The organism is Pseudoduganella violaceinigra DSM 15887 (assembly GCF_000425385.1).
GTDB lineage: Bacteria > Pseudomonadota > Gammaproteobacteria > Burkholderiales > Burkholderiaceae_D > Rugamonas > Rugamonas violaceinigra.
The window spans coordinates 342779-786796 of the sequence record NZ_AUDI01000001.1; the positions used below are offsets into that span (position 1 = coordinate 342779).

General features: G+C 63.1%; 403 protein-coding genes, 3 tRNA genes, 1 other RNA gene, 3 pseudogenes and 2 riboswitches (1 of these 412 running past the window's edge). Of the genes and pseudogenes, 170 read left to right on the plus strand and 240 right to left on the minus strand.

The window, feature by feature from the left end; translation table 11 throughout:
- Positions 1–147, minus strand: partial view of a hypothetical protein gene (locus tag H597_RS0101635; RefSeq protein ID WP_028100591.1) — the beginning only. It extends 183 nt beyond the left edge of the window; only the first 147 of its 330 coding nucleotides appear in the window; it begins with the start codon at positions 145–147; its stop codon lies beyond the left edge, outside the window.
- A gap of 73 nt (positions 148–220) precedes the next feature.
- Complete coding sequence (locus H597_RS29340; RefSeq protein WP_035372850.1) at positions 221–1420, minus strand: MFS transporter; 1200 nt, start codon at positions 1418–1420, stop codon at positions 221–223.
- Positions 1421–1496: 76 nt separating this feature from the next.
- Between H597_RS29340 and H597_RS0101645 the strand changes: the two genes are divergently transcribed.
- Positions 1497–2387 carry a LysR family transcriptional regulator gene (locus H597_RS0101645; protein WP_028100592.1) on the plus strand — a complete coding sequence of 297 codons (891 nt, stop codon included), beginning with the start codon at positions 1497–1499 and terminating at the stop codon, positions 2385–2387.
- 38 nt (positions 2388–2425) lie between these two features.
- Here H597_RS0101645 and H597_RS0101650 read toward each other — a convergent pair whose 3' ends face one another.
- From H597_RS0101650 to H597_RS0101665, 4 genes are read right to left on the minus strand one after another with little or no spacing between them, the layout of a single operon-like run.
- Positions 2426–3298, minus strand: a complete 873-nt coding sequence (locus H597_RS0101650; RefSeq protein ID WP_028100593.1) for a hypothetical protein — start codon at positions 3296–3298, stop codon at positions 2426–2428.
- Positions 3298–4074 (minus strand): hypothetical protein, encoded by a 777-nt coding sequence (locus tag H597_RS0101655; protein ID WP_028100594.1) that lies wholly within the window; start codon positions 4072–4074, stop codon positions 3298–3300. The genes H597_RS0101650 and H597_RS0101655 overlap by 1 nt, the downstream gene beginning before the upstream one ends.
- A gap of 2 nt (positions 4075–4076) precedes the next feature.
- Positions 4077–4577: a hypothetical protein gene (locus H597_RS0101660; RefSeq protein ID WP_028100595.1), complete on the minus strand. Its 501-nt coding sequence runs from the start codon at positions 4575–4577 to the stop codon at positions 4077–4079.
- A 21-nt stretch (positions 4578–4598) separates the two neighbouring features.
- Complete coding sequence (locus tag H597_RS0101665) at positions 4599–4892, minus strand: DnaJ domain-containing protein (protein ID WP_028100596.1); 294 nt, start codon at positions 4890–4892, stop codon at positions 4599–4601.
- A 233-nt stretch (positions 4893–5125) separates the two neighbouring features.
- Here H597_RS0101665 and H597_RS0101670 point away from each other — a divergent pair, with 233 nt between their 5' ends.
- From H597_RS0101670 to H597_RS35785, 3 genes are all read left to right on the plus strand, one after another.
- On the plus strand, positions 5126–6886 hold the full coding sequence (locus H597_RS0101670) for a glutamine--tRNA ligase/YqeY domain fusion protein (RefSeq protein ID WP_028100597.1): 1761 nt from the start codon (positions 5126–5128) through the stop codon (positions 6884–6886).
- A 120-nt stretch (positions 6887–7006) separates the two neighbouring features.
- A complete protein-coding gene (locus H597_RS29345) occupies positions 7007–8791 on the plus strand; it encodes a CHASE domain-containing protein (protein WP_083940897.1) in 1785 nt (594 codons plus the stop codon).
- Between the two features lie 338 nt (positions 8792–9129).
- Complete coding sequence (locus tag H597_RS35785) at positions 9130–10266, plus strand: UCP032817 domain-containing protein (protein ID WP_229632068.1); 1137 nt, start codon at positions 9130–9132, stop codon at positions 10264–10266.
- Between the two features lie 76 nt (positions 10267–10342).
- Here the strand turns inward: H597_RS35785 and H597_RS0101685 are convergent, their stop codons facing one another.
- The 3 genes from H597_RS0101685 to H597_RS0101695 form a co-directional block, all read right to left on the minus strand.
- Positions 10343–10585 (minus strand): hypothetical protein, encoded by a 243-nt coding sequence (locus H597_RS0101685; RefSeq protein ID WP_028100598.1) that lies wholly within the window; start codon positions 10583–10585, stop codon positions 10343–10345.
- A gap of 224 nt (positions 10586–10809) precedes the next feature.
- A complete protein-coding gene (locus H597_RS35450) occupies positions 10810–11034 on the minus strand; it encodes a hypothetical protein (protein ID WP_154667905.1) in 225 nt (74 codons plus the stop codon).
- Positions 11035–11079: 45 nt separating this feature from the next.
- Positions 11080–11964, minus strand: coding sequence for an SDR family oxidoreductase (locus tag H597_RS0101695; RefSeq protein WP_035372852.1), 885 nt, complete (start codon positions 11962–11964; stop codon positions 11080–11082).
- A gap of 12 nt (positions 11965–11976) precedes the next feature.
- On the opposite strand from H597_RS0101695, the gene H597_RS0101700 reads away from it, so the two are divergent.
- From H597_RS0101700 to H597_RS0101715, 4 genes are read left to right on the plus strand one after another with little or no spacing between them, the layout of a single operon-like run.
- Complete coding sequence (locus tag H597_RS0101700; protein ID WP_028100600.1) at positions 11977–13002, plus strand: CDP-6-deoxy-delta-3,4-glucoseen reductase; 1026 nt, start codon at positions 11977–11979, stop codon at positions 13000–13002.
- A 59-nt stretch (positions 13003–13061) separates the two neighbouring features.
- Positions 13062–14282: an MFS transporter gene (locus H597_RS0101705; protein ID WP_028100601.1), complete on the plus strand. Its 1221-nt coding sequence runs from the start codon at positions 13062–13064 to the stop codon at positions 14280–14282.
- 15 nt (positions 14283–14297) lie between these two features.
- Entirely contained in the window at positions 14298–14942 is a 645-nt protein-coding gene (locus H597_RS0101710) for a DUF1345 domain-containing protein (protein WP_028100602.1), read from the plus strand.
- Between the two features lie 54 nt (positions 14943–14996).
- Positions 14997–15353, plus strand: a complete 357-nt coding sequence (locus H597_RS0101715; RefSeq protein WP_028100603.1) for an HPF/RaiA family ribosome-associated protein — start codon at positions 14997–14999, stop codon at positions 15351–15353.
- Between the two features lie 3 nt (positions 15354–15356).
- Here the strand turns inward: H597_RS0101715 and H597_RS0101720 are convergent, their stop codons facing one another.
- Positions 15357–16130: a helical backbone metal receptor gene (locus H597_RS0101720; protein ID WP_028100604.1), complete on the minus strand. Its 774-nt coding sequence runs from the start codon at positions 16128–16130 to the stop codon at positions 15357–15359.
- 73 nt (positions 16131–16203) lie between these two features.
- Between H597_RS0101720 and H597_RS0101725 the strand changes: the two genes are divergently transcribed.
- Complete coding sequence (locus tag H597_RS0101725) at positions 16204–17175, plus strand: GGDEF domain-containing protein (RefSeq protein WP_028100605.1); 972 nt, start codon at positions 16204–16206, stop codon at positions 17173–17175.
- A 90-nt stretch (positions 17176–17265) separates the two neighbouring features.
- Here the strand turns inward: H597_RS0101725 and H597_RS0101730 are convergent, their stop codons facing one another.
- On the minus strand, positions 17266–17850 hold the full coding sequence (locus tag H597_RS0101730; RefSeq protein WP_028100606.1) for a DUF5610 domain-containing protein: 585 nt from the start codon (positions 17848–17850) through the stop codon (positions 17266–17268).
- A gap of 50 nt (positions 17851–17900) precedes the next feature.
- Here H597_RS0101730 and sbcB point away from each other — a divergent pair, with 50 nt between their 5' ends.
- Entirely contained in the window at positions 17901–19346 is a 1446-nt protein-coding gene (sbcB, locus tag H597_RS0101735) for an exodeoxyribonuclease I (protein ID WP_028100607.1), read from the plus strand.
- Between the two features lie 102 nt (positions 19347–19448).
- Here sbcB and pyrF read toward each other — a convergent pair whose 3' ends face one another.
- Positions 19449–20270, minus strand: a complete 822-nt coding sequence (pyrF, locus tag H597_RS0101740; protein WP_028100608.1) for an orotidine-5'-phosphate decarboxylase — start codon at positions 20268–20270, stop codon at positions 19449–19451.
- 114 nt (positions 20271–20384) lie between these two features.
- On the opposite strand from pyrF, the gene H597_RS0101745 reads away from it, so the two are divergent.
- From H597_RS0101745 to H597_RS0101770, 6 genes are all read left to right on the plus strand, one after another.
- Positions 20385–20975: a LemA family protein gene (locus H597_RS0101745; protein ID WP_035372853.1), complete on the plus strand. Its 591-nt coding sequence runs from the start codon at positions 20385–20387 to the stop codon at positions 20973–20975.
- Positions 20976–21152: 177 nt separating this feature from the next.
- Entirely contained in the window at positions 21153–22061 is a 909-nt protein-coding gene (locus H597_RS0101750; RefSeq protein ID WP_028100610.1) for a TPM domain-containing protein, read from the plus strand.
- The gene (locus H597_RS0101755; RefSeq protein WP_035372854.1) at positions 22061–22585 is read left to right on the plus strand and encodes a TPM domain-containing protein; all 525 of its coding nucleotides are present in this window, start codon (positions 22061–22063) and stop codon (positions 22583–22585) included. The genes H597_RS0101750 and H597_RS0101755 overlap by 1 nt, the downstream gene beginning before the upstream one ends.
- A 32-nt stretch (positions 22586–22617) precedes the next feature.
- Positions 22618–23382: an SDR family NAD(P)-dependent oxidoreductase gene (locus tag H597_RS0101760; RefSeq protein WP_028100612.1), complete on the plus strand. Its 765-nt coding sequence runs from the start codon at positions 22618–22620 to the stop codon at positions 23380–23382.
- A gap of 324 nt (positions 23383–23706) precedes the next feature.
- Positions 23707–24105: a VanZ family protein gene (locus H597_RS0101765; RefSeq protein WP_028100613.1), complete on the plus strand. Its 399-nt coding sequence runs from the start codon at positions 23707–23709 to the stop codon at positions 24103–24105.
- 205 nt (positions 24106–24310) lie between these two features.
- A complete protein-coding gene (locus tag H597_RS0101770) occupies positions 24311–24682 on the plus strand; it encodes a hypothetical protein (protein ID WP_028100614.1) in 372 nt (123 codons plus the stop codon).
- Here H597_RS0101770 and H597_RS0101775 read toward each other — a convergent pair.
- The 3 genes from H597_RS0101775 to H597_RS0101785 form a co-directional block, all read right to left on the minus strand.
- Positions 24679–25563: a TraB/GumN family protein gene (locus tag H597_RS0101775; protein WP_229632069.1), complete on the minus strand. Its 885-nt coding sequence runs from the start codon at positions 25561–25563 to the stop codon at positions 24679–24681. The two genes, H597_RS0101770 and H597_RS0101775, sit on opposite strands and share 4 nt — an antisense overlap.
- A 188-nt stretch (positions 25564–25751) precedes the next feature.
- Positions 25752–27248 (minus strand): dipeptidase, encoded by a 1497-nt coding sequence (locus H597_RS0101780; RefSeq protein WP_035372855.1) that lies wholly within the window; start codon positions 27246–27248, stop codon positions 25752–25754.
- 5 nt (positions 27249–27253) lie between these two features.
- Entirely contained in the window at positions 27254–27967 is a 714-nt protein-coding gene (locus H597_RS0101785) for a substrate-binding periplasmic protein (protein ID WP_028100617.1), read from the minus strand.
- 55 nt (positions 27968–28022) lie between these two features.
- Here H597_RS0101785 and H597_RS0101790 point away from each other — a divergent pair, with 55 nt between their 5' ends.
- Positions 28023–29216, plus strand: coding sequence for an MFS transporter (locus tag H597_RS0101790; RefSeq protein WP_028100618.1), 1194 nt, complete (start codon positions 28023–28025; stop codon positions 29214–29216).
- On the opposite strand, the gene H597_RS0101795 is transcribed toward H597_RS0101790, so the two are convergent.
- From H597_RS0101795 to H597_RS0101810, 4 genes are read right to left on the minus strand one after another with little or no spacing between them, the layout of a single operon-like run.
- Entirely contained in the window at positions 29197–29658 is a 462-nt protein-coding gene (locus tag H597_RS0101795; protein ID WP_028100619.1) for a hypothetical protein, read from the minus strand. The two genes, H597_RS0101790 and H597_RS0101795, sit on opposite strands and share 20 nt — an antisense overlap.
- Positions 29655–30524: a hypothetical protein gene (locus tag H597_RS0101800; RefSeq protein ID WP_028100620.1), complete on the minus strand. Its 870-nt coding sequence runs from the start codon at positions 30522–30524 to the stop codon at positions 29655–29657. The genes H597_RS0101795 and H597_RS0101800 overlap by 4 nt, the downstream gene beginning before the upstream one ends.
- Positions 30524–31264, minus strand: coding sequence for a hypothetical protein (locus tag H597_RS0101805; protein WP_035372856.1), 741 nt, complete (start codon positions 31262–31264; stop codon positions 30524–30526). Before H597_RS0101805 ends, H597_RS0101800 begins: the two co-directional genes overlap by 1 nt.
- A gap of 46 nt (positions 31265–31310) precedes the next feature.
- A complete protein-coding gene (locus H597_RS0101810; protein ID WP_028100622.1) occupies positions 31311–31823 on the minus strand; it encodes a DUF6160 family protein in 513 nt (170 codons plus the stop codon).
- 441 nt (positions 31824–32264) lie between these two features.
- Here H597_RS0101810 and H597_RS0101815 point away from each other — a divergent pair, with 441 nt between their 5' ends.
- Genes H597_RS0101815 through H597_RS0101845 form a run of 7 tightly spaced genes read left to right on the plus strand, consistent with a single transcriptional unit; the run spans position 32265 to position 38487 of the window.
- Positions 32265–33032: a C39 family peptidase gene (locus tag H597_RS0101815; protein WP_028100623.1), complete on the plus strand. Its 768-nt coding sequence runs from the start codon at positions 32265–32267 to the stop codon at positions 33030–33032.
- A 10-nt stretch (positions 33033–33042) separates the two neighbouring features.
- Complete coding sequence (locus H597_RS0101820) at positions 33043–34038, plus strand: transporter (protein ID WP_028100624.1); 996 nt, start codon at positions 33043–33045, stop codon at positions 34036–34038.
- Between the two features lie 10 nt (positions 34039–34048).
- Complete coding sequence (locus H597_RS0101825) at positions 34049–35650, plus strand: OmpP1/FadL family transporter (protein ID WP_028100625.1); 1602 nt, start codon at positions 34049–34051, stop codon at positions 35648–35650.
- An 11-nt stretch (positions 35651–35661) separates the two neighbouring features.
- Positions 35662–36201, plus strand: coding sequence for a DUF2059 domain-containing protein (locus H597_RS0101830; protein ID WP_028100626.1), 540 nt, complete (start codon positions 35662–35664; stop codon positions 36199–36201).
- Between the two features lie 15 nt (positions 36202–36216).
- Positions 36217–37179: an AraC family transcriptional regulator gene (locus H597_RS29365; protein WP_035372857.1), complete on the plus strand. Its 963-nt coding sequence runs from the start codon at positions 36217–36219 to the stop codon at positions 37177–37179.
- Complete coding sequence (locus tag H597_RS0101840; protein WP_028100627.1) at positions 37166–37870, plus strand: cyclic di-GMP-binding domain-containing protein, MshE-related; 705 nt, start codon at positions 37166–37168, stop codon at positions 37868–37870. Before H597_RS29365 ends, H597_RS0101840 begins: the two co-directional genes overlap by 14 nt.
- 8 nt (positions 37871–37878) lie before the next feature.
- Positions 37879–38487, plus strand: a complete 609-nt coding sequence (locus H597_RS0101845; RefSeq protein WP_028100628.1) for an SRPBCC family protein — start codon at positions 37879–37881, stop codon at positions 38485–38487.
- Between the two features lies 1 nt (position 38488).
- Here the strand turns inward: H597_RS0101845 and H597_RS33005 are convergent, their stop codons facing one another.
- Entirely contained in the window at positions 38489–39304 is an 816-nt protein-coding gene (locus H597_RS33005; RefSeq protein WP_051293448.1) for a DUF4019 domain-containing protein, read from the minus strand.
- Between the two features lie 80 nt (positions 39305–39384).
- Here H597_RS33005 and H597_RS0101855 point away from each other — a divergent pair, with 80 nt between their 5' ends.
- The gene (locus tag H597_RS0101855) at positions 39385–40134 is read left to right on the plus strand and encodes an FCD domain-containing protein (RefSeq protein WP_028100629.1); all 750 of its coding nucleotides are present in this window, start codon (positions 39385–39387) and stop codon (positions 40132–40134) included.
- Positions 40135–40227: 93 nt separating this feature from the next.
- Here the strand turns inward: H597_RS0101855 and H597_RS0101860 are convergent, their stop codons facing one another.
- Positions 40228–41865 carry a M28 family peptidase gene (locus tag H597_RS0101860; RefSeq protein WP_028100630.1) on the minus strand — a complete coding sequence of 546 codons (1638 nt, stop codon included), beginning with the start codon at positions 41863–41865 and terminating at the stop codon, positions 40228–40230.
- Between the two features lie 116 nt (positions 41866–41981).
- Here H597_RS0101860 and gluQRS point away from each other — a divergent pair, with 116 nt between their 5' ends.
- The gene (gene gluQRS / locus H597_RS29375; protein WP_035372859.1) at positions 41982–42899 is read left to right on the plus strand and encodes a tRNA glutamyl-Q(34) synthetase GluQRS; all 918 of its coding nucleotides are present in this window, start codon (positions 41982–41984) and stop codon (positions 42897–42899) included.
- Positions 42900–42946: 47 nt separating this feature from the next.
- Entirely contained in the window at positions 42947–43255 is a 309-nt protein-coding gene (locus H597_RS0101870) for a DUF4124 domain-containing protein (protein WP_154667907.1), read from the plus strand.
- Positions 43256–43259: 4 nt separating this feature from the next.
- Here the strand turns inward: H597_RS0101870 and H597_RS0101875 are convergent, their stop codons facing one another.
- A complete protein-coding gene (locus H597_RS0101875; RefSeq protein ID WP_028100632.1) occupies positions 43260–43610 on the minus strand; it encodes a hypothetical protein in 351 nt (116 codons plus the stop codon).
- A gap of 124 nt (positions 43611–43734) precedes the next feature.
- A complete protein-coding gene (locus H597_RS0101880; RefSeq protein WP_028100633.1) occupies positions 43735–44463 on the minus strand; it encodes a substrate-binding periplasmic protein in 729 nt (242 codons plus the stop codon).
- Between the two features lie 71 nt (positions 44464–44534).
- On the opposite strand from H597_RS0101880, the gene H597_RS0101885 reads away from it, so the two are divergent.
- Positions 44535–45320: an alpha/beta fold hydrolase gene (locus tag H597_RS0101885; RefSeq protein WP_028100634.1), complete on the plus strand. Its 786-nt coding sequence runs from the start codon at positions 44535–44537 to the stop codon at positions 45318–45320.
- Here the strand turns inward: H597_RS0101885 and H597_RS0101890 are convergent.
- Together H597_RS0101890 and H597_RS34585 are read right to left on the minus strand one after the other, a co-directional pair.
- Positions 45302–45865, minus strand: coding sequence for a DUF2199 domain-containing protein (locus tag H597_RS0101890; RefSeq protein ID WP_161630562.1), 564 nt, complete (start codon positions 45863–45865; stop codon positions 45302–45304). The two genes, H597_RS0101885 and H597_RS0101890, sit on opposite strands and share 19 nt — an antisense overlap.
- 22 nt (positions 45866–45887) lie before the next feature.
- The gene (locus H597_RS34585; RefSeq protein ID WP_154667908.1) at positions 45888–46175 is read right to left on the minus strand and encodes a hypothetical protein; all 288 of its coding nucleotides are present in this window, start codon (positions 46173–46175) and stop codon (positions 45888–45890) included.
- 237 nt (positions 46176–46412) lie between these two features.
- Between H597_RS34585 and H597_RS0101900 the strand changes: the two genes are divergently transcribed.
- A complete protein-coding gene (locus tag H597_RS0101900; protein ID WP_028100636.1) occupies positions 46413–46598 on the plus strand; it encodes a hypothetical protein in 186 nt (61 codons plus the stop codon).
- On the opposite strand, the gene H597_RS0101905 is transcribed toward H597_RS0101900, so the two are convergent.
- The gene (locus H597_RS0101905; RefSeq protein WP_028100637.1) at positions 46587–47471 is read right to left on the minus strand and encodes a LysR family transcriptional regulator; all 885 of its coding nucleotides are present in this window, start codon (positions 47469–47471) and stop codon (positions 46587–46589) included. The genes H597_RS0101900 and H597_RS0101905 overlap by 12 nt on opposite strands.
- 91 nt (positions 47472–47562) lie before the next feature.
- On the opposite strand from H597_RS0101905, the gene mdtH reads away from it, so the two are divergent.
- Positions 47563–48768: a multidrug efflux MFS transporter MdtH gene (gene mdtH / locus H597_RS0101910; protein WP_028100638.1), complete on the plus strand. Its 1206-nt coding sequence runs from the start codon at positions 47563–47565 to the stop codon at positions 48766–48768.
- 137 nt (positions 48769–48905) lie between these two features.
- A complete protein-coding gene (locus H597_RS0101915) occupies positions 48906–49790 on the plus strand; it encodes an SMP-30/gluconolactonase/LRE family protein (RefSeq protein ID WP_028100639.1) in 885 nt (294 codons plus the stop codon).
- A gap of 126 nt (positions 49791–49916) precedes the next feature.
- Here H597_RS0101915 and H597_RS0101920 read toward each other — a convergent pair whose 3' ends face one another.
- Both H597_RS0101920 and H597_RS0101925 read right to left on the minus strand, forming a co-directional pair.
- On the minus strand, positions 49917–50246 hold the full coding sequence (locus H597_RS0101920) for an ArsR/SmtB family transcription factor (RefSeq protein WP_035372860.1): 330 nt from the start codon (positions 50244–50246) through the stop codon (positions 49917–49919).
- On the minus strand, positions 50233–50694 hold the full coding sequence (locus H597_RS0101925) for an SRPBCC family protein (RefSeq protein WP_028100641.1): 462 nt from the start codon (positions 50692–50694) through the stop codon (positions 50233–50235). The genes H597_RS0101920 and H597_RS0101925 overlap by 14 nt, the downstream gene beginning before the upstream one ends.
- 131 nt (positions 50695–50825) lie before the next feature.
- Between H597_RS0101925 and H597_RS0101930 the strand changes: the two genes are divergently transcribed.
- The 8 genes from H597_RS0101930 (at position 50826) to H597_RS0101965 (ending at position 58957) form a co-directional block, all read left to right on the plus strand.
- Positions 50826–51161, plus strand: coding sequence for a hypothetical protein (locus H597_RS0101930; protein WP_028100642.1), 336 nt, complete (start codon positions 50826–50828; stop codon positions 51159–51161).
- A gap of 66 nt (positions 51162–51227) precedes the next feature.
- On the plus strand, positions 51228–53321 hold the full coding sequence (locus H597_RS0101935) for a TonB-dependent receptor (RefSeq protein WP_083940901.1): 2094 nt from the start codon (positions 51228–51230) through the stop codon (positions 53319–53321).
- A gap of 109 nt (positions 53322–53430) precedes the next feature.
- Complete coding sequence (gene dgoD, locus H597_RS0101940) at positions 53431–54579, plus strand: galactonate dehydratase (RefSeq protein WP_028100644.1); 1149 nt, start codon at positions 53431–53433, stop codon at positions 54577–54579.
- Positions 54573–55523 (plus strand): 2-dehydro-3-deoxygalactonokinase, encoded by a 951-nt coding sequence (locus H597_RS0101945; RefSeq protein ID WP_028100645.1) that lies wholly within the window; start codon positions 54573–54575, stop codon positions 55521–55523. The genes dgoD and H597_RS0101945 overlap by 7 nt, the downstream gene beginning before the upstream one ends.
- Before the next feature lies 1 nt (position 55524).
- Positions 55525–56181 carry a 2-dehydro-3-deoxy-6-phosphogalactonate aldolase gene (locus tag H597_RS0101950; protein WP_028100646.1) on the plus strand — a complete coding sequence of 219 codons (657 nt, stop codon included), beginning with the start codon at positions 55525–55527 and terminating at the stop codon, positions 56179–56181.
- On the plus strand, positions 56159–57016 hold the full coding sequence (locus H597_RS33010; RefSeq protein WP_154667909.1) for an SMP-30/gluconolactonase/LRE family protein: 858 nt from the start codon (positions 56159–56161) through the stop codon (positions 57014–57016). Before H597_RS0101950 ends, H597_RS33010 begins: the two co-directional genes overlap by 23 nt.
- Positions 57017–57048: 32 nt before the next feature.
- The gene (locus tag H597_RS0101960; RefSeq protein WP_028100647.1) at positions 57049–57999 is read left to right on the plus strand and encodes a LysR substrate-binding domain-containing protein; all 951 of its coding nucleotides are present in this window, start codon (positions 57049–57051) and stop codon (positions 57997–57999) included.
- 58 nt (positions 58000–58057) lie between these two features.
- Positions 58058–58957, plus strand: a complete 900-nt coding sequence (locus H597_RS0101965) for a 5'-nucleotidase (RefSeq protein ID WP_051293450.1) — start codon at positions 58058–58060, stop codon at positions 58955–58957.
- Here the strand turns inward: H597_RS0101965 and H597_RS29385 are convergent.
- Positions 58883–59659, minus strand: a complete 777-nt coding sequence (locus H597_RS29385) for a pseudouridine synthase (protein ID WP_051293451.1) — start codon at positions 59657–59659, stop codon at positions 58883–58885. The two genes, H597_RS0101965 and H597_RS29385, sit on opposite strands and share 75 nt — an antisense overlap.
- Before the next feature lie 116 nt (positions 59660–59775).
- On the opposite strand from H597_RS29385, the gene H597_RS35790 reads away from it, so the two are divergent.
- The 13 genes and pseudogenes from H597_RS35790 to H597_RS0102025 all read left to right on the plus strand — a co-directional run bounded on the left by H597_RS35790 (position 59776) and on the right by H597_RS0102025 (position 71753).
- Positions 59776–60558, plus strand: a complete 783-nt coding sequence (locus H597_RS35790) for an EAL domain-containing protein (protein ID WP_051293452.1) — start codon at positions 59776–59778, stop codon at positions 60556–60558.
- A gap of 211 nt (positions 60559–60769) precedes the next feature.
- Positions 60770–61423, plus strand: a complete 654-nt coding sequence (locus H597_RS0101980) for a DUF6445 family protein (protein ID WP_035372861.1) — start codon at positions 60770–60772, stop codon at positions 61421–61423.
- A gap of 79 nt (positions 61424–61502) precedes the next feature.
- A complete protein-coding gene (locus H597_RS0101985; RefSeq protein ID WP_028100650.1) occupies positions 61503–62075 on the plus strand; it encodes a TetR/AcrR family transcriptional regulator in 573 nt (190 codons plus the stop codon).
- A 48-nt stretch (positions 62076–62123) separates the two neighbouring features.
- Entirely contained in the window at positions 62124–62951 is an 828-nt protein-coding gene (locus H597_RS0101990; protein WP_028100651.1) for an SDR family oxidoreductase, read from the plus strand.
- 277 nt (positions 62952–63228) lie between these two features.
- On the plus strand, positions 63229–64071 hold the full coding sequence (locus H597_RS0101995; protein ID WP_161630563.1) for a sulfotransferase family 2 domain-containing protein: 843 nt from the start codon (positions 63229–63231) through the stop codon (positions 64069–64071).
- 375 nt (positions 64072–64446) lie between these two features.
- A pseudogene (locus tag H597_RS29395) lies at positions 64447–64788 on the plus strand (Hcp family type VI secretion system effector); the annotation flags it as partial.
- 207 nt (positions 64789–64995) lie between these two features.
- Positions 64996–65412 carry a hypothetical protein gene (locus H597_RS33765; protein ID WP_229632070.1) on the plus strand — a complete coding sequence of 139 codons (417 nt, stop codon included), beginning with the start codon at positions 64996–64998 and terminating at the stop codon, positions 65410–65412.
- Between the two features lie 153 nt (positions 65413–65565).
- The gene (locus tag H597_RS0102005; RefSeq protein WP_051293453.1) at positions 65566–67158 is read left to right on the plus strand and encodes a DUF8224 domain-containing phage-derived protein; all 1593 of its coding nucleotides are present in this window, start codon (positions 65566–65568) and stop codon (positions 67156–67158) included.
- A gap of 89 nt (positions 67159–67247) precedes the next feature.
- Positions 67248–68177, plus strand: coding sequence for an MBL fold metallo-hydrolase (locus H597_RS29400; RefSeq protein ID WP_051293454.1), 930 nt, complete (start codon positions 67248–67250; stop codon positions 68175–68177).
- A 229-nt stretch (positions 68178–68406) separates the two neighbouring features.
- Positions 68407–69495 (plus strand): hypothetical protein, encoded by a 1089-nt coding sequence (locus tag H597_RS0102015; protein WP_154667910.1) that lies wholly within the window; start codon positions 68407–68409, stop codon positions 69493–69495.
- 271 nt (positions 69496–69766) lie between these two features.
- Positions 69767–70504 carry a hypothetical protein gene (locus H597_RS33015; RefSeq protein ID WP_051293455.1) on the plus strand — a complete coding sequence of 246 codons (738 nt, stop codon included), beginning with the start codon at positions 69767–69769 and terminating at the stop codon, positions 70502–70504.
- Positions 70438–70734: pseudogene (locus tag H597_RS36070) on the plus strand (integrase core domain-containing protein); the annotation flags it as partial. The gene H597_RS33015 and the pseudogene H597_RS36070, both read left to right, overlap by 67 nt.
- 455 nt (positions 70735–71189) lie before the next feature.
- A complete protein-coding gene (locus H597_RS0102025) occupies positions 71190–71753 on the plus strand; it encodes a hypothetical protein (protein ID WP_028100655.1) in 564 nt (187 codons plus the stop codon).
- 86 nt (positions 71754–71839) lie between these two features.
- Here the strand turns inward: H597_RS0102025 and H597_RS0102030 are convergent, their stop codons facing one another.
- Positions 71840–72307, minus strand: coding sequence for a hypothetical protein (locus tag H597_RS0102030; RefSeq protein WP_028100656.1), 468 nt, complete (start codon positions 72305–72307; stop codon positions 71840–71842).
- Positions 72308–72466: 159 nt separating this feature from the next.
- Here H597_RS0102030 and H597_RS0102035 point away from each other — a divergent pair, with 159 nt between their 5' ends.
- Together H597_RS0102035 and H597_RS34590 are read left to right on the plus strand one after the other, a co-directional pair.
- Positions 72467–72772, plus strand: a complete 306-nt coding sequence (locus H597_RS0102035; RefSeq protein ID WP_028100657.1) for a helix-turn-helix domain-containing protein — start codon at positions 72467–72469, stop codon at positions 72770–72772.
- Positions 72773–72889: 117 nt separating this feature from the next.
- Positions 72890–73789 (plus strand): hypothetical protein, encoded by a 900-nt coding sequence (locus H597_RS34590; protein WP_154667911.1) that lies wholly within the window; start codon positions 72890–72892, stop codon positions 73787–73789.
- Between the two features lie 30 nt (positions 73790–73819).
- Here the strand turns inward: H597_RS34590 and H597_RS0102040 are convergent, their stop codons facing one another.
- The 4 genes from H597_RS0102040 to H597_RS29410 all read right to left on the minus strand — a co-directional run bounded on the left by H597_RS0102040 (position 73820) and on the right by H597_RS29410 (position 77880).
- Positions 73820–74104 (minus strand): hypothetical protein, encoded by a 285-nt coding sequence (locus H597_RS0102040; protein WP_028100658.1) that lies wholly within the window; start codon positions 74102–74104, stop codon positions 73820–73822.
- Positions 74105–74457: 353 nt separating this feature from the next.
- A tRNA-Ser gene (locus H597_RS0102045) sits at positions 74458–74548 on the minus strand.
- Between the two features lie 131 nt (positions 74549–74679).
- On the minus strand, positions 74680–76638 hold the full coding sequence (acs, locus tag H597_RS0102050; RefSeq protein WP_028100659.1) for an acetate--CoA ligase: 1959 nt from the start codon (positions 76636–76638) through the stop codon (positions 74680–74682).
- Between the two features lie 102 nt (positions 76639–76740).
- The gene (locus H597_RS29410; protein WP_051293457.1) at positions 76741–77880 is read right to left on the minus strand and encodes an acyltransferase family protein; all 1140 of its coding nucleotides are present in this window, start codon (positions 77878–77880) and stop codon (positions 76741–76743) included.
- Positions 77881–78011: 131 nt separating this feature from the next.
- Between H597_RS29410 and H597_RS0102060 the strand changes: the two genes are divergently transcribed.
- The 10 genes from H597_RS0102060 (at position 78012) to H597_RS0102110 (ending at position 86696) form a co-directional block, all read left to right on the plus strand.
- Positions 78012–78629 carry a YqhA family protein gene (locus H597_RS0102060; RefSeq protein WP_028100660.1) on the plus strand — a complete coding sequence of 206 codons (618 nt, stop codon included), beginning with the start codon at positions 78012–78014 and terminating at the stop codon, positions 78627–78629.
- Positions 78630–78647: 18 nt separating this feature from the next.
- Positions 78648–80174 (plus strand): fumarate hydratase, encoded by a 1527-nt coding sequence (locus H597_RS0102065; RefSeq protein ID WP_028100661.1) that lies wholly within the window; start codon positions 78648–78650, stop codon positions 80172–80174.
- Positions 80175–81008 (plus strand): glutamate racemase, encoded by an 834-nt coding sequence (gene murI, locus H597_RS0102070; protein WP_028100662.1) that lies wholly within the window; start codon positions 80175–80177, stop codon positions 81006–81008. It abuts the gene before it with no gap.
- Positions 81009–81088: 80 nt separating this feature from the next.
- A tRNA-His gene (locus tag H597_RS0102075) sits at positions 81089–81164 on the plus strand.
- Between the two features lie 165 nt (positions 81165–81329).
- A complete protein-coding gene (gene udk, locus H597_RS0102080; RefSeq protein WP_028100663.1) occupies positions 81330–81971 on the plus strand; it encodes a uridine kinase in 642 nt (213 codons plus the stop codon).
- Positions 81972–82186: 215 nt separating this feature from the next.
- Positions 82187–83110 (plus strand): serine/threonine-protein kinase, encoded by a 924-nt coding sequence (locus tag H597_RS0102085; RefSeq protein ID WP_028100664.1) that lies wholly within the window; start codon positions 82187–82189, stop codon positions 83108–83110.
- Between the two features lie 19 nt (positions 83111–83129).
- A complete protein-coding gene (locus H597_RS0102090; RefSeq protein WP_028100665.1) occupies positions 83130–84107 on the plus strand; it encodes a hypothetical protein in 978 nt (325 codons plus the stop codon).
- Positions 84100–85422: an adenylosuccinate synthetase gene (locus tag H597_RS29415; RefSeq protein ID WP_035372862.1), complete on the plus strand. Its 1323-nt coding sequence runs from the start codon at positions 84100–84102 to the stop codon at positions 85420–85422. Before H597_RS0102090 ends, H597_RS29415 begins: the two co-directional genes overlap by 8 nt.
- Positions 85423–85481: 59 nt before the next feature.
- A complete protein-coding gene (locus H597_RS29420; protein ID WP_051293458.1) occupies positions 85482–86186 on the plus strand; it encodes an NIPSNAP family protein in 705 nt (234 codons plus the stop codon).
- Positions 86187–86255: 69 nt separating this feature from the next.
- Positions 86256–86696 (plus strand): hypothetical protein, encoded by a 441-nt coding sequence (locus H597_RS0102110; protein ID WP_028100666.1) that lies wholly within the window; start codon positions 86256–86258, stop codon positions 86694–86696.
- A 213-nt stretch (positions 86697–86909) separates the two neighbouring features.
- Here the strand turns inward: H597_RS0102110 and H597_RS0102120 are convergent, their stop codons facing one another.
- The 8 genes from H597_RS0102120 to typA all read right to left on the minus strand — a co-directional run bounded on the left by H597_RS0102120 (position 86910) and on the right by typA (position 95997).
- Positions 86910–87254: a hypothetical protein gene (locus H597_RS0102120; RefSeq protein WP_028100667.1), complete on the minus strand. Its 345-nt coding sequence runs from the start codon at positions 87252–87254 to the stop codon at positions 86910–86912.
- 81 nt (positions 87255–87335) lie between these two features.
- Positions 87336–87899: a hypothetical protein gene (locus tag H597_RS0102125; RefSeq protein ID WP_154667912.1), complete on the minus strand. Its 564-nt coding sequence runs from the start codon at positions 87897–87899 to the stop codon at positions 87336–87338.
- Positions 87900–87981: 82 nt separating this feature from the next.
- Entirely contained in the window at positions 87982–88317 is a 336-nt protein-coding gene (locus H597_RS0102130; RefSeq protein WP_035372863.1) for an energy transducer TonB, read from the minus strand.
- Between the two features lie 28 nt (positions 88318–88345).
- Positions 88346–88678 carry an energy transducer TonB gene (locus H597_RS0102135; protein ID WP_028100670.1) on the minus strand — a complete coding sequence of 111 codons (333 nt, stop codon included), beginning with the start codon at positions 88676–88678 and terminating at the stop codon, positions 88346–88348.
- A gap of 51 nt (positions 88679–88729) precedes the next feature.
- The gene (locus H597_RS0102140) at positions 88730–90460 is read right to left on the minus strand and encodes a methyl-accepting chemotaxis protein (RefSeq protein ID WP_211231997.1); all 1731 of its coding nucleotides are present in this window, start codon (positions 90458–90460) and stop codon (positions 88730–88732) included.
- Between the two features lie 344 nt (positions 90461–90804).
- On the minus strand, positions 90805–91749 hold the full coding sequence (gene dusA, locus H597_RS0102145; RefSeq protein ID WP_371850714.1) for a tRNA dihydrouridine(20/20a) synthase DusA: 945 nt from the start codon (positions 91747–91749) through the stop codon (positions 90805–90807).
- Between the two features lie 183 nt (positions 91750–91932).
- Entirely contained in the window at positions 91933–94074 is a 2142-nt protein-coding gene (locus H597_RS29425; RefSeq protein ID WP_229632072.1) for a DUF3141 domain-containing protein, read from the minus strand.
- An 87-nt stretch (positions 94075–94161) separates the two neighbouring features.
- Positions 94162–95997, minus strand: coding sequence for a translational GTPase TypA (gene typA, locus H597_RS0102155; RefSeq protein WP_028100673.1), 1836 nt, complete (start codon positions 95995–95997; stop codon positions 94162–94164).
- Positions 95998–96164: 167 nt separating this feature from the next.
- On the opposite strand from typA, the gene H597_RS0102160 reads away from it, so the two are divergent.
- The 3 genes from H597_RS0102160 to H597_RS0102170 all read left to right on the plus strand — a co-directional run bounded on the left by H597_RS0102160 (position 96165) and on the right by H597_RS0102170 (position 99112).
- Positions 96165–97358, plus strand: a complete 1194-nt coding sequence (locus H597_RS0102160; protein WP_051293460.1) for a tetratricopeptide repeat protein — start codon at positions 96165–96167, stop codon at positions 97356–97358.
- Positions 97358–98509, plus strand: coding sequence for a polysaccharide deacetylase family protein (locus H597_RS0102165; protein WP_051293461.1), 1152 nt, complete (start codon positions 97358–97360; stop codon positions 98507–98509). Before H597_RS0102160 ends, H597_RS0102165 begins: the two co-directional genes overlap by 1 nt.
- A gap of 126 nt (positions 98510–98635) precedes the next feature.
- Positions 98636–99112, plus strand: a complete 477-nt coding sequence (locus H597_RS0102170; RefSeq protein ID WP_028100676.1) for a DUF6622 family protein — start codon at positions 98636–98638, stop codon at positions 99110–99112.
- Positions 99113–99259: 147 nt separating this feature from the next.
- Here H597_RS0102170 and truB read toward each other — a convergent pair whose 3' ends face one another.
- The 13 genes from truB to H597_RS0102235 all read right to left on the minus strand — a co-directional run bounded on the left by truB (position 99260) and on the right by H597_RS0102235 (position 117094).
- A complete protein-coding gene (gene truB, locus H597_RS0102175; RefSeq protein WP_028100677.1) occupies positions 99260–100186 on the minus strand; it encodes a tRNA pseudouridine(55) synthase TruB in 927 nt (308 codons plus the stop codon).
- Positions 100183–100584 (minus strand): 30S ribosome-binding factor RbfA, encoded by a 402-nt coding sequence (gene rbfA, locus H597_RS0102180; RefSeq protein WP_028100678.1) that lies wholly within the window; start codon positions 100582–100584, stop codon positions 100183–100185. Before rbfA ends, truB begins: the two co-directional genes overlap by 4 nt.
- Positions 100585–100776: 192 nt before the next feature.
- The gene (gene infB, locus H597_RS0102185; RefSeq protein ID WP_028100679.1) at positions 100777–103662 is read right to left on the minus strand and encodes a translation initiation factor IF-2; all 2886 of its coding nucleotides are present in this window, start codon (positions 103660–103662) and stop codon (positions 100777–100779) included.
- A gap of 48 nt (positions 103663–103710) precedes the next feature.
- Positions 103711–105276: a transcription termination factor NusA gene (gene nusA, locus H597_RS0102190; protein WP_028100680.1), complete on the minus strand. Its 1566-nt coding sequence runs from the start codon at positions 105274–105276 to the stop codon at positions 103711–103713.
- On the minus strand, positions 105273–105761 hold the full coding sequence (gene rimP / locus H597_RS0102195; protein ID WP_028100681.1) for a ribosome maturation factor RimP: 489 nt from the start codon (positions 105759–105761) through the stop codon (positions 105273–105275). Before rimP ends, nusA begins: the two co-directional genes overlap by 4 nt.
- Before the next feature lie 290 nt (positions 105762–106051).
- Positions 106052–108046: a 23S rRNA pseudouridine(2605) synthase RluB gene (gene rluB / locus H597_RS0102200; RefSeq protein WP_028100682.1), complete on the minus strand. Its 1995-nt coding sequence runs from the start codon at positions 108044–108046 to the stop codon at positions 106052–106054.
- Positions 108033–108764 carry an SMC-Scp complex subunit ScpB gene (gene scpB, locus H597_RS0102205; protein ID WP_028100683.1) on the minus strand — a complete coding sequence of 244 codons (732 nt, stop codon included), beginning with the start codon at positions 108762–108764 and terminating at the stop codon, positions 108033–108035. The genes rluB and scpB overlap by 14 nt, the downstream gene beginning before the upstream one ends.
- A 176-nt stretch (positions 108765–108940) precedes the next feature.
- Complete coding sequence (locus H597_RS0102210; RefSeq protein WP_028100684.1) at positions 108941–109951, minus strand: glucokinase; 1011 nt, start codon at positions 109949–109951, stop codon at positions 108941–108943.
- 253 nt (positions 109952–110204) lie between these two features.
- Entirely contained in the window at positions 110205–111161 is a 957-nt protein-coding gene (locus H597_RS0102215; protein WP_035372864.1) for a VTT domain-containing protein, read from the minus strand.
- A gap of 29 nt (positions 111162–111190) precedes the next feature.
- Positions 111191–113392, minus strand: a complete 2202-nt coding sequence (locus H597_RS29430) for a response regulator (protein WP_154667914.1) — start codon at positions 113390–113392, stop codon at positions 111191–111193.
- 59 nt (positions 113393–113451) lie between these two features.
- Positions 113452–115119 carry an ABC transporter ATP-binding protein gene (locus H597_RS0102225; RefSeq protein ID WP_028100686.1) on the minus strand — a complete coding sequence of 556 codons (1668 nt, stop codon included), beginning with the start codon at positions 115117–115119 and terminating at the stop codon, positions 113452–113454.
- Position 115120: 1 nt separating this feature from the next.
- Positions 115121–116146: an ABC transporter permease gene (locus tag H597_RS0102230; protein ID WP_028100687.1), complete on the minus strand. Its 1026-nt coding sequence runs from the start codon at positions 116144–116146 to the stop codon at positions 115121–115123.
- 12 nt (positions 116147–116158) lie between these two features.
- Positions 116159–117094, minus strand: a complete 936-nt coding sequence (locus tag H597_RS0102235; protein WP_028100688.1) for an ABC transporter permease — start codon at positions 117092–117094, stop codon at positions 116159–116161.
- A gap of 262 nt (positions 117095–117356) precedes the next feature.
- Here H597_RS0102235 and H597_RS0102240 point away from each other — a divergent pair, with 262 nt between their 5' ends.
- Positions 117357–120113 carry a TonB-dependent receptor gene (locus H597_RS0102240; RefSeq protein ID WP_028100689.1) on the plus strand — a complete coding sequence of 919 codons (2757 nt, stop codon included), beginning with the start codon at positions 117357–117359 and terminating at the stop codon, positions 120111–120113.
- A 238-nt stretch (positions 120114–120351) separates the two neighbouring features.
- Positions 120352–123159, plus strand: a complete 2808-nt coding sequence (locus H597_RS0102245) for a TonB-dependent receptor (protein WP_028100690.1) — start codon at positions 120352–120354, stop codon at positions 123157–123159.
- Positions 123160–123228: 69 nt separating this feature from the next.
- Here H597_RS0102245 and aroG read toward each other — a convergent pair whose 3' ends face one another.
- The 4 genes from aroG to H597_RS0102265 all read right to left on the minus strand — a co-directional run bounded on the left by aroG (position 123229) and on the right by H597_RS0102265 (position 131300).
- On the minus strand, positions 123229–124287 hold the full coding sequence (gene aroG, locus H597_RS0102250; protein ID WP_028100691.1) for a 3-deoxy-7-phosphoheptulonate synthase AroG: 1059 nt from the start codon (positions 124285–124287) through the stop codon (positions 123229–123231).
- 569 nt (positions 124288–124856) lie between these two features.
- Positions 124857–126317, minus strand: a complete 1461-nt coding sequence (tldD, locus tag H597_RS0102255; RefSeq protein ID WP_028100692.1) for a metalloprotease TldD — start codon at positions 126315–126317, stop codon at positions 124857–124859.
- A 37-nt stretch (positions 126318–126354) separates the two neighbouring features.
- A complete protein-coding gene (locus H597_RS0102260) occupies positions 126355–127152 on the minus strand; it encodes a carbon-nitrogen hydrolase family protein (RefSeq protein ID WP_028100693.1) in 798 nt (265 codons plus the stop codon).
- Positions 127149–131300 carry a YhdP family protein gene (locus H597_RS0102265; protein WP_229632073.1) on the minus strand — a complete coding sequence of 1384 codons (4152 nt, stop codon included), beginning with the start codon at positions 131298–131300 and terminating at the stop codon, positions 127149–127151. The genes H597_RS0102260 and H597_RS0102265 overlap by 4 nt, the downstream gene beginning before the upstream one ends.
- 95 nt (positions 131301–131395) lie before the next feature.
- Between H597_RS0102265 and glnE the strand changes: the two genes are divergently transcribed.
- A complete protein-coding gene (gene glnE, locus H597_RS0102270; protein WP_028100695.1) occupies positions 131396–134134 on the plus strand; it encodes a bifunctional [glutamate--ammonia ligase]-adenylyl-L-tyrosine phosphorylase/[glutamate--ammonia-ligase] adenylyltransferase in 2739 nt (912 codons plus the stop codon).
- Positions 134135–134151: 17 nt separating this feature from the next.
- Here the strand turns inward: glnE and H597_RS33020 are convergent, their stop codons facing one another.
- Positions 134152–134733: a glutathione S-transferase family protein gene (locus H597_RS33020; RefSeq protein ID WP_028100696.1), complete on the minus strand. Its 582-nt coding sequence runs from the start codon at positions 134731–134733 to the stop codon at positions 134152–134154.
- A 93-nt stretch (positions 134734–134826) separates the two neighbouring features.
- On the opposite strand from H597_RS33020, the gene H597_RS0102280 reads away from it, so the two are divergent.
- Positions 134827–135795 carry a helix-turn-helix transcriptional regulator gene (locus H597_RS0102280; RefSeq protein ID WP_028100697.1) on the plus strand — a complete coding sequence of 323 codons (969 nt, stop codon included), beginning with the start codon at positions 134827–134829 and terminating at the stop codon, positions 135793–135795.
- Positions 135796–135951: 156 nt separating this feature from the next.
- Here H597_RS0102280 and H597_RS0102285 read toward each other — a convergent pair whose 3' ends face one another.
- From H597_RS0102285 to tkt, 13 genes are all read right to left on the minus strand, one after another.
- Entirely contained in the window at positions 135952–136164 is a 213-nt protein-coding gene (locus tag H597_RS0102285) for a hypothetical protein (RefSeq protein WP_028100698.1), read from the minus strand.
- A gap of 59 nt (positions 136165–136223) precedes the next feature.
- Positions 136224–136415 carry a hypothetical protein gene (locus tag H597_RS34595; protein WP_154667915.1) on the minus strand — a complete coding sequence of 64 codons (192 nt, stop codon included), beginning with the start codon at positions 136413–136415 and terminating at the stop codon, positions 136224–136226.
- 20 nt (positions 136416–136435) lie between these two features.
- Positions 136436–136627 carry a hypothetical protein gene (locus tag H597_RS0102295; protein WP_028100699.1) on the minus strand — a complete coding sequence of 64 codons (192 nt, stop codon included), beginning with the start codon at positions 136625–136627 and terminating at the stop codon, positions 136436–136438.
- 209 nt (positions 136628–136836) lie between these two features.
- Complete coding sequence (locus H597_RS33025) at positions 136837–138117, minus strand: vanadium-dependent haloperoxidase (RefSeq protein ID WP_051293463.1); 1281 nt, start codon at positions 138115–138117, stop codon at positions 136837–136839.
- Entirely contained in the window at positions 138114–138719 is a 606-nt protein-coding gene (locus H597_RS33030) for an ankyrin repeat domain-containing protein (protein ID WP_051293464.1), read from the minus strand. The genes H597_RS33025 and H597_RS33030 overlap by 4 nt, the downstream gene beginning before the upstream one ends.
- A 2-nt stretch (positions 138720–138721) precedes the next feature.
- Positions 138722–139390 carry a DsbA family protein gene (locus H597_RS29450; protein WP_051293465.1) on the minus strand — a complete coding sequence of 223 codons (669 nt, stop codon included), beginning with the start codon at positions 139388–139390 and terminating at the stop codon, positions 138722–138724.
- Positions 139387–139890: a peroxiredoxin family protein gene (locus H597_RS33035; RefSeq protein WP_051293466.1), complete on the minus strand. Its 504-nt coding sequence runs from the start codon at positions 139888–139890 to the stop codon at positions 139387–139389. Before H597_RS33035 ends, H597_RS29450 begins: the two co-directional genes overlap by 4 nt.
- Before the next feature lie 20 nt (positions 139891–139910).
- Positions 139911–148172, minus strand: coding sequence for a carboxypeptidase-like regulatory domain-containing protein (locus H597_RS0102320; protein ID WP_154667916.1), 8262 nt, complete (start codon positions 148170–148172; stop codon positions 139911–139913).
- A gap of 56 nt (positions 148173–148228) precedes the next feature.
- On the minus strand, positions 148229–148870 hold the full coding sequence (locus tag H597_RS0102325; RefSeq protein ID WP_028100701.1) for a hypothetical protein: 642 nt from the start codon (positions 148868–148870) through the stop codon (positions 148229–148231).
- 48 nt (positions 148871–148918) lie between these two features.
- A complete protein-coding gene (locus H597_RS29460; RefSeq protein ID WP_051293467.1) occupies positions 148919–153547 on the minus strand; it encodes an Ig-like domain-containing protein in 4629 nt (1542 codons plus the stop codon).
- Positions 153548–153750: 203 nt separating this feature from the next.
- Complete coding sequence (locus tag H597_RS0102335) at positions 153751–154488, minus strand: PEP-CTERM sorting domain-containing protein (RefSeq protein WP_028100702.1); 738 nt, start codon at positions 154486–154488, stop codon at positions 153751–153753.
- A gap of 106 nt (positions 154489–154594) precedes the next feature.
- On the minus strand, positions 154595–155605 hold the full coding sequence (gene gap / locus H597_RS0102340) for a type I glyceraldehyde-3-phosphate dehydrogenase (protein WP_028100703.1): 1011 nt from the start codon (positions 155603–155605) through the stop codon (positions 154595–154597).
- 24 nt (positions 155606–155629) lie between these two features.
- Entirely contained in the window at positions 155630–157621 is a 1992-nt protein-coding gene (tkt, locus tag H597_RS0102345; protein ID WP_028100704.1) for a transketolase, read from the minus strand.
- 124 nt (positions 157622–157745) lie between these two features.
- On the opposite strand from tkt, the gene H597_RS0102350 reads away from it, so the two are divergent.
- Positions 157746–158471, plus strand: a complete 726-nt coding sequence (locus H597_RS0102350; RefSeq protein ID WP_028100705.1) for a 16S rRNA (uracil(1498)-N(3))-methyltransferase — start codon at positions 157746–157748, stop codon at positions 158469–158471.
- A 15-nt stretch (positions 158472–158486) separates the two neighbouring features.
- Here H597_RS0102350 and H597_RS33040 read toward each other — a convergent pair whose 3' ends face one another.
- On the minus strand, positions 158487–159281 hold the full coding sequence (locus tag H597_RS33040; protein WP_051293468.1) for an SEL1-like repeat protein: 795 nt from the start codon (positions 159279–159281) through the stop codon (positions 158487–158489).
- Positions 159282–159346: 65 nt separating this feature from the next.
- On the minus strand, positions 159347–162433 hold the full coding sequence (locus H597_RS0102360) for a TonB-dependent receptor (RefSeq protein ID WP_028100706.1): 3087 nt from the start codon (positions 162431–162433) through the stop codon (positions 159347–159349).
- 605 nt (positions 162434–163038) lie between these two features.
- Between H597_RS0102360 and H597_RS0102365 the strand changes: the two genes are divergently transcribed.
- Complete coding sequence (locus H597_RS0102365; protein ID WP_028100707.1) at positions 163039–164673, plus strand: NAD(P)/FAD-dependent oxidoreductase; 1635 nt, start codon at positions 163039–163041, stop codon at positions 164671–164673.
- A gap of 27 nt (positions 164674–164700) precedes the next feature.
- Here the strand turns inward: H597_RS0102365 and H597_RS29470 are convergent, their stop codons facing one another.
- The 9 genes from H597_RS29470 to glnA form a co-directional block, all read right to left on the minus strand.
- Entirely contained in the window at positions 164701–165483 is a 783-nt protein-coding gene (locus H597_RS29470) for a sel1 repeat family protein (RefSeq protein ID WP_051293469.1), read from the minus strand.
- 62 nt (positions 165484–165545) lie between these two features.
- The gene (locus tag H597_RS0102375; RefSeq protein ID WP_083940907.1) at positions 165546–168704 is read right to left on the minus strand and encodes a TonB-dependent receptor; all 3159 of its coding nucleotides are present in this window, start codon (positions 168702–168704) and stop codon (positions 165546–165548) included.
- A gap of 553 nt (positions 168705–169257) precedes the next feature.
- Complete coding sequence (locus H597_RS0102380) at positions 169258–170601, minus strand: sensor histidine kinase (protein ID WP_028100709.1); 1344 nt, start codon at positions 170599–170601, stop codon at positions 169258–169260.
- Between the two features lie 9 nt (positions 170602–170610).
- Positions 170611–172152 carry a response regulator gene (locus tag H597_RS29475; RefSeq protein ID WP_083940908.1) on the minus strand — a complete coding sequence of 514 codons (1542 nt, stop codon included), beginning with the start codon at positions 172150–172152 and terminating at the stop codon, positions 170611–170613.
- A 42-nt stretch (positions 172153–172194) separates the two neighbouring features.
- Entirely contained in the window at positions 172195–173160 is a 966-nt protein-coding gene (gene corA, locus H597_RS0102390; RefSeq protein ID WP_028100710.1) for a magnesium/cobalt transporter CorA, read from the minus strand.
- A gap of 50 nt (positions 173161–173210) precedes the next feature.
- Positions 173211–174707, minus strand: a complete 1497-nt coding sequence (gene ntrC, locus H597_RS0102395; protein WP_028100711.1) for a nitrogen regulation protein NR(I) — start codon at positions 174705–174707, stop codon at positions 173211–173213.
- Between the two features lie 9 nt (positions 174708–174716).
- A complete protein-coding gene (gene glnL / locus H597_RS0102400) occupies positions 174717–175808 on the minus strand; it encodes a nitrogen regulation protein NR(II) (protein ID WP_028100712.1) in 1092 nt (363 codons plus the stop codon).
- Positions 175805–176287 (minus strand): hypothetical protein, encoded by a 483-nt coding sequence (locus tag H597_RS0102405; protein ID WP_035372870.1) that lies wholly within the window; start codon positions 176285–176287, stop codon positions 175805–175807. The genes glnL and H597_RS0102405 overlap by 4 nt, the downstream gene beginning before the upstream one ends.
- Positions 176288–176384: 97 nt before the next feature.
- The gene (gene glnA, locus H597_RS0102410; protein ID WP_028100714.1) at positions 176385–177800 is read right to left on the minus strand and encodes a type I glutamate--ammonia ligase; all 1416 of its coding nucleotides are present in this window, start codon (positions 177798–177800) and stop codon (positions 176385–176387) included.
- Positions 177801–178017: 217 nt separating this feature from the next.
- Between glnA and H597_RS0102415 the strand changes: the two genes are divergently transcribed.
- Complete coding sequence (locus H597_RS0102415) at positions 178018–178479, plus strand: rhodanese-like domain-containing protein (RefSeq protein WP_028100715.1); 462 nt, start codon at positions 178018–178020, stop codon at positions 178477–178479.
- A 47-nt stretch (positions 178480–178526) separates the two neighbouring features.
- Here the strand turns inward: H597_RS0102415 and H597_RS0102420 are convergent, their stop codons facing one another.
- The 8 genes from H597_RS0102420 to H597_RS0102455 form a co-directional block, all read right to left on the minus strand.
- Positions 178527–180989 (minus strand): TonB-dependent receptor plug domain-containing protein, encoded by a 2463-nt coding sequence (locus tag H597_RS0102420; RefSeq protein WP_028100716.1) that lies wholly within the window; start codon positions 180987–180989, stop codon positions 178527–178529.
- A gap of 96 nt (positions 180990–181085) precedes the next feature.
- A complete protein-coding gene (locus H597_RS29480) occupies positions 181086–182390 on the minus strand; it encodes a TAXI family TRAP transporter solute-binding subunit (RefSeq protein ID WP_051293472.1) in 1305 nt (434 codons plus the stop codon).
- A gap of 99 nt (positions 182391–182489) precedes the next feature.
- Positions 182490–185699, minus strand: coding sequence for a transglycosylase domain-containing protein (locus tag H597_RS0102430; RefSeq protein ID WP_028100717.1), 3210 nt, complete (start codon positions 185697–185699; stop codon positions 182490–182492).
- Positions 185700–186001: 302 nt separating this feature from the next.
- The gene (locus H597_RS0102435) at positions 186002–186787 is read right to left on the minus strand and encodes a competence/damage-inducible protein A (protein WP_028100718.1); all 786 of its coding nucleotides are present in this window, start codon (positions 186785–186787) and stop codon (positions 186002–186004) included.
- On the minus strand, positions 186772–187599 hold the full coding sequence (locus H597_RS0102440) for an EI24 domain-containing protein (protein WP_028100719.1): 828 nt from the start codon (positions 187597–187599) through the stop codon (positions 186772–186774). Before H597_RS0102440 ends, H597_RS0102435 begins: the two co-directional genes overlap by 16 nt.
- Positions 187600–187602: 3 nt before the next feature.
- Entirely contained in the window at positions 187603–188568 is a 966-nt protein-coding gene (locus H597_RS0102445) for a sterol desaturase family protein (protein WP_028100720.1), read from the minus strand.
- A complete protein-coding gene (locus H597_RS0102450; protein WP_028100721.1) occupies positions 188565–189335 on the minus strand; it encodes a polysaccharide deacetylase family protein in 771 nt (256 codons plus the stop codon). Before H597_RS0102450 ends, H597_RS0102445 begins: the two co-directional genes overlap by 4 nt.
- On the minus strand, positions 189335–190303 hold the full coding sequence (locus tag H597_RS0102455; protein ID WP_028100722.1) for a YVTN family beta-propeller repeat protein: 969 nt from the start codon (positions 190301–190303) through the stop codon (positions 189335–189337). Before H597_RS0102455 ends, H597_RS0102450 begins: the two co-directional genes overlap by 1 nt.
- Before the next feature lie 142 nt (positions 190304–190445).
- Here H597_RS0102455 and H597_RS0102460 point away from each other — a divergent pair, with 142 nt between their 5' ends.
- Positions 190446–190802, plus strand: coding sequence for an FKBP-type peptidyl-prolyl cis-trans isomerase (locus H597_RS0102460; RefSeq protein ID WP_028100723.1), 357 nt, complete (start codon positions 190446–190448; stop codon positions 190800–190802).
- A gap of 21 nt (positions 190803–190823) precedes the next feature.
- Here the strand turns inward: H597_RS0102460 and H597_RS0102465 are convergent, their stop codons facing one another.
- Both H597_RS0102465 and H597_RS0102470 read right to left on the minus strand, forming a co-directional pair.
- Positions 190824–191582 (minus strand): anti-sigma factor, encoded by a 759-nt coding sequence (locus H597_RS0102465; protein ID WP_028100724.1) that lies wholly within the window; start codon positions 191580–191582, stop codon positions 190824–190826.
- On the minus strand, positions 191579–192082 hold the full coding sequence (locus H597_RS0102470; RefSeq protein WP_028100725.1) for an RNA polymerase sigma factor: 504 nt from the start codon (positions 192080–192082) through the stop codon (positions 191579–191581). Before H597_RS0102470 ends, H597_RS0102465 begins: the two co-directional genes overlap by 4 nt.
- Positions 192083–192172: 90 nt before the next feature.
- Between H597_RS0102470 and H597_RS0102475 the strand changes: the two genes are divergently transcribed.
- The 8 genes from H597_RS0102475 to H597_RS35595 all read left to right on the plus strand — a co-directional run bounded on the left by H597_RS0102475 (position 192173) and on the right by H597_RS35595 (position 198159).
- The gene (locus tag H597_RS0102475) at positions 192173–193498 is read left to right on the plus strand and encodes a S8 family serine peptidase (RefSeq protein WP_083940909.1); all 1326 of its coding nucleotides are present in this window, start codon (positions 192173–192175) and stop codon (positions 193496–193498) included.
- Positions 193499–193593: 95 nt separating this feature from the next.
- The gene (locus tag H597_RS33045; RefSeq protein ID WP_051293473.1) at positions 193594–194538 is read left to right on the plus strand and encodes a hypothetical protein; all 945 of its coding nucleotides are present in this window, start codon (positions 193594–193596) and stop codon (positions 194536–194538) included.
- A gap of 172 nt (positions 194539–194710) precedes the next feature.
- On the plus strand, positions 194711–194998 hold the full coding sequence (locus H597_RS0102485; protein WP_028100727.1) for an HU family DNA-binding protein: 288 nt from the start codon (positions 194711–194713) through the stop codon (positions 194996–194998).
- 110 nt (positions 194999–195108) lie between these two features.
- A complete protein-coding gene (locus tag H597_RS0102490) occupies positions 195109–196152 on the plus strand; it encodes a DUF1176 domain-containing protein (protein WP_028100728.1) in 1044 nt (347 codons plus the stop codon).
- 84 nt (positions 196153–196236) lie between these two features.
- The gene (locus H597_RS0102495; RefSeq protein WP_028100729.1) at positions 196237–196488 is read left to right on the plus strand and encodes an acyl-CoA-binding protein; all 252 of its coding nucleotides are present in this window, start codon (positions 196237–196239) and stop codon (positions 196486–196488) included.
- 229 nt (positions 196489–196717) lie between these two features.
- On the plus strand, positions 196718–197248 hold the full coding sequence (locus tag H597_RS0102500; RefSeq protein ID WP_051293474.1) for a GNAT family N-acetyltransferase: 531 nt from the start codon (positions 196718–196720) through the stop codon (positions 197246–197248).
- Positions 197245–197856: an SEL1-like repeat protein gene (locus H597_RS0102505; protein WP_154667917.1), complete on the plus strand. Its 612-nt coding sequence runs from the start codon at positions 197245–197247 to the stop codon at positions 197854–197856. The genes H597_RS0102500 and H597_RS0102505 overlap by 4 nt, the downstream gene beginning before the upstream one ends.
- A 114-nt stretch (positions 197857–197970) precedes the next feature.
- Entirely contained in the window at positions 197971–198159 is a 189-nt protein-coding gene (locus H597_RS35595; RefSeq protein WP_051293475.1) for a hypothetical protein, read from the plus strand.
- On the opposite strand, the gene H597_RS0102515 is transcribed toward H597_RS35595, so the two are convergent.
- Positions 198156–198437: a polyhydroxyalkanoic acid system family protein gene (locus tag H597_RS0102515; RefSeq protein ID WP_028100732.1), complete on the minus strand. Its 282-nt coding sequence runs from the start codon at positions 198435–198437 to the stop codon at positions 198156–198158. The two genes, H597_RS35595 and H597_RS0102515, sit on opposite strands and share 4 nt — an antisense overlap.
- 120 nt (positions 198438–198557) lie before the next feature.
- Between H597_RS0102515 and H597_RS0102520 the strand changes: the two genes are divergently transcribed.
- The 8 genes from H597_RS0102520 to H597_RS0102555 all read left to right on the plus strand — a co-directional run bounded on the left by H597_RS0102520 (position 198558) and on the right by H597_RS0102555 (position 204512).
- A complete protein-coding gene (locus H597_RS0102520; protein WP_035372875.1) occupies positions 198558–199967 on the plus strand; it encodes a gluzincin family metallopeptidase in 1410 nt (469 codons plus the stop codon).
- A complete protein-coding gene (locus H597_RS0102525; protein ID WP_028100734.1) occupies positions 199964–200242 on the plus strand; it encodes a protealysin inhibitor emfourin in 279 nt (92 codons plus the stop codon). The genes H597_RS0102520 and H597_RS0102525 overlap by 4 nt, the downstream gene beginning before the upstream one ends.
- A 139-nt stretch (positions 200243–200381) precedes the next feature.
- On the plus strand, positions 200382–200705 hold the full coding sequence (fdxA, locus tag H597_RS0102530; protein ID WP_028100735.1) for a ferredoxin FdxA: 324 nt from the start codon (positions 200382–200384) through the stop codon (positions 200703–200705).
- A gap of 81 nt (positions 200706–200786) precedes the next feature.
- On the plus strand, positions 200787–201854 hold the full coding sequence (locus H597_RS0102535) for an NAD(P)/FAD-dependent oxidoreductase (protein WP_028100736.1): 1068 nt from the start codon (positions 200787–200789) through the stop codon (positions 201852–201854).
- 207 nt (positions 201855–202061) lie between these two features.
- Positions 202062–203297, plus strand: a complete 1236-nt coding sequence (locus H597_RS0102540) for a polyhydroxyalkanoate depolymerase (RefSeq protein WP_028100737.1) — start codon at positions 202062–202064, stop codon at positions 203295–203297.
- Positions 203298–203374: 77 nt separating this feature from the next.
- Positions 203375–203680 (plus strand): ArsR/SmtB family transcription factor, encoded by a 306-nt coding sequence (locus H597_RS0102545; RefSeq protein WP_028100738.1) that lies wholly within the window; start codon positions 203375–203377, stop codon positions 203678–203680.
- A gap of 5 nt (positions 203681–203685) precedes the next feature.
- Positions 203686–204099 carry a YeeE/YedE family protein gene (locus H597_RS0102550; protein WP_028100739.1) on the plus strand — a complete coding sequence of 138 codons (414 nt, stop codon included), beginning with the start codon at positions 203686–203688 and terminating at the stop codon, positions 204097–204099.
- A complete protein-coding gene (locus tag H597_RS0102555; protein ID WP_028100740.1) occupies positions 204096–204512 on the plus strand; it encodes a YeeE/YedE family protein in 417 nt (138 codons plus the stop codon). Before H597_RS0102550 ends, H597_RS0102555 begins: the two co-directional genes overlap by 4 nt.
- Here the strand turns inward: H597_RS0102555 and H597_RS0102560 are convergent.
- Together H597_RS0102560 and H597_RS0102565 are read right to left on the minus strand one after the other, a co-directional pair.
- A complete protein-coding gene (locus H597_RS0102560) occupies positions 204509–205114 on the minus strand; it encodes a DOPA 4,5-dioxygenase family protein (RefSeq protein WP_035372876.1) in 606 nt (201 codons plus the stop codon). The two genes, H597_RS0102555 and H597_RS0102560, sit on opposite strands and share 4 nt — an antisense overlap.
- A gap of 77 nt (positions 205115–205191) precedes the next feature.
- A complete protein-coding gene (locus H597_RS0102565) occupies positions 205192–205992 on the minus strand; it encodes a substrate-binding periplasmic protein (protein ID WP_229632074.1) in 801 nt (266 codons plus the stop codon).
- Positions 205993–206077: 85 nt separating this feature from the next.
- On the opposite strand from H597_RS0102565, the gene rsxB reads away from it, so the two are divergent.
- Genes rsxB through H597_RS29495 form a run of 3 tightly spaced genes read left to right on the plus strand, consistent with a single transcriptional unit; the run spans position 206078 to position 207783 of the window.
- Complete coding sequence (rsxB, locus tag H597_RS0102570; protein ID WP_028100743.1) at positions 206078–206755, plus strand: electron transport complex subunit RsxB; 678 nt, start codon at positions 206078–206080, stop codon at positions 206753–206755.
- Positions 206752–207399 (plus strand): endonuclease III, encoded by a 648-nt coding sequence (nth, locus tag H597_RS0102575; protein ID WP_028100744.1) that lies wholly within the window; start codon positions 206752–206754, stop codon positions 207397–207399. The genes rsxB and nth overlap by 4 nt, the downstream gene beginning before the upstream one ends.
- A 3-nt stretch (positions 207400–207402) precedes the next feature.
- On the plus strand, positions 207403–207783 hold the full coding sequence (locus tag H597_RS29495) for a hypothetical protein (protein ID WP_051293476.1): 381 nt from the start codon (positions 207403–207405) through the stop codon (positions 207781–207783).
- A gap of 7 nt (positions 207784–207790) precedes the next feature.
- On the opposite strand, the gene H597_RS0102585 is transcribed toward H597_RS29495, so the two are convergent.
- The 5 genes from H597_RS0102585 to rplU all read right to left on the minus strand — a co-directional run bounded on the left by H597_RS0102585 (position 207791) and on the right by rplU (position 211928).
- The gene (locus H597_RS0102585; RefSeq protein ID WP_028100745.1) at positions 207791–208411 is read right to left on the minus strand and encodes an SMI1/KNR4 family protein; all 621 of its coding nucleotides are present in this window, start codon (positions 208409–208411) and stop codon (positions 207791–207793) included.
- Between the two features lie 82 nt (positions 208412–208493).
- Positions 208494–209612, minus strand: coding sequence for a glutamate 5-kinase (gene proB / locus H597_RS0102590; RefSeq protein ID WP_028100746.1), 1119 nt, complete (start codon positions 209610–209612; stop codon positions 208494–208496).
- A gap of 136 nt (positions 209613–209748) precedes the next feature.
- Positions 209749–210858 carry a GTPase ObgE gene (gene obgE / locus H597_RS0102595; protein WP_028100747.1) on the minus strand — a complete coding sequence of 370 codons (1110 nt, stop codon included), beginning with the start codon at positions 210856–210858 and terminating at the stop codon, positions 209749–209751.
- Positions 210859–211312: 454 nt separating this feature from the next.
- Complete coding sequence (gene rpmA / locus H597_RS0102605; protein ID WP_028100749.1) at positions 211313–211573, minus strand: 50S ribosomal protein L27; 261 nt, start codon at positions 211571–211573, stop codon at positions 211313–211315.
- A gap of 43 nt (positions 211574–211616) precedes the next feature.
- On the minus strand, positions 211617–211928 hold the full coding sequence (gene rplU, locus H597_RS29500; RefSeq protein WP_035372880.1) for a 50S ribosomal protein L21: 312 nt from the start codon (positions 211926–211928) through the stop codon (positions 211617–211619).
- Positions 211929–212127: 199 nt separating this feature from the next.
- Between rplU and ispB the strand changes: the two genes are divergently transcribed.
- Positions 212128–213105, plus strand: coding sequence for an octaprenyl diphosphate synthase (gene ispB, locus H597_RS0102615; protein ID WP_035372883.1), 978 nt, complete (start codon positions 212128–212130; stop codon positions 213103–213105).
- A gap of 72 nt (positions 213106–213177) precedes the next feature.
- Here ispB and H597_RS0102620 read toward each other — a convergent pair whose 3' ends face one another.
- The 3 genes from H597_RS0102620 to arsC form a co-directional block, all read right to left on the minus strand.
- On the minus strand, positions 213178–214806 hold the full coding sequence (locus tag H597_RS0102620; protein WP_028100752.1) for an OFA family MFS transporter: 1629 nt from the start codon (positions 214804–214806) through the stop codon (positions 213178–213180).
- Positions 214807–214950: 144 nt separating this feature from the next.
- Positions 214951–215748 (minus strand): hypothetical protein, encoded by a 798-nt coding sequence (locus H597_RS0102625; protein WP_028100753.1) that lies wholly within the window; start codon positions 215746–215748, stop codon positions 214951–214953.
- A gap of 24 nt (positions 215749–215772) precedes the next feature.
- The gene (arsC, locus tag H597_RS0102630) at positions 215773–216120 is read right to left on the minus strand and encodes an arsenate reductase (glutaredoxin) (RefSeq protein ID WP_028100754.1); all 348 of its coding nucleotides are present in this window, start codon (positions 216118–216120) and stop codon (positions 215773–215775) included.
- A gap of 93 nt (positions 216121–216213) precedes the next feature.
- Between arsC and H597_RS0102635 the strand changes: the two genes are divergently transcribed.
- The 5 genes from H597_RS0102635 (at position 216214) to H597_RS36160 (ending at position 218533) form a co-directional block, all read left to right on the plus strand.
- A tRNA-Pro gene (locus tag H597_RS0102635) sits at positions 216214–216290 on the plus strand.
- A gap of 344 nt (positions 216291–216634) precedes the next feature.
- Positions 216635–217129, plus strand: a complete 495-nt coding sequence (locus H597_RS0102640) for an Hcp family type VI secretion system effector (RefSeq protein ID WP_028100755.1) — start codon at positions 216635–216637, stop codon at positions 217127–217129.
- Between the two features lie 9 nt (positions 217130–217138).
- Positions 217139–217534 (plus strand): caspase family protein, encoded by a 396-nt coding sequence (locus tag H597_RS0102645; RefSeq protein ID WP_028100756.1) that lies wholly within the window; start codon positions 217139–217141, stop codon positions 217532–217534.
- Positions 217515–218108: a hypothetical protein gene (locus H597_RS0102650; RefSeq protein WP_154667920.1), complete on the plus strand. Its 594-nt coding sequence runs from the start codon at positions 217515–217517 to the stop codon at positions 218106–218108. The genes H597_RS0102645 and H597_RS0102650 overlap by 20 nt, the downstream gene beginning before the upstream one ends.
- An 8-nt stretch (positions 218109–218116) precedes the next feature.
- A complete protein-coding gene (locus H597_RS36160) occupies positions 218117–218533 on the plus strand; it encodes a type VI secretion system tube protein Hcp (protein ID WP_307578179.1) in 417 nt (138 codons plus the stop codon).
- A gap of 206 nt (positions 218534–218739) precedes the next feature.
- Here the strand turns inward: H597_RS36160 and H597_RS0102660 are convergent, their stop codons facing one another.
- From H597_RS0102660 to H597_RS0102695, 8 genes and pseudogenes are all read right to left on the minus strand, one after another.
- A complete protein-coding gene (locus tag H597_RS0102660; RefSeq protein ID WP_028100759.1) occupies positions 218740–219372 on the minus strand; it encodes a glycoside hydrolase family 25 protein in 633 nt (210 codons plus the stop codon).
- 141 nt (positions 219373–219513) lie between these two features.
- Positions 219514–220779 (minus strand): sugar MFS transporter, encoded by a 1266-nt coding sequence (locus H597_RS0102665; protein WP_028100760.1) that lies wholly within the window; start codon positions 220777–220779, stop codon positions 219514–219516.
- A gap of 21 nt (positions 220780–220800) precedes the next feature.
- Positions 220801–223227, minus strand: a pseudogene (locus H597_RS29510) (GH92 family glycosyl hydrolase).
- Entirely contained in the window at positions 223227–224150 is a 924-nt protein-coding gene (locus H597_RS0102675) for a carbohydrate kinase family protein (RefSeq protein ID WP_028100761.1), read from the minus strand. Before H597_RS0102675 ends, H597_RS29510 begins: the two are co-directional and overlap by 1 nt.
- Positions 224143–225357, minus strand: a complete 1215-nt coding sequence (locus H597_RS0102680; RefSeq protein WP_028100762.1) for an AGE family epimerase/isomerase — start codon at positions 225355–225357, stop codon at positions 224143–224145. Before H597_RS0102680 ends, H597_RS0102675 begins: the two co-directional genes overlap by 8 nt.
- 19 nt (positions 225358–225376) lie before the next feature.
- Positions 225377–226363, minus strand: coding sequence for a LacI family DNA-binding transcriptional regulator (locus tag H597_RS0102685; RefSeq protein ID WP_035373044.1), 987 nt, complete (start codon positions 226361–226363; stop codon positions 225377–225379).
- 131 nt (positions 226364–226494) lie between these two features.
- Complete coding sequence (locus H597_RS29515; protein WP_083940911.1) at positions 226495–229179, minus strand: beta-mannosidase; 2685 nt, start codon at positions 229177–229179, stop codon at positions 226495–226497.
- A 70-nt stretch (positions 229180–229249) separates the two neighbouring features.
- On the minus strand, positions 229250–232327 hold the full coding sequence (locus tag H597_RS0102695; RefSeq protein ID WP_028100764.1) for a TonB-dependent receptor: 3078 nt from the start codon (positions 232325–232327) through the stop codon (positions 229250–229252).
- Positions 232328–232901: 574 nt separating this feature from the next.
- On the opposite strand from H597_RS0102695, the gene H597_RS0102700 reads away from it, so the two are divergent.
- A complete protein-coding gene (locus H597_RS0102700) occupies positions 232902–235478 on the plus strand; it encodes an MXAN_6230/SCO0854 family RING domain-containing protein (protein ID WP_035372886.1) in 2577 nt (858 codons plus the stop codon).
- Between the two features lie 48 nt (positions 235479–235526).
- Here H597_RS0102700 and H597_RS0102705 read toward each other — a convergent pair whose 3' ends face one another.
- Both H597_RS0102705 and gcvA read right to left on the minus strand, forming a co-directional pair.
- Complete coding sequence (locus tag H597_RS0102705) at positions 235527–236309, minus strand: ATP-grasp domain-containing protein (RefSeq protein WP_028100766.1); 783 nt, start codon at positions 236307–236309, stop codon at positions 235527–235529.
- Positions 236310–236320: 11 nt separating this feature from the next.
- Positions 236321–237244 (minus strand): transcriptional regulator GcvA, encoded by a 924-nt coding sequence (gene gcvA, locus H597_RS0102710; protein WP_083940912.1) that lies wholly within the window; start codon positions 237242–237244, stop codon positions 236321–236323.
- Between the two features lie 98 nt (positions 237245–237342).
- Between gcvA and gcvPA the strand changes: the two genes are divergently transcribed.
- The 5 genes from gcvPA (at position 237343) to ygjK (ending at position 246403) form a co-directional block, all read left to right on the plus strand.
- On the plus strand, positions 237343–238740 hold the full coding sequence (gcvPA, locus tag H597_RS0102715) for an aminomethyl-transferring glycine dehydrogenase subunit GcvPA (protein ID WP_028100768.1): 1398 nt from the start codon (positions 237343–237345) through the stop codon (positions 238738–238740).
- Positions 238741–238745: 5 nt separating this feature from the next.
- On the plus strand, positions 238746–240323 hold the full coding sequence (gene gcvPB / locus H597_RS0102720) for an aminomethyl-transferring glycine dehydrogenase subunit GcvPB (protein ID WP_028100769.1): 1578 nt from the start codon (positions 238746–238748) through the stop codon (positions 240321–240323).
- Positions 240320–241453: an ATP-NAD kinase family protein gene (locus tag H597_RS0102725; protein WP_035372887.1), complete on the plus strand. Its 1134-nt coding sequence runs from the start codon at positions 240320–240322 to the stop codon at positions 241451–241453. Before gcvPB ends, H597_RS0102725 begins: the two co-directional genes overlap by 4 nt.
- 34 nt (positions 241454–241487) lie before the next feature.
- On the plus strand, positions 241488–243989 hold the full coding sequence (locus H597_RS0102730) for a TonB-dependent siderophore receptor (protein ID WP_028100771.1): 2502 nt from the start codon (positions 241488–241490) through the stop codon (positions 243987–243989).
- 65 nt (positions 243990–244054) lie between these two features.
- A complete protein-coding gene (gene ygjK / locus H597_RS0102735; protein WP_028100772.1) occupies positions 244055–246403 on the plus strand; it encodes an alpha-glucosidase in 2349 nt (782 codons plus the stop codon).
- Here ygjK and H597_RS0102740 read toward each other — a convergent pair.
- From H597_RS0102740 to H597_RS0102755, 4 genes are read right to left on the minus strand one after another with little or no spacing between them, the layout of a single operon-like run.
- Complete coding sequence (locus tag H597_RS0102740) at positions 246342–247787, minus strand: amino acid permease (RefSeq protein ID WP_028100773.1); 1446 nt, start codon at positions 247785–247787, stop codon at positions 246342–246344. The two genes, ygjK and H597_RS0102740, sit on opposite strands and share 62 nt — an antisense overlap.
- A gap of 7 nt (positions 247788–247794) precedes the next feature.
- Complete coding sequence (locus H597_RS0102745; protein ID WP_028100774.1) at positions 247795–248250, minus strand: beta-galactosidase subunit beta; 456 nt, start codon at positions 248248–248250, stop codon at positions 247795–247797.
- Entirely contained in the window at positions 248247–251228 is a 2982-nt protein-coding gene (ebgA, locus tag H597_RS29520; RefSeq protein WP_035372888.1) for a beta-galactosidase subunit alpha, read from the minus strand. Before ebgA ends, H597_RS0102745 begins: the two co-directional genes overlap by 4 nt.
- Before the next feature lie 3 nt (positions 251229–251231).
- Positions 251232–252011 carry an SDR family NAD(P)-dependent oxidoreductase gene (locus H597_RS0102755; protein ID WP_028100775.1) on the minus strand — a complete coding sequence of 260 codons (780 nt, stop codon included), beginning with the start codon at positions 252009–252011 and terminating at the stop codon, positions 251232–251234.
- Between the two features lie 185 nt (positions 252012–252196).
- On the opposite strand from H597_RS0102755, the gene H597_RS0102760 reads away from it, so the two are divergent.
- Positions 252197–252484, plus strand: coding sequence for a hypothetical protein (locus H597_RS0102760; protein ID WP_028100776.1), 288 nt, complete (start codon positions 252197–252199; stop codon positions 252482–252484).
- A gap of 28 nt (positions 252485–252512) precedes the next feature.
- Here H597_RS0102760 and H597_RS0102765 read toward each other — a convergent pair whose 3' ends face one another.
- On the minus strand, positions 252513–254816 hold the full coding sequence (locus tag H597_RS0102765; protein WP_035373049.1) for a DNA polymerase II: 2304 nt from the start codon (positions 254814–254816) through the stop codon (positions 252513–252515).
- A gap of 60 nt (positions 254817–254876) precedes the next feature.
- Between H597_RS0102765 and H597_RS0102770 the strand changes: the two genes are divergently transcribed.
- Positions 254877–255422, plus strand: coding sequence for a porin family protein (locus H597_RS0102770; RefSeq protein ID WP_083940915.1), 546 nt, complete (start codon positions 254877–254879; stop codon positions 255420–255422).
- A 48-nt stretch (positions 255423–255470) separates the two neighbouring features.
- On the opposite strand, the gene H597_RS0102775 is transcribed toward H597_RS0102770, so the two are convergent.
- Positions 255471–256811: a S41 family peptidase gene (locus H597_RS0102775; protein WP_028100779.1), complete on the minus strand. Its 1341-nt coding sequence runs from the start codon at positions 256809–256811 to the stop codon at positions 255471–255473.
- Positions 256812–256955: 144 nt separating this feature from the next.
- Between H597_RS0102775 and H597_RS0102780 the strand changes: the two genes are divergently transcribed.
- Positions 256956–259313, plus strand: a complete 2358-nt coding sequence (locus tag H597_RS0102780) for a S9 family peptidase (protein ID WP_028100780.1) — start codon at positions 256956–256958, stop codon at positions 259311–259313.
- Positions 259314–259371: 58 nt separating this feature from the next.
- Here H597_RS0102780 and H597_RS0102785 read toward each other — a convergent pair whose 3' ends face one another.
- From H597_RS0102785 to H597_RS0102795, 3 genes are read right to left on the minus strand one after another with little or no spacing between them, the layout of a single operon-like run.
- Positions 259372–259821 (minus strand): acyl-CoA thioesterase, encoded by a 450-nt coding sequence (locus H597_RS0102785; protein ID WP_028100781.1) that lies wholly within the window; start codon positions 259819–259821, stop codon positions 259372–259374.
- Positions 259822–259831: 10 nt separating this feature from the next.
- A complete protein-coding gene (locus H597_RS0102790) occupies positions 259832–261061 on the minus strand; it encodes an ArgE/DapE family deacylase (RefSeq protein WP_028100782.1) in 1230 nt (409 codons plus the stop codon).
- Positions 261058–262266 (minus strand): urate hydroxylase PuuD, encoded by a 1209-nt coding sequence (locus H597_RS0102795; protein WP_028100783.1) that lies wholly within the window; start codon positions 262264–262266, stop codon positions 261058–261060. Before H597_RS0102795 ends, H597_RS0102790 begins: the two co-directional genes overlap by 4 nt.
- Before the next feature lie 113 nt (positions 262267–262379).
- On the opposite strand from H597_RS0102795, the gene H597_RS0102800 reads away from it, so the two are divergent.
- Positions 262380–263315, plus strand: a complete 936-nt coding sequence (locus H597_RS0102800) for a LysR substrate-binding domain-containing protein (RefSeq protein ID WP_028100784.1) — start codon at positions 262380–262382, stop codon at positions 263313–263315.
- Between the two features lie 14 nt (positions 263316–263329).
- Here H597_RS0102800 and yidD read toward each other — a convergent pair whose 3' ends face one another.
- Positions 263330–263698, minus strand: a complete 369-nt coding sequence (yidD, locus tag H597_RS33785) for a membrane protein insertion efficiency factor YidD (RefSeq protein WP_083940916.1) — start codon at positions 263696–263698, stop codon at positions 263330–263332.
- Positions 263699–263817: 119 nt separating this feature from the next.
- On the opposite strand from yidD, the gene H597_RS0102810 reads away from it, so the two are divergent.
- Positions 263818–265575: an allantoate amidohydrolase gene (locus H597_RS0102810; RefSeq protein WP_211231998.1), complete on the plus strand. Its 1758-nt coding sequence runs from the start codon at positions 263818–263820 to the stop codon at positions 265573–265575.
- On the opposite strand, the gene H597_RS0102815 is transcribed toward H597_RS0102810, so the two are convergent.
- The 6 genes from H597_RS0102815 to H597_RS0102840 all read right to left on the minus strand — a co-directional run bounded on the left by H597_RS0102815 (position 265559) and on the right by H597_RS0102840 (position 271849).
- Positions 265559–265765, minus strand: a complete 207-nt coding sequence (locus H597_RS0102815; RefSeq protein ID WP_028100787.1) for a helix-turn-helix transcriptional regulator — start codon at positions 265763–265765, stop codon at positions 265559–265561. The genes H597_RS0102810 and H597_RS0102815 overlap by 17 nt on opposite strands.
- Positions 265766–265769: 4 nt before the next feature.
- Positions 265770–266216: a hypothetical protein gene (locus H597_RS0102820; RefSeq protein ID WP_154667921.1), complete on the minus strand. Its 447-nt coding sequence runs from the start codon at positions 266214–266216 to the stop codon at positions 265770–265772.
- Between the two features lie 72 nt (positions 266217–266288).
- Positions 266289–267350 carry a CaiB/BaiF CoA transferase family protein gene (locus tag H597_RS0102825; protein ID WP_028100789.1) on the minus strand — a complete coding sequence of 354 codons (1062 nt, stop codon included), beginning with the start codon at positions 267348–267350 and terminating at the stop codon, positions 266289–266291.
- 1 nt (position 267351) lies between these two features.
- Complete coding sequence (locus H597_RS0102830) at positions 267352–269484, minus strand: 3-hydroxyacyl-CoA dehydrogenase NAD-binding domain-containing protein (protein WP_028100790.1); 2133 nt, start codon at positions 269482–269484, stop codon at positions 267352–267354.
- Between the two features lie 12 nt (positions 269485–269496).
- Entirely contained in the window at positions 269497–270702 is a 1206-nt protein-coding gene (locus tag H597_RS0102835) for an acetyl-CoA C-acetyltransferase (RefSeq protein WP_028100791.1), read from the minus strand.
- A 10-nt stretch (positions 270703–270712) separates the two neighbouring features.
- The gene (locus H597_RS0102840; RefSeq protein WP_028100792.1) at positions 270713–271849 is read right to left on the minus strand and encodes an acyl-CoA dehydrogenase family protein; all 1137 of its coding nucleotides are present in this window, start codon (positions 271847–271849) and stop codon (positions 270713–270715) included.
- A gap of 94 nt (positions 271850–271943) precedes the next feature.
- On the opposite strand from H597_RS0102840, the gene H597_RS29525 reads away from it, so the two are divergent.
- Positions 271944–272579: a TetR/AcrR family transcriptional regulator gene (locus H597_RS29525; protein WP_051293479.1), complete on the plus strand. Its 636-nt coding sequence runs from the start codon at positions 271944–271946 to the stop codon at positions 272577–272579.
- 9 nt (positions 272580–272588) lie between these two features.
- Here H597_RS29525 and H597_RS0102850 read toward each other — a convergent pair whose 3' ends face one another.
- The 10 genes from H597_RS0102850 to aptA all read right to left on the minus strand — a co-directional run bounded on the left by H597_RS0102850 (position 272589) and on the right by aptA (position 285102).
- Positions 272589–273224 carry a phosphatase PAP2 family protein gene (locus H597_RS0102850; RefSeq protein ID WP_035372890.1) on the minus strand — a complete coding sequence of 212 codons (636 nt, stop codon included), beginning with the start codon at positions 273222–273224 and terminating at the stop codon, positions 272589–272591.
- 102 nt (positions 273225–273326) lie between these two features.
- The gene (locus H597_RS34605; protein ID WP_035372893.1) at positions 273327–273959 is read right to left on the minus strand and encodes a hypothetical protein; all 633 of its coding nucleotides are present in this window, start codon (positions 273957–273959) and stop codon (positions 273327–273329) included.
- A 103-nt stretch (positions 273960–274062) separates the two neighbouring features.
- Positions 274063–275298 carry a Zn-dependent hydrolase gene (locus H597_RS0102860; RefSeq protein WP_028100794.1) on the minus strand — a complete coding sequence of 412 codons (1236 nt, stop codon included), beginning with the start codon at positions 275296–275298 and terminating at the stop codon, positions 274063–274065.
- A gap of 114 nt (positions 275299–275412) precedes the next feature.
- Positions 275413–276807: a dihydropyrimidinase gene (hydA, locus tag H597_RS0102865; RefSeq protein ID WP_028100795.1), complete on the minus strand. Its 1395-nt coding sequence runs from the start codon at positions 276805–276807 to the stop codon at positions 275413–275415.
- Positions 276808–278286 carry an NCS1 family nucleobase:cation symporter-1 gene (locus tag H597_RS0102870; protein ID WP_028100796.1) on the minus strand — a complete coding sequence of 493 codons (1479 nt, stop codon included), beginning with the start codon at positions 278284–278286 and terminating at the stop codon, positions 276808–276810. It lies immediately after the preceding gene.
- 84 nt (positions 278287–278370) lie between these two features.
- Complete coding sequence (gene preA, locus H597_RS0102875; RefSeq protein ID WP_028100797.1) at positions 278371–279654, minus strand: NAD-dependent dihydropyrimidine dehydrogenase subunit PreA; 1284 nt, start codon at positions 279652–279654, stop codon at positions 278371–278373.
- Positions 279654–281021, minus strand: a complete 1368-nt coding sequence (locus H597_RS0102880; protein ID WP_028100798.1) for an NAD(P)-dependent oxidoreductase — start codon at positions 281019–281021, stop codon at positions 279654–279656. The genes preA and H597_RS0102880 overlap by 1 nt, the downstream gene beginning before the upstream one ends.
- Positions 281022–281033: 12 nt before the next feature.
- Positions 281034–282536 carry a CoA-acylating methylmalonate-semialdehyde dehydrogenase gene (locus H597_RS0102885; protein ID WP_028100799.1) on the minus strand — a complete coding sequence of 501 codons (1503 nt, stop codon included), beginning with the start codon at positions 282534–282536 and terminating at the stop codon, positions 281034–281036.
- 15 nt (positions 282537–282551) lie between these two features.
- Positions 282552–283667 carry an alanine dehydrogenase gene (ald, locus tag H597_RS0102890; RefSeq protein WP_028100800.1) on the minus strand — a complete coding sequence of 372 codons (1116 nt, stop codon included), beginning with the start codon at positions 283665–283667 and terminating at the stop codon, positions 282552–282554.
- 118 nt (positions 283668–283785) lie between these two features.
- On the minus strand, positions 283786–285102 hold the full coding sequence (aptA, locus tag H597_RS0102895) for an omega-aminotransferase AptA (protein WP_028100801.1): 1317 nt from the start codon (positions 285100–285102) through the stop codon (positions 283786–283788).
- A gap of 165 nt (positions 285103–285267) precedes the next feature.
- On the opposite strand from aptA, the gene H597_RS0102900 reads away from it, so the two are divergent.
- The 3 genes from H597_RS0102900 to H597_RS0102910 all read left to right on the plus strand — a co-directional run bounded on the left by H597_RS0102900 (position 285268) and on the right by H597_RS0102910 (position 288266).
- The gene (locus tag H597_RS0102900; protein ID WP_028100802.1) at positions 285268–286707 is read left to right on the plus strand and encodes an aminotransferase-like domain-containing protein; all 1440 of its coding nucleotides are present in this window, start codon (positions 285268–285270) and stop codon (positions 286705–286707) included.
- Positions 286694–287326 carry a TetR/AcrR family transcriptional regulator gene (locus tag H597_RS0102905; protein ID WP_028100803.1) on the plus strand — a complete coding sequence of 211 codons (633 nt, stop codon included), beginning with the start codon at positions 286694–286696 and terminating at the stop codon, positions 287324–287326. Before H597_RS0102900 ends, H597_RS0102905 begins: the two co-directional genes overlap by 14 nt.
- A 127-nt stretch (positions 287327–287453) precedes the next feature.
- Positions 287454–288266 carry a hypothetical protein gene (locus tag H597_RS0102910; protein WP_154667922.1) on the plus strand — a complete coding sequence of 271 codons (813 nt, stop codon included), beginning with the start codon at positions 287454–287456 and terminating at the stop codon, positions 288264–288266.
- A gap of 149 nt (positions 288267–288415) precedes the next feature.
- Here H597_RS0102910 and H597_RS0102915 read toward each other — a convergent pair whose 3' ends face one another.
- The 5 genes from H597_RS0102915 to H597_RS0102935 form a co-directional block, all read right to left on the minus strand.
- Positions 288416–289360, minus strand: coding sequence for a sensor domain-containing diguanylate cyclase (locus H597_RS0102915; protein ID WP_028100805.1), 945 nt, complete (start codon positions 289358–289360; stop codon positions 288416–288418).
- A gap of 3 nt (positions 289361–289363) precedes the next feature.
- Complete coding sequence (locus H597_RS0102920; RefSeq protein WP_028100806.1) at positions 289364–289795, minus strand: nuclear transport factor 2 family protein; 432 nt, start codon at positions 289793–289795, stop codon at positions 289364–289366.
- The gene (locus H597_RS0102925; RefSeq protein WP_028100807.1) at positions 289792–290481 is read right to left on the minus strand and encodes a hypothetical protein; all 690 of its coding nucleotides are present in this window, start codon (positions 290479–290481) and stop codon (positions 289792–289794) included. Before H597_RS0102925 ends, H597_RS0102920 begins: the two co-directional genes overlap by 4 nt.
- Positions 290481–290852: a VOC family protein gene (locus H597_RS0102930; protein ID WP_028100808.1), complete on the minus strand. Its 372-nt coding sequence runs from the start codon at positions 290850–290852 to the stop codon at positions 290481–290483. Before H597_RS0102930 ends, H597_RS0102925 begins: the two co-directional genes overlap by 1 nt.
- 70 nt (positions 290853–290922) lie before the next feature.
- Complete coding sequence (locus tag H597_RS0102935) at positions 290923–292038, minus strand: hypothetical protein (protein WP_154667923.1); 1116 nt, start codon at positions 292036–292038, stop codon at positions 290923–290925.
- A gap of 79 nt (positions 292039–292117) precedes the next feature.
- On the opposite strand from H597_RS0102935, the gene H597_RS0102940 reads away from it, so the two are divergent.
- The 10 genes from H597_RS0102940 to H597_RS0102985 all read left to right on the plus strand — a co-directional run bounded on the left by H597_RS0102940 (position 292118) and on the right by H597_RS0102985 (position 298960).
- Positions 292118–292669 (plus strand): GNAT family N-acetyltransferase, encoded by a 552-nt coding sequence (locus tag H597_RS0102940; protein ID WP_028100810.1) that lies wholly within the window; start codon positions 292118–292120, stop codon positions 292667–292669.
- A gap of 115 nt (positions 292670–292784) precedes the next feature.
- Positions 292785–293024 (plus strand): hypothetical protein, encoded by a 240-nt coding sequence (locus tag H597_RS29535; protein ID WP_035372895.1) that lies wholly within the window; start codon positions 292785–292787, stop codon positions 293022–293024.
- Complete coding sequence (locus H597_RS0102950) at positions 293017–293913, plus strand: sensor histidine kinase (protein ID WP_028100811.1); 897 nt, start codon at positions 293017–293019, stop codon at positions 293911–293913. Before H597_RS29535 ends, H597_RS0102950 begins: the two co-directional genes overlap by 8 nt.
- Entirely contained in the window at positions 293910–294692 is a 783-nt protein-coding gene (locus H597_RS0102955; RefSeq protein ID WP_035372897.1) for a LytR/AlgR family response regulator transcription factor, read from the plus strand. Before H597_RS0102950 ends, H597_RS0102955 begins: the two co-directional genes overlap by 4 nt.
- Before the next feature lie 78 nt (positions 294693–294770).
- A complete protein-coding gene (locus tag H597_RS0102960) occupies positions 294771–295196 on the plus strand; it encodes a VOC family protein (RefSeq protein ID WP_028100813.1) in 426 nt (141 codons plus the stop codon).
- Positions 295196–295594: a VOC family protein gene (locus H597_RS0102965; RefSeq protein ID WP_028100814.1), complete on the plus strand. Its 399-nt coding sequence runs from the start codon at positions 295196–295198 to the stop codon at positions 295592–295594. The genes H597_RS0102960 and H597_RS0102965 overlap by 1 nt, the downstream gene beginning before the upstream one ends.
- A complete protein-coding gene (locus tag H597_RS0102970; RefSeq protein WP_035372901.1) occupies positions 295595–295975 on the plus strand; it encodes a YybH family protein in 381 nt (126 codons plus the stop codon).
- 146 nt (positions 295976–296121) lie between these two features.
- A complete protein-coding gene (locus tag H597_RS0102975) occupies positions 296122–298095 on the plus strand; it encodes a phosphocholine-specific phospholipase C (protein ID WP_028100816.1) in 1974 nt (657 codons plus the stop codon).
- Between the two features lie 2 nt (positions 298096–298097).
- Positions 298098–298592, plus strand: coding sequence for a hypothetical protein (locus H597_RS35600; protein WP_035372904.1), 495 nt, complete (start codon positions 298098–298100; stop codon positions 298590–298592).
- A gap of 11 nt (positions 298593–298603) precedes the next feature.
- Complete coding sequence (locus tag H597_RS0102985) at positions 298604–298960, plus strand: lysozyme inhibitor LprI family protein (RefSeq protein ID WP_028100817.1); 357 nt, start codon at positions 298604–298606, stop codon at positions 298958–298960.
- Here the strand turns inward: H597_RS0102985 and H597_RS0102990 are convergent.
- The 7 genes from H597_RS0102990 to xapA all read right to left on the minus strand — a co-directional run bounded on the left by H597_RS0102990 (position 298957) and on the right by xapA (position 307716).
- Positions 298957–300171, minus strand: coding sequence for a nucleoside deaminase (locus tag H597_RS0102990; RefSeq protein WP_028100818.1), 1215 nt, complete (start codon positions 300169–300171; stop codon positions 298957–298959). The genes H597_RS0102985 and H597_RS0102990 overlap by 4 nt on opposite strands.
- 10 nt (positions 300172–300181) lie before the next feature.
- The gene (locus tag H597_RS0102995) at positions 300182–300586 is read right to left on the minus strand and encodes a cytidine deaminase (RefSeq protein ID WP_028100819.1); all 405 of its coding nucleotides are present in this window, start codon (positions 300584–300586) and stop codon (positions 300182–300184) included.
- Between the two features lie 111 nt (positions 300587–300697).
- Entirely contained in the window at positions 300698–302020 is a 1323-nt protein-coding gene (gene deoA / locus H597_RS0103000; protein WP_028100820.1) for a thymidine phosphorylase, read from the minus strand.
- Between the two features lie 119 nt (positions 302021–302139).
- Positions 302140–304527 carry an aldehyde dehydrogenase family protein gene (locus H597_RS0103005; protein WP_371850713.1) on the minus strand — a complete coding sequence of 796 codons (2388 nt, stop codon included), beginning with the start codon at positions 304525–304527 and terminating at the stop codon, positions 302140–302142.
- 12 nt (positions 304528–304539) lie between these two features.
- Complete coding sequence (gene deoC / locus H597_RS0103010) at positions 304540–305502, minus strand: deoxyribose-phosphate aldolase (protein ID WP_028100822.1); 963 nt, start codon at positions 305500–305502, stop codon at positions 304540–304542.
- Positions 305499–306692 carry a phosphopentomutase gene (locus tag H597_RS0103015; protein ID WP_028100823.1) on the minus strand — a complete coding sequence of 398 codons (1194 nt, stop codon included), beginning with the start codon at positions 306690–306692 and terminating at the stop codon, positions 305499–305501. The genes deoC and H597_RS0103015 overlap by 4 nt, the downstream gene beginning before the upstream one ends.
- A 184-nt stretch (positions 306693–306876) precedes the next feature.
- Positions 306877–307716 (minus strand): xanthosine phosphorylase, encoded by an 840-nt coding sequence (gene xapA / locus H597_RS0103020; protein WP_028100824.1) that lies wholly within the window; start codon positions 307714–307716, stop codon positions 306877–306879.
- A gap of 222 nt (positions 307717–307938) precedes the next feature.
- Between xapA and H597_RS29545 the strand changes: the two genes are divergently transcribed.
- Genes H597_RS29545 through H597_RS0103035 form a run of 3 tightly spaced genes read left to right on the plus strand, consistent with a single transcriptional unit; the run spans position 307939 to position 310862 of the window.
- On the plus strand, positions 307939–309039 hold the full coding sequence (locus H597_RS29545; protein WP_051293482.1) for a carbohydrate kinase: 1101 nt from the start codon (positions 307939–307941) through the stop codon (positions 309037–309039).
- Positions 309040–309042: 3 nt separating this feature from the next.
- Positions 309043–309969, plus strand: a complete 927-nt coding sequence (locus tag H597_RS0103030; protein ID WP_028100825.1) for a pseudouridine-5'-phosphate glycosidase — start codon at positions 309043–309045, stop codon at positions 309967–309969.
- Positions 309954–310862, plus strand: a complete 909-nt coding sequence (locus tag H597_RS0103035) for a LysR family transcriptional regulator (RefSeq protein WP_028100826.1) — start codon at positions 309954–309956, stop codon at positions 310860–310862. The genes H597_RS0103030 and H597_RS0103035 overlap by 16 nt, the downstream gene beginning before the upstream one ends.
- A 19-nt stretch (positions 310863–310881) precedes the next feature.
- Here the strand turns inward: H597_RS0103035 and H597_RS0103040 are convergent, their stop codons facing one another.
- From H597_RS0103040 to H597_RS0103065, 6 genes are all read right to left on the minus strand, one after another.
- Positions 310882–311358: a hypothetical protein gene (locus H597_RS0103040; RefSeq protein ID WP_028100827.1), complete on the minus strand. Its 477-nt coding sequence runs from the start codon at positions 311356–311358 to the stop codon at positions 310882–310884.
- Positions 311359–311425: 67 nt separating this feature from the next.
- On the minus strand, positions 311426–313327 hold the full coding sequence (locus H597_RS0103045) for an alpha/beta hydrolase family protein (RefSeq protein WP_028100828.1): 1902 nt from the start codon (positions 313325–313327) through the stop codon (positions 311426–311428).
- Between the two features lie 23 nt (positions 313328–313350).
- Positions 313351–313995 carry a pyroglutamyl-peptidase I gene (gene pcp, locus H597_RS0103050; protein ID WP_028100829.1) on the minus strand — a complete coding sequence of 215 codons (645 nt, stop codon included), beginning with the start codon at positions 313993–313995 and terminating at the stop codon, positions 313351–313353.
- A complete protein-coding gene (locus tag H597_RS0103055) occupies positions 313992–314948 on the minus strand; it encodes a DUF979 domain-containing protein (RefSeq protein ID WP_028100830.1) in 957 nt (318 codons plus the stop codon). Before H597_RS0103055 ends, pcp begins: the two co-directional genes overlap by 4 nt.
- Positions 314945–315637, minus strand: coding sequence for a DUF969 domain-containing protein (locus H597_RS0103060; RefSeq protein WP_028100831.1), 693 nt, complete (start codon positions 315635–315637; stop codon positions 314945–314947). The genes H597_RS0103055 and H597_RS0103060 overlap by 4 nt, the downstream gene beginning before the upstream one ends.
- A 78-nt stretch (positions 315638–315715) precedes the next feature.
- On the minus strand, positions 315716–317992 hold the full coding sequence (locus tag H597_RS0103065; protein WP_028100832.1) for a TonB-dependent receptor: 2277 nt from the start codon (positions 317990–317992) through the stop codon (positions 315716–315718).
- 391 nt (positions 317993–318383) lie between these two features.
- On the opposite strand from H597_RS0103065, the gene H597_RS0103070 reads away from it, so the two are divergent.
- From H597_RS0103070 to H597_RS0103090, 5 genes are all read left to right on the plus strand, one after another.
- Entirely contained in the window at positions 318384–319382 is a 999-nt protein-coding gene (locus H597_RS0103070) for a BMP family lipoprotein (RefSeq protein WP_028100833.1), read from the plus strand.
- Between the two features lie 81 nt (positions 319383–319463).
- Positions 319464–320993, plus strand: coding sequence for an ABC transporter ATP-binding protein (locus H597_RS0103075; protein WP_028100834.1), 1530 nt, complete (start codon positions 319464–319466; stop codon positions 320991–320993).
- A gap of 2 nt (positions 320994–320995) precedes the next feature.
- Positions 320996–322078 (plus strand): ABC transporter permease, encoded by a 1083-nt coding sequence (locus H597_RS0103080; protein WP_028100835.1) that lies wholly within the window; start codon positions 320996–320998, stop codon positions 322076–322078.
- 4 nt (positions 322079–322082) lie between these two features.
- On the plus strand, positions 322083–323054 hold the full coding sequence (locus H597_RS0103085) for an ABC transporter permease (protein WP_028100836.1): 972 nt from the start codon (positions 322083–322085) through the stop codon (positions 323052–323054).
- A gap of 81 nt (positions 323055–323135) precedes the next feature.
- Complete coding sequence (locus tag H597_RS0103090; RefSeq protein ID WP_051293483.1) at positions 323136–324005, plus strand: transporter substrate-binding domain-containing protein; 870 nt, start codon at positions 323136–323138, stop codon at positions 324003–324005.
- 23 nt (positions 324006–324028) lie between these two features.
- Here H597_RS0103090 and H597_RS0103095 read toward each other — a convergent pair whose 3' ends face one another.
- From H597_RS0103095 to puuE, 12 genes are all read right to left on the minus strand, one after another.
- Complete coding sequence (locus H597_RS0103095; RefSeq protein WP_028100838.1) at positions 324029–324253, minus strand: PEP-CTERM sorting domain-containing protein; 225 nt, start codon at positions 324251–324253, stop codon at positions 324029–324031.
- On the minus strand, positions 324250–324651 hold the full coding sequence (locus H597_RS0103100; RefSeq protein WP_028100839.1) for a hypothetical protein: 402 nt from the start codon (positions 324649–324651) through the stop codon (positions 324250–324252). The genes H597_RS0103095 and H597_RS0103100 overlap by 4 nt, the downstream gene beginning before the upstream one ends.
- A 135-nt stretch (positions 324652–324786) precedes the next feature.
- A complete protein-coding gene (locus H597_RS0103105; protein WP_028100840.1) occupies positions 324787–325809 on the minus strand; it encodes a S1/P1 nuclease in 1023 nt (340 codons plus the stop codon).
- Entirely contained in the window at positions 325806–327047 is a 1242-nt protein-coding gene (locus H597_RS0103110) for a phospholipase D-like domain-containing protein (protein WP_028100841.1), read from the minus strand. The genes H597_RS0103105 and H597_RS0103110 overlap by 4 nt, the downstream gene beginning before the upstream one ends.
- Positions 327048–327060: 13 nt before the next feature.
- Positions 327061–328716: a bifunctional metallophosphatase/5'-nucleotidase gene (locus tag H597_RS0103115; protein WP_028100842.1), complete on the minus strand. Its 1656-nt coding sequence runs from the start codon at positions 328714–328716 to the stop codon at positions 327061–327063.
- A gap of 137 nt (positions 328717–328853) precedes the next feature.
- Complete coding sequence (locus tag H597_RS0103120; RefSeq protein ID WP_051293484.1) at positions 328854–332291, minus strand: TonB-dependent receptor; 3438 nt, start codon at positions 332289–332291, stop codon at positions 328854–328856.
- Between the two features lie 424 nt (positions 332292–332715).
- Positions 332716–334122 (minus strand): adenosine deaminase family protein, encoded by a 1407-nt coding sequence (locus tag H597_RS0103125; protein ID WP_028100844.1) that lies wholly within the window; start codon positions 334120–334122, stop codon positions 332716–332718.
- Between the two features lie 11 nt (positions 334123–334133).
- Positions 334134–335441 (minus strand): guanine deaminase, encoded by a 1308-nt coding sequence (guaD, locus tag H597_RS0103130; RefSeq protein ID WP_035372907.1) that lies wholly within the window; start codon positions 335439–335441, stop codon positions 334134–334136.
- A gap of 2 nt (positions 335442–335443) precedes the next feature.
- Complete coding sequence (gene xdhC, locus H597_RS0103135) at positions 335444–336367, minus strand: xanthine dehydrogenase accessory protein XdhC (protein WP_028100846.1); 924 nt, start codon at positions 336365–336367, stop codon at positions 335444–335446.
- Between the two features lies 1 nt (position 336368).
- Positions 336369–338696: a xanthine dehydrogenase molybdopterin binding subunit gene (gene xdhB / locus H597_RS0103140; protein ID WP_028100847.1), complete on the minus strand. Its 2328-nt coding sequence runs from the start codon at positions 338694–338696 to the stop codon at positions 336369–336371.
- Between the two features lie 11 nt (positions 338697–338707).
- Entirely contained in the window at positions 338708–340174 is a 1467-nt protein-coding gene (gene xdhA, locus H597_RS0103145) for a xanthine dehydrogenase small subunit (RefSeq protein ID WP_028100848.1), read from the minus strand.
- A 79-nt stretch (positions 340175–340253) separates the two neighbouring features.
- Entirely contained in the window at positions 340254–341204 is a 951-nt protein-coding gene (puuE, locus tag H597_RS0103150) for an allantoinase PuuE (protein WP_028100849.1), read from the minus strand.
- 92 nt (positions 341205–341296) lie between these two features.
- On the opposite strand from puuE, the gene uraH reads away from it, so the two are divergent.
- Complete coding sequence (uraH, locus tag H597_RS0103155; RefSeq protein WP_028100850.1) at positions 341297–341641, plus strand: hydroxyisourate hydrolase; 345 nt, start codon at positions 341297–341299, stop codon at positions 341639–341641.
- A 3-nt stretch (positions 341642–341644) separates the two neighbouring features.
- On the opposite strand, the gene H597_RS0103160 is transcribed toward uraH, so the two are convergent.
- Positions 341645–342133 carry a NuoB/complex I 20 kDa subunit family protein gene (locus tag H597_RS0103160; protein WP_035372909.1) on the minus strand — a complete coding sequence of 163 codons (489 nt, stop codon included), beginning with the start codon at positions 342131–342133 and terminating at the stop codon, positions 341645–341647.
- 80 nt (positions 342134–342213) lie between these two features.
- Entirely contained in the window at positions 342214–343092 is an 879-nt protein-coding gene (locus tag H597_RS33055) for a helix-turn-helix domain-containing protein (RefSeq protein WP_051293485.1), read from the minus strand.
- An 89-nt stretch (positions 343093–343181) separates the two neighbouring features.
- Here H597_RS33055 and H597_RS0103170 point away from each other — a divergent pair, with 89 nt between their 5' ends.
- From H597_RS0103170 to yacG, 7 genes are all read left to right on the plus strand, one after another.
- The gene (locus tag H597_RS0103170; protein ID WP_028100852.1) at positions 343182–344471 is read left to right on the plus strand and encodes an HlyC/CorC family transporter; all 1290 of its coding nucleotides are present in this window, start codon (positions 343182–343184) and stop codon (positions 344469–344471) included.
- An 82-nt stretch (positions 344472–344553) separates the two neighbouring features.
- Positions 344554–346281, plus strand: coding sequence for a type IV-A pilus assembly ATPase PilB (gene pilB / locus H597_RS0103175; RefSeq protein ID WP_035372910.1), 1728 nt, complete (start codon positions 344554–344556; stop codon positions 346279–346281).
- Positions 346282–346292: 11 nt separating this feature from the next.
- Entirely contained in the window at positions 346293–347504 is a 1212-nt protein-coding gene (locus H597_RS0103180) for a type II secretion system F family protein (protein ID WP_028100854.1), read from the plus strand.
- Between the two features lie 22 nt (positions 347505–347526).
- Positions 347527–348381, plus strand: a complete 855-nt coding sequence (locus tag H597_RS0103185) for a prepilin peptidase (RefSeq protein WP_229632075.1) — start codon at positions 347527–347529, stop codon at positions 348379–348381.
- 1 nt (position 348382) lies between these two features.
- Complete coding sequence (coaE, locus tag H597_RS0103190) at positions 348383–348985, plus strand: dephospho-CoA kinase (protein WP_028100856.1); 603 nt, start codon at positions 348383–348385, stop codon at positions 348983–348985.
- Positions 348986–349046: 61 nt separating this feature from the next.
- Positions 349047–349802: a cell division protein ZapD gene (zapD, locus tag H597_RS0103195; RefSeq protein WP_028100857.1), complete on the plus strand. Its 756-nt coding sequence runs from the start codon at positions 349047–349049 to the stop codon at positions 349800–349802.
- 5 nt (positions 349803–349807) lie between these two features.
- The gene (yacG, locus tag H597_RS0103200) at positions 349808–349987 is read left to right on the plus strand and encodes a DNA gyrase inhibitor YacG (RefSeq protein WP_028100858.1); all 180 of its coding nucleotides are present in this window, start codon (positions 349808–349810) and stop codon (positions 349985–349987) included.
- Positions 349988–350183: 196 nt separating this feature from the next.
- Here yacG and H597_RS0103205 read toward each other — a convergent pair whose 3' ends face one another.
- The 3 genes from H597_RS0103205 to argJ are packed head-to-tail and all read right to left on the minus strand — an operon-like array spanning position 350184 to position 352697.
- A complete protein-coding gene (locus H597_RS0103205; RefSeq protein ID WP_028100859.1) occupies positions 350184–350594 on the minus strand; it encodes an NUDIX domain-containing protein in 411 nt (136 codons plus the stop codon).
- Complete coding sequence (locus H597_RS0103210) at positions 350591–351454, minus strand: ATP-binding protein (protein WP_028100860.1); 864 nt, start codon at positions 351452–351454, stop codon at positions 350591–350593. Before H597_RS0103210 ends, H597_RS0103205 begins: the two co-directional genes overlap by 4 nt.
- A 4-nt stretch (positions 351455–351458) precedes the next feature.
- Positions 351459–352697 carry a bifunctional glutamate N-acetyltransferase/amino-acid acetyltransferase ArgJ gene (gene argJ, locus H597_RS0103215; protein ID WP_028100861.1) on the minus strand — a complete coding sequence of 413 codons (1239 nt, stop codon included), beginning with the start codon at positions 352695–352697 and terminating at the stop codon, positions 351459–351461.
- Between the two features lie 253 nt (positions 352698–352950).
- Here argJ and H597_RS0103220 point away from each other — a divergent pair, with 253 nt between their 5' ends.
- The gene (locus H597_RS0103220) at positions 352951–354183 is read left to right on the plus strand and encodes a porin (protein WP_028100862.1); all 1233 of its coding nucleotides are present in this window, start codon (positions 352951–352953) and stop codon (positions 354181–354183) included.
- A 10-nt stretch (positions 354184–354193) separates the two neighbouring features.
- Positions 354194–354601: a type 2 periplasmic-binding domain-containing protein gene (locus H597_RS0103225; RefSeq protein ID WP_028100863.1), complete on the plus strand. Its 408-nt coding sequence runs from the start codon at positions 354194–354196 to the stop codon at positions 354599–354601.
- Between the two features lie 242 nt (positions 354602–354843).
- Here H597_RS0103225 and secA read toward each other — a convergent pair whose 3' ends face one another.
- On the minus strand, positions 354844–357606 hold the full coding sequence (secA, locus tag H597_RS0103230; protein ID WP_028100864.1) for a preprotein translocase subunit SecA: 2763 nt from the start codon (positions 357604–357606) through the stop codon (positions 354844–354846).
- Between the two features lie 145 nt (positions 357607–357751).
- Here secA and H597_RS0103235 point away from each other — a divergent pair, with 145 nt between their 5' ends.
- Positions 357752–358222 (plus strand): DciA family protein, encoded by a 471-nt coding sequence (locus H597_RS0103235; protein ID WP_028100865.1) that lies wholly within the window; start codon positions 357752–357754, stop codon positions 358220–358222.
- 93 nt (positions 358223–358315) lie between these two features.
- Here the strand turns inward: H597_RS0103235 and lpxC are convergent, their stop codons facing one another.
- Together lpxC and H597_RS0103245 are read right to left on the minus strand one after the other, a co-directional pair.
- Positions 358316–359251 carry a UDP-3-O-acyl-N-acetylglucosamine deacetylase gene (gene lpxC / locus H597_RS0103240; RefSeq protein WP_028100866.1) on the minus strand — a complete coding sequence of 312 codons (936 nt, stop codon included), beginning with the start codon at positions 359249–359251 and terminating at the stop codon, positions 358316–358318.
- A 33-nt stretch (positions 359252–359284) separates the two neighbouring features.
- A complete protein-coding gene (locus H597_RS0103245) occupies positions 359285–360127 on the minus strand; it encodes a DMT family transporter (protein WP_028100867.1) in 843 nt (280 codons plus the stop codon).
- A gap of 210 nt (positions 360128–360337) precedes the next feature.
- Here H597_RS0103245 and H597_RS0103250 point away from each other — a divergent pair, with 210 nt between their 5' ends.
- Positions 360338–360862, plus strand: a complete 525-nt coding sequence (locus tag H597_RS0103250; RefSeq protein WP_028100868.1) for an SET domain-containing protein — start codon at positions 360338–360340, stop codon at positions 360860–360862.
- 64 nt (positions 360863–360926) lie between these two features.
- On the opposite strand, the gene H597_RS0103255 is transcribed toward H597_RS0103250, so the two are convergent.
- The 21 genes from H597_RS0103255 to rnpB all read right to left on the minus strand — a co-directional run bounded on the left by H597_RS0103255 (position 360927) and on the right by rnpB (position 384690).
- Entirely contained in the window at positions 360927–361373 is a 447-nt protein-coding gene (locus H597_RS0103255; protein WP_028100869.1) for a hypothetical protein, read from the minus strand.
- Between the two features lie 108 nt (positions 361374–361481).
- Complete coding sequence (locus tag H597_RS0103260; RefSeq protein ID WP_028100870.1) at positions 361482–361985, minus strand: peroxiredoxin; 504 nt, start codon at positions 361983–361985, stop codon at positions 361482–361484.
- Between the two features lie 80 nt (positions 361986–362065).
- Positions 362066–363283, minus strand: a complete 1218-nt coding sequence (gene ftsZ / locus H597_RS0103265) for a cell division protein FtsZ (protein WP_028100871.1) — start codon at positions 363281–363283, stop codon at positions 362066–362068.
- Between the two features lie 95 nt (positions 363284–363378).
- A complete protein-coding gene (ftsA, locus tag H597_RS0103270; RefSeq protein WP_028100872.1) occupies positions 363379–364611 on the minus strand; it encodes a cell division protein FtsA in 1233 nt (410 codons plus the stop codon).
- 15 nt (positions 364612–364626) lie between these two features.
- On the minus strand, positions 364627–365391 hold the full coding sequence (locus H597_RS0103275) for a cell division protein FtsQ/DivIB (protein ID WP_028100873.1): 765 nt from the start codon (positions 365389–365391) through the stop codon (positions 364627–364629).
- A gap of 16 nt (positions 365392–365407) precedes the next feature.
- Positions 365408–366367 carry a D-alanine--D-alanine ligase gene (locus H597_RS0103280; RefSeq protein WP_028100874.1) on the minus strand — a complete coding sequence of 320 codons (960 nt, stop codon included), beginning with the start codon at positions 366365–366367 and terminating at the stop codon, positions 365408–365410.
- 4 nt (positions 366368–366371) lie between these two features.
- A complete protein-coding gene (murC, locus tag H597_RS0103285; protein WP_028100875.1) occupies positions 366372–367760 on the minus strand; it encodes a UDP-N-acetylmuramate--L-alanine ligase in 1389 nt (462 codons plus the stop codon).
- Complete coding sequence (murG, locus tag H597_RS35800; RefSeq protein WP_083940919.1) at positions 367757–368827, minus strand: undecaprenyldiphospho-muramoylpentapeptide beta-N-acetylglucosaminyltransferase; 1071 nt, start codon at positions 368825–368827, stop codon at positions 367757–367759. The genes murC and murG overlap by 4 nt, the downstream gene beginning before the upstream one ends.
- Positions 368824–370035 carry a putative lipid II flippase FtsW gene (gene ftsW, locus H597_RS0103295; RefSeq protein ID WP_028100877.1) on the minus strand — a complete coding sequence of 404 codons (1212 nt, stop codon included), beginning with the start codon at positions 370033–370035 and terminating at the stop codon, positions 368824–368826. Before ftsW ends, murG begins: the two co-directional genes overlap by 4 nt.
- Positions 370035–371537: a UDP-N-acetylmuramoyl-L-alanine--D-glutamate ligase gene (gene murD / locus H597_RS0103300; protein ID WP_028100878.1), complete on the minus strand. Its 1503-nt coding sequence runs from the start codon at positions 371535–371537 to the stop codon at positions 370035–370037. Before murD ends, ftsW begins: the two co-directional genes overlap by 1 nt.
- The gene (mraY, locus tag H597_RS0103305; RefSeq protein WP_028100879.1) at positions 371537–372706 is read right to left on the minus strand and encodes a phospho-N-acetylmuramoyl-pentapeptide-transferase; all 1170 of its coding nucleotides are present in this window, start codon (positions 372704–372706) and stop codon (positions 371537–371539) included. Before mraY ends, murD begins: the two co-directional genes overlap by 1 nt.
- Before the next feature lie 2 nt (positions 372707–372708).
- The gene (locus H597_RS0103310; RefSeq protein WP_028100880.1) at positions 372709–374154 is read right to left on the minus strand and encodes a UDP-N-acetylmuramoyl-tripeptide--D-alanyl-D-alanine ligase; all 1446 of its coding nucleotides are present in this window, start codon (positions 374152–374154) and stop codon (positions 372709–372711) included.
- Positions 374154–375689: a UDP-N-acetylmuramoyl-L-alanyl-D-glutamate--2,6-diaminopimelate ligase gene (locus H597_RS0103315; RefSeq protein WP_028100881.1), complete on the minus strand. Its 1536-nt coding sequence runs from the start codon at positions 375687–375689 to the stop codon at positions 374154–374156. Before H597_RS0103315 ends, H597_RS0103310 begins: the two co-directional genes overlap by 1 nt.
- Positions 375690–375698: 9 nt before the next feature.
- The gene (locus H597_RS0103320; protein WP_028100882.1) at positions 375699–377486 is read right to left on the minus strand and encodes a peptidoglycan D,D-transpeptidase FtsI family protein; all 1788 of its coding nucleotides are present in this window, start codon (positions 377484–377486) and stop codon (positions 375699–375701) included.
- Positions 377486–377758 (minus strand): cell division protein FtsL, encoded by a 273-nt coding sequence (gene ftsL, locus H597_RS0103325; RefSeq protein ID WP_028100883.1) that lies wholly within the window; start codon positions 377756–377758, stop codon positions 377486–377488. Before ftsL ends, H597_RS0103320 begins: the two co-directional genes overlap by 1 nt.
- Complete coding sequence (rsmH, locus tag H597_RS0103330) at positions 377755–378717, minus strand: 16S rRNA (cytosine(1402)-N(4))-methyltransferase RsmH (RefSeq protein ID WP_028100884.1); 963 nt, start codon at positions 378715–378717, stop codon at positions 377755–377757. The genes ftsL and rsmH overlap by 4 nt, the downstream gene beginning before the upstream one ends.
- Positions 378718–378730: 13 nt before the next feature.
- Positions 378731–379159, minus strand: a complete 429-nt coding sequence (gene mraZ, locus H597_RS0103335; RefSeq protein WP_028100885.1) for a division/cell wall cluster transcriptional repressor MraZ — start codon at positions 379157–379159, stop codon at positions 378731–378733.
- Between the two features lie 477 nt (positions 379160–379636).
- Positions 379637–381853: a M9 family metallopeptidase gene (locus H597_RS0103340; RefSeq protein WP_035372912.1), complete on the minus strand. Its 2217-nt coding sequence runs from the start codon at positions 381851–381853 to the stop codon at positions 379637–379639.
- A gap of 99 nt (positions 381854–381952) precedes the next feature.
- Positions 381953–382729 carry an AraC family transcriptional regulator gene (locus H597_RS29555; RefSeq protein ID WP_051293487.1) on the minus strand — a complete coding sequence of 259 codons (777 nt, stop codon included), beginning with the start codon at positions 382727–382729 and terminating at the stop codon, positions 381953–381955.
- A 132-nt stretch (positions 382730–382861) separates the two neighbouring features.
- Complete coding sequence (glpK, locus tag H597_RS0103350; RefSeq protein WP_028100887.1) at positions 382862–384346, minus strand: glycerol kinase GlpK; 1485 nt, start codon at positions 384344–384346, stop codon at positions 382862–382864.
- A 12-nt stretch (positions 384347–384358) separates the two neighbouring features.
- Positions 384359–384690: RNase P RNA component class A (gene rnpB, locus H597_RS33060), an RNA gene on the minus strand.
- A gap of 135 nt (positions 384691–384825) precedes the next feature.
- Here rnpB and H597_RS0103355 point away from each other — a divergent pair.
- The gene (locus H597_RS0103355; RefSeq protein ID WP_028100888.1) at positions 384826–386523 is read left to right on the plus strand and encodes a thiamine pyrophosphate-binding protein; all 1698 of its coding nucleotides are present in this window, start codon (positions 384826–384828) and stop codon (positions 386521–386523) included.
- Between the two features lie 59 nt (positions 386524–386582).
- On the opposite strand, the gene H597_RS29560 is transcribed toward H597_RS0103355, so the two are convergent.
- Both H597_RS29560 and H597_RS0103365 read right to left on the minus strand, forming a co-directional pair.
- Positions 386583–387050, minus strand: a complete 468-nt coding sequence (locus H597_RS29560; RefSeq protein WP_035373063.1) for a hypothetical protein — start codon at positions 387048–387050, stop codon at positions 386583–386585.
- A gap of 63 nt (positions 387051–387113) precedes the next feature.
- Positions 387114–388190: a porin gene (locus tag H597_RS0103365; RefSeq protein WP_028100889.1), complete on the minus strand. Its 1077-nt coding sequence runs from the start codon at positions 388188–388190 to the stop codon at positions 387114–387116.
- A 374-nt stretch (positions 388191–388564) separates the two neighbouring features.
- On the opposite strand from H597_RS0103365, the gene H597_RS0103370 reads away from it, so the two are divergent.
- The 8 genes from H597_RS0103370 (at position 388565) to ggt (ending at position 396523) form a co-directional block, all read left to right on the plus strand.
- The gene (locus H597_RS0103370) at positions 388565–389500 is read left to right on the plus strand and encodes a MerR family transcriptional regulator (protein ID WP_307578360.1); all 936 of its coding nucleotides are present in this window, start codon (positions 388565–388567) and stop codon (positions 389498–389500) included.
- A gap of 50 nt (positions 389501–389550) precedes the next feature.
- Positions 389551–390600: a signal recognition particle-docking protein FtsY gene (ftsY, locus tag H597_RS0103375; protein WP_028100891.1), complete on the plus strand. Its 1050-nt coding sequence runs from the start codon at positions 389551–389553 to the stop codon at positions 390598–390600.
- A gap of 9 nt (positions 390601–390609) precedes the next feature.
- Positions 390610–391269: a cell division ATP-binding protein FtsE gene (locus H597_RS0103380; RefSeq protein ID WP_028100892.1), complete on the plus strand. Its 660-nt coding sequence runs from the start codon at positions 390610–390612 to the stop codon at positions 391267–391269.
- Complete coding sequence (gene ftsX / locus H597_RS0103385; RefSeq protein WP_028100893.1) at positions 391266–392180, plus strand: permease-like cell division protein FtsX; 915 nt, start codon at positions 391266–391268, stop codon at positions 392178–392180. Before H597_RS0103380 ends, ftsX begins: the two co-directional genes overlap by 4 nt.
- 294 nt (positions 392181–392474) lie before the next feature.
- A complete protein-coding gene (gene rpoH / locus H597_RS0103390) occupies positions 392475–393365 on the plus strand; it encodes an RNA polymerase sigma factor RpoH (RefSeq protein ID WP_035372914.1) in 891 nt (296 codons plus the stop codon).
- A 194-nt stretch (positions 393366–393559) separates the two neighbouring features.
- Positions 393560–394159 carry a PEP-CTERM sorting domain-containing protein gene (locus H597_RS35605; protein WP_028100895.1) on the plus strand — a complete coding sequence of 200 codons (600 nt, stop codon included), beginning with the start codon at positions 393560–393562 and terminating at the stop codon, positions 394157–394159.
- A 141-nt stretch (positions 394160–394300) separates the two neighbouring features.
- The gene (locus H597_RS0103400; RefSeq protein WP_035372916.1) at positions 394301–394747 is read left to right on the plus strand and encodes a hypothetical protein; all 447 of its coding nucleotides are present in this window, start codon (positions 394301–394303) and stop codon (positions 394745–394747) included.
- Between the two features lie 6 nt (positions 394748–394753).
- Positions 394754–396523 carry a gamma-glutamyltransferase gene (gene ggt, locus H597_RS0103405; protein ID WP_028100897.1) on the plus strand — a complete coding sequence of 590 codons (1770 nt, stop codon included), beginning with the start codon at positions 394754–394756 and terminating at the stop codon, positions 396521–396523.
- A gap of 1 nt (position 396524) precedes the next feature.
- On the opposite strand, the gene H597_RS0103410 is transcribed toward ggt, so the two are convergent.
- Complete coding sequence (locus H597_RS0103410; RefSeq protein WP_028100898.1) at positions 396525–396869, minus strand: antibiotic biosynthesis monooxygenase family protein; 345 nt, start codon at positions 396867–396869, stop codon at positions 396525–396527.
- Positions 396866–397846, minus strand: coding sequence for a cytochrome P450 family protein (locus tag H597_RS29565; RefSeq protein ID WP_051293488.1), 981 nt, complete (start codon positions 397844–397846; stop codon positions 396866–396868). The genes H597_RS0103410 and H597_RS29565 overlap by 4 nt, the downstream gene beginning before the upstream one ends.
- Before the next feature lie 76 nt (positions 397847–397922).
- On the opposite strand from H597_RS29565, the gene H597_RS0103420 reads away from it, so the two are divergent.
- Genes H597_RS0103420 through H597_RS0103435 form a run of 4 tightly spaced genes read left to right on the plus strand, consistent with a single transcriptional unit; the run spans position 397923 to position 402376 of the window.
- Entirely contained in the window at positions 397923–398600 is a 678-nt protein-coding gene (locus H597_RS0103420; RefSeq protein WP_028100899.1) for an ArsR/SmtB family transcription factor, read from the plus strand.
- A 49-nt stretch (positions 398601–398649) separates the two neighbouring features.
- Positions 398650–399321 (plus strand): signal peptidase I, encoded by a 672-nt coding sequence (gene lepB, locus H597_RS0103425; protein WP_028100900.1) that lies wholly within the window; start codon positions 398650–398652, stop codon positions 399319–399321.
- Positions 399318–400052 (plus strand): ABC transporter ATP-binding protein, encoded by a 735-nt coding sequence (locus H597_RS0103430; protein ID WP_028100901.1) that lies wholly within the window; start codon positions 399318–399320, stop codon positions 400050–400052. The genes lepB and H597_RS0103430 overlap by 4 nt, the downstream gene beginning before the upstream one ends.
- Positions 400052–402376: a CPBP family intramembrane glutamic endopeptidase gene (locus H597_RS0103435; RefSeq protein WP_035372918.1), complete on the plus strand. Its 2325-nt coding sequence runs from the start codon at positions 400052–400054 to the stop codon at positions 402374–402376. Before H597_RS0103430 ends, H597_RS0103435 begins: the two co-directional genes overlap by 1 nt.
- An 89-nt stretch (positions 402377–402465) precedes the next feature.
- Here the strand turns inward: H597_RS0103435 and H597_RS0103440 are convergent, their stop codons facing one another.
- From H597_RS0103440 to H597_RS0103455, 4 genes are all read right to left on the minus strand, one after another.
- Entirely contained in the window at positions 402466–403047 is a 582-nt protein-coding gene (locus H597_RS0103440; protein WP_028100903.1) for a TerD family protein, read from the minus strand.
- 10 nt (positions 403048–403057) lie between these two features.
- Positions 403058–403756 (minus strand): TIGR00266 family protein, encoded by a 699-nt coding sequence (locus H597_RS0103445; protein WP_028100904.1) that lies wholly within the window; start codon positions 403754–403756, stop codon positions 403058–403060.
- Positions 403753–404328: a TerD family protein gene (locus H597_RS0103450; RefSeq protein WP_028100905.1), complete on the minus strand. Its 576-nt coding sequence runs from the start codon at positions 404326–404328 to the stop codon at positions 403753–403755. Before H597_RS0103450 ends, H597_RS0103445 begins: the two co-directional genes overlap by 4 nt.
- An 83-nt stretch (positions 404329–404411) precedes the next feature.
- Entirely contained in the window at positions 404412–405458 is a 1047-nt protein-coding gene (locus tag H597_RS0103455) for a DUF475 domain-containing protein (protein ID WP_028100906.1), read from the minus strand.
- Between the two features lie 104 nt (positions 405459–405562).
- Here H597_RS0103455 and nhaR point away from each other — a divergent pair, with 104 nt between their 5' ends.
- A complete protein-coding gene (gene nhaR / locus H597_RS0103460) occupies positions 405563–406453 on the plus strand; it encodes a transcriptional activator NhaR (protein WP_028100907.1) in 891 nt (296 codons plus the stop codon).
- Here nhaR and H597_RS0103465 read toward each other — a convergent pair.
- Positions 406407–407084 (minus strand): TetR/AcrR family transcriptional regulator, encoded by a 678-nt coding sequence (locus H597_RS0103465; protein ID WP_028100908.1) that lies wholly within the window; start codon positions 407082–407084, stop codon positions 406407–406409. The two genes, nhaR and H597_RS0103465, sit on opposite strands and share 47 nt — an antisense overlap.
- 76 nt (positions 407085–407160) lie before the next feature.
- Here H597_RS0103465 and H597_RS0103470 point away from each other — a divergent pair, with 76 nt between their 5' ends.
- The 7 genes from H597_RS0103470 to H597_RS0103500 all read left to right on the plus strand — a co-directional run bounded on the left by H597_RS0103470 (position 407161) and on the right by H597_RS0103500 (position 415979).
- On the plus strand, positions 407161–408156 hold the full coding sequence (locus tag H597_RS0103470) for an HlyD family secretion protein (protein ID WP_028100909.1): 996 nt from the start codon (positions 407161–407163) through the stop codon (positions 408154–408156).
- A gap of 2 nt (positions 408157–408158) precedes the next feature.
- Complete coding sequence (locus tag H597_RS0103475; RefSeq protein WP_028100910.1) at positions 408159–409904, plus strand: ATP-binding cassette domain-containing protein; 1746 nt, start codon at positions 408159–408161, stop codon at positions 409902–409904.
- Positions 409901–411043: an ABC transporter permease gene (locus H597_RS0103480; RefSeq protein WP_028100911.1), complete on the plus strand. Its 1143-nt coding sequence runs from the start codon at positions 409901–409903 to the stop codon at positions 411041–411043. Before H597_RS0103475 ends, H597_RS0103480 begins: the two co-directional genes overlap by 4 nt.
- Positions 411044–411050: 7 nt before the next feature.
- Positions 411051–412169, plus strand: coding sequence for an ABC transporter permease (locus H597_RS0103485; protein WP_028100912.1), 1119 nt, complete (start codon positions 411051–411053; stop codon positions 412167–412169).
- Positions 412170–412181: 12 nt separating this feature from the next.
- Complete coding sequence (locus tag H597_RS0103490) at positions 412182–413642, plus strand: efflux transporter outer membrane subunit (protein ID WP_028100913.1); 1461 nt, start codon at positions 412182–412184, stop codon at positions 413640–413642.
- 209 nt (positions 413643–413851) lie between these two features.
- Positions 413852–415189 carry a hemolysin family protein gene (locus H597_RS0103495; protein WP_028100914.1) on the plus strand — a complete coding sequence of 446 codons (1338 nt, stop codon included), beginning with the start codon at positions 413852–413854 and terminating at the stop codon, positions 415187–415189.
- Between the two features lies 1 nt (position 415190).
- Positions 415191–415979: a substrate-binding periplasmic protein gene (locus H597_RS0103500; RefSeq protein WP_051293491.1), complete on the plus strand. Its 789-nt coding sequence runs from the start codon at positions 415191–415193 to the stop codon at positions 415977–415979.
- Between the two features lie 91 nt (positions 415980–416070).
- Here the strand turns inward: H597_RS0103500 and H597_RS0103505 are convergent, their stop codons facing one another.
- The 6 genes from H597_RS0103505 to H597_RS0103530 are packed head-to-tail and all read right to left on the minus strand — an operon-like array spanning position 416071 to position 421057.
- A complete protein-coding gene (locus H597_RS0103505) occupies positions 416071–417114 on the minus strand; it encodes an AI-2E family transporter (RefSeq protein ID WP_028100916.1) in 1044 nt (347 codons plus the stop codon).
- Between the two features lie 18 nt (positions 417115–417132).
- Positions 417133–417711 carry an SCO family protein gene (locus H597_RS0103510; RefSeq protein WP_028100917.1) on the minus strand — a complete coding sequence of 193 codons (579 nt, stop codon included), beginning with the start codon at positions 417709–417711 and terminating at the stop codon, positions 417133–417135.
- Between the two features lie 5 nt (positions 417712–417716).
- A complete protein-coding gene (gene cyoE, locus H597_RS0103515) occupies positions 417717–418592 on the minus strand; it encodes a heme o synthase (protein WP_028100918.1) in 876 nt (291 codons plus the stop codon).
- 2 nt (positions 418593–418594) lie between these two features.
- On the minus strand, positions 418595–419734 hold the full coding sequence (locus tag H597_RS0103520) for a COX15/CtaA family protein (RefSeq protein ID WP_028100919.1): 1140 nt from the start codon (positions 419732–419734) through the stop codon (positions 418595–418597).
- 8 nt (positions 419735–419742) lie between these two features.
- Positions 419743–420294 (minus strand): SCO family protein, encoded by a 552-nt coding sequence (locus tag H597_RS0103525; RefSeq protein ID WP_211232005.1) that lies wholly within the window; start codon positions 420292–420294, stop codon positions 419743–419745.
- Positions 420295–420331: 37 nt separating this feature from the next.
- Positions 420332–421057, minus strand: a complete 726-nt coding sequence (locus H597_RS0103530; RefSeq protein WP_035372920.1) for an SURF1 family protein — start codon at positions 421055–421057, stop codon at positions 420332–420334.
- 34 nt (positions 421058–421091) lie between these two features.
- Here H597_RS0103530 and H597_RS0103535 point away from each other — a divergent pair, with 34 nt between their 5' ends.
- Entirely contained in the window at positions 421092–421292 is a 201-nt protein-coding gene (locus tag H597_RS0103535) for a DUF2909 domain-containing protein (RefSeq protein WP_028100922.1), read from the plus strand.
- A 70-nt stretch (positions 421293–421362) separates the two neighbouring features.
- On the opposite strand, the gene H597_RS0103540 is transcribed toward H597_RS0103535, so the two are convergent.
- The 7 genes from H597_RS0103540 to H597_RS0103570 form a co-directional block, all read right to left on the minus strand.
- Positions 421363–422226 (minus strand): cytochrome c oxidase subunit 3, encoded by an 864-nt coding sequence (locus tag H597_RS0103540; RefSeq protein WP_028100923.1) that lies wholly within the window; start codon positions 422224–422226, stop codon positions 421363–421365.
- Positions 422227–422255: 29 nt separating this feature from the next.
- Positions 422256–422441, minus strand: coding sequence for a DUF2970 domain-containing protein (locus H597_RS0103545; protein ID WP_028100924.1), 186 nt, complete (start codon positions 422439–422441; stop codon positions 422256–422258).
- Positions 422442–422450: 9 nt separating this feature from the next.
- The gene (locus H597_RS0103550; protein WP_028100925.1) at positions 422451–422999 is read right to left on the minus strand and encodes a cytochrome c oxidase assembly protein; all 549 of its coding nucleotides are present in this window, start codon (positions 422997–422999) and stop codon (positions 422451–422453) included.
- A gap of 1 nt (position 423000) precedes the next feature.
- Positions 423001–423117: a cytochrome oxidase small assembly protein gene (locus H597_RS35610; RefSeq protein ID WP_211231999.1), complete on the minus strand. Its 117-nt coding sequence runs from the start codon at positions 423115–423117 to the stop codon at positions 423001–423003.
- A 44-nt stretch (positions 423118–423161) separates the two neighbouring features.
- Entirely contained in the window at positions 423162–424760 is a 1599-nt protein-coding gene (ctaD, locus tag H597_RS0103560; protein ID WP_028100926.1) for a cytochrome c oxidase subunit I, read from the minus strand.
- 13 nt (positions 424761–424773) lie between these two features.
- Complete coding sequence (coxB, locus tag H597_RS0103565; protein ID WP_028100927.1) at positions 424774–426000, minus strand: cytochrome c oxidase subunit II; 1227 nt, start codon at positions 425998–426000, stop codon at positions 424774–424776.
- A 350-nt stretch (positions 426001–426350) separates the two neighbouring features.
- Positions 426351–427274, minus strand: a complete 924-nt coding sequence (locus tag H597_RS0103570; protein ID WP_028100928.1) for a methyltransferase domain-containing protein — start codon at positions 427272–427274, stop codon at positions 426351–426353.
- A gap of 60 nt (positions 427275–427334) precedes the next feature.
- Between H597_RS0103570 and H597_RS0103575 the strand changes: the two genes are divergently transcribed.
- Positions 427335–428048, plus strand: coding sequence for a ComF family protein (locus H597_RS0103575; RefSeq protein ID WP_028100929.1), 714 nt, complete (start codon positions 427335–427337; stop codon positions 428046–428048).
- Positions 428049–428057: 9 nt separating this feature from the next.
- A complete protein-coding gene (gene trmL, locus H597_RS0103580) occupies positions 428058–428528 on the plus strand; it encodes a tRNA (uridine(34)/cytosine(34)/5-carboxymethylaminomethyluridine(34)-2'-O)-methyltransferase TrmL (RefSeq protein ID WP_028100930.1) in 471 nt (156 codons plus the stop codon).
- Positions 428529–428531: 3 nt separating this feature from the next.
- On the opposite strand, the gene H597_RS29570 is transcribed toward trmL, so the two are convergent.
- From H597_RS29570 to H597_RS0103655, 15 genes are all read right to left on the minus strand, one after another.
- Positions 428532–430592 carry a TonB-dependent receptor gene (locus tag H597_RS29570; RefSeq protein ID WP_035372923.1) on the minus strand — a complete coding sequence of 687 codons (2061 nt, stop codon included), beginning with the start codon at positions 430590–430592 and terminating at the stop codon, positions 428532–428534.
- Positions 430593–430666: 74 nt separating this feature from the next.
- Positions 430667–430896: riboswitch (cobalamin riboswitch) on the minus strand.
- 7 nt (positions 430897–430903) lie between these two features.
- Complete coding sequence (locus tag H597_RS0103590; RefSeq protein WP_028100931.1) at positions 430904–431242, minus strand: (2Fe-2S) ferredoxin domain-containing protein; 339 nt, start codon at positions 431240–431242, stop codon at positions 430904–430906.
- Positions 431239–432243, minus strand: a complete 1005-nt coding sequence (gene cobJ / locus H597_RS29575) for a precorrin-3B C(17)-methyltransferase (protein ID WP_083940920.1) — start codon at positions 432241–432243, stop codon at positions 431239–431241. The genes H597_RS0103590 and cobJ overlap by 4 nt, the downstream gene beginning before the upstream one ends.
- Complete coding sequence (locus tag H597_RS0103600) at positions 432240–432644, minus strand: cobalamin biosynthesis protein (RefSeq protein WP_028100932.1); 405 nt, start codon at positions 432642–432644, stop codon at positions 432240–432242. The genes cobJ and H597_RS0103600 overlap by 4 nt, the downstream gene beginning before the upstream one ends.
- Positions 432641–433405, minus strand: coding sequence for a cobalamin biosynthesis central domain-containing protein (locus H597_RS0103605; protein WP_028100933.1), 765 nt, complete (start codon positions 433403–433405; stop codon positions 432641–432643). The genes H597_RS0103600 and H597_RS0103605 overlap by 4 nt, the downstream gene beginning before the upstream one ends.
- On the minus strand, positions 433402–434193 hold the full coding sequence (gene cobI / locus H597_RS0103610; RefSeq protein ID WP_035372925.1) for a precorrin-2 C(20)-methyltransferase: 792 nt from the start codon (positions 434191–434193) through the stop codon (positions 433402–433404). The genes H597_RS0103605 and cobI overlap by 4 nt, the downstream gene beginning before the upstream one ends.
- Positions 434190–435506: a bifunctional cobalt-precorrin-7 (C(5))-methyltransferase/cobalt-precorrin-6B (C(15))-methyltransferase gene (locus tag H597_RS0103615; RefSeq protein ID WP_028100934.1), complete on the minus strand. Its 1317-nt coding sequence runs from the start codon at positions 435504–435506 to the stop codon at positions 434190–434192. Before H597_RS0103615 ends, cobI begins: the two co-directional genes overlap by 4 nt.
- A 4-nt stretch (positions 435507–435510) precedes the next feature.
- On the minus strand, positions 435511–436722 hold the full coding sequence (locus H597_RS0103620) for a cobalt-precorrin-5B (C(1))-methyltransferase (protein ID WP_028100935.1): 1212 nt from the start codon (positions 436720–436722) through the stop codon (positions 435511–435513).
- Positions 436719–437399: a precorrin-8X methylmutase gene (locus tag H597_RS0103625; protein WP_028100936.1), complete on the minus strand. Its 681-nt coding sequence runs from the start codon at positions 437397–437399 to the stop codon at positions 436719–436721. Before H597_RS0103625 ends, H597_RS0103620 begins: the two co-directional genes overlap by 4 nt.
- Positions 437396–438364: a sirohydrochlorin chelatase gene (locus H597_RS0103630; protein WP_229632076.1), complete on the minus strand. Its 969-nt coding sequence runs from the start codon at positions 438362–438364 to the stop codon at positions 437396–437398. Before H597_RS0103630 ends, H597_RS0103625 begins: the two co-directional genes overlap by 4 nt.
- Positions 438361–439152: a precorrin-4 C(11)-methyltransferase gene (cobM, locus tag H597_RS0103635; RefSeq protein WP_028100938.1), complete on the minus strand. Its 792-nt coding sequence runs from the start codon at positions 439150–439152 to the stop codon at positions 438361–438363. The genes H597_RS0103630 and cobM overlap by 4 nt, the downstream gene beginning before the upstream one ends.
- Positions 439149–440018: an energy-coupling factor ABC transporter ATP-binding protein gene (locus H597_RS0103640; RefSeq protein WP_028100939.1), complete on the minus strand. Its 870-nt coding sequence runs from the start codon at positions 440016–440018 to the stop codon at positions 439149–439151. The genes cobM and H597_RS0103640 overlap by 4 nt, the downstream gene beginning before the upstream one ends.
- Positions 440015–440749 carry a cobalt ECF transporter T component CbiQ gene (cbiQ, locus tag H597_RS0103645; RefSeq protein WP_028100940.1) on the minus strand — a complete coding sequence of 245 codons (735 nt, stop codon included), beginning with the start codon at positions 440747–440749 and terminating at the stop codon, positions 440015–440017. The genes H597_RS0103640 and cbiQ overlap by 4 nt, the downstream gene beginning before the upstream one ends.
- A complete protein-coding gene (locus tag H597_RS0103650) occupies positions 440739–441074 on the minus strand; it encodes an energy-coupling factor ABC transporter substrate-binding protein (RefSeq protein WP_028100941.1) in 336 nt (111 codons plus the stop codon). The genes cbiQ and H597_RS0103650 overlap by 11 nt, the downstream gene beginning before the upstream one ends.
- A complete protein-coding gene (locus H597_RS0103655) occupies positions 441071–441751 on the minus strand; it encodes an energy-coupling factor ABC transporter permease (protein WP_028100942.1) in 681 nt (226 codons plus the stop codon). The genes H597_RS0103650 and H597_RS0103655 overlap by 4 nt, the downstream gene beginning before the upstream one ends.
- A gap of 124 nt (positions 441752–441875) precedes the next feature.
- A riboswitch (cobalamin riboswitch) is annotated at positions 441876–442084 on the minus strand.
- A gap of 144 nt (positions 442085–442228) precedes the next feature.
- Here H597_RS0103655 and H597_RS0103660 point away from each other — a divergent pair.
- Positions 442229–442687 carry a DUF421 domain-containing protein gene (locus H597_RS0103660; protein WP_028100943.1) on the plus strand — a complete coding sequence of 153 codons (459 nt, stop codon included), beginning with the start codon at positions 442229–442231 and terminating at the stop codon, positions 442685–442687.
- 311 nt (positions 442688–442998) lie between these two features.
- Here H597_RS0103660 and H597_RS0103665 read toward each other — a convergent pair whose 3' ends face one another.
- The 3 genes from H597_RS0103665 to H597_RS0103670 all read right to left on the minus strand — a co-directional run.
- Complete coding sequence (locus H597_RS0103665) at positions 442999–443244, minus strand: DUF6500 family protein (RefSeq protein ID WP_028100944.1); 246 nt, start codon at positions 443242–443244, stop codon at positions 442999–443001.
- Between the two features lie 72 nt (positions 443245–443316).
- Positions 443317–443655: a DUF3027 domain-containing protein gene (locus H597_RS36195; protein WP_154667926.1), complete on the minus strand. Its 339-nt coding sequence runs from the start codon at positions 443653–443655 to the stop codon at positions 443317–443319.
- 11 nt (positions 443656–443666) lie between these two features.
- On the minus strand, positions 443667–444018 hold a 352-nt coding region (locus tag H597_RS0103670; RefSeq protein WP_028100945.1), incomplete at its 5' end, for an IS630 family transposase.

Here is a 444018-nt window from a genome sequence, read left to right on the forward strand (position 1 = left end):
GATGTCGTCGGAGCGGCGGTCCAGCTTCTGGATCGTGTCGCGCAGCTCGCCGGTCAGGTGGCGTTCGGCCGATAAAGCCTGGGCGGCCTGGCTGACCGCCATTTGGATATTGCTGAGCCTGATACGGATTTCCCTGTCGTGCATCATGACAATCTCCTCGCTCAAAACGGCACCGAGCGTGCCGGTCGGACTTGGAGACGAGTTCCAGGACCAAGTTCAGTCAGCCCGGCTCGGCTTTGATCTGGCTCAACACTGGCGCGATCGGGGTCAACCGCCGCAGATGCATGGCAATGGCCACCGCCCCCGCCAGGCAGCTGCCAAGCAATATCACCACGCCGGCCCACCCCGCCCTTCCCCACAGCACGCCAGCCCCCCAGCCAATCACGCTGGAGCCCAGGTAATAGAAAAACAGGTAGAGCGCGGACGCCAGCGCCGCGCCCCGGGCACGGCGGCCCACCCAGCTGCTGGTCATCGAATGCGATGCGTAAAAGGCAAAGGTGAATAGCGCCAGGCCGGCCACCACCAGCGGCAGCCAGGCCGACAAGGTCAGCACGATGCCGCCGAGCATCATGCTCAGCAAGATCCACAACACGCCTTTGCGGCCATACCTGTCCGCCAGCTTGCCAGCCCAGACGGAACTGAAAATCCCTAGCAGGTAAAGCAAGGAAATCACGCCCACCACGCTTTGCCGCAAGCCAAACGGCGCGGCCAGCAGGCGGTAACTGATGTAGTTGTAGGCACTGACCATACAGCCCATCAAAAGAAAACCCAGCCCGAACAGCCATGGCAAACCATCATCGGCGAGATGCCCACGCGCATGCGCCGGCAGTGCGCGCCAGCCGCCGGGCGCGGCACGGAAACGGCGCGATTCAGGCAGGCTGCGCCAAAATTCGAAGGCTGCCAGCACGCCTGCCACGCCCATCGCGGCCAAGGCGACGCGCCAGGAAAAGAAATCGCTCAGCACTGAAGTCAGCAGACGCCCCACCATGCCGCCAAAAGCGCTGCCGCTGATGTACACGCCCATCGACAAGCCCAGTCCTTCCGCTTCGATTTCCTCCACCAGGTAAGCCATGGCAACCGCAGGCATGCCGCCCAGCGCCACGCCCAGCAGAAGGCGCGCCGCCAGCAATTGGCCATAGCCGCCGGCCAGCGCGCACAACAAGGTCATCACGGCCGAGATGGCAAGCGCCGCCACCATCAGCGGCTTGCGCCCGAAACGGTCGGAAATGGCGCTCGACACCAACAGCGAGATCGCCATGGCAGCAGTGGCAAGCGATAGCGACAGGCTGCTTTGCGCCGGCGTCAGGGAAAATTCACGGGAAAGCAAGGGCATCAGCGGCTGCACGCAGTACAACAGGGCGAAGCAGGAAAAACCGCCAAAGAACATGGCGCGGTTGGTGGGGTGGCTCAGGGCATTCATGGTGAATTCATCTTAGGATTGCCCTGTATTACTGTCCAATATATATTTAAGCCGTTATTAATCGCTTAAAAATATTATGGAATTGCGTCACCTGCGCTATTTCGTGGCCGTGGCCGAGGAGCTGAGCTTCACCCGCGCGGCGGAACGGCTGCACATCGGCCAGCCACCCCTATCCCAGCAAATCCAGGCACTGGAAGCGGAAGTGGGCGCCCGCCTATTCGACCGCAGCAAGCGCTGGGTGCGCATGACCGAGGCTGGTAAGCTCTTCCTGGAAGATGCGCGTTCCATCCTGGCGCAATCCGAGCAGGCCGCCGAACGCGCCCGCCGTGCGCAACGTGGCGAAGCGGGCGAGTTGCGGGTGGGATTTACGTTTTCAACGCCATTCACGCCCCTGTTCGCACGCACGATCCGGCGCTACCGGCAGCTGTATCCGCAGGTGGCGCTGACCCTGCACGAAATGCCCACCCTGCATCAGCTCGATGCGATCGAAGCGCGCAAGCTGGATCTTGGTTTCGTACGGCCGCCGGAAGTAGCGCAGCCGGGGACGATTACCCTGACCACACTACAGCGCGATCCGCTGCTGCTGGTGCTGGCCAGCGATTCGCCGCTGGCGCGCAAGCGAAAAATAAAGGTCGCCGACCTGGCAAGCCTGCCGTGGGTCATGTATCCGAAAGAGTCCGGCGTTGGTATTTCCCATGCGATTCTCGGCATGTGCCGAGCTGCGGGCTTTGTACCTCAAGTGGCGATGGAGGCGCGGGAGGCGACGACCATCATTGGCTTGGTTGCGGCGGGCATCGGGGTGTCAGTGCTGCCGTCGCCATTTCATTCGATTCAACTGGAAGGCGTGGTGTACCGCCCTCTGGATGACGCGGGGGCGGTGGCGTCGATGCAGTTGGCTCAGCGGCGCGATGACAGCGGGCCGTTGGTGGAGGCGTTTGTGCGGGTGGCACTAGAGGAAAACCGGTAAGCGGGGTACGGCCAAAGGGCCGCCCCCCCGGTCTGCAGTCAGTCGTAGTCGGCGTCGAGCTCGGAGCCGGCGTAGTTTTCCAGCTCGGTCCACAGGGTCTTCAATGCGAAGCGGCCCGGCAGCTTGTGCAGCACGGTGCAGGTGCGGCGGTACAGCTCGATGCGGTTCAGCAGCACCGGGCGGTGCTGCTCCGGCACCGCGGCCACCAGCGCCGCGAGGCCCGCTTCGTAATCCGGCTTGGCCTTGCGCACCGCCTTCACGAAGCGTTCGAACTCTTTCTGGCCGGTGCGCGCGACGATGCGGCCGCCGCCCTCCACCGCGAAGATGATCGCCAGCGCGATCACGCCTTCCGCGTTCAGGTCCACATCCTTGACCGCGCCGTCGGCGTTATGGCGGCGCAGCCAGTTCGCCAGGCGCACCACGGCCTGCACTTCCTGGCGCTGCTTCAACTGCGCCTGGTATTTCGACGGCCCGTCCCAGTTCGCACCAGGCTCGGTGAAGCAGATGTCGAAGAACAGGTCGCGCAAGCGGCGCTGGGCGTACATCGGATCGTTGTCGTATTCGCCGATCAGCGTGTCTTCCGGCATCGCTGCCAGGTCCTTCAGCTGGCGGAAGCCGGCCTGGAAGGCCAGTTCCGCGCCCTGCTCCACCAGGAAGTCCAGCGCCAGCTCGTCGGAATCGACGGTCAGCAACTGCTCCAGGCCGAGCGACACGCCGCCGACGGTCAGGTTGACCGCCTTCTGGATGCCTTCCGCCGTACGGTTGTTGGTGAACTTGTCCGCGACCATGGCCGTGATGCCGCTCAATTCTTCCGCCAGGATGACGGCCGCGTCGCCGCGGTCGTCGCCGGACAGCAGTTTGATGGCGCGGGTCAGTCGCGGCAGGCTTTCTTTGACGAGTGCGGGCAGCATCAGCCGAAGATCCCCGTGCCGATGGAGCGGCGCGCGCGTTCGCGGCCGGTGCCACTGCGGGTGGTCGGCACTTGCTTGCGCAGGCGGTACAGCAGCTCCTTGGTGGAGCGCTGCAGGTGCTCCGGCTCCGCATCCGGGTCGTCGCTGAATTCCGCGTCGGCCAGGTCGGCGCTGTGGCGGAACTCCGGGAACAATTCGAACAAGGCGCGGTCCCAGCCGTCTTCATTGGCTTGCGCCAGCGCCACGGCAACCGGCACGATATCGTTGTCGGACGCGGTCTGGCCGGTCAGGTAGGCGCCTTTGGAGATCACTTCGCCCGCCACTTCCAGCACTTCTTTCGGCGCCAGCGAGAACAGGATCGCGAACGCGGTGCAGCCCCAGTCGGTGGCCGACGCTTCCTTCAGCAGCTCGGCGCGGCGCTCTTCGTCTTCGGTGCCGAAGACCACGCCGTGGATGTGGGCGAACAGCGATTCGGCGATACGTTCCGGATCGTCCTCGATCATGTCGTCCGGCCAGGTCGCGGCCAGGTAGGCCAGGCTCTCGGCCCACTGCTTGGGCGGCACCAGCAGGGTCGCCAGCGACATCTTGCCGCCGTCGAAGCCGGACATATGCAGCGCGGTCACGTGCGGCGGCAGCTCCTGCAGCACTTCCACCACGGCCAGGTCGCCGTGCTGGTCGGCCGCTTCGGCAAAGGCGCGCTCGGCGTGCTCCAGGGAGCCCGCCAGCACCAGTTCAGTGACCTGCTTGCGAATGGCTGGCAGATTCTTGTCGGTCATGCTCAATCCTCCTGCTGGTCGAAGATGCCGGTGAAGTCGTCGGTGGCGACATCATCCGCGTAATCGTCTTCATCGTCGCCGTCGTCGCCTTCAGCCAGGCGGTCAAGCGAGGTGTCCTCGTCGTCCCACATGCGCGGATGCTTGTGCAGCAACGCCGTGATGATGGCCTGGCGCGCCAGGTCCGGGTGGTTTTCTTCCAGCGCTTCCAGCAGGCCTTCCGCCTTCGGGCAGCTGGCGGCGCCGAACACGCGGGCCGGGTCGCCGTATTCGAAGTCTTCGGCATCGGCAAAGGCAGCCTTCGGGTCGTGGAATTCGATCACGTCCACCAGGGCGAATGCCATCATGTTCAAATCGTCGATGCCGCCGCCGTTCAGGTATTCGCTGCGCAGGGCTTCGACCATCTTCTTGTAGTTCTTGTGGTCGGGCGGATCGCCGAGGATGCCCTCGATCTGCCCTTCCAGCTCGCGCGCCTGGTAGGCGAACTCTGGGTGTACTTTTCTCATTTGCTGCTACTTTCTATTGAATCAGGCGGCGGGGATCGTCACGCCGTTGACGCTGAAGACGGAACGCCACTGCTGGTAGGCTTCCGCTTCCGGGTCGATGATGATGCGGTGGTGCACACTCTGGTTGTACTCTTCCCGCTTTTCGGGATCGGACAACACTTCGTACGCTTTGACGATGGCCTTGAAGCGGGCGTCGGCGCCCGGTTCCTGGTTGCGGTCCGGGTGGAAGCGCATGGCCAGGGAACGGTAGACCTTCTTGATTTCCTCGTCAGAGGCATTAGGCGCGACACCGAGCACACTATATAAATTTTCCATAAAGCAACTCCGGGCCGGTTTTTAAACGCGTAATGTCGAATTATCCTATAAAATGCCCTGTTTACGCTGAACATCACTGCTTAAACCGGTAAACCAGGGTCTGACCCGAGGGTCAGACCCCGTCTGGCCGTCAGCTAGGGGTTTCGGTTTAGGGCTATTGATCTTCGACGAAAGTCAAAGACTTTAAACCCAAACCCCTGACCCCGGTTTACTGGTTTCAAACCTAAAAATACATGAGCAACGACAAAAAAACTGCTGCCCCGGCCCCCGCGCCGAATTTCCTGCGCAATATCGTTGAAGCCGACCTGGCCGCCGGCACGCATATCCGCGACGGCCTGCCGCCGGTCATTACCCGTTTCCCTCCGGAGCCCAACGGCTACCTGCACGTCGGCCACGCCAAGTCCATCTACACCAACTTCGGCCTGGCGCGCGACTTCGGCGGCCGCTGCCACCTGCGCTTCGACGACACCAACCCGGAAAAAGAAGAACAGGAATACGTCGACTCCATCATCGACAGCGTACGCTGGCTCGGTTTCGACTGGGAGTACAAAGGCCCGGTCGGCGCCGGCAACCACCTGTACTACGCTTCGGACTATTTCGACAAGCTGTACGAAATGGCCGAATACCTGATCAAGGCCGGCAAGGCCTACGTTGACAGCCAGAGCGCGGAAGAAATGAAGAGCACGCGCGGCGGTTTCGGCGTCGCCGGCACCAACTCGCCATACCGCAACCGCTCGGTGGAAGAAAACCTGCAGCTGTTCCGCGACATGAAGGCGGGCAAATACAAGGATGGTGAGCACGCACTGCGCGCCAAGATCAGCGAAGACGCCATGTCCTCGCCGAACATGAATATGCGCGACCCGGCCATCTACCGTATCCGCCACGCCCACCACCACCGCACGGGCGACGACTGGTGCATCTACCCGATGTACGACTACACGCACCCGATCTCGGACGCGCTGGAAAACATCACCCATTCGATCTGCACCCTGGAATTCCAGGACCACCGCCCGTTCTACGACTGGCTGCTGGAAGTGCTGTCCGAGGGCGGTTTCTTCCAGAAGCCGGTGCCGCACCAGTTTGAATTCGCGCGCCTGAACCTGACCTACATCGTCACGTCCAAGCGCAAGCTGCGCCAGATGGTGGAAGAAGGCATCGTGGACGGCTGGGACGACCCGCGCCTGCCGACCATGGCCGGCATGCGCCGCCGCGGCTTCACCCCGGAAGGCATCCAGCTGATGTGCGAACGCACCGGCGTGACCAAGTCGGACGGCTGGATCGACTTCGGCGTGCTGGAAGGCGCCGTACGCGAAGACCTCGATCCGAAAGCCCCGCGCGCCATCGCCGTGCTGCGCCCATTGAAGCTGATCGTGGAAAACTTCCCGCAAGGCCAGTCGGTCGAGTGCACCTCGCCGGTCCACCCGCACCACCCTGAGCTGGGCCACCGCACCTTCCCATTCACCCGTGAACTGTGGATCGAGGAAGAGGACTTCATGGAAGTGCCGTCCAAGGGCTACTTCCGCTTCACCCCGCCGGTGGGCGACCAGCCAGGCGCCCGCGTACGCCTGAAATACGGCTTCGTGGCCGAATGCACCGGCTACGACAAGGATGAAAACGGCAAGGTCACCGCCGTGCGCGTCAAGTACTTCGAGGATTCCAAGTCCGGCACCCCGGGCGCCGACACCTATAAGGTGAAGGGCAATATCACCTGGGTCAGCGCCGAAGCCGCGCTGGAAGCGGAAGTACGCCTGTACGACCGCCTGTTCACCGAAGAGAAGCCGGATGCCGGCGGTAGGGACTTCAAGGAGTTCCTGAACCCGAAAGCGCTGGAAATCGTCAACGCCTACCTGGAGCCGGGCCTGAAGGATGCCGTCGCCGAACAGCGCTACCAGTTCGAGCGCCACGGCTACTTCGTGGCCGACCGCGTGCTGTCGCAGCCGGGTAAACCGGTGTTCAACCGCATCGTCACGCTGAAAGACAGCTGGGCCAAGTAAGCCGGCGTTTTCCAGCACAAAAGCCGCCTGCGGGCGGCTTTTTTCATGTTAACTTGATTTCAATCAAAGTGGTATTTTTGCATCTTGACCTAGAAGCATGGGAATTCTTATAGTCCGAAGATGACCCGCGTCCAGCTCAGCTTGCTTTCGCCCACAAAGCCATTGTGGTGGCTGGGCGTCGTGCTGTCGCTGGGCGTGGGCGCGGGACTGTATACGGTGACCACCCGCTCGGTCGACAGTGAGGCCCATGCGCGCTTCCTCAACCAGGCCCGCAATACGCAGTTCAACATCAACACCAGCATCAAGGCCTATACCGACGTGTTGCGCGCCGCCGCCAGCTATTTCCAGGCCGGCGGCGAAGTGACCAGGGAAACGTTTCACCGCTACGTGCGCGGCCTGGACCTCGAACATAATTACCCGGCCATCGACAACATCAACTTCGCCGAGTACTACACCGACGCCATGCGTCCGGCGGCGGAGGCGCGCCAGGCCGCCATCAGCGACAACCTCTATCCCGCCTTCCAGCGCCACCCGGCCGGTGTGCGCGGCGAGTATGCGGTCCTGACACTGATCGAGCCGCTGGATGGGTTCAATGACCGCTATGGCCTGGATATCGCCTCCCGCCCCGGCGTGGCCGAGGCCCTGTTTGCGTCGCGCGACCAGGGGACGATGAGCAGCTCCGGCCAGCCGATCCCCTTGCGCAGCACGCCAAGCCACATCGGCATGGCGATACGCATCCCGATCTACCGCAACGACATGCCCGTCAGAACGATCGCCGAACGACGCGCCGCCTGCGTCGGCTCGGTCGGCCTGGGCTTCAGCGTGCAGCGCCTGGTCAACGCGGCACTGGGCGAAATGCCGGTGCGTGCGGTGCGCCTGACGCTGCGCGACAGCAATGCGATCGGCAACCCGGCCCCCCTGCTGTTCGACAGCCAGCCCGGCATGCCAGGCGCGGACGGCGCCCACTTCATCACCGAACTGCCGGTGCAATTCCATGGCCGCACCTGGCAGGCCCAATTCAGCGTCCCCAAACAAGCCCTGTATTCCAGCTTCGACCAATTCCTGCCGGCGCTGGCCGGCAGCATGGGGTTCGGCGCCAGCGTGCTGATTTACGCCCTGTTCGTCACCCTGGCCTCCTCGCGCCGGCGCGCCTTGAAGATGGCGCGCGCCATGACGCGCGAACTGCGCGACAGCCAGGCGCGCCTGCAACTGTCGCATCATCGGCTGCGGCGACTGGCAGCGCACGCCGACCATATCAAGGAAGAGGAACGCAAGCGCATCGCACGCGAAATCCACGACGACCTGGGACAGAACCTGCTGGCGCTGCGCATCGAGGCCGACATCCTCGCCACGCGCACCGCAAAGACCCATCCACGCCTGCATGCGCGGGCACGCGCCACCTTGCACCAGATCGACAATACCATCCGCAGCGTGCGCCATATCATCAATGACTTGCGCCCCAATGTGCTGGACCTGGGCCTGTCGGCGGCGGTGGAATGGCAGATCGCGCAATTCCGCCAGCGCTCCGGCATCAAATGCGAGTTTGTGGAGGATGCGGTGGCAGACCATGGCGTCGACGACCACTGCGCCACAGCCTTCTTCCGCGTGCTGCAGGAATCGCTCAGTAATATTCATCAGCATGCCGGCGCCAGCGTGGTGCGTGTCGAACTGCACCAGGCACACGGCATGCTGCGCATGACAATCAGCGACAACGGCATCGGCATCAACACGGCCTGCCGCCACAAGGCCGGTTCGTTCGGGCTGGTCGGCATCGAGGAACGCATCAGCCTGCTCGGCGGGAATTGCTCCATCAGCAGCCATACCCATGGGGGCACCACTGTCAGCATTTCAGTGCCTGTCGGCTACCGCGTGGCGCCATCCAGCGACCTGCGTCTGAGCGCGTAGGCATTTTCGCCACGCGCCCGGATGAGACCGGGCAATTGTTGATCCACATCAAACTCCCTTTCTCTTACTCAGCAAAAATGCATTTGTAACATTTGACGACGCGACAAGCTATTGATTTGAAAGGATCTTTGCTTGTGTTGTTTCTTCAGCGCACGATCAAATTGTTACTTGCATTAGCTGGAAGCAAGCCTATACTTGAGACAGTTGATCTACATCAACACGCGTTCCCAACTCCGAACGCCTCAGGATGCCAGGCAATACAACCAGCCCCCAAAGAACGGCGTCTTTTCTCTCTCAGTCAGTTTTAAATCCGCTCACTTTTTAAGGGAATGTCACTCATGATTTCTGCTGAAAGCTTTAAGGCTATTGCCGACCTGGACCTGGAACCAATCAAGGTAAAACTGATGCACGTGGAGTCCGGCGAAGGCTGGTCGCTGGAAAAAGTTAATGCAATCGAATTCGAATATCGCCGCTTCCTGTACCTGATGAAAATGTTCCCCAACGAGCAGACCGCTCCGCTGATGGACGTGGATATCTTCTGGCACTATCACATCCTGGACACGATGAAGTACTTCATCGATTGCGAAAATGTGTTCGGCTACTATATGCACCACTTCCCATACATCGGCCTGCGCGGCGAGGATGACGAAGAGGCCCACGAGCGCGTCGGCAACCGCATGAAGGAGCTGTATGAAGAGACCTTCGGCGAGGACTATTTCCGTAGCGCAGTTGCCTACTCGGGCCGCGTGGCAGCAGCCGCTGATGACACCCAGGTTGCCTACTCGGGCCGGGTCGCAGCGGAAGACGGCCAGCAAGTAGCCTACTCCGACCGTGTGGCCGCTGAAGCCGGCGCACAAGTTGCCTACTCGGGCCGCGTCGCCGCGGAAGCCGGCGCACAAGTCGCCTACTCCGGCCGTGTCGCTGCCGAAGCATCGCCGCAAGTCGCTTACTCCGGCCGTGTCGCTGCCGAAGCTGCGCCGCAGGTTGCCTACTCTGGCCGTGTCGCAGTCGCCTACTCGGGCCGTGTCGCCGCCGAGGCATCGCCGCAAGTTGCCTACTCGGGCCGTGTGGCAGCGGAAGCCGCACCGAAAGTGGCATATTCCGGCCGTGTCGCTGCCGAAGCTTCGCCGCAAGTTGCTTACTCTGGCCGTGTCGCAGTCGCCTACTCGGGCCGCGTCGCCGCCGAGGCATCGCCGCAAATTGCCTACTCGGGCCGTGTGGCAGCGGAAGCGTCGCCAAAGGTCGCCTACTCCGGCCGCGTGGCAGCGGAAGCCAAGACTGCCTACTCGGGCCGCGTAGCGACCGAAGCGAAAACGGCCTACTCCGGCCGCGTGTCAGCCGAAGCGCAAACGGCATATTCGGGCCGCGTTGCCGCCGGCGCCCAAACCGCCTACTCCGGCCGCGTCAGCGCCGAAGCCCAGGCAGCGTCCCAAGCGCTGTTCTACAGCGCCCGCCCTCGCCTGGCAGCAGCCTGAGCCGTAACGAGAGCCAAATAAAAACGGCCGCCACCTGCTAGCAGGGGCGGCCGTTTCTTTACGTCTGGACGAAAGCTTAGTGCGCCATCAGTTCACGCAGTTCGCGGATGCTGAAATCGCTGATTTCATGCATGCGGATCAGGATGGTCGCGCCGATCGGCAGGGTATTGTGGCGGATTTTGCTGATCACCGGTGGTGCAACTTCCAGGGCGCGGGACAGGGCCGCATCATTTTTCAGCTGCAGCTTTTCGATGATGGCATCCAGCACGCGGTTCGGATTGTAAGACGACGAAGCAGTAATTTCTTTCAGAGAGCTCATGACAAAGTACTTTTTCAATATGTTGTGTGGTCACAACAAAATTATTGGCGGAATTTTAGACAAAGAGCGCCAGAAAAAGCCGTGATTGACGCAATTTTCGGCACACGGACGGTATCATACACCGATTTATTGCCGTTCGCTTAACCCACGGCACTAAACGTGATATTTTGATAGATTCTAGCGCACATTGCTGTGCTAGGAATTAAAGTAGTTTAACGAGAGGGCTACTTCTGCTCGTTTCTTGCCAAAGTAAACGGCAAGCAGAGCCATGTGAAGGTGATCCAGGCCAGGGCTGGAGGGAGGTACATCAGCGCCGCAGGCATGGGAGTGTACTCCGAACGCCAGTCCAGGCGGCGCCTGATTTCCTCCGGTGACGGGGGTGGCAGGTGGGCATGGCCGCGCTGGGCCAGGTAGGCGCGGACTTGTTCCTTGGTGGGATGGCTATACATGGCGCCCTCCTTAGCAATCATTGGCACAAGATAGCGCCCACTGCTTCACGGGCGCTTGATGCATCTTAAGGCTGCCGCGACATCCGGATACAGCAGCCGTACCTGCAGTTCTTCCTTCAGGCGCCGGTTCGCCAGACGGCGCGACTCGGACATGAAGGACAACAACGTTGGCGTCACCGCCTGCGCCAGCGAAGCACGATCCAGCCTGGGCGGTCGCGGCAAGCCGAAGTGATCGGCCACCATGTCAAAATAGTCGCCCATTTTGAGCTCCGTGTCATCAACTGCGTGATAGACACGGTTGCTTAAGCCACGCCGCAATGCCGCCAAAACCACACGGGCCAGGTCGTCGGCATGGATATGGTTGGTGAAAACGTCATCGTCGGCCCACAAGGCCGGCGTGCCCTGCTGCAGCCGTTTCAGCGGCAAACGGTCGGCGCCGTAAATTCCCGGCACGCGCAGGATGGACAGGCGCCCCTGCGCCCGCCGCGCCCAGGCCCGCAGGACCTGCTCCGCGTCGACCCGCCGCCGGGCCCGCGCATTGCGCGGCGCCACCGGCTGGGTCTCATCGGCCCAGCGCCCGCCCAGATCGCCGTACACGCCGGTGGTGCTCACATAAACCACATTCGCTCGGTCAGGTAAAATGGCGGTCACATTACGGGTGCGCCGGTCTTGCGCGCCCTCGCCCGGCGGTGGAGCCAGGTGCACCACGTGGTGCGCCAGCCCGGCCAGGCGGCGCAGCGATTCGGGCCGGTCCAGGTCGGCCAGCAGGGGCACGGCGCCCGCCGCACGCAATTCGGCAAAGCGCTCGCGCTGGCTGGTGACGGCAAAAACGCGGTAATGTGCGCGCACCAGGGGCAGCAAACGCATACCCACATCGCCGCAGCCGATGACCAGCAGGCGCGGCTTGTTGAATTTTTTACTGATTTCCATTTTTAAGATTGTATGTCTTTCCAAATTACTGTTCAGCCTAGCGGCCACCAATTCAGCTGTGAAGAAGACGAAACCGTCCTGGCCGCGGCCATGCGCGCCGGCGTCGGCCTGCCATACGGTTGCAAGAACGGCGCTTGCAGCTCCTGCAAGGGCAAGGTGGTATCGGGTTCGGTCAGCCATAAGGCGCACCAGCGCCGCGCCCTGAGCGAGGAAGAGGAAGCCAGCGGCATGTCGCTGTTCTGCTGCGCCATCCCGCATTCCGACCTGGTGCTGCAAGCGCGCGAAGTGGCGGGCAGCGGCGAATTCCCGATCAAGAAGATGCCAACCCGCGTCAACGCCCTGGAAAAAATGGCGCCGGACGTGATGGTACTGACCTTGCAGCTGCCGGCCAATGAAACCTTCCAGTACAAGGCCGGCCAGTACCTCGAATTCCTGCTGCGCGACGGCAAGCGCCGCGCCTACTCCATCGCCACCGCGCCGGAAGGCGGCGCGATCACCCTGCATATCCGCCATATGCCGGGCGGCCTGTTCACCGACCAGGTGTTCGGCACCATGAAGGAGCGCGACATCCTGCGCTTTGAAGGCCCTCTGGGCACCTTCTTCGTACGCGACGAGTCGGACAAGCCGATGGTGCTGCTGGCATCGGGCACCGGCTTCGCGCCGATCAAGGCGATCGTCGAACACGCACGCGCCACCGGCTCCCAGCGCCAGATGACGCTGTATTGGGGCGGCCGCCGCCCGCAGGACCTGTATATGGACGCGCTGTGCCGCCAATGGGCCGATGAGATGCCGAATTTCAGCTACGTGCCGGTGGTTTCCGACGCCCTGCCGGAAGAAAACTGGCACGGCCGCACCGGCTTCGTGCACCAGGCCGTGGTCGACGACCTGCCCGACATGTCGGGCTACCAGGTGTACGCCTGCGGCGCCCCGATCGTGGTCGATTCGGCCAAGCGCGACTTCGTCAAGGATTGCCGGCTGCCCGAAGACGAGTTTTACGCCGACGCCTTCACATCCGAGGCCGACCTCCAGCAACCGTAAGCCCTTCCCCCATGCGCTGCGTGCCGTGGGGCGCGCGGCGCCTCATTGCACGCATACGTATGTCATCGAACGGTTTCTCAGTCCTCCGCCACCGCAACTTCGCCTTCTACCTGTCAGCCCGCCTGCTCGGCACCATCGCCGTGCAGATGCAAAACGTCGCCATCGGCTGGCAAGTCTACGCGCAAACCAAGAACCTGTATTACCTGGGCATGATCGGCCTGGCGCAGTTCGCGCCCTTCCTGCTGCTGATCCTGTACGCCGGCCACGCCGCCGACCGCTACAACCGCCGCAACATCATCGCCACCTGCCTGGGCGCGCAGCTGGTGTGCGGGCTGGCGCTGCTCGGCTATACGCATAGCGGATTCGGCACCGTGTGGCCGATCTTCGCCGTGCTGGTGCTGTACGGCAGTGCGCGCGCCTTCATGAGTCCCGCCACCCAGGCGGTGCTGGTCAATATGGTGCCCACGGAAGACTTCAGCCGCGCCGTGGCGCTCTCCAGTTCGTCCTTTCAGGTGGCGGTGATCCTCGGCCCGACGCTGGGCGGCCTGCTGTACATCTACGGCCCGGCCGCCGTCTACACCGTCACCTCGCTCATGCTGCTGATGGCCGTCGCCCTGATCTGCCTGACGCGTCCCGCGCCGCAGGCAACGCGCAAGGAACCGGCCACCTGGCACAGCGTGCTGGAAGGCCTGCGCTTCGTCTGGTCGCGTCCCATCATGCTGGGCGCCATTTCGCTCGATTTGTTCGCCGTGCTGTTCGGCGGCGTGACCGCCCTGCTGCCCGCGCTGGCGCACGACGTGCTGCATGCCGGCCCCACCGGGCTTGGCCTGCTGCGCACGGCGCCCGGCGCCGGCGCCGCAATCTGTTCCATCGCGCTGGCCTTCTGGCCCATCACGCGCCGCGTCGGCGCCTGGATGTTCGGCGGCGTTGCGGTGTTCGGCATCTGCACGGTGCTGATCGGCTTCACCAGCAGCTTCGGCCTCACCCTCACCTGCCTGCTGGTGCTGGGCGCCGGCGACATGATCAGCGTCTATGTGCGCCACTTGCTGGTGCAGTTCGAGACCCCCGATGAAATCCGCGGCCGCGTCAGCGCCGTCAACGCGGTCTTTATCGGCGCCTCCAACGAACTCGGTGAATTTGAATCCGGCATTACCGCCGGCTGGCTGGGGCTCACGCGCGCCGTGATCTTCGGCGGCGCCGCCACGCTGGCCGTGACCGGCATCTGGGCCTGGCGCTTCCCCATCCTCTCGCGCATGGACCGCTTCCCCCATCACAAGTAGTAAGATTGGACTGACATGGCCTACCACCTGATCCGCAGCCGCCCCCACCTGAGCGCCGCCATCGCAGTCGGCGCCGTGACCAGCGTATTCCTGCCTTCGTCCTGGACGCCGCTGGTGCGTTCGCTGTCGGCCTGGGATATCGCGGTCTGGGCCTATCTCCTGACGGTCGGCTGGATGATGATGCGGGCCGACCACCGGGAAGTACGGCGCATCGCCGCGCGGCAGGACGAGAAGGCATCGGTGATCCTGGCCAGCCTGGTGGTTGCCACCGTCATGAGCCTGGTCGCCATCAGCAATGAGCTGGCCAGCCTGCGCGACATGCCGGCCAAAGAACGGGGCCTGCATTACGCCTTCGTCGTGGCGACGCTGGTGGGCTCCTGGTTCCTGGTCGGCACCCTGTTCTGCTTCCACTACGCCCACCTGTACTACAACGCGCGCGGCCACCAGCGGCCGCTCGCCTTCCCCGGCGGCGAAACCCAGCCGGACTACTGGGACTTCCTGTACTTCTCCTTTACGATCGCCGTCGCCGCCCAGACTTCCGATGTCGCCGTGCAGTCGGCCCGCCTGCGCAAGCTGGTGCTGGGACAGTCCGTGCTGAGCTTTTTCTTCAATCTTCTTATCCTGGGTTTATTTGTGAATATGGCAGCTTCCCTGATGTAGGCGTATGATGAAATCGCGTGGCAACACGTTTTGGTTAACAAACGGGAGCAGCATATGCAAATCAGTGTGAACACCGACAAAACCATCGAACGTACTGCAGGTCTGGAGGACCATGTGAAGGAAGTGGTCAAGACCGCACTCCACCGGTTCGGCGAGCACATCGGACGCGTCGACGTCCACCTCAGCGCAGGCAATGCACAGAAGTCCTCCGACGGCGATATCCGCTGCATGATCGAGGCGCGCGTCAACGGCTACCAGCCAATCGCCGTCACCGACCACGAGGCAACCCTGCATCAATCCATCAACGGCGCAGCGGACAAGCTGCAACGGGCCATCGACAGCGCGCTGGGGCGCCTGAGCGATAGCAAACGCCACACCGCGCAGCCCAACTTCGAAGAAGCCGAAGAATAATCCTTAGCCGGCGGCAGCCAGGCCTTTCAGGTAGCGGATACCTTGCAAGGCACGGCTGCCATACCAGGACATCATCTCCCCATCGACCAGTTGCACCGGCTTGCCGATCTGGCGCTCCAAGGCGTCCACGTGTTCTTCGGTAAAGCGGTAAGGCTCGGACGACAGCAGTACCTGGTCCACATCGCGCAGCAGCGCTTCGTCCCATGTGAAGCTTGGGTAGCGCTGATCGCCCAGCGCGGGAATCGACCAGCCGATCAGCGCCAGCATGCGCGCAATATAGGTATCGCGCGACACCGTCATCCAGGGGTCCTTCCAGATGCAGTACAGCACCCGCTGCGGCCGCCCCGGCTCAACCTGCGCCAGTTCGCGCTCGAAGTCGGCGCACCATGCGTCGGCGCGTTCGCGGGCGCAGAACACGCCGCCCATCAACTGCACCAGCGCCAGGTTATCGCGCGGCGCGACCGGATGCGTCACCACGATATTGGGCACGAATTGCGCCAGCTGATCCACGGTGGGCTTTTCGTTCTCATCGATATTCACCACCAGGTGGGTCGGCGCCAGCTTGCGGATCTTCTCGATATTGACATCCTTGGTGCCGCCCACCTTCGGGATGGAGCGCACCACATCGGCCGGATGGATGCAAAAACCGGTACGCCCCACCAGCTGCGGCGCCAGCCCCAGGTCGCAAAGCAGTTCGGTAATCGAAGGCACGAGCGAGACGATGCGCGCGCCCGGAGCGGCCGCGTGTTGCTGGCCGAGGATATCGGTGTAGGTCATGGCCGATATTGAACCACACTTGGGCTATCATTAACACCTGTTACCTGCCAATACCGCAGCAAGAAAGCTTACCGTGAAACCGATCGGCACCTTCGGCGCATCCGCCTACCAGATCCAGGCACTGCAACTGTTCCGCGGCGCGGACAGCCTGCGCATCGCCCCCCTGCTGAAAGACTGCCCGATCGTGCTGGTCGAACAGGGCGAGGTGGTCGCGGACCCGCAGCGCGCCCGCCTCTACATCGTGCTGCGCGGCGCGCTTTCCGTGGCGGCCGACACGCGCACCGGCATCGCCGACGGCACCATCAGCAAAGTGCTGCCCGGCGAAAGCGTGGGCGAACAAGCGGTGCTGGACGACGAAACCAACCAGGCCAGCATCACCGCGCTGGAGCAAAGCGAACTGCTGGTGATCGAATCGGAACTCGCATGGCAGCTGATCGACGCTGCCAACGGCGTCGCCCGCAACCTGCTGCGCATGCTCTCCTTCCGTATCCGCGCCGCCAATGCGCAGCTGCGGCGGCGGCAAAAGCTGGGCGAATTTTATCGCCAGCTATCGATGGTGGACGGCCTGACCGGCCTGTACAACCGCGCCTGGCTGAACGACTTCCTGCCGCAACTGGTCGCCAGCGCCCAGGCCACTGGACAGCCGCTGTCGCTGATCATGCTCGACATCGACCACTTCAAGAAATTCAATGACAGCCACGGCCACCTGCAAGGCGACCAGGCGCTGCGCATCGCCGCGCAAGTGCTAACCGGAGCATTGCGCCCGACCGATTTCGCGGTACGCTACGGCGGGGAAGAGATGATGGTGGTCCTGCCCGACACGAATTTGCAGGTTGCCGAAACGGTCGCCGGGCGCCTGTGCCAGCGCATGCGCGACGCCGTGGTCTTCGACGACATGCGCCTGCCGCTGCCGCACATCACCAGCTCCTTCGGCGTGGCCGCCTTGCGTGCGGCGCAGGACGAAAGCGCCTTCATCGCGGCGGCGGATGCGGCCCTCTACCGCGCCAAGGAAAGCGGCCGCGACCGCGTCGAAGTAGCGAAATAAAAGTCGGGGTCAGCTCTGGCTTCTCGAGGAGCTTTTCGCTGCGCGACGCGCAGCGAAATGTCCGATTGCCAGAGCTGACCCCGACTTTCGCTATGCTACCTTTCCGGCCTGGGTGCCGGTCTGGGTGCCGGTCTGAGATTCGTCGGTCGCGCTGGACTTCCGTTGGCTCGAGACAAAGCTGTCCAGGCCTTTTTGCACCAGCTCGTAGGTCTTGTCGATATTCGAGGCGATGTCGCCGCCCAGCACCTGCAAGCCTTTCAGGATGTCGCGCGCTTCCTTGAAGCCTTTTTCGATGCCGCCCTTGATGGTATCCATGAAACTGTTCAGGGCGTCGTCGCCTTCCAGCTCGGAGTGCTGCTTCTGGAAAGCACCGAGGAAGGCCGTCGATAGCGATACAATGCGCCCCGCCGTGCCTTCGGGCGAGTTGTCCTGCCCCGCGGCGTTCTGGATCGCATCGGGCCCGAAATCGGCCTGCAATTGCTCGTTGATCGAGGTGATGGCCGACTTGTAGACCAGCGCCAGCGGATCGTTTTCGGAATTCAGCGAAACCGACGCCGATTCCTTCAGGATCGACACGTTCAGCTGCAGTTTGGCGCGGGTGGACGCCGAAATGGCCGTGTCATTGCTCGCCGCTGCGGGCGTGGCACGGGTGTTTACGGAAATGGGATTTGACACAACAGTCCTCCTTGCCTCAGCATTCGATAACGAGAACCAACATTTGCACCATGAGTAACCTTACCTTCCTGTGGCATGACTACGAAACTTTCGGCGCCGTGCCACGCCGTGACCGCCCCGCCCAGTTTGCCGCTATCCGTACCGACGCTGAGCTGAACGAAATCGGCGCGCCGATCATGTTGTTCTGCCAACCAGCCAACGATTACCTGCCCGACCCGGTCGCCTGCCTGATTACCGGCATTACCCCGCAGCAAGCATTGCAGCAGGGCGTGCCGGAGCATCAATTCGCCGCAACCGTCGAGAAGGCCTTTTCGGAGCCTGGCACCATAGGCGTAGGCTACAACACAATCCGCTTTGACGATGAAGTGACGCGTTTCTTGTTTTGGCGCAACTTAATCGATCCCTATGCGCGCGAATGGCAGAACCAGTGCGGGCGCTGGGATTTGCTGGATGTGGTGCGGATGACCTATGCGTTGCGCCCCGAAGGAATTGAGTGGCCTATCAATGATAACGGCAAACCGAGCTTCAAACTTGAGCATTTGACGAAGGCCAATGGCCTGGTGCATGAGGCGGCGCACGATGCGCTGTCCGACGTGCGCGCCACCATCGCCCTGGCCCGCCTGATCCGCCAGAAACAGCCGAAGCTGTTCGATTTCTGCCTGGCCCTGCACAAGAAGGACCGCGTAGCGGACGAGATCGGCATGCACCTGGCGCCTAACCTGCGCCAGCCTTTCCTCCATGTGTCGGGCATGTTCCCGGCCGAGCGCGGCTGCCTGGCGCTGGTCTGGCCGCTGGCGCCGCATCCTTCCAACAAGAACGAACTGCTGGTGTGGGATTGCGCATACGACCCGCAGGAGCTGTTCGCGCTGGATGCGGAGACGATCCGCACCCGCATGTTCACCCGGGCCGATGCCATGCCGGAAGGAATGACGCGCCTGCCGATCAAGAGCATCCACCTGAACAAGTCGCCGATGCTGGTGTCGAATCTGAAGACGCTGCGCCCGGAAATGGCCGAGCGCTGGGGCTTGGACCTGGAGGCGGCGCGCGCCCATGCCGCGCGCGCGGCGGCGGGGCCGGACATGTCGGCGGTCTGGGAGCAGGTGTTCTGGCGCCCGGTCGGCGAACCGGCCGATGTGGATGAGGATTTGTACGGCGGCTTTATCGGCAATGGCGACAAGCGTTTGCTGGAATCGCTGCGGCGCGAGCAGCCGGCCAAGCTGGCCTCGGCGTCGCCGCATTTCCAGGATGAGCGCCTGGGCGAGATTCTGTTCCGCTACCGCGCGCGCAACTTCCCGCAGACCTTGTCCGAGGCAGAGCATGAGCAGTGGGAGCAGCATCGTGCTGCGCGCCTGTATGAAGGCGCGGGCGGCGCGCGTACGGTCGATGAGCTGTTCTCGGAACTCGACCGCCTGGGCGCCGAGACCGATGAACGCGGGCAGGAGGTGCTGGCTGCCTTGTACGACTATGTTGAAATGATTGCGCCGGAGCGCGACTAAAACCGGTAAATCGGTGTCTGACCCGCAGGGTCAGACACCGGTAGGCGATGGCTGCTGGGTGGTGTCCGGCCCCGCGCGGCTATCCGGCCGGGTTCACCGGTTTTAAGCGCGGTGCGCGTTAATCGCGTCGCGCGTCTCCTGCGCCACGCGCCGTGCGGCCGCCGCAAAATCTTCCCCGCCCTGGGTCGCCGCGTACAGGATCGCACGCGAGGAATTGATCATCATGCCCGCGCCATTGTAGGTACGGCCGGCCTTGACGGTCGCCTCGATATCCCCGCCCTGCGCGCCGATGCCCGGCACCAGCAGCGGCATATCGCCCACAATTCCACGTACTTGCGCCAGTTCTTCAGGGAAGGTGGCGCCAACCACCAGCGCGCACTGGCCATTGGCATTCCACTTCTCCGCCACCAGCTTGGCGACGTGCTGGTACAAAGGCTTGCCTTCAACCTTCAGGAACTGCAGGTCCGAGCCGCCGGCATTCGAAGTGCGGCACAGGATAATCACGCCGCGGTCGCGCCATTCCATATACGGCTCGACGGAATCGGAACCCATGTACGGGTTCACGGTCACCGCATCCGCGCCATAGCGGTCGTAGGCTTCGCGCGCATACTGCTTGGCGGTGGCGCCGATGTCGCCGCGTTTGGCGTCCAGGATCAGCGGGATGTGCGGGTATTTCTCTTTCGCGTAGGCGCAGATCTTTTCCAGCTGGTCTTCCGCACCGAGCGCCGCGAAGTAGGCGATCTGCGGCTTGAAGGAGCACGCCAGGTCGGCGGTAGCGTCGATGATTTCGGTGCAGAACTGGTAAATCCCTTGCGGGTTGTTCTGGAATTGCGCAGGCAGGCGCGCCATATCCGGGTCCAGGCCAACGCACAGCAGGGAATCGTTGGCTGCCCAGGCAGCGGATAATTTTTCGATGAATGTCACGGCAGGCCTCTTTTCTTCTTGCGTTGCAAACCCACCATTATAACGGGCGCCGCCGTGCGCCTCGTGGGCCCGGATTGCGTGTATATTTCGATAATACGTTGCAGGGAGCGAAGAATGCGCAAATTTCTGGCAGTGGGTGTGCTGGCCTCGGTTTTCCTGACCGGCTGCGGTTACAACGAGTTCCAGGCCAAGGACGAGGCGGTCAAGGCCCAGTGGGGCGAGGTGGTCAACCAGTACCAGCGGCGGGCCGACCTGATCCCGAACCTGGTCAATACGGTCAAGGGCTATGCCTCGCACGAACGCGAGACCCTCGAAGCGGTGACCAAGGCCCGCGCCTCGGCCACCAGCGTGCAGGTGACGCCGGAGGTGCTGAACAATCCTGGTGCGCTGCAAAAATTCCAGCAGGCGCAGGGGGAGCTGACCAGTGCCCTGTCGCGCCTCATGGTGGTGGCGGAAAAATATCCGGAGCTGAAAGCCGACGCCAGTTTCCGCGACCTGCAATCGCAGCTCGAAGGCACGGAAAACCGCATCACCGTAGCGCGCCAGCGCTATATCGCGTCGGTACAGGACTTCAATATTCTCGCGCGGCGCTTCCCGACCAACCTGACGGCCAAGATGTTCGGCTACGACGTGAAGCCCAGCTTCACGGTGGACAACGAAAAATCCATATCAACCGCTCCCACGGTGGACTTCAACAAGAAGTAAGGAGCCGCAATGGCGACCTCTCCACGGCAAACACGCGGTGGCGGCAAGGGCTCCAGCCGCGAGGAAGACCGCTTGAGCGATCCCCTGCTGGATCGCGACCTGGCGCGCCGCACCGGCGGGCTCACTGAACACGCGCGGCGCTGGCGCATCCTTCCCGCCTCGCCGTGGCTGCGCCTGATGATCGGCCTCGCCATCGCGGCGCTGCTGGCGCTGGCCATCGCGGGCGGCGCCCGTGCCGAAACGGGCTTTGTCGGCGTGCCTGCCCATGCCGCCCGCGTCACCGACCAGGCCGGGATGCTGACGGCGCAGCAGCGCGCCTCCCTCGACGGCTTGCTGGCCGACTATGAGCGCCGGACGGGCAGTCAGATCGCCATCCTGCTGCTGCCATCCACCGCACCGGAAGCGATCGAGCAATACAGCATCCGCGTGGCCGATGCGTGGAAACTGGGGCGCAAGGGTGTCGACGACGGCGTGCTGCTGGTCGTGGCCAAAGACAATCCTTCCGCCCTGCGCAGGCTGCGGATCGAGGCCGGACGCGGAGTCCAGGGAACGCTCACCGACGCCCAATCCAAACGGGTTTTGCAGGACGTGATCGCGCCGCGCTTTCGGCAAGGCGATTTCCACGGAGGGCTCGAGGCTGGCATCAACGCCATCAGCGCCTTGCTGGAGAAGGAACACCTCCCCGCCTCCTCGGGCAGCTCGCCTGCCGGCGGCCTTGCCGGTCTGGCGGAGGCGGCGGGAGCCGGCGCAATCCCCGCCAGCGGCGGCGCGGCGAATGACGGTAACATGGCCGCTGGAGACCCGGGGCGTGCAGGCGGGGACACGGGCGGCTGGTCGGCCGGATGGCTGGTTCCCCTCCTGCTGTTCGGCGTCTTCGTCATCCTGCCGATGCTGCGCGGTCGAGCCCGGCGCGGATTGCACAGCGGCGGCTGGGGATCGGATGCCAGCGGCGTCCTGATTGGCGCCGCGCTGGGAAATGTCTTGAGCGCCGCGGCAAACCGTGGCGGCGGCAGTTGGGGCGGTGGCGGCGGATTCAGCGGCGGCGGCGGCACTTTCGACGGCGGCGGCGCCTCGGGAGACTGGTAATGCAGGCCCTGCCAAGCTCATTTTTCGGCCGCTGCAGACGCGCCCTGCACCATATACGCCATGGGACCTCCCATGGCAAACGCCTGTTCCCGCCCGCCACGCTGGCGGCAATCGAACAGGCCATCGCCCAGGGTGAGCAGCGCCACCGCGCCGAAGTGCGCGTGATCATCGAACCCGGCCTGGACGCCCGCGCAGCCTTCAACAACACCAGCAACCGCCAGCGCGCCCGCGCCCTGTTCGCCCAATACGGCGTGTGGGATACCGAGGAAAACTGCGGCGTCCTGATCTACATCAACCTGGCCGCGCGCGAAGTCGACATCGTGGCCGACCGCCACGTCGGCCGCCTGGTGGCCGACACAGAATGGCAGACCATCTGCCGCACCATGACCAGCGGCTATGCCCAGCGCGACTACCACGCCAGCACGCTATCGGCGCTGGAACAGCTCAACACCCTGTTGGCGCGCCACTACCCCGCCGATGGCAAACGCCCCAACCAACTGCCCAACGACGCGCTCATCCTCTAAAATAGGCTTCCCAACCGACTCGCGGAAGCTCCATGAAATTAACGAATAAAGTTGCCATCGTCACCGGCGCCACTCAAGGGATCGGCCTGGCCTGCGCCCAGCGCCTCATTACCGAAGGGGCCAAGGTCATGCTGGTGGACATCAAGCCGGAAGGCGTCCAGGCCGCCGAAGCGCTGGGCGACCAGGCCCGCTTCTACGCCGCCGACGTCAGCCAAAAAGCCGATGTGGACGCCATGCTGGCCGCCACCCTAGCCGCTTTCGGCCGGGTCGACATCCTGGTCAACAATGCCGGCGTCACCCATAAATGCAATTTCCTCGACCTGGCGGAAGCCGATTTCGACCGCGTGCTCGGCATTAACCTGAAATCCATGTTCCTGTGCGGCCAGGCAGTCGCGCGCGAAATGGTCAAGCAGCGAAGCGGCTGCATTATCAATATGTCAAGCGTGAACTCGGAACTGGCGATTCCCGACCAGGTTCCTTATGTGGTGTCGAAGGGCGGCGTGAACCAGCTGACCAAGGTGATGTCGCTGAACCTGGCGCCGTATGGCATTCGTGTCAACGGCATTGGCCCCGGCACCATCCTGACCGAATTGGCGAAACAGGCGGTCCTGGCCAGCCCGGAAGCAAAACGCACCATTTTGTCGCGCACTCCTTTGGGGCGTTGCGGCGAGCCGGAAGAGGTCGCTTCCATCTGCGCTTTCCTCGCCAGCGACGACGCCAGCTATATGACCGGACAGACGCTTTTCGTGGATGGTGGCCGCATGGCGCTGAATTACGTGGTGCCGGTCAAAGAATAGTTATTCGAAATATGAATAACGATCATCGAAAATGAAAATTGGACTGATATGTGGCATTGCACCATAATTGCACATGTCTCCACTATTCTCCTCCAAGAAAATAGTTTAAGCCCGCTTTAACCAGCGGGCTTTTTTTTTTTGCCCATTTCCGGGTCAGGAACAATTGGGGACATGACAACACCGGAAGTTTGATTTATGTCATGGTGCGGTCACACCCCATCCTTATAATGGGCACATCTGAGACACACGCAATCGATATGCGTGGTCGCAGAAGGTGCGCCGGCCCTGTGCCGGCGCAACCGCTTCCGTGATATCGTCCCACCCATGCAAAAATTCTTGACCCTGCTGTTCCTCAGCGACGCCCAGGCGCGCCTGCGCTTCTGGGGCGCCATCACGCTGTTCGTCCTTAACTGCATCATCGGTTCGATCCCCGGCGCACGCGCCGAAGCCGCAGAGTATGCCAGCGGCCTGGTGCTGCATAGCTGCGGCTATTCCTTCCTGGCCTTTCTGCTGTTTACCGGTTGTCAGGGTGAACCGGCGCAGCGCGCGCTGAAGGCCGTGTTCGGCATCGCCATCATGGGCGCCATCGACGAATTCGTCCAATCCTTCTTCCCTTACCGCCATGGCTCGGTCGATGACTGGCTGGTCGACATGGCGGCCGCGATCATCGCCTCGACGGTGATGTGGGCGCTGTGGAGCATGCGCAAACGCCCGGCCGCTTGACCTAAGCACGCCGAACGTGCCGCGTCGCGGCACCGTTCAGTCTCCAGCGACGGACGACACCTGGTTCGCCAGCACGATACTCCCGCCTTGCCTTGTCAGCAGCGGCCGCTGGCCGAGAGCGCAGATGTCAAGTGCGTCAGCCGTCGCCGTAAGGGCGTACACTTCCTCAGCGCGCAGACCTTACGTGGCTATTTAGGGAGGATATATGAAACTTTCCGTAATCGTGCTGGTGAGCCTGGCCCTGGCGGGCTGCGCCCATGACAGCAGCAGGAAGACCGCCAGCGTGGATGAAGGCAGCACCATGGGCAACAGCAGCTACAGCGCCAGTGCTTCCGCCAGCAACCGGAGTGCGGACACCTGGGACGGCGTCGTGCAGTCGATCGATCCGGCGGGCTCGATGTCGGCCAGCGGCGCGGTAGGGGCGGCGGCGGCAGGTGGCGGCAGCGGCTATCGCGTCACCGTGAAAAAAGCCGACGGCACCACGCAGACGATCAATGTGGACAGCATGCCCAGCTATCGCGTCGGCGACAACGTCAGTTACTCGAACGGCTCGCTGAGCTCCAGTCCGAAATATTAATAAACCTTCTCGACCTGGTAACCGTGCTGGCGCAGCAAGGCCGGCACGCCCTTGTCGCCCACCAGATGCAGCAGGCCGATGCCGATGAAGGCGTCGCTCTTGCGCATGATCGCTTCAATATGGGCCGCCATTTCCGGGTTGCGCTTGCCCAGCAAGGTGCCGTCCATGAAGCGCGCTGACACCGTGTCGCCGGAGGTCAGCTCACGCGTCAGCGCAGCGATGCGGGACGCATCGGCAGCGCCCCACGCCTCGACCAGGCCAGCCGATTTGCGCAGTGCAGCACCGCTCTCGATGTCGGCGATATTCTCCAGCAGGTAGGCTTCCTGCTGCGCGTCGCTGAGCGCGCCGAACAGGCCCAGCTGGTAGTCGGCGTTCTCCAGTTCCAGCAAGGGCTTCTTTTGCTGGGCTGCGTTGTGCAGCAGGTAGGCTTCCACTCCCATGCCGCGGTTGAAGCCGCTTTTCTCGATCTCCTGCCCCACCAGGATATTCGCCAGCACCCACGGGCGGTAATGCTCGACACCGGCCAGGGGCAGCTTGATCGTCTCGAGCGCGGCCTGCAGCCTGGCCAGCGCCGCCGGCGACAAGTGGTCGCGCACGGTCTGCCCGGCTGGATACTGGCCATGGCGAGCCAGCGCCTTGTAGTAAGGCTCGCTGGCGCGCACGTCGAGTTCCAGCACCAGGGCGCTGGACTTGGCCAGCGCCTCGGTGACCTCGGCTTCGAGCGGGAAGAAGTCCTGCTTGCCCACGTGAATGGTGCCAAACAGGTAGGAAGTTTTGCCCTCGTGATGCACGCGGTACAGTGTGCCGCGGCGCGGCACATCGTTGAGCTGGATGGCATCCGCGGGCGCGGCGGCGTGCGCCGGCGGGATACTCATATCCATACAGTGTGCCGACGAGGAAAATGACAATGCAGTGAGGAAGACAAGCTTGCGAAACATGGCATCTTTTCATGGGATGCCAGTTGCGCAGCCAGGCATGGGCTGAAGGCTTCCGTTGCGAAAGCCTTGTTGCCCATACTAAAGTCTTTTACTACCTGACGGCAATACTCATTTCGCCAAGTAACAACACTTTATTTCGCCAGTTCAACCAGAACGGCCGTATACATTTCCAGGTTGAGCATTAATTGCTTTTCCGTAATGAACTCATGTTCGGAGTGGCCGGTGTACACCTTGCCGGGCATGGCTGGGCCGAAGCTCACCGCGTGCGGGAACAGGCGCGAATTGGTGCCGCCGCCTATGGCGACCGGTTGCGGATCCTTGATGCCGGTGTAGTGCGAGAACACCTTCATCAGGGTCGGCAGTTGCGGTGCATTGTCCTGCACCCAGGGCTCGCCGATCTGCGCCGCCAGCGTGGCGCGCGACTGGTTCTGCTCCTTCCAGGCATCGAAGGCGGCGTTGATTTCCGTGGTCAGTTCGGCTGTTGTTTTTCCGCGCGGACGGCGCAGGTTGATGCCCAGGACCAGGCCTTCCTCGGTCGGCTTCAGGGTCGTGGGCGACACCGTCATCGGCCCCATGAACTCGTCGGCGTAGGCAATCTTGCCGAACTTCTCGCCCTGGAAGCCGGTGCCGATCATGTCGTTGACGAAATCGACCATCATCCCGGCCTGGCTGCTATGCCATTGCTGCACCGCCAGCGCGTCGGCCAGCATGGCGATGGCGTTCACGCCGTCTTCCGGCTTCGACGAGTGCGCGGACAGGCCCTTGGCCGCGATCACCAGGCGCTTGCCTTGCCAGGAATAGTGGTAGCTCATGCCACGCTGCCTGGAAGCGCGGGCGCGGATGGCCGCTTCCAGTTCGGCGTCGGCATTGTCGATCACGGCGCGCGCATCTTCGGGGATCTGGCTGTCGAAGAAGCCGCCGGTGAAGCGCTCCACCGTGGGCGAGCTTCCCACCGCCGCGCCGAAGTTGGGCAAGGTCACGCGCAGCGCGCCCCATCCCTTCTCGGCCGTCACCGCCGGGTATTCGGCATCGATGGTGATATTGGTCTGCGGCGGCGTATGGGTCTTGAGGAAAGCCTCCAGCGGCGCCCAGTCGGATTCCTCCGCCATGTAGATATACAGTTCGATGCGCTTCTTCAGCGGCACATTGCGGTCCTTGATTGCCTTCATCGCATACATGGCGGTGGCGATCGGGCCCTTGTCGTCTTCGGTGCCGCGGCCCAGCAGCAGACCGGGCTCGCTGCTGCGGTCAAGCTTGAACGGCGACTGCTTCCACTTGCCCGGGTCGACCGGCTGCACATCGCCATGGGTGATCACGCCGATGCGCTCCTTGCCCTGGCCCAGCCCCACCACCATGACGTGGCCGAAATCGTTGAAGTCCAGCCCCAGATGGGCCGCTTCCTGCTTGATGAAACGCTTGAAGCCGATGTGCTGGGGGCTCATATTGAACGGCACTTTTTCATCGGCGACGGTGTTGAAGCTGACCATACTGGCCAGGCTGTCGATCACTTTTTCGCCGTAGGTCTGGCGGGCATAGCGGGCGGCGGCGGTGGCGGCATCGCTGACGGCGGGTGCCGCGTGGGCGGTGGAACAGGCCAGCATGGCGGCCAGAACGAGTCTCTTGATCATTGTGCTTATTGGTAGTTGGAGAGGATTTTGCTGATGACGCCTTCGCGCAGCAACTGGGTGATGGCGGCATCGACTTCCGCCACCGCCACGTGGCCTTTGGCCGACACCGCGCAGCGGGTCTGGTAGCTGCGCACCACCAGCGGCTCATGGACGCTTAGCTTTTCGCCCTTGTGCAGCTGGTAGTCGTAGAACGTCTTGATGGTGGCAACGTGGCGCAGGCGGCCGGCCGCCAGCTTGCGCAGGTTGGCCAGGTTGGTGTTCACGTCGGCACGGACAAAGCCGGACCCCATGGCCCGTTCCATCTCTGGATACTGGAAGCCAAGCACCGTGCCGATCGGCTGGCCCGCGAGGTCGGCCAGCGACTGCGGTTGGGCCGCGGACGACGCAGTGATGACCATTTCCGTCTGCGGCATGAAAGCCTGGGTCCAGCCGTAGTGCCCCGGCAGCCACTCGGGCAAATACAGGCAAAGCACATCGCCCCGCCCCGCTTCGAGCGCCATGGCGATGCGCTTGCGCGGCATGGACAGCGTGACCGGCGTGCGGCCCAGCTTTTGTGCCAGGGCCTCGGCCAGGTCCTTATGAATGCCGCCCACCACTTCGCCATTGCGGATATCCGCCAACGGCATTTCGGTGCCGGTATCGACCAGGACCACCAGCGGCGCGGCGCTGGCCGGTCCGATGGCCAGGAGTGCCGGAATTAAAGCGGAAATGACTTTCATCGGGAAATATTAACCCACCAGCAGGCTTTTTGTTTCGGTGCTATTCTCCTCGCCCATGAAACAAGCGCACCAGATCACACCCGCCATGGTCCTGCTGCTGGCCGCCGCCAGCGGCCTGATTGTGGCCAACCTGTATTACGCCCAGCCCCTGGTGGGTCCGATCAGCAAGGCGATCGGCCTCGATGCCGGCGCCGCCGGCCTGATCGTCACGCTGACGCAGGTCGGCTACTGCCTGGGACTGGCCTTCATCGTGCCGCTCGGCGACCTACTGGAGAACCGCCGTTTGACGGTAACACTGCTGGGCGCCACCGCCGTCGCGCTGCTGGGCGCCGCGCTGGCGAGCAATGTCGCCACCTTCCTGGCGGCCGCGTTCTTCATCGGGCTATGCTCGGCGGCGGCCCAGGTGCTGGTGCCGTTCGCCGCCCACCTGTCGGCGCCGGAGCGGCGCGGGCAGACCGTCGGCACGGTGATGAGCGGGCTGCTGCTGGGGATCATGCTGGCGCGTCCTTTTTCCAGCCTGGTGACCGATGTCCTGGGCTGGCATGCGATCTTCTTCCTGTCGACGTCGGCCATCGCCATGCTGGCGGTGGTACTGCACCTGCGCCTGCCGCAGCGCCGGCCCGAAGGCGGCTACCGCTATGGCGCCTTGCTGGCGTCCATGTGGACGCTGCTGCGCACCACGCCGGTACTGCGCCGCCGCGCCGCTTACCAGGCTTGCATGTTCGGTGCCTTCAGCCTGTTCTGGACCACGGTGCCGCTGGTGCTGGCCAGCCCGGCGTTCGGTCTGTCGCAGACCGGCATCGCCATCTTCGCCCTGCTGGGCGTGGCCGGTGCCATCGCCTCGCCGATCGCCGGCAAGCGGGCCGACCAGGGCAAGAGCCGCTCGACCACGCTGTGGGCCCTGCTGGCGGCGGTGGCGGCGTTCGGCGCGCCCCTGATACTGCATGGCGGCCGCGATTTCATGCTGGTGCTGTTGGTGCTGTGCGGGATCGTGCTGGACATGGGCGCCTCGGCCAACCTGGTGGTCGGCCAGCGTGCCATTTTCGCGCTCGGCGCGGAAGCGCGCAGCCGGCTCAATGGCCTTTACATCTCGATCTTTTTTGCCGGCGGCGCGTTTGGTTCTTCGCTGGGCGCCTGGACCTGGGCCCACTATGGCTGGAACGGCGTGCTGCTGGCGGGCCTGGCGTTCCCGCTGGCGGCGCTGCTGGTCTTCGCCACCGAGCGCGCCCCTAATGCGCCCACATCCTGAACTCGCCCTGCATCTGCAGGCTGCCGTTGATGTTCACGCTGCCCAGGTTGCCGGTCACGGCGGCATTCGGGTCGTTCTGCACGCTCATTGATTCGAAGCCGAAATTTGTGTAGCGCATTTGCGACGGCAGCGCGACGGCAATGTAGTCGCCGCTGCTGTCCGGGCGCGCTTGCACCTTGAGACCGACGGCGAACATGTCGACCGTGCCGCGCACATTGCGCAGCACGATATAGCGCGGCTGGCCGCCGTCGTGGAAGCCGAGCGAGAGGCGGCTGTCGGTCACGGCGCCCACCAGCGTGGGGTCGTTGACCACGACGTGGGCGGCGAAACTGATGCCGTCGCGTGCATTGACGCCCGACAGTTCCTGGTCGTCCAGGGGCGTGGGCGGCGCGGCCTGCAGCAAGGCCGGCGCCAGCAGCAGCATGGAGGCGAGTCGCATCATTGGCGGAATTTGATGTCGAGATAGTTGATCTGGATATTGCCGATGCGCGCAGAGCCCAGGTCCACATTGCCGCTCGGCGCCGTGAAGCTGATCTTGCCGATTTCAATGCCGCCGCTGGCCGCCTGGCCGGTGCCGAACTGGGCGTCCGGCCAGCCGATGCCGATGTGCAGGCGCGGCCCGCTGGCGTCGGCCTGCGCATTGACCAGGGCTGGCTGGCGCGCCACGTCGGCGACCGCCCAAGGCTGGCCGGTCAAGTTGCCGTTGTCGTCGGTGGCGCCAATGCGGATGTTATTCAACGCCAACTGTCCCGCCGTGTTGCCGCGGCCATTCGGGCGCAAGGCCCATTGGCCGATTTCCATGCGCAGCGCCGCGCCCAGCGCCAGGCCGTCCTGCGTGCGCGGAGTGGAAAACTGCCAGCTGCCGCCGTACAGCGCCAGGTCGCTCACCACCACGGCGCCGCCAGCGCGATCGATGCCGTCGGCGTTGACGCCGAAGTCATATGCCAACTGCCATTTCTGCTGGCCGCCCGCGTTCAGCGGCAGGCTGAATTGCGCGATATCGGCCAGGCCATTCGGGCTGCGCACGATATCGAAACGGTAGGGATCGGAAAACGGCAGCGCGCTGTCGCTGCGCGCGGCGCTGGGATTGGCGGCCCAGATGCTGGCGCCGTCAGGACGCGTATAGGTGACGCGCACATCGCCGTTCATGGCGAAGCCGCTCAGGTCGAAGCTGACGCCGTCGCCGCCGCGCACATCGGACAGCGCCTTGTCGCTCAGGGGGCGCAAGCCGCCGGCCACGGCGGGCGCCGCCACGCCCGCCAGGACGGCGCAGGCGGCCAGCATCAGGGAGCGCGGTGGGCGCCGCATCAGCGCACCGCCGGCAGGGCTGGTGCGACGGCCGGCAGCGCGGACAGCTTGTCGCGCCAGTTGAGCCAGACGCCCGACTGGGCGGCATCCGGCAATTGCGTGGTGCCGCTCGGCGCCTGGAACTGCACGCCCGTCTTCAGCACGGAAATCCAGAAATCACGGCTCGGCCCGGCGGCGTCGCCCGCGCGCACCCCGGCCAGCGCGGCGGCGCCGTCCCAGCGCTTGCCGCCGCCGGCATCGCTATGCGAATCGATCGTCACCGGCTGGCCGTTGGCATCCACGCCGTTCACCAGCAGCGAACCGGAAATGCTGTGCATTTTCAGGCCGACATCGCCCTTGATGCTGTCGAAGCCCATGCGCATGCCCACCACTTCGCGCGGCGTGGCCGCGTCGCCGGTGTTGCGGTACACGACTTCGAAATACGGATTGGTGATCGAGACTTTGCCGCCGTTCTGGCCGAACTGCAGCAGCCCCAGGTCAATATCGGCACCGCTGCCCTCGCGCGCGGGAAAGCGGTAATCGCCCAGGCGGATATGGCGCAGGCTGGCGTTCAGCTCGACGTCGGCATCGAGCGCGATGCGGGTGAAGTCGAAGCCGCCCAGCGTGCTGTTGCTGACCGCCAGCAGCCCCTGCCCGCGTGTGCGCGACAGGTCGTCGTCGCTCATGGGACGCAGCTGGGCGCCGGCCGGCGCGCAGAAAAAGGCGGCCGCGAGCGCGGCCGCAAAGAGACGGGATTCCATCCTCAACGATGTCGCAATGCGGCCGCTCACGCGGCCGCAACGCGTATCAGTGTGCCCAGATCCACACGGTGGTGCCGCGCAGGTCCAGCTGGTTGATCGCCATCGAGCCGTAGGATTTGTCGCTGTTGCCCATCTTGATGGCGTCCACCGAGATGTTCAGCAGTTTGCCGGCAGCCACTTGCACGTCGGCCGGGATGGCGATCTGCACCACGTCGCCGCCGGTGACCGGGTTGTACAGGGAGCCAGGATTGGTCACGCCCGCTGCGCCGGCCGCTTGCAGGAAGGAGTTTTTCGACAGGATGTCGATGGTGGCAGCAACCAGGCCGTTGACCTTGATGCCGTTGAAGCTCACCGAACCGCCGCCCAGGCCGTTGGCATCGACTGCGTCCGTATCGGTGTAGACGAAGGAACCGATATTGACGTTCAGGTTGGCGCCGATCGACACGCCATCCTGGCCGGTAACGGCGCTCAGTTCTGCGTCTTTGATCGGGGTCATGGCGGATGCGGACAGGGCCAGGGTGGACAGGGCGATCGCTACAGCGGTGGTAATGCGTTTCATAGCTTGTATCTCCGTTCGAATATGGTGGGTACTGCGCCTGTGCGCCCCCTTGCCGGCAGCCAAGCCTGGTGGGCCCGGTACAGCGGAGCGCTGTCTTAATATTGTCGCAATATTAATTAAATTCATGATAGGTTCGGCCGCCGCGCAGGGTCTAGCACTTCGCATTGACCGCGCAAGCCAAACGCTTGGCCTGGCGAGCCAGCCAGAGGAAGAGCGCCGTTCGCCGCATGTTGCTTGCAATAGCATAAGTTTTCGCGCGCCAAGTAGAGGTGTGCCTCTAATTTTTTTGCATCCTGGCGCGCGCGAAACGTGCGTAAATAAATAACAAAAGAGCAAGGACGAACGTTCGTCCACATTACAAATCGGAGACGCCATGGGTGCAGGATTCGACGCGCGCGCGACGCGCAAGGGCAGCGCTTTCCCCGCCATCTGGAGGGCGCCATGCTGATGCTGTTGATGGGGGTGCTGGCCGCCCTGATCGGCGGTTCCGCCGCCCTCTCGCGCAACGAGGTGCAGGAGCGTCCCAAGGGCCAGTTCGAGATGCCGCAAACCATGCTCGGCGGCGGCGCCTACTCGCAGTCGGTCAGCATGGAGCCCTACGCCGAACTCAAATACCGCCACATCGTGCGCCAGGCCTTCGACTACAGCTGCGGCTCGGCGGCCCTGGTCACCATCCTCAAATTCCACCTCGGCCTCGACGTCACCGAGCAGCAGGCCATGGAAGGCATGCTGGAAAAGGGCGAGAAGGAAAAGATCATCGAGCGCCGCGGCTTCTCGCTGCTGGACATGAAGCGCTACGCCGCCTCCCTCAACGTACCGGCCGCCGGCTACAAGGCCGAAGTGAAGGACTTGCTGACGCTGGACGAACCGGCCATCGTGCCGATCGACTACGGCGGCGCCAAGCACTTCGTGGTGCTGCGCGGCGTGCGCGGCGGGGTGGTCTTCATCGCCGATCCTTCGGCCGGCAACCTGGCCTTCTCGCTGCAGGAGTTCGCCACGCTGTGGGACAAGAACACCCTATTCATCCTGTCCGCGCCCGCCGGACAGAAAGCGCCGGCACAACTGGCGCTGAATGACCAGGAGCTGGGCGTGGTCGACATGGACCGCGTCACCAACCGTGGCCAGCTGGATCCCTTCAACAACACCACGCAGCTGCTCGAACGTGCCGTCAATTCGGGTGCGGCACGCACGTGGATGCACCGTCAATAAGGAAATGCGAATGAAATATCAGTACCTGCCATTCTTGCTTGCCACCGCCATGCTGGTGCACTCCACCGCCGGCGCACAGGAAAGCACGGCAGCCGCAGCACGCGATGCGCTGGCAAAGAAAGAAGGCGAAGGCGACCAGAGCGCCTTGCTGAAGGAAACCCTGACTGCAGTCGACAAGCAGTACTCCCTGATCCGCAAAGGAAAATCGCAGTTCACCTATGACCTGAACTACAGCTACATCGGCCAGGAAAAAATCGTCACCGATATCGCGGCCGACGGCCTGACCCTGTTCGAAATCGAAAACGTCTCGGCCCACATCGTCACCAACACCCTGTCCACCGACTACGGCGTGTGGGACAACCTGACCGCCAACGTCACCCTGCCCGTGATCGGCAAGTACGCCGAAGCCAAAGGCGGCAGCAATACCTCGTTCTCGCTGGGCGACATCACGGTCGGCGCGCGCTACCAGCCGTGGGAAGCGCGCCGCGACAGCGCCAACGTCACCGCCACCACCAACCTGCGCCTGCCCACCGGCCGCAGCCCGTTCAAGATCATCGCCGGCAGCGGCGAAGCCACCGGCAGCGGCGTGGCGGCCCTGTCGGCCGGCCTGAACGTGAACCGCATCGTCGATCCGGTGGCGCTGTTCGGCTCCGTGTCGCTGACCGCCAGCGCCCCGGCCACCGGTCTGCACCAGGTCAACGGCACGCGCGTGCTCAACCGCGTGGCGCCCGGTACCCAGTTCGGCTTCGGCATGGGCTTCGCGTACGCGCTCTCGTATGGCATTTCCACCACAATGTCCTTCCAGGGCGCGATCGCGCAGGGCGCCAAGTTGCGTTTTGCCGACGGTTTGAACGTGCGCACCAGCACCCAGACGTCGGCCATCCTGAACTTCGGCATGGGCTACCGCGTGTCGCCGAAAAACACGGTGAATATGTCGGTCGGCATCGGCCTCACCGCGGACTCGCCGAACTTCTCGGTGGGCTTGAACCTGCCGCTGGCGTTCTGACCAGGCAGCGATGCGCGCCCCGCTCCGCCTGGCGGCATGTGCCGCCGCGCTTCACTACGTTCTGCCCGCGCATGCCGCGCTGGTGGAAAACCTGACCACCAGCGTGGTGGCCATGTCGCTCGGCAATGCCGTGACGGCCGACCCGCCCGGCATCGACTCGGTGCACTTCAACCCCGCCGGGCTGGCGCGCCTGGCAGGCGACCTGACGCAGCACACCGCCTTCGGCGCCTCGATCCGCGCGCGCGCCAGCTTCACGCGCCCGGAAGGATTCGATATCGGCGGCTGGAAGGACGACCCGATCAGCGGCACCAGCACGGGGCCGATGCGCCAGGCCATGTACGTGCCGACCTACGGCATGCCGGGCTGGCGCCTGCCGGGCGTGGTGGTGCCGACCCTGGGCTTCGCCTGGCACCATCCCGATTCGAAATGGACCTTCGCCACCAATAGCTATATGGCGCAGGCGATCAGCCTTGACCGCACCACCGACCCGGACGATCCGGGCCGCTTCGACGGCCGCCAGATCCAGCTGCAAAGGCTGGTGTATGCCTCGCCGGCCGTCGGCTACAAGTATTCGGACACGCTGCGCTTCGGCGCCGCCGTGCCGATCGCGCACTCGGCCTTCGTGGTCGATACGCAGATGCGCTTCCCCAACCAGCTGCTGGGCATTTTCGGCAAACTGCAGCAGGGCTGGTGCCCGGAAGAAGGCGGCAACATCATCGACACCTTCGGCTTCGGCCTGTGCGGCGGCGGCAAGGAAGGCATGGTCAATCCGTTCAAGACAGCCGCTGCGATGCGGCTGGAGATGACGGCGCCGATCGACCCGACCCTGAACCTGGGCGTGCTGTGGGAGCCTGCGCCCTGGTTCGCCCTGGGCGCCGTCTACCAGGGCGGATCGAAGACGCGCTACACCGGCACATACGAATTCGACACCCAGCCGATGCTGCGCAACTTCGTGCGGGGCTTGAATTCCAGCCTGTTCGGCCCCGTGGCCGGCGCCATCCTGGGCCTGCCACAGGCGATTCCCGAGGTCCAGCGGGGCAATATGTCGGCCACCATCCCCTTCCCTTCGCACTGGCAGCTCGGGCTAAAGTTCAAACCGCTGCGCTACCTGCAGCTGAATGTCGATGCCAGCTATGCGCGCTGGAGCGACTGGAACCAGCTGGTGTTCGAATTCGACCAGAGCATCAAGCTGCTGGAAGTGGCGCGCCTGTACGGCATTCCCGACTCCACCAAATTGAAGATCCCGCGCGGCTACAAAAGCGTACTGAATATGGGCTACGGCCTGCAGCTGTTTCCGTTTGAAGGGCTGGCGCTGCGCCTTGGCTACGAGCCGCGCAAGTCGTCCGTCCCGCTCAACAAGATCGACCTGATCGCACCGCTGCCGGACACCAAGCTGTATAGCGTGGGGCTGAACTGGCGTCTCAGCAAGAGCTATGAGCTGAACCTGGCCGCATCCTACATGAAGGGCAAGTTCGACGCGCCGGCCGAAACGTCGGACAACATGAACAGCAGCAAATTCCTCAACATCATTTACAACCCATATGCCGGCCACGATGTGGCGGGCGATATCAAAGTCCGGTATTTCGGATTCAGTCTTGTGGAACACTTTTAGGAGGATATGGGATGAAAAGACTCGCGACGATGTTCACCATCCTGGCCATCGGAGGCTCGGTGCAGGCGGCACCGGCTCCGGTTCCAGCCGCCAAGCAGGAACTGGTCAACCGCGTGCTGCAGCTGTGGCACCCTGAAACCATCGGCGAATCGATGCTGCAACAACCCGTGGGCGACGCGGTGCAGCAGGCGCGCGTCGTACTGCAGGGACGCGCGGCGCCCGAGAAGCGCGATGCCGCCCTCAAGGACATCATGGGCGACGCCCGCCAGTTCATGGATGCCAACCGCCCGGTAGCGCAAGCCAGCGCGCAAAAGGTGATGGGGACCACGGTGGCGCCGATCCTGGCCGAGCGCTTCACGGAAGAGGAGCTGCGCCAGATCATCGCCATCCTGGAATCGCCGGTGAAGAAAAAATTCGAAGCCATGGTGCCGGAGATGCAAAAGAAGCTGGGCGAAGGCGTGGCCGCCGATACCCGCTCGGTGATCGATCCCAAGCTGCAGGAACTGCAGCAGCGCATCGGCATGCGCCTGCGTAGCGCGGTGACGCCCTGAGCGGGAGCACAGGCCATGAGCTATTCTTCAGCTCTTCACCTGGTGCGCGGTGTGAAATCGCGCCTCTCGCATTCCGGCGTCGAAGCGGAAGCGCTGTTCCAGCAGGCCGGCCTGAACGAGGGCGACGGCCTGGCCTGCGACGCACTGACGCTGTCGGATAGACTCAGCCACCTGTGGGAGCTGGTGGTTGAAAAATCGGGCGATCCCCTGATCGGCCTGAAGGTATCCACCCCGCACCGCCTGGGCTGGCTGGGCGTGATGGGGCATATCATGCTGATGTCGCCCACCGTACAGTGCACGATCGAGCGCTGCCACGGCCATTCCAAGGTGGGCATCGTGCTGCCCGGCATGCACCGCGTGGTGCCGCGCCAGCGCTACGACTTTGTCTGGTGCGTGCTGCTGCGCACTTTGCGCTGCGCATCCGGACGCGACGACGCGGTGCCGGTGATGGTGGAATACGCCTTCCCCGAGCCGGCCAATGCGGCCTTCTTCGAGCATACCTTCGGCTGCCCGGTGCATTTCAACCGGCCGCATAACGTGATGGAGTTTTCCGACACCGATATGGTGGCGGCACTGCCAAACGGCGGCGTGCCGCAGCCCGGCGACGGGCAGCCGATGCTGGCCCGGCTGGCCCAAGCCCAGCCGCCGGCGTTCACGGCGCGGGTACAGGAAATCCTCGCTGCGCTGCTGCCGAAAGGGCCGCCGCACCGCGATGCCGTGGCCGGCCTGCTGGCCATGAGCGAGCGCACCTTGCAGCGCCGCCTGGCCGAGGAAGGCACCAGCTTTTCCACCCTGGTGGACGACACCCGGCGTGCACTGGCGCGCCAGTCGCTCGAAGCGGGCGAGCTGTCGCTCAAGATGCTCAGCTTCCAGCTCGGCTTTTCCGAACCGAGCGCGTTCTACCGGGCCTGCAAGCGCTGGTTCGGCATGACGCCGTCCGACCTGGCCAACCACGGAGAAAAACATGGCATGGTATAGACCCGAACACCCGGCGCAGCTATTCGGCCAGCTGCTGGTCAAGCACAAGCTGGTCACGGAAGAACAGCTGCTGCGCGCGATCGAACACCAGCGCCAGACCGGCCAGCGGCTGGGCGAGATTTTCGCCGAATGGGAGCTGGTCACGCAGCAGCACGTGCAAGACATCCTGCGCAAGCAGCGCCGCGTGCGCATGGCGGCAGCGCTGATCGCGGCCGTCTTCGCGCCGCTGGAGGCCTATGCCGCCGAAGTGCTGGCAACGGCGCCCACGCTCGCCGGCGCGCCCGCCGCGATCGTGCCGCGCAACGGTTCGCTGCCGGCACTGGCCGAAGGCGAGCTCGATGCGGTCTCCGCGCAGGGGCTGGACGACGACCTGGTTCAGCAGGTGCGCGACCAGTTGAAGCGGCACGGCGTGGAAGTGGTCGGCGACCTCGGCAAGCTGGTCAATCCGGTGCTGGGGGTGCTGGACTCGAATGTCAGCGTGCATAACGTGGTCTACGCGCCCAGCCGGGCCGCCACCACCGTGAACCCGGACGGCTCGCTGTCGCTGAATTTGCCGACCACGATAGGCGAGATCAATTTCAACAATATCCGCGTGCACGGCACAAGCGCTGGCGGGCCCTCGTTCGGCAGTATCTCCATCCGCGGCATCGACCTGACCGGCACGGTCATCACGATGGCGCCCAGACAATGAAGCCGTGCTTGCATCGATCGGCCCTTGCCGCAGCGCTGCTTGCGGGCAGTGCGCTGGCGGCCCCGAGCGCCGAACCCTCGCCGCCCGACCTGGCGGCGCTGGCCAACGGCATCGTCCATGTGGCCGATGCGCCCAGTCCCGGCCTGCCCGGCAAGGCTTTCACCGCCTGGACCCTGGTTTCCGCCCCGGTGCCGCGCCTGTGCGCCTTGGTGCAGGACTATGCGGCCTACGCCTCGTACATGCCGAATACGAAGAGCGCGCTGGCGGTGGGCGGCGGCGAGGGCTATGTGCTGGTCGACATGACGCTCGCCCTGCCGCTAGGGCAGGAGAAGAAATACCGCCTGCGCCTGGAACAGCAGCAGCCCGAGAGCGCGCAATGCAAGCTGGCCTGGCGCCTGGTGCCGGCCGGACTGGCGGCGGCGGACACCATCGCCGACACCACCGGCTACTGGCTGTTCACGCCGGTCTCCGGCGACAACGGCAAGACCCTGGTGGAATACCATGTCTATGCCGATCCGGGGCCGGTGCCTTTCGGCTTCGGCTGGATCGTCGACATGATGAGCAAGCGCAGCCTGCCGCGCACGCTGGAAGCCCTGCGCGCGCAAGCCGGAAAATAGCCTAGTCGGCGCAGCGGAAAACGCCGCGCATCTTGTCCTTCTGCTCGGAGGACAGCTGCGCGGCGGTTGCGTTGAAAATATAGTTCTCCTCTTCCCGCATCAGCAGGAAGCTGCCGTCGGCCTGCTCGCTCCATACCAGGTAGCCGCAGTAGGTATCGGCGTTGGCGAATCGGCCGGTGAAATCGACCGCCGCATACGTGCCCGGCATGCCGCTTTGCGAACTGCGATAGATGGTCACTTTCTTCAGCTCGCGCTGCTGCAGCGTGCCGGCGCGCGCGGCGCTCGCTTCCATGGCGTCGCGCCATGCCTCGAAGCTCCATTGCTGGCGCAGGCCCGCCCCCAGGCGCTCCCATGCCGCGCCGTAGTGGGCGGCATCCTTCTCGGCAAAGTATGCCTTGCTCAAGGCTTCGACTCGCGCGCGCTGCGTGCTGGTCGGCTGCCAGGACGGGGCAGCACTGGCCGGCCCGGCCGGCGCCAGCGACTGCTGCAGCGCCGCGTTCATGCGGCGGAATTCCTCCAGCATGCTGTCGCAATCGGCTTTTTGCGCCTGGCACAGCGCATGCATCCGGATCGATGCCTGGCCATTTTCCATGACCACGGTGCGCCGCACCGCGGCAGGATGGGCCGGGTTGCCGGGTTCGGTGAAGGACCATAGCGTGCGGTTCGCCTTGTCGTCGGCGGTGGTCCAGCCGTTTTCCATGGAAACCGTGACATCGCCGCGCGCCTTGAGCGCCTCCAGCGCCGCGGCGGCGGACGGGTAGCCGATGCCGTCTTGCGGCAGGCCGGCAGCAGCGGCAATGAACAGGAGACTAATCATGGATGCAATATAGAGCAGAGATTAACAAGCGGTCAATTGTGATAGCATCCCGCGGTCTTACCAATAAACCAACGAGCTCAATGACCTCTACCCAGCGCCTGTCCGACGTCGTCGCCACCGAACTGGAAACCCGTATTCTTGAAGGCTCGCTGAAGCCGGGCGACCGGCTTCCGGCGGAGCGCGAACTGGCGGTGGAGATGGGCGTGTCGCGCCCCTCCCTGCGCGGTGCGCTGCAGGCGCTGGCTGCCAAAGGACTGCTGATCACGCGTCACGGCGGCGGCACCTTCGTCACCGACTCGATGCAGGCGGCGTTCACCGATCCTTGGCAACAGATGCTGAAGGATCATCCCGATATCCACGGCGACATGCTGGAGTTCCGCCATATGCTGGAAGGCCAGGCGGCACGGCTGGCGGCGGAGCGCGGCACGGAGGAGGATTTCGAACGGATTCACAGCTGCCACGAGGCGCTGGAGCTGGCGTTCTCCGAGCGGGACCTGGAGAAATGCATCAAGACCGACGTGGAATTCCACCAGGCGATCGCCGAGGCTTCGCACAATGTGTTGATCGGGCACTTGAGTTCAAGCCTGCACAAGGTGATGGAGGGGCATGTCCAGGGCAATCTGGAATACCTGACCGCGCGGCCCGAGCTGTGGGCCCAGCTGCAGGTGCAGCACCGGGCGATCTGGGATGCGGTGCGCGAACGCAGGATGGAGGTGGCCGGGCGCGCCGCCCACCAGCATCTGGAATTCGTGCAGCAGACGATGCGCGAAACCATGAAGAACGAAGAGCGCCGCAGCGCGGCGGCAAGGCGGCTGGGGGCTGCCGCCTGACACCGGCAAGCCGAGTCGGCGCCCGTCTGCCCATGGCCCGGGGCCGCCACCCATCGGGGTCAGCCCCTTGGGTCTGACCCCGCCTTACCGGTTTTACTTGGCCCGTGCCTTGGCAAAAGCATCCCCCGCCTTCCACTCCGGCATCTTCGGCGCATCAGCCACCATCCGCCCCAGGTTCAGGGTGAACTGCGCCATCTGCGTCATGCCCGCCATCGACCAGTTCGGATCGTATTCATCGCTGACCTGGTGATAACGCTTGCGGTACGCCGACCGCATCTCTTCGGCCTTCTCCTTATCGCCCAGGAAGTCGCTGCCCGAGGTGATCGAGAACGCCGGCACGCCGGCCTTGGCAAAGCTGAAGTGGTCGGAACGGAAGTAGCCGCCCGCCAGGTCCGGCTTCTCCTTGGCGATCACCATCTTCATGCCCTTGGCGGTCGCCTCCGCCATCGCGCCCAGGTCGGTGCGCTCGCTGCCGCCCGTGCCGATGTCGCGCGTGGTGCCGATCCAATTCAGCGAATCCAGGTTCAGGTTGGCCGCCGTCTTGTTCAGCGGCCAAAGCGGCGCCTGCGCATAGGCCGCGCTACCGAGCAGGCCCTGCTCCTCCGCAGCCACCCACAGGAACATCTGGCTGCGTTTGGCCGGCGCCTTGGCGGCTTCCTGCGCCATGGCCAGCAAGGCCGCGCTGCCGGAAGCGTTGTCCACGGCGCCGTTATAGATGGTATCGCCGCCGCTGCCCTGCTTGCCCAGGTGGTCCCAGTGCGCGGAATAAATCACCACCTCGTCTTTCAGCTTCGGGTCGGTGCCCGGTACCACGCCCGCCACGTTGAACTGGTCGACGATGCGCACATCGGCTTTCATATCGCCCGCCAGGTTGGCTTTCAGCGCCACCGGCTTGAAGTCCTTGCGCTCGGCGTCCGCGCGCAGCTGGTCCAGGTTCAGGCCGGCGGCCTTGAACAGTGCGACGGCGGTGTCGTTGGTCAGCCAGCCTTGCAGCTCGGTACCCGGCGTGCCTTGCGCCAGCTGGAAGCGTTCCACGCCGTCCCAGCTGTTCTTCACCACGCTAAAGCCGTAGGAGGCCGATGCGTCGGTGTGGATCAGCAGCGCGCCGACCGCGCCGCGCCGCTTGGCTTCTTCGAACTTGTAGGTCCAGCGGCCGTAGTAAGTCAGGGCATTGCCGCCGAAACGGTTGGGCGCCTCCGCCGTCGGCTGCGGGTCGTTCACCAGCATGACGATGACCTTGCCCTTCACGTCCTGTCCCTTGTAATCGTCCCAGCCTTCTTCCGGCGCCGTGATGCCGTAGCCCACGAACACCAGGCCGGCGTTAAAACTATGCGACGCTTGTGCATCGCCCGGCGCAAAAACCCAGTCCTTGCCGAAGCTGGCCGGAAGCGCAGCGCCGTTCACCTCCAGGCGCAAGTTCGACGCAGCCGCGTCGGTCTTGACGCCGGCGATCTTCACAGGCTGGCGGTAGGTAATGCCGTCGACCGGCTTCAGGCCCGCGGCCATGGCCTGGCTTTCCAGGTAGGCGACGGTCAGGTCGCCGCCGCGCTGGCCGGTGCCGCGTCCTTCCAGCAGATCGCTGGACAGAAAGGCCAGGTGGGCGCGCAGCGGCGCTTCCTGCACGACGGCTTGCACAGCTTTGCCTGGTTTTGCGCCTGCCGCGTGCGCGGGGGCCAGCGCCAGCGCGATGCTCGCGGCCAGGGTGGAGACTACGAAGGTGGTTTTTTTCATGTCGTTGTCGTCGGTTTGTCCTTAGGAGCGGCTCCATGGCCGCGCAGGCATTCTAGCGAATTTGCCGCGCACGCCAAGCTGCAGCGCAGCATGCGGGATGGTATCCTACGCGCCGTATGCAAAACCTCCCTTACATCGGCCGTTTCGCGCCCTCCCCGACCGGACCGCTGCACCTGGGCTCCCTGGTGGCGGCCATGGCCAGCTACCTCGACGCAAAAGTGCATGGCGGCCAATGGCTGGTGCGGGTGGAAGATGTTGACCGCGACCGCAACGTGGCGGGCGCCGACCAGCACATCCTGGCCTCGCTGCAGCGCTGCGGCATGCACTGGGACGGCGACGTGACGTGGCAAACGCAGCGCGAACACCTGTACGATGCCGCGCTGCGCGAACTGGGCGCGAATATCTATCCCTGCGGCTGTTCGCGCCGGGAAATCGCCGACTCCCAGCTGCGCCTGAGCCAGGCGGGCAACCCGAACCTGGTCTATCCCGGCACCTGCCGCAACGGTCTCGCCCCGGGCCGCACGGCCCGCGCGCTGCGCCTGCGCACCCCGCAGGAACCGCACTGCATTGTCCACTTCCACGATCGTTTCGCCGGTGACGTCAGCCAGGACATCACCGCCGAAGTGGGCGACTTCGTCGTGCGCCGCGCCGACGGTTTCTGGGCCTATCAGCTGGCGGTGGTGGTGGACGACGGCGCACAGGGCATCACCGATATCGTGCGCGGCGCCGACCTGCTCGACTCCACGCCGCGCCAGATCTTCCTGCAGCAGCTGTTAGGCTTGCCGCAGCCGCGCTACCTGCACGTGCCGGTGGTGGTCAATGAGGACGGCGAAAAGCTGTCCAAACAGACCGGTGCGCAAGCCTTCGATACGGGAGCCGCAGCAGACGCCCTGCTCGACAGCGCCCTATTGCCGGCGGCCCGCTTCCTCGGCCTCGAGGTGCAAGCCGACAGCATCGACGCGTTCTGGCGCGCGGCAATTCCCGCTTGGGATGCCTTGCTGCGCGCCCATGGTGAGGCGCCGCACAGACCCTGACGCAGCCTTGGCCGCAGACTGGGTCCACCAGCATCCGGAGGTGGACCATGCGGCAAATGTTGATCTCTTGCGCCTTGAGCGCGCTCGTGCTGCCGGCGGCCGCCGACGACAATACCTTCCGCTGCATCGATAGCCAAGGGGCAGTCATGCTGACCGACCGCCCATGCGAAACCGTGCCCAATGTCGGGCGCCCCGCCATGGCGAAGGAACATGTGGCGCTGCCGCCATCGGAACAGGGCCGCGGCAGCTGGACCCGCAAGCCGGCGGCCAGCGAAGCACCAAAGGTCGATGTGGAAACCCTGCGCGTGGCGCGGCAAACCCTCGCACTACGCGACAAGGTCGCCAGCGCACGCTAGCCTTTCAACCGTCGCCTTCGTCCTTCGGCAACAACAGCATGCAGCCGGCTGCGGCGCCATGCGCGATGGGCAGCAACAGCAAAGTTACCTGCGCCGGAACATCCCGATCGCTGACAGAAAAGTAGGTGATCGCCACCGCCATGACGATAGGCGCCAGCGGCAACACGGCCGCCGATAGCGTGGCGGGTTGCAGGCGGCGCACGGCGAGCAGGTTCAGCGTCAGCGCCGCCAGGTAGAGAATGCGGTACACCGATTCGGCGCGTACCGTCGAAAAGTGCGCGCTCGCAAGCATCCCTTGCATCAGCAGCCCGAGCAAAAGCGTCAGCAGAAGCGCGGGCAAGGCAGAGCGTTCCATGATCACTTCAAGCCTCCCATTGTCACTGGAAGTAATAAAGCAATTTTTGCGCCAAGCTTATGTGTCAAGGGGAACGGCGCGAATCCTTGCGGAATGGAGCAATTTCTGTAAGGAATTTCGACATCTATCGGTTGAAGCGGATGGCCTTGTTGAGGCGATCGATCAGCTCATCCGGCATATGCCGCGAGCACATGATATGGCGCGTTTCGCCTTTCGGCATCTGCGCCAGGCGCAGCAGACGCAAGCCCGCTTGTGAAATGGAATTCGCCAGCAAGTAGTGGCCTTCCTCATCCGATACGAAGATCAGGTCCACACTGCGCGCGCCCAGCGACTGCAACATTTGCAAGGTGGTACCGGTCGAGACGGCAATCGCCGGTTTCGCCTGGGCCAGCAAGGCATCGATGGCCGGGCCGTAGGAATATTTATCCTTCACCATTACTCGCAAGCCTGGACGGGCCAGCAATTCGGGCAAGGTTTCGCTCCCGTCCACCGCCAGGCCCGCATGCACCAGCACCATCCATCCCTGGTCGCGGTAAATCGGTCGCGTGAACTTGGCGAATTGCAGGCGCTCCGGCGTCTGGAACCAGCCGATGGCGCAGTAGTCGCCGGCGTTTTCGCGGATGGTCAGGAGTTGGCGGTTGGTGGGCATTTCGCTCCACTGCACCTTGATGCCGGCGCGGGCGAATGCTTGCCGCGCGGGGGTACCGGTCAGGCCGGCCGGCGTGCCATCGTCCTGGCGCAGCAGGTAAGGCGGGCGCAGGTTAAAGAAGACAGTAATCGGCTCGGCCGCCTTGCAGGGAGTTTGCGGCAGGCAGCAGCACGCGAGCAGTGCCAGTCCGAATAGCTGTCTCATAGCAAGTCCATGGTAGCACAGCGGTATAATAGCGGGCTTGCCTTTTGAATAATCGGTTTTCAGAGAAGAAGATGCACACTACGCCAGACACCCGCCCAGCCGTTGTTTTGCTGCACAGTTCACTGAGCTCGCGCAGCCAGTGGAATACCCTGATCGCCGAACAAGAGGCGAATTTCCGCTTCATCGCCATCGATTTGTTGGGCTATGGCAAGTCCGCCTTCCCTAGCGAGGCGGCAGCGGCCGGCTACACCCTGGCGCATGAAGCCGATGCTGTGGCGGCAGCCCTGGCCTCCCACCTGGACGCCGGCGAAACCTTCCACCTGGTCGGCCACTCCTACGGCGGCGCCACCGCCCTGCGCCTGGCGCGCCAGATGCGCAATCGCGTGCTGTCGCTGGCGGTATTCGAACCGGTCGCCTTCCACCTGCTGCCGGCGAGCGATGCCGGGCGCCAGGAAATTGAAGCCGTGGTGGCCGATATCAATGCCGCCGCCAGCGCCGAAGACGCCACCCGCACCTTCATCGACTACTGGAACCGCGCCGGCGCCTTCGACTCCCTGCCGGACATGCAGCGCCACCGCTTCACCAGCGGTATCGCCAAGGTCAAGCTGGACTTCATCGCCCTGCTCGGCGAACCCGCCCGCGCGGCCGACATGGCGCAGCTCGACGTACCGGCCCTGGTGATGGCCGGCGCCAAAGGCCCGGCCTCCACCCGTCGCGTCGCGGAAACGCTGGCTGCGGCACTGCCGCAAGCGCAGTTCGCCCTGACCGCCGGCGGCCACATGGCCCCGGTCACCCATGCCGCCGCCGTCAATGAAGTGCTGCTTGGTTTCCTTGAAAATCAGCGCTTGCTCGCCTGACTAACATCTTGTAGCAATTTCCCCTGTACTCTGGCGGCTGGCCGCTGGAGTGAAAGAAACCAGGTTCTGAATTCTTCCACTCTTTTGACCGGCACGCCTTCGTGTTGGTCAAGAATGAGCGGATGGCTCCCTGCCTGCAGGCGAAAAAGGGGGCGCTGGCCATTTGGCCGGATGTAAACGGCAAGCGGCAAACCGATGGTAAGTGGGTAGAACGGGATATCGGTTGCGAGAATTGCTTCGAAAGATGGATGATTTTCCCGTCCTTCGGCATCAAGTAGGTCTTGATACCAGAAGAACTTTTCCTCTGTTATTTCAACCCAGGCGCCCCAGAGAAAGCTTTCGCTATGCTCGTGAATGAGGATCTCAATCGAACCATAAAGATAGAATCGCTCATCGTCAATAACGCAGAGCTCACCATTTGACCAAAGCCGCTCCCCCCTTTGTTCGAGAGGAAGCTTGGCCGCTTCAGTCGGCATAGAAACGGGAATCGATCCAGATAACGAACTATGCGCCTTTCCGCAGGATGGGCAATTTTCGAGGGCCATGTGCTCTTCCTCCATACTCGACTTAGGTGAAAATGTAATGTTCGATTACCTCGGGCCGGTATTGCTTTATGACGGTGCTCCTTGCAACACCAAGCGACTGCAGGAATGAACGAATTGCACTGATCCCTTGCTGCAAGTCGTGAACCTCAACATCTATAATCACAACACCCATTCCACTTCCGCCGCCCGTTACTTCACCGAGCTGGTTCCGCTCGAGAAATTCTTCCAGAGGATCTTCAACATCATCTCGTCCATCGAACTGAAAATCTTCGGATAGGAAGACAATCTCTAAAAAGTGGTACTCATGCATAGTGGATTAAGGCAGCTTGAATTCAAGGGGGTGCCAGAGCCTAGCAGTCGGCAGCAATACTCGTCAACCTGGGAGGGCTGCGCAGAAATGCGCCTCTCTGCATGACATGAATCGTAGTATCCTGAACAGGATGGGCAGAGTGCGGAAGACCTTGCCGCTTGGGGTCCTCTGCGGAGCTGCCGCAACAAAGCCACGATGTGAAGCAGGATCGCACGATCTCAATTCGGGAGCGGCATCATGAGTGACACGCGCTACAACCAGCAGTTGGCGCTCCATGTCGAGCGGGGTATCGAACTGCTCGCCCACATGGGCGCCGCCAATGCCTGGATTTACATGCAAAGCAACCATGTGCCGCGCGGCGTGATACTGCGCGTACTGGCCTACCCCCAGCAGCGCCGCCAATCCGGCGCCTCATTGCATTAAGTTCAGCTCACGCACGGCCTGAAGGACGCGCAGCTTGGCGGCGTCGGGCCGCTTGCCGCTGCGCCAGGCCACCATAGCCTCCCACTCCCAGTGCGGCAAGTCCGCAATCTCCAGCTTCACCAGGTTGCCCAGCTTGAGCTGGCGCGCCGCCGCCATCTCCGGCATGAAAGTCAGGAAGCCATGTTCCTGCGCCAGCAGGATGGAGGCGGCCGATGGCTGGATGGCGTGGATCGGGCTGTCGTTGCGGCGGTGCGCGCGCAGCATGCGTATCAATTCATCGCAGTCTTCGCCCCAATATTGAGGCGCCAGGCGCGCGTTGGCCACGTCGGCCAGCAGCAGCTTGCCGCGCCGCGCCAGTGGATGGCCGCGCCGTACCACTGCCACGATCGGCGATACCAGCAGGCGTTCCAGATGGATGCCCGCAACGGCGGGGCATTTCAGCACCAAGCCCAGTTGCACGCGACCGGTCAGCAGCTGTTCCATGATGACTGGCGAGTGGTCGGTACTGCAGCGGATTTCCAGCGGCGCGTCGGCCAGTTTCAACAGAATCGGCCCAAACAGCAGGGCCGCCATCGACGGGACGCAGGCCAGCGTCACCTGGGGCAGCGCGGGCGCGCCCTGCACTGCCTTCCGGCCCGCTTCGATGGCGGCCAGCGCCTGCTGGGCCGCCGGCAGGAAAGTCAGGCAGGCCGGCGTTGGCGAGGCGCCGCGCCGGTGGCGGGTGAACAGTTGCACGGCCAACTGCTCTTCCAGCGCCGCCACACGCTGGCTCACCTGCGGCTGCGACCAGCGGCGCCGCGCCGCAGCCTGGCTGAAACTTCCGTATTCCACGATTTCCACCAGCAAGGCCAGGTCGTCGAGACTCAGAGACATAAGAAAATCCAATATGAAATATGACCAGATAACGGCTTCTATTATGTCTTACTCCCGCCTAAGATGGCTGCATCGCAGATGGAGGAAACGTATGACCGGAGCACAAAAAGCCAGGCGGCTGGGCAAGCACTTCCTGATGATCGACCACGTGCTGGTGGTGGCCGGCTTCTACCTCGTGTTTCCCATCATTGGCCTGCATTTCGTCGGCAAATTGGGCTGGGCGGCCGCCGCGGTCGGGCTGGCGCTGGGGGCGCGCCAGGTGGCGCAGCAAGGCCTGGCCCTGTTCGGCGGCTCGCTATCGGACCGCTACGGCGCGCGGCCGCTGATCGTCGCGGGCATGCTTTTGCGCGCCGGCGGTTTCGCGCTAATGGGCTTCGCCGCGAATCCGGGCTGGCTATTGGTGTCGTGCGTGATGTCGGGCCTGGGCGGCAGCCTGTTCGAGCCGGCACGCGGCGCGCTGGTGGTCAAGCTGACGCGCCCGGCCGAACGCCCGCGCTTCTATTCGCTGCTGATGATGCAGGAAAGCGTTTCCGCCGTCACCGGCGCCCTGCTCGGCACCATGCTGCTGGGCGTGGACTTCCGCTGGGTTGGCCTGGGCGGCAGCGCATTGTTCGTACTGGCGGCACTGGCCAATGCGCTGCTGCTGCCGGCCTACCGCGTCGCCACGCCAGGCACCTCGTCCACGACTGCCATGCGCATTCCCTTGCGCGATAAGCCTTTCCTGCTGCTGGTGTTGACACTGAGCGGTTACTACATCATGACCGTACAGTTGATGATGCTGGTGCCTGTCACGCTATCCACGCTGTCAGGCACGCCGGGCACCGTGGCCTGGATGTATGCGATGGATGCGGTGCTTGCCCTGACGCTGCTGTACCCGATGGCGCGCCTGGGCGAGCGCTATCTGTCGCTGGAGGCGCGCCTGCAAACCGGCATCGGCATCATGTGCTGCGCCGTGCTGGCCATGTCGTCGGCGCGCGCGCTGGCGCCGATGTTCATTTGTATCGCTGTGTTCTATACAGGGTCGCTCGTCGCCGAGCCTGCACGCGAGTCGCTGGTATCGCGCTACGCACTGCCCTCGGCGCGCGCCAGCTATATGGGATTGAGCCGTATCGGGCTTGCCGCTGGAGGTTTGTTCGGCTACACCGCCGGCGGCTGGCTGCTGGACTGGAGCCGCGCCGCGCAGGCGCCGGGGCTGCCTTGGCTGGTGCTGGCCGCGATCGGCACGCTGACGCTGGCGGTATTGGCTTGCGCGGCGGCGCCGCTGCCACGAAAAAAAAGCCCGCCGGTGGCGGGCTGAACACTTTGGTTGGGTAATTCATTCTAGTGCGCGAAATAGCGTTTGATTCTATCCAATCGTCACTTGTGCCGATTCATTGATGGATGAGGTGGAAAAATGCATCACGCGGCGGCGCTGCGCGCGCATAGAATGCAGAAATGAAATCCTACATCGCCCAATGCGTCCTGCCCATTGCCGCCGAACTGGGAGAAGGGCCGCTCTATCTGCCGGCACAAGACCGCCTGCTATTCGTTGATCTGAAGCGTTGCATCCTGCATGCCTGGGATGCATCTACCCGCCGGCACGACAGCTGGCTGCTGCCCGATTATCTTTGCTGGATCGTGCCGCGCCGCGACGGCGACGGCTTCATGGCAGGCTTGCGCGACAGCGTCGTAAGACTTTGGCTGGAACCGGCGCTGCGCATCGCCCCCCTTGTCCGCGTCGTCGACAGCGCGCGCGGACTGCGCCTGAACGATGCGAAAGCCGACCAGCACGGGCGGCTGTGGTTGGGCTCCATGCATGATAGCGACTACCAGCAAGCCGCGGGCATGCTGTTCCGCCTTGATCCCGACTTGCGGCTGCATATTGCCGACGAGGGCTATCACATCTGCAACGGCCCTACCTTTGCCCCCGATGGCCGCACCCTGTACCACTCGGATAGCTTCATCGATGTGAGCTATCGCTATCCGCTGGCAGCCGACGGCAGCCTGGGGCCGCGCGAAGTTTGGCGCCGCTTTTCAGGCCGCGGTTCGCCGGACGGCATGCAGGCCGATAGCGAAGGCTGCATCTGGATCGCGCAGTGGGGCGGCGCGCGTGTCTGCCGCTTCAGCCCCGATGGCGAATTGCTGGCCGAAGTGCCGCTTCCCGTGTCCCAACCCGCGTCGCTGGCGTTTGGCGGCGAAGATTTGCGCACGCTCTACATCACGACGGCGCGCGAAGGCCTGTCGGCCGAACAATTGGCGCTGGAACCGCTGGCGGGTGCCTTGTTCACTGCCCTGATCGACGTTCCGGGCCTGCCGGCCAATGCCTTCGGCGCCGGTTGATCTGGGCCCGGCTTTGGCATCGTCACCAACTCGAACGACCCACTGTCGGATGCGGCGCTGTCGGCAATCGTGCGGAAACGCCCGTCCGGCAGCGGCATGCCGGGCGATGCCTGGAGTTTTGCTGCGCTAGGCGTCCTTTTCCACAAAGCGCTTGAGCCTTGCCAGGGCCTGCTCCCACTGGCGGCCGATGGCATCGAGGGAATCGCGCGCCTCACCGATCGGGCCTGGCTGCAACTGCCACAGCCGTTCGCGCCCCGACTTGATATCGCTCACCAGGCCGGCTTCGGCCAGCACCGACAAGTGCTTGGTCACGCCCTGGCGGCTGATATCGGTCGCTTCGGTCAACTGCGAAATCGAATGCGCCCCGCCATCGCTGAGCAGGGACACCAGCATGAGCCGCGTCGGATCGCCCAACGCGGCAAACACCGGTGCGACGGAAACATCATTCGCCCGCATATTTCGCAATCCTGCGCAATTGCGCTTCCCAGCCGCCACTGTTCATTTCGAAGGCGCGCGCGCGGCGGTGGGCCGGCACGCGGTCGAAACCCGACTCCACCACCTTCAGCAAGGTCGCGTTGTTGGCCGCCTCGTGCAAGATGAAGGTGACCAGCGTTGGCTCTTCGTTCGCCAGGTCCGCCGCCGGATCGATCGGGTAGGGAATCCAGTGAAAGGCCATCAGCGACGTGGGCTCGATGCGCGCAAAGGTCGCATCAAAATAACAGTCGGGATGGTCCGGCAGGTTCATTTTGGCGCGTGCCCGCTGGCCCACCTTGAATGACTGCCCGCTCAGGTCGACGCCGAACCAGGCGCCGAATTCCTCGGCGCTGGCCAGCGCTCGCCATACGCGTTCACGCGGTGCATTGATAACGATACTGCGTTCGATACGGTCTGTTTCGCTCATGATGTGCTCCTCCTTTGAATCCATTATGGTCCGCACCCGCGAAATATGCAACCATTTAGTTGCACATTAATGTTACTACTGAAAACTTGATCGAGTTCATGGTTTGACAACACATCCATCGCTACGATGGCTGCATGTTCCCGCACCGCCTCACTCGCCGTTTCATCACTTTGCTGTTGCTGCTGTATGTGGCCATGCAAAGTTATGCGGCTGCAGCGCAGGCAACGATGCCGATGATGGACCACGCAGCATGCGCCGCACATCATGAAGGCAACGACCAGCGCGGGATGGCGGACTGCTTCGTCCAGTGTTCGCTGTGCGGCGCCCCTGCCGTGGCGCCCGGCTTCGGCCAGCCGTCCATCCCCGTACCGCATGACCTCACAGGTCCTCGGACCGCCATCATCGCGGCGCAGCACGATGGCGAATCCCATCTACCGCACCAGGCGCGGGGACCTCCGGCCGCAGTGTGACACCTGCTCTTATTCCCATGCGCCGCCCCCCCGGCGGCGCATGACACGTCACACCGGAGAACAAAAATGAATCCGCAGTTCCGCAAGCATCTGCTTGCAATGTCTGTTGCCACCGCCCTTCCCTGCTACGCACAAACTTCCCTCCCCAGCGTCATCATCACCGGCTCCAATCCCGACGTCATGCAGGTGGACGTCAGCAAGAAAGGCTTCCCGAGCGATACCGCCAAGCTGCTGCAATCCGTGGCCGGGGTCAGCATGGTCAGCGGCGGCGGCGTGTCCGGCCTGCCGTCCATCCGCGGCCTGGCTGACGACCGCTTGCGCATCCAGGTCGACGGCATGGACCTGGTCTCGGCATGCGCCAATCATATGAATCCGGCGCTGTCGTATATCGCGCCGTCGCAAGTCGAATCGATCCAGGTCCTGCCCGGCATTACCCCCGTCAGCGTCGGCGGCGACAGCATCGGCGGCACCATCCGCGTGCGCTCGGCCGATCCAAAATTCGCCGAAGCAGGCCAGTTGCTGCGCGAAGGACAGGCCAGCTTTGTCTACCGCGGCAACGGCAATGTGCGCGACGTTGGCCTGGCGGCCACGCTGGCCAGCGAAACCTTCTCCGCCACCTATCGCGGCGCGGCGATCAAGGCCGGCAATTACGAAGACGGCGGCGGCAAGGAGATCGGCTCCTCCGCCTACGAATCGCGCAACCACGCGCTGACCCTCGCCATGCGCGCCGAAACGCGCCTGCTGGAGCTGAAACTCGGCCTGCAGCGCATGCCCTACCAGGGCTTCCCCAACCAGCGCATGGACCTGACCCGCAACGACAGCGAGCAGTTCAACCTGCGCTACCTCGAACGCTTTGGCTGGGGCATGCTGGAAAGCCGTGCCTACTACGAGCACACCCGCCATGCGATGAATTTCGGCGCGGACAAGCAGTTCTGGTACGGCGCGAAAAAAGACATCCCCGGCATGCCGATGGACGCCGAAGGCAAGAACACCGGGCTGTCGGTCAAAGCCACCATCCCGCTGTCGCAGCCCGACACCCTGCGCGTCGGCGCCGACTACCGCCGCTATCGGCTGGACGACTGGTGGGACCCGTCCGGCGGCGGCATGGCGCCCGACACCTTCTGGAATATCCGCGGCGGCCAGCGCGACCGCTTGGGCGCCTACGCCGAATGGGACCGGCGCTGGAACCCGGCCTGGTTCACGCAACTGGGCATGCGCGGCGAAAAGGTCAGCAGCAACACCGGTGCGGTACAAGGCTATAACGCCGGCTACATCAAGGATGCATCCCGCTTCAACGCCCTCAACCGCGAACGCGACGACCATAACCTGGACCTGACAGCACAGGCCCGCTATATTCCCTCGCAGGACATGACGGTCAAATTCGGCTACGCCCGCAAGGCCCGCTCGCCGAACCTGTGCGAACGCTACACCTGGTCCACCGGTGGCATGGCGATGGCCATGGTGAACATTGCCGGCGACGGCAACGGCTATGTCGGCGACCCGTCGCTGCGGCCGGAAGTGGCGCATATGGCCACCGGCAGCGTCGAATGGCACGACTCGGCACAGGAAAAATGGTCGTTCGCCGTTTCCCCTTTCTACACCAGGGTCGAAGACTATATCGATGCACGCTGCCTCGCCACCTGCCAGCGCGGCGCCTTCGTCAACCTGCGCTTCGCCAATGTCGATGCACGCCTCTACGGCGCCGAAGTCTCGGCCCATGCGGCGCTGGCATCGGGCAGCTACGGCGCGTTGTCGGGCGATATGCAAGTGAACTATGTGCGCGGCGAAAACCGCAGCACAGGCGACAACTTGTACAACATGATGCCGCTGAACACCCGCCTGCTGCTCAACCACCGCTTGGGTGCTTGGAGCGGCGCGCTGGAAGTGCAGGCCGTCAGCGCCAAGGAGCGCGTCTCGACGCTGCATAACGAGCTGCGTACTGGCGGCTACGCCCTGGCCGCCCTGCGCACCAGCTATGCCTGGAACAAGGTGCAATTCGACTTCGGCGTGGAAAACCTGTTCGACCGCCGCTACGAACTGCCGCTCGGCGGGGCGTATGTTGGCCAGGGCATGACCATGGCGCTGAACGGCGTCCCTTACGGCATCGGCGTGCGCGGCATGGGCCGCTCGGTGTATGCCGGACTGACCTTCAAGCTGTAAAAAAGGCCTTGCGCTATGCCCAAACGATATACGAATCCGTAAATTTCTCATATTTGTGAACTAGCTCGCCAAGCTAGACTTGTCCCAATTCTTTCTTGGCGAGCAACAAATGAAGATCACAAAATTGACCACGTTCCGCATCCCGCCGCGCTGGATGCTGCTCAAGGTCGAGACGGACGAAGGCATTGTCGGTTGGGGCGAGCCTGTCATCGAAGGCAAGGCCCGCACCGTGGAAGCGGCAGTCCATGAACTGTCGCAATACCTGGTGGGCCAGGATCCGCGCCGCATCAACGACCTGTGGCAGGTGATGTACCGCGGCGGCTTTTACCGCGGCGGCGCAATTTTGATGAGCGCCATCGCCGGCATCGACCAGGCGCTGTGGGACATCAAGGGCAAAGCGCTTGGCGTGCCCGTGTACGAGCTGCTGGGCGGGCTGGTACGCGAACGCATGAAAACCTATAGCTGGGTGGGCGGCGACCGCCCGGCCGACGTCATCGCCGGCATCCGCGCCTTGCGTGAGGGCGGTTTCGACACCTTCAAGATGAACGGCACCGAGGAATTCGGCATCATCGAAACTTCGGCCGCGGTGGATGCAGCGGTGGCGCGCATCGCCGGCATCCGCGAAGCCTTCGGCAACGAGATCGAATTCGGCATCGACTTCCACGGCCGCGTCGCCGCGCCGATGGCCAAGGTACTGCTGCGCGAACTGGAACCTTACCGCCCCCTGTTTGTCGAAGAACCAGTGCTGGCCGAACAATCCGAATACTATCCGCGCCTGGCCGAATCGACGTCGATTCCATTGGCGGCCGGCGAGCGCATGTTCTCGCGCTTCGAATTCAAGAACGTCTTCCATGCCGGCGGCCTGGCAATCGTGCAGCCCGACCTATCGCATGCCGGCGGCATCTCGGAATGCCTGAAGATCGCCGCCATGGCGGAAGCCTACGACATCGCGCTGGCACCGCATTGCCCGCTTGGCCCCGTCGCGCTGGCGGCCTGCCTGCAGGTGGACTTCGTCTCCTACAACGCCGTGCTGCAGGAACAAAGCATGGGCATCCATTACAACAAGGGCGGCGAGCTGCTCGACTACGTGGTGAACAAGGAAGACTTCAGGATCGACAATGGCTATATCAAGCCCCTGCCCAAGCCTGGCCTGGGCGTAGTCGTCGATGAAGAACGCGTGATTGAAGCCAGCCGCAATGCGCCGGACTGGAGCAACCCGCTGTGGCGCCATCCTGACGGCAGCGTGGCAGAATGGTAAGCCCCGCCGCCCACGCCAGCCTGCTCGGCCTGGACTGGGGTAGCAGCAGCCTGCGCGCCTTCCTGCTCGGTCCCGGCGGCAAAGTGCTGCTGGAGCGCAGCAACGGCAACGGCGCCTCTACCCTGTCCGGCACACCGGCCTTCGCCGCCGCGCTGCAGGAGATCGCCGGCGACTGGCTAGGCGCGCATCCCGGCTTGCCGGTGCTGGCCTGCGGCATGGTGGGCAGCCAGCACGGCTGGCGCGACGTCCCTTATGCTGCCTGCCCTGCCGACGCCACCGCGCTGGCAGCCGGCATGCTGCGCAGTCCCGGCGGAGAAATCGCCATCGTCCCCGGCATGCTGTACGACGACGGCGTTCTGCCGCCCGACCTGATGCGCGGCGAAGAAACCCAGGTGGCCGGCGCCTTGCAGTTGCAACCGGGGCTCAGCGATGCGTCCTGCATCATCCTTCCCGGCACCCACTCAAAATGGGCGCAGGTGAAATACGGCCGCCTGGTGCGCTTCGCCACCCATATGACGGGCGAACTGTTCGCCGTGCTGCGCGCGCACTCGGTGCTGGGACGGCTGATGAAAGACAGCGCCCAATTTGCGGAGCACGCCTTCATTGCCGGCGTGGATGCGGCGCGCGATAACGGCCACCTCGGCTTCGTGCACCAGATATTTGCCGCGCGCAGCCTCGGCGTCACCGGACGCGCGCCTGCCGCCGACCTGGCCGACTACCTTTCCGGCCTGCTGCTTGGCCACGAACTGCGCGCCGGCCTGGCATGGCGCGAAAGCGCAGGCCTGGCGCAAGCGCCCTGGGCCCTGGTCGGCAGCCAGTCCCTGTGCCAGCGCTACGCGCTTGCCCTGCAACGCTTTAGCGCGTCCCCGCCGCAGCTGCTGGATAACACCGCACCGGCCGGCCTTTACCACCTGGCGCAAGTGGCCGGCATCACCAAGGAATGACATGAGCATAGCGCCCGTATCCCTATTTGATGCCGCCTTCGCAGCCCTGCCACTGGTAGCCATCCTGCGCGGCATCGAGCCGCAGGAAGCGGAGAGCATCGGCGCGGCGCTGTACGAAGCGGGCTTCCGCATGATCGAAGTTCCACTGAACTCGCCCCAGCCACTGGACTCCATCGCCCGCCTGGCCCGCAGCCTGCCGGGCGACGCCATGCTGGGCGCGGGCACGGTACTGGGCATCAACTCCGTGTACGACGTTCGCAATGCGGGCGGCCGCCTGATCGTCATGCCGCATGCCGACACCGCCGTGATCCGCTCGGCCAAGGCGGCGGGCATGTTTTGCGTACCGGGCGCGGCGACGCCGACCGAAGCCTTTGCCGCCGTCCACGCCGGCGCCGACGCGCTCAAGCTGTTCCCGGCCGAACTGGTAACGCCATCCGTCATGCGCGCCATGCGCGCAGTGTTACCGCACGCCCTGCCGCTGCTGCCGGTCGGCGGCATAACTTCCGAGAGTATGGCGATCTGGCGTATTGCGGGCGCCAGCGGTTTCGGTCTCGGTTCGGCGCTGTACAAGCCGGGGTTAGATGCTGGCGCGGTGGCCGAGCGCGCCCGCGCCTTCATTGCTGCCTGGAAGAAGGATGAAGCTCTCCGCCCTGTCTGACGCCAGCGTTGGCGCCCTCCATTGGCATCAGGGCTGCTGGTGGTGGAGCGATGTAACAGCTCCGGCGCTGAAAGCCTGGCGCGGAACAGGCCAGGCTGAGACTAGCCGGCTGCCGGAACAATTGGCCACCTTCGCCTTCTGCCGCAGCGGCAAGCTGCTGCTGGGACTCGGTAAATGGCTGTACCTTGCCGAACTCACGCCACCCGGCGCGCTGACGCTGGCGCGCCGCCTGCCGCTCGCCATCGCGGCCGTCGATCCGGCCGAAGCACGCACCGGCATCAGCGACGGCTGCACCGACCGCCATGGCAATTTCGTCCTCGGCACCGCCAGCCTGAATCCGGGCGCTCCGCCCATCGGCAGCTTTTACCAGTTTTCCCGCCGCGCAGGATTGCGCCGCCTGGCCCTGCCAACGGTCGCCGCCGCCCGCGGCATCGCCTTCAGCCCGGATGGCGCAATCCTGTATTTTGCCGGCGGCGACGGGCGCGAAATCCTGCAATGCGCCTACGACCCGGCACGCGCAGAAGTCGACCGCGTCGAACGATTCGCCGAATTGGGCGATGCATGCGTCGACGGAGTCACGGTGGACGGCGCTGGATGTCTGTGGGTCGCGCTGCGCGGCGATACTTCCGGCGGAAAACTGGCGCGATTTGCCCCCGACGGCACGAGGCTGCAACAGACGCCTCTGCCCTTCGCGCCAGCAGCGGCGCGCCCCGCGTTTGGCGGCCCGCAATTGGAGCAGTTGGCAGTCGGCGCAATCGGCGATGGCCTGCACTTCGCCGATGCCGGCGGCGCACGCGGCATGCCGGCCACGCTGTTCGACGACGGCGCCGATTGACGCTGCCCGCAAGCTTCCCTATCATCCTCCGCATGCCAGATCCACGCTCCGACCGTTTTGTAAGGTCCCACCTGAAAACGCGCCACCTGGTGCTGCTGGTCGAATTGGGCCGGCACCGCTCCATCCTCCACGCGGCGCAGGCGGCCAACTTGACCCAGCCTGCAGCCTCCAAGCTGCTGGGCGAGATTGAACACGCCCTGAACGTGCAACTGTTCGAGCGCCTGCCGCGCGGCGTGGTCCCGACCTTTTACGGCGAGGTGATGATACGCCGCGCCGGAACCGCTCTAGCGGAAATGGACGCCGCGCACCAGGAAGTGATGGAACTGGTATCCGGCCTGAGCGGCCGCGTTTCGATCGGCACCGTGCTCACGCCTTCCGCCGGCCTGGTCACAGACGCTGTCAAGCGCATTAAGGAAAAGAACGCCAGGCTGCAGGTAACGATTACCGTCGATACCTCCAAGATCCTGGTGGAGCGCATGCGCGCGGGAGACTTAGACCTGGTGATCGGCCGCCTGCTCGACTCCAACGTCGCCTCGGAGTTCAATTTCGAGCCGCTGACCGACGAACCGCATAGCCTGATCGCCGCCGCCGACCATCCTTTCGTCCGGCGCAAGGACCTGCAACTGTCCGAGCTCGCCCTGGAACCCTGGGTCCTGCCGCCGGCCGGCAGCAACCTGCGCGACCGTCTGACATCGATGTTTCTGTCGCAGGGTCTGGAGCCGCCCACCGAAGTGGTGGAAACGCTGGCCATGCCGGTAATGGCCAACCTGCTGTCCGGCAGCCGCATGATCGCCGCCATGCCGGAAGAAACCGTACGTCCCTACCTGGATGCGGGCTTGCTGGCGGTGCTGCCGTGGGACCTGGGACTGCGCATGGACATCTACGGCATTGTCACCCGCAAGCGCCACCGCCTGTCGCCGGGCGCGGAAGCCATGCTGGAATCCCTGCGTGAAGCGGCCCAGGCACGCTACCGGCGCCAATAAGGCGCATCCCGCGGCTTGATGATATACTGTATTTATATACAGCACCCGTAAGCCACCCATGAACAAACTTGTCGTTGCCATCTCTTCGCGCGCCCTGTTCCAGCTGGACGAAAGCCACGCGATCTTCGAATCCCAAGGTGTGGCGGCTTATTGCGCGCACCAACGCGAAAACGAACACGTGGTGCTGGAGCCCGGCCCCGCCTTCAATCTGGTGCGCAAGCTGCTGGCATTGAACAAAAAGTCGGCGGCGGCGCCGCTGGTGGAAGTGGTGCTCCTGTCGCGCAACAGCGCCGACACCGGCCTGCGCATCTTCAACTCCATCGAGCACTACCAGCTGGATATCAAGCGCGCCGCCTTCTGCTCCGGCGCCAGCACCCACCGCTATGTGGAAGCTTTCGGCGCGCAGCTGTTCTTGTCCACCAATCCCGACGATGTGCGCGAATCGCTGGCGCAAGGCCATGCCGCGGCCACCATCCTGCCCTCCCACCGCGAAGACGACAGCGGCCAGCTGCGCATCGCTTTCGATGGCGACGCCGTGCTGTTTTCCGACGATTCCGAGCGCATTTACAAGCAGCTCGGGCTGGACGCCTTCGCCCGCAACGAAAGGGAGGCGGCGCGCAGCCCGATGCCGGGCGGACCGTTCAAGAATTTCCTGGCAGCGCTGCACGCGATCCAGTCGGCACACGGCGCGGACGACGCACCGATTCGTACCGCCCTGGTCACGGCCCGCTCCGCCCCCGCCCACGAGCGCGTGATCCGCACCTTGCGCGCATGGGATATCCGCATCGACGAAGCGCTGTTCCTGGGCGGCATGCCGAAGGGCGCCTTCCTCAAAGCCTTCGGCGCCGACATCTTCTTCGACGACCAGGCCATGCACTGCGACTCAGCGCGCGAGTTCGTCCCCACCGGGCACGTCCCCTACGGCATCGCGAATGCCGCTGTCGCCGGGGAAAATTGACAGCACCTGCAGGAAGCTCGCTTCAAGCGCGGCCGACAGCGCCAGCAACTCACCCGTCGCCGGGTGCGTGAACGACATGCCGACCGCCGCCAGCATCAGCCGCCCAACGCCGAAACGCTCCGCGAAATAGCGGTTATGGCGCCCGCGCCCGTGGTTGGCGTCGCCGATGATCGGGTGGCTGATATGCTTCATATGGCGCCGCAGCTGGTGGCGGCGCCCGGTTTCGGGGAATAGCTCGACCAGGCTGTAACGGCTGCTGCTGTAGCCTTCGATCGCGACCGGGATTTCAGTCGTGGCCAGCCGGCGGTAGCGCGTCAGCGCATCGCGTATCGGCGCTTCCTCCTCTTTGCAGCGGCGGTCTTCCGGCTCTTCACGCAAGGGATGATCGATCACACCTTCCTGCGGCGCCCAGCCGCGCACCATGGCCAGATAGCGCTTATGGACTTCGCCCGCCATGAAAGCCTTGCCAAGCACGCTGGCGGTCTGCTGGTCGCGTGCAAACAGCAGCAGGCCGGAAGTCGGCCGGTCCAGCCGGTGCACCGCGTAGACATATTCGCCGCCGTTCATTTCCCGCGCATATTGCAGGGCGAACTCGGTCTCGTGCGGATCGATCGGGCTGCGGTGCACCAGCAGGCCGGCCGGTTTGTGCACCGCCAGCAGCCATGGGTCTCGATAGATTTCGGTAAGGGGATTCGTCTTCATTGCGGACGCTATTTTCCCACATGCGCAGGCTGCAATAGCATATGCCTAAAGCTTCGTTCACTTCCCTGCAGGGCGCGGCGTAGACTGGGTTCCCACCTTTTCCCGAGGAGCCCCGGATGAGCTACCCAGCCCTGCATGCCTACCTGGCGCGTCTTGCGACCGGCGAGACGCCTTCCAGCAGCCTTCGCATAGGCGGCGATGGCGAAGTACATGGCCATATCTTCAACTGCTGGCTGGGCAGCGCCTTCCATCCGATCCGCGAACTTGGCAGCGGTCTTGTCACCGGTTTTGCCGGGCGCGTGCGCGGCGTTGCGGACGAAGACCGGGGCCTGCCAGTCTGGAGCTACCTTGACGGCGCGGCGAGCGACGACGAATCCATCGCGCTGGACCGCCTGTGCCGCACGCTCCATGCAATCAACTTCTTCCGCAACGAAGAACCGGACAAGCACACCCTGCATCTGAACGTGCATGACCGCCTGCTCAGCGCTGTAAGCAGCAACCACGGCATGGCCTTCCGCCGCATCCTGGACTCGCTCGGACTGCCGCTGAAACAGGTGATGCTGCAACTGCCTGCAGTGAACGCGCGCCAGAACTGGATGCTGAACTACGTGGCCGACAATTACCGCCGCAACGGTTTTCGCATCTCGGTCAAGGTCGCCACCGCTTCACAACTGCCCACGGTCCTCGGCCACGCCCATGTGGAAGCGGTGCGCATCGCCAGCCTGCAAGGCGCCACCGTCGCGGAACTGACGCATGCACTGGCCCAGGCGGCGGCGCAGGAGGTCAAGGTACTGGTGAAGGAAGACACGCAAGCCCTGCGCGAAGCCGCCACCCGCACCGGGGCCCTGGTGCTGTTGCAGGAAAGCGCGCGGTCCGCCCAACAACGCCTGGCCGCCTAATGCGGGCACCGCGCACGATGATCCTATCGCGTGGCTGCTCCGCGTCGCTCAAGGCGATGTACGTCGCATGTACCATTGCCAGTTGAAATAATCGTGGAAGCCATTCTGGCGCGCGGACGGCGCCCCGAATCCAGCGTTGGCGTAGCAATCCGGATACAGTACAGGCGTTAAGTGAGCGTTAAACCCCTGTTTTTTTGCTACCCTGTGCGCCATGCTGCCCATCCTCCCCTACCGCAAACCCCAGTTAGGCCGCGACTACTGGGTGCAGGACGACTTCCTGCCAAACGCCCAGGAAATCGCAGAGCGCTGCTTCAAGCAGGATTACTGGGAACTCGGCGCCCCCTATGCAAATGAACCCTGGCCTGGCAAGCGCACGCCGAACGCGCTCACACCGTCGGAAGTGGAGCATGTCGAAAGCTGGGTCAAGAAAATGACCGGCGCCAAACGCCTGTGGCAGGAAGCCACCCCGCAAGGCAGCTCACTGAATCATAACTACTTCCAGCTGGTCGGCATGCCGGATTCCGGCGCGCGCCCGCACACCGATTCGACCAAGCTTTGCCGCTACGCCTGCGTGATCTACCTGACGCCCGATCCCGACCCGGACTGCGGCACCTCCTTCTACCGCCAGCGCCAGCCAAACGGCACGCTGGGCGGCAACCTGTGCATGCCGCCGCATGCCAACCTGCGCGAGGCGCTGAAGGTGAAAGGCTTGCCGCCGGAGGCCTGGCAGGAGGACGTGCGGGTGGAAAACCGCTTCAACCGCATCCTGCTGTACAAGGCCAACCTGGTGCACTCGGCCACCGGCTACTTCGGCTTCGATCACACGGACAAGCGCCTCACTGCGGTGTTCTTCTGGATGGCTTGAGCATGGCCGTCTTCCCCGGGGCGAATGGGCCGAATAGGCTCGCCGCATAGCCGAATTTTTTTTCTGCTAAAATGCTGGCATGAAGCAAAAAGACGAAAAGAAAATGGAGGCCGTGATTGCGGCAACCTGCCGCCTGGCCGCCGAACGCGGCTTGTTCGGCCTGACCTTGGCCGAAATCGCCAAGGCGGCCGGCATTGCCACCAGTACGCTTTACGTCTATTTCGCCGACAAGGAGGCCCTGTATAACGAAGTATTCCGCTGTGCCAAGCGCGAAGCGATCGAGGCGTATAGCGGAGAGCTCGATCCCGCCGCGCCCCTGAAGATACGCGTACGCACCGTCTGGAACAATATGCTCAACCACCGTTTGCGGCGGCATGACCAGGCCAGCTTCATGGAGCAGTTTGTCGGCTCGACCTATATGAACGAGGAAAGCCGCGATTATGTCGGCCGGCTTGGCGAAGGGCTGATGCAGATCGTCGCCGAAGGGCAGCGGACCGAAATCCTGAAAGCCGTACCTGGTCCCCTGTTGATGTCCTTCTTTGTCGGTTCCGTACGGGAGACTGCCAGGATGATCCGTTCGAAATCCGTGGCCGATACGGAGGACTGCCGCACCCTTGCTTTCCAGCTGTGCTGGGACGGCATTCGTTGTTGATATTTTTTTGACCATTAACCGAATTTTTTTTCACCAAAGGAGCATGACATGACCACCGAAACCCAAGCTGTCGTCCTGATCACCGGCGCCTCGTCCGGCATTGGCCTCGCGGCGGCGCAACTGTTTGCGCAGCGCGGCTGGCGCGTTGCCGCCACCATGCGCAATCCATCCGATGGCGCGCAGCTGGCGGCACAAGCCGGCGTGACGGTCCTGGCGATGGACGTCACCGACCCTGCGTCGGTCAACGCGGCAGTAGCGGCAACCCTGGAAAAATTCGGCCGCATCGATGCCCTGGTCAACAATGCCGGCTACGGCTTGTTCGGTCCATTCGAAACAGCCACCGATGAACAGATCCGGCGCCAGTTCGCCACCAACGTGGACGGCATCTTTGCCACGACGCGCGCAGTCCTTCCGGCCATGCGCAAACAAGGCAGCGGCGCCATCGTCAACGTCGCATCGATCGGCGGCCTGGTTACCCTGCCCTTCTTCTCGCTTTATCACGCCACCAAGTACGCCGTAGTGGGCTTCACCGAATCCCTGTCGTTCGAACTGGCGCCGCTTGGCATCCGCGCCAAATGCATCGCGCCGGGAGGCGTTGCCACCGACTTCGCGGGCCGTTCGCTGGTGCGCACCTTCGGCGACGGGGGAAATGCCTACAGCGATACCCTTAACAAGGTCACCGCAGCCATCAGCGAGCGGCGCGCGGGCTATTCGTCTCCGGAATCCATCGCCGAAGTAATCTACAGGGCAGCGACGGACGACACCGGCCAAGTCATGTATGCGGCGGGCCAGGATGCGGAACAGATTTTCCATTTGCGCCAAAGCTTGCCCGAAGCGGAACGGCTGGCAGTGACGCGGCAACGATCAGGCCTTTGAGCACATGCGATAAGCTTTCGCAGGCGCGCCAGCTGCACTTTCTGGGTCGATGACGAAGCTATGATCCCAACGCGAAAGTGTTCATATGTGCAGGGCACCGGCACGCCTGCTTGTCAAGAGCGCCAAATACAACAAAAAATTACGTTACACGCGTACGTGATTTCCTGAGCAATAATGTAATCGCATTGAGGCCCCATGGAAAAGCATGCTCCCGAAGGACGCGGAGCATCAACCCAATGGGCTCACAAAAGTGCTCTCATATCGGGATACTTTGACTATGCGATTCATTCTTTTGCATCGCCATGTCTTCAAGAATGCCGGCTCCACTTTGGACGGTTCATTACTGAGCCATTTCGGGGAAAACTTTACGGCGTTCCATCCCGAATCGTCGGACGGTGGGCGAGTCTATCCGCAGCAATTGTTCGAGCTCCTCGAACGCAACCCGAATCTACAGGCGATCTCAAGCCATCATTTTTGGGACAAAGACTTCTCGGCATACCTGGACGAGCAGAGACAAGCTTCCTTCATCTTCTTCGACTTCGCCCTGCTGCGGCATCCAGTCTCGAGGCTGGCTTCGACGTATCTTTACTATCAGAGGTTCGCGTCGAACGGAAACCCTATCCAGGTCGCGGCTCAACGCTTGCCGTTTAACGAGTTCATTGAACACCTTGTGGAACATCATCCGAATTACGTGATCAATCCACAGGTAACAATATTCGGTTGCGATCATTACGGAGCACCGCCGTCCAAGCACAATCTCGACATCGCAACCAGCCGCCTGATGCGAATGAGCCTGATTGGCACCGTGGAAAAGTACGACGAAGCCATGGCCACCGCCACCTATATGTTGCAGCCGGTTTTTGAAGGACTAAACCTTCAAGGAAGTATCAAGAACAAATCCGACAACGCCGCAATCAAGGGCTACGACGGCTCCCTCAAGTCAAGTCAACGGACGCTCGGGAACGACCTATTTGACCGTCTTTGTGAACTCAACGATCTCGATATCCGCTTGTGGTCCAGAATATCGGAAGAATCTGCACGCCGCTTCAAGTATGTGCCAGCCGCGCTTGAAAGACAGCGGCCACCAATGCAGCTTGTGGGGGCCGGGCGACAATCCTGAAATGAGACCGTAATAAAGGCGCCGCGCGGTTTCTTGATTTGTGCATCTTGAGTATGACAACCGCAAATCTCGCAGTTGGCGGGAGCTGATCTATGCCGGCTACCGCATCTTGTCCAGCTGCCCCAACTTTTGCGTCGCAAGGTAAGCAAGGCTGAAGGCTTTTCTCGACAAAGTCCAAGCATTCAGGCCCGTCGGCCATCGCTGCCGCCCAGATCGCACCTGGCCACAAGCTTCGCCCCAAGTGCGGTGGAAGCAACCTAGCGGCCCCAATAAATCCTTGCACCTGCTTGCGAAGGGCTTTTGATTCGAGTCAAGCCAACCGTTTGCCAAAGGGCAATACTGATCACTACGGTCCATCCCCTTTCGGAGGTTTCCATGGCAATCGACGTTTATCTTCAACTAGATGGAATCAAGGGCGAATCCACAGATGCCGGACATGCCACATGGATTGAATGCACTTCCGCCCAATGGGGTGTCGAACAACCCAGGAGCGCAACGTCCTCCACGGCCGGCGGACATACGGCAGAACGTTGCGACATCCGGAGCATTTTCATCACCAAACTCGCTGACCTAGCCTCACCACTCTTAATGCAAAATTGTGCGGCAGGACGCTCGCTGCAAAAAGCAAGACTCGAATTCTTGCGGGCCGATGGCAATGGAGATCGCGTCAAGTACTACGAAGTCGAGCTTGAAAACATGTTGATCGGAAGCTATATGGCCATGATTCACATCGACGTGGTGTCGAAGTTGATATCCGCCCCATGAGGAAGGACGGAAAGCAAATAGCTTGCATTTACCGCGAGACTGCTTATGACCGCGCTGGAACTGAAAGACTGATCAAGTTGTTTCGTACATGTGCGGCTTGCCCCTTACTCGTTTTCTTCAACGACGTAAAGATTTCTGGCGTGAAGCCTCTCGCTAAGCATGACAATCACTTCCACGTTCAGTTTAGTTGAGCATATGAAGACACTCTTATTAGGAATCATGTTGCTGACAGCATGGACGTCTGACTCCGCGCTCGCTGCGCCGGCATGGGACGGCTCTTACACCTCGTTCGCAGGCAATTACCTTATCTATTCGAATGACCTGGATGAGAAGGCGCCGCCAACGGCAAAAGATCGGCGCGTCTCATTCTCCGTTGACGGGGCACTTTCCAAGAAGCTCTTTGAGTCGATCGGTCCTGACGTGAAAGAAGCATGTGGAGCCTCCGCAGATTTGCGTATCCGAGTCCGTGGCGACCTGACATGCACGTTTGAGCGGAACGAGAAAAAAAGCCCTTACAACTGTCATTTTGGGCTGGATCTCAGGTCCGGAAAAAGCATTTCCGGTTCGACTTGCTGACTCGCGACCGCGCGAAGTCACCCATCACCCAATGTGCAACTGGTACTGCACAATACTGCAGCACCGGGACGGAATTAACATTCGATAAATTCCCGGATGATAATATATTGAGTTCAAAGTCCTTGACTGCTTCGCGTCTCAATAGCTGAATTAATGATCGCCGACAAATTACACGCCTTCCCCATCGACAACGCCTATAACGCTTTAGTTGAGAGAATCAACAATCGCTTCAGCGCTCTGACTGGACCGATTTTCGAAACCAACACCACAGGACTGTTTGAGGCCTACCTCAATGCCTGCGACGATCCGGCCCAGCGCCAGAAGCGCACATGCAGCTGCTGCAGGAACTTCATCGAGCGCTTCGGCGGCTTGGCGACCGTCGGCGACGACGGCCAGCTGGTATCCGCGCTGTGGGATATTGACGATGTACCCGAAGCATACCGTGAAGCGATCAACGCACTGCAGCGCGAAGTGCGGCGGGCCAGCATCACCATGCCTTTCCTGTCGAGCGACGCGGTGCTCGGCAAACCGGAAAAAGGCGGTTGGCATCATTTCGCCATTAAATCTGGAAAGGTCTTTGTCGGCAATGGGCTCGACAACGCATTCCAGGCTGCCAGCGCCCGGCGGGAAGCGTTCGATTCGGTGCGGCGCGCTTTGGGCGAATACTCATCGTCCACCTGCGCAACGGCATTGCGCTTACTGAAAGACGATTCGCTGGCTAATTCAGAAGCGGCGTTGGGACAGGCGCAGTTCCTGGTCGACCTGCACACCGCACGCGATGCCGTCAGCGGCCAGCAAAACAAGGACAACGTCGTCTATCGCATGGTCGCCATGGCGCCGACGGGATTCTGCCATCCGCGTTCAAGCATGATCGCCACGCTGCTTGACGATATTGCCGGCGGCAAGTCCTTCGAACAAGCGGCGGCCAGCTGGGCCGCAAAGATGCACCCGCTCAAATATCAGCGCCCCCAGGCTGCGCCGACCGCAGGCGCCATCAAGGCTGCCGAAGCGGCGTTCGAAAAGCTGGGCGCAGGAACCGCACTGCAGCGCCGCTACGCCACGATGGCCGATATCCTGGAAACGGTCTGGTTGCCACGCGAGCAGGAGAAGCCGGTATCGCAAGGCCTGTTTGCTAGCATCATTCCCAAGGCAGCAAGCACGCCGGCAGCAAACATGATCGCGCCCGCAACGGTCATGACGCTCGATAAGTTCCGCCGCACGGTACTGCCGACGGCGGACAAGATCGCAATGGCGGCACCGGCCGGACCATCGACGTTTGTTGCACTGACCTCCGCGGTCCATGCCGATGCGCGCCCGATTCTGCAATGGGACAACGAAGAGAAGCGCAACCCCGTTGCCTGGTACATTTACCACGGCGGCTCGTCGGCCAGCGATTTCAATCTGTCCGGCAGCTACTATGAGGTCACTGCGGTGACGCCGCAGCCACATACCTGGTTCGGGCAAGTCCATCCGCAGCATGGCGAAGGCCTTGTGCTGTTGCTGAAGAACGCACGCGACTTGCGCAAGTGCGGAGGACATTCAGCGATCTTCCCCGTTTGCCTGAAAGGCGAGTTCCACGGATTCAGGTCGACCATCGAAGCGTACAGCAAGGCCAATCCGCTGGCTGGATTTGGCGAGGACAATGTGGCTGGCTTGTTGCTGTCCAAGGGCGAGCAGTATCAGATAACGCTTCGGGTTACGTCCGGCGGGCAGACAAGCGACTACCGGATTGATCGCTGGGACTAGGTTTGCCAATTCCGGCTATCCTAGCAGTCGAATTTCCCATTAGTGATCTCGACTGAATGTCGTTTCTGACGCTCCGATGACTTCGCCCTATGCTTATGAAAACCATACTCCTGTTCGCACTAAGCATCCCCCTTGCCGCGATAGCGGCACCGGAGCCCCTGAAAGAAGCGAGCCAATGGATTCATGGCGTTCCTGCGGGCCAAGCCTGCGTGCAGCTCTTACAGGTGCACCAGGCCGGGCCCGGCGTTTTTATCATTCGCCAAAACAAATGCGTGAACACTGAAGCGCCGTTTCTCTACCTGATACTTGGTGAACAAAAGGCGCTCTTGTTGGACTCCGGCGCCAAGCCTGACGCTGGTGTGGACTTTCCCTTGGTGGAAACGGTGAATCGCTTGATCGGCGAACGCAAGCTGAGCTTGCTCGTCGCGCATACCCACGGGCACCGCGACCATATCGCCTTCGACTACGCGTTCCGCGCCCGCGCCAATACGACCGTGGTCGGTACCACGCCCGATGCAGTCAAAACGCATTTCCAGTTTACCCAATGGCCCGAGGGTGAAGCCCAGGTTGACCTTGGCGGTCGAAAAATCACGGTCCTGCCCTTGCCTGGCCACGAAGCCGCACACCTTGCTTTCTACGATCCGCACAGCGGCACGGTCTTCAGTGGAGATTCGTTGTATCCCGGTATGCTCACGGTGCGTGACTGGCCAGCGTATCGACAAAGCATTGCCCGGTTATTGAAATTTGCGGAAGCCCACCCCGTCACCGCATTCGCTGGCGCGCACGTCGAGATGATGAGCAAGCCGTATGACATGTATCCGCTTGATACGGCTTACCAGCCGCAGGAACACAAACTGTTCCTTGGCCTGGAACACCTGCGTCAATTGAACGATGCACTGACGGCACAAGGCGAAAAGCCAGCGCGTATCGAGCGCGCGGACTTCATTGTCGAGCCTTATGCACCGCCATCTGCCGGGCTGGTGCTTGGTTTAATGCCTTGGTGGAAGAGACGAATTTGAACCCTCGATAGGCTATACCCCCGGCCGGAAAATAAAAAATTACCTTTAAAACAACGATTTATGCTTTGTCGCCCGCGTACTATCGCTTCTCACGATAAGTCATTGCTTTTTCGACGGGAAAGTTCGTTCAATAGTAGAACTCCTCTTGACAGTCCGGTGCAAAAGATTCAATCTACTCCCAATCGCACTTAAGATGCAATTTGCATCTAAATACAAAATGGGAGGTAACTTGAATCTTTCAATCGCAAATCTATTAACTGTTTTGTTGGGGCGAGTACCCGCTCCAACCTCACTCCCCAACACAGAGCAGCCGTCCGACAGTCAACTTACCGAAAGCAAGCGAGTTGCAACTACGATTCGGCTGGATTCTGACGTCAAGGCATTTGTCGAACGCCACGCCCAAACGATGGGGCTCTCGATCCAGGACTTCATCGGAATGACGATGCGTGCGGTCATGCTAGCGTCCGAATCGCCAAAGGTCGGCGAACTTGATCTTTTGGTTTCGCGTTTTTTCGACATTTTTTCGGCTCACGAAATTAATGCTGTCGACATACCGTCAATTTTGCCACCTGGCCACCTTGCCCGCGCCGACCTTGAACATAGGGAGCGCCTCATAAATGCGCTCGACAACAAAACAATTAGAGGTCTCGCGGAGCTATTCCTTGTTGACGAAGAATGGTTAAAAGGTTCGACCAACTATTGCCTAACACACAACCAAATTCAAAGTTGGTACAAATCAACTTGGAACTTCGCCCGAGAACTTTTGATCCACAAACTAGACCCAAAAAATTTCAGTGTTTCAGTATGGTTCGTGACACGCGAAGATGGGTCTTTGAGATTACTAAATGAGGCGCGCCTAAAAGAAGACTACGTTGCTGCGGTCGACATAACGCCCGTCATTGTTACAGAACGACGAGTTAACGAGGTCCATGTCAAGACTTATCAAATGTGGGAAACGCAGCGTTGGAATTATATAAATTGCAGGCTGGATCTAAAAGTCATGATGATGCTCTGCGACCGTTCCCGGACGTCATGCCACGGGATTGCGCTGCCAAGCGAAAAATACGACGACTTTCTAGCTAGGCGAACGCTTCCTGCCGAGGCCCTCAAACGTCCTTACCAAGCCTGGAACATTGACGACGTTGTATGGGACTCCCCACAAAACTTAGAATTTGAAGAACTCGCCTACGCTGAGCAGCGCTACCGTGACGAAAAAATGATTACGATGGAGGCCGCAATTAGCCGACCATATATTGTTACGAATGCCGCTGAGGTTCAAGCACGACGAGCAGCACCGCTGCTCGCAAGCGAGAAATGAAATGAAATGATAAGTCTCTCACCAAATTGAACGCGGTGAACAAAACTCAGGCAGCGGTGAAGGCGGTTGCTTGGAGCTCGAGATTCTCAAGCCTGATCGCTTCGCCATCCTCCTACCTTTCGCCAATTTCGGCTATTGAATCACCCGCAACGCGGAGATCAGCTCCGCCGCAACGTCTCGCACGAAGGCTACTTTTGCATGGCTGCTGTCTGAGCAATTGCTTCATGCATCGTAAGCTGCCGAAGTCGCGGCGCTCACGACCTTCGACCAGGTGCAGACGCTGATCGATGGATTCGAAGCAGAGGCGAAGTCTGCTGACCAACTGCTAGAGCAGGTTCTAGCGCGGTTGGGGGAAATCAAACGAGGTGTGGAAGAAGGACCTTTCAGCGATAGGAATCTATTCAAGCCGAAAATGCTCGAGAAGGATGTGCAACTTTGGCTTGCTGCACGCCTTCCTGACCTGCTCAGTGGTAAAGCGGCCGCGTCCGATATCGCCGTTTTCGGCGTGTGGATGGCGCTTCTCCTGGCCCCGCTTTTTTCCGAGGTGTCTCTTCTAGGTGTGACACTCAAAAATGAGATTGAGGAGCTGAAAGGGCATATTGCTGCTCAAATTGCCGATGTCCGGGCGGACGTTCGCAATGCCGTCGACATTAGGGCGACCGTAAGTCCCACTTTCAATATTCCCCCTCCGACCGACAATCAGCTTCCCGAAATAGAAGCCCAGGTGAAAGCCGCAGTGGCTGCAGCGTTTGCGGAGCAAGGTGGCAAGGTGGCGGGGACAGAGGCCAGCGTTACGGTTGGCGTGGTGCTGGAAACGGCCAGCATGAATGAAGCCGATCTGGCGGAATACTGCCGCCGTAAAGGCATCTTTGTCGAGCAAGTAGCAGCATGGCGTTCTGCGTGTATGTCCGCCAATGCTAGTGCTGCCGAACGAGCTAAGGAAGAACGTGCCCAAGCCGGCCCTTTACGAACGTGGATGAAGCACGTGCTTGGACGACGGATTTTGTGAGGTGGTACAACAACGTGCATAAGCACAGCGGGCTTAAATTCGTCACACCGGCACAGCGCCACAGTGGCACCGATGACGCAGTTCTGCGCCAACGCGAACGTGTCTACGCGGAGGCGAAAGCGCGCAGACCGGAGCGCTGGTCAGGTGCGACGCGGAACTGGGAAGCAGTAAAAGAAGTATGGCTGAACCCTGAGCGATCAGGCATTGAGAATTTTCGGCAAGCCGCATAACTCGACGCGACAACTTTGTTGACAATCACCGGTAGCGACCTTATCAGAATACGATTCATTTTCCTCGCTCAATCGCCGCTGCACGTGCGCGCGCATGAGCTCAGTGTAGTTGGACAACTTTCGATTAATATTCCAATAGTCCACTAGCCATGCAAGGTCACGAGGACTAACTGCCATCCCTAAGTAATTCCCGCCGTGCACAGCCTCCCAAAAATCAGCTTCATTTATAACGTTGAAGTGGCGAGCCAATTTTACTTGTTCTGTTCGCGAAAGCGGTTCGAGTACAACCGGTTCAACCTCTTCTACCCGAGGAAGTAGCGCGTTGCCCGAAGCAGAATCACTTTGATTTGAAATGACGTACTGCGACGAGCAAAGAGGTTGTGTCAGCAAACTATGAACTGCACTTCGGACCTCGGGTACCGCCCAATCATAAAACCGACTGGAGAGAAAGATCTGTGTTCGATGCGGAGCTTCAAAGTGAGCGAGAGGCTCTGGTCAGCATTCTTGCCGACGCCGAGATGCAACTGGAAGAGATTGATAAATCTGAAGACCTGAAATCCAAGGCAGAGGAACATTTGACCAACATTCGTGCAGGCGCTTATCTCGCAAAGCCAACAGAATCCGCAACGATGAAGCGTGACATCGGCGAGGCAGAAAAAGCTCTGGATCGTTGCAGAGACAGCGCATTGAATGCACGCGCGGCTCGACCAATCGTAGTTGCGAATATCGACAAGGCAAGGGAAGAACTTCGGTCAATCGATGAAGAGATCGAACAAGAACGATTCCAACTGAAAAAAAAGCAAAACCAACAGAGGGAAATCGTTGTTTATGCCCGGTGGGCCGACCTCATGACCCTCACGCAAGCGGCTGTGCACGACATTATTGAAGTGAACAGAGAAGTCGGGCGCTCACTCGTTGAAGCTCTGATGCATGAAGGTCTGAAAGAATTTGATGACAAGGGACGCTTGGTTCGCCCCAACTGGCTCAAATCAGGTTCAGGTGGCCTGAGAAATATCTAGTACCCGACTCACGCCTCGATAGGCAAGCGACTGCCCGGCCTAGCGCCGGGCTTTTTTTGCGTAGAGCGCTCACATTTGCGCAATGCTTAGTTGCCCTCAAGGCCCCGCTTAAACCTGTTTAGCTGCTCTTGATATGCATTGAAAACGGTGTTGTTCTCATTGAGGAACATGCGATTCACCTGGCCTCCAGGCATCTGGCTGGAAACGGCGATATTAGACACGATCTTGACTCTCCCAGGAAGCTGGCTGATGAAGTACTTCACCTCATATTTTGGTGGAGTGCTATAGGCGTTCCCTAGTGCGGCTTGCGTTAAGGCCGCATTAAATGAACCGCTTGAGTCCAATTTAGAGAAAGATAGCATGCTGTCGGACTCCTGTTCCAAATTCCATCCCGATTCGGAATTCTTCAGAAGGATGTAGTCCTTGACCGATTTCTTATCGGCAGTTGAGATTTCGATTTCCGGCCAGCCAGATGCGGTTTGAGAGATCTTTGCAGGTTGGGATGCGCAAGCAGTAAGCATTGCGGCAACGAGGAATAAGAGAGTTTTCTTCATAGTCTGGTGTGTATCTCATTAAGCGGTAGAAGTACTTAAATGCCGTCTCACCAGCAAATAAATTCTCCAAGTGCCGTTGAGCGGTTATCCAATACTAAGTAATCCTTAGTGTCAGCGCAACACAATCCTAAGAATATCTTAGCCTTTAAGGGGCTAAGCATGTCTGTCTTTGCGAAGAGATTAAAGGAAGCCAGGAAGATCGCGGGCATATCACAAGAAAAGCTTGGCGTCGCTGCTGGTATCGATGAAATGTCAGCAAGCGCGCGAATGAACCAGTATGAGCGAGGAAAGCACGACCCAGACTACTTGACGGTCACCAGGATCGCGCAAGCCCTGAATGTCCCCGAAGGCTTTTTTTACACTATGGATGACACGGCAGCATGGCTAGCCGTGACCTTTCACAGGGCGTCCCAAAGTGACAAGGAAGTCGTGATAGCGGCAGCTCGTTCAATCAGCGAATCTTGATATCCGGACTAGAAGACAGACCTGATGGCATTTTTTCAGATGAGTTAATGCCTATCCTAGTTGATAATAAATCAGGATTGGATACTTCCGGCCCACAAATCTACTACTCGAAACAGTATGAAACTTAAGCCATGTGAATTTGAAGAGGGCGAATACCGGGCACCATTGTTCAACCAACTTCATTCGTCGCACCTACTCTGGGAACCTGGACAGGTCTTCGAAAAGCACGTTGGAATCGATCATGCGATGTGGACAACGCACGCGTATTTACATGCACTTTTTGGGCACGGAGCTCCGCTAGATGGCGTCGTGCTTTCACGATATAGCTGGGACTACATTTGGTCCCAACGAAAGAAAAGAAAGAAGCTTCCTTCGTTTCGCCTAAACGTATTCATTCAAGCGAAGCGGCCTCAGTATGGGCGCTACGCGCCCAAAGCTATGCGCGATCTTGGGCTCAAGTCGCCTTTCTGGCGTTTTGAAGTTACCCCGCATCAGCAGTTAGCGCTTGAGAAGTTGCAAGCCAACTTAAAGTCGAGAGCCATTGTCTGCTATGCCTGCCCGGCATTTCATCAAGAGTCCAAGCTCCATAAATGGACCGTTGAGCCGCAGATGGTAGAGAATTCAACGTTTCCAGACGTCGCACTACTTAAGGGGCATTCCGCATGGAACTTCTCCGAACCAGGCGCGCATGGTGTGGCGAATGCCGAACCAGTTGCCGTGCAGTCCGCTCCGTTAATTAACCGAATTCATTCGCTAATTCAAACGGAAATATCGGGAGACGAGTCGCCCATCGAATCACTGGAATTACTTTCCGCCGCTGTTCGTAAAGTGATGGGTGACGATGCCACCGATTCGTTGTTGCGAGCGCGATTCGCAGAAGGCAGCCGAACGATACGTGAGATCGCTGATGACCTCACTGAAGGCAGCGCGGGCGATAATGGTCGCGGAGTCGTTGCATTCGGCGATGTTTTACTTTTCTGCTACTTGCATCGGTTGAAATGGTTTGTCGCGGGCTAGGCTAGTCAGCATCAATCAGTTCCGTGACGATTACTTCTCAAGGTAAGTCTCGACACCAAGATCATAGGCTTCCTTGGCGAAGTGACGATGACGTTCGTCCTCTTGCCTCAACCCTTCTTCAAATACATTGAGAAAGCGAATTCGATCCTGCGTACCATCATTAATCGACTGGGCTACCATCATACCAACTCCACAGTAGCCTTCGAGAGTACCATTCATTTTCTCGCCAGGGAAATCACGCGCAAAAGCTGCCTTTAGCTGCCGGATTTTGAGATCTCGGGTGACGCTGCCAAACATCGATTTGAAGAAGCCCATTTTGTACCTCCGTGTGAGGCATGCTCGCTATCCATCGCTACCACTTGTGAGCACACAGGTCTGCAATCCTTGAGTAAATACTAGCGCAATTTACTACTGCCATCCATCTACCCTATCGCACACATTTCCGATCTACTCAAAGTCAAGATCCAAAGTTCGACCGTTGAAAAAATCGTAATGAGAGGGAAACTGCCATTCCGGCAGCATGTACAGGACGGGCGAGATCGAACTACATGGGAGGGATGAACTGGCGCTCCGGGGCAGAATTACACCACCAAGCGATTTTGGCATGTGGGACTGGATGTGGGACAAAATAAAAAAGCGCCCCGAAAGGCGCTTATTTACTGAATTCTTGGCGGAGAGAGGGGGATTCGAACCCCCGATAGGCTATGAACCTATACACGCTTTCCAGGCGTGCGACTTCAACCACTCATCCATCTCTCCTACTTCTCTCACTCATCGCGAGAGGCCCGAATTATAGCAGGGTTGGCGGGGAGTGCAAAGACTTTCTGCTTAAAACCTCAAAACCGGTAAATCAGGGTCTGACCCGCAGGATCAGACCCGCCCGTTCAGGCTTACGCGGTTTCTTTCAGTTGCTCGAGGATGGCTGGGTTTTCCAGTGTGGAGACGTCCTGGGTGATGGTCTCGCCTTTGGCCAGCACGCGCAGCAGGCGGCGCATGATCTTGCCGGAGCGGGTCTTCGGCAGGTTGTCGCCGAAGCGGATCTCTTTCGGCTTGGCGATCGGGCCGATCTCCTTGCCCACCCAGTTACGCAGTTCGGTGGCGATCTGCTTGGCTTCGTCGCCGGTTGGGCGGGTGCGCTTCAGCACCACGAAGGCGCAGATCGATTCGCCGGTGGTCTCGTCGGGCTTGCCCACCACGGCGGCTTCGGCCACCAGCGGATTGGCGACCAGTGCGGATTCGATCTCCATCGTGCCCATGCGGTGGCCGGACACATTCAGCACGTCGTCGATACGGCCGGTGATGGTGAAGTAGCCCGTCTCGGCGTTGCGGATCGCGCCGTCGCCGGCCAGGTAGTATTTGCCGCCCAGTTCTTCAGGGAAGTAGCCGGACTTGAAGCGGTCCGGATTGCCCCAGATGGTGCGGATCATCGACGGCCATGGGCGCTTGACGACCAGAATGCCGCCGCTGCCGTTCGGTACGTCGTGCCCTGCTTCGTCCACAATCGCGGCCATGATGCCTGGCAGCGGCAGGGTGCAGGAGCCTGGAACCATCGGCGTGGCGCCCGGCAGCGGGGTGATCATGTGGCCGCCGGTTTCGGTCTGCCAGAAGGTGTCGACGATCGGGCACTTTTCGCTGCCGACGTTTTTGTAGTACCACATCCAGGCTTCAGGATTGATCGGCTCACCCACGGTGCCCAGCAGGCGCAGCGAGGAAACGTCGAAATTCTTCGGGTGCACTTTCGGGTCGACGTCGGACGCTTTGATCAACGAACGGATCGCGGTCGGTGCGGTATAGAAGATATTGACCTTGTGCTTGGCGATGGTTTCCCAGAAGCGGCCAGAGTGCGGGTAGGTCGGAATGCCTTCGAAGACAACCTGGGTGGCGCCGACCGCGGTCGGGCCGTAGGCGATATAAGTATGGCCGGTGACCCAGCCGATGTCTGCGGTGCACCAGTACACGTCTTCCGGCTTGATGTCGAACGACCACTTCATGGTCAGCGCGGCCCACAGCAGGTAGCCGCCGGTCGAGTGCTGCACGCCTTTCGGGGTGCCGGTGGAGCCGGAGGTGTACAGGATGAACAGCGGGTGCTCCGCGTCCACCCATTCAGGTTCGCACGTGGCAGCCTGGCCTTCCACCAGATCGTGCAGCCAGATGTCGCGGCCTTCGGTCAAGGCGATATTGCCGCCGGTGCGCTTGTACACCACCACATTCCTGATGGTGTCGCAGCCGCCCATGGCCAGCGCTTCGTCGACGATGGCTTTCAGCGGCAGCTGTTTGCCGCCGCGCACTTGCTCGTCGCAGGTCAGCACGGCAACGGCGCCGGCGTCGATGATGCGCTCCTGCAGCGACTTGGCGGAGAAGCCGCCGAATACCACGGAGTGGGTGGCGCCGATACGCGCGCAGGCCTGCATGGCGGCCACGCCTTCCACCGACATCGACATATAGATGACGACGCGGTCGCCCTTCTTGATGCCGCGCGCTTTCAGGCCGTTGGCGATCTTGCAGACTTTGTCGTGCAGTTGCTGGTAGCTGACGCGGGTCACTTCGCCGTTGTCGGCTTCGAAGATGATCGCGGTCTTGTCGCCCAGGCCGTTCTTGATATTGCGGTCCAGGCAGTTGTAGGACACATTCAGCTTGCCGTCTTCGAACCATTTGTAGAAAGGCGCATTGTCTTCGTTCAGCGTGCGAGTGAACGGCGTTTGCCATTCCACGTTCTCGCGCGCCAGGCGCGCCCAGAAGCCTTCATAGTCGCGCTCGGCTTCTTCGCACAGCGCCTTGTAGGCGGCCATGCCGGATACGGCGGCCTGTTCCACGAATGCCGCCGGCGGCGCAAAAATACGCGATTCCATTGGTCCTTGTTGGTCTGCGCCCTGGTTGGTCATGCTTGTCTCCGGTTAGTGATGGTTTGCTAGCAACGATAGAACCCGTCGCTTACTGCCCCCTTACATTGCTTAAGGGGCCACATTTGCCATTTTAATCACATCGGGCCCTTCTGGTACAGGCGGCGCGGGCAGCCAACGGTCAACCAGCAATACCAATTTGCGCCGCGTCCAGCCGCCCAGCTGGCGCTCCAGCAGCCAGTGGGAAGCCGAGGCAAGCGGGATCGCCAGCAACAGCGCGAGATAGACCTCATTCCAGCTGCGCGTGTGCAGGGAATGCTGGTCCAGCCAGCGAGTCAAGACCACTTGGCCGAGAAAATGTGTGAGGTACATGGAGTAGGACACGTTGCCGACCCAGGTCAGCCATCCTGGCATGCGCAGCGTGACCGTTTTACTGGCGATGGCCAGCGCCAGCAGCATCAGCGCCAGCGGCCAGCCCCACCCTGCCGGCCCGTGGAAGCCGCCCGCGCCGGACCAGCCCCACCAGAGCACGAACCCGGCGCTGCACACGACAGCCTGCCAGGCCAGCCCAGCGTTGGGGAAGCGCACGCGCGGGTCCAGGTAGAGCAGCCCGGCCGCCATCCCGGCCACAAATTCCCAGACGATCGGGTTGCTCACCAGGTGCAGGTAGCCGAAATCCAAGGCCAGGTGCTGGCGCACATCCAGCGTCGGTCCGCCGGCCATCAGCGGCAGCGCGACGAGGGTCAGCAGCATCCAGCCGGCAAGTGCCAGCCAGCGGCGGCTGCCGGCCAGCATGCTCAGGCCGAACACCAGGTAGAAGTACATTTCGAAGGCCAGGGTCCAGGCCAGGGGAAATACCAGGCCAAAGAACGGCGGGTCGTGCGGCGCCACCGGCAGGAATGCCAATGACGTGAACAGCTCCTGCAGGCGTCCCGCATCCGCGAAGAACCAGAATCCGTCCCGCTTGATGAAAATCCAGGCCATCGTCACCACCGCGTACGCGGGCCAGACGCGCGCAAAGCGCTTGGCCGCGAACAGCGCCGCATCGCGCGGGCCGCCGGCATGCCGGGTGGTGTAGACCATGATAAATCCGCTGACCAGGAAAAACAGGTCGACACCCATGGCGCCGGGCAGGAACAGCATGGTCGCCAGGCCTTCATTCGGCGTACCGTCAAGGAAAAATCGGCCATGCGTCAGGACCACCAGCAGCACGGCAATGCCGCGCAGGCCCTGCACCCAATCCAGCTTCATATTCTTCGCACAAGATAGATAAACGGGCAATGTAGCATAGTCGGGGCCCTGGCCGAACGCCGGCGGCTCCCGTGCAGCCCACGCGAGTGTAGAATATCGGCTGTTTTTGAAACACTTAATCACCGCCCACGATGACCGAACCCCAGAACACCTCCAGCGGCAAACGCCTCAGCCCTATTCCCGCCTTCATCTTCATGTCCCGTTGGCTGCAGCTGCCGCTGTACCTGGGCCTGATCCTGGCGCAGTGCGTCTACGTGTTCCATTTCTGGGTCGAGCTGAAGGACCTGATCGGCGCGGCGCTGGGCAACGCCCAATCGCTGGACCACATCCTGCAGGCTGTCACCCCGCCCAGCAAAGACGCCATTCTGCCGACCAAGCTGACCGAAACCACCATCATGCTGGTGGTGCTGGGGCTGATCGACGTGGTCATGATCTCCAACCTGCTGATCATGGTGATCGTGGGCGGCTATGAAACCTTCGTCTCGCGCATGCACCTCGAAGGCCACCCCGACCAGCCGGAATGGCTGTCGCACGTGAACGCTTCCGTCCTCAAGACCAAGCTGGCGATGGCGATCATCGGCATCTCGTCGATCCACTTGCTGAAGACCTTTATCAATGCCGCGCAATACGACGAAAAAGTGTTGATCGCGCAGACCACAATCCACATCGCATTCCTGCTGTCCGCAATGGCGATTGCGTACACCGACCGCATCACCACACTGACGCACAACGATTCCAAGCACCACTAATTAGCCAACGAGCCAATCATGACCATCATCAAGCAAGACGACCTGATTGAATCAGTCGCCGCCGCGCTGCAGTACATCAGCTACTACCACCCTGCCGACTACATCCAGCACCTGGCGCGCGCGTACGACGCCGAGCAAAGCCCGGCCGCCAAGGATGCGATCGCCCAGATCCTGACCAACTCCCGCATGTGCGCGGAAGGCAAGCGTCCGATCTGCCAGGACACCGGCATGGTGAACGTCTTCCTGAAGATCGGCATGGGCGTGCGCTTTGAAGGCTTCAAGGGCACCGTGACCGACGCCGTCAACGAAGGCGTGCGCCGCGCGTACAACTTCGCCGACAACAAGCTGCGCGCCTCGATCGTGGCCGACCCGCACTTCGAGCGCAAGAACACCAAGGACAACACCCCGGCCGTGGTCCACATGGAACTGGTGGAAGGTAACACCGTGGAAGTGGCCGTTGCGGCCAAAGGCGGCGGTTCCGAGAACAAGACCAAGTTCGTCATGCTGAATCCTTCCGACTCGCTGGTGGACTGGGTGCTGAAGACCGTGCCGCTGATGGGCGCCGGCTGGTGCCCGCCTGGCATGCTGGGCATCGGTATCGGCGGCTCCGCCGAGAAAGCCATGCTGCTGGCCAAAGAGTCGCTGATGGAAGACATCGACATGTTCGAGCTGAAAAAGCGCGGCCCGCAGAACAAGCTGGAAGAACTGCGTATCGAACTGTGCGACAAGATCAACGCCCTGGGCATCGGCGCGCAAGGCCTGGGCGGCCTGACCACCGTGCTGGACGTGAAGATCAATATGTACCCGACCCACGCCGCATCCAAGCCGGTCGCCATGATCCCGAACTGCGCGGCCACCCGCCACGCCCACTTCGTGCTGGACGGTTCCGGCCCGTCCTACATCGAGCCTCCAAAGCTGTCCGACTGGCCTGATGTCACCTGGGCTGCCGACACCGAAAAATCCAAGCGCGTCGACCTGAACACCCTGACCAAGGAAGAAGTGGCGTCCTGGAAGCCGGGCCAGACCCTGCTCCTGAACGGCAAGATGCTGACCGGCCGCGACGCGGCGCACAAGCGCATCCAGGACATGCTGGCCAAGGGCGAGCAGCTGCCGGTGGACTTCACCAACCGCGTGATCTACTACGTCGGCCCGGTCGATCCGGTGGGCGCGGAAGTCGTCGGCCCAGCCGGCCCGACCACCGCCACCCGCATGGACAAGTTCACCGACATGATGCTGGAAAAAACCGGCCTGATCTCCATGGTCGGCAAGGCCGAACGCGGCCCGACCGCGATCGAATCGATCCAGAAGCACAAGTCGGCCTACCTGATGGCAGTCGGCGGCGCGGCCTACCTGGTGTCGAAAGCGATCAAGGGCGCCAAGGTGGTGGGCTTCGAAGACCTGGGTATGGAAGCGATCTATGAGTTCGACGTGGTCGACATGCCGGTCACCGTGGCCGTCGATTCCACCGGCACCTCCGTGCACAACACCGGCCCGAAAGAATGGCAGGTGAAGATCGAGTCCCTGAAAGCAGCGCAGCCAGCATAAATGGTCCATCCAGTTCCCTCCTCCGCCGATGCGCCAATCGGCGTCTTTGATTCCGGCGCAGGAGGACTCTCCGTGCTGCGCCATATCCACGCGCAGCTGCCGGACGAGCATGTGCTGTACTTCGCCGACGCCGCTTTCTCGCCTTACGGCGAAAAGACGGATGAATGGCTGGCCCAGCGCTCGCTGGAGATTGCGCACTTCCTGGTGCGGCAAGGCGTCAAGGCACTGGTGGTCGCCTGCAACACGGCCACCGGCGCGGCCATCAAGGAGCTGCGCAAGCACTATCCGGAATTGCCCATCGTCGGCGTGGAGCCGGGCCTCAAGCCCGCCTCCGCCGCCACGCGCAGCGGCAAGGTCGGCGTGCTGGCCACCGAGGCGGCGCTCACCAGCGACAAGTTCCTGCAACTGCGCGACCACCTCACGGTGGCGAACGGTACACGGTTCGTGCTGCAGGGCTGCCCGGGACTGGCCAACGCAGTCGATCGCGGCGAACTTGCCACACCGGCCACCGTGGAGCTGCTGCGCGGCTTCATCGAACCGGTGCTGGCACAGGGCGCCGACACGCTGGTATTGGGCTGCACCCACTACCCGTTCGTGCAGCAGGCCATCGAAGGCATTGTCGCCGGCCGGGACGTGAAGCTGATCGACACCGGCGAAGCGGTGGCGCGTCAGCTGGCCCGCCTGCTGGAAGGTGCCGGCCTGCGCCGCCCGGGCGGCACGCCGGCCCACCTGCGCGGCTATACCAGCGGCAGCGCAGCGGTCCTGCAACAGGCGTTTGCCAGCCTGCTGGGCCTGCGCCCGACGGTGGAATCGGTGCAGCTTGGCGGGGCTTAAAATAATATTTGCCACTTCGGGAACAAGCCTATATAATCTCGGCTCTGTCGCGCTACGGGGCGATAGAAAAGCAGTCAGTGGTGGCTGTAGCTCAGTTGGTAGAGTCCAGGATTGTGATTCCTGTTGTCGTGGGTTCGAGCCCCATCAGCCACCCCAAGAATCCTAAGCCCAGCCTTGTGCTGGGCTTTTCATTTGGCGCAATTTTGCGCCGCCCTGGATCGACCCTCGCAACGAATTCCCGTACACTTCATACCAGCGCAACAGTTGCCCTACCCGGCATCAGGACTGAGTTATGTTTGGACGGCCCAGTTTCACGCATGTATGAATAAATCTTCCTCATTGCCTTTTGTGATTGGCGTGGCCGGCGGCAGCGGCAGCGGCAAATCCACCGTAACGCAGCAGGTGCTGGCCGCCTTCGGCGCCGAAGTGGTCTCCGTCGTCATGCAAGACGACTACTACTGCGACCAGACCCACCTTTCGCCGGAAGTGCGCCGCAAGGCCAATTACGACCATCCGGACGCCTTCGACTGGCCGCTCCTGAACGAGCAGATGCAGGCGCTGCGCCGCGGCGAAGCCATCGAAATGCCGGAATACGATTTCACCGTCGATAACCGCTCCACCAAGACCATCCACGTCAAGCCCGCGCCGGTGATCGTCATCGAGGGCCTGTTCGCCCTTTACGACGCCGACTTGCGCAAAATGATGTCGCTGAAGATCTTCGTCGACACCGCTCCGGACGTGCGCTTTATCCGCCGCCTGCAGCGCGATATTTCCGAGCGCGGCCGGACCCTGGACAGCGTGGTCGGCCAGTATCTGGAAACGGTACGCCCGATGCACAAGCAGTTCATCGAGCCGACCAAGCGCTATGCCGACGTGATTTTGCCGCATGGCGCCAACGGCCCCGCGGTGGACGTCATTACCACCAAGGTTGCCAGCTTGATCAGCACCTTGCAGCGGAGCTAAGAGGCTATGTCAAAATGGGCGTGGCTAGGCGCGGCGACGACGGCAGTGCGCCTGCACGGCAAGGAGCTGCAACAACGCCATGGCCATTTTGAAACGGCCTCTAAGCCCTGCAGCGACCGAAGCCCGGCCAAGTGCCGGGCTTTTTCTTATGTGCGACATTGGTATTTAAGCATCGCTGCAATATAATTGATTTCAGACAACCTTCCAGGATTGACGTGGATTTCCAGTCTCTGAATTGCCCGCAATGTGGCGGGGTATTGCCGCGCCAGGCCATCTGGCGCACCGTCGCCTGCCCCTATTGCGCCGCCACCGTCACCCGCGCCGATTCCGTCGTCGATCTGGCCCGCTTCCATGAAGCCCTGGCACGCTTCCAGAACGACCCGCCCGGCCAGGACGCCCGCTGCGGCGAGCGGCGCTACCGCATCATCCGCCAGCTTTACGAAGGCGCAGGCACGCGCGTCATGCTGGCGCGGCGCTGCGGGCGCCTTGGCGAACACGTGGTGCTGAAATACGCCGGCGCCGATAAACTGGCACGCGAGCGCGATGTGCTGCGCCAGCTGCAGGCCGACAACGCTCCCGGCTCCGCCTACTTCTCGCAACGCCTGCCCGAATCCATCGCCCTCGGACCGGACGGCAATGGCGCCACGGTGCACGTGCTGCGCCACCCTCCGGGCTACTGGGGCAGCCTGGCCGAAGTCCACCGCCGCTACGCCAACGGCCTCGATCCGCGCCATATGGTCTGGATGTGGCGCCGCGTGCTGGAAGTACTGGCGCATGTGCACAGCATCGGCTGGAGCCACGGCGCGGTAAGCCTGGAGCATATGCTGGTGCATCCGGCCGACCACGGCATCTTCCTGATCGGCTGGTCGGGCGCCAAGCGGCACGGCGACCAGGCGCGCGACCTGCTGCAATCGGTATGGAGCATGCGCGCCCTGCTGGCCGGCCAGCGCGCCGGCGACGATGCACCGCCGATCCCCGCTTCGGTCCCGGCGCCGCTGGCGCAACTGCTGCACCGCGCCAGCTCGGACGCCCGCTGGCTGCATGCGCAGGGCGCGGCGGGCCTGCACCATCACGTGACCAGCGCGGCTGCCGAGGCTTTCGGTCCGCCGCGTTTCCTTCACTTCCAACCAACCCCCTGACCTATCCAAAGGAGCCAAATTGGGACACGGTAATTATTCCTTCACGGCCCACGCCGCCCTCGTGGCCGACCGCGCGTCCGCCTCGCGCACCGAGGTATTCCAGCAGCGCGCCTGCCATCCGCTGATGAACCCGAAAGGCATCAAGATGCGCGAATCGCGCGACAATGCCGACCACCCGAATTCCCTGGGCATCGTCTTCGCGCTCGACGTGACCGGCTCGATGGGCGATATCCCGCAGCAGCTGGCCACCAAGGAGCTGCCGACCTTCATGCGCCTGCTGATGGCCTGCGGCGTCCCCGACCCGCAAATCCAGTTCATGGCCATCGGCGATGCGGTTTCCGACCACGCGCCGCTGCAGGTCGGCCAGTTCGAATCGACGGCGGAACTGATGGACCAGTGGCTGACCTGGAGCTATATCGAAGGCGGCGGCGGCGGTTCGGGCGAAGAAAGCTATGAGCTGGCCTTCTACATGGCGGCCCAGCACACCGACCTCGATTGCTGGGTAAAGCGGCGCAAGAAAGGCTATCTGTTCCTGACCGGCGACGAACTGCCCTACCCTGCCGTGTCGCGCCACCAGATCGAAGCCCTGGTCGGCGACCGCCTGGACCAGGACTTGCCGATCGAAGAAGTGATCGCGGCCGCGTCGGAGACCTTCCACCTGTTCTTCCTGGTGCCGGACCTGCATCGCCGCCAGCGCTGCGAAGCGCGCTGGCGCGAGCTGCTCGGCGACCATGTGATCTGCATGGAAGCACCGCAGGACGCCTGCGCCGTCGCCGCTTCCATCGTCGCCCTGACCGAAGGCGCGCTGCCGAAACTGGACGCCCTGCCGTCCGTGCTGTCCGGCGAAGGCGTTGCGGGCGACCGCGTGTCGGCCATCGTCCGTGCCCTGCGCCCTTACGCCGCGCTGCTGGAAAACGGCACCGCCCACGATATTCCGGCGTCGTCGCATACCGCGGCGCTGGCTGAACGCCCATGGTGGAGGCGTCTGTTTGGTTGAGAACAGGATAGTCTCGGTCATCGGGCTCGCGTTCGGCGACTGCGGCAAAGGCTTGTTCACGGACTACCTGTGCCGCGCCCGGTCGGCGCACACGGTGGTCCGCTTCAATGGCGGGGCGCAGGCCGGCCATAACGTGGTCCTGCCTGACGGCCGCCAGCATACTTTTTCCCAGTTCGGCGCCGGCACTTTCATTCCCAGCGTCGCCACGGTGCTGTCGGCCCCAGTGATCGTCCACCCCACCGCCTTGCTGGTGGAAGACAGCTACCTGCAGCGGGCCGGCGTTGCCGACGCGCTGCAGCGCCTCTTCATCGACGCCCGTTGCCTGGTCACCACGCCTTACCACGAAGCTGCCGGGCGCCTGCGCGAACGCGCGCGCGGCGCCGCTGCGCATGGCAGCTGCGGCGTGGGCTTTGGCGAAACGGTCGGCCATGCGCTGGCCCATCCGGCCCAGGCAATCCGCTACGGCGAACTGCTCGATTCATCGCGCACGCGCGACAAGCTGGACGCCGTGCGCCACAGCCTGCGCGCTTCGCTCCCCGCCGGCGCCACCGCGTTGAATCCTGAGGATGCCGCCATCCTCGACGATCCCGGCTTCGGCATGCTCTGGCTTGGGCACGCGCAGCGCGTGGCAGCAATCGCGCCGCCCGCCGCCCCCGAACAGATCGCGGCGCGGCTCGCGCGTCCCGGCGGCATTGTGATGGAAGGCGCACAAGGCATGCTGCTCGACGAATGGCATGGCTTCCACCCGCACACCACCTGGAGCAGCACCGGCCCCGCCGCGGCGGACGCCGTGATTGCCGGCTACGGCTTGCGGGAACATGTCACCCATTTCGGCGCCATGCGCAGCTACCTGACCCGCCATGGCCAGGGGCCCCTGCCAACGGAAGACAAGGCGCTGGACTGCCTGGCCGAACCGCACAACCACGAGAGCGGCTGGCAGGGCCGGTTCCGCCGTGGCCACCCGGACGCCGTGCTGCTGCGCTACGCGCTCGCCGCTGCGGGCCGTATCGACGGCCTGCTGGTCAGCCACCTGGACGCATTCGGCCGCAACCCCGGGCTGCGCTGGGCCCACAGCTATAACGTGGACGGGCGCGAGGTGCGCGAACTCGCACGGTCGCAGCAGCCCGACCTGGCACACCAGACGGCGCTGTGCCAGCAGTTGTCCAACGCGCAGCCGGTCTTCGCCTCAGGGCCGCTCGCCAGTGCGGAAGCATTCCTAAGCGAACTGCAGGCCGTCGCCGGTCTGCCGGTCGTCCTGGGCTCGCACGGTCCGACACACCGGCATGTCCTGCCTGTGGATCCAGGCCGGATATAGGCCGGATATAGTGCGGATATAGGGCGGGTTTCGTCCGCATTGCCGCCTAGTCTGGCGGCATGGACAAATTTCCCGTGATTGAATTCCGCCGTTACACCACCGTCGAGGGCGGCCAGGCAGCGTTCGCGCGCTATTTCGAAACCCTGTTCCCGGAAGCCTTCCAGCAGCTGGGCGCCCTCGCCCTGGGCCAGTTCACGGAGCGCGGCAATCCGAACAGCTTTCTCTGGCTGCGTGGCTTCAGTAGTTGGGAGCAGCGCGCCGTCGCCAACGCAGCCTTCTATTACGGCCCCGTATGGAAGGAGCATAAAGCCACGCTGAACGGCTTAATGACGGACAGCGATAACGTACTGCTGCTGCGCCCTTTACGTCCCGGCAGCGGCGTGCCCATCTTGCCGGTGCCGGACCCGGTGCTGGAGCCGGAAGGCGCTCAAGGCGATGTGGTGGCCGTGCTATGCGACGTACAACCCGGACAACTGGCACGCTTTGCCGAACTGGCAGCACCGGCGTTCGCCGCCTGGCGCGACGCGGGCTGGCGCGACGCCGGCACGCTCGCCACACTGGACCAGCCCAACAACTTCCCCCAGCTGCCGGTGCGCGGCGACGGACCGCACCTGGTCTGGCTCGGCATCGCAGCCCCCGGCTGCGCACCACCGGACCTCGCAGCACTCGGCGAGGCCGCCTGCGGGCTGCTACGCGAGCCGCCGGAATGCATCCTGTTGCGTCCAACACAGCGATCCCGTCTGCGCTGGCGAAAATCCAATTAAAGGTGTCGCGGCATTTACTTTGGAGATAAAATAACGACTCAGAGAAACGTTGCGCGAATGGAATAATTAATGTCTGAGTTGAAAGATCTATCCACCTACAGCAAAGACACCCCCGTCGGCCTGCCCGGCGTCGGCGGACGTGCCGGCCTGTTCGTCCCCACCGAGCTGTTCGACGTCGCCAACTCCAGCACCATCCGCCATGGCGCCGGCATTGTCGGCTTCGGCAACCCCGACGGATCGCTCACCATCTACTTCGAAGCCAATCGCTTCGACGAGTCCAGCCTGCATAAATGGGAAAACAAGGCGCGCAAGGCTTACGACCGCATGGTCATGGTGGCGCCCACCGTGTCGAAAGCCAAGATCGATGCCAAGTTCCTGGAACTGGTAGGCTATATCGACGGCGCCGGAATCACCCTGAAGGAACCGGCCCGCGTGAACGAGTGGCTGGCCCAGTCGAATGCCATGGATACCGCGCCGGAAGCAGCCGTGGTGCTGTGGGGAAGAAAATAACGGACGAGCTATAGTCCTACAAAGGCATCGGCAACACTCCGATGCCTTTTTTGTTTGCTCTTAGATAAGATGGAATCAATTCTTAGGCAGGAGTATTCCATGACCCACCACCCTTATGCCAGCAGCGCTTTGCTGCTCAGCCTGGTGGCCTCCGCAACTTGGCTGCTGTGCTCGGCGGACGTGCTGGCGCAAATCCCCCTCTTCTTCCACTGATTACCAGCGGCGGCCGCCGCGCCCATGGTAGTGGCGGCTGGTGAACAGGAAATCAAAACCGATCGAGACCGGCGGATAAGCGTAAGCCGGCGCCGGCGCGTAATAATAGGGCGCTGGCGCCATATACACGGGCTGCGGCGCCACGTAGACAGGCTCGCGCTGGACATATACCGGCTCGCTCGAATACGTCACTGGGGCGCCGCTACGCGCCGCCGTACCGTTCTGCACCGGCGTCACCGACACGGTGCGCCATTCATAAGGATTGCTGGACGCGTAGCGCACCGGCTGCTCGGCGCAGCCAACCAGGCCCAGCGCCAGGACCGGTAACATCATCAAGGTTTTCATGGCATTCTCCTTCCCAGGCTTCAACTATAGGGAAAAACCAGGCGCCTGCCGCAGCTTTTACAATTACTTACTGCCGGCAACTCAGATATACGGGATGTCGCATTTATCCAGCGGCTTGCCTTTACCGTCGACACGCTGGGCGCAAACCCGGTAAGTGATCCCATATTCCATATCGACACGGTACACCTTCCCGTACGGCAGGGAAACCGACTCCTGCAGCGTGCGCTGGTAGCTCAGCGCCGGCACATCGGACGGGATCGCGATCGAGGTGTGGAAATTGCGGCGGCGGTCCTGCTGGCGGCGGTGCACGTCCACGCTCACGCCCAGGTCCAGCGTAACGCCGCCCGGCTCGTAGTTATAGCGCGTGATATTGCGCGAAGCGCTCAGCACGCCCCAGGCGCAAGGCAAGGCATCCGGGCATTGCTTGAGCTGGGCCAGCGGGAAGATTTCCTCGTTATTGGCCAGTTCCTGCAACTGCCAGGCCGTGCGCGTGCCGTCCAGCTTGCCGCTGGCCGCATTCGGCCAGGTCATGGCGTTGACCACCACGACGGACAGCTTGTTGCGGGCCGGGTCGTTCGGGTTGCGCCACATGGAGCAACCGGACAACAAGACGCCTGCCAGTGGAACAAGAAACAGAACTTTCATGCGGGCTACCCCAGTTGCGATACCCGCAGATTAACAAAAAACGGCCCGCGAGGGGGCCGTTTTCTTGAGCGGGAGGCGAATTTCAGTCCAGCTTCCAGGCGTAGTCCACCTTGGTCCAGGTTTCGGCCGGGGCGCCGTCCTTGGTCCCGGGCTTGAACTTGCAGGCGCTCAAGGCCTTCAGTGCCGCCTTGTCCAGATTCTTGAAACCGGACGATTTGTCCAGCTTGGAATCCTTCACGTCGCCGTTCGCGGCGATCAGGAAGGACATGCTGACCGTGCCCTGCTCTTCGTTCATCAGGGAAGCCTTTGGATACTCGGCCTTGCAATTTTTCGCGTCGAACGTTGCAGGAACCTCGCCGGCGTAAGCCGATGCGCCCAGTACCAGCGCCACAGCCAAAACACTCAACTTCGTCTTCATGTTCTTCCCCTACTGAGAATGAAATGGATTACAGGGACCAGACGTAGTCGACCTTGGTCCAAGTCTGGGCCACGGCGCCATCCTTGGTGCCCGGCTTGAATTTGCAAGCGGTGATGGCTTTCACTGCAGCCTTGTCCAGGTTCTTGAAACCGCTGGACTTGTCCACCTTGGAATCCATGACTTCACCGCTGGCCGAAACCAGGAAAGCCATGGAAACGGTGCCCTGCTCTTCGTTCATCAGGGAAGCCTTCGGGTATTCAGCCTTGCAGGTCTTGGCATCGAATACAGCTGGGGTTTCGCCCGCGAACGCGGAAACGGACACGATGGATGCTGCGATAAAACCAATCAAACGCTTGTTCATTTCTATCCCAATCAAAATTGTGTGAAAAAACTGCGGGTATGTCCCCGATTATTAAAATTCTTCCCATTCGTCGCTGCCCGCGGTGGCGGCGACAACCTTCTTGGGCGCTGGCGCGGCGGCCGGCTTGGCGGCGGCAGGACGCTTGGCCGGCGCTTTCGGCACCACGGCGACCGCGGTCTGCGTTACGACAGGCCGGGCGGCGCTCAGCGCATATTCCGCTTCGGCGTCGAGCTTGAAGATCGACACCACGCGCGACAGTTCGCCAGCCTGGTCTTGCAGCGACTGGGCGGCGGCGGCCGCTTCTTCCACCAGCGCCGCATTCTGCTGGGTCATGGCATCCATCTCGATGATGGACTGGTTCACCTGCTCGATGCCGGCGCTCTGCTCCTGCGAGGCGCTGGCGATTTCGCTCATGATGTCGGTCACGCGGCGGACCGAAGCCACCACTTCATCCATGGTCACGCCGGCCTGGCCGACCAGTTTCGAGCCGCGCTCCACCTTCTCGACGGAGTCGCCGATCAGGGCCTTGATCTCTTTCGCGGCGCCGGCAGAACGCTGGGCCAGGTTGCGTACTTCGGATGCAACGACGGCAAAACCGCGGCCCTGCTCACCGGCACGCGCCGCTTCCACGGCGGCATTCAGCGCCAGGATATTGGTCTGGAACGCGATGCCGTCGATCACGCCGATGATGTCGACAATCTTGTTGGCGGACGCATTGATCGAGCTCATGGTCTCGACCACCTGCGACACCACCTGGCCGCCCTTCAGCGCCACATCGGAGGCGGACGCCGCCAGCTGGTTGGCTTCGCGGGCATTGTCGGCGTTCTGTTTCACGGTGGAGGTCAGTTCTTCCATGGCGGAAGCGGTCTTCTCCAGGTTGGACGCCTGCATTTCGGTACGCGACGAGAGGTCGATATTGCCGGCCGCGATTTCGCGGGAAGCGGTGCCGATGGTCTCGGTACCCTGGCGCACCTGGCCCACGATGTCCACCAGGCTGTCGCGCATTTCCTTGATCTCGACCAGCAGGGAATCCTTGTCGGTGGACGAGGTGTTGATATCGACCGACAGGTCGCCGTTGGCGATGGCGCCGGCGATGGCTGCGGTGTAGTCAGGCTCGCCGCCCAACTGCTTCAGCAGGCCGCGGGTAATCATCCAGGCGGCGAAGATCGACACGATCACGGCGGCCAGGCCGGCGACGATCATGAACAGGCGCGCGGAGGAGAAGCCCTCGGCCGCTTCGACCTTCATCGAATCGTTGATCTTGTCTTCCAGCGCGGCCAGCTGGCCCAGCGCCTCAACCCACTTCTTCTGCGCAGGCTTGATCTCTTTCAGGTAGATCTTGGTCGCGGCCAGGGCGTCGTTGGCCAGCCACAGCTCGGAAGCCTTCTTCACGGCCGGCAGCACCACGGTTTCCTGCGCCTTCACCTGCGACAGCAGGGTCTTTTCTTCCGGGGTGGCGTCCTGCGCGTACAGGGCGGCCAGTTTGGCGTCGGCGGCCTCGTACTCCTTCAGGCCCTTGTTGATGCGCGCCAGTTCCGGCTCCATGTCCGAAGGTTCGGACATCAGGGTCAGGATCTTCAGGCCGCTCACGTTTTCGACGTTGTTGCGCATGTCGATCACCAAGCGCGTTGCAACCGCATTCACGCTCACCACGTGATCCAGGCGGTCCTGAATTTGCGCCATACGCCAGATGCCGACGACCGTGATAATGACGAGGAACGCCAGTACCAGTGCGAAACCGAGGCCCAGACGGGCTCCAACCTTCATTTTACTCAAATTCATTTCGGCTCTTTATTGGATAGATTTTCGATTGCCTAAAGGATGCTGGCGCAAAACATTTACCCCATCCACCGATCCTTGCTGCTACGCAAGTAACGACAGTAGCAAACTATGACTGCGAATGCAAAGACAGCTAAGGCCGCGGGATGAAACCTGTCGTATTTCATCCCAGGCACGGTAGGAACCGCGGATAGCATCTGTGAATCACAGAAATTATAGACCCGAGGTTTCCACACGGCAAGCAAATTTCGCTTAGAGTGTTGGCAAATGAATTTTCTTCTGAGAAACAGCTCAGCAGCAGCGGCTGGCGGAGGCGAAAGCGCAGGATTGCCTGCGCTTATTCGAAATCAGATGGTGCGGCTGAAGGCTTCCAGCAAAACGCGGGGATCGCCGGCCGCCAGTTTCTTGGCGTCGGACAGCGTCTGGCGGAACTGGCGCGCGCCTTTCAGGCCTTGCGCCAGGCCCAGCATATGGCGGGTGATCGTGTTGATTTTCAAGCCCTTGCCGCCGTCCTTCGCCAGCTGCTCCTCGATATACGGCATCATCGCCTCCAGCACTTGCTGGCGGCTGCGCGGCTCCCCGGCAGCGCCGTAGTAGCGCTGGTCGAAAGCGGCCATCAGGTAAGGATTGTGGTAAGCCTCGCGGCCCAGCATGACGCCGTCCACATGCTGCAGGTGCAGGTCGATTTCCTCCAGCGTCTTGATGCCGCCGTTGATCAGGATCTCGAACTGCGGGAAATCCTGCTTCAGCTGGTAGGCGTACTCGTATTTCAGCGGCGGGATCTCGCGGTTTTCCTTGGGCGACAAGCCCTTCAGGATGGCGTTACGGGCATGCACCACAAAGGTGGTGCAGCCGGCTTCCGCCACGGTGCCGACGAAATCGCGCACGAAATCGTAGCTCTCCTCCTGGTCGATGCCGATGCGGTGCTTGACGGTGACCTCGATCTGGACCGCATCCTTCATCGCCTTGACGCAATCGCGCACCAGCTCCGGCTCGTTCATCAGGCAGGCGCCGAACGCGCCCTTCTGCACGCGCGGCGACGGGCAGCCGCAATTCAGGTTGATTTCATCGTAGCCCCACTTCTCGCCCAGCTTGGCCGACGTGGCCAGATCCTTCGGATCGGAGCCCCCCAGCTGCAGCGCAACCGGATGCTCCTCCTCATTGAAGCGCAGGTGGCGCTCCACATCGCCGTACACCAGGGCACCGGTGGTCACCATCTCCGTGTACAGCCAGGTGTATTGGGAAATCAGGCGATGGAAGTGACGGCAATGGCGGTCGGTCCAGTCCATCATCGGCGCCACGGATAGTCGGCGGGAAGGCTTGGGGGCGAGCGAGGTGGTCATGATGGCAAACATCGGCAATGAAGCAAGGGGCGCATATTATAGCGAAAGTCGGAGTCAGCTCTGGCAAACGGACATTTCGCTACGCGTCGCGAAGCGAAAAGCTCATCGAGAAGCCAGAGCTAAGCCCGACTTTTATGCGAAGAGTTCCTCGACGCGGGACATGCGCCGCGCCGCTTCGCCCGTCAATTCGCCGGAGGCGGTCATGATCTGGCGCACGCCTTCCAGCGCGCGCTTGCGGTCGGCGTCGGCCAGCAGCTTGGGCAGGGCCGACATGGCGCGCTCTTCGTCCAGCTGCAGGATCATGTTCTGCTCCTGCACCACCTCCTTGAAGCGCGCCAGCGACATGCGCTCCTTGGCCGGCAGCCGCATGCGCAGTTCGCGCAGCGTGGTGAAGGCGCGTTCGTCGGCCACCCGCATTTCCGGGCTGCGCGCGATATACAGGATCGAGCGCAGCACCGCTTCGCGCTCGCCGCCGCTGGCCAGGCGCTTGGCCGCTTCGGTGCGCCGCGCCGCCACCACCGATTCGCGCGCGATATCGCGCCCGATGCGGCGCCGGATATTCGCCGAATCCGCCCGCAGGCCCACCAGCGTTTGCAGCAGCGGCTGGCCGTAAGTGGAGAGGAAGAACTGCTCCACCGCCTGATCGCGCAGCACCTGGTAGCGCTCCAGCACCGCCACAATCTGCTCGGATGCCGCTTCCTGCATTTTCAGGAAGGGGTTATCCGGCGACGCCGGCTTGCGCTGCTCGCGCACCTGCTCCGCCAGCGCGCTGATCCCGCTCAGGAAAGGGTTCATGTCGGAGAACAGCTCATACCGCAAACGGTAGGGGTGCATACGCCGCGTCCATTCCGCCGTCTGCTCGCTGGTGGTGGCCCGCACAAAGGGGCTGACGAAAGTGCGGTACAGGCCCTGGTTGATCTCCGACAGGCGCGCCACCGTGGCAAAGCGGCGCTCATCCTCGTCGTCGTTGCTGCCCAGGGCGCGCAGGGCATTCAGGTCGCGCCGCTCGAAGCGCACCACGTAATTGCCATCGGCCAGTTCGGGACTGTGCACGCCCTCCCCGCTCTTGTCGATGAACACCGCTTCGTACAGGCCGGGCGGCAGCACATCGATCAGGTCCATCGAGCGGGTGAATTCATCGTGCTCCTTGTTCGCCACCGACGCGGAGACGAAAATCCCCAGGTGCCCGATCGATTCGTGCAGGGTGTACACCACCGTCTGCCCACCGGCCACCAGCGCCGCATCGTCTTCGTACAGGTCGAGCAGCCAGCCCAGCGCCTGCTGCGGCGGCGTGATGTCGTCGCCCCAGGAACAGAACACCACGATGGGCGAGCGGATATTGCGCAGGTCGATGCGGCGGCCATCCGTATCGTGGATGGTGCCGTTGCTCAGGCGGTTGCCGACGAACAGGTTATCGGTGATGAACTGGATTTCCTCGGCATTCAGCAGCACCGGATTGCCCCACCAGCGCTCGAACTCCAGGAAGCGTTTTTCCTCCGTGTCGACGTTGGCGTACACGTGGTAAGCCTTCTTCCAGTACGTGTTGGAAGGATTCATGTTCTCGAAATTGCTGACCAGGTGGGCGCCGTCGAACTTGCCGTTGCCAAGGTCGCCGGCCAGGGACGTCATCCAGGTGCCGCCGGTCAGGCCGCCAAGATAGCGCAGCGGATTCTTGCCGCGCACGCCGGCCCAATACGACAGCGGCGCGCCGGCCAGCACCAGCGGCCCCGCCAGCTCCGGATGCAGCGCGGCGGTCATCATGATCTGCCAGCCGGCCTGGCAGTTGCCGATCAGGGCCGGCTTGCCCTCCGCCTGCGGGTGCAGGTAAGCCACCTGTTCGATGAACTGGGCTTCCGCGTGGCAGACGTCTTCGATGGTCTGGCCCGGCACCGGGGCCGGCAGGAAGCCGATGAAGTAGCAGGGGTGGCCGGCCTTCAGCACCACGCCGATTTCGCTGTCCTGCTTCATGCCGCCGATGCCCGGCCCATGCCCGGCGCGCGGGTCGACCACGATGAAGGGACGCTTGTCCTCGTCGATTTCCATGCCGTCCGGCGGGATGATGCGCATCAGCGAGTAATTGACCGGGCGCGCAAGGGTGCGCCCGTCGATGAGCGTTTCGAATTCGAAGTTGAGCACATGCGGCGCGGTTTCCCGCTCACGCGCATTGCGTTCGGTGCCGCGACGATACAGCACGTCCATGAACAGAATGGACCGCTGCCAGGCGTCGGTCCAGTATTCCACGGCCTGGGCGGCCAGGTTGGCGGGTTCGGCCATGCTGCGTCTCCTCATTGATGCCGGCTCGGCATGACAGATTACCATGTCACCAATAAAAAACCCGCCTTGCGGCGGGTTCTTTTTGCATTACGCGTTTTCCTTGTTGGCACGCTTACGCTCGTGCTCTTTCAGGAAGCGCTTGCGCAGGCGGATCGACTTCGGCGTGATCTCGACCAGTTCGTCGTCGTCGATGAATTCGACAGCGTATTCCAGCGACATCTGGATCGGCGGCACCAGGCGCACCGCTTCGTCGGTACCCGACGAACGCACGTTGGTCAGCTGCTTGCCCTTGATCGGGTTGACCACCAGGTCGTTATCGCGCGAGTGGATACCGATGATCATGCCTTCGTACACTGGGTCGTTGTGGACCACGAACATACGGCCGCGATCCTGCAGTTTCCAGATCGCGTAGGCCACGGCAGCGCCGTCGTCCTGCGAAATCAGCACGCCGTTGCGGCGGCCGCCCAGTTCACCTTTGGAGGTGTCGACCGGAGCGTAGGCGTCGAACACGTGCGACATCAGACCGGTACCGCGGGTCAGGGTCATGAATTCGCCCTGGAAGCCGATCAGGCCGCGCGCAGGAATACGGTACTCCAGGCGCACACGGCCCTTGCCGTCCGATTCCATGTTCTGCAGATCGCCGCGGCGGCGGCCCAGTTCTTCCATCACGCCGCCCTGGTTGGCTTCTTCCACGTCAACGCTCAGTTGTTCGTATGGCTCGTGGCGCACGCCGTCGACCATCTTGAACACGACGCGCGGACGCGATACAGCCAGCTCGAAACCTTCGCGGCGCATGTTTTCGATCAGGATGGTCAGGTGCAGCTCACCGCGGCCGGACACTTCGAAAGTGGTGTCGTCGTCGGTTGGGGCAACGCGCAGCGCAACGTTGGCCTTCAGTTCCTTGTCCAGGCGATCACGCAGCTGGCGCGAGGTCACGAATTTGCCTTCGCGGCCAGCCAGTGGCGAGTTGTTGACCATGAAGTTCATGGTCAGGGTCGGTTCGTCGACGGTCAGCATTGGCAGCGCGTCCGGGGTGTCCGGTGCGCACACGGTGGAACCGATGCCGATTTCGTCGATACCGTTGATCAGGATGATGTCGCCGGCAACGGCTTCGTCCACCAGCACGCGCTCCAGGCCCTTGAAGTTCAGCACCTGGTTGATACGGCCCTTGATCGGGGTCGAATCAGGACCGTTCAGGACCACCACGTCCTGGCCGGTCTTCACGCGGCCGCGGGACACGCGGCCAATGCCGATCTTGCCCACGTAGGACGAATAGTCCAGCGAGGTGATTTGCATCTGCAGCGGGCCGTCTGGATTGTCGTCGCGCACCGGCACGTATTTCAGGATGGCTTCGAACAGCGGCTTCATGTCGCCGCCGCGCACGGTTTCGTCCAGGCCGGCGTAGCCGTTCAGGCCCGAGGCGTACACGATCGGGAAGTCCAGCTGTTCATCGGTTGCGCCCAGCTTGTCGAACAGTTCGAAAGTCTGGTTGATCGCCCAGTCAGCGCGCGCGCCCGGACGGTCGATCTTGTTCACCACCACGATCGGCTTCAGGCCCAGGGCCAGTGCCTTGCGGGTCACGAAGCGGGTCTGCGGCATCGGGCCTTCCTGCGCATCGATCAGCAACAGCACGGAGTCGACCATCGACAGCACGCGCTCCACTTCGCCGCCGAAGTCGGCGTGGCCTGGGGTGTCGACGATGTTGATGTGGGTGCCTTCGTACTCAACGGCGCAGTTCTTCGACAGGATGGTAATGCCGCGTTCTTTCTCCAGGTCGTTGGAGTCCATGACGCGGGTATCAACCTGCTGGTTCTCGCGGAAGGTACCGGACTGCTTCAGCAGCTGGTCCACGAGGGTGGTTTTGCCATGGTCAACGTGAGCGATGATGGCGATGTTGCGAATTGCGCGTTTAGTAGTAGACATGATGTGTGTGTGAACAGGAATTCTGCACGTGCGGGAGCACTGAACCCACTAGTATAGCATGCTGCTTCGCAACGCAGTAGTTCTCCAGGCTTGATTTCCGTAAGGTATTATTTAAGGAATAAGCAATGATGCTTATTGAATCTCAATGAAAAGCTTGGAGAGCACCTATGAAATTGCGTTTGACGAAGACCGCCCTGGCATCCGCCGCCCTGTCCCTGCTGATGGCCGGTGCGGCCGTTGCCGCCCCTGTCAGTGTGCAGATTTTGAGCGCCACCATCAAGGACAAGAAGATCGACGGCGCCACCGTCACGCTGCAAAAGAACGGCGAACAATCGGTCAGCGCCACCACTGACGCGCAAGGCCAGGTCAAACTGGCGCCCGCCTTCGGGGACGACGCCTCGACCCTGATGATCGTCAAGAAGCCCGGCTACTCCAACCTGGTCGTGAAATGCCCATGCGACGGCGCCACCTACGCCATCAGCCCGGTGATGAATAACCTGGACGGCATGCGCATTGTCCTGAACTGGGGCGCCAGCCCGCGCGACCTCGACTCGCACATCGTCTACCCGAACAACCACGTCTACTTTGTCAACAAGCGCGGCGCCGACGCCAACCTGGACGTCGACGATGTCGACGGCTACGGCCCGGAAACCATCACGCTCGAACGCAAGCATGTCGGCCAGCGCTACGTCTACGCCGTGCACGACTTCTCCGACGCCGGCAACCCGAACACCCGCAACCTGGCCAACAGCGGCGCCAAGGTCTTCGTCTACGTCGGCCAGACGCTGGTGCGCACGTACTACGTGCCGACCAGCGGCGTGGGCAACCTGTGGACCGTGTTCGCGGTGACCGAAGAAGGTGAATTCCAGGACTTCAACACCATCAAGGGCGTGACCAGCTTCGAGCGCCTGCAAACGTCCGAATTCGCCGGTGTCGGCCGCGCAGCCGATGTGCAGGCCGTCAGCTACAGCAGCGGCAACCAGGACAGCGCCAAGCGCCTGAACAGCCAGGGCGAATCGGCCTACCATGCCGGCAACCTGGACGAAGCGATCAGCCTGTACCAGCAAGCCATTGAATTGAACGGCAACTACGGCCAGGCATATAGCAATCTGGGCCTGGCCTTCCAGAAAGCCAACCGCACCGCCGAAGCCATGTGGGCCAACCGCAAAGCCATCGCCCTGGCGAACGGCCCGACCGCAGCCACCGTGCGCGCCAGCTCGCACTACAACAACGGCAAGATCTACGAAGCCGCATCCCAATGGGACGACGCGCTGCGCGAATACCGCGCCGCCCTGGCCGAGAAGAACAATCCGACCTACGAAAAAGCCATCGCGCGCATGCAGCAGAACGGGGCCAAATAATGCGCGCGCCAGCGCTGCCCTTGCTGTGCATGGTCGCCGCGCTGGCCGCGGTCGCGCTGCCCGCCACTGCCGCCGGACCGGCGGCAGTGGCCAAAGCCGACCGCCGCCTGTGGACGGAAACCCTGAACAGCCGCAACGGCTTTGACAAAGCCTCGCGCGCATCCATCCTGACCTACGCAACGGCGCTGCAGGACATGCAGAAAATGGCCGACGCCGACATGCTGGCCGCCTTCAAGATCAAGAGCCTGAACCGCGCCTCGGTCGACAAATGGCTGAAATCGGAACTGGCCCTGTCGCTGGCGAACTACCAGCGCGCGGCGCGCGACTGCGCCGGCGGCGGCGACTGGACCTGCGTCGCCCCGCTCGGCAACGTGGAAGCCCTGCTGCGCCAGGCCGATAGCTGGCAAAAGTCGATCCCGGCCGGCCAGCAAGCCTGGCACGCCAACCTGTCCGCCTTCGCCCACGCCTACCTCGCCGAACAACTGCGCCTGGCCGCCCTGTTCCCCAAGGTCAGCAGCGAAATCGACCGCTTCGGCCCCCACGAATGGAACGGCGACACGCTGGAAGACCGCCAGTTCCTGCTCACGTTCGACGATGGCCCGTCCCCCGGCCCCAACACCGACGACACCCTAGCCATGCTGGCAGCGGCCAAGAAGACCGGCGTCTTCTTCGTCCTCGGCGAAAACCTGCAAAACCGCGTCAACAAGGCCGGAGCCGCCAAGGTGGCCGCTTCCTACAAAAACCAGTGCATGGCCTCGCACGGCTGGCAGCACCAGTCGCACGCCAAGTGGGACCAATGGCAGGACTCCATCACCCGTACCCACGCGCTGCTGAACACCACCTTCGGCAAAGGCGACGTGCTGCCCTACTTCCGCCCGCCGTACGGCCAGCGGCCGGCGGACAGCGCACCGTTCTTCCAGCAGCAGGGATTGCAGGTCGCGCTGTGGAACCTGGACTCGCAGGACTGGAGCAGCCAGGTCACGGCCGACGACGTCAGCAACCGCATGATCGCCCTGATGCTGATCAAGCGGCACGGTGTGCTGCTGTTCCACGACGTGCATAACAAAGCCAAGTCGGCGCTGCCCGTCATCTTCGATGAACTGGGTACGGCCGTCAGCTGGCGCGACTGCCAGCAAGCGCTCCCGCGCTAACTGAGTTGGCGCGGAACGGAGGCCGTTTCGCGCCATTCAGGACCGGATTCGTCGCAAACCAGTGGCAGCGCGGAGGATGCCGGCGCAAAGTGTGCTCATCGAAACCACCTTTGCGAGGAATGCAAAATGCTGCAGCAAATCGTCAGCCACACCCCAAGCTACGTGTGGTGCATCCTGGGCTTCCTGATCTATCGCGGCGTAGCCGCATCGCGCGACCGCAGCGTGACTTTGCGCGCCGTCTTCATCCTGCCGATTGTCATGCTGGTACTGGGACTGCAGGGATTATCCAATGGCTTCGGGCTGGCGACGCCGGCCGGCGCGGCATGGCTGGCGGGCCTGGCCGCAGGCGTAGCGATGATGTGGCACAGTGCAGGAAAAGGGGTCGTGCTGGAGCGCGCCACGGGCAAGGTTCAGCTTCGCGGCAGCTGGCTGCCGATGGCCCTGATGATGGCAATCTTCGTTGGCAAGTTCGCGATGGCGGTGACCTTGGCGACGCAGCCAGCCCTGAGCGCCAAGCTAGGCTTCGCCCTGCCGGCATGCACCGTGTTCGGCGCACTGTCCGGCGCCTTCATGGCCCGCCCGCTGCGCCTGGCCATAGCATAAGAAAAGCCGGGGTCAGGTCTGTCATTCGGACACGCAGCCCACTTCTTTGATCTATCTCAATACGCAAATTCACTCGAATTAGCGTATTGAGATAGATCAAAGTTTGTGATTGGATGTCCAAATGACAGACCTGACCCCGGCTTTTATTTATGCAGTGGCGATCAGGCGTTCGGGGGCGAGGATGGCGTATTCGCCGAAGATGCCGGTGCCGAGCAGGCGGCCGCTGTCGTTGTAGATTCGCACGCGGCCTTCATACGGCGTCGGCACGGCGATGCTTGGCTCCTTGCCGAGCGGCAGGCGTTGGCCGTGCAGGAAGCGTTTCGCCAGCTCCTCGTTCAAGACGATGCGCGGGAAACTCGACAACAGTGCATCCACCGGCGCCAGCAATGCGCGCGGCGCTGCGTGCGCGGCCAGCTCTTCCAGCGTGATCATCTTGTCGGTGGTGAGCGCGCCAACCTGGGTACGGCGCAGCGCATTCAGGTGCGCGCCGCAACCGAGGGCGGCGCCGATGTCCTCACCCAGCACGCGGATATACGTGCCTTTGCTGCAGGTGACTTCAACTTTCAGGTACGGCGCTTCCCATGACACCAACTCCAGCTTGTGGATCACCACGTCGCGCGCTTCGCGTTCCAGCGTGATGCCTTCGCGCGCGTATTCGTACAGCGGCTTGCCGTCGCGCTTCAGCGCGGAGTACATCGGCGGCACCTGCTTGATCGGGCCGCGGAAACGGGCCATCACGGCTTCGATTTCGGCTTGCGTGCAATTGACGTCGCGCGTTTCCAGCACGGCGCCTTCGGTGTCGCCGGTGTCGGTGCGCACGCCCATGTGCACGGTGGCCAGGTAGGTCTTGTCGGCTTCCAGCAGGTCTTGCGAGAACTTGGTCGCTTCGCCGAAGCATAGCGGCAGCAGGCCGGTGGCGAAGGGGTCGAGCGTGCCGGTGTGGCCTGCTTTTTTCGCGTTCATGAAGCGCTTGGCCTTGATCAGGGCGTCGTTGCTGGACAGGCCAACCGGCTTATCGAGCAGCAGCACGCCGTCCACGGCGTCGCGCACGCGCTTGGTGCGGACTTCGGTCATTCTTCGTCTTTATTCTCGTCGAAGTCGGCGGCGCGCGTGGCGTTGGCCTTGTCGATCAATGCGGACATCGCCATGCCGCGCGAGGCGGACATGTCGTGCAGGAAGTGCAGCTGCGGCAGCGTGTGGATGTGCAGGCGCTTGCCCAGCTGGTTGCGCAGGTAGCCGGCGGCGGCGGCGAGGCCGGCCAGGATGTTCTTGATCGATTCCGGGTCGTCCTTCAGGGTGGTGAAGAATACCTTGGCGTGCGCGTAGTCGGGGGTGAGCTGCACTTCCGACAGGGTGATCATGCCCACGCGCGGGTCCTTCACTTCGAAGGCGATCAGCTCCGACAGGTCTTTCTGGATTTGATCCGCCACGCGCAGGCCGCGCTGGGGGATGGATTTGCTGTGTTTTGCCATGATGATTTCCTGTTGAACCGGCACACCGGTGTCTGCCCCGCAAGGCAAGACACCGGAGACGCGGCGGCCACCACTTTTGCAGTGAGGGCCAGTTCCTGCCGCCGTACCGGTTTGCATAAAACTAAAAGGCGGGTGCCCTGCCCCGCCTAAGCGAGGCGGGAAGCACCCGCCGTGTATCGCGCCGTCCTGCTATTACAGGGTACGGGCGATCTCCTGCACTTCGAACACTTCGAGCACGTCGCCCACTTCGATGTCGTTGTAGCCCTTCAGGTTCAGACCGCACTCCAGACCGGCGCGTACTTCTTTGGCGTCGTCCTTGAAGCGCTTGAGCGAGTCGATCTCGCCGGTCCACACCACGATGTTGTTGCGCAGCAGGCGGACGGAAGACGAACGCTTGACCACACCGTCGGTAACCAGACAGCCGGCGATGGCGCCAACCTTGGATACCAGGATGACCTGGCGGATTTCGACCTGGCCGGTAACGTGTTCGCGCTTCTCCGGCGCCAGCATGCCCGACAGTGCCGCTTTGACCTCTTCGATCGCATCGTAAATGATGTTGTAGTAGCGGATGTCGACGCCGTTGGTCTCGGCCAGCTTGCGCGCCTGGGCATCGGCACGGGCGTTGAAGCCGATGATAACTGCCTTGGACGCGGTCGCCAGGTTGACGTCCGATTCCGTGATGCCGCCCACCGCTGCGTGCACAACCTGGACGCGCACTTCGGAGGTCGACAGTTTCTGCAGCGAGCCAACCAGCGCTTCCTGCGAACCTTGCACGTCGGTCTTGACGATCAACGGCAGGTTCTTCACTTCGCCTTCGGCCATCTGGTCGAACATGTTCTCCAGCTTCGCCGCTTGCTGCTTGGCCAGCTTCACGTCGCGGAATTTACCTTGGCGGAACAGGCCGATCTCGCGGGCTTTACGCTCGTCTGCCATGACCATCACTTCTTCACCGGCGGCCGGCACTTCGGTCAGGCCTTGGATCTCTACCGGGATCGATGGACCGGCTTCGGCAATCGACTTGCCGTTTTCGTCCAGCATCGCACGAACGCGGCCGAAGGACGAACCAGCCAGCACCACGTCGCCGCGGCGCAGGGTACCGGATTGCACCAGGATGGTGGCCACAGGACCGCGCCCTTTGTCCAGGCGCGCTTCCACCACCAGGCCGCGCGCAGGCGCTTCGACCGGGGCTTTCAGTTCCAGGACTTCAGCTTGCAGCAGCACTTGCTCCAGCAGGTCGTCGATGCCCTGGCCGGTTTTCGCCGACACCGGTACGAACGGCGAATCGCCGCCGTATTCTTCCGGCACCACTTGCTCGGCCACCAGTTCCTGGGTCACGCGGTCGACGTTGCCGCCCGGTTTGTCGATCTTGTTGATGGCGACCACCAGCGGTACGCCGGCAGCTTTCGCGTGGGCGATCGCTTCCTTCGTCTGCGGCATCACGCCGTCGTCGGCTGCCACCACCAGGATCACGATGTCGGTTGCTTTCGCACCGCGGGCACGCATTGCCGTAAAGGCTTCGTGACCCGGCGTATCGAGGAAGGTGATGATGCCGCGCGGGGTTTCCACGTGGTAGGCGCCGATGTGCTGGGTAATGCCGCCGGCTTCGCCCGACGCGACTTTGGCGCGGCGGATGTAGTCCAGCAGGGAGGTTTTACCGTGGTCGACGTGGCCCATCACGGTCACCACTGGTGCGCGCGGGCTTGCTTCGTACTCGGCGTGCTCGCCCTGGTCGGCCAGCAGCGCTTCCGGATCGTCGACGGCGGCGGCGAAGGCCTTGTGGCCCATCTCTTCCACCACGATCATCGCGGTTTCCTGGTCCAGCACCTGGTTGATGGTGCACATCTGGCCCAGCTTCATCAGCTGCTTGATCACCTCGGACGCCTTGACTGCCATCTTGTGCGCCAGTTCGGCCACGGTGATGGTTTCCGGCACGTGCACTTCATGCACGATCGCTTCGGTTGGCTGCTGGAAGTTGGTTTCACGGTCGTCATGATGGCTGCCGCGGCGGCCACCTTTGCCGCCCGCGCGCCAGCCGTCACGGCCGCCTGCATTGCCGCCGGTGTTGCCACCGCGGCCTTTGCCGGCGCCGCCGCCAGGTGCGCCACGGCGCTTGTCATCCTGCCAGGTCGAGGCCACATTGGCCGACTTGATGGATTTCTTGTCGCCTGGCTTCTTGTCGTCTTTCTTGTCGCCGGCTGGAGCAGCTGCGGTCGTCGCCGGCTTCTTGTCCGCTGGCTTGTGCAGGGTGCCTTCCGCGACTTTCGGCTTGACGGCGGCAGGCGCCGGCTCAGGAGCCTTCATCACGCGGCGCGGCTGGCTCATCATCAGTTTGATCTGGGCCACTTCGTCCGCGACGGCCTTGCGGGCGCGTTCGGTCGCTTCGGCGCGCTCGGCGGCTTCCTTGGCTGCCAGCTCGTGCTTGCGCTTGGATTCTTCGGCCGCGGCCAGGCGTTTCTTCTCTTCTTCCTCGGCGGCGGCTTTCTGCGCAACGCCTGCTGCGGCGGCGGCGGCGGCTTTTTCAGCGGCAGCCTTGTCGGCCGAGGCTTTCTTTGCCTGCTCTTCCGCTACGCGCTTGGCTTCCTCTTCGGCGGCTTTGGCTTGCGCAGCCTTTTCCTCGTCCAGCTTGGCCAGGCGTTCCTGCTTTTCTTTCAGCTCCGCTTCCTGGCGGGCGATCAGCTCGGCCTGGCGGCGCGCTTCTTCTTCACGGCGCGCCTGTTCGGCGGCGTCGATCACCGGTGCGGCCGGCTTGGCGCTCGCCGCGGTGGTCAGGTCGTCGCGCTGCACGAAGGTGCGCTTCTTGCGTACTTCGACCTGGATGGTGCGGGCCTTGCCGGAGGCATCGGCCTGCTTGATCTCCGTGGTCTCTTTACGGGTCAGGGTGATCTTCTTCTTTTCGCCCGGCTCGGCGCCTGCGCCGTGGGTACGGCGCAGGTGCTCCAGCAGCTTGTCCTTATCATCTTTTGACAATGGATCTGACGCCGAACTCTTGTCGACGCCAGCAGAACGCAGCTGCGACAGCAGCAAATCTGCAGGCATCTTCAGTTCGGTGGCAAATTGGGCTACGTTGTTACTCGCCATTCAGTCCTCTTTTCTATGTGTCTCGATGATAAATAAAGCTGCTACTACTTAGGCCTTTGCGGCTTCGGACGATGCCCATGCCTTGGCTTGCAGGGCCTTGGCGCGATCATCGTACTTACCGTCGACCAGCTTCATTTCATCGTCGGTCACATTCTCAAACTCATTCGAAATCAATTCACGTGCACGGTCCGACGACAGGGCCAGGATGGCGCCAAACTCGTCGTAGGCCAGACCGGCGAAAGCCGCCAGGGTCTTGATGCCGGCGAGGCCCAGCTTGCCCGCGGTAACGCGGTCCATGCCGTCCAGGCCAACCAGCGACTCTTCCATGCCTTCCAGGCCCTCTTCCGAAGCGATGGCCTCGGTCACCAGGGCGTCGCGGGCACGGGTGCGCAGCTCGTTGACGGTGTCCTCGTCGAACGCTTCGATGTCCAGCATCTCGGAGATCGGCACGTAGGCGATTTCTTCCAGGCTGCTGAAGCCTTCTTCCACCAGGATGTCCGCCACTTCCTGGTCCACATCCAGTTTTTCCATGAACAGCGCACGCACGGCAGCGGTTTCGGTGGCCAGCTTGTCGGCCGATTCTTCCGCGGTCATGATGTTGATCTTCCAGCCGGTCAGGTCGGAAGCCAGGCGCACGTTCTGGCCGGAACGGCCGATGGCGATTGCCAGGTTTTCTTCGTCGACCACCACGTCCATCGCGTGCTTGTCTTCGTCAACCATGATCGAGGACACGTTGGCAGGAGCCAGCGCGCCGATCACGAATTGCGCAGGGTCTTCCGACCACAGCACGATGTCCACGCGCTCGCCACCGAGCTCGCCGGTCACGGCCTGCACGCGCGAACCGCGCATGCCGACGCAGGTACCGATCGGGTCGATGCGCTTGTCGCTGGTGTACACGGCGATCTTGGCGCGTACGCCGGCGTCGCGGGCAGCGGATTTGATTTCCAGCATGCCTTGTTCGATCTCTGGCACTTCCAGTTCGAACAGTTTCATGATGAATTCCGGCGCGGTGCGCGACAGAATGACTTGCGGGCCGCGCATATTGCGGTCAACGCGCAGGATGTAGGCACGTACGCGGTCGCCGATACGCAGGTTTTCCTTAGGGATCATCTGGTCGCGCGGCAGGCGTGCTTCGATCTTGCCGGATTCGACGATCGCATCGCCGCGTTCCATGCGCTTGATGGTGCCGGTGACCAGCGCGTCGCCGCGCTCCAGGAAGTCTTGCAGGATCTGTTCGCGTTCCGCATCGCGCACGCGCTGCAGGACCACTTGCTTGGTATCCTGGGCGAAGCGGCGGCCGAATTCCACGGATTCGATCGGCTCTTCGATGTATTCGTCGACTTCGATGTCTGGGATCTGTTCCTTCGCTTCGAACAGCAGCACTTCCTGGTCAGGCAGCTGCAGGCCCGCTTCGTCAGGCACCACGTGCCAGCGGCGGAAGGACTCGAACTCGCCGCTCTCACGGTCGATCGAAACGCGAATATCCACTTCGCCTTCATAGCGCTTCTTCGTGGCTTGCGCCAGTGCGAATTCAAGCGCGCCGAACACGACTTCCTTGTCGACGTTCTTTTCGCGCGCCAGCGCATCAACCAATAACAATACTTCGCGACTCATGCTTTGCGGCTCCCAAAATTCACCTGCGGCACCAAGCGTGCCTTATCAATGTCCGCGAGCGTGAAATTCAGCACCGCCGGACCTTCTTTACCTTCAAATTCAATACCCAGTTGATCGCCTTCAGGCTCCGTCAGGAGGCCCTGGTAGGACTTGCGGTTCGCAGTACCGGGAATGGCCATGCGCAGCTTGACGATCGCTTCGCAGCCGGCAAAACGGACAAAGTCGGCAAACTTGCGCAGCGGACGGTCCAGGCCAGGCGACGAAATTTCGAGGCGTTCGTAAGGAATATTCTCGACCGTCAGCAAGTGCGACAGCTGATGGCTCACCGTGGCGCAGTCTTCAACCGTGATCGGACCTTTTTCTTCCGCATCTTCCGCCGTGAAATCGATATAGACACGCAGCAGACCACGTTCGGCCCGCTCGAAATCCACCAGGTCGTAGCCGAGGCCAGCGACGGTTTTTTCAATCAATTCAGGCAGTTGCAAAGAAAATCTCCAGATACTTAAAACGATTCAACCAAAAAAAAATGGGCAACTGCCCATCTTTCGTTACTGCAGCCAGATGAAAGCACTCTCAGCGGAATTACCTGCGAAGAACTTTAACTAGGCTGCTCATTATAGCGCGATATTGATTTCGCTGCAATGCCGCATACCACATCGGATGCGGGTATAACAATAGCAAGGCGCTGAAAATCCAACACCAATCCGGCAGCGCGGAGTCAGGGCCCTGGGCTCAGACTCCGGTACGCGACGGTCGCCGGCCCGATTTACGGGCCTTAGCCTTTACGCCGGCGCGGCATGCCATGATCGGAGGCGCCGCCGCGCGGCTGGTGCCCGCCGCGGCGCTGCTGGCCCTGGTTGTGGCCATGCCCCTGGCCGGCGAAACCGAACGTGGTCATCAGGGGATCCGGCTGGCGCGGGCCAGCCTGGCCCTTGCCTTTACCTTTACCCTTGCCGCCAGCGGCGCCAGAACCACCACCGGCAGCGCCACGCCCATGGCCACCCTGCTGCTGGTCGCCAAAGCCCGAGCCGCCGCCATGGCGCGGAGCACCATAAAACGCGCCCTGCCCCTGGCCACGGCCGCCGCGCGGCGCCTGCGGGAACGGATCGGCATTCTTGTTGCTCACATCCATACGATTGCCATTCGGCTCGCGCTCGCGCTTGCCCTGCCCCAGGCCCGGGCCTTGCCCCTGGCCACCCTGCGGCTTCTTGCCGTCGCCGCCGGCCGCCCCGGCGCCAGCGCCGGCCTCTTTCTTGAAGCCCACCGCCGTCAGCAGGTCGCGCACGGTGTTTTCTTCCATCTCTTCCCAGCGGCCGCGCTTCAGGTTGCTCGGCAGGGTCAGCGCGCCGTAACGGGTACGGATCAGGCGCGACACGGTCAGGCCGATCGCTTCGAACATGCGGCGCACCTCGCGGTTACGGCCTTCGCCGATCACCACGCGGTACCACTTGTTGACGCCTTCGCCGCCGCCGTCGGCGATCTTGGTGAACTGCGCCAAGCCGTCTTCCAGCTCGACGCCGGCCAGCAGCTTCTGGCGCATGCCTTCTTCCAGCTCGCCCAGCGTGCGCACGGCGTATTCGCGGTCGATGTTGTAGCGCGGGTGCATCAGGCGGTTGGCCAGGTCACCGGAGGTGGTGAACAGCAGCAGGCCTTCGGTATTGAAGTCCAGGCGGCCGACGGCCAGCCATTTGCCGGTCTTCATGGTCGGCAGGCGGTCGAACACCGATGGACGGCCGTCCGGGTCGTCGTGGGACACGATTTCGCCGGCCGGTTTGTGGTAAACCAGCACGCGCGGCGGCTTCTTGGAAACCTTGCGCTGCACCAGCTTGCCGTTGATACGCACCGCATCGGTCGGCAGGATGCGCTGGCCGATGTGGGCCGGCTCGCCGTTCACTGACACGCGGCCGGCGATGATCAGTTCTTCCATATCGCGGCGCGAGCCCATGCCCGCCTCCGCCAGCACTTTGTGCAGCTTCGGTGCGTCGTCTTCCGCGGTCAGGTCGCGGCGCGCCTTGACCGCCTTGCCGGAACCACCCTCGTCGCGGTCGAACGCGTCCGACGTCACGAAGGAGAACACCGCATCGGCTTCGGACGACTTGTCCTTGTTCTTGATCTTGTTGCCAAAGGCGCCGTGCACGCGCGGCTTCTGGCCTTGGCCCTTGCCCTCGCCGGCAGGCGCGCCCTGGCCTTCGCCCTGCGCAGGCTTGCCGTGCTTGCGGCCCTTGTGCTTCCCCTGCTTGTCGTGGCGTTTTTCCGCCGGCACGGCGGCCGGCCATGGGCTGCCGCCTTCGGCAGCACCGGCTTCGCCGGCGGCAGCCGGTTCACCGGCCGACTCCGTGGCAACAGCGGCGGCAACGGCGGCTTTCTCAGCCTGGCGCAGCGCACGCTGTTCGCGCATCTGGCGCGGGCCGCGCGGCGCACGGCCACGCTCCCTGGACTCCCCGTCGGCATCGGTGGCAGCTGCGGCAGCAGGCACCGGTGCGGCTTCCACCGCCGGAGCGGCTTCCGCTGCAACCGCCTTCTTGGCGCGCGGCTTCTTCACTGGCGCGGCGTCGGCGCTGGCGGCAGGCGGCTCGTCCGCCGCAACGTCGGCGGCGGCCGGCTTGCCGGCGGCCGCGCTACGGCGCTTGGGCTTTGGCGTCTCGCCAGCTGCCAGGGCGGCGGCGTTGTCGGCCTCGATCTGCGCCTTGGTGCGGCGTTTCGGCTTGGCGGGTGCGGCGTCGGCGGTTGCCGGAACGCCGGTTTCAGGGGTGTTATCAGGCTTGTTCATTATTCGTTTCTGCTAAGGGCTCGACGTTTTCGAGCGCCGGGTCGTCTGTTACCAACGGCGCCTCGTCCGGCGTCGCCTCGTTCTCTTCTACAGCTTGTGCTTCCAATGCCGCTTTCTCGAAGTTCTCTGTCAGCCTTGCCTCCAGCACTTCCAGCGGATTTTCATTCTGTGTATCGCTGATCTGCTGCAGCGGCGGCAGTTGCGACAACGATGCCAGCCCCAGGTCATCCAGGAACTGCTTGGTGGTGCCCAGCAAGGCCGGGCGGCCCAACACATCGCGGTAGCCGACCGTATCGACCCAGCCGCGGTCTTCCAGCATCTTGATCGTCTGCGAATTCACCGCAACGCCGCGGATTTCCTCGATATCGCCCCGGGTGACCGGCTGCCGGTAAGCGATGATGGCCAGGGTTTCCAGGGTGGCGCGCGAATACTTCTGCGGCTTTTCCGGATTCAGGCGATCCAGGTACAACTTCATTTCGGGCCGGCTCTGGAAGCGCCAGCCGCTGGACAGGCTGACCACCTCGATGCCGCGTCCCTGCCAATCCAGGCGCAACTCTTCCAACAATTCCTTGATCGTATCGGCGCCAACCCCCACGCCGAGTGCGTTGCCCTGGTCGTCGGTTTCGACGTACAGCTTTTTCAGGCTGTGGATCGATAAGGGTTCACGGGCGCATAGCAGCGCGGCTTCGAGGACTTTCTTAGCCTCTACATTATCCATACACTAACGGTAGAAAAAACCATGCAAGAAGGCGCCGGACCGCTGCGCGCCGGGGCGAGAGTCTCAGATGGAGAACGTTTTCAGGGCGAAAACAAGGCTGGTGACGGGCACCGCTTCATCCAACTAAGCCAATTGTACCTGATAAAACCGGGAAGAAGTGTAAACGCCTGTATCACTCAAGCGGCCAGGCGCTCGGAAAGAATGGCTGAAACACCAACGAAAGCCGGATACTCAGCAGTGATCACATAGGTGGGGATGGCCGCCAGATACGCGCGGAAACGGCCTTTCTCCTCGAAACGGGCACGGAAACCGGAGCGGTCGAAGCGCTCGCCCAGGCGCGGCACGATGCCGCCGCCAATATAGATACCGCCGGTCGCCCCCAGGGTCACACCCAGGTTGCCGGCGATGGTGCCCAGCATGGTGCAGAAAAATTCGATCGCCGCATCGCACAGCGGGCATTCGCCGGCCAGCGCGCGGCGGGCGATTTCCGGCGCCGGCAGCATCGGCTCCGCATGGCCGCGCTGCGCCACCAGGGCGCGGTAAATCAGCTCGATGCCGACACCCGACAGCAGGCGCTCGGCGGACACATGGGAAAACTCGGTCCAGGCGTACTGCAGGATCGCCACCTCGTCCGGATTCATGGGCGGGAAGCTGACATGGCCGCCCTCGCTCAGCAGTGCGGTCCAGCCGGAGGCCGACGGAATCAGGCCCGACACGCCCAGGCCGGTACCGGCGCCGATCAAGCCCAGCGGCGCGCCCGCTTGCGACTGGCCGCCGCCGACCTGGCGCTTCTGGTGTTCGGCCAGCAGCGGCAACGCACGCGCCAGCGCCGTGAAATCATTGGCCACCACCAGCACCTCGAAGCCCACCGCCAGGCGCAGCACCTCGATCGAGAATGCCCAATGATGGTTGGTCATCTTGACGAAATCGCCATTGACGGGATTCGCAATCGCAATCGCCCCGTGGCGAATGCCCGCACCGGCCACGGCAAGCACGTCCGGCAACGCCAGATACGCCATCAGCGCATCGGCCAGCGAGGGATAGGCGGCACAGGCCAAGACGTGGATATGTTCGATCCTGCCGGGCGCCAGCTCCAGCGCAAACCGGGCATTGGTACCACCCACATCGGCCAGCAGGCGCGGGCTTGGGAAGGCAGCAGGCATTGCGGAATGGATCTGGGCAGTCATGGGCACAAGCTGTGAAGTTGAACCTTAATGCTAAGGGATACATTAGCCAAGACGCAAGGACTTCTTTGTAGTTTGAGTACAAGACGCAGGCAAAACACCTTTGAATACTACATTTCGGGAAATGATCAAGGTAGTATGACTACTACAGCTCGCGTAAAAAAGCCGGTGTCAGCTCTGGCAATCGGACATAAAGCGCACGTTCGTGCGCTTTATGTCCGATTGCCAGAGCTGACACCGGCTTTAATATTGCTACTTAGTGACGGGAGTCGGCGGCAATTTCCAGCGACGCGCTGTCGCTGCGGAAGGCGGTGTTCCAGGCATCCAGCCCGCCGTGCAGGGGCTTGGCGCGCTTGTAGCCGTGCGAGTGCAGCTGCTTGGCCACCTTGGCCGCGGTGACGTCGTTCGGGCAGCTGCAGTAGACGATGATGTGGCGGTCTTTAGGCAGGGCCTTGATGACCGCCAGCGGGTCGCTCGATCCCACCAGCAGCGCGCCCGGTACCGGCGGGTCCAGCATTTGCGCGGTGGCGCTGCGGGCGTCCACCATCACCGGGTCGTGGCCGGCGTCCAGCAGTTCCCGCAATTCGTCAATGCTGATGCGTTCGGTCTGCATCGCTTTCTGGAAGCGCCGGCGTTCGATGAACTTGGCCAGGACGAACAGGCCCAGCAGGATGGCCAGCACCGTCAGCGCGGTCGAGCCCATGGTCGACAGCACGTCCAGCACCTTGTCGACATCGGCATGGAAATAGGCGCCGATGGCCAGGCCGGCCGCGCTCCACAGCAGGCCGCCCAGCAGGCTGAAACCGAGGAAGGTGGGCATGGTCGTGCCCAGCGCGCCCGCCATCGGCGGCGCAATGGTGTTGAAGCCGGGGATGAACTTGGCCACCACCATCGACTTCGGCCCCCATTTGCGGAAATTGTCTTCCGTCTGGCTGACGCAATAATCGGGCGAGAGGGAAATTTTGCACAGCAGCTTGAGGATGCGCCGCCCGAAACGGCGCCCGGCGCGGAACCAGAAGTAATCGCTGAGCAGACAGGCCAGCATGGCCACGCCCAGGATCACGGGGAACGGGGTGCCGCCGTCGACGGCCAGCGCTCCCGCCACAATCAGGATTGGGTAGGCCGGGATCGGCAACCCCATCTGTTCGACCAGCACCACGGCAAAGACGATCAGGACTCCATACTGCTGCAACAAGGTAATTAGGTTAGCCATAGTCCCACTATGGTAGCGCAAATCAGCGCCTAGGACAGTGCGCCTTCCACGTATTGCACCGAGAGTTGCTGCTGCAGGATGCGGAACAGCCGGTCCTGCTCCACCGGCTTGCGCAGGAAGTCGTCGGCGCCCGCGGCCAGTGCCTGCTGGCGCGCCTCGTCAAAGGCCGAGCTCGCCAGGATCAGCACGCGCGGCTGCGGCAGGCCGCGGTCGGCGCGCAGGCGGCGCACGGTTTCCAGTCCATCCAGCAGCGGCAGGCGCCATTCCATCAGGACCAGCTCCGGCCGCAGGCGGCCGATGGCGTCCAGCGCCTCCACCCCGTCCGCCGCTTCATGCACGTCGAAGCCGGCCGGCACCAGCAGGCCGCGCAGCAGGTGGCGCCCATCGACGCTGTCGTCGGCCACCAGCACGCGCCGGCCCTGGTGCGCCGGCGCCAGCTGCGGCGGCCGGGCCATGCCGGCGGCGGCATCGGCCTGCTCGGCTTCGATGGTGAAGCGCCATGCCGGTCCGCCGCCCGGCGCGGCGGCCACCTCCAGCTCGGCCCCCATGATGTGCACGTACTGGCGCGAGATCGCCAGCGCCAGTGCGCCGCTGTCGGCCATGCCATCCCGGCCGGCGTGCACGGCGAATGCCAATCCGTGGCGGCCGCCCGGCAGGGCCGTCGCATGCAGCGAGACGGTGACGCGGCCCTCGTCGGCGGCCTTGAGCGCCAGCGAGACCAGGTTCAGCAGCACCTGGCGCAGCTTGGCCCCGTCCAGCATCAGCGCCGGCGGCGGCGCCGCGCCGTCTAGCCTGTACGCCGCGCGCGCGCCAGCCATGTCGCACACATCGCGCAGCAACTGGGCCGCATCGACCGCTTCGCGGTGCAGGCCGACGCCGCCGGCTTCGATGCGGGACAGTTCCAAGAGGTCGTTGATCAGGGCCAGCAATTGCTGGCCGGAGCGGTGGATCACGCCCATATTGCGCTTTTCCTCGGCCGACATGGTGGACGAATGCGCCATCAGCCGCGAGAAGCCGATCACCGAGTTCAGTGGCGCGTGCAGCTCGTGGCTCATGGCGGATAGGAACACGCTCTTGGCGCGGCTGGCCGCCTGCGCCTCTGCCACCGCCACCGACAGGGCGGCGGTGCGCTCGGCCACCAGCTCCTCCAGGTGGCTGCGGTGGCGCCGCAGCTCGTGCTCGGTCTCGGTGGCGTCGCTGACGTCGATGCTGACGCCCACCATCCGCACCACCTTGCCCTGCGCGTCCAGGAAGGAGCGCGCCATCGAACGCAGGTGGCGGATCGCGCCGTCCGGCCGGCGGATGCGGAACTGCAGCGAGAAATCGCGCTCGCCCCGCAAGGCCGCCGCCACTTCGGCGCGCGCGCGCTCGCGGTCCTCCGGCAGCAGGCGCTCCAGCCAGGCTTTGTAGTTGCCGCCGCCCAGCCGCGATGTCTGGCCGTACTGGCGCATGGTTTCGTCGTCCTGCGCCAGTTCGTCGTGCATCACGTCCCAATCCCAGATGCCGATGCGGGCGGCCCGGGTGGCGACGCTCAGACGCTCTTCGCTTTCGCGCATGACGCGGTAACGGTTATCGAGCAGGCTCCACATGGTGTGGATGGATTCCTTCAGGGTGCGCAGCTCGCCGAAGAACCAGGCCCGCTGCGGCGTGTCGCCGGTCAGGTACTGGCCGACCGCCTTCAGCGGACGCAGGATCAGGAGCCACAGCAAGCCGTACACGCTGGCCACCAGGACCGCCGCCAGCGTCACGATCGCCAGCAGGTGGGCCTGGCGCCGTTCGCGCAGCTCCTGCTGCGCGTAGGCCGGCGTGGCGAACACCTTGACGGTGCCGATGCTGTCCCCTTCGGCCAGGATCGGACGCTGCGCCACCAGCATGTCGGGCGTGGTGTGCAGCGGCTGGCCGATTTCCAGCTGGTTGCCGGCGCCGCGCTGGACCACGATGGCGCGCTTGCTGCCGGTGATGTACAGCACGACGGCGTGCAGGTCGCGCTGGTTCATGCTGGCGCGCATGATGGCCTGCACCTGGCGGTCGTCGAAGTTCCAGGCCGGTAGCGCCACGCCCAACGCCAGCTGGTCGGCGCTCATATCGAGCACGTGCTGCAGCTCCTGCCAGCGCTTGTCGCTCTCGGACGAATAGGCATAGGCGGCGAACACCAGCAGCACGGCGCTGACGATGGCCGTCAATGCCACGCTTGCCAATAGTGCAATGGAGGCAACCTTGTTCGAACGCAAAGACCTGCTCCGGTCGGGACGCCGCGGTGTGCGGCGTATGGGCAATCAGTGTGCCACGATCACGCCGCCTTGGGAATGGCCGCCAGCAGCGAGCGGGTATAGGGATGCTGCGGGTGGCGGTAAAGCTGGTCCGAATCGGCCATCTCCACCGCTTCGCCCTGATGCATCACCAGCACTTGGTCGGAAATGTACTTGACCACCGACAGGTCGTGCGAAATGAAGATATACGACAGGCCGTATTCGTCCTGCAGGTCCTGCAGCAGGTTCAACACCTGCGCCTGCACCGAAACGTCCAGCGCCGATACCGATTCGTCGCATACCAGGATTTGCGGCTTCATGGTCAGGCAGCGCGCGATGGCGATGCGCTGCCGCTGGCCGCCGGAAAATTCGTGCGGATAGCGGTGGTAGGCCTGCTGCGGCAGTCCCACGCGCTCCAGCAGGGCCAGCGCCATGCGGGAGCGCTCCGCGTCCGTGGCGCCGATTCCGTGCAGCCGCATCGGCTCGAGCAGGATCTGGCCGACCGTGAAACGCGGGTTCAGCGAGGCATACGGGTTCTGAAAGATGATCTGGATGCGGCGCTTGAAGGGCTGGAACTCCTGCGCGCTCATGGCCAGCAGGTCGCGGCCTTCGAACAGGACGCTGCCGCCGCTGGCCTGGTGCAGGCGCAGCAGGGTCAGGCCGAGGGTGGATTTTCCGCTGCCCGATTCGCCCACCACGCCCAGCGTCTTGCCGCGCGCCAGCTTGAACGAAACCCCCTTCAGCGCCTGGAATTCGCGCTTGCCGAACAGGCCTTCGCGCAGCCAGAAGCTTTTTTTCAGGCCCTGCACCTCGAGCACGATCTCGTCGCCGGGCGCCGTGCCGCGCTGGCGCTCCGGCTGCGGCGCCAGCGCGCCGCCCTGCATATAGTCGGCGATGACCGGCAGGCGGCGCGGACGCGCATCGAGCGACGGCCGGCAATGCAGCAAGGCGCGCGTGTACAGGTCTTTCGGCTCGGCGAACACGGCGCGCGCGTCGCCCGCCTCGCGCACCTCGCCGTGCCGCATGACCACCACCTGGTCGGCGATTTCCGCCACCAGCCCCAGGTCGTGGGTGATGAACAGCACCGACATCCGGTGTTTCTTCTGCAGGCCGGCGATCAGCTCCATGATCTGCTTCTGGATCGTCACATCCAGCGCGGTGGTCGGTTCATCGGCGATCAGCAGCTTGGGATTGCAGGCGATGGCCATGGCGATCATCACGCGTTGCTGCTGGCCGCCCGACATCTGGCCCGGGTAGGCGTCCATCCTGGCCGCCGGATCCGGGATGCCGACCTCCTCCAGCAATTCCAGCGTGCGGGCGCGCGCCGCGCGCCGGTTCATGCCCATGTGCAGGCGCAGCACTTCGCCGATCTGGAAGCCGACCGTAAACACCGGGTTCAGCGAGGACATCGGCTCCTGGAAGATCATCGCGATCTCCTTGCCGCACATGGCCCGCCGCGACGCTTCCGGCTGGTGCAGCACTTCGCGCCCCTCGAACAGCACGCTGCTGTCGCGGTCGACCAGCGCGGTCTGCGGCGGCAGCAAGCCCATGACGGCCAGCGAGCTGACCGACTTGCCGCTGCCCGATTCGCCCACCAGGGCCACGGTGCTGTTATGCGGAATGTCGAAGGAAATCCCTTTGACCGCTTCGACCGTCTCTTTTTTGCCGGTACGGAAGCTGATGCGCAAATGGCGGACCTGGAGCAGCATGTCATTTCACCTTGGGATCGAGGGCGTCGCGCAGTGCGTCGGCGAACAGGGAGAAGGCCGTGACCAGCAGCGCCATGGCGCTGGCGGCCGCCACCAGCTGCCACCACTTGCCAAGGACCAGTTCATTCTGGGCCTCGTTCAGCATCGAGCCCCAGCTCACCACCCCGACCGGCACGCCGAAGCCGAGGAAAGACAGGATCACTTCGGCCTTGATGAAGCCGACCACCAGGATCGACAGCTGCACCAGGGCCACGTGGCTGACATTGGGGAAGATATGGCTGAACATCTTGCGCCAGGCGCCGGCGCCGATGGCGTCGGCCGCCATCACGTATTCGCGCGCCTTGTGCTTGATGTACTCGGCGCGGATCAGGCGGTACGGCCCGGTCCAGCCGGTCAGGCCCAGAATCAGCACGATGGTCGACACCCCCTTCTGCTGCAGCACCGCGGCCACCGTCAGTATCATCAGGATCGAGGGGATCGAAGTGAACACGTTGTAGAACCAGTTGAAACAATCGTCCACCAGGCCGCCGTAAAAGCCTGACACAGCACCAAACAGCGTGCCCAGGCCGACCGCCAGGACCGCCGCCGCCAGGCCGACCACGATCGAGGTTTCGCCGCCCTTGATGGTCTTGCTGACGATATCGTGGCCCCACTTGTCGGCGCCGAAGGGCAGGCTGGCGGCGCGCGTGGCGGAAGGCTCGGCCACCGCCTTGCCCAGGGTGGCGCGCAGCGCGCGCAGGTCGTCCGCCAGCGGGTCGAATTCATTGGCCGGCGGCGCGCCGGCGGCCAACTGGCCTGCGGGCGCCGGCCCGGCCTGCGGCGCGCTGGACGCGGCGATGAAGCTGGGCGGCGCGTAGTTGAGCGCCACTTCCTCTTCCCAATCCGCGGCCACCAGGCCGCACGCCGAGGCGGCCAGCAGCAGCAGGAATGCCGCGACCACGGCCAGCGCCGCCATCGCGACGCGGTCGGCCCGCAGGCGGCGCCAGGCCAGCAGCCAGAGCCCGGCGGAATCATGAATTGCGTGCATGCCTTGTCCTTGCTACTTGAGCTGTATGCGCGGATCGACCGCCTGGTACAGCAGGTCGGCCAACAAATTGAAGACCATGGTGGCCACGGCAACGTAGACGGTGATGGCCTTGATGACGGGGAAGTCGGAACGCTCCACCGCCAGGATCACTTCGCGGCCGATGCCCGGGATGCCGAAGAAACGCTCGAGCAGGAAAGCCCCGATCAGCATGGCCGGCAGGCCCGCCATCACATGGGTGATGATCGGGATCGCCGCATTGCGCAGCACATGCACCCACATGACGCGCCGCTCGGACAGGCCCTTGGCGCGCGCCGTGCGCACATAGTCCTGCCCCGTTTCGTCCAGCATGAAACTGCGGTACAGGCGCAAGGTCGGCGCCAGCGAGACCGCCAGCCCGATCAGGATCGGCAGCGCGGCAAAGCGCAGGTTGTCCGGCAAGCCGGCGCCCCAGCCCTGCACCGGGAACAGGCCGGCCCTGTAGGCCAGCCAGTATTGGAACACGATGATGTAGACCAGGATGGAAATCGACATGCCCACCGTGCAGGCCAGCATCAGCACGCGGTCGGTCAGCGAGCCGCGCAGGAAGGCGACCGCCAGCGCCAGCGCGATCCCCAGCACGGTTTCCAGCACGGTCAGCGGCACCAGTACCGTCAGCGAGGGCCCCAGCCGGCTGGCGATGATGTCCGACACTGCCTCGCCCGTCGCCCAACTCTGGCCAAAATCAAAGCGCGCCACCTGCTTCAGGAAGATCCCCAGCTGCACATACCAGGGCTGGTCGACGCCCAGCTGGCGGCGGATGTTCTCGATGCTGGCCGCATCCGACATCTTGCCGGCCAGAATATACGCCGGGTCGCCGCCCACCCAATTGAACAGGACGAACACCAGCAACACCACCCCCAGCAGGGTGGGCAGCATCTGCCAGCTGCGGCGCAGTAAATAAGTCAGCATCATGCTTTTTTATCAGCAACCCTTAGTATTAATACATAAGTAATTCACTTAAAAACGTTTCCGAAATGAGACGGATCGTCATAAATTTGTATCCACTGCCACTTTTCATTTGACGCAATCTTAGCCCGAATGATTTCATCTTTGCCGGGTGGAATCATATAGCGATGGTTCCTCCATGGGAGCGCCAAAGCAGTAATTTAATAAGCTGTAGCTCGACTTTTGTACCAAAACATTGGAGGTAGTAAACATGATGGAAAAAATCATGGCCCGTTCCGTTCGCATTGTATGCGCCAGCGGTATGGTCGCCACCCTGGCCGCCCCGGCATTCGCGCAAGACACCGCCAACGCCCCGCTGCAGCGCGTTGAGATTACCGGTTCCAGCATCAAGCGCGCATCCGCCGAAACCGCATCGCCGATCCAGGTCATCTCGCGCGACGACCTGGTCAAGTCCGGCAAGACCACGGTGGCTGAATACCTGCAGACCCTGACCGCCGACGGCGCAGGCTCCCTGCCGACCACCTTCGGTAACGGCTTTGCCGCCGGCTCCACCGCGATCTCCCTGCGCGGCCTCGGCGCGACCTCGACCCTGGTCCTGCTGAACGGCCGCCGCATGGCACCGTTCGCCCGTGCCGACGACGGCCAGAAGAGCTTTACCGACCTGTCCTCGGTACCAATGAACATCGTCGAGCGCATCGAAGTGCTGAAGGACGGCGCTTCCTCGCTGTACGGCGCCGATGCGATCGCCGGCGTGGTCAACATCATCCTGCGCAAGGACTTCACCGGCCTGGAATTCAAGGGCGAGACCGGCTGGTCGCGCTACGACGACGCCAAGCAGAACAAAGCTTCCCTGTCCTGGGGCATGGGCAACCTGGACGAAGACAAGTTCAACTGGGTCGTCAACGCCGAATACAGCCAGAACGACAAGCTGGCCGCCTCCGCGCGCAACGACCGCGACTGGATCGGCCACGGCGACCTGCGCCCATACGGCTACCCGCTGGCGACCCAGTTCGCCAACGGCTACATCACCAACGGCGCCGCCTCCGCCAGCCCGGCCGGCTCCCTGCTGAACCCAGCCACCGGCCAGTACGTTTCCCTGCCAGGCTGCGACCAGTTCTCCAACGTGACGCCGAAAGATCCGGCTGGCGGCTGCCTGTGGTACCAGGACAAGTTCCGCTCCATGCTGCCGTCCGTCGAAGGCATCAACCTGTACACCCGCGGCACCTGGCAGATCAATCCTGACCTGCAGGCATACACCGAACTGGGCTACTCCGACCGCAAGGCGTCCTTCACCCTGACCCCGGGCGCGTCCTCCAGCACCGTGGTGTTCCCAGGCGCGAACGGCGGACCGAACCAGATCATCAACTACGGTTCGACCATCCAGATGGCGGCCAACCATCCGCAAAACCCGTACGGCGTGGCCACCCGCGTGCGCTACTCGGCATGGGACGTGGGCGCCAGCACCCGCACCGCCGACAACACCTTCAAGCGCTTCGTCGTCGGCCTGAAGGGCAGCAATGCCGGCTGGGACTGGGAAACCGGCTTCACCCACTCGCAGTCCGCGCTGGACCTGGAGTGGACCAATATGCTGAACATGAAGGCGCTGAAGGCAGCGCTGGGCAGCACCACCAACCCGTACTATATCGGCGCCCAGGCTGGCAAGAACTCGCAGGCCATGTATGACGCCATCCGCACCACGGCCACTTCGCACTCGACCACCAAACTCGACATCGTCGACTTCAAGGCCTCGCGCGAACTGTTCCAGCTGCCTGGCGGCGCCATGGGTCTGGCGATCGGCGGCGAACACCGCCGCGAGAAGCTGTCCAACCCGAGCCTGAGCGGCACCGAAGACGGCACCATCAACTCGTCCTACACCGCCGCCTTCGGCGAAAACAAGGTTTCCGCGCTGTACGTGGAAGCTCTGGCCCCAGTGTGGAAAGGCGTGGAAGTGACCGGCGCCGTACGTTACGACAAGTACGACCACTTCAACTCCACCACCCCGAAACTGGGCCTGAAGTGGACCCCGGCCAAATCCTTCGCCCTGCGCGGCACTTACTCGGAAGGCTTCCGTGCCCCGTCGGCAGCGGAAAACAACCCGCTGTCCCAGGCGGTCGGCAGCGCTCCGGTGCGTGACCCGATCCGCTGCCCGAACGGCACCGCGGCTCCTGGCGCGTCGTCCAATGACTGCTCGATCAACGTGCAAGCGATCAAGATCGGCAACCCGAACCTGGAACCGGAAAAATCCAAGGGTTATACCCTGGGCATGGTCTGGGATCCGATCCAGGACCTGAGCCTGGCGATCGACGGCTGGAAGATCAAGCGCTCCAACGAGATCAACCCGGTGTCCTATGCCGAAGCGGCGCTGAACCCGAACGCCGTGCGTAACGACAACAACCTGAAGGACGGCAACGGCGTCGTGATCCCGAATTCGGGCACCCTGCTGGTGCTGGCCGGCGCCTACCGCAACTCGTCCTACACCCAGGTGTCGGGTGTGGACTTCGACGTGAAACAGCGCCTGCGCCTGGGCGACTATGGCCGTGCGACCATCGGCCTGAACTGGACCCACGTCGCGTCCTGGCTGCGCGCGGAATCGGACACCCTGAAGTACCAGTTCGCCGGCACCCATGGCAACTGCGATACCTCGAACTGCGCCGGTACGCCGAAGAACAAGGGCAGCCTGACCGCATCGTGGGACATCAGCCAGTTCAACCTGTCGACCGCGGTCAACTACCGCGACAGCATGAAGAACATCAAGTTTGAAGGCGACCTGTGCGCCAGCAAGCTGGCTGACGGCACCCCGGCGCCGAACGGTTGCAAACTGGCTTCGTTCACCACGGTTGACCTGTCCGGCCGTTGGAACTACAGCAAGCAGCTGACCCTGTTCGCTTCCGTGTCCAATCTGTTCGACAAGGTTGCGCCGCTGGATCCCCTGACCTATGGCGGCATCTCCTTCAACCCGATGGACGCTTCCGGCGCGATCGGCCGCTACTTCAAAGTGGGCGCGCAGTACAAGTTCTTCTAATCGCCTTAGTTGTATCCCTGAAAAACGGCACTTCGGTGCCGTTTTTTTTTGCGCGGGTGCGGCAGCCATGCCTGCTTGTGGCGCATATCCAACACTCAACGCCCTGCCAGCCCGCCATTCCCGGCTACCCAAACATTTATTTGTTTCAATTTGTTTCGAATTAACAATATCACATTGCTATGCATGCTTGCCGGTGGTCATATATGCCTCCCTTTATTCAAAAATGAGATGTTCAGCAATGGTTATTGAGAAAGTCCTGGCGCGCTCCCTGCGCGTCATGTTCGCCGGCAGCCTGGCAATCAGCAGCGCCACCGCCTTTGCCCAGGAAGCACCGATGCAGCGCGTGGAAATCACCGGCTCGAGCATCAAGCGCCTCGCCGCCGAATCGTCGCTGCCGGTGCAGTCGTTCAGCCAGAAAGACATCAAGAAGTCCGGCGTCTCCACGGTCACCGACTTCATCCAGCAAATGCCGGCGATGCAGGGCTTCTCCGTGGCGGCCGACTCGGTCGGCGGCGGCGGCGGCGGCGTGACCACCGCCTCCCTGCACGATATCGGCGAGGCCTACACCCTGGTGCTGCTGAACGGCCGCCGCGTCGCGCCATCCAACTCCGGCACCACCATCGACCTGAACTCCATCCCGCTGTCGGCCATCGAACGCGTGGAAGTGCTGACCGACGGCGCTTCCGCCCTGTACGGCTCCGACGCCATCGCCGGCGTGGTCAACTTCATCCTGAAAAAAGGCGCCACCGACTGGGAAATCAACGCCAAGTACTCGCGTCCGCAGGAAAGCGGCGGCGCCAGCAACGCCATCTCCCTGAGCAAGGGCTTCGGCGATATCGACGAAGACGGCTACAGCGTCTTCTTCTCGGTCAGCCACGACGAGCAGAAGCAGCTGAAGGCGTCCCAGCGCGCCTTCGCCAAATCCGGCATCGTCAACTTCAGCGACCCGGCCAACGGCAAACAGCTGCAATTCATCAACGGCTCTTCGCGCGCCCTGCCCGCCAACGCCGGCGTGACCTACGACTCCAGCGAGATCGATCCGAAAACCGGCAAACCGGTGGAAAAGACGGTCAACCTGAACCCATACGCGCTGGCCCACGGCGGCAAGTGCGCCGCCGTCAACGCCGACTTCTACGGCGACGGCAACTGCTACTTCGACAGCGCCTCGACCATCGAAATCAATCCGAAATCGCAGCGCGATTCCCTGTTCTCCTCCGGCAGCGTGAAGCTGGGCAAGACCGGCTTCAGGGCCTTCTATGACATGGCCTACACCGGCGCCAAGATCGTCGCCGCCATCGCCCCTTACCCTGCCGACTTTTCGATCACCAAGGGTTCTGCCCTGTACAACAAGTACATCCAGCCGAACCTGACCGCCGAGCAGGATGCCGGCGCCACCTCGGTCGTCGCCAAGTACCGCCTGTATGAAATGGGCAACCGTGTCTACGACTACGGCACCAAGGCAACCCACCTGGTGGCAGGCGTGGACGGTGCGATCGCCGGCTGGGACGTGAACAGCGCCCTGACCTGGTCCAAGAACAAGCAGACCCAGAAATATGTCAGCGGCTTCCCGCTGGCCGACAAGTTCCAGGCTGCGGTCGACGCCGGCTTCGACCCGTTCGCCTACGGCCTGGGCGAGATGCCGCAGACCATGCGCGACACCCTGCTGGCCACCGGCTTCTCGGGCACCTATGACACCCAGACCGTGGAAATGAAGGGCTGGGATGCCCGCGCCTCGCGCGAAGCGTTCCAGCTGCCGGGCGGCGCGGCCCAGATCGGCGTGGGCGCCGACTTCCGCAACACCTCCTACAAGATGAACCGCTCCGACGTGGCCAGGACCGGCGCCATCCTGTTCGACAACCCGCAAGTGGACAGCTCCTATGCGCGCGACAACTTCGGCGCCTACAGCGAACTGGTGATGCCCGTCAGCAAAACGCTGGAGGTGACCGGCTCGGCACGCTATGACCAGATCAGCGCGATTGACAATAAGCTCACTGGCCAGACCGTTGGCAATAAGGAAAACGCCGCCACCTGGAAACTCAGCGCCAAGTACACCGCCGCCAAGAACCTGCTGTTCCGCGCAGCGGCCGGCACCGGCTTCCGCACCGCCACCATGCAGCAAATCGCCGGCCCGCTGGAAGACTGGGGTGTCACGGGCGGCAATTACCAGTGCCCGTTGACCGGCGACATGGCCGGCCACCCGCTGGCCTCCTACTGTAACGGCGTCGTGCGCCAGCAGTTCGAAGCCTTCCGCGGCGGCAATCCTGAGCTGAAGCCGGAAAAATCCAAGCAGTGGAGCATCGGCACCGTGTTTGCGCCGCTCGATTCCCTGTCCATGTCGTTCGACCTGTGGAATGTGGAAGTGCGCGACCAGGTGACCGATGTTTCCGAAGGCCTGATCTTCGCCAACCCGGCCAAGTACGCCAATCTGTTCACCACCAAGCACATCAGCTCGACCGGCAAGGACGTGCTGGCCGTGAAACTGCTGCCGATCAATATCGGCAAGATGGAAAAGCAAGGCCTGGACTACGACTTCACCCACAAGACCAGGCTGTTCGACGGCAAGCTGACCAGCCGCCTGTCCGGCACCTGGATGCTGCGCTCGCGCTTCACCACGCCGGGCACCGACGACCAGTGGGAAAGCAGCCTGAACCGCTACGGTTCGGACGACAAAGTCAGCTTCCGCCACGTGCTGCGCGCCTCGACCAGCTATGAGCAAGCCAACTGGACCCACACCCTGGGCGCCAGCTACCGCAACGGCTACACCGACAAGGAACAGACCCTGGACGGCTGCGCCGTGATCGTCGCCGGCCAGCCGGGCGAATGCTATGCCATCACCCTGCGCGTGCCGAGCTACACCACCTTCGACCTGCAGTCGGTATACCGTCCGGCCAAGAACGTGGAACTGACCGGCGGCATCCTCAACCTGTTCGACCGCAACCCGCCGTTCAGCCTGCGCAACACCGGTTCGCACCAGGTGGGCTACAACCCGTCGTACTCGTCGGCACTGGGCCGCCAGTTCTACCTGAGCGCTTCCTACAAGTTCTAAGCAGGTAGCGCCCATAAAAAAATCCCGGCAGGTTCGCACCTGCCGGGATTTTTTATTGCAAAGGCGGGTTTATTCGCCCTGCAGGCGGCGCTGGCGCACGGCGGCGGCCAGGTTCTCCAGCACCTGCACGCTGGTGTCCCAGTCGATGCAGCCGTCGGTGATCGACTGGCCGTAGGTCAGCTCCTTGCCCGGCACCAGGTCCTGGCGGCCGGCCACCAGGTGCGACTCCACCATCACGCCGACGATGCGCGTGTCGCCGCCGGCAATCTGCCCGGCGATGTCGGCGCATACCGGCACCTGGTTCTCCGGCTTCTTCGAGGAATTGGCGTGCGAGGCGTCGATCATCAGGCGCGCCGCCAGGCCATGGCCGGAAATCGCCTTGCAGGCGTCTTCCACGCTGGCCGCGTCGTAGTTCGGGGTCTTGCCGCCGCGCAGGATGATGTGGCAGTCCTCGTTGCCGTTGGTCGAGACGATGGCCGAGTGGCCGCCCTTGGTCACCGACAGGAAGTGGTGCGGCTGCGAGGCGGCCTTGATCGCTTCCACCGCGATCTTGGTATTGCCGTCGGTGCCGTTCTTGAAGCCCACCGGGCAGGACAGGCCGGACGCCAGTTCGCGGTGCACCTGCGACTCGGTGGTGCGGGCCCCGATCGCGCCCCAGGAAATCAGGTCGGCAATGTACTGCGGGCTGATCACGTCGAGGAATTCGGTGCCGGCCGGCAGGCCCAGTTCATTGATGTCGCGCAGCAGTTCGCGCGCCATGCGCAGGCCATCGTTGATGCGGAAGCTGTTGTCCATGTACGGGTCGTTGATCATGCCCTTCCAGCCCACGGTGGTGCGCGGCTTTTCGAAGTAGACGCGCATCACGATCTCCAGATCCCCCTTCAGGCGCTCGCGCAGCGGGGCCAGCCGCTGGGCATATTCCATCGCCGCTTTCGGGTCGTGGATCGAGCATGGCCCGACCACCACCATCAGGCGGTCGTCCTGGCCGTGCAGGATGCGATGCAGGGCGACGCGCGCTGCGGAAGCCGTGGTGGATGCCGCTTCGGTGCAGGGAAATTCGCGGATCAGGTGCGACGGCGGCGTCAGCTCCTTCATTTCACGAATGCGCAGGTCGTCGGTACGTTGCATAGTTTCTCTCCTGGATCAATTAAAAAAAAACCGCCATTTCTGGCGGTTTGTATTGGTATCTGCTGGGATCTCGCGCTTGCTGCTACGTGAACCGGCCGCTACTCCACCGCCTTTGGGTTGGAATTGCTAAAGTAAAAAAAGCCGGTAAAGTAGTGCAAAAGCATGGTGAGTTCCCTTCGTTTCGACCCACTATAGCAACAGTTAACAGCTATTGCAAGCGAGGCATCAACGCTGTTGGCGGCGGCGCGCGGCCAGGAATGCGAGTACTTCCGTGCACATCAGGTCCAGTACGCCCCGGGGCGCTGAGATTTGCCGTCGTGTCGAGCTTGGCATCGCCACGGGCACCGGGAATGTAGGTCGAGGTGTACTGGATATCGGTGCGCAAGCCGGTCATGAAGCAAGGCTGGCGAGCAAGCGAGCGGCGCCGTTGCCGGTGAAATTGACGTTCAGTTGGGGGACGACGAAATACGAGCTGGCAGCGCCGATCGGCGATGGATAACCATATCACGTATAAGGTTATCCGACAGAACGAGGAAAAAAAAGCCGCTGGCAAACAGCGGCTTTTCTTATCAGGCGGTCCCGCCGACGGTCACTCCGTCCAGCCGCAGTGTCGGCTGCCCGACGCCGACCGGCACGCTCTGCCCTTCCTTGCCGCAGACGCCCACACCCGGGTCGAGCTTCATATCGTTGCCGATCATGGTGATGCGGTTCATCACGTCGGGACCGTTGCCGATCAGGGTGGCGCCCTTGACCGGGTAGCTCACCTTGCCGTTCTCGATCATGTAGGCCTCGCTGGCCGAGAACACGAACTTGCCGTTGGTGATGTCGACCTGGCCGCCGCCGAAGTTCACGGCATAAATACCGTTCTTCACCGACGCCAGGATTTCACCGGGATCCTGGTCGCCGCCCAGCATATAGGTATTGGTCATGCGCGGCATCGGCAGGTGGGCGAACGATTCGCGCCGTGCGTTGCCGGTGACATTCATCTTCATCAGGCGCGCATTCATCGTGTCCTGGATATAGCCCTTCAGCACGCCGTCTTCGATCAGGGTGGTGCACTGGGTCGGGTTGCCTTCGTCGTCGATATTCAGCGAGCCGCGGCGGTTGGCCAGGGTGCCGTCGTCGACCACGGTGACGCCCTTGGCCGCCACGCGGTCGCCGATGCGGCCGGAGAAGGTCGAGGAGCCCTTGCGGTTGAAGTCGCCTTCCAGGCCATGGCCGATGGCTTCGTGCAGCAGGATGCCCGGCCAGCCCGGTCCCAGCACCACGGTCATCGGGCCGGCCGGGGCCGGGCGCGCATCGAGGTTGACCAGGGCCGACTTGACGGCATCGGTGGCGTACTGGTCCAGCAGGGCGTCGCTGAAGTAGCCGTAGTCGTAGCGGCCGCCGCCGCCGGAGGAGCCGACTTCGCGCCGCCCATCCTGTTCCACGATCACGGTCACCGAGACGCGCACCAGGGGACGGATATCGGCCGCCAGCACGCCGTCGCTGCGCACCACCAGCACCACATCGTATTCGCCGGCCAGGCCGGCCATCACCTGCACCACGCGCGGGTCCTTGGCGCGCGCCATCTTTTCCACGCGCTCCAGCAGCTTGACTTTGGCGGCCGCATCCAGCGACACCAGCGGATCGTGCGGCATGTACAGGGAACGGCCGCCGACCGGGGTCATCTTGCCGGCCACCTTGACCTTGCCGGCGCCGGCGCGGGCGATGGTGCGGGTGGCGGCGGCCGCTTCCAGCAGGGCCGCTTCGGAAATTTCGTCGGAATAGGAAAAGGCCGTCTTCTCGCCCGATACGGCGCGCACGCCGACACCCTGGTCGATCGAGAAGGAACCGGTCTTGACGATGCCTTCTTCCAGGCTCCAGCCCTCGTTCTTGGTGAACTGGAAGTACAGGTCGGCGTAGTCGACCTTGTGGGTAAACATGCTGCCCAGTGCTTTCAGCAGCTTGCCTTCGTCCAGGCCGAATGGCGTCAGCAGGATGTCCTTGGCCGCCGCCATGGCAGAGAGGTTGGGGTCGAATGGTTTCATGTTGGAATCTTGTTATGGTGAGGTTCTTAGCCGGATTTTAGAGGATTCGGTGTTTCAGTGCAGGCAGGCTTTCGCGGACGCCGTGCACGAAGGCCGGATCCAGCTCGCCGGCCACCACGCCCTCGCCTTCGGCCAGCACCGCCTTGATCTCGCCCCAGGGGTCGACCAGCATCGAATGGCCCCAGGTGCGGCGGCCATTGACATGGCTGCCGCCCTGCGCCGCCGCCAGCACATAGCACTGGTTTTCGATGGCGCGCGCGCGCAGCAGGATTTCCCAGTGCGCCTTGCCGGTGGTGTAGGTAAAGGCGGCCGGCACCACGATCAGGTCGAGCGGGCCCATGGCGCGGTACAGCTCGGGGAAGCGCAGGTCGTAGCAGACCGACATGCCGACCTTGCCCACGGCCGTCTCGACCGTGCCCACGCTCTTGCCCGGCACGATGGTGCGCGCCTCGTCATAGGATTCGCTGCCCTTGCTGAAGCCGAACAGGTGGATCTTGTCGTAACGGCCGACATGCTGGCCCTGCGGATCGTAGACCAGGGTGGTATTGATGACCCGTTCGGGGTCGTTCGAGGCCAGCGGCAGCGTGCCGCCCAGCAGCCAGATGCCGTGTTCGCGCGCCATGGCGGACATGCAGTCCTGGATCGGCCCCTGGCCCAGCGGCTCGGCCTTGCCCACCTTGTCGCTGTCGCTCATGCCCATGATGGCCCAGTATTCGGGCAACAGCACCAGCTGCGCCCCCTTGGCCGCCGCAGCGCCGACCAGGCGGCGGGCGGTGGCGATATTCTGTTCCACGACAGGGGTGGAAACCATCTGGATTGCAGCGACTTTGCTCATGGTGCCGGCTCCTTGGCGTTCTCGATTTTGGTGATGCTCGGCGCCTTCCACGGCCCGGTCACCTGCATCTGGTAGGTCAGCGCCTTCATCACCGGCGCACTGAGGAACAGCTGCGCCAGGTAGCTGCCCAGGCCGATCACCGGATTGACCGCCAGCGCATACACCAGCGGCGCGGTACCCAGGTTGACCTGCGGGATCACCACCACGCGCAGATTGGTCGATTCATTGGCGATGTCGGCCGTGCCGTCCATCAGCACCGTGGCCTGCACGCCATGCATCTTCAAATTGTCGGTCTTCACGATGCCATGGTTGATGGTGGCGTTCGCCGTGATGCCATCGAACTGCAAGCCTTCCGAGAACACGTCGGCAAAATCGAGCTTGAGCAGGCGCGGCAGGGCCTGCAGGCTCAGCACGCCCAGCAGCTTGGCCGCGCCCGGATCCTGCTTCAGGAACTGGCCCTTCTCCACATTCATCGCCACCGTGCCGGACAGGCTGGGCAGGTCGAGGTGGTAAGGCAGGCCCTTCCACGCGATATCCCCGCTCAGCTTGCCCTTGCCATTGCGCAGCGTATCGGCAAAGCCCAGGCGCTCCAGCAGCTTGCCGGCATTGTGGATATCCATATTGAAGTTCAGGGCCGTGTTGTGCTGGCCCTCCCGGGTTTGCCAGCGGCCGGTGGCATTGAATTCACCGTCGGCGTTGATCAGCGACAGCTTGCTGATGCGCCATTCGCGGGCCGAGGTGACCAGGGCATTGTAGGCATGCAGCTCGAGCTGGCCGAGCGGGCGGTTGAACCATTCCAGCTGCTGCACTTCAATGTCCAGCGCCGGGATGGTCGGCGCATTGCTCGAGCCTTCCAGCAGATCCTTGACCGCCGCCGCCTGCGATTCCGGGATGATCAGCGACGACAGGCGCGCCGTCACCTTGCCCACGCCCTTGCCGCTGGCCGATTCGTTCCAGGTCACATAGCCCACCGCCTGCTGCGAATCGATGCTGGCCTGCCAGACGCCGTTGCTGCGGGTGGTCCCCACCACCACGTTGTCGAGCTTGCGTTCGCCCACGACCAGTTCGGCGGTCCGCGCCGCCATGGTATCCGGCACCACATACTGCGCGATGTCGCTGCCTTCGCCGGCGCCCGCCGCCGCGGGCGGTTTACTCTCGCTGCCGGCAATCTCCGTTGCCAGTTCGATCCAGTCATCCACATTGAGCGACTTCAGGCTGGCATTGATCATCATCCCGCTATCGGGTTCCGGCGCCGGCAGATTGACGCCGATGCCGCCGTTGAGCAGTTTCCAGCCGCCCTTGGCGACGCGCTGGCGGTGGTAGCGCGCCGCGTAGGCATTGCCCAGGGTGACGCGGATTTCATCGCGCGCCACGCCTTGTTCATTGGCGCCGCCGCCATTTAGCTGGAAGTGCAGCGGCAGGGCATCGGCCGCGGCCTTTTTCAGCGGCGCCGGGAAATCCAGGCTGGCGCCCTGCATGGCCGAATCGATCGCCACCTCGTATTTGTGGTCGCGCACCGTCACCAGACCGGTGAACTTCGCGCTGCCGCCCAGGTGGTTGGCCAGGCGCTGGGTGGCGGAGAACGGGTATTGCTTGCGCAAGCCATCGACCGTCGCCGTGCCGCCCAGGCGCACCACGATGCCGCCTTCCTTCTGGCTGCCGCCCGTCACCGACAGCGGACCGCCCAGCAGGGTGCCGGCCAGATTGTTCAGGTTGACGCCTTTTTCATTGAATTCGATCTTGCCGGTGGCGCCGGCCACGGTCGGCATATCGTGCCACAGCACCACATCGTTGCCCTGCAATTGCAGGGCGCCCTGCACCTTGGCGTCGATGATGTGGGCCAGCGGCAGCTGCAGGTTCAGCGCCAGCCTGGCGTTGCCGCTGCCCGTGGTTTCCTCGGTGAAGCGGCCGATCCAGTCGAGCACCGGGCTGGCGCTGACGTATTTGAGAAATTCCTGCATCGGGCCGGCGGCATTGCCGTCAATTTCCAGCACGCTGTCGTGGCTGCTCAGGTCGGGCAGTACCGCCTTCACATTGCTCAGCGCAATGCCCTGGGTCAGCGCGGTGTCGGCCTTGATCTCCATGCGCGCGCGGTCGAAGACGATGCTGCCGCGGATCTTTTCCGCCAGCGGCCAGACGGGCGACTTGCCATCCTTGGCGACATAGCCCGGCACGTAGTTCAAGCGGCCATCCAGGATGTGGCCGGCGACCCGGAACTCGCCCTTGGCCTTGTCGGGCGAGCCCTCCTTGAAGGGGAAATGCGCCAGTTCGCCGCGCAGGCGCAACGTGGTCTCATGCAGGCTGCCCTCTTCCAGCGCCCCCACCAGCCAGCGGCGGGTGTGTTCCGGCGTCTGCTTCGGCAGGTAGCGGCCGATATGGTTGATGCTGAAGCCGTCGATGCTGCCGCTGAAATCGGACACGCCAAGGCCCTTGGCGCCGGGGCCGCGCGGCAGCACATGGCTGCCGGCCAGCTTGAGCTGCATGCCGTCCTGCACCAGGTCCAGCTGCTCGAGCTTGACGGCCAGTTGCCGGGCCTCGGCCAGCGACCAGCTACCGTTCAGCTTGAACTGCTCGAAGCCCATCGGCGCGTCGTCGAACCAGGCCGGCATGGCCAGGGTGAAGCCGGGCGCGTCCAGGGCCACGCTGCCGCCCTGCTCGCCCGCTTCCACGTGGCCGCTCAGGTTTTCGAATCCGGGGATGTTGGGCAGCGCCGGCATCGGCAGCGCCTTGGCCGAACGCGCCACGGCGGGGCGCGCCGCCAGCGGCTCCATGCCGAGCCCGTCCAGGTCGGCCTTGAGCTTGTAATCGGTGGGCGCCGGCAGCGGGCCGCGCCATTCGGCCACCAGGTTGCGCACCCGGCCGCGCGGCGCCGCCTCCGCCAGCAAGTCGCGCTGCGCCGGCGGCAGCGGCAGGCGGGTCGCCAGTTCGGACAGGATCTTCAAATCCAGGGCGGCCGCCTTCACCTCGGTCCAGGCCGCTTCATTGGCAGCGGTCACGCGGCGCGCCGAGGCCGTGGTGGGCGCCAGCTCGACGCCATCGCGGGTGCGCAGCGAGACATCGGTCAGCGCCAGCGCGCGCGTGACGGCCGGCGGCGCGCCCGGCACGACTACCAGGGTCGCCGATTGTTGTTCGCTGGCTGCCACCCGGCCGCGCAGGGCGGCCACGTCCAGCTGCGGCAGGTCGCGGCCGAGGATGGCCACCACATTGTCCAGTGCCACATCGGCCGTGACGGCGGTCGGATGCGCATGGTCGAGCGCGAGCCAGGCGCGCACGCCGCCGCTGGCCGACTTCACCTCGATGGTGCGCGGCAGGTAAGGTTTCCAGGCCGCCAGGTCGGCCTGGCGCAATTCGGCGTAGACCTCGCCCTTCCACTGTTTGACATCGGCCACGCGGGTAAACGGCTGGTGGCTGAAATCGGCCCGCACATCGATCGGCGCGGCCAGCGCCGCCGGCGGCGTGGCTTTGAAGGCAAACTGGTGGCGGCGCCACTGGTTCAGCATCAGGGCCGTGACATTGTCGAACTGCAGGGGAGGACTGCCGCGCTGCAAATCGGTCCAGGTAATGCGGCCGTCGCGCACCACCACCTCGCGCTGCGACAGCAGCCAGTCGGCGCTCTTGCCGTCGCCCTTCTTGTCGAGGTCGAGATAGATGCCGGCCGCGAACAGCCGGCCGTCCGCCTCGCGCCGCACATCGACCTGGGGCCGGTGGAATTCCAGCGATTCGAAGCGCAGGCCGCCGGCCGGCACGCTCCACCAGGACAGGGTGGCCGAGACGGTGGGCAGGTGCAGCGCCGCCTGGCCTTGCGCATCGCGCATCACCACGTCGCCCAGGATCAGCTGCGGGCGCAGCCCCTTCCATGAGGCATAGATGCGGTCGATGGTCACCGGCTGGCCGACCGCACGGCTGGCCAGTTGCTCGATCTCCGGCTTGTAATGGTCGATATGCGGCAGCACCACCCAGCGCAGCGCCAGGAACAGGAGGGTGAAGGCAAAGTACAGCAGCAGCACCAGCTTAACGGTAAAACCGAGCACATGGTGGGTGGCCCGGTTCCAGAAGCGATAGGCGGCCTGCAGGCGATGCCAGCGCTCTTTGAGCGGGGCCTCGACTGCCTCGATCTGCTCTACCAGGTTGTCCTTCAATACGCTCAAGCCAAGCCTTTATCAAACCAGCATTTTACCGCACCGCCCCGTTAAACTATGTTCCAATAAGCACGCTTTCACATGCTTTTTACACTCTCTCACACCTGTCAATGAGCTCCACTGCCCTCGTTTCCGCGTCCCGCTTCTACCAGCGCTGGCTGGCCGCCGACCCCGCCCGCCAGGCCAAAGTTGATGCTTTGGCGCAATTATCGCTTGCCTCGCTCGATTTTGCCGAGGTTTTGGCCGCCGAACGGGGTGAGCTGCCGCTGGGGCGCGGCATGCGCCGCCTGCGCAATCTGCTGCTGGCCAGCCTGATCCGGCGCGACCTGGAAGGACGGGCCGACCTGGACGAAGTGGTCAGCACCATGACCAGGCTGGCCGATTTCGCGATCCAGACCCACCTGGCCGAACTGGACGCGGCCATGCGCCAGGCGCATGGCGCGCCCATCGGCGCCGAATCGGGGCTGGAACAGCAGCTGATCGTGCTCTCCATGGGCAAGGGCGGCGGCGGCGAACTGAATGTCTCCTCCGATATCGACCTGATCTTCGTCTACCCGGAGGATGGCGACACGGCGGCCGGTCCCGGCCAGCGCCAGCTGTCCAACCATGAATACTTCGTCCGCCTGGGCAAGCAGCTGATCGCCGCCATTGCGGAAATCACGGAAGACGGCTTCACCTTCCGCGTCGACATGGCGCTGCGCCCGAACGGCGCGTCCGGCCCGCTGGCGGCCAGCCTGGGCATGGTGGAAAACTACCTGATCGTGCAGGGCCGCGAATGGGAACGCTACGCCTGGGTCAAGGCGCGCGCCGTGACCGGCCGCGCCGAGGACATCCAGGCGCTGGAGGCCATCGTGCGTCCGTTCTGCTTCCGCCGCTACCTCGACTTCGGCGTGATCGACGCCATCCGCTCCATGCATGCCCAGATCCGCGCCGAAGTGGCGCGCCAGGAAAGGCTGCACCCGGAACGCAGCCACAACGTCAAGCTGGGGCGCGGCGGCATCCGCGAAATCGAATTCCTGGCCCAGGTCTTCCAGCTGATCCGCGGCGGGCGCGACCCGGAACTGCGCGGCCGCGCCACCCGCGCCACCCTGCGCCAGCTGCCGGACAAGGGCCTGCTGGGCGCCGACGTGGTAGCGCGCCTGCTGCAGGCCTACACCTTCCTGCGCAATCTGGAACACCGCCTGCAATACATCGACGACGCCCAGACCCACACCCTGCCGCCCAAAGAAGACGACCGCCTGGCTGTGGCGCACATGATGGGCCTGCCCGACGTGGCCACACTGTTGGCCGAGATGGCTGCGCACCGCCAGTATGTGGCCGAGCAATTCGACGCCATCTTCGCCGACAAGAGCGGCAACGGCAGCGAGGACGTCGACCCCGCCACCAGCAATGCCTGCGCCGATCCGGACAACCGCGAAGCCATCGAGGCGCGCTTCGCCAGCCTGGGCTACGACGACCCGGCCGCCGCCGCCCAGCGCCTGATCGCCACTTGGCAGGCGCCCAAGCTGGCCAGTCTGCCCGACGCCAGCCGCCAGCGCCTGGTGGCCCTGGTCAACGCCGCCCTGCCGCAGATCGCCCGGGCCGCCGAACGCAATAGCGCCGGCAAGCAGCTCGCCACGCTGGGCCGCCTGCTCGACTTCCTGGAAGCGATTTCGCGCCGCTCCTCCTACCTGTCGCTGCTGACCGAATACCCGCATACCCTGGAGCGCGTCATCACCATGATGCACGCCAGCGGCTGGGCCGCCAAATTCCTGACCCAGCACCCGATCCTGCTGGACGAACTGCTCGACCACCGTATCCTCAGTGCCGTGTTCGACCCGGCCGCCGCCGCCGGGGAACTGGAGCGCCAGCTGGCCACCGCCGACGGCGACACCGAACGCCAGCTCGACATCCTGCGCGAGGTGCACCACGCCCAGCTGTTCCACCTGCTGGCGCAGGACCTGGCCGGCTCGCTGACGGTGGAAAAACTGGCCGACCACCTGAGCGCCCTGGCCGACGTGATCGTGGCCGCCGTCATCCAGGCCGCCTGGCAGACCGTGGCCAAGCGCCACCTGGAGGTACCGAAATTCGCCGTCATCGCGTACGGCAAGCTGGGCGGCAAGGAACTGGGCTATGTCTCCGACCTCGACGTGATCTTCCTGTTCGACGACGAGGACCAGGACGCGCCCGGCCTGTACGCCAAGCTGGCGCAGCGCTTCATCACCTGGATGACCTCGCACACCTCGGCCGGCATCCTGTTCGACATCGACACCGCGCTGCGGCCCGACGGCGCCAGCGGCATGCTGGTCTCCAGCATCGGCGCGTTCGAGAAATACCAGCACGCCTCGGCCTGGCTGTGGGAACACCAGGCGCTGACGCGGGCCCGCTTCTGCGCCGGCGACGCCGCCATCGGCCAGCGCTTCGAGCAAATTCGCTGCCAGGTGCTGCGCAAGGAGAGGCCCGACGCCGCGGCGCTGAAGCAGGAAGTGCTGGCCATGCGCCAGAAGATGCGCGACGCCCGCCCCAAGCGCAGCGACTTGTTCGACCTCAAGCAGGACGAAGGCGGCATGATCGATATCGAATTCATCGTGCAATACCTGGTGCTGCAGCATGCCGCCCACTATCCGGAACTGACCGGCAATATCGGCAATATCGCCCTGCTGCACTTGGCCGCAGAGCTGGGCCTGGTCGACGCCGCCTTGGCCGGCGCCGTCGCCGACGCCTACCGCGACATGCGCAAATGGCAGCACCAGCTGCGCCTGCAAGGCCAGGACCAGTCGCGCGTAGCACCCGACAAAGCCGCCCACCACGCCGCCCACGTGCGCCAACTATGGGACGCCATCTTCGGCGCTAGCGCCTCCTGAAATAAAAGCCGTGGCTTTTACGCTGCAAGCGGGAACGTGCCGGGCGCGCTGGCGCTGCCCAGGTAGCGGCCGCTGCTGACGGCCGGGCGCTGGGTTTCGATGGCGTCGGCAAAGAAGACTGCCGGGTCGGCGTGCAACTCGGCCACATGGCGCTGCAACGCCGGATAGGCCGTGAGCTCCAGGCCCGCTTCGCGCTGCGCCCAGCGTACCGCCCCCACCAGGCAGGCGTCGGCCACGGTGCGCTTGCTGCCATCCAGCCATTCCTGCCCGCCCAGCACCTCGTCCAGCACGGCACAGGCTTGCGCCATGCGCGCCGGGCCGGCGCTGAAGCCTTCGTGCAGGTAGTCGAGCAGGGTGTCGAGCTTGCGTGCTTCCGCCGTGCCGGCCCGGTAGCCCAGCAGGCGGCGGCGCTGCTGGCCGATATGGCGCAGGATGCCGCGGCAATCGCGCAGCAGCTTGCCGCCCGATTGCAGCACCGGCACCTGTATGCCCGGCAGATCGACCTGCACCAGGCGATACGGCCGGCATAGCCATTCCAGGGCGACGATCGCGCCAAATGCACAGCCCTGCGGTGCGCCGTGGTACAGGATGGTTTCCATTTGCTTGCCTCATTCTTCTTGTTGGGAGATGAGGCATTGTCCGATCAATATAGGACAATATCCGCCCTGATTTCGTGCAATCATTGCCACATCATGTCAAAACCCGCCGTCAAAGCCCTATCCATCCTCGAATTGCTGCAAAGCCAGCGCCAGATTTCGGGCGCCGAGATGTCCGAGCGCCTCGGCATCGACCGCCGCACCTTGCGCCGCTATATCGCCATGCTGGAAGAGCTGGGGATCCCGATCACGGCCGAGCGCGGCCGCTATGGCGGCTATATGCTGGTGCCCGGCTTCAAGCTGCCGCCGCTGATGTTCACGAATGACGAGGCGTCCGCCGTGGCGCTGGGCTTGATGGCGGTGCGTTCGCTGCGCCTGGCCGACACCGCGCCGTCGGTCGCCAGCGCCCAGGCCAAGCTGGAGCGCGTGATGCCGCCCGCCTTGCAAGGCAGCGTGCAGGCCCTGCGCGAAACCGCCGTGCTCGATACGCCCGAACAGCGCTGGGCCCATGCCGGCACCGCCCGCCCGGCCCTGACCGGCGAGCTGACGGCCTTGGCGCTGGCGGCCCAGACCCAGCACCGCGTGCGCTTCCGCTACACGCCGCAGGAGGGCGAGGCGATGCAGCGCGAATTCGATCCTTACGGCCTGGTGTTCAGCCATACGCGCTGGTATGTGGTGGGGATGTGCCGGCTGCGGCTGGCGATCCGCTCCTTTCGCCTGGACCGCATTGCCAATGTGCTGGAAACCGGCGCGGTGTTTGACAAGCCCGACAGCTTCGACGCCGCCGCCCAGTTGCAGCACGCCATGGCCACCCTGCCCCGCCCCCTGCCCGTGCAAGTGCTGCTGCACACCGACCTGGCTGGCGCGGCGCGCGAAGTGGGCCGCTACATCGGCCCGCTGGCCGCCGTGGAAGGCGGCGTACGGCTAAAGACCACCACCACCAGCTATACCTGGTTTGCGCGCCTGCTGGCGTCGCTGAATTGCGATTTCACGATTGAAGGGCCACCCGAATTGCAGGCCGCCGTGCGCGCCGAAGCGGAACGCTTGGCGCGGCTGGCAGGTTAAGCTGTTGGCTGGCGACGGGGGCGCAATGTCCTGGTCGCAACGATGCGCAGCAGCCGGGTACATTCATTGCAAATCGATGATGTTGGCGACCAATAAATGGAAAGGGCGCCAATGGCGCCCATGGTCCTGCATCGTGCTGTCGACGCCGGTCGGACTCTAGTAGCAGGGATAGGTCTCGACCAGCACTTTGGTGCCGCTCGTATCGCCCCAGTAGAACCATTGGGCGTTGCAGCTGAATTCCGCGCCGCCGATTTGCACGCCCTGGGCATCGTAGTATTCATAGGACCGGCCGTAGCTTGGCCGTGCATACGAGTAGCCTGCAGCCGCCAAGCTGGCCAGCGCCACGACTGCAATAATCGCTTTTTTCATCTTGTCTATCTCCGTTTTTTATAAGAAATGAACAGCTACAACACGACCGCAGTGACTGCTCAATAGCCGTCGTAGCGCCAGCATTGGCCGGCGTCGAAGGCATTGCAGGCGTTGACATCGCCTTCACGGCATTGGTTGATCCAGTCGACGCATTGTTCGTAGGTGGCATAGTGTGCCGCCCATGCGCTGGCACCGGCGCCCAAGCCGACCGCAAATAAGGCCAGGGCCATGCCCTTTTTAAATCTCAACATGAAATACCGCCTTTCGCGATTTAAAACGGATAAAAGTAATGGTCGCAATGGCTCTTATTAAAGAGCACGCAAGCATCTTCATTGCCGTCGAAAACACATGCTTCGCGGTAGCCGTAGCAGGTCTCATAGCCGGGATAGGCCATGGCCGCGAACGAGGCGCCGGCGCCGATGCCGAATAATGCGATGGCCAGCGTTTTTTTGAGTGTAAGCATTTAAGTCCCTTTCATATTAATATTTATTCAGGAAATGTCGGCGCGATAGAAAATCGCCCGACGATTCTCCTTAAAATATATTAAATCGTCAACATTATTTAAATGTGAATATGCGTGACTATTTATGCGAGCAATCGCTGGGGATGCGCGGCCGCCGGCGCCTACGGCTGCGAGAGGTAAAAAAGGGCACCCGCGGGTGCCCTGCTGCTTTAGTTGAGTTTCTTGAGCACGATGCTGGCCACCGCCCGCCCTAGCAACAACCCGTCCTCATTGTCATGGCGGTAGTGGATGCCGCCATACATGCGCGAGGTTGCCGCTTCCAGCGCCAGCGCATCGAGTCTGGATGCTTCCTGCGGGAAGACGGCGCCCAGGATGCGCGCACTGGCGCCGCTGAAGGCCGCGTGCCCCGACACATAGGACGGGAAAGGCGGGGTCAGGATGGCGGGCTTCAACTCCACGCCCAGCACGGTCTTGGCCATGCTCACCGGGCGCGCCGTCCAGTAGTGGTATTTGGTGTCCCACACCGCAATGAAGGTGTCGGCCAGCGCCACATTGAGCATGGCGAACAGCTTGGCGGTCGCGGCGTCGTCCAGCTTGTATTGCCGCACCAGGTCCTGGCCGATCTGGTTCCAGTGGCCGGGCGGGGTGACGCTGCCGCTGCCATCGACCCAGAAACGGGCGATGCGCAACTGCTCCGGCGTCAGGTTTTTCTGGATGTCGACCAGCTCCTGCAGGTCGCGCACGAAACGCTCCGAGCCGAAGGCCGGCGGCGTCGGACGCAACTGCGACGGGTTTTCCAGCATCCAGGTTTTCCAGCCGGGGGCGAATGGTTCGTCCGGCGGGTAATAGAAATATGGCGGGGTCGGCGTCCAGGCGCCGGGGCCGTAGTAGCGGCCTTCGCCATACCATTGCAGGCGCACGCCGTCCCAGCCGCGTGCCGCGCCGTCGGCCTCACCATGGGCCAGCGCGCGCCGCGCCACTTCGCTGCCGATGGCCAGGCCGCGCGCGGCCTGCTGCGGCGTGATGCCCGATTGCTTGAGGACTGCCGCCAGGATGCGGTCGAAGCCATGCTCCTCGGCCGGGAACCAGTAGGCCAGCACCTTGCTGGCCGCCGTCGACACCGCCACCTTGCGGCTGAGCGCATCGGGCGCCAGCTGCCAGGCGTCGTACATCGCCACATGGGTCAGCGCCAGGCCGCGTGCCGAGCGGGTCGGCGAGCCCTTGTGTTTGACGATGCGGTTCAAGGCCAGGGAGGTCCAGGGCAGCGTCACCGGCTCGCTTTGCCACGCTTGCACGATGCGCGCGGCCTCTTGCTCCGCCGCTGCCGACGGCCCGAAGACGGCCGGATCGTAGGGCGGCGTTGCCGCGGCGCCGGCGCTGTCGGCCGGCATGATCAAGGCGCTGGCCGCGGCCAGCGCCGCCGGTGCCGCGCAGCAGGCAAACAGCACCAGCGCAGCGCGCGCGCAAAGTGTATGCAGTGGCGCGCTCATTGGCCGCCTCCCACTGACTGGCGCTGCAACGCGGCGCTCATGGCGCTGCGCTGGGCGCGCTGCGCCACCGCCAGCGGGCGCTCGCCTTCCGCCGGCAGGGCGGGCGACGCGCCATGCGCCAGCAACAGGTCCACCATGGCATCCTTGCCGCTGTAGACGGCCGCCACCAGCGGCGTCATGCCTTCCTTCGACACCTGGTTGACGGCCGCGCCGCGCTGCAGCAGCAGGCGCGCCGCCTCCAGCTGGCCATAATAAGCGGCCGTGATCAGCGGCGTGGTGCCGCGCCAATCGGCGGCATCGGGCTGGGCGCCCTGCGCCAGCAGCTTTTTCATCAATTCGAGATGGCCCTGCGCCGCCGCATTATGGAGCGCGCTGACCTGGCGCACCGGGTCGGCGGCGTTGACATCGACCCCGGCCTGCAGCAAGAGCCCTACCACATTGCCGTCGCCCTGCGCCGCGTACTGCACCAGGCGCGCCGGCGTCGCTTCCACGCTCATCACCGCCAGCCTCTGGGCCGGGCTGGCGCTTTCGGCGGCCAGCGCCACCTGCGGCGCGGCCCAGCAGGCCAGCAGCGCCGCCGCTTTCATTGCAACATTCAGCATCGTTATTTCGTTCCTCGCATTTTCTCGATGGCCGGCGTGAGCTGCTGCTCCGTCTGGCGCAGCTTGTCCTGCAGCGACTGCGCGCGCCCGGCCGGACCGGCCGTCAGCATGTAGTCGATCACCGTCTTGAACACCGACGCCGGCTGGGCGCCTTCGAATTTGTAGCCGCCGATATAGAAGGTGGGTGTGGCTTGCACTTTCAGCGCATTGGCTTCGGCCACGTCGGCCTGGATGCGGGCCGCCCCGCGCCGGCTATCGAGCGCGGCATCGAAGCGCAGCGGATCGAGGTGCAGTGACCGCGCCAGGGCTTCGATGCCGGTGCGGTCGGCCAATTGCCCCTGGTGGGCGAACAGGGCGTCGTGCATTTCCCAGAACTTGCCTTGCTCGCCGGCGGCCAGCGCCGCCTCGTGCGGCAGGTAGGCGCCGGCGTCGGCGCCCAGCGGGAAATGCTTGTACACCAGGTTGACCTTGCCCGGGTACTGCGCCAGCACCTGCTCCAGCGCGGCGCGCGTCTCGGCGCAATACTGGCAGGCGAAGGCGGAAAACACCAGGATCGTGACGGGGGCGTCCTGCGCGCCGCGCAGGTTGGGGATGGCTTCGGCGCGCGCGCCCGCCTGGCACAGCCCTGCCAGCAGCAAGGCCCCCAGCCAGCGGCTCAGGCCCGCCTTCACGGCTGGCCTCCTGTCAGCCAGGACGACAGCTGCGCCTGCAGCCGGTTCGCGTCAGCTGCGAAACCGGTATTTTGCCAGGCGATGCGCCCTTGCGCGTCGATGCCCAGCATGGCTGGCAGGCCGGGCAGGCGCAGCGTGCGCAGCGCGCTGCCGTCCGCATCGCGCACCCAGCGCACGCCTGTCAGCTGGCGGTAGCGCTGCTGCAAGGCCTGGAAGGCCGCGTCGTCGCCCAGCACCAGGACGTGCACGCCGTCGCCCCAGCCTTGCGGCGTTTCCAGGCGCGCCAGCGCGGCCTGGGTGCGCGGCCGCCCGGCATCGACCACCAGCAGCACCCAGGGGCTGCCCGGATGCAGGGCAGCGGCGGCCGCCGGCGTGCCATCTTCTGCGGCCAGGGCCAGCGCCGGCAAGGCGCGCCCCGCTGGGGGCTGTGCGGGCGCCGCCGAAACCGCCGCGCCGTACAGCAAGGCGGCGCCGATCCATGCTTTCGAACTCAATTTCATGCCATCTACCGATCCGCCCTTCAGGGCAATTTGAAGTTGATAATTGCCGCCTTTTGCTCCGGGGTCAGCTTGTCGAACATGGCAGGCTCCTGGAAGCCCGACAGCGACTCCGCCGCCGCGGCAGCCGCCGCCGCGTCGCCGGCCAGCGCGACATAGTACATCAGGCTGACACTGCCGCCGGCCGGCACCGTCAGGCTGCGCGCATACACCCCGCTGCCGAAACCGTAGCGCTCCGGCTGGTAGGTGAAGTAGCTGGCCTGGTTGGCGCCCGCGCTGCCGGCCACCAGGGCCGCCGGCGGATTGGCCATCACCAGGTAGCGGTAGCCGGTCTGCGCCGGCGGCAGCAGCATGCGGACGCTGTCGCCCGCCATCGGCGCCACCACCCGCACCTTGACGGTGGCCGCGCTCGCGCCGCTATTGCTGAAGGTATCGACAATGCGCACCAGGCGGCTGTTCTCCGGCACGAAGACGCGGCGCTGCACCTGCACCGACTTCATGGCCACCGGGCCGTAAGTCGCTTCGCGCTTGTCGTCCGATGCCGTGGCCGCGGGCATGCACGGCAGGCGCACGCCATCGACGTTCAGCTGCAGCAGATTGTCGAACCACCATTCGCGCTCGTCGTGCGGCAGGCGTGCGCTCAGCAAGGCGCCGCTGCAGTCGAAGTGCGCGAAGCCCGCATCGGCCAGCTCCAGCCGCGCCTCAGACGGCAGCGCCGTGCCAAGCTTGACTTCCGTCTGCAGCGGCACGCCGGCCGTGGCCGAACCGTTGACCATGCCGACCAGCTGCGGCTGCACCGGATCGGTGGCCGCCACGCTGAAGGCGCCGGTCGGCAGCACCGGCAGCGCGAATTTGCCGTCGCTGTCGGTATGGGTCAGCAGCCACTGCATATCGGCCAGGTCGAAGCTGCGGCGCGAGGCAAAGCGCACCTCGGCGTTCGGCACCGGCGTGCTGCCGTCCTCGCCGACCACGCGCCCTTCCATGCTGGCCACCTCGGTCGGCATGGCCAGGTCCTGCAGCACTTGCTGCTGGTCGCGCACCAGGGTCTGCGCCGCCGTGGCCATCAGCCCGGTCTGCGTATCGAGTGCCGCGATCTGCAATTGGCCCAGCGCCACCTGCTCCATCACAAAGCGGCCATCGTCGCCGGTCGCGGCATAGCGGTTCAGATCTGGCTGGCCACTGCTGCGCACATACACCCAGGCCCCGCTCAGGAGGCGGCCGCGATGGTCGGTCACCGTGCCGCTCACCGTGCCCGACGGCGGCATCGTCACGTCCAGCTTGATGGTGCCGCTGCTGGCACCCGTGCCGTTGAGCATGACGGCCAGGCCGGTGCTGCCTTCCTCGACCCGCAGCACAAACGGGCCCGCTTGCACGCCGTTGATGACATAGTTGCCCGCCTCGTCCATCCCGCCATGGTAGAAGCGGTCATTCTGGTACAGGTCGATATTCGGCTGCGCCATCTTCTGCCCGGTGCTGTGGCGCAGGCTGCCGCTCACCAGCGCGCCTTCGGTGCGCAGCGGCAGGATCAGGTCCTGCGTCAGCACCGGCGCCGTGCCGGCGGTGCCGGACGCGTTGGCCGCGACGCCGTTCCAGACTGCTGTCAGCTGGAATGGGCCGGCTTTGACGCGCGCAAACTCGTACATGCCGCCGCTGTCGGCCTGCGCCAGCAGGCGCTCGCCGCCGCTATCGAGCATCACCGCGGCCGGGACGCCCTCGCCCAGGCTGCTCACCTGGCCGCGCAGGCGCGACGCCGAGCCGTCGAACGGTTCGCTGGCGATGGCCAGGTTGATGGTGACCAGCGGCGCCGAGCCGGCATGGCCGACCGCTTGCACGCTGTCCCAGGACGACACGGCCTGCACGGTGAAGTCGCCGGCCGGGACATCCTCGAACAGATACGAGCCATCGGCCGCCGTGATGGTGGTGAACTCGCCCGGATTGCCGCCGCCCGGAACGGCGGCCACGCTGGCCGTCGCCTTGTTGGGCTGCAGCGGCGCCAGCATCATCGGGCCGCCGCGGCCATTGGCCAGCACCAGCGTCACTTCCAGCCCGGCGCGGCCGACGCCGTCGACGCTGACCACGCCCCTCACGTTCGAGGCCGAACCATCGTACGGACCCGGCTGCAACGCCAGGTCGAGCGTTACCAGCGGGTCCTGGCCCGCCGTACCGCTGCCCTCGGCGCGGTAGGAATAGCGCTGCGCCGTGACCTTGAAGTCGCCGGGCGGCACTTCGGCGAACTGATACACGCCCTCCTCGTTGGTGCTGGTCGAGCGGCGCCAGCCGCCGGTCCCTTCCAGCACCACTTCCAGGCCGGGCTGCGGCCTGCCGTCCCGCGTCAGCAGGCCCACCACATCGGAACTGAGGTGGTCGTACGGCTTGGCCGGCAGCACCAGGTCCAGCTTCAGGTTGGCCGGCTTGGCCAGATTGCCGGCCACGCTCACGTCGTTGCCCTGATTATCGGTCGCCGTCACCGTGTAATCGCCCAGGTCGATGCCGACCAGGTCGAAGTGGCCGATGCGCGAATTCTGCTCGCTCTGCCAATTCTCGGTGACGCTCCCCAGGCGTTTTTCGCGGCCGTCGACGCGCGGCTGCAGCAGCGCGACGCTTGGGTAACGCAACAGGCGGCCGTCGGCATACTTCACCGTGCCCTGCATGATCGACACCACCACGTTGGCCGTGTATTCGGCCTGCTTGCCGATGTCCAGCGTGGTGCCGCCCAGCGGCAGGCTGTCCTCCCGCGCGCAGGCATCGAACAGCTGCACCGTCACCGTGCCTTCCGGCATGCCTTGCAACTGCATCGTGCTCTCCGCCGTCAGTTCCGTGTTGCCCTTGCTGGTGTTGACGCGCAGCTTGTTGCGGCCGCACTCGCCGATCTCCGGCTGCAGCAGCAGGGGGTTGGGTTTCAAATTGCCGTCCAGTAGACGGACGTTCAGCGTCGCGCCCTGCTCATAGACGAAGTCCGGCAACACCAGCACCTGGCCCGGCGCTGCCGTCGCGCTTTGGCGCTGCACCAGGTTGAGCGGGCCAGCCGTCACGGCGACATCCACCGGCACGCCGGCCGGCACGTTGTCCAGCTGGAAGCGGCCATCGGCATCGGTCATGGCGCTGGTGCCGAACGGCCGGTCGTTGACCACCGCCGTTGCCTGCACTTGGGCGCCCGGCAACGGGCTGCCTGAGCTGTAGCGCACCAGGCCCGTGATCGACGCGCGGGCCCCCAGCAGGAGATCCGGCAGCGCCAGGTCCTGGCCCGACGGCGCAGCGACCGGCAACACGACATAGCTGCCAAACGTCGGGTCGTAAGCGCGCACCAGGACGTCGCGGCCGAGCGGCAGCGCCAGCGCGTAAGCGCCTAGCTCGTCCGTGACCGCGTTCGCATAGGTCGTGCCGTCCTGCGCACCGAGCGCGTTGATCTCGATGTACGGAGCGGGCGCGCCGGTGGACAGGCGCACATAGCCGCGCGCCATGGCGCCGCGCAGCTGCAGTTCGAGCGGCACCTGCTGGCCGTCGGCGCCGGCCACCGTCCGCGTCGCGCTGTAGCCAGGCAGTTGCGGATGGCTGGCGCGCAAGGTCACGCTATCGCCCAATACCAGCAGCTCCAGCACGCCGCTGCTCGGGCCGCCGCCAAACTGCACGGTTTCACTGCGGCTGCCCAGCAGGTCGATGATTTCCACCGGCATGCTGAACGGGCTTGGCACGCCTTGCGGCATGCTCACGCGCAGTTGCAGCCGGGTTGCTTTCGGCATGCGCACGTCCTGGCGCAGCTCCTGGCCGGCCGCCAGCTGCAGCGGCAGCGTCACCACCGCCGTCTCGCCGGACAGCCCCGCCAGCAAAGGCTCGCCCGCCAGCACATTGGCGAAGCTGAACGTGCCGTCCGCGTCGCTGACGGTGCGCAGCGACTGGCCCATGCCGCTGTCGTTGCGCAGCGCCAGTACGGCGCCGGCCATCGGCGTCACGCCGTCGTCGCGCAGCACGGTGCCGGCCACCTTGCCGCCGTCCAGGTAATCGCGGACCGCCACCGGCTGGCCATTGAGCAGCACGCTCATGAAGTAGCCGCCGCGCTCGCTGTTCGAGCCGCCTTGCACCGCGATCGTGGCGTTGCCGGCGGCATCGAGCGGAATCGCCATCAGGTCGCCGACCGTGTTGGTCTGGCTGTAATAACCGCTCCCGCCGGCGCCATAGCCGTCCGCCTTCAGCTGGCGGTCGGCGCCGTAGACCTGGGCCCGCACCGTATAGGCCGCCCCGGCGTTGTCCTTGAGCGCGCCGTGCACGCGCACCGACAGCTTGTCGCCCGGCTGCGCCGCCACCGAATACAGGTGGCGCTCGCCGTCGAAGCTCAGCGTCGCGGTGCGCGCCTTGATGCGGTCGAACACGAAGTCCGTGTGCAGCACCAGGCCGGCCGGCAGTTCCGTCACATTCACTACGCTGCGCTGGGTGTCGCCGCTGTCGGTCATGGCAACGACCTGGTTATCACCGATATACAGCTGGTAGCTGGTCAGCGCGCCACTGCCGGACACGCTGCCGGCATCGCGGTTATTGACATACACGCGCGTGCGTTCCGCCGGCGCGGTATTGACGATGCCGATCGCCAGCGACGCCGGGGTGAAGCCGATGCTCGCCTCCACCGTGGTTTCCAGCTGCGCATCGTCGATCGTGACGGAAGTCTCGACCGTCTCATTGTCGCCGCTGCGCGCCCTGATCTTGTGCACGCCTTTGCCGACCGGGTATGGTGTCAGCGCGCCGCTGCCGCTGATATAACCAAGATACGCGTCATCCAGCCACACCTGGGCCGAGGCGCCAGGGCGCGGATTGTTCACATTAATTTTCAAGAACGCCAGATCGAAGATGAAGTTGGCGTTGAACGCCTGGCCGCCGCCATCCGGGCCGACCGTCACCACGCGGCTGCGCGTCTTGCCATCGACCGTCGTGGCCACCACCAGGTTGTCGCCCGGCTGCATGCCGTAATACACCTGCGCCTGGTGCACGCCGAACGGGTAAGGCAAGCTCTTGCCGCCCACCGTCACCGTGGTCCCCCAGCGCGGCGCGTCGACCAGCACCGTCAGCTGCGGCGGACGGAAGGTGAACGCCTGCAGCAACTCCTTGCCGGCATCGGCCTCGGCCACCTGCAGCTGCACGCTGCGGGTGTCGTCATAGTCGGTCACCAGCTTGAGCTCATGCTGGCCGGTGCTCAAAGGCAGGTTGCCGACCGCGCCGCTGGCATAGGTCGAGCCGACATCGCGGCCATCCACCTGCACCCGGGTCTGGCTCGAGCCGGCGCTGGTATCGACGCGCACCGTCAGCAGGGCCGGGTTGAAGCTGAATTGCAGCGCCACCTCGCGCCCATTGTCGCCCTCGGCCACGCTGACCTGCTGGCTTTGCACGTCGCCGTAATCGGTCGCCACGTCCACCTTGTGCGCACCGGCCGCCAAGGCCAGCGGCGGCAGCGCACCACTGCCATTGAGCGCGGCCAGGGACTGGCCGTCAACCAGCAGGTCGGCGCGCGTCCAGGCCAGCCTTTGCGCCACGTGCACGCGCAGATAGGCCGGCGCCGGGCGCACGGTGAATGCCAGCGGCAACGCCACATCGGGCACGCTGGTCAAGGCCTGTTCGCTGCCCTGGGCGCCGTCCGGCGTCTGGGCGCGCACCTGCCACTGCGCCACCGGCGCCATGAACAGGTAGCTGCCGTCTTCTTCGCTGGCGGCGGTGAAATCGCCGGCCGAGAACAGGCGGTCGTCAAAGCCGGCCAGCTTCAGCGTCATGCCGGCCACCGCTTTGCCGTCCGGGTTGCGCACCGACGCGGCAATGCCGCCGGCGTCGAACAACACCAGGTCTTGCTGAACCGCGGCGCCGGATGCCGGCGTGTCGATCAGCACGCGGCCGCGCAGGCGGCCGTCGACCAGGGCGTCGAGCTTGAGACGGCCGCGGCCGTCGTCGTTCAGGCTGACATTGCTGAACACGAAGCGGCCCGCCGCATCGGTCGGCACCAGCATTTCATCCCATGCCGGATTCGGGATGGCCACGGTGCCGCCGAGTGGCATGTCGCGCGAGCTCAGGCGTACCCACTGGTTCGCCACCGGCTTGGCCGCGGCGTCCAGCACGGTACCGCTGACGCTATAGGCGGCACGGCTGTTGGCCAGCACCAGGGCGACGCTTTCATTGTCCTGGCGCAGTACGCCTTCATAGCGCGCCACCATGCCATAGTTGCCCTTGGGCTGGGCGCTCAGGCTGAATGCCGACTTCGGCACCTTGTCGAAGCGCGCCACGCCACTGGCGTCGGTCACTGCTTCGGCGCCGTACGGCAGCGGCCCTTGCAGCGCCAGGCGCACCCGGGTGTTGGCCGCCGGCTGGCCGTTCTGGCTCAGCTGGACACGCACGGTGGCCAGGCCGAGCAGGCGCAGCGTGTGCTTGCGCACCTCGCCCACCTGGGTCAGGGCCGCAGGCATCAGCACCCGTTCGCCGCTGGCGAGCTCGGCCGTCAGCACATACATGCCCAGCGGCACGGTGCCAAAGTTGAAATTGCCATCCTGGTCGGCCTGGGCCTGGCGTAGGCCAGCCTGGGCATGGCGCAGCACCACCGTGGCGCCGGCGGCTGGCTGGCCGTCCGGCCGCAGCAGGCGGCCCGCCACCTGGCCGGCGGACAAGAGCTGCAAGTCAGCCGTCGCCACGTCGCCGCTTTGGCGCAGCACGCCGTTGGCCACCGCCCCGGCCCCGCCCTGCATGGCGCTGACCGTGAATTCGCCCAGCGGCACGCCATCGATGCGGTAGCGGCCCTGGCTGTCGCTGCGTGCGCTGAACTGGCGGCCATCAGCGGCGCGCAGTGCGACCTCGACATTGGCCAGCACCTGGCCCTGGGCATCGCTGACCTTGCCGGTCACGCTGCCGGCGGCGGCAATATTGCCCAACACGATGTCCTGCTGCAATTCCTGGCCGGCGCGCGCCAGCACCAGATTGCCGACGCTGCCCTGCACGCGGCCGTCTTTGACGGCCTGCAGCATGTAGGGGCCGTCGGCCAGCAACAGCGAATCGAAACGGAAGCTGCCGTCGGCGCCGCTGACCGCCTGGCTCACCAGGCCGCGCTGATCCGACAGCAGGCGCACCTGCAGGCCCGCCTGCGGCAGGCTGCCATCGAGCACGCGGCCAGCGATGGCGGCGGCCGGCTGCAGCTGCAAGGTCAGGCGCAGTTGGGCGCCGTCGGCCAGCTCGCCGCGCGCGGTGGCCACCGCGCCGCTGGCCGGATCGCGCAGGGAGACATTGATGGCGCCGGCCGTGAAGGCGGGCAGCAGGGCTTCGCCGTTGGCGGCGGTCTGCACCGAACGCACCAGGCCGGCGTACTGTTCGTGCGCCACCAGCAACTGGGCGCCCGCGACGGGCGCGCCGCCGGCATCCTGCACCGCCAGCAGCAGGGAACCCTGCCCGCTCAGTTTCAAGACCAGGGCGGGCGCCGGGCCGCCGGCCGGCAAGCTCGCCTGCATGCTGCCGCGCGCGCCGCTGGCCGGGACCAGGGCGCTCAAGGTGTAGTCGCCAGCCGGCGCATTGGGCAGGCTGAAATTGCCGGCGGCATCGGTCGACAGCGCCGGATAGACCGTCAACGGCGCATTCAGCTGCACCGTCACCTGCGCCCCGGCCACCGGGGTCAGGCCGTTGGCCAGGGTCACCCGGCCCGCCAGGGTCATGCGCGGCCCGATCTGGATCAGGCGCGAGCCGGCCGTGCCTTCATTGGTGACGCTGACGACAAGCTGGCGCCCGTACTGCGCGCCGCTGGGCGCCGGACGAATGGTCAGCAGGCCGTCGCTGCTGACGCTGGCGATGCCGGGGTCGCTGACGGTGTAGTTGCTGCCGCTGGCGCCGCCGGTGGCGTCGAAGCTGGAGCCGTCGGTGCCCTTGGCCGTCACTTTTAACTGCACCGTCTGGCCGTAACTGATATTGCCCGGGCCGTCGATCTGCAGGGAGCGGGGAATCGGCGTGCTTGAACCCCACTGGATCGGGCCAGCCACGAAGGACGTGCCGCCGGCCGGCTTGATGATGCCGGTCTGGCCCAGGGTGCCGTCGTTGCAGACGGCGCGGATACGGTAATTGCCCAGCTGCGAAGGCACGCCGGGGATCATGTAGTAGCCGCCCTCCTGCACCGTGGTATTGCGGTTCAGGGCACTGGCCACGCAAACCGTGCCCGGAGCCGGATCGGCCGCGCGCGCCGGCATGGCGCAGGACAGGCATAGGAGCATCAGCCATCCCGCCAGCAAGGCCCATGCCTTGCCGCTGAAGAGCGTTAGTGTCGTAGTCCGAGTATTCAACTGTTTCCCCTGAAGATGCGCTTATCCCTGCGCTGCCGCCTGGCGGCGAGCCGCTTTTATTCAGCCGGACGGCTGATGCGAATTTCGTTTTTGCTGTCGTCCCACAGCTCGCCGCTGTAGTGGAACACCGGGTCGCTGGCCAAGTCCTGCACCGCCTGCCAGCGGCCGTCGATCAGCTTGAAGGACAGCGTGTTTTCGAAGTCCTTCGTGTCCAGCTGGGTGACCTTGCCCGTCGTGTCCTGCGTCGTCAGGTTGCCGCCATGGACCCGGTAGCGCACCAGCGCATAGGTCACGCGCTGGCGCGCATATTCGGCCTTGCCCAGCAGGACGGCGGGCCGCTCGCTCAGCAATCCGCGCCAGTTGGCCACGATGTCGGCCGGCTGGCGGCCGCTATCGCGGTAGCGCTTTTCCATCAAGGCGCGCGCCTCCGGCGACCACATGCTGATCCACCAATCGTAGTCGCCGGCCGCCATGGCCGACAGCAAGGCCACCGCCGCCTTTTCCGGCGTCGAATAGCCGGCGGCGCCGCGCGTCAGCGCGGTCACCGGCTGCGGCGGCACGAAGGTGCTGACGCCGACCGTGGTATAGGTCTCGACCACAACCTTCTTGACGCTGGTTTTCGTCTGGCTCTGCGCCTGGGCGGGCAATGCCGCAGCGGCCAGCAGCAGCAAGCCAAACACGGTGACCGATTTATTCATGAATGGATTCTCCAAATAGCTCAAACTTAAATTTGCCGGCACGCCGCATCATTCCCCGCCCAGCTTCGGCAATGTGAACGACATGCCGGGAATCGGGTAAGGGTCGGCCAGCTGCCAGCTCATTTCCTGGTGCCACTGGCCGTCCATGAATTCGAGCACCACCTGGCCCACCAGGCCATTGAAGAACGCTCCTTCCACGGCGCCGGACGTGCAGCTGATATCGATGCCCGAACTGAAACCGCCTTTCAGGCCGACTGTTGCCTTCATCACGGTGGTCTTACCATCCTTGAGGATCAGCCCGCCCTCCGCGGTCACCTCCAGGAAAATATTGCCCCCGCCGCCCCAGCACGATTCATGGCTCTCGCAAAACGCATAGGTTCCCGAGCCATTGAGAGCGCCGCCGAATTCGCCGGAAATAAAGACGCCAAAGCCGCCGCCAGGACCATTGGTCGGCATGGGCAGCTTCGGCCCCCACACCTGCCACGGCGCCAGGGCCATCGACAACTTGCCTTCCAGCTTGCCCGAGCCGCCCTTGGTCATCTTGCCTTGCTGCGCCTCGCAGCAGGTCTTGATCTCCTGCGCGGTGTAAGACACCTTGAGCGCATCGAAACGCGGCGCCGCGCCCAGCTTGGTCAGGATATTGATGACCGGTTCGAACGTCGCCAGGTTCACTTCATAGCCCATGGCCGGGCCGTTCTTCTCGTCCTCGATCTTCGTGCCCTGGCAACTTCCGCCCGTGCACTTGTCATCCTTGGTGCAGTACTTATGGTCGTCGCAAGACTTGCCATCGTCCGGCTTGCAGCTCTTTTTCGGGCACTTGCCGCCGCTGCTAGACTCTTTCTGGCACTCCTTGCAGCTCGGCGCGCCCCCGCTGCTCGGGCAATCGTCCGGCGGCGGCGGGTTCGGGATCGGGTGCCAGCCGGCCTTGCTGATGCCGGTGCCCGGATCGGTGATCAGGAAGGCGCCGTCCTCGGTCACGGTGGCCTGGCCCATCTGGACAAAGGTGGCCAGATCGTGGTCCCACTGGTAAACCGGCTTCTTCTCGCCCGGCTTCAAGCCGGCGGTGTTCGGGATCTTCAGCTGCACCGGCGGGTCAAAGCGCGTGCCCGATGGTTGGATCGTAGCGGCCGGCGCCATGAAGCCGGCGTAGCCGCCCGGCGGGGTCATCGGCAACTTGTCGAAGCTGATCGGGCTAACCACCACCGGACCGGTCTTGCTGCCATCCGGGAAGGTCACGCTGTTGGCGAACACCTTCATCTCATAGCCTTCAAAGCCGGGCATCTTCAGCACCACATCCTGGTCGCCGCCGACAATGCGCGCCTCAGCCATCTCCAGCGCCGGCAGGTAGATCGGGTGCGGCAGCTGGTTCTGCGCGCCCTTGATAGCGCTGGCCTCGAAGTGCAGGGCCGGATACTGCTGGCCCGTCAGCTTGACCGTGCGGCCGTCCACAAACAGGTCGATCTTGCCGGCCGGGATATCGTCGAAGGTAAACATACCCTTCTCGTCCACCGTGGTGCTCAGCGACGTGCGTCCAATCGACATGCGCGCGCCCGGCAACGGCTGGCCCTTGTCGTTCATGACCATGCCGCTGAAGCGGGTCGGACCATCCTGCGCCGCCAGGCCCTGCATGGTAAACAGCGCTTCAAAGAAGCTGTCGCCGTTTTCCGCCGGGACGGCCTTGACTATGGTTTCGCCGGCTTCCGCCCCCAGTACCGGGCGCACCGCCGCGTAACCGTTCTTGTCGGTGGCGACCACGATGCTGTCGCTGCCATTTTCGAACGTGGCCTGGCCCGCCACGACGCTGAAACGCACCGCCGCATTGGCGATACGGTTTTCCTGGTCGTCGGTGACCACGGCCGTCAGCGGCTCAAGCGGCTGCGCGCCGGTCGCGACGAATTGGTTGATGCCCAGGTCCGCGCGCACGTGCTGGGCTGGCCCCTTTTCGCCACTGGCGACAAAAGTCACGCCTTCGGCCATGCCGGCGGCGCTGGCGCGCACCGTATTGCTGGCCGGGCCGCTTTGTTTGCCCAGCACCAGCCACACGCTGGCCAGGCCGTCGGCATTGGTCTTGACCACCAGGTTGCGCACGCCGGCGCCGGCGCCGGCATCGCGCGCCAGGTTGCCGGTGCCGCGCATAACGTCGAAAGTGACCGCCGTATCGGCCAGGGGCTTGCCATCGCGGTCCAGCGCAGCCACGGTCAGCGGCTTGGGCAGAGCGCTGCCGACGCGGCCGCTCTGGCCATTACCGGCATAGGAAGTCAGGCGCGCCGAGCCGGCCCCGATGCGCATCACGCGCAACTGAACGCTGCGCACATTGCCTGCCTGGTCGGCCGCGCTGACGGTAATATTGTTTTCGCCCAGGGCCAACGGCACGCCGGCGGCGAAGAACTGCTTGTCGGCCACGGTCGCCTGGACCTGTCCCTGGCCGCCGCGCACCGTCACGGTCGGATCGGGCGCCGCGTAATACCCTTCCACCGCATCGTTCACGGTGCCTTGCACGTCGATGCTGTTGGCCGAGGTGATCGCATTGTTCAGCGGCGCTTCGACGGCCAGGAATGGCGCCGTCTGGTCCACAGAGACGGTGATGGAGGCCGAACCCACCCGCCCCTGCTTGTCGGTCGCCACCACCGTGAGCAGGTTGGTGCCTTCGTGCAGGAAGAAGCGCTCGAAGCGGAATTCCTTGCCGTTAAGCGTTGCCTGCTGCTGGTTGATGGTGACGCTGTCGACGTCCCGGTCGACCGTGCCCGTGATGGCGGTCGGGCGCTCGACGATGCCGGTCAGGTCGCGCGGGCTGCTATCGACCACTGGGCCCAGCGTGCTGCGGTCGGCAGGCGCGGTGATGGTGACCACCGGGGCCTTGCCGTAATTGACGGTCAGGGTCGCATCCTTGCTGCGGTTGTCGGTGTAGACAGCCTGCGCCTTCAGCAGGTTGTCGCCCGGCTGCAGCTGCAGTGCGAGCGCATAAGTGCCGATGCGGCCGTCGGTGGAAACCAGGCGCATCGGCTTGTCGTTCAGGCTCACGCTGGCGACCGCAGCGCGATCCGAGGACGCGACCACCTTGATCTCCACATCCCGCTTCAGGAACACGCTGCCATCTGCATCGGCGAAGCGCAGTTCGTAATTGGTCGGAGCTTCAATTTCAAAGCTCCAGAGCGTATAGGCGTCGCGGCCGCTGTTATTCGTCACGCGCAGGTAAACCAGGTGGCGGCCGACCGCCAAGCCCTGGGCCTGGTAGCTGAAACCGCCGGCGCCGATGCTGGCCCTGGCACTCACGTCCACGCCGTCGAGCATGACGCGCACCTTCGCCGGGTCGATGCCGGCCGCATCGCTATAACTGGCGGAAATGACCGGCTGGCTGCCGGCGGGAAGGCCATCCTGCCTGCCCGGCTTGAGCTGCGAAAATACGGTAGTGGCCGGCGACTCGATGTTGAACTTGCCTTCCAGGACGGTGGTATTGCCGGCCTTGTCGGCCGCCGTGAACCTGAAGCTATGCTGGCCGATGGCATAAGCGCCCGCCGGCAAGCTGCGTTCGATGACGCCCTGGCGTTCGGCCGTGGTCAGCGCCAGTTCGACGCCGTCCAGGGCCAGCTTGACGCTGGCCGCATCGATGCCGCTGCCGATATCGCTGAAGCGCACTTGCACCGGCAGCACGGCGTTGATCTGGAAAGTGACGCCGTCGAGCAGGGAGGATTGGTCGATCTGCGGCGCACTGCGGGTTGTGAAGGCCCACGCCTTCTCCGCAACCCCGCCCTGCTGGTCGGCCAGGAGCAGGCGCACCGTATGCGCGCCTTCCAGCAGCGCCTGCGCAGGCTTGTACTCGATGGAGCCCGTATCGATCCGGGCTTGCGCCAACACTGGCTTGCCATCGACCTCGAATACCGATCGGCCCGCATCGAGCGCGGCGCCGCCTTGCCATTTGGCGCCGATTGCCGGCAGCGCATCGGCCGCCAGCAGCGCGCCATCGGCAGGGCTCAATTCGACGATTTGCGCGCCCTGCCCGGCCACATTGAAGCCCCACTCCTGGCGCACGCTATTGCCTGCTTTATCTTGTACTTTCAGCTCCACGCGGTGCGCGCCGGCGGCCAAGGCGCTGGCTGGCTTGTAGCTGACGGCCGAGACGGATTTCTGCGCGGCGGCGCTGACGTCGACGCCGTCCAGCAGCAGCACGGTTTTCGTCGTGTCGACGCCGCTGCCCTTGTCGCCCAGGCTGGCGCTGATCGTGCTGTTCGGCGCGGCGAAGTCCGGGCCGGCCGGCAGCATATTGCTGATCGCGGGGGCGCTGGTATCGACCGTGAACACCCAGGTGGCATTGGCCATGCTGCCCGCCTTGTCGGCGACCCACAGGCTCACGCTATGGTTGCCGTCCGCCAGCTTGCTGGCCGGCGTGTAGCGGATATCGCCGGCGCTCACGGCGGACTTGCCGGTCACGTCGACGCTGTCGACCTTTAAGAGGATTTTGCCGGTGTCGATGACTGCGCCGGGAGACGCCTGGAATGTGGCGGAAATCACAGGCAGGGGGTTCGCTTGCGCCGCGACGGGCGCACGGCTGCCGATCGTCGGCATGGCGGCCAAGGCGTCCATGTGCGGCAAGGCGAACGCCAATACCCCGATGACTACCGCAACAATCCATTGGACCATTGGTGCGCGCTGCACGCTGCGCCATGTCAACAAACCCATCTATAAACTCCCGGATAGTTTCAAATCGCCCCGCCCAGGCCTGGACACAGGCGGAATCAACCCAGCAGTTTACCAGCGTTTATTGCCAGAATTACACAATGGGTCAAATAATAATTATTTTTTGGATAATAGCCACACTTCCGTGGCGCGCCACGGAAATCGGATAGGAAGAAAGGCGCTGCGGGCCAGCGGGCCCGCCGGATTTATCCGCGCCGTGGTGCGCGGCGGCGCAGCACGGCCATGCCGGCCAGACCTGCCAGCAGCAAGGCCAGGCCCGCCGGTTCGGGCACCGCTTGCGCATCTTCGGGCGGCAGGGAATCGGTGCCGGAAGACCACAGGTTGGCGATCAGGCTGCCGGACAAGCCATCCGCGCCGGAATCGAAGACCAGCGTCAGGATGCCCGACTCGAGGGCGTTGAATCCTGCCAGCGCTGCATCGGCGCTGAAGTCCTGGCCAAATCCGGTCGCCAGCAGGCTGGCGCCGCTCTGCACGCTGACCTCATTGCCTTGGTTACCCGCCTGGCGCACATCCAAGCCGCGCCAGTCGAAGCTGAACACGACGCGGGTGAAAGGCGTCAGCGCAAAATCGCCGCCGAAACCGGCGGCGGCCCCCAGCCAGCCCCGCGCGTGCTCGACGGAAGTCCGATAGAGTCCGCCATCGGCGCCGGCCAGTGCGAGACCATGCTGCGTCGCCACGGAAACTTGGCCCAGGTCCCAGCTCTCTTGCTGCTTGCCCTCGCCGCTTGTGACGATTTGATGCGCTTCCAGGCGATCCCAGCCCTTCGCAAATTGCACCTCGGCCGCGATGCCGTCGTTCTGCGCCAAGTCCTGGACCTGGACGCGGAAATTGGACAGCTCGAAGAAACCGGCGGGACCCGCAAAAGCGGTTGGCGCAGCCAGGGCGGCGGCGACCAGTCCAAGGGAAGCGAGAATTCGGCGCATGCGGGGTTCCAAAATCGATAAAATTATCGAATTGTAAAGTGCTTCTCTGCCCCGGGCAATAAAAAAAGCGCCCGGAGGCGCTTCTTTTGGCGGTACAGACTGCCGATTACTTGGCGTTCATCAGGGCCACGGTGGTGTCCAGCATACGGTTGCTGAAGCCCCACTCGTTGTCGTACCAGGACGACACTTTCACCAGCTTGCCCGACACCTTGGTCAGGGTGGCGTCGAAGTTCGACGACGCCGGGTTGTGGTTGAAGTCCACCGAGACCAGCGGTTCGGTCTGGTAGGTCAGCACGCCCTTCAGTGCGCCTTCCGATGCTTCCTTCATGATCTTGTTGATTTCTTCAACCGTGGTGTCGCGCTTGGCGATGAAGGACAGGTCGACGATCGACACATTGATGGTCGGCACGCGGATGGCATAGCCGTCCAGCTTGCCGTTCAGCTCCGGCAGCACCAGGCCAACCGCGGCAGCAGCGCCGGTCTTGGTCGGGATCATGGACTGGGTGGCGGAACGGGCGCGGCGCAGGTCTTCGTGCATCACGTCGGTCAGCACCTGGTCGTTGGTGTAAGCGTGCACGGTGGTCATCAGGCCGGTTTCCAGGCCGATGGCGTCGTTCAGCGGCTTGACCAGCGGGGCCAGGCAGTTGGTGGTGCAGGAAGCGTTCGAGATCACGGTGTCCGACGCTTTCAGCACGCCGTGGTTCACGCCGTACACGACGGTCGCGTCAACGTCCTTGCCGCCTGGCGCGGAGATGATCACCTTCTTGGCGCCGCCTTTCAGGTGGGCCGAGGCTTTTTCCTTGGTGGTGAAGAAGCCGGTGCACTCGAGCACCACGTCCACGCCCAGCTCGCCCCATGGGATTTCAGCCGGGTTGCGCTGCGCGAACACGCGGATCGAATCGCCGTTCACGATCATATTGTCACCTTCCACCGTGACGGTGCCAGGGAACTTGCCGTGCGCGGTGTCGTAGCGGGTCAGGTGGGCGTTCGACTCGGCATTGCCCAGGTCGTTAATCGCCACGATCTGGATGTCCTGCTTTTTGCCGCCTTCGTAGAAAGCGCGCAGGACATTGCGGCCAATACGGCCATAACCGTTGATTGCTACTTTGATCGTCATGCTGTTTACTCCTGATGATAGAAATTAGATGACTGCTTTGACTTTTGCCACGACATTGTCGACAGTGAAGCCGAAGTGCTTGAACAGCACGCCCGCCGGCGCCGATTCGCCGAAGGTGTCGATACCGACCACGGCGCCCTCCAGGCCGACATACTTGTACCAGAACGACGTGACGCCCGCTTCGATCGCAACGCGCGGCATGCCCTTGGTCAACACGGACGCCTTGTAGGCCGCGTCCTGGCGGTCGAACACGTCGGTCGACGGCATGGACACCACGCGCACCGGGGTGCCGGCGGCCTTCAGTTCGGCGGCCGCTTTCATGGCCAGTTCCACTTCGGAGCCGGTGGCGATGATGATGGCCTTGGCGCCGGCTTCGTCGGACAGCACGTAGCCGCCCTTGCCGACGTTGGCCAGCACTTCAGGCGAACGCTCGAGGAACGGCAGGTTCTGGCGCGAGAAGATCAGGGTCGATGGACCATCCTTGCGCTTGACGGATTCGCCCCACGCCACCATCGATTCGACGGTGTCGGCCGGACGCCAGTTGTCCAGATTAGGGATCAGGCGCAGCGAGGACACATGTTCCACCGACTGGTGGGTCGGACCGTCTTCGCCCAGGCCGATCGAGTCGTGGGTGAACACGAACAGGGCGCGCTGCTTCATCAGCGCAGCCATGCGCAGCGCATTGCGGCTGTAGTCGGCGAAGGTCAGGAAGGTCGCGCCGAACGGGATGAAGCCGCCGTGCAGGGCGACGCCGTTCATGATGGCGGACATGCCGAATTCGCGCACGCCGTAGTTGATATGGTTGCCCGGCACGCCGGAACGAACGGCGATGCATTCCTTCCAGTTGGTCAGGTTGGAGCCGGTCAGGTCGGCCGAACCGCCCAGGAATTCAGGCAACACCGGTGCCAGCGCCTGAATCGCGTTCTGCGATGCCTTGCGGGTGGCAATGGTTTCCTTCTTCTCGATGCAGGCGGCAATGGCGGCATCCAGGGTGGCCTGGAAGTTGCCCGGCAGTTCGCCCTTCATGCGGCGGGTCAGTTCGGCCGCTTCGGCCGGGTATTGGGCCGAGTACTTGGCGAACAGCGCGTTCCAGCTGGCTTCGAACTGCGCGCCCTGCTGTTTGAAGTCCCATGCTTCCTTGACATCGTGCGGGATGTCGAACGGCTCGGCGCCCCAGGAGATGTACTCGCGCACTGCGGCGATTTCCTTGTCGCCCAGCGGTGCGCCGTGCACCTTGTCGCCGCCTTGCAGGTTCGGCGAGCCCTTGCCGATGATGGTCTTGCAGCACACCAGGGTTGGCTTGTCGGATTGCTTGGCTTGCTCGATGGCGGCCGACAGGGCTGCCACGTCATGGCCGTCGACATTCTTGATCACGTTCCAGCCGTAGGACTCGAAACGCTTAGGGGTGTCGTCGGTGAACCAGCCTTCGACCTTGCCGTCGATGGAGATGCCGTTGTCGTCGTACAGGGCGATCAGCTTTTTCAGGCCCAGGGTGCCGGCCAGCGAGCACACCTCATGCGAGATGCCTTCCATCAGGCAGCCGTCGCCGAGGAAGGCGTAGGTGTAGTGGTCGACCACGTCGAAGCCAGGCTTGTTGAATTCGGCAGCCAGCAGCCATTCAGCCAGCGCCATGCCGACCGCGTTGGCGATGCCCTGGCCCAGCGGGCCGGTGGTGGTTTCCACGCCCGGGGTGTAGCCGACTTCCGGGTGGCCCGGGGTCTTGGAATGCAGTTGGCGGAAATTCTTGATCTCTTCCATCGGCAGGTCGTAACCCGACAGGTGCAGCAGCGCGTAGTGCAGCATCGAGCCGTGGCCGTTGGACAGCAGGAAGCGGTCGCGGTTGACCCAGGCTGGATTGGTCGGGTTGTGGCGGTGGTGGCCGCTCCACAATGCTACGGCGATCTCAGCCATGCCCATGGGCATGCCTGGGTGGCCGGAATTGGCCTTCTGCACAGCGTCCATTGCCAGCGCGCGGATCGCATTGGCCATTTTGGTGAAGGGGAGCGAAGTTTTCATCGTTTATCGAGGAAGGTTGAGTGTTTGGTGCAGTGCGGCATGGACCGCTTCAGTAACCCGATATTTTACCAGAGCAGGACCGCAGCGCTTAAAATTGGTGCATTTCAACTAATCCTGTCAGCCCATGCCTCGTTTCCACGTGCCACAGCCCCTTGCCGCCGGCCAGCAGCTGGAGCTGCCCGCCACGGTCGCCCACCATATCCACGTGGTGCGCATGGCGCCGGGCGACACGCTGAGCCTGTTCAATGGCGATGGCGGCGAGTACACGGCAGTGTTGACGGAAGTGCAAAAGAAGAAGGCCTGGGCGGAGGTCAAGGTCTTCCATCCGCGCGAGGCCGAGCTGCCCTTTGCCGTGACCTTGGCCCAGGCCCTGCCCGAGGGGTCGAAGATGGACTGGATCATCGAAAAGGCGGTCGAGTTGGGGGTGGCTGCGGTCCAGCCGCTGGCGGCGCGGCGCTGCGTGGTGCGGCTGTCAGCCGAGCGGGCGGAAAAGAAGCTTGAGCATTGGAACGGGATTGTGGTGTCGGCGTCCGAACAGTGCGGCCGCAACCGCCTGGCGCAAGTGGCGGCGCCGCTCGAATTGCGCGACTGGATCGGCCAGCAGGACTTGCATAAGCGCGTGCTCCTGACCCCGCGCGCCAGCGAATCGCTTGCTGATTGGGCGCGTCACCAGCCGGCCCAGGCGCTCAGCATCATGGTCGGGCCGGAAGGCGGCTTTTCCGACGAAGAAGAAGTCGAGGCGCTGAAACATGGCGCCCTGCCCCTCTCCATCGGCGCGCGCGTGCTGCGCACGGAAACCGCGGCGTTGGCGGCGCTGTCGATCCTCGCTGCTGCCTGGGGCGGCATCTGAGCCGCGACGATGGTCTTATCGGCGGCTGCCCCGGGCGCCGTTTGGCAAATAGATTGCGCTTGGCGTAGTCATCAGCTCGCGATACTGCTGGTTCACATCGCCCAGCAGTTTCTTCTGTTGCTCGATGTCAAGCTGGCGCTTCTTTTGGTCCGCGTCCACCCTGCCATACCAGGCTTCATGGGCGGCCAGCACAGCGCTTCCTTGCTGGCGAGCATCCGCGTCCACCTGGGCGTACGCTTTATCCATGGTGGCGCGCGCCTGCTGCAACTCCCCGAGGCTCATCAGCTTGGCCACGTCAAGCGGAATCCGCTTGCCAGCCGGCAAAGCCTCCTGCAAGCCCTTGGAGAATGCCTGGTAGCACACCATCCAGGCATCCATCTGCGCCTGCACTTCCTTGATCTGGGCCTTCGAGAGTGAGTTCGCCGGGAATACGGGGGCGACGCATTGATAGCTCTCCAGTCGGACTTCCTCGCCCTTATAGCTCGACACGTAATAGGCAATATCCTTCTTGCGCATACGCCGCTCCTGCATGGTCAGCAAGGAATCGGCAGCATCCTTATGACCGGCGGCCTTAGCCTTGCTCAGCCAGACTTCCGCCAGGGTGAAATCCTCCGGCACGCCCTCGCCAAAGCCAAACATCTCACCCACCATAAGTTGTGCTTCCGCGTTGCCAGCAGCCGCCAGTTTGCCCAGCAATTGATGGGCGCGCGTGAAATCCTGCGCCTCCCAGGCATTGATGCCATCGGCCAGCTCGTCGGCCTGCACGGGCGCGGCTAACAACAGCGCCAGGCTCAATACAAATACTTTCATATTGAATGTTCCTCCATAAAGAAAAAACCGCGGCCAAGGCCGCGGTTTTTTTTCACGCCAGTTCCTTAGAACTTGGTGTTGTATTCCGCAGTGAACTTCACGGAACGCGGAGCGGTGTAGCTGATCACCGATTCGTACAGGTTGTAACGGCTGTTGTTGGTGTTGTAACGCTCGTACACCTTCTGAGTCGTTTGCTCGTCGAACACGTTCAGCACATCAACCTGGACTTTGAAGCCCTTGAAGAAGTCCGGCTTATAGGCCAGGTTCAGGTCCAGATTACGGTCCGATGGCAGACGCCCCACGGTTCCGCGCGGCGAAGGCGTGTTTTGCAGGCCGGTGGCGCCGAAGCAGTAGTGCGAAGCCGACTGGTAGTTCGGCGCGCCCGTGCCGGCACCAGTGGTCGGATTGGTACCGGAGCAGCTGCGTGGACGGCCAGAAGCCAACAGGCCCGAAGCGCCAACGGTCCACTCAGGCGTCAGGTCATAGAAGGCAATCGCCTTGACCTGGTGACGGCGATCGTTTGGCAGGGAGCCATAGCCGTACTTCATCAGCTCAGCATAGTCCCAGGTTTGGGTCGCTGCTACGTCGCCCTGGCCGGTCGAAGTGTCGGACAAGGTCTGGCCTTCGGTGTTGCCTTTGCTGCGGCCCAGGGTGTAGTTGATACGGCCGTACCAGCCGTCGCGGTATGGGTGCTCAGCGAAGAGGTCCAGCGCGGCGTAGGTACGCTTCGCCTTTTCGAAGCCGAGGTCTTCCTTGCTCAGGTGAACCTGAGTGTAGGTCTTGTTGCCAGCATAGTCGACCAGGAAATCATTGTCTTCGCCTGGATTGAACGATGCGCAGCTGAAACCAGCCCAGTTCGCGGTGTTGATATTGTGCGCGGCAGCATATTTGACGAATGGACGCTTGTCGCAGAAGTCGTCAATCGTCGACTTCAGCGTACGGTAGGTCGCTTTCACGCCGACGTTCAGAGACGGCGACAGGGCTTTTTCAAAGCCCAGGGTCAGTTCGTCCTGGAACGAAGGCTTCATCTTCAGCGCAGCTACGGTGTTCGGATCCTTCGCCTGGCCGAACTCGTCGTTGCCGGACAGGACGCCGGACAATGCGGTCAAGCCGGTCGGTGCACCGTGTGCGTCGGTACCGGTATAGGCATAGAACTGGCTGGTGTTCAGGGAGCCGTTGGCGCCACGCAGAGCGACCAGGGTTGGCATCTGGATGGTGTAACGGCCAGCGCTGCCGAATACCTTGAACGAGGAATCACCGTTTACATCCCACGACGCATTCACACGTGGAGCGTACTGGTTCTGCATCTTGATGTACTTAGTACCGTCCTGGTTGGCGTTATAGAAGCCTTCACGACGCAGACCTGCCGTCACCAGGATGTCCTTGGTCACCTGCCAGCGGTCTTCCAGGTATTGCGCATCCTGGCCAGCATAAGCGTTCGACACGGTGGAGGACTTGCGCAGTTCCACGTAGTAACCCTGTGCTGCCAGGCCGCCCAGCGGGGTCATTGCATTCATGGTACCGCCGGTAACTGCAGTTGGCACACCTGGAGTTTTGTTCAGCTGGTATGCCCAGGTCTGGCCGCCGGCCATCTGGTCGCCAGCATTCAGCGAGGACATCTTGTTGTTGTCCAGACCGGCGCGCAGGGTGTGCGTACCGATCTTGTATTCCAGGTCCAGGCGCTTGGACGTGACGCGGTCGGTCGAACCGTTGTAAGGCTGGTCGTCCGAGAATGGCTGGCCACCCTCGTAGTTGAAGCCTGGCACCTGCGCTTCAGGCGGTGCGCTCACCTGGGCCAGGGTTGGGTCGTAGCCTGCAGGCTGGTAAATGTGGGTGGCCTTCGACTTACCGAACAGTGCGTTGACGGTCAGGTTATCGGTGAGGTTGCCTACGTAGCGCAGGATGTTGGCTTGGCCGCCATTCGGATTGAACGGACCGTATTCTTCATGGGTCGACGATTTAACCGTGGCACCTGCGGTACGGGTCGCGTAGTCATAAGAACGGTAAGAAGTATCGGTCTGCGGCAGGTCGCCCAGTGCGGTAAATTCCAGACGGTGGTTGTCCGAGATGTTCCAGTCCAGTTTGCCGTAGTAGCGCTTGGTAGTGGTCTCGTAGTCGCGCCAGCCGTTGTCCTTCAACGTGGTCGAGGTACGGCTCAGGTAGACGCCGTTGCTTTCCAGTTTGGTCTGCTCCAGGGAAACGAAGCCGAACAGCTTGTCCTTGATCAGCGGGCCGCCGACGTACACCGATTCCTGGGTTTGCTGCAGCTTGTTGTCTTCGCGGCGCATGCGCAGGGTACCGTCGGTACCAGATTTCACACTACCGTCGGCGTTCAACACGGCAGGGAAGGCGCCGGTGTTGTTGTAGTAATAATCACGGTATTTGCCGCGCATAGAACGTGGGGTGATCGACGCCATCGCGCCGGCTTCCCAGGTGTTAGTACCGCTCTTGGTAGTGATGTTCACCACACCGCCCACGGAACGGCCGAATTCAACGCCGTAGCCGCCGGTCAGCACTTGCGCCTGGGCGATCGCGCCGAACGGCAGTTCGAAGCCACCCAGCTGCGTCAGCGGGTTCGTGACCGGGAAGCCATTGATGTAGTAGGCGTTTTCGGACGCGCCGCCGCCGCCGATCGAAGCACCGGCCGAATAGGTTGGGTCGCCGCGGGTGGTGTTAGGAGCCAATTGCACGATGCCTTCCACGTTACGTGGCATAGGCAGTTTTTCCAGTTCCTTGGCGGTGAAAGTCGATCCGTTGGTCGAGCTCGACACGTCGATGCGGCTGCGGCGGCCAGTCACCTGAACTGCTTGCATGCCGGAGGTAGGGAACACCGCTTCAACGCCCTGGCCAGCCAGCACTTCGAGCTGGGTGGTGCCAACGGTGGCGCTGCCCTTGTGCAGGGTTACGGTATAGGTACCGATTGGCAGGGAGGTGACGCGGAAAGTACCGTTGGCGTCGACCGCGGTATTACGGGTCTGGTTGGTGTCGTTATTTTTCAATGTCACCGAATCGCCAGAACCGGCGGCAATCTTGCCATATACCGTACCAGCGGCGTTCGACTGTGCCATCGCTGGCTCCATCACGGCCACACCCATGGTGCCGGTGGCGAACGCCAGGGCCAGGGCACGTGCAATAACAGTTTTTCTCAACATATCAGTTCCTAAAGTAAGCAATTTCCAACGGACAACAAATGGATTTCACCAGCCGCCCGCCTTCGTCAGCATTGTTTTTTTATACCGACTCTCTCAAGTCGACTCGCCCTTCTAGCGAGCGCCAAATCATTTACAGGTGAATTGATTCCGGCAGCGATATAGAATCATGCCAGATGCAACCCAGTCAATGAATAAACACCCAATAATATTAAAACACAACACTTTCGTGCTTCGTAGTTCAAAACAGTTGCCAACAATTGGGCAACTATCGCACAGATAGAGTGCAATTAACGCGGATGGGATTTGCAATAAAAGCAGGCTCGCGGATTAATCCTGGGAATATTCCAGTGAGTAACCGCATTATTTAATTCGGATTCGGAACTAAATGTCGATGCAACGGACAATTAACCTGAGGAATAATTCCTCAAATCAAGAGTGTTATTTGATGAACAGTAACTATTGCATCAACGGCTGGAAAAGTACAGGGCTTGCGCAGTTAAGAGCCGGACAAGCTTGCAATTAGTTGCGTCGATACAACGGCAGAAAGCGGGTAAAATGTCGCCTTTGGGCCCGTTGCGTGCCCCATCTTGCGTGGAAAGGCCATCATGTTGCGACTAAATGAAATCAAACTACCGTTAGACCACCAGGAATCGGAGCTGGGGCAAGCTATCCTCGCCCGCCTGCAAATTTCCCCTCAGCAGTTGCTGGGCTTTACCGTCTACAAACGTAGCTATGATGCGCGCAAAAAGGCGAATATTTCGCTTATTTACTCGGTTGATATCGAAACGACCGACGACGCCGGCATCTTGGCGCGCCGCAGCGACGACAAGCACCTGATGCCCACGCCCGATATGGCCTATAAGTTCGTGGCCCATGGGGTGAACGCCGCCGGCCGGCAGCCGCGCCCGGTGGTCATCGGCATGGGTCCCTGCGGCCTGTTCGCCGGCCTGATCCTGGCCCAGATGGGTTTGAACCCCATCATCCTGGAACGCGGCAAAACCGTGCGTGAGCGCACCAAGGACACGTTCGGCTTCTGGCGCAAGCGCGAGCTGAACCCGGAGTCCAACGTGCAGTTCGGCGAAGGCGGCGCGGGCACCTTCTCGGATGGCAAACTGTACAGCCAGATCAGCGACCCCAAGCACTACGGTCGCAAGGTGCTGACCGAGTTCGTCAAATCCGGTGCGCCGGAAGAAATCATCTATGTCAGCAAGCCGCACATCGGCACCTTCCGCCTGGTGAAGATGGTGGAAAACATGCGCGAAGAAATCACGGCCCTGGGCGGTGAGATCCGCTTCGAGCAGCGCGTGACCGACTTCGACATTCGCGAAGAAAACGGCGTGCGCCAGATGCACGGCCTGCAACTGGCAAGCGGCGAATATATCGAAACAAAGCATGTGGTGCTGGCCATCGGCCACAGCTCGCGCGACACCTTCGAGACCCTGTACGAGCGCGGCGTGTACGTCGAAGCCAAGCCGTTTTCGATCGGTTTCCGGGTCGAGCACCCGCAGTCGCTGATCGACCAGTGCCGTTTCGGCCCGAATGCCGGCCACCCTATCCTGGGCGCCGCCGACTACAAGCTGGTGCATCACGCCAGCAATGGCCGCGCCGTGTACAGCTTCTGCATGTGCCCCGGCGGCACCGTGGTAGCGGCCGCATCGGAACCGGGCCGTGTGGTCACCAACGGCATGTCGCAATATTCGCGCGCCGAGCGCAATGCCAACAGCGCCGTCGTAGTCTCGATCAGCCCCGAGGAGGATTATCCGGGCCACCCGCTGGCCGGCATCGAGCTGCAGCGCCGCTTGGAAGAGCAAGCCTATGTGCTAGGCGGCTCCAATTACAATGCGCCAGGCCAACTGATGGGTGACTTCGTCGCCGGCCGCCCCTCCACCGAACTGGGCGGTGTGACGCCATCGTTCAAGCCGGGCATCACCATGACCGATCTGGCCACCATTCTGCCCGACTACGCCGTGGTAGCTTTGCGCGAAGCTTTCCCAGCCTTCGACAAGCAGGTCAAGGGCTACTTCAAGCACGACGCCGTGCTGACCGGCCTGGAGACCCGCACCTCCTCGCCGATCCGCATCAAGCGCAATAACCACGACCTGCAGAGCCTAAACACGCGCGGCCTGTTCCCGGCCGGCGAAGGCGCGGGCTACGCCGGCGGCATCCTGTCGGCCGGCGTCGACGGCATCAAGGTGGCGGAGGCGGTTGCGCTGTCGATGCAGGCGGCCGATAAGGCCTGAGCTTCTGAGGCTCCAGCCTTCACAGGGCTATTTCCCGCCCTTGCCGAGCGGCGCGTTCTTGACCGTACTCAGGTTGGCGCGCCTGATCTGGTCTGCCGCAAGGTCCCCTTCCAGTTTGCTTTCCGCATTGCGCGTGGCAACGAATTGCTCGGTCGATTTATGCCAGGCCTGATAGGCAGCGGTTGTCGCGGTAGCTGCCTCTCCCTCCTGCCTGGATACGGCGCGGTAGACTTTGTCCAAGTGGGCAATGGCCTGGTCATACTCGGGCTGGTTCATCAGGCGAGAAATATCCTGCGGGATGCGCTTGCCAGGCGGCAACGCATCACCCAGGTTCTGGACAAAGCCGTTGTAGCACTTCTGCCATTCCCCGTGGGCCTTTTCGAGCCTGACGATCTCGTCGTTGGTTTTTGATTGCGCCGGGAACTCCGGCCGCGCGCAATGGAAGGCGCCGCTGGTCAGATCCCGCCCATCGTAGCCGCCAGTCCAGAAAGCGATGTCCTTGTGGCGCGCCTCGCGCTGGGCCATGGTGTCGAGTGCCGCGGCGGCTTCCTGGTTCCCTGCCGCCGCCGCCTTGCCGAACCAGTTGCGCGCCTGGGCCAGGTCGACGCCACCCGCTTCGCCGTACCAGTACATTTCGCCAAGGTGGAATTGCGCCTCCGCGTTACCGCCATTGGCCAGCTTGGTGAACAGCGCCTGCGCCTGCGGGTAAGCTTTGTTTTCCAACAGCTTGTTGGCATCGGCCAGCTCGTCGGCCAAGGCCGGGCCGCCCAGCGCGACCGCCAGGCACAGCAATAGGGCCTTTACTTTCATTTTGCATCTCCCCAGAAAAGAAAAAACCGCGACCTAGGCCGCGGTTTTTTGAGCAAGTCACATTAGAACTTATGGTTGTATTCCACCGTCAACTTGACCGAGCGCGAGTCAGCGAAAGTGCGCGCTTCACCGTAGTTCGCCAGGATGCCATGGCCGGAGCCGTCGTCGTAGGCTTCACGGCGGCCGGTCACTGCTTCCGAATTGAACACGTTGAACACGTCCATTTTGAACGCCAGGCCCTTCACATAGCTAGGCGAGTAAGTCAGGTTCAGGTCCAAGCGCTTCTCGGTCGGCAGGCGGCCCAGGGAGCCGCGTGGAGCCGGCTTGCCATTGCACCAGAAGTATTCGGCGCCATAACCAGGGCCGCCATAGATACCCGAAATCGGTTCGAATTTCAAACCGTTCTCTGCATCAACATCCGTGCCCAGGCAAACTTTTGGACGACCCGACTGGACCAGGGCATTACCGCCCACCGACACCTCCGGCGTCAGCTGGTAGAAGCCGAACATTTTCAGCTGGTGCTTACGGTCGTTGGGCAGCAGGCCGTTGGTATTCGCCGCGAATTCAGGGAAGTCCCAGCCAGCCGACGTACCAACGTCTGCCTGCTGCGTATCGGAACGGGTTTGGCCTTCCATATTACCCTTGCTACGCGACAGGGTGTAGTTGACACGGCCATACCAGCCGTTGCGCAGCGGGTGCTCGACGAACATGTCCAGCGCGAAGTACTTACGCTCGGCTTTCGGCTGGCCCGTTTCGGCAGCGGTGAAGTGCGCCCACTGGCCCTTGCCGCTGACGATCGGGTTGCCGGCGGCGTCGTGGCCATCAACCCACACGGTTACATCGCGGCCCGGATTGAAAATGTAGCAGTTCATATAGTCTTTGGAAACTACAGGAATGCCATTTTTCAAAGCGAAATCATAGAGCATACGGGTGTCGCAGCTATCGTCGATACCGGCGCCCAGCTTACGATAGGTGCCTTTCACGCCGAAGTTCAGGTCCGGACTCCAGGCTTTTTCGAAGCCCAGGGTCAGTTCATCCTGGTAATTTGGCTTCAGGTCACGCGTGACCACCGATTGCGGGTTTTTGTGGGCGCCGGTCTCGCCGTCAGGAGACTGCGCCGTGTTGATCGCATTCAGGCCGGTTGGCACACCCGTGGCCGGATCGATGCCGGTGTAGGTGAAGTCCTGGTCAGTCAAGGTCGAGCGGGATGCCGCACGTGCAGCCACTTGGCCCGGCAATTGCAGGTAATAACGGCCAGCACTACCGTACACCTTCAGCGATGCGTCGCCATTCACGTCCCAGGAAGCGGACAGGCGCGGGGCGACCTGATGCTTCATGTTGATGAACTTGTCCCCGTCACCGGTAGTATTGCTGTATGCCTCGTTACGCAGGCCGCCGGTAAGCAGCAGGTTCTTGGTGACTTGCCAGCGGTCTTCGATGTACTGCGCGGTCTGGTCGGCCTTGGCATCTGTGACGGAGCTGAATACGCGTTGACGCGCATAGTAACCGCTGGTGCCGAAGCCACCGAAGTTACATACAACTGCCGGACGACCGTTCGACAGATTGTTTTGCGAGCACTCGGAGCCTGGATCAACCCTGCGGTAGGTCCAGGCAGAACCGCCGGAAGTCGCTTGGCCGGCGCTGGTGATGTCCATCTTGTTGGAATCCAGGCCGCCGCGGATGGTGTGGTCGCCCAGCTTGTATTCCAGGTCAAGGCGGAAGGAATTCACCTTGTCTTCGCCCGGACGGCTCAGGTTACCAGGGAACGGATTGTAGGATTTGTACAGGCCTTGCGCATCCAGCGATGGCACGCGCTTGGACACGGACGGCACGGTCACCGACGGCGGAACGGACGAACCGGCGGCACCGTATTCGTACTCCACGCCGCGCTCGGACTTCAGCTGGCCATACAAGGCGGTCAGGGTCAGGTCGTCGGTCAGGTTGCCGATGTACTTCAACATATTGACCTTAGCGCCTGGGTTGCCCGGATTAATACCGAGGGAGCCAGGATTCTTGGTCATCAGCTGGGAGTACAGGGTGTTGTTTGGCGAGCCGTCCAGCGCTGCCAAAGCTGCGGCCTTGTCGGCGCCATTCAGGGAGTAACCGTAACGGTGGATGCGCTCACGCCAATCGTCCCCTGCCGACGTAAATTCAAAACGATGGTTATCGGTTACCTGGAAGTCAACCTTGCCAACCCAACGGTTTTCCAGACTACGGCGCGCGCGCCAGCCGTCACGTTCGATGGTGGTCGCGTCGGAACCCAGCTGCAGGTTGTTCTGCTTGTTGATGGTCTGGTCGGCAGCAAAGAACATGAACAGCTTGTCCTTGATGATCGGACCGCCCATGTAGGCGCCATACTGGTAAGTGTTGGTCTCATCCAAGTCGCGGCGGAAATGCAGCTTGCCGTCGGTACCTTTATTGGATGGATCGCCCGTCATTTCGTAATAGATGTTCTTACGCTTGGAACGCAGGCGGTTCGGCTCGACGCTGTACATCGCGCCGGCTTCCCAGTTGTTGGTACCGGACTTGGTGGTAACGTTCATCACACCGCCGATCGAACGGCCGAACTCGGCGCCGAAACCGCCGGTCATCACGGAAGCCTGTTGGATCGCGCCGAATGGCAGTTCCATCGAGCCCAGCTGGGTCAGCGGATTGGTGATTGCGAAACCGTTCAGGTAGAAGGCGTTTTCAGATGCGCCACCACCGCCGAACGATGCACCACCGTATGCCGTGTCAGCCTTGGTCGTGTTCGGCGCCAGCAGTACAATCGAGTTCAGGTTGGGCTGCATCGGCAACTTGGCCAATTCCTTGGCGCTGAATACCGCGCCGTTATTCGTGTTCGACACGTCGATACGGGAGCGGCGACCGGTTACCTGCACGGCGGACACGGAGCCGAACGAAGCGTTGGCGCCTTGGCCCGCCAGGACCTCCACTTCGGAAGTGCTGGCCACCGCGTTGTTGCGCAACAGTTCGACTTTATAGCGGCCCGGCGGCAGGGCGGTGGCTTGGTAACGACCATTGGCCCCTACCTCCGCCGTACGTTTCAGCCCGGTCTCGACGTTGGTCATGACCACCGAAGCACCGGCCGGCGTTTCCACCGTACCGTAGACATTACCGGTAGCGCTCGACTGTGCCATTGCCGGGTTCACCATCGCTACCCCCAGGGCACCGGTCGCGAAGGCCAGCGTCAAGGCGCGCGCAATTACAGTTTTTCTCAACATATCTATTCCTAAAGTAAGCAGTTTCCAGCAAGCAGCAAGTGGATCACACCAGCACAAGCCGTCTCATCGTTGATTTTTATTTCGACTACTTAAGGTTGTCTCGCACACTCCGCGAGTGCGGGAATCATTTACAGGTAGGCTGATTCCAGCACGCTTATGGGAGCATGCCATTTACCAATCCGTCAATAAATTAGTCACCAACGTTGCTTCTAAGGAATATATGGACTAGAAGGAATGTATTCAAATATCGAGGAAATACGCGAAGTTACGCATAATTGCCGCGCCTTCTGTATGCAGGCCTTGCGCCCGGAGGGCACCATCGTTACTTCCTTTATGAAATTTACACAAAATTAACCGCACTATTTTCTGCAAAATCTGAATTAAGTTTTCCACAATTCAAGCTTACTTTATCAATAATTTTTATTGCGCCGCGTCTGGGCTGGGCAGAGGCAGGTGCTACATTGATAAGAATCAAAGATACAAAAAAATCACGCCGGAAAGACGTTACCAAACTGCAACGTTGTGTTTACACAACCAATAAGATCGATGCCATTCAGCCCGGTGGCCGGTCGAATTTAACGTCGAGCGGCAAGCGCAGATGGAAGCGGCAGCCTTGGCCCGGTTCGCTGTGCACTTCCACGGCGCCGCCCAATTGCTGCATGATGGTGTAGACGATATGCATGCCCAGGCCCGAGCCGCCCTGCCCGCGTTTGGTGGTGAAGAAGGGTTCGAAAATCCGTTCGCGCACGCCGGGCGCCAGCCCCACGCCCTGGTCGATGAAATCCATCTCCAGCCAGCCGCCGGCCGCGCTGGCGCGCACGGTCACCGGGCCGCCCTGCCCGTCCGGGTAAGCGTGGCGCGCGGCGTTCATCAGCAGGTTCGACAGCACTTGGGAGAACTTCCCGGGCGGCAGGCGCGGCCGCAGCAGCTGGTCCACCTCCACCGCCACCCTGATGCCGGCCTTGCGCAGCTCCGGACTGTGGGCCGACACCACGCCCTGCACATAGTCCTTCAGCACCAGTGTGCTGACGTGCTCGCTCCCCTGGTCCACCGCCAGCTGCTTGAAATTGCCGATCAAATCGGCGGCCCGGTGCAAATTCTGCTCGATCAGCGCCGCCGCGTCGTTCAGGCGCGCGGCCAGGTTGACCAGGTCGGAGCGGCTGACCTTGGGCGCCTCTAGCGACTGCACCAGCTGCGCCGTATAGCTGCTCATGGCCGAGGCCGCCGTCAACGCCACCCCCACCGGCGTGTTCACCTCATGCGCCACGCCGGCCACCAGCGCCCCCAGCGCCGCCATCTTTTCCTGCTCCATCAGGCTGGCCTGGGCGGCGCGCAAGGCTTCCGTGCGGCGCGTGACTTTTTCCTCGAGCACATGCTCGCGATCCTGGTGCTGCAGTTCCGCCGCCGCGCGCGCCGTGAAGATCGATAGCAGCGACAGCGCCAGCAGGCGCTTGTTTTCATCGATCGGCTTGGTGTCGATGGCCGACAGGATGCCCAGCGTGCGGCCCTCGGTGTCGACCAGGGGCATGCCCAGGTAGCTTTCCGCCTGCATCTCCACCAGCAGCGTATCGAGCGGGTAGTCCTGCTGGATGCCGCTGCCGTGGAAGCACATGCTCTGGCAGGTGACGTCCTGGCAGGGCGTGTGTTCCAGGCTGTAATCCATATTCGGCAGGAAGTCCGCGCCGCCCCAGACCGCCAGCGTGCGGATGCCCTCGTGGCCGTCCGGCATGCGGATCACGCGGCCGGCGATGACATAGGTCACATCCAGCGCCGCCGCCAGGTCGCGTACCAGGACACGGAAGAATTCCTCGCCGCTGGCGCGCGCCGTGGAGTCGGTGATCGCGCGCAATGCCGCTTCGGCCAGGATGCGGGCGTCATTGGCGTCGAATAATTCCATGGCGGGCTCCTAGTGCGGCGGGTGGCGGCGGTACAGGTCCTGCAGGTAGGCGCTGTGCTGCAGCAGCACAGCGGCCAGCGCCGGATCGAAGCGCGTGCCGCTGCCGTCGCGCACCTCGTCCAGCGCTTCCTGCAGGCTGTGCGCCGGCCGGTAGCTGCGCGGGCTCACCATGGCGTCGACAAAGTCGGCCAGCGCCGTGATGCGCGCGTCCAGGCTGATGCCGGCGCCCTGCAAGCCCTGCGGGTAGCCCGCGCCATCCCAGCGCTCATGGTGCTCGTGGGCGATGCGCGCCGCCAGGCGCAGCACCGGTTGCGGCGAAGCGGACAGCATATGCCAGCCGATATCGCTGTGGCCCTGCATGCACAGGCGCTGCTGCGCGTTGAGCGGGCCGGGCAGCTTGAGGATCTCGTCCGGGATGCCGGCATGGCCGATATCGTGCAGCGGCGCGGCGCGGCGCAGCTGGCGCACGGCGCCGGGCGGCATGCCGGCCGCTTCGCCCAGCATGGCGGCGATTTCGCCGACCCGTTCCACGTGCCCGCCGGACGCCGCCGAGCGGCTTTCCAGCGCCTGGCCGAGGATGTGGATGATGGCTTCCTGGGTCGCCTCCGACTCTTCGCGCGCCAGCAGGCGCTCGTAGGTGATGGCGACATTGGCCGCGAACAGGCCCAGCAGTTCGCGCTCCCCGCCGTCGATCGCGTCGCTGAAGGACATGTACAGCAAGCTCTCATTGCCGTCGCGCGTGCGGTAGTAGCAGGCGTAGTACAGCGGGCCGTCATGGTCGGCCTGCTCCGCCATGCAGCGCAGGAAGGCTTCGCGCACGGGCGCCGGCAGGTGGTCCAGGGTTTCCTGCGGCGCCAGGCCGGCATAGGCATCGGTCACGGCCAGCACCTGCAGGCGGCCCGGCTGGCGCGCGGCGGCGTAGGCGTTCATGCGGCTGGCGCAGACGCCTTCGGCCTGCCGTCCCAGCAGCGCGGCGGCCTGCTCCAGCACGGCCGACCCGAAATGGGGCAGGTTGTCCGAATCGCCGACCTGGGTGATGGCATCGATCGAGCGGCGCAGCCCCTGCCGGGCGCGCTCGATCCGCATCAGGTCGCGGTAGCCGCGCAGGCCCGAAAAGAACACGGCGCTGAGCTTGGCGTGCGTCAGCTCGGTCTTCTCGCGGTAGTCGTTGATATCGTAGGCTTTCAGCACCAGCGCCTGCGGCGCCTGGCCCGGCTGGCCGGTGCGCAGCACGATGCGCACATGGCGGTCGCCCAGCTCTTCGCGGATATAGTGCACCAGGTCCAGTCCGGCATGCTCCGACTCCATCACGACGTCGAGCAGGATCAGGGCGAACTGGCCGGGGCGGGAGAGCTGCCGGCGCGCTTCAGCGGCGGAATAGCAGTGGGAAAAGCGGACTTGGCGGCCGTCGAATTCGAAATCGGCCATCACCAGTTCCGTCACCTGGTGCACAGCTTGCTCATCGTCAACAACGAGGATGTCCCACGGGGGAAGCGCCGCGCACGGAGCGGGCTTGTCATCGTCGTCGAACAACATTGCGTCATCAACCATGCCCAGCCCCACGAGAGCTTGTTTATTGTAAATTATATACCGCTACAGCCACCCTGCCTTCTTAAAGCGACGGTACAGGGAACCGCAAACAACAAGCATCAGGGCCAGGGCGCTGGGATAGCCGAAACGCCAGTCCAGCTCAGGCATATGCTTGAAATTCATGCCCCAGATGCCGGCAAAGGCGGTCAACACGGCGAAGATGGCGGCCCAGGCCGCCAGGCGCTTGTTGACCTCGCCCTCTTCCAGCGCCACCATCGACAGGTTGACCTGGATCGCCGTGCCGATGGTCTCGCGCATGGTATCGAGGGCGGCATTGATGCGCAGCAGATGGTCGTGGACGTCGCGGAAGTATTCCTGGGTATTGCTGCAGACGGCCGGGACGCGCCCGCCGTGCAGCTTGCCGATGGCGTCCAGCAGCGGCGCGACGGTGTGGCGCACCGTCATCACCTTGCGTTTCAGTTCGTACAGGCGCTCGATATTGTCCTGCTGCGAGCCGCGGATGAAGATGCGCTCCTCGATCTTTTCCAGCTCCATCTCCAGCGTATCGACGATGGGGAAATAGCGGTCGACCACGGCGTCCATCAGGGCGTACAGCACGAAGCCGGCCCCTTGCTGCAGCAGGTGCGGTTCACGCTCGGCGCGCGCACGCACGCCGAGGAAATCCTGGGTCGAATTGGAACGGGTCGACAGCACGTAGTTGGGGCCGACGAAGATATCGACCTCGCCCAGATGCAGCTCGCCCTCGCGCAGCTCGAGCATTTTGACGACGACGAACAGGGAATCGCCGTACTCCTCGATTTTCGGCCGCTGCTGGCCGCGGCCCGCATCCTCCACCGCCAGTTCGTGCAGGCCGAACTCCTCCTGCATCACTTCCAGTTCCTCGCGCGTGGCGTCGCGCAGCGCCACCCAGACAAAGGCGTCCGGACGCGCCACGTATTCGCTGATATCGACCACCGGGATATCAGCCAGCTTGCGCCCATCCTGGTAGGCGACGCAATTAATCAGCATGCAGGCTCCTCAAACTTATCCAGCCCGCAGCATACCAAATGTCGGCGGCGCTAGTCGTCCTTCGCGCCGTCGATGCCGAGCTCGGCGATCTTGCGGGTGATGGTGTTGCGGCCGATGCCCAGGCGGATCGCGGCATCGTTCTTGCGCCCGTGGGTGTATTTGAGCGCGGTGCGGATCAGGGCCGACTCGAACTGGCGCCCGAGGATGTCCATCACGTCCTGCTGGCCGCTGCTCAGCATGCCCGCCGCCTGCAGTTCCAGCAGGCTGAGCCAGCCTTCCGGCGACGCGGCCAGCGCCGGCGGCGCCAGCGGCGCCACCGGTGCCACCTGGCCGTGGTGCTGGGGCATGGCGGCGTCCGCCGCCACCGGCGCGGCGGCGGGGGCCACGCTGTCCTGGCCCTGCGCCAATTCCGGCGGCAAGTCCTTCACTTCTACCGTCTGCCCCGGCGCCATCACGGTGATCCAGTTGCACAGGTTTTCCAGCTGGCGCACATTGCCCGGCAACTCCAGCTGCTGCAGGAAGGCCAGCGTCGCGTCGCTCATGCGCTTGGCTTCCACGCCCAACTGGCGCGCGCTTTGCACCAGAAAGTGGCGCACCAGGATGGGGATGTCTTCGCGCCGCTCCCGCAAACTGGGCAGGCGCAAGCGGATCACGTTCAGGCGGTGGTACAAGTCTTCGCGGAACAGGCCGTCGCGCACGCGCTGCTCCAGGTTCTGGTGGGTGGCGGTAATCACCCGCACATTGGCCTTGAGCGGCGAGTGGCCGCCGACGCGGTAGAAGTGCCCGTCCGACAGCACGCGCAGCAGGCGCGTCTGCAGGTCGAACGGCATGTCGCCGATTTCGTCCATGAACAGGGTGCCGCCTTCGGCCTGCTCGAAGCGGCCGCGGCGCGTGGTCTGGGCGCCGGTGAAGGCGCCGCGCTCATGGCCGAACAGTTCCGATTCCAGCAAGTCTTTCGGGATCGCGGCCGTGTTGATGGCGATGAAGGGCTGGACGGCGCGCGGGCTGTGCTTGTGCAGCGCGCGCGCCACCAGCTCCTTGCCGGTGCCCGACTCGCCGGTGATCAGCACCGTCACATTCGACTGCGACAGGCGGCCGATGGCGCGGAACACTTCCTGCATGGCCGGCGCCTGGCCCAGGATTTCCGGCGTATCGGCCGGCCCCGCTTCCACGCTTGCCTCGCGCAGGCTCTCGTCCAGCGCGCGGCGGATCAATTCCACCGCCTTGTCGATATCGAAAGGCTTGGCCAGGTATTCGAAGGCGCCGCCCTGGAAGGCCGAAACGGCCGAGTCCAGGTCGGAGAAGGCGGTAATGATGATCACCGGCAGGCCGGGATGGCGCTGCTTGACCAGCTGCAGCAGGTCGAGGCCGGAGGCGCCCGGCATGCGGATGTCCGACACCAGCACCTGCGGCGTCTCGTGCTCGAGCGCCGCGGCCGCGTCGCGGGCATTGGCAAAGCTGCGCGTGGCGAGGTTCTCGCGCGCCAGGGCTTTCTCCAGCACCCAGCGGATCGATTCGTCGTCGTCAACAATCCAGATTGGTTTCATTTAGTCCGATCAAGGCAAAGGCAATAAGATTCTGAAGTCCGTTTGGCCAGGCCTGCTTTCGCATTCGATCACGCCCATATGCTGCTGCACGAAGGTCTGCGCCAGCGTCAGCCCCAGGCCGCTGCCGCCATCCCGGCCCGACACCAGCGGGTAGAAGATGCGGTCGCGGATCTGGGGCGGGATGCCCGGTCCGTTATCGCTGATATGCAAATCTAATGCCAGCTGATAGCGGACCTTCGCCAGCGTCATCTGGCGCGCCACGCGCGTGCGGAAAATGATCTCGGCATCGCCGGCGGCGATGCGCGCCGCCAGCGCCTGGGCCGCGTTGTGGGCGATGTTCAGCACCGCCTGGATCAGTTGCTCCTTGTCGCCGCGAAATTCCGGCAGGGAGGCGTCGTAGTCGCGCCGGATCGCCAGCCCGAACGGGAATTCGGCCAGGATCAGGCTGCGCACCCGCTCCAGCACTTCGTGGATATTCACGTCGCCCACGATATGCGGGCGGCGGTGCGGCGCCAGCAGGCGGTCCACCAGGGTCTGCAGGCGGTCCGCTTCCTTGATGATGACCTGGGTGTATTCGCGCAGCTGGGTCAGGTGCAGCGGCGGCAGCTCCATTTCCAGCAGCTGGGCCGCGCCGCGGATGCCGCCCAGGGGGTTCTTGATTTCATGCGCCAGGTTGCGGATCAGCTCCTTATTGGCCTGGCTCTGGTCCATCAGGCGCTCTTCGCGGTCCTGCTTGACCTGCTGTACGATTTCGCGCAGTTCGATCAGCACCGTGCCGTCCGGCTCGTCCAGCGCGCTGGCGATGATGTGCACGTGCAGGGCGTCGCGCCCGGCGCGCTCCAGCACCAGCTCTTGCCGTACATCGGAGAATTTGTGTTCGCGCGCCTGCGCGATGATGTGTTCCAGTTCCAGCGGCGCCGCGAACAGGCCGCCCAGCGGCTGGCGCGCCAGGGCTTTCAGCGACGATTCCAGCAGGTTTTCGCCGGCGGCGTTGATATAGACAATATGGCCGCCGCCATCGACGAGGACGACGGCCGATGCCAGCAGGTCCAGGCCTGCCAGGGCAGCGGGCCGGGAGCTGGCAGGGCTGTCTGGGGTCATTTTATATTGGCAAGCTCGCGCTTCAGCGCTTCCACGTTCTGTTCGGTGCGCGCAATGCTGTCCTTCAGGCCAGCCACGCGCTCCTGGTATTTGCTGCCATTGCGTTCGTCGGCACGGCGTTCCGGCTCGCCGTTATTGAATTCCTTGCGCAAATCGGCCAGCTTTCGGTTTTCAGTGTTCAATTCATCGGTCAGGATGGCGCGGCGGTCGGCATCGCGGGCTTTCTGCTCGGCGCTTTCCACGCGCGGGAAATTGGCCGGCGCCACCGCCGGCGCGGATGGCGTGCCCTTGCGCGCGCCGCCCGGCGCGGGAATCGCGGTGCCCGGCAGGTCCAGCGCCTTGCAGTGCGGGCCCTTGCGCGAATCGGTCAATTCCTTTTGGCCTTCGGCGTTGACGCAGAGGTAAATTTGCTGGGCCTGTGCTGCGCCGCTCATGGCCAGCAGTGCCAGCCCTTGTAGTACGAAAATGCGAGTGTTCATGCCCCGACTATACAACATCCGAAAAAAAACGCGAGGAAAGCAGCCTGCTGACCTCGCGCTTTGTTGACTGCCAGTCAAGACCGGCAAGGCATCCCGATTACAGGGAGTAGTACATGTCGAACTCGACCGGGTGGGTGGTCTGGCGCATGCGGGTGACTTCGGTCATCTTCAGGTCGATGTAGGCATCGATCATCGAATCGGTGAACACGCCGCCGCGGGTCAGGAACTCACGGTCTTTGTTCAGGTGGTCCAGGGCTTCTTCCAGCGATGCGCAGACGGTCGGGATCAGTGCATCTTCTTCCGGCGGCAGGTGGTACAGGTCTTTCGACGCGGCTTCGCCCGGGTGGATCTTGTTCTGCACGCCGTCCAGGCCGGCCATCATCAGTGCGGCGAAGCACAGGTATGGGTTGGCCAGCGGGTCCGGGAAGCGGGTTTCGATACGGCGGCCTTTTGGATTGGCCACGTGCGGGATACGGATCGAGGCCGAACGGTTGCGTGCCGAGTAAGCCAGCTTCACTGGCGCTTCGTAGCCTGGCACCAGGCGCTTGTAGGAGTTGGTGCCTGGGTTGGTGATCGCGTTCAGTGCCTTGGCGTGCTTGATGATGCCGCCGATGTAGTACAGGGCGAAGTCGGACAGGCCGGCATAGCCGTCGCCGGCGAACAGGTTCTTGCCGTCTTTCCAGATCGACTGGTGCACGTGCATGCCCGAGCCGTTGTCGCCCACCACGGGCTTAGGCATGAAGGTGGCGGTCTTGCCGTAGGAGTGGGCCACGTTCCACACCACGTATTTCAGGTTCTGGGTCCAGTCGGCGCGCTCGACCAGGGTCGAGAACTTGGTGCCGATTTCGTTCTGGCCGGCGCCGGCCACTTCGTGGTGGTGCACTTCGACCGGGATGCCCATCGATTCCAGGATCAGGCACATTTCCGAGCGCATGTCCTGGAAGGAGTCGACTGGCGGCACCGGGAAGTAGCCGCCTTTGACGGTTGGACGGTGGCCGGAGTTGCCGCCATCGATGTCTTTGTCGGTCGACCAGGACGCTTCGTCGGAGTCGATCTTGACCATCGCGCCGGACATGTCGATCTTCCACTTCACGGAGTCGAAGATGAAGAATTCCGGCTCTGGGCCGAAGTAGGCGGTGTCGCCCAGGCCGGAGGATTTCAGGTAGGCTTCAGCGCGCTTGGCGATGGAGCGCGGGTCGCGGTCGTACCCCTTGCCGTCCGACGGTTCGATCACGTCGCACTGCATGAACAGGGTGGTTTCTTCGAAGAATGGGTCGATATTGGCGGTTGCCGGATCCGGCAGCAGGATCATGTCCGACGCTTCAATGCCTTTCCAGCCAGCGATGGAGGAGCCGTCGAAGGCGTGGCCCGATTCAAATTTGTCGATGTCGAAATGGGACACAGGCACGGTTACGTGCTGTTCCTTGCCACGGGTATCGGCGAAACGGAAGTCCACGAATTTGACTTCGTGCTCTTGTACCATCTTCAGAACGTCTGCGGCGGTCAGTGCCATTACATATCTCCTAAGTGAAAAAACTGCCGCGACCTCTTGGGTGCGGCCAACGCTGGTGGTACATTAAGCAGATATCATGCCAGCTAAATCCACCCACCCGACACAAAAAAGACGCACCATGCGGGTGCGCCTGCCATTTATCGCACCACCATGGTGCGTTTTCGCACCAATTAATGCAAATGCATCGTTGTGGTGCAGTCATCATAAAGGAAAAACCATGAGTTCCCATGCCGAAATCCTCGACCGTGCACGCAAACGCGACACTTCCCTGCCCTATGCCGGTGCAGTGACCCCGCAAGAGGCCTACGCGTTGCTCAACAGCGACCCGCATGTGCGCCTGGTGGATGTGCGCACGCATGCCGAGCGCGACTGGGTGGGACGGGTGGCGATTCCGGCCGACCAGCACCAGGCGGTGCAGTGGAATGTGTATCCGGGCGGCACCCCGAATCCTGATTTCCTGGGCCAGTTGGCCGCTGCCGTACCGGGCAAGGACACGGTGATCGTGTTCCTGTGCCGTTCCGGCGTGCGCTCGCGCCACGCGGCCAAGGCGGCCACCGAGGCCGGCTACACCCAGTGCTACGACATCCTGGAAGGCTTTGAAGGCGACAAGGACGCCAACGGCCACCGCAAGACCGTGGGCGGCTGGTGCAAGGCCGGCCTGCCCTGGGCCGGCGCCTGAAACGCAGGGCGGGTCAGACCATTGGGCCTGACCCGGGTTTACCGCTGTTAGAGCGCGTAGTTCAAGCGCGCATACACAAACCGCCCGCTGCGCCCGAACGGCGAATAATTGGAGAACGGCGCATTGCCGGTGCTATTCAGCGCAGCCGGGAACGGATCGGGATACTGGTCGAACAGGTTCTCCGCCCCCAAGGCCGCCGTCAGGCGCTGGGTGATCTTGTAACGCCCTTCGATATCGACCAGCGTCTTCGGCGTCATCCAGAAATCATCCGAAGGCGTCGTTCCGGGCGCCAGCACCTTGCCATACCGCGTCGCGCGCAGGGTACCGCTCCACGCACCGAGCGCATGGTTGACACTGGCCGTGAACTTGGTCTTCGGCGTGCCATGCTCGAACGTCAGCACATTTACCCTGGCGAACAAGGCTGGGGCCGGATTCAGGGCCTGCAGCTGCGCCGTCACCGGCACCTTGGTCACCTCGGTCTTGGTGTAGTTGCCCGCCAGGGTGAAGTCGAACTTGCCCGCCGCCGCCGCATTCCACGGATAGCTCGCCACCACATCCACGCCGCGGGTCGTGGTGTCCACCCCGTTGATGAAGAAGCGGGCGCCGACGTCGTCAAAGCCTTGCGACACCAGGTAGCTGCGCACATTCGCCTGAATCAGGTTTTCCGACAATACGATACGGTCGCGGATCTTGATCTGGAACGCATCGACCGTCAAGCTGGCCTTGCCCGCCTTGGCCACCGCACCCAGCGAGAAGTTGGTCGACTTTTCGGCGTCAAGCGGTTTGGCGCCGAGTGCAATCGCAGCCGGATCGGACGGCTTGAGCGTCATGATGTCGAACGGCACCCCGTTAATGAAATTGATCGCCGTCGAAGTAAAGTACTGCTGCTGCGGCGACGGCGCGCGGAAGCCGTTCTGCACCGAACCGCGCAAGGCGAAGTCCGGCGTGAAGTTGTAGCGTCCCGCCAGCTTGCCCGACCAGTTATTGCCAAAGTCGGTGTAATGCTCGCCGCGCACCGCCGCCGATGCCAGCAGCTTGTCCGTGATGTTCGCTTCCACGTCGGCGTATGCGGAGTATGCCTTGCGGCTGACGTCGCGCGCATCGCGCGGCTGGAAGCCCGGGAACACCTGCGAGCCCGAGGCGGTCTTGACACCGCCCAGCAACACGCCGCCGTTGCGCCACGAATCGGGCTCACCGGCATGCAGCGAATATCCCTCGCGGCGCGCTTCGGCGCCGACGGCCAGGTTCAGCGGGGACGATAATCCCACTTCAAATTGCCGCACGCCGGCAAGGTTGAAAGTCGTCTGGTCGTATTTGAAACCGCCCGCATCGAACACGGTCTTGGAGGCCGGGCCGAGCGAGCGGTTCAGCGTGTTGGCGATGGTGAAGTCCATCTCATTCTGGCCATACGACACCGAGGCATCCATATCCCATGCACCGGCGGTCCAGGCGGCGCCTAAGGCGGCGCTGAAATCCGCTACCGAGGGTTCGATGAAGGGCAGGTAGCCATTCGGATAAATCTCGATGGTGTTGGTGTTCTGCTGGGCGCGGCGGAAGAATCCGGCGCCCTTGCCATCGCGGTCCTGGTAGCTGGTCCAGCCGTACAGTTTGACGCCGCCTTGCAGGTTATAGCCGGCATTGGCGAAGAAGGTGTTCTGCTTGAGCTCAGGCTCGCCGTACCAGGCGTTGAAGCGGTCAAAGTTCGCCTCGCGCGGATCGAAAGCGCCGTTCACCGTCACGTATTGCTGACGCACGTCCCAGCCCGAACGCTCGGTATGGTCCTGGCGCTTGCGCTCCAGCGCGATGGTCAGGAAACCGTCCTCGCCCAGTTCCATGCCTTTCCACAGGCTGTAGGTGGCGGTGTTGCCGTCCTTGCGCTTGCGCGAGTCCTGCGTGCCCCACGTGGCGCCGGCCGGCGGCGTACCCGGGTTGAAGCTGTATTCGGTATCGCGGCGGCCGTAGCTGAAGCTGGCGTCCCCTCCGGTGCGGTCGCTGCGCAGGCGGATATTGACCACGCCTGCAATGGCGTCCGAACCATACTGGGCGGAGGCGCCATCACGCAACACCTCGATGCTCTTGACGATGCCGGCCGGGATGGCATTCATGTCCACCGACGCCGAGCCGCGGCCGATGGTGCCGTTCAGGTTCACCAGCGAAGATGAATGGCGGCGCTTGGAATTGACCAGGACCAGGGTCTGGTCGGGCGCCAGGCCGCGCAGCGTGGCCGGGCGGATGGTGTCGGTGCCGTCGGCCAGGCCGGGGCGCGGGAAATTCAGCGAAGGCAGGGCCACCGACAGCGCCTGGGTGATTTCCGGCACCCCGCTGTTCTTGATGGTGTCGGCGCTGATGACGTCCACCGGCGCGGTGGTATCGAGCACGGTGCGGTTCGATACGCGCGTGCCGGTCACGACGACGGTGGCGGTGTCGCCGGCGGGCGCTTCCTGGGCCCAGGCGGCATGTGCGAAAAGTGCCGCGATTGCAATTGCGAGAACCTGTTTTCTTGGTGCCATAGCTACCCCTTATCGTTAAACCAGTTTCACTCCCCGGCTTATATTTGAGGTAACAGTAAGGAACTGTCAATTAGAGGTCTCGCGGACACAACACTTTTAAGTGTTTGTACGTAGCCTTTGCCGCACAAACTCGATGTGGTTGCGCAGGCCGTAGAACTCATCGGCAAAGGAGAGCGGCACCGTCAGGCGGTTCACGCGCTCTTCGATCTGGTCCAGGCGGTGCAGCAGTTCTTCCCGCGGCTTGCCTTCATCCACGCCCTGCTCCACCGAACGCAGTTGGCCGTACCAGCGGTAGACGCGCGAGCGGATGCGCCATACATACAGCGGCGGCACCACGCGCGACAGGGGCAGCACCAGCGCACCGACCGCCAGCAGCACCACCCACAGGCGGTCGAACAGGTTGGCCAGCCAGAAGCTCATATAACGCTGCAGGAAAGGCGGCCCGTCCTTGTAGAACTTGGACGCCTCGCGCGCCACCGGAATCTCGGTGTAGCGCGGCGACGGGAACTGGCCTTGCTGCTGGAACCAGCCGGCGCCGCTATGGATGCCGCTGGCGGCCTGGATGAACAGGTCCACCAGGGCCGGATGCAGGTCTTCCCGCGCCACCAGGGTCGCGGTCGGGGCGATCAGGTGGTAGTCGCGCGCCGGCAAGTCGCGCCCCAGGTCGACGATCCCGCGCGGCAGCGTGACATGGGTCAGGAACGGCAGACGCCGCGTGTAGGCTTCGGCCTGGGTGAAGTTGAACAGCTTGATCCCCGGCGTCATCAGCAGCATCTGGATCAGCGGATCGTCGGGCGCGGCGGCGAACACCAGGGCGTCGATGCGACCTTCCAGCAGTTCCACCGTGGCGGGGGTGTTTTCCAGGTCGCTGGCCTGGATATCGTCGGCGTGCACGCCGTTCACCTGCAGCACCTGGCGGAACAGCCGCGGCACGCCGCTGCCTTCCGGGCCGAGGTTGATCTTCTTGCCTTTCAGGTGGGTCAGGCTGGTGACCGCCTTCTTGTCGCGCATGAACAGCCACAGCGGCTCGGTGAACAGGCTGCCCAGCGAAATCAGGCCGCGCCGCTCGGCTTCGGCTTCGTTGGTGGAGCCGCTTTGCACGAAGGCGATGTCGGTGTCGCCCTTGTTCAGGCGCTGCAGGTTTTCCTGCGAGCCCTGGCTTTGCTGCAGGGTGACTTGGATGCCGTGCTTGGCCATCGCCTGCGCATAGCGCTTGCCGATGTTTTCGTAGGCGCTGTTTTCCTGCCCGGTGGAGAGCTTGACCACGTGCGGCGGGGTCGGGTCGATGATCCAGTAGGCCAGCGCGCAGGCGCCGGCGATCAGCAGGATGGTGGGGGCGAAGGAGACCAGCAGGTCGCGCGGGCTGAATCGGGTGAATTTGATGAGCTTCATGGGGCGCATTGTAAACCGCTAAGGCAGTGTCCGACCCGCTGGGTCAGACACTGGTGTGCGCCCTCCTCCGGCCGCAAGACCGTTGGGGCCGGCCCCGGTTGACCGGTTTTAGCGCGCGCCGCAGGCACGCAGCGGCGCGGCAGGCACCGCCGCCGCGGTGGCCGCCGCCAGCGCCGCCGTCGCCACCGGCTGCACCCCGCCGGGCGCACTGGCCGCCATCGCGGTGACCACCGGCGCGGCCTTTTGCTGGTTCGGTTCGATCAGCGGCATCAGCGAAGGCGCCAGCACCGTCAGCAGCTGCACCGGCAAGGCTGAAGTGAAGTCGTAATTCTTCGACTCCGGCCCGTGCACATAGGCCGTCATCGAGCCGAAGAAGCGCTCGCCGATATTGAACACGAAGGTCGCCGAGCGGTTCACATAGCGCGACTCGATCAGGCGCCCGCCCGCCGCGAACACGTCGAAGCGCTGGTCGCCGGTGCCGGTCTTGCCGCCCACCGGAATGATCTGTCCGTCCGCGCCGACGAAGGCCGCCTTCACGCGCCGCGCCGTGCCGTCCGACACCACTTCGCGGATCGCATCGGCCACCGCGCGCGCCACTTCCGGCGACAGCACCTGTTCATTGCTGCTCGATTTGGTGCGCGCCACCGAGGTTTCGTACGGCGTGCCGGCGGCAAAATGCAGCGATTCGATGCGCTGGGTGGTCTTGCGCACGCCGCCGTTGATGATGATCCCCATCATCTCCGCCAGCGCCGCCGGGCGGTCGGCCGAGGCGCCCAGCGTGGTGGCGTAGGACGGCACCAGGGATTCGAAGGGGTAGCCCATCTTCTTCCACTGGCGGTGGATGCCCATGAAGGCTTCCATTTCCAGCAGGCCGGCGATGCGCTTGTCCTGCGCATGCTTGCGGTGGGTCTTGAACAGCCATTGGTAGACTTCCTGGCGCTCCTTCTCGCTGGCGGCGACCACGTCGGCCAGGGAGGCGCCTTCGTTCTGGTGCAGGTAGGCCACCAGCCACAGCTCCAGCGGGTGCACGGTGGCCAGGTAGCCGCGGTCGGCCAGGCTCCAATTGTCGATGGCGTACTGCTCGTACATCTTGGCCAGGCGGTCCTCCGGCACGTCGTTCTGCACCTTCAGGTTATCGTTGACGAACTTGTTGAACTCCGCCTGCGACGCTTTCGGGTAGACGGTACGGTGGATATTCGCCAGGCGCACCGGCGTCGGGCGGATGGTGTCGAGCAGGATGCCGTCCAGTTCCGCCGTCTTCTTGCCCTTGTATTTGGCGTAGAAGCGGTACAGGAATTCCTTGCCTTCCTTGTCGGCGAAGCGCGCCAGGTAGGCGGCGCGGCGCGGGTCGTCGGCGTCGGCCAGCACGGTCTGCGAGGAGCCCGGCATCTGGAAGGAGTAGTACTTCACCACGTCGCGCATCAGGCGCACGAACACCAGGTTGGTGGAGCGGCGCAGCGCTTCGCGCACCGTCATGATCTTGAAGTCGTCGTCCTTGCTGAAGTTGCCGAAGTAATGCAGGCCGCCGCCGGTGAAGAAGCCCTCGCCCGGGTTGGCCGAATAGGTGCGCTCCATCGCCGCCGCCAGCATGGCGGGCAGGCTGCGCTTGTCCAGCGGCGTCATGGCCAGGTATTCCATGCCCCAGGTGGTGATGCGGTCGCGCGGGTCGACGCTGATTTTCTTCAGCGCGGCCGGTTCCAGCGCGCCGTACTTCTTGTACAGCTGGTCGACGATGTCCATATACGTCACCAGGGTGCGCAGCTTGGCGGTGGAACCCAGGTCCAGCTTGGCCCCTTCATTGATGTCCAGCGGCTGGTCGTAGTTATCGGTCTGCACGCGCAGGTAGTTGGCATGTTCGCCCCGCTCCAGCAGGGTGAAGCTGTACACCACATTGGCCGGGTCGCCGTTGCCCAGCATGCCCTTGCCGGTCAGGCCGGCCTGGACCGCGGTGTCCGGGTCGCGCAGCTGGCGCAGCATGGCGGTCACGGTCTTCTGGGTGTCCGCGTCCAGCGTGGTGTTCACCGACAGGTCCAGGCGGTCCAGGTTGTACATGCGGTTGTCGCCCAGCAGGTTGGCCAGGTGCACGCGCACGGCGTTGGAGGCCTTCTTGGTCACATACGACATCGGCGGCGCGGCCTGCAGGCCGCTGCCCTTGGCCGGGTGCAGTTTTTCCTTCAGCGCGGCGTCGCGCAGCTGAGGCGTGATGATGCCGGCGCCGGCCAGCAAGCGCAGGTGGCTGTTGGCCAGCACTTCCAGGTCTTCATCGCCTTCGCCCAGGTAGTAGCTGGGGCGGCGCTGGGCGATCAGCAGCGACAGCGCCTCCTTGAAGGCCAGGGCGCTGCCCGGCTGGTCCATCTTGCCGCCCAGCAGACGCTGCACTTCATCAAAGTCGCGGCCGTACCAGACCCACATGCCATCGCCCACGCCGTTCACTTCGCCGTAGCCGGGTTTGGCCGACAGCGGCACGGTGTTCAGGTAGTCGACCACGATCTGGTGGCGCACCTTGGTGGTGTCCTCGCCCTGCTGGTAGGCGCGCAGCGAGGCCGACACCATCTGCTGCAGCTTGTCCTTCATCGAACCGGTGCGCCCTTCCGGCGAATGGCGGTATTTCTCGATCTGGGTGGCCAGGGTCGAGCCGCCCGCCGCGCGGTGGCCGCCGGCGCCCACGGCGCTCATGGTCTTTTCCAGGATGGCCTTGGACAGGCGGTCCCATTCCACGGCCGGATTGCGTTTCGGGTATTTATCGTCCAGCAGTTCGCGGTTCTCGATGAACAGCAGGCTTTGCACCAGGGCCGCCGGCGCCTGCTGGAAGCTGCCATACACGCGCTCCGGATAGCTGGCGGTAAACAGCGGCTGCTCGCGGCAGTCGAAGATCGACAGGCCGGTGCGGGTCTTTTCGCGGTAGGTCGCGAACACCCCCATATCGGCCAGCTCCACCATTTTCGGCGAGAAGCGCGCCTGCGACGTGACGTCGTAATCGCGCGCCTTCAGCTTGTCCAGGTAGTCGGGCAGGTTGGCGTAGCCGAGGCGCTCGTCGTAGGGGCTGTCGTGCGGGAAGCGGATCGACTTGCTGAGGCCCGGCTCGACCTTGTACGTCAGCTTGCCGACCAGGTCGGTGAACACGCGCGCCTGCATGGTCGACGTGCGCGTTTCGTGATAGCCCCAGACGGCGGCGACCGTCAGCAGCACCAGGATCAGTAACAGGAGCGCGTTGCGCAAGCGCGAACCTTTTTTCGGCTTCGACGGCGGCGGCAGTGCCGGCGCGGTCGGCGCGGTCGGTTCGTAGGAGGATGATTCTTTATCTTGATGGGAAGGCATAGGAACCGAACGCAAACGCCGCCTGCTGCCGCCATATCCAATCGCTGCCACACCGGCGCGCATCTTGCGCACCGCACGGACGACAACTCGGGGCCGGCGAAAACGACGGTTGCTTGTCATAGTGATCAAACCGGACAGTACACGCAGAGTATTTCTGCTTGATTACCATTGCACCACAACGGCGTGCAGTGCACGGGGCAACTCGCAAAATATTTAAACTTGACGTAACACTTTCGCAAAAAAACAACGGCGCAAATGCGCGCCGTTACAAGAGCCGTTAACACCCTTTTCACACTGTTGAATCAGGGCTTCGCGTACTCCACATTCAGGGCATCGAGTTCGCGGCACATGTGGGTGAATGCAGCGTGGCACTGGGCCGGATCGCCTTTCACACCAAGCTCGATATGGCGCCGGGTCTGCGCGTCGCCCACGCTGGGCAGACTGAACACCTTGATGCGCGGCCAGGCTGCTTCCAGCGCCAGCATCAGCGGCGTCAGTGCGGCTTCGGCCGCCTCGAACACTAACACCGATTGCTCGGCGCGGGGCTCACGATTGAACAAGTCGGTGTAGTGCGTATCGAGCACCCATTCGATCATCGGCCAGGCCATCACCGGGAAGCCGGGCACGAAATAATGCGTGCCATACGCGAATCCGGCCACGCTGTTATACGGATTTGGAATCAGCGCCGCGCCTTGCGGGAATTCGGCCATCTGCAGGCGCTGCAGGTTTTCCGCCGAATCCAGGTCGGCCACTTCGCCTTTTTCCGCCGCCACCTGGCGCACGCGCTGCTGGATGCTCTCCCTGGCGCCCTCGTGCATCACCAGCGGCAGGCCAAGCGCCGCGGCGGCCGACTGGCGGGTGTGGTCGTCCGGGGTGGCGCCGATGCCGCCGCAGGAGAACACGATATCGCCGCTGGCAAAGGTGCGCTTGAGTGTGGCGGTGATCCGCTCGCGGTCGTCGCCGACAAACTCGGCCCAGCCCAGTTGCAGGCCGCGCGCCGTCAATAGTTGCACCACTTTGGGGAAATGCTGGTCGACCCGTTTCCCGGACAGGATTTCGTCGCCGATGATGATCAATCCGATACGCATATGCTTTCCTCGAAAGGCGCGTGGCGCAATTGCGCCAGCGCTTGCAGGCAATAATACTCAAACCACAGGCCGGTGAAGATGAAAATCACGATATACACCCACAGCGACGCGGCCAGCAGGATGGGGAAGAAGGCAATCGCCGCGGCGGCGCCGACCGCCCACACCAGGGCCGGCAGCGAGCCGGCCAGGCCGGACACGACGCCGATCGCCATCAGCTGCCAGCGGTGTTCGCGCTGCAGCCTGGCCAGTTCCTCGGCGCTGGCGTAATCGGCCAGCGCGTCGTAGCTCATCACGCGGCTGGTGAGCCAGCCCCACAGCAGCACCGTGGCCAGGCCGGCCAGCGGCGGGAAAATATAGGTCGGCAGGATGCACAGCCAGGCCACCACAAAGATGCCGAAGGCGCCCAGCGCCTTGACCACGCCGCCCAGGATGGAGCCGCCCTGCTTTTTTTCCAGCTGCGCGAAATGGCGGCCGCCGACATGGCGCACGATGAAGGGCATGGCGGCCACGCCGATGAAGACCATGGCCGTGACGATCATCAGCGGCAACAGCAGGAGCAGCGCGAACAGCGGCACCACGATCGAGCGCAGGCCGCCCAGGCCGAGCGAAATCAGCCAGCTGCTGGTGACGCGGTACATCTCGAATTCGATGAAGTAGCCTTGCAGCCAGTCCATCAGCGGCTGCAGGCCGAAGGACAGCAGCAGCGCCCACAGCGCGACCGACAGGATGAAGGGAAGAATACTCAGCAATAAAATCTTGCCGTGAAATTGGGACAGGAGGGCCCTGCCGTAAGCATTGATTACTGCGCGCATGAATTAACCCGGTTTCTTTCTCATATATTCGACCATGCGCTTCAGGCCCAGCCATTGCTGGGACCAGAAGCCGCGGCCATAGTCGCGGCCCGCCAGCTGGTCGCGCACGCCGGTCGCTTCGAAGCGGGGCGTGAAATTGGCGGTGCGGAAAATAATGTCCCAAATTGGGAACAGGACGGCGAAATTGCAACCGCCCAGCGTGCCCTGCCCCTTCGATTCATGCCCGACGCCGATGGCGTGGTGCATGCGATGGTAGCGGGGCGACACCAGCAGCCGTTCGCCGATGCGGCCGAAGTGTATACGAACATTGGCGTGCTGCAGGCTTTGCACGATGCGCGACAGCGACACCAGCAGGATGTACTGGCCCGGCGGCACCCCGATCGCCAGCGCCAGCACCGCCATCACGATGTCGCGCAGCAGGTCGTCCAGCAGGTGGTTGCGGTCGTCGCTCCACAGGTTCATGTTCTGCTGGCTATGGTGCAGGCTGTGCAGGCCCCACCACCAGTTGAATTTGTGCTGGGCGCGGTGGAACCAGTAGTCGGCGAAGTCCAGCACCAGCAGGTAGATGGCGAAACTGGCCAGCGGCGGCATGTCGGGGACCAGGTTTTCCAGGTTGAAGGGCTGCACGCCTTCCATGTGCAGGGCGCCGGAAATGGCGTCCATGACCGGATCGAGGGTGAAGAACAGCACCAGGGGCACCAGGCCGACGCGGTGGATCACGGTGTAGATGAAGTCGTTCCAGCGGGCGCGCCGGTCGGTGAAGCGGTGCACCGGGATGGCCGCTTCCAGCGGGCGCAGCACGAGGAAGATCAGCAACAGCTCGGCCATGCCGATCAGCAGCCATTCCGTGCCCTCAAAGGCCTCCTCGGTGATATCGCCCATGCCGGTGAAATAGATGACCGGCTGGATGGCGTTCTCGAATAGCCAACCCTGGGCCTGGCCCAGCAGGTCGATGAAAAATTGAATCATTTGCGGTAGTCCGGGTGTTCTCGCAGGGTGGCGAAGCAGAAGCCTTTCTGCTTCAAGCCCTCAATCAGTGGTTCCAGGTTGGCGGGGGCCCAGGGGTCCTTGCGCGACCAGATCCCCATATGCGCCATGAAAATGTCGCCGTCGCGCAGGCCGTCCAGCGCGCCTTGCAGCAGGGCGGCATTGGACGCGCGCTCCACCGGCAGCTCGTCGCCCGAGAAGCCGGCCGGCAGCGCCCATGCCGCGTGCTGGTAGCCGCAGGCCTTGCCCGCCGCCAGCGTGCGGGCGCTGGTCTTGCCACCCGGCGCGCGCCAGAAGGGGTCGAGCGGCTTGCCGGTCAGCTCCCTGAAGCGGGTGTCCACGCGGCGCAGCTCGTCGCAATACTGCTGCGGCGTCCAGTCCTGCGTCTTGCCGGCATGGGCGCCGAACTGCGGCTTGACGGCGATCCTGCCGTTGGCGGCGTCGCGCACGAAATACGTATGGTCGAAGGTATGGCTGCCGAAAGCGTGCCCCTCGGCCACGCGGGCACGCCAATAGGCTTGCCACGACGGGTCCAGGCTGTAGTCGCCCTTGACGGTCTTTTCGTTGGCCAGGAAGAAGGTGGCCTTGACCTGCTGCCGCGCCAGCACGGCGGCGATCAGTTCCGCCTGCGACTGGCTGCCGGTGTCAAACGTCAGGTAGACCGTGCCGCGGCACTGCGGCGGCGGCGCCGCCACCGCAGCGGTGGCCGCCGCAGCGGCCAGCACCAGCACGCACGCCCCGCGCCGCATTACATCCTCGCGGAAGAATTGGCGAAGAAGACGCCGTGCGGCGAGCGGCCGACCGGGATCAGCTTGACCACTTTGCGCGACGGCAGGTCGATCACCGCCACTTTCTTGATCCAGCGCAGCGTGACCCACATGGTTTTGCGGTCGGCCGTGATTTCCATGCAATCCGGGCCGCCCGGCACGTCGATGGTGCCGACATTTTCCAGCGTCTTCTGGTCGATGATATTGATGGTGTTGGAGACCCGGTTCGACACATAGGTGTAGCGGCCGTCGCCCAGCGCACGGAAATTGTGGGTGCCGGCGCCGGCCTTGATGCGCTTGACGGTGCTGCGGGTGCGCCAGTCAATCACCTCGACATAGTCGCTGCCCATGATGCCGACCAGCAGGTATTTATCGTCCGGCGTCATGGCGATCCCCGCCGGCAGCTTGCCGACCGGGATGGTCCACAGCACGTTCTGCGTCTTCAAGTCGATGGCGCTGACCTGGTCGCTGCCCTGCTGGGTCACGAACACCGTGCTGCTTTTGGCGTCGAAGGCGACGTGGCTGGGCAGTTTTGGCAGCGGGATGCGCTTGGCCAGGGTCATTTCCTTGCCGTTATACGAATAGATATCGAGCCGGTGCAGGCGCAGCGAGGTCGCCACGAACCATTTCTGGTCCGGCGAAAAGCCGATCTGGTAGGGGTCGAGGATATCCTTGACGTGGCGCTGCACCTGGCCGGAGACCGGGTCGAGGAACAGCAGTTCATTGCCCACGGCGCTGGCGACAATCAGCGACTTGTTATCGGGGGTGGCCATCAGGTGGTGGGGTTCTTTGCCCACCGGGAAGGTTTGCAGGCTTTTGTAGCTCTCCTGGTCCAGCAACTGGACCGTGGCGTCGCGCGAATTGAGCACGACAACAACGTTTGCCTGGGCAGACTGCACGCCTGCCAGCAAACCAAACAATACTACTGCGCTACGGATACTGCGGAACATGAAAACTCGCTTATTGGTTAAGCCAACCAGTATTTTACGGTCAAACCACTTGTATTCAGTTAATGCCGACAACATTTAGGGGATATCCTCCTGAGATGCACTACAATCGCGGCCTAAATCCCTCATTCATAAGGACTGACCCATGACTATCACCACCACCGCCTCCGGCCTGCAATACGACGAGATCCAGGTTGGCGAAGGCGCCGAAGCCAAGGCCGGCCAGAACGTCACCGTGCATTACACCGGCTGGCTGCGCAACGACGACGGCAGCAAGGGCCCGAAATTCGATTCCTCCAAGGACCGCAACGACCCGTTCGAATTCGCGCTGGGCGCCGGCATGGTAATCCGCGGCTGGGATGAAGGCGTGCAAGGCATGAAAGTGGGCGGCACCCGCCAGCTGATCATCCCTGCCGACCTGGGCTACGGCTCGCGCGGCGCCGGCGGCGTGATCCCGCCGAACGCCACCCTGATTTTCGACGTGGAACTGCTGGGCGTTTAATTCCCCTTTCGCGACAGGGGCTTAGCGCTGCCACTTGCGCTGCACCGCCTCCTGCTCCGCTTTCGCATCGAGCGGCTGGCCGGCAATGCGCTGGTCAACCGCATCCTGCACCGGCGCCGGCATCTCGGCCGCCGCCTGCCGGTATTCCCCCTGCTGCCCCCTGCCCTGGCCCTGCACCGCCAGCTGCACCTTCCATGCGCCGCCCTGCTTGCAGGCCAGGCCCGACATATCCTGGGCCGTCATGAAGCTGCGGCAGTAGCTGTTATCCTGAGCCAGGAAGCTGCTGACGATGCGCACCGGCCCGCCGCTGCCGCCCAGTTGCTGTTCCAGCGCTGCCGCCAGGCGGCCCTGCGCCACCAGCACACCGTCGCGGCTGGCGACCGTTTCGCCCTGCTCGGCAGGCAGCATGCCAAGGCCGTAATGTCCGGCCATCACGCCCAGCATCAGCATCGCCGCCAGCGCGCCCCATTCCGGCCATGACCAGCGTCGGCCGCGGCTGGCCTTGCGTGCCGCCTGCTGTTCCGCCTCGCGCCGGGCGCGCACGGAATCCAGGCTGACCACGGTGGCCTGGCGCAGCGGCTGCGCCAGCCTCGGCGGCACCGCCTCCTCCGCCACCGGCGCGTAGGCGGCAAAGATGTCGTTGCGCATCAATTTATGCTGGGCCACGCGGTGCGCCAGCGCGGCGTCCTTGCGCATGGCTTCCTCCAGCGCATGGCGGGTGGCCTGGTCCAGTTCACCGTCGGCGTAAGCCATCAGGATTTCGTCGGAAAAACTCTTCATACGGTCCTCGCTTGATCCGATAACAGTTCTTGCAGCGCGCCCCGGGCGCGCGCCAGCCGGCTGGTCAGGGTGCCGACCGGAATATCCAGCACCTCGGCAGCCTCTTTATACGGCAAGCCTTCCACCAGCACCAGGCCGACCACCAGACGGTGCTCTTCGCTCAGGAGGCTGACCGCTTTTTGCACCGCCATGCGCTGCTGGTGGGCTTCGGCAAAGTCGTCGCCCACATGCGCCCCCTCCTCTTCCGGCGCGAACAGGTCGCTGCGGCGGGAGCGGGCGCGCACTTCGTCGATCCAGGCATTCTTGATGATGCGGAACAGCCAGCTGTCCAGGCGGGTACCGGCCTGGTAGGAGCTGCTGTGCACGATAGCGCGCTCCACGGAGAGCTGGACCAGGTCGTCCGCATCCTCGCGGTGCCAGGCCAGCGTACGGGCAAAGCGCCGCAGTCGCGGCAGCAGTGTGGCGATTTCGTCGTGCAGGGCTGTATCGTTGTCCATCATAGGGTGGATAACGAACGGGGTGGGGATTTTATTCCCACTGTCCATCGTTAATACAGAATAGATACCGATTGCCTATATTATCATCCGACCATGCCAAGCCTGCGCCCTTCTCATCCCCTGTTGCATCCTTGCCGCTGCCTGCTGCTTGCCCTCGGTCTGCTGGCCGGCGCCGGACCGGCGGCGGCGCAAATCGGCCTGCCGCAGCTGCCCGGCGGCCTGCCCGCGCGCCTGGGGGACAGCGGCATGCTGCGCGACAGGCTGCGTGAGCGGCTGCTGGATACCGCCGAACTGCCCGGCAAGCTCCCCCTCGATCAGCTGCGCCAGGCCGCCATCGGCGATTTGATGCAGCGGCACCGCGCGCAGCTGGAAGCGGATCCCTCCGGCTTGCCGATCGTACGGCGCGAGATCCTGGCCTGGTCGCCGTCCGCCGCCGGCCTTGCCGCGGCAGCCGCCGCCGGGCTGGAAGTAGCCAGCCGGCGGGAGATGGCCGAAATCGGGCAGGTGCTACTGGCATTACGGGTACCGGAAGGCGTCGCCACAGCCGACGCGCTGGCCGCCTTGCGCGCGGCCGATCCGGACGGCGTCTACGATTTCAACCACGTCTATACAGGCGCTGCGGCCGGCGGGTCCGGCGCGGCCGCCATGCCCGCCGCCGGCACAGGGGCCGGCGGGGGCGGACGCATCGGCCTGGTCGACAGCGGGGTCGATGAACGGCATGAAGTATTCCGGGAAGCCCGCATCGTACACTGGGGATGCGACGGCGCCGCCATGCCGGCGCCGCACGGCACGGCGGTCGCCGCGCTGATGGTCGGCAGGTCCGGGCGCTTCAGCGGCGCCGCGCCTGGCGCCACGCTGTACGCAGCCGACATCTATTGCGACCAGCCCACCGGAGGATCGGCCAGCCAGATCGTGCAGGCGCTGGCCTGGCTGGCGAAGGAACAGGTGGGCGTCATCAATATCAGCCTGGTCGGCCCGCCCAACCAGATGCTGGGCCGCGCCGTGCAGGCCATGCTGGCGCGCGGCCACCTGCTGGTGGCGGCGGTCGGCAATGACGGTCCTGCGGCGCCGCCGCTATATCCGGCCAGCTATCCCGGAGTGGTCGGCGTCACCGGCGTCGATCCCAAGCGCCGCCCCCTGCCGGAAGCTGCGCGCGGTCCGCAAGTGATGTTCGCCGCGCCGGGCAGCCAGATGGCAGCAGCGGCTATCGGCAGCCCGCCCTATAAGCTGGTGCGCGGAACGAGTTTCGCCGCACCGCTGGTGGCGGCGCTGCTGGCGCCCAAACTGCCCTCGCCGTCCGTGGCGCAGGCCGCGCAAGCCTTGTCCTGGCTGACCGCCGCCGCCACGCCAGGCGGCGAAGGAACCGGCCGTGGGCTGGTCGGCGAAAACCTGCGCGTCGCGCCGTCCGCATTCCGCTGAAAAATATTTTTCGAGGGATGGAAGAAATCCCGAATCCCACTCGTTCTCTGTATGAAAGCGGCGGATTTCCCGCGGCCAGACTAAGGAGAACTGACATGAAAACCAATATCGCAACCATCATCCGCGCTGCCTTGATCACTGCCGCCAGCGCCGCCTCCATCGCCCAGGCCGGTCCGCTCGGCGGTGCGCTGGGCGGCAATATCGGCGGCGCGCTCGGGGGCAATATGGGCGCCATGCGCGGCGGGATGGCTGGCGGCATGGCTGGCAACGTGACCGGCAGCACCATGCGCGGCAGCCGTGCCGGCGCCGATATCGCCGGCACGGCTGCAGGCAATGCCGGCGCAAGCGCTTCGCCTGCGGCCGCGCTGGATTCCGCCGCAAGCAGCGCCGCCCAGCAGGGCATGCAGGCGAACGGCGCGGCAAGTGGCGCGGCCGGCCTGGCCGGCAACCTGGCGCATGGCGCAGGAGCTGCCGGCGGCAATGCCGATGGTGCCGCCCATGGCGCAGCGGGCAGCCTGGCCGGCGGTGCCAACGGCGCCGCGAATGCTGCAGTCAATCGTGCCGAAAGCGGCATCGCGGGCAGCGCGGACGGAGCGTCCGCCCTCGATGGCAAGGTGGCGCGCCACGCTGCCGCAGCAGCCCGCAGCGCGCAAGGCACGGCAAACGGAGCACCAGGCGGTGTGGCAAATAGTGCCGCGACGGGCGGCGAACAATCCGGTTCGGCCGCTGGAAAAGCCAATGGCGCGTCCGGGCTGGGCGCCAGCCTGGCGCGCGGCACGAACGCCGTCGACCTCGGTGCGGACGGCGCGTCGGGCGGCTCCGCCAATGCATCGGCCAACCGTTCCGGTGCCAGCGGCGCGGCGCACGGCAAGGCAAACGGCACGGCCAGCGGTTCCGCATCCGGGGGCAAGGCGCCCCGCAGCGACGGCCAATCGGCCTCGCAGCCGGCGCCGAAAAGCGCCTCCGCAAACGCCAGCATGAACGCCGGTTTCAACGTCCAGGCAGGAAAAAACGCCGCCGTTGAAGGCTCCGCGCAGTGACGTTACGACTTGGGACGGAGCGTCGCAAAAGCTTAAACTATTCAAGCTTCCGCCAAAAATCCGCCCCAATTTCGTGGCGAGCCAGTCACTATATGGTCTTCTTCAAAAAAGGGTGCACACTTTTTTCAATTAATGTGCTAATCTGCGCGCTCCATTAACCAAGGAGGTAGTAATGAAAAAAGGCGAACTGATTGCAGAATTTGCGAAGCGCACCGAAATGTCTGGCGCAGCCGCTAACGAAGCAATTAACACCCTGATCGCGATCGTTACCGAGCGCCTGAAAAAGGGCGACACCGTTGGCATCACCGGTTTCGGTACTTTCTCCGTCGCCAAGCGCGCCGCCCGTAAAGGCCGTAACCCAGCCACCGGCGAAGCGATCAAGATCGCTGCATCCAAGACCCCTAAGTTCTCGGCTGGCGCAACCCTGAAAGCCGCTGTGAACCCAACCAAGAAGAAGTAATTCTTCGGGCATACCGCCAGAACGGCGGTTCAAGGCTGGCCTGAGCGGCTTGCCTTGAACCGCCGTTTTCTATTCTGCGCCGCACTTTTCCACACCAGGCCATTCGATCCATGCGCACCTTTCTCGCCCTCGTTACAGCGGTTTTCCCTCTGTTTGCTGCCGCTTTCAGCCCCACCGGTCTGCAGTTCTCCCGCAACCAATGGGAGCTCGCCTGCGATAACACCGGCACCTGCCGCGCCGCCGGTTATGGAGGCGGCGACGGCGGCGAGCATGGCGTCTCCGTCCTGCTGACGCGCGCGGCAGGCCCCGGCCAGCCAGTCAGAGCAACCGTCAGACTTGCCAAGTATGGCGAAGACGCAGTGGTCGATACCTTGCCGGCAAAGTTCAGTCTTGAGCTTTCCATTAACGGCCAGGAGCTCGGCACGCTTGCATTCGACCGGGAGGCTCCGACAACGGAGCTGTCGCAGCAACAGGTCAATGCCCTGCTGGCCGCGCTGCCCGGAAACGCGGAGATCGAAATGAGTCTCGGGGATCACGTCTGGCAATTGTCCGACCAGGGCGCAGCGGCGGTGCTGTTGAAAATGGATGAATACCAGGGCCGGCTCGGCACCATTGGCGCCCTGGTCCGCAAGGGCAAGAACCCGGAAACCAATGTTCCGCCTGGTGTACCGGTGCCCAGCTTCACCCCGGCACCAATACCCAAGGCGCAGGCCGGCGACGCGGGCTTCGCCGCCCGCCATGAAAAGGCCCTGATGAAAGCTTTGCGCGCATCAACCACGCAAGAGGACTGCGAAGAGCTGTTCGATGAGCGCGAAGTGACCGCCCTGACGGCGGTGCGGCTCTCACCGTCCAAAATGCTGGCACACATCGCCTGTTGGCGCGCCGCCTACAATGCCGGGGGCGGCTACTGGATCGTCAACGACCGCCCGCCATTCCAGCCAGTACTGGTGACGACCAGCGGCACCGATTCGGATACCGCCACCATCCGCGAACAGCACAAGGGCCGCGGGCTGGGCGACTGCTGGTCCTCCATCACCCGGGGCTGGAACGGCAAGTCGTTTGAGATCATCGAACAATCCACCACCGGCATGTGCAGGCTGATCGCACCCGGAGGGCCATGGTCGCTGCCCACCGTCGTGACGAAAGGAAGGTAATTGGAGCCTATACTCTAAGGATTCAGTACTTTTCTTTGTATGATTGCGCATCACTCACATCACACACCTAAACCGAGGTAAAACATGAGCCTGCAAGAACAGTTTGACCAAGCAATGGCCGATTCCAAGAACCTGCCGGAACGCCCAGACAACATGACCCTGCTGAAGATTTACGCCCTGTTCAAGCAAGGTTCGGCAGGCGACGCCACCGGCGAGCGTCCAGGCATGACCGATTTCGTCAACCGCGCCAAGTTCGACGCATGGGCGGCACTGGCCGGCACCAGCCAGGACGACGCGAAACAGCAGTACATCGACCTGATCGAAAGCCTGAAGTAATCCCCTCGCGGGAGCCACCCAGGCCGCATTGCGCTGGCTGCTGGTTCCCGTCCTTAATTCGCCCAGACCTTCGCGGCTACCGCGTAGCTGAAAGGTTCTCAGACCGGCTGTGGCTTACTGATCGTCTTCAGTGTGTTCGCCCCATTCAACTTCCCGCTCGCTTCCGCGATAGTCATCGTTCCATGCTAGAGTTGCGCTTTTCGCAAGCCTATCTTTTGCATTGAATCGCATGGCACCAGAATTACGCAGCACGGCATCCCCGCGCACGCCAGCATTGATCCGTCCCGCAGTAGCGGACGACCTGGACGCCATGTGGGAGATTTTCCAGCCTCTGCTTGAAGGCGGCGACGCCTTTCCTTTCGGGGCGGGTTTCGCAAAATCGACTTTCCAGCTGCATTGGTTCAGCAACCACCCCGCCTACGTCGCCTGCGAAGGCCGGCAAATCGTCGGCATGTACAAGATGGGCGCGAACTACCCGGACCACGGCGCCCATGTCGCCAGCGCCACCTATGCCGTAGCGGCGCAGGCGCAAGGCAAAGGCATCGGCCGCGCGCTGGTCGAACACAGCCTGGCGCAGGCGCGAGGCGAAGGATTTCTGGCAATGCAGTTCAATTACGTCGTCAGCACGAACGAAGCGGCCATGGCGCTATACCGCAAGCTGGGCTTCAAGATCGCCGGCACTTTGCCGCAGGCATTCCGTAACAAGGAACGTGGACTGGTTGACGCCTACGTGTTACACCGCTTCCTGGGGGATGCATGAGACAGTTGCTTCTCCTATTGTTCTGGCTAGCGCAGCCCGCAGCATGGGCCCAGGCGGCGCCTGCCTCGCTGGTCAACGAGGTAAATGCCAACCGGGACTGGACCGCCGACCTGGCAACGTGCCCGGCGGACCTGCTGCCCACTACACACGCGCATGAATACAGGAGCGACGTGCGCCAACAATGCGAATCCGCCCAAAGCCAGGCAGCCTGCCTCGCAGCCTGCAAAGCCGGTGAAGCCGAGCATTGCTACTGGCTGGGGAATGCGGTGCAAAGCGCATCGGACAATGAGAAGGCTGCGGACGTGTTGTTCCAGCGGGCCTGCCGCTTGGGAATCCCTTCTGGCTGCACCAACCGCGCCACCAGGATGATGCCCACGTCGAAGGATTTTCCGAAGGCGGCAAGCTGTCCTGCACGCACTTTCGAACGCACCTGCGCCGCCAAGGACACCTGGGGATGCGCGATGCGCGGTTTGATCCTGAGCCGCGACAAAAGTGATCCCCGCAACAAGGAACGAGCCTTGGAAGCGCTGAAGAAAGCCTGCCAGTTTGGCGAGGCGGACGCGGCCTGCCGTGCCGCCACATCGCTGCGCAAGGAACTACAACGATGAAGAAAGGTATTCCGGCGCAGAATGCGGACGCCTATGTGGCGGGCACGACTTCACGGCAGCGCTGCGTGCGGCGGTGAAGGAAGCCGCGCCCGCACTGGAAGAGCGGATCAAGTATTGCTGATCCGCGCCGAAGCGGAACGCGTCCTGCTCGGTATCTGGCATGGCAAGCGCCTGCTGCATATCGAGCCGCGCATGACCGGCGGCGGCAAGTATGAACTGCGTACGAGGGAATTGCGGAGGGACACTCCGCTCAAGCACGCGACCGCCCTGCAACTGGTGCGCGCGGCGATCGCTCTGGCTTAAGCCGGGGCGAATACCGAGCGCATCTTCTCGGCCACCTTGCCTTCAATGGCGCTCTTGAAGGCGCCCATCAGGAAGCCCAGTTTGATATTCATATGGGCCGCGCTGTCGGCCAGGGTCAGCGTGCCTTCCACGCCGCTGCGGCCAAACTTCAGGGTATCGCCCTGCCATTGGCAAGCCAGGTCGAATTCCTTGGCGATACGTTGTGCCACTTGTTCTGCTGCTGCGCGCGCTTGCGCAGGTTCCAGGCTGTGGGCCTGGGTGATGTTGATGTCCGCCATACTCTGCTAATCGAAAAGCACAAAGGCGCTATTTTAACGCACACGCCTTTGCGCAGGATCAAAGGGCGCCGTCGCGGACAGGGTAACCATGGCCATTCAACCGCCCTTGGGAGAGTGATTATGGATGAGAATATGTGCATGACGATGCCTGTCAGCTTTGTGCCGACGCCCTCCGCCCTATATCGCGCGCATCGCAAATCCGCGCAACTGCTGCAACAGCCCAGCCTGCCACGCCTGAAAGATAGCGCCTTTCCCACCCGTCCCGCCGCCGCACCGCCCGCCGGTGCGCGCATGCTGATCTGGAAGCAGGACCCCTCCGTCACCGAGCTTGGCGCCCGCAAGATTTTCCTGCCGGGCGTGATCCTGGAAGGCCCGCGCGACGCCCGCATCACCTACGGCAAGCCCGGCATCGCCCCGGTCAGCCCGAATGCCTTCGGCGACTTCATCATGGCGCCCGATACCGACCAGTTCGACGCCGTGCACGCCTTCGCCGTGGTGCGCATGACCCTGACCATGTACCAGCGCGTGCTGTCGCGCGCCGACCAGGGCGCGCCCCTGCCCTGGGCCTGGAACAGCGGCAACAACACCGACCCGCTGGAAGTGTTTCCGCACGGCTTGCCGAACGTCATGAACGCCTACTACAGCCGCAACGACCGCGCGCTGAAATTCGGCGACTTCGTGCCAACCGGGGCGGCGGAGCGCGTGTTCACCTGCCGCTCCTTCGATATCGTTTCGCACGAAACGGGGCACGCCGTGCTGGACGGCCTGAAACCGCAATGGATCCTCAACAGCGCGCCGCCGCAGACCGGCGGCCTGCACGAATCGTTCGGCGACCTGACGGCGATTTTCGTCGCCCTGTCCCAGCTCGACCAGGTGGAAGCGGTGATCGCCCAGACCAAGGCCGACCTGCACGACAAGACCTTCCTGGCCGATATGGCCGAACAGTTCGGCCTGGCGCTCGGCCGCCCGAACGGCCTGCGCAATGCGGACAACGACCTCAAGCTGTCCGAAACCGGCAACGAGGTGCATGCTATTTCGCAGGTGTTCACGGGCGCCATCTACGACATCCTGGCCGATATCTTCTCCGTCGAGCGGGCGCCCGGCGTGCGCGACGACGCTGCCTGCCTGCACGGCGTGGCGGGCTATCTGTGCAGCCTGGTGCTGCGCTCACTGATAGCATCGCCCGATGCCAACGCCAAATACGCCGACGTGGTGAACCAGATGCTGCGCATCGTGCAGGAAGACGGCAAGCCGGTCGAATACGCCAACTTCATCCGCAACCGCTTTGCACTGCGCGAAGTCGTGGTTTCGCCGGTGCCGCTGACCGAAGACCAGCCGCAAAACCTGGAACTGCCGGCCATGGTGGAGGACGCGCCGGACGCGCGCCAGGACCGCCGCGCCTGCTGCGGTACCATGAACCACGCCGAGTACTTCGACCTGGAAGGCGTGCTCGTTGCCGAACGCCAGGCCCTGGCCGCCTGGTGTAAAACCTACGGAACCCGCCACGGGGGACTAACCGTCGCACAATGAAAATCACCGCCACCGGCGGGGGCGGTTTTGCCGGCCTCAGCCAACACTTTGAAGTGGACACGGATGCAAGCCCAGCCGGTCCTGCGCTGGAGGCGGCCCTCGCCTCCAGCGGTTTCTTCGCATCTAACGATCATTCCCAAGCTGTGGTGGGGGCCGATCTGGGCCACTGGACGATCACGGTCGACGATGGCCGTCGACGGCATAGCCTAAGCTTTGTCGAGACCGGCGCCCCGCCTTGGCAACATCTGCTCGATTTGATCCGTTCCGCTGCCTGAAAGCGCCGTTGTCTCACGCAATCCACGAATTTGCTTATTTACATTGTGTCTAAGCCCGAATTGTGAGAAATAGCGGATTGCCTTAAAATACAGTGCTTTGCTGAGCTTTTTCCAGCGCTCCAACATAGATAGGACTGTTATGACCCACGTTGTCACCGAATCCTGCATCGCCTGCCGCTATACCGATTGCGTCGATGTTTGCCCGGTAGATTGCTTCCGCGAAGGCCCGAACTTCCTGGCCATTGACCCTGACGAATGCATCGACTGCGCCGTGTGCGTGGCCGAATGCCCCGTCAACGCCATCTTCGCTGAGGAAGACGTGCCGTCCGACCAGCAGCAATACATCAAGATCAATGCTGATTTGTCGCGCAACTGGCCTTCTATCACCAAGACCAAGCCTGCCCTGCCGGAAGCCGAGCAGTTCAAGGACGTCAAGGAAAAGGCCCATTTGCTGAAGCGCTAAGCGCCTCACGCAGCCTGTTATTCAACGTGCAACACCGCGCCTGACGCGGTGTTCGCTTATTCAGATGGAATGAGAATCATTATGAATGTCGTCAGCACCCCACCAGGCGGTCTCCACGAGACCGATGCAGTCATCATCGGCGCCGGCCCAGTCGGCCTGTTCCAGGTCTTCGAACTCGGCCTGCTGGAAATCAAAGCACACGTGATCGACTCCTTGAGCGCCGTTGGCGGCCAGTGCGTGGAACTGTATCCGGACAAGCCGATCTACGACATTCCAGCCATTCCATCGTGCACCGGCCAGGAACTGACCGACGGCCTGCTGAAGCAGATCGAGCCGTTCGGCGCCACCTACCACCTGGGCCAGGAAGTGACCGTGGTGCAAAAGCGCGAAGACGGCCGCTTCGACGTGGAAACCTCGCTGGGCACCAAATTCATCACCAAGACCATCTTCATCGCCGCCGGCGTGGGCTCGTTCCAGCCGCGCACCATGAAGGTGGACGGCATCGACGCCTTCGAAGGCTCGCAGCTGTTCTACCGCGTGAAAAACCCGGCCCAATTCGAAGGCAAAAACCTGGTCATCTGCGGCGGCGGCGACTCCGCGCTGGACTGGGCGCTGAACTTCGTCGGCAAGGCCGAATCCGTGGTGCTGCTGCACCGCCGCGATGACTTCCGCGCCGCCCCGGCCTCCGTGGCCAAGATGAAGCAGCTGTGCGACGAATACGAAATGCAGTTGATCATCGGCCAGGTATCGGGCATCGAAACCACCGAGGGCAAGCTGTCCGAACTGCGCGTGACCGGCGCCGACGGCGTGACCCGCCGCGTGCCGCTGGACATGCTGCTGGTGTTCTACGGCCTGTCGCCAAAACTGGGCCCGATCGCCGAGTGGGGGCTGGATATCGAGCGCAAGCAGCTGAAAGTGGTCTCGACCGAGAAGTTCGAGACCAATGTGCCGGGCATCTTCGCCGTGGGCGATATCAACACGTATCCCGGCAAGAAAAAGCTGATCCTGTCGGGCTTCCACGAAGCCGCGCTGGCCGCTTTCGGCGCTGCACCATACATCTTCCCGGACAAGAAAATCCATATGCAGTACACCACAACGTCGCCAAAACTCCACAAGGTTCTCGGCGTTGAAACGCCGGTGTTCGACTGATCCGACCGATTCTTCGGATGTATCCTACAAAAAAGCAGCGGAAACGCTGCTTTTTTTGTATTCATGCACGTATTATGTTGGGATCATCGGATCTTGGCCGTCGTTTATGTACTTTCTGGGAGGTATTGCGGAATGCTGTAGGTCATGTATAAATGGCCTATAATTGAACCATCTTTGCGCATTGCCACATTTTCGGCGGGACATATTATGCTTTACCAATTGCACGAAATGCAACGCTCGCTCCTCCATCCCCTGATGCAGTGGGCTGAAGCCTCGTCCAAGCTGTTCACCAACCCTGTCTCGCCTTTCGCCCATACCCCATTCTCGCAGCGTATCGCCGCGGGCTATGAGCTGATGTACCGCCTGGGCAAGGAATACGAGAAACCGGAATTCGGCATCAAGCAGGCTGTGGTCAATGGCAAGCCGATCCACATTGTCGAACGGGTCGTGGAAAACAAACCCTTCTGCAAACTGCTGCACTTCCGCAAGGACATGAGCGAGAAGGAATTCAAGGCGCTCAAGCAACCGACCGTGCTGCTGGTGGCGCCGCTGTCCGGCCACCATGCGACCCTGCTGCGCGATACCGTGCAAGCCCTGCTGTCCGAGCACGACGTCTACGTCACCGACTGGATCGATGCACGCCTGGTGCCGCTGTCGGAAGGCCCGTTCCACCTGAACGACTACGTGAAGTATGTGCAGGAATTCATCCGCGCCCTGGGGCCGGATCTGCATGTGATTTCCGTCTGCCAGCCGACCGTGCCGGTGATGGCGGCCATCTCGCTGATGGCAACCGCCAACGATCCCAAGCTGCCGAAAACCATGACCATGATGGGCGGCCCGATCGATCCGCGCAAGTCGCCGACCCAGGTGAATAACCTGGCCGTGGAAAAGAAATTCTCCTGGTTCGAAAACACCGTCATTTACGCGGTGCCGCCAAACTACCCGGGCTTCGGCCGCAAGGTCTACCCCGGCTTCCTGCAGCATGCGGGCTTCATCGCCATGAACCCGGGCCGCCACGCGCAATCGCACCGCGAGTTCTACATGCACCTGGTGCGCGGCGACGACGAACCGGCGGAAAGCCACCGCAAATTCTATGACGAGTACAACGCCGTGCTGGACATGCCGGCCGAATACTACCTCGACACGATCAAGACCGTTTTCCAGGAATTCCGCCTGCCGCAAGGCACGTGGGAAGTGGACGGCGTGTTCGTGCGCCCGCAGGATATCAAGAACGTGGCGCTGTTGACCGTGGAAGGCGAGCTGGACGATATTTCCGGCGCCGGCCAGACCCAGGCGGCGCACGACCTGTGCTCCGGCATTCCGGCCAATATGCAGGAAGACTTCGTGGTGCCGGGCGCCGGCCACTACGGCATCTTTTCCGGCCGCCGCTGGCGCGAGACGGTCTGCCCGCGCATCGCAAACTTTATCAAGAAACACGGCTGAGGGGCCCTGCCCTGCAAGCCGGCCGGGCCTGCGCACCCGGCTTTTATTTCGCCCTACAGTATACTTTTTTATATATTATGAAGATTGATCCCGTGGCCTTGCAGGCCGCTGCCGGCCGCGCCTCCGGCTTGCTGAAAACCCTGTCCAACCAGGACCGCCTGCTGCTGCTTTGCCAGTTGGTGCAGGGCGAGCACTCGGTGGGCGAACTGGAGGCGGCAACCGGGGTCGCGCAGCCAACCCTGTCGCAGCAGCTGACCGTGCTGCGCAACGGGGAATTGGTCGCGACGCGGCGCGAAGGGAAGCAGATTTTTTACAGCATTGCCAGCGCGGAAGCGATGGCGGTGCTGCAGGTGCTGTACAAACTTTATTGTCCCAAGGAGTGAAGCGAATGAGTGCTTACTACGCGCCGCTGGCAGGCGGCATCCTGATCGGACTGGCGACAGCCATGCTGTTGCTGGTCAACGGCCGCATTGCCGGCATCAGCGGCATCCTCGGCGGCCTGCTGTCGCGGCGCCAGGGCGGCGACAGCGCATGGCGCCTCGCATTCCTGGGAGGACTGGCCGCCGCGCCGCTGGCATACGGCCTATTCGCCGCACTGCCCACGGTGCAGGTTGATGCCGGCACGGGCACCCTGGCCATTGCCGGCCTGCTGGTCGGCGTTGGCACGCGCTATGGTTCCGGCTGCACCAGCGGCCACGGCGTCTGCGGCCTGTCACGTCTGTCGCCCCGCTCATTGGTGGCGACGCTGTGCTTCATGGTCGCCGGCTTCGCAACGGTCGCCATCGCAAGGAGCCTGGCATGAACATCGTGGCTTCCCTGCTGGCCGGCCTGCTGTTCGGAATTGGCCTGGTCGTCTCCGGCATGACCAACCCGGCAAAAATCATCGGCTTCCTCGACCTGTTCGGAAAGTGGGATCCCTCGCTGGGCTTCGTGATGGCCGGCGCCCTGCTGGTCGGCACCGTCGCCTTCCGCTTCGCCAGCAAGCGCCAGCGCGCCATGCTCGGCACCCCGATCAGCATCCCCACCAAACGCGATATCGACCGCCGCCTGGTGCTGGGCAACCTGGCCTTCGGCATCGGCTGGGGGCTGGCTGGCTACTGCCCCGGCCCGGCCGTCACCTCGCTGGCCAGCGGCGGCGCCAAACCATGGATCTTCTTCGTCGCCATGCTGGCCGGGATGGCGATCTTCGAAATTGCGGAACGGCGCAAAGCCTAGGACGATTTTTCAATTGCCACCGAAGGCCGCGTGTTCGGAAAAATCTGCTCGACGCGCGGCTCGCCCGGCCCTGGCTTCTGGATGCCGTAGCCATTCACGGGCTGCGCACGGTTCACCCACAGCGCATAGTACAAATGGTCCGCGCGCGGGTCTTCGGTATTCGGGTGGATCAGGATGGTCAGCCCAAGGCTGTTCAGCTGCAGCCAGGGCACGATGACCGGCAACAGCTCATTCGTGAAGCCGAAATAAAAGGAAGGCGTGACGTGCGGACCACGCGGTTCCAGATTCCAGTCGCCAAGCTCCACCTTGAATCGCTCCGCCACCCATTTGCGGATCAGGGCAGCCTTCTGGTGGCTGTCCTCATCGAAATAGATGTGGGCGTGGTAGCTCTCGATGTCGGTGTAGGCGCGCGGCTTGGCAGGTAAGCTTTGCTCGCCAGGCCGCACACTGTTCGGGCGCGGCGTCGCCTGCTTGTACGTTTCATAGCCCCACGGGCTCTGGGCCAATGCCGGTGTCGCCAACACACCCGCCGCCGCCGCAAACAGCTTGCGCCTGCGGGGCGACAGCAATTCCGCCCATTCGCGGTCAACGTCCTCTGTCATGCACTTCTCCGTCAAAAGCCCCAGCGTAAGGACGATTGGCGGCAATGCAAACGAATAATTTCGTATGACCTTATTGCTTAGTTGACCGTTGGGCGATCCGTGTCGAGACGGCGCAGGTAGTCGCGTTCGAATTTTGGGAGGTCGACTTCGTGCGCGGCCTCGTTGAATGCGCGCTGCAGCGCCTGGCCAGCGGGAGTGCGCTGGAAGCAGATATGCACGGTGCGTTCATGGAACAGGTGTTCAGCAATCGCGATGCGCTCACGCTCGGCGCGCGGGAAATGCGTGAGCAGGTGGCGCAGCACGCGCTTCTCGATCAGCATTGCGTCGAAACGTTTGCTGAGCAGCTTGCGCAGGTTGGTCTCGTCGTTGACGCCCTCCTGCACATGCAGCGCGCCGCGCCGCACCAGCCCGTCGAACTCTTCGCCGTTCGAATACCCGGCCACCGTGCCGATCTGCGCTTCGCCCAGGGCCCGCAGGCTGGTCGCGGGCACCGGCGCCTCTTTCAAATAAACCAGCACGTTCAAGGTGCCGCCGATCGGCGAGGAGAAATAGCACTGCGTCTCGCGCTGGGGCGTGCGCCACACTGCCAGCAGGCCGGCATAGCGCGGATCATTCATGCCCACTTCCATGGTGCGCTTCCACGGGAAGTATTCGATGCTGGCAGCGCTGCCCATGCGCGCGAACACGGCGGCGGCATAGGCGCCGGATACGCCGTTATCCGGCAGGGATGCGGTCACGAATGGCGGCCATTCGTTCGATGCGAGCCGCACTGGCGTTCCAGCTGCAGCGAGTCCCTGCCACAAGGGCAGAAGGCACAGCATGCAACCGATCATCCGCACAACACGCATGGTTTCCCATTCAATGTAAGAATCCGTCATGTTCCCATAGAAGTTAACATGAAGCAACTTCCGCACGGGCTGCACAGATATTGGATAATAGCGTTTTACCGTTTCGCCTCTCACCGTGACTGATCCGAAGACCCTGGCCGACCGCATCGAGGACGTGCTGCCGCAAACCCAATGCACGAAGTGCAGCTACAAGGGCTGCCGCCCGTATGCGGAAGCGATTGCGTCGGGCGAGGCGAACATCAACCAGTGCCCGCCCGGCGGCGCCGAAGGCATACGCCGCTTGTCCAGCGTTACGGGCCGTCCCGTGATTCCGCTCAATCCCGTCAACGGCTTCGAGCGCCCGCGCGCGGTCGCCTTCATCGACGAAGCGCTGTGCATCGGCTGCACGCTGTGCATCCAGGCTTGCCCGGTCGATGCGATCCTGGGCGCGGCCAAGCAGATGCACACGATCATTCCGGAACAATGCACCGGCTGCGACCTGTGCGTGCCGGCCTGCCCGGTCGACTGCATCGTCATGTACCCCGTGACAGAGACCACCGGCTGGGACGCGTGGACGCAGCCGCAAGCCGACGACGCGCGCGAGCGCCACGACTTCCGCCTGGCGCGCCTGATCCGCGAGCGCGAAGAAAACGACGCGCGCCTGGCCGCCAAGGCCCACGCCAAAGCCGCCGCCGTGGAGCGCCTGTCGCCGGAAAACGATGCGGAAGCAGCCGAAAAAGAACGCAAGCGCCAGATCATCGCCGCCGCCATGGAACGCGCCCGCAAACGTGGCGAGGGCGACCAGAACAAATGAATCCAGCCAAACGACTAGAAATCTTCACTCGCCTGCGCGAGGTCAATCCGAATCCTGAAACCGAGCTGGAATACACCACGCCATTCGAGCTGCTGATCGCCGTGCTGCTGTCGGCGCAGGCGACCGACGTCGGGGTCAATAAAGCTACGCGCAAGCTGTATCCGGTGGCGAATACCCCGCAGGCGATTCTTGATTTAGGGCTCGATGAACTGACGGAATACATCCGCACCATTGGCCTGTACAAGACCAAGGCGAAGAATGTGATCGCAACCTGCCAGATCCTGGTAGAGCAGCATGGCGGCGAGGTGCCGCAGACGCGCGAGGAACTGGAGCAGTTGCCGGGCGTGGGGCGCAAGACGGCGAACGTGGTGCTGAATACCGCTTTCCGGCAAATTGCGATGGCGGTCGATACACATATCTTCCGTGTCTCCAACCGCACCGGGATCGCGCCGGGCAAGAACGTCGACATCGTCGAGCAAAAGCTGATGAAGTTCGTGCCGAAGGAATTCCTGATGGATGCGCACCACTGGCTGATCCTGCACGGCCGCTACACCTGCGTGGCGCGCAAGCCGAAATGCTGGAACTGCGTCATCGCCGACCTGTGCGAATTCAAGGGCAAGACGGCGGCGCCCGCCGACGCCTGAGCCATGCGCCTATTCCTGGTCCTGCTCTTCATGGTGTTTGCTGCCTCTTGCCGTGCCGGCGAGGAGGCGGAGATGCAGCGTCTGTATCAGCAATATCGCAGCCGGGGCGATATCCATGGGCTCTACGAAATCCGCGAGGCAGCGCTTGCATGGGTCAACAGGTCCAATGCGGCGCAAAACACAAACTGGGAGACCAGTGGCCCCGATTTACGCATTGTCGTGGCGCGATGCGCCGTTCCGCTGACCGTAAAATGGACCGATCCGAGCCGGCATGCCCCAGGCAGGACCGGCGTCGACGTGGTGTGCAGCCGGTCCGTCAATCCGCAGTATGGCAAGAAATGGGATGTGTTTGTGCCGGTCTACCGGCGTAAGGGCCGCGCCTGAAACGCGCTCAGGAGTGAGTGCTGACCACGCGCCCCTGGTTGTCGCGCAGCTCCTCGATCCACCACTGAACAGAGCGGTCCCCTTCGATAAAGCGCATGCTGGAGGCGAAGTCGGTCAGGCGGGCGCCGTCCGGGGCCATCATGCGTTCAACGTACTCCACCAGGTCTTTAGCTGCGAAATTGAATTCGTAGCCGTCATGGTCGAATTCCCAGACCTGCCCGGCCTCCTGGCCTTCGGTCGGCATCAGGATATAGTTGCCGGAACGCGGAGTTTCTCCAATCACCAGGCAAGTGCGTACCCAAGGTGGCGGAAATTCATCGTCCGTTTCATCGTCGTCGAGCGGATCGATCCAGTCCATGAAGCTGTCCTGCAGCTCGGGCCACTCCGACACCGGCGCCAGGTAGCGCGCCGAATCGCCGCTCTGCTGATCGCAGTAAAAGCGGATACTGCCAAAGGTAACGTAGAACTCGCGCAGCTTACCGATGTCCGGCAAGTCCCCCGTTTCGACAGCTGGTGTGGTCAGATGCAGGAATGGCACCAGCCTGCTGTTCTTCTCGTCGCGAATCTGGGCGCAGTGGAATTCGCCGCGGTGCGCCAATACGGCGCGCTCAAGTTCGTCAAGCCTCATGTCTCTCCCTATTGATGATCAGTTGCGCAACTGCCGAACTGAAAATGTCCACTTTCCTTCCTGACCCCACGGGGGACAAAAATTACAGCAGGACCATATTGTCGCGGTGGATCAGCTCATGGCCTTCGACGTAACCGAGGATGGCTTCGATTTCGGCCGAGGGTTTGCGCTTGATGCGGCGCGTTTCGGCGCTGGTGTAGTTGCTGATGCCGCGCGCGATGGCGTGGCCGTCTTCGCCGACGCAGGTGATCACGGCGCCGCGGCCGAATTCGCCGTGCACGTCGATCACGCCGATCGGCAGCAGCGATTTGCCCTCTTTCGCGAGCTTCTGCACCGCGCCCGCATCGAGCACGACCTGGCCCGCGGTGTGCAGGTGGTCCGCCATCCATTGCTTGCGCGCCGTCAGGTGGCCGGTCTGCGCCGATAGTTCGGTGCCGATGCTTTCGCCGCCCGCCAGGCGCGTCAGGACGTCGGCTTCGCGGCCGAAGGCGATCACCGTGTGCGCGCCCGATTTGGCGGCGCGTTTGGCGGCCAGGATCTTGGTCAGCATGCCGCCGCGGCCCAGCGAGGAACCGGCGCCGCCCGCCATGGCTTCCAGCGACGGGTCGCCGGCGCGGCCGTGGGTGATCAGGTAGGCCGCCGGGTCCTTGCGCGGGTCGGCGCTGAACAGGCCGCGCTGGTCGGTCAGGATGATCAGGGCATCGGCTTCGATCAGGTTGGCCACCAGGGCGCCCAGCGTGTCGTTGTCGCCGAACTTGATTTCGTCGGTGACCACGGTGTCGTTTTCGTTGATGATCGGGACCACGCCCAGGCGCAACAAGGTGGTCAGCGTGGAGCGCGCGTTCAGGTAGCGTTCGCGGTCGGCCAGGTCGGCGTGCGTCAGCAGGACTTGCGCGGTGCCGATGCCGTGCTCACGGAAGCTGGTTTCGTAGATCTGCGCCAGGCCCATCTGGCCGACGGCGGCGCATGCCTGCAGTTCGTGGATGTCCGTCGGTCGCTTGTCGAAGCCCAGGCGCAGCATGCCTTCGGCAACCGCGCCGGAGCTGACCAGGACGACTTCCTTGCCCAGCGCGCGCAGGGCGGAAATTTGCGCGGCCCAGCGGGCGATAGCGGCATGATCGAGCCCGCGTCCGTCATTGGTGACGAGCGAGGAGCCCACTTTGATGATGATACGGCTGGCGTTCTGAATAAGCGAATTCATAGGACGGCAAAGTCTTCTCAAACAAAAGGTATGCAAAACTTCTGGTGATGCGCCGGGCAGGTGGTGCCGGCTTGCCGCAGACAGTGCGCGCCCCCGCGGTTGGCAGGGGCGGCAAAGTTAAGAGGTTGTCTCGATTTTAATCGAGAACTTTGAAACGTGGGTCGTCCGGGTCGATCGAAGAGATGCCGCGCGCTTCTTCGGTCATCTGCACTTCTTCCGAGCGCTGCTCGGCGTAGCGCTGCTTCTCCAGGTGCAGGTAGATGGCGTTGACCAGCTCCTGCGTGCCTTCGTGCGACAGCGCGGAGATTTCGAACACCGGGCCCTTGAAGCCGAACTTCTTGACGAAGTCCTTGACCTTCTTGGCGCGCTCTTCTTCCGGAATCACGTCCAGCTTGTTCAGCACCAGCCAGCGCGGCTTATCGCCCAGGGCTGGATCGTACTTCTGCAGTTCCTTGACCAGGGCCTTGGCTTCCTTCACCGGATCGACCGTCGCCTCGAACGGCGCCAGGTCGACGATGTGCAGCAGCAGGCCGGTGCGCGACAGGTGGCGCAGGAACTGGTGGCCCAGGCCCGCACCTTCAGCGGCGCCTTCGATCAGGCCGGGAATGTCGGCGATCACGAACGATTTTTCGTGCGACACGCGTACCACGCCCAGGTTCGGGTGCAGGGTGGTGAACGGGTAGTCGGCGATCTTCGGACGGGCATTCGATACCGCGGTGATGAAGGTCGACTTGCCGGCATTCGGCATACCCAGCAGGCCGACGTCGGCCAGCACCTTCAGTTCCAGGCGCAGTTCGCGGCGCTCGCCGTCCTTGCCGTCGGTCTTCTGGCGCGGTGCGCGGTTGGTCGACGTCTTGAAGTGGATGTTGCCCCAGCCGCCCTCGCCGCCCTTGGCCAGCATTTCCATCTGGCCGTGTTCGGTCATGTCGGCGATAATTTCGCCCGACACTTCGTCGATGATCAGGGTGCCGACCGGCATGCGCAGGAAGATGTCGTCCGCGCCCTTGCCGTAGCAGTCGGAGCCGCGGCCGGATTCGCCGTTGCCGGCGCGGTGCATCTTGGAGTAGCGATAGTCCACCAGCGTATTGACGTTACGGTCGGCGACCGCCCAGATGCTGCCGCCTTTGCCGCCGTCGCCGCCGTCAGGGCCGCCGAACGGACGGAATTTTTCACGGCAAAAAGAGGCGCAGCCATTACCGCCGCTGCCGGCGATGACTTCGATACGTGCTTCGTCAATAAACTTCATCTGGTAGTACTCCGAATAACCTCGTCCTACGGGGCGAGGTGTGAGATAGGCCGAGCGCGCATCGATTGGTCAATCGCCCGGTTCGGGCTAACGTGCGCCAGTCGGCAAAATACTGTATTTACTTACAGCCAAATTCTTGCTGGCCTAATGCCTTATGCTAGCGCACAAAACTGTCGAACATGACGCTAGTCTTGCAGAAGGCCTTGAACGTTTCCCTATTTCTGCTCGCATTGGGCACATTCACAACGCGAGGCCGAAAGGTATCGCAGGACTTGGAATACGAGAATGAACTGGATCATTCTCCGTCGCAGGTGTGCGACGCGGGCTGCGGGAGTCTCCAGCCTTCATGCTGGAGGGGACATCAAGCGACCACCTTGAAAACCAAAAAGGCCCTACCACTGGCAGAGCCTTTTGGAGAGAAGGCTTGCGCCTTGCTGTACCTGTATTTGCTGGATTAAGCAGCAGCTACGACGGTAACGTACTTCTTGCTGTCCGGACCCTTGGTCACGAACTTCACAACGCCGTTCACCAGTGCGAACAGGGTGTGGTCCTTACCGGTGCCGACGCCTTCGCCAGCGGACACTGGGGTGCCGCGTTGACGGATGATGATGCCACCAGCATTGATGGTCTGGCCGCCGTACACTTTAACGCCAAGGCGTTTTGATTCAGAGTCGCGACCGTTGCGGGTAGTACCGCCGCCTTTTTTGTGTGCCATTTAGTTACTCCTTGATAGCTCGGTGAGTCTTGATGAACAGCGATTAGCCGTTGATCGAAACGATTTGGATTTCGGTGAAGTTTTGGCGATGGCCTTGACGCTTCTGGTAGTGCTTACGACGACGCATCTTGAAGATACGTACTTTATCGTGACGACCTTGGGCGATAACTTTCACCAGAACCGATGCACCTGCAACCAGTGGAGCACCAAACTTGATGCTGTCGCCCGCGCCAACGGCGAGAACCTGGTCGATAGTGATTTCGGAACCAATGTCAGCCGGCAACTGTTCTACTTTAATTTTTTCGCCAGCAGCAACTTTGTATTGTTTGCCGCCGGTTTTTATGACCGCGTACATGATTGGAAACCTCTTAAATTGTTAATAAGTCCCGTGCCCAACACCCAAAAACAACAGGGCGGAAGCCAGGGAACCGCTGATTATACATAGTTTTGGACATCGGGTCAAAAGCTATTGTCGACGGGCGGCCGTCGTGGTATGTCGGCAACGAGTAACGTATAATCGCGGCACTATTTCCAACGTTACCAGCAGGTTTGCCTTGTCGAACAACGCCCAGAACACCATCACCAGCACCATTGCCGCCGATATGGACGCGGTCAATTCGGTGATACGCCAGCGCCTCCACTCGGAGGTGGCCCTGGTCAACCAGATTGCTGAATATATCATCAGCGCGGGCGGCAAGCGAATCCGTCCGGTTTTGGTGCTGCTGGTGGCGAATGCCTACCATTATCAGGGGGCGGCCCACCACGAGCTGGCCGCTGTCGTGGAGTTCATCCACACCGCCACCCTGCTGCACGACGACGTTGTTGACGAATCGTCAATGCGCCGCGGCCGCCAGACTGCCAACGCGCTGTTCGGCAATGCCGCTTCGGTGCTGGTGGGCGACTTCCTGTACTCGCGCGCCTTCCAGATGATGGTGTCGCTCGATTCCATGCGCGTGATGCAGATCCTGTCCGACGCCACCAATGTGATCGCCGAAGGCGAAGTGCTGCAGCTGCTGAATATGCACGACCCGGACGTGAGCGAAGAAAGCTACCTGCAGGTGATCCGCTCCAAAACCGCCAAGCTGTTCGAGGCGGCGGCGGAACTGGGCGCCCTGGTGGCCGGCGCATCCGACGCCGATATCGCTGCGGCAGGCGAGTATGGCCGCTCGCTGGGCACCGCCTTCCAGCTGATCGACGACGTGCTCGATTACGCCGGCGACGCGGAGGAAATCGGCAAGAACGTGGGCGACGACCTGCGCGAAGGCAAACCTACCCTGCCGCTGATCTGGCTGATGGAGAACGGCACCGAAGAACAGCGCGCCCTGGTGCGCTCCTGCATCGAGAACGGCGACGAGCAGCACTTCGACACCATCCTGGCCGCCATCACCAATAGCGGCGCCCTGGATTACACCCGCCGCGCCGCCCAGGTGGCCGCGCAGCGCGCCATCGACGCGATTGCCGGCATGCCGGACAGCGTCTACAAGCAGTCCTTGCTGCAGCTGGCCCGCTTCTCGGTGGACCGCAGCCACTAAAAATGAAACGGCGCCCTGAGGCGCCGTTGTCGCAAAGGCGGGCATTGCCCGCCTTTTTCTTTTCTTGCTCGCTTACTTGAACAGTACTACCGCTTTCTGCAAAGTGATCCAGATGCCGATCGCCAGCGGAATGCCCACTGCTATCCAGGCAAAGGAAACCACGGCCGGATTGCCGCCGCCGCCCGCAACGGCAACGCGCGCTCCGTTTTGCGACGCGGCCTCGCGTTCATGCGCCAGTTTCTTCTCGTCGGCCAGTTCGGCATCGGACATGAAATAGCGCGCGGCGATAGGTCGCACCAGCAGGTTGCAGAGCAGTCCCAATACGATCAGGCCGGCCAGCACATACATGGTGATGTCGTACACCTGCGCCTTCGGCACGCCCGCCGCCAGCTGGTATTCGCGCAGGTAGGTGACCAGGATCGGCCCCAGGATGCCGGCCGCCGACCACGCTGTCAGCAGGCGGCCGTGGATCGCGCCCACCATCTGGGTGCCGAACAGGTCGGCCAGGTATGCCGGAATGGTGGCAAAGCCGCCGCCGTACATCGACAGGATGACGCAGAAGGCCGCGACGAACAGGGCCAGCTGGCCGTTATGCGACAGCGACGGGATCGACGCGTACAGCACAAAGCCCAGCACGAAGAACACGAAATAAGTCGCTTTGCGGCCGATGAAGTCCGAGCAGGTCGACCAGAAGAAGCGGCCGCCAATATTGAACAGCGACAGCAGGCCGGTAAAGCCAGCCGCAATCGCCGCCGTCTGGCCCTTCTGCGCCGCAGTCAGGTCGTTGAATGGAATGTCCAGGCCAATCAGCCTGCCGCCGAACACTTCCTGCAGCAGCGGCGAAGCCATGCCCAGGATGCCGATACCGGCCGAGACGTTCAGCCAGAGCACACCCCACAGCAGCCAGAACTGAGGAATATTCCACACCTTGCGGGCATGGATATGGCGGGTGGTGATCATGGCGTTATTGGTTTGCGCTACCGGCGCCGTCCAGCCTTCCGGCTTCCAGCCGGCGGCAGGAATGCGGTAGGCCAGCGCGCCCGCCATCATGAAGACGAAGTAGATCGCTGCCAAGACGAGGAAGGTTTCCCAGACGCCGACCGAGTTTGGCGTGGCGAAGAATTTCATCAGCTTGTCGGCCAGCGGTGCGCCGATCATGGCGCCGCCACCAAAGCCCATGATGGCCATGCCGGTGGCCATGCCGCGACGGTCAGGGAACCATTTGATCAGCGTCGATACCGGCGAAATATAACCCAGTCCCAGGCCGATACCGCCAATCAGGCCGGAGCCCAGCCACATCAGCGTAATCTGGTGCAGGTAAACGCCCAGCGCCGAAATCACCAGGCCGCCGCACCAGCAGACGGCAGACACCACACCGGCCTTGCGCGGGCCGACGCGTTCCAGCCAGCCGCCGAACGTGGCCGCCGCGGCGCCGAGGAACACGAAGAACATCGTGTACATCCAGCCCAGCATGGAGATTTTCCAGTCGCAGCTGGAAGAAAAGATCTCGGCGAAGAAACCCATATCAGCCGGACAGGCGATCGATTCCTTGATGCCGAGCGCATGCGACAGCGGCAGCCAGAAGACGGAGAAGCCGTAAGCCATGCCGATGCAAAGATGAATGGCCAGCGCCGCAGGCGGCACCAGCCATCGGTTAAATCCGGGAGCGGCGACAGTCCGCTCCTTGTCTAGAAAGCCCATATTTACCCCTTATTGTTAATTGGACGAATCAGAAAAAAATCGCATACCCAGATGCGCGCGCGATTATCACGAGTTATTTCCGATTTGTTAAACCAAATTTACAATTTGAGAGAAATTTAGACGTTTTCCTTTACATTCTCTTCGCTACTGCCCCTTGAGCGCAATGATGCGCCGGCGCGCAAAATACGCCATCCATGCATGCGGAGCGACCGACGGATAGCGCAGCTTTCCAAGCACCATCCAGGCATCGCGATAGGCCAGCCAGCTGCGCTGCGGTTCAAGCGCAGGTTTCAGCAGACTCATTTCACGTTCGGCACGGGCAGCATCGTCCGCCGAAAACGAGGGCAGTTTGCCGGCCTCAAACTCCTGCAACGCGTCCAGGATTTCCGAGCGCTGCACAGCGTCGCTTGCTTGGCGCCGCAGCTGCTGCAGCGCAGCCTTCTCGCTATCGGTCCAGCGAGCGGACAGCGTATCGATGCGGGCACCGCGTTCCTGGTCGGTCAAATCTGTACGGATTGCGGCGCAACGGGCGCCGAGATGGCTGCTTGCAGCATCATCGCAAATGTCGATCTTCGGCGAAGGACCTTCCTTGCCGGTTTGCATACGCGTCAGCCTGGACAGGCGCGCTTCGGTTTCTGGCGCCAGGGCGTTCGAGCGGCAGGCCGCCATCTTCGCCACGGCGTAATTGCGCGGCACGCCAAGCCCGTTCGCGTAGAGCATCATCAGGACGTCGTGCCTGTCGTTTGCAAAAGCGCAGTGGCGCGCTTTGACGTAGTCGAAATGCACACCGATGCCGTAATACAGCTTGTCTGCGTCGCAATCCTTCAATGCCGCAGCCTGCTCCGCCGTCGGTCGGTGCGAGAAGGGATAGGTGGCAAGCATGTCGATCTCGCATTCCGCGGTGTCGGCTTGCGCGCTAGCCGCCAGAACGGCCGCCGACATTCCAAAGGCAAGGAGATGGCGCACTTAAAGGATCTCGTTGACCGTTTCAGGCGGGCGGCACAGACGCACCCCCTTGTCCGTCACCACGAAGGGACGATTGATCAACTCTGGATGCGCCATCATGGCGTCGACCAGCTTATCTTCCGAAAGAGATTCATCGCCCAGGCCAAGCTGGTCGTACAGCTCGCCCTTGTTGCGCATGGCGCCGCGCGCCGTCAGGCCGGCCCGTGCGATCAGGTCCACCAGTACTTCACGCGAAGGCGGCGCTTTCAGGTATTCGACGATCTCCGGCTCGATGCCAGCCGCGCGGATCAGGGCCAGCGCACCGCGCGAATTGCTGCACGCGTTGTTGTGATAAATGGTAATTCCCATGGTGCAAATCAAAATGTCTGAAAGACGCACTATATCATCGGGCTGGGTGTTGATAAATGCATAAAATTATGGGTAAAATCACCTTACACCAGTCGGGGTGTAGCTTAGCCCGGTAGAGCGCTACGTTCGGGACGTAGAGGCCGGAGGTTCGAATCCTCTCACCCCGACCACAGAAACCCAGACATAACTGCAGTTCTGCGGCCGAGTTTTCCAGAAGGGCGGCGACATCTCGACCGACTGACCTAGCCCACCCCGACGTCACTTTCCGCGGTCTGCCCGGCTTTGCGCCGAGGCTCAGGCTGGCTGCTATCTATTTCTTCTCGCCTGCATTGATCAATCGCAGTTAATGGTCCAAGCCGCTGTGCCACACTGAAACTTGCCCGTCGACTTCGTTCCGTAAGTGCCGTCTACATTGTCCACGCAAGCTTTGCTAATTTTCCTGCCGACGACACCGCTGAACGAGCAGCCCGCCAAGCAGTCCCTTCTAAATAAACCGGACAAGGAGCCTAACATCATGGCAATCGACGTCTATCTGCAAATTGAAGGTATCAAAGGCGAGTCCCAGGACGACAAACACAAAGAGTGGATTGAGGTGACCAGTGTTCATTGGGGCATCCATCAACCACGCAGCGGCACGGCTTCGACAGCCGGCGGCCATACGGCAGAGCGCGTGTCGATGTCCGACATTTCGTTCTCCAAATTGGCGGACCTGTCCTCCCCTGTCCTCGCGCAGACATGTGCCGCCGGCAAGACGATACCCAGAGCCAGGTTCGAGTTCTTCCGCGCCGATGGCAATGGGACCCGCGTCAAATACTTTGAAATCGAACTCGCGAACGTCTTGATCGGAATGGTCAAGCCGCATCTCGGCGGCGATGAATCGTATTTGTGTGAGACAGTGAACCTGAAATATTCCAAGGTGAACTGGACCTACACCCAGCAGAAAATCAGTGGAGGTATGGCTGGCTCCACGGTGGGCGGCTGGGATTTGGCAGCCAACAAGATCGTGTAGAGGTGCGCCATGCCTGTCGATATCGAAAAGTTCGCGAAACATCTGCGTAACCATGCGCTTAGGGACCACCACGGCCAAGGGAAATGTGGCGAGTACGTCAGAAAAGCACTACAGGCTGGCGGTGCGCATTTTAACGAGTTCAGCCCGCCGCGTTATGGAAAGCTTTATCGCTTAACCTTGGAGCGGCTCGGATTCCACGAAATAACGGTGGACGATCCTGACAAGTTCAATTTCATTCGCGGCGACGTTATGGTAATGGAGCCGCACACGGGTAGCATAGCCGGCCACGTTGCCGGATATGACGGGAAAGATTGGATATCGGATTTTGTCCAGACCGATTTTTGGGCCGGGCCCGCTTATCGCAGTCAAAAACCAAGGCCCGCGTATGCTGTCTACCGCTATTAGAAAAATTGCCGCTGCAGTCCTGTTCGGAATCAGCGTAGCAGCTCTGGCTGCCACGGGTGGGAATAAACCGCCCCGCTTTCTGACGGTTCCGGCATTGGGGCTGCGCTTGCCACTTGATCGGATCAACCTTGAGCTGTTTCCTGAGGACTTGCGGCTAAGGTGCAGCCAGCTCGAGGATGAATTCGTCACAAGCCGCGTATGGATATTTGGGCGCACGCAGGGAGGGTCGAAAACGTATTACGTACTGACTGGCTATTTCACGCGATTGAACAAAGAGCCGGAGCAAAATCTATACGAATTTTGGAATAATGGGGCAGTCTATACCGTGACGAGCAGCAAGTGCGGCGGCGATGACGCAACGGAGACATTCGCAACGCATGATCCTAACGCCGACAAAGATGGCAATGTGCCCGATCCAATCCTGCGAGAGTTAGCCCGCGACCTTGCCGCCAGAACAGTTCGGGCAGCTGGAGGTCCTGACCGCCTACGCAGTGAAATCAAGAAACAGCACATCGACTTCCATAAACTCGCACCCGAGCTGCAGGAAGCGTTCGCCCAATATTTCGCGAGGTGAGCTGGAAGGTGCAGAAAGGCGTTGATCTGTCGACTGAGACAAGAGGCCGCACTACACTCACTCCCGCTACTACAGGTCAGGCGGCAACACCCCCTTCTGGCGGCGACCGCCGCCCTGGCCATACGGCGGAGCGGATGGCGATGTCCGACGTCTCCCTCTGCAAGTTGGCAGATCGCTCTTCCCCGATCCTCGCCCAAACCTGCGCAGCCGGCAAAACAATACCCGAGGTTAAGTTCGAGTTCTTCCGAGCAGACGGCAGTGGAACGCGGGTCAAATATATTGAGATCGATCTGTCGAAGGGGCTGCAGCGCGAGAGATTGTTGAATCAAACGGCCACCATATTCAGCCCAACTGCAATGCTGATCAAGGCGACCTGGACCACCGCATTGACGGTGTCTACTGTGCGTAAGGCCCTACGGAGGTGAACGCAAAGGGCAGCCACTATCGGTGCGGATCAGCGCGGTCGCGTGATCGTCGGAAGAGAGATTAAGTAAAACGTGGTAGACCAGGGTCAGACCCAAGGGTCTGACCCGCAAATGCTGCGGTTGCTGGCAAATGCCATATTTCCCACTAATCGCGAAGTACCCAAAAACATCGGCCTTGTGTCGGGATAGAATTTGAAGAGGCTAGGTCAGTGGTATTGACCGTTCCAGAACTGTGGCAGTTGTTCGGCGGTGCCGTTGAACTGATCGCGGTCGCAGCGCCCGATTCCATCCACGCTGTGCGGTTCGGGGCCGACGCCGCCGTCCGTATACTGCCAGAGCGTCCATTTGTCCCACACTTTGGGAATCAGCGGCGCCTTGCCATATTGGGCGATCCACAGCCAGCATTTGGACAGCTCCGTCTGGCCTGGCGAAGTGATGCCCGCCTTGGCCAGCGCTTCCTTGATGGTGTGGCCGGAATACAGGCCGGGATAGCGGCCCGTTTGCGTGAACACGTAGTGCACGAATTCCTCCGCTTCCTGCAGGCTCATGTCCTGGCCCTGGGGGTTGGGTTCGAAGTCTAGGACCAGCAATGTGTCCTTGCCGGCCACAGAGATCAGCCAGTCCGCCTGTGCGCTTGCATCGCCTGCCGTGCCGAAATGATAGGCGCCGAACTTTAAGCCGGCGGCATCGCACAACTCTCGATGCTGGCGGAAGGTGGGGTCGGCGTACTTGGTTCCCTGCGTTGCTTTCTGAAATACGCCCAATACACCGGCCTTCTTGGCTGCCGCCAGGCTCGTAATCGAGTTGTGGTGCGATAGGTCGACAATAGCATTCAGCATGGCTGCCTCCTTGGGTGGCTGTGAATGGTTTACCCTTGCCAGTATAGGATGTGCTTCGGCCGGGATTCTCTCCAATTCTATTTCACCGCAATGCTATCGGCTGATCGTCGCTGCCCTGCTCGCCAGGTCCGGCGTCGTGCCTTAGCGGGCCGCATACATGGCGGAATATTTCGCGCCAAAATAGAGGATAAAGGCGTAGCAGGCGGCAGGCAGCATGAACGATGCCTGGACGCCGATCGCATCGGCCAGCGCGCCTTGGGCAAACGGCACCAGGGCGCCGCCGACAATGGCCATGCAAAGGATGCCCGAGCCCTGTCCCGTGTACTTGCCCAAACCGTGCAGCGCCATGCTGAAGATGGTCGGGAACATGATCGAGTTGCACAGGCCGACAGCGAGGATGGCCCACATCGCGACACTGCCTTTGCCGAATGCAGCAGCCAGCACCAGCGCAATCGCCACCAGGGCATTGACGGCCAGCGTCTTGCCGGGGCTGGCCACGCGCATTACCGCGAAGCCGATGAAGCGGCCAACCATGGCGCCGCCCCAATAGACACTGACGTAGTTAGCCGCGTCGGCATGCGACAAGCCCGCGATGTGCGCCTCGCCGAGGAAGTTGATCAGGAAGCTGCCGATACTGACTTCCGCGCCCACGTACAGGAAGATGCCGATTGCACCCAGCACAAGATGGCGGTGGGCCCAGGCCGATCCATGGCCCTCGCCTGCCAGCGACACATCGTCGCAGTCGGCGATCCGGGGCAACCTGGCGAAGTAGAACAGCACTGCCAGCAAGGCGAGTGCGCCGGCCAGCGCCAGATAGGGGCCGCGTACAGTGGCGGCGTCCGCGGCCACGCCACTCGCCGCACCAACAGTCGACAGGATCAGCAAGCCGCCAAACTTCGGTCCGATCGTCGTGCCGAGGGAGTTGAACGCCTGCGTCAGGTTCAAGCGGCTGGATGCGGTGCGCGGCGGGCCAAGCACCGTCACATAGGGGTTGGCGGCCACCTGCAGCACGGTGATACCAGAGGCCAGGACGAAGAACGCCAGCAGGAACAGGCCATAACCGCCGGACGACGCCGGGTAAAACAACACGCAGCCGCCTGCCGCGATCAGCAGGCCGGCCACGGCGCCTTTCTGGTAGCCGATACGGCGGATCAGAGCACCCGCCGGCAGCGAGACGATGAAGTAGGCGCCGAAGAAGCAGAGTTGAACCAGCATCGCCTGAAAGTAGGACAGCGTGTAAATCGCCTTCAGGTGCGGAATCAGGATGTCGTTCAACGACGTGATCAAGCCCCACATGAAGAACAGCAATGTGACGATAACCAGCGCGCTGGTGTTGCTTCCGTTTTGGGTGCCCTCTGCCGCTGCCGGCACTGCTGCGGGCGCGGTGTTGTGTGCCATGTTTGCCATGCTTGTCTCCTCGGTTTTCTCTTAAATGCCCGCGGGCGGGTGCGGCAGGTCGCGGCCATGCGTGCCCCAGCCTTTAGGGTCGGGCTGCGGCGCAAGCTCAAATTCCAGCGTACCGGCCGACTGCAGCTGCTCCCAGTCCAGCCACACGCGCGACAGCGGCCGGCCGGCCCATTGCACGGATTGCACAAAGCGGCGCTCGCCGGGCTCGGCTTGGGGCGCTTCGATGCGCAGGATGCGGCCTTGCGGCAGCTCGATCTCGGCCCGCGCAAAGCGCGGCGCGTGCAGCAGGAAGCGGCCGCTGCCCGGCGCATCCGGATACAGCCCCAGGGCGCTGAACAGGTACCAGGCCGACATGGTGCCCAGGTCGTCGTTGCCGGTCACGCCGCTTGGGCCATTGCCGAACAGGGTTTCAGCTGCGCGCAGCACGGTGGTGGTTTTCCAGGGCTGGCCCATCAAGGTGTACATCCACGGCGTATGGAGGTCGGGCTCGTTATTCGGGTTGTAGCGGAACTGGCTGTAGTAGCTGTAGGCACCAACCACCCACGACTTGCGCACGGCTGCGGGATCGGCCTGCACGGCGTCGTAGTCGAAGAACTGGTCGAGGCGCTGCAGGGCCTTGGCCTGCCCGCCCATTGCAGCAGCCAGACCTGGAATATCCTGTGGTACCAGCCATTGGTACTGCCAGGCTGTGCCCTCGTGGAAGCCGCGCTCCCCGCGCGGGTCGTAGCCGCCGCCCACGTCGGCGAACCAGCTGCCATCGAGAAAGCGCGGCCGGGGGAAGCCCTGCAAGCCGCTTGGCGCGTCGAGCACCGAAGGATCCCACACTTTGCGCCAGTTGAGGGCGCGCTGCCCAAGCACCTGCGCATCCTTATGCTGGCCGAGAGACTTTGCCATGACGGCCAGCGAACTGTCGGCCAGGGCGTATTCCAGCGTGGCCGACGCGCCATGGTGCGGGTCGATGTCCATACCCTTGGAAACGAAACCGCGATCGTACTGCACGAACCCCTGGCGCATATAGCTTGGGTTGCCCGCACGGCCTTATGCGCGGTTGGCTTGCGGCGGTACGCCGAACGCGTTCTCGCGCAGCGCTGCGTAGGCCTCGCGTTCACGTCCTTTCAGCGCGCCGTAGCGCCAAAGGTCGACCATGAACGGCGTGACCGGATCGCCAGTCATCACATTGCTGTCGAAATTGGCGTAGCCCCAACGCGGCAGCCAGCCGCCTTCAGCGCGGATCTTCAGCACGGATTGCGCAATGTCGCGGGCACGCTGCGGGCGCAGGAGGGCCAGCAACTGGTTCTGCGCCCGGTAGGTATCCCATAGCGAGAAGAACTCGTAGTAAGTCCAATCCCTGGCGGTGTGGATCGCGTAGTCGTAGCCGCGATAGCGCCCATCGGCGTCGCTGCCGGTCAGCGGCTGCAGCAGGGCATGATACAAGGCGGTATAGAAGACGGTGCGGTCGTCGCTGCGGCCGCCTTCGATACGCACGCTGCCCAGTTCTTTTTTCCAGGCTGCCTGGGCCTGGGCGCGCATGGCGTCGAAGCTTAAGGGCTGGCCGGCCGCCATCCCTTCGGCGCGCAGGTTGACGCGGGCGCCTTCGGCGTCGACGTGGGAAATCGCACTGACTGCCGTCACGGCCGGTGCCGTCTTCAGATCGAAGGTCAGCCAGACGCCATGCGGTCTGCTGTCTCCCTGCTGGCTGGGGCCTTTCGCCCCCGGCCAGCCGCCCCGATCGTCCCATATGCCGTGGGCCACGAATGGCTGGTCGAACATGATGCGGAACCAGGTGGTGTATTGGGCGCCACCGCAAAAGCTTTTGGTGACAATCTTGCCTTCGACGCTGCGGTCGTCCAGCACGCGCACTTCGCTGCCGACCACCGAATGGCGCTCGTTAGCCTGGCCCAGGTTGAGCAGCACATGGCCTGTACCGGTACCGGCGGCGAAGGTGTAGCGTTCGGCCGCGGCGCGAGTCAGCGCAGTTGTCTCCGCCGTAATGCCGCCGTAGCTGGTGAGCCGGACTTTGTAATAGCCGGCCTGGCCAACTTCGCCTTCATGGGTGTATTCGGCGGCGTAGCGCTTGTAGTCGAAACTGTTCGCTTTGGCGGTATCGAAATCGCCGCCGGAGCCGATACGGCCGGTCACCGGCAGTACCGACAACTGCCCGCCCTGCTCCCAGCAGCCGGCGCCGGACAGGAAGGAATGACCGAAGCCGCGGATACGCGCGTCGCTGTAACGCCATCCCGCGTAATGCTCCCCGGTCGGGCTGACCTGGATCATGCCGAATGGGGCCGAGGCGCCGGGGAAGGTGTTGCCTTCATCCTGGCTGCCGATGAAGGTGTTGACCGGCATGCTGTCAGGCTTCATTGGCTGCGCGCCCTGGGCGCCGTGGGCGCCCATTTGCAACAGTGCCAGGCAGGCGAGACGCAGCAGGGCGAATCGAATGCGGATCATCACATTACCTCCATCTGGATCTGTTCGAACAGCCGGTCCATGGCAGCGGGATGCGGCGGCGTGGCGCCGGCCTGCATGCACGCGGCGGAACCTGCCGCCAGCGCGGCGTGCAGGTGCGACGGCAGCGCGCGATCCGGATGGCGGGAGAGGCTATGCAACAGTCCCGCCACACTGGCGTCGCCGGCACCGACCGTATCCACCACCTCCACCCTCGGCGCACGGGCATCGGCGCGCTGAGTACCGTGAAACAGGCTTGCTCCCTGGCCGCCGCGCGTTACCAGGCAATATGCATCGGGATTGATGGCGCGCAGCCGCTTCAGCGCCACGTCCAGCCCAATGCCGGGGAACAGCCCACGTAAATCGTCGTCGGAAACCTTGATCATATCGGCCAGTTCCGCCATCCGGCGCAGGGTAGGCACATAGCTTTCATCCATCACATTGCGGAAGTTGGGGTCGTAGCTGATCGCGACGCCCTGGGCTTTCAGCTTTCCAGCCAACGCCACCAGCCGGGTGGCCAGCGGTTCGCGCGCCAGGCTGATGCCGCCGAAATGCGCCCAGCGTAATTCGGATGACCATCCTTCCGGCAGCGTCTCAGGGTCGAAGTGCAGATCGGCGCTATCGTCGCCGATGAAGAAATAGCGCGGCGGTTCGCCCTGCTCCACCACAGCCAGCAGCGGCGACCGTTGCACGCGTTGCAGTGTGCGCAGGTCCAGCCCAACGGCTTCGCTGGCGCTCCACAGCGCATCGCCGAAGCGGTCGCCGCTGATCGCGCCGGCGAAGGCGGTGCGCTCGCCGAGGGCAGCCAGGGCGCGCGCCACGTTCCACGTCGAGCCGCCGACGCGGCTCACCCATTGTTCGTCGCCCTGGTGGATCATGTCGGTCAGCGCCTCGCCGGCGCACAGCATCAGCGGCGCGTCACGCATGGTTCGCCCCGTCCAGCACCCGCACGATGTCGTAGCAGGCGCCCATGGTGTGATAATCCACTTTGCCGGCCGGGCTCTTCTCGTCGCTCAATTTGCGGTTTTCGCGGTCGAGGATGCGGAACCAGGCGCCGTGCTCATGGTCGACCAGATGCGTCCAGCTGTATTCCCAAAGCCGCTGGTACCAGCCCCAATACAGGCCGTTGCCAGTGCGCTGGGCCAGCATGGCGGCCGCCGCGGTGCTTTCGGCCTGCACCCAGAAGTATTTGTGGAAGTCGCAGATGGTAAGGTCCGGCGCCAGCGAGTAGCACAAGCCGCCGTGCTCGACGTCCCACCCCTTGTCCACGGCCACACGGAACAGTCGTTCGGCGGTCGGCAGCAGCCAGCCCAGGTCTTTTTGCAGCGCCGCGCCGCGCTCCTCCAGCTGCAACAGCAATTTCGCCCATTCAGTGAAATGGCCCGGCTGATAGCCCCAGGGGCGGAACAGGTTTTCCGGGTCGTCGATATTGAAGCGCCAGTCCGGCTGCCAGTCGGCCCTGTAGTGCTCCCATACCAGGCCGCCGCAGCGCTCGGCCTGGCGCTGGGTGATGTTATAGGCGACCGTATAGGCGCGTTCCAGGTAGCGAAGTTCGCCGGTGGCCTGGTGGGCGGCCAGCAGCGCTTCGCAAGCGTGCATGTTCGCGTTCTGGCCGCGATAGGCTGACAGCACGCTCCAGTCTTGACTCGCTTCGTCGGCATACAGCCCGGCCTTCGCATCCCAGAAACGGTGCTCCATCAGCGCGAAGGTTTCGCCGATCCAGTCGCGCGCTTCTTCCAGTCCCGCCATGGTGGCGTGCGCATAGGCCAGCAGCACAAAGGCCAGTCCGTAGGCATGCTGGGTGCCGTCTTCCACTTCGCGTCCGTTCAGCATCCAGGCATAGCCACCGCCTTTGGGATCGCGGTGCGCTTCCCGCACAAAACGCAAGGCATTCCTCAAGCCGGCCAGATAAGCCGGATCGGGGAAATGGCGGCAGGCCATCGCATAGGTGAACACAAAGCGCGTGCTGCTGACCAGGTGCCGATGCTGCGCGTCGTAGACCGTGCCGTCGTCCTTGAAATAGTGATAAAGGCCGCCGGCCGGGTCGATCGCGCGCGGGTGGTAGAAGCGCATGGTGTGCTGGGCATGCCCGAGCAGGACGGCAGGGTCGCGGAAATTCGGGAAATTGGTCATATTGGGCAAGTGAGGAGGGCTAGTCGTCGCAACTGCTTTCGCGCACGATCAGGTTGACTGGCAGGGTTATCTGGGAGGGGTTTTCGTCTGGTTTTTGCAGCAGCAACTGAATCCCGGCTCGTCCCAATTCTTCCTTGTCGACGTGGATCGTACTGAGCGGAGGGATGGCGGCGCTGGCACTGCTGATATCGTCGAATCCGACGATGGCAATGTCGTGCGGGATCTTCATCCCTTCGTTCAGGCAGTGCTTCATGGCGACCAGCGCCGTGCTGTCGTTGTAGCAGAACAGCGCGTCCGGCGGCTTCGGCAAGTCGAGCAGGCAGCGCATGGCTTCCACCACGGCTTCGTCGCCTTCGCCCATGGTCGGCACGATGACTTCCAGGTCCGGGTCGGCAAACACCTTGGCGTCGAACAGCGCCTGGCGGAAGCCGCGGTTGCGCTGCTGGATGCTGTAATGGGCCAGCGAGCCGGAAATCATGGCGATGCGTTTGCGGCCGCAGCGCAGCAAATGCTGGGTAGCGAGGTAGCCTCCGCGCATATTGTCAGGATTGACCGAGGTGAAGCCGCGCCGATTCAAATCCACCAGTACGATCGGCTTTCCAACCTGCTGCAACGCGGCCAGCACTTCCGGCTCGAAGAAACCGGCGCACAGAATGGCATCCGGCTGGTGCACACGAATCAGGCCCATCACCGGTTCCGCCGGGCCGACCGCGATGAACGACAGCGCGATTCCCTCGCGCCGGCAGGCGGCTTCGGCGCCGTGCAGGACCGGGGAAAAGAATTGGCTCGATGCCAGCGTGTTGTGCTGGCTGTGCAGCAGGAAGGCGATGCGGCGGATGCGCCCCTTCTTCAGCTGCGAGAAGTCGTAGCCCAGGCGCTGGGCGGCGTGACATACCAGGTTGCGGGTGACCTCGGTCATGCCCGCCTGGTTCTTCAGCGCCCGCGACACTGTGCCGATCGACAGCCCGGTGGCCTCCGCGATGTCGCGCAGGGTGACCTGGCTCACGCCCGCCTCCAAGGGAGCGAATTCAAATGCATGAAGAGTCTCCAATGTTCAGTTTAATAAACGCTTCTGGCGGCGTTTTCAGGCGTCGTACGGAACCGTTTCCGCGCCTTTGATCATAGGTAGTTTTTATATCAGTGGCCTTTTTTAGCGTCAATCAAAGTAGTCGAATTCTGGGCCGTTTTAGCTGGTTTTACTAAACTAACGTGGCGCAACGTACCGGCCAGGGATTGCAGGCGCAGCGAATTTCTCAGCCTGGCCAGGCTGGCCTTGGAGGACACGCGCAAGATCACTTTTTCTCCCGGCAGCAGGGTCATCGCGTTGTCCGACACCTCGGCATCTTCACCACCGAAGTCGATCCACACGGCGCGGGCCAGCTTTGCCGCGTGAAGCTCGAGCACATAGCCGGTGCCGTCGCGGCGCAAATCCGCCTTTAAGCCGGGATCGGGCCAGCCCATTTCTTTCGCCGCTTTGAAATACACAAGGCCGCGCGATGCAGGTTCGCCCTCCGCCTTTAGGTCGAATACGGCAACGGTGGCGGCAGGATCCGCGTCAACCAGCAGCTCGGGGTCTGTGTAAGCGGCCACCTTCGTCGCCGACAGCGGCGCCAGTTCGACAGGCTTGCGTTCTTCTCGCAACAGTGTGCCGTCCAAGGCCATCAACCGCAGGCGCAACTCGCCCCGCACCGGCCGCGCGCGGTCGTTGAGCAGGCTTACCGAAGTGCTGCCCTTGGCGTTGCGCAGTGCCGCCACCGCAACCGGCGCAAAGAACCGGCGCGCGTGGAAATGCAGCGCCTTCCAGCGCCCGAACCAGTCCACGCTGGACCAGGAGGCACCGGGCCATACATCATTAAGCTGCCAATACAGCGAGCCCATTGTGAACGGGCGGCTGGCACGATGGTGCAAGGCGGCCAATTCGATACCTTCGGCCTGTGCGGCCTGGCCCAAATACACGAAGGCGGCAAAGTCCTTCGGCTGGCCGAACTCATAGTCCACGTACTTCATCAGCCTTTCATTGCCCCTGCCGGCGAGGAATTTCTGGTGCGCTTCGATGACCGGTGCGGCGATTCCCTGCTCGCTGCCTTTGGCGAAAGCGTCGATGCTGCGCTGCACGGGCCATGCCTGCAGGCCGTACTCGGACATAAAGCGCGGCGTGACTTCCAGGTATTTAACCGGGGGATGGGCCGGATTGCCCCACACTTCCCAGTAATGCATATCGCCGCTGGCCGGCGTGTTGGCGGCGTCGGCCAGGTCGTCGCTGGGCGAGCTGGCCCAGTAGGGAATACCGCCGCCCTCCTCCGCGACCAGCTGGCGCAGATCCGTCCCGAACAACTGCCGGTAGCTATTCCAGACTTTGGCAGCGAACACTGGATCAGCCGCCATCATTTCCTTGCCCGGCCCCCAGTATTTCCAGGCGATTTCTTCTTCGTTATTGCCGCACCAGAGGACGATGCTGGGATGGTTACGCAGGCGACGTACGTGGTCGCGCGCTTCCGCAACCACATTGGCGCGGAAGGCGTCGTCGTATGCCGGCTGCATGCCGCCGCCGAACATGAAATCCTGCCAGACCAGCAGGCCGAATTCGTCGGCCAGGTCAAAGAACTCTTCGCTCTCGTAGTAGCCGCCACCCCAGCTCCTAAGAAAATTCATGTTTGCATCGTGCGCTGATTGCAGGACGCGGCGCAACTGCGCTTTTCCCACGCGAGGCTGGAACATGTCGAACAGAATAGTGTTCGCGCCCTTTGCAAACACCGGGATGCCATTGACCACGAAATAGAAACTTCGTCCCTTGTCATCCGGCTCGCGGCGAAGTTCAATGCTTCGCAGACCGGTGCGCGCGGCCATCCTTGCGTCGCCGATCTCAAGCTCAAAGCGATATAGAGGCTGCGCCCCGTAGCCGTTCGGGAACCAGCGCTGCGGACGGTCGATGAGTATGGGAACTTCGATACGGTTTTCACCCGCCTGCAGTTCGACATGGCGGTGCTCGGCCAGCGTACGCCTTCCGTCCGGAGAAGTTTGCCAGACGCTCAGCTCAAACGCGCCATCGTGCACAGCCTCTGCCGAAGCGACCACCACCATTTCAGCGCTTCCTTCGTCGACGCGATCCTGCCGCAGTTGCAGGTAATCGAGGCGTACCGCGTTCCAGCTTTCCAATACAACCGGCTTCCAGATACCGGCTGTAACATAGCGGGGCCCCCAATCCCACCCGTAATGGTATCCAGGCTTGCGCGCAAAGTTGGCAGTCATCGCGTCTGGCGGCTCGTCGCCATAGGGCGAAGGGTAGTTGCCAGCCAGTTTGAGTGGCATCGCCTGCACCTGCGGCAGCAGCCTGGCAATCGGCGAACCCAGTACGATGCGCAACTCGTTGCCTTTCGCGCGTAGCTTGCCTCCAACCGGAACCCGCCAGGTTCGGAAAGCGTTATCGGCAGTCAGTAATTTTTCCCCATTCAGCCAGACCTCGGCGAAGGTATCGAGCCCTTCAAAGACCATCTCACTGCGCGCAGCCCGTAGCTGCGCGGCCGGCACATCAAAGTGGGTTTTGTATTCCCAATCGGCGAGGCCAATCCATTGCAGGCCTGCTTCAGGCGCACCGACATAGGGATCGGGAATAAGGCGGTTCGCGAGCAGGTCGGTATGCACGGTTCCCGGCACGACCGCCGCACGCCATGACGCTACTTCCGGATGCGCAGCGCCTTCCGCATTGCCCGGATTTATACGAAAAGTCCAGTCTTTGCCGATGACCAGCCGCTCCGGTGCCGACGCAGCAGACGTCTCGGTAACAACAGCAAAGAATATGCCAAGTAGCAGTTTCGCGATCATTGCTCCAACACCGTTATCCAAAAAAGACGGCTTTGCCTGGGGGGATATCAGGCAAAGCCGCCGAACTGGCTTAGAACTTGTAGTTCAGGCCAAAGTACGCAATGCGGCCGGCGTACCCGTTGGAGTAAAAGCGGTCCTTGGTGTCGTTACCCAGGTGGGAGCGCGTTTCCTCCTTGGTCAGGTTCAGAACGGAGGCGGTCAGGCTCAATTCCTTGGTGATGTTGTACGCCACGTTCAGGTCGATCTGGCTATATGGCTCCTCATAGACATTCAAGCCGTTGACCAGTCCATCCACCACCTCGCCACGCTTGTTGTAAGAAGCGCGCGCCAGGAACTGCGCGGTTTCATAGAACACGGTTAGGTTGGCCTGATACTTGGCGCTGCCGACCAGAGGCGACTCGCCGATCTTGGTGCCGTCCGCAAGGCTGATAGCCGCCTGGTTGGTTTTGTTGTACGTGTAGTTGAACTGCGCGCCGAAACCGGAAGCCAGCGTGTGCTGCGCATACACCTCGACGCCTTTGGACACCGCATTACGGCCGCCGGCACTGGTTTCGTAGCTCTGCACCACCACACTCTTGCCGCCGACATCCATCGTCACGTCGCGCACCACTGGCACCGCGAAGTTGCTGACATTCTTGCGGAACAGGTCCACGCCGACCACTGAGCCGCGCTGGAAATACCACTCCAGGCCCAGGTCGAACTGCTTGGCCTTGTAAGGCTCGAGCTGCTTGTTGCTGCCTGCGCCGAACCAGCCTTGCTTGTCGCCGCCGCCAATCAGGCGCCGGTCGTTGACGTATTCCTGGCTGAAGTACTGCAGGTTGCCTGGAGAGGCAATATCGCCGTAGCTTGGACGTGAAATCACTTTGGATGCAGCGGTGCGCAGCAGCAGGTCGGGCGTCAATTCGTAGGCAAGATTGAGGCTTGGCAGTGCATCGGTGTAGCTGCGATCGAGAGAGCTGACGACGAACGTGGAGCTGCGCGCGATGCTGTCCGGCAGCCTGGTGAAGCCGCTGGTGCAGCCGGAACCGGCTGGCGCGCCGGCGGCCGGCAAGCCGCCAGCCTGGCAAGGAGCAGGCTTCCCATCGGCGCCGTTGAAGAAGTAGTCGTTGAAGTTCTCGACCTGGTCCGTCGAATCGGCATGCTGCCTGGTACGCACCAGGCGCAGACCGACGTTGCCCCGCAGGCGATCGGCCTTGATATTGCCCTGCAGGTAGGCCGCAGAGATCTTTTCATCCACGTTGTAGACGAAGTTATCCTCATTCCGGGTCTGCATTTTTCCGTAAGTCTGGTTCAGATGATCGATGTAGGCCGGATAGTTAATCGCAGGGAAGGCACTGGCGCTGATGCCGCCAGCGAGATTGCCCAGGGATTGGCCGTACAGGTAACCCGATTGGAATTTATTGGCGGTGGCATCGCAGCCGGCCTGGAAGCGCTTGTCGTAATTGGCCGGATCGGCACCCTGGCATACCCAATAGTTGTTGCCCGTGCTGCGGTGGGTTCCGCCATCGCGGTACTTGGCGCCGAATTGCAGCGAATCGAGCCAATTGGTATCGGCGCGCCAGGTGAAATCGGCCTGCGCGTATTTCTGCTGCGTGCTGTTCCGGGTCCACGACGACTGGGTCGAACCCAGGTCGATTTCGCCAATGCCCTTCGCCAGGTTATCCATCAACTGCGGCGAGAACGTCATGGACGGTGTACCGACCGTGCTCCAGGCGCTGGCGTAGTTGCCGAGCGTCCAGCTGCCGTCGGCGTTCTGCACGCGCGGCTTGATCGGCATGGCGAACTGCATTTCCGGGCCGCCGTGGGCCCAGGTCCGGCCCAGCTTGAAGGTGGCGTCCAGCGATTGTCCATGCCAATCCGCTTCGAAATCAGCGCTCTGCGACAGCGCCTTTTCGCGGTTGTAGCTGCCCGTGATCTGCGGCGTCGGGATGGTGCAGTCGTCCGGTCCCCAGCCGCCAGCTTGCTGGCCGCCCGCTGCGGCCTGGCCTTCGCTGCAGTAATAGGTTTTCCCGGCGTGAGCGCTGTATTGCGCACCGGTGACCAGGGTGCCGCTGCGGTCGAACGTCAGGCCGTCAAGCATGCGCCCGCCCGGCCAGTTGCCGTCGCCGGAGTAGCGCGCCAGGTTCCATTCAGGAACCTTCAGGATATTGGTCTGCGAATTCTGCGACAGGTTGAAACGGAAGTAGTTCGCCGTCAAAGTCAGGTTGCGGACAGGCTTGAACTGCAGGGTAGCCTGCGCCCCCTTGCGCTCGCGCTCTTCGCTCTTGACACTGAGGTTGACCGAAGTCGGCATCATGAAATTGGTGTAGTACTTGCCGCCCTGGTCGTAGAAGCCGGACTGGCCCCACCAGTAGCTGTCGAATTTGGACTCCTTGCCGTTAACGTCCGTCGCAGGGTGCGCGTCGTAATCGTCGCCGTACCACTGCCAGTTCTCGGTGCTGGCGCCCATGGTGCGTGTGGTGCGCTTCTGCTGGGTATAGCCGACCAGAATACCGAAGCGATTGCCCTCGTCATGCCATGCATACTGGCCCGAGAACTGGCCATTGGTTTTCTTGGTGGTGTCGGCCCATGTCCCTTCGGCGGATACAAAACCGGTGCCGGACTTCACGTCCAGCGGGCGGCGCGTATGCAGGATCACGGTGCCGCCAACGCCGCCTTCATCGATCCGCGCTTCGGGTGTCTTGAACAGTTCCGCGCTCGAGAGCATGTTCGACGGCATCAGCATGTAGTTGAAGGAGCGCGACGGGTCGCCATTCGATTCGGCGGTGGCGATGTAATTGCCGTTCAACTGGGTCAGGGTCAGCTCCGACGATAGCCCGCGCACGCTGACGTTCTTGCCCTCGCCGCCGCTGCGGTCCACCACCACGCCGGGCACGCGCTGCAGCGCATCGGCCACGTTCTTGTCGGGGAACTTGCCGATATCCTCGGCGGTAATGACTTCGACGATCGAGTTGGCGTCGCGCTTCTGGTCCAGGCTCTTTTCGATCGAATAACGGTAGCCGGTGACGACCACTTTGTCTTTCGGGTCCACGTCGGCTGTTTGCGCATGGGCGTTGGCAATGGCCAGCAGCGCGGCGCTCACCGCCAGTGCGATCGGCGTAGCCCGGCATTGGCGCTGTCGTAAAGCGGGATTGGTTCTTAACGTCATGTATGTCTCCTCTCTGGTTATGCCCGGCGAGGGGCTTATATATGGATTTACTAAACCACCTGGATGCCGCCCAAATCCCGGCGGACACCGCATTCCATTGAGGAAAATTTACAAAGGAAGACAAGCCGCTTCAATAAACTTTCAAATTTTGCATGAAGTTTAGTGATGTTTTAGTAAACATGGTTGCAGCGGATTTGCGACACCTTGCGGTGGCCAAACCCAGTTGTCTTCCTTGGGCTTGCCGTCCGTCCATTCCACCCGGCAGAAGTTGATGCGCCAGGTGGTGCCGGCCTTTGGATGCGGCACCGGCTGCCTCGATGCGAAAGCAGTCTAGGGATAAGCGATCTCCAACGTCCAGCCCTGGTCCTTATCGTTGGACTTGTTCAAGCTGCCCCTGGATAGCGATGGCGGTTCGCAGGCCTTCGATGTCCCAGCTCTTTTACTAAACATTGATCGTCATCGCACTTGCTGCCGATTTACAAATACATTAAGCTCACGACTGAGAAGGCTTAGAGCGGGCTTCCTTCTAATCCCTGAATCAGCTCGTTCGCTTCCCTTCTCCCCTTCTTCATTCATGACCATCACCTCTTCCCAGGCAATTCTCCTGCGCAGAAAGGGTTTGCTTTTTATCGATGCAGGCCTCGATACGCTTCCGGGTAACTTTCTCGACGCATTCGAGATAAACCTGTCAGCCATTGGCTACGCTGTCTCCGCCAGGTTGCGCGCGCAGCTGGGAAGGTTATCGACCGCATCGCTAACGATTTTGCAAGCCCAGGTTTGGGAATTCCTTGCTGAAAAGGTGGGCGGCAACCAACAACATGTGCCTCTCTACCGAAGATTCCCTGAAGATGTTCCAAGCAATACGGACGAGGTTTTTCTCAAGCGAGTCTTGACCCACTTCATGCAGGAGGCAGGACAGCCTTGTCTGCACTGCTCGAAGGTTGGAACCACGCATGTGCTTAATCCATGCAGGCACGTCGTTTGTGACGCGTGCTTCGATGGCAGCAATCATTCTGCCTGCCCGATTTGCGAGGCACACACCGACCAGGACTCAAGGTTCTTCGCGCCCGTGCTGGAGCGCGGCACGCCAAATGAAAAGGTTCGCTTTAAACTGCTGGACCTCGGAGAGGATTTCGACCAGTCTTTACGCTCACTGTTTGTGAGCCTATGCCAAAGAGCGCAGGTAATGTCGCCCGACGATGTCGGCGATTTGCGTACGATTGTGCATGAGCGAGGACTGGGAGTCCTTGGCTGGCTTCCGCCCTCGATTCCCGTTCGCGAAAATGTCGCCCACGTTTTCGGATGCCTGCTTCAGTCCTTTGCCCCCGAAGTAGTCATGCAAGCAGCTCGCCAGTACATGAATACTGCCACGGATGCGCTCAGGCTGATCGCAGCGTACTCCGGTGCCGACGTTGGCCTGCTACCGCAGATGATTTATCGCCTGCGGCCGGTCGCTGAGCTAAGGGAAATTAAGCGGTACAGCCACTGGTTGCAACCGGGCTCTTATTGGAACAGCCGTGAATCGATTAGCCTTCCTGTGCAGGTGAATCGATTCAAGGTTGGCGTGTTAAAGCGTTCCATGCGACGCGCCATCCTGGCATTCCTGGAGCAATTGCATCCAAGCGCATTAAACGATGACCTTCTGCGGCATCGTGCCTTCTGGGTATGGGTCGGGGAATTCCTGCATCCCGGCGAATACCGGAAACGCTTCCCTAACGTCGCGCATGCGTTTGAGATCATCAGGAAGAAAGCTCCGGACGGGACTCGGCCTGCCGCCTGGAAGACCTACTATGGAAAGCTCGAGCAAGCGATCCAGGACAAGGATACGGCCTCCTTAACCGCTCTCTTGATGCAGCGCCCCGGCGAGCTCGCGCGACGCTTCGACCATGCGCTCCGTGTTGCAGGAGATGACATCGTCGCCATCGAAACCCTGGTGGCCGGCTTTGAGCAATGCGCCGGCAAGTTCTCCACTCCAGTGCTGCTGACTTTGATGGCAAGCCTGCCGACGCGAAATGCGAAGTTGCAATCGCGTGTTTATTGGCCAAAAGGCGCAACCATCAATGGGATTTTCGCGAGCGATAAGCGCGCTACCTTAAGCGATGCGACAATTCGGCGCTGCCTGATAGTCATAGAACGGGAGCTGCTCGCTCGATTTGCCAGCAAGCCTCGCGTCGACGACTTCCTCGTTGACGAAGCTCTGCGGACCATCATCGTTCCATTCAATGAACGTAGCGCCAGCAAAGCTGCGATTCAGCTGCCTCGGGGTTCAGTAATCGATGTGGAACCAAAAAAGATTGTGCGCCTTTTCCTGCATTGGTGCCAACCTGAAAATGGCCAGCGTACCGACCTTGACCTCTCTATCGGCTTCTACGACGAGAGCTGGAAATACGTTGGAACCTGTTCTTATTATCAGCGAGTCCTGCAGGGAGCCAATGGTGTCATTGCAACCAGCGCTGGCGACTTGACCAGTGCGCCCTTCCCCGACGGAGCCTCGGAATTCATTGACCTCGACTCCGAAGCCGCCCAACGACACGGCATTCGCTACGCGGTTGCAGTAATCAACAATTTTTCCGGCATGGCGTTTGAGGCGCTGGATCGTGCATTCGCCGGTATCATGCTGCGCGATGATGCTGGCGGTTCGCACTTCGATCCACGCACCGTAGAACTGAAATTTGACCTGCAAGGCGCAAACGGAATTTTCATGCCGTTGGTTCTGGACTTGCACGAGAAGAAGCTCCATTGGATCGACGTTTATTCAAAGGGACTACTGGAATTCAATAACGTCGCGACATCCGATTCGTCCATTGCGCAGATTTGCCCTGCGATGATCAATTATTTCGCCAGCGGCGTACGCGCAACCATGTACGAGCTGGCACTATTGCACGCCGCAGCGCGTGCGGATCGAGTGGTGATTGCGGGCGACGGCTATGCCGTGATTGAGCGCGGTGCTGAAGAGGGTTCTGCGGACTTCCTGGCCCGCCTGCGCAAAGGCGGCGGCGATCGCACCAGTACTCTGCCTGGCTTATCCGACGAGTCGGCGATAGCGGCAATAGTGGACGGCGATATCAACCTACCGGAAAAATGTAGCGCCTACGTCCTGAAGCCTGGAAAATCGAACGGAAATATCTCGGCCAGCGACTTTCTTTCATGACGCCGGTGAGCCGCCGGATTGTTTGATGGCCTCTTTGACGCAGCGCAGTCACTTCTGCCCGAGCAGCATATTGGCAAATCGCCCGGCGCCCCACTTCTTAATGTCGGATACTTGCCCGTCACCGAGTTCGATCAAGCGCAACTGGCCGGATGCATCAACGACTGTGTCAACAGAATAGAATGGACTACGAATCCGCCGGGCCACTTCGTGAACGAGTGCTGGAACGATTGCGTCCCGCGCGTATGCCCTGCCGTTAAGCACAAAGTAACGCTCCTCTGTTGAAGGAAGCAGATCCTCAAATTTTCGGATGCATACGCCGCCCTCAAGCTGCCCTCGATATTGCTCTATCAGCGCAACCACTTCAGCAATGCCTTCCGGCGACTTCGCGACAGATCCCTGCTGCGTGGTCAGCGATTTAACGAAATCCTTGACGAAATATGCTGGCCAATTCTTGCCAAGTACAAGCTTCGGGAAATCCGAATCCCTATCCGCCACAATCGTCTCAGGAGTCCACTCTGCGCAAAGCGAATACCATTCCGGCAAATAATGGCACAGCCGATATGCGGCTGGATTGGTTTGTAGGCGCCCCCCGGTTCCCGCAACAGCATCAAACAGGCGACCATACGCGTCGGGCGTCATCATCCAGCCTCGATAGACAATATCTTCTCCGGCTGGAAGCGCCGGCCTGGCACGAAACTGGCCGCACTCGAAATCCTCAACTGAAAATAGAGAACCGGTGAGGCCCGCAGCAGTAACGGCAGAAAACTCTTCTGCATATGCTTCGTCAACAGCAGACTTGTTGAATGGGTCAGACGGGTAAAGCAGGTGCATCGGAAATTCCTTTATTCCTCAGTTGCTAAATCCTGTTGCCGCGCCTCGCTGCGCAGGAAGTCCGAGAACCACTCCAGCGCTTCCTGCTCGCCGCGGCTCGGGCGCCAGCACATGTAGTAAGCGCCTTGCGTGGTCAGAGCCTGATCGAAGGGGCTGACGAGCGTCCCCCGCTGCAAGTCATCACGAATCAGCACCATGCGGCCAAGGGCGATGCCCTGCCCGTTGAGCGCCGCCTGCATCAGCGCATTGCTGTCATCGATCAGCGGTCCACGCAGCGCCAGCGACGGCGCCAGTCCTGCCTGTTCAAACCATCGCTCCCAGTCATCGCAGCTGTCTTCATGCAGAAGCGTATAGTGCGCCAGGTCGGAAGGCGTCCTTAGCGACGGTCCATCCTTCAGCAGCGCCGGCGAGCAGACCGGCAGCAGATCTGTGCCGAACAGGCGCTCGCATTCCACGCCCGGCCATTTTCCATCTCCCCAGCGTATCGCCAGGTCGATCCCGTCGCGCCCCAAATCCGTATGCATCACGGTATGCACCAGCCGCACCTCAAGCTGGCTGTGGGCCGCGAGGAATCGGTCCAGGCGGCCCACCAGCCAGCGCGAACTGAATGCAGGCGTCACCGCCACTGTCAGCCGCCTGCGGGAGCGCCCTTCACCTTGGGCCAGCTGCGACAGCACCCTATCTATGCGGCCGAAGGCGTCGACCAGGCTGCGCTGCAAAATCGCCCCTTCGCCGGTCAGACTGATCGCACGCGTCATGCGCTTGAACAGCTTTATCTGCAGCGATTCCTCCAGCGTCTTGATCTGATGGCTTACGGCGGCCTGCGAGATGCACAACTCGTCGGCGGCGCGGGTAAAACTCATGTGCCGCGCGGTGACTTCGAACGTTTTCAACTGCCTTAACAGACTGGAAGAATGAACCACGAAACGCTCCATGCATAAGGATTCCTAATGTATCGCATGCATACTGATCATTTGTCAACATCATTTCGCTCATTGAAGATGGGGCCCGATTCCCATCAACAGGAAATGACATGGAACCTGGCAAACCCTTCACCCATCCCTACATTCCCAACTCGGTCCCCGCCGTACGCGACGCCATGCTGCAGGCTGTAGGCGCCGCCAGCACCGAAGATTTTTTTGCCGATATCCCTGCCGCCCTGCGCATGCAGGCGCCGTTGGCGCTCCCTGCACCGCATCTTTCGGAAGCACGCCTGAAGCGCCATGTCGACGGGCTGCTGCGCAAGAACGCCCATTGCGCGACTCACCTCAGCTTCCTGGGCGGTGGCTGCTACCAGCACCATGTCCCGTCCATCTGCGACGAGATCAATGGCCGCAGTGAATTTGCCACCGCCTACGCCGGCGAACCGTATGACGACCATGGCCGTTTCCAGGCCCTGTTCGAATACTGCAGCATGATGGGGGCGCTGCTGGAGATGGACGTCGTCAACGTGCCCGTCTACGATGGCATGCAGGCTGCCGCCACCGCAGTGCGCATGGCAGGACGCCTCACCGGCCGGCGCCGCGTCGTCGTCGCTGGCCACATCAATCCGGACAAGCTATCCGTGATGTATAACTATGGCCGCGCCGACCTGGACTTTGTCAGCGCCCCCTTCGGCGCGAAGAGCGGCCTATTGGACATTGGCGCAGTAAGCCAGCTGCTGGACCAGCACACCGCCGCCGTGTACGTCGATATCCCGTCCTTCCTCGGCACCATTGACGACGGTGCCGCACTGGCCGCAGCAGCACATGCCGTGGGCGCGCTGTTCGTGGTCGGCGTCGACCCGGTCTCCCTGGGCGTACTCGCACCGCCGGCCAGCTATGGCGCGGACATCGTCTGCGGCGATATCCAGCCTTTGGGGATGCATATGAATTATGGCGGCGGCCAGGGCGGCTTTATCGCTAGCCATGATGATCCCGCCATCGTCATGCAATATCCCTCGCGGCTATTCGGCATCGTACCGACCAGCGTTCCCGGGGAATACGGGTTCGGCGACGTGGCCTACAGCCGCACGTCCTTCGACAAACGCGAGAACGGCAATGAATTCGTCGGCACGGCCGCTGCTCTGTGGGGCATCACCGCCGGCGTTTTCCTGGCATTGATGGGACCACAAGGCATGGGCGAACTGGCCAGCGGAATCGCCCAGCGCACCGCCTATGCGAAACAGCGCATCGCCCGCCTACCCGGGGTACGCATCGCGCATGGCGGCAGCAGCCATTTCCGAGAGTTTGTGGTCGACTTCAACGGCACAGGCCTGCCGGTGGGCGCCATCAACGCCGCCTTGCTGAAGAACGGCATCTTCGGCGGCCACGACCTGGGCAGCGCATTCCCGGCGCTAGGCCAGTGCGCCCTGTACGCCTTTTCCGAAGTCCACACGCAGGAAGACATCGACCTGCTTTGCGCAACGCTCGAGAAAGCGATCCAACAATGAATTCCATGGATAACATTGCCACCCACCGCAAGCAAGCGGTACGCCGCTACCACCAGGCACGCTGGGATGAACCGGTCATCTTTGAACTGAGCCAGCCCGGCGAGCACGGTATCCTGGTGCCGGAAATCGAGCCGGGGATTGCGCTTGCCGTTGGCGAGCCCCTGGCCGGACTGCCCTCCTCCATGCTGCGCCAGCGTGCGCCGGCATTGCCCGAAATGTCCCAGAACCGCGTCCTGCGCCATTACCTGCGGCTGTCGCAGGAAACCCTGGGCGCCGACTTGAACGTCGACGTCGGACAGGGTACCTGCACCATGAAGTACAACCCAAAAATCAATGACCAGCTGGCACGCCAGCCCGGCATGTCCGAGCTGCATCCGCGCCAAGCCGACAGCACGGTACAGGGCATGCTGGAGGTGATGGACAAGCTGGAAGGCGTTCTGCGCGAGGTGTCCGGCATGGACGCCGTATCGCTGCAAGCGCGCGGCGGTTCGCAAGCAATTTTCGCGAATATGTCCATGGTGCGCGCCTGGCACGAAAGCCGCGGCGAAGCATCGCAGCGCGATGAAGTGATCACGACCATCTTCTCGCACCCGTCCGACGCGGCCTGCGCCAAGCTGGTTGGCTACAAGGTCATTACCATCTATCCGGACGCCGACGGCTACCCGGACCTGGCGGCGCTGAAGGCGGCAGTCTCGCAGCGCACGGCGGCACTGGTGATCACGAATCCCGAAGACACCGGTATCTTCAATAGCCGCATTCGGGAATTCGTCGACGCGGTGCATGCAGCCGGCGGGCTGTGCGTCTATGACCAGGCCAATGCAAACGGCTTGCTGGGAATCGCACGCGCACGCGAGGCTGGTTTCGACCTGTGCCACTTCAACCTCCACAAAACCTTTGCCACGCCCCACGCTTGCGGAGGCCCGGCCGTTGGCGCAGTTTGCTGCACCGAGGCGCTTGCCCCCTTCCTGCCAGGACCCACGGTTCGCCACATGGATGGCCGCTACCAGCTGGTGAATGGCGGAGATCAATCCATCGGAAAAATCAGCAGCTTCACCGGCACCGCCCCGATCATGCTGCGTGCTTATGCCTGGATCATGAACCTGGGCGCCGAAGGCCTGCGCACCGTGTCGGAAATCGCGGTCCTGAACAACAACTACATGATGCACGAGCTCCTGAAGATCGACGGTCTGACCGCCCCTTATGCAGCGGGCAAGCGCCGCATCGAGCAGGTGCGCTACAGCTGGTCCGGGCTGACCGCGGCGACCGGCGTCACGTCGGAGGAAATCGGCCTGCGCGCGGCCGACTTCGGCGTGCATTACTGGACCAGCCACCATCCATATGTGGTGCCCGAACCGGCTACGATCGAGCCGACCGAATCCTATTCGCGCGCCGACCTGGACGAGTTCATCGGCGTCATGCGCCATATTGCAGGGGAAGCACGCAGCAATCCCGATGTCGTGAAAAACGCACCGCACAACTGCCCGGTGCATCGCATCCAGGGCGAAACGCTGGACGATCCTGAACGCTGGGCGATCACCTGGCGCGCCTATCTGCGCAAATTGGGCGAACGCGGACGGGCATGAAGATCGGCCTGGTGGTCAACCCATGGGCAGGCATCGGCGGCCCAGCCGGGCTCAAAGGCTCGGATGGAATCGACTGCGTCCAGGCCGCGCTTGACGCAGGAAGCCTGCCGCAGGTGTCCTCGCGCCTGGCCACCATGTTCGACGCCTGCGGCGACGCGGCACAAACTGCGAGCTGGTACGCCGCCGACGGCGCGATGGGGCTGGCAGCCTTGCATGCAGCGGGCGTCAAGTCTTGTGCGGCGGTTCCCGTACGATCCCCTTCCCGGGCGGAAGACACTCGGCGTGCCGCTTGCATGTTGGCCGGCATGGGAATCGACCTGTTGCTGTTCGCCGGCGGCGACGGGACGGCGCGCGATGTCCTGGACGGGCTACGCGATGCCGGGGCAATCGGCAGCCTGCCGGTGCTCGGCCTTCCCGCCGGCGTCAAGATGCAGTCCGGGGTCTTTGCCAACCATCCGACGGCGGCCGGTCTGCTGCTGCGCCAATTGTTGCAGAACGGCCTGGCCGCATGCAGCGACGCCGAAGTCATGGACCTGGACGAAGATGCGCTGCGGCGCGGCCTGATCCTTCCGCGTCTTTACGGCTACTTGCAGCTTCCGCGATCGCCGTCGCTGACGCAAGGCGGAAAATCGCGCCGCGCCAACGGAAGCAGCTTCCAGCGCCAGGCCATCGCACGCAGCTTTGCCGAAGGAATGGAGGAGCGCTCGCTATACCTCGTCGGGCCAGGTTCCACCACCCTGGCCTTGCTTGAACTGTTTGGCGCCGAAGGCAGCCTGCTCGGCGTGGACGCTTTACTGGGCGATGGAACACTGCTGGCGCGCGACGCCACGCGGCTTGAACTGGAAGACCTGGCGGCCAGCCGGCAAGTGCCGCTGCACCTCGTGCTGTCGCCAGTCGGCGGCCAAGGCATGGTGCTGGGGCGCGGCAACCAGCAGATCTCTTCGCGCCTGCTGCGGGCGGCCGGCCGCCGCGGCCTGCATGTGCTGGCACCGCGCGAGAAACTCATGTCGCTGCATGGCGGCGTGCTGCGCATCGACAGCGGCGATGCCGATCTGGATGCGGAATTCAACGGGTACCTGCCCGTTACGACTGGGTACCGGGAACAGACGATGTGGCCTGTCTCGGCATAGCGGCAATCAAAATCAAAAACTTGAGGAGAACAAGATGAGAGGCAAAACCGGGTTGACCATTTCGGTCGCCACCCTGGCCCAGGTCGCGGCCATACACGGCGCGCAGGCGCAGGACTCTGCTAGCGCTACCGGAAACGGCGCGGTAATCCCGGAGGTGGTCGTTACCGGTACCACGGCAAAACACCGCACCAAGCTGGAATCGTCGGTGGCCATCACCACGGTGGAGGCGGCGAAGCTGGAGAAGCTGGCGCCGCACAGCCTGGCTGACTCCCTGCAGCAGGTGCCCGGCCTGTGGGTCGAAGCATCCGGCGGCGAAGTGTCGAACAACGTCTCTCCGCGCGGGCTCAGTGGCGGCGCGGCCTTCCAGTTCATCAGCCTGCAGGAGGATGGGCTTCCGGTGATTTACGACGGCGAACTGGTGGACGTCCTGCTGCGGGAGGATGTCACCATCAAGCGTTTCGAAGCGATTCGCGGCGGCACGTCCGCCATTCTCTCCACCAATGGGCCAGCCGCCATCGTCAACTTCATCAGCCATAAAGGCAGCCAGACGCCGCAGGGCGAAGTCAAAGTCACCGTCAGCGACTACAATATGGTGCGCACCGAAGGCGTCTATTCAGGCCCGATCAACGAAGACTGGACGTATTCGGCCGGCGGCTATTACCGCCGGGGAAAGGGCGTACGGCCGATCGGCATCACGGCCGACCACGGCGGCCAGTTCCGCCTCAACCTGAGCCGCCGCCTGGCCGGCGGTGAGCTGAACCTGTCGGCCAAGTACGTCAATGACCACAACACCTTCTATCTGCCGATCCCGCTGACCAACCCGGCCAAACCGACCGGCGTTCCGGGCGTCGACCCGCATTATGGCTCGCTGGACGGCCCCGACGTGGCCCATATCAGCAACACCACCACCAACGGCACCATCAACACCAACCTCGACACCGGCTTTCACGTGCTGGCCAAGGTGCTCGGCGCGGACCTGCAGCATGAACTGGGCGGCGACTGGTCATTCCGCAACAACGCCCGCTACACTCGCTACGACGTCGCCCCGCACTCGGTGTTCAATGGCCCGAACAGCTACCTGGTCCGGGCGGGCAACCGTCTCGATCCCGAACAATCCAGCGACGTCGCGGCGCTGCTGGCACGCTTCGGCGGCACGGCAAAATTCGCCTATGCGGGTACCGGACAGGTGATCGCCGATCCATCAACCCTGAACGGCAACGGCTTCACCACCGACGCCGTTGCCGAGACGCGCTTCCGCTCCCTCGGCCATTTTGTCGACAAACTTTCCCTGACAAAGGAAAACGATAGCAACAGCTTTACTGCCGGCGTGCTTTTCGCGTCGCAAAAGCTGCATGAAGACTCCGACTACGGCGCCCGCATCATCACCGAGGTACGCGATCAGCCACGACGCCTTGACATCGTCGCTGTCGATGCGAACAACAAGATCCTCGGCTACCTCTCCGACAAGGGCGTGCTGCGAAATGGCTATTTCTATGAACGGCATAAGGGAGATATGAATTCAACCTCCCTGTTCGTCAACGATGAATGGAAGGTGAACAGGAAGCTGCGTCTCGACGCGGGCGTGCGCTACGAAATCGCCCGCTACGACGTGCAGGATGAAAACGTACTGGCGGCGGGCGACGACCTACCCGGCAACAGCCTGACCGAAGGCGCGATCATTCCCGGCGCATTCAATCCGGATGGCAGCGACAAGGACAATATCATCGCCAACAACTACATGCGGCGTGCGGGCACCGGAGAATGGACCCGCAAGAAGAAGACCATCAAGGAAACCTCCTATACGGCGGGCTTCAATTACGCCTTCAACGACCACGTCGCCGCTTACGGGCGCTATGCAAGCGGCACCAATATGCCGACCCTGTATAGCGCTGACAGCTTCGTCGACGGCGCCAGCCGCCTTAGTTTCGCCGAGGCGGGCGTGCGCTACATTTCTCCGTTCTGGACCACGTCAGCCACGCTGTTCCACACCAAGTTCGACAACCTGTCCTTCGGTGAAACCAACCAGGCCACGGGCGACTTCCGCCAGGTTTTCGTCAAGACGCTATCGACCGGGGTCGAGCTGGAAGGCGTCGTCAACCTGTACAAACGCTTTTCGCTGGAATATGTCGCCACCATCCAGGATGCCACGATCAACGGCATCGATCCGAACGCTGAAGAGGCCAAGCAAAACGGCAATCAGGTGATGCGTACGCCGAATACGCAAGTACGCTTGATCCCGACGGTGCACTTCGACTTCGGCGACCTGTTCCTGGTCTACACCCGTATCGGAAAACGCTACGCCGACTTCGAAAATGCGCTGGAGCTGCCGGCCTATCACGTACTCGACCTGGGCGCGGAATTCAGGATCGACAAGCACTGGAAGCTGAACTTCAAGGTCAACAACGTGACCAACGAAATCGGCCTGACCGAAGGCAATCCGCGCAGCGGCTTTAACCAAAGCTCGAACGGCAGCCTGTTCTACGCACGCCCCATCCTCGGCCGCAACGCCACGCTTTCACTGTCCTATCGCTTCTAAGCAGTCGCCGGCCGGATGCATTATGCACCCGGCCATTTTTTCATTCCCGTGCTACCCTTCCGTCCATGATCAAAGCCAGTCTCGGTTTGCTGCTGATCGCAGCGACAGCCCCCCAGGCCCAGCCGCCGTCCATCAACCGGTACGGCACGCCATTCGCCGCGCGCGAATTCGACGCCGAAGAAAACCAGCGCTTCAACCCGATGTTCGATGCCGGCAGCTGGCATGGCTACCTTCTTCCCGACAAGCCCGAACTGGCCGGATCCTTCAGCGGTCCGCTGGTAGTCGCGGAGGAATATGCCGTCTACATCGCACCTGCCCTGGAGCGCCTGGCACTGAGCGATCGCCGCACGGGACGCAGCTTCAAACCCAAACAGGCTCGCTGGACCAGCTTCGCCCGCCCCGGCGTATTGAGCCAGCGGCTTGCGTGGCCAGGGCTGCGGCTGGATGTGGACCTGCACTTCGTCAGTTCCTACACCGCCCTGGTGCGTTATCGCTTGCGCAATACATCCGGCAAAGCCATGTCGCTGAAGGCGCATTGGCAGGGAGAGCTGGTCACGCAGTGGGGGAAGGAGGGTTCGATAGCGGCGCTCCAGCCAGCCTGGAAACCGGAAGTCCGTCAACAAGGCAGCGGAATCAGCGTCGTATTCGGCAAGGTGCGCGACACCGGCAATATCATGACCAGCGGGAGCTCGCGCTACCGCATCGAGCGCAGCGTACGTTCGCAAGATAGCGTTGCCGGCCAGCGCTACGTCAGCAGCGCCGACCTGCCGCAGCTTCCTGCTGGCCGCCAGCTCAACATATACAGCGCCTACAGCTACCAGCTGGACGACGCGGATGCCGCCGGTTCGCAGGCGGAAGCGCTGCTTTCCAGCACCGCGAACATGGAACAGGCCATCGCCGCCAGTGAGCATCGCTGGTCGACCTGGCTGGCAAAGCTGCCCGCCTCGCCTCTCAGCACCAAGGCGCTCGAGACCCTGATCGGCAACTGGCGCGCGCCGCGCGGCGCTTTCCGCCATGATGCAATGGTGCCGTCCACCACGGCACGCTGGTTCAATGGCGCCTGGACCTGGGACACATGGAAGCAGGCCTACGCGCTGGCCGCCATCGATCCGTCCCTCGCGGCCAACACGGTGAGGTCACTGTTCGATCACCAGATCCTGGCAAACGACCCGATCCGCCCGCAGGACGAAGGCATGGTGCCCGACAACGTCTTCTACAACAAGGAGGAGGTGCGCGGCGGCGACGGCGGCAACTGGAACGAGCGCGACACCAAGCCGCCGCTGGCCGCATGGGCCGTATGGGAAATCTACCGCCACTCCCATGACCGCTCCTGGCTCTGTGAGATGCAGCCCAAGCTGGAAGCCTACCACCGCTGGTGGTACCGCAACCGTGACCATGACCAGAACGGTTTGGCCGAATACGGCGCCACCGTCCATCCGCTGCACAATAATGCCGCCGGCCAGTTGCGATTCCGCGTCAAGCCGCTCTCGCCATCCCCACTGGAAGGCTGCAGCGAAGGACAGGACGGCATGCGCGAGTGCCTGGGCGTCACCGCTTACAACCGCATTGTCGACAACGCGCAATATGCGGCGATCGATCTACCGGTCCAGCATGCGGCAGGATTCGAGTCGGGCATGGACAATGCCGCGCGCTTCGGCTTCATCATCCCCGCCGCCCTGCAGCGCTATGCGGAAATAACGTATGGCGGCGACCTGGCGGCGGCACGGCGCGACTGGCAGGTGCGCGTGCTCGAAAACCGGGATAGCCAGGGTAGGCTGCTTGGCTATTCAATCGACCAGGAGTCGGTCGATCTGAATGCCTTCCTGTATCGCGAAAAGCTCGTGCTGTCCGATATCGCAAAGGAACTTGGCCAGCATGACGCCGCACGCAGCTGGCAGGAGCAAGCGATACATTTGCGCGGGATGATCAATGCCGCCTTCTTCGATCCCGTCAGCGGCTTCTATTACGACCGCCAGCTGGGCGGCAAGCTGCTGACCATGCGCGGACGCGGCCCCGAGGGGTGGACCGCCCTTTGGGCCGGCGCCGCCGAGCGACGGCAAGCGGAGGCAGTCATCACGAAAATGCTGGATCCTGGGGAATTTGCCACGCAGGTGCCAATGCCGACCGCCGCGGTTTCCAATCCATCCTATGATCCGCAGATCTATTGGCGCGGCAGGGTGTGGCTGGACCAGCTTTATTTCGGCGCGGCGGCCCTGCGCCGTTATGGCCGCGGCGCCGACGCCGACGCCATAACGAGGCGCTTCATCTCCGGCGCGGAAGGCCTTCTGGGCGATTCTCCGATCAGGGAAAACTACCACCCGGTCACCGGCCATATGCAGGGGGCCACCAACTTCAGCTGGAGCGCTGCACACCTGCTGATGCTGGAACGCGATTGGGAAAACTCGCCGAAGTAGCAAGGCCGCGCTCGTACTGGCGGTACTTCCACAGCGCCCACCCCAAAAACAGGACCACGCCGCCCACGTTGTAGCCCAGCGTGAGCAGCAGGTCCTGGCCTGCGGGGAAAATCGCGGCGATAAAGGCCAGCCCGGAGAACACCAGAAGCACGCCGGCCACGGCAAGGCCGACCGGCCGCGATCCCATACGGAAGCCGCGCGGCAGGTGATCCAGGCGCAGGCGCAAATGGAAATAAGCGGCCATGATGATCAGCGGCGGCAGCAGCGCGGTGGCGGCAGTCATATTGATCACCACGTTGAGCAGCTGGTTCACATTGGACGATCCCAAGGCCGGAATGAGCAGCAGCGGCACGACCACCCAGAACTGTATCCATGCGGCGCGCTCTGGCATATCGTGGCGATTCAGCGCAATGGCGCGTTCGCCGAAGATGCCTTTCGGGATCTCCGAAAACAATGCCTTGACCGGCGCAGCTGTCCACACCATCAGGGTGCCGAAAGACCCGAGCAGCATGACAGCGCCCACCAGGCGGTTCAGCAGCAATGGCTGGATGGCATGCTTCTCGCCCAGGGCACCGAACACCTGGAAAATACCCGATGTATAACTCAATCTGGAGGCAGGAACATACAGGTCGAGTACCAGCGCCGATACCGAGTACAGCACGCCAATCAGCAATCCTGCGAAAACAATGGTGCGTACAAAGGTCCTGGCGCCGCCTCGCACATCGTTCAGGAAGACGCCGACGGACTCCGCACCGCCGGCCGCAAACAATATCAAAGCCATCGCCCCCATATAAGACCAGCTGAAGGAAGGCATCATTGCAGCTGCGGTGATGGGTGTGGCGGGCACGGCGCCCTCCAGCCAGTCGATAAGGCTCAAGGCAACAAAGCCGAACGCCATCACCAGCACCAGCGAGCTGCCGATGGAAGTCACGCGCCCGACCCATGCCGCGCCCTTGGTCGACACCCAGGTGGCAAATGCGAACAGCAGCACCGACAGCAGTACCGTGGCGAGCGGCGAGAACTGGACTTCGTAACCCAGCCACGCATAGGACGAGTACACCAGGATGTTGGGCAGCACCGAAGTAAAATAGAACAGGTTGACGAACCAATAGCAGTAGGCGCCGACGAATGCCCATTTATCGCCCATCGAAGAGCGGATCCACTGGTAGATGCCGGATTTGGCATCCTTATTCAGGCTGACGAATTCCGCGATGATCAACACATAGGGAATGAAAAATATCGCTGTCGCAAACAGGAAGGACGGTACCGATGCCATGCCGATGGCGATATTGCTGTTGACGACATTCCTGATATTGAAGATCGCTGCCACCGCCATTGATAGCAGCATGAAGCGGCCGATTTTCCTGTTACCGGAGGTTGCCATGGTCAGTTCACTTATTGTGGAATGCCGCGCCTTCTATCGTCACCATCAGCACCAACTTGCGTAGATGCGCTGAACCCAGCTGCCGGTAGGCGTACCGATTGTCGAAGATCAGTAATTGGCCTGCGACGGCGGTGTGCTGTCCTGTGCTTTCACCGCTTAGGGTTTCGCGGTCGGTTTCGTCACTGTAGGGAACCAGCCGTTCCAGCGATTCTTTCTCCGCATATTCGACGGTCTCGCTGCCTGAAACGTAGTAGTGGATTTCCACGTAACGCCGGTTTCCGGTGAAGCTGCGCGCTGCGGCGGCATGCCCTTCCACCAAGCGGTAGACCAGTGAGTCCCCGATGGAATGGCAGACGCCCGCCTTCATCGTCGGCAAGTTGGCAATGGCCTCCAGGCAGCGCCGCCATTTCTTCGCCGAGTGATAACGCAGGCGGAATTCATCCAGGCTGTCCAGGATGATCACAGTCCGTCCTCCCCGCTCAGCGGCGACAAGTCCAGGGTGTAGCGGAAGGGTTCCAGGTAAATCCTGTGGGATTCAAGTACTTCGGAGCCCCAGGAATTGGAACCCAGTCCGCTGACCTTGTAATCGAGATTGACAGTCCAGAAGTCCTCGTCGCACAGCGCATTATCGTGCCGCGTGGCCGCAATCTGTTCCGCGCTATAGGGCCAGACGCTGAAGTTGATTCCTTGCTCCGCATCGATACGAACGCCTTTACCGCGCCTGTCCCGCAGGGTGGCCCATCGTACGTCCATGCGGTTGCCGTTATCCTGCGGCTTGGGATAGTGCTCGAACATGTCGGCGGCGTCGCAGCGATAGCGGTCAACGATGCTGCATGCTTTGCTGTCCGGGTAGTTTTCGCCGGGACCCCGGCCAAAATATTCGACCTGGTCCAGCTGGCGGTGCAGAGCCAGCGACATGCCGATCTTCGGGATCATGTCGTGGAAGCCGCCGTACGGCGTACCGGAGAGGGTGACCCGCACCCGCCCCGCACCATCGATGAGGTAGTGGTAGCGGCAACGCATTCCATAGCCCAGCACAGGCGGCGCAATCTGGCAGTCGACAAGGACTGCCACTTCGTCGCCACTGCGCTGGACCTGCATGCCGCGCAGATGTTCCTGCATGATGTTCAGGTGCTGCGGCAGCCACAGTACCTCATTTTCCTGCTTATGGTTGTCGATGCAGGGTTTGTAGAACGCGATCTGCGGGGGCCGCGCGAGCAGCGGCGTTCCGTGCGCCGTCCACTCCTTGAACTTGCCGGTCAGTTTGCAAAATGCCATGCGGAAGCCTGCACCTTCCACGACGAATTCCAGGCGGCGCTCCGTCAGCAATGGCGGCGCCGCAGCGGCAGGCGTACGCCATGCCTGCAATGTCATCGATGGCAGTGCGAACTGGTACACCGCCAGCTCATGCTGCGCCTCGCTGTAGGCCGTCGCATTATCGCGCAGCACACGCACGTTCAGGTAGCACTGGCCTGTCCCGCGCGGAGGTTCTGCAAAGCGCACTTCCCGCCGCTGGCCCGGCGATAGTGGCGGAAGCTCCACATGTTCACGCCGCAGCAGCTCGCCGTCGGCCTTGACCTCGACCAGTAGCGACACGCCTTCAAGGGTGCTGAACCAATAGCGGTTCTCCACTTCGATGGTGCCTGCTGCGGCGTCGATGGCGCGTATCTTTACCGGTGCGATCACCTGCTTGTATTCGCGCAGGCCGGGTCCCGGACGCTGGTCCGGGTAGATCAAGCCATCGCAGCAGAAATTACCGCTGTTGGGATAATCGCCGAAGTCCCCGCCGAAGGCGTAGAACGGCCGCCCCGCAACCTCGGGACGCAGGATCGCGTGATCGCACCATTCCCACAGAAAGTGCCCCTGCAAATGCGGGTACCGGTTGAATACGGCCTGGTACTCGCTCAGTCCTCCGGGGCCGTTGCCCATGGCATGCCCGTACTCGCACAGGATGCGCGGCTTATCCATCGGATATTCGCCGAACGCATTCATCATCTGCACCCGCGAATACATGGTGCTGACCACGTCGCACACTTCCGCGTCGCGATCTTCTTCATAATGGATCAAGCGGCTTGGATCGATCTGCCGGCAGCGCGCCGCCATTGCACGGATATTGCAGCCGTAGCCCGACTCGTTCCCCAACGACCACATGATGATCGAAGGATGGTTTTTCTGGGCGTGCACGTGCCGCTCAATGCGGTCGACAAATGCTCGTTCCCATGCCGGGTCGTCGGTGATCTGACTAAGGTTGCCAATGTTGACGAAACCGTGTGTCTCCACATCCGTTTCGGCCATCACGAACAGGCCGTACTGGTCGCATAATTCGTAGAAACGGGGATCGTTCGGGTAATGCGCGGTACGCACCGAATTGATGTTGTGCTGCTTCATTAGCACGATGTCCCGTTCGATACGCTCCATCGTCACCGCGCGGCCGCGCAGCTGGTCGTTGTCATGCCGGTTTACCCCATGCAGCTTGAGGTAGCGGCCATTGACATGCATCAGGCCGTCCTTCACCGTTACCTCGCGGAAGCCAATGCGCAGGGGCACCACCTCCAGCAGCTTGCCGGAGTCGTCGAAGAGGCTGATCTCCAGCCGGTAAAGATAAGGATCTTCAGCATTCCAGTGGCGCGGCCCGGCGACTTCCGCCGCCCATTCCAGGTCGCAGCCGCCCCCATCCTGCAGCAGCCGGCCGCCATCGTATAGCCCCCATTCGATGCGCCAGCCATCGCGTCGAGACACATCCACCGAAACGGATAGACGGGCATCCACACAGGCATCGTCGAAGCCGGTCTGCACAAAGACATCCTGCAGGTGGAGCGCGCCTTTTCCCACCAGGTAGACGTCGCGGAAGATGCCGGCCGTCCACCACATATCCTGGTCTTCAAGATAGCTGGAATCCGCCCACTGCAGCACACGCACGCTGAGCAAGTTTTCTCCTTCCACCAACAGTCCCGTAATATCGAATTCCGCCGCCAGCCGGCTGCCCTTGCTCATCCCGGCATAGCTGCCATTGACATGGATTTCGAAGTACGTCTCGACGCCATCGAAACGCAGGATGACGCGCTCGCCGCGCCACTCCGGTCCCAGTGTCCACCGGCACTGGTAGGCGCCGGTCGGATTGGATGAAGGCACGTAGGGAGGATCCACCGGAAACGGCATGCCATCATCGGTGTACTGCAGCTTCCCGTGGCCCTGCATCTGCCACATGCCGGGAACTTCGATCGCACCCCAGCCATCCATGTACTCGCTGTAGAACTGCGACGGCACCTGCAGCGGGTGTTCGAAGTAAGCAAAGCGCCACGAGCCGCTCAAGGAGAGGAAGCGGCGGCTGCGCTCGCGCTGGAAGCTGCGTGCGGTATCTGCATCGGCGTAAGCAAAGAAATAAGCGTGCGGAGGTAGCCGGAGCTCCTCCAGCAGCTCGGGGTTCTCCCACTTGTTCACGGTTTATGCCGATCCAGCCAGGCCACCGCCGTCCACCACCAGCGCATCTCCGGTGACGAAGGAAGAACGATCCGATGCGAGGAACAGCACGGCCTGCGCAATTTCCGGCGGTTTACCAACGCGCATCAGGGGCCGGCTGGCGCCGGCCGCAACCAGGGCATTCTGCTCAAGCCCCAACTGCTGCGCTTCATTGCGCAGCATGGGGGTATCGGTATCCCCGGGGCAGACGCAATTGACGCGGATATTCTGCGGCCCATGATCCACCGCCATGGCCTTGGTCATGATCACCACCGCCCCCTTGGAAGCGCAATAGGAAATGGCATCCTTCCCGCCCACCAGCCCCCAGCCCGATGCCGTGTTGATGATGCTTCCGCCGCCCTGCTCCTGCATCACCGGCACGGCGTATTTGCACATCAGGAAAATCGACTTGACGTTGACCGCCATGACCTGGTCCCATTCCTGTTCGGTGGTGTGGATCACATTGGCCCGCCGCGTGATGCCCGCATTGTTGAACAGGACATCCAGGCGGCCGTAGCGCGACACGGCAGCATGCACCGCGGCTTGGCAATCGGCGGCAACAGCGACATCGGTGCGGATGAAGGAAGCGCGTGCGCCGGCTGCCGTCAGGGCGGCCACCGCCATTTCGGCGGCCGCGCCATCGCGGTCGGCGATCAGCACGGTCGCGCCTTCGCGCGCAAACAGTTCCGCCGTGGCGCGCCCAATGCCGGAAGCCCCTCCTGTAATCAACGCCACCTTGCCCGCCAGTTCGCCTTGCTGTTGCATGTGCTGTCTCCGTATTAGGGGTGATGATCCATCTTGCCGCGATTCCGGCGGTATTGACAAATGAATACTTCAAACGCCATGCATAAGGCCAGCTAATGGATACCGCAGAGCGGCTTCACAAGGAACGCATCAGGCTTTCACAGTCGGCCGATACATTAGTTTCTCCACACACCCGGGAGAACAGCATGGCAATTCCGCGCCAATTGGCAGTTGTCGGCATCGCGGCCGTCTCGATCATTTCGATTCCGTTCATCGCTTCGCAATGGAGCGATGCAATGCAGTGGGAGCCATCCGACTTTCTGGCTGCCGGCACACTGCTGGCGGGCGTCGGCGCGTCCTACGTACTGCTGGCGAGCTATATGGACAATGCGGTGCAGAAGGCTGTGCTGGCGGCCGTGCTGGCGGTCGGCCTGCTCTCGGTGTGGATGGAACTTGCTGCCGGCGTATTCGGAGTGCCTTTCGCTGGCAACTGAGAATTGTGCAGATTTCGATGCCGCGCGATTAAAACAGCGCCTGCTGCGCCGTAGTCAATGCGGCGAAACTGTCATGCAGCGGAAGCAGGATGGCGTCGGCGATCGGCTGCAGCTGCTTGTCGAGGTAATGCTGGTAGTCGATAGGCGAGCGCTGGTTTTCCAGCGGTTCCGGCCCGCCGGTGGTGATCACATAGCTGATCCGGCCGCCGTTCTGATAGCGCAGCGGACGTCCCTGTGCCTTGTTGAATTCATCGGCAAGCCGGGCGGCGCGCACCTGCGGCGGCACGTTGACCTGGTATTCGTCCAGCCGGTGGCGCAGGCGTTTGCGGTACACCAGCAAATCATCGTGTTCGCCCGACAGCGTCTTGCGCACATAGTCGCGCACATAGTCCTGGTAAGGCTCTTCGTTGAAAATGCGCGTGAACAGTGCCTGCTGGAATTGCTGCGCAAGCAAAGTCCAGTCGCTGCGCGCCGTTTCCAGCCCGCGATAGATCATCTCGCCGTCGCTGGTCAGTCCCGCGTAGCGCTTTTTGCTGCCCATATCCGTGCCGCGGATGGTCGGCATGAAGAATTTTTTGTAATAGGTATCGAACTCGATTTCGAGGAAGCTCTCCAGCTTGTATTTCCTGCGCAGGCGATCGGTCCACCACTTGTTGATCTTGGCGACCAGGTCGCGCGCGATGCCAAGAGCTTCCTCGGTTTCGTGGGGGCGCTTGAGCCAGATGAAGATCGAATCGGTATCGCCGTAGATTGCTTCGTAGCCCTCCTTTTCCACCAGCTCGCGCGTAAGCTTGAGCAGTTCATGGCCGCGCAGCGTGACCGAGGAAATCAGCTGCGGATGGTAGAAGCGGCAATCGGTGGAACCGAGCACGCCGACGAAGGAGTTCATCAGCAGCTTCAGCGCGGTCGACAATGCATCGTTCTTTTCACGCTTGGCGGCGTCGCGGCCTTGCCAGAGCTGCGTGGTAATCGCGGGCAGGCAGTGGCGCGTACGGGAAAACTGGGCGCCCCGCATGCCCGGCACCGGATCCTCCTCCACTGCCCCCTCTACCATGCCGACCGGGTCGACCAGGAAGGAGCGGATGATCGAAGGGTACAGGCTCTTGAAGTCCAGGACCACCACCGAGTCGTACAAGCCGGGCTGCGAATCCATCACGAAGCCGCCCGGCGACGCCACGGCGGGAATGTCGCCCACGTTCGGCGCCACATAGCCTTCGCGGTGCATGCGCGGCAGGTACTGGTGGCTGAAGGCGGCGATCGAGCCGCCCATGTGGTCGGGCACCAGGCCCGTCACGTGGGAGCGCTCCAGGATGAAGTCCATCACCCGCGTCTTGTCGAAGATGCGCGTCACCAGCTCGCAGTCCTTCAGGTTGTAGGTCGCCAGGGCCGGCTTGTCTTCGCGGAAGCGGCGCTCGATTTCAGCCATCTTGTCGTAGTCGCTGCCGATGTCCTTGCCCTCGCCCAGCAAGGCTTGCGACACGCTCTCCAAGCTGAAGGACGGGAAGCTCCACGAGGCGGCCCGCAGCGCTTCGATGCCGTCGATGGCGATGCGGCCCGGAATGGATGCGAATACGTAGCCGTCGCGCGCCTGGTGGGTGCGCCACTCGACCGGCCGACCGTCGCGCCCCAGCAACAGCGGCACTTTGTACTTTTCGGCGTTGCGCTGCAGGGTTTGCAGGTCGAACTGCACCACGCTCCAGCCGATGATGGCGTCCGGATCATGCCGGTGGAACCACTCGTTCAGCTTTTCGATCACCCGGCGCGGCGTCGGGCAGTATTCCAGGTCGAAGTCCACCTCCGGCGCCACAGCTGGCGTTTCGCCTAGCATATACACCTGGCGCTGGCCGCAGCCTTCCAGCGCGATCGAGTACAGGTCGCCGAAGGCGCTGGTTTCAATATCAAGCGACACCATGCGCAAGCGCGGCCGGTATTCCGGCGCAGGGCGCAGTTTGCCGCCCTCGAATTCCACGCCGGCCGTGATGAAGCGCTCCATCAGGTAGCGCTCCGGCGGCTTGATGTCCGCCTCGTACAGGCGGATTCCCCGTTCGCCCAGCTTGCGTTCCAGCGCCAGCAGCTGCTTGTAGTGGCTGGCGTAAATGCCCACCACCGGCTCGCGCTGGAAAGTCCGCAGCGCCACCTCGCGCACGTCGATACCCGGGGTGCCCGCTACCAGGGTGGCGATGGTGTCGCGCAGCGAGGCCTCGGCGAAGGCCACCGAAGCCTGTGCTGTCAGGAGGATTTTGCGCGGGCCGTCGTCGGTGGCGAGCCAGAACTCGATTTCGGTGCCGTCGCGGGCATCGCGCCAGGCGCGGGTGAGGATAAATCCAGGCATGACGAAATTATACTGTACGAACACACAGTATATTTGCAATAGCAAAACTAGCTTGATAAAATGAAATGTTGCCGAGGGCTAATGCCAGGTAATCTTAACAAGGAAATAGGGAAATTTATGATCAAGCAAATCACCGCTGCAGCCCTGCTGGCAGCAACTTCTTTCGCTGCTTCCGCAGCTGAACCACGTTTCTACGTCGGCGCCGACATCGACACCACCAAGTCCCACTTCATCGAAGACCTGGACCGCGAAACCGGTTACGGCGCATTCGCCGGCTTCAAGATTAACGATAAATTCGATGTTGAAGTAGGCTATCGCCAGGTCGGCAAATTCAACGTTTTTCAAAAGAACGACCTGAAAGTTAACCAGCTCGCCGTTTCCGTCCTGGGCTATGCGCCTGTGGCAGAGAAAACCGCTGTATTTGGCCGCCTGGGCTACAACCGCCTGGAATTCAAAGGCAATGCCGGCTCCGAAAACAAAAACCGTGCTTTGGTCGGCATTGGCCTGAGCTACGAATTCATCAAGCAAATCACTGGCCGCGTTGAAATTCAGCGTACCGGATTCAGCTCGACCACCGTCAACGCAGGCGTCGCGTACAACTTCTAAGTGACGGCACTGCCCAAAAAGCCGCCGGACCTGGTCCGGCGGCTTTTTTTATTTCGGCTGCAGCGTCGCCAGGGCCGCTTCCAACACCTCATCGCGTCCGGCGCGCACACCTTCCACCGTCTGCTTGACCAGATGCTGCGGCTGCACCCCGATACCGACGAAGGGGCGTCCGTCCGGATAGGTATCCTGCTTGGTGCAGATGCGCGCCTGGCCACCGCCCGGCAGTTTGATGAACAGCGGCTGGCCCGTGCTGCCGCCGGTGGCTTCCCCCACCAGCGTGCCGCGCTGCATGCCGTCGAAAGCGACGGCAAAGTCTTCAGCCGCCGAGAAGGTGGCCGCGCTGGTCAGCACCAGCACATTCTTCTTGTACTGGTGCGTCGGGTCGGGCTGCACGGCGTCCGGCGCCTCGGCATACATCGGCTGCTCCTTGCCCCAGGCGCGCCATGTCGGCTTGTAGTCGCGCGTGGCCCAGCGGCTGGTAAGGAAAGCCTTATCGTCCAGCGTCGCCAGGATCTTATAGCCCACATCCGAATTGCCGCCGCCATTGCGGCGCACATCGATCACCAGGGCGGAAGATTTGGCGATCTCGTCGAAGGCCGCCATCCATGCCTCTGCGGCGCTGTTGTCGTCGAAACTATTGAGGGAAACATAGGCTACGTCGCCTGGCAGCATGCTGAATTCGAACGAGGGCGTACCGGTTGCCGCCGCCTTGCGCGCTTCACGGCTGACACGCGGCACCACCTGGTCGAACTGCTTGCCGGCGGCGCTGCGGAAGGTAAGGCGTGAAGCACTGCCCACAGCGCCACGCAGGAACTGGCTGCCGAACATGGCCAGCTCCTGGTCCTGCGGTGTGGAGGCGCTCACATACGGCGCCAGCTCGCGCGCTGCGTAAGTCCTTACTTCAACGCCATCGACCTCAATCACTTCCAGGCCCGGCATGATGCCTTTGGCGCGCAGACCAGGATCCAGCACTTCGGTCACGATCACGCGCCCCTCGACCGGCATGGTCTTCAGCAGCGGCATGCCGCCCATGCGGTCGGACAGTTCCTGCGGCGGATAAACATTGGTGTGGCCGTCTTTCAGCTTGCCCACCATCTCGGTCAGAATACGGTAATAGTCTTCCGTGCTGCGCGTGGCGCGCACGCGCGGCAGGGTGTCGAGGTAAAGCTTGTCCCAATCCAGCTTTTCCAGCGTCGCGGTATCGACGAAGTTGTATTTCACTTCCGACCACAATTTCGAGAGGCCGGCGATCTTCTCGTCCTCGCTGATGTTTTCTTTATAAGACCCGGCGAGGGCCGAGGTCTCCCACTGCATGGCAGGCTGCTGCTGCGCCAGTGCGCCGCTGGCCGCAAGGGCCAGAACCAGCGCCGCTACATGGCTTTTTGCCATTTTGTCTCCTGTATTTGCTGAATGCCCGACATTCTAGAGGTCCGGAGGCTGGGACGCTACTCTGTTACAAGCCAGGTGTTTTTCGCAGGGGGAGCGGCTGTTAGAATGCTTCCTCGAAAATTCTTTTCATTCCCCTTTCGATCCATGCGACGACTTGCCCTCCCTGCGCTGGCGGCCCTGCTGGCCGCCCCCGTTTTTGCCGCCACCCCAATCACCCTCGACCAGGCCATGTCCCACCCGGACTGGATCGGAACACCCGTGGAAGCGGCGTGGTGGAGCTGGGATGGCAAACAGATTTTCTACAAACAGAAGCGCAGCGGTTCTTCGCTGCGCGACACCTTCCAGGCGGGCGATAAACCGCGCCTGGTTGCCGACTCCGAGCTGGCCAACCAGGACAGCCCGAACGTGGTGTTCAACCGCGAGCGCAGCCGCGCCATCGTACTGCGCAACGGCGACCTGTTCGAACGCGACCTGAAATCCGGCGCCTTGGTGCAGATCAGCCGCGGCACCGCCAACGCTTCGTCGCCCCAGTATTCGGCCGACGGCCGCAACGTGCAATTCAAGGTCGGCAACGACTGGTTCAGCTGGAACCGCGCCGAACGCCTGGTGTCGCCGGTGGCCCTGCCGCGCGCCGCCAAGGATCCGGCCGCCGCCCCGGACGAGGACTACCTGCGCGATATGCAGCTGCGCCTGATCACCACCCTCAAGCGCCAGAAGGAAGAGCGCGACGAAACGCGCGCCCGCGCCAAGGCCGAACGCGCCGCCGACGCCACCCGCGCCCCGGCACCGCTCTATTTCGGCGACAAGGTCGCCATCGACGCGTCTTCCCTGTCGCCGGACGGCCGCTGGCTGGTGGTGGCCATCTCACCCAAGGGCAGCGAGACCGGCCGCGTCGGCAAGATGCCACGCTACGTGACCGAGTCGGGCTACGAAGAATTCGACGACCAGCGCACCCGCGTTGGACGCAACCTGCCGCTGGCCCAGACGCTGAAACTGGTGGACTTGCGCACGGGCGCCATCAAGGACCTGCCTTTCGATACCCTGCCCGGCATCGCCACCGACCCGCTGGCCGGCATGCGCGAAGCGGCAAAGCAGCCGGCCCTGAAAGGCAACCGTGCAACACGCCTTCAGAACGACGAGGGCGACGGTATCGCGTGGAGCGACAACGGCGCGAAAGCCGCCGTCATGCTGCGCACCGTGGACAACAAGGACCGCTGGCTGGCCGCCATCGACCTGGAAGGCGCCAAGCTTAAATCCATGCACCGCCTGACCGACAACGCCTGGATCAACTACAGCTATAACGATTTCGGCTGGCTGCCGGACAACAGCACCCTGTGGTTCATGTCCGAGGAAAGCGGCTACTCCCACCTGTACACCCTGGGCGCGGACGGCAAGCAGCGCGCCCTGACCAGCGGCAAATGGGAAGCGTCGAACGTGAAGTGGAATGCCGACGGCAGCATGGCCTACATGCTGTGCAATCGCCGCACGCCGGGCGAGTACGAAGTATGTTCGGCCTCCGCAAAAGACGCCTCCGTGCGCGAGGTGACGCAGTTGAACGGCGGCGTTGAACAGTTCGATCTGTCGCCGGACCAGCGCAGGCTGCTGGTGCACTACTCGTCCGCCTACATGCCTTCGCAGCTGGCCACCGTGCCGGCTGCGGGCGGCGCCGCAACCAGGCTGACCGATACCCGTAGCGCCGACTACAAGGCGCGCGAATGGATTCAACCGCAAATGGTTGCCGTGCCTTCGAGCCACGGCGCCGGCCAGCCGATCTGGTCCAAGCTGTACCGGCCCGCCACGCTGGAAGCGGGCAAGAAATACCCGATCGTGATGTTCGTGCATGGCGCCGGCTACCTGCAGAACACGCATAACCGGTTCCCGACCTACTTCCGCGAGCAGATGTTCCACAATATGCTGGTGGAAAAAGGCTACATCGTGCTGGACATGGATTACCGCGCCTCCAAAGGTTATGGCCGCGATTGGCGCACGGCGATCTACCGCCAGATGGGGCATCCTGAACTGGACGACTATGTGGACGGCGCCAAGTGGCTGGCGGCCAACCATCAGGGCGATATCGACAAGGTCGGCATCTACGGCGGCAGCTACGGCGGCTTCATGACCTTCATGGCGCTGCTGCGCGAGCCGGACCTGTTCAAGGCCGGCGCCGCCCTACGCCCTGTGACCGACTGGACCACCTACAACCACGGCTACACCGCCAACATCCTCAACACGCCGGACATCGATCCCGAGGCTTACCGCATTTCCTCGCCGATCGAGTACGCCGACAAGCTGAAAGGCCACCTGCTGATCGCCCACGGCATGGTCGATGACAATGTGTTCTTCCAGGACTCGGTACGCATGGCGCAGCGCCTCATCGAGCTGAAAAAAGACCATTGGGAACTGGCGGCCTACCCGCTGGAGCGCCATGCCTATGTGCAGCCGGAGAGCTGGTACGACCAGTACCGCCGCATCTACCAGCTATTCGAGCGCACGCTGAAATAAACCGAAGCGATGGGGTCCGAACGTGAGGATCAGACCCCGGTATGCCGGTTTTCCCGGTTTAAGCTTTCGCCACGCTGCTCGGCAGCGTCTGGAAATCGTCGGTCTGGTACAGCGACTTCCATGCAGCCAGCAGTGCCGGCGGCGGCGTCACCAGCTTGCGCGCCGTCAGGTCCAGCCAGCCGCCCGAGCTGTTGATGCGGGCGGATAGCTTCCCATCGCTGCGATACACGTCGCTGCGCAGCATCCAGCGGCTGCCATCCTGCGACATGCCGGCCAGCGACAGCGTCACCGTGATCTGGTCCATCAGCAGCACTTCCTTGAAATAGGCGATATCGTCCTTCATCACCACGGGACCGATGTTCAGGCGCTTGAATTCCGCCATCGGGAAGCCATTCTCGCCCAGGAACATCATGCGGACATCGCCTGCCTTGTTCAGGTAAGCCGTGTTGGCCATATGGCTGTTGAAATCCATATCGCCCCACCCTGCCAGCATCTTTCGCTCAAACATTACCGCTCCTTTATTCGTCCGCAAGGAAGTCCAGCAAAGTCAGGGCCACGATCTTGGTTGCCTTGCGCAAGTCTTCCAGCAGCAGTTTTTCATCCGCCTTCTTGGCATTCGATTCGGGCACGCTACGCGGCCCAGCGCCATATAGTACAGCGGGAATGCCATGCTCGCCGTACAGCCGCGCATCCGCGTACAGCGGAGTGCCAACGGCCGGAATATCCTCGCCCAGCACGTCCTTCGCGTTCTTTTGCAACTTGGCCACCAGCTGCGCGCCGGCGGGCAGCGGACGCAGGGCGTGCGACAACAGCAGGCGCTTGATGTCGATGCGGATGCCAGGTTCGCCCTGCACCGCGTCCTCAATCAACTTGCGCACCTGGGCTTCCACCGCCACCGGATCCTCTTCAGGAATCATGCGGCGGTCCATCTTCATCACCACCTTGCCCGGCACCACATTGGTATTGGTGCCGCCATCGATGCGGCCCACCAGCATGGTCGGCGAATCGATTCCCGGCACTTTGGACTTGATCTTTTTCAGCTCCGGCAGTTGGCCGTAGATCGCGTTCAGGATCTTCGCCGCGGCCTGCAGTGCATCGTGGCCCGTTTCAGGCATGGCGCCATGGCCGGATTTGCCGTGCACGGTGATTTCCAGCTGCAGGCAGGCATTATGGGCGGTAACGATGTTGTAGCTGAAGCCAGCCGCGATCACGTAATCGGGTTTGGTCAGTTTTTCGCGCAGCAGGAAACCGGGGCCCAGCAAGCCGCCGAATTCCTCGTCATAGGTGAAGTGCAGCTCGACGCCGCCTTTCAGCTTGACGCCCAACGCTTCCAGCGCACGCACGGCGAAGATGTAAGTCGCAAAGTCGCATTTCGACACGGCAGCCGCACGGCCGTAGATATAGCCATTGTCGATCACGCCGCCATAGGGCGGATAGGTCCAGCCCTCGCCCGGCGGCACCACGTCGCCATGGGCGTTCAATGCGATGATGGGGCCGCCCGCTGCGTAGGGACGGCGGATGATCAGGTTGGTGATCGATTCCATGCCGTAGTCGCGCACCTCCAGCTCCGGTACCGCGTGTTTTTCGGCACTCCAGCCATAGGCCTTGACCAGTTCCGCCACCGTCTCCGCATGCGGTGTATTGTTGCCGGGCGGGGTATCGGTAGGTACGCGCAGGACCTGCTGCAGCAAGGCCACTTCCTCGTCGAAGTGGGCGTCGATCCATTGGGTGATTTTATCGTTCATCATTTTGCTCCTGCGGCGAACCATGCGCCCAGTTCGGCGCGTTCCGCATCAGTCATATTGGTCAGGTTACCGATCGGCATATCCTTCTGCTCCACAGCGCGCTTCTGGATTTGCGCCGCGCGCTGGTGCACCTGGTCGGCGGTATCGAACAGCACGCCCGCAGGCGCGGTGGCAAAGCCGGGCTGCCTTGGCGTCGCCGAATGGCAGGTCGCGCAGCGCTGGTCGATGATGGCCTTCACCTTCGCAAATTGCGCCGCCGGATCGGCCGCCGCCTGCACCGGGGCAGGCTTCGACGGGGCAATCGTCACGGCAACCGCCAGCAGCAAGGCCACGCCGATGACCGGGTAGCGCCACTCAATGCGGCCCTTATGGCGCAGATTGAAGAAGTGGCGGATGAACACACCAGCGGCCATGATAAAGGCCAGCACCAGCCAGGCATTCTTGTTCTGGTAAGTCATCGCATAGTGGTTGCTGATCATGATGAACAGCACCGGCAATGTGAAGTAATTGTTATGCACGCTGCGCTGCTTGGCCTTGATGCCGTGGATCGGATCCGGCAAGCTACCAGCCTGCATCGCCTGCACCATCTTGCGCTGGCCCGGAATGATCAGCATCGCGACATTGGCCACCATGATGGTGCCGATCATGGCGCCGATATGGATAAAGGCGGCGCGGCCGCTGAGCAGATGCGTCAGCGCATACGCGGCGCCGGAGAGCAGCAGGAATACGATAAGTCCCAGTCGGTTCTCGTTCCGGCCCAGCGGGGAGCGGCACAGCGCGTCGTACACTACCCAGCCGGCGACCAGGAAACCGATGCCGATGCCGACGGCCTGCAGGCTGGAGAGGTCGGCCACCTGCTTATCGACCATCATGGCCTGGGCGTTGAAGTAATAGGCGATGGTCAGCAACCCAATGCCCGACAACCAGGTGGAATAAGCCTCCCATTTGAACCAGTGCAGCTCCTTCGGCAGTTCCGCCGGCGCCACCAGGTATTTTTGCGGATTATAAAAACCGCCGCCATGCACCGCCCACAATTCTCCGGAAACGCCTTTCTTCGCCAGGTCCGAACCGGGCGCCGGCGGGCGGATCGAGTTATCCAGCCAGACGAAATAGAACGAAGCGCCAATCCAGGCGATGCCCGTGATGATGTGCAGCCAGCGCACCAGCAGGTTGGCCCATTCAAGGCCATAGGGCAGCAGGTATTCCATGTAAATCCTTGAGTTGAAGAAGTGGCAATCTATCGAAGATACGCGCTTTCGGGTTCCTGGAACATGAAATATGTCGTATATTCAAGATATTCGAATTCATATACGTAAGCAAGATGTCCGCCCTCCCGCAACACCTCGATATTCACCTCATTCGCATCCTCTACCTGCTGCTGGTCGAGAAAAACGTGTCGCGTGTGGCGCTCAAGCTCAATCAACCCCAGCCCTCGATCTCCGCCTCCCTGCGCAAACTGCGCGAACTGACGGGCGACCCTATCCTGGTGCGCGGCGCGCGCGGCATGGTGCCGACCCAGCATGGCGAAAGCCTGCTCAAGCCGGCCAAGCGCATTCTGGACGAGACAGAATCGCTGTTTGTGAAAAAGACGCCCTTCGTGGCGCAGGAAGAAGCGCGCACTTTCAATATCGCCGCACCGGACTATCTGGACAGCCAGTTCCTGCCAAATGTGGTGGCGATGCTACGCCGAGGTTCGCCCAAGAGCCGTGTGGTGATCCATTCGATCGGCCCCGGCACGGACTATCTTCGCCTGCTGTCGGACGGCGATATGGACCTGGTGATCGCCAACTGGGACGAGCCGCCGCAGCACCTGCATATCTCCAAGCTGTTTGAAGATCCCATCATCTGCGCCATGCATGCCAACAGCCCGTATGCCAAGCGCACCGCCAGCGACGAGATGACGCTGGACGACTATCTCACCCTGCCCCATGTCGCGCCATCGCAGATGGTGCCGGGCTACGGCGGCGTGATCGACGCCTTCCTGGAACGCCAGGGCCTGCGGCGCAATGTGGCGGTGGAATCGGCTTATTTCAGCCTGATCCCCTATATGCTGGCGCAGACGGACCTGGTGCTGACCACCGGCCGCCAATTCCTGCGCTTCTATGAAAATTCACTGCCGCTGAAGGTGTTCAACGTGCCGGTGAAGTACCCGCCGATGCGCTTCTACCAGCTGTGGCATGAACGGGTGCACCAGGCGCCAGAGCACAAATGGCTGCGCGACCAGGTCACGGCAGCGGCCAAGGCGCTGGCGAAATAGGACGATTAATAGAACTATTTCTTCCGGCCGCGTTCACGGCGATTCCACGGCCAGCAATCGCCGACGCTGGCGCAGCAGTCGGCCACGTCAATCACATCGCCGCAGCTGGCGTCGCAGCCCTGGCAATCGACATCAGGCAAGTCGCAACTGCCGGCCTGCGGGTGCAGGCGCGGAGAATGCATTCGCAACTGGCTGCCGCATGCCCGCAGGCGGCGGTGCAGCAACGCCATCCCCTTGCGGACACCATGCCGGGAAATCACCCGGTAACCATAGCCGGAGCACCCCTGGCCGCCTTGATATATCCGGTATGCGCAGGAATAGCCCTTAAAAGGCGAAACATAACGCTGGTACAACCCGATTGCCCACAGCAGCAATCCCTTCATCAGCACTCCGGCAAGTTTGAGAGGCTATATCATATCGTATAGGGGGTACATTTTCGCCAGCTTATAGGGCGCAGCTCCCGGGCGGGATATGATCGATTCTTCAAGATGGGATACCTGCGATGACGACCAACCTCTCCGAACTGAATGCCTGCGACCTGACCTCCTTCGTTCAACGCCTGCATGGCATTTACGAGCATTCGCCCTGGATTCCGGAGCGCGCTGCCGCACAGCGGCCATTTGCCACGCTGGCGGCGCTGAAGCAAGCCTTGCAGGCCGTGGTCACCAACGCCACGGAGTCCGAGCAGCTTGGCCTGGTCCGCGCCCACCCGGAACTGGCCGGCAAGGCCGCCATTGCGGGCCAGCTTACCGCCGAGTCGACCAGCGAACAGGCCAAGTCCGGCTTGAACCTCTGCAGTGCCGAGGAATTCGCCGCCCTGCACAAACTGAATGCCGATTACAACGCGAAATTCGGTTTCCCCTTCATCCTCGCCGTCAAGGGGCCGACCGGCCAGGGCTTGACGCGCGAAGCCGTCATCGCCACATTCGCCCGCCGCCTGAAAAACCAGCGTGCCGATGAGCTGGCGGAATGCCTGCGCCAGATCCACCGCATCGCCGAGATCCGCCTGAACGACCTGCTGGGCGTGAAGCTGGCATTCGGCCCGCAGCTCATGCAATGGTCGGAAGAACTGGCGCAATGGAGCGACGAAACCGGCGCCCTCACCTGCGCCTATATGACCGACGCCCACCGCGCGACCGCCAACCAGCTGGCCACGTGGATGCACGAAGCCGGCATGCAGGTCGGGATCGACGCGGTCGGCAATGTAGTCGGACGCTATCTGTCCGATTCGCCCGGCGCCAAGACAGTCATGACGGGATCGCATTACGACACCGTGCGCAACGGCGGTAAATACGACGGCCGCCTCGGCATCCTGATGCCGATCGCCATCGTGCGCCACCTGCGCGCAAAGGGCGAGAAGCTTCCCTTCCATTTGGAAGTGATCGGTTTTGCGGAAGAAGAAGGGGTGCGCTTCCGCAGCACGTTCCTGGGTAGTAATGCCGTCACCGGCAATTTCAATATGGCCCTGCTGGACGCGGTCGACACCGACGGGATTACGATGCGCGATGCCCTGGCGGCTGCGGGTCACGGCCCCGCTGCGATTCCTGCCATCGCACGGCGCCGCGAAGACATCGCCGCCTATGTCGAAGTCCATATCGAACAGGGGCCCGTGCTGCTCGAGCACGGCCTGCCGGTCGGCGTTGTGACGGCGATAGCCGGCAGCTCGCGCTTCCTGGTCGAACTGCAAGGCGTGGCAAGCCATGCCGGCACTACGCCCATGCATATGCGCAAGGATGCGGCAGCGGCAGCGGCGGAAATCGTCCTGCTGGTTGAGCAGCGCTGCGCCCAAGGCGAAGCATTGGTCGGCACGGTCGGCCAGTTGCAGGTTCCGGGCGGCTCTGTCAACGTGATTCCGGGTACCTGCAAACTGTCGCTCGATATCCGCGCGGCGGATGACGCCGTGCGTGAAGCGGCTGTGAAGGATGTGCTGGACGGAATGGCGTCCATTTGCGGCCGCCGCGCCGTCGAATTCAAGGTTGAGAAAATTGTGGAAGCCAAGGCGGCGCCTTGCGCACCTTGGCTGATGCAGCAATTGGGCGAGGCGGTGGAGCGCTGCGGCGTGCCGCGCTTCGACCTGCTGTCCGGCGCAGGACATGATGCGATGGCGATCGCCGCGCTGACCGACGTGGCCATGCTGTTCACCCGCTGCGGCAACGGCGGCATCAGCCACAATCCACTGGAAACCATGACCGCCGACGACGCCGACTTATCGGCCCAGGTATTGCTCGATTTCCTGCGCCGCTTCAGTCCTCAAGCCTGAACAACGCCTCCACCGTCACGCCCAGGGCGCGCGCCAGTTTGAGCGCGAGAAGGGTGGATGGCACCATGCGTCCCGCCTCGATGGCGTTGATCGACTTGCGCGTCACGCCCACCAGCTGCGCCAGGTCCTCCTGCGTCAGGTCGTGCGTGGCGCGGTGAGTCTTCATCGTTGTCAGCAACTGCTCGGTCATCGCCTCACCTGTCGTAATACAGGACGCTGCCCAGCATGGCGGCGACGCCGGTGGTCGCCACCACCACCATCATGACAGCGGGTGCGCCTTGCACGCCGGCGAACGACAGGATGGGTGCGATGGCGACGGTTGAAATCATCGAAGCGAAGAAGCCGTTGCGATAGCCCTTCGATAGCGCAAGCTGGCGCAGTTCATCGTTCATGACGGCACGCATCTGCGGCGAACGCGCGCAACTGCCTTTACCTGCCTTCATGCGCAGGGCGCCGAGGGCGATAGCATTCATAACCGGTAGCAGGATCATGGCCGAGCGGGCCGCCTCGGCCAGTTTCGGTCCGCCGAGCAATAGCAGCAGCATGGCGCCGCCGGCATAGAGGATGGTCAACAACACCATCCAGAGACTCATGTGCGAGAGCCGCACGAGCACATCGGAATTCATTTCTTGTTGCTTCATGACAGTCACCTCCGGGTTGCTTGTCCTGTCATGCAATGTAACACATACTTCTCAAAATGGAACCTATAGGTTTCATTTTTTATTGTTAAATTCTCCCAGTTGCGGAATCGGGCCGGCGACCGATGGCGTCCCGGAAAAGCGCGGCGCGGGGTTCGCCTGCAGCACGCCACCGGCCTGCGAGTAGGTGCCGCGCGCCTGTAAATGGGGATGGCGCGCCGCCTCGGATGGCGTAAGAACCGGCGCAAAACAGGCGTCGGTCCCTTCCAGCAGCTGGCACCATTCGTCGCGGGTGCGGGTGGCGAACAGGTCCGCCATGGCGCCGCGCTGCAGCGGCCACTGCCCCGCTGCGTGCTGGGACGCAAAACGGCGATCCTCCGCCAGGCCGAGTTTTTCCAGCAGGAGCTTGTAGAACTTGCCCTCCAACGCGCCGACCGTGATGTCGCGGCCATCCTTGCAGCGATAGGTGTTGAACCAGTGCGGACCGTCCAGCACCGAGCTACCGCGCTGCTCGCGCATCAGGCCTGTAGCCGACAGGTCGAGCAGGAGGTTCATCATGTGGGCGGAACCGTCGACAATGGCGGCATCGATCACCTGCCCTTTGCCGCCGCCGCGCGCATGCAGGATGGCGGAAACGATGCCCAGCGCAAGATACAGCGCACCGCCGCCAAGGTCGCCCACCAGCGTCGGCGGGGTGACCGGTGGCGCATCGCCCGCGCCGGCGTAATGCAGCGCCCCCGACAAGGCGATGTAGTTGTTGTCGTGGCCTGCGGCCTGCGCCAGCGGGCCATCCTGGCCCCAGCCCGTCATGCGGCCATAGGCGAGACGTGGATTGCGCGCCAGGCAGACTTCGGGACCGAGTCCCAGGCGCTCCATCGCACCGGGACGCATGCCCTCGATCAGGCCGTCCGCATCCACGATCAATTCGAGCACGGTGTCGATCGCGGCGGGATCCTTCAGGTCCAGCGCCAGCGAGCGCTTGCCCCGGCGCAGGATGCCGGCCGTCGGAATCTCCGCCGGCCCCGGGCGCTCGACCACGATGACTTCCGCGCCCAGGTCCGCCAGCAGCATGCCGCAGAACGGTCCAGGGCCGATGCCCGCTATCTCGATAATCCTGACGCCGGACAGCACTCCCATCTCAACGCTCCGTGTAGTAAGTGGCCCCGCTAGCCGCCATCGACTTCAATTGTGCGGGCGGCGCGAAACGCTCCCCGTGCGCTTTCGCAAGGCGTTCGCACTGCGCTACAAAGGCAGCGGAACCTGCAGTGTCGATCATGCTCAGAGGGCCGCCGCGGAACGGCGGGAAGCCCCAAGCCAGGATAGCACCGACATCCGCGTCGCGCGCGGAACGCAGCACACCTTCATCCATGCAGCGGGCGGTTTCCACGGCTTGCACCACGGTCAGGCGTTCCACTACGGTTGCCACATCGGGCTGCACAGCCGCGCGCGGGAAGAGCTCCGCCAGGCCGCTCCACAGGGTCTTCTTGCCGCCCTCCGGATACTCGTAATAACCCTTGCCAGCCTTCTTGCCAAGGCGGCCCAGTTCCACCATGCGCGCCGCAACTTCATTGCCGGGGCGCGCCCGGTAGGCATCGCCCAGGTCCTGGCGGGTCTGGCGGTCGATCTTCCAGATCAATTCCGAGGACACTTCATCAGTCAGCGCCAGCGGGCCAACCGGCATGCCCGCCTGCAGGCCGGCGTTTTCGATCAGGGCCGGCGCCACGCCTTCCGCCAACAATGCCAGGCCTTCCAGCACATAGGTCGAGAACACGCGGCTGGTATAGAAGCCGCGCGAATCGTTCACCACGATCGGTGTCATGCCCAGCGCGCGCACCAGATCCATCGAACGCGCCAGCGTGGCGTCGGAAGTCTGCTTGCCGACGATGATTTCCACAATCGCCATGCGGTCCACCGGCGAGAAGAAATGCAGGCCGATGAAGTTGGCCGGGCGCGCGCTGGCTTCCGCAAGGCCGGTGATCGGCAAAGTCGATGTATTGGACGCAAAGACAGCATCGGTAGACAGCACCGCTTCCGCGCGGCGCGTTACATCGGCCTTGATGGACCTGTCCTCGAACACCGCCTCGACCACCAGCTCCGCACCCGCCAGCAGCGCGACATCCGTGGTCGGCGCAATGCGGGCCAGCAGCGCTTCTGCCTTTTCCGCCGTGACCTGGCCGCGTTGCTGCTGCTTTGCCAGCAGGCCTGCGGAATACGCTTTGCCGCGCTCCGCCGATTCCTGGGCAGTATCGACCAGCACCACTTCAATGCCGGCCTTGGCCGCCACATAGGCGATGCCCGCCCCCATCATGCCGGCGCCAAGCACACCGATCTTGCGGTACTTCTGCTGGGGGACATCCTTTGGACGCGATGCCAGCTTGTTCGCTTCATTCATGCTGAAGAACAGCGTGCGTATCATGTTCTTCGCTTCCGGCGACAACACGGTTTGCACGAAATAGCGCGCTTCCGTCATCAGGCCGGTATCGAGATCCGTAATCAAGCCTTCGTACACGCAGGACAGAATATTGCGCGGCGCAGGATAGTTACCGTAGGTTTTGGCACGCAGCATGGCGTTGGCTGCCATGAAGACTTGCTGCACGGCCGGCGACGACACCGCACCGCCCGGGATCTTGAATCCCTTCGCATCCCACGGCTGCTGGATGCCGCCGGCGCTGATCGCAGTCAGCAACCAGGCATGCGCCGCCGCTGTTTCGCTGCCTGCCGGGACAACTTCATTGAGGATGCCCAGCTCGCGCGCGGCTGCTGCGGCCAGGCGCTTGCCCTCCAACAGCAGGGGCAGCGATTTCTGGATGCCCACCAGGCGCGGCAAGCGCTGCGTGCCGCCGCCGCCAGGCAGCAAGCCAAGCGTCACTTCGGGCAGGCCAAAGCGGGCGTTCGGCTTATCGGCCGCCACGCGGTAGTGGCCGCACAGCGCCACTTCCAGGCCGCCGCCCAGCGTCGTTCCCGGCAGCGCCATGGCCACCGGTTTGCCGCAGGTTTCCAGCTTGCGCAGCGAACGATCAAGGCGTACCACGCGCTCGAACAGCGCTTCAGCGGTCTTGGCGGACAGCAGCCAATCCAGGTCGCCGCCGGCGATGAAATCCGCTTTGGCGGACGTCATCAGCACGCCTTTCACCTCAGCGTCGGCCACGACGCGGTCGACCAGTTCGCACAAGGCGGCGCAGCTTTCCTCATTCAGCACGTTCTGGCTGCGGCCCGGCATATTCCAGCTCAGGGTTGCAATGCCGTGGGAATCCAGGCTGTAATCGATCATTGTCTGTCTCCCTCAGATGCGCTCGATGATGGTGGCGGTGCCCATGCCCGCGCCAACGCATAGCGTGGCCAGGCCGGTTTTCAGGTTGCGGCGTTCCAGCTCGTCGAGCAGGGTGCCAAGGATCATGGCGCCGGTCGCGCCCAAAGGATGCCCCATGGCGATGGCGCCGCCGTTCACGTTCATTTTGTCGTGGGGGACGTTCATCACTTCCATGAAGCGCAGCACCACCGAGGCAAAGGCTTCGTTCAGTTCATACAGGTCGATATCCGATGCCGTCATGCCGGCGCGCTTCAGCGCCTTTTCGGCGGCGTAGCTTGGGCCGGTCAGCATGATGGTCGGTTCGCTGCCGATGGAAGCGAACGAGCGGATGCGGGCGCGCGGCTTCAGGCCGGCGCGTTCGCCCGCCTCCCTCGTTCCGATCAGCACCGCCGCCGCGCCATCCACGATGCCGGAGCTGTTGCCGGCGTGGTGCACGTGCTGCATCTGTTCGATTTGCGGATAGCGCTGATTGATCACCGAGTCGAAGCCGAAGTTGGCGCCCATCTCCGCGAACGAGGCTTTCAGTGCGCCCAGCGATTCGACCGTCGTTTCAGGACGCACCAGTTCATCGCGCGCCAGCATGGTCAGACCGTTGCGGTCGAGCACCGGCACAACGGAGCGCGCAAAACGGCCTTCCTGCCAGGCGCGATGTGCGCGCTGCTGCGATTCCACCGCGTACGCATCCACGTCGCGGCGGCTATAGCCCCAGATGGTCGCGATGGCGTCGGCGGAAATCCCCTGCGGGACGAAGTAGGAGTCGAAGGCGCTTTGCGGATCGACCGGCCATGCGCCGCCCGAAGACCCCATTGGCACGCGCGACATGGCCTCCACACCGCCGCCAACCACCATATCGGACTGGCCGGACATGACCTGCGCGGCGGCCATATTGCAGGCCTCCAGGCCCGACGCGCAGAAGCGGTTGATCTGCACGCCAGCGACGGATTCCGCGTAGCCGGCGGCCAGCGCCGCAACGCGTCCGATGCAGGCGCCCTGCTCTCCGACCGGCTCCACGCAGCCCAGCACCACGTCATCGATGATCGCGCTGTCGAAGTTGTTGCGGCCGACCAGCGCCCGCAGTGCGGTTTCGGCCAGGCGCAGCGGCGTTACGCCGTGCAGGGAGCCGTCCTTCTTGCCCTTGCCGCGCGGCGTGCGCACGGCGTCAAAGATATAAGCTTCCAAACTGTTCTCCTTACAGTGTGCGGCTGATCAGTTCTTTCATGATTTCATTGGTGCCGCCGTACACGCGCTGCACGCGTGCATCGGCCCAGGCGCGGGTAATCGGGTATTCCCACATATAGCCGTAGCCGCCGTGCAGCTGCACGCACTTGTCGAGCACGCGGAACTGCATCTCCGTGGTCCAGTACTTGGCCATGGAGGCGGTGGCCGCATCCAGCTTGTCCTCGATCAGCAGCTCCATGCAACGGTCCACGAATACGCGGCACATCTGCACTTCGGTCTTGATCTCGGCCAGGGCGTGGGCGATCGTCTGGAATTCCGCGATCGGACGCTTGAACGCCTTGCGGTCGCGCGTGTACTGTACGGTCCATTCCAGGCCCGATTCGGCCGCCTGCACCGCCATGATGGCGATCTGCATGCGCTCCCACGGCAATTCCTGCATCAGGTACTTGAAGCCCGCGCCTTCCTCGCCCAGCAGGTTTTTAGCAGGTACGCGCACGTTCTCGAAGAACAGTTCCGAAGTATCCTGCGCCTTCATGCCAGCCTTCTTCAGGCGCTTGCCTTTGCTGAAGCCTTCCATCGACGTGTCGACCACGAACAGGCTGATGCCCTTGGCGCCAGCGCTTGGATCGGTCTTGGCGACCACGATCACGCAGTCGGCGTTCCAGCCATTGGTGATGAAGGTCTTGGAGCCGTTCAGGATGTAGTGGTCGCCGTCGCGCATGGCGGTGGTGGACACGCCCTGCAGGTCGGAGCCGGTGCCCGGCTCGGTCATCGCGATGGCGCCGATCATTTCACCGGTCGCCAGTTTCGGGATGTAGTGCGACTTCAGGTACTCGCTGCCGTAATGCAGGACATAGGGTGCCACGATTTCCGAATGCAGCATGAAGCCCGGACCGGAAGCGCCGATGCGGGCCTGTTCCTCGATCAGCACCATGCTGTAGCGGCGGTCGACGCCCACGCCGCCGTATTGTTCCGGCATCGTCGGGCACAGGAAACCAGCGGCGCCGGCCTTCAGCCAGGCGTCGCGGTCCACATAGCCCTGCTCTTCCCAACGCTCGTGATGCGGCGCGATTTCGGTTTCCATGAAGCGGCGCGCGGATTCGCGCAGCATGTCGTGTTCTTCGGTGAATAAGGTGCGAGGAATCATCAGGCCTGGTCTCCGGATCAAGTTATAGGTCAGTTGACCGAAATAGTATCGGTCAGTTGACCTATTTGTCAATCGACGGGATAATTCGCAGGTTATGAAGAAAAAATCAGATACGCCCCTGCAGGCAAAGGAATCGAACACCACCACCAAGGGGTTTGAGCGTGCCAGCGCCATCCTGGACGCGGCGCGTCTGTTGCTTGCGCGCGACGGTTACGCAGCGTTGGCGATGCGCTCTGTGGCGCAGCAAGTGGGCGTGAGCCTGTCGACCGTCCAGCACTACTACCCAAGCCGCGACGCCTTGATCGAAGCGCTGCTGGAGCAGACTTTCGACCGCTACCAGGCCGGCATCGACGAACGTGTTGCCGCCGCCGGCAGCGGGCCGCGCGTTGAGGTGTTTGAATCGATCATCGATTACTTCCTGGCCGATTTGCGCGACCAGGTATCGAGCGGCCTTTTCTTCGAGATCGCCGCGCTGGCCAACCGCCATCCGGTCGCCACCAAGCTGTTCGACACCATGATGACCCGTGCGCGCCGCACACTGCGCAACCTGATCCACGAAATCGACCCGGAACTGCCGATGCAGCAATGCGAAGTGCGCGGCACGCTGATCGTTGCGCAAATGCTGGGAACCATGCTGTTCATTTCCGAAACCCGCCCCCAGCACAAAGAGCTGGATAACCTGGCCCATGAAGCCACCGTCGCAATTACGCGCATTGCATTTGGCCGTTAAGGGCGTGCCTCACCAGCGCGTGCGATAGCCGACCTGGATCCCATGCGGCAGCACGGACAGCGTGAACGAACTGCCGCGCTGGTGGGCGTAATAGCCGAAGGCCGATCCGAGCGCGATGCCAGCAAGGACGTCGGTTTGCCAATGTCCGCGCGTCTTCATGCGGGCGATGCCGTCATATACCGGCAAAGCGGCCAGCGCATAAACCCAAGGACGTTCCTGCCCGTATTCGAGGATGAATGGAGTCACTGCGGCGGAAAAAGCGGCGGCCTCGCCGCTGGGGAAGCTGCGGTCGCGCGAGCTGCCGAACCACTGGCCGGGATCGTCGGTGCTGTTTGGCCGTTTGCGCCGGAATGTGCGTTTCATTACCTCGGTGCTGACAGCGGTGAGCAGCATGGCATCGATGGCCTGCCAGTCGGTACGCCCAAGACGCGTGTCACCGCCCTCCCACAAGCCCAGCCCCACCGTTCCCACGAACAGGGCCCCCATCATGATGTGCTGCTGGCTGCGTCCCCATATGCCGTCGTTGTCGACATTCAGGCGATGGTCGATTCCCAAAGGGCCGCCGTCAGCATGGGCTGCAGGCAAAGCAAAGGCGCAGGCAAGTACAGCACCGCAGGCAAGGCGGTTCAGGGCATTGGCGCTCATTTTCGGCTCCCGTTTGCGTGGGGATTTTTGCCTAACAATAGACCGCGCCGCGTTAACCCCGCGTCAAGATAGCGTTAAGCCGGCTGCAAAATGAATGGGCGGCTAATCGGATTCGACTGCCTGAAGGAGGCGAACAAGAGACTTTTCGCTGCGCGCGAGATCTATTGGACTGGAAAAGCCTGAGTGCCTTTCCAATCGGCGCATCAATTCAACCAGGCGGCCATTCTTTGATCGAGGCTCCGGCGACCAAGCTGCGCCACAGCTTTCGCCGGATGTCGAAAAGACATAGGAAGTGCCATCAAGTCCCCCCGCATCGGATTCCTTCGCATTAGCAATGGCTTTCGCAAATACCAGTTGCACCCGTTCGGCAACCGGGGGACTTAGCGCAGCATGGCGAACCTTTGTGGTGATTTTAGGTTTACTGAAATCCATGTGGCCGACACCGCTACCGTCCGACACATAGGATTGATCCCAGAAAAAGGCTTGGAACTCGACAAAGTAAACCTCCGAATCGACAAGACGTATCCCGGACTCCGATTGAAACGATGGAAACGTCGTGAGCTGCAGGCGGGACGGGCGCCCAACCGCTTTATCTATCACCCGATACACCCCGGTGTAATAAGGGTTACCAGATTTTGGATGACATGGTTCCAGAAGATCCTGCGCAACCGCTTCCGCGCAAAAAGTTCCAAAAAAAGCGAATACACACAAGACTAAACGAAAACTACGACTCATCGGCAACGCCTACGTTGGATTCATACGGACACGATACCCGGACGGTGTTTGGCACTTCCGGGTTGCCGAAGTGATCGCCTGCACGTTATACCGTTCCCGTAAATCATACCACTCCGGCACGTTCGAGCATGGCGTGCAGCAGGACGTTGCAGCCCGCCTCCAGGTGCTCTTTCTTCGCGTCTTCGATTTCGTTATGACTGATGCCGTCCTTGCAGGGAACGAAGATCATGCCGGCAGGGGCAACACGGGCGGCATAAATGGCGTCGTGCCCCGCGCCGGACACCACATCCATCGTGGAGTAGCCCAGTTTTTCCGTCGCCTTGCGCACCGCCCCAACACAGTCGGGATGGAATGGGCACGGCGGATAGTACGACACCCGTTCGATCTTCACCGGCAGGCCGGTGTCGGCGGAGGTCTTGTCGATAAAGGCCAGCATGTCTTCATGCATCTTGTTTAGCAACTCCTCGTTCACATTGCGCAGGTCGATGCTGAATTTGACCTGGCCCGGAATCACGTTGCGGCTATTGGGGAAGACCTGCATCATGCCGACCGTGCCGCGCCCGTATGGCGGATAGCGGTTGGCGATGGCCACCACTTCGGGAATGATCCTGGCCGCGACCTGCATGGCGTCTTTGCGCAGATGCATTGGCGTGGGGCCCGCGTGGGCTTCCATGCCGGTCACAGTGCAGTCGTACCATGAAAGGCCCATCACAGCGGGCACTACGCCGATGACTTTGTCGGCATCCTCCAGCACCGGTCCCTGTTCGATATGCGTTTCAAAGTAGGCGCCGATGGGGTGCTGGCCAGGGACTTCCTCGCCCATGTAGCCGATGCGCTCCAGTTCGTCGCGCACGGTCTTGCCTTCGACATCCTTGGCGGCGTAGGCGTGTTCCAGCGTGAAGGCGCCGCAAAACACGCCCGACCCCATCATCACCGGCACAAAACGCGAACCTTCCTCATTGGTCCAGAAGGCGACTTCAATCGGCGCCTTCGTCTTGATCCCCAGATCGTTCAAGGTACGCACCACTTCCAGGCCCGCCAACACGCCGTAATTGCCGTCGAACTTGCCGCCCGTCGGCTGGGTGTCGATATGGCTGCCAGTCATGACTGGCGGCAGCGTATTGTCTTCGCCGTCGCGCCGCATGAAGACGTTGCCGATCTGATCGACCGTGATCGACAGGCCGGCATCGCGCGCCCAGCTGCTGACCAGGTCGCGGCCCTGTTTGTCCAGGTCCGTCAGCGTCAGGCGTTTGACGCCGCCTTTCGGCGTGGCGCCGATCTTTGCCAGTTCCATCAGCGAATCCCACAGTCGCTCGCCGTTGATACGCATCTCGCTCATGATGTTCTCCTTAGAGGCCGTTTCAAAATGGCCATGGCGTTGTTGCAGCTCCTTGCCGTGCAGGCGCACTGCCTTCGTCGCTGCGCCTAGCCACGCCCATTTTTAAACAGCCTCTTAGCGCGCCGATACCGGCGCAAAGGCAGGCCGGTCGATGTGGCGCCCTGCGCCTTCCACCGCCCGCAATTCGCCGCGATGGAACACGACCTTCCCGGCCGCCACCGTGGTGCTTGGAATTCCTTTGACTGCGCGTCCCTCAAAGACGTTGAAACCGCCCTTGGCGAACTGGGTCTTGGCCGATATGGTGCGGGTTCCTTCCGGATCCCACACCACGATATCCGCGTCCGATCCTGCCGCTACAAGGCCCTTGCGCGGATAGATATTGAAGATCTGCGCCGCATTGGCCGACGTCACTCGGACGAACTCGGACGGCGTCAGCTTACCGCTGTTGACACCCTCGTCCCAGATCACAGCCATGCGGTCTTCCACGCCACCGCAGCCGTTGGGGATTTTGGTGAAGTCGTTGCGGCCAGCCGCCTTCTGCTCGGCGCAGAAAGTGCAATGGTCGGTGGCGGTGGTGTGCAGGTTGCCGCCCTGTAGGCCTTGCCATAGCGCCTTCTGGTGCTCGCGGCTGCGGAATGGTGGGCTCATCACATGTCCAGCCGCGAAATCGAAGTCGGGATGGTCGTACACGCTGTCGTCCACGATCAGGTGGCCCGCCAGCGCTTCGCCGTACACGCGCTGGCCCGCCGCGCGGGCGCGGGTGATCGCATCCAGCGATTCCTTGCAGGACACGTGTACGATGTACAGCGGCGTATTGAGCACATTGGCAATGGCGATGGCGCGGTTGGCCGCTTCCGCTTCGACTGCCGGAGGACGCGACAGCGGATGGGCACGCGGCCCGGTAATCCCCTGGCGCAGCAAGTCCTGCTGCAGCTGGTACACCAGCTCGCCGTTCTCGGCATGCACCGTCGGGATGGCGCCTAGTTCCAGCGCGCGGCGGAAGCTTTTGACCAGTGTTTCATCGTCGGCCATGATGGCGTTCTTGTAGGCCATGAAATGCTTGAAGCTGTTCACGCCATGGTTGCGCACAAGCGTTCCCATGTCCTCATGCACCTGGTCCGACCACCACGTGATCGCCACATGGAAGGTGTAATCGCCAGCCGCCTTTTCGGCCCAGCCGCGCCATTGGTGATAAGCCTCGAGCAGCGGCTGCTGCGGACTCGGGATGACAAAGTCGATAATGGTCGTAGTCCCCCCGGCCAGGCCGGCGGCAGTGCCGGTAAAGAAATCGTCCTGCGTCACCGTGCCCATGAAAGGCAGGTTCATATGCGTGTGTGGATCGATCCCGCCCGGCATCACGTACTGGCCGCCCGCGTCGATAATTTCGGCGCCCGCCGGAGCCTGAAGATCCGGCCCGACGGCAACGATCTTGTCGCCCTCGCACAGTACATCGGCGCGGAAAGCTCGGTCCGCGTTTACAACAGTCCCGCCTCGAATCAGTGTCGCCATTTACGCATTCTCCGGAATTGCGGGAGGTACGGCCCTGGCCGCCCTGCCCTTCATCATGATGCCGTACACCAGCGCTGCAATTGCAATGCCGACGAACCATGCATAGGTATAAATCAGCTTGAAGCCATCGCCGACATTGGCGAATGAAGCGGGAAAGGCCGCGTTCAAAAAGCCCGGCACATTCGGCGCAACGCCGAATGCAAAGGCCAGCAGCGCGGCGGAATTCCAGCCGTTGGTATAGCTGTACTCTCCGTTATCGACGTACAGCGCACCGACATTCAACTCGGTCTTGCGAATCAGGTAGTAATCGACGATCAGCACGCCCGCAATCGGTCCAAGCAAGGCCGAATACCCAATCAGCCAGGTGAAGATATAGCCTTGCGTGGTTTCCAGCAGCTTCCAGGGCATCATCGCCAGCGCGATGCCCGCGGTGATATAGCCGCCGGTGCGGTAGGAAATTTGCTTGGGCGCCAATGCGGAAAAATCGTAGGCCGGGCCGACCAGGTTGGCGGCCAGGTTGACGGAAATCGTATCGATCAACAGGATCACCAGCGCAAGCAGCACCGCCACGCCGGTCATGCGGCTCGCCAAGTCGACCGGGTCCCAGATCGCCTTGCCGTACAGGACCACCGTGGCGGAAGTAACGATCACCGCCAGCGCCGCCAGCAATCCCATTGGCACCGGCAGGCCGACCGATTGGCCCAGCACCTGGTCGCGCTGCGTTCTGGCGAAGCGCGTGAAGTCGGGAATATTCAGCGCCAGCGTGGCCCAGAACCCGATCATCGCCGTCAAGGAAGGCCAGAACGTCGGCCAGAACTGGCCGGCCTTCTTGCCGCCTTCAACGAACTGCGACGGCTGATCAAGCAGGGTGCCGAAGCCGCCGGCCTTTTGGTACACCCAGCCCAGCAGGACGAAGCAGATCAGAATCTTCAGCGGCGCGGTATAGGTTTCCAGTTTGCGGATCGCATCCATGCCGTGCACGATGTACCAGAACTGGATGGCCCAGAAGGCAATAAAGCAAAGCAGCTGCGCGCCATTGATGCCAAGACCGCCGATCTTCGCGCCCCCGATCTCGCCGCCCATCAGCACGCCCAGCAGCGTGTAAATCATCTGCCCGCCGAACCACGTCTGGATGCCGTACCAGCCGCAGGCCACAATCGCGCGCATCAGCGCCGGCAGCCGCGCGCCGGTGGTGCCGAACGATGCACGCGCCAGTACTGCATACGGGATGCCGTATTTAGTGCCGGCATGTCCGATCAGCAGCATCGGCAGCAGAACGATGGTATTGGCCAGGAACACCGTCAGTACGGCCTGCCCGGCAGACATGCCGCCTTCAATCAGGCTGGCGGCGAGGGTGTAGGCGGGGATGCACATGACCATCCCAACCCAGAGTGCAGCGAAGTGATACCAGTGCCAGGTGCGCTGCGATTCATTGGTCGGGGCCAGGTCTTCGTTCCACAGCTGGGAGTTGTCGCTCATGCAGTCTCCAAAGTTTTAAGCCGATAAGGCGGCGGTCGCTGGCCAGGTGTCGGCCCCTATGGGTCAGACACCGGTTTACCGGTTCTAGGCCGGCACGCTCTCCGCACGGGGATTACGCGGATCCTGCGTCCAGTTCATATAAGGCTTGCCCGTCGGGACTGCGACCATCGTAATACAACCTTGCACCGGACAGGTGATTTCGCACAGGTTGCAGCCGACGCATTCCTCGTCGTTGACCTTATAGGTGCGCGTTCCCGTCGCTTCGTCGACCAGCTGGAAGATGGACTGATGCGAGGTATCCTCGCACGCTACATAACATCGGCCGCACTTGATGCAATCGTCCTGGTTGATATGAGCGATGGACTTGTAATTCATATTGAGGAACTTCCAGTCGGTGGTGTTCTGCACCGCCTTGCCCATGAAATCGTCCAGGGTCTCGTAGCCCTTGGAATCCATCCAGCGCTCCAGGCCGTCCTTCATTTCCTGGACGATGCGGAAGCCGTGCAGCATAGCGGCGGTGCACACCTGCACGCAGCCAGCGCCGAGGGCGATGAATTCCGCCGCATCCTTCCAGTTACCGATGCCGCCGATGCCAGAAATCGGCAGACCGCGCGTCTCGGGATCGCGGGCGATCTCGGCGACCATATTCAGGGCGATCGGTTTCACCGCCGGACCGCAGTAGCCGCCGTGGGTGCTGGCGCCGCCCACATTAGGTAATGCCACCATCTTGTCCAGGTCCAGTGAAGTAATGGAATTGATGGTGTTAATCAGCGATACCGCATCGGCGCCGCCAGCCTTGGCGGCACGGGCCGGACGGCGGATATCGGTGATGTTGGGCGTCAGCTTCACGATCACCGGCAACTTGCTGTGCTTCTTGCACCACGCCGTCACCTGCTCCACATACTCCGGCACCTGGCCGACGGCGGAACCCATGCCGCGCTCCGGCATGCCGTGCGGGCAGCCGAAATTGAGCTCGATCCCATCGGCGCCCGTTGCTTCCACCTTGGGCAGGATGTCAGCCCAGGCCTGTTCCTCGCAGGGCAGCATCAGCGAGACCACGATGGCGCGGTCCGGCCAGGCCTTTTTCACCTCGGCGATCTCCTGCAGGTTCAGCTCCAGCGAGCGATCGGTAATCAGTTCGATGTTGTTGAAGCCGATGACTTCGCGGTTCTTGCCGTAGATGGCGGAGTAGCGCGAAGAGACGTTGACCGGCGGCGGGTCTTCGCCGAGAGTTTTCCAGACCACGCCGCCCCAACCCGCCTCGAATGCGCGGATCACGTTGTAGGCTTTGTCGGTTGGTGGTGCGGAGGCGAGCCAGAATGGATTCGGCGCCTTGATGCCGCAGAAGTTGACGCTCAAGTCGGCCATTATGCTGCCTCCTTCTTCGATTGGATGTCGGAATGGATCGCCATCGCGGCGCGCTTGCCGTGCTCCACGGCCTGCACCGTCAAGTCCTGGCCCAGCGCCACGCAGTCGCCGCCCGCGTAGATGCCGGGCAGGATGGTACGGAAGCCGTCGTCCACATGGATCTTGTCGCCGTCCCGCTTCAGCATCGCGGCCAGCGGGTCGGCCAACGCAGCCGGTTCCATGGCCTGGCCGATCGCCTTGAATACCGCGTCGGCCGCGACTTCGAAGGTTTCACCCGTGCCGGCAAGGCGGGTTCCGCTCAGCGCGGTACGTTCGAAACGCATGCCCCGCACACGGCCGCCTTCGTCCAGCAGCACCTGCTGCGGCTGCGCCCACGTCAGCATGCGCACCTGATTGGCCTTGGCGATATCCTGCTCATGGTGGGTCGCGCTCATGGCATCGAAACCGCGGCGATAGACCATCGTCACTTCTTCCGCACCGAGGCGCTGGATCTGTACCGCCATATCGATCGCCGTATTGCCGGCACCGATCACAATGGCGCGGCGCGGCACCGGCAGCTTGGTCAGGTCGTCGGCCTGGCGCAGCTCGGCGATGTAATCGACCGCGGCCATCAGGCCTGGAGCGTCCTCGCCGGTCAGCCCCAGCGCGCGGCTGGCGCCCAGACCCAGGCCCAGGAAGACGGCATCGTATTCGGCTTTCAGGTCTTTCAGGTGCAGGTTTGCCCCCAGTTTTTGCCCATGGCGCACCTCAATGCCGCCAATCCCCAATAGGAAATCCACTTCCTTTTGCGCGAAATTGTCGGTCAATTTGTATTTCGCGATCCCGTATTCGTTCAAGCCGCCCGACTTTTCATGCGCTTCGAAGACGACGACATCGTTGCCCAGCATGGCCAGGCGGTGCGCACAGGACAAGCCTGCCGGACCGGCGCCGACAACAGCCACCTTTTTGCCGGTCGATTCGGCACGCTTGAAGGGATGACAGTCCAGCACCGCGTTATCCAGGGCATAGCGCTGCAAGAGGCCGATCTTGACAGGTTGCTCCTCCGCGTCGTGGTTGCGCACGCAGGCGTCTTCGCACAGGATCTCGGTTGGACAAACACGCGCGCAGCTGCCGCCAAGAATATTCTGCTGCAGGATCGTGACGGCAGCCCCGTTCACGTTCTTCTCATGGATATTGCGGATGAAACTGGCCACATCAATGCCGGTCGGACAGATGCGCGTACACGGCGCGTCGTAGCAGTACAGGCAACGTGAACTTTCAATTGCCGCCTGGCGCGCGTTCAGTGGCGGCGCCAGGTCGGTGAAGTGACCGGCCAGCTCTTCGTTCGTGGCTTTCGGCTGCGGTATGTATTTGAGTGACTCGATCATGTGGTTCCGTCCTCACTTCATTTGTGGGAAAGCAAACTGCGCGCCGGCGCTGGCGGTATTCGGCCAGCGCTCCATTACGGCCTTGTGGCGGGTGTAGAACCGCACACCCTCCGGGCCGTAGGCGTGGTGGTCGCCGAACAGACTGCGCTTCCATCCGCCGAAAGAGTTGAAGGCCATGGGCACCGGCAGCGGCACGTTGACGCCGACCATGCCGACCTGGATCTGGCGCACAAACTCGCGCGCCACGCCGCCGTCGCGGGTGAACACGGCCACGCCATTGCCGTACTCATTGTTGTTGATCAGCTCCACGGCCGATGCCACATCGGGCAGGCGCACCATGCACAGCACGGGGCCGAAGATTTCTTCCTTGTAGATGCTCATGTCCGGCGTGACATGGTCGAACAGCGTGCCGCCGATAAAGAAGCCGTTCGGACGGTCAGCCACCTTGTAGTCGCGGCCATCGACCACCAGGGTCGCCCCCTGCTCCACGCCCTCGCCGATCAGCCGTTCGATGCGCTGCTTCGCCGCCGCTGTGACGACCGGCCCCATCTCTGCTTCCGCTGCCATGCCGTCGCGCACCTTGAGCGCGGCAGTCCGTTCCTTCAATGCGCCCACCAGCTTGTCGGCGGCGTCGCCCACTGCCGCGACCACGGAAATCGCCATGCAGCGCTCCCCGGCGGAACCGAAGGCGGCACCCATCAGCGCATCCACCGCCATCTCCATATCGGCATCTGGCATTACCACCATATGGTTTTTTGCGCCGCCCAACGCCTGCACACGCTTGCCATGCTGCGAACCGCGCGAGTAAATGTATTCCGCAATCGGCGTCGAGCCGACAAAGCTGACCGCCTGCACGACAGGATGGTCGAGCAGCGCATCGACCACCACCTTGTCGCCCTGCACCACGTTGAACACGCCATCCGGCAAGCCAGCCTCTTTCAACAGGCGCGCATGCAGCAGCGAAGGCGAGGGATCGCGCTCGGAAGGTTTTAAGATAAAGGTGTTGCCGCAGGCGATGGCAATGGGGAACATCCACATCGGCACCATGACCGGGAAATTGAATGGCGTGATGCCGGCCACCACGCCCAGCGGCATGCGCATCGACCAGGCATCGATGCCCCGCGCAATCTGGTCGGTGAATTCGCCCTTCATCATCTGTGGAATGCCGACAGCGAATTCCACCATCTCGATACCACGCGCCACTTCTCCCTTCGCATCCGCAAATGTCTTGCCATGTTCGCGGGTCAGCATGGCCGCAAATTCCTCGGTGTGCTGGTGGCACAGTTCCAGGTACTTGAACAGCACGCGCGCCCGTGTCAGCGGCGGCGTGTTGGACCATGCCGGAAAGGCCGCTTCGGCGGCGCGCACGGCGGCATCGACTTCATCCGCCGTGCCCAGCGCCACGCGGGCCACCGGCTCGCCCAGCGCGGGATTGAATACGTCGCCATAACGCCCGCTGGACGTATCGGCCTTGGCGCCATTGATAAAGTGGGTAATGGTATCGAGATTGCTCATATCAGACTCTGTGGATTACGCCAGCAGCGATTCCGCCGGCACATAGGTATAGCCAAGGTCGCGCGCCACCGCCTCATAGGTGACCTGGCCCTGGCAGACATTCAATCCGTTGCGCAAATGCTGGTTGGCCTTCATGGCCTTGGCCCAGCCCTTGTCGGCCAGCGCGATCGCGTGCCCGATGGTGGCGTTATTCAGCGCAAAGGTAGAGGTGCGCGCCACGGCGCCCGGCATGTTGGCGACGCAGTAGTGCACCACGCCGTCGACGATGAAGGTCGGATTTTCGTGCGTGGTGGCGTGCGAGGTTTCGAAACAGCCGCCCTGGTCGATTGCCACGTCGACCACGACCGACCCTTGCTTCATGCGCGACACCATATTGCGTGTCACCAGCTTGGGCGCGGCCGCGCCGGGTACCAGTACACCGCCGATCACCAGGTCGGCGTCGGTCACGGCATCGTCGATGGTGTGGGCGTTGGAGAACATGGTCTGGATGCGGTTGCCGAACACCAGGTCCAATTGGCGCAGACGGTCGATGCTCTTGTCCAGCACCGTGACGCGGGCGCCCATGCCGACGGCGATCTGCAGCGCGTTGGTGCCGACCACGCCGGCGCCGATAATCGCCACATGGCCGGGCGCCACGCCAGGCACGCCGCCCAGCAGCAGGCCCATGCCCCCTTTGGATTTTTCGAGATGGGCGGCGCCGGCCTGGATCGCCATGCGGCCGGCCACTTCGCTCATCGGCGCCAGCAGCGGCAAGCCGCCGTTCGCGCCGGTGATGGTTTCGTACGCAACGCAAACCGCGCCCGATTTCACCAGCGCCTTGGTCTGCTCCGGATCGGGAGCCAGGTGCAGGTAGGTGTATAGGATCTGGTTCTCGCGCAGCATTGCGCATTCCTGCGGCTGAGGTTCCTTTACTTTGACGATCATTTCAGCGCGGGCGAAGATCTCTTCCGCGCTATCGATGATCGTGGCGCCCGAGCCTACATACATTTCGTCGGTCAGACCGATTGCAGCGCCCGCGTTGTGCTGCACCAGGACCTGGTGCCCGCGGAGTGTCAGTTCCTTTACGCTGGCCGGGGTAAGGCCAACGCGCGATTCCTGATTCTTGATTTCCTTCGGTACGCCTACCAACATGGTTTGTCTCCTCTCGGTTTTTTTGAACCGGTAAACCGCCGAGGGCAAGGTTATGCGTTGTTGACTTAGGACGAACATCAAGAACCTGAACCTAACCCTTGATCGTTGCATACCGGTTTTACTCAAGCGTCTTCAGCACCCTTCCCAGCTTCTCGAACAATTCGTCGATATGCTTCTTCTCAAAGGTGAGCGGCGGCGACAAGGCAATGATGTCGCCGGTAACGCGGATCAAGACGCCATCCGCGAAAGCTTTCTTGAACGCGGCATAAGCGCGCGCGCCTGGCGCCCCGGCCCGCGGCGCCAGCTCGATGCCGGCGACCAGGCCTATGGTGCGGATATCGATCACATGCGGCATGCCTTTCAGCGAATGCACCGCGTCTTCCCAGTACGGCTGGATCTCCTTGGCGTGATCCAACAGCTTCTGTTCCTTGAATACTTCCAGCGTAGCCAGCGATGCCGCGCAAGCCACCGGATGGCCGGTATAGGTATAGCCATGGAACAGCTCAATGCCTGCCGGCCCTTCCATGAAAGCGTCGTGAATGAATTTTTTGCTGAACACCGCGCCCATGGGGATGGTGCCGTTGGTCAGCCCTTTCGCGGTGGTCATCATGTCCGGCTCGACATCGAAGTAATCGGTGGCGAACGGCGTGGTCAGGCGGCCAAACCCGGTGATCACCTCATCGAAGATCAGCAGGATTCCGTGCTTGGTGCACAACTCGCGCAAGCGCTTCAAGTAGCCTTTCGGCGGCACCAGGACGCCGGTGGAGCCGGCCACCGGCTCCACGATCACGGCGGCAATGGTGGACGCGTCGTGCAGCGCGACGATGCGCTCCAGTTCATCGGCCAGGTGCGCGCCGTATTCGGGCTCGCCGCGCGAGTAGGCGTTCTTTTCAATATTATGGGTGTGCGGCAGGTGGTCCACGCCCGGCAGCATCACGCCGTAAGGCTTGCGGTTGCCGGCGATGCCGCCCACAGAGATGCCGCCGAAGCCCACTCCGTGATAGGCGCGTTCGCGCCCGATCAGGCGGGTACGGGAAGCTTCACCGCGCGCCTTGTGGTAGGCCAGTGCGATCTTCAGCGCGGTGTCGACCGCCTCGGATCCCGAGTTGGTATAGAACACGTGGCCGAAACGATGGTTGGTGTACTCCATCAGTTTATCGGCGAGGTCGAAAGCGGCCGGGTGGCCCATCTGGAAGGTCGGTGCGAAGTCCAATTGCCCGACCATTTCGCTCACCGCTGCCACGATCTTCGGCTGGCGGTGGCCGCAAGGCACGCACCACAGGCCGGCGGTGCCGTCCAGCACCTGGTTGCCGTCGACATCCTTGTAGTACACGCCTTCGGCGGAGACCAGCAGGCGCGGGTTCGCCTTGAAATCGCGGTTGTTCGTGAATGGCATCCAGAAGGATGACATTGATTGCGGCCGGGCTTCGTTCATTGCTATCTCCCTTGGTGGGTTTTTTTTACGATGCTCAAAAAACTTTACCAGTTGGCAAAATCATGATGCAATAATAGACAGCAAGTTAACTATGGCACATATACACACGTAGGGAAACGTTCCAACCGTACAGGTAGATAAAACAGTACAGTTTTAGAGGCCCACATGCCAAACCCCGTCTGGCCAGAGTTGTCCATTGCACGAACGAAGAAGGGCAGCCTGATCGAAAAGATTGTCGACGCCATCAGTGCCATGATCGCCAGCCGCGAGCTGCGCCTTGGTACGAAGATGCCATCGGTACGGCAATTCGCGAAGTGTAATGGGGTGAGCACCTTTACAGTTGTGGAAGCCTACGACCGCCTGGTCACCCTGGGCCTGTTGTCGTCGCGCCGCGGTTCCGGCTATTACGTTGCACGTCACGACGCACCGCTACCATCGGCGCCGGCCCATATGGTGACCGGGCCTGCCGCGGTCGACGCGCTCACTCCTGAACTCTATTCCGGCGCCTCGGAAGCCCTGCCCGTCGGCGCCGGCTGGCTGCCGCCGGAGTGGTATGGCGAAGACACCGTGCTCGACGCCGTGCGCCACGCCATGCGCATTCCCGCCAACCGCCTGCGCGGCTACGGCCACCCGTTAGGCTTTCCCGGCCTGCGCCAATACATGGCGTCCACCTTGAGCGCAGAACTGTTCGCCGTCGAAGCGGAGCAGGTCCTGCTCACGCACGGCGCCACCCATGCGTTCGACCTGATCCTGCGCACGCTGACCAAGCCGGGCGACACCGTCTTTGTCGAAGACCCCGTCTACAGCAACCTGCTGTCCCTGATCCGCCACCACGGCTGCCATGCCATCGGCATTCCGCGCGGCGAACAGGGGCTGGACATGGACTTCCTCGCCGAGCAGGCGCGCGAAACCCAGCCCAAGCTGATGTTCGTCAATACCGTGCTGCAGAATCCCCTGGGCACCAGCCTGACCCAGGCGCAGGCGCACCGCTTGCTGGGTTTCGCCGAGCAATTCGACTTCTGGCTGGTGGAAGACGACATCTACCGCGAGCTCACGCCGCGCGGCGAAGCCTCGCTGGCCGCGATGGACGGGCTGCGGCGCGTCATCCGCGTCGGCAGTTTTTCCAAGACGCTGTCGCCGGTGCTGCGCGTCGGTTCGATCTGCGCCTCGGCTTCGCTGCTGCCGGAGCTGGTGCGCGTGAAGATGCTGGCCGGTCTCACCACTTCCGAGGTGAACGAGCGGGCCGCCTACCACGCCATCACCGCACGGCCCTACAGGCGCATGGTGGAACGCCTGGTGGGGCAACTTACCGAAGGGCGCGAACGCACCACCGACCTGCTGGCCCTGGCCGGCATGGCGCCGATCGCACGGCCGCGCGGCGGCATGTTCGTCAGCGCCGGCTGGCCACAGGCGCCCTCGCCGGAATGCAACGGCAAGCTGCTTGCCGAACAGGCGCTCAAGTCCGGCATCCTGCTCGCGCCGGGCGAATTCTTTCAGCTGCGGCCACCGTCTTCGGTCTGGTTCCGCTTCAACGTCGCTTACTCGGACAGCCCACAACTGCGGAACTTCCTGCAGGCTATGCGGAGGGAATATGGCATCAGCTAAACTGCGCCGCGTGATCAACCGCGACCGCCTGGAGGCGGACATCGCCGCCGAAGCCGTGCGCGTGTTCGCGGAATCCGGCTACGAAGGCGCGTCGGTCGCCACCATTGCGGAAAACGTCGGGCTCTCGAAGCAGAATCTGATGTACTACTTCCCCACCAAGCAGGCGCTCTACCAGCGCGTGCTGGACAATGTGCTGGACGACTGGCTGGAACGCATGGCCAATCTCGCCGCCCCCGACGGCGAACCGGCCGATGTGCTGCGCGCCTACATCAAGGCCAAGCTCGATTTTTCGCGCGAACAGCCGTGGGCGTCGCGCGTCTACGCGATGGAAGTGATCAGCGGCGCGCCGCTGTATGGCGCACAAATCCGCGAACGCGTGGTGCCCTTGCTGCGCAAGGATATCGAAGTCTTCGAACGCTGGATCGCCGCCGGCCGCATTGCCGCCGTCAACGCCACCCACCTGCTGTTTGCCATCTGGGCCATGACCCAGTCCTACGCCGACTTCGCCGCGCAAATGCAGCTGGTGCTCGGGCGTGGAGAACTCGCCGAAGCCGATTTCAGTGACGCCGAAACGACCATCGTCAACATGGTGCTTGCCGCCACAGCCCCAAGATCCTGAGGCGATGCGCCTATCGTTGTGATATTTACATTCATTTATGTCAACTACCCCTGAGCTTGGCGCGTTAAGGGCGTGAAACCGCGCATCGCGCAGTTTTCCCCTTAACCCCAAAACTCCCGGATCCCCTATGACTACCGCCCGCAAGAAAATCGCTTGTCTGCTACTTCCTTCAGCCCTCATGCTGGCCGGCGCCGCCCAGGCCGCAGCCGGCCATCTTGGCAATGTCGAAACGCTCGGCATCAAGACTGGCATGACCCACGAGGAGGTCAAGGCCGTTCTGGCCAAGACCAACAAGCCGTGGAAGGAATCGCCGCCAAGTGCCGGAGGATTTTTTTTCGACCAGGGCGTAGGACAGGTGTACCGAGCGCGATTCACAGCGACAGACAGTAGCGGCTCGGAAGAGATTACGCTGACCTATTCAAAGGAAAACGCCCTGTTCATGATCAAGCGCACAACCCACTGGAATGCCGCAGCCCGGCCAGCCTTGGCGACGGCGATCAAGACCATACAGGAGAAATATGGAAAGCCGACTTCGCAGCGCGTCTACAGCGATACGGAGCAGATGTACTACTATACGCTGGACGGCGGCAAGACCATCACGGCAGAGGATTTGCCGAACAAGCGAGGCTATGAGTCCGACGCCACCAAATGCTACGAGTTCGATAAGGCTCCGCCGTCCCAATTCAATAATCCCGGCAATTTGGTGAAGCAGGAAGTTTTGTATGCCAAGTGCGGCGGCGCATTCCAGGTCTTCCTGACCCCCGACAACCCGAATTACCCCAACAGGAGTCCGCGCGAGATCGTCAGCACCATGGATATAGAAATCAACGACCCGCGCGTGTTCCTCGACGCCGCCCAGAAGGAGCTGTTTGCCCGCCAAAACAAACTCCAGGACGACATCAACAAAGCCAAGGCCAGCGGCAACAAGCCGACGCTGTAAGGCGCGCAGGTACCGATTCGGAAGGAATTGATCCGGGCCGGTGGCCGACGACAGTTCCTGGACATTTTTAACAATATGCGTTCCTGCGCACAGGGCTGAAGGCAAACCGCTATACAAAACGTTACGCGGTTTGCCTGCCTCGAAGGCTCTTAGCCCAGCGCGCGCGCAACGGCAAGCAACTCGGAGATGGCCTGGCCATCGTCCGGGTACAGCGCGCTGCCGACGTGCATGACGGGATCGATCTTCTCGCCATCAGGAAGCGACACAGGTTCCGAGCTTACGGCCTGCCGGAAGCGCAGCACCTGGCTCTGGATCACCGAACGCCGCCCCGCCACGCTCAGGATCATGCCGAATTCGTCCACGCCCAGGCGGCCCAGCACATCGCCCTCGCGGCATTCCCTGGCCAGGCGTTTCGCCAGTTCCACCATGACTTCCCTACGCTGCGAGCGTACGCGCGCCACCATCACGCCGACGTGGCCGCCGCGCGCGATCGCATCGTCGACCTTCACCCGCAACTGCTCGTAGAAGGAGGAACGGTTCGGCAACCCCGTCGCAGGATCCTGCGTCACCTTGCGCTGCAGGACATTGCCGCCCTCCTGCGAGGCGTGATACATCATCGCCGCAGTCATATTGGCAATCGACTGCCCGATCGCCACCTCGTCCTGGTCGAAAGGCCGCGGTTCGCGCCAGGCCAGCTTCAGCACCCCGCCCGCCTGGTCGCCGAACAACAGCGGCAGGATCGCCATCGAACGCAGGCCGACCCGGCGACATGCTTCGCGGTTCACTCTTTCATCGATTTCGGAATCGTTGCAGGTGGCCGCCTGGCGCGCCGTCAGCACCTGGCCGGACAAGCTGCCCTTGATCTGCATCCGCAGGCCCAGCTGGGCCTCCGCCAGGCCTTGCGCCGCGCGGTACACCACCTCGCTGCCTTCGACCAGCTCGATCACCGAGCCGTCCGCTCCAGTCAGCTGCATGGCCTTCGCCGCCGCGCAATCCATCAGCGCACCGAAGGCAGGACCCAGGCGCGCCAATTCAAGCTGGGCATCCATGATTGCCACCAGCTTTGAATTGGACAGATCCAGCCGGTCGCTCATCGTCTACTCCTGTACCTGGGTTATCTGGACGCTAGCCACACGCCACTTGCCATCCTTGCGCACATACACGTCAATATAGCGGTAATGGCTGCCGAATGCTTTTCCGTCCCAGCTTCCCGTCATGCGCGTGCGGCCGCTGACCAGGGCCACGTCGCCGTAAAAGCGCACATCCATATCCTCCACCCCATACGGGTGGATGACCAGCTTGGGCGACGTGATTGCATCAAGAAAGGCTTCCTTGCCCGCAATGTCGCCGCGCGCGCTGATCTGGCGGAAATCGTCCGCCATATTGGCGGCGATGGCTGCCCGGTCCTTGTTGATGATGGCTTTATCCCAGGCGTCGGCCTGCTGTATCAGTTGCTCGGCGGGCGTCGCGGCAAAGGCCTGCGCGACGGAGAGCAGGGCCGCAGCGGCGATGGCAATATGTGATGTCATTGTGAGCAGAGTTTTTGGTTAAAGAAAGTGGCCTTGGCGGTCTTGACGTAGGCCTCGTAATCCATCGGCGGCAACTCCTCCTCGAGCGCCTTGATCGTCTTCATTTTCGCCGCATAGTTCTTGGCCAGCGTCGCCAGGCAAGCCGCCGGCTGCTTCAAATGGAATTGGGTCATGGCCAGGTCGTTGCGCACCTGGTCGGCCTCCATCCAGTGCATCAGGTGCGAACATTGTCCCAGCCAGCCGTTCAGCGTGTCGTAGGCTTGCTGGTAGTTCTTGGCCTTGTACTGCACCAGAAAGGCGTCTTTTGTCGCCTTGCTTGCGGCCGGCTTGCAGGCTCGCGGCGCCACGTAATACCTGCCATGGAAAGTCGCTCTGGCGCCGCATACGCCAGCGCACGCTTCCATCGACTGCGGTGTGACTTCGACCACACTGCCTTTCTGCGCGAACGCAATGCGGCATTCCGGCTCGCCCGGCCCCTGGTCGTCCAGTGTGCCGATTGTTCCCTTGATGCTGCCGCTCAGCTCACAGTCGTGGGCATTCGGGCCAAAGGTGGACAAGGTGAATTTCTTCTCGCCGTTGCTGCCCTGGGTGATGGTCAGCGTGCCGGTGCCGCCCTCGCGGTCATACTCGACAGGCGGGGCCGCCGTAAGGTCTAGGGCCAGGGCGAGCAGGAGTGCGGTCGACATCAAATGTGCTGGTCGATCAGGATGGGGTTGCCGTCCGGGTCAAAAGCGATGATGTAGGCCGGGCCGGTGCTCGCTTCATCGGCGCGCGCCGCCAGCGCCACCCCGCTTGCCTCCAGTTCGCGCTGCAGTTGGCGCACGTCCGTGAAACCAGGCACGGCTTCCGCATTGCTGTCCCAGCCTGGGTTGAACGTCAGCGTGTTTTTCTCGAGCATGCCCTGGAACAGGCCGATGACCGTTTCCCCATTCTTCATGATCAGCCAGTTCTGCTCGATGTTCCCGCCAAAGTCCTGGAAGCCGAACTTTGCGTAGAAGTCGCGCGAGGCTCTGATGTCCTTGACGTTCAGGCTGAGGGAAAAGACGCCGAGTTGCATGCCAAACTCCCGGGGAATGGTAGACATTGCCAATCTAACATCAGCCCTGCCCCGCTAGCAAGGCCCGGCGTCAAATCGGGAATTTGACCCGGAAGACCCGCGGGTATTCGTCCGGATAAGGGGCGGCAAGGCGGATGGCCTCTTCGACGTGGCTGATACGTCCCTTCGGGCTGCCGATCACTTCGAGCTTCTTGATCTGTCCTTGCGCGTTCAACGTGACTTCAAACTCGACCGGTCCCTCGACAACAATCGGCTCCACATGCTGCGTGATCCATTGCATTTCCATCACGGTGAGCTGGCGCAGCGGCTTTTCGGGGACAAATTTGTAGTTCGTCACGCCGATGAAAATCCCCAGGCCCACGGCAAGCAGGTACACGACCCGTACCACCTTGGCCAATGGATGGAGTTCCCGCTTGCGGGCGTCCTCGATCGCCTTGACCTCGGCCAGCTTGGTTGAGAGATGTTGGCGCCAACTTTCCACCTTGCCGGGAGCGCAGGTCATGTACATCAGGTCCGGGTACAGGGTCATCACGACTTCCGTCAGCAAGATATCCTGCGCCAGGTCCGCCAGCGGCGGTATTGCGGTATCGCGCAAGCGCTCGATCACTCGCATATGATTCGAACGCACCGGCTCCGGCTTCATGCGCAAGTATTTCAGGTCTTCGATAGCGCCGGCCAGGGTATCAAAGCCTTCCATATGTGGCGGGAAGTGGCGTCCGTCCCAGTAAAATTCTTCGCAGGCGGCCTGGAAAAGATACGCGTGGCCGGGACGCCAGCCGCTTTCCAGCAGGGTCGCTACTTCGGCTTCAAATGCCTGGGAATCCTCAATGTTCAAAGGGCGCAGTTGCTGCAAGACGCGGCGCGCCTGCTCCAGTGAATCGAGGTCACGCATGCTGCCTGGCGTCTGCTCGCGCGGAGGCTCCTTCGCAGCAGATTGCGGCGCAGGCGCCAGCCCGGGCACCGGCTCCCCCAGGTCGGCTGGCCGCGCCTCCGGCACTGGCAATTCCGGCGGCTGCGCTTCCCGCTCCGCCACCCAGCGCAATGCGCTTTCATAAGCTTCCCGCAGCGTCTGGAACGCCGCCGGATCCGCCTCCTGGTCGATCAGTTTCAACTCGCGTGCATAGGCGCGCCGAACAATGCGGGCATCCGCGGAGGAATCAAGGCCAAGACGATCGAGGAAGTTCAAAGTAACAGCTCGGGGAGGGGGCGACGCCCGCCAATCTATCATTTGCTAGAATGGAAATCCACTGACCAGTGATTGCGCCATGCCAGCCTTCGCACCGTTCACCCTCGCCACCCAGCGCCTGCAACTGCGTTTCCTGTCCACCGCCGACGTGCCGGCGCTGTACCGCATGTATTCCGATGCGGAAGCCATGCGCTACTGGAGCAGCGCCCCGTGGGACGATATGCGCCAGGCCGAGGCCTATTTCGCCGCCGCCCTGGCCGGGTATGAGAGCGGCGAACTGCTGCGTATGGGTATCGAAGCCGATGGCCAGTTGGCCGGCGTCGTCAACCTGTACAGTTTCAACCGCCAGAACCAGCGCTGCGACATCGGCTATATGCTGGACCGCGCCTGCTGGGGCAAGGGCTATATGCAGGAAGCCATGGCCGCCCTGCTCGACCACGCTTTCCGCGTATGGAGCCTGCACCGCATCGAGGCCGACATCGACCCGCGCAACACCGCCTCCGCCAAGCTGTTGAAAAGCTTGCATTTTGTATACGAAGGCCATATGCGCGAGCGCTGGATCGTCAATGGCGAGATCTGCGACACTGACTTTTTCGGCCTGCTGCGCGCCGACTGGATTGCTGCGCGCTAACAGTCTATCGCGCTCCGCAGCAGGTCATCCCGCCGGCCGCGCAGTTCGTCGGATCGCCCTCCACTATTGCCAGCGGCAGCGCTACAGTTGCATCATCGAAAACAAGGAGGACGTGATGAAAACTATCAACAAAAGCGCCAAGGAAACCGTGAAAGAAGTGTGGCAAGCCTTCGTCGGCATCGGCCGCCACTTCGTCAGAACGCTGGACGACATGTCCTGGCCAGGCATTGTTGCCATGTGCGTGCTGATCGCCCTGTTCTTGACCATCCTGCCGCTGGTGATCACCCTGTTCATCGGCGTACTGATCGCCAAGCTGGCCATCAATGTGTTCGGAGACAAGAAACAACATGGGTAAGCGGGCACGCAGCGTGCTCTCCTTTGTCGGAGAGATTGGCGAGACAGCCAGCAGCCTGTGGTGGGACTTCTTCGACTGGCTGGCGCAGGTGCCGTTGCGCCAGCTGGTGGTAACGTGGATGCTCGCCTTCCTGCTGGCACTGACGCCCGTGCTGCACCCGAAACAAGTCGCCTTCTTCATTTTCGGCTCCGCCGGCCTGAAGATCCTGGCGGGCGGCAAACGCAAGGCCGAGATCGAGGCCAGCAAGGCCGCCGCCGAAGCCGGCAACGAAAGCCTGGAACGCCGCCTGGTGGAAGCCCAGATGTCGGCCCTGCAGGCCCAGGTCGAGCCGCATTTCCTGTTCAATACCCTGGCCCTGATCGGCCAGTTGATCGAAACCGATCCGCCCGAAGCGGCCAAGATCCATACCCACCTGATCGAATACCTGCGCGCCACCCTGCCCCAGATGCGCTCGCGCGGCAACGGCACGCTGGGACGCCAGATCCATATGGCGCGCGCCTACCTCGCCATCATGCAGGCCCGCATGAAATCGCGCCTATCCGTTTCGCTCGACGTGCCGCCGGAACTGGAAAGCGCCACCTTCCCGCCGATGATGCTGCAGATCCTGATCGAAAATTCCATCAAGCACGGCCTGGAGCCGAAAGTCGAAGGCGGCCGCATCGATATCCGCGCCAGCGTCAACGGCAGCGTCTTGCAAGTGGACGTGCAGGACGACGGCGTCGGCTTCAACGCCTATGCCGGCGACGGCGTGGGCTTGACCAATGTGCGCGAGCGCTTGAAGCTGATGTACGGCACGCGCGCCCAACTGACCATCGAGCAGCCCATGGACGGCGGCTGCCGCGCCGCCATCTGCCTTCCCTTTGCACCCGATATCTTTGCAAAATCATGAGCCAGCCTATCGCCACCGCCATCATCGCCGACGATGAAGAACCCATGCGCGACATGCTGCGCAAGCGCCTGCACGATGCCTGGCCGGAGCTGCAGATCGTGGCCGAAGCGGCCAACGGCATTGAAGCCATCGCCCTCGCCGGCCAGCACCAGCCCGACATCGTCTTCCTCGATATCCGCATGCCCGGCCTGAGCGGCATTGAAGCGGCGCGCATGCTGTTCAACCGCTGCCACGTGGTCTTCATTACCGCCTACGACCAGTACGCCATTGAAGCCTTCGAACAGGGCGCGCTGGACTACCTGCTCAAACCGGTCAACCTGGAGCGCCTGAAAATGGCCTGCGGCCGCCTGCAGGCGCGCCTGGGCAAAAAGCCCAACGATATCGAGCGCCAACTGAGCCAATTGCTGCAGCAAAGCCGCGGCCCGGCCGGCGCCAATGGCGCACGCGCGCCGGACTACCTGCACTGGATCCAGGCCCAGGTCGGCAACAGCCTGCGCATGATCTCGACCAAGGAAGTGTTGTTCTTTCGCGCCGATGAAAAATATACGCGCGTGCAAACCGCGCAGGGCGAATTCCTGATCCGCAAGACCTTGAAAGAGCTGGAAGATGAGCTCGACCCGAGCGAATTTTGGCGCATTCACCGCTCCACACTGGTACGCGTCGACGCCATTGCCGAAGTGACGCGCGACCTGCGCGGGCGCCAGATGGTGCGGGTGCGCAACTCGCCGGAGGAACTCGAGGTCAGCCGCGGCAACACCCATTTATTCCAGCAAATGTAAGTCGCCAGCGCTCGCTTGCCGCACATACGGTGCTAGTCTATATTGTCCTGACCATGCTGCGTTTTAAGGGAGACGACGATGACGATTCCAAAGGCCACGCGCGCGACCATTACCCCCTGCCTGCGTTACCGCGATGCGCCCGCCGCAATTGACTGGCTATGCAAGACACTGGGTTTCAAGGCCGCGCTTGTGCTCCCCAACGAAGACGGCACCATCGCCCACGCCCAGCTTTCCTACGGCAACGGCATGATCATGCTAAGCTCGATTTTTGACACCGATTATGGCCGCTTGCTGAAACAGCCCTCCCAGGTGGGAATGGCTGTCACACAGAGCGCCTACCTGATCGTCAACGACGCCGACGAAGTGCATGCACGCTGCGTGCAAGCCGGGGCGCCGATCGAGATGCCCTTGCAGGACGAAGATTACGGCGGCCGCGGTTTTACCTGCCGGGATCCCGAAGGGCATATCTGGAGCATAGGCACTTATGACCCTTGGGAGCATTGATGGGACGCACCGTTCACTTTGAAATCCAGGCCAGCGAGCCTCCGGTCCTGATCGACTTTTACGGCAAGATGTTCGACTGGAGCTTCTCCAAATGGGAAGGCGGTGAATACTGGCTGGTCGGCACCGGCGAAGTCGGTACGCCCGGCATCAACGGCGGCCTGCTGCCGCGCCGCGGCCCGCGTCCCGAGGACGGGGCCTCCGTGAACGCCTTCGTCTGCACCGTCGACGTGGAAGACCTCGACAAATCCCTGGCGCAGCTGAAGCAACTCAATGGCACGGTGGCCGTGCCGCGCATGCCTGTTCCGGGCGTCGGCTGGCTGGCCTATGCCAAGGACCCGGACGGCAATCTCTTCGGCATGATGCAGACTGACGCCAGCGCCTCGTTCGAAGGTGCCTGAGTGAACGACGCACAGGCGATCCGCGACCTGGTGGCCGAATGGACGCGCGCCACGCTGGCCGCCGATGTTGACCGCATCCTGCCCCTGATGGCCGAGGACGTGGAATTCTACGTGCACGGCCAGCCCATCATGCGCGGCCGCGCGGCTTTCGAAAAAGGCGTGCGCGCCGTACTGGCGTCCCACCGCGTCGACTCGCACGCCGAGGTGCAGCAGGTGGAAGTCAGCGGCAACCTGGCCTACTGCACCACGCACTTGCGCGTGACAATCACGCCGCTGGCCGGCGGCGCAACCGTGCACAAGGCGGGGCATGTGCTGTCGGTCTACCGCAAGAACGCGGCCGGCAAATGGCAGCTGGCGCGCGACGCCAATATGCTCAGTTAACAGCAGCGAAACCGGCTCGGGCCTGGAACTTTCGTATTCATGGAATTCGCGTCGCGCCGCATTTCGATGAATAGTTAGATTCCTGTTCGTCACGCAACCGTCATACTGGATTTCTAATATGGGCTGCCTCCATATCCGGATCCTATATGAACCCACCTACACGCAGAAAGTTCCTCAAAGGGTCGATGGCCGCCCTGGGCAGCACCGTGCTGCCGCCCGCCGTGCAAAGCGCGCTCGCGGCTCCCGCCGCATCGGGCACGCTAGGCTCGATCGCCCACGTTGTCATCCTGTGCCAGGAGAACCGCTCCTACGACCATTACTTCGGCACGCTCAAGGGCGGTCGCGGATTCAACGACGACCACGCCGCCACCATCCAGGCTACAACGCGCAATGTCTTCGCCCAGGCCAACTCGATGGGATCCCTGTACACGCCGTGGCGCCTCGACGCCAGCAAGACCTCGGCCCAATGGCTGTCGGACGTACCGCACGACCTCAATAGCGGCACCGCCGCATGGAACAAGGGGCGCAGCGACAAATGGCTGCCCAACAAGGGCATGAATGCGCACGGCTACCTGACGCGTTCCGACATCCCTTTCCAATACGCGCTGGCCGACGCCTTCACCTTGTGCGACAACTATTTTTGTTCGGCACGCACGTCGACCAATCCCAACCGCCTGTTCCTCATGAGCGGAAGTATCGACCCGCAAGGCCAGCGCGGCGGCCCCGCCACCACCAACGGTTTCACTTACGGCACGCTGACCTGGCAAACCTATCCCGAAGCCCTGCAGGCCGCCGGCATTTCGTGGCGCACCTACCAGGAAGTGGACAACTACGACGACGATGCCCTGGCCTGGTTCAAGCAATTCCAGAACCTGCCGGTCGACTCGCCCCTGTACATCAACGGCGTGAAAAAGCGCGTGCTGGCCGACTTCCAGGCCGACGTCATGAACGACAGGCTGCCCGCTGTGTCATGGATCGTCGCACCGGCCGCCAAATCGGAGCATCCCAACGGCTCGCCCAATGTCGGCGGCGACTACGTCAACCAATACCTGCAAGCGCTGGCCGCCAATCCCGCGGTCTGGGCCAAGACCGCGTTCATCCTCACCTACGATGAAAACGGCGGCTTCTTCGACCACGTCACCACGCCGACTCCGCCGCCGGGGACCCCCGACGAATTCGTCAACGGCGTGCCGATCGGCCTGGGCGCGCGTGTTCCCACCATCGTCTGCTCGCCTTGGAGCCGCGGCGGCTGGATCGCCAGCGAAGTATTCGACCACACCTCCATCATCCAGTTCCTGGAGAAGTGGACCGGCGTGCGCTGCCCGAACATCAGCGCATGGCGCCGTTCCGTGTGCGGCGACCTGACCTCCTGCTTCGACTTCAGCGTCAGCAGCTCCGCCATGCCGCCGCTGCCGGACACCGCCGCGCTGGCAAACCTGGCGCTCCAGCAAAGATCCTATCCTGCACCCACGCCGCCCGCCCCCAATACTGTCATGCCGTCCTATGAGGCCGGCCAGAAGCCGCAGCGTGTGCAGCCTTACCAGCTCAATGGCTGGCTGACCCAGGACCTGGCGGCCAAGCGCGTGTGGACCAACTGGAGCAACGGCGGCAGCAAGGCCGCTCCGCTGCAGATCAATCTGAACGCCTACCGCAGCGACAATCCATGGACCTACACCATGGCGGCCAACAACACCTCGCGCGACTATTGGAGCGTGGTCACTTACGGCAACGGCTATTACGACCTGGAGATGATCGGCCCGAACCATTTCTACCGCCGCTTCAAGGGCTACCTGAACGCGGCAGCCTGGAACGGCCAGCCGGAGCCACAGGTTCAGCTCACCGTCGACGGCGCCACGCAATCGATCAGCATCCTGTTCGATAACCGGGGCACGGCCAACAATGCCGTGTTTACCCTGCTCGACCGCATCACCGCCAACGCGGGCGCCAGCCGCACCATCACGGTGGGACCAGGCCAGAGCACCACCATTGCCTATGCCGCCACAGACGGCTGGTACGACCTGAAGATCACGCTGGGCGGCAGCAGCAACTTCCTGCAGTCGATGGTGGGGCGGATCGAGGGCGTGCCGGGGCTGACACGTCCTCCTGTGCTACGCTGGTAGGTATGAGCAAAACCACGTCCTGGAGACAGTCAGCGCTGCTGCTTGCCGCCGCCTTGGGCGGGGCCGGTGTGGTGCTGGCCAACCGCCCGGCAGGCGAGGATGTGGCGCCAGCACTTGCAGCACCTGCGGCACCTGGGGCCCCCGCCGCCCTGCCGGCAGCGGCGGTGTCCCACGCGGCGCCGGCGGCTGTGATACCGCCTGCCGCGCCGGCCTGCCAAAGCGTGCACCGCTTGGCAGAATGGGAGTTGCTCAGTTCAGCTGTGGGCGGCTACCGTGAACCCGGCTTCGCCGTGCTGCATCATCCGCAGCGCGGCACCCTCACTTTGGCCGAGGGCGCGGTGTTTGACGACGGCATGGTGCTGCAGCGCGTGACGCCGGACGGCGTGCAGCTGCAATGCGGTCAAAATTCCCGCAGCCTGGCGCTGGAGACGGCAGCAGGCGCAGCGCCTGCCATGCGTTCCGCATTGCCCGATCCGGAACGAGCAGCAAGCAATTGAAAGGGGACACAATGAAACGATGGATTTTCAGCTTCGCGGCATCGCTGCTTTGCCTTGCATCAGCCGCGGCATCCACCTGTGCCGGCATCAGCGAAACCAACGCGCTCAATCGCTGCCTGGACGGCGAACTGGAACAGAAAAGCCGCACCGCAGAGGAGCTGGCGCGCCGCGCCGCCGATGCCAAGCCTTCGACCGAAGGGCGTCGCCTGCTGGAAGATTTTGCGGAATGGCGAAAGTCGACCCTGCTGGCCTGCTCCATCGCGAGCCAGGAGCACGCCGATGCGGAAATTCGCGAAATTCAGCGCAAGAATTGCCTGATCGAACGCACCAGTGAACGCATATACACCAGCAGCCAGCCGCGCCCCTAGCCCAATGCTGCGATCAGGTCGCGATCCGTCACTTGGGTGGGTCGGATCTTGATCAGGTTGCGATACAGCGGCGGCAGGTGGCTGCACAATTCATGCAGGGCCTGTTCCGGCATCGCGGGGCGCACATATTGGAACTGCGCCGGATTGTTGTGCGGCAGCGCGCCTTCCATTGTCGAACCATAGGCGCCCAGCGCCATGAAACTCTGTGCACTTTCATCGGGACCGACGGCGAATACAAAGGTGCCGTCTTTCGGATGCCCCAGGTAATGGCGTACTTCCGACTGTGTTGCGGAATCCGCGCCTTCCATCAGCTTGTAGCGCAGCTGGGCATACGCCCGCGTGCATTCCATGAAGGCGGTACGGATGGCCGATGCATTCTGGCGTCCGTGGCAGCAAAGAAGCAGGTTGCCGAAGCTATCCAGCAGCGCCACCGCGTCGCCCTTGCCGCCCTGCGCCTTGTCGCGCGCCATGGCCTGCTGCAGGTAGGGTGCAAGGCCGGCATCCGGCGTACGCGGCGCGCAGCGGTAAGTCAGCGCATCGGGGAAAGCGCGCTTCAGCGCGCGTACGATGAAGTGGTCTTCCGGCAGCGTGGCGGGATCCTTCAGCTCCTGCTGCGGAGGATCGATATTGAACAAGTCCATTACGTTAGTGGACGTGGCTTCGAACACCAGCGAGCATAAGGCCTGCGTCGGTTCTGCGATCGTCTTGCCGATGAAGAAAGGCTTCGGCGCAGCCCCGGCCCCGCGCCGTGCATAGGACGAGGTACCCAGTACGGCCGGATAGGAAAACGTCCTTTCCGCCTGCGGACGTAGGGCAACCGGCAGGGAAGGATAGAAAGCGGAACCGTTGTAGTTGATGCCGGCCTTGCCGTCCGGCGCCGCCACCACCACATTGAAGCCGGCCGCCAGGATCGCGCCCGTGCACATGCAGCAAGGATCGAGCGAGGTGACGATGGTGATTTCATCGGGAGGCGGCAGTTCATGGCCCTTGGCGCGTTCGGCGAAGTACCAGTCCACCAGTTGGCGTTCGCCGTGCGCGGTAGGATCGTAAATCAGGCCATGCTTGATGACGTTGTTATGCAGCGCCTTCAGCACAGTGCCGCTGGCGTCGAGCATGACCCCGCCCACGCCGAAGGTGCCCTGGGTTTTCGCGGCAATGGCTTCCGACGCCGCGATGGCGACGGCCGCCTGGACGTCGATGGCCTTTTTCACGTTTGCGTCTTTACTTCTTCAGGTCCCAGCCGCCGAACGCTTCAGGCAGCAGGTCGGCTGCCGTGGTTTCGCGGATGTCGCCTTTCAGGTTGGTCAGCACGACGGGCAGCTGGTTGCCGCCCAGTTCCAACGTGACCTGGCGGCAGGCGCCGCATGGAGCGATCGGGGTGTCGGTTTCGCCGACCACCACCAGCTTATCGAACTCGCCCTGCTTGTAGCCGTGGGCGATGGCGCTGAAGAAGGCAGTGCGCTCGGCGCAGTTGCACAGGCCATAGCTGGCGTTTTCCACGTTACAGCCGTGGAAGACTTTGCCGTCCTTGGTCAGCAGCGCGGCGCCGACTTTGAAGTTGGAGTACGGAGTGTAGGCCTTCAGGCGCGCGGCCTTGGCTTCTTCGATCAGTTTTTCGTTGTTCATATACTCTCCTGAACCGGTAAAACAGTGTCAGACCCGCAGGGTCAGACACCGGGCACGCGGCCGGCGCGGACCCGTGCCTGACCCCGCGGGTCAGGCACGGCTTTACCGGTTTTATGGGCGAATCGTGCGATACACAATAGGATTCGCCGCCGGCGCCGCATCAGCAATGGTGTAAGCAGCCTGCACCTCACGCACCGCCTGCTCCGCCGCTTCCTGGGTACGCGCATGCACCATCGCCAGCGGCTGGCCAGCCTGCAGCGGCTGGCCCAGCTCCACCAGGTCCGTCAAGCCGACGGCGAAATCGATCGCATCGGTAGGACGGCGACGGCCGCCGCCCAGCGACACCACCGCCAGGCCGATGTCGCGGCAGACGGTGGAAGCAGCGTAGCCTGCGCGCGGTGCTGGTACCGGCACCACGATAGGCGCCTTTTCCAGGTGCTTGTCCATGTTCTCCACCAGGTCGGCCGGGCCGCCCAGCGCCTTGACCATGCGCGCAAAGCGCTCGGCGGCTTCGCCCGAATCCAGTGCGTGCTGCAGCTTGGCGCGCGCATCGGCTTCGTTGACGGCCAGCTTGCCCATCACCAGCATCTCGGCGCACAGCGCCATGGTCACTTCGTGCAGGCGCGCAGGACGGAACTTGCCGGTCAGGTAGTCGATCGCACCGCGCACTTCCAGCGCATTGCCGGCCCATGGCGACAGCGATTCGTTCATGTCGGTCAGCAGGGCCGAGGTCAGCGTGCCCGCGCCATTACCCACCTTGACGATGGACTCGGCCAGTTCGACCGACTTTTCGTAGGTCGGCATGAATGCACCGGAGCCGGCCTTCACGTCCATGGCCAGCACATCCAGACCTGCCGCCAGTTTCTTCGACAGGATCGAGCCGGTGATCATGGCGACCGATTCCACGGTCGCGGTGACGTCCCGGATGGAGTAGAAGCGCTTGTCCGAAGGCGCCAGCGACGCGGTCTGGCCGATGATGGCCACGCCAACGTCTTTCACCACTTCGCGGAACTTCTCGTTGGTCGGGACCGTGGAATAGCCGGGGATGGAGTCGAACTTGTCCAGCGTGCCGCCGGTGTGGCCCAGGCCGCGGCCGGAGATCATCGGCACGAAGCCGCCGCAGGCAGCGATCATCGGGCCGAGCATCAGGGACACGACGTCGCCCACGCCACCGGTGGAGTGCTTGTCCATGACCGGGCCTGGCAGGTTCAGGGATTTCCAGTCCAGCACTTCACCGGAATCGCGCATGGCCAGGGTGAAGGCGACGCGTTCGTCCATGCTCATGTCGTTGAAGAAGACCGCCATCGCCAGCGCGGCGATCTGGCCTTCGCTGACGCTGTTGTCGGTGATGCCCTTGACGAAGAATTGGATTTCTTCTTTGCTCAGCACACCGCCGTCGCGTTTTTTACGGATGATTTCCTGGGGGAGGAACATTTTTCTATCTCTTTAGGTAGTTGGGGCTGCACATGCAGCCCCATTCAATGCTTAAACCGGCACTTCAGTGTCCGACCCGCAGGGTCAGACACTTGACCAGCGGCGGCCGCGTATCGGTTTTAGACGCCGTAAGGTATCCAGATATTTTTCACTTGCGACGCATGCGCCAGCACCACGCGCCCGCCCGCCTGCGCGGTCGAGAACCAGTCGCGGCCCTTGGCGCCACCGGTCCAGGTGCGCTTCAGCGAACCGGCCGACAGCTTCTCCACTTCCGCGCAGCCGGTGGCCGAACCGTCGTGGCGCCATACGGCATCCACGTCGGCGTGCGAAGCCAGGGTGCGCGCCAGTTCGTCGGCCGAACCGGTCACGATATTCACCACGCCGCCCGGCAGGTCCGAGGTGTCGAACACCTGGTACAGGTCCGTCGCCGACAGCGGGAACGCTTCGGAAGGAACGGCCACCACGCGGTTGCCCACGGCGATGGCTGGCGCCACCAGCGAGACGAAGCCCAGCAGCGGGTTCTCGTTCGGGCACACGATGCCGATCACGCCGACCGCTTCGTTCAGCGCCACGGTGATGCCGTGCATCGGCGGCTGGTGCGCCAGGCCGTCGTACTTGTCGGCCCATGCCGCCCAGTAGAACAGGCGTTCGATGGAAGCTTGCACTTCCTTCTCGGCGTTCTTGGTGCCGGTCTGCGCGGCGATGCGCTCGGCGAATTCGGCGCCGCGGGCGGCCAGGTTTTCGGCGATGTAGTACAGCACTTGCGCGCGGTTGTGCGCGGTGGCCTTGGTCCAGCCGGTCGCCTTGTGCGCTGCTTCCACCGCGTTGCGGATGTCCTTGCGGCTGCCTTCGCCCACTTCGCCCAGGAACTTGCCGTCGGCGCCGTGGATGGCGCGCGAGTAGGCGCCGTCAGGACGCGCCTGCTTGCCGCCGATGTACATCTTGGCAGTGCGGTCGACGGCGAAAGGATCGGTCGACGGGGTATGTTCGGTATCGGGCTTGGCAGGCTTTTTGAACGTTGGCGCGGCCGGACGTGCATCTTCCGACACCGGCACCAGGTATTCGAACATGCCTTCGCGGCCGCCTTCACGGCCGTAGCCGGATTCCTTGTAGCCGCCGAAGCCGCAGGCTGCGTCGAACTGGTTGGCGGTGTTGATCCATACGACGCCGGCCTTGATGGCGGGCGCCACGTCCAGCGCCAGCGAAATGTTCTCGGTCCATACGCAGGAAGCCAGACCGTACACAGTGTTGTTGGCCAGCTGCACGGCTTCGGCCGGGGTGCGGAAGCTCATCGCCACCAGCACCGGGCCAAAGATTTCAGCCTGCGCCACGGCGGCCGAGGTCGATGCGCCGGTGATCAGGGTCGGCGGGAACCACGAGCCGTGTTCCGGGATGACGCAGCCGGCGGGCTGGTACACCTCGCAGCCTTCGGCGCGGGCGGAGTCCACCAGGCCGGCGATGCGCTGGCGCTGGATCGGATCGACCAGGGCGCCGATGTCCATCGACTTGTCCAGCGGGGAGCCCAGGCGCAGGTTGTCCATGCGCGCTTTCAGTTTCTTCAGGAAGCGCTCCTGCACCGATTCCTGCACCAGCAGGCGCGAACCGGCGCAGCATACCTGGCCCTGGTTGAACCAGATCGAGTCGACCAGGCCTTCCACGGCGGCGTCCAGATCGGCGTCTTCGAAAACGATGAAGGGCGACTTGCCGCCCAGTTCCAGCGACAGCTTCTTGCCGGTGCCGGCGGTGGCTTCGCGGATGATGCGGCCCACTTCGGTGGAGCCTGTGAAGGCCAGCTTGTCGATGCCCTGGTGGCCGACGATGGCTTCGCCGGTGCGCCCGTCGCCGGTCACGATGTTCACCACGCCAGCAGGCACGCCGGCCTGCAGGCAGATCTCGGCGAACAGCATCGCGGTCAGCGGCGTGAATTCAGCCGGCTTGAAGACGATGGTGTTGCCGGCGGCCAGCGCAGGCGCGATCTTCCATGCCAGCATCAGCAGCGGGAAGTTCCAAGGCACGATCTGGCCGACCACGCCCACGGCGCGGTGGCCGGGGAATTCCTCATCCAGCAGCTGGGCCCAGCCGGCGTGGTAGTAGAAGTGGCGCGCCACCAGCGGCAGGTCGGCGTCGCGGGTTTCGCGGATGGTCTTGCCGTTGTCCAGGGTTTCCAGCACGGCGAACAGGCGCGCGTGCTTTTGCATCAGGCGCGCGATGGCGTACATGATCTTGGCGCGGCCATGACCGCCCAGCGCCTGCCAGGCCGGCAGCGCCTTGCGGGCGGCGGTTACTGCGCGCGCCACGTCGACCGGGGTGGCCTGGGTCAGTTCCGCCAGTTGCGAACCGTCGGCCGGGTTGTAGCAGGCGAAGGTCTCGCCCGGGTCGGTCCACTGGTTGTCGATAAACAGGCCGAACTTGCGGGAGCGCTGCTCCAGCCACGCTTGCGCTTCTTTCTGGCTTTCTGGTGCAGGGCCGTAGTCCATGGTGTTGAGGATCTCGTTAATTGTTGGCATGGCGGTGTCTTCTTATGGTTGCGCGTGGCGATGGGCGGCGGAGTAGGCGCCGGTCACATGGTGCTCCAGCTGGCGCTCGATGTCGGTCAGCAGGGACGAAGCACCGATACGGAACAGATGCGGCTCCAGCCACTCGTTGCCCAGTTCTTCCTTCATCACGGTCATGTATTGCAGCGCGGCCTTGGCGGTACCCACGCCGCCGGCCGGCTTGTAGCCCACCTTGAAGCCGGTACGCTCGTAGTATTCGCGGATCGCGCGCACCATCACCAGCGACACCGGGATGGTGGCGTTGACGCCTTCCTTGCCGGTCGAGGTCTTGATGAAATCGGCGCCCGCCATCATGCAGACCCACGACGCCTTGGCGACGTTTTCCAGCGTCACCAGGTCGCCGGTGGCCAGGATGGCCTTCACGTGCGCTTCGCCGCAAGCCTTGCGGTAAGCCAGCATTTCATCGTACAGCGCCTGCCAGTTGCCGGTCAGGACGTGCTGGCGGGTGATGACGATGTCGATCTCTTTCGCGCCTGCGGCGACCGACAGCTCGATCTCGCGCACCTTGGTTTCCATGCTGGTCAGGCCAGCCGGGAAGCCGGTCGACACCGCAGCGATAGGCAGGCGGCCCTTCAGCACCGCGTCGGCGTGCTGGATCATCTCGTGGTACACGCAGACGGCGCCGGTCATGATCTTGCGTTCCTGCAGGCCCAGCGCTTCCACCAGGTCCTGGCGCAGCGGGCGCATGGCTTTCATGCACAGGCGCTCGACGCGGCCCGGCGTGTCGTCGCCGGCCAGGGTGGTCAGGTCGATCAGTTCGATCGCCTTCACCAGCCATGCGGCCTGGTACTCTTTCTTGACGGTGCGGCGGTTCGCCAGCGATGCGGCGCGGCGGTCCGCGGCGGCCTTGTTCACTTGGATGTGATTCAGCCAGCCCAGGTCGAGGCCAATGGCCTCGTTGCGCTTGAAGTCAGTGATAATGGTCATAAGAGGTTGGTTCCGTTGGAAAGAGGTTTCACGCCGAGGTGATGTGCGATGGTCTGGCCGATGTCGGAGAAGGTCTCGGAAATGCCGAGCGACTGCGGCTTGACGCCGGGGCCGAAGAACAGCACAGGAATATGTTCGCGGGTGTGGTCGGAACCTGGCGCGGTCGGATCGCAGCCGTGGTCGGCGGTGATCACGCACAGGTCGCCGTCCTTCAGCTTGGCGATGAATTCGGGCAGGCGCGCATCCATCTCGTGCAGCGCATTGGAATAGCCGGCGACGTCGCGGCGGTGGCCGAAGTGCATGTCGAAGTCGACGAAGTTGACGAAGGTCAGCGACTTGTCGCCCGCTTCCGCCTGCGCCTCCAGCAGCCGGTCGAACAGCGCCATATTGTCCGGGCCCTTGAGCACGCGGCTCACGCCTTGCGCGGCGTAGATATCGCTGATCTTGCCCAGCGCGATCACCTCGCCGCCCTCGTTCTTCACGTGGTCCAGCAGGGTTGGCGCGCTTGGCGGCACGGCGTAATCGTGGCGGTTGGCCGTGCGCTTGTAGTCGCCGTTGGCGCCCACGAACGGACGCGCGATGATGCGGCCGATGTTGTACGGCTTGACCAGCTCATACGCCTTCTCGCACATATCGAACAGGCGCTCCAGGCCGAAATGCTCTTCGTGGCATGCGATCTGCAGCACGGAGTCGGCCGAGGTGTACAGGATAGGCTTGCCGGACGCCACATGCTCGTCGCCCAGCTCGTTGATGATGGTAGTGCCGGAGGCGTGGCAGTTGCCCAGGAAGCCCGGCACGCCGGTCAGTTCCTGCAGCTTGTCGGTCAATTCTTTCGGGAAGGACGGCACTTCTTTCGGGAAGTAGCCCCAGTCGAACAGCACCGGCACGCCGGCGATTTCCCAGTGGCCGGACTGGGTGTCCTTGCCGGTGGATTGTTCGCGCGCCGCACCATAGGCGCCGGTGAAACCGTCGCGCATATTGAAACCGGCGGCCCATTCGCCCGACGCGGTATGCGCGGCGGCGGCCAGGCCGAGTTTTTCCATGGTGGGCAGGGACATCGGCTTGCCTTCGCTGGCCGCCCATTTGGCGATGTGGCCGAAGGTGTTGTAGGCCTGGTCGCCGTATTTGTGGGCGTCCGGCGTTGCGCCGAGGCCGAAGGAGTCTAACAGCAGGATAAATGCACGGGACATGGGTGCCTCTCTTTGAAACCCGAAAATCGGGGTCAGACCCAAGGGTCAGACCCCCGTCAATTCGGCCGTCTGGGGTTGGGTTGTACGCCTTCGACTTTCGAAAACAGTCAAAAGCGCACAACCCAACCCGCGGCCGCAAAACCGTCAGGGGTCAGACCCTTGGGTCTGACCCCGCATTACCGGTTTATGCTTTGGGCGCCTTCGCCACATTCTCCAGGAATGCCACGATCAGCTTGATCAGCGACTCGGCGCCGACCGCCGCGTACTTCAGCGTCTGCTCATGCGACAGCGGGAACGGCGACAGGCCTTCGGCCAGGTTGGTGATCACGGAAACGCCCACCACCTTCAGGCCGCAATGGCGCGCCGACACGACTTCCGGCACCACCGACATGCCGACCATGTCCGCGCCCAGGGTCTTGAACGCGCGGATTTCAGCCGGGGTTTCGAAGTTCGGGCCCGGGTAGGCGATGTACACGCCTTCATGCAGGGTGATCGACTTGTCGGCCGCGGTGGACTGCAGCAGCTTGCGCAGGTCGGCATCGTAGGCATTGGCCATCGAGAAGAAGCGCGGACCGAAGCGCTCGTCGTTCGGGCCCACCATCGGGGTGCCCGGCAGGAAGTTGATATGGTCGTTCAGCGCCACCAGGGAACCGGCATCCACTTCGGTGCGCAGCGAGCCCGCCGCGTTGGTCACGAACAGCATTTCGCAGCCCAGCAGCTTGATGGTGCGCACGGCGGAAGTCATCACCGCCGGACCGTAGCCTTCGTAGAAGTGGCCGCGGCCCTTCATGCAGACCACCTGCACGCCTGCCAGCGTGCCCATGACCAGCTGGCCGGCGTGGCCATGCACGGTGGAGATCGGGAAGCCCGGCAGTTCGTCGAAGCTGATCGACACCGCATCGGTCATCTGTTCGGCCAGCACGCCCAGGCCGGAGCCCAGGATCATGGCCACGCGTGGCTGGAAATTGGCCGGCATGCGGGCACGGATGATGGCGGCGGCCTGGAATGGGGTATTGGAAGACATGGGGTTCCTCGTTTTTGTAATCTTTAGGTGAGCTGGCCAGAGCAGGCCTGTGAACGTACCACGACACTATGCATCATCGTCTATATGTATGGCAAATACCATTTTTCTTTGTTATTTATATCGTGTCGCTATAAATATACGTCTATTATATGGGTGGCCTCCATTTGACAGGCAACGGACAAATGTTTAGCATCGCAAACAAATGTTTATAGCGAGCTTTTCGTGACCGATCTTTCCCGCAAGGACCAGCTTTACCAGCTGATCCGCGCCAACCCCTTTATCTCCCAGCAAGAGCTGGCGGAGCAGCTCGCCCTGTCGCGCTCTGCCGTGGCCGGCCATATCGCCAGCCTGATCCGCGAGCGCAAACTGCTGGGCCGCGCCTACGTGTTGCGCAATGAACGCACGGTGCTGTGCATCGGCGCCGCCTGCCTCGACCGCAAGCTGCGGCCCCATGCCCCGCTGCAGATGGCCACTTCCAACCCGGCTTGCGCTGAAGAAAGTTTTGGCGGCGTGGCGCGCAACATCGCCGCCAACCTGGCCCAGCTCGGCCTGCCCTGCTCCCTGCTGACCGCCCTGGGCGACGATTCCTCCGGCCGCGCCCTGCGCGCCCAGGCGGAAGCGTTCGGCATCGGCATGGAAGGCAGCCTGCAGGTGAACGGCATCGGCAGCGGCACCTATACCGCCGTGCTGGACGCTTCCGGCGAGATGGTGGTCGCGCTGGCCGACATGGCCATTTTCGACCAGATGACGCCCGGCTGGATCGCCAGCCGCCAGCCGCAGCGCAATGCCGCCGGCATGGTGGTGGCGGACCTGAACCTGCCCGTCGAATCGGTCGCCATGCTGCTGGCCGACGCCCGCGCCACCGGCGTGCCGCTGGTGGTGGTCGCCGTGTCGCAGCCGAAAATGGCGCGCCTGCCCAAAGACCTGCACGGCCTGTCGCTGCTGGTCCTGAACCGCGGCGAGCTGGAAACCCGCGCCGGCCGCCCCTTGCCGACCGAGGCCGACGTGCAGGCCGCCTGCCACGAACTGCAGGCCGACGGCGTGTGCGACATCATCGTCACCTGCGGCGCCAGCGGCGTCTATCACACCTTAGGCAATGCCCTGCACTGGCTGCCGGCGCACGATGCCAGCGTGGTCGACGTGACCGGCGCCGGCGATGCCTTCTCCGCCGCCGTCTGCTGGTCCCTGCTGCAAGACCCCGAACAACTGACCCTGGCCTGCGAGCGCGGACTGAAAGCCGCCTCCATCACGCTGGCCAGCCCACATACCGTCTCGCCCGAGCTGAGCGCCGATTTGCTCGCCAGCGCGAATTTTGAGGAGTAATCCATGCACCAATTCCTGTCCTTCTCCCCCGAAGTCGCCAACGCGCGCGCCACCGGCAAGCCGGTCGTGGCCCTGGAATCGACCATCATCTCGCACGGCATGCCCTACCCGCAGAACGTGCAGACCGCGCGTGAAGTGGAGCAGATCATCCGCGACGCGGGCGCCGTGCCGGCCACCATCGCCATCATCGGCGGCAAGATCTGCGTCGGCCTGACCGAAGCCCAGCTCGAAGAACTGGGCCAGTCGCCCGACGCGATCAAGGTATCGCGCCGCGACCTGGCCTACGTGCTCTCGCAGGGCAAACTGGGCGCCACCACCGTGGCGGCGACCATGATCTGCGCGCAGCTGGCCGGCATCAAGGTGTTCGTCACCGGCGGCATCGGCGGCGTGCACCGCGGCGCCGAGACCAGCATGGATATCTCCGCCGACCTGCAGGAACTGGCGCAGACCAACGTGGCCGTGGTGTGCGCGGGCGTGAAGTCCATCCTCGATATCGGCCTGACCCTGGAATACCTGGAAACGCACGGTGTACCGGTGGTATCCGTCGGCCAGCCCGGCTTCCCGGCCTTCTTCACGCGCGAGAGCGGCTTCAATGCCGACTTCCAGCTGGACACGGCCCCCGAGCAAGCCGCCTTCATCGCCACCAAATGGGCCCTGGGCCTGAACGGCGGGGTGGTCGTTTCCGCGCCGGTGCCGGAGGAGGAAGCCATGCCGAAGGAAGAAATCGACGCCATCACCCTGCGCGCCCTGCAGGAGGCGGAGGAAAACGGCGTCACCGGCAAGAAAGTCACCCCCTTCCTGCTGGCCCGCATCAAGACCCTGACCGAGGGCCGCAGCCTGAAGACCAATATCGCACTGGTGAAAAACAACGCGCGTGTCGGCGCAGCCCTGGCCCGCTCGCTGCAGGAGCATCCATGTCCATCGACCTGAAACAGTTAAAGTACTTCCTCGCCGTCGCCGAAGAGAAGAGCTTCAGCCGCGCGGCCGAGCGCCTGCACATTTCTCAGCCGCCGCTCTCGCAGCAGATCATGAAGCTGGAAGCGGAGCTGGGCGTGAAGCTGTTCGCCCGCACCACCCGCACCTTCGAACTGACGGTGGCGGGCAAGGCCCTGATGCAGGAGGCGTCGGACCTGCTGGCCAAGATGCGCATGACCATCGACACCGTGCGCCAGATCGACCGCGGCGAAGTGGGCCGCCTGCGCGTTGGCATCGTCGGCTCCGCCATGTGGGGTCCGATCCCGTCGATGCTGGAGGAATTCCAGAGCAAGTACCCGCGCGTGACCTGGACCATCCACGAATCCGGCCCGACCGTGCAGTACGACGCCTTGCGCGCCAAGCAGATCGACATCGGCTTCTGGCGCGAACCGAAGCTGGACGACGACGAACTGCGGCGCGATAACCTGAAGCAGGAACTCTGTTTCCGCGAGAACGTCTGCGTGGCGGTGAACGAGCACCACCCGCTGGCGAAGATGGACGCGATTGAATTGATGGACATCGCCGACGAACCGATGCTGACGCTGGCCCTCGATAAATCGGCCTTCCCGCGCTACCTGATCCAGTGCTGCATTAACGCGGGCTTCCATCCGGAAGTGTTCCAGGAAGCGCACGAGCCGCAGACCCTGCTGGCCATGGTGGGCGCCGGCCTTGGCGTGACATTGATGCCCGAGACCACCGCCCGCATCGGCTGGCCCGGCGTGGTGTTCCTGCCGATCCGCACCAACCCGCCCTCGGCCAACCTGTACATCACCTACACCACGCTGGACGATGCACCGGTGGTGCGCGCCTTCCTGAATATCCTGCGCCCGCCCCAGCGCGAGGACTGAGCCCGGGTTGCCGTCCCGCTTAGTCGGGGCGGCGGCCTGCCAGGTCGGCCACCAGCGACGGGCGTATTACCAGGAACAAGCCCATCAGGCTGCGCACCAGCATGCCCAGGAAGTCCGCCTTGCGGCCCGCATCCATATAGCTCAGCGCAGCCTCATTGCCGATCACCAGCACGAACAAGGAAGCCAGTTGCGGCAGTGCCCCCAGCATGCCCCACAGTCCAAGGATGACCGAACCCACGATGATCATTTCGCGTGCCTGCAGGTTGATGGTGTTGGCGTGGGCGGTGCGCGGCACCAGTTTGTGCGCCACCGTCATGGGGAAGAACCACAGGAATACGGCCAGACTGAAATAGGCGAAGGGGACCAGGAACAAGGCGGGCGACAGGTCGCCTTGCCGGGTGCTCGTGTAGACGAACAGGGCCATGCTCATGGTCGTCAATACCAGGAAGATGGCGAAAAGGCGAACGGCGGTACCGACAAACTGCTGCGGAGTCATGGAAATCCTCGGGAAATTACAAAATCGCTAATCCTAAATTCTGCCATAGGACGCCGGCGCCGTGGCCTCATTTTCCCAGCATCCTGTAGCCAGCCACGCGCGCCCGTTCCTGACCGGACAAAGGCTCGGTGGCCACGTTCAGGCAGCGGCCGAGGAACTGCTCGGTCAAGGCCAGATAGTCTGCGCGCGCCCCTGTCAAACCGTGCCCTTCCTCCGGCATTTCAACGTAGGTGTAAGCGGGATCGGCTTCCAGCATCGCCTGGATGAAGGGCGCATTGCCCGCTGCCGGCGTATTGGTATCCTTCGCGCCCTGCATATGCAGCAGGGGCAGCGACTTTAGCTGCTCGACGTGGTTCACCGCCGACATGGCCGCCAGCGCCGCGCGCTCCTGCGGCAAGCGGCTGTCGCCCGCACGCTCGATCAAGTCGGTGCGCTCGCCATTCCTGGCGATTGCCTCTTCAACAAAGCGCAGCTGATCCGCCGTCACAGAATCGACCACCGCGCATTTGAATGGCGCCCCGTTGGCCGCCATGTTCAGCGCAAGGTAGGCACCGAAGCTCGTCCCCAGCACCGCCACGCGTGAGCGATCCACCGGATAATGCTCCATCACGTAGCTCAAGCCATCGCGCGCATCGCGCGGAATGCCCAGTCCCCACTGCTTGCGGTCCAACGCCTCGAACTGCTTGCCAAAGCCGCGCGAGCCACGGTAGTTAATTGTCGCTACGGCGATGCCGCGCGACAGCAGCCAATAGCGCTCCGTATCCAGCTCGGCAAAGTCGCGCATCGACGGCCCGCCATGCAGCTTCAGCACCAATGGGCAGGGCTTATTGCCGCATAACGCCGGATCCGGCATCGCGATATAGCCCCGCAGTGCAGGCTCGCCTTCGCGCTCGATTGCGAAGTCCTGCATATCCCATTGCGCGAGCCTGGCGCCGCCCTGGCTCGCCAGCTGCAGCGGGCGCAGCTGGCCTTTTCCACGTTCATACAGGGCCCATAACGGCGCACCGCGTTGCGCGCCGTACTTCACGATCCAGAACTTGTCGTTCGGCGAGCGGTCGGCGATATGGGGAAAGCCCCAGCCGGCCGCCGACAGGCGCTCCACATCCGGCCGCACCCGCTCATCCAGCACCGCCAGTTCAGGCTTGCCCCGTTCGACCTGCACCGCATCCGGCCGCAGATCGACCGGATTGAGGATCACGCGCCGCACGTCGATGCCTGGCTGCTCATACATCACACGCTGGGCGCCGGTGCGCAGGTCCAGCTCCAACAGGGCAAGCGTTTCGCGCTCAACGGAGGACAGCATATAGGCCTTGCCTGCAGCCGTTACCGACACCAGTGCAGAGCCCTGGCGCTGGTCCGGCCCTGTCATATTGATTTCGCCTTTGCCGCCGTCGCCACCGAAGACCAGTGTTTGGCCGCCCCGGCCCGGCCGCAGCGCGAGGGAACCGTTGCCCCTCTCCTCCACCGGCACCAGCTTGCCTTCCCGGCCCACGTCAAGCACCGCGCCAGTGGCCGCGTTTCGATAACGGTACAGGGAGAACGCATAATTGTTGGCCGGCGTGCCAAGCGCCAGCATCACCTGCTCATTGGCCCCGGCCAGAACGCTGGCCTGGCCGGAATCCGGGTCGAGCCGGTAGACCAGGACACGGCCGGCGTGCTCGCCCGCCACCAGCAGTACATCGGCGGCTTCGGCGGCTTCGGCGGCTTCAGCGGACCAGCGGTACCAGTGCAGGCGCCCCAGGTCCAGCGTTACGGTCTTGGCGGGCTGGCCGGGCTGGTCGAGGCGCGTCAACAGCAACACGCCCGGATCGCCCCCGCCCTCGACCACCCATTTTCCGCTCGCACTGACCGCTGGGCGCGACGCCAGCGCCGCGGCGAAGATTTCCTTACGTGGTACCAGCGTGGCAGCGCTGGCGCTAGCGCTGCCGCTCAAAGCGCATAGCAACAGCGCGCCCCAGGCTTTATGCATCGGGAACAAAACAACTCCTTGGATTAATGGGTGGCGCCGGCGCCGGCCGAAATATCGCCGGCCGTGGCCAGCGATGTGCGCACCGCGACCCGCAAGCCTTCCACCACCTGCGGCAGCGCCATGCTGGCGGTGCCGGGATGGCGCGCGGCCTGTTCCGGCAAATAGGGAATATGGATGAAGCCGGCCCGCATCCCGGGCCGGCCGGCCTGCAGGTGCATCAGGCCATAGAACACATGATTGCAGACGAAGGTGCCCGCACTCTGCGACACCGAAGCCGGCATGCCGGCAGTGCGCAGCGCCTGGACGATGGCCTTGATCGGCAAGGTCGAGAAATACGCCGACGGGCCGCCCGCCACGATCGGCTGGTCCACCGGCTGCTTCTGGACATTGTCTTCGATCGGCGCGTCGTCGATATTGATCGCCACGCGCTCCACCGAAAGGTCCAGCCGCCCGCCGGCCTGGCCGACAGCAATCACGAGCACCGGCTTGAGCTCCTCGATCGCGCCGCGCATGGTCTCGATGGCCGCGCCGAACGCGCAGGGCAGTTGGCGCGCCACGACGCGAAAGCCGCCTTCTTTCCAGCCATCGAGCGCACGCACAGCCTCCCATGCCGGATTGACCGGCTCCTTGTTGAATGGCTCAAAGCCGGTAAGCAGGACGGTTTTCATGCGTTCATCAAAAAATAGAGCAGGACGATATTAGCACCGAGCAGCGGCAGCGCCGTGCCCAGCTGCGCCTTGATGACGGCGTTCCGGTCCGGCAGGTCCAGCAATGCAGTGGGAATGATGTTGAAGTTGGCGGCCATCGGCGTCATCAAGGTTCCGCAGTAGGCGCTGAACATGCCGATCGCCGCCATCACCGCCGGGTTGGCGCCGAACTTCGCCACCAGCACCGGTACGCCAACCCCGCCCGCCATGACCGGAAACGCGGCAAAACCGTTGCCCATCACGATGGTGAACAAGGCCATGCCGATACAGTAGACCGCCACCGCGGCCAGCTTCGAATCGAGGCCTATATAGGATGTCGTCACGTGCGCCACCGCCTTGCCGACGCCCGCCTCGGCGAACAACAGGCCGAGCACCGCCAGCATATGCGGCAGGACGATCGACCAGCTCATGGCGTCGACCAGGCGGCGGGCCTCGCGTCCGGCCTGCAGCGGCGTCGAGCGCGTCATCCAGCAAGCCATGCCAACCGCAGCCACGGCAGCGCATCCGAGGCTGGCCAGCGTCAGGTGTTTCTGGTCCAGTACAAACCAGTCGCCGATGCGCACATCTTTCAGCAGCGTGGCGCCGGCCATCGTGACGGCCGGTATGACCAGGGCCGGCACGAACAGCTTGTGCCCCAGGTTCGCAGCGCTGGCGCGGCGCGTCTCCTCGGCCGGCACGTCCGGCTTCCCGCTTCGCACCCCGCCGAAACCGGCCAGCAGCGCCATCACGACCATCGCCAGCCCTGCGGCGGAAGGCGCGATGCGATCGCCAAGCAGGTAGACCATGGCGTACAGCGCCCAGAACAGCCCCGTGGTCCAGCGGCGCGGGTTGCTGCGGTCGCGAAAGGACATCAGCGCAACCAGCGCCAGCATTGCGCCCAGCAGGTAATAGAAGAATTCGACGCGAACGATCATGCGGCGCCCAGGTAGCGGTCCATCCGCCTCAACCGCCAGGCATGGATGACGAATGCGCTGATAGCGGTTGGAATGCCCCACAGCGCCATCTGCAGCGGATCGACTTCAATGCCCTCCGCACGCAGTACGGTCTGCATCAGCACGATGGCGCCGAAGGCGACAAAGATATCCTCGCCGAAGAACAGGCCGACATTGTCGGTGGCGGCCGCCATGGCGCGGATGCGATGCCGCTGCGCCTCGCCGAGCTCACTGCCGCTGGCTGCCAGGCGCGCTTCAGCAGCGCCTTCCGCCATCGGCGCCACGACGGGGCGCACCATGTTCGGGTGGCCGCCCAGCGCGGTCAAGCCCAGCGCCGCCGACAGCTCGCGCACCGCCAGGTAGACGATCAAGAGACGCCCGGCCGTTGCCGAGCGCACGCGGGAAATGGTGGCCTGTGCATGCTCGCGCAAGCCAAAGCGCTCCAGCAAGCCGATCGCCGCCAACGGCAGCAGGTAAATCATCGGCAGGTTGCGCGTCTTGATGAATGCCGTGCCCAATGACGCCAGCAGTGTCTCGACCGGCATGAACGCGGCAAAGCCGGTGGTGAAGCAGGCAGCGGCAACCACCAGCACCGGATTTAAACGCAGCAGGAATCCGAGTACGATCACGGCCACGCCAAGCAGCGGCCACAAATTGACGGCAGAATGCATCGTTCACCTACAAAGGAAGAGCATACGATATAAAAAAACGCGCACCGAAGTGCGCGTTCTTGCAAGGCGATCAAGCGATCAGAAGTTCGCCTTGAACTGCACGCCGTAGGTACGTGGTTCGTTGACGATACCGGTCAAGTTGTCGAAGTCGATCGCGCCCAGGGCCTGGATGCGGTTGGTGATGTTGCGGCCGTAAGCTGCCAGCTCGTACTTGCCGTCGTTCCAGCGATAGCCCACACGCAAACCGCCTTCCAGCAGTTTCTTGGCCGTGTACTCTTTGGCTTCATACAGGAAGAAGTTGTACGAGGTGCGGTATGCCCAGTCGGTATAGGCGTAGATTTCGCCGTCACCCAGCGACTGGCTGTAACGCAGGGTGAAGTTATGCTGCCACTTCGGTGCGCGCGGCAGCGGGTTGCCGTCGATCAGGGCTACGGTGCCGCCGGAAATCGAAACAGTCGGATCCGTAATGGTGCAGCCGCTGGAAGGATTGTTGGCAAAGTTACCGCATGGCTGAACGAACAGGTTTGGATCCTTGATCTTGGTGTCGTTGTAGCTGGTGCCGAAGGTCACAGCCCATGCATCGCTCAGATTGGCCTGCAGATCCAGCTCCACACCGCGGCCGGTCACCTTGTCGGCGTTGACCAGCTGGTTCATGTTGACCGAGCCGGAACCGGCGGTCAGCTGCTTGTCCTTCACGCGGTAGTTGAACACGGTGGCCGACATGCGCGCACGGCGATCGAACAGGTCCTGCTTGACGCCGAACTCCACCGACAGCGCTTTTTCGGCATCAGCCTGGGACGGCTTGGAATTCAGATCGAACAGGCGGCCCTGCATCGAAGGCGCACGGTAGCCGGTTGCGACGCGGCCGAACACGTTGGTGTCCTTGTTCACGGTGTAGGTACCGCTCAAGTCCCAGCTTACGTTGTTCGACGTATCGTTCAGGGTGTTCACTGCGGACAGCGGCGGCTCGACGCGGGTGGCGACGAAGTCCTTCTTGTCCTTGGTGTAGCGCAGGCCGGCGCGCAGCTTGAAGGCTTCGTTCACGGTGTAGTTGACGGTGCCGAATGCCGCGTACGACTTCGCATCCTGTTGCTGGGTCGCATAGGCCGCGTTCTGCGGGTTACCCGGCGCGAACGAATTGAAGGAGATCGAATCGATCTGGATATGCTCGTCAAAGTAGAACACGCCGGCGATCCATTGCAGCGGGCCCTTGTAGTTCGACTCGACGCGGAATTCCTGCGACCACTGCTTATGGTCGGGAATCAGGTCGGCGGTTTCGACCGGGAACGGGATCGCGCCGGGACCGGCCGGCAGCACCTGGCAGCTGCCGACGTTGCAGCCATAGCCGCCGTCCACGTCGCCGCGGCTGTAGAAGTCCAGCTTCTCGTAGCCGGTGATCGAGTGGAAGGTCAGGCCCGGGGTATCCCAGCGCAGACGCAGGTTGGCGCCCTTATTCTTCAGGTGCTGCTCATTGCCGCCATCGGTCGGGTAGGACTTGTAGTCGAAGTTGTCGACCAGCTCATTGGTCCCCTTCTTCAGGATATTGGCGCGGAACAGGGTCGCATTACCGTCCATATCGCGCGCGTGCAGGTTCAGCAAGGCGCTGAAGTCCTTGTTAGGCTTGAGCAGGAACTGGATGCGGCCGGCGTTGTCCTTGTAGCCTTCGAAATCCTTGGTCGGCGCGTTTGGACGATCGTTGTGCACGCGGTCGCCGCGGTGCTGCGATTGCAGCGAGATGCGGGTCGCCAGCACGTCGTTGATCGGCATATTGAATGCGCCTTCATAATTGCGCACGCGGTCCTTGCCGATACCGACGTTGACATAGCCTTCCTGGCGGAAGACCGGCTTGGCCGAGTCGAACTTGATCACGCCGGCCGGGGAGTTACGGCCGAACAGGGTGCCCTGCGGGCCGCGCAGCACTTCCACCTGGTCCACGTCGAACACCGGGAAGCCCTTCAGCATTGGATTTTCCTGCACGATGTCGTCCATCACCAGGCCGACCGGCTGGGAGGCGTTCAGGTCGAAGTCGGTGTTACCCAGGCCGCGGATGTAGAAACGCGGAAAGGTACGGCCATAGTCCGATTCCACGGAGACGGACGGCGAACGGCCGTTCAGGAAACGGATGTCCTGGCCGCCCGACGTCAGCACGTCCAGCTTCTCGCCCTTCAGGGTGGCGATCGCCATCGGCACATCCTTGATGTTTTCAGCGCGGCGCTGCGCCGTAACAATCACGGTCTCCAACTGGCCCGGCTTTTTGACTTCTTCGACGGTGGTTTCTTGCGCGCTTGCGTAGTGCAGGGGAAATGCGCTGGCGACGGCCAGGGCGATCAGAGAGTGCTTGAGGCGTTTATCCATACCCGTTGTTCCAATCTTTAAATGAGATGAGAGGTAATGTTGCAATGGCGGAAATCCTAGCACGAAAGCCATTGCCCTCTATTTCCTGCAAGAAACATGCATTTAGTTGACGTTGATATAAATAAGAAAGTAAAAACGTATTTGCCATACATATCGTGCCTACTGCATAGTAGTGAACCACGAATCCATGCCCTGATAAGCAGATTCGACTATGTGAACCTGTGTTTGCAGTTTGATTACGTGCTCAATATTTAATCAAGAGTACAGATAGAAAATTTGTATTAGTGTGTTGTTGGCAAGCTACAAGGTGCCGTGGCTTGCTTTGGCGCGAAAAAGCGGAACGAGGCACTCCATAAAAATATACAATAACGAACTTCGACGGAGCCCTTACATGAAAATCAAACAACTTAGCATGATGATCGCCGCAGTTGCGGTGGCAGCCAGCGCAAACGCGGCTGATCCAAAGCTGGGCATCGTGTACGACGCTGGCGGCAAGTTCGACAAGTCGTTCAACCAGTCCGCTTTCGAAGGCGCGTCGCGCTTCTCGAAGGAAACCGGCATCAAATTCATCGAAGTGCAAGCCAGCAGCGACACACAGGCTGAGCAGGTACTGCGCGGCCTGGCCCGCAAAAACCTGGACCTGATCGCCTCGATCGGCTTCGCCCAGACCCAGGCGGTGCAGAAAGTCGCCAAAGAATTCCCGAAAGTCCGCTTCGTTCTGATCGACGGCGTGGCACAAGGTAATAACATCGAATCCGTGACGTTCAAGGAAGAAGAAGGTTCTTACCTGGTGGGCGTGGCGGCGGCCATGGCTTCCAAGTCCAAGAAACTGGGCTTCATCGGCGGTATCGACATCCCCCTGATCCGCACCTTCGCCTGCGGCTATGCCCAGGGCGCCAAGGCCACCGACAAGAAAACCGAAGTGATTTCCAATATGGTCGGCACCACCTCCGCCGCCTGGAACGATCCGGCCAAGGGCGGCGAGCTGGCACGCGCCCAGTTTGACCGCGGCGTGGACGTGGTATTCGCCGTGGCCGGCGGTTCCGGCATGGGCACCCTGCAGACTGCCAAGGAAAAAGGCAAGCTGTCGATCGGCGTGGACTCCAACCAGAACCACCTGTATCCGGGCTCCGTGCTCACCTCCATGGTCAAGCGCGTGGACAACGCCGTGTACGACTCCTTCATGCAGATGAAAAACGGCACCTGGAAGGCCGGCGTCACCGCCAAGGGTCTGAAGGAAGGCGGCGTGGATTGGGCGCTGGACGAGAACAACCGCAAGGTCGTCACGCCAGAGATCGAGAAGAAGGTCTTGGGCGCGCGCAAGGACATCATCGATGGCAAAGTGAAGGTCATCGATATCCGCACCACCAACGCCGCCTGCCCGGCCTAACAAGCAGTTCCATTAAAGAGAACGCGCCGACGGGGAATCCCGTCCGGCGCGTTTTTCAGTAAATAAGACCGAAAAATCCCTATGACGCCAGCAGTAGAATTCCGCAGCATCTCCAAGCATTTTGGGGCGGTGAAGGCGAATACGGACGTCAGTTTCTCCATCGCCAAAGGGGCCATCCATGGCCTGGTCGGGGAAAATGGCGCCGGCAAGTCGACCTTGATGAGCATCCTTTACGGCTATTACCGCGCAGATGGCGGTGAGATCCTGCTGGACGGCAAGGCACAGCACATCCACAACTCGCACGAAGCGATCCGCCTGGGCATCGGCATGGTGCACCAGCACTTCATGCTGGTCGAGAACATGACCGTGCTCGATAACGTGATGCTGGGCAGCGAAGGCGGTTTCCGCCTGCGCGAGCACCGCGCTGAGACCGAGAAGAAGCTGCGCGAAATCTGCCAGCGCTATCGCCTGGACGTCGATCCGCTGGCCACCATCCACGACCTGTCCGTGGGCGCCCAGCAGCGCGTCGAAATCCTCAAGCAGATCTACCGCTCGGCCAATATCCTGATCCTGGACGAGCCGACCGCCGTGCTGACCGCTCAGGAAACCGAATCGCTGTTCGAAATCCTGAAGCTGTTCAAGGAGCAGGGCAAGACCATCATCCTGATCACCCACAAGCTGCAGGAGATCAAGGACATCACCGACACCGTCACCGTCATGCGCGGCGGCCGTGTCGTGGGCGCGGTGCAGACCGCCGACACCAGCAAGGAAGAACTGGCGCAGATGATGGTTGGCCGCCCGATCGAAAACAACCTGCCGCGCGGCGAGTACAAGCCGGGCAAACCGGTGCTGGAGGTGAAGAACCTGCAGCTGTCCGACGACAACGGCGTCAAACTGCTGCAGGACATCAATTTCACCCTGCGCGCCGGCGAAATCGTGGCGATTGCGGGCGTGTCCGGCAACGGCCAGTCCGAACTGATGGAGATCCTGTCCGGCATGAAGCTGCCGACTTCCGGCGCGGTCGACTTCGAAGGCAAGGCCCTGCCCTATCCGAAAAGCGGCGATGCCGACGGCCTGCCGACCAAGTTCCGCGACCTAGGCATCGGCCACGTGCCGGAAGACCGCCTGCGCGACGGCGTGATCAAAGCCTTCTCCGTCATGCAGAATACCTTCTTCGGCTACCAGGACAAGGTCAAGAACAAATGGGGCCTGATCGACTTCAAGGGCATCGCACAGCGCTGCGCCGGCCTGATGAAGGAATTCGATGTGCGCCCGGCCAACCCGGACCTGCGTATCGGCCTGCTGTCCGGCGGTAACCAGCAGAAGGTGGTGATCGCGCGCGAAGTGCTGGCCAAGCCGAAGCTGATGCTGGTCGGCCAGCCGACCCGCGGCGTCGACATCGGCACCATCGAATCCATCCATACCCAGCTGCTGGCCCTGCGCGACCAGGGCGTGGCGATCCTCCTGGTATCGGTGGAACTGGAAGAAGTGCGCGCCCTCGCCGACCGCATCCTCGTGATGTGCGGCGGCAAAATCACCGGCGAACTGAAAATCGACGAATTCGACACCACCCGCATCGGCCTGCTGATGGGTGGCATGCATAAACACTGATCATGACCACGAACGATATGCCACGCTGGGCAACCGGCTTTGTCCTGCCCATCCTGAACCTGATGTCCGCCCTGCTGGTGTCCGCACTGGCGATCCACCTCATGGGCGAAGATCCGGTTGAATCGCTGAAGATCCTGATCAACAGCGCCATCGTCAACCCGGAAGGCCTGAGCTACACGCTGTTCTACGCCTCCACGCTCGTCTTCACCGGCTTGGCCGTGTCGATCGCGATGCAAGCGGGCTTGTTTAACATCGGCGCCGAAGGCCAGATGTATTTCGGCGGCCTTGGCCTGACCTTGGTCATGATTAACCTCGACGCCGTGCTGCCATGGTACCTGCTGATCCCGGCGGGCATGGTCGGCGCCGCCGTATTCGGTGCGCTGTGGGCTTACATTCCAGGCTACCTGCAAGCCAAGCGTGGCTCGCACATCGTGGTGACGACCATCATGTTCAATTTCATCTGTGCTTCGCTGATGAACTTCGTGATCGTCAAATACCTGATTCCGGCCGGCGAGCAGAATACTGCCTCGCGCGTGTTCTCCGCCGCGGCGGAAATGCCCCGACTGAATGCTTGGTTCCCAATCCTGGGCGAAACCCCGCTCAATATCGGCTTCTTCTTCGCTATTATTGCGCTGGTCATTTATGGTGTAGTCATGTGGCGTTCCGCATGGGGCTACAAGGTACGCGCGCTGGGCCTGAATCAGCACGCAGCGCACTACGCCGGCGTCAAAATCAGCGCCATGATTATCATCATCATGCTGATTTCCGGAGGGTTGGCCGGCCTGGGGGCGGTCAACTCCATTATGGGATCGACGCACTACCTGTCGTTGAATTTTGTTGGCGGCGCGGGATTTGTCGGTATCGCGATCGCGCTGATGGGCCGTCAACACCCGGTCGGCATCTTCCTGTCGGCGGTATTGTTCGGCGCGTTAACCCAGGGCGGCTTCGACCTGTCGCTGGAAAAACCGAATATCCCGACCGAAACCTTCATCTTCATCCAGGGCTTGATCATCCTGTTCTGCGGCGCTATGGAAAACCTGTACGCCCCGCTCATCATCAAGCTGCTCAAATCGCGCAAGGGCTAAGACCATGACTTTCGAAGATCTCCACCTGGGTTCCATCCTCGTCTCCACCGTGCGCAATGCGCCGGTGCTGATTTTCGCCGCCATGGCCGGCCTGTTCGCCGAACGCTCCGGCGTGATCGACATCGGCCTGGAAGGCAAGATCCTGGCCTCCGCCTTCGTATCGGCAGCCGTGGCTTTCGTCACCAAAAATCCATGGTTAGGCATCCTGGCCGGCATGGGCGTATCCGTTGCACTGGCCCTGCTGCAAGGCTTTGTCGCCATCACCCAGAAGGGCAACCAGCTGGTGGGCGGCATCGCGATCAACATCGCCATGAGCGGCCTGACCTTCGTGGTCGCGCAGTACTTCTTCCAGCAAGGCGGCCGCACCCCCGACCTGGGCGAAGCGCGCCTGTTCGACGTCGTGCTGCCGGGCAGCGCCGCGGTGGCAGACATCCCCTTCCTCGGCTGGTTCTATACCAGGCTGATTGGCGGCCATTCGGTGCTTGTGTACGTCGCCTTCCTGCTGGTGCCGCTGGTCCACTGGTTCCTGTACCACTCGCGCTTCGGCCTGCGCCTGCGCGCCTGCGGCGAGAACCCGCACGCCGCCGATGCGGCCGGCGTCTCGGTTGAACGCACCCGCTACAGCGCCATGCTGATCGCAGGCGTGCTGTGCTCGTTCTCCGGCGCCTACCTGGCGATCGTGCAATCGGGCTTCTTCCTGCGCGACATGTCCGCCGGTGCCGGCTACCTGGCGCTGACCGCCATGGTGTTCGGCAACTGGCGGCCGGTATACACCTTCCTCGGCTGCCTGATGTTCGGCTTCTTCGGTGCAGTGCAGATCCAGCTGGAAGGCGTAGACCTGCCGGTAATCGGCCGCATCCCGGGTGCCCTGATCCAGATGGTGCCGTACCTCGTGACCGTGATCGTACTGGCCGGCCTGATGGCCAAGTCGGTGGCCCCGAAAGCGATCGGCATCCCCTTCGTCAAGTCACGTTAAACACAAAAGCACCGGCATTCACGCAAAAACCCGCTTCGGCGGGTTTTTTGTTTTATATTTCATGGTGCAAGGAGCTCCGCCATGATCCGACGACTGTTGCAGGTCCTGCTATATTGCCTGTGCTTTAACGCGCAGTCGGCGGACATTCGGCTCGTCTATCCCCGCTACTTCACCATCCACGACAGCAGCCTCGAATTCGACTGGATCGTGCTGCGCGCCGCCATGGAAAAGACCGCCGCCAAGTTCGGGCCTTACCAGGTTTCCGCTTCCAGCGAGCCCCTTTCCGTGGCGCGCCTGCTGCAGGAAATGTCGCGCCCCGACGGCAGCATCAACATCTTTGCCCGCGCAACCGATCTTGACCTGGAGAAGAAATTCAATCCGATCCGCATCCCCATCGACCGCGGCTTGATGGGGATGCGCCTGCTGATGGTCCGCCAGGCCGACTTGCCGCGCTTTGCCGCCGTGCGCACACTGGACGACCTGAAGCGGCTAAGCGCCGGCCAGGGCAAGGCCTGGATCGATACCCAGGTACTCAAGGCGGCCGGGATCACCGTGGTTGAAGCGCCGCGGGCGGATGCCCTGTATGCCATGCTGGAAGCGCGACGCTTCGACTTTTTCCCGCGTGCCCTGGACGAGGCGCCGCGCGAGCTCGATGCGCTGGCCAAGTCCCGCCCCGGCATCGTGATTGAGCCCACCCTGATGCTGCGCTACCCCCTGCCGCGCTACTTCTTTGTACGGCGCGACACGGAGGGCGACAAGCTTGCCGAGCGCATCAAAGCGGGCATGGAGATGATGTTGCGCGACGGCACCCTGGCCGCCCTGTTCCGCCAGTACGAAGGCCCGCTTGTCGAGCGCGCCCGGATCGGCAAACGCCGCATCATCGATTTGCTAAATCCGGCCCTGCCGCCGGAGACGCCGCTTCAGCGCAGCGAATTGTGGTTCAGGCCTTAGAGGCTGTTTCAAAATGGGCGTGGCTAGGCGCAGCGACGAAGGCAGTGCGCTTGCACGGCAAGGAGCTGCAACAACGCCATGGCCATTTTGAAACGGCCTCTTAGCCTGCGCCGGCTCCAGCCGGCCAGCGTCGCCAATCCCCCCAGCAGCATCACCGCACTAGCCGGTTCCGGCACCGGCAACGGTGCTGGCAGGATTTCATAGATAGTCAGGTCAGTCCAGTACAAGTCGCGCTGCCATTCATTCATCCCGTAACTCCATTCCGAATAACGGTCGCCGGTACGCAGCCCTGCCCCCAGCCAGAAAATGCTTCGTCATTCCCCCACCACTGCGCGTCGATCGTCAAACGCCCGGTCATGACATATTGAAATTTGAAGGCGTCGATCTGGCAGCGGAAATACGGGTCGCTAAGGCTCAGGCATCCATCCAGATATTGGCGCCCCTGGATGACAAGCGAGGTCAATTCTGGCAAAGAATAATAGCCATCCCCGTTAAGGTCCTTCCCGCTGAAACTTCCATCCACACGCGCGTCGTGCTGAAAGACGCCATTCTCATTGAATCCCGTGTAGCTGAATTGCCAGTCTTCAGCACGGGCAGCACCTACAGCGCAGGCGAATGCCAACGCCAGAACAAGTTTGCAAGCCATGATGTCCTCCTTCGCAAGAAGTGGACTTTGATGCTAGCAGCAAGCCCGCAAAGATCGGACTCGTCCAGTCTGTCGTGCGCAACAACGCGGAAGGCTGCCAGGCCCTGAAGGAAGGGCCTGGCATGGCTTAAAGCATCAAGGCCAGATCTTCTGCAGCAGGCCGGCCAGGTTGTAGCCGCCCTTGATCAGCTGTTCGCGCGCGATCGCGGACGAAGGCACCGGGTAGTTGTCCGGCACCGTCATCGCCCACACGGTGTAGGAAGCGCCGTTGCGGCTGGTCTGCTTGCTGGCCACACCGACCTTCACGTCGGCGTAGGCCTGCTTGGAAACTGCCAGCGAATCGTTGGCCCACTGTACCGGCCAGGTGCCGGCGTCGCCCTTCGGCAGGGTGATGGCCGGCTTGCCATCGATGGCCCATTGCGAGAACTTGTCGACGGTGCGCATGCTGCTGCGGCGCATGGCGTAGTCGACCACGGTGGTGTCCCAGTAGGAGTGGAAAGGCTTGGTCGGGTACTTGGCCTTTTCCTCTTCGCCCGGCGGGATGGTCTTGGCGCTGGCAGCCGCCAGTGCCGCTTCATCCATCTGCAGGTTGTTGCCGCCGCGCGAGTCGAAGATGTTCAGCGAGTCGACTTCCTTTTCGGTCTGCGGCACGACGAACTTGCCGTCCTTGTCGACGAAGGCCGCGCCCACGTGCAGCGGCTGATGGATGTCGCCGGCCAGGTGGGTCAGGATCAGCAGCGCCTGGCGCTTGGTGAACTTGCCGTCGCCCTTGTCCTGCAGGGTGGCGATGCATTGCTGCAGGGTCTGCACCACGTCATGCTCGGACGTGCCCACGCCATGCAGGCGGTATTCATTCAGCTGGAACGGCACATCGGTGTAATGGTATTCGGTGTGGTCCGGGTGTGCGGCCACGTAGTCGTTCATTTCCTGGCTTTGCGGGCCGCAGAAAGTGCCCTTCACGCAGTCGGCCCAGTTGGCGACCTTTTCCAGGCTCTCGCCCGGCAGCAGCAGTGCGTTGACCTGCTTCTCGGCGTTGCTGCCCTTAATCAGGTTATCGGCGATCGCGCCCACGATGCGGTGACCGGCATTGCCCCAGGCCAGCGCGTTGGTGGACAGGAAAGCGCCGGACAGCGCGGCGATCAGTGCGAGTTTCTTCATTCTTCTTTGCCTTTAATCGGTTTCGGGTATTCCTTGTTGAAGTCCAGCGGCGCCGCGTATTGCGAGCCCCATGCCTGCTCCTGCAGCGCATACAGGCGCTTGGCCATGTCTTCGTTGCGCATCACGACTTCCATATTGCGCGACAGGTCGAAGTAGCCGCCGGCCCAGTTGCTGGTGCCGACCCACGCCAGCTTGCCGTCGATGACCAGGGTCTTGCTGTGCCACACGCGGGCAAACGGAATGAAGCCGGTGGAAGCTTTCGGTATCGTCACGATGCGCACTTCCACATTCGGCAGGATGGCCAGCGATTTCAGGTAATGGATGGCCGGTTTTTCCAGGTTCCAGTTCGACACCAGCAGCTTGACCTTGACGCCGCGCGCGGCGGCCGCGCGCAGGGCGTTGTCGACCACGGCGTAGTAAGGGCGGGTGCCGTTCGGGCCATAGCTCAGGGGCGCGTAATCCAGCATCGAGACGCGGATCTCCTCGTTCGCCTCGGCCAGCAAGGCCGGCAGCACGGCTTCGGAATCCGGCACGCCGGCCGGGTTGTAGCCGCCGGGGCTGGCGATCAGGAAGTTGGCCTCCTTGGGCAGCGCCACCGCTGCGGCATGGGCCAGGATGGCGGCTTTGGGCTGCAGCGCTGCGACGGTCTTGCCGGCGGCGAGCATCGCTTGCGCGGCCCAGTCCTGCTCGAAGATCGCCTGCACCTGGCCGACGATCTTGGCGTCGTTGATGCGCAGGCCGGTTTCGTGGATATGCGTGAAGGCGCGCCAGTCGAAATTCTGGCTGCCGATGAAGGCCGCTTCGCGGTCCACCGTCATGTATTTGGCGTGGATGATGCCGTTGCCGGTCAGCTGGCTGACGTCCAGCACCCGCATGTCCAGGTTGGGGATGGCGCGCAGGCGTTCCACGGTCGACTTCTCGGACAGGCCGTTGACGCCCTTCTTATCGATCAGGAAGCGGATTTTCACGCCGCGCCTGCCGGCCGCCTCCAATCGTTCGATCACTTTCTCGAACGGCGCGCCCGGCACGCTGGCCACGTAGAACTGGCCGATGCAGATTTCGGATTTCGCATTGTCGAACAGCTCGGTCCAGACTTCCAGCGGGCCGCGCAGGTCATCGCTTGTCAGCGTGGTTTCGACCGGCGCGGTCTGCACCAGTTCAAAGCCGGGAATGCGGAAAGCCGCATGGGCGCTGGTGAAACATGCCGCCAGTGCGGTGGCGAGGAGATAACGGCGCATGGCCTTCCTTTCTTTACTTGATGCGGATGATGCGCGGCACGGCGCCGAAAGTGCCGGCCGGTTTATTGTCCTGCTCCAGGCGCACCAGGTAGCTGCGCAGCGAATCGACATCGCGCACGCCGGTTGGCGCCTGCTTGCTGCCCTGGCGGAAAGTCACGAAGCCGTCGTTGCCTTCGGCCAGGAAGTTGTACACCGCCACGCGGTAGCTGGCGCCATCATCGATCGCGGCCCCGTTCAGCTTGACGCTATCGCGCACGATGCGCTGGCCTTTCGGCTTGCGCGTATCCCAGGCATAGCTGAAGCCTTCCGATACCTGCAGCACGCCGCGTTTTTCGGGTTCATTGCCATCCCACTGCCCTTCCAGCAATGCGACGATCTGCGCGCCGGTCATATTCATCACGACGATCTCGTTCCCGAACGGCAGCACGGCCTGGGTCTGCGCCGCATTCGCCACATTGCCGGCGCCGGCGTCGAGCGCCGTGCGGATGCCGCCGGTGTTGGTGAAGGCAATCTGCGCCCCCCATTTGCGGCCGGAGGCGAGGATTGCGTCCGCCACCAACTGGCCCAGCGGCGACTCGTCGGCGTTCGGCATCAGGGTCTTGCTGATCGACGGCACGGCCAGTTTTGCCACGGGTTTGTTGAGCTCAGCGCTGCTGCGCGCGCGCACCGACGCCAGCAAGGCATCGACTTCCGGCATGCCCGGGTACTTGCCCGGCTCCACCAGGATATTGCGCGCGCTGGCATCGACCACTTTGCCGGTCTGCCGGTCCACGATCAGCGATATGCGCGAGAGCATATGGCCGAACTTTTCGGCCTGGGTCACCAGCTTGCCATCCACCCGGCACAGGTAGCCGTTGTGCGAGTGGCCGCTGACCACCAGGCGCACGGCGGGATCAAGGCGCTTGACCACATCGGCAATATCGCCGCCCAGGTCGGAGCAATACTGCTGGTCGTAGCGCGCCTTGGAATGACCGCCCTGGTGGATCAAGACCACGAATACGGTCGCGCCTTGCGCGCGCAGCTCCGGTAGCAGACGATTCACGGCCTGCGCTTCGTCAATGAATTGCAATCCGCCGATGCCGGCCGCGGCCACCAGCTCCGGCGTGTCTTTCAGCACGGTACCGATGAAGGCCACTTTCACGCCCTTCACATCCTCGATGCGATAAGCGGGCAGCAAGGGCTGGCCGGTACGGGTGTCGATCACATTCGCGGCCAGGTAGCCGAACCTGGCGCCGGCGTGCGGCCCGTAGCGGCACGCCTTGTCCGGGCGCGGCGATTTGTCGCAGCCGCCCTTGGCCTGGCGCAGCAATTCCACCGCGCCATTGTCGAATTCATGGTTGCCGACCGAGGTCGCGCGCATGCCCATCAGATTCAATGCCTGGATGGTCGGCTCGTCAGCGAACATGGCCGACATGGCCGGGCTGGCGCCGATCATGTCGCCCGCCCCCACCAGCATCAGGTCGGGATCCTCCTTGCGCCAGGCTTGCAGCGTGGCTGCCAGCGCGTCGATGCCGCCGGCCTGCTTGCCTTCCTCGAAACGCGATGCTTCCAGGTTGCCGTGCAGGTCGTTCAAGCCGGCCAGGGTCAGTTCCACCTGGTTGTCGGGACGCTGGACGGCACAGCCAGCCAGCAGGGCTGCCAGTGCGAGGGGGCGCAGGTAGGGCTTCATGGGCATTTGCTTGGATTTAAAGAGAGATTGTACAGGCGGCGCGGCGCGCCGCGTGCGCCGCGAAACGATATGTTACGCACGAAAAAAAACGGCCGGCATTGCTGCCGGCCGTTTCATATCAGGCTATACGGGAACGATCAGAACTCGTATTTGAAGGAAGCCTGGATCGACCACTGGGACTCGCCGCGAACCTGGCGCACGTCGTAGTCTTCCACGGCGTCACGCACGCGGTACACGTACTTGCCGGTCGCCGAATCGATACCGGCGAAGTCCACGAAGGAGCGCGACACGCCGCCCGACGAGGAGTAGCCCACTTCGTTGATACGGCCCCACTTCTTGTTCAGCAGGTTGCCGAAGTTCATGATGTCGAGGCGGAACAGACCTTTGTGGCCGGACATGAAGCCAGGGATCTCTTGGCCGATACGCAAGTCGAAGTTATTGGTCCACGGAGCGTAGGAATCGCCGCGCTTCACAACGCCGCCCTTGGCATTGCGCAGGCTGCGGTACTGGTCAACGGTGGCCCAGAACTTGTCTTCGTTGGCGTGGCTGGCCGCGGTGTCGCCAGCGAAGATCACATCGCCCGAACCTGGAGCGCGCGGGATGTACATCAGGTCGTTGCTGCTGATGCCGTCGCCGTTGGCGTCGTTGTTGAAGGTCCAGTTGTACGGCTTACCGGAACGGCCTTCGTAGTTCAAGCCGAAGGTGGTGCGGTAGTTACCGAAGAAGGCCTTGCGGAAGTTCACCAGGGCGGCGAAGCGGTCGCGCACCAGGTACTGGGAATTGGCGGTGGTGTCTTCGTTCGGGTTGAACGAGCCGCGCGCGCCGTAGGTCGAACCGGAGGTCGAAGCCTGCAGTGGCGACACTTCCTTGGCGTCCGTGTAGGTGTACGACATCGACCAGCCGTAGCCGCCGATCAGCGGACGGCTCAGCGACAGGGTGGCCAGGTTGGAGTGGCCTTCCTTGGTGTTCGTCGCCACCAGCACGTTGCCGAAGTTGGCGTTGCTCAGTGCCTTGGCGCGTGCGCCGGAGCACTGTGGGTCGGTCGGCTTGCTGCCATTGTTGGTCAGCATGGTGCCGGTCGCGCTCCAGCACTCAGGCTTGTAGGCCACGTTGGTGTAGTACAGTGCGCGGCCGTCCATGCCGTAACGGGTCGGTTCGCCCAGGTTCAGGTTCTGGTAGTACAGTCCATCCTTGGTGCGCAGCGACAGCCACTCAGCCGTGAAGACGATGTTATCCCATGGCAGTTCGTGGTCGAAGGCCAGGTTGGCTTTCCAGACCGAAGGCTGGCGGAAGCCTTTGGCCAAGGCATCCACGTTGGCTTGACCGGCCGAACCAGGCAGGCTGGTCGGCTGCTTGTTCACGTCCGGGTTGAAGATGTTATTGTCGCCGCAAGCGGTGGTCGAGCTGCTGCAGACCACGGTACGGGTTGCCACGCCATTGTTCTGGTATGGGTTGGCCATCCAGACCGACATGGCCACACCCTGGAACAGGCCGGCGCCGCCGCGGATCTGGGTTGGACGCTCGTGGTCAACCTTGTAGTTGAAGCCCGCGCGCGGCTGCCACAGCTTCTGGCCGTCGATGGTATTGGTGTTGTCCAGGCCGAAACCGCCGGTTGCACGCACGGTGCCGACCGGGTTGCCCGCCACATAAGCCGCGGCAACCGCGCTGTTCTGGGTTGGGCGCTCGTTGATGTCAGCCATGTCGACGCGCAGGCCGGCATTGACGGTCAGGCGATCGGTCACGGTCCAGGTGTCCTGCACGAAGATGCCGGTGTCCTTCAGGGTGAAGTGCGCAATCGCGTCGTCGAAGCTGCGGCCAGCGGCCGGGATCTGCACCGAGAAGCTCGATGGACGGCCGCGGGAGAAGTTCTCCAGCACAGCCTTGGTCATCATGTCGTTGTTGCTGCAGTTCGCTGCGGTGGCGCTGGCGCCGCCCAGGAAGGTGTACGGCAGGCCGGACACGCAGGAGAAGGTGTAGTTGCCGTAGACGTTCTGCAAGAAGATGTTGTTCACTTCATTCTTGTTCATGTCGGCGCCGAACTTGAGCTCATGCGAACCCAGGTTCCAGTTGGCACCCACATAAATGTCGTCGGTCTTGGTGCCCAGCACGTTGCGCTGGCGGCTGAAGTCGGTGCCCATGCGCAGGAAGCGGCCATTGGTCGATACGCTGGCTGGGGTACCGGCTGGATTCGCACCGGTGAAGTTCAGGCTGACTGCCGGCTGGACGGCGTTCAGGGTCGGCACGCTGTCGTAATCGCGGCGCGACCACTTGATTTCGGTCGAGAAGTTTGGCGTCCAGTCGGAGAACACCTGGGCCACCTTGGTTTCCAGGGTCTTGCCCTGGGTGTACCAGTTGCTGCTCAGCGACAGGGAGTTGTTGTCGAAGCCGGCGAAGATCGGCTCGGACTGTACGGTCTTGGACCAGCGCACCATCATGCGGTGGTCATCGTTGATGTTCCAGTCAACCTTGACCAGCTTGTCGGTCACGTTCATTTGTGCCGGGGTCACCACTTCGGTGCCGCCATCCATACCCCACTTGTTCAGGGCGATCGACTTGGCTTGCGCGATGGAGTCGGTGGTCACGCCGACGTTGGTCAGGCTCGAACCCAGTGGGCCGTATGCCGGGGACGACAGGCTCGACTTGTATTTCTCGTAGTTGGTGAAGAAGAACAGCTTGTCCTTGATGATCGGACCGCCGAAGGTCATGCCGTTGGTGGTGGTCTTCGAATCGGCAGGCTTGCTGTAGGAGTCGGTGGACGCGTTGTAACGGTCGCCGGACATGTCCTGGTTGCGGAATACGGTGTAGACCGAGCCCTTGAACTTGTTGGTACCGGACTTGGTGACGGCGTTGATGTTGGCGCCGGTGTAGCCCTTCTGGGTGACGTCGTAGTTGGCGACGTTGATCTGGGACGACTGGATCGCGTCGATCGAGATCGGCTGTTTGGCAAACGGGGAACCGGAGCCTTCCAGGCCGAAGGTGTCGTTCACCGCAACGCCGTCGATGGTCAGCGAGTTGAAGCGGGAGTTCTGGCCGGCGACGGAAATCTCGTTGCGCTCCTTGTCGGTCTGGGAAACGCGTGGGTCCATACGGGCATAGTCTTGCAGGCTACGCTGGATCGAACCCTGGATTTCCAGGTCGGCGGCGGTGATCGAGGTAACGGTGCCCTGGGTCGACTTGTTGAACTTCTCGGCGCGCGCGGCGCTGGAGCCGGCGATGGTCACGGTCTGCATGGCCTGGCCGATGGTGGCGTCCACGGCAGCGGTTTCCGCCAGTTCGACGAAGACGTTCTCACGTTTTTCGGAAACGCCGTTTTTGGTAATGATGATGGTGTACGGACCGCCGGCACGCAGGCCGCGGGCAACGTAACGGCCCTCGGCATCCGTGGTCACGGTGTTGACCGAACCGGACTCAACGTGCAGGACCTGTACGGTGGCGCCAGCGGCTGGCTTGCCATCGGATGCGGAAATACGACCGCCGATGGCGGAGGTAGTGTTCTGCGCGAATGCCGGAGCGGCAAACACGAGGGACAGGCTAAACGCGATCTGCGTCAGCCGGAGCCGTTTATGATTCATCATTGATATACCCCAAAAGAGAACAAAATATCGGTAAATGTCGGCAACGTGCTGCTTGCCGCATTTGCGCTTTTTACTAATGTTGCAAAAATAATTGCCGCCCAGCGAGTTTAGGCACCGACCATGACAGGGGTGCGACAGCTTTATGACTTGCTTGTGACGCGGGGCTTGCCTCAACTGCAGTAGACGTATCTTTCCGTCAACTATGCCTGAAATGCGAGCTCGAACACAAATTCATTTTCCTTTACGTATTTATACTTAGGAAAAATAAATTGCACTTCGATATACGCTTTTCTGCAATAAGGCCTGGCGCTAAGGCGGGATTATAAAGAATCCGGCGCGCTTTTAGGCTTTAACAACGTTAAGGATTTTGATACTGAGGCGCGCACTTGTGGCGAAAGGGCCACAAGTGCGGCGAAAGAAGGGCTTACTTCAGCGAAGCTGCAACGTCGGCTTCGAACTTGGCAAAGCGGCTGTCCAATTGTTTCAGCAGGCGTTGTTTATCCCCATCGGCGAGGAAACTGTAGCGAATGCTGTCATATGACAGCTTTTTCACTTCCGCATAATTGGTTTTGTAACGGCTGGCGAACAACACATACTCGTTCGACAGGGTGTTACGGCTGACGCCGGTATCATCGCTCGACAGGACGAACGGCACGCCATACTTGCGGTAAATATTAAGCGGGTGCGCCTCGCCTTTCACCCCCAGGATGAATTCGTTGGACGTCAGGTTCACTTCCACCGGGATATTTTTCTCGCGCATTTTCTTCAGGATCGCCAGCGGCTGGCTCTCATGGGCAATGTCCATGCCATGGCCGATCCGCTTGGCGCCGGCGATGTCGATTGCTTCGGCGATGTGGAACTTCAAGCCTTCCGGCGGCACCTGGCCCAGGGCCAGCTCGCCGGCATGCAGGGACAGTTTCACACCCGGGTATTTGGCGCTCAGGAATTTATACATGCGCATGTGCAGCTTGTAGTCGCGCATCGACACCGGGTAATGCTCGGCGCCGACGATATTCACCGACACCACTTTCGGATTCTGGCTTGCAATCTTGAAGCCCGCAGCCATCTGCGAGAAGACGATGGACGGCGAGAGGAAGCGCAGCACGAATGGCTGGTAGCGCATGGTGAAATGGTCGTCGTCGATGCCGGCGCTGCTGCTGTCGACATAGGCGCTGTAGTCGGCCACCCCCTTGTTGAAGGCCGGGCTGGCTTCCAGCTTGGCCAGGTAGGCGGCGAAGGCTGCATCGTCGGTCAGCTTGGCGTCGAATTCCGCATCGAAGGTGATCGGCGCGATTTCGAATACGGTTTCGATATAGCCGACATTCTCCGCAATCGCGCGCTCTTTCAGCCGCTTCTGGCCGTCATTGCCATGGGTCGAAGCGACCCCGTCAAAACGCAGGAAGGTGGTGAAGAAGGCCAGGTCGGGCGCCAGCTGGTCTTCGCTATGGTTGTAGAAGTCCATGGTGGACCACTTGTGCATCAGCGACCGGTAGGCCAGCGGGTCTTTTTCCAGCTCGGCGACCGTGGCACAATTCTTGCGGTCGGCTGCCTTGTCGGTCTGCACGCTCCAGCTGGTCTTGTCGACGCAGTAGCCCAGCTTGTCGACCCACTCCAGGTACTGCTCGGCATAGATGGAGCCGGAGTAATGGTGGTGCAGGTCGGCGCCCTTCGGCATATTGTTGAAGAACATGGCCAGTTCCGCCGTCTTCGGCGCCGGGCCGGCAAGCAAGGCCGCAAAGTGGCGGGCGGTGACATCGGCGTTGCTGGCGGCGAAGGCCGGCGTCGCCGCAAAGGCGGCCGCGATCAGGAGACTGGTCAAATTCTTGTGCATGGCTTCTCTCGTTAGTGTGCTTGGTGGACCAGCCGCCCTGCCGAATACGTCGCCGCGATGGCGCGGTCGTCCCCCAGCAGCGCCAGCGCGAACAGCTGTTCCTCCAGGCTGTCGGTATTGGCGCTGCGGCGTGCCAGCAGCGGCGTCGCCTGCGGGTCGATCACGATGAAATCCGCCTCGCGGCCGGCGGCGAAACTGCCGATCGTGTCTTCCAGGTGCAGGCTGCGCGCGGCGCCCAGCGTCGCCAGGTAGAACATGCGCATGGCGGGCAGGTAGCTGCCCTTCAAGCGCGCTACTTTATAGGCTTCATTCATCGTTTGCAACATGCTGAACGATGTGCCGGCGCCCACGTCCGTTGCCAGCGAGAGCAGCATGCCGGCCTGGTCGGCCTGCTCGAAGTCGAACAGGCCGGAACCCAGGAACAGGTTGGAGGTCGGGCAGACGGCGGCGGCGGACCTGGTGTCGGCCATGCGGGCGCGGTCGGATTCGTCCAGCCAGATGCAGTGGCCATAGACGGCGCGCGGGCGCATCATGCCGTAGCGGTCGTACACGTCGAGATAGCTGCGCGCCTGCGGGAACAGCGACTTGACCCAGGCGCATTCCTCCTGGTTTTCCGAAACGTGGGTTTGCAGGAAGGTGTCGGGATAGTTGCGCGCCAGTTCACCCGCCAGTTGCAGCTGGGCTTCGGTCGACGTCGGCGCAAAGCGCGGAGTGATGGCGTACAGCGAACGGCCCTTGTTATGCCAGCGCTGGATCAGGGCCTCGGTTTCCTCGGCACCGCGTTCGGCGCTATCGCACAGAAAGTCGGGGCAATGGCGGTCCATCATCACTTTGCCGGCGATCATGCGCAAGTTGCGCTTTTCGCTGGCGGTGAAGAAGGCGTCCACCGATTGCGGATGCACCGTGCAGTACACCATGGCGGTGGTGGTGCCGTTGCGCAGCAGCTCGTCGAGGAAGAATTCCGCCACCTGGGCGCCATGCGCCGGGTCGGCGAACTGGCGCTCGGTGGGGAAGGTGTATTGCTCCAGCCATGGCAGCAGGCCGGGCGCCGGCGAGGCGATCATGTCGGTCTGCGGATAATGCACGTGCGAGTCGATGAAGCCCGGCATGATGATCTTGCCGCGGTAGTCTTTCACTTCGGTAGCCGGCGGCAGCGTCGGCGCCAGCGTGGCGTAATCGCCGGCCGCCCTCACCTTGCCGTTTTCCACGACCAGCAGGCCGTCTTCGTGCCATGCATGGGCGCGTTCGATGAAGGCCGGATCGGCGTGAAAATACAGCAAGCCCGCTCGGTAGGCTTGCACGCTGGTGTCTTTGCTCATGCTTAGTCTTTCGCCTGGGATTCCCAGACCATCAGTAATTGGGCGGCGACCGAGGCGGCAATCACCGCCGGCGCCTTGTTGATGATACCCGGTAGGCCAATGGGGCATACCATGTTTTCAGTGCTCAGCCCCTTGGCCGCGAGGCGCGAGGCGAACTGGGCACGCTTGGTTTTGGAGCCGATCAGGCCGAACCAGCCGACCTTGGGCCGCCGCAGGATGGCTTCGGCCAGCTGCTGGTCGAGGGCATGGCTGTGCGTCAGCACCAGATAGCTGGCGTTGTCCGGCGCATCGTCCACGCAAGCTTCCGGCGTATCGGTGGCCTCGATCGCCACATTGGCTGGCACATCGCGCGGGAACATGGCGTCGCGTTCATCGACCCAGGTCACGCTGCAGGGCAGCTCGGCCAGCGCGCGCACGATGGCGGCGCCGACATGTCCCGCGCCGAACAGCAGCAGGTGGGCGCGCGGCGCCTTCACCGGGTCGACCAGCCAGCGGCGGCCGGCCGCGTCGGTGCGGATGTGGGTGTCCTGGTGCAGCTCGCCCGTGAGCCGGCAGTCCGCCTCGCCGTCGATGGCGCTGATACGGCAGGCGTCCTCCTTGCGGCGCTGGCGCAATTGCTCCAGGACGTCCGCCAGGCCGCCGGTCACCGGTTCGAACAGCAGCCAGACCACGCCGCCGCAGCATTGGCCCAGCGAAGGCCCGAGCGGAAAGCGTTCAATGTACGGAAAGGCCGGACGCCTGGCGGCCATCATGTCGCGGGCAATGGCCAGCGCCTTATGCTCCAGGTGCCCGCCGCCGACGGTGTCGAACTGCCCGCCCGCCGTCACCAGCATATGCGTGCCCGCCGCGCGCGGCACCGAACCTTCGGCGCGCGCGACCGTGACCAGTACCGCCGGCTCCCCGGCAGGCGTCAGCCAGTCGGCCATGTCAGCCCGCCGCTTCGACCGCCGCGATGGCGCGCAGGATTTCTTCGCTGGTCGCCGGAGCGTTCAGCGGAGGATTGACGCGGTGCCCGCCGACGGCGGACACGGCATCGCGAATGGCAAAGAACACCGAGAACGGCAGCAGCAGCGGCGGTTCGCCCACGGCTTTCGAGCGGTGGATCGAGTCCTCCACATTGCGGTTCTGGAACAGGCTGACACGGAAATCCTCGGGACAATCGGAAATGCCCGGGATCTTGTAGGTCGAAGGCGCATGCGTCATCAGCTTGCCCGCCGGGTTCCACCACAGCTGCTCGGTGGTCAGCCAGCCCATGCCCTGGACAAAGGCGCCCTCCACCTGGCCGATATCGATGGCCGGATTCAGGGACTGTCCCGCGTCGTACAGAGCGTCGGCGCGCAGCAGTTTCCATTCGCCGGTCAGCGTATCGACCACCACCTCCGCCACGGCGGCGCCGTAAGCATAGTAGGAGAACGGGTGGCCGTTCATGGTTTTCGGATCCCAATGCAGGTTCGGCGTTGCATAGAATCCGTCCGACCAGAGCTGCACGCGGGCCAGGTAGGCCTTCTGCACCAAGGCCTCGAACGGCACGCTTTGCCCGTTCACGTGGATGGCGTTGCCGTGGAAGCGCACATCGGCGGCCTCGCCGCCCAGCGTTGTTGCGGCAAATGCGGCCAGGCGCTCGCGGATCTGGCGCGCCGCGTCCTGCGCCGCCTTGCCGTTCAGGTCGGCCCCGGTGGATGCCGCCGTGGCCGAGGTATTGGCGACTTTGCTGGTATCGGTGGCCGTGATGCGCACACGCGACAGCTCCAGGCCCAATTCGTGGGCGACCACCTGCATCACCTTGGTGTTGATGCCCTGCCCCATCTCGGTGCCGCCGTGGTTGACCAGCACCGAGCCGTCGACATACACATGCACCAGCGCCCCGGCCTGGTTCAAGTGGGTCACGTTGAAGGCGATACCGAATTTGACGGGTGTCAGCGCCAGGCCGCGTTTCAGCACGGGGCTGCCGGCGTTGTAGGCCGCCACCGCAGCACGGCGGGCGCGGTATGCGCTGCTCTGCTCCAGCTCGTCCACCAGCTCCTGGATCACATTGTCGACGATGACCTGGCCATACGGGGTCTGGTTGCGCTCAGTCTTGCCGTAGAAGTTCAGGCGGCGGATATCCAGCGGATCGCGGCCAAGGTTGCGCGCGATTTCGTCGATCACATATTCGATGGCGATGGCGCCTTGCGGGCCGCCGAAGCCGCGGAAAGCGGTGTTCGACTGGGTGTTGGTCTTGCCGCAGGCAGCGTGGATCTCCACGTCCGACAGGTAATAGGCATTGTCGAAATGGCAGACCGCGCGCGTGGCGACGGGCCCGGACAGGTCGGCCGAATAACCGGCGCGCGACGTCATGTCGACCTTGGCGGCCACGATGCGGCCCGCGTCGTCGTAGCCGACTTCGTACTCGTAATAGAAGCAGTGCCGCTTGCCGGTCACCAGCATGTCGTCGTCGCGGTCGGCGCGCAGCTTGACCGGTTTGCCGGTGCGCACGGCGGCGATGGCTGCCGCTGCCGCCCAGAGCGCCGACTGCGATTCCTTGCCGCCAAAGCCGCCGCCCATGCGGCGGCATTCCACCGTCACATGATGCGAATGCAGGCCCAATGCGTGCGCCACGACGTGCTGCATCTCGCTCGGGTGCTGGGTCGAGCATTGCACCAGCATGCCCCGCCCTTCCTTCGGGATGGCGTAGGCAATCTGGCCTTCCAGGTAGAACTGCTCCTGGCCGCCGACATACAGCTGGCCCTTGACCGTGTGCGGGGCTTTTTCAAACGCCGCCTGCGCGTCGCCGCGCAGCAGCTTCATCGGCGGCAGCACATAGGAAGCGGCGGCCTTGGCCTGCTGCGGGGTCAGGATCGCGGGCAGCTCGTCGTAGCCGACCACGCCGCGCTTGGCGGCCCGGCGCGCATTGGTGTGCGAGTCGGCCACGACGATGAAGATCGGCTGGCCCACGTATTGCACCAGACCGTCCGCGAGGATCGGGTCGTCGTGGATGATCGGACCGCAATCGTTGGTGCCGGGGATGTCGGACACCGTGTACACCGCCACCACGCCGGGCGCCGCGCGCACGGCGTCGAGATCGAGCGAAGTGATGCGTGCATGCGCCTTGGACGACAGGCCAAGCGCCGCATGCAAAGTGCCGTGCAGCTCGGGAATATCGTCGGTGTAGGTCGCCTGGCCCAGCACATGCAGCTCGGCCGATTCATGCGTGCGCGGAATGCCGACGCCAGTCCAGGTGGCGGCCTTCAGTTCGGGAGTGACAGGATGGTTCATGGAGCGTCCTTTCACGCGCTGACGGCGAAGGCGTTGACGGCATCGGCCGCCAGCGGCGCGTCGTTGCGCGTCTCCAGCCAGAAACGGCGCAGCAGGTTCTGCGCCGTCTGCATCCGGTACGCACTGCTGGCGCGCATATCGCTCAACGGCGCATAGTCGCGCGCCAGCGCCGCCATGGCGTCGGCCAGCGCGGCTTCGCTCCAGGCGCGGCCCGTCAGCGCGGCTTCCGCCTGCGCGGCGCGCTTGGGCGTGGCGGCCATGCCGCCGTAGGCGATGCGCGCTTCGGCGATGGCGTCGCCGTCCATGCGGAAGGCAAAGGCGGCGCACACCGCCGAAATATCCTGGTCGAAGCGCTTGGCCAGCTTGTAGGTCCGGAAGCGCACATCCTCGCGCGGCAGCGGCACACGCACGGCCTGCACGAATTCGCCCGGCTGCAGGTCTTTTTTCATGTAGTCCAGGTAGAAGTCCTCCAGCGCCAGCACGCGTTCGCCGGCCGCGCCGCACAGCACCACCTGGGAACCCAGGGCGATCAGCCACGGCATGGAATCGCCGATCGGCGAGCCGTTGGCCACATTGCCGCCCAGGGTGCCGGCGTTACGGATCGGCAGGGAAGCAAAACGCTGGCGCAGTTCGCCCAGTTCCTTCGGATAGTGCCGGCACAGCGCGTGGTAGGCGTCTTCCAGCGATACGCCGGAACCGATTTCGATGGCGCCGTCGAGGGTGCGGACATGCTTCAGCGCATCGACGTGGCCCAGGTAAATGATATCGCCCAAGTCGCGCATCTGCTTGGTGACCCACAGGCCGACGTCGGTCGAGCCGGCCAGCAGCACGGCGCCCGGGTTGGCTGCACGCAGCTGTATCAGCTCGTCCAGGGTGCGCGGCGCCAGGAAAGTCTGGCCGTGCGCGCTGTAGACCGCCAGCGCATCGCGTTTCAGCGCCGCCAGCTGTTCGGCCACGCGGGCCGCGTCGAATTCGACTTGCGGCAATTGCAGCATGCGCTGGGCCGCGTCGATGATCGGGCGGTAGCCGGTGCAGCGGCACAGGTTGCCGGACAGGCAGTCGTCGATCTCCTTGCGCGAGGCGCACTGCCCTTCCTTCTTCAGGTACAAGCCCCACAGCGACATGGCGAAGCCCGGCGTACAAAAACCGCATTGGGAACCGTGGCATTCGACCAGCGCCTGCTGCACCGGATGCAGGGCGCCGTCGGCCTGCTGCAGGTCTTCCACGGTGAACAGGGCCTTGCCGTCCAGCGTAGGGGTGAGCTGAATGCAGGAATTGACCGCTTTCAGCTCCAGCCGGCCGCCCACCACGCTACCCAGCACGACGGTGCAGGCGCCGCAGTCGCCCTCGGCGCAGCCTTCCTTGGTGCCGGTGCAGTGCAGGTCTTCGCGCAGGTGCTGGAGCACAGTCTGCGTCGGGGCCGCATCGCGTACTTCATGCACGGCGCCACGGTAGTAAAAGCGGATCGGTTCTGACATCTTGGCCTCGGAGGTATCCCAGCTTGCAAGACTAACATTCCCGCATCCTTGCCATATAAGAATCTGCTGATTTTGAATATCAGGCGTTTCGCATATATGGGTGATGCTTGTGCCAATGCTCGGCAATGTCGATGCGGCGCGTGATCCACACCTTGTCATGGCTTTGCACATAATCGAGGAAGCGCGCCAGTGCCGCCGCGCGCGCCGGACGGCCGACCAGGCGGCAATGCAGGCCGATCGACAGCATTTTCGGCTGGTTCTGGCCGGCCGGATCCCCTTCCTTATAGAGTACGTCGAATGCGTCCTTCAGGTAATCGAAGAATTGCGTGCCGCTATTAAAACCTTGCATCGCGGCAAAACGCATATCGTTGGTGTCCAGGGTATAGGGCACGATCAGCTGCGGGCTGACGGCCGGCTTGCCATCGGCGCCGGTGTGCGCCACCTCTTGCCAGAACGGCAGGTCGTCACCGTAGTAATCGGCGTCGTAGCGGAAACCGCCGTGCTCGACCACCAGGCGCCGCGTATTCGGCGAATCGCGGCCGGTGTACCAGCCCTGCGGCGCGCTGCCGGTCAGCTCCTGGATGATCTGCACCGCTTCCCGCATATGGGCGCGTTCGGTTTCCTCGTCCATGTTCTGGTAGCTGATCCAGCGCAGGCCGTGGCAGGCGATCTCGTGGCCCAGCTCCTGGAAGGCGGCCACCGCCTCCGGATGGCGCTGCAGGGCCATCGACACGCCGAAGATGGTCAGCGGCAGCTTGCGCTCCTCGAACAGGCGCAGGATGCGCCAGAGTCCGGCGCGCGAACCGTATTCGTAGATCGATTCCATGCTCATGTGGCGGCTCGGGAAGGCCGCCGCACCGATGATCTCGGACAGGAAGGTTTCCGAGGCCGGGTCGCCGTGCAGCACGCAGTTCTCACCGCCCTCTTCGTAATTCAGCACAAACTGCAGGGCCACGCGGGCTTGGCCCGGCCACTGCGGATGGGGCGGATTGCGGCCGTAGCCGGCCAGGTCGCGGGGGTAGTTGCTCATGATGGTCGGGGATGAAAGGTATATGCCCAATAATATAGTGAGCAGATGTCACCGGTATATGATTTGCCGGATAAGCAAAATAAGGAATGACTATGGGAAAACTATCCACGCACGTCCTCGATACCGCCCATGGCCGGCCGGGCGCCGGTGTACGCGTGGCGCTGTACCGCGCCGACGGCTCGCTGCTCAAGGAAGACGTGACAAACGCCGATGGCCGCTGCAGCACGCCCTTGCTGGAAGGCGCGGCCATGCAGCCGGGCCAGTACCGTCTCGTGTTCGGCGCGGGCGACTATTTCGCTGCGCTGGGCGTCGACCTGCCGACGCCGCGCTTCATTGATGAAGTGACGATCGCCTTCGGCATCGCCGACGCCAGCCAGAACTACCACGTGCCGCTGGTGGTGTCGCCCTGGTCGTATTCGACATACCGCGGCAGCTGATCGCTAATCGCGCAGCATGACGGCGCGCTCGCCGCGCCGGGCTTTCTGCTGCAACTGCATCAGCCCGTACAGCAGGGCTTCCGGCGTGGGCGGACAGCCGGGCACATAGACGTCGACCGGCACGATGCGGTCGCAGCCGCGCACCACGGAATACGAGTAATGGTAGTAGCCGCCGCCATTGGCGCAGGAGCCCATCGACACCACGTAGCGCGGCTCCGGCATCTGGTCGTAGACCCGGCGCATGGCGCGCGCCATCTTATTGGTCAGGGTGCCGGCCACGATCATCAGGTCGGCCTGGCGCGGCGAAGGGCGCGGGCACATGCCGAAGCGGTCCATGTCATAGCGCGCCGCGGCGGCCTCCATCATCTCCACCGCGCAGCAGGCCAGGCCAAAGCTCAAGTACCACAGGCTGTTGGTGCGGACGGTTTCCATCAGCCCGTCCAGCGAAGCGAGCACATAGCCATCGCGCTCGAGAGTAGCGTCCAGTTCCATTTCATTCCCCTTTCAGTAGCGTCGCTACGATAGCGGGGAGCGCAGGGAAAATATTGTACGGAGGCGACACCCGCCCCGCGCTAGGCATCCTGGCGCACCACGATGGCGCGCGACGCGTCGTCATAGCGCAGCAGGCGCAAGGCGCCGCTGGCGTCGGCCGCCGCCGCCATCAGGGCCTTGGGCGCCATCCCCGTGTACTGCACGAAATCGCGCACCATATGGGCCTGGTCGTGATAGCCGCAATCGACGGCCAGCCGGGTCAGGCCGCCATGCTTGAGGGGCGCCGCCACCATGTGCGACAGGGCGCGGATATAGCGCATCATGCGGCGGCCGTCGCGGATGCTCTGGCCGTAGCTGGCCATGACGCGGCGCTCCAGCTGGCGCACGCTGATGCCGCAGCGGGCGGCAATTTCATCGGTCGGCAAGGCCAACAGGGCCGGCGGCAGCACGAACGGCTGCCAGCCCCGCTCCCGCGCGGCCAGGCGCTGCAGCAACCAGTCGCCCATCAGGGCGGCCCAGCCCCGGCAGTCGGCGCCCGCGCGCAAGCGCTCTTCCAGCCGCGCCGCGCCATCCCAGTCCGGGGCGGCGTCGGCCAGCGGCACCACCGCGTCGCGCAGCGCGCCGGGCGGGATGTCGAACAGGCGTGCGAACTGGCTCGATTCGATCACGGCGCTGATGAATGTGGTGCCTGGTTCCCACACGGCGGGAAAGTGCTGCGTCAGCGGGCCGGTAATGAACGGTTCGGCATGCAGCCGCTCGCGCCCGCCCGCCTCGACGAAACGCGAGCCGCCGCGGATGAAAAACGTCAGCATGGGGCACGGCGAGGCCGGCACCAGCACCGCGCCCGGGCTGTGGCACTCGACATGGAAATAGCGCACGACGCCGGCCAGCTGGGGCGGCGGGGGAAGGGCCAGGCGCATCGGCGCCAGCATCAGGTCCACATCACGCATGGCCAGCATTATAGGGAAGTTGCGCGCCGCTTGCCGGCCGCCGGGAAGCCCGGGGGCGCATGCTAAAATCGTCCCCTTACTGACTAGTCACCACGATCTTGGATACCGTTCCCTTGTGGGCGCAATTTGCCGTCCTCGCCTTCCTGATCCTCGCCTCGGCCTTCTTCGCCATGGCCGAAACCGCCCTGATGGCGGCCAACCGCTTCCGCCTGCGGCACCAGGCCAAACGGGGCAGCCGCCGCGCCATCGCCACCCTGTGGCTGCTGGAACGCACCGAACAACTGCTGTCCCTGGTCCTGGTCGCCAACACCTTGCTCAACGCCATGGCGATCGCCCTGGCCACCGCCATTGCCATCACCCAGTTCGGCCTGGAACAGCATGTGATCCTGCTCTCGACCATCGTCGTGGTCTTCATCCTGATCGTGCTGGCCGAGATTTCCCCCAAGATCATGGGCGCGCGCTATGCCGACCAGATCGTGCTGCCGGCCTCCCTGGTGCTGCGCCCGCTGCTCTCGGTGTCCAAACCGCTGCTGTGGTTTGTGCACCTGTTCGTCAACACCCTGCTGCGCCTGTTCCGCATCAAACCCACCGGCCAGATCCAGGAAGGCAAGCTGTCGGCCGACGAGTTGCGCTCGGTGTTGCTGGAAAACGGCAGTTTCATCCCCAAAAAGCACAAGAGCATCCTGCTCAACCTGTTCGACCTGGACAGCATTTCGGTGGAAGACATCATGACCCCGCGCGCCCAGGTCGAGGCGCTCGACCTGGCCATGCCGGTGGCGGACATCAAGTCCCAGCTCACCACCTGTTTCCACAACAAGCTGCCGGTGTATGACGGCGAGATCAATCGCATCGTCGGCGTCCTGCACGTGCGCAAGGCCATCGCCCTGCTCAATGAAGAAGGCGAACTCACGGTCGGGCATTTCCGCAAGCTGCTGTCGCAGCCCTTCTTCATCCCGCAGGACACGCCGGCCTTCGCCGCCCTGCAGAACCTGCAGGAAAACAGGGAGCGCCTGGCCATCGTGGTCGACGAGTACGGCGAGGTGCAGGGCCTGGTCACGCTGGACGACATCATCGAGGAAATGATTGGCGAATTCACAACTTCCACCCCCAGTGCGGCGCGCGCCGACAGTTTCGGCTGGGACGCCAAGGGGGAATGCCTGTTGGAAGGCAGCACGGCATTACGTGACATCAACAAGCGACTGGGTTTAAACTTTCCGCTGGATGGGCCCAAAACGCTGAACGGCATGTTATTGGAAGTGCTACAAGACATCCCGGATGCCCCGATTTCAGTCAAAGTGGGCGAATGCATCGTGGAAGTAGTACAAGCGCAAGACCAAGCTATTAAAGTAGTGAAATTGCGACGCCCGGCAACAGAGCTAAAAAACTGAACAGTGTGGAGCTTTACAAAAATGATGCCTGCAGGCATCATCCGGGGATCATTCCATCTTAATATTCTGATAGCGCGCTCCTATGGCAGCAGTCCAACCCAACTCGGCGACCGGCACACCAATGTCAGGTTTGGCCCGAGCCCTGATGCAAGCGGGGCGTCTTACCCCCGTACAGGCGGACGCGCTGCAAAAAAAGGCAGTGACTGAAAAGTCCACCTTTATTGATGTCCTGCTGGCTAGCGGGACCATCAATGCACGCGATCTCGCCGCTTTTTGCGCCGAAACCTTCGCCTACCCCTTGCTGGACCTGGCAGCGATCAATGTCACCATCCTGCCGCCCAAGGCCATCGACGCCAAGCTGATGGCCACCCAGCGGGTGATCCCGCTGGCCAAGCGCGGCAACAAGATGTCGGTGGCCCTGTCCGACCCGACCAATATCCAGGCCCTGGACCAGATCAAGTTCCAGGCCGAATCGACCGTGGAACCGGTCATTGTGCAGCACGACGTGCTGCTCAAGCTGCTCGAAACCCTGACCAAGAGTACCGAGCAGACCATCATGGACATGACCGGCGACGAAGGGGATATCCAGTTCGCCGAGGAAGAATCCGCCGCCCAGGCCGCGCCCGACGCCGCCGCCGAAGTGGAAGACGCGCCGATCGTGCGCTTCCTGAACAAGATGCTGATGGATGCGGTCAATATGGGCGCCTCCGACTTGCACTTCGAGCCTTACGAAAAGTTTTACCGGATCCGCTTCCGCGTCGACGGCAACCTGGTCGAACATGCCCAGCCGCCCACTTCGATCAAGGACAAGCTGGTGTCGCGTATCAAGGTGCTGTCCAAGCTCGACATCTCGGAAAAACGCGTGCCGCAGGACGGCCGCATGCGCCTGATCGTCTCGTCCACCAAGACCATCGACCTGCGTGTCTCGACCCTGCCGACCCTGTTCGGCGAAAAAACCGTGATGCGTATTCTGGACGCGACCCAGGCCCAGATGGGCATCGATGCGCTGGGCTACGATCCGGACCAGAAGGAAATCCTGCTGGAGGCGGTGCACCGCCCCTACGGCATGGTGCTGGTGACCGGCCCGACCGGTTCCGGCAAGACCGTGTCGCTGTATACCTGCCTGAACATCCTGAACAAACCGGGCATCAATATTTCGACTGCGGAAGACCCGGCCGAGATCAACTTGCCGGGGGTGAACCAGGTCAACGTCAACGACCGGGCCGGCCTGAGCTTCCCGGTGGCGCTGAAGTCCTTCCTGCGCCAGGATCCCGACATCATCATGGTCGGTGAGATCCGTGACCTGGAAACGGCCGACATCGCGATCAAGGCGGCGCAAACCGGCCACATGGTGTTCTCCACCCTGCACACCAATGACGCCCCGTCGACCCTGACGCGTTTGATGAATATGGGGGTGGCGCCCTTCAATATTGCCTCCTCGGTGATCCTGATCACGGCGCAGCGCCTGGCGCGCCGTCTCTGCACTTGCAAGAAGCCAATCGAAATTGCACCCGATTTGCTGATCAAGGCAGGGTATAAGGAGCACGAGCTGGATGGCACATGGAAACCTTACGGCCCGGTGGGCTGTGAGCGCTGTAACGGCACCGGCTATAAGGGCCGGGTCGGTATTTACCAGATCATGCCGATCACGCCCGCGATCGAAGCATTGATCCTGGCAAATGGCAACGCGATGCAAATCGCCGCGCAATCGGAATCAGAAGGCGTCAAGTCTCTGCGCCAATCGGGCCTGGTCAAGGTCAAGAACGGACTGACCAGCCTGGAAGAAGTGCTGGGCTGCACCAATGAATAGGAAATAAGCATATGGCTACTGCGGGCAACGCGAAAGAACAAGTCTTCGCATGGGAAGGCAAAGATAAAACCGGCAAGACGGTGCGCGGCGAGATGCGCGCCGGCGGCGAGGCCGTGGTCAACGTGACCCTGCGCCGCCAGGGCATCATGGTGACCAAGGTCAAGAAGAAGGTCTACCGCTCCGGCAAGAAGGTCACCGACAAGGACATCACCTTGTTTACGCGCCAGCTGGCGACCATGATGAAGGCCGGCGTACCGCTGCTGCAAGCCTTCGACATCGTCGGCAAGGGCCACGCCAATCCTTCGGTGGCCAAGCTGGTCCTCGACCTGCGCGCCGACGTCGAAACCGGTACCAGCCTGAACATGGCGTTCCGCAAGTACCCGCTGTACTTCGATCCGCTGTTCTGCAACCTGGTGGCCGCCGGCGAACAGGCCGGTATCCTGGAAGACTTGCTGACCCGTCTGGCGATCTACAAGGAAAAGACCCTGGCCATCAAGGCCAAGATCAAGTCGGCCCTGACTTACCCGATCGCCGTGCTGGCGGTGGCGTTCATCGTGACGGCCGTGATCATGATCTGGGTGGTACCGGCCTTCAAGGAAGTGTTCAAGAGCTTCGGCGCGGACTTGCCGGCGCCGACCCTGTTCGTGATGGCAGTGTCGGAATACTTCGTCAAGTACTGGTACCTCATCTTCGGCATCTTGTTCGGCGCGCTGTACTTCTTCTTCCAGTCCTGGAAGCGCTCGGCGGAAATGCAGGCTACGATGGACCGCCTGCTGTTGAAGGCGCCGATTTTCGGCGAGGTGATCCGCAAGGCGACCATTGCCCGCTGGACCCGTACCCTGTCCACCATGTTCGCCGCCGGCGTGCCCCTGGTCGAATCGCTGGACTCGGTGGGCGGCGCCTCGGGCAACAAGGTGTACCTGGAAGCGACCAAGAAAATCCAGAACGAAGTCAGCACCGGTACCAGCCTGACCGTGGCCATGCAAAACGCGGACGTATTCCCGAGCATGGTGACGCAGATGGTGGCCATCGGCGAAGAATCGGGTGCGCTCGACTCCATGCTGGGCAAGGTGGCCGACTTCTACGAGGAAGAGGTCGATGAGGCGGTATCCCAGCTTTCCAGCCTGATGGAACCAATGATCATGGTGATCCTGGGCGTGCTGATCGGTGGCCTGGTGGTCGCGATGTACCTGCCAATCTTCAAACTCGGTTCCGTGGTGTAAGACGACAATGCTAGAGACTTTGATGCTGTTTTCCCCGCCCGCAACGCTGGCCGCCGCCGTGGTGGCCGGCATCCTGGGCTTGTTGATCGGCAGTTTCCTGAACGTGGTGATCCACCGCCTGCCGATCATGATGCAGCGCGAAGTCGACAGCGTGTGCGCCTGCGAACGCGACGAACCGGAACCGCATCCGGAGCAGTACAACCTGGTAGTGCCGCGTTCGGCCTGCCCGCACTGCAAGCACCAGATCACGGCGCTGGAAAACATCCCGGTCGTCAGCTGGCTGGTACTGGGTGGCAAATGCCGCTCCTGCAAGGCGCCGATTTCGCCGCGTTACCCCGTCATCGAAGCGCTGACGGCGCTGCTGTCGGCCGGCCTGGTGTGGCATTTCGGCTCCGGCTGGGCCGGCATGGCCGCCGTGGTGTTCGGCTGGCTGCTGGTGGCGATGACCTTCATCGATATCGACACCCAGCTGCTGCCGGACGACCTGACCTATCCGCTGCTGTGGCTCGGCCTGCTGGCCAACACCCAAGGCCTGTTCGCGCCGCTGGGCGACGCCGTGCTGGGCGCCGCTGCCGGCTATATGGCGCTGTGGCTGGTCAATGGCGCCTACAAGCTGGTGCGCGGCCATGACGGCATGGGCTACGGCGACTTCAAGCTGCTGGCGGCGCTCGGCGCCTGGATGGGCTGGCAAATGCTGCCGGCGATTATCCTGCTGTCCTCGGTGGTCGGCTCGCTGATCGGCATCTGCGTCATCCTCGCTTCGCGCCTGGGCTTCAGCCACAAAATCCCGTTCGGCCCCTACCTGGCCGGCGCCGGCCTGGTTGCCCTGCTGTACGGCAAGCAGGTGACCGCCTTAATTTACGGGGTGACGGGCTGACATGCCGGCGCGCTTCGTGGTCGGCCTGACAGGCGGCATCGGCAGCGGTAAAAGCCTGGTGGCCGAGCTGTTTGCCGAGCGCGGCGCCAGCATTGTCGACACCGACCAGATCGCCCACACCCTGACCGCGCCGCATGGCGCCGCAATGCCTGCCATCCTGGCCGAATTCGGGGCCCAGATGGCCGACAGCCAGGGCGCCATGGACCGCGCAAAGATGCGCGAGCTGGTCTTCCGCGAACCGGCGGCCAAGCGCCGCCTGGAAGCCATCCTCCATCCCATGATCCGCGCCGCCACCCTGGCGGCCGCGGCCGATGCCAGCGGCGCCTACGTGATGCTGGCCATTCCCCTGCTGGTCGAATCGGGCACCTGGAAAGAGCAGGTCAGCCGCGTCCTCGTGATCGACTGCCCGGAGCAAGTCCAGCTGGCGCGCGTCATGGCGCGCAATGGCCTGCCGGAAGCCCAGGTGCGCGCCATCATGGCGGCCCAGGTGCCGCGCAGCGTACGGCTGGCGGCGGCCGACGACGTCATCGACAATGGCGGCACGCTAGCAGCATTGATCCCCCAGGTAGACCGTTTGCATGATTTTTATCAGCAATATTTGTAATTTTGCCTCGCATAGTTCAGAATCACTAGATTATTAATAGGTCTTCCACACGAGGGATGCTTTGATCGTTTACGAATATCCTTTCAATGAGCGCATCCGAACGCTGCTGCGCCTGGAGGATTTATACGAGAAATTCAAATTCTTTGTGCATCAGGAACACCCGATGCAGCATCACGTCGCATTGGCCACCATTTTCGACATGCTCGAAGTGGCCGGCCGCGCCGATCTCAAGTCCGACCTGCTGCAGGAACTCGAACGCCAGCGCCAGAGCCTGCTGGGCTACCGGACCAATCCGAATGTCCAGGCCGACATGCTGGACGCCATCCTGTCCGAACTCGACAGCGTATCCAGCGCCCTGGTCGCGGCACAGGGCAAGACCGGGCAGAACGTGCGCGACAATGAGTGGCTGATGAGCATCCGCGGCCGCACCATCATCCCCGGCGGCGCCTGCGAATTCGACTTGCCGTCCTACTACGCTTGGCAAAAGCAGCCGGCCGAGAAGCGTTTCAACGATATCGCCGCCTGGTTCAACCCGCTGGTACCGCTGTTCGACGCCCTGGCCCTGGTGCTGCGCCTGCTGCGCGATTCGGGCGCGCCGGTGAAAATGATCGCCAATGCCGGCAGTTATCAGCAAATGCTACAAGGCAAGGTTTACCAGATGCTGCGCCTGGCGGTCGACGCTTCGCAAGGGGCCATCCCCGAAATCTCGGCCAATAAATACATGCTGTGGGTACGCTTCACCTCCCAGGGCGGCGACCTCAAACCCAAGCCGCTGGAAGAAGATGTCCCCTTCGAGCTCACCCTCTGTAATTTCTAAGCACCATGCCTACTGTCGTTGAATGCCCCACCTGCCACACCAAGGTAGAGTGGACGGAAGCCAATCAATACCGCCCTTTCTGCAGCGAGCGCTGCAAGATGATCGACCTTGGCGCTTGGGCCGAGGAAAAGTACACCATCCCCGGCGCCGCCCCGGCCGATCCTCTGGAAGAGGAGCCGCAGTGAGGCGGCAAGCACTGCTCACCGGACATCTTGCTTACATAAGTAACTTTCACGCTACTTAGCGCTCCCTGCGCACCGCAGTACTGCTGGCACCATTTTGCCTGGCCGCTCACTGGCCTGAGCGTGGAACCGAGCGTGGGCGGACCCTCCTGCTAAGACAGCGCGGCGGCGTGGACCCGGTCCGGCCAGCGGCGCCCGCTCAAGCGCCGTAACGTACGCGGTCCAACCACTCAAGCAAGGGAATGGTGGCCGGCAGCAAGGGTTCTACCCCCACGCTGCCCTGCCAGGCAAAGGCCTGCCCTTCCAGGCTTTGCGGCTCGCCCGTCCATTCGCGGCTGATGAAGAAATGCAGCCGGACGTGGGCGTGCTCGTACACATGCTCCACGCCGCACCATTCCTCCGCGCTGCCGATATGGATGCCCAGCTCTTCCACGAATTCGCGTTTGAGCGCTTCAAGAATGGTTTCGCCCGGGTCGACTTTCCCGCCCGGGAATTCCCAGTAGCCGGCGTAAGGCTTGCCTTCCGGGCGCTGGCCCAGCAGGACATCGCCATTGGGCTGCATCAGGATGCCGACGGCGACGTCGATCGGCCGCGGGGCGGCGGCGCTCATGGCAGCCTCCCGGCGTAATCGCGCGCAAACTGCCAGGCCACGCGGCCGGAACGCGAGCCGCGCAACAACGCCCACTGCAAGGCTTCGCTGCGGGCGTCGGCGATCTGCGACACGCTGCAGCCGAAGGCGGCCAGCCAATGCGCCACGATGCCCAGGTAGTCCTCCTGCTTGAACGGGTAGAACGACAGCCACAGACCGAAGCGCTCGGACAGGGAAATCTTTTCCTCCACGGTTTCGCCCGGATGCAGGTCGCCATCCTCGTCATGCGTGTAGCTGGCATTGTCCGACATGCGTTCGGGCATCAGGTGACGCCGGTTGGAGGTGGCGTAGATCAGCACATTGTCGATCACCGCCGAGACCGAGCCGTCCAGCGCCACTTTCAGCGCCTTGTAGCCACTTTCGCCCTCCTCGAACGACAGGTCGTCGCAAAACACGACAAAGCGCTCGGGACGTCCCGCCACCAGGTCCATGATGTCGGGCAGGTCATGCAAGTCGGCCTTGTCGACTTCGATCAGGCGCAAGCCCTGCCCGGCAAACGCGCCCAGGCAAGCCTTGATCAGGGACGACTTGCCGGTGCCGCGGGCCCCGGTCAGCAGCACGTTATTGGCCGGCTTGCCTTCCACGAACTGGCGCGTGTTCTGTTCGATCTGCGCCTTCTGACGGCCGACGTGCTGCAGGTCGTCGAAGGCGATTTGCGCCGGCCGCGGCACCGGCTGCAGATAGCCATTGCCGCGCTTGCGCCAGCGGAAAGCAGTCGAGGCCTGCCAGTCCGGCGCGACGGCCGCCGGCGGCAGGATGGCTTCCACGCGCTCGAGCAGGGCTTCGGCGCGCTTGAGGAATTGGTCGAGTTGGTGCGACATCCGCTCAGGAACGGTAGTCCGCGTTGATCGACACGTAGTCGTGCGACAGGTCGCAGGTGTAGACGGTGGCGGCCGCGCTGCCGCGCGCCAGCTTCACGCGTACGGTGATTTCGCTCTGCTTCATGACGCGCTGGCCGTCCGCTTCCTGGTAGTCCGGATTGCGCCCGCCATCCTTGGCCACCCAGACATCGTCCAGGAACAGGTTGATCTTGCTGACGTCCAGGTCGTCCACGCCGGCGTAGCCGATGGCGGCCAGGATGCGGCCCAGGTTCGGATCGGAGGCGAAGAAGGCGGTCTTCACCAGCGGGGAGTGGCCGATCGAGTAGGCGATCTTGCGGCATTCCGCCGCATCCTTGCCGTCTTCCACGGTGATGGTCATGAACTTGGTGGCGCCTTCGCCGTCGCGCACGATGGCCTGCGCCAGGAACACCGACAGCTCGGTGACGGCAGCCGCCAGGGCCCGGTATTCCGGCGAATCGACCGCATCGACCACCAGGCTGCCGGCACCGGTGGCCACCAGCATGAAAGAATCGTTGGTCGAGGTGTCGCCGTCGATGGTGATGCAGTTGAAGGACTGGTCGGCCGCTTCCTTGACCAGCACGTCCAGCACCGGCTGCGCGACCTTGGCGTCAAACGCCAGGTAGCCCAGCATGGTCGCCATATTCGGCTTGATCATGCCCGCGCCCTTCGAAATGCCGGTCATGGTGACTTGATGGCCGGCGATCTCGACCGTGCGCGAAGCAGCCTTGGGCTGGGTGTCGGTAGTCATGATCGCTTCGGCGGCATTGAACCAGTTGTCCAGCTTCAGGTTCTCGAGCGCCTTCGGCAGGCCGGCCACGATTTTTTCGACCGGCAGCGGCTCCAGGATCACGCCGGTGGAAAACGGCAGGATCTGCTGGGCGTCGCAGCCCATTTCCCGGGCCAGCGCGGCGCAGGTGGCGCGCGCATTGGCCAGGCCGGCTGCGCCGGTGCCGGCGTTGGCATTGCCGGTGTTGATCATCAGGGCGCGGATCGGCTTGCCGCCCGCGTTCACGGCCGCCAGGTTTTCCTTGGAAATCTGCACCGGCGCGGCGCAGAAGCGGTTCAGCGTGAATACGCCGGACACGGTGGCGCCGTCAGCCAGTTTCAGGACCAGCACGTCCTTGCGGCCCGGCTTCTTGATGCCGGCTTCAGCATAGCCGAGTTCGATACCGGCAACCGGCTTCAGGTCGGCGGCGACTGGGATGGGGGAATTGACGGCCATGGAGTTGTTCTCATTCTTGAAGGTGGTGTGAAGCTGTTATTTTAAACGCATGCGCCGGCGCGTGCGCAGTGCAATAAGTCCGATCAACGAACGCAAAAATTCCCCATTTTCCCGAAGCTGCTCTCTATTTGTGCAGATAGAGATACAACTCAGTGCAATTTTAGTTTATCATGGGCAACTGTCATAAATAATTTGACATTAATTTAAAGTGCATAGCACTAACAATAAGATAACATTCGATCGGATCACTTTCATGAAGAAACAGCTTCTCGCCGCCGCCATGCTGGCTGCCACCGGCATGATGGCCCAGGCCGCTACCCTGGGCGACGGCAACCTCAGCATCAGCGGCTTCGGCACCCTGGGCGTGGCCAAGACCGACACCGACGACGCCAAATTCGCGCGCTACAACCAGGCGGCCGGCACCGGCGACTCGCCCCGCATCGGCCTGGACAGCAATCTCGGTCTGCAAGCGACCTACGCCTTCGACGAGCGCCTGTCGGCCACCGTGCAAGTGCTGACCCGCAAGAACACCAGCCAGCAGTTCACCACCGACCTGACCTGGGGCTTCCTGAAGTACAAGCTGAACGATGAGACCAGTGTGCGCCTGGGCCGCGTGGTCCTGCCCGCTTTCCTGATCTCCGACTACCAAAACGTCGGCTACGCCAACACCATGATGCGCCCGCCGATTGAAATGTACGGCCAGGCACCGATCGAAAACGTGGATGGCGGCGACGTCAACTGGCAGCACGCCTTCGGCGACACCAATGTCACCGTCCAGGCATTTGGCGGCGTCAGCCGCGGCAAGCTGTATATCCCGACCGGCGCCGGCTCCGTTGCCAAGCACCAGTCGCCGGTATTCGGCGCCGCGGTGACGGCCGAATACGGTCCATTCACGGCCCGCTTCGCGCACGCCCGCGCCAAGATTGAAGTCAACGACCTGCAGCCGATCAATGCCCTGACCGACGGCCTGGTAGCGACCGGCGTGCCGGCCGCCATCCAGCTGGCCGACGAGCTGACCCTCAAAGGCGGCAAGCGCATGAGCTTTACCGAAATCGGCCTGACGATGGATTACAAGAACATCGTGCTGCAAGCCGAGTACGCCCAGCGCCGCGCCCATGCACCGGTCTACATCCCGGAAACCAATTCGGGCTATCTCATGGCCGGTTACCGCTTCGGCAAAGTGCTGCCTTATTACACCCACGCCTTCTACAAGGGCGCAGGGACGTCCGTGAGCGTGCCGGACCTGCCGGCCGCCCACCCGCTGGCGCCGGTCTTTGGCGCCGTACGCGGCCTGCTGGTTTCCCCGGAACAGAAATCCGACCTGATTGGCGTGCGTTGGGACTTCGCCAAGTCGCTGGCCCTGAAAGTGCAGATCGACCACGTGCAGCCGAAGAACAAGGGCGGTTCCCTGATCCTGCCTTCCGGCGCGCTCACCTACAACAACAGCGTGAACGTCTATGCCGCCGGCATCGACTTCGTGTTCTAAGGAGACGGCCATGAAAAACATCCTGAACGCCCTTCTCGCTTCCGCCCTGCTGGCGGCCGCCCTGCCGGCATCGGCCGAGATCGTCGTGATCGTCAACAAGGACAATCCGGCCTCGCGCATGTTCTCGGAACAGGCATCGCAGTTCTTCCTTGGCAAATCGGCCATGTTCACCCCGGTCGACCAGGCGGACGGTTCCAAGATCCGTGCCGACTTCTACCAGAAAGTCGCGGAAAAGGACACGGCCCAGGTGAAAGCCATCTGGTCCAAGCTGGTCTTCACCGGCAAGGCCACGCCGCCCAAGGAATTCAAGTCCAATGCCGACGTCAAGAAGGCCGTGGCGGACGACCCGAAAGCCATCGGCTACATTGATAAATCGGCAGTGGACGACAGCGTCAAGGTCATCCTGACCCTGCCATAAGACCTACCATTACCCAGCGCCTGCTACGCGCACACGCCGCCCCGCCTTGGCCGGGCGGCGTTTTTTTGTCCGATGCGCAATACCGTCGCCCGCAGGGAGGCTGGATCGCCCGGCTCGGCGGCGAACAGGCCAGCGTCCTGCCACGCCGCAGCGCGATTCTGCAATGATTTCACTGTCCCGAGAGAATGCAAAACGGCCCGGGCGCTTGCGCGGCCGGGCCGTTTGACTGAGGCAGCTATCGCTTACGCCAGCTTGCCGTGGCAGGACTTGAACTTCTTGCCGCTGCCGCATGGGCAAGGGTCGTTGCGGCCGACCTTGTAGCCCTGGCTGAGCGCAGCTTCCAGGTCTTCCCCGGCAATCGCGGTCGGGGCCAGCAATTCTTCCGGCGCCGCGTTCGGGTTGAAGTCGGCGTGCTGGTAGTGGACGTTTTCCAGGTGCGACTGGTTCATGGCCGCTTCCGCCGCCTCCACCTCTTCGCGCGACTGGATGCGCACCATCATCACCATGCGGACCACGTCGTTCTTGATCATGTCCAGCATCTGGCCAAACAGTTCGAACGCTTCGCGCTTGTATTCCTGCTTCGGATTCTTCTGCGCATAGCCGCGCAGATGGATACCCTGGCGCAGGTGGTCCAGCGCCGCCAGGTGCTCGCGCCAGTGGGTGTCCACCGACTGCAGCATGACGTTGCGCTCGAAGCTGCCGAAGGCTTCCTTGGAAACGATATCGACCTTGGCCTGGTACACGGCATCGGCTGCCGCCACCACACGCTCGACGATGTCTTCGTCGGTGATATTGCCTTCCTTGGCCATCATCTCGGCCAGCGGCAGCTCGATCATCCATTCCGCGGCCAGGGTCTTCTGCAGGGCCGGGATATCCCACTGCTCTTCCACCGAGCCTTCCGGCACGAAGTTGCGCACCACATCGGCGAACACGCCGTGGCGCAGGTTCATGATGGTTTCGGAAATCTCGGTCGCTTCCAGCAGCTCGTTACGCTGCGAGTAGATCACCTTGCGCTGGTCGTTGGCGACGTCGTCGTATTCCAGCAGCTGCTTACGGATGTCGAAGTTGCGCGCTTCAACCTTGCGCTGCGCCGATTCGATGGAACGCGATACGATGCCCGCTTCGATCGGTTCGCCTTCCGGCATCTTCAGGCGGTCCATGATGGCGCGCACGCGGTCGCCGGCGAAGATGCGCAGGAGCGGATCGTCCAGCGACAGGTAGAAGCGCGAGGAACCCGGGTCGCCCTGGCGGCCGGAGCGGCCGCGCAGCTGGTTGTCGACGCGGCGCGATTCATGGCGCTCGGTGCCGACGATGTGCAGGCCACCGGCGGCAACCACCTGGTTGTGCAGCGACTGCCAGCCCTTGCGCAGGTGTTCCGCCTTGGCGGCCTTCTCTGCGTCGCTCAGGTCTGGATTGCTTTCGATGATCTGGATCTGCTTCTCAACGTTGCCACCCAGGACGATGTCGGTACCACGGCCGGCCATATTGGTGGCGATGGTGATCGCTTTCGGCGCACCCGCCTGGGCGATGATTTCCGCTTCGCGGGCGTGCTGCTTGGCGTTCAGCACGTTGTGCGGCAGCTTGGCCTTGTCCAGGATGCTCGACAGCAGTTCCGAGTTTTCAATCGAGGTGGTACCCACCAGCACCGGCTGGCCGCGCTCGTAGCAGTCGCGGATGTCGAGCATCATCGCGTTGTACTTTTCCGCGTTGGACTTGTACACCTGGTCCTGGCGGTCTTTACGCGCCGAAGGACGGTTGGGCGGAATCACCACGGTTTCCAGGCCGTAGATTTCCTGGAATTCGTAGGCTTCGGTGTCGGCGGTACCGGTCATGCCCGCCAGCTTGGCGTACATGCGGAAGTAGTTCTGGAAGGTGATCGAGGCCAGGGTCTGGTTCTCGTTCTGGATCTTGACGCCTTCCTTGGCTTCGACGGCCTGGTGCAGGCCATCGGACCAGCGGCGGCCCGTCATCAGGCGGCCGGTGAATTCGTCGACGATCACCACTTCATTGTTCTGCACCACATAGTGCTGGTCCTTGAAGTACAGGGCGTGCGCGCGCAGCGCCGCGTACAGGTGGTGCACCAGGGTGATGTTGGCGGAATCGTACAGGGACGCGCCTTCCGGCAGCAGGCCCATCTTGGTCAGGATGCCCTCGGCCTTTTCGTGGCCGGCTTCGGTCAGCAGCACCTGGTGCGCTTTTTCATCCTTGGTGTAGTCGCCCGGGACTTCCACCTTGCCCTTGCCGTCCGGGGTTTCCTCGCCGATCTGCAAAATCAGCTGCGGCGGCAGAAGGTTGATCTTGTGGTACAGCTCGGTATGGTTCTCGGCCTGGCCGGAAATGATCAGCGGCGTACGCGCTTCGTCGATCAGGATCGAGTCCACTTCGTCGACGATGCCGAAATTCAGGCTGCGCTGGACACGGTCCGATGCTTCGAACACCATATTGTCGCGCAGGTAGTCGAAGCCGAATTCGTTATTGGTACCGTAGGTGATGTCGGAAGCGTAGGCGGCCTGCTTGTCCGCGTGCGGCATTTGCGACAGGTTCACGCCGCAGCTCAGGCCCAGCCAGCGGTACAGCTTGCCCATCGTCTCGGCATCGCGCTGCGCCAGGTAATCGTTGACGGTCACGATGTGCACGCCCTTGCCGGACAGTGCATTCAGGTAGGCCGGCAGGGTCGCGGTCAGGGTCTTGCCCTCCCCGGTGCCCATTTCGGCAATCTTTCCGTAATGCAACACCATGCCGCCGATCAGCTGCACATCGAAATGGCGCATCTTGTAGACGCGCTTGGACGCTTCGCGGCAGACGGCGAACGCTTCCGGCAGCAGGTCATCCAGCGATTCGCCATTGGCAACGCGTTCCTTGAAGGCCGGCGTTTTCGCTTTCAGCTCGGCATCCGTCAGCTTTTCAAATTCGGGCTCCAGGGCGTTGATCGCCTTTACCGTTTTTTGGTATTGCTTAAGCAGACGCTGGTTGCGGCTGCCGAAAATCTGGGTCAGTAAGGACATTTCTTAAATTCTTCCTCGGGTCCGCCAATGGCAAAAGTGCGTGATTTTATCATGCGTTCGAAGCAAGGTTGGGATCTTGCCCTATATAACAATAGGCTAGCGTTGAAAAATTCACCTGCTGGGGCCGCCACGGTAAAATAGCGGCATGGCATTCTCCTTCACCAATCGCAAGCACGCCCCGCAGGAAGCCACGGATTTCCTGCGCGGCAACGCACGCCTGGCCGCCCTCTTGCCGGCCGTGCAGCGCATGGTGAATTTACAACGCGACTGCGCCGAAGTGCTGCCTTTGGCCTTCAAAAGCTGCGAAATCTTCGCCTTCGACGGCGGCGAACTGACCCTGGCCGTGCCGAACACCGCGGTCGCAACCAAGCTCAAGCAACAAGTGCCCAAACTGCAGGAATCGCTGAATGCGAAAGGGTGGCAAATTAACAACATCCGTTTCCGCGTTCAAATGCCGAAAGGGATCGCCCACGTGGGACCGAGCGGCGAAGGCTTGAAGTTGCCGGACATGGCCATCGACTCGTTCGACGAACTGAGCCAGAAACTGGAACCGACCGCGGCCAACGAGCCGCTGATCGAAGCGATGCGGCGCCTGGTCGCCCGCCGTCGCGGCTAGGCAACAAAAGTCCCAGTTGGGGTCAGGAAGAAAAACGGACATTCCAAGGAATGTCCGTTTTTCTTCCTGACCCCAACTAGGGACAAAAAAATCTTACAGGTAAGACCACTCGCGCGACATCTGCTTTGCGTAGGAAGGCGGGGCGGTGTCGAGGGAATCGAAGCTCACCAGCTCGTAGGAATCCGGGTCGGCCAGCATAGCGCGCAGCAGCTGGTTGTTCAGGGCGTGGCCGGATTTATGCGCTTCGTAACTGGCGATGATCGGGTGGCCGACCATGTACAGGTCGCCGATCGCGTCGAGGATCTTGTGGCGCACGAATTCGTCGTCGTAACGCAGGCCGTCCTGGTTCAGGATGCGGTATTCATCCATCACGATGGCGTTTTCCAGCGAGCCGCCGCGCGCCAGGCCGATCCCGCGCAGCATTTCCACATCCTGCATGAAGCCGAAGGTGCGGGCACGGGCAATCGCCTGGATGTACGACACGTCGCCGAAGTCCACCGTCGCGCGTTGCGCCGTGCCATCCACCGCCGGGTGGTTGAATTCGATGAAGAAGTCCAGCTTGAAGCCGTCGTGCGGCACCAGGCGCGCCCATTTCTCGTGGGCGCCCTTGCCTTCGCGGATTTCGACCGGCTTTTTCACTTTGATAAACTTTTTCGGCGCTTCCTGCTCCTGCACCCCGCCCTGCTGCAGCAGGTAGACAAAGGACGATGCCGAACCATCCATGATCGGGATTTCTTCCGCCGTCACGTCGACGTACAGATTGTCGATGCCGAGGCCGGCGCAGGCCGACATCAGGTGCTCGACGGTCGAGACGCGGCCGCCGTCTTTCATCAGTACGGTGGCCATGCGGGTGTCGCCCACAATGTCCGCCCTTGTCGGGAAGACAACTTGCGGACTCAGGTCGACCCGGCGGAAGACGATGCCGGTATCCGGCGCGGCAGGACGCAGGGTCAGCTCAACCTTGGTGCCGGAGTGCAGGCCGACACCTGTGGTGCGGACGATTTCTTTGATGGTTCGTTGTTTCAGCATGCAAGGATTATAGCGCCCCGGGCCCTTCCCCGCTTACGGGTGCTCGGCCTCGGCATGCTCGGTTTCCCGCCGTACCAGGTAGATGCCGGAGCCGATGATGATGGCCGCGCCCAGCAAGGTATAGGCGTCCGGCAGCGTATGCCAGAGCAGCCAGTCGATGCCCACGCCCCAGGCCAGGGCCGTGTATTCGAACGGCGCCACGATGGATGCCTTGCCCATGCTGAAGGCGCGCGTCAGCGCCAGCTGGCCGAAGAAGCCCGTCACCGCCAGCGTCGCCATGGCCGGCCATAGCGCCCAGTCGATCGCCACCCAGGCGTTGAACGCCAGCGGGGCAACGCCAACGCCCATCAGCGTCAACACCCAGAACATCACATGCTCGGGCGCGTCGGTCTTGGCCAGCACGCGGCCGGCGATGGCGGAGATGCCGTAGCAGACGGCCGAAGCCAATACCGCCAGGCCGGCGATCGAGGCGAAGTTGCTGCCGTCCGGGCGCAGCACCACCAGCACGCCACCCAGGCCGACGACAATCGCCAGCCACTGCCCCAGGCTGACTTTTTCGCGCAGGATGAACACCGCCAGCACCGTCACCAGCGCCGGCGCGATGAAGAAGATGGCGTAGGTATCGGCCAGCGGCAGCGATTTCAGCGCGAAGGCGAACAGCGACAGCATGGCGATGCCGACCGCGCCGCGCAGAATATGCAGCGACCAGCGCACTTTGAAGATACCGGTGAATTTGCCGCGGTAGGCCATGTAGGCGCACACCAGGGGCATTGAAAGCATGCATCGCAGCGCCGTCACCTGCACGCCGGGATAGCGCCCGGCCAGCACTTTCATGGAAGCGTCCATGAGGGAGAACATGGCGACCGCGGCCACCATGGCGTAAATAGCTTGCAGGTTTTCTCTTTGTTGCGGAGTCACGATGGGTGCCCAAAATCCATTACCGGGCCAGCCATTGTACTGAAAGAAATCGTTTGCTGCTGAGGCCGCCCTGGCTTAAGCGGGAACAAGAGCGCCACTGCATAGGCAGTCCATCGCGCCAATCTGAAAGAACTGACGAGGAAAATCGCGGCAGGTTATGATGGCGGGATGAATACAGAAGCTTTACTATTTGAAGAGACCGAGCCACTTTTCGTAGTGCACGAGTCGCCCGTGCATGGCCGCGGCGTTTTCGCGCGCCGGATGATCCCGGCCGGCACCCGCATCATCGAATACACCGGCGAAATCGTCGATTGGGAAGAATGCTGCCGCCGCACCGAAGAAAAAGGCGGCCCGATCGGCCATACCTTCTTCTTCAGCCTGAACAACGGCATGCTGATCGATGGCGGCACAGGCGGCAATGAGGCGCGCTACATCAACCATTCCTGCGAGCCCAATTGCGAAGCCGAGGAAGACGACGACTGCCGCGTCTACATCTGCTCCCTGCATGACATTGCCGAAGGCGAAGAGCTGAACTATAACTACGGCCTGATTTACGAGGCCCGCCACACCGCCAAGGTGAAGAAGGCATTCGCCTGCTATTGCGGCGCACCCTCCTGCACCGGCGTCATGCTGGCGCCAAAGAAACGCAAATCCCGCGCCAAATCCCCAACGCAGTCCGTACCGGCAATGTGAAGTATTGGAAACTGCGTCCTGCAAAACAAAACGCCCGGCAAGCCGGGCGTTCGCAGTCGACGCTTTATGCGCCGGCTTCCGGCGTCTGCGCCGGCTCCACCGGTGCTGCCATGGAAGCAGCACGCCCGCGTAAGCTCGTGATCCCCCTGAAAAGATGGAAAATCACGTAGGCGTGGAAGGCTACGGACATCCAGTCTTGGAAATACATGTAGAGAAGTGCGTCCGCGACGTAAACGCCGAGACCGAGATAGAAGGCCCACAGTTTTTCGCGCTGGGCGAAGTAGCCAATCACGCCATAGTAGCCAATGATCAGGAGCGCCAACGCCCCGCCGACCACCATCGCGCCGGAGAACACCGCGCTGGCCAGCGCCGTCATTGCCAGGCCGACGACAAACGAGGTATTGCTGCCGGAGTAGTAGAGAAACAGGTTGACCAAGGAAAGGCCGGCGATCCACCAGAACCAGCGCGCGCTGGAAAGGACGAATGGATCACTTGATACGGACGACTTCATGTATTGACTCTCAGGGAATAAACTTACTATTTTAGCACCCGGCGTTCCCTGCCCGCCAAATCAAAACGCCCGGCGTACCGGGCGTCTTTCTTTGGGACGCTTCGTGACTTACAGCTGGCCCAGCATGGTTTCGGCGTTCGACACTTCGAACTTGCCGCCCTGCTCGACGTTCAGTTGCTTGACCACGCCGTCTTCCACCAGCATCGAATAACGCTGGGAGCGGGTGCCCATGCCGAACTTGGAGAAGTCCGCGTCCAGGCCCAGGGCCTTGGAGTAGGCGGCGTTGCCGTCCGCCATCATGCGTACGGTGCCGGTGGCTTTCTGGTCGCGGCCCCATGCACCCATCACGAAGGCGTCGTTCACGGAGATGCACCAGATTTCATCCACGCCCTTCGCTTGCAGGTCGGCTGCGTGCTTGACGTAGCCTGGCACGTGCTGCGCGGAGCAGGTTGGGGTGTAGGCGCCTGGCAGGCCGAAGATCGCGATCTTCTTGCCTTTGGTGAGGTCCTGCACATTGAAGGTGTTCGGGCCGAGGGAGCAGCCTTCGGTCTCGGTTTCGATGAATTCGGACAGCTGGCCTTCCGGCAGTTTGTCGCCGATCTTGATAGTCATTCGGGTTCTCCTTCTTGTGAAAACCCAGAGTATAACTCCGCGCCGCCGGATGCGTGACCCGGCGGCGCGGCCGACCTTATTTAGTCAGCCTGCTTGCGCAGGAAGGCAGGAATGTCGTAGGTTTCCATGCCCGACTTGGCCAGCGCGTTCACCTGCTCGGTGGCCGATTCGCGGCGCCACACGGCTGGCTGCTTCTGCACGTCGGCCGGCACGCCGCTGAAGCCGGCGGAACCGAAACCGCCCACCGTGGCCGTTGCCGCCCCAGCCAGGCCGGCGTTGACGTTCAGCGGGTTGCCGCCGTGGGTGCCGGTGCGCAGTTGCTGCTGCTGGACCAGTTGCACATGCTTCTTGGCTTTGCCCAGGCCGGTGGCCACCACGGTCACGCGGATATCGTCGCCCATCGCGTCGTCGTAGGCGATGCCCTGTGCGATCGACGCGTCCGGCGCGGCGAAGGCGCGCACTGCGGCCATGACTTCCTTGATTTCCTTACCTTTCAGGCCGCGCGACGCGGTCACGTTGACCAGCACGCCGCGTGCGCCGGACAGGTCGACGCCGTCCAGCAGCGGCGAAGCGACTGCCTGCTCGGCGGCCACGCGGGCGCGGTCCACGCCGGAAGCGGTGGCGGTGCCCATCATCGCCTTGCCCTGCTCGCCCATGATGGTCTTGACGTCATTGAAGTCGACGTTGATATGGCCAGGCACGTTGATGATCTCGGCGATACCGGCGACGGCGTTGTTCAGCACATCATCGGCGTGCTGCAGCCATTCGATCAGGGACTCGTCTTCGTAGATCTCTTCCAGCTTCTCGTTGCAGATCACGATCAGGGAGTCGACGTTGGCGGACAGCGCTTCCAGGCCCGCTTCGGCGACGTCCAGGCATTTCTGGCCTTCGTGCGAGAACGGCTTGGAGACCACGGCCACGGTCAGCGCGCCCTGCTGCTTGGCGATTTCCGCAACGATCGGTGCGGCGCCGGTGCCGGTGCCGCCGCCCATGCCGGCCGCGATGAACACCATGTGCGCGCCGCGCAGCGCGTCTTCGATGCGGGCGCGCGATTCTTCCGCCAGCGCGCGGCCCACTTCAGGGCGCATACCCGCGCCCAGGCCTGATTCGCCGATCTGGATGATATTGGTCGCCTTGGACGCTGCCAACGCCTGCGCGTCGGTATTGGCGGCGATGAATTCCACGCCGCTCATGCCCTTGTTGATCATATGCTGGACCGCATTGCCGCCCGCACCTCCAACACCAACGACCTTGATGACCGTCCCCAGTGTCGCGTTGTCTACCATATCAAATTCCATGATGTACTCCTATCTAGATGCGGTTTCCAAGCGCCAGGCCTCATAATTTTAGGAGAACTGGAGATTGAAAACTGCGCTTTTTATCGAAAATACTTTTAAAAATTACCCAGGAACCATTCTTTCATGCGCTGCCAAACTGCCTTCACCGAACCATCCTGGCGCGTCACGATGTGGCCGCGCAGATACTGCTTCTTTGCTTCCAATAACAGGCCCAACACGGTTGCATAGCGCGGGCTGCGAACCACGTCGGCCAACTGGCCACGGTAGTCCGGCGTGCCCAGGCGCGCAGGCTTGAGGAAGATGTCTTCCGCCATCTCCACCATGCCCGGCATGATCGCGGTGCCGCCGGTGAGCACGATGCCCGACGAGAGCACGCCCTCGTAGCCGGACTCGCGCACCACCTGGTGCACCATCGCAAACAGCTCTTCCACGCGCGGCTCGATCACGGCCGCCAGCGCCTGGCGCGACAGGTTGCGCGGACCACGGTCGCCCAGGCCCGGCACTTCCAGGTGCTCGCCCGGGTCGGCCAGCACCTGCTTGGCCACGCCGTAGCGGATCTTGATCTCTTCGGCTTCGCCGGTCGGCGTGCGCAGCGCCATGGCGATATCGTTGGTGATCTGGTCGCCCGCGATCGGGATCACGGCCGTATGCCGGATCGCACCGTCCGAGAACACCGCCACGTCGGTGGTGCCGCCGCCGATGTCGATCAGCACCACGCCCAGCTCCTTCTCGTCCGTGGTCAGCACGGCATCGGCCGAGGCCATCGGCTGCAGGATCAGGTCCGACACTTCCAGACCGCAGCGGCGCACGCACTTGACGATGTTCTGCACCGCGCTCACGGCGCCGGTGACGATGTGCACCTTCACTTCCAGGCGGATGCCGCTCATGCCGATCGGTTCGCGCACATCCTCCTGCGAATCGACGATGAATTCCTGCGGCACCGTATGCAGCAATTGCTGGTCGGTCGGGATATTAACCGCTTTAGCCGTTTCGATCACACGCGCTACGTCGGTGGCGGTGACTTCCTTGTCCTTGATCGCCACCATGCCGCTCGAATTGAAGCTGCGGATATGGCTGCCGGCGATGCCCGCGTACACATTGCGGATCTTGCAGTCGGCCATCAGCTCCGCCTCTTCCAGTGCGCGCTGGATCGATTCGACGGTCGCCTCGATGTTCACCACCACGCCTTTTTTCAGGCCCTTGGACTCGTGCTGGCCCAGGCCGATCACCTCGTGGCGGCCATCGCCCATCACTTCGGCCACCACGGCCACCACCTTGGAGGTGCCGATATCGAGGCCGACGATCAGGTTTTTAGCGTCTTTAGTCATCTCTTTGCCCTGCTCTCAATGTTTCTTCGTTTCCGACGGGATCTTCAATCCCGCTGCGCTCAAGGCCAGGCCGTTCTGGTAGCGCATATCAATCGTTTCAATATTCGGCACGCGGCTCGTGATCTGCGGCCAGATCCGGACCAGGCGCTGCACGCGCTGGTGCAGCGTGTCAGGCGTTGCCTCGCGTCCCAGCGCCACACTGGCGCCGTTGTCCAACTTCACCGTCCATGCATAGCGGCCCGACAGCGACACGCTGAGCGGCACCAGGCTGACCGGTGCAAACCATTGCTTCAACTCGCCGTAGCGCGCCAGTACTTCCTTTTCGCTGCCTTCCGGGCCGGAAAACCCGGGCAGCTCGTGATCCTCTTCCGCTTCGGCCAGGTTGGCGGTGAAGACATCGCCTTTCACCGACAGCAGGCGGCCGTCCTCGCCCCAGGTGCCGAGCGCTTCATGCTCTTCCAGCGCCACGATAAGCTGGTTCGGCCACTCGCGACGCACGCTGGCGCGGCGCACCCAAGGCACCGACTCGAACACTTTGCGCACCTGCTCCAGGTCGGCGGTGAAGAAGTTGCCAACCAGGCGGCCCTGGGTGCCGTTGCGCAGCGTCAGGTGGTTCACGTGCTTGAATTCCGACTTGTCCATGGTTTCAACGCGGATGGAGCGCAAATCGAATACAGGACGATTCGCCACCCACCACACGCCGGCGACGGCGCAAGCCAGCACCGACAGCGCAAACAGGCCGCTGGCGGATGCATTCAAGGCTTTGACGTCGTGCCACATAAGGTTTCCGGTCCTTTTACTTCTTCAGTTTCAGCCGCGCGGTGCGCAGGATTTCCACGCACAGCTCTTCGTAGCTCACGCCGTTCGCACGCGCGGCCATCGGCACCAGCGAGTGGCTGGTCATGCCCGGCGAGGTATTCACTTCCAGCAGGAAGGGCTTGTTGTCCTTTTCGCGCAGCAGCACGTCGACCCGGCCCCAGCCTTCGCAGCCGACGGCGCGGTAGGCGGCAACGGCCAGGCGCTGCATCTCGTCCTGCATGGCCTGATCCAGCGCCGGCGGGCAGAAATATTGGGTGTCGTCGGTGAAGTACTTGTTCTGGTAGTCGTAGTTGCCGGCCGGCGCCACGATTTCCACGATCGGCAGCGCGCGCGCATCCTTGCCCGTGCCCAGCACGGCGACGGTGAACTCGCGGCCGGCCACGAATTCCTCAGCCAGCACGCAGTCGTCCAGCGCGGCGGCGGCATCGTAGGCGGCATTCAGGCCGGCCTTGTCGGTCACCTTGGTGATGCCGATGGTCGACCCCTCGTGCGGCGGCTTCATGATGAGCGGCAGGCCCAGGCGCGCGGCTTCCGCATCCAGGTCGGAATCGGCGCCCAGCACCGCATATTCCGGGGTCGGCAGGTTTTCGCGCAGCCACAGGATCTTGGTGGTGATCTTGTCCATGCCCACCGAGCTGGCCATCACGCCCGAACCGGTGTAAGGGATGCCCAGCAGCTCCAGCGCGCCCTGCAGGCTGCCGTCTTCGCCGTAGCGGCCGTGCAGCGCGATGAACACGCGGTCGAATTGTTCAGCGGCCAGTTCGGCCAGCGAACGCCGGCCCGGATCGAAAGCATGGGCATCGATGCCCTGGCTTTGCAAGGCCGCCAGCACGCCGGTGCCGGACATGATGGACACGTCGCGCTCGGCGGACAGGCCGCCCATCAGCACGCCCACCTTGCCGAAGGCTTGCGCTTCTTGTGCAGTCAGTTTCGTCATCGCGTCAAGCTTTCCAGTTCGTGAGTTTTGCCGGGACGCCGCTGATCGAGCCCGCCCCCATCGTGAGCACCACGTCGCCGTCGCGCACCACGTTCATGATCGTTTCCGGCATGTCGGCGATATTTTCGACAAATACCGGCTCGGCCTTGCCGCGCGCGCGGATCGCGTGCGCCAGCGCGCGGCCGTCGGCGGCCACGATCGGCGCTTCGCCTGCCGCATAAACGTCCGACAGCACCAGTACGTCGACCGTGCTCAGAACTTTTGCGAAATCTTCGAACAGGTCGCGCGTGCGGCTGTAGCGGTGCGGCTGGAAGGCCAGCAGCAGGCGGCGGCCCGGATAGGCGGCGCGCGCGGCGGCGGTGGTCACGTCCATTTCGATCGGATGGTGGCCGAAATCGTCCACCAGGGTGAAGCTGCCGCCCGCCGGAATGGCCACTTCGCCGTATTTGGTGAAGCGGCGGCCGACGCCGGCGAAGCCCGCCAGGCCGGCCTGCGTCGCGGTATCGTCCACGCCGATTTCGCGCGCGATGGCGACCGCGGAGCAGGCGTTCTGCACGTTATGCATGCCTGGCTGGTTCAGCACGATGTCCAGGTCCGGATAGCCTTCCTGCAGCACGGTGAAGTGCATCTGGGTGCCGACCGCGCGCGCATTGACGGCCCGCACTTCGGCGTCTTCCGCGAAGCCGTAGGTGGTCACCGGCTTGGTCACCTGCGGGATGATGGCGCGCACGTGCGGGTCGTCGATGCACAGCATGGCGCGGCCGTAGAACGGCAGGCGGTGCGTGAAGTGCACGAATGCTTGCTTCAGCTTTTCGAAGTCGTGCTCGTAGGTTTCCATATGGTCGGCATCGATGTTCGTGATGACTTCGATCATTGGCGTCAGGTTCAGGAAGGAAGCGTCCGACTCGTCGGCTTCGGCCACCAGGTATTCCCCGGAGCCCAGCTTGGCGTTGGCGCCGGCGGCGGTCAGGCGGCCGCCGATCACGAACGTCGGATCCAGGCCGCCTTCGGCCAGCACCGACGCCACCAGGCTGGTGGTGGTGGTCTTGCCGTGGGTGCCGGCGATGGCGATACCGCGCTTCAGGCGCATCAATTCGCCGAGCATCACGGCGCGCGGCACGATGGGAATCTTGCGGGCGCGGGCGGCGACCACTTCCGGATTGTCGGCCTTGACCGCGGTCGAGGTCACGACGGCGTCGGCGTTGCCGATGAAGGCGGCGTCGTGGCCCTGGTGCACGGTGGCGCCCATGTCGACCAGGCGCTGGGTAACCGCGTTCGCACCCAGGTCCGAGCCCGACACGTTATAGCCTAAAGTCACCAGCACCTCGGCGATGCCGCTCATGCCGCTGCCGCCGATGCCGACGAAGTGAATATTCTTTACTTTATGTTTCATGCGAGTGCTTCCAATTCTTGTGCGATGGCGTCGTTCGCGTCGCGCTTGCCCACTGCAAGCGCCGCCGCCGCCATCTTCTGGCAGGTGTTGCGGTTCAAAGTCTGCAACAGCGCCGCCAGGCTTTCCGGATTCAATTCCGTCTGCGGCATGTGGATCGATGCGCCCTGCTTGGCCATCCATTGCGCGTTGTCGCGCTGGTGGCTGGTGGTCGACACCACCAGCGGCACCAGCACGCTGGCCACGCCGGCGGCCGTCAGTTCCGACACGGTGATGGCGCCGGCGCGGCAGATCACGATGTCCGCCTGCGCGTAGGCGCCCGCCATGTCGTCGATGAAATCGACCACGTTTGCTTCCACATGCGCCTGCGCGTAAGCCGCGCGCAGGGCTTCGATATTCTTCTTGCCCGACTGGTGGGTCACCAGCGGGCGCTGTGCCGGCGCGATCAGCTTCAGCGCAGCGGGCAGCGCGTCGTTGAGCGCCTTGGCGCCCAGGCTGCCGCCCACCACCAGGATGCGCAGTACGCCTTCGCGGCCGGCGAAGCGCTGCTCCGGCGTCGGCAGCGCGAGGATTTCCTTGCGCACCGGGTTGCCGGTGACAACAGCCTTGCCGGCGACGGCGCCGAAATCGGCCGTGAAGCCGAAGAAGACTTTCCTGGCCATCGGGGCCAGCGTCTTGTTCGACAGCAGCAGCCCCGCATCGGCGTTCACCAGCGCCAGCGGCACGCCGCGCAGCCTGGCCATGACGCCGCCCGGCACGCAGACATAGCCGCCCATGCCCAGCACCACGTCCGGTTTGCGCTTGCCGATGAAGCGGAAGCAGTCCAGGAAGGCGCCGATCATCTTGAAAGCGCCGCCGATGGTGTGCGCCAAACCCTTGCCGCGCATGCCGCTAAAGTGCACCACGTCCATTTCCACGCCGTGCTTCGGCACCAGCTCCGTTTCCATGCCGTGCGATGTGCCCAGCCAGGACACCTCCCAGCCGCGGGCGCGCATGGCCTGGGCGATCGCCAGGCCGGGGAAAATGTGGCCGCCGGTGCCGGCCGCCATGATCATCAGGCGCTTGCTCATACCCGCCCTCCGCGCATCATCTGCCGGTTTTCGTAGTCGATGCGCAGCAGGATCGCCAGGCCGACGCAGTTGATGATGATGCCGGTGCCGCCGTAGCTCATCAGCGGCAGCGTCAGTCCTTTGGTCGGCAGCAAGCCGAGATTTACGCCCATATTGATAAATGTCTGTACACCGATCCAGATGCCGATGCCTTTCGCCGCCAGCCCCGCAAAGGTCTGGTCGATGGCAATGGCCTGGCGGCCGATGTCGAATGCACGCTTGACGATCCAGTAGAACATGCCGATGGTGGCCAGCACCCCGATCATGCCCAGTTCCTCGCCGATCACCGCCAGCAGGAAGTCGGTATGCGCTTCCGGCAGGTAGTGCAGTTTTTCCACGCTGGCGCCCAGGCCCACGCCATAGAACTCGCCGCGGCCGAAGGCGATCAGCGAATGCGTCAGCTGGTAGGCCTTGTTCAGGGCGTTTTCCTCTTCCCAGGGATTCAGGTAGGCGAACAGGCGCGCGCGGCGGAACGGCGAGAGCCAGATGATGGTCACGAAAATCAGCACCAGCATGCCGCCGATGCCGCCGAACCAGACCGCGTTGACGCCGCCCAGGAACAGGATACCCATGGCAATGCAGACGATCACGCCGAAGGCGCCCAAGTCCGGCTCGAGCAGCAGCAGCAGGCCGACGACGGCCACCGCCAGCGCCATCGGCGCGAAGCCTTTGGACAGCCGGTGCATGAATTCCTGCTTGCGCACGGTATAGTCGGCCGCATACAGCACGATGAAAAGCTTCATCAATTCGGACGGCTGGAACTGGAAGAGTTTCAGCGTCAGCCAGCGGCGCCCGCCATTCACGTTGACGCCAAGTCCGGGAACGAACAGGAGCGCCAGCGCGACCAGGGTGGCGATGAACAGGTAGGGCGCAGCCTTCTGCCAGTGTTCGATACGCACGCGGAAAGCGACGGCCGCCGCCACGATGGCGATGCCGATGAAGATCGCCTGGCGCTGCACGAAGTAGTAATTCTTGTAAGCGGCGAACTTGGGCGAATCCGGCAACGCGATCGACGCCGAATACACCATCACCATGCCGAACAGCATCAGCAGCAGCACCGACCAGACCAGCGGCTGGTCGTATTCCATCATCTTCGAATGGCGTGCGCGCCCGTCCAGCGGAGCTGGAGAGGCGGAACCACCGAAGCGGAATGGAAGCTGGAATGCCATCAGATCTCCTGCCCCGCATCAAGCGCGATCTCGCGTACGGTGTCGATGAACACCTGCGCGCGGTGCGCGTAGTTCTTGAACATGTCCAGGCTGGCGCAGGCTGGCGACAGCAGCACGGCATCGCCACCATGGGCCAGCGCGGCGGCGCGTTTGGTCGCCTCTTCCAGCGTGGCGACATCCTCCATCTTCACGCCGGTCGGCTCCAGTGCCGTGCGGATGGCGGGCGCATCGCGGCCGATCAGCAGCACAGCGCGCACGAAGCGGCGCACCGGGTCGGCCAGCGGCTCGAATTCCTGGCCCTTGCCGTCGCCGCCCGCGATCAGGACGAGCTTTTGCTCGCCGCCGAAGGACTGGCCCAGGCCCACCAGGGCTGCGACAGTCGCGCCCACATTGGTGCCCTTGGAGTCGTCGTAGTAGTCGACGCCGTTGATCGACGCCACCAGTTCCACGCGGTGCGGCTGCCCCTTGTATTCGCGCAGGCCGTGCAGCAGCGGCGCGAACGGCAGGCCGATGGCGCGGCACAGGGCCAGCGCCGCCAGCGCGTTGGCGGCGTTATGCGTGCCGCGGATCTGCAGCGCATCGGCCGGCATGAGTTTCTTGGTGAAGCATTCCACCGGCGCAGGCGGCGGATCGTTCTTGCGGCGCTTCTTCGGCGGCTCGACGTCTTCGCTCGGTTCAGCGGTGGCGAGCCAATACACGCCGCGTTCGCTGACCAGGCCGAAACTATTGGCCAGCGCCGGCGCATCGGTGCCGAACGTGACGTTTTCCCCGGTCGGGTTGGCCATCGCCATGGTCCAGCGGTCGTCGCGGTTCAGCACGCGCACGGTGTCTGCGCCGAAGATACGCTGCTTGTCGTCGGCGTAAGCCTGCATGCTGCCGTGCCAGTCCAGGTGGTCCTGGGTCACGTTCAGCACGGTGGCAGCGTCGGCCTGCAGCGAATACGTCGTGTGCAGCTGGAAGCTGGACAGCTCCAGCACCCAGGCCTGCGGCAGCGCATCGTGCTCCATCACGTCGCGCAGCACGTCCAGCGCGGCCGGGCTGATATTGCCGGCGACGCGCACCGACAGGCCGGCGCGCTCGCACAGCTGGCCGGTCAGGCTGGTGACGGTGGTTTTGCCGTTGGTGCCGGTGATGGCGATGACCTTCGGCGCGTAGGCGCGGTCTTCCTTCAGCCATTGCAGCGCCTGGGCGAACAATTCGATCTCGCCCCAGACGGGAATGCCCTTCTGCGCCGCGGCCGGGATGATTTCGGCCAGCTCTTTGTTCGGGGCCAGGCCCGGGCTGGCGCAGACGAAGTCGACGCCGTCCAGCAGCGCCGCGTTGAACGGTCCCGCGATGAACTGCGTGCCGGGCAGCTGCTCGCGCAGCAGCGGCAGGCGGTCCGGCACCGGGCGCGTGTCGGCCACGCGCAGCAGCGCGCCGCAGCGCGCCAGCCAGTGCGCCATCGCCAGGCCCGATTCGCCCAGCCCCAGTACCAGGGCAATTTTGCCGTTATAGATCATTAGCGCAGCTTCAGTGTGGACAGGCCGACCAGGACCAGCATCATCGTGATAATCCAGAAGCGCACGACGACCTGGGTTTCTTTCCAACCCTTCTGTTCAAAGTGGTGGTGCAGCGGCGCCATCAGGAATACGCGGCGGCCGACGCCGTAGCGCTTCTTGGTGAACTTGAACCAGCCCACCTGGATGATCACCGACAGCGTTTCCGCAACGAAGATGCCGCCCATGATGAACAGGACGATTTCCTGGCGCACGATGACGGCGATGGTGCCCAGCGCGCCGCCCAGCGCCAGCGCGCCGACGTCGCCCATGAAAACCTGGGCCGGGTGCGCGTTGTACCAGAGGAAGGCCAGGCCCGCCCCCGCCATCGCACCGCAGAAAATGATCAATTCGCCGGCGCCGGGAATGTGCGGGATGAACAGGTATTTCGAGTACGTTGCGGAGCCGGTCAGGTAGGCGAACAGGCCAAGCCCCGAACCGACCATCACCGTCGGCATGATGGCCAGGCCGTCCAGGCCGTCGGTGAAGTTGACGGCATTGGAGGTGCCGACGATGACGCAATAGGTCAGCGCGATGAAGCCCCACACGCCCAGCGGGTAGCTGATGGTCTTCACGAAGGGCACGATCAGGTCGGCCTTTGGCGGCAGGTCCATCGAGAAGCCCGACTGCACCCACTGGAAGAACAGCTCGAACACCTTGACCGGCGTCGGCGCCGACACGGAGAAGGCCAGGTACAGCGCGGCGGCGATGCCGACCAGCGACTGCCAGAAGTATTTTTCGGCCGAGCGCATGCCTTCCGGGTCCTGGCGCACCACCTTGCGGTAGTCGTCCACCCAGCCCACGGCGCCGAAGCCCATGGTCACGATCATCACCGGCCAGATCAGGCGATTCGACCAGTCGCACCACAGCACGGTAGCGACGCCGAGCGCGATCAGCAGCAGTACGCCGCCCATGGTCGGGGTGCCGTGCTTTTTCAAGTGGGTCTGCGGGCCGTCGGTGCGCACGGCCTGGCCGTATTTCATCACGGTCAGTTTGCGGATCACGGCCGGACCGGCGATCAGGCCGATCAGCAGGGCCGTGATGGTCGCCATCACGGCGCGGAAGGTGATGTAGTTAAAGAGGCGGAAAGCCCCGATGTCGTCCTGCAGGATTTGTGCCAGCCAGAGCAGCATGATTAGTGTGTTTCCTTTGTAGCTTGTTGCGATCCAATCAAATGCTGCACGACCCGTTCCATTTTCATGAAGCGGGAGCCCTTGATCAATACGGTTGCATCCGGCGTAGCTGCGGCGCTTACGGCCTGCAGCAGCGCGTCGAATTCCTGATGGTGCTCGGCGTGCGGCGCCATGTGGGCGGCCAGCGTGCCGGTGGCGAAGAAGCGTTCGATGCCTTTGCTTGCGGCGTAGGCAGCGACTTCCTCGTGAAACTCCTTGCCCTGCGTGCCGACTTCGCCCATATCGCCCAGCACGAGCACGCGCGGCGCCCGGGCCTTGGCCAGCACGTCGATGGCGGCGCGCACCGAGTCCGGATTGGCGTTGTAGGTGTCGTCGATCAGCAGCGCGCCGTTGGCGGCCTGCTTTTTCTGCAAGCGGCCGTTGACCGGCGCGAAGGCCTGCAGTCCGGCACGGATGGTCGAGGTGTCGATGCCGGCCGCATAGGCGCAGGCGATGGCCGCCAGCGCATTGCGGACGTTGTGCTCGCCCGCGGCCTGCAGCGACACGCTGAAGTGGCGCGGCACGGCGTCCGGCGTGGCGAAGCTCGCGGCGCTGCCGGCCGTCGAAGCGGCGGCCGGGTGGATCGTCACCTCCAGTTCGGCGCCGAAGTCGCCGGCGGCATAGGTGCAGCTCACGTTGGCGGCGGCGTCCAGGCCGAAGGTCAGCACGCGGCGGCCGACCGACATTTCGCGCCAGACCGGAGTGAACTCGTCGCCGTGCGGGAACACGGCCACGCCGTCGCCCGGCAGCGCGGACAATACGCTGCCGTTCTCGCGCGCCACCGCTTCCACGGTGTGCATGAATTCCTGGTGTTCGCGCTGGGCATTGTTGACCATGCCGATCGTTGGCGCGGCAATCGCGCTCAGGCGACCGATTTCGCCCGCATGGTTCATGCCCAGTTCCACCACGGCGGAACGGTGCGATGCATCGAGGCGGAACAGCGTGAGCGGCACGCCGATTTCGTTATTCAGGTTGCCGCGCGTCGCCAGCCTGCCCTCTTCGCCGTGGGCAGCGGCCAGGATGGAGGCGATCATTTCCTTGACCGTGGTCTTGCCGTTCGAGCCGGTCACGCCGATCACCGGCAGGGTGAACTGCCGGCGCCAGTAGTTGGCGATCTGGCCCAGCGCCGCCAGGGTATCCGGCACGACGATGGCCGGCAGGGTCCAGCCTGGCGGCAGTTTTTCGACGATGACGGCGGCCACGCCCTTGTCGAGCACCTGCTGCAGGAAGTCGTGGGCGTCGAATACCTCGCCGCGCAGGGCGACGAACAGCTGGCCGGCGCCGACGGTGCGGGTGTCGGTGGATACGCCGTCGAAGTCCAGCGCCAGCGCCGCGTCATTGGTCAGCACACCGTGATGCAGGTGCGCGCCGGCCAGCGCAGGCAGGATGTGGGCGAGCGTGCTGCGCATCAGTGCGGCCTCATCATGGTCAGGCGTGCGGACAGTGCCAGCTGCGCGTGCTCGGCGTCCGAGAACGGCATCTTGCGGCCCTTGATTTCCTGGTAAGGCTCATGGCCCTTCCCCGCCAGCAGGATCACGTCGGCCTTGCCGGCATTGCGCACGGCCGACAGGATCGCGGCGGCACGGTCTTCCACCGCCGTGAATTCGGAATTCGGATGGCCGGCGTCCATGCCAGCGACGATCTGGCGAATGATCTCCGCCGGCTCTTCGCTGCGCGGATTATCGCTGGTGACCAGCACGTGTTCGGCCAGCTGGGAAATCCGGCCCATTTGCGGGCGCTTGCCCGGATCGCGATCGCCGCCGCAGCCGAACACGCACCACAACTGGCCGCCGCGATCGGAAGCAACCGAGCGCAGGGCTTCCAGCGTCTTTTCCAGCGCGTCCGGCGTGTGCGCGTAATCGATCACCACCATCGGCGCATCCTGGCCGCCGATCTGCTGCATGCGACCGGGGGCCGGTTGCAGCGATTCGATACCATCGATGGCGGTGCGGAAGGCCACGCCCTTGGCCAGCAGCGCGGCCAGCACGGCCAGCGCATTGCTGACATTGAACGGGCCGACCAGCTGGGTGCGCACATGCGCATGGCCGAAGGTCGAATCGAGGTTGAACTCCGTGCCCAGGTTGCGGCTGCGCAGCGAGCTGGCGCGCAGCATCGATATGCCGGGCACGTTCGGCTGCGCCTTGATGTCTTTCAGCGTGTAGCCGATGATGGCCGGCTTGCGCGCCGCCTTGGAGGCCTTGATGTGCGCCACCAGGCGGTGCCCCATCGGGTCGTCCAGGTTGACGACGGCGTGCTTCAGGCCGGGCCAGTCGAACAGTATGGTCTTGGCGGCTTCGTAGTTCGCTTCGTCGCCGTGGTAATCGAGGTGGTCGCGCGTCAGGTTGGTGAAGATCGCCACGTCGAAATGCATGCCTTCGGTACGGCCCTGGTGCAGGCCGATAGACGAGGCTTCGATCGCCAGCGCACCGGCGCCGTCCGCATGCACTTCCTGCAGCTTGCGCGCCAGCAGCACGGCGTCCGGCGTGGTGTAGCCGGTTTCGTCGAATTCCACTTCGCCGCGGGCACGGAACATGCCCACGCCCAGGGTACCGATAACGGCGGTCGATTCGCCGACCTTGGCCAGCGCCTGGCCGGTCCACACGGCGCAGGAAGTCTTGCCGTTGGTGCCGGTCACGGCCACCGTGAACATATCGGCATCCGGCTGGCCGTACCAGGCGTGGGCAATCGGCCCAGCCTGTTTTTTCAGGCCCGGCACGGCCAGGTGCGGCACGGCGTGCGCCTCGTCCCAGGCGTAGCCACTATCGTCGTACACCACGGCGGCGGCGCCATTGGCAATGGCGGCGGCGATGAAGCTGCGGCCATCCTTGGCGTCGCCCGGATAGGCAAAGAACACGTCGCCGGCCTCGATGCGGCGCGAGTCGGATGCCAGCTGCGCGTTCGGCGCTGCCTGCCGCATCCAGTTGATGGTATCTTGATGGTTCATCGTATTCATTTACATGGCCTCCGGTCCGGTATCCGTCGGCACCACGATCTCGGTGACGTTCGAATCAGGAGGCACATTGGAGGCGCGCAGGGCGTTGATCGCCACTGCCGCGAAAGTTGGTGCTGCGACCGAGCCGCCGAAGTGGCCGTTTTGGGTCGGTTCGTCGATCATGACCGCAATGATGAAGCGCGGCGCCGACATCGGCACCATGCCGACGAAGGAACCGATGTACTTGCGCGGCATGGCGTAGTGGCCGTTCTCCACCTTGTAGGCGGTGCCGGTCTTGCCGCCCACGCGGTAACCCGGAATCTGCGCCTTCTTGGCCGTGCCGTCCTTGCCCGACACCACCGACTCCAGCATTTCGCGCATCTGGGCGGCGGTCTGCGGCTTGATGATCTGCTGGCCCAGCGGCGGCTTGCCCACCTTCTCGAACGAAAGCGGGATGGTGTCGCCATTGCGGGCAAACATCATGTACGAACGCGCCAGCTGGATCAGCGACACGGAAATGCCGTTACCGTAGCTCATGGTCGCCTGTTCGACCGGGCGCCAGGACTTGTACGGACGCACGCGGCCCGCCACAGCGCCGGGGAAACCCCACTTCGGCTGCTGGCCGAAACCGACCTTGGTGAACATCTCCCACATGTCCTGGGCCGGCATGCTGAGCGCGATCTTCGAGGTGCCGATATTCGACGACATTTCGATGATCTGGCTCACATTGATCACGCCGTGCGCCTTGGTGTCGGAAATCGTGCGGTCCAGAATGGTGTATTTGCCGGCGCCGGTATCGATATAGGTATTCGGATTGACACGGCCGGTATCCAGCGCCAGCGCCACCGTGATCGGCTTCAGCGTGGAACCCGGCTCGAAGGTGTCGGTCATGACGCGATTGCGCAGCTGCGCGCCGGTCAGGCTGCGGCGGTCGTTCGGGTCGTAGCTCGGGTAGTTGGCCAGGGCCAGCACTTCGCCGGTATGCACGTCGAGCACCACGGCGCCGCCGGCCTTGGCACCGAAGTGTTCGACGGCGTTTTTCAGCTGGGTGTAGGCAATGTACTGGATCTTGCTGTCCACCGACAGCACCACGTCCTTGCCGTTATGCGGTTCGATCTTGCCGCCGATATCCTCGACGATTCGGTGCTGGCCATCCTGGATGACGCGGCGCGAACCGGGCTTGCCGACCAAGTTGGCCTGCTGCGCCAGTTCCATCGACTCCTGCCCTTTGTCGTCCACGTTGGTGAAGCCGACCAGGTGGGTCATCACTTCGCCTTGCGGATAGAAGCGCTTGTATTCAGGGCGGATATCCATGCCGGCCAGGTCCAGCGCCTTGATCTTGTCAGCCACTTCCACCTCGACCTGGCGTTTCAGGTAGACCAGGTTGCGGTCGGAATCGAGCTTCTTGCGCAGCTCCGCCTCGCTCATTTCCAGCAGGCCGGCCAGGGCGCGGATCTTCTCTTTCGGCGCGGCTTGCAGCTCCTCCGGGGCAGCCCAGATGGCGCGCACCGGAATGGACGACGCCAGCACCTGGCCGTTGCGGTCGGTGATCTTGCCGCGCACGGCCGGCAATTCCTGGGTGCGCAGGTAGCGGTTGGCCCCCTGCTCCTGCAGGAATTGCTGCTGGCGGGCGGTGCCCTGCAGCCAGACCGCGCGCGCGGCCAGCGCGCCGAACGCGATAAAGAGCACGAACAGCACGACGCGCGAACGCCACGACGGCAGGCGCACCGCGAGCACCGGGCTCTTGGAGAAGGACATGCCTTGCGAACGCGCCACGCGCGCCGTTCCGGTTCCGCCGCTGGAGCGCATCACTGTTCGCCCTCCGTCAGGTACTGGGTGCGGTTCGGCGTGAGCTGGGTCATGCCCAGTTCACGGCGCGCGATCTCCTCGATACGGGCGTGCTTGCCGAGCGTGGACTGGTCCAGCTGCAGCTGCGCCCATTCGGTATCGAGCTGGCGCGCCTGGGTATTGGCATGTTCCAGGTCGACGAACAGGTGGCGCGCCTGGTACTGCGCGTTAACGGCCGACAGGCCGCAAGCGACCAGTAGTGCCGTCAGCACGATATTGATCTTGTTGCTCATGGCCCGCTTCCGGCCGGCAGGCGCATGGCGACGCGCATCACGGCGGAACGCGCGCGCGGGTTTTCAGCGACTTCCTTGTCGGACGGCTTGATGCGCGCCAGCAGTTTCAGCTCCGGCTGCGGCAGGTCGACCGCCTTGATCGGCAGGCGCCGGTCCGGCTGCTCCACCTTGGCCTTGGCGGCCAGGAACTGCTTGACCATGCGGTCTTCCAGCGAATGGAAGCTGATGATGGCCATGATGCCGCCCGGCTTCAAGGCGTTGAAGGCCTGGCTCAGGACCGATTCGAGGTCCTCAAGCTCCTTATTGACGAAAATCCGGATAGCCTGAAAGGTGCGGGTTGCCGGATCTTTGCCCTTCTCGCGAGTCTTGACCGCGCCTGCCACGATAGCGGCAAGCTGTCGTGTGCTTGAAATTGGTTCGACTGCCCGGCGAGCAACAATCGCCTTTGCAATCTGAAAAGCAAACCGTTCTTCCCCATAATCCCTTATCACCTTCTCGAGTGTTTTTTCCGATTCCGTGGCCAGCCACTCGGCTGCCGACATGCCGCGCGTGGTATCCATGCGCATGTCGAGCGGGCCGTCGTTGCGGAAGCTGAAGCCACGCGCGGCATCGTCGACTTGCGGCGACGAGATGCCAAGGTCCAGCAAAATGCCGTCGACGGCGGGAATGCCGCGTTCGGCCAGTGCATCCGCCATGGTGGCGAAGCTGTCGTGCACGATGGTGAACCGCCCGTCGCCGATGGTCTCGGCGTTGGCGATCGCTTGCGGGTCCTTGTCGAAGGCAAGCAGGCGCGCCTGCGGCCCCAGGCGGGACAGGATCAGCCGGCTATGCCCGCCGCGGCCGAACGTACCATCTATATAGATGCCGTTGGCGCGCGCGCCGTCCAGGCTGAGCGCATCCACCGCTTCATCTAACAGCACCGTGCGATGCTGGAATTCTGGCACCGAGGTCGTCGTCATCATGAACCGGGCCTCAGAAAGAAAAATCGGACAGGGTATCGGGCATGCCCACCTCGATGGTGGCTTGCTCGTTTTGGGCGCGCTTGACCGGATCCCAGATCTCGAAGTGGGTCAGCATGCCCGACAGCACGACTTCGCGGCCCAGGCCGACGGCCTCGCGCAATTCCGGCGCCACCAGGATGCGGCCGGCCGAATCCATCTCGACGTCGGCGGCATTGCCCAGCAAAATGCGCTGCCAGCCGCGGGCCGACATCGGCCACTGGGCGATCTGGTCGCGCTTGGCTTCCCAGACATGGCGCGGGTACATCAGCAGGCAGCCATCCGGGTGTTTGGTAAGCGTGAGGCGGCCTTCGCACTGAATCATCAGTGCGTCACGATGCTTGGCGGGGATGGACATCCTGCCTTTCGCATCGAGATTAATCGCTGACGCGCCTTGGAACACGCTTTACCTTCTCTAAAAAATCCCACAAAACTACACTTTTTCACACTATCGCCCACTTTAGAGGATGCTCACAAGGTGGTCAAGCGGTTTTCCCAATTGAAAATCCTGAATTGTCCAATGAAATGAAGGACTTAGCGCCGTTCCTTGAGAAACGGCCGGATTAAAAACCATTGAGAAATTAGGGACTTAGGAAAGATAGTGAAAGTGCTACTTCAGATGCGGGACTGGCCAGGCGAGGGAAAAGCGATTAGAAATAAATTTGGAAAACTGAGCACAGTTTCCCAAACGCAACGGTTTTTTATCAAACAAACAACACGCAAGCAGGGCCTGGCGGGACGCTGGGAACAGCGCCGATCGCGCATTGCGCGCGCTCTGCCAGAGGATCGCAACTTGCCACCCAGTATAGACCGGGTGGCAACTTGTATAGACAATTAGCGCTGCCGCCGCTTGCCTACATTATACGGCCTGCGCCGCTCCTTACTCGTAAGTCACGCCGACCGTGACGCCGCTGAACGGCTGCTTCGCTTCCAGCGTCAGGTAATACCAGCGGTTGGCGGCCGGGCTGGCGATGCTGATATTTTCCGCATTGCCGCTGTTGGTCGAGGCGAAGTCGTAGGAAGCGGTGCTGGGGTAGCGGTCCAGCGCCACGTACATATCCATATTGCCGCTGCCGCCCGCGCTCATGATCTTCACGTTCTTGGCGCCGGCCGGCACGATCAGGTGCAGGTAGGTGCGCGAACCGGAGGACAGGTTGCGGATGGCGCAGTTCTTGCCAAGGTAGCTCGGCGAGGCCTGGCCCGAGCAGGTCGGCAGGTTGGACACGCTGTCCGGCATCGGCGGCTCGCCCGCCGTGGTGGCCGCGTCGGCCCAGGCGGTGAACTCGTTGTCGTAGCGGGTGCCGATATCGCGCATGAAGTCGTTGTAGCGGCTGTAGTCGCCGACGCGGAACTTGGCCAGGATTTGGTCGACATCGCCACGGTGGCGCTCCATCATGAAGCGGGTCGCCATATAGCCCCAGCGGTAGGCGCGGTCCTGGTAATCGGACATCGCATAGGTGTTGCCGAAGATGTCGCTCAGGCGATATTTGTGGTTGCGCACCATATCGATCGCGGTCTGGTTGTTATTCTTCAGCGACAGGTATTCCGCGATGCCTTCGATCCACCACACGGTCGGCACCGAGGTGCCGGCGCCGAAGTCGCCGTACATATCGAAGCGGCCGTCGATGTAGTGCACGAATTCGTGCTCCAGGTTCCAGACCTTGAAGGTGGGGCGCAGCCAGGAAGCTTCATGGGCGATGAAGCGCGCCTGGTTGCCCGCTTCGGCTGGATTGCCTTCCAGGTACATGCCGCCGTTATTGGTGTCGATACCGTAGATCACGCTGGCGTACTTGCTGTAGTTGGCGTAGTCGTCGAACACCACCAGTTCCAGCGCGGTGTTATTGTCATGCGCCACCGGGGTGCGGTTCGTCTGCAGCATGGTGTGGGCATAGCCCTCTTCCGTCGCCAGCGCGGAGCAGATTTCCTGCACCTGGGCCGGGGTTACGTCCTGCGCGCGCAGGCGCAGCGTCGGGCTGCAGTTGTAGGTGGTCTTCAGCACGGCGCTGGCCAGCTGCTCTTCGAAATTGCACACGCCGTACTGCGCACAATTGCCGCTGTCGTAGTACTTGACCGCTTGCGCCGCCGCCAGCCACATGCCGCTATCGGCGCCCAGCATATTGCTGTTGTTCAGCGTGTTCTGCACCATCGGCTTGACCAGCGGCTTCAGGTTGGCGTACTGCATGAAGCGGAAGGTTTCGTTCGACGCGTCGTTCAGCTGGTAGCCGGCGCTGGAATTCAGCAGGGCGGACTTATTGGCCGTGATGAAAGAGTAAAGCGTATTGGCATAGGAAATATCGTTCGACAGCGTGGTCCCCACGTCCGGCGAAGTATGGGCGCGGAACAGCACCGTCAGCGCACCGGTCATGCCGCCGCCGGCGCTATCTTGCTTCAGCGCTTCGGCCGCGGTGGTGTTGGTGCCGTTATTGGTGAAGCGCGCCACCGTCGCCTTGGCGTCCGGCAGGAACTGCACCTCGTCGTGCATATTCGTGACCAGCTTCCAGGTCTCGATCGCCGTGGTCGGTGCCACGGTGTTGTTGGCATACAGGCCGCTGCCCCGGGTCAGGCTGTGCAGGGCGCTGCGCAGCGGTGCGCGCACCGATTCCGTCAGCGCCGGGATGGTGCCGCCGCTGGCCTGGTAATAGCCGGCGCGCAGGTAGAGCACCAGGTTCACCAGCTTCATATTCGTGCCGTTGTAGCTGCCCGCCTCGCTCGCCAGACGGCTCGAGATAGCGCTCACATTTGCGCTCGAATAAATTTTCGTGGCCAGTGCGGAATCGGCCGAGAACAGCGGATAAGTGCACTCGTAGTCAGGCAGCGTGGCTACGTACTCGGCCAATGCGGCGCCACTGTAGCCGGCCAGGGTGTTCATGTCCTTGCACGCCGGCGTGGCCGACATGAGCGACATGCTGGCTTTCATATTGCGCGGCATCAGGTCGTTGCGCGGCTTGCGCGTCGGCGCCAGGTCGAACTTGCTTTGTTCGGCGCTAGGCGGCAGGCTCTGGCGCTGGTGCGGGGCCGGCGGCTGTTGCAGCTTGTCGCCGGCATGGGCTTGTGCGGCGAGCAGCAAGGCTGCCGCGCCGATGGTTTTCAACATCATGTCTCCACTCCTTCTTGTTGTTAATGCGGGAGAAGCAATGCTAACGAGGAGGAGTGGCGCGGGTTCAATCGTGCGCGGCGTTAGTGTGATTTCACCGGCTCAAGGCGCGGGAACTGCACAGGCCACGGGTGAAAAAGCGACAGGCGACGGCCGCGAACCGTTGCGGAACTGGCTTGGCGTATAGCCGGTCATGGCTTTGAACTGGCGGCTGAAGGCACTGTGGTCGGTGTAGCCGCATTCGCGCGCGATGTCGGCGATGCTGCGCCCCGGGTGGGCTTCGATCAGGGAAAGCGCGCCCTCCAGGCGCGATTGCAGCAGCAGCTGGCGCGGGCTGTAGTGGAACACTTTCTGGAACAGGCGCTCCACGCGTGCCAGCGACAGGCCCTCATCGCGCGCCAACTCATTGAGGTTCAACTGCTGGTCGTAGTTCTCGCGGATATGCTGGGCGATGCGCGCCACCTGGCGGTATACCGGATGCTGCTCGTCGACCAGGCCCAGGTCGTGCGAGGTGCCGACCAGGCCCACGATATCGCCCTGCTCGTTGCGCAGCGGCGTCTTGTGGGTCAGGCACCAGCCGCGGCGGCGGTTCGGGTACATATGCAGCTCGAGGTGCTTTTCGATGGTGGCGCCCAGATCGATCACCTGCCGGTCCTGCGCCTCGTAGGCGGCCGCCAGCGGGCGCGGATGCACATCCATCACGGTCTTGCCGAGGATCTCGGACTTGCTGCGCATGCCGCAGCGGCGCGCCAGCGTATGGTTGACGGCCACATAGCGGCCCTCACGGTCCTTCACGAAGAAGGCGACTTCAGTCAATGCGTCGAACAGCTTTTCGATCGCGTCCAGCTCCACCTCTTGTGGCCTGTTACCAAGATACATCGTAAGTCTCCCAACTTTCTTATTCATTTGGGATGTTAGCTTAACAATGAATATTTAGCTATTTCATTTGGGACACAAATATTGCCGCCAAGATGGGTGTTACCACCGCCAGCTGGGCGCCAAGTGGCGGGTTTAGGACTCCCATGCCTTGGCGCGCTCCGTGGCGCGATGCCACTTCGCCAACAATTCGGCGCGCTGCGCATCCCCCATCGCCGGCGTGAAGCGGCGTTCGCACGCCCACTGGGTCGCGATTTCTTCCTGCGACTCCCAGAATCCCACCGCCAGGCCGGCCAGATAGGCCGCGCCCAGTGCCGTGGTTTCGGTGACTTTCGGGCGCAGCACCGGCACGCCCAGCAAGTCGGACTGGAACTGCATCAGCATGTCGTTGCGGGCCGCGCCGCCGTCGGCGCGCACTTCCGTCACCGGCATGGATGCGTCTTTCTGCATTGCCGCCAGCAGCTCGGCGCTCTGGTAGGCGATCGATTCCACTGCGGCGCGCGCGATATGCGCCTTATTGCTGCCGCGCGTCAGGCCGACGATGGTGCCGCGCGCGTACGGGTCCCAGTGCGGCGCGCCCAGGCCGACAAAGGCCGGCACCAGGAAGACGCCGCCGCTATCGGGCACGCTGCCGGCCAGCGCCTCCACGTCGCTCGACTGCTGGATGATGCCCAGGCCGTCGCGCAGCCATTGCACGGTGGCGCCGCCCATGAACACCGAGCCTTCCAGCATATAGTCGGTTGCGCCGTCGACGCGCCAGCCCACGGTGGAGAGCAGGCGGTTGTGCGACACGCGCGGATGGCGGCCAGCGTGCATCAGCATGAAACAGCCGGTGCCGTAGGTGTTTTTCACCATGCCGGGCTGGTGGCAGGCCTGGCCGAACGTGGCCGCCTGCTGGTCGCCGGCGATGCCCGCCAGCGGGATCTCATGGCCGAACAGCGCCGCCTTGGTGGTGCCCACTTCCTCGCTGGACGAGACCACCTGCGGCAGCATGGCCTCGGGAATGTCGAACAGCTGCAGCAGGTCCGAATCCCAGCGCATCAAGTGGATATTGAACAGCATGGTGCGCGAAGCGTTCGACACGTCGGTGACATGCACGCCGCACAGCTTCCACGCCAGCCAGCTGTCGATGGTGCCGAAACACAGCGCGCCCTTGCGCGCACGCTCGCGCGCACCCGGCACATGGTCCAGCAGCCATTTGATTTTGGTGGCGGAGAAGTAGGCGTCCAGCTCCAGGCCGGTCGCCTCGCAGATCATTTTCGCCTTGCCGGCGGCGCGCAGCTCTTCGCAATAGCCGGCGGTGCGGCGGTCCTGCCAAACGATGGCGGGCGCGATCGGCTCGCCGGTCTTGCGGTCCCACACCACCGTGGTTTCGCGCTGGTTGGCGATGCCGATGGCGCGTACCTGCTTAGGGTCGACATGGTTGTCGTGCAGGACCTTGCGCGCCACCGAGATCTGGCTATTCCAGATTTCGTTGGGATCGTGCTCGACCCAGCCTGGCTGGGGGAAATGCTGGGGAAACTCCTGCGCCGCGCATCCTGCGATATTGCCCTCGTGGTCGAACAGGATGGCGCGTGAACTGGTTGTGCCCTGGTCCAGGGCGAGGATGTATTGGGTCATCTCTCAAGAATTAGTTGAAGCAAACCGATAGGCCGGATTTTGTTACGGCACCCGAAGGTGCTATGACAGCCATTCCTCTAGGCGACGGATTACTCCGCCGCTCAAGCTTTCTACCCGCACGCTCCGCGAGCAACATCATCGCGTGCCTATTTGAAATTGCACCAGGTGGAGGTTACCGCGTTTCACCGTAACTTAATACGCTCGTCTCTGTGGCCCTATTCCTCGCCTTATACCATTGCTGGCTTTCAGCGGACGGCCGTTAACCGTCACCCCGCTCTGTGGAGTCCGGACCTTCCTCCCGCCCATGTCTTGCAACACGGACCAGCGGCTGTCTGGCTTGCTTCGGGCGCTATTCTACATCATTCGCTATATAGACTGACCCCGCCCATATAAATCAGGAATTTGGTGTCGCAAATCGGAAAGCCATTTGCCCTTGGCAGGCATAGAATGCCAAATCCATGTACAAGAAGGCAAGCACCATGACGCAAAACCCTCGTTCCGGCGGCCAGATCCTGGTCGATGCACTGAAAGTCCACGGTACCGACACCGCCTTCGGCGTGCCCGGCGAAAGCTACCTGGACGTGCTGGACGCCCTGCACGAATCCGGCATCCGCTTCATCATCAACCGCCAGGAGGGCGGCGCCGCCTTCATGGCCGACGCCTACGGCAAGATGACCGGCAAGCCCGGCATCTGTTTCGTCACCCGCGGCCCGGGCGCCACCAATGCCTCGATCGGCGTGCATACCGCCTTCCAGGATTCCTCCCCGATGATCCTGTTCATCGGCCAGGTCGGCAGCGATTTCATGGACCGCGAAGCCTTCCAGGAAGTCGATTACCGCCGCATGTTCGGCCAGATGGCCAAGTGGGTGGCCCAGATCGACCGCGCCGACCGCATCCCTGAATACATCGCCCGCGCCTTCCAGGTCGCCACCAGCGGCCGTCCGGGCCCGGTGGTGCTGGCCCTGCCGGAAGACATGCTGACCACCAAGGCCGCCGTGGCCGACACCCGCGCCTACCTGCCCACCCAGGGCGCGCCGTCCGCGCCGCAGATCGCGCAGCTGCGCCAGATGCTGTCCGAAGCCAAGCGCCCGATGCTGCTGCTGGGCGGCGGCGGCTGGAACGACAAGGCCTGCGCCGACATCCAGCGTTTTGCCGAAGCGAACCAGCTGCCGGTCGGCTGCGCCTTCCGCTTCCAGGACCTGATGGACAACAGCCATCCGAACTACATCGGCGACGTCGGCATCGGCATCAACCCGAAACTGGCGGCGCGCGTGAAGGAAGCCGATGTGCTGATCGCCATCGGCCCGCGCCTGGGTGAAATGACCACCAGCGGCTACTCCATCATCGCCTCGCCGGTGCCGCAGCAGCGCCTGGTGCACATCCACGCCAGCCCGGAAGAACTGGGCAGCGTCTACCAGGGCGAACTGATGATCGCCTCCGGCATGCCGCAGGCAGCCGCCATGCTGGCCGCGATGGAGCCGGTCGATGCCGGCGCCTGGAGCGAAAGCGTGGCGCAGGCGCGCGCCGAATACAGCGCCTGGCAGCAGCAGCCGAACATCTTCAAGGACAACAACGCCCCGCTGAACCTGTGGCAGGTGGTGCAGGAGCTGAAAGGGCAGTGCCCGGCCGACACCATCATCACCAATGGCGCCGGCAACTACGCTACCTGGGCGCACCGCTACTGGAACTACGGCGGCATGCGCACCCAGCTGGCGCCGACCAGCGGCGCCATGGGCTACTCCGTGCCGTCCGGCGTGGCAGCCAAGATCGTCAACCCCGAGCGCACCGTGGTGACCTTCGCCGGCGACGGCGAATACCTGATGAACGGCCAGGAGCTGGCCACCGCCGTGCAGTACAAGGCGGGCGTGGTCATTATCGTGTTCAACAACCAGATGTTCGGCACCATCCGCATGCACCAGGAGCGCGAATATCCGGGCCGCGTTTCCGGCACCACCCTGCACAACCCGGATTTCGCCGCCGTGGCGCGCGCCTTCGGCGGCCATGGCGAAGCGGTTGCCGCCACCGAGGAATTCGGCCCGGCACTGCAGCGCGCCCTGGCCTTCACGCGCGCGCAATCGCTGCCGGCGATCATCGAACTGCGCTATGACGGCAATCTGATCACCCCTGGCGCCACGCTCGACACCATTCGCAAGCAGGCGGTCGCCGCAGGCAAGTAATCCCCGCCGCGCTTGGTGAAAGGGCCGCTTGCGCACTGCGCAAGCGGCCCTTTGAGTTTCTAGCGCTTCGGCGCCGGGCACTTCCTGCAGGCCCGAGGCTGGCGCGCATAATCGTGCACTTTTTCCAGCACCATCGGCAGCGACTGGTCATCGCAATAGCCGCCCTCCAGCGTCAGGGATTCGCCATCGGGCGAGAACCTGCCGCTGATGGTGCGCTCCTCCTCCCCTTCCTGGACCGTGAAATACATCATCTTGCCGCGCGGGTCGACGTTCACGTCGCTCGCCACCAGGGGCAGGCTCAGACCACCGGCCGTGTATTCATAGATCACCGTATCGGCTTCGGCAAAGCGCTGCAGCGTGACACGCTGGCCACCATACTCGCCGCTGCCGGCGTGCACGCACAGGTCGGAAAACACCAGCATGCCATAACGCGGCAAGCCGCCCGCCTTGTTGGCCGCGTGGGCAGGGGGCAGGACGGCAGCTGAAGCAAGCAAGAGCGCACTACCGATGCGATGACAAGTTTTCATAAGCGGATTGTAAAAAAAAACGGCTGCACGCGGCAGCCGTTTTTGACCAGGAACTGGTGTCGATCAGAAGGTGTGACGGATGCCTACGTTGTAAGCTGCGTCGCCGGAGCCTGCTTCGGTGTTGTTGCCAACAGTGTAGGAAGCGCCGTTCTTGTTCTTGATCTTGCCGTACGACATGTAAGCGGTGGTACGCTGCGACAGGGAGTGCAGGTAGCCGATCGCGTACTGGTTAGCATCGCGGTCGAACGACTTGTCGTCCACTTTGGCCCAGGAAACGATCAGGGAACCCGCAGCCGACACCGGCACGTTCGCGCCCAGCAGGAAGGTACGGTTGTCAACCGAAGCGGCTACCGGGGTTGCGGTGTAAGCAGCTGCAGCTGGCAGTGGGGAGCTGTTCAGGCCTTTGTTGGAACCGAACATGGCGTATGCCTTCACTACTTTGAAATCGTAGTTCACAGCCAGCAGGGTGTTGTGGCCGATTTCGTTTTTCTGCACAACGTTAGCGGCGCTGACGGTGTCGTTGTTGATGTTGTTGTAAGCCAGACGAACAGCCAGAGGACCGTTGGTGTAGCCGATCGACGCGCCCAGTTGACGGCCGGTCGAGGATTCTTTCTTCTCGCCCAGGGCGTAGAACAGTTCAGCCTGCACGCCGTTCAGCAGCGGGGTCTTGTAGGCGATGGAGTTGCTGTTACGGACGTTGATGCCGTTCGCTGGGAACAGGTTCTTGGCGGAACCGGACAGGCCAGCCTGGAATGGATCGCCAACTTGCAGGAAGGTGTTGTACCAAGGGGTGTACTGGCGGCCCAGGGTCAGGGTACCGGCTTCCTTGGAGGACAGGCCGACGAATGCCTGGCGGTTGAACAACTGGTTGTTGGTGTTGTCCAGCTCGCCGGTGTCTTCTTTCACGCCGGTTTCCAGTTGGAACACTGCGGACAGGCCGTTGCCCAGGTCTTCGTTGCCTTTGAAGCCGATGCGCGATGCATTGGCCACGCCGGAGGTTACTTTGGTTACGTTACCGTTCTTGCCGCCGCGCTCAGCAACGATGCCTGCATCCATGGTGCCGTAGATGGAAACGTTCGATTGAGCATAAGCTGCGCCCGAAGCGGCGAGGATTGCCATAGAAATCAAGGTTTTTTTCATGATGTGCTTTCTTCCTTTTCTTTGTAGTAGATCACCAGGGCTCTCTGGCACTGATAGGCCGCCATTTTATATGAACTCAACATTTCCTGCTAATCACGTAGTACTACGTATTGCAAGATGAACTCCGAGACAACACCGCGCAGTATGCAAGTTACCGTAACCGGAACTTTTTTGTTCAGGACACATTTCACACTTTGCGCGCTTTTCGGCCCCAAACCCGACGTGCCAACCCTGTGTCATGGACAAGCCGTTTGAACTCCAGTTTCAGAGCGAAACTTGCCTGCGCCATGTGCAACTTGTTGCTGGATTTCAGCGTTAGAATGCAGCTCGCGTATCAACCCTGGGGGCGCTGTCGGCGAATGAAAACGAGTGCGATGTCTGTAACAATTCCGTCGACAATCAGCGATGTGGAACGGGACACCGGTCTTGCAAAGGAAACATTGCGAGTCTGGGAGCGCCGCTACGCCTTCCCCCATCCTGAGCGCGATACGTTCGGAGAGCGAGTCTATCCAAATGAACAAGTCGTTAAGTTGAGATTAATCAAAAGATTGATTGATTTAGGGTATCGACCGGGCAAAGTTATCGGGTATACCGCCGATGAACTCCAGGCGCTGGCGCAAAAAGCCGCCGCCGGCCCCAGGCCCGACGCCGCTGGCCCCCATCCCGAACTGCACGCTTATATAGAGCTGTGCAAAAACCACCAGATGGAAGCGTTCCGCCGCAAGCTGAGCCAGGCCATGCTGGTGATGGGCTTGAAAAATTTCGTCACCAGCCTGGTTGCCCCGCTCGCCACCTTGGTCGGCGAAGCCTGGGCTTGCGGCCAGTTCGCGGTATTTGAAGAGCACTTGTTCGCGGAATCGGTGCAGATCGTGCTGCGCAGCGCCGTCTTCTCCGTGCCCCAGGTCAACCACAGCAGCGGGGCGCCGCGCCCGCGCGTGCTGCTGACCACGCTGCCGCAGGAGCGCCATGGCCTGGGCCTGCTGATGGCCGAAGCCATGTTTGCCGCCGAAGGCGCCCATTGCATCCCGTTGGGCGTGCAGACGCCCCTGCCCGACATCGTCGAAGGCGCACGCGCCATGCAGGCCGACATCGTCGCCCTGTCTTTTTCCACCAATATGAACCCGCGCCATGTGCACGACAGCTTGCGCGAGCTGCGGACCCGCCTGCCGGAAGCGGCGGAAATCTGGGCCGGCGGCAATAACTTAGCTTTGCGCAAACGCGCGCCCAATGACGTCACGGTCTGCGCACTGGAGGAAATCTGCGCCGCCGTCGCCAACTGGCGCCAGCGCCAACGACAGGCTGCCAGCTAGCCTCTGGTAGAATACGCGGTTCGATTGAAGGACCCTCAGCCAACCTGTCCATGTTCAGTTTTTTCAAGAAAAAACCGGTCGCGCCGGAAGCGGCGCCCGCCGTGCCGGCCGCCTCCGCGCCCACCGTGCCCTCCGTGCCAAGCAGCGCAGAACCTGCCGCGCCCCTGGTCTTTGAAGTGGAGACCGCCGCCAAGCCGGAGCCCAAGCAAAGCTGGATGAGCCGCCTGAAGGCCGGCTTGTCGAAGACTTCCGCCAACCTCTCCATCCTCTTCGTCGGCGCCCGCATCGACGACGATCTCTATGACGAGCTGGAAGCGGCGCTGCTGATGTCCGATGCCGGCGTCGACGCCACCCAGTTCCTGCTGGACGCGCTCAAGCGCAAAGTCAAGGAAGACAAGCTGCTCGATGCCGCCCAGGTCAAGGACGCCCTCAAGCAGCTGATGATCGGCCTGCTGCAGCCGCTGCAAAAACCATTCGAGCTGGGCCGCCACCAGCCGCTGGTGATGATGATTACCGGCGTCAACGGCGCCGGCAAGACCACCACTATCGGCAAGCTGGCCAAGCATATGCAGGCGCACGGCCAGTCCGTGCTGCTGGCCGCCGGGGACACCTTCCGCGCCGCCGCCCGCGAGCAACTGATGGTCTGGGGCCAACGCAACAATGTGACCGTGATTGCCCAGGAATCGGGCGACCCGGCCGCGGTGTCTTATGACGCGGTCCAGTCGGGCAAAGCGCGCGGTACCAATGTGGTCATGATCGACACGGCCGGCCGCCTGCCGACCCAGCTGCACCTGATGGAAGAGCTGAAAAAGATCAAGCGTGTGATCGGCAAAGGTTTGGACGGCGCGCCGCACGAAACCTTGCTGGTCATCGACGGCAATACCGGCCAGAATGCCCTGGCCCAGGTGAAAGCGTTTGACGACGCCCTGCAGCTGTCCGGCCTGATCATCACCAAGCTCGACGGCACTGCGAAGGGCGGCATCCTGGCCGCCATCGCCCGCGTACGCCCGGTTCCGGTGTACTTCATCGGTATCGGCGAAAAGATTGAAGACCTGCAGCCGTTCAATGCGGCTGAATTTGTTGAAGCACTGCTCGCATAACCGGCCTACATGATCGAATTCCAGCACGTCAGCAAGCAATACTCCCCCGACGGTGTCGCCCTGCGCGACATCTCTTTCACCATTGCCAAAGGCGAGCTGGTCTACCTGGCCGGCCCGTCCGGCGCCGGCAAGTCGACCCTGCTGAAGATGATCGCCGCCATGGAGCGGCCGACCTCCGGCAAGGTGCTGGTGAACGGCCAGGATATCGGCGCCCTGAAACGCGCCGGCATTCCCTTCCTGCGCCGCAACCTGGGCCTGATCTTCCAGGAGCAGCGCCTGCTGAACGACCGCACGGTGCTGGCCAATGTCATGATGCCGCTGCTGGTGACCGGCGCGCCGCGCGCCGCCGCCGAGCAGCGCGCCCGCGCCGCCCTGGACAAGGTGGGCTTGCTGGACCGTGCCGATGGCCAGCCGCTGGCCCTGTCCGGCGGCGAGCAGCAGCGCGTCTCGATCGCGCGCGCCATCGTCAACCGTCCGCAGATCATCCTGGCCGACGAGCCGACCGCCAACCTCGACCGCGCCAGCGCCAACAAGGTGATCGACGCCCTGCACGCCTTCCACTCGGTGGGCGTGACCTGCCTGATTTCCTCGCACGATGAACAGATCCTCGACGCCGCCGCGCGCGTGATCCACCTGGAACGCGGCGCACTGCTAAAGGAGGCCGCATGATCACCTGGCTGCGCCACCATCTGTTCGCCCTCGGCTCGGCCCTGGTGCATGTGCGCCGCGCGCCGGGCTCCTTCCTGTTCAACATCCTGGTGGTGGCCATCGCCCTGGCCCTGCCCTTCATGGGCGTGACCCTGCTCGACAATGTGCGCCCGCTGTCGGAGCAGATGGCGGTGGAACCGGAGTTGAGCGTCTTCATCGCCGCCGACACGCCGCGCGAGCAGGCCACCGGCCTGGCCACCCCGCTGCGCGCCATCTCGCCGCAAGCCAAGATCATCTTCACGCCGCGCGAAAAGGCGCTGGAGCAGCTGAACGCCAAGAGCGGCCTGTCGGATGTGGTCGCCACCCTGGGCGAAAACCCGCTGCCGGACAGCTATATCGTCAAGCTGAATGCCTTCCAGAACGCGGCGGAAGGGCAGCAGATCGACGCCATTGCGGAGCAGATGCGCGCCCTGCCGGGCGTGGAATCGGTCCAGGTGGACTCGGCCTGGGTGAAACGCCTGGCCGCCCTGCTGGGCGTGCTGCGCCTGGCCCTGCTGCTGCTGGCCGCCACGCTGGGCACGGTGGTGGTGGCCGTGGTCTTCAATACGATCCGCCTGCAAGTGATGACCCAGCGCGAAGAAATCCTGGTGTCGAAACTGATCGGCGCCACCGACAGCTTCATTCACCGCCCCTTCTATTACACGGGCGCCCTGCTCGGCCTGTGCGCCGGCGGCGTGGCCCTGGGCGGGGTAGCGCTGGCACTGCAGCCGCTGAACCGCGCGATTGCCGAATTTGCAAGATTGTATGCATCGGAATTCCAGCTGGCCCCGCTGGACCCGGTCGGCACGGCCGGCCTGCTGGCGCTGTCCGCCGGTCTCGGCCTGGCCGGCGCCCTGCTGTCGGTCCAGCGCCACCTGTCCCGCCTCAATTAAACGCCGGGCGCAGGTCTGGCCAGTGTCCGCTGGCCAGATCTCGGCTTTCTGCGTGCGTCCCCGCACGGAGCCGCCGCCGGCCCCGCCGTATCCTGACTTTGATCCAGCGCAAGGAAGCGCGCTTTCTCGATAGTATTTTTGCGATCGGCGCCATAGAATCTCGTCGATTGGCACTCGTCCGGGGAGAGTGCTAATATATGTTCAGAACGGCATGATAGAAGTTAAGAATCGTTTAAGTTCTCTCGTGCATGCTGGTAACTCTGAAAAGTATTCCCTTCAAGCGAGGATTTTAAGATGACCGCAACAAACGCACTGGTCCCTGCCGGCGGCAACGCGCTGACCCTGGGCTTCAGCGGTAGCCTGGGCAACCTGGACGCTTATATCTCGGCCGTGAACCGTCTGCCCATGCTGACCCACGAGGAAGAAGTGGCGCTCGGCAAGCGCCTGAAGGAAAACAACGATATCAAGGCGGCGGAAACGCTGGTGACGTCGCACCTGCGTCTGGTGGTCTCGATTGCGCGCGGCTACCTGGGTTATGGCCTGCCGCACGGCGACCTGATCCAGGAAGGCAATATCGGCCTGATGAAGGCGGTCAAACGCTTCGACCCGGACCAGGGCGTGCGCCTGGTGTCCTACGCCATGCACTGGATCAAGGCGGAAATCCACGAGTACATCCTGAAGAACTGGCGCCTGGTCAAAGTGGCCACCACCAAGGCCCAGCGCAAGCTGTTCTTCAACCTGCGCAGCCACAAGCAGGGCCTGGACGCCATGTCGCCGGCGCAGATCGACGAACTGGCCAAGACCCTGGACGTGAAGCGCGAAGATGTGATCGAAATGGAAACGCGCCTGAGCGGCCGCGACATCGCCCTGGAAGCGCCGTCCGACGACGAAGACGACAAGTTCTCGCCGATCGCTTACCTGTCCTCCGACAATATGGAGCCGACCAAGGTGCTGGAAGCGGAACAGGTGGTGCGCCTGCAGTCCGAAGGCCTGGAAACCGCCCTGTCCAAACTCGACGCGCGCTCGCGCCGCATCGTCGAAGCGCGCTGGCTGGCCAACGACGACGGTTCCGGCGCCACCTTGCACACGCTGGCGGAGGAATTCGGCGTGTCGGCCGAGCGCATCCGCCAGATCGAGGCGGCCGCGCTGAAGAAAATGAAGGGCGCGCTGGCAGCGTATATGTAAGCAGCTGCGGCTCACGAGAAAGCACCGATTCCGCAAGGATCGGTGCTTTTTTTACGCCGGAACACTCTTATTAATGTCGGGAATTTTTACATTCCCAAATGCAACTGCCTGTAAGTACTTGATATGGATGAGTTTGAGTTTCTGGCATAGCGATTGCTTTGTAACTGCTGAGCAGTTTAACTGAGGAGTTAGCCATGTTTAAGACGCTTGCACTGACCGCCATCTGCGCCCTGGCTGCTGGCGCCGCCGCCGCCGGTCCCACGAACAAACCCGGCCAAACCAACGCGAATCCGCTGGTCCTGACGGCAAATTCCTCGATCAGTGCAGGCTGGAATCCCGACGGCGGCTCTGTCTGGACGTTTGCGGACTGGATCCATATCAAGGACCTGACCACGCTGTACGTCAAAGCCAGCGCCGACACCAGCTTCGATTTCGGCATCACCCCGCCCAACGGCGGTTCCGTGCAGGATTTCGACTTCGAATTCCTCATCAACGGCGTGGCGCAGGGCAAGACCAAGCCGGCCGGCTTTGCGGCCTACTGGGATGATATTTCCCTGAGCGGCGGTGTGGTGTACCGCTTCAAGCTGGACGCGCTGAACATCCACGACAACCACACCAATGTCAACGTCCAGGTCATGGCCGGCACCACCAATGTCCCGACCGGCCCTAGCGATCCCGGCACCCCGAATGACCCGGGCAATCCGGCCAACGATGTTCCTGAACCTGCATCTCTGGCACTGCTGGGCGCCGGCCTGATGGGCCTGGGCTTGATGCGCCGTCGCCGCCAAAAATAAGTTGTCAAAACCAACTAGAAAAGCTGGCGCCCTGCGGGGCGCTTTTTTTATTTCCGGGCATACCGGCTGTTGAGTGGACTCAACAGTGCAACACGGAAGTTTGTAATTTGCTAAGCTGTTCCCAGGCCAGAGGAGAACATCATGCAAGCTAGACTGATCTGTCTGGGCGTGGCGGGCCTGGTCCTCGCCATTGCCACAGCCTGCGGCTCAAGCCGCAGCACGTCCGCGGATGGCGACAGCCATGCCGCACCACGCACCAGCGCCAGCTACCGGCTGGCACAAGGGGAAAGCGTCACGCTGGCCCCCGCTGTCGTACTGAAACTCGAACGCGTCAACGACAGCCGTTGCAAACAGGGCGCCGTGTGCGTCTGGGCCGGCTATATCAGCTACAGCTTCCTGCTGAGCGGCCCGCAAGGCAGCACCAGCTTTGTGCTGGCGGAAGACATGCCCGGCGCCGCCAAGTCGGCGACGCGCAACGGCCTGACCTTCACGCTGGAAGGGTTGGAACCGGCGGAAGTACCGGCCTTGAAGGCACCGGCGCCGGATTATCGGGTAAGCTTGCGGGTAACTATTTCCCAGCCCACTTAGCCGCCCATGACGCCAAACGCCCTGCCCCGACGACTGACTTCCACCATCATCATCGCGCTGGCGTGCAGCGCCCCGGCCTGGGCCAAGACCCCGGTAGCCAGCGGCACCGGCGGCGCGGTGGCGACCATCAGCGAGCCGGCCTCGCAGGCGGCGCTGGCCATCCTGAACCAGGGCGGCAACGCGGTCGACGCGGCCGTTGCGGCGGCCGCGGCCCTGGGCGTGACCGATCCCTTCAGCTGCGGCGTGGGCGGCGGCGGCTTCATGGTGATCTACCTGGCCAAGGAAAACCGCGTCATCACGCTCGACCACCGCGAAGTGGCGCCGGCATCCTTCCAATCCGATGCCTTCGCGCCCGGCGGCAAGGCGCTCGATTTCGACAGCGCCGTCGCCAGCGGCATGGCGGTGGGCGTGCCGGGAACGGTGCGCGGCTGGCACGACGCGCTGGACCGCTATGGCACCATGTCGTTCAAGCAGGTGCTGGCCCCCGCCATCAAGGTGGCGCAGGACGGCTTCCGCGTGAACGATAACTTCGTCGCGCTGGTGAAGGAGAACGAACGCAAGTTCGCCATGTTCCCGGCCACCGCCGCGCGCTACCTGCGCGATGGCAAGGCGCTGCCGGCCGGCACCCTGCTGCGCAATGCCGACCTGGCCAAGACCTACCGCCTGCTGTCCAGCGGCGGCGTGAAGGCCTTCTATTCGGGCAAGCTGGCGCAGGCCATTGTCGACGCGGTCAACCAGCCGCAAGCCGCCGCCGGCGTTTCCGTGCGGCCGGGACGCATGTCGCTGGCCGACCTGGCCAATTACGAGGCGCGCTGGCGCCAGCCGGTGCGCAGCACCTACCGCGGCTATGAGCTGGTCGGCATGCCCCTGCCAAGCAGCGGCGGCGTGGCGATCGCGGAAGCCTTGAATATCCTGGAAGGCTTCGACCTGAAGTCCATGCCGCGCGAAAAAGCGGAACACCTGTACATGGAGGCGGCGCGCCTGGCCTTCGCCGACCGCAATGCCTACCTGGCCGATCCCGAATACGTCGACGCGCCGGTGGCTGGCCTAATCAGCAAGGAATACGCGGCCCGGCGCCGCGAGCTGATCGACCCGGCCCAGGCCCACCGCCATGCCGAGGCGGGCGATCCCTATCCTTACCAGCAGGACCCGAGCGTGCCGCTGCGGCCGGCCGCCGCCGGCAAGGCCCGGCTGCTGTCCGAAAGCGCCCATACGACCCACCTGGCGGTGTCGGACAAGGACGGCAATATCGTGGCCTACACCTTCACCATCGAGTCATGGGGCGGCAGCGGCATCACGGTGCCGGGCTACGGCTTCATCCTGAACAACGAGATGACCGACTTCGACTTCAGCGGCCCGCATCCGAATGTCCCGGAAGCGGGCAAGCGGCCGCGCAGCAGCATGTCGCCGACCATCGCTTTCCGCAATGGCAAGCCGGCCTTCACCATCGGCAGCCCGGGCGGCGGCACCATCATCACCACGGTGCTGCAGACCATCGTCAACCATATCGACCTCGGCATGGACATGCCGGCCGCCCTGGACGCACCGCGCATCTCCGAGCGCAACGGCATGGCAACGTCCATCGAGCCCGGTTTCGCCGGCAGCGCCCAGGCCAGGTCGCTGGAGCGTTTCGGCCAGCAGTGGGACGACGCTGGCGCCGAGGAGATCGGGGCCGCCAATGCCATCGTCTTCAATCCGGATGGCACCGTGACGGCGGTCAGCGAAGGCAAGCGCCACGGCGTGGGCAGTGCCCTGGTGCAGAAACGCGGACACTGAATCAGCCGTGCCGCTCGCGGCTGTCGGCCGGAGCCTGCGCGCGTTCGTTCAGGCCGTAGTCGCGCACCACGCTGGCAATGCGCAGTCGGTAATCGGCGAACAGGCGCTCGCGCCCCGCCTGCTGGGCGGAGCGATGGGCTTCCACCCGGCGCCATTCCAGCACCGCTTCTTCATCGCGGAAGAACGACAGCGACAGCATCTTGCCCGGGTTGCTCAGGCTCTGGAAGCGTTCGACGCTGATGAAACCGTCGATCTGCTCCAGTGTCGGCCGCAGCCTGGCGGCGATATCCAGGTAGGCATCCTTGCAGCCTTCGGCGGGCGTTACTTCGAAAATCACGGCAATCATTGCTTGAACTCCGGTATGCGCGCATTCAGCGATGCGCGGTAGGTCCATGTCAGCTGCGGCAGCGGCTTGCCGCGCAGCGCTTCGATACATCCGGCGGCGACGTGCAGGGCCAGCTGCCGGCCGGGACAAGCGTGCCCGCCATGGCCGAAGCCGTGCCCTGCGTCGCCGATCATGACCAGTATCGCCTGCCCCTGTTCGACTGTCACGCCGCCGACCGTGCAGCGTTCGGCGGCGAAGCGGCGCGTGTTGACGATGGGTGGGTCGTCCTGCATCACTTGCGCCACCAGGGCGCCGGGGTCTGCGCCGCTGGCGCCGCGCTGCAGCGCGACCAGGCTGTTGCCCACCAGTCCCGCCGTGGCTTCATAGGTTTGCGAGAGCAGTCCCACCAGGTTGGCGAGGATGGCATGGTCACTGCGCCAGCCGGCGGCGGCGGCTTCACATGCCACGGCGGCGGCCAGCGTGCCTTCCGGCGCCGCCTGCAGCAGCTCGCGCATGGCGGCCAGCAACCGCAGGGAGGCGGCATGCGCCAGCCCGATCTGCTCCGCGCTGCTCAGCGGCGACAAGCAGGCCACGAAATCGCCCATCCAGCGCGCCACGGCCGGCAGCTGCGCATCGGCAAAGCCCAGCAGGCTGGCGACGGTGCTGACCGGCGCATCGAAGGCCCAGGCGCCGAGCGGCCGGCCGGCGGCCAGCAAGCCTTGCGCCACGCTGAGGGCGCGTTCCCGCGCCAGGCCGTCCGCCGCCGCAGCCGCCAAGGCGCGCTGCAGCGCCAGCTTCAGCGCGGCATGGCGCTCGCCATCGTTCATCCGCACCAGCGCGCCGAATACCTCGCCCGCGCTGCCGCCGGCAATGGCGGCCGGCACCGGTTCGGCCGGCGGACGCACCCGCAACGCGGGGTGGCCAAGCACTTCCTCCACCAGCGCGGCACCGGCGGCCAGCCACACGCCGCGCCCGGCATCCCATTCCAAATCCTGCATCTCATTCCTCCGGCAACGTTCAGGGAATTGCAGTATGCTGAAAAAAGTACAACGACAATTCGCCCCGCATCGAACTATGGATTCCAGGCTCGCCAACATCGCCGGCGCCATCGCCGAACCCGCCCGCGCACGCATACTCTGCTCACTGCTGGACGGCCACGCCCGCACCGCCACCGAACTGTCGGTGGTGGCCGAAGTGAGTCCTTCCACCGCCAGCGCCCACCTGGCGCGGCTGAAGGATGAACAGCTGCTGGTGCAGCTTGCGCAAGGCAAGCACCGCTATTACCAGTTGGCCAGCCGGGAAGTCGCCGGCGCGCTGGAGGCGCTGCTGGTCGTTGCAGGCTTGCCACGCCCGGAATTCAAGCCCAGTACGCCCGACCGCCTGCGCCATGCCCGGACCTGCTACGATCATATGGCGGGCAGCGTCGCGGTCAAGCTGCACGACCACTTCGCGGCGCAAGGCTGGCTGGCGCAAGCCGGCGACGGCTACGATTTGAGTGCGTCGGGCGAGCAGCAATTTGCGCAACTGGGACTGGACTTGCAGGCATTGCGCAAGCTGCGCCGCCGCTTCGCCTGTCCTTGCCTGGATTGGAGCGAGCGCAAGCCGCACCTGGGCGGCGCGCTGGGGGCGGCCCTGCTGCAGCTGGCGCTCAAGCGCGGCTGGGTCGAGCAGGACCTCGACAGCCGCGCGCTGCAAGTCGCGCCCAAGGGCCAGCGCCAGATGCTGGCGGCCTTCGGTCTAAGCGGGGTTTAAGGCTTTGCTAAGATGATGCTGTTTCCTGAACCATTCGGAGACTCCGGTCGTGAAAAAACTCATCCGTGAAAACAAGGGCTTCATCGTCTTCCTGCTGACGCTGGGCGTCTTCCGCACCGCCATCGCCGACTGGAACCCGATTCCTTCGGCCTCCATGCATCCCAACCTGCTGGAAGGCGACGTGGTGTTCGTCAACCGCCTGGCCTACGACCTGAAGCTGCCCCTGACCGACATCTCCCTCAGCCACCTGGGCGAGCCGCAGCGCGGCGACGTGGTCACCTTCTTCTCGCCCAAGGATGGCACGCGCCTGATCAAGCGCGTCGCGGCGCTGCCGGGCGACCGGGTCGAAATCCGCGATGAGCACCTGATCATCAACGGCAAGGCTTCCGAGTACGCCGTGCTGGGCAACGCGGTCGAACATATCGAACAGGTCGGCGACCTGCAGGCACTGCGCCTGCAGGAGCACAACGCCAGCGCCAGCTACAGCATCCAGGTGCTGCCGCAAGTGGAAGCGAAACGCGACTTCGGCCCCGTCACCGTGCCCGCCGGCAGCTTCCTGATGCTGGGAGATAACCGCAACAACAGCGCCGACTCGCGCTACATCGGCTTCGTGCCGCGCAAGCTGCTGATCGGCCGCGCCGAACGCGTGCTGGTTTCCGCCGACATTCTGGGCAACTGGGCCCCGCGCACCGAACGTATCGGCATGAGCCTGCGACCATGATCGAATTCCAGGGACTGGCCAAGCACTATGGCGCGTTTCCCGCCGTGCAGCCGCTGACGCTGACGGTGCGGCAGGGCGAAGTGTTTGGCTTCCTTGGACCGAACGGCGCGGGCAAGACCACCACCATTCGCATGATGATGGGCATCCTGGTGCCCAGCGCCGGCCGCGTGCTGGTCGACGGCCTCGATTGCCAGGCCGATGCGGCGCAGGTGAAGCGCCATGTCGGCTACCTGCCCGACAACCCGGTGTTTTACGACTTCCTGCGCGGACGCGAAATCCTGCAGTTCGTGACGGAGATGCACGGCATGCCGCGCAAGACGGCCGCCGAACGGGCTACTCAGCTGCTGCAGGAATTCGGGCTGCAGGAGGTGGGCGAGGAATTCGCCGTCAATTATTCGATGGGCATGAAGAAGAAGCTGGGCCTGGCCTGCGCCCTGGCCCACGATCCGCCGGTCCTGATCCTGGACGAGCCGATCAACGGACTCGATCCGCGCGCGGCACGCGAAGTGCAGGACCGCCTAGTCGCCAGCGCGGCGGCCGGCAAGACCATCTTCGTTTCCACCCATCTGCTCGACATGGCCCAGCGCATGTGCCACCGGGTCGGCATCATCAACCACGGCGCCCTGGCCGCCATCGGCACCCTGGCGGAATTGCGCAGCGCAGGCAGCGAAAACAGCACCCTGGAAGAGCTGTTCCTCCGGCTCACGAACGAAGACAGCCTGGCGGCATAATGGAGCTGCCCGGCGCGCACCGTGCATTCTGGCTGATTGCACGTCTGCGGCTGCTGCGTCTTCTGAATATCGCCGGCGGCCTGCCGCTGCGCAGGGTGCGGCCCGGCGCCGGGCGCGCCGCCACCCCGGGCAAGAAGAAGGCGCGCTGGCTGTTAAGCGGGACACTGACCGCCTTCATGCTGTTCGCCTTCCTGAATACGGCCAGCACCTCGCTGCTGAACATGCAATGCCGCCTGCCCACCGGCAGCCAATGCACGGCCGCCGACTCGGACCGGGCGCCGCGCGCCGCGATGTCCCGGGCGCGCGTGGAGCTGCAGGCTGCCCCCTTTCATCCCGTCCTGATGCAGGCTGCCGCCATGCAGGCCGTCCTGCTGTTCGCCATCGCCATCCTGCTGCCGCTGGGCAGCAGTGAGCTGGCGCAGCCGGACTGGGACCTGGAATGGCTAGTCACGCTGCCGCTGCGGCGCCGCACCTTGCTGCTGGCGCGCATCGCGGAGCGCACACTGGCCAACCCTTCCGGCATCCTCGCTTTGTGGCCGATGTGCCTAGCCGTGGCCTGGCATTCCGGCCACCGCTGGAGCGCGCCGCTGCTGGCCGCCGCATGCACCTTGTTGTTGCTTGCCTGCGCCGCCACCCTGCGCACCGTGGCCGATACCGGCCTGCGGCTGCGGCTCGCCCCGTCCCAGCTGCGCAACCTGCAGGCACTGGCTTCCATCGCCAGCATGCCGTTGATGTACCTTGCCATGTCACTTGCCATGCCGACCTCCACGCTGACCCTGGCCTGGGCCTCGCACTTTCCGGCTTGGACTTTATGGACGCCGCCCGGCCTGGCCCTGCAGGCGCTCAACGCGCGCCATACTGTGCAGGCCCTTGGCTTGGGCGCACTGCTGGCGGCGCAAACCGCGCTCCTGCTGTGGCTCGGCCTGCGCCTGCTGCAGGCACTTCTGGCCGGCGGCGTGGTCGTCTCGGGCAGCCGCGAGACCCGGCGCGCAGCTCCAGCGCGCCAGATATTCGCCGGCTGGGTGCCCGGAACGCCCCTGCAGCGGCGCGATTTGCGCCTGTTGAGCAGGGACCGCAACTTCCTGGTGCAAAGCCTGCTGCTTCCCTTGATCATCGTCGGCTGCCAGCTGGTACTGGACAGCAAAGTCAATACGATCACCGAATTCGTCGGCAATGCGGCCTTGTTCTCCTCCGTCGCCTTTGGCCTGGGCGCGTATGTGCTGATGCTGTCCGCCTTCCAGACCATTCATAGCGAAGGCCAGGCCCTGTGGCTGCTGTACACCTACCCGCAATCTCTCGCCGCCATGCTGGCCGAAAAAGCGCAGCTCTGGTCGCTGCTGGCCATGCTCTACCCGCTGGCGATATTCGCCTTCGGTGTATGTTTCGGCTTGCCGTTCAACGGCCGCATGCTCTCGCAGCTGCTGCTGGTCATGGCTGGCCTGCCGATTTTCGCCGTCATCGCCGTATCGCTCGGAATCTGGGCCTGCGATCCGCTGGCGCAGCAGACGCATGCCCGCATGCGCCCCACCCTCGCCTTCGCCTACCTGATGCTGACCACCTTGTACACCTACGCGCTGAGCACGCGCACATGGCATTTGCGGCTGGCCGCGATCGTGCTGCTGGTTTCCCTGGCCCTGTCGCTATGGCAGCGCGCGCGCGATTCCCTGCCTTACCTGCTCGATCCTTCCGCCGTCCCTCCGCCGCGGGTATCCGCTTCGGACGGCTTCTTGGCGGCCGTCGCGATCTTCCTGCTGCAACTGCTGCTCGGATTTGCGCTGCAGCGGCCCGGCACACCCGCCTCATTGCTGCAGCAAACTGTGGTCGCCATTGTCCCCGGCGCCCTGGTGTACGGGCTGACGCTGCTGCTGTACCGTCGCTTCGGCACCAGCGGCGTGCCGCGCCTTTGGCAAGGGCCCTGGTGCGCGGCCTGGCGCAGCGCCGTCGGCTGGGGCTTGCTGATGGCGCTGCCCGCAGTGGCCACCAGCATACTGTGGGGGGCTTTCCCGGGCCGCGCCAACCTGATCCAGGACTCGCCGCACCCAGCCTCGTGGCTGTGGGTCGCGGCGCTAGCCATCCTTGCCTCGCCGGTCTTCGAAGAGTTCATCTTCCGCGGCCTGATGTTCGGCGGCCTGCGCAGGTCGCTGCCCTTGCTGCCGGCGATGCTCTCCAGCGCCGCGCTGTTTGCGGTCATTCATCCCCCGCTGGCGATGGCGCCGGTCTTCGTGGTCGGACTGTGCACCGCCTACGCGGCCGAACGCAGCAAATCCCTGCTGGCGCCGATCCTGGTGCACGCCCTGTACAACGCCGCAGTCCACCTGCTCTAGCAAAAAAAACGGTGGCCTGTTGCCAGGCCACCGCAAGGAAGGACGCCATGGGGCGTCAACGGAGATAAATTATCGGGCGCCGCGGCGCATCAGAGGTGGGAAGCGATCTGCGGCATCAGGTCGTCGAAAGTGCGCCCGTTGCCGTTCTCGCCAATCGCGTGCATCTTCCACTCGCCGTTATGGCGGTACAGCTTGGCCATGATCTGCGCCGAGTGCGAACCCTGCACCGACAGATTGAAGCGCGCCACTTCGCGCCCGTCGGCCGCGTTGAGCAGGCGGCAGTAGGCGTTTTCCACCTGGGTGAAACTCTGGCCGGTAAAGCTGTTCACCGTGAACACGATGCTGCGCACCTGGGCCGGGACCTGGCCCAGCGCAACGCGGATCTGTTCGTCGTCGCCATCGCCGGCACCGGTGCGGTTGTCGCCGGTATGCTGGACGCTGCCGTCGCGGCTTTTCAGCTGGCGGAACCAGACCACGTCCAGCGCCCGGCCGCCTTCATCGAACAGCACGCAGGAAGCGTCCAGGTCGATCTCGGCGCTGGAACCGCCAAAGCCGAAGAAGCCCTTGCTGCGCACAGCATCCCAGCCCAGGCCCATGGTGACCTGCTGCAGGGCCACGCCGGCTTCCTTGTCCAGCGAAATTTTCTGGCCCTTTTGTAAATTGATTGGCATTACTCTCTCCTTAATTCGATTTGTGGCTCATCATCCAGCTGACGAAGGCATCCCGGTTGCGCGAGCAGACCAGCACCTTGCCTTTGCCCGAAAAACGCAGCACCACACCTTCACCGCTGGTGACGCTGTTGACCAGACTGCCCAGCAGCCCCCCGCTGGAACGGGTCGCCACCGCCAGCTCGTAGCGCAGGGAGCTGTCCCAGGCCACCACGTGGGCGTTGTCGATGGTGACGTCGCGGCCCGGTTCGACCTCGATTTGCGACATCGAGCCGAAGCCCGACACCACCAGCTGGCCGCTGCCGGCGCTCTCCGTGATGAAGAAGCCGCCCGTCTGGCCGAACAGCGCATTGCCGATGTTCTGGGTCCGCACGCGCAGGTCGACGCCGCCGGTGGCCGCCACGAAGGCGCCGTCGCTGATCAGGTACTGGCGCTCACCGACATCGAGCACCTGCATCGCGCCCGGCAGCGTCGGCGAGAGCAGGCAATCGCCATCGCCGCTGGTTGCCTCGATATGCTGCTGAAAGAAGGACTCGCCGTTGGCCAGGGTGCGCATCAGCGCGCGTCCCAGGCCACCGTTCATCCTGCCCTTCAGCTCCAGCGCGGCCTCCATCATCACCATCGCATTCGATTCGCAATAGATCTTGTCGCCGCGCCGCATCGATACATGCAGGAAGGGGTCAACGTCCCCGGTCACCGTGAAAACGGTCATACGCTCACGCCGAAGGACGAAGCCAGGGCGCCCAGGCCACCTTTGTAACCCTGGCCGACGGCCTTGAACTTCCAGTCGCCGTTGTTGCGATAGACTTCGCCGAACACCAGCGAGGTCTCGGTCGAACCGTCTTCCGACAGGTCGAAGCGGGCGATCTCACCGTTATTGGCGCCGTTCACGCAACGCACGAATGCGCGCTGTACCTGGCCGAAGTTCTGGCGCCGCGCATCGGCCTCGTGGATGGTCACGCAGATCGCGATGCGGTCAACTTCGGCCGGCACGCGGCCCAGGTCGATGTTGACGGTTTCGTCGTCGCCTTCACCGACGCCGGTGCGGTTGTCGCCACTGTGCGCCACGGCGCCGTCGGTCGACTTCAGGTTGTTATAGAACACGAAGTCCAGGTCATTGCGCACTTTGCCGTCGACCTTCAGCAGGAAGGCCGAACCGTCGATATCGAATGCCGAACCGTCGGTCTGGCGTACATCCCAGCCCAAGCCTACCGTCAGTTTCGACAGGCCGGGGGCTTCTTTACTCAGGTTGACGTTACCGCCTTTTTGCAGACTGATTGCCATGATTTACTACTCCTAAATGTGTGTATGTTTCAAGACACCTTGCAGTCGCGGCGTGGCGGTGTCGGACGCACGCCGCGTTTTCCTTACGCCCCTTGCAGGGCCAATTCCTTGTTCTTGTGGCGGATCGAGGACCACAGCGAGGCGACGATGAAGGCCACGCCAACCAGGCCGGTCACCACTTCCGGGATGTGGAACTTCATGCTGGCCAACATGATCACAGCCAGAATGCCGATCGCGTAGTGCGCGCCGTGTTCCAGGAACACGTACTCCTGCAGCGTGCCCTTGTGCACCAGGTAGACCGTCAGCGAACGCACGAACATCGCGCCGATGGCCAGGCCAAGCATGATGATCACGACGTCGCTGGTGATGGCGAACGCGCCGATCACGCCATCGAAGCTGAACGAAGCATCCAGCACTTCCAGGTACAGGAAGCCGCCGATACCGCCGGTCTTGACCAGCGTGCCGGCATTGATGCCGCCTTCTTCTTCCTTTTCCAGCCAGTTCGACAGCGCATCCACGCCAACGTAGACCAGCAAGCCCCACAAACCGGACACCAGCACCACCAGCTTCTGCGCAGGATCGACAATGGACAGGCTGCCCAGCAGCACGCCGATCGAAATCATGATGGCGATCGAAGACACCTTGCCCAGCGCGCCCAGCTTGCGTTCCACATTGCCCAGCCAGTGCAGCTCTTTTTCATGGTCCAGCAGGAAGTTCAGGAACACCATCAGCAGGAACATACCGCCGAAGGCCGCCACTTCCGCGTGGTGGTTAGTCAGGTGCATGGAAAACGCGTTCGGATCGTTCAGCGCCAGGTTCCATACCTGCGGCATGCTGAGGTCAGCGGCCACCGCCACAATCACCAGCGGGAACACCAGACGCATGCCGAACACCGCGACGATGATGCCCAGGCCCAGGAACAGCTTTTGCCAGAACGGGTTCCAGTTCTTCAGCACGGAGGCGTTGACCACCGCGTTGTCGAAGGAAAGCGAGACTTCCATCACGCCCAGGATCAGCGCGATCCACAGCGCGGACAAGGCGCCGCTCCATCCAGTGTGCTGGTAGCCCCACCAGCCGGCGACTGCCAGGCAGATGGCGGAGACCAGGAATGAAATCCTGAAGTACTTCATAGCTTCTATCCTCTTTCTTGTTAATCAGTGCGGCCAGTGTAGGGGCTGCACGCAAATTGAAAAATAGAAGATAATCGAAGCATTACTTCGAAAAAACCGAACCAATGAAAACCGCCGGCCTGAATTTCCGTCACCTGTACTTCTTCCGCGTCGTGGCCACCGAGGGCAGCGTGACGCGCGCCGCCGAGCGCCTGGGGTTGGCGATCCAGACCATCAGCACGCAGATCTCGGCGCTGGAACAGCAGGTGGGCAAGGCCCTGTTGACCCAGCAGGGACGCCGCCTGGTGCCGACCGAGGCCGGCCGCGTGGCAATGACATACGCCGAGCAGATTTTCCAGTTGGGCGACCGCATGCAGGAAGCGCTGGAGGAAGTCGATGCGGGCCGGATCCGCCTTTCGGTCGGCATTTCCGACTCCATGCCAAAGCTGATCGCCACCCGTTTGCTGCAAGCGGCGCTATCGCTGGAGCAGCAAGTCCGCCTGGTATGTATGGAAGATGAATTCGAATCGCTGCTGGCCGACCTGGCCTTACACAAGCTGGATGTGGTGTTGACCGATCGGCCGGTGCGCGCCAGCGCCACGCTGAAGGTGTTCAGTCACCTGGTGGGAGAAAGCGAAATGCAGCTGTATGGCACGCGCTCTCTGGCGCGCAAGTACAGCCGCGACTTCCCGCACAGCCTGAACGGCGCGCCCCTGCTGCTACCGACCCGCAACAACGCCCTGCGCGGCCGCATCGATGCCTGGCTATTGCAGCAAGGCGTGCGGCCCGATGTCATGGGGGAATTCGAGGACAACGCCATGCTGAACACCTTCGGCCGCAGCGGCATGGGCCTGTTCTTTGCGCCGGCGGCACTGGCCGCCGATATGTACGAGCAGTTCGACGCGCACCTGGTCGGCAGCGCGCCCGAACTGCGCGAACAGTTCTACGCTATTTCGAGCGAACGCAAGATCAGGCACCCGGTGGTCGAGGCGATGCTGAATACTTCGCCGCGATAGCATCCAGGCCGGCGCCGGCATAGGTCATCATATCGTCCAGCAGCGCTTCGGCATCGCCGGACAAGGCCGGGAACAGGTTGGCGCGCATTTCGCGCGGCGCGACGAGCAGCGCCAGGCAGGGCGACATCAGCAGAAATAGCGCGCGCTGCAGGCCGGGCGTGGCGGGCGGCAAGCCCAGGATCTCGCACACCAGCCCGAGCATGAGCAGGGCCTTGGGCGCAATCGCCTTGTGCACCAGCGCGGGCGCATGCTCGGTGGGCGACATCAGTTCGCGGATCACCACGCGCGCGCCCCAATGCGCTTGGGGTCCGGTGGCGCGCAGCACAATGCCGCGCAAGATCACGCGCAGCTTCTCGCGCGGCGCCAGATCGCGCGCCACGATGTCCTGCATGTCCTCAAGCTTCAGCAAATGGTGATGCGCTTCCACCAGCACGGCCTCGTATAGGGCGCCGCGGCTGCCGAAGTGATAATTGACGGCAGCGATATTGGTGCCGGCGCGGGCGCAGATTTCCTTGCTGGTGGCGTCGGCGAAGCCGCGTTCCGCAAACACCTGCCCCGCCACCTCCAGCAGGTGTTGGCGGGTAGCGTCGCCGTCCTGGCGGCCGGCACGGGGAGCAGTCTTGTTTTGCATGGCTGGCATTGTACGTCGAATATAAATTAAAATTCAAATTTGAATTTGATGTAGAATTTCCGCAGGAGGTCTTGCGATGAACAGGAAGCTTGTTGGAATTGCCATCGTGGCTGCCGCGGCCAGCGCCGCCGGCATCTGGTACTGGAACCGCCCCATCGCCAGCGACAAGGCGCTGCTCCTGTTCGGGAATGTCGACTTGCGCCAGGTGGCGCTGGCCTTCCCTGCCAGCGAACGGGTGGCGCGGGTGCTGGCTGAGGAAGGCCAGAAAGTGAAGGCCGGCGAGGTCCTGGCGCAACTCGATACGCGCGCCCTGCACCTGCGCCTGACCGAAGCGGAGGCGCTGGCGGGAGTCCAGCGGCAAGCCCTGGCACGGCTCAAGGCCGGCACACGTCCGGAGGAACTGGCGCAGTCGCGCGCCCGCACGGCGGCGGCGCAGGCCGATGCCGACCTCGCGCGCCAGCAGCTGGAGCGCATCCAGGCGGTGCAGCAGGACAGCAACGGCCGCGCCGTGAGCCAGCAGGACGCCGACACCGCCCGCGCCCATGCCAGGGCAACCCAAGCCGCACTGGAACAGGCGCGCCAGGGGCAGGAATTGGCACTGCATGGCCCGCGGCGCGAGGATATCGCGCAAGCCCAGGCCCAACTCGATGCCGCCAACGCGGCCATCGCATTGCTCAAGCACCAGCTCGACGAGTCCTCGCTGAAGGCGCCAGTCAACGCCGTGGTGCGCGCACGCCTGATGGAAGCGGGCGATATGGCCTCGCCGCAGCGGCCGGTCTACACCTTGGCCATCACTGATCCGAAATGGGTGCGCACCTATGTGCGCGAAGCCGACCTTGGCCGCATCAAGCCAGGCATCGCCGCCAGCATCACGATCGACAGCCTGCCGGGCAAGACACTCGCTGGCGAGGTTGGCTATATTTCCTCGGTTGCCGAATTCACGCCGAAGACCGTGCAGACGGAGGAATTGCGCACGGCCCTGGTGTATGAGGTGCGCGTGCTGGCAGAGGACAAGGCCGACGTGCTACGCATGGGGATGCCGGCCACCGTACGGATCGCACTCGGGCAGTAGGCATGAACGCATTGGTCATCAGCGCGCGCAGCCTGTCCCGCCAATTCGACGTCAAAGGCGCAAAAGCGGCGCTGGCGGTACGCGACGTGACGCTGGAGGTGGCCGCAGGTTCCCTGACGGCCCTGGTCGGGCCGGACGGTGCGGGCAAGACCACCTTGCTGCGCATGGCGGCGGGCCTGCTGGCGCCGACTTCGGGCAGCCTGTCGGTGCTGGGCATCGACGTCGCGGCGCGGCCGCAGGCGGTGCAGGACCGCATCAGCTACATGCCGCAGCGCTTCGGCTTGTATGAAGACCTGAGTGTGCAGGAGAACATGGACTTGTACGCCGACCTGCACGGCGTGCCGATGGGCCAACGGCGCGAACGGTTTGCGCGCCTGCTGCATATGACGGACCTCGCGCGCTTCACCAGCCGTCCGGCAGGCAAGCTGTCGGGCGGGATGAAACAGAAGCTCGGGCTGGCCTGCACTTTGGTCCGCTCGCCCGAGCTCTTGCTGCTCGATGAACCCACCGTCGGTGTCGACCCGCTGTCGCGGCGCGAGCTGTGGCAAATCGTGCAGCAACTGGTCGACGAGGAGCGCCTGTCGGTGCTGCTCAGCACTTCCTACATGGACGAGGCAGAGCGCTGCCGGCAAGTATTCGTCATGCACGAGGGGCGGTTGCTCGCTTCGGGCGCACCCGACTCGCTGCGCGCGAAGGCCGATGGGCTTTGCTTCACCGCGGAGCCGCGTGAAGGTGAATCGGCGCGCGCCCTGCAGGCACGCCTGCTCGATGCGCGCAAGCTGGTGGTCGACGCCGTGCCGAAGGGCGGGCAGGTACGCTTCATCCGGCGCTCGGATAGCCCCGACGAGGCGATGATGCAACTGCTGGATGGAATGCCTGCCACGCGCATCCCGGCGCGCCTGGAGGACGGCTTCATGATGCTGCTGCGCGGCGGCCCCGGAGCCCAGGCCGCGCAATCGCACGCCGCCTTGCCCAATGCGGCAAATCACAAAGTGGCCGGCGGCGGCCCGATGATCGAGGTACGCGACCTGGTGCGCAAGTTCGGCGACTTCACGGCAGTTGCGAACACCAGCTTCAGCGTTGCGCGGGGAGAGATTTTCGGACTACTGGGCCCAAATGGCGCAGGAAAAACCACAACCTTCCGCATGCTGTGCGGCCTTCTTCCAGCCAGTTCGGGTTTCCTGCAGGTGGCAGGGGTCAACCTGCGCACCGCCCGGGCGCAGGCGCGCGCCAAGGTCGGCTACGTGTCGCAGAAATTCGCCCTGTACGGCAACCTCACCGTCGCGGAAAACCTCGACTTTTTCGGCGGCGCTTACGGCCTATGGGGCAAGCGGCTGAAAGCGCGTACCGGCCAGCTGCTGGAAGAATTCCAGCTGCGCGGGCAGGAGGATATGCCGAGCGGCCAGCTGCCGGGCGGTTTCAGGCAGCGCCTGGCCATGGCCGCCAGCCTGCTGCATGAGCCGGAAGTACTGTTCCTCGATGAACCCACCAGCGGAGCGGACCCGCTGGCGCGCCGCGAATTCTGGCGCCGCATCACGGCCTTGTCCGAGCAAGGCGTCACCGTCGTGGTGACCACCCACTTCATGGAAGAAGCGGAATACTGCGACCGCATCGTCATCCAGGATGCCGGCAAAGTGCTCGCCATCGGCACGCCGCCCGAGGTACGCAAGCAAGGCGGCGGTGCCGCCAATATGGAAGACGCCTTCATCGCCATCGTCGAAAAAAACCGCAATGGAGGCGCGCCATGAGCAGCGGCTTCCGCACACGCCTGGCGGCCCTGGTGCGCAAGGAATTCCGCCAACTGCTGCGCGACGCATCGAACCTGGCTATCGGCATCGCCCTGCCTATCGTTTTGATCCTGATCTTCGGCTACGGCTTGTCGCTCGATGTCAGGAATGCGCCGCTTGCCATCGTCATGGAAGACAGCTCGCCAATCGCGCAAGACGCGGTCGCCGGGTTCAGCCTGTCGCCCTCCTTCGCCCCCGTTCCCGTCGCTTCAATGCACGACGCCGAGGAATTGATGCGGGACCGCCGTGTCGACGCCATCGTGCGCATTCCGTCCACATTCGGGCGCGACCTTGCCGCAGGCGGCGCGACCATCCAGATTGTCGTTCATGGCGCGGAAGCAAATCGCGCCGGCATTATCCTGAATTACGCCAACGGCGCCCTGCAGCAATGGAACACCCGCCGCGCCGAGCGCACGGGAAGCGCGGCCCTGCCCGAGGCCATCCCGGCCAACGGCGCGGTGCGCATCGAACAGCGCATGTGGTTCAACAGCGCCAACACCAGCACCTGGTACCTGGTGCCAGGCCTGATCGTTCTGATCATGACCCTGGTGGGGGCCTTCCTCACCGCGCTGGTGATGGCGCGCGAATGGGAGCGCGGCACGCTGGAAGCGCTGTTCGTCACGCCGGTGCGGCCGGTCGAAATTCTGCTGGCCAAGGTCATCCCCTATTTCTGCGTCGGCATGGCGGGCCTGCTCCTCTGCCTGGCCGCGGCGCGCTTCCTGTTCAAGGTGCCGATGCAGGGATCACTGCTGGTGATCGTTTTCGCCTCCATGCTTTACCTGCTGGTGGCCGTTGGCATGGGCCTGTTGATTTCATCCGCCACCAAGAACCAATTCCTCGCCAGCCAGCTCGCGCTTGTCAGCAGCTTCATGCCTTCGCTGATGCTGTCCGGCTTCCTGTTCGACCTGCGCAATGTACCGCTGGCGGTGCAGGTGGTCGGCCGCATCCTCCCCGCCACCTATTTCATGGAACTGGTGAAGACCCTGTTCCTGGCCGGGAATGTCTGGCCGCTGATCCTGCGCAACTGTGCCATCCTGGCTGCCTATGCCGTGCTATTGCTTGGCGTTGCGCGCGCCGTCACCCGCAAACAGCTCGATTGAGGCCGACATGATCGAATTCTTCCGCCGCATCGCCGTCATGGTACGCAAGGAATTCCTGGCCGTGCTTAAGGACCCGAAAAGCCGCTTTATCCTGGTGGTACCGGCCATGGTGCAAAGCCTGCTGTTCGGCTACGCGGCGACCTATGACCTGACCTATGTTCCATACGCGCTCAATGACGCCAGCCACAGCGCCGCCTCCGCCGAACTGCTCGCCAAGCTCGATGCAAGCGGCACTTTCCGCCGCGAGCTCACCGTGGAAACACAGGAAGCGCTGCGTGAAGCCATTGACGGTGAAAAAGCCCTGCTGGCAATCAGCATCCCGGCAGATTTCGAACGCCGCCTGTATGCCGGCGATTCGGCACCGCTGCAAGTGGTGCTCGATGGGCGCAATTCGAACACTGCGGGATCGGCCGCAGCTTACGTCGGCGCGGTGGTGGCTGACTTCAACCGGCAATGGCGCCAACGGCACGGCGGTTCCGCGCCTGCGCTGCGCATCGAATCGCGCGCCTGGTTCAACCCGAACCTTGAAACGCGCTGGTACCTGATGCCAGGCATGATCGCCGCGCTCAGCATGCTGCAAACATTGCTGCTCACCGCACTTTCCGTGGCGCGCGAGCGCGAGCAAGGGACATTCGACCAGCTGCTGGTCACCCCGTTGACGCCGGTCGACATCATGATCGGCAAGGCACTGCCGCCCATCATGATCGGGCTGATGCAGTCAACGATTATCCTGCTGGTGACGCGCCTCTGGTTCGGCGTACCGATGGCGGGATCGCTGCTCTCCATTTACGCCGCACTGACGCTGTTCACGGTGGCCAGCGTCGGCATCGGACTATCGATTTCCGCCGTATCGCTGAATATGCAGCAGGCCATGCTGTACACCTTCGTACTGGTGATGCCGATGATGCTGCTGTCCGGCCTCACTACACCGGTTCGCAATATGCCTGAGATGCTACAGGTACTGACCATGGCCAATCCCCTGCGCTTTGCGATCGATATGGTGCAGCGCATCTACCTCGAAGGCGTCGGCCTTGGCACGCTCTGGCCGAACATGGTACCCCTGCTGCTGATCGCTCTGGTCACACTGCCGCTGGCGGCTTGGCTGTTCCGACATCGCCTTGCCTGAATTGGAAACGTCATGAAATCGCTCCCCATGTCCCTGATTTCCTTGTTGCTCACGGCATGCGCCGTGGGCCCGGACTTTCACGAACCGGAAGTGCAAGCGCCCGCAAGCTACGCCGACTGGCATGGCGGCGCGCCGGCATTGCGCGAGACCGGGCTGGCTACCGGAACGGCTCAATCGTTCGCTCGCTTTGACGATCCCGTATTGCATGACCTGCAGCGCCAGGCGCTGGCGGCCAACTTCGATGTACGTTCAGCGACACTGCGGTTCGCGCAGAGCAGGATGGCACGCAACGTGGCGGCGAGCGGACAAGGGCCGCAGCTCACAACCCATGCCGGGGCAAACAGGCAGCGGCAATCCGAATCCGGTGCGGCAACGCGCATGGTCGATGCAATCGCACCGCCCAACCGCGATGCCTTGATTGAAAAATTGAGCGATCCTTTCTCGCTATACCAGGCCGGCTTCGACGCCAGCTGGGAACTGGACTTGTGGGGCCGCGTGCGGCGCAACGTGGAAGCGGCAGATGCCGGCATGGCGGAGGCCAGCTCGGTCTTACGCGACGTTCAGTTGGCAGTGCAACTGGAAGTGGCGCGCAATTACTATGAAATGCGATCAGCGCAGCAACAGCAAAAGCTGCTGCTTCAAGAGATGGATGCCGCAAATGAGATGGCGGCGCTGGCATCCGCACGCCAGCGCGGTGGCTTGGCCAGCAGCCTGGAAGTGGAACAGCAGCAGTCAGCCTTGGCCGAACTGCAAGGACGCCTGCCCGCGCAGCTCGAATTCGAGGCGGCGGCAATCAACCGGCTGACCATGTTGCTCGCACAGCCGCCTGGCGCGCTGCAGCCCAGGCTTGCCGCAGATGGCAGCGCGCCATCCGCAGCGCGCGGACCGGATCTCGCCCTGGGAATACCGGGAGAGGTGATGCGGCACCGCCCCGACATCCAAGCTGCCGAAGCGCGGCTACAAGCGGCAACAGCCCGCATCGGCGTTGCTGTGGCAGACCTCTATCCCCGCATCACACTCGGCCTGTCGCTGGGCCTGGAATCGGTGGACGCCGCCAAGTTCGGCGACTGGGGCAGCCGCCAATGGTCTGTCGGTCCCAGCCTGCAACTGCCCATATTCGACAATGGTCGCCGCCGCGCAACGGTCGAACTGCGCGAATTAGAGCAGCAGGAAGCGGCCATCCATTTCCAGAAAACGGTGGTCAAAGCCTGGCATGAAATGGACGACGCGCTGTCAGCCTACGCCGCGGAACGCCAGCGCCACGATTCCCTGCTCGCACGCGCGACGAGCGCTCGCACTACGCTGGAACTGGCCACTGCTCGCGCGCGGCGCGGCATGAGCGACCAGCTTCCGGTGCTGCAGGCGCAACGCGCCCTGCTCGCCATCCAGCGCGAACAAGCCGCCGGCGATACCGCACTCGCCCTGCGCCAAATAGGCATATGCAAGGCCAGTGGACTCGCGCCGCAAGACTAGCGGGCTAGCGTGGCCGACGAACGCAGATTGAGACTGGCCACTTGCTCATTAATTGACAATATTTCGAAAATGAAATTCTATCGAAATTCAATTCTTCTTATCGTTCGAATAAGAATTGTGCGGGGCCAAAGAGATCAAAAAAGCACGAGCCGGGCCGGGGTCGGATAAGATAGAGGTTTCGACTTTCGACTTTCCGCCTTAGGGCGCATATGGACAACCTCTTACTAGTACTCTTTGCACTCTTCCTTGTAGCACTGAACGGCTTCTACGTCGCCGCTGAATTCAGCATCGTCACCCTGCGCAAAACCCGCGTGCGCGCCATCGCCAAGACCCAGGGCCTGCGCGGCCGCATCCTCGCCAAAGTCCACAGCCAGCTCGACGCCTACCTGTCCGCCTGCCAGCTGGGCATCACCCTCGCCTCGCTGGGCCTGGGCTGGATCGGCGAACCCGCCTTTGCCCGCCTGCTGGAACCTTTGCTGGCCTTCGTCGGCATCCATTCGCCGGAAATCGTGCACGGCATTTCCTTCGTGTTCGCCTTCGTCACCATCTCCTTCCTGCACATCGTGGTGGGCGAGCTGGCGCCGAAGTCGCTTGCCATCCGCATTCCCGAAGCGGTCGCACTGTGGAGCGCCATCCCGCTGTACGCCTTTTACTGGACCATGTACCCCGCCATCTGGCTGCTGAACCAGAGCGCCAACGCGGTGCTGCGCCTGGCCGGCCTTGGCGATGCGGGCGGCCACGAATCGCACTATTCAACCGATGAGCTGAAGCTGATCCTGCGCACCAGCCAGCCGGGTGAATCGTTCAACAAGGATGAACGCAACATCCTGGCCAACTCGCTGGACTTCTCGCAGCTGCGCGTGGCCGACCTGATGCGCCCGATCAATGAAGTGATCGCGCTGCATGCCGACCGCTCGCTGGACGACAACCTGGATACGGTGGTGCGCAACCGTTTCAGCCGCTATCCCTACTTCGATGAAGAAGGCGATACCGTGCTGGGCGTGGTGCACCTGAAAGACCTGTTCTTCGCGCTGCAGTCGCGCAAGGAACTGAAGAACCTGGCCGGCTTCCTGCGCCCGGTGGAGACCATTTCCGCCCGCACGCCGGCGCTGGAGCTGTTCCGCCGCTTCAAGGATGGCGCCCCGCACTTCGCCCTGATCGGCGAAAAAGGCAAGCGCCCGGTCGGCTTCCTGACCCTGGATAATCTGCTGGGCGCCATGGTCGGCGAGATCCACGACGAATTCCGCCTCAATGAAAACGACTGGCTCAAGCAGCCGGACGGTTCGCTGATCGGCAAGGCCAGCCTGCCGATCTTCTCGCTGGAACGCATCCTCGGCGTCGACATCGAAAACGAGGAAATGGGCCTGGGTGAAGTGGAATCGGTGGGCGGGTTGATCATGCTGAAGCTGGGCGACATCCCGAAACAGGGCCAGCGCGTCGAATTCGACGCTTTCGACCTGGTCGTGAAAAAGATGAACGGCCCGCGTATACTGTTGATTAAGGTCATTCCGCGCAACCTGCCGCCCGACTCCGACGAACAGGATTGATATGCTGCTCCGCCGCCCCCTGCTAGCCCTTGCAACGGCGCTTGCCGCGGGCGGCGCCGCGGCGGCATCCTGCGGCCCCTACACGGTCGCCATGTATGAGCACGGCGCGCTGTACTACCGCAACGGCGAACAGTGGACCGGTGTCGACAAGGATATCGTCGACGAACTGGCGCGCCGCACCGGCTGCGATCTGCGCATGACGCGCGACTCGCGCATCCGCATCTGGACCATGCTCAAGGAAGGCACGCTGGACATGACCATGTCCGGCATTGCCACGCCCGAGCGCGAAGCCTTCGCGCGCTTCACGCCCTATCTGCTGACGCGCAACCTGCTCCTGCTGCGCAACGAAGCCGCGCGCCAGGCCACGACGCTGGAGCAGTTCCTGGCCAGGCCCGAATTGAAGGTGGCGGTCATCCGGGGCTTCAAGCATGGTGCCGCTTACGACGCCTGGCTCGACCGGCTGCGCCAGCAGGGCCGCGTCTACGAGACGCCCGATTACGCCAGCTTGCTGCGCCTGTTCCAGCATGGTCGCGTGCAAGCCATCCTCCAGTTGGACAGCAATGTCGATGCCTTGCAGCGCGACGGCAACCTGCAGGGGCGCTTCCGTGTCCTGGACCTGGTGCCGCGCGAGAGGGTGCAGGGTTCCCTGGTCATTTCGCGCCATGTGGACAGTGCCGCGGCGGCCATGCTGGAGCAGGCGCTGCGCGCCATGCGCGAAGACGGCACCCTCAAGGCCATCATGGAACGCCATACCAGCCCCGAGCGGGCGCGCACCATGCTATTGCCTTAATTGATGGCGCCGGCCAGGGCCGGCGCGCGCAAAGCCCCCATCAGGCCGGCGTGAGCAGTTTGAAGCGGGCCGGTATCGAGCTGTGTCGCGGCTACACGATCGGTCTGACTTTTGTCCAGTTCCTGAGCAGGCCTTGCGCCACGGCCAGCAGGGTCGGGCCGATGAACAGGCCGACCACGCCGAAAGCCAGCACGCCGCCCATCACCCCCAGCAGGACCAGCGCGAACGGCAGGCTGGAACCGCGCGAGATCAGGATCGGCTTGACCACGTTGTCGACGCCGCTGATGACGAGGGCACCGTAGATGAGCATGAAGATGCCCCAGCCGGTCATCCCTTGCGAGAACAGCCAGATCGCCGCACCGCCCCAGATCAGGGGCGGCCCCACCGGAACCAGGGAAAAGATGAAGGTGGCCACCGACAGCAGGGCCACGCCGGGCACCCCGGCGATCAGGAAGCCCACGGCAGCCACCGCAGCCTGCGCCAGGGCGGTGCCCAGCATGCCGTACATCACGCCGGTGACGGTGCGGCTGACTGTCTCGGAAACGTCCACCGCATGTTCGCCCATGATCTTGTCCATGCCCACCTTGAGCGCCGCCACGATGGCATGGCCGTCGCGGTACAGGAAGAAGGCGACAAAGGCCGCCAGGCTGACCTGCGCCACGCCGGCGCCCAGCACGATGCCGCTGTTCAGCAGGATATTGCGGGCCGGCTCCATATACTTCTTGGCCAGGGCCACCAATTCTTCCTTGCTGCTGAGTACCTGGCGCAGGTAGGTATCGACCGATTCGCCCACCAGCGGCAGCTTGCGCAGCCAGGCCGGCGGTGCGAAACCACCCGCGTCGAGCGCCTGGCGCGCGGCGTGGTAATAGCTGCTTACGCTGTCGGCGATATTCCAGGTGACCAGCGAGAGCGGCAACAGGATGACCATGATGAGCGATACCGTCATCACGGCCGCGGCCAGCGTATGGCGGTCTTTCAGGCGGGCCAGCAGGCGCTCGTACAAGGGCCAGGAGGAGATGGCGATGGCGGCGGCGAACAGGATGCCGGCCAGGAAGGGACGCAGGACATACAGGCAGCCGATGACGAGAAAGACAATGGCGGCCAGGCGGCTATAGGGCTGAAATCGTTGTTCCATGCCCTAGCTTATCAGGAATCAGCTGGCGAGGAGGAGCTTCAGGTCGTGCGCAACCGGCGTCGGGCCGCCGCCATGGCGCAGGAACAGGCGGATCCGGCCGTTCTTGTCGAACACATAGCTGCCCGCCGTGTGGTCGATGGTGTAGCTGTCGGGCGTCTTGCCCGGCACCTTGCGGTAGAACACCTTGAACGCTTTGGCCGTGGCGTCGGTCTGCTCCGGCGTGCCATACAGGCCCACAAAGCGCGGGTCGAAGCCCGGCACGTACTGCGACAGCAGTTCCCTGGTATCGCGCTGCGGGTCCAGGGTGGCGAACAGCACCTGCACCTTGTCCGCGTCCGGGCCCAGCTCCTTCATCACGGCGGACATCTCGGCCATCGTGGTCGGGCACACGTCCGGGCAATGGGTGAAGCCGAAGAACATCACCACCACCTTGCCTTTGTAGGACGCCAGCGTCACCGGCTTGCCGTTATGGTCGTTCAGCGCGAAGCCCTGCGCGTAGTCGATGCCCGTGATATCGGTGTTTTCGAACTTGAGCTGTTTCTCGCCACAGGCAACGAGCGCCAGCAGCATGAACAGCGCGGTAAACAGTTTTTTCATGATGATCAGAACCGGAAGTAATGGTCAACCAGCAGCGCCGCGAACAGCAGCGACAGGTAGATGATGGACCAGGTGAAGGCCTTGCGCGCGACGATATCGCTGTAATGCTTGTAGATGCGCCAGCCGTAGTACAGGAAGACAGCATTCAAGGCGAGCGCACTGGCCAGGTAAATCAGGCCACTCATTTTTACGGCGAAAGGCAGCAGCGTGGTGGCGGCCAGGATGATCGAATACAGCCAGATGTGGAAGGCGGTGAAGCCCATGCCGTGGGTGACCGGCAGCATAGGCAGGCCTGAACGCTCGTAGTCGGCCTTGCGGTACATCGCCAGCGCCCAGAAATGCGGCGGGGTCCAGACGAAGATGATCAGCACCAGCAGCCAGGCCTGCATCGGCACGTCGTTGGCGATGGCGGCCCAGCCCAGCGCCGGCGGCATGGCGCCCGACAGGCCGCCGATCACGATATTCTGCGGCGTGGCCGGTTTCAATATCATCGTGTAGATCACGGCATAGCCGACGAAGGTGACAAAGGTCAGCCACATGGTCAGCGGATTGACCAGTTGGTGCAGGATCCACATGCCGGCGCCGCCGATGACAGCGGCAAACACCACCGTCTCGCCGACGCTGATGTCGCCCATCGCCATCGGGCGGCGCGCGGTGCGCGCCATGCGGGCGTCGATTTCGCGCTCGGCCAGGCAGTTGACGGCGAAAGCGGCCCCCGACAGCAGCCAGATGCCGGCGGTGGCGGCGACCACCACGCGCCAGTTGGGCGCGCCGTCCGAGGCGAGAAACATGCCGATCACGGCGCAGAACACGGCCAGCTGCGTCACGCGCGGCTTGGTCAGCGCCCAGAACTGGGCAATGCGGGAAGTCGAGGATTTCATTCTTATTGGTAGGCGGGTGCAGCGAGATACTTCGCCCTGTAGTTTATCATGGTCAGCAGCAGCACCAAGGCCGCCGCCCCCGCGTTGTGCAGCACGGCGATCGCCAGCGGGAAGCTGAAATAGATGGTCGCCACGCCGCTGCACGCCTGCAGCGCCAGCACCGCCGCCATCCAGCGCGCATGCGTCGCCAGCCCCGGGACGCGCCAGGCTTGCCAGGCAGTGGCGCCCAGCACCAGCAGCACCATGGCGGCGAAGTTGCGGTGCACCCAGTGGATCGCGGTCAGCGCCGCAAACGGCAGGTAATGGCCGGCGGCGGTTTTACCCAGTTCGCGCCACAGGTGGAAGCCGTGGTCGAAGTCCATCTCCGGCAGCCAGGCGCCGCCGCAGGTCGGGAATTCGGTGCAGGCCAGGGTGGCGTAGTTGGAGCTGACCCAGGCGCCCAGCGCCAGCTGCGCCAGCAGCACGATGCCGGAGAGCGCGGCCAGCAGGCGGATGCGGCCAAGCCGCGCCATCTGCGAGCCGGTCGCGCGCGGCAGCGGCGCATGCAGCTGGTCTTCGCGCCCGCCAAACCAGGCCAGCAGGGACAGCAGGGACATGCCCAGCACCAGGTGGCCGGTAACGATGACGGGCTGCAACTTCTGCGTCACGGTCCAGGCGCCGAAAGCCCCCTGCAGCAGAACGAAGAAAAACAGAAACGTCGGATAGGCGCGCGGGATGCGGCGCGCCATACCCGCGCCTGTGCCGACGCGCCCGCGGCTTGAAGAACGCCACCATGCCACGCCCATCATGGCCACGATCAGCACGCCGATGCCCATGGCCAGGTAGCGGTGGATCATTTCGATCCAGGCCTTCATCATGGTGACGGGACCGGTCGGCATCAGCGATTCGGCGGCGCGGATCTGCTCGTGCGCAATGAAGGGATTGGCGGCGCCATAGCAGCCCGGCCAGTCCGGGCAGCCCAGGCCCGAGTCGGTCAGGCGCGTGAATGCCCCGAACACAATCAGGTCGAAGGTCAGGAACACGGCGATCCAGACCAGCTTGCGGTACTTGTTGGTGTCGCTGGAAATCCAGACCACGGACAGCGGCAGCGAGGCTACCAGCAGCGCCGTGATCGCCATGTGGGCAAAGGAATTGTGGTTCATTGCGCGCCTTAGCCGATGGCCGAAGCCTTGAGCACCTTGGCCAGGTCCTTCTTCACCTTGGCCGGATCGGCGTCTTTCGGGAAACGCATCATCAGGTGGCCCATTGGGTCGATCAGGTAGATGTGCTCTTCCACCTTGCCGCCCTGCTCCAGCGGCAGCCACTTGGCCACCGCGCCGGCCGGCGCGCGCAGGAAGCGGGTGCCGTCGTTCACGCGCAGCATGAAGGTCTCCAGCGGCTCCTGGTCGGTGATCAGCCAGACGCGTTCGATACGCTCCGCTTCCTTGCCCTGCATGGTGCGCAGCTGGCGCATCATGAACAGCATGTCCTGGCATTTCTGGTCGCAGGCCGAACCGCCCACCTTGAGCATGATCCACTTGCCCTGATAGTCGGCCAGCGTGGCCGGCTTGCCGTCCAGCGCGGTGCTGGCAATGGCCGGGATCGGGTGTTCGCGCGGGTCGATCAGGTCGCCGTAATTGGTGCGCCCCTCCGGCTTGATCAGGAAGTAGGTGATGTAGGAGGCGATGATCGGCGCAGCGCATACCAGCAGCACAGCGAACATGCTCCAGCGGCCGCGGCGGCGCTGGTTTTCGACTTGATTACTGTTTTCCACTTTTTCTCAATCCGGTGAATACAAAGAAAAGAACTGCCATTGCCGCCAGTGCGTACCACTGGAAAGCGTATGCCTTGTGCTTGTCGGCCCCCAGCGCCGGCGCCGGCCAGTCGCGCAGCAGCGTTTCCGGCGCGCCGGCCGTGCCGTCCGGCGTGGTCTGCTCGATTACGATGGGCTGAAACTTCCAGCCGGTGGCCGCGGCCAGGGCCGCCGCATCGGCATTTTGCACGATGGCGCCGGCCGCCAGCTGGGGTGCTTCACCGAGCTGCATGACGTGTCCCGGCGCCAGGCGCGCAATGCCCTCCACCGTCACCGTGCCAGCCGGCGTCGCATAGGGCGGCAGCTTGCTGCGGTCGGCCATGTCGCGCGGCAGCCAGCCGCGCGCGACCAGCGCATGCATATCGCTGCCGGCCAGGCGCAATGGCATCAGGAGATAGAAACCCGGTTTGCCTTGGCGCGGGCGATTGTCCAGGTAGATCGGCCAGCCGGCGACCCACTCGCCCGTCAGCTGCACACGGCGAAATTCGACATCGGCGGCCTTGACCGGGGCGGCGCCCAGCAGCAGCGGCGCGGCGGCATTGCCGGCGGCCAGGCGCGCCTCGAGCGCGCTCTTCTGGGCGGCGCGGCCGTCCTGCCAGCGGCCGGCGCAGAGGCCGATGGCCGCCAGCGCCAGGGTGGCCAGGAAAGGGATCAACCGGAAGCGGAATGCCATACAATGAGTCTTCCTTAGCTACTGCCTGATTACCATGAAATACTTTGTCGCCATCGCCTTCGTGCTGATCATCGGCAGCCTGGCCGCGGCTTTCATCAGCATGATGCGCAGCAAATCGGCCAACCCGAAAATGGTGCGCGCCTTCGCGCTGCGCGTCGGCTTCTCGATTGCCTTCTTCATCACCATCCTGGTTCTGGCAAAGCTGGGCTACATCAAGCCCACCGGCATCCGGTAAACCGGCCTCAAATGTAAAAAAGCCGCAGCAAGCGCTGCGGCTTTTTTTGCCGGTAAATTATACCCGCCTATTACATCCAGTACACGACGGCATACAGGCCGAGCCAGACCACGTCGACAAAGTGCCAGTACCAGGCCGCACCTTCGAAGGCGAAGTGGTGTTCCGCGCTCATATCGCCGCGGATCAGGCGGTACAGCACCACGGACAGCATGATCGCGCCCATGGTCACGTGGAAGCCGTGGAAGCCGGTCAGCAGGTAGAAGGTCGAACCGTAAATGCCCGAGGTCAGTTTCAGGTTCAGTTCGCTGTACGCGTGCATGTATTCATAGGCCTGGAAGCCCATGAACGTCGCGCCGAACAGCACGGTGACGGCCAGCCAGATGATCGCCTTGGAGCGATTGCCCGCCTGCAGGCCGTGGTGGGAAATGGTCAGGGTCATGCCCGATGCCAGCAGCAACGCGGTATTCAGGGTCGGGATGCCGAACGCCTCCACCGGGGTATAGTGCTCCACCGTACCGGCCGGCCCCACGCTGGAACTCCACAGGCCGCTAAAGTCAGGCCAGATCATCTTGTGGTCCAGGTCGGCCAACCAGGGGAAGCTGATCGAGCGGGCATAGAACAAGGCACCGAAGAAGGCGCCGAAGAACATCACTTCGGAAAAGATGAACCAGCCCATCGACCAGCGGTAGGAGACATCGATGCGCCGCGAGTACATGCCCTTTTCGGACTCGGAGATGGCGTCGCCGAACCAGAAATACAGCACGGCCAGGGTCATCAGGATGCCGGCATTGTTGACGGCCATGCCCCAGGATGCGTCGTTGACCCATGCGGAGGCGCCAATCATGGTCACCAGCAGGGACATCCCCGCCAGCATCGGCCATTTGGAAGGACCAGGCACAAAGTAGTACGGTGCCGCGGCGTTGTTAGAGCTCATCTTGTTCTCCCCAAAAATCCTGCAATTATTTACTTTGAAACCACAAGTTTGACGATTGTCAGCAGCAAGCCGATAAACATGGCCGCGCCCAGCAAGGCGGCGACGATGACGTGGACCGGTTTGATCTTCTCCTGGTCCTGCTCAAAGTCGCTCTTGCGGCGCAGGCCGAAAAACGACCAGATCACTGCTTTCATCGAATACAAAAACGATCCCATCTGTCTTCCCTAGTTGGCCGCCGCCTGCTTGTCGAAGCCACCGGCCTCGATAAAGGTGTACGACAGGGTGACGGTCTTCACGCTCTTCGGCACGGCCGGATCGATGAAGAACACCACGGGCATCTGCCGCGCCTCCTTCGGTTTCAGCACCTGCTCCTTGAAGCAGAAGCATTCCACCTTCTTGAAATGCGGCGTCACTTCCATCGGCGTGTAGCTCGGGACGGCTTGCGCCTTCACCGTGCGGTCCACGCTGTTGACTACCTCGTACACCACCGTCGTCATTTCGCCGGGGTGCACGGTCACACTGTTCTGGGTGGCGCGGAAACGTACGCTGCCCTGTACATTGCTCACCAGCTCCACCGTGATGTCACGGCTCGTGTCGACCTGGCTGTTCTTCGCCACCGCGCGCGGCTTGCCGTCGATCAGGTTCAGCCCCAGCACCTCGCACAGGTGCTTGTAGACCGGGATCAGGGCATAGCCAAAGCCGAACATCATGACGGCGATGACGACCAGCTTGCCGAGCAGTTTCCGGTTGCTGCCGCGCTCCTCGCTGCTCATCTCAGTGGTGCCCCAGCATCCATTGCTTGCCAATGACGGAGACAAAAAACACCACGGCGACCGACAACAGGATCAGGGCCAGGCGCACATTGCTATTCGGCTTGTTCGGGTCAGACATGTGAATCCTTAACAAGGCAGGCGCTTGCGCGCCCGCCCCGGGTATTACTTGACAGTCGGCGGAACTTCAAACGTGTGGAACGGCGCCGGCGACGGCACGGTCCACTCCAGGCCTTCCGCGCCGTCCCATGGCTTCGCTTCCGCCGGCTTGCCGCCGCGGATAGTCGGCAGCACCACACAGAACAGGAAGAACACCTGGCTCAGGCCGAAACCGAAGGCGCCGATGGACGCGATCGAGTTGAAGTCGGTGAACTGCGCCTGGTAGTCGGCGTAGCGGCGCGGCATGCCGGCCAGGCCCAGGAAGTGCATCGGGAAGAAGGTCACGTTGAACGTGATCAGCGACAGCCAGAAGTGGGCCTTGCCCATCGTCTCGCTGTACATATGGCCGGTCCACTTCGGTACCCAGTAGTAGAAGCCGGCGAACAGGGCGAACAGGGAGCCGGCCACCAGCACATAGTGGAAGTGCGCCACCACATAGTAGGTGTCCTGCAGCTGGATGTCGACCGGGGTCACGGCCAGCATCAGGCCGGTGAAGCCGCCCATGGTGAACACGAAGATGAAGCCGACCGAGAACAGCATCGGGGTCTCAAAGGTCATCGAGCCTTTCCACATGGTCGCGATCCAGTTGAAGACCTTCACGCCGGTCGGCACGGAGATCAGCATGGTGGCGTACATGAAGAACAGCTGCGAGGTCACCGGCATGCCGGTGGTGAACATGTGGTGGGCCCAGACGATGAACGACAGGATCGCGATGGACGCGGTGGCGTACACCATCGACGCGTAGCCGAACAGCTGCTTGCGGGCGAAGGCCGGGATGATCTGCGACACGATGCCGAAGGCCGGCAGAATCATGATGTACACCTCGGGGTGGCCGAAGAACCAGAAGATGTGCTGGTACATGACCGGGTCGCCGCCGCCGGCGGCGTTGAAGAAGGAGGTGCCGAAGTGGCGGTCGGTCAGGGTCATGGTGATGGCGCCTGCCAGCACCGGCATGACGGCGATCAGCAGGTAGGCGGTGATCAGCCAGGTCCAGCAGAACATCGGCATCTTCATCAGGGTCATGCCGGGCGCGCGCATGTTCAGGATGGTGACGATGATGTTGATGGAGCCCATGATGGACGAGGCGCCCATGATGTGCATGGCGAAGATACCCATGTCCATGCCGATACCCATCTGGGTCGACAGCGGAGCGTACAGGGTCCAGCCGGCCGCGGTCGCGCCGCCAGGCACGAAGAAGGACCCGGCCAGCAGGATCGCCGCCGGCGGCAGCAGCCAGAACGAGAAGTTGTTCATGCGCGCGAACGCCATGTCGGATGCGCCGATCTGCAGCGGGATCATCCAGTTGGCGAAGCCGACGAAGGCCGGCATGATGGCGCCGAACACCATCACCAGGCCGTGCATGGTGGTCAGCTGGTTGAAGAACTCAGGCTGGAAAAATTGCAGGCCCGGCTTGAACAGCTCGGTACGGATCATCAGCGCCAGCACGCCGCCGGACAGCAGCATGATGAAGGAGAACCACATGTACAGGGTACCGATATCCTTGTGGTTGGTGGCGAACAGCCAACGGCTCAGGCCATGTGGATGATCGTGTGCGTGATCGTGGTCGCCGTGGGCGTGATCGTGTGCGTGATCGTGTGTGCTCATGTAATGCTCCTAATTACTTGGCGCGTGCAGCCGCTACTTCGGCAGGCTGGACAATGTTTTCCGCTGGCTTGTTCGACCAGGAGTTGCGGGTGTAGGTGATGACAGCCGCGATTTCGGTATCCGACAGTTGCTTCTGCGCTGGCATTTCGCCCGGGAATTTGCCGGACTTCTTGCCGTGCAGCAGGACGTTGATCTGCTCGGCGCGCGGGCCGTTCACGACCGGCGAACCGTCGAGCGAAGCGAAGGCGCCAGGGATGCCCTTGCCGCTCGCCTGATGGCAGGCCACGCAGGTGGAGGAATAGACTTTTTCGCCCTTGGTTTTCAGCTCGTCGATGGTCCAGGTCTTGTTCGGATCTTCGGCCAGGGCGGCCATTTCCTTCTTCTTGCCGTCGACCCAGGCGGTGTACTCTTCGGCCGTCACGACTTTCACCACGATCGGCATGAAGGCGTGCTCTTTGCCGCACAGTTCGGCGCAGTTGCCGCGGAAGGTGCCGGTATATTCCGACTTGAACCAGGTATCGCGCACATAGCCCGGGATGGCATCCTGCTTGACGCCGAAGGCCGGGATCATCCAGGCGTGGATCACGTCGTTGGCGGTGGTGACGATGCGGATCTTTTTGCCGACCGGCACCACCACTTCGTTATCGACTTCCATCAGGTAGTTCTCGTTGCGCTTGCCCTTGTACTGTTCATCCGGGTTGCCCACCTGCTCACGCGGCGTGGACAGGTTGGACAGGAAGGAAATGCCCTCGCCCTCGCCCTTCAGGTAGTCGTAGCCCCATTTCCACTGCATGCCGGTGGCCTTGATGGTGATGTCGGCGTTGGAGGTATCTTTCATCGCGACCACGGTCTTGGTGGCTGGCAGGGCCATGCCGATCACGATCAGGAATGGCACGACGGTCCAGGCGATTTCGACGGCGGTGGATTCGTGGAAGGTGGCGGCCTTGTGGCCGACCGACTTGCGGTGTTTGAAGATGGAGTAGAACATCACGCCGAACACGGCGACGAAGATGACCATAATGATCCACATCATCATGGTGTGCAGGTCGTAGATGTTTTCAGCGATCTTTGTCGCAGGAGCCTGCAGATTCAACTGATGCTCCATCGGGCCGCCGGTCGCGCCGGTCGCTTTATGGTAGTCAACGGCTGCTGTCGCCGCCGGTTCGGCCCAGGCCGGCAATGCAGCGCCGGCAACGGCCAAGCCGACCATCAACGATTGAAGTCGCTTCGCAAGTTTCATGTTTTCCCCAACCACCCAAAAATAAAGAAAATTTTTGTGTGCCAGGCCCGCTTTACCGCTTAACCGGGCTCCCGCCACACGCTAAACACTAAACACCTAAAGGTCCCGAGCCGCTCCCGCGCGCAAGAAAATCGCGCCAGAACTGTGCTGGAACCTTGAAAATCACTACCGATGACCACACATCACCGTAAAGCTTGCTACCACGTTTGCCGTCCCCGGGCCATTTTGCTGCGTCCGGACAATGAAATACTGGCAAAATTAGTCAATGATTATACTCAGTGAACATGTCCTACATCAAGGGCGGCGCGCCCTTGCCTGTGGTATACGCGAGTAAGCCTGCCCTTGCCGGCCTATTTTGGGGGCTTCCTCGGCAAATCGAAGCGGATGATGGCCTCGCCGCTGCTGGTCACCCTTGGCGCCGGGCGGAAGGCGTGGCCATAGATCACTTCGAACGTTAACGCGAGCTTGCCGTCCGGGCGGCGCTGCTGTTCCAGGCCTTGCAGCATGCGCTGGTAGGCCTGTTTTCCCAGCAAGCCCTTGCGCCGCGTCTGCAGCGGGTTGCCGCCCAGGGCACGGGCATCGGCCAGCAGCTTGTCGGCGCTGTCGTAGGTCACCGTGATCTTTTCCATATCCATCACCGGCTCGGCAAAGCCCGCTTCCACCAGCTGGTCGCCGAAATCGTGCATATCGACAAAGGGCAGCGTGTGCGGCGCCAGGTCGACCGCGGCGAAGGCGGCGCGCAGTTCCTGCAGGGTATCCGGGCCGAAGCAGGAGAACATCAGCAGGCCGCCCACCTTCAGCACCCGGTGCCACTCCGCAAAGACGCGGTCGGGCTGCGGGTGCCAGTGCAGGGCCAGGTTGGACCAGACCAGGTCGGCATTGTGGCGCGCCAGCGGCAGCTCGGCCATATCGGCGCACAGGTAGTCAATGCCGGACTTTGCCGGTAACAATTTGCCAATCAACTGGCTCAGGCCGGATTTGCCAGCCTGGCCGCGCGCGGCGGCGATCATGGCGGCCGAGGTGTCGACGCCCAGGATCTGGGCGGCGGGATAGCTTTTCTGCAAGAGCGGCAAATCCGGGCCGGCGCCGCAGCCGGCGTCCAGCACGCGCAGCGGATTCACTTTCACCAGCTGCAGGCGCTCGTGCATGCGGCTGGCGATCTCGCGCCGCAGGAAATCCGATTCGGCCACGCGGGCCGGATCGGAAAACAACTGGCGGACCCGATCCAGGTCAATGGGAGCGCTTAATTTCGGCGGTTTTGCTGGGGCTTGCATATTAAATACGGTGTTCCGATGGGATAATCCGGACAGTTTACTCGTTCGCGGGGATTTGCGATGGCGCACCGCCTGCTCGGCCTGCTATTGCCCTGTAATTGCGTGCTGTGCGGCGCCAGCGGCCCCGAGCTGCTCTGCCCCGGCTGCCGCGCCCAGTTCTTCGCCGCGGGCACCGCCCGCTGCCCGAGCTGCGCCAACCCGCTGCCGGCAGCGGACACGGCGCCGGTCCCCTGCGGCCGCTGCCAGGCCGATCGCCCCGCTTTCGACGCGACCGTGGCGGCCGCCGACTACGCCCTGCCGGTGGACCGCCTCGTGCTTCAGTTAAAATTCGCCCGCCAGCTCGCGCTGGCGCGTCTGTTTGCCGGCCTGCTGGCCGAGGCCGTGCTGCGCTCCGGCGCCGTGCCGCGCCCCGCCCTGCTCTGCCCCGTGCCGCTCGGGCCGCAGCGCCTGGCCGAACGCGGCTTCAACCAGGCGCTGGAAATCGCCCGGCCGCTGGGCAAGCGGCTCGGCATTGCGGTCGCGCCGCGGCTGGCCGTGCGCGTGCGCGAAACGGCGGCCCAGAGCAGCATGCTGCACGGCGCGCGCCAGGCCAACCTGGCCCGTGCCTTTGCCATCCCCGAGCGGGCGCTGGTGGAAGGGCGGCATATCGGCCTGGTGGATGATGTCATGAGCAGCGGCAGGACCTTGCAGGAACTGGCGGCGACACTCAAGCGCCACGGCGCCGCGCGCGTGACGAACTATGTGTTCGCCCGCACGCCCCCGAACACGAATTAGGAGAACGACTTGTTTCATGTAGTGCTGGTCAACCCGGAAATCCCGCCCAACACGGGCAATGTAATCCGCCTGTGCGCGAACACGGGTGCGCAGCTGCACCTGATCGAACCGCTCGGCTTCCCGCTGGACGACGCCAAGATGCGCCGCGCCGGCCTCGATTACCACGAATATGCCAATATGAAGGTGCACAAGGATTGGGACGCCTTCCTGGCCGAGGTGCAGCCGGATGGCGGCCGCATGTTCGCCATGACCACGCACGGCTCGCGTCCCTTCGCCGAACTGGCCTTCCAGCCCGGCGACGTGTTCGTGTTCGGCAGCGAGACGCGCGGCCTGGCGCCGGAATTCCGCGAATCCTTCCCCACCGCGCAGCGCATCCGCCTGCCCATGATGCCGGGCAACCGCAGCCTCAACCTCTCCAACACCGTGGCGGTGGTGGTCTTTGAGGCTTGGCGCCAGCACGGCTACGCCGGCGGCGCCTGAGGCTCAGAAGGCTGCGCGCAGCGTCAGGCGCAAGGTGCGCGGCTCACCCGGATGGAAATGCATATCGCTCACGCCTTCCGCCGGTTCGCCCGGCAGGCGCGAAGCGTAGTAGTAATCCACGTCGCTGGCTTTGCGGTCGAACAGGTTGAAGATATCGGCCGTGAGCTGCCAGCGGCGGTCGAAGCGGTAGCCGGCGCGCAGGTAGGCCAGCGCCGTGCTGGCCGAACGCACGCTGTTGTCCTCCACCAGCGGGCGCGGACCGAAGTAGCGCAGCTGGAAGGCGCCGGACCAGGGGCCGGCATCGCTCAGGGTCGCGCCGAACGACATCACTTTCTCCACGGCGCCCGGAACGCGGTCGCCGGCCGGATCGAATTCCGTATAGCGCGCCCGCGAATACGCCAGATCGAAGTCCAACAGCAGGTGGCTGGTCGCGGCATAGTGGTTATTCCATTCGATGCCGGAACGCTTGCTGGCGCGGCTTGGCGCGGTGTCGCCCGCATCGCCTGAAAATACCAGTTCGGATCCGGAACGCAGGCGCCACAGCGCCAGCGAACTTTGCAAGCCCTTCACGATTTCGCTGCGTGCGCCGAGTTCGGCGCCACGCGTCTTCACCAGGGGCGTGACCGGTTCGATCGGCTCGCGCTCGCGCGGCGACAGGTGCGCCGTGGTGCCGCGCGCGTCATTGCTGTGGAAGCCTTCGCCATAGTTGATGAAGAATTCCGTCTTTTCCCACGGCCCCAGGATCAGCGCCAGCTTGGGCGAGGCCATGTGGTCCTGCGCCTTGCCGGTATTTTCCGCGATCGAGCTGTCGACATCGAAGGTGTAGCGGTCGTAGCGCAGGCCCGCGATGGAACGCAGCCAGGACGTCCACTGCACGCTGTTCTGCAACCAGGCCGACATGCTGCCCTCGGACACATGCGATTGGGCGATCGGCTGCAGCACGCGCTGCTGGGCGGTGGCGAAGAGGCCGAGCGGCGCGATGTGGTCGAAGCGGCCCTGCAGCCCGACGGCGTTGTCCATCGGCCGTCCGGCAAGCTGCCCGTACCAGGTATGCGTCAGGTCGAAGCCCGTCATCCTGCGGCGTTCCGTCTGCAGCACCTGGTCGCCGTTGACCGGATCGTCGAGAAAGTAGGTGACGTCGTTGTACAACGACAGCTTGGAGCGCACCAGGTAGGCATGCGCTTCCGTCAGCGTGCTGTCGCCGCGCCGGCGCCACTCGCTGGACAGGCTGTAGCGCGCGGTGCGCCCGCCGTCGCTCGGATCGGCGGCGCCGAATTCGTCCAGCCGTCCATCCTGCACCGCCCGCAGGGGAATCTGGCTGGTGGCGCGCCAGCCGGCCTTGTAGCCCATCGCCGTCACGCTGAAGCGCTCGCCGCCGCTGCCGGCGCTGTAGCGCAGGACGCCGGACGCCTTATGGAAGGCCTCAGGCATCTGCCACGGACCGTCGTTATGCCCCAGCTCCAGCGCATACAGCAGGTTGCCGCCGCCCACGCCGCTGGAATTGGCCAGCAGGCCGCGCCGATAGGCGTGTTCGCCGACCGTCAGCGATGCCGTGCCTTCATTGAGCTTGTCCGCCAGGCCCATATGCGCCGCGCCGGCCGAAGCGAAATCGCCTTCGTCCGCGTAGTACGGCCCCTTGCGGTAGTGGATCTTGCCGACCAGCTCGGGGATCAGGAAATTCAGGTCGGTATAGCCCTGGCCGTGGGCATGCGTGCGCATATTCACCGGCATGCCGTCGACGAAGGTGGCGAAGTCGGTGCCGTGGTCCAGGTTGAAGCCGCGCAGGTAGTATTGGTTGGCCTTGCCGTCGCCGCTATGCTGGGTGACGATCATGCCGGGCACGAATTCCAGGATCTCGCCCGGCCGCAAGGCGGGACGGTTGGCGATCAGTTTCGCCGTGATGGTGCCTTCGCTGGCCGCATCGGAGGTACCGACGGCGTTTTCATAGTGGCCCACCACATGCACCATGGCCGGCGTTTCATGGCCCTGCTGCTGTTCCTGTGCCCGTACTGTTGCGGCAGCGCACAGCGCCCCCACGATCACGGGGATCATTGTCTTGTTCATGTTGGATGATTGAATCGGCAATCCCGCCCACCTCCCCGTGAGCGCGACCGAACAGCGCGCCCATCGTCGCCGATGCGCGCACCACCTGTCTGGCCGGTATCCGGGCTGGCAAGGCTGACCGTCTTGCCTTCCCATGCCTGCGGCACAGTGGCTTGTCGAGATGGCCTGTCGCTGAGGCGCGACGCTTGCTTACCGTTGCGGGGGCAGCACACCCTGGCCCGCCGCCTGGCGCGGCATGGCCATGTGTTTCCCGTTTAACTGCGCGCTGGAATGCGCGCGGGGCACCAAACGGGAGCGATTATACGTGCCTATCAACGTTGATGAAACACTATTTCTTCCACCGTCTCGCCGTTGCACAGGTGCTGCTCGATGATGCGGTCCATGTTGTCCGGCGTGACGTTGTAATACCAGGTGCCGTCCGGCTGGACGCAGACGATCGGGCCGCCCTTGCAGGCTGCGAAGCAGCTGACCCGGCTGCGCTTGACGCGCAACTCGCCCTCGTTCAACCCGGCGGCCTTGAACTTTTCGCCCAGGCTGTCGAACAGGGCCTGGGATTGGCCGTCCGCCGTGCAGCGCGGGCCGGTGCAGACCAGCAGGTGGCGGTTGTAGTCGCCGATTTTCGGCTTCACGATCGGGTCTTCGGTGCTCATGCTTCGCCCTCCTCGCCGGCATTGACGACTTCCGCTTCCCACGGTTCATCCAGCGTGGCGCGGATGTAGTCGGCCGGCAGCCGGTACTGCGCCGCCAGCGCATCGACGCTGGCACCGGCGTCATGTTCCGCCCGCAGCGTGTCGAGCCAGCCCAGCAGGCCGGTCGACAGCGAGCGCCCGGCACGTTCGCCTTCGCGCGTGGCGCCGCCTTCCTGCATATCGTATTTATTGGCGTAGCCGCGCGGCGTGACCATCAGGCCATCGCGCACGAAGGTGTTGCTGTTGCCGATCAGGACGGTGCTGAGCATGCCGATGTCGGCATCGGCCATGCTGTCGAGCGTGGTGAAGACGATGTTTTCGCGGCGGCGATAGGCGCTTTTGACGATGGCGACCGGGGTGTCGGGACGGCGGTGGCGCAGGAACAGGCGTTGCGCTTCGACGATCTGGCGCGTGCGGCGGCCGCTTTTCGGGTTGTACAGCGCCACCACGAAGTCCGCCATCGCCACCGCGTCCAGACGGCGGGCGATGGTCGGCCAGGGCGTCAGCAGGTCGGACAGCGAGATCGCGCAAAAGTCGTGCGTCAGCGGCGCGCCGACCAGGGCGGCGCAGCTGTTCAGGGCCGAGGCGCCTGGAATGATTTCGACCTGCACCGGATCCTCCGGCGTCCAGCCGGACTGGAACAGCACTTCATACGTCGGGCCGGCCATGCCGTACACGCCGGCGTCGCCGGACGAAATCAGGGCCACCTTCTTGCCTGCGCGCGCCGCCTCCAGCGCACTGACAGCGCGGTCCAGCTCCTCCGTCATGGACTTGCGGATGATCTCCTTGCCTTCAATCAGGTCGGCCACCAGTTTGATGTAGGTGACATAGCCGATCACCACGTCCGCCTCGGCGATCGCGTCGCGCGCGCGTTGCGTCATGTGGTCGACGCTGCCGGGGCCTATCCCCACCAGCATGATCTTGCCGGCGGCGGACGCCGGCTGTTCGAGTTGAGCGTTCATACGTTTTTCCTTGCGATGGAGACAGTGACGTTGCGGTTGTCATCGCCCCTGAGTTTGAATTTTTCGACCACCAGCGCAGTCATCGGGGTGCCCGGCCCGGCGGCCAACAACGCAGCTGCCTCGCTGACCGAGGGGGTGCCGGTATAGCGGCGCACCGTTTCGGAAGGATTCGGCACCGGCACGGCAGCCAGTTCTTCCGGTTCGTAAAAGTGCAGCGGCCAGCCCTGCTCCAGCGCGAACGCCAGCAGGGCCGTTTCATCGCGCTTGAGCGTGATGCTTGCCGCCGCTGTCACCTGAGCGGGCAGCGCGCCGGCTTCGGCCAGCGCGGCGCCAACGGCAGCGCGCACCGTCTGCAGCAGCGCGCCGCGGTCGCAGCCCAGGCCGATGGTGAATTCGGTCATGCCGCGCTTTCCAGCGGCGGGCGGTACACCACCAGGCGCTCGTGCAGGGCATTCCAGCGCTCCTCGCTCACCTCGGCGTGCGTCACCCACAGCAGCGCGGCATAGCGCTCCAGCAGCACTTCGTCGAAATGGCTGAAGCAGTGGATGTTTTCCGGCAGGGGCGTCGGCCGGGTCCACCAGTCCGGGCTGCCCGCTTCCTGCACAAAGGCGATCGGCTCGCCGTTCACCACATGGGCCGAGACGCGCGTGATATTGATTTTCGGCGCCTCCACGCGCCAGCCAAGGTGGCGGCCGAGGATATCGACGGGAATGGTGCGGCCGACGTCGGAGGCGGTGGTCAGCACCGGCGCGGCACCCAGCAGGTCGGCGACGCGTTCGCTCCATTCGTTGGCGCCGCCCACATGGCCGGACAGCACAGGGATCACGTACTGGCCGGCGTCGTCGACCACGATCACGCCCGGATCCTCGTCCTTGCTGCGCAGATGCGGCGCGATCAGGCGCACCACGGCGCCCAGCGAGACGAAGAACACGATCTGGTCGTAGCCCGCGAACAGGGGGCCGATCTCGTCGCGCAGCGCGCCGTCGTAGGCACGCACAGGGTTGGGCAGGCCGGCAAACTGCGCGGCGAACTTGGCGGAGGTGCAGATGTCGGCGCCGGGCAGGTCGGCGGCCAGGCGCACGGCCTGGGCGGCGCCGTGCTTGGTGATGGCCACCAGGCACAGGCGGGGGGCGGTAACGCTGGTAAGGGTTTCGCTGCTCATGCAGTCTCCAGGAGAGTAGGTTGAGGGCCGGCTTTTTTCAGGCAGCCCTTGATACGTTCGCCGCGGATGCGGTGCGGATGCTTGACGATCAGCAGGGACAGGTAGCTGACCTTGGTGCCGCGCAGCGCCAGGATGTCCGCGGCGCTGAAACGGCGCTCGTCCGGCGCGCCGACGCGTTCGATGAAATGCGCACCGGCCAGCAGGTCTTTGCGTTCCAGCCAGTCGATCAGTTCATCCAGAATCGGCTTGACCTTCATCAGCACCAGGGTGTCGAAATCGGGCAGCAGGCGATCGATGGCGCTCACGCCGTATGCGGCGGGAACGATGGCCACCGTGTCGTCCTGCTCCGCGAACGGAACAGGGACTTCGGCGCAGGCGGCGGTGAAGGCGTTGACGCCTGCGATGATCTCCACCGGCACCTGATCATCCAGTGCGCGCACAGTGCGCGCCAGGTGGCCGAAAGTGGCGTAGGTGCTGGCGTCGCCCTCGACCAGGAACAGCACGTCGCGTCCCGCGCGCAGCCAGGGCAGCACGGTTTCGGCGGCCTTGAGCCAGGCGCGCCCCAGCTTTTCGCCGTCGTGCGTCATCGGGAACAGCAGCAGCGCATGATCGGCAGGCGGTTCCAGCCCGGCGCGCAGGACGATATCCAGGGCGTAGCTCGGCGTCTTGCCGCTGCGGGCCGGATAGACCCAGACGGCGTCGCGCCGCTGCAGCGCTTCCCAGGCGGCGCGCGTGATCAGGCCGGGGGCGCCAGGGCCGAGCGAGATGCCCCACAAGGTGCCGCTCATGCTTCGCCTCCCGCGCGGCGCGCGCAGACGATCCAGACCGGGTTTTCGGCCGCCATGCGGTGCATGTGCAGGATAGGTTTGCTGCGCGCGGCCTGCAGCTGCAGCACATCCCAGGCCACGCCCTCGCCTTCCAGCGCTTGCAGCGCGGCGGTGGCGGTGGCCAGGTTTTCCAGCGTGACGAAGTTCATCACCAGCGTGCCGTGCGGCCGCAGGCGGCGAACCACGCCGGTAATCAGGGCGGACAATTCGCCGCCGGAACCGCCGACGAAGACCGCGTCGGGATCGGGCCAGGCGTCCAGGCCGTCCGGCGCCTTCGCGTGGTACAGGCTGTAGTTGGCGACGCCGAAGGCTGCATGGTTGCGGCCTGCGATGGCATAGTCTTCTTCGTTCTTTTCGACGGCGAACACATGTCCTTGCGGGCAGAGGCGGGCCGCTTCCAGTCCGACCGAACCAGAACCGGCGCCAATGTCCCACACCACGCTGTCAGCGCGCAGCTGGAGCCGCGCCAGGCTGACGGCACGCACTTCCTGCTTGGTAATCAAGCCTTTCTCCGGCTGCCGCTGCTCGAACGCCGCATCCGCCAGGCCAAAGCGCACGGGGCTCGGCATCGGCGTCACGCGCCACAGCAGCACCACGTTCAGGGCCGCGAAGCGCATGCCCGCCGCTTCCTGGGGGCTGAGTTCGGCCAGCACGCGTTCCTCCGGCTGCAGCAGGTTTTCCGCCACCGCCATATGGAAATCGTCGCCCAGGCCCTCCGCCAGCAGCAGGCGGGCGATACGGTCGGGGCTATTGTCAGGGCTGGTCAGCACCAGCAGGCGGGAATGCTGGCGCAGCGACTGCGCCAGTGCATACAGGCCGTGGCCGGGCGCACTTCCGCGCGCCCATTCGCCCGCATCGCGCGCATGCACCGACACGATGCGCGCATCCTGCCAGGCCAGGCCGATCCGGGCGCAGGCCAGCTGCAGCGTCGACAGGTTGGGCAGGATATCCAATGCCTGCACGCATAGGTGCTGGGCCAGGTAAGGTGCGATGCCGTGGCAGAGCGGGTCGCCGGTGGCCAGCACCACGCAGCCCAGGTTATCGGCGCGTGCGGCGCGCACCCATTCCGGCACCTCTTTCAGGCGCCCGGTCAGGTCGCGGCAGACGGCACCGGTCTTGAATTCGTTTTTCAGCAGCGCCAGCGTGCGTGCGCCGCCGATCACCACGTCGGCGTTGCGCAGCCAGGCCAGCGCGGTCGCGTTCAGACTGGCAGCGCCGTCGTCCAGCACGCCGATCACGCGGCAGGGGTTGGGGTCGATTACATAACTATCCATGGTTTCATTCGGGACTGGGTTCGGGGTCGATGTCGAGGATGTGGTCGATGCCGATGCGCCTTGCGTCGGCCGGGCGCTCCTGCGGCAGCGCCGGCGCCGACCAGACGTCGGCCACCTGGTTGCCGCTGAAGTCGCACACCAGCACCCGCAGCTGGAAGGCGCGGCCATAGCGTTCGGGCGCGGTCAGCGTATCGATGGCCGCTTGCGCCAGCGCGTGGTGGAAGGCGTCGCCCAAGCCGCGTTCCACCATCAGTTCCGCCCCGAAGCGCGCCGTCTCGGCGGCGGCGATGGCGGCGCAATCCTCCGGCGCGGCGCCGATGCGGCGCGCGATTTCCGCCACCAGGTCGGTATCGACCTCGCTGCGGTTGGCGTGGGTGATGGTCTCGCCTTGGGCGATCTTGGTCAGTTTGCCCACCATGACCGCCAGCACCACCAGGCCGATACGCTGCGTGGCCGCCTCGTCCAGCGCGTAACGCAGGAAGTCGCCCATCTGCACGAAGCAAGCCGACGGCAGTTCGGGGCGCTCGGCGCGCAGCGCGGCGATGGCGAAGGTTTCGGTACGCCCCCCCGTGGTCAGCGCCACGACTTCATGGCCGGTGGTCGCTGCCACCTGCACGCCCTGCACCACGCTGGCGCGCCAGGCTGCCGTCGAATACGGCTTGACGATGCCGGTGGTGCCGAGAATGCTGATGCCGCCCAGGATGCCCAGGCGCGCATTGGTGGTCTTCTTTGCCATCACCTGCCCGTCGGGTACGCTGATGGTGACTTCGATGCCGTGTTCCTGCAGCAGCGCGGGCGCGGCTTCGCGCAGGTTGTCGGCGATGTTACGGCGTGGAACCGGATTGATCGCCGGACCGCCCACGTCCAGGCCCAGGCCGGGCATGGTCACCGTGCCGACGCCGTCGCCCGCGACAAAGGTGACGGTGCCGGGCTGGGCGGGCAGCAGGCGCAAGTCGACCGTCAGGTGGGCGCCGTCGGTGCAGTCGGGGTCGTCGCCGGCAAACTTGACCACCATGGCATGCGCGGATTGCGCATCGCAGCGGCCATCCTGCACGGTAAAACGCACCCGGCTGCCGTTGGGCAGCAGGCTTTCAATCTCGCCCGGCACCTGGCCGGTCGCCATGCCAAGCACCGCGGCGCGCGCAGCGGCGGCAGCGCAGGCGCCGGTCGTGAAACCGGTGCGCGTGCCGCGTTCGGCCGCAGCCTTTTCCTTCATTCCTGCCCTGCTTTCTGCTTCGCTTCGGCCAGGGCCAGCAACGCGTGCAAGGCCGCCACCACCAGGGTCGAACCGCCTTTGCGGCCGCGGATCACGATCCACGGCACCTCGGCGATTTCCGCCATCAAATCCTTGGATTCGGCGGCCGAGACGAAACCGACCGGCATGCCTACCACCAGCGCCGGGCGCACGCCCTCTTCGCGGATTAGGCGTACCAGCTCGATCAGGGCCGTCGGCGCATTGCCGATGCCGACGATGGCCCCCTCCAGCAAGCCAAGGCGGTGGGCTTTGCGCATTGCCTGCACGGCGCGGGTGGTGTCTTCCAGCTTGGCCGTCTCAATCACGTCGGCGTCGCTGATGAACTGGTACGTCTTCATGCCAAAGTGCGCCAGGCGCGGCTGCGACAGGCCGGAGCAGATCATCTCGACGTCGGCCACCACCGGCGTTGCCCCTGCCAGCATGGCGGCAATGCCCTCTCGCACAGCGGAGGGGTGGAAGTCAGTGAGGCCGTTGAAGTCGAAGTCCGCGTTCGCATGGATCATGCGGCGCACGATCGGCCATTGCGACTCGGTATAGGAATGCGGGCCGGTTTCGGCATCGATGATCGCGAAGCTGTCATGCTCGATGGCCTGGCCGGCGCGGGTCAGCTGCTCGGTGACGGTATTGACGGTGCTCATGCCGGCTGCGTCTCCGCTGGAGCATGATCGTGATGCTCGTGGTGGTCGTGCTGGTCGTGGTGGGGATGGCCGTGCTCATGCGCATGGTCGTGCGTATGTGCGTGCGAATGGCCGTGCCCCAGGTCGTGCGCGATTTCGCGGTAGCTGCAGCCGTCGCAAGGCAGGCGGCTGTCCGGCACGCCGGCGCGCAGGTCTTCCACGCGCTGGTCCATCAGCTCGAAAATCTCTTTTTCAAAGCCGAAGTGCTCGGTGCAGGCGAAGCGAACTTGCGGATATTGCACGCGCAGATGCTCCACCTGACGGTGGATGCGCTCCATCAGGGTTCCGGTGTACAGGTAGTACGGCAGAACGACGATCTGGCGCATGCCCAGCGTCACGTGGCGCTGAACCACTTTTTCCAGGCGCGGCCAGGTGATGCCGGTGAAAGCCAGGTCCACCAGCTCGTGGTCGCCCTCTTCCAGCAGCCAGCGCGCCATCTTGGCCATTTCACCGTTGGCGCCGCGGTCGGAGGAACCGCGTCCCAGCACCACCACGCCGGTGGTGGTCGGATCGGGCATATCCAGCGATCCCATCGCCTTGCGCAGGCGGCGCTTCAGGATAGCCAGGATCGGATCGCAAGCCATCAGGTGCGGCGCCAGCAGGAATTCGGTCTGCGGCGAGGCGAGGCGAGCGTGCTCGATAGCCTCCGGGATTTCCATTTTGACGTGGCCGGCGGCGTTCAGGATCAGCGGTACCACCAGCACGCGGCGCGAGCCTGCTGCCACCGATTTCAGGCTGGCGTTCAGCTCCGGCGGCGCGAACTCGATGAAACACAGCTCGATGCGCCAGTCCGGGCGGCGCGCACGCCACAGGTCCACGAATTCGCGGATTTCCTGGTTGCCCGACTCTTCGCGGGAGCCGTGGCCGACGACGAGGATGGTATCGTTTGCTGCGGTGATTGCTGGCACCATGATATGTTGTTTCATGCGCTGGCCTTTCTGAAACGGTGGGTGAATGTTGGGTCGTACAATTTCGAGCGCACCAGGGTTTCCCAGTGCAGTGCGCCCAGCGTGGGGCTGGCCACGATCATCGCCTGGCTGGCGACGCCGGCCTCGCGGCAGCGCTGCTTGATGTCGGCCAGCGTACCGCGCAGGATTTTTTCCTCGCCGGGCCAGCTGGCTTTGTGCACCACCAGCATGGGCGCGTCCTCCGGCCAGCCGGCCGCACGCAGCGCCGCCTCGACCTTGTACATCAGGGTAATCGACAGGAAAATGCACAGCGTAGTGCGGTGCGCCGCCAGGCTGGCAAGGTCTTCGCCTTCCGGCATCGGTGTGCGGCCCTCGACGCGGGTGAGGATCACGGTTTGCGTCACCTCGGGCAAGGTCATCGACTCGCCCGCGGCGGCCATCGACGCCATCGCCGACGACACGCCCGGCACCACGGCCCATTCGATACCCGCTTCGGTCAACGGCCGCGCCATTTCGATCAGCGCGCCGTACAGGCCCGGATCGCCGGTCTGCAGCCGCACCACGGTAGCATGGATGCGCGTCTGTTCGATCAGCCATGCCGTCATTTCTTCCAGCGTCATGTCCTTCGAATCGCGGATCGCACAGCCGGGCGGCGCGTACATCGTCGCGGCGCGGTCGACCAGCGAACCGGCGAACAGCACGGCGCCGGCTTGCGCCAGCAGCTTCTGGCCCTTGACGGTAAGCAGTTCCGGGTCGCCTGGACCGGCGCCGACAAACCAGACTTTGCCTGTGGTGCCGGATGTCATATCTGTATTTCTCCTGAAAATTCGGTGATTGGGAGCGCACGCAGCGCCGCCAGCAAAGCATCCATGCTGCGCGGCGCCGCCCCGGCTGGCAGTACGCCGCGCGCGGCCAATTCCGTATGCAGGACCAAAGCCTGCGGCAGGCGCTGGCCGGCCGCTTGCAGGGCGTCGCCATGTGCGCGAAGGTTGCGCGCCGGAGTGGAAGCGATGCAGCGCCCTGCCGCCATCAAATGGATGTCGTCGGCCCAGCGCCAGGCAAAGTCGACGTCATGGGTGGATAAAATGGTGGTCACGCCGCGTGCGGCAAGACGGTCGAGCAAGGCTTCGAGTTCGACCTGCATCGGCGCATCCAGGCCCGCCATCGGCTCGTCCAGCAGCAAGACCTCAGGCTCCATGGCCAGCACGCCGGCGATGCAGACGCGCTTCTTCTGGCCAAAACTAAGGTGATGCACGGGACGGCGGCCATATCCGTCCAAGCCCACCGCCTCCAGCGCGGAGGCGACGCGGGCGCGCACGGTGGCGTCGTCCAGGCCGAGGTTCAACGGCCCGAACGAAACATCTTCTTCGACCAGGGCGGAGAACAGTTGGCGATCTGGATTCTGGAACACCAGGCCAACGCGGCGGCGCAGCTCCGACAAGCCCGCGCGTCCATAGTCATACGGCTTTCCATGCCAGCGCAGCTGGCCGGCGGACGGGCGCAGCAAACCGTTCAAGTGCTCCAGCAGCGTGGTCTTGCCGGCCCCGTTAGCACCCAGCAAAGCATGGCGGCGCCCTGCGCCGAGCGATAGGTTGCAGCCGCGCAGGCCTTCGCTGCCGTCGCTGAACCGGTGCTCCACCGCTTCCAGTTCGATCAGTGCGCTCATGCTCATAGGCGATCCCGCACAGCCAACGCAAGCAACAAGCCGCCCGCCAGCAAGGCCAGGCCGACCTGGCGGCGTGCATCGGGGAAGGAAGCAGGCAGGAAACGCAAACTTCCCTGCCAGGCGCGCGCATCGGCGGCCATCTGCAGCGCGGACGCACGCTGCCATACTTGCACCGCCATCTGTCCGGCCAGCAAACCCATTGAGCGCCAGGACTGGCGCCAGCCGCTATGTCCAAGGCGCGCGCCCTGCGCCGTGCTGCCCTCGTCCCAGGCCTGGCGCAGCACGAACAGCATGCGGTAGCTGAGGACCATCATGTCCAGCAGCAGTTCCGGAACATGCAGGCGGCGCAACAGCAGCAGCAGGTCCGGCATCGGGGTGGTCAGCATCAGGCCGAGAACCGCCGCCAACACCGCCAGCGAGCGCAGTGCAATCTGCATGACCGCCGGCAGCAGCACCGGCGTCCATTGCCAGCCTCCGGCCGCGGATGGCGTGACCAGCATGGTGAGGCAAGACAGGGACAGGAATCCCAGCGGCGCCAACGCGACAGCCAAATAGGTTCGCACCGGAACGCGCGCACCGGCCAACGTGGCAAGCATCGACAACAACGCCAGCACGGCCAGCGTTACAGGGCTTGCTGCGAGCCAGGCAGCGGCAATCCCCGCCAGTGCGAACAGGGCCTTGGCGGACGGCGCGACACCTTGCCAGCGGCAGGCGTATGCCGCAGCATCAATCCGCACGGTCGTCCTGCGCGGACGCCTTGCGTCCAACTTCGCGGGCAACCGACGTACCAAGCCAGAAGCCGATCACACCAGCGCCGAGCGCCGCCTGCAGCGCGAAAAGAAGCGATGCGATCTCGCCGCTGGGCGGCTCGAACAACGGGGCAAACCAGGGCCGGTAGTCCGGTGCAATGGTGGTAATCGCCAGCTGGGCGCGCGCATCGGCGCCACTAAATGCCTCCGGCGCGGCGCTGCCCGGCTCCGCGGGAGGCACTGCCGCGAACCACAGCGGCAACACGGTCAACAGAACAATGGCAAGCCAGATCAAGCCGGTACGAGCCTTCATGCCGTCTTCTCCTTCGCCAGCGTCATCACCGGCAGCACACGCAGTTCATGCGCATTGAAGCGCGCCATGGCATTCACCACCAGCACCGTCAGCAAGCCTTCGCTGATCGCGATCGGCAGCTGGGTCAGCGCGAAAATGCCCGCGAACTTGGTGAACGAGGCGCTGAAGCCGCCGGCCGGATCGGGAAAAGCCCATGCCAACTGGGCGGAAGTGGTCATATAGGTGGCCAGGTCGCCGATGCAGGCGGCCAGAAACACCGCCACGGCGCGCGACAAGCCAAGTGCGGCGACCGCACGGAACACACCGTAAGAGACAAAGGGGCCGACGATTGCCATCGAAAACACGTTGGCGCCCAGCGTGGTCACGCCGCCATGCGCCAGCAGCAGCGCCTGGAACAGCAGCACGACAAAGCCCACCGGCACCATCGCGGCGGGACCAAACAGCAGCGCCCCCAGGCCGACGCCGGTGGGGTGGGAACAGCTGCCCGTCACGGATGGCAGCTTCAGGGCGGACAGCAGGAAAGCGAAAGCGGCGGCAACGCCCAGCAGCATGCGCTGTTCGGGATGCGCCTGCAGCTTGCGCCCCATGCTGCGCAAGCCCCAGGCCAGGAATGGCGCGGAAACGGCCGCCCAGCCGATTGCATGCGCGGGCGGCAGGAAACCTTCCATGATGTGCATTCGATACCTCCCGTCGAATGGTCTATAAGGACACCACTACGGGGGAAGTAAAGGGCAGTCGACTGCTGGCGGGGATACAAATGCGGAAAGCCGGTCGACAGCGGCTTCCCGTCACCCCGGAGAATAGTGCTGATAAATGTGGGCCGGTATTCTGGCTCGCCTTCGTCCTCCTCCGGGCCTTCCCGCGTTTTATCGCAGTGGCGTGTTGCCGGAGTCGTCAGGCTTACAGCAGCGGGGGCTGCACCGGAATGGCTGCTTTTGGCAGTTTCACCGGTTTCCCGTTTAACGCGCTCCCCTGGCCGGGTCGCGCGCACCCAGCCGAATAGTACAGTAAAGAGCTCGGGCGTGGCAAATTGCCGGATGCGAATCCGGGGACGTCTCGCGTCCCTTTGTCACATGACCTTCCCGATTAATGAGCGGAAGCGTGTGGGCGAACACTGTTGGATTAATATATAACCGGGCAGGAAGGAGGTCGCGATGTTCGAGCTCAACCTGCCCTGGTGGGAGTACATCCTGCGCGGCGCCGCAGTGTACTGCGCGCTGCTGCTAATGATGCGCCTGAGTGGCAAACGAACCATCGGCCAGTTCACCCCGTTCGACCTGCTGGTGGTGATGCTGTTGAGCGAATCGGTCTCCCCCGGATTAACCGGTGGCGACAATTCCGTCGCGGGCGGCATGATCGTGGTGGTGACACTGGTAGCGCTGAACATCGCCATCGCCTTTATCACAGCCCGCAGCAAGAAGGCAGCCGACTTGCTGGAAGGCACCGCAGTCCTGCTCGGCCGTGATGGAAAAGTCTTCAAAGATGCCTTGCTCAGCAACCATGTGGCCGAAAGTGACCTCGAACAAGCGCTGCGCGAAGCTGACTGCCCGATCGAAAAGATGAAATATGCCTTCCTGGAGGCAGATGGCAAGATCACGATCCTGCAACATTAAACGCTAGTAGGTCCGGCTTGGCCAGACAGACCTTGTTCAGCTGTCGCTCGCTTGCCCTCCTTAGCTGAGGGTGACGTTGCGAAAGCAGTCAATCGAATGAAAATCAATTGCGACAGAAAACGGCCCTTGGTGTTCACCTTTGTCCGCTCCCTCGATTGCATTTTTCGCCGCCATACGGCTTTCACGCCAAGTTGTTCAACCCGGGAAAAGAGATGCTTGTAGCCACGTAAGCACAGCGATTCATTGGCACCGTGACCCTGCAATTCGTGTCCTAAGCCCTTCCAGGCCGGCTCTGCCTTGATGGGTGGCACCTAAAGCGCTTCAGCAAAGGCCGTTGACGGTCTAGCCAGTTGAACCATTTTTTTAATCTTTGTGGCCTTTTCAAAATGGTCCAGTTCGTGTTCGCGAATCCACCATTCAGCGGCTTCCATCAGCAACTCAGGATTGTCATTCTTGTTTGCGAAAAAGGCATAAAAAGACAGGCCAACATCTGGTCCCTTTTTAGCTATTTTTTCGTCACAAACTGCAATCATTTTTTCCCTTAGTGAATCTCTCATTTCTTCGATTTACTCCATTTCCCCTTGGCGTCAGACCAGGTCTGAGCGATTCCAACTAAACAATGACCATGCCTACGTTTCTGCTGCGACGAACGCAGCGCAACCACTTTGCATATTTACGATGCGCCCATCAAGTGGGCTGACGTCCGAAGTGCAGACGCCATAGTCGAGGAAATTTGCATTACCATCGATGCGAACCATGGAAACACATGCGCAGCAGTGCCCCGCAAGTCCTTGCGCAAGTGGAACGCCCCAGCGCTCTGCGGTCCGGCGCGCGTGCTCAAAACTCCATTCTGCTTCCGGCGTAAGGCCTATCGCATCACCGGTTCCGGAGTGGAGAATGCCATCTTCCGCGCCTATCCACACTTGCCCCGGAAGTCGAACATCCCAACCCGAGGTGTCGGAACACATTACCACAGAGACTAGTAGACTGTAACGGTTGAATCCGTAGTGATGCGCCGTTTGGCGTCGAAGTATTTCCACTTCACAGGCTTAGGCGCTTCGTTGTATTTGCGGATATAGCGCATGAGCTTGGCCTTGAGATCCTTGACTGAAGTGAATACGCCACGTGCTATCACGTCACGTTCGATCTTGGCGAACCAAAGTTCAACCTGATTCAACCAGGACGAGTAGGTCGGGGTGAAGTGCATGTGGACGTTCGGATGCTGTTCGAGGAAGGCGGTGACCAGCTTGGTCTTGTGGGCGGAGAGGTTATCTGCGATGACGTGGATTTCTTTGCGCCTGGGTTGGTTGGCAACGATATCGGTCAGGAAG

Excerpts from the sequence above, each read along its gene's own strand:
- H597_RS29515 (WP_083940911.1), bottom strand. The coding sequence starts at position 229,179 with ATGATCGCGAAACTGCTACTTGGCATATTCTTTGCTGTTGTTACCGAG.
- rplU (WP_035372880.1), bottom strand. The coding sequence starts at position 211,928 with ATGTACGCGGTCATAAAAACCGGCGGCAAACAATACAAAGTTGCTGCT.
- H597_RS0101700 (WP_028100600.1), top strand. The coding sequence starts at position 11,977 with ATGTCTTTCCAAATTACTGTTCAGCCTAGCGGCCACCAATTCAGCTGT.
- H597_RS0102995 (WP_028100819.1), bottom strand. The coding sequence starts at position 300,586 with ATGAACAACGAAAAACTGATCGAAGAAGCCAAGGCCGCGCGCCTGAAG.
- H597_RS0101810 (WP_028100622.1), bottom strand. The coding sequence starts at position 31,823 with ATGAAACGCATTACCACCGCTGTAGCGATCGCCCTGTCCACCCTGGCC.
- coaE (WP_028100856.1), top strand. The coding sequence starts at position 348,383 with ATGCCGGCGCGCTTCGTGGTCGGCCTGACAGGCGGCATCGGCAGCGGT.
- H597_RS0102450 (WP_028100721.1), bottom strand. The coding sequence starts at position 189,335 with ATGCGGCGCGGGGCGTGCGTGCTGGTGCTGGCCGCTGCGGCGGCCACC.
- H597_RS0103630 (WP_229632076.1), bottom strand. The coding sequence starts at position 438,364 with ATGAAACAACATATCATGGTGCCAGCAATCACCGCAGCAAACGATACC.
- ftsA (WP_028100872.1), bottom strand. The coding sequence starts at position 364,611 with ATGACTAAAGACGCTAAAAACCTGATCGTCGGCCTCGATATCGGCACC.
- xdhA (WP_028100848.1), bottom strand. The coding sequence starts at position 340,174 with ATGTCAGAACCGATCCGCTTTTACTACCGTGGCGCCGTGCATGAAGTA.
- H597_RS35605 (WP_028100895.1), top strand. The coding sequence starts at position 393,560 with ATGTTTAAGACGCTTGCACTGACCGCCATCTGCGCCCTGGCTGCTGGC.
- H597_RS0101750 (WP_028100610.1), top strand. The coding sequence starts at position 21,153 with ATGATCGGCCTCGCCATCGCGGCGCTGCTGGCGCTGGCCATCGCGGGC.
- H597_RS0102910 (WP_154667922.1), top strand. The coding sequence starts at position 287,454 with ATGACTACCGCCCGCAAGAAAATCGCTTGTCTGCTACTTCCTTCAGCC.
- H597_RS0102560 (WP_035372876.1), bottom strand. The coding sequence starts at position 205,114 with ATGACAGAGGACGTTGACCGCGAATGGGCGGAATTGCTGTCGCCCCGC.
- H597_RS29495 (WP_051293476.1), top strand. The coding sequence starts at position 207,403 with ATGCGCCTATTCCTGGTCCTGCTCTTCATGGTGTTTGCTGCCTCTTGC.
- H597_RS0103080 (WP_028100835.1), top strand. The coding sequence starts at position 320,996 with ATGACCACGAACGATATGCCACGCTGGGCAACCGGCTTTGTCCTGCCC.
- H597_RS33030 (WP_051293464.1), bottom strand. The coding sequence starts at position 138,719 with ATGCTGAATGTTGCAATGAAAGCGGCGGCGCTGCTGGCCTGCTGGGCC.
- H597_RS0103275 (WP_028100873.1), bottom strand. The coding sequence starts at position 365,391 with ATGTGGCACGACGTCAAAGCCTTGAATGCATCCGCCAGCGGCCTGTTT.
- H597_RS0102790 (WP_028100782.1), bottom strand. The coding sequence starts at position 261,061 with ATGATGAACGATAAAATCACCCAATGGATCGACGCCCACTTCGACGAG.
- murG (WP_083940919.1), bottom strand. The coding sequence starts at position 368,827 with ATGAGCAAGCGCCTGATGATCATGGCGGCCGGCACCGGCGGCCACATT.
- H597_RS0103225 (WP_028100863.1), top strand. The coding sequence starts at position 354,194 with ATGAAAAACATCCTGAACGCCCTTCTCGCTTCCGCCCTGCTGGCGGCC.
- H597_RS0102585 (WP_028100745.1), bottom strand. The coding sequence starts at position 208,411 with ATGAGGCTTGACGAACTTGAGCGCGCCGTATTGGCGCACCGCGGCGAA.
- H597_RS0101720 (WP_028100604.1), bottom strand. The coding sequence starts at position 16,130 with ATGACCTACACCGATATCCTCGGCCAGCAACACGCGGCCGCTCCGGGC.
- H597_RS33045 (WP_051293473.1), top strand. The coding sequence starts at position 193,594 with ATGAAAACCAATATCGCAACCATCATCCGCGCTGCCTTGATCACTGCC.
- H597_RS0102665 (WP_028100760.1), bottom strand. The coding sequence starts at position 220,779 with ATGGCAAACATGGCACACAACACCGCGCCCGCAGCAGTGCCGGCAGCG.
- H597_RS0102240 (WP_028100689.1), top strand. The coding sequence starts at position 117,357 with ATGGCCCGTTCCGTTCGCATTGTATGCGCCAGCGGTATGGTCGCCACC.
- H597_RS0102520 (WP_035372875.1), top strand. The coding sequence starts at position 198,558 with ATGGATGAGAATATGTGCATGACGATGCCTGTCAGCTTTGTGCCGACG.
- H597_RS33765 (WP_229632070.1), top strand. The coding sequence starts at position 64,996 with ATGACAATCACTTCCACGTTCAGTTTAGTTGAGCATATGAAGACACTC.
- H597_RS0102650 (WP_154667920.1), top strand. The coding sequence starts at position 217,515 with ATGCTGTCTACCGCTATTAGAAAAATTGCCGCTGCAGTCCTGTTCGGA.
- H597_RS0102465 (WP_028100724.1), bottom strand. The coding sequence starts at position 191,582 with ATGAAGAGTTTTTCCGACGAAATCCTGATGGCTTACGCCGACGGTGAA.
- H597_RS35785 (WP_229632068.1), top strand. The coding sequence starts at position 9,130 with ATGATTTCTGCTGAAAGCTTTAAGGCTATTGCCGACCTGGACCTGGAA.
- H597_RS0102470 (WP_028100725.1), bottom strand. The coding sequence starts at position 192,082 with ATGATGGACAACGATACAGCCCTGCACGACGAAATCGCCACACTGCTG.
- H597_RS0102785 (WP_028100781.1), bottom strand. The coding sequence starts at position 259,821 with ATGTTTGAGCGAAAGATGCTGGCAGGGTGGGGCGATATGGATTTCAAC.
- H597_RS29480 (WP_051293472.1), bottom strand. The coding sequence starts at position 182,390 with ATGCGCCCCATGAAGCTCATCAAATTCACCCGATTCAGCCCGCGCGAC.
- H597_RS0102295 (WP_028100699.1), bottom strand. The coding sequence starts at position 136,627 with ATGCTTACACTCAAAAAAACGCTGGCCATCGCATTATTCGGCATCGGC.
- H597_RS0103100 (WP_028100839.1), bottom strand. The coding sequence starts at position 324,651 with ATGGCTTGCAAACTTGTTCTGGCGTTGGCATTCGCCTGCGCTGTAGGT.
- H597_RS0101860 (WP_028100630.1), bottom strand. The coding sequence starts at position 41,865 with ATGAAAAAAACCACCTTCGTAGTCTCCACCCTGGCCGCGAGCATCGCG.
- H597_RS0103120 (WP_051293484.1), bottom strand. The coding sequence starts at position 332,291 with ATGATGAATCATAAACGGCTCCGGCTGACGCAGATCGCGTTTAGCCTG.
- H597_RS0101830 (WP_028100626.1), top strand. The coding sequence starts at position 35,662 with ATGAAAAGACTCGCGACGATGTTCACCATCCTGGCCATCGGAGGCTCG.
- H597_RS0102960 (WP_028100813.1), top strand. The coding sequence starts at position 294,771 with ATGACGATTCCAAAGGCCACGCGCGCGACCATTACCCCCTGCCTGCGT.
- H597_RS0102500 (WP_051293474.1), top strand. The coding sequence starts at position 196,718 with ATGGCACCAGAATTACGCAGCACGGCATCCCCGCGCACGCCAGCATTG.
- ald (WP_028100800.1), bottom strand. The coding sequence starts at position 283,667 with ATGTTGGTAGGCGTACCGAAGGAAATCAAGAATCAGGAATCGCGCGTT.
- H597_RS0103505 (WP_028100916.1), bottom strand. The coding sequence starts at position 417,114 with ATGGAACAACGATTTCAGCCCTATAGCCGCCTGGCCGCCATTGTCTTT.
- H597_RS0102165 (WP_051293461.1), top strand. The coding sequence starts at position 97,358 with ATGCGCGCGCCAGCGCTGCCCTTGCTGTGCATGGTCGCCGCGCTGGCC.
- H597_RS29570 (WP_035372923.1), bottom strand. The coding sequence starts at position 430,592 with ATGAACAAGACAATGATCCCCGTGATCGTGGGGGCGCTGTGCGCTGCC.
- H597_RS0102525 (WP_028100734.1), top strand. The coding sequence starts at position 199,964 with ATGAAAATCACCGCCACCGGCGGGGGCGGTTTTGCCGGCCTCAGCCAA.
- H597_RS0101790 (WP_028100618.1), top strand. The coding sequence starts at position 28,023 with ATGAAACAAGCGCACCAGATCACACCCGCCATGGTCCTGCTGCTGGCC.
- H597_RS29420 (WP_051293458.1), top strand. The coding sequence starts at position 85,482 with ATGGACAAATTTCCCGTGATTGAATTCCGCCGTTACACCACCGTCGAG.
- H597_RS0101825 (WP_028100625.1), top strand. The coding sequence starts at position 34,049 with ATGCGCGCCCCGCTCCGCCTGGCGGCATGTGCCGCCGCGCTTCACTAC.
- H597_RS0103525 (WP_211232005.1), bottom strand. The coding sequence starts at position 420,294 with ATGTTCGCTGTGCTGCTGGTATGCGCTGCGCCGATCATCGCCTCCTAC.
- H597_RS0102885 (WP_028100799.1), bottom strand. The coding sequence starts at position 282,536 with ATGAGCAATCTCGATACCATTACCCACTTTATCAATGGCGCCAAGGCC.
- murC (WP_028100875.1), bottom strand. The coding sequence starts at position 367,760 with ATGAAACATAAAGTAAAGAATATTCACTTCGTCGGCATCGGCGGCAGC.
- H597_RS0103400 (WP_035372916.1), top strand. The coding sequence starts at position 394,301 with ATGCAAGCTAGACTGATCTGTCTGGGCGTGGCGGGCCTGGTCCTCGCC.
- nth (WP_028100744.1), top strand. The coding sequence starts at position 206,752 with ATGAATCCAGCCAAACGACTAGAAATCTTCACTCGCCTGCGCGAGGTC.
- ygjK (WP_028100772.1), top strand. The coding sequence starts at position 244,055 with ATGATCAAAGCCAGTCTCGGTTTGCTGCTGATCGCAGCGACAGCCCCC.
- H597_RS0102730 (WP_028100771.1), top strand. The coding sequence starts at position 241,488 with ATGAGAGGCAAAACCGGGTTGACCATTTCGGTCGCCACCCTGGCCCAG.
- lpxC (WP_028100866.1), bottom strand. The coding sequence starts at position 359,251 with ATGCTGAAACAACGAACCATCAAAGAAATCGTCCGCACCACAGGTGTC.
- H597_RS0103160 (WP_035372909.1), bottom strand. The coding sequence starts at position 342,133 with ATGGAACTGGACGCTACTCTCGAGCGCGATGGCTATGTGCTCGCTTCG.
- H597_RS29560 (WP_035373063.1), bottom strand. The coding sequence starts at position 387,050 with ATGAAAACTTGTCATCGCATCGGTAGTGCGCTCTTGCTTGCTTCAGCT.
- H597_RS0102795 (WP_028100783.1), bottom strand. The coding sequence starts at position 262,266 with ATGGAATACCTGCTGCCCTATGGCCTTGAATGGGCCAACCTGCTGGTG.
- H597_RS0102620 (WP_028100752.1), bottom strand. The coding sequence starts at position 214,806 with ATGGGCTTTCTAGACAAGGAGCGGACTGTCGCCGCTCCCGGATTTAAC.
- gcvPB (WP_028100769.1), top strand. The coding sequence starts at position 238,746 with ATGGATAACATTGCCACCCACCGCAAGCAAGCGGTACGCCGCTACCAC.
- H597_RS0102965 (WP_028100814.1), top strand. The coding sequence starts at position 295,196 with ATGGGACGCACCGTTCACTTTGAAATCCAGGCCAGCGAGCCTCCGGTC.
- H597_RS0101905 (WP_028100637.1), bottom strand. The coding sequence starts at position 47,471 with ATGTCTCTGAGTCTCGACGACCTGGCCTTGCTGGTGGAAATCGTGGAA.
- H597_RS0102775 (WP_028100779.1), bottom strand. The coding sequence starts at position 256,811 with ATGGCAAAAAGCCATGTAGCGGCGCTGGTTCTGGCCCTTGCGGCCAGC.
- H597_RS35600 (WP_035372904.1), top strand. The coding sequence starts at position 298,098 with ATGAGCAAAACCACGTCCTGGAGACAGTCAGCGCTGCTGCTTGCCGCC.
- H597_RS0103605 (WP_028100933.1), bottom strand. The coding sequence starts at position 433,405 with ATGAGCAGCGAAACCCTTACCAGCGTTACCGCCCCCCGCCTGTGCCTG.
- ntrC (WP_028100711.1), bottom strand. The coding sequence starts at position 174,707 with ATGAAACCAATCTGGATTGTTGACGACGACGAATCGATCCGCTGGGTG.
- H597_RS0101820 (WP_028100624.1), top strand. The coding sequence starts at position 33,043 with ATGAAATATCAGTACCTGCCATTCTTGCTTGCCACCGCCATGCTGGTG.
- H597_RS0102870 (WP_028100796.1), bottom strand. The coding sequence starts at position 278,286 with ATGAGCGACAACTCCCAGCTGTGGAACGAAGACCTGGCCCCGACCAAT.
- secA (WP_028100864.1), bottom strand. The coding sequence starts at position 357,606 with ATGTCCTTACTGACCCAGATTTTCGGCAGCCGCAACCAGCGTCTGCTT.
- H597_RS33035 (WP_051293466.1), bottom strand. The coding sequence starts at position 139,890 with ATGAAATTGAGTTCGAAAGCATGGATCGGCGCCGCCTTGCTGTACGGC.
- H597_RS0101670 (WP_028100597.1), top strand. The coding sequence starts at position 5,126 with ATGAGCAACGACAAAAAAACTGCTGCCCCGGCCCCCGCGCCGAATTTC.
- H597_RS33020 (WP_028100696.1), bottom strand. The coding sequence starts at position 134,733 with ATGGAAACCATCCTGTACCACGGCGCACCGCAGGGCTGTGCATTTGGC.
- H597_RS0101885 (WP_028100634.1), top strand. The coding sequence starts at position 44,535 with ATGCACACTACGCCAGACACCCGCCCAGCCGTTGTTTTGCTGCACAGT.
- H597_RS0102005 (WP_051293453.1), top strand. The coding sequence starts at position 65,566 with ATGATCGCCGACAAATTACACGCCTTCCCCATCGACAACGCCTATAAC.
- H597_RS0102680 (WP_028100762.1), bottom strand. The coding sequence starts at position 225,357 with ATGACCAATTTCCCGAATTTCCGCGACCCTGCCGTCCTGCTCGGGCAT.
- H597_RS0103615 (WP_028100934.1), bottom strand. The coding sequence starts at position 435,506 with ATGGATAGTTATGTAATCGACCCCAACCCCTGCCGCGTGATCGGCGTG.
- H597_RS0102245 (WP_028100690.1), top strand. The coding sequence starts at position 120,352 with ATGGTTATTGAGAAAGTCCTGGCGCGCTCCCTGCGCGTCATGTTCGCC.
- H597_RS0102825 (WP_028100789.1), bottom strand. The coding sequence starts at position 267,350 with ATGGGAGTGCTGTCCGGCGTCAGGATTATCGAGATAGCGGGCATCGGC.
- H597_RS0103430 (WP_028100901.1), top strand. The coding sequence starts at position 399,318 with ATGATCGAATTCCAGGGACTGGCCAAGCACTATGGCGCGTTTCCCGCC.
- H597_RS0101795 (WP_028100619.1), bottom strand. The coding sequence starts at position 29,658 with ATGATGCGACTCGCCTCCATGCTGCTGCTGGCGCCGGCCTTGCTGCAG.
- ftsL (WP_028100883.1), bottom strand. The coding sequence starts at position 377,758 with ATGAGCAACAAGATCAATATCGTGCTGACGGCACTACTGGTCGCTTGC.
- H597_RS0103640 (WP_028100939.1), bottom strand. The coding sequence starts at position 440,018 with ATGAGCATGAGCGCACTGATCGAACTGGAAGCGGTGGAGCACCGGTTC.
- H597_RS0102645 (WP_028100756.1), top strand. The coding sequence starts at position 217,139 with ATGCCTGTCGATATCGAAAAGTTCGCGAAACATCTGCGTAACCATGCG.
- glpK (WP_028100887.1), bottom strand. The coding sequence starts at position 384,346 with ATGACCCAATACATCCTCGCCCTGGACCAGGGCACAACCAGTTCACGC.
- H597_RS0103620 (WP_028100935.1), bottom strand. The coding sequence starts at position 436,722 with ATGAAGGAAAAGGCTGCGGCCGAACGCGGCACGCGCACCGGTTTCACG.
- H597_RS0101890 (WP_161630562.1), bottom strand. The coding sequence starts at position 45,865 with ATGGCCCTCGAAAATTGCCCATCCTGCGGAAAGGCGCATAGTTCGTTA.
- H597_RS0101935 (WP_083940901.1), top strand. The coding sequence starts at position 51,228 with ATGAATCCGCAGTTCCGCAAGCATCTGCTTGCAATGTCTGTTGCCACC.
- H597_RS33010 (WP_154667909.1), top strand. The coding sequence starts at position 56,159 with ATGAAGCTCTCCGCCCTGTCTGACGCCAGCGTTGGCGCCCTCCATTGG.
- gcvPA (WP_028100768.1), top strand. The coding sequence starts at position 237,343 with ATGGAACCTGGCAAACCCTTCACCCATCCCTACATTCCCAACTCGGTC.
- H597_RS0102475 (WP_083940909.1), top strand. The coding sequence starts at position 192,173 with ATGCCAAGCCTGCGCCCTTCTCATCCCCTGTTGCATCCTTGCCGCTGC.
- murD (WP_028100878.1), bottom strand. The coding sequence starts at position 371,537 with ATGATCTATAACGGCAAAATTGCCCTGGTACTGGGGCTGGGCGAATCG.
- H597_RS29460 (WP_051293467.1), bottom strand. The coding sequence starts at position 153,547 with ATGGGTTTGTTGACATGGCGCAGCGTGCAGCGCGCACCAATGGTCCAA.
- infB (WP_028100679.1), bottom strand. The coding sequence starts at position 103,662 with ATGGCGAGTAACAACGTAGCCCAATTTGCCACCGAACTGAAGATGCCT.
- cyoE (WP_028100918.1), bottom strand. The coding sequence starts at position 418,592 with ATGAAATCCTCGACTTCCCGCATTGCCCAGTTCTGGGCGCTGACCAAG.
- tldD (WP_028100692.1), bottom strand. The coding sequence starts at position 126,317 with ATGAAACCATTCGACCCCAACCTCTCTGCCATGGCGGCGGCCAAGGAC.
- H597_RS0102260 (WP_028100693.1), bottom strand. The coding sequence starts at position 127,152 with ATGAGCAAAGTCGCTGCAATCCAGATGGTTTCCACCCCTGTCGTGGAA.
- H597_RS0102035 (WP_028100657.1), top strand. The coding sequence starts at position 72,467 with ATGTCTGTCTTTGCGAAGAGATTAAAGGAAGCCAGGAAGATCGCGGGC.
- H597_RS0102160 (WP_051293460.1), top strand. The coding sequence starts at position 96,165 with ATGAAATTGCGTTTGACGAAGACCGCCCTGGCATCCGCCGCCCTGTCC.
- H597_RS29365 (WP_035372857.1), top strand. The coding sequence starts at position 36,217 with ATGAGCTATTCTTCAGCTCTTCACCTGGTGCGCGGTGTGAAATCGCGC.
- H597_RS0103255 (WP_028100869.1), bottom strand. The coding sequence starts at position 361,373 with ATGAAGTCGTCCGTATCAAGTGATCCATTCGTCCTTTCCAGCGCGCGC.
- H597_RS0101985 (WP_028100650.1), top strand. The coding sequence starts at position 61,503 with ATGAAGCAAAAAGACGAAAAGAAAATGGAGGCCGTGATTGCGGCAACC.
- dusA (WP_371850714.1), bottom strand. The coding sequence starts at position 91,749 with ATGATGGACTGGACCGACCGCCATTGCCGTCACTTCCATCGCCTGATT.
- rsmH (WP_028100884.1), bottom strand. The coding sequence starts at position 378,717 with ATGACGACGACCTCGGTGCCAGAATTCCAGCATCGCACGGTGCTGTTA.
- H597_RS0103030 (WP_028100825.1), top strand. The coding sequence starts at position 309,043 with ATGCACCAATTCCTGTCCTTCTCCCCCGAAGTCGCCAACGCGCGCGCC.
- H597_RS34605 (WP_035372893.1), bottom strand. The coding sequence starts at position 273,959 with ATGAGTCGTAGTTTTCGTTTAGTCTTGTGTGTATTCGCTTTTTTTGGA.
- sbcB (WP_028100607.1), top strand. The coding sequence starts at position 17,901 with ATGAGTAACCTTACCTTCCTGTGGCATGACTACGAAACTTTCGGCGCC.
- H597_RS35790 (WP_051293452.1), top strand. The coding sequence starts at position 59,776 with ATGAGCTACCCAGCCCTGCATGCCTACCTGGCGCGTCTTGCGACCGGC.
- H597_RS0102915 (WP_028100805.1), bottom strand. The coding sequence starts at position 289,360 with ATGAGCGACCGGCTGGATCTGTCCAATTCAAAGCTGGTGGCAATCATG.
- H597_RS33040 (WP_051293468.1), bottom strand. The coding sequence starts at position 159,281 with ATGAAAGTATTTGTATTGAGCCTGGCGCTGTTGTTAGCCGCGCCCGTG.
- H597_RS29475 (WP_083940908.1), bottom strand. The coding sequence starts at position 172,152 with ATGGTTGATGACGCAATGTTGTTCGACGACGATGACAAGCCCGCTCCG.
- H597_RS0103105 (WP_028100840.1), bottom strand. The coding sequence starts at position 325,809 with ATGAAGAAACTCGCACTGATCGCCGCGCTGTCCGGCGCTTTCCTGTCC.
- H597_RS0102905 (WP_028100803.1), top strand. The coding sequence starts at position 286,694 with ATGGCATCAGCTAAACTGCGCCGCGTGATCAACCGCGACCGCCTGGAG.
- H597_RS0103005 (WP_371850713.1), bottom strand. The coding sequence starts at position 304,527 with ATGCCAACAATTAACGAGATCCTCAACACCATGGACTACGGCCCTGCA.
- nhaR (WP_028100907.1), top strand. The coding sequence starts at position 405,563 with ATGAAAACCGCCGGCCTGAATTTCCGTCACCTGTACTTCTTCCGCGTC.
- H597_RS0102140 (WP_211231997.1), bottom strand. The coding sequence starts at position 90,460 with ATGAATTTGAGTAAAATGAAGGTTGGAGCCCGTCTGGGCCTCGGTTTC.
- H597_RS29410 (WP_051293457.1), bottom strand. The coding sequence starts at position 77,880 with ATGAAGCTGGATTGGGTGCAGGGCCTGCGCGGCATTGCCGTGCTGCTG.
- H597_RS0103665 (WP_028100944.1), bottom strand. The coding sequence starts at position 443,244 with ATGAGAGATTCACTAAGGGAAAAAATGATTGCAGTTTGTGACGAAAAA.
- H597_RS0101685 (WP_028100598.1), bottom strand. The coding sequence starts at position 10,585 with ATGAGCTCTCTGAAAGAAATTACTGCTTCGTCGTCTTACAATCCGAAC.
- H597_RS0101960 (WP_028100647.1), top strand. The coding sequence starts at position 57,049 with ATGCCAGATCCACGCTCCGACCGTTTTGTAAGGTCCCACCTGAAAACG.
- H597_RS0102625 (WP_028100753.1), bottom strand. The coding sequence starts at position 215,748 with ATGTCGGCGGCCGTTCTGGCGGCTAGCGCGCAAGCCGACACCGCGGAA.
- H597_RS29345 (WP_083940897.1), top strand. The coding sequence starts at position 7,007 with ATGACCCGCGTCCAGCTCAGCTTGCTTTCGCCCACAAAGCCATTGTGG.
- H597_RS0103650 (WP_028100941.1), bottom strand. The coding sequence starts at position 441,074 with ATGAAGGCTCGTACCGGCTTGATCTGGCTTGCCATTGTTCTGTTGACC.
- H597_RS0102565 (WP_229632074.1), bottom strand. The coding sequence starts at position 205,992 with ATGACGGATTCTTACATTGAATGGGAAACCATGCGTGTTGTGCGGATG.
- H597_RS0102770 (WP_083940915.1), top strand. The coding sequence starts at position 254,877 with ATGAAATGTTGCCGAGGGCTAATGCCAGGTAATCTTAACAAGGAAATA.
- H597_RS0103070 (WP_028100833.1), top strand. The coding sequence starts at position 318,384 with ATGAAAATCAAACAACTTAGCATGATGATCGCCGCAGTTGCGGTGGCA.
- H597_RS0102850 (WP_035372890.1), bottom strand. The coding sequence starts at position 273,224 with ATGAGCGCCAATGCCCTGAACCGCCTTGCCTGCGGTGCTGTACTTGCC.
- H597_RS0102335 (WP_028100702.1), bottom strand. The coding sequence starts at position 154,488 with ATGCGCCGAATTCTCGCTTCCCTTGGACTGGTCGCCGCCGCCCTGGCT.
- H597_RS0103465 (WP_028100908.1), bottom strand. The coding sequence starts at position 407,084 with ATGCAAAACAAGACTGCTCCCCGTGCCGGCCGCCAGGACGGCGACGCT.
- mdtH (WP_028100638.1), top strand. The coding sequence starts at position 47,563 with ATGACCGGAGCACAAAAAGCCAGGCGGCTGGGCAAGCACTTCCTGATG.
- H597_RS29565 (WP_051293488.1), bottom strand. The coding sequence starts at position 397,846 with ATGCAGGATTTGGAATGGGATGCCGGGCGCGGCGTGTGGCTGGCCGCC.
- H597_RS0103435 (WP_035372918.1), top strand. The coding sequence starts at position 400,052 with ATGGAGCTGCCCGGCGCGCACCGTGCATTCTGGCTGATTGCACGTCTG.
- H597_RS0102325 (WP_028100701.1), bottom strand. The coding sequence starts at position 148,870 with ATGAATAAATCGGTCACCGTGTTTGGCTTGCTGCTGCTGGCCGCTGCG.
- H597_RS0102830 (WP_028100790.1), bottom strand. The coding sequence starts at position 269,484 with ATGATCGATTACAGCCTGGATTCCCACGGCATTGCAACCCTGAGCTGG.
- H597_RS0103110 (WP_028100841.1), bottom strand. The coding sequence starts at position 327,047 with ATGCGCCGTTATCTCCTCGCCACCGCACTGGCGGCATGTTTCACCAGC.
- H597_RS0102660 (WP_028100759.1), bottom strand. The coding sequence starts at position 219,372 with ATGCTGAATGCTATTGTCGACCTATCGCACCACAACTCGATTACGAGC.
- H597_RS34595 (WP_154667915.1), bottom strand. The coding sequence starts at position 136,415 with ATGTTGAGATTTAAAAAGGGCATGGCCCTGGCCTTATTTGCGGTCGGC.
- H597_RS0101855 (WP_028100629.1), top strand. The coding sequence starts at position 39,385 with ATGACCTCTACCCAGCGCCTGTCCGACGTCGTCGCCACCGAACTGGAA.
- H597_RS0103380 (WP_028100892.1), top strand. The coding sequence starts at position 390,610 with ATGATCGAATTCCAGCACGTCAGCAAGCAATACTCCCCCGACGGTGTC.
- ftsX (WP_028100893.1), top strand. The coding sequence starts at position 391,266 with ATGATCACCTGGCTGCGCCACCATCTGTTCGCCCTCGGCTCGGCCCTG.
- H597_RS0102810 (WP_211231998.1), top strand. The coding sequence starts at position 263,818 with ATGACGACCAACCTCTCCGAACTGAATGCCTGCGACCTGACCTCCTTC.
- H597_RS0102235 (WP_028100688.1), bottom strand. The coding sequence starts at position 117,094 with ATGCTGACTTATTTACTGCGCCGCAGCTGGCAGATGCTGCCCACCCTG.
- H597_RS0101980 (WP_035372861.1), top strand. The coding sequence starts at position 60,770 with ATGCTGCCCATCCTCCCCTACCGCAAACCCCAGTTAGGCCGCGACTAC.
- H597_RS36195 (WP_154667926.1), bottom strand. The coding sequence starts at position 443,655 with ATGTGTTCCGACACCTCGGGTTGGGATGTTCGACTTCCGGGGCAAGTG.
- H597_RS0102780 (WP_028100780.1), top strand. The coding sequence starts at position 256,956 with ATGCGACGACTTGCCCTCCCTGCGCTGGCGGCCCTGCTGGCCGCCCCC.
- H597_RS0102860 (WP_028100794.1), bottom strand. The coding sequence starts at position 275,298 with ATGAGCGAGATGCGTATCAACGGCGAGCGACTGTGGGATTCGCTGATG.
- H597_RS0103535 (WP_028100922.1), top strand. The coding sequence starts at position 421,092 with ATGAAATACTTTGTCGCCATCGCCTTCGTGCTGATCATCGGCAGCCTG.
- coxB (WP_028100927.1), bottom strand. The coding sequence starts at position 426,000 with ATGAAACTTGCGAAGCGACTTCAATCGTTGATGGTCGGCTTGGCCGTT.
- H597_RS0102725 (WP_035372887.1), top strand. The coding sequence starts at position 240,320 with ATGAAGATCGGCCTGGTGGTCAACCCATGGGCAGGCATCGGCGGCCCA.
- aptA (WP_028100801.1), bottom strand. The coding sequence starts at position 285,102 with ATGAACGAAGCCCGGCCGCAATCAATGTCATCCTTCTGGATGCCATTC.
- H597_RS0103085 (WP_028100836.1), top strand. The coding sequence starts at position 322,083 with ATGACTTTCGAAGATCTCCACCTGGGTTCCATCCTCGTCTCCACCGTG.
- H597_RS0102040 (WP_028100658.1), bottom strand. The coding sequence starts at position 74,104 with ATGGGCTTCTTCAAATCGATGTTTGGCAGCGTCACCCGAGATCTCAAA.
- H597_RS0101805 (WP_035372856.1), bottom strand. The coding sequence starts at position 31,264 with ATGGAATCCCGTCTCTTTGCGGCCGCGCTCGCGGCCGCCTTTTTCTGC.
- rpmA (WP_028100749.1), bottom strand. The coding sequence starts at position 211,573 with ATGGCACACAAAAAAGGCGGCGGTACTACCCGCAACGGTCGCGACTCT.
- H597_RS0101655 (WP_028100594.1), bottom strand. The coding sequence starts at position 4,074 with ATGACCGACAAGAATCTGCCAGCCATTCGCAAGCAGGTCACTGAACTG.
- H597_RS0102515 (WP_028100732.1), bottom strand. The coding sequence starts at position 198,437 with ATGGCGGACATCAACATCACCCAGGCCCACAGCCTGGAACCTGCGCAA.
- H597_RS0102545 (WP_028100738.1), top strand. The coding sequence starts at position 203,375 with ATGAAGATTGATCCCGTGGCCTTGCAGGCCGCTGCCGGCCGCGCCTCC.
- H597_RS0103185 (WP_229632075.1), top strand. The coding sequence starts at position 347,527 with ATGCTGTTTTCCCCGCCCGCAACGCTGGCCGCCGCCGTGGTGGCCGGC.
- H597_RS0102930 (WP_028100808.1), bottom strand. The coding sequence starts at position 290,852 with ATGCAACTCGGCGTCTTTTCCCTCAGCCTGAACGTCAAGGACATCAGA.
- H597_RS0103095 (WP_028100838.1), bottom strand. The coding sequence starts at position 324,253 with ATGAATGAATGGCAGCGCGACTTGTACTGGACTGACCTGACTATCTAT.
- H597_RS0103320 (WP_028100882.1), bottom strand. The coding sequence starts at position 377,486 with ATGCGCTCCAGCGGCGGAACCGGAACGGCGCGCGTGGCGCGTTCGCAA.
- H597_RS0103490 (WP_028100913.1), top strand. The coding sequence starts at position 412,182 with ATGAAATCGCTCCCCATGTCCCTGATTTCCTTGTTGCTCACGGCATGC.
- H597_RS0102640 (WP_028100755.1), top strand. The coding sequence starts at position 216,635 with ATGGCAATCGACGTCTATCTGCAAATTGAAGGTATCAAAGGCGAGTCC.
- tkt (WP_028100704.1), bottom strand. The coding sequence starts at position 157,621 with ATGAAAACTTCGCTCCCCTTCACCAAAATGGCCAATGCGATCCGCGCG.
- aroG (WP_028100691.1), bottom strand. The coding sequence starts at position 124,287 with ATGCAACGTACCGACGACCTGCGCATTCGTGAAATGAAGGAGCTGACG.
- H597_RS0102420 (WP_028100716.1), bottom strand. The coding sequence starts at position 180,989 with ATGGCACCAAGAAAACAGGTTCTCGCAATTGCAATCGCGGCACTTTTC.
- H597_RS0102405 (WP_035372870.1), bottom strand. The coding sequence starts at position 176,287 with ATGAACACTCGCATTTTCGTACTACAAGGGCTGGCACTGCTGGCCATG.
- H597_RS0102880 (WP_028100798.1), bottom strand. The coding sequence starts at position 281,021 with ATGATCGAGTCACTCAAATACATACCGCAGCCGAAAGCCACGAACGAA.
- H597_RS0103245 (WP_028100867.1), bottom strand. The coding sequence starts at position 360,127 with ATGGTGGCCGCGGTCGCCATGTTCTCCCTCATGGACGCTTCCATGAAA.
- H597_RS0103575 (WP_028100929.1), top strand. The coding sequence starts at position 427,335 with ATGGCGCACCGCCTGCTCGGCCTGCTATTGCCCTGTAATTGCGTGCTG.
- H597_RS0101705 (WP_028100601.1), top strand. The coding sequence starts at position 13,062 with ATGTCATCGAACGGTTTCTCAGTCCTCCGCCACCGCAACTTCGCCTTC.
- gluQRS (WP_035372859.1), top strand. The coding sequence starts at position 41,982 with ATGCAAAACCTCCCTTACATCGGCCGTTTCGCGCCCTCCCCGACCGGA.
- H597_RS0102815 (WP_028100787.1), bottom strand. The coding sequence starts at position 265,765 with ATGACCGAGCAGTTGCTGACAACGATGAAGACTCACCGCGCCACGCAC.
- H597_RS35610 (WP_211231999.1), bottom strand. The coding sequence starts at position 423,117 with ATGTCTGACCCGAACAAGCCGAATAGCAATGTGCGCCTGGCCCTGATC.
- yidD (WP_083940916.1), bottom strand. The coding sequence starts at position 263,698 with ATGAAGGGATTGCTGCTGTGGGCAATCGGGTTGTACCAGCGTTATGTT.
- H597_RS0101665 (WP_028100596.1), bottom strand. The coding sequence starts at position 4,892 with ATGGAAAATTTATATAGTGTGCTCGGTGTCGCGCCTAATGCCTCTGAC.
- ctaD (WP_028100926.1), bottom strand. The coding sequence starts at position 424,760 with ATGAGCACACACGATCACGCACACGATCACGCCCACGGCGACCACGAT.
- H597_RS0102360 (WP_028100706.1), bottom strand. The coding sequence starts at position 162,433 with ATGTTGAGAAAAACTGTTATTGCACGTGCCCTGGCCCTGGCGTTCGCC.
- truB (WP_028100677.1), bottom strand. The coding sequence starts at position 100,186 with ATGACCGAAGTCCGCACCAAGCGCGTGCGCGACGCCGTGGACGGCGTG.
- H597_RS0103365 (WP_028100889.1), bottom strand. The coding sequence starts at position 388,190 with ATGAAAAAAACCTTGATTTCTATGGCAATCCTCGCCGCTTCGGGCGCA.
- H597_RS0103205 (WP_028100859.1), bottom strand. The coding sequence starts at position 350,594 with ATGAGCGCCGCCGCCCCGCGGCCGATCGACGTCGCCGTCGGCATCCTG.
- xdhC (WP_028100846.1), bottom strand. The coding sequence starts at position 336,367 with ATGGCCGACTGGCTGACGCCTGCCGGGGAGCCGGCGGTACTGGTCACG.
- H597_RS0102955 (WP_035372897.1), top strand. The coding sequence starts at position 293,910 with ATGAGCCAGCCTATCGCCACCGCCATCATCGCCGACGATGAAGAACCC.
- H597_RS0101870 (WP_154667907.1), top strand. The coding sequence starts at position 42,947 with ATGCGGCAAATGTTGATCTCTTGCGCCTTGAGCGCGCTCGTGCTGCCG.
- H597_RS0102705 (WP_028100766.1), bottom strand. The coding sequence starts at position 236,309 with ATGCACCTGCTTTACCCGTCTGACCCATTCAACAAGTCTGCTGTTGAC.
- H597_RS0101710 (WP_028100602.1), top strand. The coding sequence starts at position 14,298 with ATGGCCTACCACCTGATCCGCAGCCGCCCCCACCTGAGCGCCGCCATC.
- xdhB (WP_028100847.1), bottom strand. The coding sequence starts at position 338,696 with ATGAACCATCCTGTCACTCCCGAACTGAAGGCCGCCACCTGGACTGGC.
- H597_RS0102230 (WP_028100687.1), bottom strand. The coding sequence starts at position 116,146 with ATGCACGCAATTCATGATTCCGCCGGGCTCTGGCTGCTGGCCTGGCGC.
- cobM (WP_028100938.1), bottom strand. The coding sequence starts at position 439,152 with ATGACATCCGGCACCACAGGCAAAGTCTGGTTTGTCGGCGCCGGTCCA.
- H597_RS0101945 (WP_028100645.1), top strand. The coding sequence starts at position 54,573 with ATGGTAAGCCCCGCCGCCCACGCCAGCCTGCTCGGCCTGGACTGGGGT.
- H597_RS29385 (WP_051293451.1), bottom strand. The coding sequence starts at position 59,659 with ATGAAGACGAATCCCCTTACCGAAATCTATCGAGACCCATGGCTGCTG.
- H597_RS0101840 (WP_028100627.1), top strand. The coding sequence starts at position 37,166 with ATGGCATGGTATAGACCCGAACACCCGGCGCAGCTATTCGGCCAGCTG.
- rbfA (WP_028100678.1), bottom strand. The coding sequence starts at position 100,584 with ATGGCAAAACACAGCAAATCCATCCCCCAGCGCGGCCTGCGCGTGGCG.
- H597_RS0101900 (WP_028100636.1), top strand. The coding sequence starts at position 46,413 with ATGAGTGACACGCGCTACAACCAGCAGTTGGCGCTCCATGTCGAGCGG.
- arsC (WP_028100754.1), bottom strand. The coding sequence starts at position 216,120 with ATGGGAATTACCATTTATCACAACAACGCGTGCAGCAATTCGCGCGGT.
- H597_RS0101645 (WP_028100592.1), top strand. The coding sequence starts at position 1,497 with ATGGAATTGCGTCACCTGCGCTATTTCGTGGCCGTGGCCGAGGAGCTG.
- H597_RS0102555 (WP_028100740.1), top strand. The coding sequence starts at position 204,096 with ATGAACATCGTGGCTTCCCTGCTGGCCGGCCTGCTGTTCGGAATTGGC.
- cobJ (WP_083940920.1), bottom strand. The coding sequence starts at position 432,243 with ATGAACGCTCAACTCGAACAGCCGGCGTCCGCCGCCGGCAAGATCATG.
- H597_RS0103600 (WP_028100932.1), bottom strand. The coding sequence starts at position 432,644 with ATGACCGAATTCACCATCGGCCTGGGCTGCGACCGCGGCGCGCTGCTG.
- acs (WP_028100659.1), bottom strand. The coding sequence starts at position 76,638 with ATGGAATCGCGTATTTTTGCGCCGCCGGCGGCATTCGTGGAACAGGCC.
- H597_RS33005 (WP_051293448.1), bottom strand. The coding sequence starts at position 39,304 with ATGATTAGTCTCCTGTTCATTGCCGCTGCTGCCGGCCTGCCGCAAGAC.
- H597_RS0102430 (WP_028100717.1), bottom strand. The coding sequence starts at position 185,699 with ATGCCTTCCCATCAAGATAAAGAATCATCCTCCTACGAACCGACCGCG.
- H597_RS0103235 (WP_028100865.1), top strand. The coding sequence starts at position 357,752 with ATGGCATTCTCCTTCACCAATCGCAAGCACGCCCCGCAGGAAGCCACG.
- H597_RS0102920 (WP_028100806.1), bottom strand. The coding sequence starts at position 289,795 with ATGACATCACATATTGCCATCGCCGCTGCGGCCCTGCTCTCCGTCGCG.
- H597_RS29340 (WP_035372850.1), bottom strand. The coding sequence starts at position 1,420 with ATGAATGCCCTGAGCCACCCCACCAACCGCGCCATGTTCTTTGGCGGT.
- H597_RS0101775 (WP_229632069.1), bottom strand. The coding sequence starts at position 25,563 with ATGGATATGAGTATCCCGCCGGCGCACGCCGCCGCGCCCGCGGATGCC.
- H597_RS0103035 (WP_028100826.1), top strand. The coding sequence starts at position 309,954 with ATGTCCATCGACCTGAAACAGTTAAAGTACTTCCTCGCCGTCGCCGAA.
- glnA (WP_028100714.1), bottom strand. The coding sequence starts at position 177,800 with ATGGCACTGACCGCCGCAGACGTTCTGAAGATGGTACAAGAGCACGAA.
- rpoH (WP_035372914.1), top strand. The coding sequence starts at position 392,475 with ATGACCGCAACAAACGCACTGGTCCCTGCCGGCGGCAACGCGCTGACC.
- cobI (WP_035372925.1), bottom strand. The coding sequence starts at position 434,193 with ATGAGCGGCACCTTGTGGGGCATCTCGCTCGGCCCTGGCGCCCCCGGC.
- H597_RS0102760 (WP_028100776.1), top strand. The coding sequence starts at position 252,197 with ATGGCAATTCCGCGCCAATTGGCAGTTGTCGGCATCGCGGCCGTCTCG.
- udk (WP_028100663.1), top strand. The coding sequence starts at position 81,330 with ATGAATAAATCTTCCTCATTGCCTTTTGTGATTGGCGTGGCCGGCGGC.
- H597_RS0101815 (WP_028100623.1), top strand. The coding sequence starts at position 32,265 with ATGCTGATGCTGTTGATGGGGGTGCTGGCCGCCCTGATCGGCGGTTCC.
- proB (WP_028100746.1), bottom strand. The coding sequence starts at position 209,612 with ATGAATTCGCTTATTCAGAACGCCAGCCGTATCATCATCAAAGTGGGC.
- H597_RS0101995 (WP_161630563.1), top strand. The coding sequence starts at position 63,229 with ATGCGATTCATTCTTTTGCATCGCCATGTCTTCAAGAATGCCGGCTCC.
- H597_RS0101880 (WP_028100633.1), bottom strand. The coding sequence starts at position 44,463 with ATGAGACAGCTATTCGGACTGGCACTGCTCGCGTGCTGCTGCCTGCCG.
- H597_RS29400 (WP_051293454.1), top strand. The coding sequence starts at position 67,248 with ATGCTTATGAAAACCATACTCCTGTTCGCACTAAGCATCCCCCTTGCC.
- H597_RS0102440 (WP_028100719.1), bottom strand. The coding sequence starts at position 187,599 with ATGCGCGCAGTAATCAATGCTTACGGCAGGGCCCTCCTGTCCCAATTT.
- H597_RS0103480 (WP_028100911.1), top strand. The coding sequence starts at position 409,901 with ATGAGCAGCGGCTTCCGCACACGCCTGGCGGCCCTGGTGCGCAAGGAA.
- H597_RS0103540 (WP_028100923.1), bottom strand. The coding sequence starts at position 422,226 with ATGAGCTCTAACAACGCCGCGGCACCGTACTACTTTGTGCCTGGTCCT.
- deoA (WP_028100820.1), bottom strand. The coding sequence starts at position 302,020 with ATGTTCCTCCCCCAGGAAATCATCCGTAAAAAACGCGACGGCGGTGTG.
- H597_RS0102820 (WP_154667921.1), bottom strand. The coding sequence starts at position 266,216 with ATGAAGCAACAAGAAATGAATTCCGATGTGCTCGTGCGGCTCTCGCAC.
- H597_RS0101785 (WP_028100617.1), bottom strand. The coding sequence starts at position 27,967 with ATGAAAGTCATTTCCGCTTTAATTCCGGCACTCCTGGCCATCGGACCG.
- H597_RS0103655 (WP_028100942.1), bottom strand. The coding sequence starts at position 441,751 with ATGCACATCATGGAAGGTTTCCTGCCGCCCGCGCATGCAATCGGCTGG.
- H597_RS0102940 (WP_028100810.1), top strand. The coding sequence starts at position 292,118 with ATGCCAGCCTTCGCACCGTTCACCCTCGCCACCCAGCGCCTGCAACTG.
- H597_RS0102030 (WP_028100656.1), bottom strand. The coding sequence starts at position 72,307 with ATGAAGAAAACTCTCTTATTCCTCGTTGCCGCAATGCTTACTGCTTGC.
- H597_RS0103590 (WP_028100931.1), bottom strand. The coding sequence starts at position 431,242 with ATGAGCACCGAAGACCCGATCGTGAAGCCGAAAATCGGCGACTACAAC.
- H597_RS0101950 (WP_028100646.1), top strand. The coding sequence starts at position 55,525 with ATGAGCATAGCGCCCGTATCCCTATTTGATGCCGCCTTCGCAGCCCTG.
- H597_RS0101660 (WP_028100595.1), bottom strand. The coding sequence starts at position 4,577 with ATGAGAAAAGTACACCCAGAGTTCGCCTACCAGGCGCGCGAGCTGGAA.
- H597_RS0101760 (WP_028100612.1), top strand. The coding sequence starts at position 22,618 with ATGAAATTAACGAATAAAGTTGCCATCGTCACCGGCGCCACTCAAGGG.
- H597_RS0102445 (WP_028100720.1), bottom strand. The coding sequence starts at position 188,568 with ATGATTCAATTTTTCATCGACCTGCTGGGCCAGGCCCAGGGTTGGCTA.
- H597_RS0102135 (WP_028100670.1), bottom strand. The coding sequence starts at position 88,678 with ATGAACAAGCGTTTGATTGGTTTTATCGCAGCATCCATCGTGTCCGTT.
- H597_RS0103410 (WP_028100898.1), bottom strand. The coding sequence starts at position 396,869 with ATGATTGCCGTGATTTTCGAAGTAACGCCCGCCGAAGGCTGCAAGGAT.
- H597_RS29535 (WP_035372895.1), top strand. The coding sequence starts at position 292,785 with ATGAAAACTATCAACAAAAGCGCCAAGGAAACCGTGAAAGAAGTGTGG.
- mraY (WP_028100879.1), bottom strand. The coding sequence starts at position 372,706 with ATGCTGCTCTGGCTGGCACAAATCCTGCAGGACGACATCGGGGCTTTC.
- ftsZ (WP_028100871.1), bottom strand. The coding sequence starts at position 363,283 with ATGGAATTTGATATGGTAGACAACGCGACACTGGGGACGGTCATCAAG.
- H597_RS0101990 (WP_028100651.1), top strand. The coding sequence starts at position 62,124 with ATGACCACCGAAACCCAAGCTGTCGTCCTGATCACCGGCGCCTCGTCC.
- H597_RS0101650 (WP_028100593.1), bottom strand. The coding sequence starts at position 3,298 with ATGCTGCCCGCACTCGTCAAAGAAAGCCTGCCGCGACTGACCCGCGCC.
- H597_RS0102460 (WP_028100723.1), top strand. The coding sequence starts at position 190,446 with ATGACTATCACCACCACCGCCTCCGGCCTGCAATACGACGAGATCCAG.
- ftsW (WP_028100877.1), bottom strand. The coding sequence starts at position 370,035 with ATGGCATTCCAGCTTCCATTCCGCTTCGGTGGTTCCGCCTCTCCAGCT.
- H597_RS0102365 (WP_028100707.1), top strand. The coding sequence starts at position 163,039 with ATGTTGCGACTAAATGAAATCAAACTACCGTTAGACCACCAGGAATCG.
- deoC (WP_028100822.1), bottom strand. The coding sequence starts at position 305,502 with ATGACCATTATCACTGACTTCAAGCGCAACGAGGCCATTGGCCTCGAC.
- rluB (WP_028100682.1), bottom strand. The coding sequence starts at position 108,046 with ATGAACAAGCCTGATAACACCCCTGAAACCGGCGTTCCGGCAACCGCC.
- H597_RS0103445 (WP_028100904.1), bottom strand. The coding sequence starts at position 403,756 with ATGACCGTTTTCACGGTGACCGGGGACGTTGACCCCTTCCTGCATGTA.
- H597_RS0102900 (WP_028100802.1), top strand. The coding sequence starts at position 285,268 with ATGCCAAACCCCGTCTGGCCAGAGTTGTCCATTGCACGAACGAAGAAG.
- H597_RS0102120 (WP_028100667.1), bottom strand. The coding sequence starts at position 87,254 with ATGAAAACCTTGATGATGTTACCGGTCCTGGCGCTGGGCCTGGTTGGC.
- H597_RS0102800 (WP_028100784.1), top strand. The coding sequence starts at position 262,380 with ATGTCCGCCCTCCCGCAACACCTCGATATTCACCTCATTCGCATCCTC.
- H597_RS0103485 (WP_028100912.1), top strand. The coding sequence starts at position 411,051 with ATGATCGAATTCTTCCGCCGCATCGCCGTCATGGTACGCAAGGAATTC.
- H597_RS0102110 (WP_028100666.1), top strand. The coding sequence starts at position 86,256 with ATGTCTGAGTTGAAAGATCTATCCACCTACAGCAAAGACACCCCCGTC.
- H597_RS0102225 (WP_028100686.1), bottom strand. The coding sequence starts at position 115,119 with ATGCTGCTCCAGGTCCGCCATTTGCGCATCAGCTTCCGTACCGGCAAA.
- H597_RS29425 (WP_229632072.1), bottom strand. The coding sequence starts at position 94,074 with ATGGCCGAACCCGCCAACCTGGCCGCCCAGGCCGTGGAATACTGGACC.
- H597_RS0102675 (WP_028100761.1), bottom strand. The coding sequence starts at position 224,150 with ATGCGTGACGCGCCGCTGATGCTGTGCGCCGGCGAGGCGCTGACCGAC.
- H597_RS0103250 (WP_028100868.1), top strand. The coding sequence starts at position 360,338 with ATGAATACAGAAGCTTTACTATTTGAAGAGACCGAGCCACTTTTCGTA.
- H597_RS0103355 (WP_028100888.1), top strand. The coding sequence starts at position 384,826 with ATGACGCAAAACCCTCGTTCCGGCGGCCAGATCCTGGTCGATGCACTG.
- nusA (WP_028100680.1), bottom strand. The coding sequence starts at position 105,276 with ATGAGTCGCGAAGTATTGTTATTGGTTGATGCGCTGGCGCGCGAAAAG.
- H597_RS0101920 (WP_035372860.1), bottom strand. The coding sequence starts at position 50,246 with ATGCGGGCGAATGATGTTTCCGTCGCACCGGTGTTTGCCGCGTTGGGC.
- H597_RS0102455 (WP_028100722.1), bottom strand. The coding sequence starts at position 190,303 with ATGTTCCGCAGTATCCGTAGCGCAGTAGTATTGTTTGGTTTGCTGGCA.
- H597_RS0103040 (WP_028100827.1), bottom strand. The coding sequence starts at position 311,358 with ATGACTCCGCAGCAGTTTGTCGGTACCGCCGTTCGCCTTTTCGCCATC.
- H597_RS29525 (WP_051293479.1), top strand. The coding sequence starts at position 271,944 with ATGAAGAAAAAATCAGATACGCCCCTGCAGGCAAAGGAATCGAACACC.
- H597_RS0101755 (WP_035372854.1), top strand. The coding sequence starts at position 22,061 with ATGCAGGCCCTGCCAAGCTCATTTTTCGGCCGCTGCAGACGCGCCCTG.
- H597_RS0102435 (WP_028100718.1), bottom strand. The coding sequence starts at position 186,787 with ATGCGTATCGGATTGATCATCATCGGCGACGAAATCCTGTCCGGGAAA.
- H597_RS0103570 (WP_028100928.1), bottom strand. The coding sequence starts at position 427,274 with ATGCAAGCCCCAGCAAAACCGCCGAAATTAAGCGCTCCCATTGACCTG.
- ftsY (WP_028100891.1), top strand. The coding sequence starts at position 389,551 with ATGTTCAGTTTTTTCAAGAAAAAACCGGTCGCGCCGGAAGCGGCGCCC.
- H597_RS0102925 (WP_028100807.1), bottom strand. The coding sequence starts at position 290,481 with ATGTCGACCGCACTCCTGCTCGCCCTGGCCCTAGACCTTACGGCGGCC.
- H597_RS0102415 (WP_028100715.1), top strand. The coding sequence starts at position 178,018 with ATGAGTTCCCATGCCGAAATCCTCGACCGTGCACGCAAACGCGACACT.
- pcp (WP_028100829.1), bottom strand. The coding sequence starts at position 313,995 with ATGAAAACCGTCCTGCTTACCGGCTTTGAGCCATTCAACAAGGAGCCG.
- H597_RS0102985 (WP_028100817.1), top strand. The coding sequence starts at position 298,604 with ATGAAACGATGGATTTTCAGCTTCGCGGCATCGCTGCTTTGCCTTGCA.
- H597_RS0102210 (WP_028100684.1), bottom strand. The coding sequence starts at position 109,951 with ATGACTGCCCAGATCCATTCCGCAATGCCTGCTGCCTTCCCAAGCCCG.
- H597_RS0103260 (WP_028100870.1), bottom strand. The coding sequence starts at position 361,985 with ATGACTATCAAGATCGGCGACAAACTGCCGGAAGGCCAGCTGTCCGAA.
- H597_RS0102125 (WP_154667912.1), bottom strand. The coding sequence starts at position 87,899 with ATGAAAGTTCTGTTTCTTGTTCCACTGGCAGGCGTCTTGTTGTCCGGT.
- H597_RS35450 (WP_154667905.1), bottom strand. The coding sequence starts at position 11,034 with ATGTATAGCCATCCCACCAAGGAACAAGTCCGCGCCTACCTGGCCCAG.
- H597_RS0102170 (WP_028100676.1), top strand. The coding sequence starts at position 98,636 with ATGCTGCAGCAAATCGTCAGCCACACCCCAAGCTACGTGTGGTGCATC.
- H597_RS0102975 (WP_028100816.1), top strand. The coding sequence starts at position 296,122 with ATGAACCCACCTACACGCAGAAAGTTCCTCAAAGGGTCGATGGCCGCC.
- H597_RS0101770 (WP_028100614.1), top strand. The coding sequence starts at position 24,311 with ATGAAACTTTCCGTAATCGTGCTGGTGAGCCTGGCCCTGGCGGGCTGC.
- H597_RS0103045 (WP_028100828.1), bottom strand. The coding sequence starts at position 313,327 with ATGCATAAAGCCTGGGGCGCGCTGTTGCTATGCGCTTTGAGCGGCAGC.
- H597_RS0102060 (WP_028100660.1), top strand. The coding sequence starts at position 78,012 with ATGACCGAACCCCAGAACACCTCCAGCGGCAAACGCCTCAGCCCTATT.
- H597_RS0102485 (WP_028100727.1), top strand. The coding sequence starts at position 194,711 with ATGAAAAAAGGCGAACTGATTGCAGAATTTGCGAAGCGCACCGAAATG.
- H597_RS0102280 (WP_028100697.1), top strand. The coding sequence starts at position 134,827 with ATGTCAAAACCCGCCGTCAAAGCCCTATCCATCCTCGAATTGCTGCAA.
- hydA (WP_028100795.1), bottom strand. The coding sequence starts at position 276,807 with ATGGCGACACTGATTCGAGGCGGGACTGTTGTAAACGCGGACCGAGCT.
- gap (WP_028100703.1), bottom strand. The coding sequence starts at position 155,605 with ATGACGATCAAAGTAGCAATCAACGGTTATGGCCGTATTGGCCGCAAT.
- H597_RS0102380 (WP_028100709.1), bottom strand. The coding sequence starts at position 170,601 with ATGGAATTATTCGACGCCAATGACGCCCGCATCCTGGCCGAAGCGGCA.
- pilB (WP_035372910.1), top strand. The coding sequence starts at position 344,554 with ATGGCAGCAGTCCAACCCAACTCGGCGACCGGCACACCAATGTCAGGT.
- H597_RS0102695 (WP_028100764.1), bottom strand. The coding sequence starts at position 232,327 with ATGACGTTAAGAACCAATCCCGCTTTACGACAGCGCCAATGCCGGGCT.
- ggt (WP_028100897.1), top strand. The coding sequence starts at position 394,754 with ATGACGCCAAACGCCCTGCCCCGACGACTGACTTCCACCATCATCATC.
- H597_RS0103510 (WP_028100917.1), bottom strand. The coding sequence starts at position 417,711 with ATGAAAAAACTGTTTACCGCGCTGTTCATGCTGCTGGCGCTCGTTGCC.
- scpB (WP_028100683.1), bottom strand. The coding sequence starts at position 108,764 with ATGGATAATGTAGAGGCTAAGAAAGTCCTCGAAGCCGCGCTGCTATGC.
- H597_RS0102495 (WP_028100729.1), top strand. The coding sequence starts at position 196,237 with ATGAGCCTGCAAGAACAGTTTGACCAAGCAATGGCCGATTCCAAGAAC.
- H597_RS29470 (WP_051293469.1), bottom strand. The coding sequence starts at position 165,483 with ATGAAAGTAAAGGCCCTATTGCTGTGCCTGGCGGTCGCGCTGGGCGGC.
- H597_RS0102740 (WP_028100773.1), bottom strand. The coding sequence starts at position 247,787 with ATGGCAACCTCCGGTAACAGGAAAATCGGCCGCTTCATGCTGCTATCA.
- H597_RS0103055 (WP_028100830.1), bottom strand. The coding sequence starts at position 314,948 with ATGATCGTTCGCGTCGAATTCTTCTATTACCTGCTGGGCGCAATGCTG.
- H597_RS0103450 (WP_028100905.1), bottom strand. The coding sequence starts at position 404,328 with ATGGCAATCAGTCTGCAAAAAGGCGGTAACGTCAACCTGAGTAAAGAA.
- H597_RS0103545 (WP_028100924.1), bottom strand. The coding sequence starts at position 422,441 with ATGGGATCGTTTTTGTATTCGATGAAAGCAGTGATCTGGTCGTTTTTC.
- H597_RS0103420 (WP_028100899.1), top strand. The coding sequence starts at position 397,923 with ATGGATTCCAGGCTCGCCAACATCGCCGGCGCCATCGCCGAACCCGCC.
- H597_RS33025 (WP_051293463.1), bottom strand. The coding sequence starts at position 138,117 with ATGAGCGCGCCACTGCATACACTTTGCGCGCGCGCTGCGCTGGTGCTG.
- H597_RS0102840 (WP_028100792.1), bottom strand. The coding sequence starts at position 271,849 with ATGATTCCTCGCACCTTATTCACCGAAGAACACGACATGCTGCGCGAA.
- H597_RS0103210 (WP_028100860.1), bottom strand. The coding sequence starts at position 351,454 with ATGTCGCACCAACTCGACCAATTCCTCAAGCGCGCCGAAGCCCTGCTC.
- H597_RS0103220 (WP_028100862.1), top strand. The coding sequence starts at position 352,951 with ATGAAGAAACAGCTTCTCGCCGCCGCCATGCTGGCTGCCACCGGCATG.
- H597_RS0101765 (WP_028100613.1), top strand. The coding sequence starts at position 23,707 with ATGCAAAAATTCTTGACCCTGCTGTTCCTCAGCGACGCCCAGGCGCGC.
- H597_RS0102350 (WP_028100705.1), top strand. The coding sequence starts at position 157,746 with ATGCCTCGTTTCCACGTGCCACAGCCCCTTGCCGCCGGCCAGCAGCTG.
- H597_RS0101875 (WP_028100632.1), bottom strand. The coding sequence starts at position 43,610 with ATGGAACGCTCTGCCTTGCCCGCGCTTCTGCTGACGCTTTTGCTCGGG.
- murI (WP_028100662.1), top strand. The coding sequence starts at position 80,175 with ATGGTCCATCCAGTTCCCTCCTCCGCCGATGCGCCAATCGGCGTCTTT.
- H597_RS0103125 (WP_028100844.1), bottom strand. The coding sequence starts at position 334,122 with ATGCACAAGAATTTGACCAGTCTCCTGATCGCGGCCGCCTTTGCGGCG.
- H597_RS0103310 (WP_028100880.1), bottom strand. The coding sequence starts at position 374,154 with ATGCGCAGCACGCTCGCCCACATCCTGCCTGCGCTGGCCGGCGCGCAC.
- fdxA (WP_028100735.1), top strand. The coding sequence starts at position 200,382 with ATGACCCACGTTGTCACCGAATCCTGCATCGCCTGCCGCTATACCGAT.
- H597_RS0103440 (WP_028100903.1), bottom strand. The coding sequence starts at position 403,047 with ATGCCAATCAATTTACAAAAGGGCCAGAAAATTTCGCTGGACAAGGAA.
- H597_RS0103455 (WP_028100906.1), bottom strand. The coding sequence starts at position 405,458 with ATGAAGTACTTCAGGATTTCATTCCTGGTCTCCGCCATCTGCCTGGCA.
- H597_RS29555 (WP_051293487.1), bottom strand. The coding sequence starts at position 382,729 with ATGTATCTTGGTAACAGGCCACAAGAGGTGGAGCTGGACGCGATCGAA.
- H597_RS0103115 (WP_028100842.1), bottom strand. The coding sequence starts at position 328,716 with ATGAAGCCCTACCTGCGCCCCCTCGCACTGGCAGCCCTGCTGGCTGGC.
- H597_RS0102765 (WP_035373049.1), bottom strand. The coding sequence starts at position 254,816 with ATGCCTGGATTTATCCTCACCCGCGCCTGGCGCGATGCCCGCGACGGC.
- H597_RS0102540 (WP_028100737.1), top strand. The coding sequence starts at position 202,062 with ATGCTTTACCAATTGCACGAAATGCAACGCTCGCTCCTCCATCCCCTG.
- dgoD (WP_028100644.1), top strand. The coding sequence starts at position 53,431 with ATGAAGATCACAAAATTGACCACGTTCCGCATCCCGCCGCGCTGGATG.
- H597_RS0102215 (WP_035372864.1), bottom strand. The coding sequence starts at position 111,161 with ATGGCTAACCTAATTACCTTGTTGCAGCAGTATGGAGTCCTGATCGTC.
- H597_RS0103075 (WP_028100834.1), top strand. The coding sequence starts at position 319,464 with ATGACGCCAGCAGTAGAATTCCGCAGCATCTCCAAGCATTTTGGGGCG.
- H597_RS0102130 (WP_035372863.1), bottom strand. The coding sequence starts at position 88,317 with ATGAAGACGAAGTTGAGTGTTTTGGCTGTGGCGCTGGTACTGGGCGCA.
- H597_RS0101915 (WP_028100639.1), top strand. The coding sequence starts at position 48,906 with ATGAAATCCTACATCGCCCAATGCGTCCTGCCCATTGCCGCCGAACTG.
- uraH (WP_028100850.1), top strand. The coding sequence starts at position 341,297 with ATGGGAAAACTATCCACGCACGTCCTCGATACCGCCCATGGCCGGCCG.
- H597_RS0102550 (WP_028100739.1), top strand. The coding sequence starts at position 203,686 with ATGAGTGCTTACTACGCGCCGCTGGCAGGCGGCATCCTGATCGGACTG.
- H597_RS0103015 (WP_028100823.1), bottom strand. The coding sequence starts at position 306,692 with ATGTCCCGTGCATTTATCCTGCTGTTAGACTCCTTCGGCCTCGGCGCA.
- H597_RS34590 (WP_154667911.1), top strand. The coding sequence starts at position 72,890 with ATGAAACTTAAGCCATGTGAATTTGAAGAGGGCGAATACCGGGCACCA.
- preA (WP_028100797.1), bottom strand. The coding sequence starts at position 279,654 with ATGGCCGACTTGAGCGTCAACTTCTGCGGCATCAAGGCGCCGAATCCA.
- guaD (WP_035372907.1), bottom strand. The coding sequence starts at position 335,441 with ATGAGCAAAGACACCAGCGTGCAAGCCTACCGAGCGGGCTTGCTGTAT.
- H597_RS0101695 (WP_035372852.1), bottom strand. The coding sequence starts at position 11,964 with ATGGAAATCAGTAAAAAATTCAACAAGCCGCGCCTGCTGGTCATCGGC.
- argJ (WP_028100861.1), bottom strand. The coding sequence starts at position 352,697 with ATGGCCGTCAATTCCCCCATCCCAGTCGCCGCCGACCTGAAGCCGGTT.
- H597_RS0102375 (WP_083940907.1), bottom strand. The coding sequence starts at position 168,704 with ATGTTGAGAAAAACTGTAATTGCGCGCGCCTTGACGCTGGCCTTCGCG.
- H597_RS0101965 (WP_051293450.1), top strand. The coding sequence starts at position 58,058 with ATGAACAAACTTGTCGTTGCCATCTCTTCGCGCGCCCTGTTCCAGCTG.
- typA (WP_028100673.1), bottom strand. The coding sequence starts at position 95,997 with ATGTCTACTACTAAACGCGCAATTCGCAACATCGCCATCATCGCTCAC.
- yacG (WP_028100858.1), top strand. The coding sequence starts at position 349,808 with ATGCCTACTGTCGTTGAATGCCCCACCTGCCACACCAAGGTAGAGTGG.
- H597_RS0102950 (WP_028100811.1), top strand. The coding sequence starts at position 293,017 with ATGGGTAAGCGGGCACGCAGCGTGCTCTCCTTTGTCGGAGAGATTGGC.
- gcvA (WP_083940912.1), bottom strand. The coding sequence starts at position 237,244 with ATGGAGCGTTTCGTGGTTCATTCTTCCAGTCTGTTAAGGCAGTTGAAA.
- H597_RS0103625 (WP_028100936.1), bottom strand. The coding sequence starts at position 437,399 with ATGAGCACCGTCAATACCGTCACCGAGCAGCTGACCCGCGCCGGCCAG.
- H597_RS0102535 (WP_028100736.1), top strand. The coding sequence starts at position 200,787 with ATGAATGTCGTCAGCACCCCACCAGGCGGTCTCCACGAGACCGATGCA.
- H597_RS0103470 (WP_028100909.1), top strand. The coding sequence starts at position 407,161 with ATGAACAGGAAGCTTGTTGGAATTGCCATCGTGGCTGCCGCGGCCAGC.
- H597_RS0102755 (WP_028100775.1), bottom strand. The coding sequence starts at position 252,011 with ATGCAACAGCAAGGCGAACTGGCGGGCAAGGTGGCGTTGATTACAGGA.
- H597_RS0101930 (WP_028100642.1), top strand. The coding sequence starts at position 50,826 with ATGTTCCCGCACCGCCTCACTCGCCGTTTCATCACTTTGCTGTTGCTG.
- corA (WP_028100710.1), bottom strand. The coding sequence starts at position 173,160 with ATGCTGATTAATTGCGTCGCCTACCAGGATGGGCGCAAGCTGGCTGAT.
- H597_RS0103520 (WP_028100919.1), bottom strand. The coding sequence starts at position 419,734 with ATGAACCACAATTCCTTTGCCCACATGGCGATCACGGCGCTGCTGGTA.
- xapA (WP_028100824.1), bottom strand. The coding sequence starts at position 307,716 with ATGTCTTCCAATACCCCATTCCAGGCCGCCGCCATCATCCGTGCCCGC.
- H597_RS34585 (WP_154667908.1), bottom strand. The coding sequence starts at position 46,175 with ATGCATGAGTACCACTTTTTAGAGATTGTCTTCCTATCCGAAGATTTT.
- obgE (WP_028100747.1), bottom strand. The coding sequence starts at position 210,858 with ATGAAGTTTATTGACGAAGCACGTATCGAAGTCATCGCCGGCAGCGGC.
- H597_RS0103180 (WP_028100854.1), top strand. The coding sequence starts at position 346,293 with ATGGCTACTGCGGGCAACGCGAAAGAACAAGTCTTCGCATGGGAAGGC.
- H597_RS0103550 (WP_028100925.1), bottom strand. The coding sequence starts at position 422,999 with ATGAGCAGCGAGGAGCGCGGCAGCAACCGGAAACTGCTCGGCAAGCTG.
- puuE (WP_028100849.1), bottom strand. The coding sequence starts at position 341,204 with ATGAGCAACTACCCCCGCGACCTGGCCGGCTACGGCCGCAATCCGCCC.
- H597_RS0103090 (WP_051293483.1), top strand. The coding sequence starts at position 323,136 with ATGATCCGACGACTGTTGCAGGTCCTGCTATATTGCCTGTGCTTTAAC.
- glnL (WP_028100712.1), bottom strand. The coding sequence starts at position 175,808 with ATGACCCCAGACAGCCCTGCCAGCTCCCGGCCCGCTGCCCTGGCAGGC.
- H597_RS0103500 (WP_051293491.1), top strand. The coding sequence starts at position 415,191 with ATGCTGCTCCGCCGCCCCCTGCTAGCCCTTGCAACGGCGCTTGCCGCG.
- H597_RS0101745 (WP_035372853.1), top strand. The coding sequence starts at position 20,385 with ATGCGCAAATTTCTGGCAGTGGGTGTGCTGGCCTCGGTTTTCCTGACC.
- H597_RS0102700 (WP_035372886.1), top strand. The coding sequence starts at position 232,902 with ATGACCATCACCTCTTCCCAGGCAATTCTCCTGCGCAGAAAGGGTTTG.
- H597_RS0102285 (WP_028100698.1), bottom strand. The coding sequence starts at position 136,164 with ATGAAAAAAGCGATTATTGCAGTCGTGGCGCTGGCCAGCTTGGCGGCT.
- H597_RS0103660 (WP_028100943.1), top strand. The coding sequence starts at position 442,229 with ATGTTCGAGCTCAACCTGCCCTGGTGGGAGTACATCCTGCGCGGCGCC.
- H597_RS0101715 (WP_028100603.1), top strand. The coding sequence starts at position 14,997 with ATGCAAATCAGTGTGAACACCGACAAAACCATCGAACGTACTGCAGGT.
- H597_RS0103495 (WP_028100914.1), top strand. The coding sequence starts at position 413,852 with ATGGACAACCTCTTACTAGTACTCTTTGCACTCTTCCTTGTAGCACTG.
- H597_RS0103340 (WP_035372912.1), bottom strand. The coding sequence starts at position 381,853 with ATGATGTTGAAAACCATCGGCGCGGCAGCCTTGCTGCTCGCCGCACAA.
- H597_RS0102505 (WP_154667917.1), top strand. The coding sequence starts at position 197,245 with ATGAGACAGTTGCTTCTCCTATTGTTCTGGCTAGCGCAGCCCGCAGCA.
- H597_RS0103530 (WP_035372920.1), bottom strand. The coding sequence starts at position 421,057 with ATGGCATTCCGCTTCCGGTTGATCCCTTTCCTGGCCACCCTGGCGCTG.
- H597_RS0103065 (WP_028100832.1), bottom strand. The coding sequence starts at position 317,992 with ATGGATAAACGCCTCAAGCACTCTCTGATCGCCCTGGCCGTCGCCAGC.
- H597_RS0101800 (WP_028100620.1), bottom strand. The coding sequence starts at position 30,524 with ATGCGGCGCCCACCGCGCTCCCTGATGCTGGCCGCCTGCGCCGTCCTG.
- H597_RS0103370 (WP_307578360.1), top strand. The coding sequence starts at position 388,565 with ATGTCTGTAACAATTCCGTCGACAATCAGCGATGTGGAACGGGACACC.
- H597_RS0102490 (WP_028100728.1), top strand. The coding sequence starts at position 195,109 with ATGCGCACCTTTCTCGCCCTCGTTACAGCGGTTTTCCCTCTGTTTGCT.
- H597_RS33055 (WP_051293485.1), bottom strand. The coding sequence starts at position 343,092 with ATGCTGGCCATGCGTGATGTGGACCTGATGCTGGCGCCGATGCGCCTG.
- H597_RS0102065 (WP_028100661.1), top strand. The coding sequence starts at position 78,648 with ATGACCATCATCAAGCAAGACGACCTGATTGAATCAGTCGCCGCCGCG.
- H597_RS0103280 (WP_028100874.1), bottom strand. The coding sequence starts at position 366,367 with ATGACGAAACTGACTGCACAAGAAGCGCAAGCCTTCGGCAAGGTGGGC.
- H597_RS0101780 (WP_035372855.1), bottom strand. The coding sequence starts at position 27,248 with ATGATCAAGAGACTCGTTCTGGCCGCCATGCTGGCCTGTTCCACCGCC.
- H597_RS0103475 (WP_028100910.1), top strand. The coding sequence starts at position 408,159 with ATGAACGCATTGGTCATCAGCGCGCGCAGCCTGTCCCGCCAATTCGAC.
- H597_RS0103315 (WP_028100881.1), bottom strand. The coding sequence starts at position 375,689 with ATGAACCATCAAGATACCATCAACTGGATGCGGCAGGCAGCGCCGAAC.
- H597_RS0103060 (WP_028100831.1), bottom strand. The coding sequence starts at position 315,637 with ATGCATTCTGCCGTCAATTTGTGGCCGCTGCTTGGCGTGGCCGTGATC.